The organism is Amycolatopsis sp. SB7-3 (assembly GCF_041021335.1).
Taxonomy (GTDB): domain Bacteria; phylum Actinomycetota; class Actinomycetes; order Mycobacteriales; family Pseudonocardiaceae; genus Amycolatopsis; species Amycolatopsis japonica.
Genome location: NZ_JBFPJQ010000001.1, coordinates 2,367,113 through 2,816,958, shown reverse-complemented (window position 1 = coordinate 2,816,958; position 449,846 = coordinate 2,367,113). Strand labels below are relative to the sequence as shown.

The following is a 449,846-nucleotide window of genomic DNA, read 5'->3' as shown; positions in this document are numbered from 1 at the left end:
TCCCCCTCGATGCGCTTGCTGCCGACATCGACGGCTTCGCGAAGGCTCTTCTCCAGCACCTTCTTCGCCTCCGGCGTGAACGGCCGGTGACCGCGTCCCGAGCGCTGTCCACCGGTCAGCGCTCCCGGGCCGTGGGTCCGCTCGACCCGCTCGACGATGTGCTCGACGTCGATGCCGAACCCGCTCAGCGCTTCGACATCGGCGTCGCTGATCCCGCCCCGGCGGCGCACGCGCCGGAGGTCGTCGGCCAGTTCGTCCGCCGGGCAGCCCAGCGCGGTCAGCACGCCGGTACCCCTGGCCAGCGACGTCAGCAGGTGCAGCGCGTCGACGTTCGCGGACGTCTCGTCCGACGCCACCCGCTGGGCGCCGACGACGACCTCGCGCAGTTCGGGCGTGAAACGTTCGAACATCAGTGCCTCCCGTACTTCTTGTGCACCGCTTGCCTGCTGACCCCCAGCTCGGCCGCGATCTCCTGCCAGGACCAGCCGTGCACCCGCGCGCTGCGGACCTGCACGGCCTCGAGTTGTTCCAACAGCCGGCGCAAGGCGGCGACGGCGCGCAATCCCACCCGGGGATCGCGGTCGCCGGCTCGCGCGGCCAGATCTGTCGCTTCGGTCATGACGTCAACCTACGTTGACATCTCGCAGGTGTCAACCTCAGTTGACAGTTAGGGTCGGGGACATGGCCGAAATCTCAGTGGCGGAAAGGGACGGAGTAGGCGCGGACGGATCGACGCGCCCGACCGAAGACCACGTCGCCGTCCTCGGCAACGCCGTGGTGGTGTTGGACGGAGCGACGGCGCCGAGGCCGGATCTGCCGTCCGGCGGCTGGTACGCGAGCCTGCTCGTGCACAGCCTGTCGCGGGCGCTGACCGCCGAACCCCAGGCCGATCTCGCGGTCCTGCTGGCCGAGTCGATCGCCGACGTCGCCCGCCGCGAGGGCCTCGAACCGGGACGCTCGCCGTCGAGCACGGTCGCGATCGCGCGCTGGACGGACGACACCGTCGACGGGCTGGTGCTCGCCGACAGCCCCATCGTCGCCTTCGGTCCTTCCGGCGCCGACCCGCTCACCGACGACAGGCTCGTCTCGCTGCGGGAAAGCGGCCAGCTCCGCACCGGCGCCGACGTCCGCGCGAAACGCAACGCGCCGGACGGCTTCTGGGTCGCCGAAGCGGAACCCAAGGCCGCCGCCGAGGCCGTCCGCCGCAGTTGGCCGCGTTCGGAGGTCGACGCCCTGCTGCTGGCGACCGACGGCGTCGCGATCGGCGTCGACGAGTACGGCCTGTTCGACTGGCCGGAAGTGCTCACCATCAGCCGGGAGCGTGGCCCCGACGCCGTCCTCGACGCGGTGCGCACGGCGGAGAAACAGGACCCCGACGGCGAGCGCTGGCCCCGCGCGAAAAGGCACGATGACCAGCTACTGGTACTGGTCGACTTCGGGGTAGCCCCAGGGTAAAACCGGGGGCTTCCCGGATCGGAAAGCCGCGTCCGCGCGAGCAGGCTGGACGCATGACGTTCCCTGGGGAGAGATCGCGGACGAGGCCCTGGCTGATCGCGTCGGGCGCGGCCATCGGCTGGGCACTGTTCACCATGGTCGTGCTCCACCTGATCAGTTCACGCGATCCGGTGTTCGACACGCTGTCCAGCTACGCCTACGTCGACCGCGGCACCGGCATGCTCGGCGCCAGCGTGCTCTCCCTGTCGATCGGCTCGCTCACCGCGCTCGGCGCGCTGGCCGCGGCCGGGATCCCGCTCAGCCGCACCACGAAACTGCTGTTCGTACTGTGGTCGCTCGGGCTGGCGGCGGCCGCGATCTTCCCGGCGAGCTACCCCGAATTCCCGGATCCGGTCAGTGGCGAGATCCACCTGTACGCGTGCCTCATCGCGTTCCTCAGCCTGCCCGCCGCCGGCTTCACCTTGCGCGACAACCTGCGCGGCACCCCGGCGGCCAGGCTCATCGGGCGCCTGGCCTGGGGCAGCGCGGCCGGTCTCGTCGTCTTCGGGCTCAGCTTCATCTTCGTGCGCCTGGCCGACATCCCGTTCTTCAAGACGTTGACCGATATCGCGCCGGTCGGGGTCATGCAGCGGGTTTCCTTGGTGGCACACGTGATCCTGATCGCCGGGATGCTGAAGGTCGCGTCAGCGGCGCACCGCGTCGGCGAATTCCGGGGCGTACCCGTAGAGGCCGGGCAGCCCGCCCGTGTGCAGGAAGACAACGTGCTCGTCGGGCGCGAAATGGCCTTCGGCGGCCCAGCGGATCAGCGCGGCGCCCACTTTGCCGGTGTACACGGGATCGAGCGCGATTCCTTCCGTGCGGCCGAAAAGCCGCACCGCGTCCCACGTCTCGCCGGTCGGGATCCCGTAGCCGGGGCCGATCGTGCGGTCGTCGACGCGCAGACCGTCGAGTGACGGCGGCTCGGTGCCGAGCAGCGCAGCGGCGGCGATGGTGAGATCGGCCAGGTTGTCGAGGGCTTCGTCGACCGGATGGCTGACGCAGGCGATGTCCAGCGTCAGCCAGTCGAGGTCCGCGGTCCCGACGACGAGCCCCGCGGAGGTCCCGCCGCTGGCGTGCGGCGCGACCAGCCTCGCCTTGGTGATCCCCAGCTCGGCGAGCTGCCCGGCGATCTCCCGCGCGGCCGCGACGTAACCGAGCGCGCCGACCCCGTCGGAGCCGCCGACCGGGAACGTCGCCACCTGGCGCCCCTCGGCCGCGGCCTCGGTGATCAGCCGGTCGTAGGTCTTTCCGGTCTCCTCGCCGTCGCGGCAGATGTGCACGTTCGCGCCGAAGAGATGGTCGAGGGAGACGTTGCCGGACTTCTCGTACGCGTCACCGTCGCGAGGCACCTTCGCCGTCAGCACGAGCTCGCACCGCAACCCGAGCTTCGCGCAGGCAGCGGCCGTCTGGCGGCCGTGGTTGGTCTGCAGCGCGCCGAAGGTGATCACCGTGTCGGCGCTGTTCTCGATCGCCGCGCCGAGCAGGAACTCGAGTTTGCGCAGCTTGTTGCCGCCGACGCCGAGCGGATGCACGTCATCCCGTTTGAGCAGCAGATTCGGCAGGCCCAGGGCCTCGCCCAGCCGGGGTGCGGGATGCAGCGGCGTCGGATAGCCGCCGAGGTCGACGCGGGGGAAGCGATCGAGGTTCATGAACTTCACGTAACCACACCGAGACTACCCGGTGGTATCGTTCGTTTGAACGAACGAGAACCTGCAGGGGGAACCCATGACCACCTCGAAGGCCGACCTCGCGTTCACCGGCCTCGCCGAACAGGCGTCGATGCTCGCCGGCGGCGCGGTCACTTCCGTCGAACTCACCCGGCAAGCGCTCGAGAAGGCCGAAGCCAGCCAGCCCGTTCTCAACGCCTTCAAATGCCTTCGCGCCGAAGAAGCCCTTCGCGAGGCTGAGGAAGCCGATCGACGGCTCGCTGCCGGTGAATCCGCTCCCCTGCTCGGCGTCCCGACCGCGATCAAGGACGACCTCGACGTCACGGGACTGCCGACGGCGTTCGGTTGCGAGGGCGATTTCTCCGTCGCGACAACGGATTCCCCGCCCGTCGCCGCGCTCCGCGAGGCGGGCGCGGTGCTCATCGGCAAGACCAACACCCCGGAACTCGGCCAATGGCCGTTCACCGAAGGCCCCGCGTTCGGCGCGACCCGCAATCCGTGGGACACCGAGCGCACGCCGGGCGGTTCCTCGGGCGGCGCGGCGGCGGCCATCGCGTCGGGGGTGATCGCCGCCGCGCTGGGTTCCGACGGGGCGGGGTCGATCCGGATCCCGGCCGCATGGACCGATCTGGTCGGCATCAAACCGCAGCGCGGCCGCGTCCCGACCGAACGCGAACTCTTCCACGGCCTGACCGTGGTCGGCCCGCTCGCGCGCACCGTCGCCGACGCGGCCCTCCTGCTGGACGTCGCCGCCGGCACCGGCACCGCGTTCCAGGCGGCCGCCCGCCGCGAACCGGGCCGGATGCGGATCGGGCTGTCCACGCGGATTCCCTTCACCGCGACGAAGACCAAACTCGATCCGCAGGCGCACGCGGCCGTCGTCCGGCTCGCGGAGCGGTTCGCCGAACTCGGCCACGAGATCGTCGAGATCGAACCCGACTACCGGCTGATCGGCCTCACCTTCCTGCCACGTTCGCTCGTCGGCGTGCGTGACTGGTCTCGCCGCGTTCCGGACCAGGCGCGGCTCGATCCGCGCACCCGCGCCAACGCACGGCAGGGTTCCGCGCTGGCCGGTCCGGCGCTGCGGCTCGCCCGCGCCACGGAACCGTTGCTGCAACGGCAGATCGGCTCGGTGTTCGGGAGAGTGGACGTCGTGCTCACGCCCACCACCGCCACCCCGCCCCCGCGGATCGGCAGCTTCGACCGGCTCTCCGGCTGGCAGACCGACCAGGCCATGATCGCCGCGTGCCCCTACGCTTGGCCGTGGAACGTGCTGGGCTGGCCGGGGGTCAACGTCCCCGCCGGGCTGAGCCCGGAAGGCCTGCCGCTCGGCGGTCAGCTGCTCGGCCCCTCGCACGCCGAGGAACGGCTCATCTCGCTGGCCGCGCAACTGGAAGAGGTCGAACGGTGGCAGGACCGCAAACCCGAGACCGCTTGGTGAACACCCGCGAGGCCATCCTCCACGCCGCCCTCAAGGTGGTCGGGGAACAGGGTGTCGGCGGGCTGACCAACCGCCGGATCGCGACCGCGGCCGGTGTCTCGCTCGGCACGCTGACCTACCACTTCCCCAGTCAGACCGCCTTGCTGCGCGAGGCGATGCTGCTGTTCGTCGAAGAAGAGACCACGAAGCTGACCGGGTTCGTCGACACGTACCGCGAGCAGGGGTTGAGTGTCGAGCAGGCCGCGTCGGTGGTCGAGCAGGTCATCGCGCAGCTGCCGTTCGGCACCGACGAACTCGGCGCGCACGAGCTGTACCTGCAGGCCGCCCGCGACCCCGGGCTCCAGGACGCGGCCGCCCGCTGCTTCGCCGCGTACGACGAACTCGCGCTGGTGATCCTGAAAACGCTCGGTGTGCCGTCGCCGGAACGGCTGACCGGTCCGGTCGTCGCGCTGATCGCCGGCCTGCAGCTGCGCAGGCTGGCCACGGGAGACGACGGCGTCGGGGTGGCGCAGTCTCTGATGATGCTCGTCCGCGGCGCGTCATGACCGGTCCGCCGATCGTCAAGGGGACGGCGGCGTGGAAGTACTTCGGCGACTTCCGGGCCGGGCTGCTGGCCGGTCAGGTGCTGGTGTTGCAGGTCGCGCATCCGGTGGTCGCGGCCGGGGTGCGGGATCATTCCGACTACGTCGAGGATCCGTGGACCCGGCTGATGCGCACGGCCGCGTCGCTGTCCATCTACATCTACGGCGGTCCGGAGGGCGCCCGCTACGAGGCGGACCGGCTGCGCGCGCTGCACCGGTCGTTCACCGGCGTCGACGACGGCCGCCGCTACAGCGCGCTGAACCCGCATGCGTACGCCTGGGTGCACGCCACGCTCGTCATGGTTCCCGTTGACACACAAAGGTTCTACGGCACGCCGATGACTCCGTCCGAAGTGGACGAATACTACGCGCAGATGTGCGACGTCGGGCGGCTCCTCGGCCTGCGCGAACAAGACCTGCCGCCGACGTGGCCCGAATTCGAGCGGTATTACGCGGACATGATCGACGGTTTCGGCCCGAACGAAACGATTTCGACATTGTTCGAAACGATCCGGACGGTGAAGAAACCGTGGCGATGGCTGCCCGACAAACGGTGGGTCCGGCTTCAACGGTGGCAGCATCGGGGACAGATGTTCGTCATCCGCGCCACGCTGCCACCCGCACTGCGAGACCGCCTAGGTCTACAGTGGACCGATCGTGACCAGCGCCGATTCGACCGATTCCGTCGCGCGGTGCGGTTCTTCGGCGGCCTGGTGCCGGTGACGTTGCGGTCTTCGCTCGTGCGGCGGATCGGCAGGCTCAACGTCTGGTTCCGGGCGCATCCACGCGCGTATCGTTTCCTCGGGGGCTGACCCCCACCGGAGTAAGGGGCGAAGTCCCCTGTACGGGGGACCCCGATTCACCCGGCGCTGTGACGCTTTCCGGGGCCGTCGTCGTTAACTTCAGCCGGGATGGGGAATTCACCGAGGGGGCGGCGCACGGCGCCGATGGTCATCGCCCGCGTACTCGTGCTCTGCGCGCTGGCGTCCGTTCTGCTGTCCGGCACCGCGCGGGCGGACGGCGTGTCGAGCGGCGCGGACGTCCAGGTCGCGCAGACGCTCGGCACCCGGGATCTCACGGTCATCCTGCGGCGGATGGACATCGCGCCCGGGCCGCTGCACGTCGACGTCGTGACGCACACCGGAAGCACGCCGGGAACGCTGAAACTGCGCGCGTCCACCGCCGGGACCACGTTTTCCGAAACCACGGTGCGGCTGGACGGGAAACCCGGCGCCCATGCGGCACAACTGCGGGTCGATCAGCCGGGTCCGTGGGAGCTCGGCCTGGACGACGGGACGGACACCGCGTCGATCCCGTTCATCGTCCCGGCCAGGGTCATCCCTCCGTGGGAGAAGGCCACCTTCGGTGGCTTCGTCGCCGCAGGTGTGTTCCTGGTGCTCGGTCTCGTCGTCGCGCTGCGCGTCCGGCGGCCGCAACTCGCGCTGATCCCCGCCGGTGGGATGGTCGCCGCGCTCGCGGTCGCGATTACCGGCGCGATGCTGTCGGCGTCCACTCCGCCGCCGCCCGCACCCGGTACGGCCCTGGATCCGACGATCGACAACGTCCAAGACCCGTACACGAACGCTCAGATGTCCACAGTGGACTTCTCGCGGCCGCCGGTGAATCTGGCCGTGCGGTCACCGAACGCGCGAGCCGGCGCGCTCGCCGAGGTGCGCCTCGCCCTCGCCGACGGCTCGACCGGCCGTCCCGTCGACGACCTTCTGGTGCACGACAACGCTTTGATCCATCTCGTCGTCATCTCGCCGACGGGCAGGCTCTGGCATCTGCATCCGGTGCGCGTCGGACCCGGCGACTACCGGATGAAGTTCACCCCGCCCGAGGCCGGGACCTACGCCGTCGCCGCGGAACTCGCCCGGCGAGGCGGCGGCGTGCAACTCCTCCGCACCACACTGGGTGTCGCGACCGGAACGGACTCCCCCGCCGAACCCGTGCCCACCGGAGCCGGAAAACGAGTGGTACAAGGGAATCCGGTCGACGTCGAGATCCGGCCGGGGACGCCGACCACGATCACCGCGCGGTTCGGGAAGGCCGATCTCCAACCCTGGCTGGGCATGCTCGGCCACCTCATCGTCGTCGGCCCGATCACCGGCGACCACCGGGTCGGCGCGGATGCCGCTGCCGCGCCGACCTGGGCCCACGTGCATTCGATGATCCCGCAGTCGCCGGGGATGCCGGGGAAACCCGATGAAACGGTCGCCGCGTACGGCCCCGACGTCCCGTTCACCTACACCTTCGCCGCGCCCGGCAAGTACCGCGTCTGGCTGCAGGCCGAACGCGATTACACGGTGCTGACCGTGCCCGTGGAGATCGACGTCCCGGCGGAAGGGGCACCTCAGTGAGTTCCACAGTGGACAGACGAAAACCGGTGCTGCTGATCTCCGTGGTCGCCGTGCTCGCGGTGGCGATCGTGGCCTGGCTGGTGTGGCCGAGCAGCGGCGGGGCGCAGGTGCAGCGTTCGACGCAGGGCCCGTACACGGTGCAGATGTCGGTCGAAGATCCGCACCAGGGCGGCAATGTCTTCGCGTTGACCGTCTCCGGTGCCACGCCGGACGTCGTCACGCTCGAACCCGTGATGCCCCAGATGGGGCACGCGCTCGCGCCGTCGCCCGCGATCGCGGAAGGGCCGGGCCGGTTCCGCACCGGCGACGTCCTGCTGCCGATGTCGGGGCAATGGGAGATCACCGTTTCACTGCGCGGGCCGTCCGGCGCCACGCAGCACGTTTTTCCTTTGCTGGTCAAGTAAGAGAGGGAGGTCGGGGGTATGGATCTCACCGCGGGAGGGGCGAGGGCCGTCCCGGTGGCGCGCAGTGAACGCACCGGTCTCGTACCGGCGGGCACGGTGCTGGCCGGGTCGGTGATCTCACTGGTCGGGCTGACCTGGGACATCCAGTGGCACGGTGACGTCGGCCCGGACACGTTCTTCACGATGCCGCATCTGTTCCTGTATTCGGGCAGCGCGATCTCCGGGCTCGCGAGCCTCGTGGTCGTGCTGATGACCACGGCCGCGCGCCGGGCGGGACGTCCGGTCGACGCGCGGGTCGGCGGCCGCGCGATCAACGTCTTCGGCAAGATCTTCGCCGCACCGGCCGGCTACCTGGTGACCGGGACGGGCGCGGCGATGTTCCTGTTGTACGGCCTGTGGGACCAGTGGTGGCACGGCCTGTACGGATTCGACGCGGTGATCGACTCACCGCCGCATATCGGGCTGCTGCTGTCGATCACGCTGAGCATCATCGGCACGGTCATGGTGTTCGCGGCCGCGCGGGAACACCGCTGGGGCACCGTCGGTGTGGTCGGCAGCCTCGGCGTGCTGATCGCGTTCAGCACGGTGACCGTGCTGGGGCTGCAGCAGATCGACGTCGACGGGCTCGACGTCGTCTCCGTCGGCATCGCGCTGCTTTCGGTGCTGCTGGTCTCGGCGGGCGCCGGGTTCTGGGGACGGCCGGGCGGCGCGGTCCGGGTCGCCGCGGCGCTGGCGGTCATCCAGGCGATCACCTGGTGGTTCTCGCCGTGGGCCGCCGAGGCGTACGCGAGCGCCGTCGGGTTGCCGATGCGCGACTACATCGACGGCGTTCCCGCGATGCCTTCGATGATGCCGATGGCGCTGCTGCCGATCGCGGCCGTACTCGAAGCGGTGTACCTGCTCTCACGCCGCTGGACGGCGGGCCGGGTTTCGGTGCTGGCAGGCGTGATCGGTGGGCTGCTCGTCGGCGCGAGCATGCCGATCCAGAACGCGATCGTCTACGGCTCCGACCGGATGCCCTGGGCGGTCGTGTTCGCCACCGGCGCCGCCGGCGCGGTGGTCGGGCTGCTCGGCGGCTTCGCCGGGTGGCGGTTCGGCGGGATGCTGAGGCTGCTGGCCCCGGCGAAGGGGGAGAACGCGCATGCGTAAGACATTGCTGGCCTTGGCGGCGGCGATCGGGTTGCTGTTCGCGACCACGCCCGCGGCGAACGCCTACGAACCGGTGAACATCGTCCACACCGAACGGGTCCAGGTCGGACCGTACGGGATGACCGTCGGCTTCAGCACGTGGCCGTTGCGCGCCATGCAATCACTGGACTTCACGTTCATCCCGGACGACGGGATCGCCGGGAAGTCGGGGACGCTCGCGTTCCTCAATCCGGAGACCGGGCGGCTGGGCCGTCCCCAGCCGCTGGCGAAACATCCGCGGAAACTGGAGGTGTGGGGACTGGACATCCGGGCCCTGCAGACACAGGGCTCGTGGACGTTCCGGTTCGAGATCGACGGGCCCGCGGGCAAGGGCGCGGGAGAACTCCGTGATCTGGCGGTGCTCGAACAGCCGGGGCCGCCGATGGCGGTGAGCTGGTCGATCAGCCTGATCCCGCTGATCGTCCTCGCCGTCCTGATCGCCGTCGCCTGGCGGCGCACGAAATCCCGGCTGCGCGGGAACGGGCTTCCCGCGACGGTGTGACTCGAAGTGACGAAGATCGGATGGCTCGCGAGTCCCGGCGGACGCGCGAGCCTTTCGTCATGGGCTCAAATCGAACTGTCCGGCCTTGACCGCCTTGAGAAAGGCGTTCCACTCACCGGAATCGAAGACGAAGACGGGACTATTGGCCAATTTGGTGTCACGGACCCCCACCAGGCCTTCGCGGGCGAGGTTGACCTCGACGCAGTTCCCCCCGTTGGGCTCGCTCGCGAAGGACTTCTCCCACGCGGAGTCGTCGAACAGCGACACGGCCGTGGTCGGATCGTAATCCGCCGCCGATGGATAATCGGCCATTGGTCGTACCTCCGAACGTCGGTCGGGGGTGCGGGTCGCGACCTGCGCGAACCGTCACGGTCCCGGCTTCTCCCTGCCTCAACGGGACTATCCCGCACGGCCAAGTGGGTGATCAACTCCGCCCACCCTCGACATGAAGATTATTCCAGGAGTAGGATTAATCGCAGCGGCCGGGGCTCGGTTGTTGGTGAATCGCTCGCAGTGCGTTTCACCGTTCCGGCAGGCCATCGACGGCAGGTGACCAGCGGGGACACCGGTCCCGCGGCGCATGACCACCCACCGCCGACCTCGTGGGGGAGGATCAGCGTGATCATTCAGGACACCATGCCGGCGACGGTACTCGCCGTCGGCAGGCTCATGGCCGGGACGGCGGGCGAAAGCCGCCGCTCCGCGCATCTTTTCGACTTGCACTCCGGGGGATCGCACCCCGAGTTCCTGCACGCCCGCTGTGGCGCGGCGATGCCTTACGACCACCTGGAATGGGTCCCCGTCGGTTCGGGGATGCCCTGTGAGCGTTGCCTCGGTCTCGCCGGTTCGGCCGACCAGACGCGACTGCCGCGTCCGAGCCGGGGGGTGTGACCGCCATGGCCGTCCGCCTCACCACGCTGCTGTTCCGCCGTGAGGACGAACGCCTGGCCTCGGCGAAGCACCACCACACCATCGGACTGGAACTGCGCCGGCGGTTCGGGTTCAGCCTCATCCAGGCTCCGCTGCGCAAGCAGCCGCCGTGGAATTCCGAAGTCGATTCGCCGGGCGCGCACCGGGACCTGATCAGGACCGGCCGGCCGCTCGAAGGTCAGTTCGAACTGACGCCCCTGATCGGGCATCTGACCGGCCGGGCCTGACGAAAATCAGGGCTTGCGGCCCAAGCCGCCGAGTCCTCCGGTGACCGTCGGGTCGTCCGCGAACCGGTCGCTGGCACGGGAATCCGCCTCGTCGAGATGCCAGGTGGCCATCCAGTCGATACCCGGCTCGACCAGCTCCAGCCCGTCGAAGAACGCGGTGAACTCCGCGCGGGACCGCAGATGGAACGGCGCACTGGTCTTCTTGTACAGCTCCTGGACGTTCTCCCGGTTGTCGCCTTCCTTGCGCGTGACGCCGTCCTCGGTCAGATGCGAGGACAGGAAGTACGACCCCGACGGCAGGAAATCGAGATAGCGCTGGACCATCTCGTGGACGGGCTCCTCCGGGCCGAGGAAGTACAGCAAGCCGACCAGGACCAGCCCGATCGGCTGGCGCGGATCGATCACCCCGGTCTCGAGGGCGCGTTTCCAGATGTCGGCGGGATCCCGGACGTCGCCCTGCAGCACCGCGTGCCTGCCGAGCAGACCCTCACGTTCCAGCAGCAGCTGGGAATGCGCGACGGCGACCGGTTCGATGTCGACGTAGACGACCCGGCTGTCCGGGTTGATCGCGCTCGCGATCTGGTGGACGTTGCCGACGGTGGGCACGCCGGAACCGATGTCGAGGAACTGCGTGATCCCTTGGCGGGCCAGGTATCCCACGCCGCGGCCGAGGAAGTCGCGGCCGACGCGGGCGAACGTCTTGACCTCGGGGAACTGCTTGAGCACCTGCGAGCCGAACTCGCGGTCGACGGCCCAGTTGGCCGAACCGCCGAGGAACCAGTCGTACACCCTGGCCACGTTGGGGCGTTCGAGATCGACCCCCTCGGGAGCCACCGGGTCGATGGGGTCGTGCTGCGTCGTCATTCCGTCACACCTCGTCAGGAACCGGTTTGCGGGCGACCCCGCCGATGGCGCAGTTAAGCGCAGGCGAGCGGGGGTCGTCCAGCCGCCATGCGCCGACCGGGACCAGACCCGGTGCCACGAGGTCGAAATCCCCGAAGAAACCGAGGATCTCTTCCTTGTCGCGGAAGGACGCGGGCGTGCTCGACTGTTCGTACTGCTTCACGACGCGCTGGATCTGGGCCAGCTCGTCACCCTCCACGCCGGACATCGTGACGTGGGAAAGGACGTAGAAGGAACCGGCGGGCAGGAGCCGCCGATAGCGCGCGATGACGTCGCCGAGCGCGGGGCCCGGCACGAAATGCAGGACCGCGACCGTGAGCAGGGCGACCGGTTTCGCCGGATCGAGCACGCCGGTGTCGAAGGCGTGTTCCCAGACTTCGTCCGCCTCGCGCAGATCTCCGCCGATCACCGCGTGCCTGGCGGGGTCGCCGTTCTTCTCCAGCAGGATGCGGGCGTGCGCGACGGCGACCGGCTCGTTGTCGACGTACACGCACCGGCTGTCGCCGTCGGCCTCGCCGGCGATCTCGTGGACGTTGCCGACCGTCGGCACCCCGGAACCGAGATCGAGGAACTGGTTCACGCCGTGCTCGGCGCAATGCCGCACCGCGCGGCCGAGGAAGGCGCGGTTGGCCCTGGCGAGGGCACGGATGAGCGGGAAGGTCTTGACCAGCTGTTCGCCGAATTCCCGGTCCACCGCCCAGTTCGCGGTCCCGCCGAGCGCCCAGTCGTAGATCCGGGCGGCGTTGGGCCGCTCGAGATCGACGCCTTCGGGGAGGAACCGCGGGTCCATCTCAGGCTTGCATCTGTGTTCTGTACAGCTCGGCGAGTTCCTTGAGGAACTGCCGGGTCTCCTGGCGCTCCAGCGCGGCGCCGCGCAATCTGTCCCAAGAGTCCACGAAGATGTTGAAGTCCTTGACGTCGTCGAGGTACAACCCGCCCGCGGAATGTTCGATGTAGACGAAATCCCTGGTGCGGTCCGGGAAACGCATGATGGTGAAGTCGTTGGGCACGGCGGCGAGCCGCGCGCCGAACGGCAGCACGTGCACGTACACGCGCGGATGCTTGTCCAACGCCAACAGATGTTCGACCTGGTCCAGCATCACCGCCGGGGCGGAGCCGCCGGGAGCGCGGCGCAAGGCGCCCTCGCTGATGATGAACCGGTAGTACGGCGGTTGTTGCTGCTCGAAGACGGCCTTGCGGTCCAAGCGGTTGCGGACCAGCGAAGTGACGTCGGTGGCGCCGGCTTCGGTGAACTGCTTGAGCATGTAGTGCTCGGACTGCAGCGGGCCGGGGATGCGCTCGCCATGCCAGGTGAGGATCTCCGCGGCCGCGGGTTCGAGGTCGGTGAAGGTGCGGAACCAGTGCGGCACCACGGATCGGTAGCCGGACCAGTGGCCGCGCTGCCCGGCCGCGGCGCGGGCCAGGTTCATCAACGTGTCGGCCTCGTCGCCGTTGATCCCGAACGCGTTCAGCATCGATCGCACATCCCCGAGCTTGACCCCGACGGCACCGGACTCGATCTTGTTGACCTTGCCCTGGGTGCAGCCGAGCACTTCGGCGACCTGCTGCTGTGTCATCCGCGCGGCGTTGCGGGCATGCCGGAGCTCGTTCCCGAGCTGCTTCCGGCGCGAGGTGACGGTGCTGGCCATCGCCTTGCTCTCCCGGACCACATAGACCAGGACCGCGGCTGCCCGCCGTCCTGCGCGCGAATACTCGAACCCACCCAGGGTACTTCACCTTGCGGGGTTCGATGATGACATTGCGCAGCGTTCCAGGAAACGGCCGAAAACACCAGTCACCTGGTACGTCACCCTGGTGGCGGAGCGATCTCGTCACATTTCGGGCACGGTGGTCGGGCATAGTGACCGAGTGGACCAATCCCCCTTCGCCAGGCAGGTCACCGATGGTGTGTTCGGGTACGTCCAGCCCGACGGCTCGTGGTGGATCAACAACTGCGGCTTCGTCGCCGCGGGCGATCACACGGTGGTGATCGACACCTGTTCGACCGAACGGCGCACCAGGGCGCTGCTGGCGACGGCGGAGTCGACCGCCGGGGCGCCGGTGACCACTGTGGTCAACACGCATCATCACGGCGACCACACGAACGGCAACTACCTGGCGACCGGCGCGACGATCGTCGGGCACCGGAAGACGCGCGAGGTGATGGTCGCGACCGGGATCAACACGTACGAGAACTCGTTCACCGGGAACGACTGGGGTCATCTGGAGCTGCGGCCGCCCGAGGTGCTGTTCGACGACCGGCTGACCGTGCAGGCCGGCGACGTCCGGCTGGAGCTGATCCACCCCGGGCACGCCGCGCACACCACCAACGACGTACTCGTCTGGCTGCCGGAGCGGCGGGTGCTGTTCGCCGGTGACCTGATCTTCAACGGCGGCAGTCCCTTCGCGCTGATGGGCTCACCCGCCGGGTGGCGGAAGGCGCTGGAGCTGGTCCGCTCGCTGGAGCCGGAGACGATCGTGCCGGGCCACGGCCCGGTGTGCGGCCCCGAGGCGATCGACGTCGTCGACGGATACCTGGGTTTCCTGCAGAAACTCGCGTCGTACGGGAAGGCGGCGGGGCTGACGCCCCTGCAGGCCGCTCGCGAAGCGGATCTGGGGCCTTACGAGGCACTGTCCGAACAGGAACGGCTTCCGGCGAACCTGCACCGGGCTTATGCCGAACTGGACGGCTTGGCGTGGGGCGGGGCGATCGATCTGGGGGCGGCGCTGGCGGACATGGTCACCTTCAACGGTGCGCCCATCCGGTGCTTCTCCTGACTAGCCCCAGCTCTCCTGCGGTGGGTGTTGCGAAAGCCACTTTCGCAACCTTCAACGTTGCGAAAGTGGCTTTCGCAACCCGCCCGGCCGCTACCCGCGTCCCCGCACGTCCCGAAGGCCACCTTCGAGACGTCCAACGTCCCAAAGGGCTTTCGCAACCCGCCCGGCCGCTACCCGCGTCCCCGCACGTCCCGAAGGCCACCTTCGAGACGTCCAACGTCCCAAAGGCTCCCTTCAAGACACCCGAAATCCCGCCCAGTGCCCCACAAGCAGCCCCCACCCGTCCCTGGGGGGCGACCCCGATCCCAGCGTACCGCCGCAAGCGCCGCGTCGGACCGCGCGAGCCGAGTTGTCCACAGGTGGGCCCGGTTGTGGACAACTCCCGGTTGATCCCTTCTCGCCCCGGCGCCGTATCCCTCATCGGGGATAGGCTCGGCACGGGAATCGAAGCGGAAGGGTGCGGATGAGCAAGAAGGCGAGCATCGGGGTCACCGGCCTGGCGGTCATGGGCCGCAACCTGGCCAGGAACCTCGCGAGGCACGGGCACACGGTGGCCCTGCACAACCGCTCCGAGCAGCGGACGAAGGAACTGGTCGAACAGTTCGGCGACGAGGGCGACTTCATCCCGGCGTATTCGGCGCAGGACTTCGTCGACGCGCTGGAGCGTCCGCGCCAGGTCGTGATCATGGTCAAGGCCGGCGCGCCGACGGACGCCGTGATCGACGAATTCGTCCCGCTCCTCGAGAAGGGCGATGTGATCGTCGACGCGGGCAACGCGCATTTCGCGGACACCCGGCGCCGCGAGGCCGCGCTGCGCGAGAAGGGCATCCACTTCGTCGGCACCGGTGTGTCCGGCGGCGAGGAGGGCGCGCTGCACGGGCCGAGCATCATGCCGGGCGGGTCCAGGGAGTCGTACGAGTCGCTCGGGCCGCTGTTCGAGGACATCTCGGCGAAGGTCGACGGCGAGCCCTGCTGCACGCACGTGGGCGCGGACGGCGCCGGGCATTTCGTGAAGATGGTGCACAACGGCATCGAGTACGCCGACATGCAGCTGATCGCCGAATCGTTCGACCTCCTGCGCGGCGCGGGCGGCTACTCCCCCGCCGAGATCGCCGAGGTCTTCCGCACCTGGAACTCGGGGCGGCTCGATTCGTACCTGATCGAGATCACCTCGCAGGTGCTGGCCCACACCGACGCCGCGTCCGGCAAGCCGTTCGTCGACATCGTGGCGGACCAGGCCGAGCAGAAGGGCACCGGCCGCTGGACCGTCCAAATCGGACTGGACCTCGGCGTGCCGATCAGCGGCATCGCCGAAGCCGTCTTCGCCCGTTCACTGTCCGGTTCGTCGAACCTGCGTGAGGCCTCGCGCGGTCTCGGCGGTCCCTCGCGCGCCCCGCTGACGGGGTCCGCTTTGGACACTTTCGCGGACGACGTCGAGCAGGCGCTGTACGCGTCGAAGGTGGTGGCGTACGCCCAGGGCTTCAATCAGATCCAGGCGGGTGGCGCCGAATACGGCTGGGACATCGACCTCGGCAAGGTCGCGTCCATCTGGCGCGGCGGCTGCATCATCCGCGCGAAGTTCCTGAACGACATCACGGCCGCGTACGCCGAAGAGCCCGCACTGCCGACGCTGCTGACTTCGGGCGGCTTCCGCAAGGCAGTCGAGGACGCCCAGGACTCCTGGCGTTCGGTGATCTCGACCGCGGTGCGGCTGGGCATCCCGACCCCGGGCTTCTCGACCGCGCTGGCCTACTACGACGGTCTGCGCGCGGAGCGGCTCCCCGCCGCGCTGGTGCAGGGCCAGCGGGACTACTTCGGTGCCCACACGTACCGCCGCGTCGACCGCGAAGGTTCGTTCCACACCGCCTGGGCCGCCGACGGTCGCCCGGAATCCCCCGCCTGACAAACGAAAGCGTCCTTCACCGCGTCTGACACGGTGAAGGACGCTTTCAGCCCTCCCCGCGTGCAGCGACGATCTCCGCCAGCGCCCGCACGATCACCGCTTCGGTGTTCTCCTTCGTGAGGCCGAGCCCCGTCAGCAAATCGTCGCCGAGTTCGAACAGGGCCAGCAGGATGTGCTCGGTGCCGATGTAGTTGTGCCCGAGCCGCAGTGACTCCCGCATGGTCAGCTCCAGCGCTTTCTTGGCCTGCGCGCCGAACGCCATCTTCGCCGCTTCCACCGGTTCGGCGGCGGGTTCCGGCAGCTTCGCCTCCGCGGCCTCGCGGACGGCTTCGAGAGTCACCTTCTGTGCCACGATCGCCCCGGCGGCGAGCGCGGCCGGTTCGGAGAGCAGCCCGAGGACCAGGTGCACGGGCTCGATCTGCGGGCTCTTCGCAGACACCGCGGCGTCCCGCGACGCGACGACGACGTGCCGCGCCCGGTCGGTGTAGCGGCTGAACACCTTCACCAGGTCTTCCAGCGACGAGCCGCTGGACTCGACGAAGCGCTTCTGCGCCGCTTGCTTGGAAACGCCCATGTTCTTGCCGATTTCGGTCCAGGACGCGCCGGAACGCCGCGCCTGGTCGACGAAGTGGCCGATCAGATGGTCGGCCACTTCGCCGAGGTGCTCGCCGAGGAAGACCGCGTCGGACAGCTGGCCGAGCACGTCGCCGTCGGGATGCTGCTGCTTGATGTGGGAGATGAGGTCGTCGAGCCGAACTGGATTCGTCATGCCGTCAACTTTAGGTTGACGCTCGCCAATCGTCAACCACGGGTTGACGCGAAGGTCGCCTTGAGATCGAAGCCGTTGGCCTCCAGCGTCTCGAATCGCGGCGCCGGATCCGCGGCGAACAGGCGGCGCGCGGCGATGTGGTCCGGCGGCCGGTTCACCGACTCGACCCCGGCGAGCACACCGTCACGGAACGACAGCACCGAGAACTTCCCGCCCTCCCGATCCCCGGTCACGACGGTCTTCTCCGCCCCGGTCAAGATCCCGGCGATCTGCAGTTTCGCGCCGAGCTGGTCGGTCCAGAACCACGGCAGGCTGTCGTAGGGCGCGGGTTCGCCGGCGATGACGGCGGCCACCGCCCGCGCCTGGTCGACGGCGTTCTGCACCGACTCCAGCCGCGTCGCCGTACCCGCCTGGACACAGGGGAAATTCGCGCAGTCCCCGACCGCCGAGATCTTCGGGTCGCTCGTGCGCAGGTGCTCGTCGACGACGACACCGTTCGCCACGGCGAGCCCCGCCCCTTCGGCCAGCCGTGTCCGCGGCTCGACCCCGACCCCGACCAGCACCAGATCGGCGGGCAGCAGGCTGCCGTCGCTCAGTTCCACCTCGGCCACCCGGCCCTCGCCACGCAGCGCGGCGACGCCCTTGCCGAGCAGGATCGTGTGGCCGGCCTCTTCGTGCAGAGCGGCGAAGTACGCCGAGACCTCCGGAGTCGCGACGCGGGCCATCAGCCTGTCCTGCGCCTCGACGATCGTCACGGGCCGCCCGGCGTGCGCGGCGAACTCCAGCCCGATGAACCCGCCCCCGACCACGACCACGTTCTCCGCGCTTTCCAGTGCGGCCCGCAGCACATCGGCCTCGTCCTTGGTGCGCAAGGTGAACACACCATCCAAAGTGGACCCGGGAACCGGCAGGACCCGGTTGACCGATCCTGTCGCCAGCACCAGATGGTCGTACTCGTGAGCGCTCCCGTCTTCGAGCACCACCTTCGCCGCGTCACGATCCACCGACGCGACGCGGCCCGGGATCAGCTCGATGTTCTTCTCCGCGAAGAAGTCTTCGGGCCGCAGACGCAGCTGGGCGTCGCCCGCGGTCCCGGCGAGATAGCCCTTCGACAACGGAGGCCGTTGGTACGGCAGCCCGGGTTCGTCACCGATCAGCACCACCCGCCCGCCGAACCCCTTGTCCCGCAGCGAGGTCGCCACCCCGAACCCGCTCTGCCCGGCCCCTACGACGAGGACGGTCTCCATCGGCGCTCCTTCCGTTGTGCCCGACCTCCATTCAACACAGCTCTGACCCTTTCGACACGTGATCCGCCCACGGCGGACGCGCTACGGTCATGCCCATGAGCCGTCCCGAGGTCCACCCGGTGGACGCCCGCCCGCCGCTGCCGAAGCTGACCTTGCTCGGCCTCCAGCACATGACGATCATGTACGCGGGCTCCGTGGCCGTCCCGCTCGTCGTGGGCAGCGCGCTGAAACTGGACGCGGCGACGATCGCGTTGCTGGTCAACGCGGATCTGCTGGTCGCGGGTATCGCGACACTGATTCAGGCGATCGGGATCGGGCGGATCTTCGGCATCCGGCTGCCGGTGGTGGCCGGCGCGACGTTCACCGTGGTCAACCCGATGATCATGATCGCGTCCCAGTACGGCATGCAGGCCGTCTACGGCGCGATGATCGCGTCGGGGGTGTTCGGCCTGCTCATCGCCAAACCCTTCGCGAAGATGATCCGGTTCTTCCCGCCGCTGGTTTCGGGCACGCTGCTCATGGTCATCGGCATCTCGCTCATCGGACCGGGCGTGGGCCTGATCGCCGGCCACGACACCGGATCGCCGGAGTACGCGAAGCCCGCCAACATCGCGCTGGCGTTCGGCGTGATCGCGGTGATCGTCCTGTTCACCCGGGTACTGCGCGGATTCGCGAGCCAGATCGGCCCGCTGCTGGCGCTGTTGATCGGCCTGGTCGCGGCGATCCCGATGGGACTGGTGAGCTTCAAGGGCATCGCCGACGCCGACTGGTTCGGCCTGGCGTCGCCGTTCCATTTCGGCCCGCCGACCTTCCCGATCGCGGCCGTGCTCTCGATGTGCGTCGTGATGCTGGTGACCTACACCGAATCCACCGCGGACCTGGTCGCCGTCGGCGAGATCACCGGCCGGCCGGCGACGGACTCCGACCTCGCGCGCGGTCTCGCCACCGATGGTCTCTCGGCCATCCTCGGCGGCGCGATGAACTCGTTCCCGGACACGGCTTTCGCGCAGAACGTCGGCCTCGTGCAGATGACCGGGGTGCGCAGCCGGTGGGTGGTCGCGATGGCGGGCGGCCTGCTCGTGCTGATGGGCCTGGTGCCGAAGGTCGGCGCCTTCGTCGCCGCCGTGCCGGAGCCGGTGATCGGCGCGGTCGCGGTGGTCATGTTCGCGATGGTCGCCGCGGTCGGCGTGCAGAACCTGAAGAAGGTGGAGTTCTCCGGCAACCACAACACCTTCATCGTCGCGGTGTCGGTCGGGGTGGGCCTGCTGCCCGCGTTCGCCACGAACCAGTTCGGGAATTCGATCTTCTTCCAGCACTTCCCCGCGTGGTTGCAGACCATCTGCGGCAGCCCGATCACGGTCGCCGCGATCGTCGCGTTCACCCTCAACCTGCTGTTCAACCACCTCGGCAAACGCCGGGACCCCGACCTACTGCAGGCGCCTTAACAGAAAAGCCACTTCGGCCACAGATTGCACTCTTCGGTCGGCGTCGTCGAGGGCGGCGGCGGAGTCGGGTTGGGCGGCTGCGGAACGACCGTGGACCCGGTGGTCCGCGGCGGATCCGCGGGCTCGTTCGACGAAGTCGGCGTGGCCGGGTCCGGCGAGTCGGACGTCTGCGCGGCCGAACTCGACGTACGGCGGCTGGACGTCGTCCTGCTGGGCCGCGTCGACGTCCCGCCGTCGCCGGTTTCGACCGTCTCGGTGGACGGAACGGCCGAAGTCGCGTCGGCTCCCCTGTTTTCCGAAGGCCGCTTCGGCATCTCGATGACGCTGATCGGGTTCGGCGCCGCATTCTGTTCCGGATCCGCGTCGAACCCGACGAGAACGGCGGCCGCACCGCAGGCGACGACCACGGCGATCACCACCGCGATAACTCTCCAGCGTGACTTTGCCCGTGACTCCTCGTGGTCGTCCCAGCCCTCACGAATAAGCAGGTCGGCGACCGAAACATCGTCGTCATCCACCAGCTGAAACCTTTCGCACCGGGAACGAGCGAGGAGTAGTTTTACCGCAACTCACCGCCGAATGGGTGAAGTTAACCAAAAATTATTCACCCGATGGAACACGCCAGCGTAGGCCAGTCACACAGCGTGTATTCATCTGCTCCCGCGCATATCGGCGGTGGCCCGCCTTCGGCTCGCGTATACAGCGCCCTCCGCGGGTGGTGTAATCGACGGTGCCAGCACCGGAAGAGGGGGTTCGGACGGATCATGGAGGCTGACGCCCTCGCCGTGCCCGGGGCCGGGAATTCCGGTCGTCCGGCAGGCGCGCCGCTCGGAAACGAGCCGCTCGGCGATCTCGGCCTCGCGGGCGACCACGCCGCCATCTGGTCGTACGACTTCGAGGCCGAGACCCTGTCCTGGCTGCCCGGACTGGAGAACCTCCTGGGCGGAGGCGCGCTCACCGAAGCCGAGATCGAGTCCAGGCTCGCCGATCTGGTGGCCCCGCTGACCGCCGGCACCCGCACCTCCCCGCCTTGGCGCGAGTTCGAACTCGAGCAGTCGTTCCGGAACCCGGCAGGCGAGATCCGCTGGGTCAGGCTGCGCGCCCGCACCATCGGCGACGACAACGGCTCGTCGGGACTGCTCGGCATCGCCACCGACGTGACCGACGTCCGCGAGAACCGGCAGGCCCTCGAAGATCTCACTGACCGTTACCGGCTTTTGGTCGAACTCAGCCCCGACGCGGTCTGTGTCCACGAAGCCGGCGTTGTCACCTACGTCAACCGAGCGGCCCTCACCGCGCTCGGCGCGTCCTCGACCGCCGAGCTGATCGGGCGGCCGATCATGGACTTCGTGGCCGACGAATCGCTTCCGGCCCTCCTGGACCGGATCGCGTCACTGCACCGCCAAGGCGCGTCGACCGTTCCCGCCGACACCGTCATGCTCCGCCTCGACGGCACGAAGTACCTGGTCCAGAGCATTTCCGTGCGCACGACCTGGGAAGGCAGGCCCGCGTTCCAGGTCATCATGCGCGACATCAGCGCGCAGAAGGCCGCCGAAGCGACGCTGCGCTACCAGGCCGCGCTGATCAGCCACGTCAGCGACGCGATCATCGCGACCAACGGCAGCGGCGTGGTGACCAGCTGGAACCCAGCCGCCGAGAACGTCTACGGCTGGACGGCGGGCGAGGCGATCGGCGGCACGGTGAGCGAGCTCGTCGGCGCCGCGCTCGACCCGGAAACGGTGCTGCGCCGGGGCGGCGTCATGCGGACGACCCACCGCCACCGCAACGGCTCGACACTGGCCATCCGCATCTCCGCCGCCGAGATGAACGACGGTTTCGTCCTGGTCTGCGCCGACGAAACGGCCCGCCGACGGGCAGAACAGCACTACAGCACGGTGGTCGCGTCGCTCGACGAAGGCGTGGTCGTGATCGGCCCTGGCGGGCTCATCGAATCGGCCAACCCCGCGGCGTGCCGGATCATCGGCGTCGACCACGACGACCTCATCGGTGTCCCGTGCGTGACGCTGGAGCTGTACGACGAACAGGGCCGCATCCCGCCCGCCCGGATGCCATCGGTGGTGACCCGGCGCACCGGGGCCACGCTGACCGGTCTCGTACTGCGGCTGCGGAGGCCGGCGGGCGACGACGTCTGGATCTCGCTGACCTCGCGGCTGCTGACCCCGGAAGACCCGTCGGTCCAGGCGGTGGTCGCCTCGTTCACCGACATCACCGAACGCCGCGCCATCGGCGAGCGGCTCGCCCACGAGGCGACGCACGACCCGCTCACCGAACTCGCGAACCGCACGCTGGTGCTGGACAGTCTCGCCGAGGCGCTGTCCGGCGCCGGCCGCGCCGAGCTGACCACGCTGCTGTTCATCGACCTCGACAAGTTCAAGGTGATCAACGATTCCCTCGGGCATTCCGTCGGCGACAAGGTGCTCCGTATCGCGGGCGAACGCCTGCGCCGGGGCATCGGCGAGAACGATCTCGTCGGCAGGCTCGGCGGCGACGAATTCGTCGTCGTCACCGCGGAGATCACCGAACCGGACGAGATCAAGGCGCTGGCGGAACATCTGCGTGAGGCACTGACCGAGCCGATCACCGTCAACGGCAGGCAGCTGCACATCGACGCCAGTATCGGCATCGTCACCGCGGCCAACGACGACACCCGGACCGCCGAAGATCTGCTGCGCGACGCGGATGTCGCGATGTACCAAGCGAAAACGCTCGGCCGGGCGCGTTACGAGTTCTTCGACGTCGAGCTGCGCGAGCGGATGCAGCGGCGGCTGCGCATGGAGCAGGACCTGCGCGAGGCCCTGCAGAACGAAGAACTCTGGACGGCGTATCAGCCGGTCGTGGACATCGAATCCGGCGAGATGGTCGCCGTGGAAGCGTTGCTGCGCTGGAAACATCCCGCGCACGGCACGATCTCGCCCGCCGAGTTCATCCCGCTGGCCGAGGAAAGCGACCTCATCAACCTGATCGGCAAGTACGTCCTGCGCACGACCACCCGCGAGATCGCCAGGCGGCGCGAGCAGCTCGGCATCGACCTGAACCTCAAGGTCAACCTGTCGGCCCGGCAGCTGGACGATCCGCATCTGGTGGCCGGGGTCCAGGACGCGCTGAAGACCACCGGCCTGCCGCCGCACGCGCTGACCCTCGAGGTCACCGAGAGCGCGCTGATGCGGGACCAGGCCGCGGCCGCCGAAGTCCTGACGTCGTTGCGCGATCTCGGTGTCTCGCTGGCGATCGACGATTTCGGCACCGGCTACTCGTCGCTCGCCCAGCTGCAACGGCTCCCGTTGGATACGCTCAAGATCGATCGCACCTTCGTCATCGGCATCGCGGAATCGCGGGACGCGGCCGCGATCGTCAAGAGCATCATCGCGATGGCGCACGCCGTCGACCTGATCGTCGTCGCCGAAGGTGTCGAAGACGAAGAGCAGCTCGCGGTCCTGCGTGAGCTGCACTGTGACCAGGCGCAGGGCTTCCATCTCGGTCGCCCCGCGCCGCCGGACGAACTTTTCGGAGCAGCTGGATGAGTGTCGAGATCAAAGCCGGAGAAGACCGCTACGACATCGTCGTGGACGGGAAACCCGCCGGGTTCCTGGAAACCCGCACGCGCACCGACGCGATCCTGTTCCTGCACACCGAAATCTCGGACGACTTCGCGGGCCAGGGCTTGGCGGGCAAGCTCGTGACCGCCGCGCTCGACGACGTCCGGGCGCAGGGCAGGTCCGTCCTGCCCTACTGCCCGTACGTGCGTTCCTTCATCGCGAAACACCGCGAGTACGAGGACCTCGTCCCCGAGGACAAGCGCGCCGAATTCGAGCTCTGACCCCTCAGCCCGAGTAGATCTTCAGCAGTTTCGCGAGCTCGTCCTCGGTGAGGACGACATCCAGTTCGCGCAGTGTCGCGTCGAGCCGCTCCGGCGGGATCTTGGTGGTCTCCTTGGTCCCGTCCGGACGTTCGACGATGAACTCCTCGCCGACCAGTTTGCGGCTGAGCCCTTCCTCCAGCCGCATGACCACCAGCTGGCCGGTGAACGGCGACCGCGGATGTGTCGACGTGTAGTGGTGGTAGACCTCGTAGTCGATCCGGTGCATCGGCGTGAGCGTGAAGGCGTGCAGGTCGGTCCAGTCTTCGCCTTCCTTCTTCTGCAGGCGCCACCAGTCTCCGTCGGCGACGAGCCGGTGCGGCCAGCCGGCCTGATCCACGACCGCGCCGTCGACCAGCGGCATCGGCACCAGCATCCCGGCGCCGAAGCCCACGTCGACCAGGTGCTGCACGCCGTCCGCCTCGACCGCGAGCGTCATATGCGTGTACGGGCCGTTCTTCTGCGGCTGCACGCGCGCGACCAGGCGGCGCACGGAATAGCCGAGTTGCTCGGCGGCCGCGGCGAAAAGGCTTCCGTGCTCGTAGCAATAGCCGCCACGACTACGGCCGACGAGTTTGCCGATCACGTCTTCGAGCGCGATTCCCTTGTGCTGCCCCAAAACGACATCGACGTTCTCGAACGGAACGGCGAGGATGTGCGCCTTCGCCAGTTCACGCAACGCTGCGGCCGAGGGCGTCGCGCGACTCTGACCGATCCGGCCGAGGTACGCGTCGAGGTCGAGGGTGCCGACGGTCCATTCGTCGACCTGCTCAGCTGTGATTGTCATGCCTCGAGATTGACACCTCCACCTAACTCGAAGTCAAGATCGGCCAACTGGTAACTGGCAACGGCCACCGACTTTCGTCACTTCCACGAACGAGTGACGATTGGCCACCCTTCCGGAGTGAACCGGTGAAACACACCGGTGTGGAAGGAGAAAGCAGATGAGGACTCGTTCCCTCGTCGCCGGTCTGCTGACCGGAGCGGCCGCCGTACTCGGGTTGGCGATGCCGGCTTCCGCCGCCGAACCGCCCTCGGGCGTTCAGCCGCTGATCGTGGGTGGTGTGGACGCGACCGAGACCTACACCTTCATGGCGTCCATGCAGACCAAGAGCGGTGACCACAACTGCGGCGCGTCGCTGATCGCGCCGGAGTGGCTGGTGACCGCCGCGCACTGCGTCGAGGGCGAGCAGCCGTCGAACTGGCAGTACCGCATCAACACCACCGACCACACCAAGGGCGGCGAGGTCGCCGAGGTCGACAAGTTCGTGGTCCACGAGAAGTACGACGGCTCCGGCCCGTACGACATCGCCCTGGTGCACCTGACCAAGGCCGCGGAGGCGGCGCCGATCGAGATCGGCCAGTCGCCGCAGGCGGGTACCGACGTGCGCGAGATCGGCTGGGGTCTGACCTGCCCCACGCGCGGTTGTGGTGAGGCACCGGTGGTCCTCCAGCAGCTCGACACCAAGATCGCCGAAGACTCCGGCTGTTCCGGCTCCGGGGCCTACGACGCGGAGAGCGAGCTGTGCATGGACAACCAGGGCGGCAAGGCCAGCGCCTGCTACGGCGACTCGGGCGGCCCCGCCGTCGTGAAGGCCGGCGACAAGTGGACACTGGTCGGCGCGACCAGCCGCGGCCAGACCGCCAGCTGCCCGGAGATGCCGGGCATCTACACCGACGTGACCGCGTTCACCGACTGGATCAAGCAGCAGACCGGCAAGTAGGACACCTAGGACACCGCACCGCGCGGTGGCGCCCGATGCTCCTGCGACATCGGACGCCACCGCGCATTGCCGTGCAATCGGCCCCAGGCATGAAAAAACCGCCTCGATGTGCATCGAGGCGGTTCTGAGAGCGGTGGCCAGGGCCGGGGTCGAACCGGCGACCTTCCGCTTTTCAGGCACAGACGTTTCCGCTGGTCACGGGGGTTGCACCAGTGTCGCGTGCAACCCCCGTGCAACATCACCGGCGAGCGCTGTTCGCGTGCTCCGCCCCCGGTATCACATGCGTGTACGGCTTCAGGGCGGCCAGTTCCTCGGGGCTCATCTGGTTAGCCGTCCGAAGTAGCGCGTTCCATTGCTCCTCGGCCCGCCCGTGCACGAGCTCCAGCAGGTGGTTAGCGAGATCTCCCAACTGGCGTACCCCTCCCTCGTCAGAGGACATGTACTTGACAAGTACATGGCCGACGCCTACGCCTTCTGCCGCCTGCTGCGGGAACAGCAGCACTCGAACCTCTTCGAAGGGGTTGACGCTGTGGGCAATGTGCTTATCTCGCATCTGTTTGAGGAACCGATGCCACTCGACTACCTCTCCTTGCAGCGGAAGCGATTCGACGTCGTTGTCACTAAGGAATGAACGCTTGCCATCAGAGAAACAACGCTTGTAAGCAACCAACGCGGCAGCCCACAATCCACGGATAACGATGCCACTGTCTCCTTGCGGATCGTCGCCCTTGGCCATCTCCTCAAGGATCCGAGCTGCGCATCGAGTCACAAACGCCAAGTCATCACATATGGAAATCAGGCTCGCGAAGTCTCGGGCCTCGGGAGTCCGAAGCTCCCGACCCTGTACAGGGATCCCATTGCCCTCCTCCTGTGCATCATTCACGAGTTACCTCCTGGTCGCGCACATTTCGCGCTGATTAGTGATTGATCGCAACACACTAATCAATGCTTCACGATGATCGTCTTAGGCAGCTTGGCAGCGTTCCCGTGCGCGGCGAGCTTGCTCAACTGGTCGGCTACCTCCCTATCCCGCCCTTCGACCGCGTGGAGATACCGGAGCGACGCAGCCGCCGACGCGTGCCCGAGCCGCTTCTTGAGGTCAGCCAGCGTCGCGCCCGCACTCGCCGCGAGCGTCTGCCCCGTGTGCCGCAGGTCGTGATAGCTCACGTCGACGCCGACCTTCACCCGCGCCCGGACGAACGCCTGATAGACCGCGTTCCCCCGCATCGGCTGCCCGTCCCTGCCGACGAAGAACCGATCCCGCCCCGCCCACTCCTTCATGTGATCCCGCAGGTACGGCATGACGTGCGGAGGGACCGACACCGGCCGACGCCCCGCATCCGTCTTGGGGTCCTTGTCGTACTTCTTCGGACTCTCCAGAAGCTCCACCCGGTTCTTCCGGACCCACACGACGCCGTCCACCAGGTCGACGTCAGCCGTCCGCAGGCCGCAGACCTCACCGCGACGAAGGCCGCACCAGGCCGCCAGCAGCACAGCCGCCCGGTAGCGAGGAGTGATCGCCTCGACAAGGTCGACGATCTGGCCGGGGGTGGCGATGCCCCGTTCCTTCGCCTTGTCCGAGCCCGCGCCGGGAATCTGGCAGGGGTTGATCACGATCGCCCCGTCCCTCTTGGCCGAGTTCATCACGGCACGGAGGAAGCGGTACGACTGCCCGATCGACGTCTTCCCGCCCTTCCCGAGCAGGGCCTTGGCGTACCAGCTCCGCACCACCGGCGGGGTGATCGCGATCAGCGGGAGGTCCAGCAGCTCAGTCATGTGAAGACGCATGTTCCGCCGACACGTCTCCTCCCACCTGTCCCCAATGTTCGGACTGTCGCGCAGGTAAGCACCCGCGTAGTTGCCGAACGTTTCTCGTCCTAGCTTGTCGTCCAGCCAGGCACCCTTGTTGATATCCGCCTCTACGCCGACCAGCCATCGATCAGCGTCGGTCCTGGTCCGGAACGTGTCCGGCGCGTACTGGCGCACTCCGTTCGGACCGAGGAACGACGCCTGAAACCGGCCGGAAGGCAGCTTCCGAACCGACCCGAACCGCCTCCGCTTCTTCGCCATCACGCCACCGCCCGACCAGCGGACCAGCTCACCCGTACCGGCTCGACGCGTCCCGCCATCACGAACGCATCCAGATCAGCGACCGCCAGCCGAACGTGAACGCCGACCTTGTGGAAAGCGATCCGCCGTTCCGCGATCAGCCGCCGCACGAACCGGACACCCGTGTTCAGGTACTCAGCCGCTTCATCGACTGTCAGATAGTTCTTCTCCACGTCTCCCCCTTCCTAGGCCGCTTGCCGAGTTGCCGAAGTTTCCGGACCTTCACCGGGTGGCCCCTGCGCCGCGAGTAGCGCCCGGTCGTACTCGGCCTTCCAGGTGATCCGTTCGGAGATGGCGCGCATTACGAGGTGGTCCCGTGGTGGGCAGTGGGTGTCTCCGGGTTCGACCTTGCGCCAGACGAACCGGTCCGGTTCGGGTTGTTCCTTTGTGATGCCGACAGCGGCCAGCGCGTCCAGGACGAAGCCCTTCCGGTCTGCCTTGTGATCGGCCACGGTCTTGCCCGACCACTTCCGCGACACCAGCACCCGCCGCCCCGGTAGCCCGAGCGTCGTTCGGCGGTGAGCGCGTCCCTTGCAGTGACCGGGGACGGTCTTTCCGTTGGCTCCCTTGGGATTGATGCCGTACAGCAGCCACACCGCGCACCGAGGCGAACACGGAGTCACCGCCAGCTCAGCATGAAGTCGGTCATGGTGATCCCGCTGTGCCGAGGTATCCGCGTCGACCACCTCACCCGTGGATTTCGTCAGGTACTTGGTGAGGTAGCCGATGTGGCGCCCGGATTCCTCGGTACCGCCCAAGATCCCTTTGGAGTGCACCTGACGGCCGAACGTGACGACGTGCGCCGGTTCCTCCACCGCCTCTTTCGCCTCATCGAAACCCGGCAGCGGCTGCCGAGTGTCGGGGTCCACGAACGTCCGGGAGTGCATGTCCCACAACGGTTCCCGGTCCGTGTAAACGATCTCGTCATGGTTGGGCCACCACACCTGGTGATAGGTGGCCTCCGTGACCATCCGGATAACCTCATGGGAGATGGACCCACGGAGGGCGGTGTGCAGGTGCGGAGCCGCCCGCCGTTGGGGTTCCACAGTGGCGAAGTACTGCACATCCCAGCCGACCACGCGCCGCAGGTTCTGCCACCACCTGTCCACCAGCGCCGAGAAGTGCACCGCGTCCCGAGCAGCCCGCCGGTAGTCGTACGTCGACGGGTTCACCGGCGAACCGTCCGACCGCACCGGGCCGTAGGTGTCGCAGGTGAGCGTGACGAACATCGACGGCCGGAACTTCCCCGCGAACTCACGGCCCACCGTGGTCTTGCTGACCTTGCGGCGTGGCAAGTTCGGCGCGTCCTGCCGCCGCTTGGTCGACCGCTTCACCGGACGCTTCTCCGGGACATCGAGGGCAGGCAGGCGACCCGTCATCCCGGACGCCCGCAGCTCCTCGTCCACCGAGGCGACCTCTGCCCGCAGCTCCTCCATTTCGACCTCATCACCGACCGCCAGCGCCTCCCGATAGGCCGCCGCCAGATCAGCCCGGAACGCCACCAGCTCCGTTTGCGTCTTCGACGGCACTTCCCGTTCGATGACGGGTTCCTCGGTCATGTGCCAGCCCTCACGGCACTGCGCCTGACGAAGCGCCTTTGCCTTGCGCGCACAGGGAAGGCACACCGATTCCACCGTCGACCCACAGGGCACCGGGACATAGCGGATCTCGCCGGTTTCGGTGTCTCCGACCTCCATCGTGAACGGCCGGACACACACGCCGTGCTTTTCCGCGGTGGCCTTCACGACCTCCGCTGAGAGCGCCCCGCGGGTTCGTCCATTCGTGGCCGGCGGGGAGGCCGAACCTGTTCCGACCTGCGAATCTGTCGTGGTCATGCCGTCCCCCTCTCGCCGCGCCGGTCTGACAGGTGGATGACCGAGGCACCGCCGTTGGTGACGTAGTGCTCCAGGTGCTTGATGGTCTGGTCCGGAACCCAACCGGCCCGCACGCGCAGCGGTTCGCGGATGCCCTCGCCCCAGACGTAGCCGACACCGGCCGCCGACTCCGGGATCCGGTTCGCCCAAGCCCCACGCTCATAGGCACCGTCCCCGAGGACCATCGGGACCTGACTCTTCGCGGTCACCCGCAGGCAGATACGGCGGGTGAACAGCTCCCGCACCGGAACCGTTTCCTTGGTCGGCTCCTGGACATAGCCCCGGACCGCGAACCCGAGCGCCCGCCCCTGCGTGGTCAGGATCGCGACCCGTTCCACGATCGCGTCACGGGTCTTGCGGTCGGTATAGCGGGTCAGAGCGCCGATCTCGTCGAACTCCAGCAGCTCCACCGGATACTCGGCCGAGACCGGGACCTGACGGGTGTTACCGGCGAAGACGCGCTTCCGGTTCTCCAGCTCCTCGATCAGCGCGTCGAGGACTTCCAAGGCTTCCTTTCCGGACACGCCGTAGCGGGCGAAGATCCCGCGCCCGTAGGCGAGTTCGACCGCCTTTGGGTCGATCCCGGACACGCGAATGAGACCGGCGCGGATCGGTGCCGCAGCCGACACCAGCGGAGCCCACAGGACCGAGCCCTTCCCCGACCCCGACGCACCAGCCACAAGCGTGTGCGCGCCACCACCAACCAGCGGCAGCGTCCACGGCGTGCCGTACTCCGTCGACCCCGCATAGACCGCCCGCAGATCCACCCCCGAGCCGTCCACGGAGACCATCTCCGGGACCGGCAGACACGTCACCGCTGCGTCGAGCAGATCCCGGCGCATGAAGTCGATGGACACCACATCCGGCTCAAGCTCCCGCACCTGGCACCGCGCAACCTTCCGCGCCACCGCCAGCTCTCGCGCGACCTCATCGAAGTCTTCCGGCTTCTGCCCAGGAACCAACCGGACCCGGACCTCATCCCAGGAAGGGCCGGAGCGGACCGACAGCAGTTTCGGCACCGTCACCCCGGACGCCTGACGCGCTTTCGCGACCGCCTCACGCTTGCGCCGACGAGACACCAGGTTCACCGTCACATCAACGGGAATCGCGTCATCCCGGACAGTCAGCCCGCAGGCGTGCAGCCAACCGGCCAGCTTCCGCCCGTAGAGCGCCCAGCGCAGCCACCACGCCCGCAGCCACCGCCCGCACCACTGGTCGTAGCCCACCTCGTCCAGCCGCCACCACACCAGCAGCATCGCCGCCAGCACGCCGACCGTGACGACGAGGGACACCCAGCCCAGCACCGCGCACCAGGCCCATAAACCCAGCAGCGCCAGGCAGGTACGCCAGTGTCCGATGAGTTGCCGAACAATCCAGCCGACCGCCCGCAGCAGACCCCACAGCGCCACACCGAGCACCGCCAACGCGGCCAGCGCCTCGAACACACTCGCCAGCACACGGCCGACCTTGGCCAGCACACACAACACCACCGCCAGGCCGCCACCCACGGCAAGGGTGGTCATGATCTCCTGCGTGTTCATCACCGACCACCCCGCAGACCAGCAGCGGGAACCACGATCGGCAGCGGCAGCATCCCCATGCACGGGGAGCATTTCTCCTCACCCGGCAGCAGCCGAGCGAACCGTTTGCATTCCGTACAGCGCGTTCGGGTGACCCCCGTTGACTCGCACTGTGTGCCGTCATTTATCTTCGTCATTGTTCACTGCTCCAGTGGACAGGCGCAGAACCGGAACAGGTTGGTAGCCAAGGGCCGGTTCTGCGTTTTAAGGGACACTTTTAGCCACGTGAGGACGCGTTTATCCGCCACACGTCCCCACGTGCGAAAATTTCGATATTCAGTTCTTACCTATCTGGTCAGTCCTGCGACCGAGCACGCTCCTTACGTTCGAACTCCCGAAGCGCGACCAACCACACGTGCTCGCGTGCGAGGTCTAGGCCATCCGCCAGGCGGACCGCTGTAGTCACCCTGGTCAACGACCGTTCGCCCCGCTCCAGTTGGCCGAGGTGCCGAGGGCTGATGCCGGATCGCGCGGCCAGTTGAGCTTGGGTCAGTCGCCGAAATCGACGTGCCCGCCGCAGCCATTGCGCCGCCGTCTTGCCGTCCAACATCGAGCCGTCGCCGTTGCCTCCCCATTCCTGCACGCTGCTAGGCATCCGATTTCTCCGCCTGAATCCTCGCGGCCAGTTCTTCCGCCTTGCCGTCCTCGTGCGCGACCCAGTACCGAATCTCGTGGTGATGAAAGCGGTCCACATCGGACACCGCGCGATACATTTTGGCGTTGGCCTGCCGCCATTTCAGCCACGTCGTCAGGCTTGCCCCTGGCAGCGGGCGAGTCGCTGCCGCAACGTCGTGCGCATCCTTGAGTGTTTGCGGCTCATTCCTGCCCGGAGTCGTCATCACAGGCCCCGGTCCGTGCGCGGCTTTCGAGCAGTGCCGCCAGTTCGTCCGCGCAATCGCGGAGTCGGCGAAGGAAGACGGCCCGGCTCAGCCAGTCGCCCCGATGTTCGGGAGGACGGATCGTCAGCGATCCCGCTGTGCCCGACAGCACCAGCGCCGGGGGCGACCCCGGACCCGAACCAGTTTCCTCCACCGTCACCTCGTCCCACGGGCTGATCACCCACGTTGGGCCGAACCCCTCCCGCATACTCGTCACCTCCCGCCTTGCGTTCCCACTGCCGTGCCTGGTCCTCGAAGGCTTGCGCGGCGGACCCCACGGCGGCGACCACCCACCACGGCAGGTCGGGATCACTGCCCAACGCTCGCCATGCCTGAGCGACCAACCGCGACGCCGCCGCCATCTCTCGCGCAACATCCGGATTCGCGCCCCGCGACCGTGCATCCACGTCCGCCGCGTCCCGATAGACGCGATACGCCGACTCCCACGCGGACACCTGCTTTTTCGACGTCACGACACCACTTCCCTCTAGAAGTCAGTGCCGTCACGCGGCCTTGGCCGAGGATTCACCCGCCGTCGACCGGGAAGCCTTCCCGCCCGCGCCACTTCCCGCCGTCTTGAATCCGGTAGCGCGGAACACGTAGGACAGGTACTTGTACTCACCCTGCCCGGCCACCTTCGGCTCAGCGGTCAACCCGTCCAGCTCCACCGGGCGCATACCCGGCATCACCTCACCCGTCGTGGGCACCGGTTGCACGTCGGCCAGCAGCGTGATCTCGAACGAAGCCCGCTTCGCCTTCGTCTCACCGGGGTCGGTCGCCATGAACTTCCACTGCCGCTTCCCGGTCACCTCGTCCACCCGCTGCCTCGTCGGCCGCCCCTGCGCCCTCTCCTCACGCGACTGATATTCGTTGTCCGGCGACACTTCGCCCACCATCACAAGACCCTGCGGAAACGCGTCATCGTGGTCAACGCTGAATCGGATGCCCTTTTCGATCGCCATGTCGTAGTGAACCTTCCCGCTTGTCGGATACGCCTTTACCGGCGTACCTACAACAATCGGCCAAATGAGTGTCCCGTCACGACACCGTCTAGGTCTCGCCTCACAGCGTCTCGCACTCACCTTGTCTCGTCTTGTCTCGTCTCCCGTGCTACGTTGGTCTCATGAGCCCCGACACCACAGCTCAGGAAGCCCGGCCGATCGTCCTCAAAGTCCTGCTCAGAGGACGACACTTGCAGAGCTACCGCGCGTTCTGCCGCGAGTACGACAAGGTGGCCGAAAAGGTCGACAAGAGCCTCAGGGGCAGCTTTCCCAGCAAAGCCCAGTTCTACCGATGGCTGTCCGGCGAACTTGTCGGCCTGCCTTACGCCGACCACTGCCGAATCCTCGAAGCAATGCTTCCCGGATGGCAAGCCGAACAACTCTTCGGGCCACACGAAGGCGGAATCGAGTTTGTACCCGAGCCGCCCCAGACAAGGGCGGAAACTCCTGCTCAAGAATCTCCCCCGCAGAGGATTCACGCAGAGGGAGCCCGAGCCGCCCCAGGAAACCAGGTCGGCGAAGAATTCGCCCTTGCGGTCCCCAGGGCTGAATTCGGCGATTCTACTATCGACGTCTTCTCACTACCGAACCCCCAGCCAGGTCGATTACTCGACTTGAATTGGGAAACATTCGGACTGGGGATCGAGCGACTCGGCAATCAGATCAAGAATCTCGGTAGCCGCCTCGACGTTGATATCTGCTTCGGCATCAACGAAGCAGGTTTGGTCATGGCAACTTTCCTTTCGTCGTCGCGATTTTCGCGATGCCCTATCGGTTACCTGCGATGCAACAAGGTTCGCGGCGGTATCGAGCTTGACGACGCTTCAGTGTTCCCCGAAGCCAAAGATCACCCGACTATCGTTCTGTGCGATTTCGAGGTGAAGCATTCCGACGCTATCGGATACCTTGAAAAGCAGGTTCGCGCTCGCTACCCGACTGCCGACCTGTATTTTGCCGTATTCGGAGCGATGACCAAGGGCGACGATCCCCGCGCCTACAGCTTCGACGACCTTGCAGGCGTGCACAACCTGCGAAAGGCAGACTTCTCCGCTATCTTCATCGCCGCGACCATGAGCCCTCCCGGCATTGAACCTCCGCTGGAACTGCGATAGATCACGAAGGTGGCCCACTCGATGAACCACGACCCCTCAATCCCCGACTTGGCCGCACACATCGCCGATCTGGTCAAGGGAATGATGCTCGAAATCCGGCCTCGTCTGGTGAATGCCGCCATCACTGGCAATCGCAGAGAACACGAGAACGTTCGCCATAGTGACAATTTTCTTTCGGACTTCGACCTGTGGATGCATCGACGCTACAAGGAAGCCATCGCCGAGCACCTGACGTCCTTCGTCTACGCATCAGAGGAAGCCGACCCGGAAGTGATCGGCCCAGACTCCGACCCCGATCTTTGCGTTCTTGTCGACCCCTTGGACACCAGCGAACTCGCGGTGCGTGGCCTTTACGGCTACACGCACATCATGGTCTACTCTCGCGCTCTCGCCAGGCCGATCGTTTCGGTGATCGGAGATATCTTCCACCACATTCAGCTCTACGTCGGCGCGCGAGACGACGAAGGCGTTGACCGGGCGTTCATGGTCACAGCCGACTCCACGAGGTACGTGCTCGACCAGCCCTCGCAAGCCAACCTCGCAGAAGCCCTGGTTACCAACTACTTGATGCGCCCAGATGCGCGGTTCGCTCCCCTTGCACAGCAGGAGGGATTCCTAGCCGCTCTCAGCGCACCGTCCGCCGGGGACAAGAAGAAGGGGCGCATCGGTGTCGACTTCGGTTCAGTGAGCTTGTGCCATGTGGCCGCTGGTCTGACCGACGCCACAGTCGAGTTCGCAAAGGGGTTCGCCATCTGGGACCTTGCGCCAGGCCACTACGTGCTTCATGCCGCAGGCGGAACCGTCGTCGATCTCCAGGGCAGACCGCTCTCCCTTGACTACAGCTTCGATTCGCTCGCTGACATCACCGCGGCGATGAACCCGCGCCAAAAGTTCGTTGCCGCCGGTAACGCCAGCCTTGCCGACGAGATCGTTAAGACGCTGCGCGTGTAGCTCACCCTGACGCCCCCGAGCGGCCGCCGAAGCGCAGACGAGTGAGTCCTGCCGAATTTGGCTCTATGGGATCAAGGCGCCGCCGTTGGCGGCGCGCGGGTCACCACCCGTCCGGCGGGCTACGCCCAGCAGGCGACGCCGGCCTCCCGCTCCGCTCCGGCAGGCGCCGCCGGGCGAGCCCGCCGCAGGGCAGCACCCGCAGCGCGCCGCCAACGACGACGGAGACCCAGGAGCCACACGGCGAGATCACCCGACCCACCCAGCCGACGCGCAGTGGTCACCAGGTGGTCCCTCGCTTCTCAGCGTCTAACACCGGCCCGCCCGCATCAAGGCGGGAAAGCGTGCCTTGACGCGACCGAACCGGCGCTAGAGATGGCAGGGGCGAGGGAAACGGGGCGAACAGGCACGCGAAGCCCTCAGCGAGCGACAGCAGCCCCGAGGCGTGCAACATACGTGCGACAAGCGGCGGCCAAAGCGGGTCAACCACGGTCAACAGTGGACAGAATCAAGATTGACCCCAGCCATGAAAAAACCGCCTTGACCTGGATCAAGGCGGTTCTGAGAGCGGTGGCCAGGGCCGGGGTCGAACCGGCGACCTTCCGCTTTTCAGGCGGACGCTCGTACCAACTGAGCTACCTGGCCGGGAACGCCGGCAAGGAGCCGAACGATCTTGCGACCCTGACGGGACTCGAACCCGCGACCTTCGCCGTGACAGGGCGACGCGCTAACCAACTGCGCCACAGGGCCTTGCATACTGCTTTGTAACTGTACTGCGTACTCCCAACGGGATTCGAACCCGCGTTGCCGCCTTGAAAGGGCGGAGTCCTAGGCCGCTGGACGATGGGAGCCCGGTTCGGTTTCGGCGAACCGACCGACCCGCGCTCTCCGGTGTCCCCGGGAGCGAACATAACTATAGGACACCCCTGTTTCGGCTCCCGCACAGGGGGTCCTCTAGTTGTTCACAGGGCTGGGACCTGCGAGAACGCGGCGAGTTCAGGATATCAGGGCCGAGGCGGCCCGAAGGGCTCCAAGACGGCGCAGAAGCTCCTTCTGCTCGTCGCCCGTCAGAGTGACGGCGAGGAGTTCGGCCACGCGCCGATCGGTCAGGTCCTCCGCCTGCCGCCACCGCTGCCGCAGATCGCCCTTCGCCTCCGCCGCGGCGATCAGCCCGTCGGCGGCCTCCTCGGACCACGCGGTGCGCAGGAGACGGCCACGGCCGCCCTCCGGATCCGCGACGACCGCCTCGGGCACCGTCAGGCCCACCGCGCGAAGGGCCGCGAAGTGGATGCCGCCACGGAACTCGCGGAAGACCATGAGCGCGAACGCCAGCCGCTCGACGTCGTCCGCCGGACGTTCGGCGCGTTGCCAGCCGGCGAACAACGCGAGACCGCTCGCGTCCGCGGCGTCCACGAGACGGAACAGCAGCTCCGCCGAACGGCCAGGGTCGTCGGCACCCGAAAGGTTGACGCGTCCCCAGTTCGCCGATGACCGCGAGTAGGCACGGACCGCGGAGGCCGCGTCGAGCGCCGCCGTCGCGGCCGGAAGAGCGAACTCGAAGAGCCAGGACGGGAAGATGCCGAACAGCTCCGAGACCACCTTCGGCGGCGGGTCGCCCAGCACCGCGGACCGGCCTCGGAGGTACAGCGACCGCGGAGACAGCCCCACCTCCGCCTCGGCCTCGGCGAGCTCCGGCGAGGTCATGAACTTCCCGCCCAGCACCTGCACCGGACCCCGGATCTCCCGCGCCACCACGATCGCCGCTTCGTCGGCCATGTCGCCACACCTTCCCGCCAGTTGTTTGATAACAGTGTTACACAACTGCCGGGAAGTCGTCGAGGACGAACGAAGGCCCGGTCGCGCGGCACACCCCGCGCGACCGGGCCTCGTGAACGAACGAACTCAGCGCTGGACGGGCGCCTGCCCGTCCTCGTCCAGCGTCAACCCCAGCATGTCCAGCAACTGGACACAGTCATCGACGCCCAGCGCCCCGTTGGCCACCGCCAGCCGGGCACGCCGCACCTGGTCGTCGGACACCCGCTGGGCATCCCCCTGACCCGTGCGCTGCGCCGGCAGACCACCGGCCAACGTCGTCGAGCTTCCCCCATCGGCACCTTCGTACCGAAGGAGGAACTGTCGCACTTCCACAGACCCACCCATGGTTCCTCCAGACGGCCAACGAACAGCTTGGCCGCGAGGCTAGCCAGAGCCGGCCGCGACACACAGCCCCCCGGAGAGTGAACCTGTCACCACGCTCCGCACAACGCAGAGCGATCACGCGCATCCCCGCGCCACATGAACCACAGGCGAACCAGAGGTGGCCGCCTGACCGGAATTCTGCCCGCGCCCACTCGCCCTTCTCAGGAAACCGTGCAACAATCGATTTGCTGACACACCCCCGGTCAGCGCCTGTGGAGATCCCCTCCGACCCCCGCGTTCCTCCCCCTGGCGCGGGGGTCGCTCCGTTTTCTGGGGGCCACCCCCAGACCCCAGGTTCCTTGCGGCGGCGGTTGGCAGCCCAGGCCCGGTTCCGTTGGTCTTTCCTCTTCCGGTTGCGGTTTGTGATCACGAGAAAAGGTTTTCCTGTCGGTGCTGGGCCATTCGAGACAAGAAAATGGGTGTGTCGTGGCTCACTGTGGTTGGTTTGCCGAGACCGAACCGTTATCGTGGCCCGGTGCCCCTTCCTTCCCTCAGCCGTCGTAGCGGCAGCCGCACGAACCTGAAGCCGGTCAACCCCGGTCGTCACCGCAACTCCCCCACCAAGGAGGCCGAAGCGGTCGTCGAAGACACGGAGCTCACCAGCTACCTTCGTGCCCTCGCCCCGGAAAACGACCCGGAGAGCACCGGCACCGGCAAGCGTTTCGGCGAAGCGCAGGTCTTCCAGCTGCGGATGAACCTCATAGCCTGCGAACAGCTCAAGGACGCCGCGGCCGAGCGCAACCTGTCGCCGCAGGCGCTGGCGCAGGAGTGGATCCTCGAACGTCTTTCGTGGGAGTCGCAGGCCAACTCGGCCCAGCAGCGCCGCCACGAGGAAGCCCACACCGACGAATTCCGCTTCGACGCCAACGCGTGGGAGCAGCCCGTCTCCCGCTGACCCGTCGCCCCGGAACGGAACAGCACAGCAGAAGACGCTTGAACAGCAAAGGGAAAAGCCCCCGGCGAGATCGCCGGGGGCTTTTCCGATCAGTCTGAGCAACGCCTGAAGGGCGGACTCAGATCGCGCGGACCTTCTGGGCCTGCGGGCCCTTCTGACCCTGACCGACCTCGAACTCCACTCGCTGGTTCTCCTCGAGCGTGCGGAAACCGCGACCCTCGATCTCCGAGTAGTGAACGAAGACGTCGCCCTCGCCGCCATCCTGCGCGATGAAGCCGAAGCCCTTCTCCGCGTTGAACCACTTCACAGTGCCTTGCGCCACCGCTGTACTCCTCGTTGCACATCCGCTTCGAGTGCCTCCGAAGCGACACCCAGACCGTCCCGGGCGGTTCCAACGAGTCGAGCGAAGAGCGCGTCACCGGCTCATGGCTCGCGTCAGAAGTTCCGCGAGTGTGAAGCCACGAACACGCAAAACGACGGCCTGATGGCAGCGTACCGGGATCTGGCCATATTTGAAGCCCGTGATCGGACTCTGGGCACCCCCAAGTACCAAGGTCACCGGAACGTCGTATACCGATCCCGCTTCTGTCGGACCCCCTCGCTAGCCTGTCGCCGCACGCCGACCTCAGGTCATCGCCGGACACGGACCGAAGTCGGCCATGCCCCGATCGTGAACTACGATCCACCCGATTGTGACTCGCATCACTCTCGATGGGATCAACTTACGGGGCTGTCCGGACGTCATGGTCGGTGTACAGGGGAGCAAAGGGGAAGCTTTGAGGTTCACGGAAACCGCGCGCCGCCGGGCGGCGATCGCGGCACTGGGGTTGGTGGCCGTTCTCACGCTGGGGGCGTGCAGCAGCGAGCCGACCGTGTCGGCCAGCGGGCCGGACGGCGGCGGGCCGATCAGCAGCGACACCGGCGGCAAGGCGCCCGCGCCGGCCAAAGTGACGTACGAGCCCGCCGCGGGTGCGCAGGACGTCGCGCCGGGCCAGCCCATCAAGGTCAGCGTCGCCGACGGCACGCTCGACCAGGTCGTGCTGACCAACCCCGACGGCAAGCAGGTCGCGGGGCAGCCGTCCGAGGACAAGAAGAGCTGGACGACCACCGAGCAGCTCGGCTACGGCAAGTCCTACACGTGGTCCGGCAAGGCCACCGGCACCGACGGCAAACCCGTCGAGATCGGCGGGGCCTTCACCACGGTCAAGCCGCGCAAGCAGGTGGGCGCGAACATCAACGTCTTCGACGGGCAGACGTACGGCATCGCCATGCCGATCACGCTGACGTTCCCGACCAAGGTCACCGACAAGGCCTCGGTCGAGAAGGCGCTGTCGGTCGAGACCACGCCGAAGACCGAGGGTTCCTGGGCCTGGGTCCACGACGACACTTCGGTGCACTGGCGGCCGAAGGCCTACTGGCAGCCCGGCACCACGGTGAAGTTCAACGCCAAGATCTACGGCGTCAAAATCGGCGAAGGCGTGTACGGCAAGGAAGACCGCTCGGCGAGCTTCACGATCGGCCGCTCGCAGATCGTCAAGGGCAACACCCAGACCCACCGGCTCCTGGTGATCCGCGACGGGCAGCAGATCGCGGACTACCCGGCCAGCTACGGCCTCGACGCCGACCCGGGCCGTGTCACGCCGAGCGGCACGCACGTGGTGATGTCCAAGCACGACACGTACTCGATGACCAACGAGCGCTACGACTACGAGAACATCGTCGTGCCGTCCGCGGTGCGGTTCTCGACCAACGGCGAGTTCATCCACGGCTATGCGCCTTCGATCTGGGCGCAGGGCAAGAAGAACATCTCGCACGGCTGCGTGAACCTGGCGCCGGCGAACGCCAAGGCGTACATGGACGGCGCCCTGGTCGGGGACCCGGTCGAGATCGAGGGCAGCACCCAGAAGATCAACCGCGCGCGTGACTACAGCGACTGGACCTACTCCTGGGAGGAGTGGTCCAAGCTCTCCGCTCTCGCGAGCTGAAGTACTTCCATGGAACCGGGCGGCCGGAGACCCACGGTGGTCTCCGGCCGTTCGTGCTTGGGCGAGGGACGCGTCTTCCGGGAGCGCGTCAGCGCGACGGGAAGACTTCACCCCGCGCGCCGCTCTTGGCCGGAGGCCACGGAAATGTTTTGCCGGGCGCCAGGGCTCTTACCGCCGCTGACCTGCGGTCGAGCGCCCGGCGAAATATTTCCGTCAGCGCGCGAAAAATCACTGCAACCTTGTTCCGGGCGGGACGCATGTCTAACGACGTAAGGCGCCGCGGCCAATGAGCGGCGCCCGGATCGAGGAGACACTCTTGCGTACTCGTATCGCTCTCACTCTTGGCGCGCTGCTGCTGGCGGGCGGCGCCGCCTTCGCGACCACGTCGCTGGCGTCGGCCGATCAGAGCGCGCCGTCGCCGACGGCCACTCAGGCGCCCCAGCCGCCGGCCAAGGAGCCCACCACCACGCGTCCGGCGGAGCCGCCCCGCGCCACCACCGCCCCGCCGCGGAGCGTCCCGCAGACCCCCGCCGTCGCCGCGCCGGGCGAGCACCGCGTGCCCAAGGCCGTTCCCGCCGGGCCGACCGGGGATCTGCACCTCCCCGCCATCGTCGAAGGAGCCGGTAACTAGGTGACGCCGAGCCGCTCGTCGAAGACCGGGACGGGCTCGCCGTGGGACGGCGAGTTCGCCCGGTACTTCGACGAGCGCGCGCACAGCCTGCGTGCCACCGCGTACCTCCTGTGCGGCGACTGGCATCAGGCCGAGGACATCACCCAGGCCGCGCTGCTGAAGCTGTACCTGGCCTGGCCGAGGCTCTCCCGGCACGACGCGCTCGACGGCTACGCGCGCAAGATCGTGCTGCGGACGTTCCTCTCCGAGCATCGGCGCGTCTGGCGCAAACGGGAGAAGCTCACGGACGCTCTTCCCGACGTCCCGGGCGAAAGCAACGGCACGGAACAGGAGATGCTGGTCAGGCACGCCCTGTCCGGCATCGCCCCGAAGCAGCGGGCCGTCCTTGTCCTGCGCTATTTCGAGGATCTCAGCGTCGAAGAGACGGCCACGGCGCTGGGCTGCAGCACCGGGAACGTGAAGAGCCAGGGCGCGCGGGGGCTGGCGACCCTGCGTAAACGGCTCGGTCCGCATTTCAGTGAACTGGCCTTGAGCGGAGCGCACGACGATGGGAGGTGAGGAGATGGACGAGGACATCAGAGGCGTGCTTTCGCACGGCGCGAGCGGTCCCCCGCTGGGCATCCGGGCGGCGGACATCATCGAGCGGGGTGGCCGGATCCGGCGACGACGCAAGCGGCTGGCCGTGGCGGGCAGTTCGCTGGCGACGATCGCGGTGATCGTGTTCGGCGCGATCGCCGTCGGCGGTCGCGGTGGTGAGGGGCCCGCGCCGGTCCAACCCGCCGGGCCGGGCCTGTCGACGATCGCCCCGGCACCGGTCTCCCCCGCCCCGGCCGAGTCGCCCCCGCGGGCGGAGGTCACTCCCGGAACGCCGGTTCCACCCTCTTCCGCGCCGATGACCGATCAGCCGCGTTCGACGCCGAAATCCCTCCCGCCCGGCCGTACGACGACGACCGGTCCCCATCGCGCGCCCACCCCGACGAAGCAGCCGAGCGAGCCTCCGACGACGGCCACGACCCGCTGATCTCGCGTCCGGAAAGTCCGATTCCCGAGGTGTGACCCAAAATAATCGGAAATTCTCTGACATCGGCTTCACCTGGTGGTTCGTCACCGTATTGGCGGAACGGCGCTCGCTCGACCGCTGCAAAACGCTGAACCCGCACGTTTGAACCCCTACGGTCGAGGGAACAAACCCTCGACGATGGGTAAGTAAACGGGTGGGTCGGGAGGTCAAACCCATGGCCGAAGAGGCGCTGAGCGCGTCACATCAGGAAAAAGGGGAACCGGCGGAAGCCCCACCTGAGCAGATCAGAAAGGCCGTCGCCGGAGCGGCGATGGGTAACTGCATCGAGTGGTACGACTTCGGTGTTTTCGGCTTCATGCCTGCCATCCTGGGACAGGTCTTCTTCAACGCGTCGAGCACTTCCGAAGGCGCGCTGGCCACCTTCGCGGTCTTGGCGATCACGTTCATCGTCCGGCCGTTCGGCAGCTTCGTGTTCGGTCCGCTGGGGGACAAGATCGGGCGCCAGAAGGTTCTCGCGCTGACGATCATCCTGATGTCCGGGTCGACGTTCATCATCGGCCTGTTGCCGTCCTACGCGACGATCGGCCCGGCCGCGGCGGTCCTGCTGATCCTGTTGCGCACCATCCAAGGCTTCTCGGCGGGCGGTGAGTACGGCGGCGCGGCGACGTTCATCGCGGAGTACGCGCCCGCGCGGCGCCGGGGTTTCTGGGGCAGCTGGCTGGAATTCGGCACGCTCGTCGGCTTCGCGATGGGCGCGGGCTTCGTCACGATCTTCACCGTCGTGCTCGGCGACGAGGCCATGCGCGAATGGGGCTGGCGCCTGCCGTTCCTGATCGCGGGTCCGCTCGGCATCGTCGGTCTCTACCTGCGGAACAAGTTGGAGGACACTCCGCTGTTCCAGGAGATCGAGAAGAAGGACCAGGTCGAGAAGTCGCCGCTGAGGGCGCTGCTGAAGAAGCACTGGACGTCGATCCTGCACCTCATCGGCATCGTGGTGATGCTGAACGTCGCCGACTACATCGTGATCACGTACCTGGAGACCTACCTCAAGGACGTGGTCGGCTTCAGCGGGCACGCGCCGTTGCTGATCATCCTGGCGACCATCGCGCTGATGCTGATCCTGATCGTGCCGATCGGCATGCTGTCCGACCGCATCGGGCGAAAACCCATCCTGATCGCGAGTTGTGCGAGCTTCCTGGTGCTCCCGATTCCGGCGTTCTCACTGATGGGCGCGGCCGCGGACGACCAGAACGGCTGGCAGCTCACGCTCGGTGTGCTGATGATCGCGGTGCCGCTGGTGCTGATCCTGGCCGTGCTGGCCGCGACGCTGCCGGCGATGTTCCCGACGCAGGAGCGCTACGGCGGTTTCTCCATCGGGTACAGCGTTTCGACCGCGGCCTTCGGTGGCACGGCGTCGTACATCATCGGCAGCCTGGTGACCTCGACCGGCGACAACCTGTGGCCCGCGTACTACCTGATGGGCGCGGCGGCGATCGCGGCCATCCCGATCCTGCTGCTGCCCGAAACGGCCGGGGTGTCGCTGCGCGGCATCGTGAATTCGCGGATCGCGCGGCGCCGGAAACCGGAAACGGCCACTCCCGGCGGCGCTTCGGAGCTACCGGCGAGTTAACGTCTTTCCATGAGCCGTATCTCGCAGCCGTGGCCGCCGGTCGAAGTCGAACCGGCGACCGTCCACCCGGAAGCCCCCAAGCAGGGCAGCCACCTCGGCATCCACTTCGGTGAGTGTTTCGGGTGCGGCGACGAGATCGAGGCCGGGCTCCACCTGCACTCGACGGTGGGCGAAGGGACGACGGTGTACTCCAAGTTCACCGTCACCTCCGCCCACCAGGGTGCGCCTGGCCTCGCCCATGGCGGCCTGCTGGCTTGCGCCTTCGACGAGGCGCTCGGCGCGACCGTCGGCAACCTGCTGCGCCGCCCCGCCGTCACCGGGAAACTGGAGACGGACTTCCTCCGGCCGGTTCCGGTCGGCTCGACCCTGTACATCGCCACGAAACTGGACGGCATCGCCGGCCGGAAGATCTACGTGAGCGCCGACGGTCGGCTGGACGCCGAAGACGGCCCTGTCGCGGTGCGCGCGCGGGCGTTGTTCGTGCGGGTCGAGTTCGAGCACTTCAGCACCCACGGCGATCCCGAAGCACTGCAGAAGCTCGCAGCCGCGCACGAAAAGGCCCAGCGCGCCCGCGAGTGGGACATCAACCCCTGAGCATTTCGTCCTCTGGATGCGGGGCTAGGTGAGGGTTCGCGGCCGGATCGCGTTCGCCTTGTCGACGAGTTCGACCCGCTTGTCGACCGAGCCGGCCAACCGCGCCAACGTCCGATAGCAGCGCTCGAGCCCGAACCGCAGGTCTCGTTCCTCCAAGGCACAGCCCAGGACCTTCGCTCCCGGCGTCGGCTGGTTCTGCGAATTGAGCCAGCCGTACGCCGCTTCGAGGACCTCCGCCGACAAACGCGTGCGGCGTTCGGCGTCGAGCTGCAGGCGTTCCAAACGCGTCGAGGCGTCGACGAGGTCGCGCTCGGACACCATCACCGGATCCTTGCCGCCGCCGTTGATCCTGGTCTTGATCTTGATCGCGGCCACCTGCGCGGCGACGTGATGCGACGACGACGCGGGGACGGCTTCCAGCACCTCGATCGCGCTGGCCCTGGCGCCTTGCGCGAGGTACACACGAGCGAGCCCGAAGGCGGCGCTGACGTACGAACGGTCCGTTCGCCACACCAACTCGTAGTAGCGCGCGGCGCCGAAGTAGTCCCCGACCCCTTCCGCGCTGACGGCCAAGGCGAGCTTCGGCGCGATCTCGCCCGGCAGGTCGTCGTACACCGCTTCGAACGCGACTTGCGCGACGCGAGACCGCCCGCCCGCGAGCTCGATCAGGCCGCGGTACCAGTCGATCCGCCAGTCGTGCGGGAAACCGGCCTTGATCGCGAGGTACTGCGCGGCCTGCAGCTGTCGCTGCGCCTCGACCAGCTCACCGAGCTCGATCCGGGCGCGGACGATGCGCAGCCGGACCTCGATCGACTCGCGCGGTGCCCCGGCCAGCGACTCGATCGCGCCCGCGGGATCGAGCGCGACCGTCGACGCCAGCACACCGGCCGCCGGGTCGTCCGTGTCGACCTGCGGGATCGGCAGCCCCGCGACCACCTCGCCCGGATCGGGCAGCGGCACGCTCCCGCCGTGTTCCGGAACGACCATGTCGACGCCGAACGTGCGGGTCTCCGGCCCGAAGACGGTCGACGCGCCAGGACGCTGTTTCCCGGTGCCCAGCGCCATGATCTCGCGGAGCACGCCGGTCAGCTGGTCGGCCATCTCCTCGGCCGCGATGAACCGGCGGTCCGGGTCGGTGTGCGTCGCGCGCTTGAGGAAGCGGTAGTACGAACCGAAGAGCGCGAACAGCGGCACGACGTCCGGGCCGGGCAGGGTCGTCTTGTACTTGCTGGTGTAACCGGAGAATTCGAAGCTGAGCACGGCGAGCGTGCGGCCGACCGTGTACAGGTCCGATGCCACCGATGCGCCGTGCGTCGCCAGTTCGGGCGCGCTGTAGCCGGTGGTGAAGAACAGCGGGCTCTCGTAGTCGTCGATGCGGCGGACCGCGCCGAGGTCGATCAGCTTGAGCTGTTCGTGCGTCTGGATGACGTTGTCGGGCTTGAGGTCGCAGTACAGCAGGTTCTGGCTGTGCAGATAGCCCATGGCGGGCAGGATCTCGAGGCCGTAGGCGATCACCTGGCCGATCGGCAGCGGCTCGGGGCGTTTCGTCTCGCGGTGGTGCGCGAGCGCGAGCTGGCGCAGCGACTGGCCGCCGACGTACTCCATGACGATGTAGCCGACCGAGTTGCCGGTGTCGCCGTCCGGGTGCTGCACGAAGTTGTGGATCTTGACGATGTTGGGGTGCTCGACCTCGGCGAGGAACCGCTGCTCGTTGGCGGCGGCGGCCATCGCGGTGGCGTCACCGGTGTCGATCAGGCCCTTGAGGACCACCCAGCGGTCGCTGACGTTGTGGTCCTGTGCGAGGTAGATCCAGCCGAGGCCGCCGTACGCGAGCGCGCCGAGCACCTCGTACTGGCCGCCGACGATCTCGTTCGGCCGCAGCTTCGGGACGAAGGAGAACGGGTTCCCGCACTTCTCGCATTTGCCCTCGGGCGAGCCGGGTTCGCCGTCCTTGCCGCGGCCGACCTTGGCACTGCAGCTGCCGCAGAAGCGTTTCTCCTCGGACACCATCGGGTTCTCGAGGACGGCGGACGCCGGGTCGCGGTACGGCACCTGCGGGACGTCGACGAGCCCGGCGCCGAGACGGCCGCGGCGCGACGTGCGGGACGACGTCCGGCGCGCGGTGCCGGGGAACGAACCCGTTCCGGTCCCGGTTCCGGTGCCGCGACTGCCCGATCCGGTGCCGGTGCCGGTTCCCCGGCTTTCGCTGGAACGTTCGGGGAGGACGCTTTCCGTGCCCGGATCTGGCAACGGTCCTGGTCCGCTGTCGACGCGGGGCGTCGGCGGCATGATGCTCTGCGTCTCCGGTGCCGGCGAGGCGAGCACGCTGGTCGGCTGCGGCGCGTCGGCGGGTGCCTGCCACGCGGGGCGGACGACCTGGGTCTGCGGGCTCACCGGGGCCATGTCGCCCGGCGGACGCGTCGGGTCCTCTGCGCCGGGGATCGGCCGCTGCTGGCCGCGCGGCGGAGTCTGCGGACGCTGGACGGGCGCGTGGTAGATCGTGCGCTCGGCGTCCGTCTCCGGCTGGGGCTCCGGTTTGGGCCGCGACGGCTCGGCGAGATCGAGCCTGCCGGAAATGGACGGTTCGGGCGTTTCCCAGCGGACCGGCGCCGGCGGCGTCCAGGACGCGGACTCCGCCTCACGCTCCGGCGTGGCGTCGTCCGGCGCTGCGTGCCGAGGACGGCGCGGCTCTTCCGACACTGGTACCTCCCGAAATCCCCCGCGACCACGTCGGCCCAAGTCTAGAGGTGAGCGGCCGGGTCGTGCCCGCGCCGGGTCGAACCCGCTACGGTGCGGGAGAGAACCGATTCAGCAGGTGATGAGGGGGAGGGACCGGTGCCTGCGTCATTTTCGATGTCGATGGCCCAGCTCGACGTCGTACTCGAAGAACTCGGGCTCGGCAGATTCGTGCTGCCCTTCGAGATCCCGACCGTCGGAACCACCATCACCGAACGCGAGCGGCACTGCGAAGAGATCTGGGCGGGGCTGGCCGACCGAGGCTTCGCCCGCGGCCGCGAACTCCTGCGCGACTACGAACAGTCCCTCCGCCTCTGGGCCACCGGGGATTTCGTCCTCACGATGGAGGCGCACGAGGTCGAGCAGGACGCCGAATACCTCTATCGGGGTGCGTGGAACAGTCGCCTGGGCATCGTGAGCCAGCAGCGCGGCTTCGACATCCTCTTCGAGCCGGTCTATCCCGAACAGGTCGTCGCGACGCTGCTCGGCTACCTGCCGTCCCTGCCGCCGTTCCCCGGTCGAGTGACGACGTCCAGCACGCTCCCTCCGGCCAAACGACCGGACGACCCGTTCGACGAGGACCCGAACAACCTCCGCCTGGGTGCGGCCGCCCGCTTCTTCGAACACCCGCTCGCGCGGCTGGGCACGATCAGCGTCACCCTGCGCGACGATCGGGGTAAACCGCAGCAGAAGAGCGTCCAGTGGTTCGACAGCCTTCAGGGCCGCTTCATGCTCACCACCGACCGCTTCCCCGACGGCGAAGTCCGCCGCACGTTCACCCCGACGAGTGGCTCTCACCTGGCGCGATGGGTCCACGACCTGGTCGAAGCCGCCCGCGTCGGCAGCGCGTGATCCTCGCCGGAAGGCGGCCTTCGGGGCCGTTTCCGCTGATATCGTGATCTGACGAGCGCTACGAGTAACCGGGACTTGGTACAGGGGAGAGACCATGACGGACGGCACCGGCGGACCGCCGGGCAACTTCTCGGACATCTTGGGTGACTTCTCGGCGCAGGCCGACGCGATGGTGAAGGCCGCGAACGAGGGGCGGTTCGCGGTCAGCCCTGAGATGGGCGAGGCCTACAAGACCGCGCTCAACGACTACCTGGACTCTTGGGGCATCCACAAGGACATGTTCGAGAACCTCGCGCAGTCACCTGAACTGGGTGGCAGTCCGTATGCGGGCGAAGTCGGCAAGCACATGAGCTTGGTCGCCGCCGGTGACGACCAGTCCGCGAAGACGCAACTCGAAACGCTTCAGAACGTAGTGGAACGCGCCCGCGGCGCGATCGACACCGCCATAAGCAAGTACAGGTCGAGCGACCACGCCGCGAGCATCGACCTGTCCAACCTCAACAAGGATTTCGATTAGATGAGCACAGCCGGCCGTCGGGTCAACAAATTCGCCGCCCTTCTCTTCCTGCCCGTCCCTCTGCTGGCTGTTTCCGGATGTACCTCGGAGAAGACCGGGACACCGACGACGACCGCGGCCACCTCCAGCCGACCGGTGACATCAACCCCGGCTGAAGGAATTTTCGGCGATTTGAAGGCATGCGATCTCTTGGAGCCGGTCACCAGCGCGAAGGGGTTCGGCCCGGCAGCCCCGGAGGACTACCAGAGCGACAACGGCTGCCGCGCCAACAAGCCCCGCTATGGCACCGCCACCACATATCTGGTCGAGGATGCCGGAATTTCCGACCTGAAACCGGACGGTGGCCAGGTCACCGAGACGACCGTGGCAGGCAAGAAGGCGGTAGAAGTTTCCGGCGGTGGTGGCAAAGGGAATTGCCTGATCGGAATTTCGGTCACTGAAAAATCCAGGGCCACGGTGAGCGTGACTCTGTCGAGCGGCACGAACGAACAGTCGTGCGCCGACGCCAAGGACATCGCTGAACAGATTGCACCGAAGCTTCCCCAAGGCGGCTGACCAGAACAGGGAGGGGATCATGGCGAACAACGCCGGTCAGGACAAAGTTGATTCGGTGCTGAACCTCGACGGCAAAGCGCAGCGGACGTACGAGGGGAAGCGCTACGCGGAGACCTACGACGAGGTCAACCAGGGTCCAGGCGGCAACGCCTTGACCGCGCGTCTGACAGCGGAGGCGAAGGCCGCCCAGTATTCGGGCGAGCAGGCCGAAACCCTCGCCCAAGGCCAGCAGTTCAGGGCCGGGCTCGGGTCATCGAACCAACGCTACGAGGGCAACTCGCACCGCGACCTGATCGGCATGGTCACCGACAACCTCTCCGCCGAGAAGATCGATCGAAAGGGCGAGATCTGGAACAAGCAGGGTGACGCGCTGAACACCTTCAGCAGCGCACTCAGCGCTGCCGCCAGTAAAGAAGGCGCCCACTGGCAGGGGACGTCCGCGGAGGCCGCGCACGGGTTCTTCAAGAGCTTGAGCAAGTGGGCCGACACCGCCGGCGACGGCGCGTACCTGGCCTCCAACCGCTTCTCCCAGTCCGCCGCCGCGGCCACGTCCGCGAAGAACTCGATGCCCGAAGAGATCCCCTTCGACCGCAACGCCGAGTACAAGAACGCCCTCAACCAGCTCGCGACGGGGAATCTCGCCGGCGCGGTGGACACGGTCGGCAACATCTCGGCCAAGCAGGAGCAGTCGTTCCAGGCGCATCAGCAGGCCGCGCAGGTGATGCACAACTACGACCAGTCGCTCTACGACGTCAATTCCAAGCAGCCCACCTTCGCCCCGCCGCCGGAGATGGGCGAGTCGACGACGGCGTCCGGGTTTTCCGGGGGTACCGAGCCCAGGGGCTTCAGCGGCGGGCCGGGGCCTGGGCCCACCAATGGTCCAGGGCCGGGAGTGCCGGGTGGTCCGAGCGGGCCGGCGCCGGGGCCCGGGATCACCACGGGCGGCGGGCACACCGGCGGGCCGGGGCCGAGTCAGCCGGTCAGCGGGCCGCCGGGGTCGTTCCGGCCGGGGCCGGGGCCAGGGTTGGCGGCGATGAACGGGCCTGGTCCCACCGGGCTCGGGCGGCTGGGCAGCGAGCAGTATCGCGGTAAACCCGGCCGGACGACGAGCGGGCCGGGTGGCAGTGCGGCGAACCGGTTGACCAGTGGCGGCGGGTTCGGGCGCAACGGCGGGTCGGGCAACGTCGCCGAGCGGCTGGCGGGCGGCAAGGTTTCGGCCGGTGAGGCCGAGAAGCTCGCGGGCAAGGGCGGCGGGTCCGGGTCGGGCAAGCTGCCGGAGGAGCGCGTCACCCGGGGTGGCGCGGCCGCGGCGGGCAAGAGCGGCGGGCACGGACCGATGGGGGCCGGCGCGCCCGGTGGCAAGGGGCAGAAGGAAGAGGACAAGGAAAAGAAGGCCCCGAACTACCTGCAGGAGGAGGACGCCGACGTCTTGTTCGGCGGCTACGACGGCGAGATGAAGCCGGTGCCGCCAGTGATCGGCGACAAGACCCCGTAAGACGAAGCGGGCCGTTCGGGAGCGAATCCCGAACGGCCCGTTCTCATTTGTACACCGGCGATGGCGGCGTCCCGCCCTCGAGTTTGTTCCCGATCCATTTCGCGTAGCTCGCCTGCCACGCGCCGCCGCGGACGTTCTCCAGCACGGCGTTCACGTACCGCACCATGTCCTCGTTCTCCTTCGGGATACCGATGCCGTAGTTCTCCTCGGTGAACCGGTCCCCCACGATCTTCAGCGTCGGGTCCTGCGCGAGCATCCCGGCGAGGATGACGTCGTCCGTCGACACCGCCTCGACCTGCTTCTGCTGCAGCATCACCAGGCAGTCCGACCAGTTGTCCACCGACACCGGCACCGGCTTCGACGGATCCGCCGCGATCTTCGTCAGCGAGGTCGACGTCTTGGTCGCGCACACCCGCCGCCCGGCGAGGTCCGAAAGCTGCCCGACCTTCGAGCCGGATTCGACCAGGATCCGTTGTCCCGCTTGGTAATAGGCGGTCGAGAAGTTGACCTTCTGCAGCCGGCTGCAGGTGATGCTGTAGGTCCGCACCACGATGTCGACCTGCTTCTTCTCGAGCACTTCTTCCCGTAGTTTCGACGGGATCGCCCGGAACTGCACACGGCCTTCGGCGTTGCCGAAGATCGCCTTCGCGATCTCGTTGACCATGTCGATGTCGAACCCTTCGAGCTGACCCGACGTCGGATTGCGGAAACCGAACAGGAACGTCGTCTGGTCGACGCCCGCGACGAGTTTGCCCTTTTCCTTGATCTTCGCCATCGTCGAGCCGCTGGTGATCGACGTGCCATTGGTCGGCCGCAGGCTGGCCAAGGGGTTGCAGCTCGTGTCGGTCGTTCCGCCACCGCCGGTGTTGTCGGCCCCGCCGACGTTCGCGGGCTGCGGCGGCGCGACGTCGCCGACGGGTGCCGGGTCGACCGGCGCCCCCGCGCTGCCACAAGCCGTCGCCAGCACCAAAACCGCGCCGAGCACGGCCGTTCGCAGACCGTTCCGCATCACCGGTACTCCCTCAGCCGTTCACGGATTCCCAAGGCCGACCCCGCCGCCGCCAGCACCGCCAGCACCGCGATCCCCGGCGCGAGCAGGGTCAGCGCGCGATCGGCGCCGCGGGTGTCGTCGAGGAATTCCTGCCGTCCCACGTTGATCGCGGCCACCAGGTTCTCGTCGAGCCGCAGGAACGCCCCGGCCGCGCCGCCCTTCTTGTCGTCGCGGGTGGCCGTGGCGACGGCGTCCTGATAGAAGCCGTCGTTGTCCTGCCGCCGCACCTCGCCGTGCGCCTTGAACCATTCCGACGCCGCCTGGATGGCCGCGTCCACCTTCTCCGCGGCCGCGCCGCCCGCCGCGAGTCCGCGGGCCTCGCCCAGCAGACCGCCTTGGCCGTCCGTCCCGCCGAGTTGCGCGGCGAGATCACCGAAGTTCTTTTCGTACGCCGCGCCGTCGCCGCGGGCGACGAGGGTCAGCGTTTCGTCGGCTCGCGCCTGCAGCGCCGCGATCCTGGCCCGGACGAGCACGTCCACCTGGTGCGAGCCGTCCTCCTCACCGCTGCCGACGAGGGTGCTCTGCACGATCAGCGCGACCGCGCCCCACAGCAGGGCGAGGACCACCGAAGCGGTCGCGACGACGAGCCCGACGTTCAGCAACCGGTTGGTCTTCCGCGTCAGGTGCACCTGGGTGACGATCAGCGCGGCGAGCAGGGCGAGCAGTAAAGCCGTTGCCAGCCAAGGGAATCCGGTGGCGTCGTCCTGTTCGGCGGCGAGCCGGTCGGTGTCGGTCCGGTAGAGATCCTGTGCGGCGGGAAGGATTTTCGCCCGCATCAGTTCCGACGCCTCGCGCAGATACGAGGCACCGACGGGATAACCCTGCCGGTTGTAGACACGTGCGGTCTCGATCAGTCCCGTGTAGACGGGGATCTCGCGGCCGAGGATGTTGATCTGCTCGGCCGCTTTGCCCGCGCCGGACGAGTCCGACGCCGCCTTCGCCAGCGCCGCGCCGGCCTCCGCGATGTCGCGGTCGTACCGCTGGCGCATCGGGAGCGGCTCGGTGCCGATGGAGAGGAACGAACTGGCGGCCGTCGCGTCGGCGTCCGAAAGCGCGCGATAGACCTGTTGCGCGGCGGCGGCCAGCGGTTCGCGGTGGTCGATCAGGCCGTTGATCGTGTCCTTCTTGTCCTGCGCCGCCAGCGTGCCGAACAGCCCCGCGACCAGCGACAGCAGGACGAGCCCGATCGCGATCACCGACAGCCTGCCCGGCGTGGTCGCCGCGGAGCGGATGATCGCGCGGATCCCGTTCCCCGGCAGCTCGAGCAGCCCGGCGATCCCGCCGCGGCCTTCCGGCGCGGGGGGTGGCGCGGGGCTCCCCGGCCGGGTCACAGTGCTCGTCATCGCCGATCCTCCCCATTGGCTCTATCCGCAAAGAAGGTATCCGAGTCGGGATCAGCGCAGCCAGTGACACCGGCGTGTGTCATCGGCACGTGATCTCCCGGCCGGTTCAAAGGCCTTTTTCCAGGCCGTACCGCACGGCCTCCGCACGATTGCGCACACCGATCTTGGCGAAGGCGTGGTTGATATGGCTTTTCACGGTCGCCTCGCCGATGAACAGCTCGGCGGCGATTTCCGGATTGGACAGCCCGCGCGCGATGAGGCCGAGCACTTCGGCTTCACGTGTCACGGACGCTAGGCACGCTCAGCGGTGGAGCGGGACCACCGGCGGGTGGAGGCGGGGATGGACCTCAAGCCCGGACGGCGGGCGCGACGGAATGCGGCAGGACGTCGCCGTCGGCAGGCCGCTCGATGACGACCTCGACGTCGTCGTCGAACCGGTACGGCCTGGCCAGCAGGAACCCGCCGAAATGCCGCCTCATCCTGGACATCTCCGCGCGGACGGTGACGGTGCGCCCGGCGTCGCCGAAGAGGTCGAGCGACAGTTCCGAGGCCGACCTCCCCGCACGATGGCGCGCGAGGACGTACAGCATCTCCGCGTGCCGCGGGCTCAGCCGATGCGACCAGTTACCCGCCGCACCCGAGACACGCAACGTGCTTTCCCGCGACGACCTCAGATCGAGCACGACCCGGGTCGGCGACGCGTCCTCCTCCTCGGTGAGCCGGACGAGCCAGCCGCCGGGCAGCGGCTCCAGCAGGCAGTTGCCGTACGTCGGCAGCCAGGTGCGGCCGGGGGTGGCGTCGTTCGGCAGCGCGATGCGGCCGACCGGGACGAGCCCCGCCGAGGCCGCGATCCAGCCGTGCGGGTCGGTGATGACCGCCCGCCCCTTCACCTTCGCGAGCAGGGGCGTGGCCAGCCCGCGCAACCGTTCGAGATCCGAGAGATGCGTGGTGCGCAGATGCGCTTCGGCGAGCTTCGCGACCGCGTCGACCAGGGCGAGGGTGGACGGATGCACGGTGGAGGCCGGGCCCGAGAGGTCGACGGCGCCGAGCAGCCTGCCGTTCCTCGGATCGTGCAGTGGCGCGGCGGCACAGGTCCAGTCGTGCTGGTTGCTGACGTAGTGCTCGGCCGAGTAGACCTGCACCGGATGCCTGGCGACCAGCGCCGTCCCGATGGCGTTGGTGCCCGTGGCGGGTTCGTGCCAGTCCGCCCCTTCGACGAAACCGAGACCGTCGGCGCGACGGCGGACCGCGGTGCTGCCGTCGCGCCAGAGCACCCGGCCGTCGGCGTCGACGACGACCATGATGTGCGCGGCCTGCTCGGCGAGGCCGATCAGACCGCCGCGAAGGGCGGGGAGGACGGTCGCCAGCCCGCTGCCCCGACGCCGGGCTTCCAGCTGTTTCGGGGCGAGCGGAGGGGTCGGCGAGCCGCGGTCCGGGTCCAGGCCCAGCCGCCGCATACGCTGCCAGGACGCGCCGATCACCGCACGTGGCCTGCCCGGGAGCGTGGTCCCGGCGAGCGCGGCCTCGCGCACTTCGGCGAGGGCACGCGCGTGCCGCCGCGGATCCGCACCGACCGGCAGCGCCGCCTCGAGCTGCACCTGGCCTACTCCTTCTGATCTGTTCAGGCCAGTGTGCCCGGGTGTACCGGGGAGCGGAAGGTCTCTGTGACCTGGGCTAGAGGAAGGGTGCGTCCGCCAGGCGGGGCGTGGGAAGGGCCGCCGTCGGTTTGCGGCCGAGCAGCAGACCGGTCCGGGTGGCCTCGGCCATCACGGCGCGGACGTCGACGCACCACGGCCCGTCGGGCTTCAACTCGACGAAAGCGCTCTCTCCAGGCTTGAGCACGAAATGCGGCTGGCCGTCCAGCGCGATGGAGCCGCCGCCCGCGGCGAGATCGACGCGGACCCCGGCTTCCAGCACGCTCCAGCCGCGTACGCCCACCGCCCGCACCTCGCCGGGCGCGATCGGCGCCTGCACGACGTACGGCGTCTCGTCGACCGGTCCGAGCGAGACCGCGACACCGTCCACAGTGGACTTCGGGCTGGGGCACAGCCGTCCGGGGATACTCGACAGCCCGACCCCGTCCGGAACCGCGAACGTGCAGTACAGCTCGGTCAGCGACGCGGGATCCCACCGGCTCTCCGAGCACACGCTGACGTCGATCAGCGCGATCTCGCGCCGGGCCTTCGTGACGACTTCGAGCACGGTGGCGCGGTTCGTGACCAGGTCCGTGTCCACCTGGTGGGTGGCCACCAGCCCCGCGGCGAGCCCGGCGACGGTGGACTCGTCGGCGCCCCCGGCGGGCAGCATCAGCAGCGGGACGTCGCCACAGGCGGCCGCCGCGGCCCGCATCATGGTCTCGTTGCCCAGGCAGATGAGCACGCTCGCACCCGCGTCCACCATCCGGCGGACGGTGCCGATGATCTTGCCCGCGTCGGTCCACACCATCACGCGGCCGACGCCGGCCACCCTCAGTGCCGAACGCAGGCTCTGGATGTCACGCTCCGAAGCAGGGTTCGCCACGATCCCCGCAACCGCTTCGCCCACATGTCCTCCGCTGCCGCGCCAAGTCCCTACAAGGAAACGACGTCCGGGCCACGAAGGGAAGAGTTGCACGAGGTTGCATCACCAGGAAAGGGCACGAGGCTTTCGGTCAACGGGCCGCCCGCCCGTCAGGACACGGACGCCGAGCGGCACCAGCGCCAGGCCGAGGGCCACCGCGGTGACGACGCTCAGGAACTCGCTTTCCTTGAGCACCCCCATCCAGAGGGTGCACGGCCAGAGGAACAGCAGCGCCCGCGCGGTGCCGAAGGTGCCTGCCCGGAACGCCCCGATGGCCAGCAGCAGCCCTCCGGCGTATTGGCCGAACGACGCGGTGACCGGGATCCGCCACAACCCGTAGGACAGGTCGACGTAGTCGTCCATCACGAGCTTCGTCGCCTGGTCCAGACCGAGCTTGTCGACGAGCTCGAAGGCCGTCAGGTCGACGCCCGCGAAGTAGACCCGTGCGACCAGACCGAACGCGAGGAGCAGGAATCCCCAGCCCGCCAACGCCGGCGCCTTCTCCGCGACGATCTTCGCCAGCATCAGGAAGGCCGGCAGCAGGAGGACCGCGCCGAGCAGGAAGACCGAGTACGCGGCCGTCACCAGGCCGGGGTTCGCGGCATACGCGGCCAGCTGACCGGGCGCGGCGAAAGGCTGATCGTCGAACCACGCGACTTGCTCCGGCGTGAAGTCCTTGAGCACCAGATGCCTCAGCAGCAGGCCCGCGAACCAGGCGAGTGGAGCGAGAATCAGGGCCACTCCGCCGATCCATCGGCCGGTTTCACCGTTCATGACGGCATCGTCGCCGGGACGGGCGACACGGGACAGCGCCCGAAAGTCAGGCGGATGCCTCGACTTTCGTCAGGTTCGGTCCCGGAAAAGCAGCAGGGCCGCCTCCCCGAGGGGATGACGGCCCTGCTTGGAAAACCTGGATCAGATCACGGTGACCGAGGTGGCCTGCGGACCCTTCGCGCCCTGCCCGATCTCGAACTCCACGCGGGCGTTCTCCTCGAGGGTACGGAAGCCGTTGCCCTTGATCTCGCTGTAGTGCACGAAGACGTCGCCGCCGCCGTTGTCGGGAGTGATGAAGCCGAACCCCTTCTCGGAGTTGAACCACTTCACAGTGCCCTGAGTCATAAAATCTCCATATGCAACACAAACAAACAGGAAGCCACGTCGGCAGCCCGGGTCATGACCAGACGGTTTGCTTCCCCGGAAACACGAGGAGACACTACGCCCGCTGAGTTCTGCGAGCGTGAACCAACACGAACACAAAAATCGAGACCTGGTGCAGTAAAGCACACCTCACGCAGGCCGACAAGCGCCATCACCCGGGTGTGCGCAGCCGCACTGTACCTCTCCGGCTGGAGGGGTGACCGGCCGGGCTATTCCCCGCTGGCCGCGCGCAGCGGCGCCTCGTTGCCGAACGGCGAGCGGCGCAACGCCTCCCGGTTCGTGGCCACGACGGCGATGTCGTGGGTCTCCGCGTCCGCGCTGAACAGCACCGGCACCACGCCGGAAACGGACTTGTCCTGTGGCTTCGCTTCGTCAGCCATGTTTTCTCCCAGTGTCAACACAACGCTCTAGGTACGTACTGCGTGCCAACAACCCCACCGGCCATTGCCCCGGTCCATATCGGACTCTCGGTGTTGCCGCGATTGTGCCACGGCCGACCGACAAAATCCGGTGTCCGCGACCGAAAGTCGGCCGAGTCGTCATCTCGTTCCCACCCTTTGGGGCAGGTGAAGGCGGCACCACAAGGGTTTCTGTGTATCCCCTGAGAAAAAGTACCGCCCGGTAATCGGCGTGGCGGCCCCTACTGGCCGCCCTGTTGCTGCCTCGACGCGCCCAGCAGGCTCGTCAGCCGGATGTCCGGCGTCACCACGTCCGGATCCGTGCGGATGTCGATCACACAAGGCCGTTGCCGCACCAGCGCGCTCGCGATGATCGGCTCCAGCTCTTCCCGATCGTCCACGGTGTACCCGGCGGCGCCGAGCCCGCGCGCCCACGACGCGAAGTCGGTGACGGGGACGGTGACCCCCGACAGCCGCCCATGTTTGCGCGCCTGGTGCACGGCGAGCGGGCCGTGCAGTCCGTTCTGGAACACCAGGACGGTCACCGGTACCCGGTAGCGGACGGCGGTCTCGATCTCTTGCCCGGTCATCAGCGCACCGCCGTCGCCCGCCATCGCGATCACCGTGCGGCGCGGTTCGGCGAGTTTCGCCGCGACCGCCGCGGGGACCGCGTAACCCATGGCCGCGTTGCTCGGCCCGAGCTGGCTGCGTGGCGCGGTGAAACACCAGTAGCGGTGCATGAACTGGGCGAAGTTGCCCGCGTCGCTGGTCACGATCGCGTCTTCGGGCGCGAGTTTGCGCACCGCGCGGATGACGTCGGCGGGATGGACCCGGGTGGCGCCGCTGGTGTCGGGCGGCGTCATGAAGGTGTGCACCGCGGCGTTCGCGGCCGATGCGCGCCGCTGCCGAGGCGAAGCGACATTGCGCAGTTCACGCAGGAACGGCTCGACCTCCGAGTCGACCCGGAAGGTCAGTCCGCCGCGACGCGCCGGCTCGATCCCCGTGCCGACCAGCACGAGCGTCTGCGACGGCGTCGGGTAGCGGAAGGACTGGGTGGTGACCTCGTCGAGCTGCGTGCCCAGCGCGAGCACGAGGTCCGCGCGCTCCAGCGCGTCGAGCTGCCGCGCGGGGATACCGATGCCGAGATGGCCGGCGTAGCGCGCGTGGTTCTCGGGGAAGGCGTCCTGACGGCGGAACGCGTTGTACACCGGCAGCGCGAGCTCGTCGGCGACGGCGATCAGCTCGTCGCGCGCCGCGCGGGCCCGGCCGCCGACGATCACCACCGGGTAGCGGGCCTCGTCGACCAGCTGCGCGACCGCCTCGGCGGTCCGGCCGAGCGCGCCGGTGGCGGGCGGCCGCACGGAGGCGACCGGTTTCGCCGAATCGAACGGGACACCCCAGAAATCGGCGGGGACGGCGACGACGGTGGGGCCCGGCCGCCCCTCGCGGCAGCGGGTCAGCGCCTCGACCAGCAGGCCGGGGACCTCGTCCGGCGATTCCGCGCGGCCGGTCCACTTCGAGATCGGCTCGAACATCGCGGTCAGGTCCGCGGTGGGCAGCTCGCTCGTCGGGCCGGGATCCTGCGGTGGGTTCTCCAGGAGGACGACCATCGGGCTCTCGTCCTGGTACGCCGTGGAGACGCCGATCGCGAGGTTCGCCGCGTTCGGGCCGCGGCCGGCGAGCAGGACCGCGGGATGCTCGGTGAGCTTGCCTTCGGCCTCCGCCATGAAGGCGGCGCCGGAGTCGTGCCTCGCCGAGACGAAGGTGATCGAGCGCTCGCGTTGCAGCGCGTCGAGCAGATCCAGGAAGGACTCACCCACCACCGCGTACACGCGGTGGATCTGCGCCTCGGTCAGGATCCGCACGGCCGTCTGGGCGACGGACGCTCCCGGTTGGTATCTAATGAGAAGAGCTTAGGCGGGCGGTGATCGGTGCCGTCAAGCGATCTTCCGATTCCGGCAACCCCGGAGCGGCGGAATGTCCGATATTCGGAACGTGTTCGAGCAAGGGAGCACGAAAACGTGACCTCAGCCACCGCCGGACGTGAAACTGTTTTCACTTACGGGGCGCCTGCCTTGAAGTACGGCACCGGGTCGAGCGATGAGATCGGCTACGACCTCACCCAGTACGGCGCCCGCCGGGTGCTCGTCCTGACCGACGCGGGTGTCGCCGCGACGGGCTGGCCACAACGGATCGCCGAAGGTATCGAGACCTATGGCATCGAAGCCGTCGTCTTCGACGGCGTACACGTCGAGCCGACCGACGTCAGCATGCGGAAGGCCGTCGACTTCGCCCGGGGACAGGGCGAGTGGGACGCCTTCGTCGCCGTGGGTGGCGGGTCGGCCATCGACACCGCCAAAGCGGTGAACCTGTTGACCAGCAACGACGGCGACCTGATGGACTACGTCAACGCGCCGGTCGGCGGCGGCCGCGCCCCGAGCGCACCGCTGAAACCGCTGGTCGCGGTGCCGACCACCACCGGAACGGGCTCGGAGAGCACCACGGTGTGCGTGCTGGACGTGTTGTCACTGCGGGTGAAAAGCGGCATCAGCCATCTCCGGATGCGGCCGAGCCTCGCGGTGGTCGACCCGAGGCTGACGGTCTCGCAGCCACCCGAGGTGACCGCCGCGAGCGGGATGGACATCCTTTGCCACGCCGCGGAAAGCTACACGGCCAAGCCGTACACCGAGTTCGACCGGAAGCGGCCGGAGGACCGGGTTCCTTACTGTGGCTCGAATCCGCTGGCCGACATGTTCGCCGAGCAGTCGCTGCGGTTGCTGTCGTGGGCGTTGCCCGCGGCCGTGCGCGACGGCTCCGACATGAAGGCGCGCGAGGCGATGGCGCTCGCGGCGACGTTCGCCGGGCTCGGTTTCGGCAACGCCGGGGTGCACATCCCGCACGCCAACGCGTATCCGATCGCCGGGCAGGTCCGGGACTTCCATCCGTCCGGGTATCCGGGCGACGAAGCGATGGTGCCGCACGGGATGGCCGTCTCGCTGACCGCGCCGGCGGCGTTCCGGTTCACCTTCGACGCCGCGCCCGAACGGCACATCCGGGTGGCGCGGCTGCTCGCGCCGGATTACGAATGGCCGGGCGATCTGCGGGATCACCTGCCCGCGGTGCTCGGGCAGATCATGCGGGAGATCGGGATCCCCAACGGGATCGGCGCCGTCGGCTACACCGAGTCCGATGTGGACTCACTGGTTTCCGGCACGGTGAAACAACAACGGCTGCTGGCGACGGCGCCGCGCGAGGCGTCCGAAGCCGACCTCGCCGTCATCCTGCGGGAATCGGTGACGCTGTGGTGAACGCCGAGTATCCGCACTGGCAGACGGTTCCGTTGCGGTGGAAGGACAACGACGTCTACGGACACGTCAACAACGTCGTCCACTATTCGGTGATGGACACCGTGATCAACACTTGGCTGATCGAACGCGGCGGACTCGACATCGAGACCGGCGCGGTCATCGGGTTGTGCGTGGAATCGCAGTGCAAGTACCACGCTTCGGTGTCGTTCCCGGGAGAACTCGAAGTCGGCCTGCGGGTGGGCCATCTCGGCCGGTCCAGTGTCCGCTACGAGGTCGGGATGTACTCGAAGGAGACGGTGATCGCGGAGGGGCATTTCGTGCACGTCTTCGTCGATCGCGAATCCCGGCGCCCGGTCCCCGTCGAGGGTCTACTCAGGAGCGCGCTGGAAGAACTGCGCACTGGGCTGGGGTAGCCGCGGCGACCACGCGTGCATGAGCTGGGCGTAGCGCGTGGACCGGTCCATGAGTTCGAGATGGGTGCCCAGGGCGGTTTCCTTGCCGTCCATCACCAGGACCCGGTCCGCGCGCAGCGCCGACGTCAGCCGGTGCGCGATCACCACCAGCACCCCGCCCCGTTCGGCGAACGCCCGTTCCGCGCGGGCTTCGGCGGGCGGGTCGAGATGCGACGTCGCCTCGTCGAGGATGACGACGGTCGCTTCGCTCGCGTACACCCGCGCGAGCGCGATCAACTGCGCCTCACCGGCGGACAGCGTGCCGTGCCCGATCTCGCCGTCGAGCCCGCCCAGCCGCGTGACCAGCGGTTCCGCGCCGACGGCTCGCACCGCCGCCAGGAGTTCGCCGTCCATCGCGGTCTGCGCGAACAGGCCGACGTTGTCCCGCACGGTCCCCGCGAAGACGTACGCCTCCTGCGGGATCAGCGCGACCATCCGGTGCCGCAGTGCCGCCGGGACCTCCCGGACCGGAACTCCGCCGAGCAGCACCCGGCCCGCCTGCGGTTCGAGCATGCCGGTCAGGAGCCCGGCCAAGGTCGACTTGCCGATCCCGCTCGGCCCCACCACCGCGAGCCGCTCGCCGGGCCGCAGGTGCAGATCGAGCCCGCGCACCACCGGTTGCGCCGCCGCGCCCCAGCTGAAGGTCAGGTCACGCACGTAGATCGCGGTCCCGTCGGGTTCGGCCGTGCCGTCGGCCTCCGGCTCGGCCTCGGCGGTTTCGGCGAGCCGCCGCAACGCGACGATCAGCCGCAGCACCACGGTGCTCGCGGTCGCGGCCAGCCCGCGCAACGCCGGCTGCATCGTCGTCGCCAGGTAGACCAGCGCGCCGAGCGCGGCACCGGCGGTGAGCACCCCGGCCTGGACCATGCCCGGCGCCACCAGCAATGCCAGGAGCAGCGGCACGAAACCGCCGGTCGCGATCACCACCGTCCGGGCCGCCCCGGACCGCGCCACCCGCACGGCCGCCTTGGCCTGCGTGTCGATGGCGTCGTAGAGCTCCAGCGCGGCCAAGGGTTCCGCGCCGCACGCGACGATGTCGCGCATTCCGGACAACGACGCGCCCGCGACCTCGGCGGTCCGCTCGTCGGCCAGCGCGAGCGCGCGCTGACGCCGCGCCAGCGACGGGAGCAGGCAGGCGAACACGAGGACCGAGACCACCACCGGGATCGCGACGATCAACGCGAGCGAACCGGCGACGGTGAACAACCCGGCCAGCGCCGCCACCGTCGTCACGATCATCCCGCGCGCCTGCACCAGCAGCCCGGCCGTGGCGTCGCGCACCACCTCGACGTGCTGGGTGATCCGGGCGACGCCGCTGGCGTCCGGCTGATTCCGCGGCGGCGCCGGATCGTGCAGGACCCCGCGCACGACGGCAGTCACCAGCGCGTCGCGCAACGGCTCGACGACCTTGCCGAGCTGATGCCACACCAGCCGCGAACCGAACGCGCCGATCACGGCGACCAGCCCGAAGACCGCGAGCCAACGCAGTCCGGTGCCTGGCCGATCCGCGGCAAACCCCTCGTCAACCGCGAGTTCGACCAGGCGACCGGACAAGAACGCGGGCGCGCTCTCCAGTACGGAACAGGCCAGCAGCACCAGCCCGCCGCGCCACTGCCCGGCCAGCGCCGAGCGGTAGAGCCCCCAGACGCTCATTGCGCGCCCTCGGTGAAGACGGCCCGATACGCCGGAGTCCGCCACAGCTCGTCATGCGCGCCGACCGCCCGGACACGGCCGTCCTCCAGCCACACCACCGTGTCCGCCCGCGACGCGGTGGCCGCGCGATGCGTCACCACCACCCTGGTCCGGCCGGGCAGCGTGCGTTCGATCGCCTCCTCGACGGCGGCTTCGGTGACCGTGTCGAGGCTGGCGGTGGCATCGTCGAGGATGAGCACCCGTGGCGCGTGCGCGATCGCGCGCGCCAGCCCGATCCGCTGCGCCTCCCCGCCGGAGAGCGGGGTTTCCCTGAGCGGCGTCCGGTAGCCGCCCGGCAGCCGGACGATCAGGTCGTCGACCTGCGCGGACCGGCAGGCGGCGCGCACGGCGGCCTCACCGGCCCACGAGCCGTAGCCGACGGCGTCGCCGATCGTCGCGCCGAGCAGCGCGGGCCGTTCGAACGCGAATCCGACCACCGCGCGGAGTTCGTACGGCCGCAGCTTCTCCAGCGGACGGCCGTCGAGCGTCGCCGTCCCCTCGTCCGGGGTCAGCAGCCCGCCGAGGACGTTGACCAGCGCGGACTTCCCCGAACCGGACCGCCCGACGACCGCGGTGAACCGGCCGCCCCGGACGAGCAGGTCGACGTCGCGCAACGCGCCTTCGACGGTGACGCCGCGCAGTTCGAGCGTGCCCCGCCCGGGGACGACGCCGAGATCGCCCGGTTCGGGGACCGGCGCCTCCAGCACCTCGGTGATCCGCCGCGCACACGACCGCGCGCGGGAAAGTGTGGTGAGCAAGGGAATCTGCGTGATCAGGCCCATGCCGAGGGCGACGTAGCCGAGCGCCGCGAGGACCTGGCCGACGGTCAGCCTGCCTTCCAACACCCCGAAACCGGCGGCGGCGAGCACCGCGAGCTCGACCGCGGGCAGCAGCAGACCGGAACGCCACACCATCCGGGCCTGCGTCCGCCACATCCCGCGGCCGGCGAGGCTCAGTTTCGGCAGCGGCCGCAGCACACGGTCGGCTTCGCGGTCGGCGGTGCCGGACGCGGCGATCGTGCGGAGCCCGGCGACGGCGTCGACCATCCTCGCCGCGAGCTCGCCGGACACCTCTTGATAGGTGAGGACGTCGTCGGCGGTGTTCTTCAGATGGGTGCGCGCGAGCATCAGGCCGAACGGGATGCTGCCGAGGAAGACGAGCGCGAGCCGCCAGTCCATCAGCGCGAGCAGGACGACGGCTCCGCCGGAGATGAGGGTGGTCGACCCGAGCTGGACGACGACGGAGGCGACCAGTCCCGCGCCGGTGCAGTCACCGGTGAGCCTGCTGATCGCGTCGCCGTCGGCGAAGGTCGATCGGGTGCCGAGCGCGAGGTAGCGGTCGGCGAGTTTCCGGCGCAGCCAGGCCGTGGCGGACGCGGTCATCCGCGCGGTGAGGATGCCGCCGATCAGGCCGACGGCGATCTCGGTGACGCCGAGGACGATCAGCCAGGTGACCTCGGGCAGGCTGGGCCGTCCGGCGACCACGGCGTCGACCGCGGCGGCGAGCGCGCCGGGCAGGAGCAGTCCCGCCGCCGTCCCGGCGAGCGCGCTGAAGATCAGCGCGATCAGGCGGGGGCGATCCAGCGCGGTCACCGTGACCAGCAACCGATCGGCGGAACCCGCCATCCCTCTCCTCACACCGTGATCCCAACGAGATGAACCGGAAGGCAAAATGAAGGCGCGGGAGCGGCGCACTTGGCCTGTGCCGCTCCCGCGCCTTCAGTGCTCAGCCGTGACTCAGTGGCAGGTCAGCAGGCTGACGGTGCTGTTCGCGCAGGAGGCCAGCAGGCTGAGGTTGCTCGCGCCGCCGTGGCTGCCGCCGCCGCCACCTTCGAGAACCTCGGGGGCTTCCAGGGCCTGCAGGTCGAGAACCAGTTCCATGGTGTTCCCTTTCACTAGTTACCTCTTGGTCCGCCGTCCTCATCGGACGGCAGTTCGGGAGGACAGGAAAGGCAGCGCGGCCTTCCCGTCCAGGGTGGCGGCCAAGGCGAGCAGGACGCCCGCGCCGCCGGTGACGACGTCCATCGACAGCCGCAGCAGCTGGTTGCCGGGGAACGCCAGGCCGCCCTTGTACGGCACCGCGTACCAGGCCAGCCGGGAAAGATGCAGGTCGATGGCGTCGCGGACGCGCTGGTCCGGGTCGGCGCCCATGGCCAGCGCGGTCATCAGCCCGCCCCTGCCGAACAGCAGCCCGGGGTGGATGACGAACTCGCCGCGGCACGCTTCACGCAGGCCGGGAAGGCTCTTCAACGCCTTCGCGTCCGGACGGTGCTTCGCCAGCTCCTCGGCGACCATGAGGATCCCGGCGCTGCCGACCCCCACGTAGGGCAACGTCCGGGTCTCGCCGTCGCGGACCTGCAGCGAACCGTCGTCGGACTCGACGCATTCCTCGATGTCCCGCTCCAGCGCCTGGTCGGCGAAGGACAGCCAGCCTTCTTCGCGGGTGCGTTCGAACAGCCGCACGAACAGCAGCGCCGGACCGGACCAGCCGTTGAGCAGCCCGGCGCGGCCGAAGTCGCCGGGCGGGTCGGCGATCTCGAGCGCTTCGGCGAGCCGGACGGCGGTGGCGAGCGCCTGCCTGCCGAACTCGTTGTCCTTGCGGGCCACCGCGAAATGCAGCTGGGTGAGCCCGATCCCGGACAGGCCGCCTTCCAGCCCGTGGTCGGTGGTCTGCTCGACCAGCGTCGACGACGCCGCCAAGAGCTTGGTGGCCTCTTCGCGGTAACCGAGCTCTTCGAGGACGTACGCGATCCCGTACGAGCCGTCGTAGAACCCCGGCCGTCCGGGCGGATCGCGGCGGATCGAGTCCAGCAGCCAGCGTTCGTGCTGGGGATGCCGCTCGCCACCGACCGTCTTCAGTGCGTGGAGGACGCCGGCCGCGCCGTAGCCGAAGCACGCTCCGCCGACGCGGAACTGCTCGATGTCACCGGGGAAGAGCCGGTCGGTGCGCTCGGGGGTCGCGCTGGCGAGGATCGCCTCGGTGATCTGCTTGCGGACCAGCGCCCAGTCCGGTCGTTCCTGGTCCAGCTCGGTGGCGCTCGTGAGCGGTGGCAGGTTCCGGGGGGCGAGCTCCGCGACGATCGAGTCGGCGTAGCCCTCCGGGACGTCGAAACGCTGCTGGACGAAGTCCGCGAGCCCGCGCAGCTTCGCCGGAGCGAGTTCGAGGAGCGTCGTGAGCGGCAGGAAGATCCACAGCTTCAGGACGGCGAGCGCGTACTCGTCGACCTCGAACCCGTTCCGGTCCCTCGGAGCGCGGAAGCCGGGCGCGCCGAGCGCGGGCCTGGTGCCGCTTTCGATGTCCGAGGCCATCTCGAAGTCGATCAGGGAGACCGCGTCGTCGTCCCCGTCCACGAGGATGTTCAGCGAGTGCAGGTCGCCGAAGACGATCCCGCGTTCGTGCACCTCGCCGACCATCGCCTCCACCCGCCGAACCAGCGCCAGCGCGCGTTCGGTGTACGCGGCGATGTCGGCCTCGGTGGTGTCGCGCCGGGTGAGCGGGTAGTTGCGGGCGAGCCAGTTGCCGAGCGAGACGCCGGGCATGTACTCCATCGCCAGGAAGTGGTGCTCCCAGACGGTGAAGCGGTCGTAGGCGGTGGGGATGCCGTCGATGCCCTTCAGCCGCTCCAGCACCTCGTGCTCACGGCGGAGGCGTTCGACGGCGTCGACCTCGTCCCGGTCCAGACCGGCGAACGGCCTGGCCTCCTTGAGGACCACGCGTTCGCCGTCGGTCTTCCGGTCGGCGAGGTACACGCCGCCACCGTTGGAGAAGTGCAGAGAACTTTTCACCTGATAGGGGAACTGATCCGCTCCGCCGCTCTTGCGAGCTGCGAGATGAGGTGCGAGGAACTCGGGAATCGTCACCCAGTCGGGTACGGAGAAGGTCGGTTCGCGCTTGTCCGGGACCAGCGTCCCGTCCGGTTTGCGTATCGCGAGGACCCGCTTGCCGTCGAGTTCGACCCATTGCTCGGCGAATCCGCCGTAGCGGACGTAGAGCGGGCCGGCACCATACCGAAGATCACTGAGAATGTACGCCCCGGGTTCGCCGTCGAGCTTCGCCGACAACGCCGTGAGAACACGCTCCAGCTCGTTGTTGTCAGCCGGATAAAGAGTCAGTAACTTACCGCTTCCGTCACGCGGAGCGTATTTGGAATTCCTGGCCAGCAGGGTCGTCCGCGAACGCAGATGCTTGTAGGACACGGCGTGCTCGACACAATGCTCGTGCACCTTCACGAGCACCCGTTCGGCGTTGTCCAAACCTGCCGAAACGTGGATTTTCCAGCCCTGCAAGGGAAGGTTTCGAGCAACAGGGTGCAGCAACCGCCACACTCCGCGCACCCCGGTGCGCCAGCCGTCTCCGGGAGCGGGCAACAGGGAGGCGAAATCGTCGGCGACGTCCCCGGTTTCCCGCTGCTCATCGAAGAACAGTGGATCGGCGAAGCAATACGCTTCGTACCGGACGTCCATCGAGCGCCCCCTCCTTGGCACCAATCGGATGGGCCATGTGCACCATCGCGATGCAGAATATTCCACCCGCCGGACCCCGAACGGCCAATCCGCCATATCGGGGGTTCGGATGGGCTGTTCAGGGACGTGAATTCGAAAACTACCGAATGGTAGGGGTACCCAGCGTGAGATCAACTCGGATTCCAACCACCCGGTCGGTGTGTAACAGGAACGCGCCGGTGCCGTAATCCCAGGTCGAGGCACCGAAAGCAATAATGCGCGGGGAAATTGACAGTGCGCCAACCGGCCGCGTTTCGTGATCTATTCACCCGAGGTCTGGACCACTGCCCGGCTCGTGGCGCCCGCCACGCGGCCCACCGGTCGCCCGTCGGCGATGATCGGCCCGGAGGTACGTTGTCGCCGGTGGAGCGGGTAAGGAGGCCGACGTGATCACAGGGTTCGCGGTGACCGTCGCGATCTGCGCGACGCTGGTCGCGGTGTGGAGTTTCGTCCAGGCGGCGCGCAAGAAGCTGCCGGACAACGCACTGCTCGCCGGCCTCGCCGTGATCGAAGTACTCCTGGTGGCCCAGCTCGTGATCGGTGTCGTCCTGCTGATCGGCGGCGGCCGCCCCGGCAGCATGGCCACCTATCTCGCCTACCTGATCGGCTGCCTGGTCGTGCTCCCGCTCGGGACGTTCTGGGCACTGGCCGAGCGCACCCGGGCGAGCACCGCGATCCTCGGCATCGCATGCCTCGCCATCCCGGTGATGGTGCTCCGGCTGCACGAGGTGTGGGCGGGCGCCAGTGCCTGAAGAAACCGAGGAGAAGACGGTGGACACCGCGACGGACAAGGCCTCCGGCCCGGGACGGATCCTGGTGGCGGTGTACGCGATCTTCGCGCTGGCGGCGACCTCGCGCGCCGCCGTGCAGATCAGTACCAAGTTCCACGAAGCCCCGCTGGCCTACGCCCTTTCCGCGTTCGCGGCCGTCGTCTACCTGCTGGCCACCGTGGCGCTGGCCCGCCGCGGCGCGGGCTGGTGGCGGATCGCGCTGATCGCCTGCGGCGTCGAACTGCTCGGCGTGCTGACCGTCGGCACGTTCAGCCTCTTCGACCGCGAGGCCTTCCCCCACGCCACCGTCTGGTCGGTGTACGGGCAGGGCTACCTCTTCATCCCGCTGGTGCTGCCGGTGATCGGCTTGTTCTGGTTGCGGCGGACGAAACCCTGACCGAAAGCGGGCCGCTCACTTCTCGAAGCAGCCCTTTTCGTTGAGCGGGCCGAACGTCGGCAGGACCAGCCCGCACAGGTAGCCGTCGATCCAGCGGCCGTTGCCCGCGACGTTGGTGAGCACCCGGATCGCCGGCGCGAACGCGGCGATTCCCTTCGCCAGCGAATCCTGATTGCGCTGGAGCATCGACGTCAGCCGGTCGAGTTGTTCGAGCACCGGCCCCAGTTGCCCGTCGTTGTCGGCGATGATGCCGTCGAGCGCGGTCGCGAGCCGTTTCGAGCCGTCGAGCAGGTCCTTGATCGCCTGCTGCCGGGTGGAGATCGCGCGCAGCAGCGCGTTGCCGTCCTGGATCAGCCGCTGGGCCTCGGTGTCGCGGTCGACGAGGGTCTGCGAGACCTGCCGCGTGTTCGCGACGAGCGCCCGGAGCTGCCGATCCCGGGAAGCGATGGTGCCGGAGAGCTTCGTGATCCCGTCGAGCGCGGAGCGGACGTCGGCGGGCGTATCGGCGAAAGTCGCCGAAATCGCATCGAAGCTTTTCGCCAGTTGGCCGACGTCGATGGCGTCGACGGTTTTCGACAAATCCCGAAACGCTTCAAGGACGTCATACGGCGCGGTGGTCCGCCGCAGCGGGATCGGGTCTCCGGGGTCGAGGACCGTTTCACCGCGCGGGTCGAGCGCCAAGTACTTCTGCCCCAGGACGTTCTTGATCTGGATGGACGCGCTCGTGGCGTCGCCGACCCAGGCGTCCTTCACCCGGAAGGAGACGAGCACGCGATCGCCTTCGAGGTCGATTTCGGAAACCTTGCCGACCTTCACCCCGGCGATCCGGACGTCGTTCTCGGCGCGCAATCCGCCGGCGTCGGAGAATTCGGCGGAATAGGTGGTGCCGCCGCCGATCACCGGCAAGGCGTCGGCGTTCAGGGCCGCCGCCATGCCGAGGGCCATCGTGGTGAGCCCGGCGAGCGCCACCTTGACCGGATCCACCGCGCCGAAGGACCTCATCGTCTCACCTCGCAGGTCACGAGCGGCAAAGCTTAGGGGCCGCCCTTGCCCATCGCCAGGCGAAACGTTGCACCGATCGGGTGGCAACGTATGTCCACTGTGGACCTCAGGGGACGTCGAGCCGGACTTCGTAATGGAGCGTCTTGTACTTCTTCAGCCGGTGGAAGAGCGGGACGAGGAAGCCGTGCAAGAGCCGATGTTTCCTCGCCAGAAGGGTGGCCGCGTGCCGCGCCTCGGCGCCGTCGAGCAGGCGGACCCGCGCGTTCACGGGCTCCCCTGTCGGGACGCCGCGGAACGTCGACGGGGCGATCTCGACCCGAGGATCGTTGCGCATCCGCTTGGCCTTCCACGCCGCGTCATACGTCCGGATGTACGCGTGATCGCCTTCGACGGCGATGTTGATCGGCGTCCCGATGGGTGTCCCGTCCCGTTTGAAGGTCTTCAGCAAGATCGTCTTCTGGGCGGTGAATTCGGTGAGCTGCTTAGTCATGCCACTGGGACGAAGCCGCCGCGCGAAACGTGACAGGCTACCGCCAGAGCTCGTTCGCGGTCCCCCGCGCGACGTGCTCCTCGTAGATCTCGACCTTCCGGCTGATCAGTTCCAGGCAGTCGGCCAGCTCGGCGATCCGGTCGCGGACGGTGTTCTGGTGTTCCCGCAGCAGTTCGAGCCGCTTTTCCTCGTTTCCCGGCCCTTGGCGGACGAGTTCGGCGAATTCGCGGATGACGGCGAGCGGCATTCCCGACGCCCGGAACTTCGTGCAGTTCAGCAGCCAGTCGACGTCGTGTTCGGTGTACACGCGGCGCCCGTTCGCGTCCCGTTTCACCGGTGCCGCGAGCAGCCCTTCCTTCTCGTAGAAGCGAAGCGCGTGGACGCTGAGGCCCGTCCGCGCGGTGACCTGGCCGATCGCGAGTTCCGTCACCGGACCGACGATAGCGTCTTGACCTAGAGAGCCCTCTAGCTCTTAGCGTCCGCCTCATGACCACCGCACAACACAAGATCGGCTCCGGCTTCGGCGCGCGCAGCACGGCCGAAGAAGTACTGAACGGCATCGACCTCTCCGGCAGGCTCGCCCTCGTCACCGGCGGCTACTCGGGACTGGGCCTGGAAACCACGCGGGCACTGGCGAACGCCGGCGCGCACGTGGTCGTCCCCGCGCGCCGTCCGGCCGACGCCGAGGCCGCCCTCGCCGGGATCCCCCGCACCGAGGTCGGCGAGCTCGACCTGGCCGACCTGGCGAGCGTCGAGGCCTTCGCCGACCGATTCCTCGGCTCCGGCCGCCCGATCGACATCCTGATCGCGAGCGCCGGGATCATGGCCGCGCCGGAACGGCGGGTCGGCCCCGGCTGGGAGTCGCATTTCGCGATCTGCCACCTCGGTCACCACGCCCTGGTGAACCGGCTTTGGCCAGCGCTGAAGGCCGGCGGCGGCGCCCGCGTCGTCACGGTGGCTTCCTCCGGCCATCACTCCTCACCGATGCGCTGGGACGACGTCCAGTTCGAGCGCGGCTACGACCGCTGGCTCGCCTACGGCCAGGCCAAGACGGCGAACGTGCTGTTCGCGGTGCACCTGGACAAGCTCGGCGCCGGACACGGGATCCGCGCGTTCAGCCTGCATCCGGGCGCCATCCTCACTCCCCTGCAGCGGCATCTGCGGCCGGAGGAGATGGTCGAGCGCGGCTGGATCGACGAGCACGGGAACCAGGCCGACCCGGACTTCAAATCGCCGGAGCAGGGGGCGGCCACCCAGGTCTGGGCGGCGACGTCGCCGCGGCTCGACGGGATGGGCGGGCTCTACTGCGAGGACTGCGACATCGCCGAGGTCGCCGCCGAAGAGGGCGAGTGGGTCGGCGTGCGTCCGTACGCGATCGACGCCGGTGAGGCCGAGCGGCTGTGGAAGTACTCCGCCGGCCTCACCGGGGTGTCGATCGGCTAAGGCGAACATGTCGGCCGCTGTCTCCGCCGACGAGTGTCCCCAATGCCACATTGGAGACACTGAGCGTCTCCAATGCCACATTGGGCGCACGCTCACCCACTGGCGCGGGGCGAGCCTAAAAGATTCAGGGCCTGGAACGTCCGGGTCCGTGAAGGCCTCCTTGAGGGACTCTGGGTCCCTCAAGGAGGCCTTCACGGACTTGAGAAATACGGCTAGTTCCAGAACTTGATCTCCGGGTTGTCCGCCACCGGCCCATCGAGCAATGGCTGGTGCCCGCCGCGCAGGTTCGCGTCGAAGAACGCCGAGACATACGCCCGGGTCAGCTGCATCCCGCGCTCGCCACCGAGCAGGCCGGGCTTGGTCAGGCCGAGCTGTTCACCGAGGACGCCGACGTCGGTGAAGGACGCGTGCCCGGCCGTCGCGACGCTGATCCAGCGCTTCCAGCCGGTGAGGTTCGGCCAGCTGACCGCCCAGGTCGTGTCCGGGCCGGCCGGGGTGTACTCGCTTTCGCGGCCGAGCAGCAGGAACGGCCGGTCGATACCGGACGCGGGGATCGGCGACCACAGTCTGCCGTCCATATCGGCGCCCGCCCGGATCCGCTGGTCGTCGACCATCGCGGTCGGCGCGCTGTAGCCGCCGATGGAATGGCCCGCCATCCCGATCCTCGTCCGGTCGATCAGCCGGGCCCAGCGCGAGGAAGGCTTGGTCAGGGTGTCGAGGACGAAGGAGACGTCCGCGGAGCGGATCGGCGGGAGCAACGTGGAGTCGGATCCGCAGGCGGCGCATTCGGTGACGTGCCCGTCGGGGAACGCGGTGCCGTGGGACTCGTAGTTGTGGCCGATCAGGGCGACCACGAAACCCCTGCTCGCCAGCTCTTCCGCCAGGCCGGTGAGCGTGGTGCGCGGTTTGCCGAATCCCGGCGACAGGACGACGAGCGCGTGCCTCCCCGGCAGCGGCGGGGCGTCGACCCTGGCGCTGGTCCGGAGCCCGGAGAGCAGCGCGGGGTCGACGTCGGGGACGCCCGATTCGGTCAGGAACGCCTTGGCCTCGGCCGAGGTGAGGTAGGGCCGCTTCGGGCCGAACGGCACCAGCGCGGGGTAGAACATCGACACCATCAGCTCGCGCGGCCCGGTCGGCACCCAGGGGTCCGTGCGCGAAGAGTCGATCAGGTGCAGATCGCTGGAGCCCACGGGATGCGAGCCGGTCGGCGGCGGCAACTTCAGTCGTGGAGCCGCCGCGGCCGGACTCGCCAGGGACACCATGCCGGCGAGGGCGACCAGCGCGACGAGAAGCCTTCTCATGAGGATTCCGTTTCTGTCGGGGATCTTCCTGCGTCCAGCCTGGGACCCGCCGTCGTATTCGCGCGTCTGCCGCAGGTCGTATCCCGATGTCTGCCGCGAGAGGGATCCGCGAGGCCCCGATCCGGGATTACGCTCGGCCGGTGCTCTCCTTCCTCAGGAACCACCCGAAAGCCGTGGACATCGGGCTGACCGTGCTCATCGGACTGTCCACTGTGGTCTCGGCCGACGATCCGGAGGGCTTCGACTGGTGGCTTACCTCCTTGGTGTCCTTGGCTTCCCTGCTCGTCCGGCACCGCAATCCCACGATCACCTTCGCGACCGGCGCGGTCGTCTCACTCCTGCATCTGGCCATGGGCAACGATCTTCGCCCGGTCGATGTCGTGGCGTTGATCGGTCTCTTCTCCGTCGCGGCGTGGGGGTCGCGGCGGCTTTCGTTCGCCCTGCTCGCGGGGAGCCTGCTGGTCACCGGAGCCTGGATGATCCACGCCGCCGACGCGAACACGCGGGAACCGGCTCCGCCACCGCCGCGGATCATCATCATCGATCGGCTGGCACCTCCCGGACCCGAAGACGACCAGGTGCAGGACTGGGGCGGTTTCGCCGGCATCGGGTTGTCGCTCGCCGTGGCGTGGCTCGCCGGGCTGAACACACGGCAGCGCCGGATCCGCCTTTCGGTGCTGGAACAGCGGGCCGCCGACCTCGAACGCGAGCGGGACACCCAGGCCGCGCTGGCCGTGGCCGCCGAACGCGGCCGCATCAGCCGCGAGCTGCACGACGTCGTCGCGCACGCGCTTTCCGTGGTGGTGCTGCAGGCGCAGGGCGCCCAAGCCGAACTGGAGCGACGGCCGGAGCGAACGCGGGAAGCGCTGGACGCCATCGTCGGCACCGGACGGACCGCGCTGGGCGAGATCCGGCGCCTGCTCGGCGCGCTCGGCCAGGACGAGCCGGAGTGGGAACCCCAGCCGGGCGCGGAACGCCTGCCGCGGCTGGTCGCCGACATCCGTTCCGCGGGCACGCCGGTCGAGTTCCTGGTGGAAGGGGAACCCCGTCCGCTTCCGTCCACAGTGGACTTGGCGGCGTACCGGATCGTGCAGGAAGCGCTGACGAACGTCCTGAAACACGCCGGTCCGGCGGCGTCGGTGACTATCGTGATGCGGTATGGGCCCGAGACGCTGGAGATCGAAGTGACCGACGACGGCATCGCGACGGAAGAGCCGTCCGGCTCCGGGCACGGCCTCGAGGGCATGCGGGAACGGGTGAACGTCCTGGGCGGCACCTTCGACGCGGGGCCGCGCCCGGAGCGCGGCTTCGCCGTCCGCGCGACCCTGCCCTCATGACGATCCGGGTGGTCATCGCCGACGACCAGTCGCTCGTGCGCACCGGCCTGCGGATGATCCTGGACAACGCGGACGACATCGACGTCGTCGGCGAGGCGGGCGACGGGGCGGAGGCCGTCGCGCTGGTGGCGGACCTCGATCCGGACGTGGTGCTGATGGACATCCGGATGCCCGAAATGGACGGCGTGGAGGCCACCGCCGCGATCGCCGCCGCCCACCGCGCCCGCGTCCTGGTGCTGACCACGTTCGACCTCGACGAATACGTCTACGCCGCGCTCCGGGCCGGGGCCAGCGGCTTCCTGCTCAAGGACGCGCTGGCGCCGGATCTGCTCGCCGGCGTCCGCGTGGTCGCCTCCGGCGAGGCCACCCTCGCGCCCACCGTCACCCGGCGGCTGCTCGACCGCGTCGTCACCGGCCTGCCCGCGGCGCCGCCGGACGACCGGCTCGCCCTGCTCACCGGACGCGAGAACGAGGTGCTGCGGCAGCTGGCCAGGGGCCTGTCCAACGCCGAGATCGCCGAACTGCTGTTCCTCTCACCGGGCACGGTGAAGACACACGTCGGCCGCATCCTCACGAAGCTCGGCCTCCGCGACCGCGTCCAGGCGGTCGTGTTCGCCTACGAATCCGGGCTGATCAGCCGCTGACCGCGGCGGGCGTACGCCAGTGCTTGCCGCGGCGGGGCCGCCGGTGCTGGCCACGCCTGCCGAGATCGCCGAGAGCGTCCAGAGGCCGTGCGGCGAATTCCTCGGCCGTGATGCCCATCCGCACCAGGTACTTGATCTCGCCGCGCACCACCTCGGTGTCGGCCAGCCTGCCTTCCTCGCGGAAGCCGAGGCAGCCGTGCAGCGAGAGCGACGCGACGTTGCCGCCGTACACGCTGACCTCGCATTTGCGGAAGCCGCGCTGCCCGAACATATGCGCCAGCAGGACGGTGATGGCGTCCGTGGCGTAGCCGCAGCGCTGGTGACGCGGGGCGATCCCGATGCCGTAGCCGAACTTGCCGGTCGCCGGGTCGGCGCCGATGGTGCAGACCGAGCCGACCAGCATCCGGCCGCGCACGGTCTCGATGCCGAAGTGGATGTCGTCGCCGGCGGACCCCGAACGATGCGAAGCCCAGTGCCGGTGCCCGCCGCCGATCAGCGGCGTCGCCTCGCGGGCCATGTCACGGTCGAAGCCCATCAGGACCCGGCGGTCCCGGAGGCCGACCTCGCGCAACCGCACCTTCCGCCCGACCTGCTCGGGCTCCAGGGCGGAGCGGCTCACCGCGTCCGGCCGCACGGGTGCTCACGAACGATCACAAGCATGCATCGACGATATCGGTAGCCGAAACGCCCGAAGGCCCCCACCCGGTACGGATGGAGGCCTTCGGCGTGAAGAAAGTCAGATGGCGACGACGCGCTGGGCCTGCGGGCCCTTCTGACCTTGGCCGATCTCGAACTCGACGCGCTGCCCCTCGTCCAGGGACTTGAAGCCGCTGCCCTGGATCTCCGAGTAGTGCACGAAAACGTCCGGTCCGCCGTCGTCCTGAGCGATGAAGCCGAAGCCCTTTTCGCCGTTGAACCACTTAACGCTGCCCTGAGCCATACTTTTTTACCTGCTCTTCATAGCGAGTCTGAGCCCATTCGATGCCCCGATCTCGCCGTCCATTGTCGCAGGTCTTGCCCGTTCGCACACGCTGCCGTCCCGAACCGGGTCATTTCCCCAGGTCAGCATCGACCTTCTCGTCCGCTTGACCTTGACCCTGCGTCAGGGTCGGAGCCTTGCCCCATGACGAACACACCCCCTGTCGGAGGACTCCAGGAGATAGACGACCACCGCCTTTTCGTGCACCGATCGGGTGAAGGTGGGCCCGCCGTCGTGTTCTTGCCGGGCGCCGGTGCGGTCGGCCTCGACTACTTCGGCGTCCAGCAGGAGGTCGCGCGGTTCACCACCGCCGTGGTGTACGACCGCGGCGGGACGGGCCACAGCGACGCCCTCCCCCTGCCCCGCACCGCCACCGCGGTCGCCTCGGAACTGCGCGAGCTGCTGGTCGCCCTGGAGATCCCCGCCCCGTACGTGCTGGCGGCGCACTCGCTCGGCGGCCTCTACGCGCACCGGTTCGCGCAGCTCTACCCGCGCGACGTGGCCGGGCTGGTCTTCCTGGACGCCCTCCATCCGGACTGGGACGACTTCATGCCGCCCGAGGCGAGCCTGTCCGCGGCCGGGCGGCCGTCACCCGGTCCGGATCGCGCGGCCCTTCGCGCGATGTACGCCGAGCTGCGCGAGGACTATCCGGAAGACGTCCGCGAGGCGCTCGTCGACGCCAAGGTGAGCGACGAGTGGCTGCGCATCGGCGCCGCGGAGCGCACCGGCCTGGTCGCGCTCGCCGGCGAACTGCGAGCCGGGCCGGAGCTGCCCGACGTCCCGGCGATCGCGCTCACCGTCGTCGCGTCTCCACCGCAGGAGGTCGACGAGGCCAAGCTGAAGATGGACGCGGCCCGGGTCGGCGGGTTCTCCCGAGGGGAGCAACGCGTCCTCGACGACACACTGCATCATCGACTCTGCTTCGATCGCCCTGACGCGGTGGTCCAGGCGATCCGCGACGTCGTCGAAGGCCTTTAGGCTCGGGAAGAGGAGGACGGGTGCTCACGATCGGCCAGCTCGCGGCGACCGCGGGCGTGACCGTGCGCACCGTCCGCCACTACCACCACATCGGCCTCCTGCCCGAGCCCGAGCGGGACGCCTCCGGTTACCGCCGCTACAACGCGCAAGCGGCGGTGGACCTCATCCGGATCAGGACCCTCGCCGACGCCGGGGTCCCGCTGGCCCGCGTCGACGCGCTGCTGCACGCGGAACCCGCCGAGTTCGCCGCCGCCGTTTCCGACATCGACGCCGAACTCCGGCGCAAGATCGACCGGCTCGCCGAAAACCGCCTCCGGATCGCCGAACTGACCGGCGGCGAGCGGCTCGTCCTGCCGCCCGACGTGGTCGCCCTCCTGGAGCGGATGCGCGGTCTCGGCGTCAGCGAGCGGCGGGTGCTGCTCGAACGCGACGCGTGGATCCTGATGCGGGCGCTGGATCCCCGCGCCGTACCGGAACGGGTGCGGGAGAAGAACGCCGCCTTCGACGATCCCGAGACGCTCCGCGTGTATCTCGCGTGCGATCAGGCGGTCGGATGGGACCCGCGTGATCCGCGCCTGGACGCGCTCATCGACGACCTGGACGCCTGGGCGGTCGAACACGAACGGCGGGGCGGCCGTCCGGGGTACGGCGAGCTGGTGGTCTCCCGTGTCTCCGAGGCTTCCCCGGCGTGGCAACGCGTTGTCGGCGAGCTCGCCCGGCGCCGCGCCGAGCGCGGATAGTCCGGAGTCCCAGGCCCGGCCTCGGTCACCCGTGTCCGTCGGGCTCCGAGCCGATCCGGTAGGACACCGGCCTGCCTTCCTCGTCGCGCATCTCGACCGGTTTGCCGTCGGCGTCCACGATCTTGCCGTCGACGATCTTGTCGCCGTTTTCGAGCCGGGAGAAGGCTTTCAGGTCCGAGTAGTCGATCACCCTGGTCGCCGTCGCGAACACCGACGGATCGCCGCCCGCCTTGGCGGGCTTGAGGTGGTTGAACAACAGGTTCAGCACGACGGCCGTGAGCGCGGCGGAGCTGATCCCCGAATGGAAGATCGTGCCGACCCACGCCGGGAAGTGGTGGTAGAACTCCGGCGCCGCGATCGGGATCATGCCCATCCCGACCGACGCCGCGACGATCACTAGGTTCATGTTCCCGTTGTAGTCCACTTTGGACAGTGTCTTGATACCGGATGCCGCGACGGTGCCGAACAGCACGAGACCGGCACCACCCAGTACCGGATACGGGATCGCGGCCACCACGCGGCCGAGTACCGGGAGCATGCCGAGGATCAGCAGGATCACGCCGCCGGCGGTGACCACGAACCGGCTCCGGATCCCGGTGATCGCGACGAGGCCGACGTTCTGGGCGAACGCGCTCTGCATGAAACCGTTGAACACCGGCGCGATCGCCGAGGACGCCATGTCGGCGCGCAGTCCGTCGCCGATCCGGCGTTTGCCGACGCGCGTGTCGACGATCTCGCCGACCGCGAGGATGTCGGCCGTGGTCTCCGTGAGAGTCACCAGTACGACGATGAACATCGACACGATCGCGGCGACGTCGAAGGTCGGCATGCCGAAGGCGAACGGCGTCGGTACCGCGAAGATCGGGCCGTCCCAGACCTTGGAGAAATCGGCCTTGCCCAGCACGGCGGCCAGTACGGTGCCCACCACGATCGACAGCAGGATCGAGAGCCGGGAGATCGCCGGGACGGCGACCTTGCTGAGCAGCAGCACGATCGCCAGCGTCATCGCGGCCAGCCCGACGTTGGAGACCGAACCGAATTCCGGCGATTTGGTGTTGTTGCCCATCGCCCATTGGGCCGCGACCGGCATCAGGCTGAGCCCGATCACCGTGATGACCGTCCCGGTGACGACCGGCGGGAAGTACTTCACCAGCCGCGAGAACACCGGCGTGATGAGCAGGCCGAGCGCCGCGGACGCGATCACCGAGCCGAAGACGGCGGGCAGCCCGCCGTCCGCGACGATCGCGGTCATCGTCGCCACGCCCGCGAAGGAAGTGCCCTGCACCAGCGGCAGCCGAGAGCCGAAGAACGGGATGCCGAACGACTGCAGGATCGTCGCCAGCCCGCCGATGAACAGGCACGACGCGACGAGCAGCCCGATCTCCGCCGTCGAAACGCCCGCGGCACCGCCGATGATCAGGGGCGGCGCGATGATCCCGCCGTACATCGTCAGGACGTGCTGGATGCCGTAAGTGAAACTCTTGCCGATCCCGAGCCGTTCGTCCTCGGGCCTGCCGCTCGCGGCCGTTTCGGCCTGCGTCCTCTTCACCATGGATCCGCCTCTCGGTAGAAGCGAGCGATGCCGGGCAATTTCAATCTGCGGAGGTTAACTTCCGCATGGCAGAACTCGCAAGACCCTGCCCGTACGGGTCGTCCTTCCGGCGAGCGGACAAAGATCCTTTCCCGCACAGGAAGCCGGGGCGCGGCGATGGTAGAAACGCCTGGCCCAGTCGGCGAGCTCCCGAAGGCAGGAAGACGGCACACCATGGCGAATCCGCTGGTCGCTGAACGTGAGGACTCCACCAAGGGGCATTCCGGCGTGCCACTGCTGGAATCGGCGAACGACCTCAAAGAAGGCATCGAGAAGGGCGACTGGGCCGCCGTCGCGATGGGTGCCGTCGGGACGGCTCTCGACGCGCTGTCGATGGCCATGGATCCGTTCGGGTCGATCCTTGCCGCGGGCGTCGGCTGGCTGCTCGAACACGTCGGCCCGCTGTCCGACGCGCTCGACGCCCTGACCGGCGACGCCGACCAGATCAAGGCGCAGGCCGAAACCTGGGCCAACATCGCCAAGGAACTCGGCGCCGTCGGCACGGAGTTGACCGACCTGGTCAAGGCCGACCTGCAGACCTGGGCAGGTGACGCGGCGGATCGCTATCGCGAGCGCTCGGCGGACACCGTCAACGTCCTCACGGCCGCGCAGAAGGGCTGCGAAGGAGCCTCCAGCGGGGTCAAGACCGCGGGCGAGGTCGTCGCCGCCGTCCGCACCCTCGTCCGCGACATCATCGCCGAACTCGTCGGCCACCTCATCAGCTGGGCGCTGCAGGTGCTGTTCACCCTCGGCATCGGGCTGACCTGGGTGGTGCCGCAGGTCGTGGCCGCGGTCGCCAAGACCGCCGCGAAGATCGCCGACATCACGACCAAACTCGTCAAGGCACTCAAAGGCCTGATGCCGCTGCTCAAGCGGGCCGACTCGCTCTTCGACGACGCGGCGAAGGCCCTGCGCAAACTGAAGGGCGGGAAGGTCGACGCCCCGCCGCCGCCCAAGACCAAGGGCGGCAACGATCGCGGGCTCGACACCAAGAAGGACAAGGATCCCGACGAGGGCACCACCAGTTCCAGCGCCGACGGCAAACCCGACGGTGGCAACAACAACGGCGGCAACAACAACGGTGGCGGCAGCTCCAACGACAAGGGCACCAGCACCAAGTCCGACAACGACCAGACGAACAGCAGCGGCGCCGGCGGCGGAGGCGACCGGGACCGGGGCGGGAACAACGACACCACCAAGAAGGACGACAACGGGGACCGCTCGACGTCTTCGGATTCCAAGAACTACTGCGGTGACCCCGTCGACGTCGCGACCGGTGAGGTCGTCATGAAGCAGGTCGACGTGACGTTGCCCGGCGACGCGGCGGAGCTGGAGCTCTCGCGCACGCATCTCTCGTCCTACACCGCCGGACGCTGGTTCGGTCCTTCTTGGACGTCCACAATGGACCAACGGCTGGCGTTCACGGGCGACCGGGTCTTGTTCTACGCCGAAGACGGCATGGTGCTCACCTATCCCGTTCCGGCGGCCACGCCCGTGCTGCCGGTGCAGGGCCCGCGGCACCGGCTCCGCCGCGCGGCGGACGGGTACCGGCTGTCGATGGGCGATCGCGAACTGCGTTTCGCCGGTGCGGGCCGGATCCTGCCGCTCGTGGCCATCGAGCAGAACGGCGGGCGCACGGAATTCGCGTACGCGGCCGACGGCTCTCCCATCGGACTCCGCCGCGACGACGGCGTCGAAATCGCGATCGGCACGGCGAACGGGCGCATCGTCGCGCTCGGCGCTCCGGGTCAGCCGCCGCTCGTGCGCTTCGCCTACAACCGGCACGGCCAGCTGAGCACCGTCACGGACTACGCCGGCCGCCCGATGACCCTCGATTACGACTTCGGGCACCGGCTCGTCGGCTGGAAGGACCGCACGGGCACCTGGTACCGCTACGTCTACGACGACGCCGGTCGCTGCGTCCGCGCCGTGGGCGCGAGTGGTTACTACAACGCGACGTTCGCCTACGAGCCCGGCACGACCCGGCACACCGACGCCGTCGGCCACACGTGGACGTACCGCCTCAACGACGCCAAACAGCTGATCGAACGCATCGACCCACTGGGCAATTCCCAGCGCTACAACTGGAACCGGCGCGACGAGCTCCTGTCCACAGTGGACGAACTCGGTCGCGAGACCGGCTACGAATACGACGAACACGGCGAGCTGGTGGCCGTCCACCGTCCCGGCGGGGAAACGGTGTCGCTGGCGCACGCCGAAGGTGAGGTCCGGCTGTCGGCGGGAGACGTCCGGCGGACGGTCCCCGCGTTCGATCCGGCCACCACCCTCACCGGCACCGGGCTGCCGATGGAGATCCCGGACGCGCCCGACCCGCTCACAGACGCCCCCGTGACGGATCGCCCCGGCGACCGCGACCTGTTCGGCCGCCCGCGGCTCGCGTACACGGCGTCCGGTGGCGCGGCGAAGCTCGGCTGGACGGCCGACGGCCGCCGCGCGTGGCGGCTCGGCCCGGACGGTGGCCGCGAGACGTGGGTGCACGACGCGGAAGGCCACGTCGTCGAGCACCGCGACGCGACCGGTGCCGCGCGGCGCCGCAAGTACGGCCCGTTCGGCCTCGTCCTGGAGGAGACCGACGCGGCGGGCGCGCGCACGCTGTTCACCTACGACGGCGAACTGCGGCTCACGTCGGTGACGAATCCGAACGGCCTCACCTGGCGCTACGTCCGCGACGCCGCGGGACGGCTCGTCGAGGAGACCGACTACGACGGCCGCCGGATCGGCTACACCTACGACGCCGCCGGACAGCTGCTTCGCATGACCAGCAGCACGGGCGACGTGACCGAGTACTTCTACGACCTCCAGGGCAACGTCGTGGCGCGGCGCACGCCGGACGACGTCACGCGCTATGAATACGACGCGCTCGGCAGGTTGATCGTCGCCGAGAACATCGAGTCGCGGGTCGAGATGACGCACGACGACGGGGATCAGGTCGTCGTCGACACGATCAACGGGCTCGGGGTGTGCTGGCGCCGCGAGGGCGACGTGCTCCTGCGCCGGACATCGTCCGGTGTGGACAGTGAGTGGCGGTTCACCGAATCGGGACTGCCGCGGTCGCTGAAGATCGCCGGGCACGAGATCGAATTCGGCTACGACGACGCCGAGCGCGAGATCACGCGCAGCATCGACGGGACCGTGGTGCTCCAGCGGCGCTTCGACGCGGAAGACCGGCTCGCCGAAGAGGAGATCGCGGGGGTCGGGAAGCGCGTGTACGGCTACCGCCCGGACGGCAGGCTCGCCGCCGTCGACGACGCGATCCGGCCGTGGCGGCTCGCCTTCGACGCCGCGGGCCGGGTCAGCGAGGCACGCGGACCCGCCGGGGTCGAGCGATTCACCCACGACGCGGCGGGAAACCTCACCCACGACGAGGGCGTCTACGACTCCGACGAGCGGGGCCGCGTCACCGCCGACCGGTCCTGCGCCTACGAGTGGGATCACCTCGACCGGCTGCGTTCGGTGCGCACTCCCGACGGCGCGTTCTGGACGTACCACTACGACCCGCTCGGGCGGCGGTTCGCCAAACGCCGGTGGCTGATCGATCAGGACGGCGAGGCCGAACTCACGCACGACGTCCGCTTCCTGTGGAGCGGGATGAACGTGGTCGAGCGGATGGACTACGACCCCGCCGACGAGTCCTACCGGCTCTTCACCTGGGAACGCTACGACGACGACCGCCCGGTCGCGCAGATCGAGCGCACCGGTGCCGCGGAAGCCGTGACGTTCCGCGCCGTGATCACGTCGCCGGCGGGCACGCCGACCGAGATGCTCGACGAACGCGGCACGCTGGTCTGGCAGGACCGCAGCAGTTTCTGGGGTGTGCCGCTGCCCGGCGCGGACACCGCGTCGATGCCGCTGGCCTTCCCCGGCCAGCACCGCGACGAGGAAACCGGGCTGCACTACAACGTTTTCCGGTACTACGACCCGCGGACCTCGCGCTACCTCAGCCAGGATCCGCTCGGCCTCGCGGCCGCGCCGAACCCCGTCGGCTACGTCGATCAGCCGCTCCTCATCGGCGACCCGCTCGGCCTCGTCCCGCCCTGTGGGCGGAGCGGTCCTGGCAACCAGCCGCGGCCCCAGCCCGTCGGCCCCAGCGGGCAACCCCAGCCGTTGCGGAGGAGCCCGCGGAAACCTCCCGTCAACGTCGACAAGATGTCGAAGGAGGAATTCGAGAAGTTCAAGCCGAAGCTCGACGAGATCCTGAAGGCGGACAAGCACTTCTTCTGGTCCGGCGGTACCAAGAAGCGCAAACGCGGCGAAGAGGACGAGTACCTCGGCTCGATCGAGGAGAAGGCCACCAAGATCGCGAAGCAGAACGGCGGCAACACCCTCGAGGGCACCCTCAAGGACAACAACATCAAGATGCCCGGGTGGATCAACGATCCGAAGGACCCGAGGAGGCCGCTCGTCCAGGAGAAGTGGGACTACGTCTCCGAAACCTTCGCCAAGAACTCCAACAAGGACACACACGTGGTCTTCCCCTACTGGCCGGGCAAGGGGCACGACATCTACCCGCATCGCCGCGAGGACAACGTGTTCGACGTGACCGAGTACCCGCGGCTCGAAAAGATGGGGATCGACGAAATCACCAAGCACAACGCGGAAACCGGGCACACGCGCCCGTACCGGCACACCAAGTGACGTTGCCCCTGGCCGGACGATTTGGTATACCAAAGGGAGTTTGTCGAGAAAGGTGCTCCCTTGTTGATCCGTGACGTCCGCCCCTGGGGTGGACAGCGCAGCGACGTCGAAGTGGCCGATGGCCGGATCACCGCGGTGCGGCCGCACGATCCCGCGGCCGCGACGGCGCCGGACACCGTCGACGGACGCGGGCGGCTGCTGTTCCCCTCGTTCAGCGACGTGCACGTTCACCTGGACTCGACGCGGATCGGCCTGCCGTTCCGGCCGCACACCGGCGCGCCCGGCGTATGGGCGATGATGCTCAACGACCGCGAGAACTGGCGGAACGCCGAGGTCCCGCTGCCCGAACGCGTCGCCGGAACACTGGAGCGGATGATCGCCAACGGCACCACCCGCGTACGCACCTACGCGCAGGTGGACGTCGATTGCCGCCTCGAGAAGCTCGACGCCGTCCTCGCCGCGAAGGAGCGCTTCGCCAAGCACGCCGACGTCGAGATCATGGCGTTCCCGCAGGCCGGGATCCTGCGCGAACCCGGCACCGTGGACGTGCTGGAGGCATCGCTGCGCTCGGGCGCCACGGTCGTCGGCGGGATCGACCCGTGCTCGCTGGACAAGGACCCCAAGGGGCATCTCGACGTCGTGTTCGGGCTCGCCGAGAAGTACGGCGTCGAGGTCGACATCCACCTGCACGAACCCGGCCATCTGGGCGTGTTCTCCACCGATCTGGTGATCGAACGGGTCCGCGCGCTGGACATGCGCGGCAAGGTCACCATGTCGCACGCGTACGAACTGGGCTCGATCTCGGAATCGGTGAGCCGCCGGCTGATCGACACGTTCGCGGAACTGGACATCGCGATGGCGACCGTCGCGCCGTCGACCGACGGCCAGCTCTCGCTCGCGGACCTCACGACCGCGGGCGTGCGCGTCGGCCTCGGCGAAGACGGCCAGCGGGACTACTGGAGCCCGTACGGCAACTGCGACCTGCTCGATCGCACCTGGCAACTCGCCTTCACGAACGGCTTCCGCCGCGACGACCTGATCGAGATGGCGCTGGCCGTCGCCACGATGGGCGGCGCGTCGATCATGAGCCACGACGTCCCGCGGCTGGCGGGTATCGCCGACCGGCCCGGGGTGGGCGTCGGCGACCGCGCCGACCTCGTGCTGGTGGACGGCGAGACCCCGACGAGCGCGGTGATGGACCGGGGGAAGGACCGCACGGTGCTGCACGACGGCGTCGTCGTGGCGGACGGGCTTTCGGTGGTGGGTTAAACCGCTGGCACCTGATCGCGGCCGCTGCTACCTTGCCGGAGGCCGTGCGAGCGAACGAGGAGGTGGTACCCGTGGACATTTCGACATGGGTGCTCCCCTCAGGGGTCACGGTCGGGCGATAGGTCGTCCGGGAGCGCCGTTTCACGAGCACTCCCGAAAGGCACGACCATGCACTTCACTTCCGAAAACCTCCTCGAAGACGGTGTCCTCGAGCGCGGATTCACCCTCGGCGAGATCCCCGGCGTCCTGTGGACCCCGGAGTCGGTGACGCCGGTCCCGCTGATCCTGATGGGCCACCCCGGCGGGCTGGGCAGGATGCACCCGCGGCTCGTGGCCCGGGCCCTCGCTTGCGCGGCGGATGGCTACGCCACGGCCACCATCGAGCTCCCCGGAGCCGGTGACCGGCCGCGTTTCCCCGTCGTCGACGAGGCCCGCGCCGATCTTCAGCGCGCGCTGAAGGCCGGCGAGCCGGTCACCGACGACATCGTCGACCGGCTCGTCCTCCCGCTGGTCGAAACGGCCGTCCCCGAATGGCGAACCACCCTCGACGCGCTCCTCGCACTGCCTGAAATCGGCGGCCCGGTCGGGTTCTCGGGCGGGGTGATCGCCATCGGCACACGACTGGCGTCGGTCGAACCCCGCGTCGAAGCCGCCGTCCTGTTCGCCGGAAGTTATGTGCCGCGCAGCATCCTCGAAGAAGCGCGGCAGGTCACCATCCCGCTGCACGTCCTGCTCCAGTGGGACGACGAAGGGAACGACCGGCAGCAGGCGCTGGATCTGTTCGACGCCTTCGGCTCCAAGGAGAAGACGTTGAACGCCAACATGGGCGGGCACACGGGCGTCCCGTCGTTCGCCGGGGAAGCCGCGGGCCGGTTCCTCGCCCGGCACCTGAAGTGACGTCCGGGGCCGCGGCGGTACCGGCCGCGGCCCCGGCTTCAGGCCGTATCTTGAGCGGAACGCGATGATCCGACCGGAGTGCGGAGTGGACGAACGAACGCGAGAGATCCTGTGCGGTCTAGCGACGAACCCGGCTTTGCCCGGCCCTCTGCGCGCACTCCTGCCCGCCCCACCTGCGGCAACGCCATCGGACACGACCTGGCACGACGTCGATCCGGACGTCGCGCGGGCAGCCGATCCGACCACCCCTTCGGACGAGGTGCTCGCGTTGCTGGACCACGACAGCGCGCTGGTCCGGTGGACACTCGCCGGTCGTCCGGACCTGCCCGGCGAGATCCACGAGCGGCTGGCCGCCGATCCCATCCCGGGTGTCCGCGCGGACCTCGCCGCCAATCCCGCCGTGGTGTCGGAGCCGATCCTGCGCGGACTGGCGAACGACGAGGACGCGGACGTTCGGCGAAGCGTGGCGCACAACCCGTCCGTCCCGCTGGACGTGCTCACCCGCTTGGCCGACTCGATCCGGATCGGGCCGAGCCTGTTGCCTCGTGTCACGGCGGCGACGGACGACGAACTGCGTCTTCTCGCGGCATCACCGTCCGCACGGGTCCGCGTGCTGGTCGCCCAGCGCACCGCACTGCCCGCGGATGTCTTCGAACTGCTCGTGACGGACGACGACAGCCGTGTCGCCAAAGGAATCGCGCCACATCCCGCGCTGTCGGCGGACCGGCTGTGGGCACTCGCCGAGCGACACGGGCCGAGCCTGTTCCGCAGGCTCGCGACGAACCCCCACTGCGACCCGGATCTGTTGCATCACATGGCACGCAACGCCACCGCACGCCGGACTTACCGCGCGGTCGCCGAACACCCGAACACGCGCGGGGAAACCTTGCTGCTCTGCCTCGGGGACGATGTCGCGCGACGGTGGGCCGCGGCACACCCGAACCTGCCTGCCGACGTCCTGATCGAACTCGTGGAAGACCCGAACCTCGCCGGATGCGCGGCCGCCAACCCGTCACTCCCGGTCGAAGTGATGGAACGGCTGATCGCTGCTCACCGCCATGACGGGCTTCTGTGCTCACCCATGCCGGTCGTGGCCGTCGTCTCCTTCGAGCCGAGCGAAAACGATGACGTTGTCGCGATACGAGCGCGCGGCTCGGTCGAAGGAACCACCGCAGGTGATCAGCCGTAGTTCCGGGCCGGCGGTGCGGCCGTAGACCTCCTTGGTGGGAAAGCGATCTTTGGGGGCGTGGATGGTCCGGCGCACCACGAAGGTGACGACGGAACCGTCCGCGCGTTCGACGGTGACGCGGTCTCCCGGCGCGAGTTCGTGCAGCCGGTAGAAGATGCCGGGCTGGGACGCGCCGTCGACGTGACCGACGATCACCGCGGGCCCGGTCTGGCCGGGCGCCGGTCCCGGCTCGTACCAGCCCGCCTGCATCGGCGTGGACACCGGCGGGGTCCGCATACGCCGGTTCGTGTCGAGGCCGAGCTCGATCAGGGACGAGTCGGCGCCGAGTTTGGGGATGTGCACCGCGACCGGGTTCACCCGGACCGCGGGATCGACGACCGTCCTGGCCGGCATCACCGGCGGCGGGGACGGTCGTGGGGCTGCCATGCCAGGCGCGGGCGGAGCCGGCATCGGGGCCGTGGTCAGGCTGATCACCAGCCCCAATGCCGCCGCGGCGGCCAAGGCCGAGGTGATCGCGCCGAATCCGGGACCCGGCCGGTCCTTGCCTCGGCGCAGCTGCCGGCCGGCCTCCTGGAGTGTCTCCCAGCCGACGCCGACGATGATCACGAGCGACGCGCTCACCACCGCGAAGCCGGTGTTGCCCGGCAAGAACGTGACGGCCGCCAGCATCCACGCCAGGCCGACCAGGGCGAGCAGCAGCAACCGGGTCCGGATGGTTTCGACAGCCATGCCTCTCCAGTCGTCGAACCGGGAGGGGTGGTGTGGTGTGGCCGGGGCAAGGCCACACCACACCGTTCCCCCTATCGGAGGTGACGACGGCGCGCGGATACCGCCGTCACCATGAGCAGGGCGATCACCAGGAACGCCAGTCCGCCGCCGACGGGCCACTGATCGTCAGCAGTCCCGCCGCCACCGGCCTCGACGGCACCGGCGGGCACCGGGTATCCGGCGTCGACGTGCTCGCCGGAGGCGCCGTGGACCGACGCTTCCACCGAACCGCTGTGCGCTCCGGCCGCGTGGGAAACGAGACCGCTCCCCACCATGACCACTCCCTGACCGGCACCCGCGGTGCCGTGCCCGGAGCCACCGGTCTGGTGACCGGCCGTGCCGCCGGTGCCGCCGGTGGACGGCGAACCCGGGTGGGTCCCGGGGTCACCGTGCGGGTCGCCGGTGCCCGGTACCGGCATCGGAGCCGGTGCCGGAACGGGCACTGGCGCCGGAACGGGTGCCGGTGCGGGCGCGGCGGGGGCTAGGTAAGCGGTGCCGGTGGCGCCGGCCTGCTCACCGTTCGCCGTGGTGCCGGTGACCGTGACCGGTGCCGCGGTGGTGTCCGCGGTCGGCGTGAACGTTCCCGTGCACACAGTGCTTTCACTGGCGGCCAGAGTGCTGTCATCGCAGGTCAAGGCACCATTGGGAGTGGTGCTCCCGACGTTACTGACCGTGCCGGTGCCGGTGTTCGTCACCGGCACGCTCACCGTCGCCGGCTGCCCGGCGGTGACCGGTACCGCGTTGCCCGGTGATCCGGCGTCCGTGCCGTTGACCGTGGGCGTGCCCACGGTCAGGTCGCACGAACACCCGGTGTCGCCGCCGGTACCCGGTGCGGGTGCCGGGCTGACGGCCGGCGCGAGGTAAGCGGTGCCGGTGGCGCCGGCCTGCTCACCGTTCGCCGTGGTGCCGGTGACCGTGACCGGTGCCGCGGTGGTGTCCGCGGTCGGCGTGAACGGCCCGGTGCACACGGTGCTTTCACTGGCGGTCAGCGTGCTGTCGTAACAGGTCAACGCACCGTCGGCGGTGGTTCCGCTGACGTTGTCGACCGTGCCGGTGCCGGTGTTCGTCACCTGCACGCTCACCGTCGCCGGCTGCCCGGCGGTGACCGGTACCGCGTTGTCCGGCGATCCGGCGTCCGTGCCGTTGACCGTGGGCGTGCCCACGGTCAGGTCGCACGAACACCCGGTGTCCGCCGGAGTCGACGTGGTCGTGGCGGCACTGGCCGTGTCGTCACCCGTGGTGGTGCCGGCGGTTGTCGCCGCCGTCGGTACTGTCCCGGCGACGCTGGTGGCTCCGCTTCCCGCGGGTTCCCCGGTGATCGCCGAGGTTGCCGCGGTCACCGGCCGGGTCGCCGACGCGGTGCCCGGCGACGTAGCCGAGCCGGTGCTGGTTGTCGTCGTTGTGGTGGGTGTCGACGCGGATGCCGGGGTCGTGGTCGTCGCCGCCTGCCGCGGCTGCACGAGTCCCGACACCAGCGACGTCACGGTGTTCAGCGGGCTGGTGCCCGCGGTCGTGTCGGTCGCCTGGTCACTTGTTCGCGAAGGCCCGGTGTCCTCCTCGGCGTGGGCCACACCCACGCCGAGGAGCATCAAGCCACCCGCGAGCAACCCGGCCTGAATGGACCGTTTTACCCAGGTACGCATGAGAAACCTTTCCACGCTCTGCTGAGCTGATCAGTTGTCTCGGCGGTGTCCGGCTGTCGTCAGCCGATGTCTGTCAGTGCGTGCCCGCGCCGGTGATCATGGACAGCGGCGAGGTGACCGCCGACCCGGTCGACGTGGTGTGCCCGGTCGAGCCGGTCGACGAGGCCGGGTCGCAGGTGCACACACCGGTGGTGGTGTAGCTCTGCGAGAAACCGACGGTCGCGGTGTTGCCGGAGGCGTCCTTACCGGTGAAGGACGCCTTCACCGCTTTGGCACCGGGACTCGCGGTGAACGTGATCGTGCACTGGGTGCTGGCACCCGGGGCGAGCGTCGCGTCGTTGCAGGTGACCCGGCCGTTCTGCGAAGTGCCCCGCAGGTTGGCGATCGGCGCGGTGCCGGTGTTGGTCATCTGCACCTTGATGGTGGACGTGCTGCCGGCGGGCACGGTGACGGTCGAGTTCGAGCCGACCACGGCGCCGTTCACCGAAGGCTTGCCGGTGATCGACAGCTTGCCCGCACCCGCTTGCGTACCGGTGTAGAAGATCCGGCAGCTCTTGCTCTGCTGGGTGCCGTTCGGACCCGACACGGTGAAGTTGAACTGCGCGGTGTTCGAGCCCGGCCGCGCGGTCGTGGTCACCGTGCAGCGGGCCGTGCTGCCCGGCGCCAGCTGGGCCGAGCCGCAGTTCAGCTTGCCGAGCGAGGTGGTGCCACCGAGCCCGGACACCGGGACGGTGCCGTTGTTGGTCACCGGGATGGTGATGGTGACCGGGCTACCCGACGGAACGTTCGGACCGGGGGCGCTGCCCGCGGCCTTCCCGTTCACCAGCGGGGTACCGATGGAGATGCTCGCCGACGGCTTCGGCTGCGGCTGCGGAACCGGCTGCGGCTTCGGCTGCGGGACCGGAACCGGCTGCGGCGTCGGCTGCGGTTTCGGGGTCGAGCCCGGAACCACGTTGCCCAGCAGACCGGTCACCGGCGAGAGGATCCCGCCGACACCCGGCAGCCCGGGAAGCGGCGAGCCACCCGGCTGCCCGGCACCGGGGAGACCCGGCAGACCAGGCAGACCCGGAAGGGGCGTGCCGGGCTGGGGCGTTCCAGGAGCAGGCTTGCCCACGTAACGGATCGTCATCTCCGAGCTGACGGTCGAACCGTTCGGCTTGGTGCCGGTGATCGTCAGCTTCGCGCTCTGCGAACCCGACTTCGCCGGGGCCGTGAACGTGTAGGTGACGGTGCCGCCCGGCGCCACCGAGGTCGCGGACGGGGTGACGGTGCCGCCGGGGAACGAACCGCTCAGGTTGGTGAGCGTCTCGGTGCCGGTGTTCGTGAAGGTGACCGAACCCGAGACCGGCGAGCCTGCCGGGATGGTCGGGCCCTCACCCGAGATCGGCGTGCCGCCGATGGCCGGGACACCCGGTCGCAGCGGAGACGAACCCGGGGTGCCCGGTTTGGTGGGCGAACCGCCGAGAACGCCGCCCAAGGCGGGACCGACGAGCGGCAAGCTCCCGGTCGCCGTGTCACCACCCGAGCCGGGCAGGCCCGGCATGCCGAGCGACTCGAACGTCTTGATGTTGTCGGTGACCTTCAGGACGTCCAGGACCGCGGCCGGGTCGCCGCTGCTCACCTTTTCCAACGCGGTCTGCCACAGCAGGCGCATGGCGTCGAAGTTGTTGCCCGCGAAGGACAAGTACTCGTCCGGGGTGAACACGGTGTCCGGGCCGAGCCGGTTCATGATCTCGGCGACCTGGAGGGTGTTGTAGAGGTAGTCCGGTGCCAGGACCCTCGCCGGGTCGGGAATGCTCGGCATCCCCTTCTGGACGAAGTTGACCACCTTCTCCGGCGTCGGCAGCCGGGACATGTCGACGGCCATGGTCTTGGTGTCGATAGGCAGGCCCATGCCGCCGCATCCCGTCGCCATCGTGAGGTAGTCGGTGCCGTGGCCCCGCACATGCGAGGGGTTGAAGATCGGGATCCAGCCCAGCGGCCCGCCGTAGGCGTCGATGACCGGCATCTGCGAGTTGCCGATCGCGCCGCTGGCCATGGACAGGATCAGGTTCTTGTACGCCGGGTCGGTGTGGTAGGTCAGGGCGTGCGAGTTGCTGCCCAGCAGCGGGATCCCGTCCTCGTTCTTCCACATGTGCTGCAGGAAGAAGTCGCACGCGTCGCCGCCGCCCTCATGGGTGGTGTCCCCGGTCGAATGGCCGCCGGACTGGTTCGGGTCGACGGACGTCTGCTTCGTCTCGCCACCGAAAAGGCCGCCGGTGAAGACGCCGCCGCTGAGCACGTCGCCGCTGAGGAACTTGCCGACGGTCGGGATCTGCGCTGTCGGGAGGTCCCCCGTGGGGACCGGGCCGGAGGTGCCGCTCGTTCCGGAAGCACTCACCGACGAGCCGGGCTGAGAGCTCGTGAGCAGTGAGGTGGTGTCCGTTCCGGAAAGGCCGAGGCCATCGAGGCCCGGCAAGGAAGCAGCGGCGGTGTTCGTGACCAGGCCGACGATCGCGAACGTCGCGGTGAGCGATATCGCGGCCCCGCGCAGTACGCGGTTCGATCGGCGGGAGAACGGATTGGCCGGGGAAAGGCCGATGGAGGCCCGTCCGCCGGGGACATCGGCGCGATGGCGCCGAGTCCGACGTGTGATTTTCATTTTCAACGCTCCAGTTCATGAGCGCCTGCCGATAAAGTCGGCATGGCGGTTGACGTGTCTGCTGAGAAAAGGGGTTTGTTCACCGACAGCCCTGGACACCAAACCGTTTGATGGAGGTAGTGGCAGCGGGAGCCACAGACTGGCGATTTCAGCCCATGAGTTCGCGAGCCTGCCGTCGAGTTGCACCTCGGCGGTCCTGCTGTCGCTACCGATCAGGAATTCACTTCGGTGGCCGACACGTCAGTCAGGCGACACTGGAGGTTGCTGCGCGCGCTTGCGCAGCGGAGCGATGTGATCCGGGCCGACACTCCAGCAGGCGATCCGCTGGTCGTGGGCGGACCTGCCAGGCAGCACGATCGCGCCTTGCGCGTGGCCACCGCTCGAGCCCGCCGACGAAGTGCCGGCGCCGGGCCCGACGGCGCCGATGGGCGCCGCCGGGAAACCAAGGGGAAGCCGGTCGACCGGGCGCTGCGAGCCGAGGTCGGCAGGCGCCGCCGTCGCGGTCGGCCACTGGAACGAGGACGGCTCGTGCGGCCCGTTCACGCAGAACGCGCAGTCACCGTCGAGCGGAGCCGCCGGAGCGGAGACCACCGGCAGGTCCACCGCCGTCGAGGACTGCGGAGCCGCCGAGACCGGCTCACGGTGCGTTTCCGGGACGGGCCGCAGGCGGGGCGACTCCGGCTGGGAGCCCTCCGTCGCCGTGATCGTGACGATGCCCGGCACGCTGATCCGGGGCTGCAGGCCGGTGCTGGAAACGACCGGCGCGAGCGCGGACACCGTGCCGGTGAGCTTGGTGGTGATCGGGTTGTCGAGCGTGCGGTTCACCGTGGTGACGGTCTCGCTCACCGCGGTGTCGACGGTCTGGGTGAGCGCGGTCGTCATGGCGGTGACCTGCTCGATCGCCGGAGCCAGCGCCGGCGCGGCCGAGCCGACCAAGGCCGTGGTCCGCCCGGCGGTCGTGTTCACGAGGGAAATCGCCTTCGTCGTGATCGGCGAGGTCTCGATCCGCGCGGCGGGCTCCGTCTCCTGGACATCGACGGTCGCGAGTTCGCAGCCCGGCGGCGCCGTGGCCGGGTCACCTGGATCGCATCCGGTATCCGCGGCGACAGCGGTTTCGAAGGCGTTCATCACGGCGAAGCCGGCGAGGATGAACGCGCCGAGCAGAACCGCGCGGCAGACCACGGCGAAGCATCTCGTCCGCCACGAGGCGGGCTCGCGACGACCGCGTGAAACGGGCGCCGTGCCCATTCCACCGTCGGTCGTTCGCAGCCACACCATCGCACTCCACCATTTCCGGCTTACTCGAAGGTTTGCCCCAACAGCAGACAGTAAGGACCCGTCAGGCAATAGGGAACTGCCACTTACGGGACCCGCGGCTGCCACTCCTTACAGTCTTCACCACCTCGAATGAACCACTCTCCGTCGGAGCGGTAACGCGGAAAATTCGGCCTTATGTCCACGATCGGGTGAATTGAAATGGCGGCGGTCAACTGCTTGTCGAAATACCGGCTCAGGATCGACGGTCACAGTTCGATAACTCGGCATCGGGTGCCGGAAATTTTTGATCATCCCGCGTAAGAGAATGTGCGCACCCGCGTTCCAGGGACATGGAGGCCGTGTTCGATCCCCGAAACGAACGCGATCGCGATCGATCCCCGGAAAGGACGGTCGCGGTGGCGATAGTGGTCTACGCCGACCGGCCGAGTACCCGCCACGGGATCGCACGGTCCCTGCGGGGCGCGCCGGGAATCGGGCGCGTCGAATGCGCCGCGACCGCCGAAGAACTCGTCCGCGGCTACACACGCGCGCCCGCCGACGTGGTGCTCGTCGCGGTCCGGCCGGACGAGCCGACCGGACCCGCCGCCGCGGCGGCGTTGCTGTCGGTGGCGCCCGACGCCGCGGTGATCATGTTCGGATCGTTCGGCACGACCGCCGGGGCGCTGGTGCCCGGCATCGGCGGATTCCTCCGGAAGTACGACGGTCTGGACCCCGAGCCGGCCACCGCACCGCCCGACGCCGAGCTCCTCCGTCTGTCCGAACGCGAACTCCAGATCCTCTGGGGTATGGCGCAAGGGAAACGGAACGTCCAGATCGGCGCCGATCTGGAGCTCTCCGAAGACAGCGTCAAAACCCATTGCAAACGGATCTTCCGCAAGCTGGGCGTCCACGATCGCGCCGAAGCGGTCGCCATCGGCTTTCGCGCCGGCTTCCTTTCCTGACCCGCACGGACCGGGCGGGGCAGCGCCCGGCCCGTGCGTACCGTCAGGCCAGGCGGACCTGGAAGACGGCGACGCGGGCGTCATGCCCGTCCACGCGCATGTCCACCGTCTTGGTGTCGATGAACTGCTCCTGGACGACGCCATTGCCCGCCAGCCAGTTGATGCGGTCGATCCCGGTGCCGAAGCACCGGCGCTCCGCGTCCAGGCCGGTGGCCTTGTAGTAGTTCGGATTGTTGGTGTCCGCGGTCCAGAAGACCAGGCGTCCGACGTTGTGGTGCGCGAGCACGCGACTGGCGTGGATCCGCTTGTGCTCGTTCCACTCGTCGCGCAGGTCGGCGCGCTGGTCACCGTTGTACGCGTTCGCGATGTAGTGCGAGTTGATCAGCGCGAACTGGAGCGTCGGGTGGCTCTGGTGACGCACCACGACCTCGTTGATCCAGCGTGGCGGGGTCACCCCGGTGATACCGCCGTGCACATACGTGGTCTTCGAGCTCGCCACCTCCCACGGCTGCGGGATCGAGATCGGGATCCGGAACGACGTGTTGTGCCGGAGGAACGCGTTGTTGTATAGGGGCCCGAAGTAGTGGTCGATCATCGCGGGCTCACCGGTGTCGCCCTCGTTGATCTCCTGCCAGCCGACCAGGGGCCGCACCAGGGAGTCACAGTTGCGGACGGCGTCGATCGCGGCCTCGCGCGCCCCGAGGTTGTCGCGGCCGATGTTGGCGGTGACGATCGGCAGCCGGATCCATCCCGTCGCGGCGGAAGCCGTACCGGCACCGGCGACCATGGCGCCGAGCGCGGCCCCTCCACCGAGAGCGAGCGCCTTGCGTCTGTTGAGCATTCCGGACACAGCAGATTCCCTTCTCGCACTGACACAACGGGACACAGCCCGTGAAAGTGTCACAGAATGCGGTGCTGTTGTGACCCCTTCTCGCCAAAACTGCCGCTTGCCGGTCAGCGCTCGAGGTGGAGCTTCATCCCGGAGGCTCGCTGCCTCGATCGAACACGAGCAGCACCACACCACTGGCAATAGCCGAAGTCCGTGCAAGCGCTTCAACACGCCGACGACCGCAAGATCCACAGACAAGAACATCCCCGCTGATCAGCGGGGATGTCGAGGTGGTGGGCCGCCTGGGGCTCGAACCCAGAACCTACGGATTAAAAGTCCGCAGCTCTACCAATTGAGCTAACGGCCCGTGCGGCCGAGTCTAGTAGACCGCCGTCGACCACCAGGATGCCGGGGCGGCGGCGGGAGCGCCACGGAATTGTCGGGGGTCTCTGCCATGGTCGTGGGCATGGACACGATCCCCGAGGAGAACTACGCGGCGAGCTGGGAGGGCGACCGCCCGGAGCCTCCGCGGGTGGCGAGTGAGCGCGAGATCCTGACGTCCACGCTCGACTGGCATCGCCGCACCTTCGAGCTGAAGTGTCAGGGGCTGACACCGGAGCAGATGGCCCTGCGGCCGATCGAGCCGTCGGGTTTGTCGCTGCACGGGCTGCTCAGGCACCTCACGGGCGTCGAGCGCTGGTGGTTCCGCGTGCAGTTCGTGGGCGAGGACGTCCCCTTGCTCTATTACTCCGACGAGTGGCCCGAGCAGGACTTCGAGGATCTCGGCGGCGATGTCGAGGAGGCGTGGGCGGCTTGGCGTGCGGAGTGTGCGCGGTCGCGGGAGATCGTGGCGGCCGCGTCGCTCGACGACACTGGCAAGCGCCATCGCGACGGGGAGCCGTTCTCGTTGCGGTGGCTGCTGACCCATCACATCGCCGAGTACGCCCGCCACGACGGCCACGCCGACTTGCTTCGCGAGCGCATCGACGGGAGGACAGGCCATTGAAAGCTTGAAATGCGATGCTGGGCCGATGAACGCCGATCCCGATTCCGGCCTCCTGTCCCCGGTCCGCGCCGGCACGCCCGCCGAGGCGGCGACTGGTGATCTCGCCTGGTTGAGGGCCCTGTTGGACACGGAGGCGGCGCTCGCCAGGGCGCAGGCCCGCACCGGGCTGATCCCGCAGGACGCCGCGGCGGCGATCACCGAGGCGGCCGCGTCCGTCGAGATCGACGTGGTCGCGTTGGCGAGGGCGGCTCGTGAGACGGCGAACCCGGTCGTCGGGCTGATCAAGGAGCTGACCGAGGCCGCCGGGACGGAGTACGTCCATCGCGGCTCCACCAGCCAGGACATCTTCGACACGGCGATGATGCTGGTCGCCGCGCGGACGCGGGCGCTTCTCGTCGCGGACCTCGAGTCGGTGGCGGAGGCCCTGGCGGATCTCGCCCGCGCCCATCGCGACACGACGATGGCCGGGCGCACGCTCACCGCGCACGCGGTGCCGACGACGTTCGGGCTCAAGGCGGCGGGCTGGCGTCAGCTGACGCTCGAAGCGCTCGACAGGCTGAACCGGGTCGTCCTGCCGGTCTCGCTCGGGGGTGCAGCGGGCACGAGGGCCGCGTACGCCGAGTACGCGCGCCTCGCGGACCTGCCCGAGGGCTATCCGCAGCGCCTCCAAACGGCCTTCGCCGAGGAGACCGGGCTCGCCGGGACCACGCTCCCCTGGCACACGCTCCGCACGCCGACGGCCGACCTCGCGGCCGCCCTCTCCTTCACCGCCGCCGCGCTCGGGAAGATCGCGGTCGACGTCCAGTTCCTGACGCGTACCGAGGTCGGGGAGGTCGCCGAGCCGGCGGGCGAGGGCCGTGGCGGGTCTTCGGCGATGCCGCACAAACGCAATCCGGTGCTCGCGACGCTGATCCGGTCGGCCGCGCTCCAGGTGCCGGTGCTGGCCACCGGCGTCACCCAGGCCCTGGTCTCCGAGGACGAACGGTCCGCGGGCGCGTGGCACGCCGAGTGGCAGCTGCTGCGCGAGTGCCTGCGCCTGACCGGCGGCGCCGCGCATACGGCGGCCGAGCTCGCCCGCGGCCTGGCCGTCGACGACGAGCGCATGCGCGAGAACCTCGGCCTCACGCACGGCCAGATCGTCTCCGAGCGGCTTTCGACCGTGCTCGCCCCGCTGCTCGGCAAGGCACGGGCCAAGGAGGTCCTCGGGCAGGCGGCCAAGCTCGCCCTCGAACAGGACAAGGCCCTCGGCGAGGTTCTTTCCGGCCTGCCGGAGATAACCGGAGTGCTTCCCGCCGAATCCCTGGCCGACCTGCTGGATCCCGCGCACTACACCGGCTCGGCCGGGGTGCTCGTCGATGCCGCGCTGGCGGACCGCGAAGAAAAACCGAAAACTCCTTGAACCGGTCTCGAACCGGCTCCGTGTAGGGGGTACAAGCTCACCGCGCCAAGCCGCGGAACCCCTACGAACAAGGAGAAATCCCATGCTTCGCAAGCGTTTCGTCGTCGCAGCGGCGTCCGCGGCCGCGGGTCTGGTGGTGCTGTCGGCCTGCTCCGGCGGCACCGAGGCGGCGGCCCCCGCCGTCGCTCCCGCCGCGGCGGTGGCCGGGGCGGGCGGGAACGCCCCCGCGGCCAAGGGTGAGACCAAGGTGGCCGTGGCCGAAGCCGGGAATCTCGGCCAGGTCCTCGTCGACAAGGACGGCTTCACCTTGTACCGCTTCGACAAGGACAGCGCGAAGCCGCCGAAGTCCAATTGCGACGGTGACTGCGCGAAGGCCTGGCCGCCGGTGCTCGCTGAGGGCGACGTCCAGATCGAAGGCGTGGATCAGGCCCTGGTCGGCCAAGTGACCCGTGCCGACGGGCGCAAGCAGGTCACCGTCGGCGGCTGGGCGCTTTACCGCTACGCCAAGGATGCGAAGGCCGGCGAAACGAAGGGGCAGGGCGTCGGCAGCACTTGGTACGCCGCGAACGCCAAGGGCGGCAAGGCGGGCCAGGCGGCGAAGGAAGCTCCGGCCGAACAGAAGGACGGCGCCACGAAGCTCGTCGCGAGCAACGTCGACGGCATCGGACCGGCCATTGTGGACCAGGACGGCTTCACCCTGTACATGTTCACCAAGGACAAGAAGAACAAGCAGCCGACCTGCAACGGCGACTGCGCAAAGGCCTGGCCGCCGGTGCTCGCCGAGGGCGACGTCCAGCTCGAAGGCATCGACCAGAAGTTGCTCGGCAAGGTGAAGCGCGCGGACGGCACCATGCAGGTCACCGTCGGCGGATGGGCCGTCTACCGCTACGCCAAGGACGCGAACGCCGGCGAGGCCAACGGTCACGGCGTCGGCGGCACCTGGTTCGTCATCGAGCCCGCCGGCTGCAAGAGCACCGCGCCGGTGAAGGACAAGGCCGCCCAAAGCGGGAACGCCGCCCCCAAGAAGGAGGAAGACGCTCCCGCCCAGGACTCCGGCTACTGAGCGCTAGTGGGCCAGGCCCGGCGGTCGCTCTTCCCGAGCGACGGTCGGGCCTTTTCCGTGCTTCGGCCGTCGCGATTCGTCCGGAAGGGGTTCGACGACCGTGGCGCTGTCCGCCCGACGGTCCGCGACCACGGTCTCCTCTTCGTCCTCCGGCAGCAGGACCTTGTGCCGCGCGGGCAGGAACGCGATCACCAGCCCGAGCGCGGCGAGGCCGAGGTGCAGCCAGTTGTCCGGCCCGTTGAGGTTGAACGGGTTGCCTGCCTGTGAGACCGGGTTCGTCGAAACGGTCCCCGTGATCATGAGACCCCAGACGAACAGCGCCCCGAAGGCGACGAACGTCAGGAAACCGAAGACCCTGGACCGCCCCGACCCGAAGGTCAGCAGCAGCCCGATCGCGCCCAGCAGGACGAAACCGAGGTTGTACAGGGGATTCACCGAGAAGCCGAGCACGGTCGCGTCGCTGCGCCCGGCGAAGTCGGCGAATCCCGTCCTGGTGAAGCCCACGATCCCGAACACCAGGAAGGCCAGGCTCGACAGCCCGGCGAGTACCTGAGCGGGCTGGAGCCCCGCCGTCCGGATACGAGCGCGTTGTGCACGTGCCATTGCTCCGCCTCCCAGAGTTGGCGACCTGAATTCACGCTGGGCCCCGAATACCCCGCTGCCCGCCCGCACAAACAGCATCGTCCGAACGGGCTACTCGTGAACACGAACGGGTGACGCGGTCAACAGGTCATGTGGGCAAGGTGAGCGGAGTCTTCCTCCTGGTGGGGCTGTGCCTGGGCGCCATCCTCGCGATGGTCCTGATCCCGACGTCGCGTCCCGGTCCGGTGGCGGCCGCGGAGGCGGTGCCGGGCACCACGGCGCCGTCCGTCGAAGTCGAGGTCGGACCCGAGGATCCGGTCGCGTCCCCGACGCCCTCGCCCTCGGCGGCCCCGGGTCCGCCACCGAAGTCCGTCGACAGCCAAGCCCTCGCGGACCTCGTCCCCGGCGGGCAGGTGAGCGTGGTCGTCTACGACCGCACCGCCAAGAAGAGCACCGTTTCGCTCAGGCCCGAACGGTCCTACACCTCGGCGTCCCTCGTGAAGCTCCTCATCGCACTCGAAGCGCTTCAAGCCGGCACACCGTCGGGCACCGTCCAGCGGATGCTGTCGGTCAGCGACGACGACATCGCCAGCAGACTGTGGACGGCTCTCGGCGGCCCCAAGATCGTGACCCGCTGGGCGGCGAAGATCGGCCTCGGCGGCACTCGTCCACCCGAGGATCCCGGCCGCTGGGGCGACACCCGGATCACCGCCGCGGACGTCGTGAAGATCTACCGCTACCTGATGGACCAGGCGGGCGCCGGGCCGCGCACGACGATCATGCGGGCGTTGAGCGGCGCGACGGAGAACGGCTCCGACGGGATCCGGCAGTACTTCGGCATCCCGGACGCCGTCGGTTCCCTTCCCTGGTCGATCAAACAAGGCTGGGCGTGCTGCCGCGACTCGCGGATCCAGCACAGCTCGGGCGCGGTCGGCGAAGACGACCGCTACATCGTCGTCGTCCTGACCTCGCAACCGTTGTCGACCACCTACACCGGGGCGGGCCGACGGGTGACGGAGGTGGTCAAGGCACTGCTCCCCGCTATTGACGATGTGTAAACAAGGTGGGACAGTGGCGTGACGCCGCTCTCTCGGGAGGTCGTCATGAGCACCGAAGCCCGCCTGCCCACCGTGACCCCGCTCGGCCCGGATTCCGTTGCCTGGCAAGTGGTCGGCGACCGGAGACTGCTGCTCGGCGCGGGGACGGCATTGCTGTTGCAGGTCGCGCATCCGGTGGTCGGCGCCGGTGTCCACGACCATTCGAACTACACCGAAGACCCGTGGGGCCGCCTCGATCGGACCATCGATTCCTTGCTGAGCCAGGTTTTCGGCGGCCGGGAGGCGGTCGCCGAGGCGGAGCGGCTCCGCGAGCTGCACAAGGCGATCAAGGGCGTCGACCACCACGGCGAGCGCTACCACGCGCTGAACCCCGAGGCGTACTGGTGGGTGCACGGCTCGACGTTCTGGACGACCGTCCGCATGCACGAGGTCTTCGTCCATCCGTTGTCCGGCACGGAAAAGCGCCGGTTCTACGCGGAATGGCGACGCGTCGGCCTGCTGCTCGGTCTCCGTGAGCACCACATGCCGGAGGACCTCGAAGGGTTCGAAGCCTACTTCGACGAGGTCGTCGCGAATCGACTCGAAGACAACCACACGGTCCGGGAACTGCTCCGCTCGATCACCATGCGCGACACACCACCGCCCCCGTGGTGGTTCTTGCCGGAAGCCCTGTGGCGCCCCGTGCGGCCGGCGGGCGGGAACGTGCTGACCCTGTGCGCGATCGGCTTGCTGCCACCAACACTTCGCGAGCGCTTGAGTCTCAAGTGGACGGACACCGACGAACGCCGCCTCCGACGTCTCGGAGCGATCACGCGAGCGGCCGGGAAACGGGTTCCCGACCGGATCCGCTTGTACCCCAAGGCTTATCGAGCCAAGTCACTCGACGACGTCCACTAGCGCGCCTTTGGCGCCGGTGTTGGGCAGCGGCCACGGCGTGACCCCGCCGTTGGTGACGATCTTCTTGTCCTGCGGCGCGCACGGCGGCACGGTCCGCGCGCCGATCCACGCCAGCACGTCGGGCACCTGCGCCTTGAAGGTGTTCATGTTGTGCCCGGCGTCCGGGATCCGCCACGACGAGAGCGTCGCGGGCGCGCGGACGGCCGCCTGGATCTGGTCGATCGAGAAACTCTCGAAGCTTTCCTTGTCCCCCGCGATCGCGAGGATGTCGACGGGCGACGGATGCTTCTGCAGGTTCACCGTGACCGTGTTCGCGTCGATGATGTCCTGCCTGCCCTTGAACAGGTTCTCCGTCTCCGCGTCCACCGAAGCCTTGTAGTACCCGCTGACGCTCGCCGCCTGGCCGTACCACTGCGGATGCCGCGTCACCAGGTTCATCGCGCAGTATCCGCCCGACGACCAGCCCGCCATCGTCCACGCCTTCCGCTGCGGGTTGGCGCCGAGTTTCTCGATCGCCCAGTCGCGGATGTCGGCGGTCAGGTAGGTGTCGTTGGCGGTCCCGTTGACCTCGTCGATGCATTCGGTGTCGTGGCCGACCTTCGGTTTCCCGGTCGGGTCCGGGATGATCACCAGGGTCGGCGGGAGCACGTGCTTCGCGATGGCCGCGTCGAGTTTGGCGGGCAGTTCGTAGGGGCCGGTGACGACTTCGGGCCCGGAAGGGTAGTTCGGGATCCATTCGATGACCGGGAATTTGAGCGACCGGAACGCGGGATCGTAGTACTGGGGCGGGAAGTACACCGAGACGTCGCGCGTGAGGCCGGTGCGCTTGCCGGTCACCGTCATGTGCACGATGGAACCCTTGCCTTCCTTGGCCCGCATCGCCCCGGCGTCACGCAGTTTGTCGAGATCCGAACCGTTCTGCCCGGCGACGGCGTCGACGCTCTCCCCGGAGTACACGCCGGTGCCGAACAGGGCGCCGACCGTGGGGAAGAACCCGCCGATCATGTTGCCGCCCATCCCGGTGCTGACCACCACCAGCACGACCGCGACGAGGATCGTGCCGCTGCGGCCGAGCACCTTGCGGCGCCAGCGTTCCCAGAGGAACGGGACGGCGATGATCGCGAGCAGCGTCAGCACCAGGACGATGACGAGGTTCAGTGTCGAATCGAGCCGGATGGCACTCAGTCCCAGTCCCATGGCGATCGTGTCCCTCTCCGGCAGCGGCACGCCCCCGCACCGCACTTCCCACATCTGGATCAAGAGACGTGCGACCACCGGGAAGTGTTGTCCAGGGTGACGCGTGTCACCCTGGACAAACCGGGTTCCGGACTACTCAGCCTGCGAGAGCGGTACGCAGCACGCCGATCGCCTGCTTTATCGCGGCCTCCGCGGCGTGCGTTTCGCGCAACGTGTTGAGCATGACGAAGTCGTGGACGATGCCCTGGTAGCGCACGGCCGTCACCGGTACTCCGGCCTGACGCAGCTTCGCGGCGTACGCCTCGCCTTCGTCACGCAGGACGTCGGCCTCGGCCGTGATCACCAGCGCCGGCGGGAGACCGGCCAGCTCGTCGAGGCTCGCCCGCAGCGGCGACGCGGTGATTTCCGCGCGCTGCGCCGGATCGGTCGTGTACTGGTCCCAGAACCACTTCATACCGTCGAGCGCGAGGAAGTAACCCTCGGCGAACCGCCGGTAGGACTCGGTCTCGAAGCTCGCGTCGGTGACCGGGTAGAAGAGCACCTGCTGACGGAAGGTGACGTCGCCGCGCTGCTTGGCGAGCAAGGTGAGCGCCGCGGTCATGTTCCCGCCGACGGAGTCCCCGGCGATCGCGATCTTCGTGCCGTCGAGCCCGTTTTCGGCGCCGTGCTCGGCGACCCACTTCGCCACGGCGTAGTTCTGCTCGATGGCGACCGGGTAGCGCGCCTCCGGCGAGCGGTCGTATTCGGGGAAGACGACGGCCGCGCCCGCGCCGACGGCGAGCTCGCGGACCAGACGCTCGTGGGTGTGGAAGTTCCCGAACACCCAGCCGGCGCCGTGGATGTAGACGATCACGGGCAGCGGCCCGGTCACGCCCTGCGGCCGCACGATGCGGACCTCGACGCCGTCCACGTGCGTGGTCTCGACGTCCGCGGCGGGCAGTTCGACGTCGCCGCCCTGGACCTCGTCAACGGCCTTGCGTCCTTCCTCCGGCGGCAGCTGGAAGAGGAACGGCGGCGTGGCGGTGGCCTCGACGAAGGCCTGCGCGGCCGGTTCGAGGGCCAGGTTGTGCGGGTTGGCGGTCATTTCTGCCTCCTGGGTTCCGAAGTCGATGCGATAAAGATAGCTCTCAACTCAGTTGTGCACAACTAAAATGCACCCAAGGAGATTTACCCCACTCCCATGGCGAGGTGCGGCATGATCGGCGCACCATGGGGAGAAGGAGGACCGATGCCCACGGACAACACCGGGTCGCTGTGCCTGGACGATCAGCTGTGCTTCGGGCTCTACGCGGCATCGCGGGCCGTCACCGCGCTTTACCGCGTGGTGCTCGACGATCTGGGCCTGACCTACCCCCAGTATCTGGTGATGCTCGCGCTCTGGGAGGAGGACGAGCGGCTGGTCAAGGAGCTCGGCACCGTGCTGAACCTCGACTCCGGCACGCTGTCCCCGCTGCTCAAGCGGCTCGAGAAGTCCGGGCTGGTCCAGCGCGTCCGGCAAGCCGACGACGAGCGGTCCGTGCGCATCAGCCTGACCGGGGACGGCGCCGCGCTCAGGGAACGCGCGAGCGGGATCCCGAAGATCATCGGCGACGCGATGGGGCTCGACGCCGCCGGTCTCGCCCGCACCCGTGCGGAGCTCGATCGCTTGACCGAATCCGTGAACGCCTACCGCGAGGCCTACGTCCCGGCCGGTTAGCATGGGATTTCCGGCGCGGACAAAGGGATGACGATGATCGATCACGACGCGGCGCTCAAGGCCGTCGAGAACAGCTTGGACCGGCCGTCCGCGGCCCGCGTCTACGACTACTTCATCGGCGGCGACACGCACTACGCCATCGACCGCAACTTCGCCGAGAAGGTGCGCGAGCGCCTGCCGCTCATGGGCGACTACTGCAAGACCAGCAGGCAGTTCCTCGGCCGGGCCGTGCGGCACTGCGCGGAACTGGGCATCAATCAGTTCGTCGACATCGGCTCCGGGCTGCCGACCGCGGGCAACGTGCACGAGGTCGCCGACGAGGCGCGGCCGCAGGAGGACACGCACGTCCTCTACATCGACAACGAGCCGATCGCGCTCGCGCATTCGACGCTGCTGCTCGCCGACACCGCCGACCCGGACCGCCACCACGCGATCGCGGCGGATCTGTTCGATCCCGAGGACCTCTGGAACCGGGTGATGGACTCCGGCATCATCGACGTCCGCGAACCGATCGCGCTGGTGGTCAACGCGGTCATGCACTTCATCAAGGACGAGCAGGACCCGGACGGGCTGCTGGACTTCTACCGCGACCGGCTCGCGCCGGGTTCGCTGCTGGTGCTCTCGCAGATGACGAACGAGAACCCGGCCAACGAGGAGGAACGGCAGGCGCTGCTGGACATCCTCGAGTACTACGAGACCACGACGAACCCCGGTTTCCTGCGCACCATGGACGAGTTCCGGCGCTTCTTCGGCGGCTGGCCGCTGCTGGAGCCGGGCCTGGTCTACGCGCCGGCGTGGCACCCGGACGAGAAGACGATCTTCGCCGCTTCGCCGTCGGAGTCGCGCGTCATCGGCGGGATCGCCCGCAAGCCGTAGCTTTTTCCCGTGAAGGCCCCCTTCCCGCGACTCAGCCGAGGGAAGGGGGCCTTCACGCGCTTGTGACGTGCGTCGCCTTGCAGTGCAACTAGGTGCATATGAAACTAGGTGCATGGCACTGGAGCACGCGATCCTGGTCTCCCTGTCCGAGCGGTCCGGCTCGGGCTACGAGCTGACGCGCCGCTTCGAGAAATCCATCGGGCTGTGGTGGAGCGCCACCCACCAGCAGATCTACCGCGTCCTCAAGCGGATGGAGGACGCGGGCTGGATCACCGTCGACCAGGTCGCGCAGTCCGGGAAACCCGACAAGAAGGTGTACACCGTCGGCGACGCGGGGCGGGCCGAACTGGCCCGCTGGCTCGCCGAACCCGATCCGTCGGCCACCGCCAGGGAGCTCGCCGTGAAGATCCGCGGCGCGGCGCTCGGCGATCCGGCCGCCGTCGCCGCCGAGGTCACCCGGCATCGCGACGCGCACGCGGCACAGCTCGACGCGTACCTGCTGATCGAGAAGCGCGACTTCCCCGACCCCAGCGTCCTCAGTGGACAGTCGTTGCACCAGTTCCTCGTGCTGCGCGGAGGAATCAGAACCGAACAGGGCCACGTCGAGTGGCTCGAAGAAGTCCTCCGGGCATTCCACCACGATGCGTAAGGACCAGCGATGAGCCCGTACCCGAACCTGCTGTCCCCTCTCGATCTCGGCTTCACCACCCTGCGCAACAGGGTGATCATGGGTTCGATGCATACCGGCCTCGAAGACAAGGAAGCGCATTTCCCGCAACTGGCCGAGTACTACGCCGAACGCGCCCGAGGCGGCGTCGGGCTGATCGTCACCGGCGGTTTCGCGCCGAACCGGACCGGCTGGCTCCTGCCGCTGGCCTCGAAGCTCTCGACGCGCGCGGAAGCCAAGGCGCACAAGCAACTCACCGATCCGGTGCACGAGGCGGGTGGCAAGATCGCGCTGCAGATCCTGCACGCCGGCCGGTATTCCTACCACCCGCTGAGCGTTTCCGCGTCGGGTATCAAGGCGCCGATCAACCCCTTCAAACCGCGGGCCCTTTCCGGATACGGCGTGCTGCGCCAAATCCGCGCGTTCGCCGATTGTGCCTTCCTGGCCAAGGAAGCGGGCTACGACGGCGTCGAGATCATGGGCTCCGAGGGGTACTTCATCAACCAGTTCCTCGCCGAGCGGACCAACAAACGCACCGACGAATGGGGTGGCAGCGCGGAAAACCGGCGGCGGATCGCCGTCGAGATCGTGCGCCGCACGCGGGAAGCGGTCGGCGAGGACTTCATCATCATCTACCGGCTGTCCATGTTGGACCTCGTCGAGGGCGGGCAAAGCTGGGAAGACGTCGTCGCCTTGGCCAAGGAGGTCGAAGAGGCGGGCGCGACGATCATCAACACCGGCATCGGCTGGCACGAGGCGCGGGTGCCGACGATCGTGACGTCCGTGCCGCGCGCGGCCTTCACCTGGGTGACCGGGAAACTCAAGCCGCACGTCGGGATCCCGGTGGTCACGTCGAACCGGATCAACATGCCCGAGGTCGCCGAGGAGGCGCTGGCCGGCGGCGACGCCGACCTGGTATCGATGGCGCGGCCGTTCCTCGCCGACCCGGAGTGGATTCGCAAGGCCGAGACCGGGCGCGAGGACGAGATCAACACCTGCATCGCCTGCAACCAGGCCTGCCTCGACCACGCCTTCAAACGGAAACTGGTTTCCTGCATGGTGAATCCGCGTGCGGGCCACGAGACGACGCTGACCCTGTCCCCGACGCGGAAGACCAAACGCGTCGCCGTCGTCGGCGCGGGTCCCGCCGGGCTCGCGGCCGCGACCGGCCTCGCCGAACGCGGGCACGCGGTCGAACTCTTCGAAGCCGACGACGAGATCGGCGGCCAGTTCGGGATCGCGCGCAAGATCCCGGGCAAGGAGGAGTTCGCGGAGACCATCCGGTACTACACGCGGCGACTGGAGGTCACCGGTGTCAAGGTGCGCCTCGGCACCCGCGTGGCCGCGGCCGATCTGATCGACGCCGGATTCGACGAGGTCGTCCTGGCCACCGGCGTGACGCCGCGGGTGCCGTCGCTCCCCGGTATCGACCATCCCAAGGTTCTGTCCTATGTGGACGTCGTCCGGCACGGGAAACCGGTGGGCGGCAAGGTCGCCGTGATCGGCGCGGGCGGGATCGGCGTGGACGTCAGCGAGTTCCTGACGCACACCACCTCCCCCGCGCTCGATCTGGACGCGTGGATGGCCGAATGGGGCGTCACCGATCCCGAGCGGGCCGTGGGCGGGCTGACCGAACGGAAGGTCGAGCCGTCACCGCGGCAGGTCTTCCTGCTGCAGCGCAAGAAGTCCGGGATCGGCGCGGGGCTGGGCAAGACCAGCGGCTGGGTGCACCGGGCCGCGCTGAAGGCCAAACGCGTCGAGCAGCTCACCGGGGTCGCCTACGAGCGGATCGACGACGACGGCCTGCACATCACCGTCGGTGGCAAGCCACGCGTGCTCGACGTCGACACCGTGGTCGTCTGCGCGGGACAGGAGCCGGTGCGCGACCTCGTCGACGACCTGCGGGCGGCCGGACTGCCGGTGCACCTGATCGGCGGCGCCGACGTCGCGGCCGAACTGGACGCCAAACGGGCCATCGATCAGGGAACCCGCCTGGCCGCCGTTCTCTGACGAGTGGCGCACTAGATGGCAGGATGAACCCTTGTGCGGGACGTATGCGTGATCGGGCTCGGGTTGATCGGTGGTTCGCTGCTGCGCGCGGCGCATTCGATCGGCCGCACCACGTTCGGGGCGACGACCTCCGAAGCTGACGCGGACGCCGCCAGCAGAGCGGGTTTCGACGTCACCACACAGGTCGAAGCGGCGCTGAGCAAGGCGGCGGAGCGGGACGCGATGATCGTGCTCGCGGTGCCGCTGCCCGCGGTCGAAGAGGTGCTCCGTACCGTTTCGCGGGTCGCCGGGCACTGCGTGCTCACCGACGTGACCAGCGTGAAGGGGCCGGTGCTCGACTCGGTGCGGCGCCGCGCGCCGTACGCGAAGTTCGTCGGCGGGCATCCGATGGCCGGGACGGCGAACTCGGGCTGGAAGGCGAGCAACCCGGCGTTGTTCGGCGGCGCGGCCTGGGTGCTGGGCGTCGAACACGACACCGATCTGACGGCGTGGGCGGAGGTCGCCCAGCTCGTGCTGGACGTCGGCGCGCACGTCGTACCGCTGCCCGCGGATTCGCACGACGAGACGGTCGCGCGGATCTCGCATCTGCCGCATATTTTCGCGGCCATCCTGGCCACTATCGGCGCGCAGGGCGGACCGTTGGCGATGTCGCTGGCCGCCGGGTCCTATACGGACGGCACGCGGGTGGCCGGGTCGAGTCCGGCGCTGGTGCGGGCGATGACCGAGGGCAACCGGGACGCGCTGCTGCCGATCGTCGACGAGGCACTCGGGCGGCTGGGTGCCGCGCGGGGATCGCTGGCGTCGACGGGTGGTCTCGCGGTGACGGTCAACGCGGGTCACGAGGGTGCGCAAGCGTTTGCGGCCAGCAAGGACGCGGAACGCGCTGGGGTGCGGGTCAGCCTGAGCGCCCCGGACGCGCGCGACGGCCTGATCGCGCTCGGCGAGCGCGGCGGCCGGATCACGGCCATCGAGGGCGACATCGCGATCGGCGAGGTCTCCTGACGCGTTTCGTCCTCTGAATGCGGTCCTTGCGTGTGCAAGTACCGCGTTCAGAGGACGAAATGCGGGAGGTGGGGGGGTTACTGGCCCTGCGGCGGGTTCTGGGGCTGGGGGTTGTCGGGGGTGTCGTCGAACTTGTTGATGAACCCCTTCGCCTTCTCGACACCCGAGTCGATCTGGGAGTCGTGACCGGAGAACTTCGACTTGGCGAAGTCGGCCGCCTTGTCCAGGCCGCCCTCGATCTTGTCGTTGTGCTCGCGGAGAGCGTCGGTGGCCTTGTTCTTCAATTCATCGAAGTTGATGCCCATGGCCACATCGTCACACAGGTACGAGTGAACACGCCTCGACGATCACCCGTCATGGGGACGCTCAGAACGGCCGGTCGCCCGCGATGGCGACGCGTTCGGCCACCCGCGCGTACGGGTGGTAGTCGTTGACGGCGTAATGCTGGGTGGCGCGGTTGTCCCAGAAGGCCACCGAACCCGGCCGCCAGGCGAAGCGCACCTGGAACTCCGGGATGTGCGCCCGGCTGAACAGGTACCGCAGGAGCCTGTCGCTCTCGTCGCGATCGATGCCGACGATGTGCGTCGTGAAGGCCTGGTTCACGAAGAGGGTGCGGCGTCCGGTCTCCGGATGCGTGCGGACGACCGGATGCTCGACCGGCGGGAACGCGTCCTGGTGACGCAGCAGGAGTTCCGGGTCGGAGAAGCGGTCGAAGCCGGGGATGAAGTCGTGCACCGCGGTCAACCCGTCGACGCGTTCACGGACGTCTTCGGGCAGGTTGTCGTAGGCGGCGGCCATGTCGGCCCACATCGTGTCGCCGCCCACCGGCGGGACCTCGATCAGCCGCAGGACCGAACCGAGCGCCGGCGCGGGCCGGAACGTGACGTCCACGTGCCAGATGTTCTCGAACGCGGGCATGGTCGCGGACCGGGCGAACCGCGTGGTGTCCTCGGTCTCGCCCGTCGGGATGAACGGGTTCGTCTCCAGTTCGCCCCAGTTGGCGGCGAACGCGCGCTGGTGCGCCGAAGTGATGTCCTGATCGCGGAAGAACAGCACCTTCCACTCCAGCAGCGCGCGGTTCAGCTCGGCGTGGAGCTCGGGTGTCAGCGGACGGGCGAGGTCGACGCCGCCGATCTCGGCACCGATCACCCTTCCCAACGGGCGTAGCGAGAAAAGCTCGTACGGGCGCTCCTCGACGCCTTCCGGCAAGCGCCGCAGCAGGCGCGGGCCTTCGAGGATCCCGCCGTCGGGGACGGTCGCGGGGCGGAGGCGGACACGGTCGGGCAGTTCGATGGACATGGAGGCTCCCTGGATTCACCGTCGGACGACTTGGCGAGATGAGGAGCTACGCGGGCGGAGAGCCCAAACGTCCACGGCGCAGGAAGAGCGCGACGGCACCTTCACCCACCGAACGGATCGGCGAGGACTCCAGGATGGCGGACACGTGGCCATCGTCGGCGCGTTCTGGCATGCGGTCAACATCGTCCACGGGCCGGGACGATCACCGTCTCCGTTCGGACGGGAAGCTGCCCGACCACGTGTTCCGGTGCTCGCGTGGCCGCAGCGCCTCGGCCAGCACCCACTGCGAATGTGTCGTGCCGCCCCGGCCTACCGGGCCGAGCTGGAAGGTGACCCAGCCAACCCAGTGCCCCGTCGTCGTCGCCCGCCACATCCCCAGCAGTCCGGGGACGGTGGCGGTGAGATCCAGGCCGTCGGGCAGGCGGGTCTTCACCGCGCCGACGGGGTACACCAGCGTGAGATCGACCCAAACGGGCTGGTTGGGCCGAACCATGTGCAGGTGACGCGGCCCCGGCGGCAGCGTGTCACCAGTGTCGAGCATGCGTCGATTATGCGTGAAAACTCGAACATTAGTTCGAGATGATGCTCACCCATCCCCCGTCCGGGTGGGGTAGGTCAGGCGCGGCGGTGATACGGCAGGAAGCGCCGGACCAGCCGCAACGGCGCGCGTTCGACGAGGTCCGGACCGCGCACGGCGTCGAAGGCCGCGCCGATCTGGTCGACGACGCCGGACAGTTGCTCGTTGTCGGGCATCGGCATCTCCGCCGGGTCCCGTTCCTCGCGGACGGCGGCCGCGAGTTCGGCGAGGGCCGCCGTCAGGAGCGCGACGTCGGCTTCGTCGGGGGCGGGGGCGCCGCGCCCGAGGGTGACGCCGACCTCGGTGACGGCGTCGGCGACGCGTTCGAGCCCGGCGATCACCGGCCACCAGGCGACGGCCTGCCGTCCGGCGGCGGAGGGTTCGACGACGACCTGCTGGAACGCGGTCCGCAGGTCGGCCAGTGCGCGGTAGGCGCGGCGGCGGGCGCGTGAGCGTTCCAGGCGGGCCTCGCCGGACGGCGCGAGCACGAGTCCTTTGTCGACGTACTTCACCAGGCTGTCGAGGCCGTCGGCGAGCCGTCCGCCGACCTGCGGCCGTCGGCTGCCCGGCCAGAGCAGGTAACCGAAGATCAGCACGATCGCGCAGCCGAGCACGGTGTCGACGAGCCTCGCGAGCACGATGTTCCAGCTTCCGGTGCTGGCGAGGTCCATCTGCAGGATGATCAGCGGCGTCACGAAGGCGCTGAGGATGCCGTAGTTGCGCACCTTGCCGACCGCGACGCCGCCCGCGAAGACGGCGATCAACAGGACCAGCAGCCAGCCTTCGCCGCCCGCGGCGAGCACGGCCGCGCCGATGCCGACGCCGATCACCGTGCCGATGCCGCGCAGCACGGCGCGGCCGAAGACCGAGCCGAAGTCCGGTTTGAGGACGATGCCGACGGTGAGCGTGATCCAGTAGGACCGTTCGAACGGGACGAGCAGCGCGACGACTTCGGCGATCGCGACGCACAGCGTGAGGCGGAGCGCGGCGAACCAGGTGAGCGGGCCGGAAACGAGCGAAGCCGCCCAGCCGCGAAGGCGTTTGTGCCACGGCTGGACCTCGCGTCGTTTCCGGTTGTCGCCCTTGCCTATCCGGGCGAGCCCGGCGTAGAGGGCGGCGAGGACCGGGTCGGCGTCTTCGGGCGCTTCGGGTGGCTCGGGCAGTTCCTGGTTCGCGAGGACGGCGGCCGAGGTCGCGATGAAGTGATCGATCACGTCGTCCGGGGCGTGGCGGCCGGCGTTGACCATCGCGACCGACGCCTCGACGGCGGGGGTGCTGGCCGAGAGCAGGTTGAGCAGCTGGCGGTAGGTGGCGTCGCGGCCGGACAGCCAGGAGCGGGCGGTGAGCAGCCGGTCGTACGCGGTGTTCATCGCGGTGGTGAGCTGGTGCCGCGCGACGCGGGAGGTGGCCTCGTCGGTCGCGGAGAGCATCGCGGCGAGTTCGACGTAGACGTGCGCGACGGCGCCGCGTTCGGGGCTGGTGGCGCGGAAGGTCCAGGTGGCGAGCGCGATCAGCAGGCTCCAGGCGGCGCCGACGCAGAAGTAGCCGAGGAGGACTTCGACGCGCAGGCCGGTGACGTGCTGGCCGGTGCCGAGCACGCAGAAGACGAACATCTGCAGTCCGGCGACCGACGCGTTGCTGCCCGCCGCGCTGATCAGCGCGGACACCGCGGCGACCCCGACGACGACCGGGATGGACGCGGCGGGGATGCCGCCGGTGATCAGTCCGGCGAAGTAGCCGAGACCGGCCGCCGCGGTGGCTCCGCCGAGCCGCCGGGCGCGGTAGCGGTACGGACCGGCGGATTCGGAAAGGACGGTCGGCAGGGCGCCGGTGGAGACGAGCGCGCCGACTCCGATGTCGCCCAAGGCGTAGCCGACGGCGAGTGGGACGGCGAGGGCGAGGACGGCGCGGGCGACCATGTTCCACGGAATGGGAACCGGTGTGCTGCGGAGCAGCTGCACCAGCCAATGTGGTGCGGCGATCTCGCGGCGCGGCGTGCTCACGCCCCTATCTTTACTTATCCGTGGCGTTCGGAGCGGTTATCGTCGCCACATGGGCAAGACGTACTCCTTCGAGGTCAACCGGACGAGCAGCGCCTCGCCCGCTTCGCTGTTCGCGCTGGAGGCCGACGGTTCCCGGTGGTCGGAATGGGCGAAGCCGGTGGTGTTCCACTCGCGCTGGGCGCGGGAACCGGGCGCGGACGGCGTCGGCGCCGTGCGGGCCGTCGGCCTGTGGCCGGTGTATCTCCACGAAGAGACGCTGGAGTACGAACAGGACCGAAAGCACGTCTACGGCTTCGCGGGTCTCGCGCTGCTGAAGGACTATCGCGCCGAAGTCTCGTTCACGCCGAACGCTTCCGGCGGAACGGATCTGCGATGGACCGGCCGGTTCACCGAACCGCTGCCCGGCACCGGCGCCGGCATCCGCACGGCCCTGCGCGCCGTGATCTCGATCCTGGCCACCCGCCTGGTGAAACACGCCGAACGCGCCTGACCCCACCCCCCGCCCTTCCCAAGGGGGGCGACCCCGAGTCCAGTCTACCGGCGGAGGGCGACGGGAACGGGCGATCGGCGGAGTTGTCCACAGACGACGATGGTTGTGGACAACTCCTGTGGGTAGGCGAAGGACGCCATAGCCGCATTGGACGCGGCGAAGGGAGCTTTCGCCGCATGAGACGCGGTGAAGGACGCCTTCGCCCCATAAGAGAGAGAACCTCAGCCCGCGCCCAGGCACAGGAAAGGGCGCCGCAGCGGATCGGCCGCGGTCGCTTCCGCGAGCGCCAGGGCGGGCGCGGTCCCCAGCGCCAGGCGCCGGTGCAGATCGGCCATCGCGGCCGCGGCCGCCTTGTCGCCGACCCGCGCGATCGCGCCGATGACCGTCCGCGAACCGCTGGCGAGCAACGTCCCGGCGAAACCGAGTGCCTCCTCGCCGGGCCGGATATGACTCATCGCGAGTTCGCACGCGGCCAGCACCACCCGCTCCGGCGGCTTCGCGAGCCGGGCGGTTTCGTGCGCGTACAACGGGCCGTCGACCAGTTCCAGCCGCGAGAACAACGCGTTCGCCGGTTCGTGCGCGCCGTGCGCGACCAGGTGCGCCATGCCGGAACCGTCCAAAGCGGACAGGACGGCGTCGCTGGTCGCGTCCTTCCCGTCGACGAGCCGGGCCTGCGGGTACACGGCCCGGAGGTTCCGCACCTCACCGACCGAACCCGGCACCCCCGGCCCGCCGGCGAGCAGCACCGGACCGGAGTTCCGCCGCCCGGACGCGGTCACCCAGGCGGTCGCCGACGGCGCGATCGACACCGGATGTCCGTGCAGTGAAGGCAAAGCGCCCCAAGGCAACGCGTACAGCGAACCGATCGGCACGATGATCAGCTCACGGTTCTCCAGCGTCTTCGCCAGCGACGCGGAGATCAGCCGGTCCAATTTGTCCGCCCGGCGCCGCGCGGAACCGGTGACGACCTCGACCAGCGGCGCGGGCAGGTTGTCCGGCGCCAGCGCGTCGAGGTCCGCGTGCAACTGCCGCGCGGTCTCGACGATCTCCCCGAGCGGCCCCAGCTTCAGGAGCCGGAACCGGCCGCGGTCGACGACCACCGCGTACAAGGTGTCGCGATACCCCATCAGGCTGACCAGCACGCGATCGCCGAGCCGCTCGACCACCTCTTCGGGTGCCGAGACGGGCCTGGGGCGACCCCACTGGCTGGTGTACCACCCGAGCCGCGTCGCCTCCCGCTGCAAACGGTCGTAGCGCTCCTCGAGCTGCCCGACCGGTTCACCGGACAGCCGCCGCGCCTGGATCGTCCCCTGCACGTGCCGCATTTCGTTGATGTGCCGGGCGAGCGCGGGATCCTCGATGACCGGGAGCGGCTCGTAGCGGTACACCTGCGCGCGCGTGCGTTCCAGCCACGCGAACAGGCTCTTCGCGCCGGCGCCGCTGCGCCTCGCCTTCTTGAGCACCAGCGTCAGCGCGAGTTTGCCCAGCTCTTCGCCGTGCGCCGCCGTCCCGCAGACGAGGTCGAGCCCGCCCATGCGGTCGCGGATCTGCCCGAGTTCCGCGAGCCCGGCCCGCGCCTGCGCGAGCGCCGAACGCGGCCGGTGGGACGCCACGGCGAGTTCGGCCCGGCACAACCGCAGCTGCATCCGGTGGTCGATCGGCGTGGTCTGCCGCGGTTTCGGCACCTGCGCCAGCAGCGTCTGGGCGGCGGCCGTCTCCCCGCGACGGATCAGCAGCCGCACCGCGAACATCCGGGCCGCGCCCGCTTCGTCGCGCAGCCCCAGGCCCGCCAACCGGATGGCGAGTTCGGCCAGCCGCTCCGGCAGTTTCGCGGGCGGTTTCTTCTCCCGGTCCGCCAAGACCTTCACCGCGTCCGCGCGGAGCCTGGTCAGTTCGGCGATCTCCGCCCAATGTCCTTTGCCACGCCGCAGGAAGCTCCGCCGCGCGGACGTCGCGAGCTTCTTCGCCAGCGCGTAGTCGTGCTCGAGGATGGCGGCCCCCGCCCTGGCGACCTCCGCCTCCGCCTCGTGCTGGACCGATCCGTTGCGCCGCAACTCCGGCAGGGCCTCATCGAGATGCCGCGCGGCCTCCTCGGCGAGTCCGGCGGTGAGCAGGGCCTTCGCCTGGTCGAGCCGGACGAGCGGCAACGAGCCTGGTCCGTCGGTGACGAAGATCGAGGCGGCCTGCTCGTAGTGCCGGAGCGCCTCGGGGATGTCGCCGAGCAACTGGGCGTGATCACCCAGGTTGTGCCGGATCTTCCCTTCGAGCATCCGGTGGCCGTGCTCGACGGCGAGGTCCAGCGCGTCGATCAAATCCTTGTAGGCGGCGTCCGGGTTGCTCATCTCGAGGTGCAGCCAGGCTCGGTTCACCAGCGATCTGGTCAGCACCAGGCTGTACTTGTCCGCTCTCGCGGCCAGCCCCGGCAATGCCGCGCTGTTGAGGGCGAGCGACTCCTCCAGCCGTCCCGCACGCATCAGCACGACGGCACGCTGCAACACGACCGTGTAGCTCAGCTCCCGGCGGATATCGCCCTGCGGCAACAGAAGCCGGACGCGTTCCGCTTCGTCCAGCCTGGCCAAGCCGTCCTCTTGAGACGTGATCTCCGCTTCCGCGGCGGCGAGGCTGATGAGGATCCGGACCCGGATCTCCAGCCGCTCGGTCCTGTCCGGTTCCACCGGTCCCAGGCGTGACAGACCGCGCTGCAACAACCGGATGGCCGCACCGGGACCGTGATCGGAGGCCGCGGCCCGGGCCCGGCGGTGCAGATCGGCCGCCTCCTCGGCTACGGAATCGACGGCAGGAAGCGACGCGGGCACACGCACTATGGGAGCACACCCACGCCGCATAACGGAACAGCCGTCCGGTCAGAGCACCACTGTCGGGGTCACGACGGTCCGGCGACAGGTCACGTCGCCGAGGTGGACCACGATCTGGGTCGTCCCTTGGGGCACGTTGTCCAGCACGAACCGGCCTCCCTCGTCGGCGGTGGTGGAACTCGTCCCGTGCTCGGCGACGCGAACCTCCACTCCGTACTCGCCGGCGGGCACGAGCCAGCCGTCGATCCGGTGCTTCTTGCCGATCTTGGTGAGGTTGATCATCACGGTCAGATCGCTGACGGTGAAGGTGATCGTGCCGGTGTCGCTGCCGCGAACGCCCGCCGTGGCGTCCATCCGTTCCCAGCGGGCGACCTCGACGTCGAGGTTTTCGAGCGCGAGCGCGAATTGAACCCGCTGCACCAGGTCTCCCGGCGGCGGGTCCAGTTCGTCCATGAAGCGCCCGATATCGGCGAGCAACTCCTCATCGCCCGGGGAGGTCATCTCCCCCGGCGTCCCGAGGTCGTTCATCGGCTTCCCCCTTCGTGGGCCAGCAGGTCGCGCATCGATTCGAGGCAACGGCCCCTGGTCGGGCCGACACTTCCGCGCGGCATCCGGAGTGCTTCGGCGACCAGTTGGTATTCGGCCCGCCCGGCGAGCACGGTCAGCCGAAGGAGCTGCTGACAGCGGTGCGGCAGGCGGAGGAAGGCGCGCCAGACCCGGCGATCCCGGTCGGCGCGGACGGCTTCCTCTTCGGGGGCCGGATGGGTGCTCTCCATGCTTTCGGCCAGCTCGTCGGTCAGCGGGACGGGCTGAGCGCGGCGGCCGAAGGGATGCTGTGCCTCGCGCCTGGTGGTGGTGATCAACCAGGCGGCGAGCGCTTTGGGGTCACGAAGTTTTTCGAGCTGGCTGAAGAGCGCGAGCCACACCGTTTGGACCACGTCCTCGGCGGTCAGGCGGTCGAGCCCGTTCGCGCGCGCGACATGCCACACGAGCGGGGTCAGCTCGTGCACAAGTCTGTCCATCGCCTGGCGGTCACCGGCCCGCGCCGCGCGCATGCAGGCGGCATGCAGGTCGGCACCGGTCAGTCCTTCCCATGGCGGGTCTACCTCGGTCGTTTGCACGTCGGTCACCGTATCTGCCCCACTTCGGACGTGTCTTCGTGTCGGCGCTGGCAGTATCGCGGGCCCTTCGGGGAGAAGGAGCGTGCAAGAGGCTCTGGGATACATCAAGTCACTAACTTTTTTGTCGAGTTTCGGTCGTCCCCCTCGGCGTGGGCGGAGGACAAAGGCACCGGCCGGCGCGAGTAGGTGTGGACTGCGCACCGGCCGGTCCTTTTTCCCTCCCCCGGGCCCGCTCCCCAACGGGCCCGCGTCCGGGCGTCCCCCTCCCCCGAAGGAGCACCCGGAGGCAATGCCCGGAGGCCCCCTCGGCCTCCGGACATCACCTGTCTGTGTTGAGTCAGTTCACCGTCGGATTCGTGCTGTGCGGGTCGTAGTTGCCGTCCGGACTCGTGCCGGGTCGGGGCGGGACCGGCGCCGTGATCGGCTTCGACTTCGGGGTCGTCTCTTCGAGGTCTTCGGTGGCCGTGGCCTCGTCTTCGACGGGCGCGGTGTTGGTCTCGGTCGTCATCGGGTGTCCCTCATTTCCTCGACTGCTCCATAGGACGCAACGAGGCTGCCACCAGATACACGCAGAGCCAGCTTTTTCATGGAAATTTCTTAATCTGTGGCAAGCGAGTGACCTGATCAGCGCTTTTGGCCCGAAAAGGTGTCGCTGAGTAGCCGACGGCTCACGTCCGCGAGTTGCCCGGCCCAGCGCCGATAGCCCTCGGGACCGGGGTGGAAACGGTCCTCGGCGAAGGTCGCGGGGTCCAGCATCGCGGCGGGCATCGGGACGTGGACGACGCCGGGCAGCAAGGCCAGCCGGGCGGCCGCGGCGTCGAGGACGGCCGACCGCGCGCCGAGGACGTCCCGCAGCGGACGCGGCAGCGAGGGGAACCGGCCCATCGGCGGCACACCGGCCAGCACCACCGGGACCCGTCCCACGCGACGTCGCAGTGCGACGATCAGGTCGAGCAGGTCACGCCGGTAGCGCGTGGCCGAATGCAGTTCGATCGTGTCGTTGACGCCGAGCGCGATCACGACGAGGTCGGCGGGTTCGAGCAGCGGCAGCAGGTCCTCGCGCACAACGCGGGCGTTGGCGCCGGTCCGGCCGAGTGCCTGCCAGGCGACCGCGCGGCCGTCCCGCGCGAGTTCCTCCGCGAGCCGCCCAGTCAGCGCCTCGGCGTGTGTCGCCGCGCCGACCCCGTCCACAGTGGACTCGCCGAGCACCGCGAGCCGCACCGGGTCGCCGTCGCCCGCCACCAGGCCGGTGACCGGCCCCGCGGCACCGGGCAGCCTTGGTGTCGTACGGCGCACCCGGACGGCTTGCGCGAGCAGGATCGGGGCGAGCACCACCGCACGGCTGATCACCTCGCGACCTTACTGCCGCGTTTCGTCCTCTGAACGCGATCGTTGCGCACGCAACAACCGCATCGAGAGGACTAAATGCGGGAGGTCAGCCGTGGGCGATCGAGACCGTCTGGCGGACGAGAGAGTCGTCCGCGGCCGCGCGGAGCAGGTAATCGGCGACGTCGGCGCGGTTGATGCTGTAGCTCCCGCGGACGTTGCCGTCGGTGCGGGCGGCGATCTCGCCGGTGTGCGGCCCGTTCAGCAGACGCGGCGGACGCACGATCGTCCAGTCGAGGTCGCTCGCGCGCACGATCCGCTCGGCGGCGATCATGTCCGTGAACGCGTGCCGGAGGATCCTGCCCAGGACCGGCTTGACGACGTTCCTGGTGAAGAAGGTGTCGCCGTCGACGAACGGGCCGCTGGCGCTCACCAGCAGCAGCCGCCGGACACCCGCCGAGCCGAGCGCGGCGACGGCGGCGCGGGCCCCGTCGGTGACGATGGTCGTCGGGTTGCGGTCGCGGGCGCCGAGGGCGGAGATCACCGCGTCGCGCCCGGCCACCGCCTCGGTCAGCGCGCCGTGCTCGGACAACTGCGCGACGACCACTTCCAGCAGGTCGCCCTCGACGTCCAGCCGGGACGGGTCGCGGACGACCGCGGTGACGTGGTGGCCGGCGGCCAGCGCCTGCTTGACGACTTCGGAACCGACCCCGCCCGTGGCACCGAGAACAGTGAGCTTCATGGTCACGCCTTCCTGGGTTAGTGAACACTCACCCACTATGGTGAGTGTTCACTAACCACTTGTCGAGCGAACGCTGAGAAGCCCTCAGGAGCGAACATGGGAAGCCGCGAGGAGATCGTCGCCGCGGCGGCGAAGGTGATGCGCGAGCAGGGCTACGCGCATGCCACGACGAAGGCCATCGCGCAGGCGGCGGGCTACTCCGAGGCGTTGCTGTACAAGCACTTCAAGGACAAGACCGAGATCTTCACGAGTGTGCTCACCGAGCGGCTGCCCGCGCTCGGGTCGACCTTGGACGAGCTGATGGACACCACGGGGACACCGTCGGACACCCCGCTCGCGACGAACCTCGCCCGGCTGGCGCGGATCACGCTGTCGTTCTACCTGGAGAGCTTCCCGATCGCGGTGTCGCTGTTCTCGTCACGGGAGTTGCTCGCGACCCACCGGGAACGGGTCCTGAGCCGGGACCGCGGGCCGGACGTCCCGCTCGTGCGCGTCGCCGAGTACCTGCGGAAAGAGGCCCGGCTCGGCAGGATCCGCGAGGACGCGGATCTGGACGCGGCGGCGTCACTGCTGCTCGGGGCGTGCTTCCAGTACGCGTTCCTGGCGTCCTTCGAGGACCGCGAACCGTCCACGGAGGAGCTGGACGAGTGGGCGGAACGGCTCGCGGCGACGCTCCTGGTCGCGGTGGTCTCGTGAGTGCTCAGGACGGTTCTCTTCGGGAGGGCTTCGTCCCACGGGTCACGCGAGACGCCCGCCGCAGGTACCCGAGACACTCATGGCCCTACTTGCCCTTTTCGGCCCGCATCTCGTGCCACTTCGCGTACATGTCGTTGAGCTCCTTGATCATGAAGCTCAGGAAGTCGCGCATCTCGGCGACCCGCTCACCCGCCGGCGTGTCCGGCCCCAGCGCCGAAACGCCCTCGTCGGCCGCGTCGCGCCACATGGTGATCATGCGGTCGCGTTTCATGAAGGTGGCGTACCAGAGGTCGTCGAAGAGCCGGTAGTGGTCGCGGCGCGAGCCGGGCTCGCGTTCCTTGGCGACCAGCCCGATCTGCTCCAGGTACCGCACGGCCCCCGAGATCGCGGCGGGGCTCACCGACAGCTGGTCGGCCAGCTCGGCCGCGGTGAGACGGCCGGCGTCGGTGGTCATCAACGCGGCGAACACCCTGGCGGGCATCCGCTGCATCCCGATCTGGGAGAGCGTGAGGCCCAGGTGCTCCACGTAACGGCGGACGGCGTCCTCGTCTCTCTGCGTGCTCGAAGCACTCTCAGGCGTCGTCGTCATGGGCACATCCTCTCTCACTTCCCCCAGAGTGATCACACCATCCATACGTTTTCTTAACTTCACAACTTCGTGAAATCACTGTACCTTCAGCTTCATGGAAAACGCCATCTCCATCTCCGGCCTCCACAAATCCTTCGGCCGGACCAAGGCTTTGGACGGCCTCGACCTGCGGGTACCCGTGGGGGAGGTGCACGGCTTCCTCGGCCCGAACGGCGCGGGGAAGTCGACCACCGTCCGGGTCCTGCTCGGTCTGCTCCACGCGGACTCGGGCGACGTCCGCCTGCTCGGCGGCGACCCGTGGAAGGACGCGGCGAGCCTGCACCGGCGCCTCGCCTACGTCCCCGGCGACGTGAACCTCTGGCCCAACCTCTCCGGCGGCGAGGTGATCGATCTGCTGGGGCGGCTGCGGGGCGGGCTCGATCAGCGCCGCCGCAAGGATCTCGTCGAACGTTTCGACCTCGACCCCAAGAAGAAGGGGCGCACCTACTCCAAGGGCAACCGGCAGAAGGTCGCGATCGTGGCCGCGCTGGCCTCGCACGTGGACCTGCTGATCCTCGACGAGCCGACCTCCGGGCTCGACCCGCTGATGGAGGCCACCTTCCAGTACGCGATCCAGGAGGAGCGCGAGCAGGGCCGCACGGTGCTGCTGTCGAGCCACATCCTGGCCGAGGTCGAGGCGCTCTGCGACAAGGTCAGCATCATCCGCAACGGGCGCACCGTCGAGACCGGCACGCTCGCCGAGCTCCGGCACCTCACCAGGACGTCGATCTCGGCCGAACTCGCCGGACCTCCGAACGGGCTCACCGAACTCCAGAACATCCACGACCTCAAGGTCGAGGGCAACCGGGTCCGCTTCGACGTCGAAACCCGTTCCCTCGACGAAGCGCTGCGGCAGCTCACCCAGGTCGGCGTCCGCAGCCTGACCAGCCAGCCGCCGACGCTGGAGGAGCTGTTCCTCCGCCACTACACCACCGAAGCGAGCGCGAAATGACCGCGACGCTGGAGCGCCCGGCCGTCGTTTCCGGGCCGGCGCACGGACTGGTCGGCACCTGGCAGCTGACCAGGCTGGCGCTGCGGCGGGACCGGATCGTCCTGCCGATCTGGATCGTCCTTCTCGGGATCATGCCCTCGACGTCGTCGGGCACGTTCGAAACCCTGTACCCGACGGCCGCCGAACGGGCCGGGCTCACCGCGGGCATGGGCGCGAACCCGTCCCTTTCGCTGATCTACGGCCCGGCCTTCGACCTCTCGACCGCGGGCGGGTTCACCGCGTGGCGGCTCGGCGGTTTCCTCGCCCTGGTCATCGGGCTGATGGCGGTCTTCACCGTCACCCGCCACACCAGGGCCGAGGAGGACTCGGGCCGCGCGGAACTGCTGGCCTCCGCGGTGGTCGGCCGGTACGCCCTGCTGACCGCGGGTGTGCTGGTGTCGGCCGGGGCGAGTGTCCTCATCGGACTCGTCGAGACCGGGCTGATGATCGGCGCGAAGCTGCCCGTCGAAGGCTCGCTCGCGCTCGGCGCCGCCACCGCGGTGACCGGTCTGGTCTTCACGGCGGTCGCCGCGGTCGCCGTCCAGGTGGCCGAGTACTCGCGGACGGCCAACGGGATCGGCGCCACCGCCGTCGGGGTCGCGTTCCTGCTGCGCGCCGTCGGTGACTCGACCTCGGACGCGACCTGGGTCTCCTGGCTTTCGCCGATCGGATGGGCACAGCAGATCCGGGCCTTCGCCGACGAACGCTGGTGGGTGTTCTTGCTGCCCCTGGCCGCGACCGGGGTCGTCGGCGCGATCGGTTACGCGCTCCTTCCGCGCCGCGACGTCGGCACCGGCATCATCCCGCCGCGTCCCGGACCCGCCGAAGCCGCGGCGTCGCTGCGCAGCCCGTTCGCGCTGGCGTGGCGGCTGCACCGGGGTCCGTTGCTCGGCTGGCTGATCGGCACGGCGGTCTGCGCCGCGGTGTTCGGCTCGGTCGCGAGCGGGATCGGCGACGTCGTCGGGGAAAGCCAGCAGGCGAAGGAGATCTTCCAGCGTCTCGGCGGCACGGACGGGCTGGTCGACGCCTTCATGGCGGCGATGACCGGACTGTTCGCCATGGTCATTGCGCTCTACGGGGTGCAGGCCGCATTGCGACTGCGCACCGAGGAGACCGCGGTGCGGGTCGAGCCGCTGCTCGCGACGGGCGTGGGCAGGATGCGGCTGCTGGGGAGCCATCTCGTGTTCGCGTTCGGTGGCACCGCGCTGATGATGGTCGTCAGCGGTGTCCTCTTGGGACTGTCGAACGGGATGCGGTCCGGCGGGGTCGGCGGCGCGGTCGGCGACATGGTGGTCGCGTCGCTGGCGCAGCTTCCGGCGGTGTGGGTGATCACCGGGCTCGCCGTGACCCTCTTCGGCCTGGCGCCGAAGTTCACGACGGCGGCGTGGGCGATCGCCGGGCTGGCGTTGCTGCTCAGCCTGTTCGGCCCGGTGCTGAACCTGCCGCAGGCGATCGTGGACGCCTCACCGTTCTCGCACGTTCCGAAGCTGCCCGCCGCGGAGTTCACCGCGACACCGCTGGTCTGGCTGACCGGGGTCGCCGTGGTCGCGCTCGTGGCCGGGCTCATGGGCTGGCGGCGTCGCGACGTCGGCTAGCCACAGGGGATGACCGTGGAGGCCGTTCATCGGGGGCGGCCTTCACGGTCCTCAGTCGCTTCGGAACCCGGTGGTGGTCGAAGGCGGCAGCGCCGTCGAGGTGGGCGAGGGCGTCACGGTCCTGGTCACCGTGCGCGGCGCCGGCGTGCTGGTCCGCGTGATGACGAGCGGCTCCGGGGCGCTCCCCGGCACGGTCACCGTGACCGGCCCGACCGAACGGGACGTCGAGGTCGGGGACGGGGTCGTGCCGACTTCGTAGACGCGGGGCTGTGGCTCGCGGCTGGCGACCAGGAGCGCGGCGACGAGCAGCCCGGTCGCGAGACCCGCGATGGCCGCGACCGTGACGGAACCCTGACTCGACATCCGGCACCCCCTCGCCATGCGAAGCGCAGGTACGGGGACTACTCGCGTTGATCTTACGTTTTGTTACGTAGCGTGCGCAAACCGTCGACAATGATCCGCACGAGATGCCGCTCTTCGAGTGAGTACCGTTCGGCGGCGAGACACCCGGCGATCAGGGCGCGCAGGTCGTCGCCGTCGATGTCCTCACGCACCGCGCCCGCGGCCTGTGCCCGGGTCAGCAGCGCCTGCGTCGCCGAGCGGAATTCGTCGCCCGCGCTCGCCTTGAAACCCAACCCGGTCGTCTCGGCGAGCGCGTCGCAGAGGGCCCGGTTACGGGACGCCTGCTGGACGACGCGTCTGAAGAAGTCGAAGAACGCTTCGCCGGGGTCTTCAGCGGTCAGCAGCTCGCGGGCTTCCCGCGCGAACTGTTCGAGACGGTCCACGACGACGGCCTGGAAGAGCGCTTCCTTACTGGGGAAATGCCGGTAGACGGTGCCCGCGCCGACACCGGCCATGCGGGCGATCTCGTCGAGGGGGACGGCGAGACCGTCGACGGCGAAGGCCTCTTCGGCGGCCGCGAGCACCTTCGCTCGGTTGCGGCGCGCGTCGGCGCGCAGCACGGGCTTGTCCACTGTTCCCCCTCCTCAACCGGGTCCGGCGTTCCGATTCAACGCCGGCGGCGACGAGGGCATTCCTCACTGGACCGCGGTCTGCGTCCCGTCCGGTGTGAGCAGCCCTTGGACCGTGGTGAAGAGGTACTCCCAGACACCCGGGATCAGCACCACCGCGGCGACCGCGAACACCGGGAAGATCAGCCGGTTCTCCACCTTCTTGCCGGTGCGGAACCGCAGCGGTTTCGGCGGCCGGATCTCGTACCAGGTCTCGCCCGCGATCGGGATCGGGAACAGGAACGGGCAGCCGGATTCGGTCAGCGCGTCGCCGAGGCAGTGTACGAAACACCCGGCCGCGACGGCGATGCCGAGCCAGCCGGAGATCTCCGCGAGCTGCGCCGCCTTGTCCGGCGGGGCGGTCCACACCCACCAGCCGACGGCGGCGCCGCTGACCGGCAGGAGCCAGTCGCCGAGCGCGCCTTCCGCAAGCAGCAGGCCGAGCACGACGACGCCGAACACGGCCCAAGGCCCGCCCTCGGTGGTCCCCCAGGAGGTCAGGAAGCCGAGGCCGACGGCGAACAGGACGGTGTGCGAGAGATGGCGGTGCTTACCGGTGACCTTCTCGTCCCGAGGCCCCTTGGTCAGCGCGTAGAGCCCCGCCGAAACGCGGCGAAGCAGCCATGAGATCGCGCCGGTGAACCAGCCGAGCAGCTTCGACGCGCGAGCACCCGGATGGTCGAGGTCGGGAAGGAGGGCGAAACCCGCCGTGGTCGCGGCGAAGACGACCGCTTGGTGCACCGTGCCCGCTCCGACGGCGGGCGCGAGCGCGAGGCCCGCGCACCACCCCGTCAGGGCATGCGTCCGCCCCATCATCTTGCTGCCCCCAGGTGTCGCGGATCACGAGCCCACGACCGTAGCGGGGGATCAGGCGGGGGGCTCCTCCGACACGCTGAGGTGCTCGGCGACGCCGGTGAGCTCGATCACGCGGCTCACCTGGGGGCTGGGCACCAGTTCGAGCTCGACCGCCTTCTCGGCGGCCTGGCGCTGCGCCTGGAGCACCACGTTCAGCGCCGAGGAGTCGAAGAAGGTCACGCCGGTCAGGTCGGCGACCACCCGGCCGGACGGTTTGTCCGTGATCAGGGCCCCGAGGGTCTCCTGAAGCTGCGGGCTCGTCAGCAGGTCGAGCTCACCGGTCACCACCACACGCGGTTCAGACGCGTCGGCGTCCAGCGTGATGCTGAAACCGGGCGGCGTGGTGTTCTGGTCCGCTGCGGGCATGCACATTCTCCTCATCAGGTGAGAACCGACGCTCAGCGCCGGAACGCGCCTGTGGTCTCAAGCGACGGCCGCGCCCAGTCCGGACACGGACGCACGCTCTTCTTCGGCGGGTAGGCGTGGCTGTCCCCGCAACGACAGTCCCAACCCTAACCCAGTACGGACGGGGCGCCACGATCGCCGTCGTGCGCGTCGCCGACCGGTGCCCGGGGCGCGCTCAATGCGCGGTCAAGGCCTTGCGCCCGGCGCGGCGTTCACGAAGGAACAGCTCGCGACGCTCGATCTCGCCGAGGCCACCCCAGATGCCGTACGGCTCCTGCACCGCGAGCGCGTGCTTGCGGCACTGCGCCAGCACGGGGCAGGTCTGGCAGATCGCCTTGGCGCGCGATTCGCGCCGCTCACGGGCGGAACCGCGTTCGTTGTCCGTGTGGAAGAACAAGCTGCTGTCCGCGCCTCGGCACGACCCACGGAGCTGCCAGTCCCACTCTTCCGCCACCACGTTCGGCAGCCGGCTCACGTCAGCCATGTCGGTCCCCGCCTTCCAAGGAGATCGTTTGTCGCCGGTTACATGCCCGCCCCCTGCACGGCTCAAACGTGGGTTTGGTTTGCTCACACCCAGGGCATCTGACGGAGCGGCAGCGCAGCTCGAGAGAGGAACACACGTGGTGGACAACACCCCGCCCGGCGGGGAGGGCGCTCAACTCATCGAGGTACGCACGGCCGCGGTACCGCACGTGGTACCCACCCTCCGTACGATCGTCGCGGATATCGCGATGCGCCAGGACTTCGATCTGGACGCCGTCGAAGACCTCCGGATGGCGGTGGACGAGGCGTGCTCCATGCTGCTCCCCTCGGCCGCCGACGGCCATCTGACCTGCGTCTTCTCGTGGAAGGACGGGCGGATCGAGGTGACCGTCTCGGTGCTTTCGGACTCCCCGGAACCCGACGACGAGACCGGTCTGTCCTGGCAGCTGCTCACCGCGCTCGCGACGTCCGCGCGGCGGAGTGTCACCCCGGCCGACGGCGGCTACCTGTCCAGGGTGGAACTCGTCCGGGAGAGCGAGGCGGCCCGGCCGTGACCGAACCCGTCGGGCAAGACGGCGCGGATGTCCCGGTCCTGTTCGAGCGCATGTGCGCGCTGCCCCCGGACGCCCCGGAGCGCGAGGCGCTGCGGGACGAGCTGGTGCGCGCGCATCTCGAACTCGCGCGCAATCTGGCGCGCAAGTTCCGCAACCGGGACGAGTCGATGGAGGATCTGGTCCAGATCGCGACGATCGGGCTGATCCACGCCGTCGACCGGTTCGATCCCGGTCAGGGCAGCGACTTCCTGGCCTTCGCGGTCCCCACCATTTCCGGCGAGCTGCGGCATCACTTCCGTGACAACAGCTGGTCGGTCCGGGTGCCGCGGCGGCTCAAGGAGCTGAACGCGAACATCTCGGCCGTGCGCGAGGAGCTCACCGTCCGGCTCTCGCGCGCGCCGAAACCCAGTGAGATCGCCGCGCATCTCGGCGTCCCGATCGACGAGGTCTACGAGGGCCTCCGGGCTGGCCAAGGCCGCTATGGGGCCTCGCTGGACAACCTCCTGGAGAACTCGGCGCACACCCGCTTCGGCGAGGCGGACGCCAATCTGAGCCAGGCGGAGCTGCGGGAAGCGCTGCGGCCGATGCTGGAGCGGCTGCCTGATCGGGAGCGCAAGATCGTCGCGCTGCGGTTCGGGTCCGGGATGAGCCAGTCGGATATCGCGCGCCGGGTCGGCGTTTCCCAGATGCAGGTGTCCAGGCTGCTGGCCGCCACGCTCAAGAAACTGCGTGAAGGATTGACCGAGACGGAACTCACCGACGGAGTCTGATTCGACCTCGGCCCTTGTGGGTATCAGGGAGGCGAACAGCGGATCTGGGAGTCTCTCGTGAGGGGAGGTGCGGAACCATGACGATGTCCAAGACGCGATCGGAGGGCTCGTTGCCGGTGGTCTCCCTGCCCCTGCCGGTCGATGTGACGGCACCCGCCGTCGCGCGACAGGCCGTGCGGACGACTCTCGGGAACCTCGGCCTCGACGGGCCGGAAGTCGACGACGTCCTCTTGGCCACCTCCGAGCTCGTCACGAACGCCTTCGAGCACGGAGAGAAGCCGGACAGGCTCGAAGTCGAATACTCCGACGGAAGGCTCACCCTGCGGGTCTTCGACTCCGGTACGAACCGGCCGAAGCTGAAGGAGCCGTCGCCGATGGCGGCGCGCAGCCGCGGTCTTCAGCTGGTGCACGCCTTGGCCGACGACTGGGGACACGAGCTCTGCTCGGGCGGCAAGTACGTCTGGGCCGTGTTCAGTCTTGCTCGAGCCGACGCTTCAGCTTGAGCGCGGCGTCCGTCTCGGCGATGCGCTCTCGGAGCGATTTCCGCTCCAACGCTTCGACGGCGGCGACAAGCACCTCCCTGAGCGGGTACGGCAGTTCGGCTTCCAGCTGGGCGGCCGCGGCGCTGGTCGCCGCCCATTCCGCTTCGAGCGTCGGCATCAGGCCGAGTGTCTTCTCGGTCAGCGAAACGATCCTTTGCCGGGCGTCCGTCCCTGGCCGGAGCGAGACGAGGTCCTGACGGGCCATCTGCGCGATGGTCTGGCTGGCCGCGGAATGGGTGACGCCGACTTCGGCGGCGAGGTCGCGGATGGGCAGCGGCCCGTGCGCGACGATCGCGCGGACGAACGGCGTGAACCGCGGCCGGTAGTCCCCCAGCCCGATGTCCTCGAAGAACGCGGAGACGTCCGCTTCGGTCACGTCGAGGACGTGCCTGAGCAAAGTGCCCATCCCTCGTTCGCGCGGCGGCCTCCCCACCAGCGGATCATAACGACATACTTCTGAGATGACGCCCGAAGAGCTGCTGACGACCACCCGGACCGTCCGCAAACGACTGGACCTGACCCGGCCGGTGCCTCTCGAACTGGTCAAACACGCCCTGCAGGTCGCGCTGCAGGCGCCGAGCGGGTCGAACACCCAGCGCTGGCACTGGCTGGTGATCACCGATCCCGGGCAGCGGGCCGAGCTCGGGAAGCTCTACCAGCGGGCGTGCCGCGAGTACCTGGATTCCCCTCGGGCGGCGGGAAAGCTGTTCGCGGACGACCCCCAGCGCTCGAAGGTGCAGAAGCGCGTCGGCTCCAGCGTCGAGTACCTGGCCGACAAGATGGGCGAAGTGCCCGTACACGTCATCCCGTGCCTGGAGACCGACAGCGCGGACCTGCCCGCCGGGAACCAGGCCGGGCTGTGGGGGAACCTGCTGCCGGCGGTGTGGAGCTACATGCTCGCGGCGCGCGCGGTCACGCTCGGCACGGCGTGGACCACGCTGCACCTCGCGTACGAGAAGGAGGCCGCGGAGATCCTCGGCCTGCCCGAGAACGTGCACCAGGCCGCACTCATCCCGACGGCGTTCTACACCGGCGACACGTTCAAGCCCGCCGCGCGTCAGCCGCTGGAAGAGGTCATGCGGCTGGATCGCTGGTGAGGTAGGACTCCAAGCGGTCCGCGAGTTCCTTGGGGTGACTCAAGGGCACGGAGTGCGAGCCGTCGATCTCGTCAGGGGCGAAACCGAGCCTGTCCTGGACGACCCGGCGTTGGAACTCGGGCGGGAAGAAGCGGTCTTCACGCGCGATGAGCACCTTCGTCGGGACGTCCGGCCACTTGTCCAGCGGCCACGGCTGTCCCCATTCGGCGCTGACCTGGTTCCGGGCGTGCGAGCCCGCCTCCGCGACGATGTCTGCGGGGACGCCGTTGTAGAACTGCTCTTCTTCGCTGAGGCTTTCGTCGGACTTGAAACCCGTGTTGCCCCACCAGTCCCCCGGTGACTCGCCCGGCTTCGGGACCATCGGCGTCAGCATCACGAGCAGCCGCGGTGAAAGCTTCTCGGCCACCAGCGGCGCGGTGAAGCCCCCATAGGAATGGCCGAGCACGACCAGGTCCCCGCGATCGCCGATGGCGTTCACGACGGCTTCCACGTGTTCCGGGAAGCCCGCCTTTTCGTCGTCGATCGGCAGGTCGACCGCGACGACGTCGTGCCCGCGCCCGGTCAGTTCCGCCTCGAGGAGGTGGAAGTCCCAGGCGCTGCCGCCACCGCCGTGGATCAGTACGAAGGTCGCCATGTCCCCAGCCAACCCGAAACCGGGCTGATCAGCAACGACCGAGCATGTCGCTGAGTGCGCTCTTCTCCGCTGTCGTGATCGTGAGGCCGTAGTAGTGCTTCACGGTGATCCAGTCGGTGGCGTAGGTGCACCAGAACGAGACGAGCGGCGGCTTCCACTGGTCCGGCGCCTTGTCGCTCTTCTCCTGGTTGACGTTGTCGGTGACGGCGAACAGCTGCGGCCGGGTCAGGTCGTTCGCGAACTGGCGCCGCTTCTCGTCGGTCCACGATTTCGCGCCGCTGACCCAGCTTTGCGCGAGCGGCACCATGTGGTCGATGTCGACGTCGGTCGGCTTCGTCCAGGTCTCGCCGTCGTAGATGCTCGTCCAGCTGCCGGAGGTCGGGGCGCAGTCGGAACCGGTCTTGACGTCCTTGCCGTCGCGTTTGAGCACGAACTCGCGGGTGTTGCAGTTGTTCCCCTGGTTGTCCCAGTGCGGGTACTTCTTGCGGTCGTAGCCGTCCATCGAGCCGCGCGGGGCGACGGTGAGCTCGTCCAGTTGCTTGCGCGCGTCGGCCGCGCTCGCCGGGTTCGCGGGCTTCGGCTGCAGCGCGTCGCCCTTGCCGCTCACGAACCAGAACACCGCGAGCACGACGGCGGCGAGGGTGATCAGCAGGAGCAACCGCTGAGCAGTGGTCATCTGGCTGGTACGCGTGGCCACCGCGCGGTTCCTCTCGACGGGGGGATGGGGAGCGCCAAGTATCGCCGCGCGGCGCGGGGAAACCGGGCGCGACACGGCGATGACACCCGGTAGTTGTTGTCACATCGGGGCCTTGAGCAGCGACTACCCCAGGGACGCTGCCGGAAGGAGCGGGCTTGTGGGCGCCGAAAAACGTAAATGGAACACCCGGGTCGACGACTATCTGAACCGGAAGGCCGCGGAACGCGGGCACGTGATCGCCATGGCACGGATGGGATCCACCGCGCTGGAGCGTGGTGATCTCGACGGGGCCGAGACGTGGTTCCGCAAGGCCGCCGAGGGCGGGGACAGGGTCGCGATGGGCAACCTGGCGCATCTCCTGAACGAGCGCGGCGTACCGGAACAGGCCGAACGCTGGTACCGCGAAGCCGCGACCGCCGGTGATTCGCAGGCCATGTCGCATCTGGGAAATCTCTGTGCGCGCCGAGGGGATCGGGAGGCGGCGGAGGACTGGTGGCGCCGGGCCGCCGCCGAAGGCCGCGTCGAGGCGATGGCGGAACTCGCGCGGTCGAGGCACCGCGGTGGCGATCTCGAGGAAGCCGAATACTGGGCGGGCGAGGCCGCCGAGGCGGGCAACGTCGAAGGCATGATCACGCTCGGCGCGGTGCTGTGCGACACCGGCCGGACGTCCGAAGCGGATCCCTGGTGGCGCAAGGCGAGCGAAGAGGCCGACGCGGCATCGCTGATCAAACTCGGCCATCAGGCGCAGCAACGAGGCGACCTCACGCGCGCCGAAAGCTGTTTCCACGCGGCCGCGGCCGCCGGTGCCCCCGACGCCGCCGTCCGCCTCGGGCTGGTGCTGCACCGCCGCGGCGAACTCGACGCCGCCGAACGCTGGTATCTCAAGGCCGCCAAACGAGGCGACGCCGCCGCGATGACGAACCTCGGCGTGCTGGCCAACGACCGGAACGACCCCGGTGAGGCCACCGCCTGGTACCGGAAGGCCGCGGAACTCGGCAGCGTTCCCGCGTACACCAACCTCGGCAGGCTGGCCGCCGACCACGGCAACTTCCAGGAGGCCGAACACTGGTTCCGCGCGGCCGCCGACACCGGCGACCAGGCGGGCCTACGGGATCTGGAGGAGCTGTACCGCAACCGCCAGCGGTATTAGGCCTGCCAGTTCCGCATCGCCGCGAACCCCTCACGCAGCCGCTGGAGCTTGCGGCTGCGATACGGGTCCTCGCCGTCGTCGAGCCGCCACCGCTCCTCGACGCCGGCGCGGAACACCGCGAGCCCCTCGAAACCGAGGCCCGCGGTGAAGTCCGCGATGTTCACGTCGACGCGGCCGGAACCGTCGAGATCCAGCCGTAGCAACCACTCCGCGAGCTCCTTGGGCTCCGGTGGCGTGTCCGCGCAGGCTTCCGCGTACAGCGCGAGCGCGCCCGACACCTCGGAACCGAGCACACCGAAGGAGTCCTCGACGAAGTCCAGCGCCTCCACGACCAGCTCGATGACGCGGCACAGCAGCGGCCCGTCCATGAGTTCCCTGGCGGTGGCGAGCACCTCGCGCACCTTCTCGGTGTACGCGACCGTGCCCTGGAAGCCGACGAAACCGCGCAACCGCAACGTTCCCTCGACGTGCCGGCGCAACGCGTCGAGGTCGCCGCGGCCCGCCTTGAGCGAGAGTTTGCGGAACAGGACCGGATCCTCGTTCGCGTGCCCGACGAGCAGTTCGACCAGCTCCTCGCGGTCGAGCGTCTCGACGTACCCGCGGATGTCGGCCGCGCCGCCGTCCGCCACCCCTTCGAGGACCAGCAGCCCGACGGCCACGCAGTGCTTGCAGAAGAAGCCGTCCGCCGCGTGCGGGCAGGAGCACTCGCCGACCAGCTCGCCGTCGACGTTGCGCAACCGGACCGTGTACCGGTCGGTGCCGCTGACCACGGCCGTCACCCCGCCCGCGACGTCGTCCAGCGTCTCGACCGACTCCAGGTACTTGGCGCCGCGCGCGAACGAGACGTCACCGGCTTGCCTGCGGAGTTCGTCCTCGCTGAACCACGTCACCGGCCTATTCTGCGCCTTGGCCCGGAGGACCGAGGAACAACCCACCGCTCGCGTCGAGGACCTGCCCGGTCACCCACCGGGCGTCGTCGGACACGAGGAACGCGACGACGTCCGCGATGTCCTCCGCGGTGCCGAGCCTTTGCCGCGCGGTGAGCGTCTTTATGGCGGCCTCCAGCTCCGGCGTGAAGATCCGGCCGTTGTCCGCGGTCCTGGTGGCGCCCGGCGCGACGACGTTGACCGTGATCCCGCGTGGCCCGAGCTGGTGGGCGAGGGTGCGGCTCATCGTCTCGAGCGCGCCCTTGGTCATCGCGAAGGACGTCTGCGCGGGGTTGGCCATCCTGGTGGCGACCGACGAGATGTTGACGATGCGGCCGCCGTCGTTCAGCGGCGCTCGCTGGATGAGGAAGTACGGCGCCTTCACGTTCACCGCCATCAGGTGGTCGAAGCCCTCGGGCGTGTCGGTCTCGATCGGCCCTCCCGGTGCGGCCGCCGCGTTGTTGACCAGGATGTCCAGACTGTCGATGCCCTCCAGGGCCTTGTCGACTCCGTCCATGGTCGACAAGTCACCCTTGGTGCTGTCGTGTCTCAGGACTTCGATGCCGTCCTTTTCGAGCCGCCGCGCGATCGCCGCTCCGATCCCCCGCGAGGCCCCCGTCACCAATGCCGTCTTCATTGCGCACCCCAGATGTTAGTGACTAACACTTTGATAGTGTCTACCACGTGAACCTCCGAGACCGCCAGCGCGCCGAAACCCGGCTCGCTGTCCAGACGCACGCCATCCGCCTCTTCACCGACGTCGGCTACGACGCGACCACCGTCGCCGACGTCGCCGCGGCCGCGGGCGTCTCGGCGATGACGGTCTACCGGCACTTCCCGACGAAGGAGGACCTGGTCCTCTACGACGAATACGACCCCGTGACCGCTTCGGCCGTCGCTGCCGCGCCCCCTGGGCCTTTGCCCGCGCGGATCGGACACGCGCTCTCGGAAACGGCCGCTCACGGGTCTTCGTCGGAGAAGGCGTTCCTGCTGGCGCGGCTGCGGCTGATGATCTCGGTGCCGGCGCTGCGGGCGCGGCATCTGGACAGCCAGTACGCGACGGCCGATGCGATCGTGGCCGCGCTCGGTTGTCCGCCCGAGGAAGAGTTTCGGGCGCGGGCTACGGCTATGGCGTGCCTTGGGGCGGCGCATGTCGCGCTGCTGCGGTGGGCGGAGACGAACGGGGAGGCGGATCTGGCGGGGTTGATCCGGGAGACGCTGACCAGCGTCTTTGAGCGCGGGTCTTAAGCGTAGTGCTCTCGGTGGTAATCGAGATGATCCTTATCAATGTGGTGGTCTACATGCTGACGCAACTCGCTCACCACCTCGCCATGCACGACGACTTTCATGTCCTCACTAATCACCATGGCCCCATAATCAAACAGCACGTGGCAATTAGGGCATAGGCAAAGGACATTTGAGTAGACATCCGGGCCATTGTGTGGGCGTCCAAGACCGCGAATATGGGCGCCTTCAGAATAGGCTTTGTCACCAATCTTAAGTCGAACCCCACAGGTCTGACACACGTCGTCATGCACCTGTTTCACGTAGTTGACCACCTGCGTGGACCTAACCAAGCGCTGCACCTTGGCAGACACCCTGGCGGGAGCATCGTTACCTGCAGGAATCGGCAGCAACGCCTGAGTTTGCGGCTCCGCAGCCACCACGGCCCCAATCGCCAGCTTCATCATGCGGAACTGGCAAACCATGAAGCCATCCTTACCGGGCTGACGCCACACCTCGGCAACCCGGTAAAGGCCGTCATAGCGAAGACCCGAATCTGGCGCATAGGAGGATTTCTTGTCGGCGCCACGGATCACCCGAACAGGCTCACCAGTAACACTGCTTGTCACCAAAGCAGCGTTTCCACTGGCTTTAAAGCTTTGATCTTCAATCTGCTTGCCTGACGGACTCCGCCCGCCATGGCCGGTATAGATGATCTCGTCCCCAAAGTCCTTGTCGTCTGAGTACCCACCAGAGACAACGATGGACTTCGCTCCAGTATCGCCTTTCCCGGAAATGCCAGCCTGAAGCTGCTTGTGGACTCCACGATCGAACGCGTCTCGCCGGTTGACGAACGTAGTCCCCTCAGGGATACCAGGGATCTCCCCGAACCCCTCTCCGCCGACGGCCAGCCGGTGAGTCTCGACGTTCCTGAACTCGAACCCGAGGCGCCCCAAGTGGGCAATCAGCTTTTCTTCCCCTGCACCAAAGTCAGCCGCACCGAGCTCCGCGCCGACCGCTGCGCGGTGCGCTGACAGCACGAGCACTTTTGCGTCGTAATCCGATCCCTCGTGCATCACTACGTAGCGAGACGCACGCGTCATACCCTGCAGACGCCTGAAGTTCTCGGCACCAACGTCGTCGTGCTCGGCGATCGCCGCAAGCACCGCTTCTCGAGAGATGTCTTTCAAGCCCACAACAAGACGTTAGGCCAACTTGCGGCAGCGCAACACCCTCAACTGGACGAACATCAACTTCGCCGTCGTCGCATGTGTGCCCCACAGGTCCACACCCCACCCGAAGAACAGGGCTGATAAATAGCATTGCTTTACGTTGACTCATCAGCCATAGTTAGGGCAATCGACCCACCACAGGAGCAGCCATGATGAACATGCACGAGCGAAAGGCGCAGCGTTGGCATTCAGCCGTCGCGCCCACCGCCGTATGTCCGTCGCCCTGTTCCTGGCGAGGCTCACACCGAGCTGACCAGCGAGTTCTGACCGACAAGGGCTCCCCATCATGACGCCATAGCGCGTGTGATGCCAGGGAGCCGCCCATCAGGAAACTGGTGGGCGGCTTCTCTTTTTGCTGCACAAAACAATTCCCTATCGGCGAGCTTGGGAAGCGGAGCGGCCTCCAAAACCGTATCCAGGGGGTTCAACTCCTCCGCCGGTGCTCGACGCTGCCTATTCAGCGCGAACCTTGATAAGAGAAGACTTTTCCCAAAGCTCGTCCCCGTCGCCGAAAGAGGCAGCCAGGACGGGCGCCGGTGGAGGCGTGCACTCGTCTCCACCTCACCCCTGTAGCTCAGGTGGACAGAGCGCCGCACTACGAATGCGGAGGTCCCAGGTTCGAGTCCTGGCAGGGGTACTGGTCGGCGTATCGGAGGGGGATACGCCGGTCGACGGATGCGAGGGGCACTGGCGACCCCACCTGATTTGGGATCAGGAGTCACCGCGTTCGACTCGCGGGCGTCCGACCAAGCAGTACGACAAGGAGGATTGGCCGAGCCAGGTAAGGCAACCGTCCCGAAAACGGTGGTCGGCGTGAGAGCGTCGCGCAGGTTCGAATCCTGCATCCTCCGCAAGCCCTCGTGGTCCAACGGATACGACGCCGGCGTCCGAAGCCGGGAACGCAGGTTCGACTCCTGCCGAGGGCACGATGATCCCAACTCGGCCCACTTCACGACGGTCGTGCGGCGGCCTGCAAAGCCGTTGGACTCCGGGTTCGACTCCCGGGTGGGTCTCCACCGCAGAGTGACCATCTGGCGACACAGTTGCGTAGGTGGCAATAGAGTTCCACTGCCGCAAGCCCCTGCGCTACATTCGGACGTACGTTCGAATGGGGGTATCCAGGTGTCCTTGAAGGAGCTCACGAGTCGAGACGCGGTGCTCACGGCAGTACAACAGTGCGATGTCATCGACCCAGGAGTAACCGGGGCCGGGTTCACTCGCGCCTTCGTCCTCGAACTCGACGGCAAGTACTACCACGCCGAGAAAGTCGCCAGTCTCGCGTACAAGGTTCAGCATCCAGACCGCGACAAACTCCCCGCCTCCGATCTCACCGGAGAAGCCGCAGCACGCCGCCTCAGCCGACTTGGCTTCGCCAGCTCTACAACGGCCCGAGTATGGCCCCCACTGCTGGGGGCGGAGTACCCCAACCGAACCACTATCCGGAACACCTTTGGCGGCAACGGGGTCGCCGGGATAACCACGTTCCTAGGCGACGGTGTCCTCAATATTTTCTCCGACGAAGAGGGGCCGTACGCCGACGAACCACCAGACGCTATAAACCCCTTCGAGTATCGCGGTGAGGGGCGCGAGGGCAACCAAAAGCTCATACGAGGCAACAAGGCACTCGACAGCGCTCGCAGAAATCGCGAGGCCGTGCGGTATTGGTACCGACCGGCAGGTGGCACCTTCAAGTTCACTACGTGGGTAGCAATCCTGAGCCGAGCGCAGGTGTGGTCACCTGACGACAACAAAGAACTCCGTCTCGAGTATGCGTTCCAAGTGATGGCGGTCCCCGGCCCGGAGCTAGCCACTTGGCCGGATCGTGTGCGCAAGCTCATTGACGACGGAGACATCAAGGACACGCCTCCGCCGCAGCCGCCAGCCGAGAACGCCACGAGCAGCCAGCGAAAGAAGACCTACCAGGACTACCTTCGCCTCATCGACAAGTCATCGAAGGCTGGTCGCGGTGGACGCAAGCCGACCAAGGGAACCCGAAATCTCTATCCCCGCAGTCGAGCCGTACGTGATGCAGTGCTCGTCCGCGCGGCCGGCGACTGCGAGAACGACGACTGCACAGGCATGCCCTTCGACACCGCACCTGGTGGTGAGGCGATCCTTGAAGTGGACCACGTCGACGATCTCGCACTTAGCGGGCTTGATCACCCATCCGTCATGATCGCGCTGTGTCCAAACTGCCATGCGGCGAAAACCCGCGGAGCCAACCGCGCCGCCATCAAGCGTCGTTTCCGTGCCAGGGCTGCCGAACTCCACCGCAAGGCCGACCAGTAACGCTCCACAACGGACAGACAAAAAGGCCCTCCCGCGAACGGGAGGGCCTTAGTGCTGTCTCAACCAGACGTGCGCCCGAAGGGATTCGAACCCCTGACCTTCTGATCCGTAGTCAGATGCTCTATCCAGCTGAGCTACGGGCGCTTGTTCAGTTATCAATCTAGCACCTGCCGGAACAGGCACCAGCGGAGGCTCCGGGATTTGAACCCGGGAGGGGGGGTTACCCCCAACCGCATTAGCAGTGCGGCGCCATAGACCAGACTAGGCGAAGCCTCCCAGGCCCAACGACCACTGCTCAAATAGGTTACACACCCCCTGGGCCCCCTCGGAAGGCACCCCCCTTAGACGCGTTGCAGGGCTCTGAGCAGGCCAGATGGGCGCCCGCCGAGTCCTTCGGCTTCGAAGACGGCGACGCCCACGCGCGGGAGGTCTCGGGCCGCGGGGTAGGCGAGGTAGCGCGGGACCCAGCGCGGCTGGAACTTCGCGTTGAAGCGGTAGAGGGTCTCGATCTGGATCCAGCGTGAGAAGAATCGCAGTGTCCGGGCGGACAGGCGCGCGACGGGGCCGGCGCCGATGCGCTGGCCTTGTTCCAGCACCGCGCGGAAGGCGGCGAAGTTCAGGGAGACGTGCTGGGCGGGCGTCGTCAGAAGCAGCTCGGAGATCATCAGTTCGTTGACGCCGTTGTCGGCGGTCCGGTCGCGGCGCATGACGTCCAGCGACAGGCCTTTCTCACCCCAGGGGACGAACTGGAGGACGCCGCGCACCTGACCGTCGTGTTCGGCGGTCACGAGGACCGAGCCCGGGTCGCCCATGCGGCCGAGGGCCATCGAGAAGCCGCGTTCCGTATCCGTGCCGCGCCAGGTGGCGGCGAGGGTGCGGAGTTCGTCGAGTTCAGCGGCCGGTAGGTCTTCGGCCTTTCGGATCCGCGCGGTGTAGCCGGCGCGCTTCGTGCGTGAGACGGCTTGGCGGACTCCGCGCATGACGCGCCCTTCGAGGGTGAAGGTGTCGGTGTCGACGACGGCCTCGTCGCCGATCTCCAGCACTTCGAGCCCGAAGCGGGCCCAGACGGTCGCACCCAGTTCCGAGCAGCCCATCGTCGCCGGGGTCCACGCGTACCGCCGGCAGACGTCCAGGTACTCCTCGATCGCGCCGGGCCACGCTTCCGGGTCACCGAGCGGGTCCGCCGAGCACAGCGCGACCCCGGCGATCACCCGATAGGTCACCGCGGCCTTCCCCGACTTCGAGAAGACCACGAACTTGTCCCGGCGCAGTGCGAAGTACCCCAGCGAGTCCCGCTCCCCCAGCAGCCCCCTGAGCCGCTCGACCTCCTCGTCGGTCAGCTCCGGGGCGGGTTCGGCCGAGCGGAGCAGGAAGTACGCCGCCAGCAGCACCGCGCCGATCCCGAACAGCAGGCCGACCGCCGCCGACAGGTCTTCCAGCCACAGCGCGGGGAACACCACCGGGCCGCTCACGCCGATCAGGGCCAGCGTCGATTGCGCCAGGCGGTCGCCGACACCCGCGTCGACAGGCGCGACCGACAGCAGCGCGAAGTTGATCGCGACGCCGGCGACCGTCAGTTGCAGGAAGACCCGGATCGCGCGCCACCGGCCGGTCACCGGATCGGGGAGCGCGATGAAATGCCGCCGCGTCGCGATCAGGGCGATCAGCAGCGCGAGCGACACGAGTCCCGCGCCGAGGGTGTGCCGGAGCCCGAGGTGCGACACCGTCAGTAGCGCGGCCGCGGCGACCGCCAGTTGCCAGGCCCTGCGCTTCCGTCGTTTGAGACCGGTGGCGAGCAGCATCAGCAGCACGCCGGTCACCAGCGCGACCGTCGCCGCGCCGACCGTGGCCTCGTGCGGCAGTTCCAGCCAGGCGGCGACGTGTCCGCGCAGGGTGCGCCGCCCGGCCGGGACCAGCACCGAGACCAGTGCCAGCAACCCGGCCAGCCGCGTCACCCAGGTGATCACAGCCACCGAGGTGGCGCCCGCCACCCGCCAAGCACCCGCCAAATCCCGCCCCTGTCAGCTCCTTGCCAGCTCTACGAACGGTACAAGGGCGTCGGGGTTCAGCAGCGCATCCCGGCTGACGGCGCGGTCAGGTGAGACCCCCGAAAGGATCTTCTTGACCGGGACCTCGCACTTCTTGCCGTTGAGCGTGCGGGGCACCTCGCTCACCTGGACGAACCGGTCGGGCACGTGCCGCGGCGAGAGGGCTCCGCGCAGTTCCTTGCGCAGCGCGGGTTCGACCTCGTCGAGCGACGCGCCCTCGGTCAGCACGAGGAAGCACAGCAGCTGCCCGTCCTCGTTGCCCGCCGCCGAAGTGTCGATCACGAGCGAGTCCGCGACCTGGTCGAACGATTCGACGACGCGGTAGAACTCGGCCGTGCCCATCCGGACGCCGCCGCGATTGAGCGTCGAATCGCTGCGCCCGTAGATGACGGCGGAGCCGCGGCCGGTGATCCGGATCCAGTCGCCGTGCCGCCAGATCCCTGGGTACATCTCGAAATACGCCTCGCGCAGCCGCGAGCCGTCCGGGTCGTTCCAGAAGAACACCGGCATCGACGGCATCGGCTCGGTGATCACCAGTTCGCCGACCGTCTCCACCACCGGCTTGCCGTCCTCGTCGAAGGCGGCGACGGCGGCACCGAGCGCGCGGACCGAGAGTTCGCCCAGCCAGACCGGGACGTCCGGGGCCGACGCGACGAACGCCGCGCACAGATCCGTACCACCGGACACCGAGCAGATCTGGACGCGTTTGCCCACCTCGTCGACGATCCACCGGAAGCCCTCGACGCTCAGCGGCGCGCCGGTGGATCCCAAGGCGCGCAACGCCGTCAGGTCGAACCGCTCGGCCGGTTTGATCCCGGCCTTCAGGCAGCTCTGGATGTACGGCGCCGACGTGCCGAAGTACGTCACGCGGTGCTGCTCGGCCAGATGCCACAGCACGTTGAGGTCCGGGCTGCCGGGACTGCCGTCGAAGAGCACGATCGTGGTGCCGGTCAGCAGGCCGGAGATGAGGAAGTTCCACATCATCCAGCCGGTGGTGGTGAACCAGAAGAACCGATCGCCCGGGCCGAGATCGCTTTGCAGGGCAAGGGCTTTGAGGTGTTCGAGGGTGATCCCGCCGTGTCCGTGGACGATGCCCTTCGGCAGGCCGGTGGTCCCCGAGGAGTACAGGACCCACAGCGGGTGGGCGAAGTCGACGGGCTCGAAGGCCAGCTCCGCGCCGGCGTTGTCGGCGAGCAGCTCGTCCCAGTCGAGGGTGCCGTCGAGGCGGCCGCCGGCGTAGTCGACGAGCACGGTCGCTTCGAGGGTGGGGATCTCGTCGCGCAACGAGTTCACCGTCGACCGGCTGTCGAACCACCGTCCATTGTAGACATAGCCGTTGACCGCGATGAGCACCTTCGGCTCGATCTGCGCGAAGCGGTCGGTGATCGCGCGGACACCGAAGTCCGGCGAGCACGACGACCAGATGGCGCCGAGGCTCGCGGTGGCGAGGAAGGCGATCAGCGTCTGCGGGCAGTTCGGCGCCAGCGCGACGACCCTGTCCCCTTTGGACACTCCGAGTTCGCGCAGCCCTTGCCGCGCGGCGGCGACGGCGGAGCGCAACGCGCCGTACGTCAGCTGCGACGAGAGGCCGTCTTCGCGGTGGAAGATCACGGCGATCTCGTCGTCGGCCTTCGCGGCGCCCGCGACGCCGGGCATGAGCGAGTGCTCGGCGTAGTTCAGCGTGCCGCCCACGAACCACTGGGCGTTCGGCATCTCACCGGTGAGCACCTCACCGGGCTGCTCGTGCCAGCGCACGCCGAGGAACTCGGCGACGGCGGACCAGAACTCCGGCCCCCGCCGCGTGGAGAACTCCCACAACGCGTTGTAGTCGTCGACCTCCACGCCGCGTTCGGTGCGCAGCCACTGGCGGAACGCGTCGATCTTGGTGTCGGGCAGGCGGCTCGGCTCGGGGCGCCAGAGCACTTCCGGGGCGTCGGCGGTGTGAGTCACCCCGCGATGTTAACCCTCGTTAACCTGCTTGGCGAGCCCCCGTGAACAGCTCGTACGCCATCGACTTCAGCCGTGACGCGTCGAGCGGGGTGACGGTCAGCCACCCTCGGTCGCGCCGGAGCCCGTAGCGGCCGTCGGGGGTGTCGACCCAGGTCAACGTACCCTCTCCGCGCACCCAGCGGCTTTCCCAAGACTTCCTGACCGCGCCGAGCCGTCCGCTGCCGATCCGCTGCGTCGCGATCCGCACCATGACGATGATCTCGGGTTCCCGCAGTCCGGCGTCGCGCAGGACGTCGGAGAACGCCGGCTGCCCGCCACGTTCTCCCGCTTCGCACGCGGCCGTGTAGTCGTCGACGCGCAGGTTGACCGACAGGCCCCGCCCCTGTTCGCACGGCGGCAAGGCCTGCAGCAGCGTCGCGGCGACGAGCGGTTCCCGCAGGGCCGCCAGCTCGACGTCGGTGCCCGAAACGCCGATCGCTACCGCCCCGCGATCCGATACGCAGCCGACCGCCCGGTACGCCGGATCCCCGTCGAGCCGCAGGTCGAGCGTGAGTTCGCTGTTCGCGACGGTGTGCAGCAGCCGGACCAGTTCGGGCGCGGGGGCGTCCACCGTGCCGAGGCCTCGTTCCGACAGCGTCGCGCTCGCCGTGGCCACCAGCTCCGCGCGGAACTCCGGTGTCCGCCCGACGTGCGGCACCTCCAGTACCGCGGGCAGTTCGTCGCGTCCGTGCGCCGACCAGAGCAGGAACAGCTCGCCGACATGCAGCCGGATCCAGTCCATCAGCGACCGCTCCTCGGGTCCTCGCCGATGACCGGCGGGGTGACGTGCCCGCTGAGGCCCCATACGTCGGAGTCCTCGACGAGGTAGTCCGGCGCCTTGTGCGCTTCTTCGCCCTGCCGCCCTTGCGAAGGCGCCATCCCCATCGGCATACCGCCGAAGCCGCCCATGCCCGCGGCCGCGGCGCGGGTCCCGGCCGGCTGGCCGGGCTGCCCCGACGGCCCGAAACCACCGGCACCGGCGCCGGACCGGCCGCCTTGCCCGAGCTGTTCCTGGGTTCCTCCGACGGTGCCGGGCGGCGGTGGCACGTAGGCGCCGCTGCCCGCGCCCGGCGCGCGCGGCGCCTCGACCGGCTCGCGCACCTGGATCGGGGCCACGTCGTCGGCGCCGCTGCTGTGTGTCGAGTCGTCCGGCGGCGGGACCGGCTCCGGCTTCGGTTCTTCGGGTTTCGGCTTCGGTTCTTCGGGCGTCTCAAGGATCTTCGGCTGTTTGCCGTACGACGTGAAGCTCGGAACGTTCTCGTAGACCTCGCCGGAGCTGAATTGCATCCGCTTCATCACGTCGGCGGCCTGGCGGTGCAGATCCTGCGAGCTCTCGTCGGTGGGTTCGGCGACGATCCGCCCGGCTTCGGCGAACGCGGATCCCGACGGTGCCGAGGTCGACATGGCCTGCGTCGAATCGGAGACCGGGATCGGACGCCGCTTCGGCGGCTCCGGCAACTTGGGCCGCGGCGCGTATCCCGGCGGCTCGGGCATCGTGCGGCGCGCGGTTTCGGCGATGTCCGCCTGGCGGCGCACGCAGTTCGCGACGTTTTCCGCCCGCCAGCCCGTCTCGCCCGCCCAGTCGACGAGCTTGACCGCGGCGTCGCGGGCCCTGTCCGCGCCCTCGCCCGTCCAGCCGTCGGCGGTGGCCGCGAGGGCCGCCCGGAGCTCGGAGCCGACCCGGTCGAGGAAGGCGCTGATCTTCGTCCACTGCGCGGCGACGGCTTCCGCGCTCGCGAGGTCCAGCTCGTCGTGGACCATCGCGTAGAGCTCACGATGCGAGTAGCTCATCCAGTCGATGTCGGCGGTGAGGCTTTCGGGGCCCGGCTGCGGTTCGGGCTCCCGGGGCGGCCACGGCATGGGCAGGATGCGCATCAGTGCTCGTCCTTCCGCCCGTGGCCGACGATGTCCTCCATGTCGAACCGGCGGGCGACCCGTTCGAGCTGCTCCTGGCCCTCCTCGTCCGCGGCGACGTACATCTTCCGCGCCGCCATCACGGTGAGCTGGAAGTCCTTGAGCACCTTGGCGAAGTCCTTGAGCACGGGCACGGCCGCCTCGGTCCCCTTGTTCGCGGCGCCCTGGAAACGATCGCTCATGGTGTGCCCGACGACGTTGTCGCCCAGCTTCAGCGGCGCGTTGAACTCCGTCGAGTCCTTGATCAGCGCGTTGAGCTCCTGGCGCGCCTTGAGCAGGGCGTCGACGAGTTTCTTGGCGGCGTCCTCGGAGACCTTGACGGCCCCCTTCTTGGCATCGGTCTTGGAGTCCCGGATCTGACCCGCCACCGGAGCCAGCGCCGGAGCCGAAGCTCCGAACGCGGCTTGTGGCGTCACGGGCACCTTGGGTGACTGTGCCATTCGACCCTCCCCTGTCACATCTTGAGGGGAATGCTAGCGCGAACGAGGTCAGCGCAGGTGGGCGTCGAACCAATTCAACGTGCGCTGCCAGGCCTCCGCGGCGGCGTCCGGGTCGGCGTCGAAGCGATGATTGGCGCCCGGGTAGTGGACGACGTTCGTCGCGACGTTCGCCGTCGCCGCCGCGTCACGCAGCTGCTCGACCTCGGCACCTCCGGCCTCGTCGCCGGCGTCGCCGTACATGCCGAGCCACGGGCTGGTGAGCCGTCCCGCGATTTCGACGAGGACCGGCAGCCCGGTGACCCCCTGCCCGCCGACGCTGACCGCCGCGCCCAGCCTGCGGTTCGACGCCACGACCAGCGCGGCCGTGCCCCCGAGGTCGAAACCGACGACACCGACGAGATCCGCTTGGACACCGCGCTCCGCGAGCCAGGAGAGCGTCGCGTCGGTGGCTTCGAGCAGGTCCTGCTGCGTGAGGTTGTCCCGGTCGAGATGCGGTGTGACGGTGAGCCAGCCTTCGCCGGCGAGACCGGCCAGGAGCAGGCCCAAACCCTCTTCGACCTCTTCGGCCTCCTCATGCAGCACCACGAGTCCGCCGCGGACGACACCATCCGGTTCGGCGAAGGTCAGGCGCAGCGTGTGGCCGTCGGCGTGCTGATGTTCCACGGTGGTCGTCAGGGTCATTCCTCCATCAGACCACTCTTAGGTAAATATTCGGAGCTTGCGCCCGCGCGGGAGGATACGGTGTCGGAGCCGTCCCCCAGACGTAGGAGCGCCGAAGATGTCACCTGTTTCGCCGCGTGCGGATCTCGAATCGTTGCCGAAGTACGTCCCTGGCCGGACAATCCAGGGCGCGATCAAGCTGGCGAGCAACGAGGTCCCCGGTGGACCGCTGCCGAGTGTGGCGCAGGCCATAGCCGAGACGGCGCAGGGCATCAACCGGTACCCGGACATCACGGCTTCCGCGCTCGTCGAGCGGCTGGCCCGCGAGCTGAACGAGTCCGTCGACCGGATCGCCGTCGGCTGCGGTTCGGTTTCCCTTTGCCAGCAGATGATCCAGGCCCTGTGCGGCCCGGGTGACGAGGTCGTCTTCCCGTGGCGCTCGTTCGAGGCGTACCCGATCGTCACGCAGGTGGCGAACGCCGTGAGCGTGAAGGTGCCGCTCACGGCCGGGCATGGGCTGGACCTCGACGCGATGCTGGCCGCGATCACGCCGAAGACGCGGCTGGTCTTCGTGTGCAACCCCAACAACCCGACCGGAACGGTCCTGCGGCGCGCGGAACTCGAGCGCTTCCTCGACGCCGTGCCCTCGGGCGTGCTCGTCGTGCTCGACGAGGCGTACAAGGAGTTCGTGACCGACGCCGAGGTGCCGGACGGCGTCGAACTCGCGCGCGGCAGGGACAACGTCGCGGTGCTTCGGACGTTCTCGAAGGCGTACGGCCTCGCCGGCCTTCGCGTGGGTTACGCGGTGGCCCCGGAAGCGATCACCGTCGCGTTGAAGCAGGTCTACGTCGCGTTCTCGGTGAACATGATCGCCCAGGCGGCGGCCATCGCCTCGCTCGACGCGGCCGACGAACTGCTGGAACGCTGCAAGGAGATCGTCTCGGAACGCACCCGGGTCCGGGATGCGTTGGTGGCCAAGGGTTACGAGGTGCCGGAGACGCAGGCGAACTTCGTCTGGCTGCCGCTGGGCGAGCGGACGACGGAGTTCGCGGAGCACGCCTTGGAGCGGAAGCTGATCGTGCGTCCGTTCGCGGGCGAGGGCGCGCGAGTGACCATCGGGACGCCTGAGGAGAACGACCTCTTCCTCGAAGCGGCCGGGGACTTCCCGCGCTGACAAGGATTCGGGGCGGCCCGCACTTCGTCGACGGAGTGCGGGCCGTTTCCTACTTGAGGAGCAGTTGCACCATCGCGGCGAGGCCGATCACGACGATCACGCCGCGAAGTACCTTCGGCGAAAGCTTGCGGCCGATCTTGGCGCCGATCTGGCCGCCGATCGTCGACCCGACCGCGAGTAGCGCGACCACGGGCCAGCTGACCGGCGCGATGAAGGCGTAGATCGCGCCCGCGACGATGTTCACGACCGCGGACAGGGCGTTCTTGACGCCGTTGAGCCGTTGCAGCGACTCCGACATCAGCATTCCCATCACGGCCATCATCATCACGCCCTGCGCGGCCGTGAAGTATCCGCCGTAGATGCCGATCAGGAAGATCAGGAACAACAGGAGCGGCCCGATCTTGTGGACCTTCCCGTTCTCCTCGCGGCGCTTCGCGACCCAGGCGGCCACGCGCGGCTGGACGATCACGAGCACCACCGCTAGCCCGACCAGCGCGGGTACGACGGTCTCGAAAGCGTCCTTCGGCAACGAGAGCAACAGGATCGTCCCGCAGATCGCGCCGAAGAACGACGCGACGGCGAGTTTGACGACCTGGGGCCAGTAGCCCTTGAGCTCTTCCCGGTAGCCGATCGCCCCGCTCACCGTGCCGGGGGCGAGGCCGATCGCGTTGGAGGTCGTCGCCGTCAGCGGCGAATAGCCGAGCGCGACCAGGACCGGGAAGGTCACGAGCGTGCCCGAACCGACGACCGTGTTGATGGTGCCCGCCCAGAGCCCCGCGACGAAGATCACGACCGCGTGCCACCACGTCATAAAGCACTCACGTCCGCACCCTAAGCACCGTTACCTCCTTTCGCGCTGCGGATGTGTCTAGTCGAACATTCAACGAGCCCGTTATGTCCCCTTCGACGGGGCACCCTTCAGTTCCCCTCCGGCAGATGGGCCGCGGTGATCTCCGTGGCGACCGTCCAGCCGAGTGTCAGGTACAACGCGCGCCCCTCCTCCGTCGCGACCAGGACCGCCCGCTCCGCCCCGGCGGCGACCGCCACCTCGTCGAGCCTGCGCATCACGAACCGGCCCAGCCCTCGCCGCTGGTGCTCGGGCTCCGTCACGACCTGATCGATCACCGCGGTGCCGCCGGCGATCGCGATCCGGCCGGTGGCCGCGCGCGAACCGTCGGGGGCGCGCACGACGACGTCGGTGACGACGCCGTCGCCGACCAGCTCCGCCCGATACGGCTCTGGCGCGGCCATGACGGGACGCAGCGCGATCGGCGCGCTCATCAGGTATTCCGGCGGGCCGACCTGCCACTCCGGCGGCACCGTCTTCGCCACTTCCTCACGGGAACCGCTCACCTTCAACCACGTTCCGGGCTCGGTCAGCGAATGCGCCCGGCTCGCGACCGATCCGGTGCCCGCCAGCACGTACCGCACGCGATGCCCCGGGCGCCCGACGTCGAGCCGGTAACCGTCCGGCTCGGCGACGGGGAGCCCGACGCCGCGGGAGAGCGCCCAGCCGTGCACCCATGCCTTGATCAGCCCTGCCACCCCAGTCATCGGCACAGGATGACATCCCGCACCGACAATTCCGGACGTCCCGCCGGGCCTGCGAGGATGGGGCCGTGGCCGACGACGAGCGCGAACAGGTGTGGAGTGCGACCGTCGATCATCTGCGCACGATGATCGACTCGGGCAGGCTCCCCGCCGGGTCGAGACTGCCCGCCGAACGGGCGCTCTGCGAGCAGCTCGGGATCAGCCGCGGTTCGCTGCGGCAGGCGTTGCGGGTGCTGGATTCCATCGGTTACGTGCAGGTGCGGCCGGGTTCGGGCACCTACGTCCGCGAGAACCTCGGCGAACAGCCGTTGCGCGGCTGGTTCTCCGAACACGAGCAACTGGTCGAGAAACTCTTCGACCTGCGGACCACCGTCGAGCCGACACTGGCCGAGCGGCTCGCGCTCGAGCACACGCCGCGGGTGCTCGCCCGGCTGGAAAGCACCGTCGACGAGATGGACCAGGCCGCCGCCGACGGCGACATGCTGCGCGTGATCGCGGCCGACGCCGAATTCCACCGGGTGATCGCGGGCAACGCCGGCAACGACGACGTCACCGATCTGCTGCGTTCGGTGCTCTCGCTGGTCGGCGAGGAGCGGCGGGCGGCGCTGCGGCTTCCGGGGCAGATCCGCAAGGCCGTCGACGAACATCGCGCGATCCTCGAAGCGATCCGCCGGTCGGACGCGGCGGCCGCGCGGGAGATCACCTTGCGGCATCTGCTCGACGCCAAGACCTACGTCCACGATTACACCTCCGGGGATTAACGCTTCCTTGATGGCGCGACCGCCCTCGCGCGAGTATTGTTTTCAGAAGTTTGTGAAACTTCTGACGGGGGTGTGCGGTGGAGAAGGTCCGGTTCACCGAAGAGAAGGCGACGATGCTCGCCACGTTGTACGGCCGGGCGCTCGACGCCCGCGGCGAGCGGCCGATCCTCGGCGACAAGGCCGCCGACGAGGCCGTCAAGCAGATCGACTACGACTTCGCCTCGCTGGGCGTGAACGCCGACATGGGGCTGACCGTCGCGCTGCGCGCCAAACCGATGGACGACTGGGCCGCGTCGTTCCTCCGGGAGCACCCGGACGCGACCGTCGTCCAGCTCGGCTGCGGGATGGACAGCCGCGTGTACCGCGTCGACCCGCCGCCCACGGTGCGGTGGTTCGACGTCGACTACCCCGAGGTCGTCGACCTGCGCGCCCGGATCTATCCCGAACGGGACGGCTACCGGACCATCGGCTCGTCGGTGACCGACTTCGGCTGGATCGACGAGATCCCGTCGGACAAACCCGGTCTGGTGATCGCGGAGGGGCTGACGATGTACCTGCGGCCGTCCGAAGGCGAGGAATTGCTGCGGCGGCTGATCGCGCATTTCCCGCAGGGCGGCGAAATGGTCTTCGACATCTTCAGCAGGCTGGGAATCAAACTGCAGAAGCTCAATCCCGTTGTCCGCAAAGCCAACGCGACGCTGTACTGGGGCATCGACGAGATTTCCGAATTGGAGCGGCTCGGGCTGACGCTGGTGTCGAAACTCGATTCGACGGATTACGCGACGCCCGAGGTGAAGGACCGGCTTTCCGGGTCGATGCGGGCGCAGCTGTGGTTCGCGGGGCTGTTCCCGGCGTTCAAGAAGATGGGGCGGATCCTGCGGATGCGGTTCTGAGGCGCGGTAGAACGCATTTAGTCCTCTGAATGCGTTCTACCGCGGGGAGGTCAGCGTGACTCGAGTACCCGCTCCACGAACCGGTGCAGCTTGTCCTCCAGCCGGGAGACGCGTTCTTCGAGCGACAGCGTTTCCGCCGGCTGCGGCACGTCCGACTTCAGCTCGCCGCGGATGTACTGGCTGCACGCCAGATTCGCGCACGCGTAGATGCCGAGCGTGTTGCCCTCGCGCCCGAGCTTCCCGGCGCGGCGGCCGGAGAACAGCGCGATGTCGGACAGCGGATGTGTCGTCGTGCACAGGCCGCACATGTTGCTCAGCAGCACACGGCCCTTCGGCCGCGGCGCGGCGCGCAGGGAAAGCCCGACGGTCTCCCCGCGGTACGGCAGCACGAGATACGCCCGAGCGGCGGCCTTCGGATCGCGCCAGCCGAGGAATTCCCTTTTCTCCCAAGGGATCTCTTCGGGCCGGGCGGGCAGCGTGACCCCCTTGGCCTCGCCTCGGGTGCAGTTCACGAAGGACGCTCTGATCTCGTCCTGGCCCAGCGGTTCCATACCCGCACGGTAACCACCGCGCCCGGGAACTGGCGAACCGTTTTCCGCCGGAGGTCATACGATCACCGGGTGCGCGCGAAGACGATGTCGAGCCGGTTCCGGCTGGTGCTCAGGACCAGTCTCGGCTTCGCCGCGCTCGGCGTCGGATCCAGTGTGTGCGGCGCCGGGGTCGTGGCGTTGCTGCTGCTCCTGCAGGGCCTCCCGAGCGAGGTCGGCGATCGCGGCTGGATCCTCGGCGTCACCGCGGCCGGGATCGTGGCGCTGTCGCTGATCGTCGGCACCGTGTGGACGGCGTGGCTGCAGCGGCGCACGGCGGTCTGGTTCGTCTTCGGCCGCCCGCCGACGAAGGCCGAGGCCGAGCGCGCGCTCCGGCTCCCGGTCGACATGGGGATCGTGAGCGGCACGCTCTGGCTGATCGGCACGATCGTGCTCGGTTCACTCGCGCGGGTGCTCGGGTCCTGGATGGACGCGCTCGGCATGGCGCTGGTCATCGGGCTCGGCGGGCTGACCACGGTCGGCCTCACCTATCTCGCCGCGGAATGGGTCGCCCGGCCGGTGATGACGATCGCGCTCAAGGTGACGCCGCCGAAGGGGACGCTCAAGGTCACCGTGCTGACCAGAGTGGTCGTCACCTGGTCGCTGGCGAGCGGGGTCCCGTTCCTCGGCGTGCTGCTGGTGGCCACGCCGCCGGATCTCGGCCAGGGCGACCACGTCGCGAGCCTGATCATGCTTTCGGTGATCGGGCTGGGCGTCGGCGCGATCGGGACGGGCCTGCTCGCGAAGGCCGTCGCGACCCCGCTGCACCGCCTGCGGATAGCGCTCGACGAGATCGCCCGCGGCAACAAGGAGGTCGTGGTCGAGGTCGACGACTCCAGCGAGATCGGCCTGCTGCAGACGTCGGTCAACGACCTGGCCGCCGGGCTGCGTGAGCAGGAACGGATGCGGGACCTCTTCGGCAGGCACGTCGGGGACGAGGTCGCCCGGCACGCGCTCGAGTACGGCGCCTCCCTTTCGGGTGACGTGCGCGAGGTGACGGCGCTGTTCGTCGACGTCGTCGATTCGACGGCCCTGGCGAGCCGCACCCCGCCCGAAGACCTGGTGAAGATGCTCAACCGGTTCTTCACCAGCGTGGTGCACGCGGTCGGGGCGCGGGGCGGGCTGGTCAACAAGTTCCAGGGTGACGCCGCGCTCTGCGTCTTCGGCGCCCCGACCCGGCTCGCGGACGCGCCGACGGCCGCGCTTTCGGCCGCGCGGGCGATCCGGGACGCGGTCCAGGAGACCGGCGAGCTGGACCTCGGCATCGGCGTCGCGAGCGGCCGGGTCTTCGCCGGTCAGCTGGGCACCAGCAGCCGGTTCGAGTACACCGTCATCGGCGACGCGGTGAACGAGGCCGCGCGCCTGACCGAGTACGCGAAAGCCGCCGACGGCCGGATCCTGGCGAGCGAAGCGGTGCTCAAAGCGGCCTTGGAGAGCGAGCGCTCGCATTGGGAGCCGTACGCGGAACTGGAGCTTCGCGGGCGTCAGGAACCGACACACGCCTGGGCGGCGCTCAGCCCGGAATGACGTCCGGCCAGCGCAGCAGCGTCGAACCCCAGGTCAGCCCGGCCCCGAAGGCCCCCATCACGACGCGGTGCCCCGGCTGGAGCGCGCCGTCCTTGGCCGCGTCGGCCAGCGCGATCGGGATGGACGCCGCGCTCGTGTTGCCCACCTTCTCGATGTTCGAGTACATCACGTCCTCCGCGAGCCCGAGCTGCTTCGCGCAGGTCTGCAGGATGCGGATGTTCGCCTGGTGCCCGATGAACCGGTCGATGTCGCCGACCATCCAGCCCGCGGCGCCGACCACCGCGCGCGCCGACTCGGCCATCCGCGCGCAGGCGTGCCGGAAGACGGTCTGGCCCTGCATCACCAGATAGTGGTCACGCGGGTCGTCCGAGCGGCGGTTCTTCGCGCCACCGGCCTCGACCCAGAGCAGTTCGGCGAGTTCGCCTTCGCTGTGCAGGTCGAACGGGCCGAGCGCGCCGAGTTCGTCCGGGTCGCCCGCGCGCAGCAGGACGGCGCCCGCGCCGTCGCCGAAGATCGGCACCGTGCCGCGGTCTTCCGGGTCGACGAGCGAGGTGAAGACGTCGGCGCCGATCACCAGCACCCGCCGCGCGACACCGGCGGCGATCAGCCCGGCGCCGGTGGCGAGCCCGTAGACGAACCCGCTGCACACGGCGTTGACGTCGAAGGCGGCGACACCGTTCAGCCCGAGCTTCGTCGCGACCTGCGGCGCGCTGGCCGGGCACAGCTGGTCGGCGGTCGACGTCGCGAGCACGACCGCGTCCGCCTCGGTCTCCCCCGCCGAGGCCAGCGCCCGTCGTCCCGCCTCGACGGCGAGATCCACAGTGGACGTCCCCGGATCGACGACCCGGCGCTCGGCGATGCCGGTCCGGGAGCGGATCCACTCATCGGAGGTGTCGAGCCGCTGGGCGATCTCCTCGTTGCCCACCACGCGAGGAGGCAGCCAAGAGCCGAGACCGGCGAGAACGGCCGCCTGAGATGAGGGCACCAAGAAATCCTTTCGCGGGGGAAATGAGAGGTCTGCCATTCACTTGTAAGCGCTACCATTCAGTAGACCCGTCAGTTGTGTTCCGGGTCACAATTCAAAGAATTCTCACCTTCACCCCTGGCGTGACCGACGCCGCGCGGGGGCGCGATCAAAGAACAGGCGCCGGGGAGAGCGGTCCGGTTAGCCTGACCTGGTGCACACACCCGACCTCGACCGCCTGGACGTCGCCATCCTCGCCTGCTTGCAGTCCGACGCCCGAACGATCGCCGAGCACATCGGCGCGAAGGTGGGCCTTTCGGCGGCGGCCGTGCAGCGGCGGATCAAGCGGCTGCGCGAGGCCGGGGTGATCGAACGCGAGGTCGCGGTGCTGTCGCCGGCGGCGCTCGGACTGTCGATGACGTTCGTGGTGATGGTCGAGATGGAGCGGGAGAACCTCGCGGTGCTCGACGGGTTCCGCCGCCAGGTGCTCGCGGACGACAACGTCCAGCAGTGCTACTACGTCACCGGCAACGCCGACTTCGTGCTCGTGGTGACCTGCCGGGACATGGCGGATTTCGAGACCTTCACGCGGCGGATGTTTTTCGACAACCCGAACGTGCGGCACTTCACGACGTCGGTGGCGATGGACCGGGTCAAGACCGGACTGTCCCTGCCGCTGGAGCCCTGAGGGTCCAAAAAGGACTCCCTGACCTCGTCACCACGGGTATCGGCCCGAACGCAAGGGGTCTGTGCCCGGCGTTACACCACTATGGACATATGCAGCCGATAGCGTGAACGTCGCGACAGTCGCGTCATCCGGCCCGTGCCCGGCCATCTCCTCCCCGAGACGAAAAGTTCGCGCCGCGCGAACCACGAGAGCACTGAGGAGTGGCCGTGCACACCGACGCAATTCACCAGAGCCAGTTCGTTCTGCTGAACAACAGCAGCACGCCCGTTCTCTCCCGCCTGTCCTTCCACGCCGGCGAACCGTTCGCGGTCACCGTGTCGTTCCGGACCGAGCGTGGCCGGTGGGTCGAGTGGACCTTCGCGCGTGAGCTGCTCGTCACCGGCCTCACCGATCCGGCCGGGCTCGGCGACGTGCGCGTCCGCCCCGACCTCTCCGAGGACGAGGCGATGCTGACGCTCGAAATCGAGTCACCCGACGGTTATGCGTCGTTCGAGCTGGAGCGCGAGGACGTGGAGACGTTCCTCGAGTCCACTTACGACCTGGTCCCGCTCGGGTCCGAGAGCGAGCACTTCGACGTCGAAGCGCTGATCGAGGAGATCAGCAACGTCTGAAAACTTTCCCGCGGCACGAAAACGAAGGGCGGCCCGAGTGCGCTGGAGGCACTCGGTCCGCCCTTCGTCCTGTGTCAGCCCAGTACCAGGGAGGTCCCGGTCGCGGACAACGCCGGCCGGACCGGGAAGAAGTAGGTCACCGAGCTGTTGCCGCCGGACAGCATGCCCTGCGCCTGGTTGCCCGCGATGAACGAGCCGCCGGAGTCGCCGGCCTGCGAGCGGACGTTCGTGGCGGTCATGCCGTACACCGTGCCTTCGGCGTAGCGGACGGTCTGGTTCTTGGCGCCGACGGTGCCGCAGGTCCAGCCGGTGGTCGAGCCCGACTTGCAGACCGAAGCGCCGGTGGCGGCGACGGTCGAGCCGCTCACCCGGGTGCCGTTGTTGATGATGCCGCGCGGCGTCCAGTTGCTGTTGACCCGGACGTGCCCGTAGTCGTTGGTCGGGAAGCTGACGCGGGCGAACGAGCCCATCGCGACGCGGTTCGAGCCGGTCACCGTGCCCGGGCCGCAGTGCCCGGCGGTGAGGAAGCCGCCGTTGACCGAGAAGCCGATCGAGCACCGCGAAGAGCTGTTGATGTAGTAGGCGTCCCCGCCGCGGACGTCGTACTTGAGGGTCGGCACCGAAGTGGTCTCGACCACCGCGACGGCGGCCTTGTCCACCTTGGCCTTCTCCAGATACGAGTCGACGACGCCGCTCTTGCCCGGCAGGACGTTCACCGTCACCCGGTTGGTCTTGGTGTCCACGCCCCAGCCGGTGATCGCGCCGTCCGCCGCGCGCTCACTCGCGTTCAGTTTGTCCACAGTGGAATCGAGCTGGGCGGCCGAGAAACGGACCAGTTCGGCTTCCGCGCCGCTGGCGAGGACCTGGCCGAGTTTCGCCGCGTCCGTCACGCCGACGCGGAGCTTGCCGGTGGCCTCGTTGTAGCTCGCGCCGCCGAAGCTGCCGGCGAGCGTGGAGGCGAGTGCCTGTTCGAGCGTGCCGGCGGCGGTCTCGCTCTGGATCCGGGCGAGCGCCTGGTCGGCGGTCAGGCCGAGGTCCCGTTGCAGGGCGGGAACCATTCCGGCGTTGAGCAGAGTGTCCGAGGTCGCTGCCGCGGGGGTACCCGTGACGAGCGCGCCGGTGGCCAGTGCTGCCGTGGCGGCCACACCGAGGAGCTTCGTGATCGTCATGCTTCTCCCTCGTCATCACGCACGGCTCCGGTTCGCCATGCGATGGCCCTCCCCTGACGGGTGAGGGTTCTGGACTCCGGGGAAGGCCGCAATCCGGGTCGGCGCGGGATAGGTATACCCATTCTTCGGGAACCGAATCGCCTGCTCCACGGGCGGCCACCTAGAGCAGGCACCCGGACGGACACGTCCGTAAGTAGGGTTTCGAGCGAATACCTTGCGTAGTCGTTTCCACCCCCTGAACGTGGGATGAATCGCCGAATCGGGTTGGTGGCCGACGTTTCGGGTGCCCGGTGATTTTCCAACCGATGATCCGTCAGCCAACCGGTGACTCTGCGTCCCCGAACGGCCTCAGGGGGTGCCCGGGGTGTCCGTGTTGGGTGGTTTACGACCCGGTAGGCAGTGCTTAGGCTCCGCAGGACAACGCACAAGATCGTGTCGGGCTCAGCGGGAACTCCCCACCGAGGAGCGCATGATGTGGCTTGCCACCCCTCGCCCGACCTCGGTTTCGGTCCGCGCCGGATCGACGGCATTAGTGGGCCGCGACGTCGAGGTCTCGGCGATCGTGAAGATCCTGCTGCGCCGTCCCGCCGTCGTGCTGATCGAAGGCGAACCCGGGATGGGCCGCAGCAGGCTGCTCGAAGAGCTGGCCGGACGTCGCGAGTTCGCGTCCGCCCGGGTGCTTTCGGGCGCCTGCCAGCCGATGCGCGAACCGTTCCCGTTCGGGCCGGTGCTCGAAGCGCTGCGCTCGGCGGGCGACCGGCCGCTCGGGCCGCTCAGCCCGGTGGCCGGGGTACTGAGACCCTTGCTGCCCGAACTGGCGGAAAGCCTTCCGCCCCAACCGGAACCGCTCGCCGACCCGTGCGCCGAACGCCACCGCCAGTTCCGCGCCGTCCGTGAACTCCTGATCGCCTGCGGGCCCGCGCTCGTCCTGATCGACGACCTCCAGTGGGCCGACGAAGGCACCCGTGACCTCTTGCGTTTCCTCGCGGCCGCGATGCCCGCCGAGCTGGCCGTCGTCGCGGCCTACCGGACCGGTTCCCCCTCCGCACACGGTGCCGGCATCCCGTTCCGCACCCCGCCGAACGTCCAGACCGCCCGCGTGACGCTGGGCCCCCTCGATCTCGACGCCGTCGGGAAGCTCGCGGAGGAACTGCTGGACCTGCCGAGGGTTTCCGCGCCGTTCACCGCGAAGCTCCACGAAAGCACCGCCGGGATCCCGTTCGTGGTCGAGGAGACCCTGCGGGCGCTGCGGGACGCGGCGGGGCGACTGCCGATCGGCGAAGTGCTGGGCGACCGGCTGCTGGAAAGCCTCGAAGTCCCGATCTCCCTGCGCGAGGCCATCACCGAACGGCTCGACGCGTTGCCGGAACCCGCCGTCCGGCTCGCCCGCGCGGCGGCGGTGCTCGCCGTCCCCTCCGAACCGGCCGTCATCGGTGAACTCGCCTGCCTCGACGGCGACGCCCTCCGCACCGCCCTCTTGTCCACTTTGGACGGAGGAGTGCTCGGCGAACTCGGCGGCGACCGCTACGGCTTCCGGCATCCCTTGGCCCGCAAGGCCGTTTACGACACGATCAGCGGCCCGGAACGGACTCTGCTGCATTCGCGCGCCATCAAGGTGCTCGCCGAGCAGCCCGCCCCGCCGCTGACCCTGCTAGCGAACCATTCGCGCGCGGCGGGCCGGACCGGGCAGTGGCGCCACTACGCCGAAGCCGCCGCCGACGAGGCCATCGCCCACGGCGACACCTCACGCGCCATCGACCTGCTCCAGTCCGTGCTGGCCGAGGCGGGACTCGGCGAGGACGACATCGCGCGGCTGGCCACGAAGCTCAGCCAGGTCGCGCTGCGCGGGTTCCGCCCGGACGTCATCGAGACGCTGGAGCGGATCCTCGAAGACCTCACCGACCTGCGCCCGAGCGTGCGCGGGACGATCCGGCTCAGCCTCGGGATGCTGCTGGTCCGCACGATCGGGCGGCTCGCCCGCGGCCGGGTCGAGGTGGAGAAGGCGATCACCGAACTGGTCGACGAGCCGGAGCTGGCCGCGCGCGGGATCAACCTGCTCGCCCAGCCCATCGACGGGCTGACCCCGTTGTCCTGGCACGAGGTCTGGATGGACCGGGCCCGCGAGGTCTTCGACCGGATCGAAGACCCGGAGCTGCGCCTCGCGCTGCTCGGTGACCGGATCTCCACCCAGGCTCATATCGGCGACGGCTCGGCCTGGACCGAGTTCACCGAACTGGCCGATCAAGGCGGTGGAGTGGCCGAACGGGTCCAGCTGGCCAGGATGTGGTGCAACCTCGCCGACGCGCAGTCCTGGGCCGGACATCTGGCGAGGGCGGAAAAGCTGGTCACGGAAGGGATCCGCCGCGCGACCGACGCGGGCGCGCTCTACGCCGCCGGGCTCGCGCAAGGCACCAGGGTCCGGCTCGACTGGGTGCGCGGCGACTGGCCCGGGCTCGCGGAGGCCACCGAACAGCTTCGCGACGGCTATCCCGACCTGGGCCCGATCGTCATGGAATGCTCGCTCGTCCTCGGCGGTCTGGCCGCCGTGCGCGGGGAATTCGCCGCCGCGCAACGACATCTGGCCGCGGCGAGCGTGCACGCGCCGGAACACGGGCCCATCCCGGTCGTCCTCTCGGCGGCGGGCGTCCTGATCCGCGTGCTCCTCGCGACGGACGACGTCGACGGGGCGTGCGCGACGGCCGACAACGCCGTCGCGGCGGCCCGGCGCAAGGGTGTCTGGGTGTGGGCGGCGGCGCTGGTGCCCGCCGCGGCCGAGGCCTACACACGGGCCGGGCGCTGGTCGGAGGCGGACGCCGTGGTCGAGGAATTCGCCCGCGGCGTGGACGGCAAGGATTCGCCGGTCTCCCGGGTCGCGCTGCTCGCCGGCCGGGCGATCCTGCTCGACGCGCGCGGCAAACATCCCGCCGCGGCAACGGTTTTCGACGAGGCCGCGGCCGGTTACGAAGCGCTGCCGATGCCCTATCAGGCGATCGGTGCCCGCGAGCGTGCGGCGCTGTGCCGTCTGACCGCGGGCCGCCTGACCGGGGGCCGTCTCGACGCGGGCGACCGCAAGGCGATCGAGGAGCTCGCGGCGGCCGCGGAGGCCTACGAGCGGCTCGGCGCGACCAGGGACGCCGGCCGCTGCCGCCACCTGCTCCGGGAACACGGCGCGTGGGCGCCTTCGCAGCGCGGGCGGCGCGGTTACGGTCAGGAGCTCTCGCCTCGCGAACTGGAGGTCGCGCGCATGCTTTCCGACGGACGCACGAATCGAGAGATAGCGGACGGATTGTTCCTTTCGCCGCGTACGGTCGAACAGCACGTCGCGAAAGTCCTGCGGAAACTGGGTGCCCGTTCGCGGACCGACGTGGCCCGCCGGATGACGACCTACGCCCCCGCGACGGCCGACCGGTAACGCGCCGGTGAACAGGCCGTTATTCCTTTAGGGGCAAGAAAAGTGCCCGATCGGGCATGGTGATCCATTCCATCGGGTTCAGCGGTGTACGTATGGTTCCGTAGGTTCATGCGCTGTGCTAGTTTGTTTTGGCCATTAACAAAGTCGGGGCCCGACCCCGTGAGGGAGTAGCGCAGAAGCATGGCTGAGCGAGCCGATTTCGCGCTGGGGACGGTCGAGGCGACAGTGGTCGGGCGGGCGCTTGGCGTCGATGCCCGCTTGTTTCCCTTGCGCGTCCAGAACACTTCGATCGACCCGGAGCGGTACGCCGCGATCATCCGGAAGGTCTACACCGATCTCGAACAGCGCCGCCTGTCGATCAACGGCGAGCTGAACAAGGCCGTCCGCACCGCGTTCGAGCTGCTCGGGAACCACCGGATCACCGTTTCGATCAACGGTATCGACGGCATCGGCCAGGACATCGCCGTCCTCGCGCTCACCGACGGCAGGCAGGCGCTCGGCATCACGCAGGCCCACGGCGAAGACCTCCTGCAGTTCGCGCTCTTCGACGACGAGGAGCTGGTCGAGGTCCTCTCCGGGGTGCTGCCGCGGATGCGCCCCGCGTCGACCGGCCGCCGCACGCTCGTGCAGAAGGAGGAGCGCGCCGTCTCCGCGATGGCCGCGCGCCGCCAGGCCGAAGCCGAGTTCGACGAGGAAGAGACCGACGCGTTCGGCAACCTCCAGTTCACCGGCGTCGTCCGTGCCCGGCCGGAGGCCCCGGCGCCGCGCAACGACGAGAGCGACGTCGAGGTCCTGGAGAGGGTGCTGTCCGGGACCCGCCTCGGCGGCGGCTACATCATCGTGAGCGGGATCGGCCGCCGCGGCGAACGGCTCCGGTCGACACCGTTGAGCTGGCTCGACACGGAAGACGGCCGGTACCTGATCCGGACCGAGACCGACGAGACCTCCGGCGCCGTGATCGGCCACTACGACCCGGCCAGTCAATCGGGCGTGGCGAACGCGATCCGGGACGCCATCGCGGACATCTACTGACCTTCCTGAATCCGGCGAGAGGACCCTCCGTTGACCGAGGAAGCACAAGAACTGCAGCCGATGATGGCGGCGCGCAAGGTGGCGTTCGCGGGCGCGCGGCTGAAGGAGATGGCCAAGCAGGGCGGCTTCGCCGTCGACGAGACCACCGGCCAGGAGATGATCCGTTCGCTCCAGGGTGTGATCGACAGCCTCGAAGAGCGCTGGAGCGCGCTGACCAAGCTGCAGAAGTCACCTCCGATGAGCTCCACCGCGACCGCCCGCTGGGTGTCCGAGCACATGCACGGCACCGCGACGGACGCGCAAGGTCTGCTCACCCAGCTCCAGGCCGCTCGCGCCGAGTTCCCGACCTACATCGAGGCGATCGAGCTCGCCCAGCGGAACTACCGGGAACGCGACACGCAGAACCAGCGTGACCTGAAGCGGATCGACACCGAGATCTGAAGGAGAGACCTGTGACCGAATCCGAGGAGAAGACGGCGAAGGTCTCCGACCCGAACTCGCCCGACTACGACAAGCTGGACCCGAACTACGACCCGACGGCCGACTCGTCGTCCGACTACTACGTCGGACCGCTGGCGGACGAGGCCGCCTCCGGCGACGAGATCCGGGCCGGGGCCTCGGCCGGGACGGACCTCCTCTTCAACATCCTCGGCTGGGGTGACAAGGCGCTCGGCGGCATCAAGGACATCTTCACGCAGAAGATGTACGAGGGGCAGCTGGAGAAGGCGCGCGAAGGTCTCGACAAGAACCTGGACATCCGCAAGCCCGGCGAGCCGCCGTCCACGGTCTGGGCGAACGCCACCCACGAGCAGATGCAGACCGCGATCGCGGACAACGCGGATCCGGCAGCGGTGGCCGAGACCTCCGAGGAGTGGATCCGGGCGGGCAACGACCTGGCCTCGCACCAGCGCAACCTGGCGAAGGCGATCAGCGCGAGCACGGCCAACTGGGAGGGCGAGGGCGGCGACGCGGCCCGCGAGCACCTCGCCGGTGTCGGCAAATGGCTCGGCTCGACCGCGAACGGCGCGACGCTGGCCGGGCGGCAGCAGCAGATCCACTCGCAGACGCTCAACGAGACGCAGAAGCAGATGGCGGCGAACCCGCCGGTGGCGTTCAGCGTGCAGGAGGCCAACGCCAACCTGCAGAAGATCACCGACCCGTACGTCTACATGGCGCAGCTCGGTAAGGATCTCAGCACCTTCAAGAAGCAGCAGGACGCGCGGGACCAGGCCGCGAAGGTGATGACCGACTTCGACACCACGGTCGGCTCGGCGATCGCCACCCCGGCGTTCCCCGCCCCGCCGAAGCTGGCGTCGACGACCAGGCAGCTGCAGGGCACTCCCGCCGGCGGTGGCGCGGGTTCGCCCGCAGGCACGCTTCGCGACCGGATGTCGCCCGAAGGCGCCGACGGGCAGCTCAGCCCGTTCAGCGCGACCTCGGACCGGACGCGCCCGGACGGCCTCGTCGCTTCGATGGACGGGACGCCGCAGGGCGGGGCCGGTGGTCCCGGCGGTGTGTCGCCGTTCAACTCCCCGACCGGCGGGCCGGGCGGCGGCCCCGGTGGTGGACCCGGCGGAGGTCCTGGCGGAAGTCCCGGTGGCTTCCCCGGCGGCGGTGGTCCCGGTAGTGGCGGCCCGGGCTCCAGCCCGACCATGCCCAACATCAACATCCCCAATGGACCGACCGGCGGCGAGACCTACAAGCCCGCCGCGTCGTCCGGACCCAGCCTCCCGAACATGCCCAAGATCGACGACACCACGCGCACGACGGGCTACACACCCCCGTCCGTTTCGCCGCCGTCGTTCACCCCGCCGAACATCCCGATCCCGGAGGGCGGCGGACCGCGGCCCGGCGGTGGTCTTCCGTTCACGCCCCCGAACATCCCCCTCCCGAACGGGCCCAACGGGCCCACCAGCGGCGGGCCGAGGCCGGTCATGCCGAACATCCCGCCCATTCCGCGGCCCGGCGGCATCGGCGAACGGCTCACCGGCCCCTCGTTCCCCGACGGCAACTCGTACAAGGGCACGCCGTACAACGCGCCCAAACTCGGCATGCCGAACATCCCCGGCGGTGGCGGCACCGGCGGGACCAGTGGCTTCGGCGGCGGCGGCACCGGTGCGGGTGGCGCGGGCGGCGGCGGTCTCGGTGGCGCCGGACGGGCGTCCGGCTCGCTCGGCATGGGCGGTGCCGTCGGCGCGGGCGCGTTGGACGCCGAAGCGGCCGCGGCCCGTGCGGCGGCCTCCGGCGGCAAGCCCGGTACCCCCGGCGGCATGGGGCCGATGGGCGGGATGGCCCCCGGCGCCGGCAAGGGTCAGGGCCAGGACGACAAGGAGCACAAGGTCGCCGACTACGTCGAATCCGACGACCCGTCCTTCTTCGCGGCCGACGAGGTCGTGGCGCCGCCGGTGATCGGCGACTGGAAGAACAAGGACTGGAAGTGACGGCCTCGTTCGAGGTCGATCCGGACGACCTGACCGCGCACGCGAGCCATCTCGACGGGCTCGTGGACCGGCTGAACACCGCGCACGCCGCGACCGGTTCGGCGATGTCGGCGGACGCGTACGGCCTGCTGTGCGCGTTCCTGCCGCCGATCGTCAACCCGGCGGGCGAACGCGCGGCGGAGACGATCAAGGCGGCCGTGGAAGGGATCCAGGCGACGGCCGACAACGTCCGCACCGCCGCCAAGTCCTATGTAGACGGTGACAAGACCAACGCGGAACCGTTCAAAGCGGACTTCTCCGCCTTGGACATCGGAGGAAAGAAGTGACCGGCGCGAACGAGCTCGGCGAGCTCATGCTGGACCCGGACGAGGCCCAGCGCAAAATGGAGCGATGGGCCGCCGGATTGGAAGAGAAGGCCCAGCGGTACGCGGCCGCCCAAGAGCGGACGGAGCAGCTCCGGCTGACCGCGTCCAGCTCCGACGGCGCCGTGAAGATCACCGTCGGGGCGGACGGCGGCGTGACGGACATCGAGTTCGGCAACAAGGCCAGGACGTACCCGCTGGAGGAACTGTCGCGGGCGATCCTGCAGACCATGCACCAGGCGCAGGCCGGGATCGCGGGCCAGGTCGCCGAGGTCATGCAGGAATCGCTCGGCGACGAGGACCAGGAGACCAGGGCGCTGATGATCGGCACCCTGCGCAGCCGCTTCCCCGAGATCGAAGAGGAAGAGCCGCCGCCTCCGCCGCCGCCCGCACCTCCGGCGTCCTCGGCTGACGCTCCGCCTCCGCCGCAGGCACCTCGGGAACGGCGTCACGAAGCGCCGGACGACGAGGAGAACTCGCCCTGGTAGCCCTTGGCGCGCTCCTCGGATTGTCCAAAAAGGACGCTTTTTCGAGAGGGAGGCGTCTGTTTTGGGCACTTTGCGCGGTATTGCGTGGGGGGTCGTGAGTGGCAATGGTCGTTCTAACCCTCTTTATCACTCACGACCCCGCGCGAAACCGGACTTAACGGCACAAAGCAGGCGTTCACTGTCCGGAAAGTGACCACTGTGGACACCAATGGCCTCAGGGGCACAACGCGGCTCGCCCCTGAAGGTCCGTGAAGGCCTCCTTCCCTACCTTGAGGGTAGGCAAGGAGGCCTTCACGGACCTTTGACCAACGGGCCCTTCCCGTCCTCACCACTCACGAGGCGGTCAGGCGGCCGCGAGTGAGACCACGCGGTTCCGCCCGCTGTTCTTCGCCTGGTAGAGCGCGGAGTCCGCCACGTGCAGCAGCCGCTCCAGCACCGTTCCGCCCGACGGGTAAACCGCCGCGCCGATCGACACCGAAAGCCCTCGCACGACCCGGGGCCCCGAGGCGGTCGCGACCTCGACCTCGATCGCCATCACCGCCCGGCGGACCCGCTCGGCCACGGGCAGCACATCGGTCTCCGTCGCCCCGGGAAGCAGCACGACGAACTCCTCGCCACCGAAGCGGCCGACGGAGTCGTAGTCGCGTACGTGCTCGGAGATCGTCTTCGCGACGACCTTGAGCACGACGTCGCCCGCGAGATGCCCGTAGACGTCGTTGACCTGCTTGAAGTGGTCGAGGTCGAGCATCAGCACGCCGAGTTTGCTCTTCGCCCTCGCCGCCAGCGAAAGCTCCCGTTCGCTCAGCGCGTGCCACGCGTGCGCGTTCAGGACGCCGGTCTTGCCGTCGATGTTCGCCGCGATCTCCAGCTGCCGCACCAGCACGCTGCGGTGCAGCACCAGCACCGGGAGCAGCACGAACGGGACCAGCGCCGGGGCGTGCACGATGCCCAGCGCGGTCGAGGTCCCGAGCACCAGGGTGGTGACCTCCAGCAGGTTGTCGTCGCCGGTGCCGAACAGTGACCGCAGGGAGCGGGCCCCGGTGTGCAGGTACACCGAGAGCGCCACGATGAACGCGTTGACCACGGTGAACACGGTCGCCGCCTCGACGATCTTCAGCGAGCCGGCGAACCCGACGGGCAGTCCGTTCCAGCCGGCGACGATGGCCCCCGCGGCCAGGCAGGAGATCACGATCGCCGCCGCGCAGTACACGACGCGGTAGGCCGGGCGGTGGCTCATCCCCCGCCACACCCGGAACCAAAGATGCAGGTAGATGAGCAAACCGAGGGCGAGCGCGAGCCCGGACGGCAGGACGAGCACCCCCGCGAACGTCCACACCGAAGTCATGTTGATATGCGGCCGGTCGCACAGCGTGCGCCGCAACCGTTCCACCGAACGCGAAAGCTCGGCCTGCAGAACAGCGAGGCCGAGCAGTGATCCAAATCGGACGAATTCCGTAGTGTCGTAGTTCGATCGGAGCAAGGCGATTACGGCGACTGCCGCCGCGAGGCCTTCCACCACAAGAAAAACCGCGGGAACACCGCGTGGTCCGGACCATAATTCCCAGCGTCGGACCCTGGCTCTCAGACGTGTGCCGGCCCCTTCTCCGGCGAGTTCAACTTCCCCCATAATCATCGTCACCGGTCCCCCTTCCGTGCACAATTCAATGTATCCGAGGTAGTACTGAGGGTGGCTCGAGTCATTTCCGGAACACACAGATGGAGCAGTGGGAGGGAGGACCATCATGAACGGTCGCGAGGACTGATCCCACCGATTCAGCCGGTTCGGCTCCCGGCCGGGAGCCAGACATCGGGGCCGGTGGCGATGGCGCGTTTCCACGCCATCGCCATCGGTCCCGCCGAGGCGACGGCCACCGTCGCGGCCACCCCGACGGCCACGAACGGACCGGTCAGCTGGGCGAGACCGCCCGCGAGCATGATCCCGATTCCTTGCACGGTCACCAAACTCGTCGAGGTCAGCCCCATCACCTGCGCCCGGACGCCGTCCGGCACCGCGCGGGCCATCAACGCGACCGCCTGCAGGTGGTACGGCGCCGCGAAGGCCCCGCTGAGCCCGATCAGCGCGAGGCAGACGGGCAAGGACGGGCGAAAGAAGAGAAACACCAAAGGAACGACGGATGCGATGGCGAGAATGCCGACGATTCGCGTTTTCCGTCGCGCCGGAACCCATTTCGTGAAGATCCACGAACCTATTACCGAACCGATCGGATCGGCCGCGAGAATAAGACCGACCGCGAAACTGCCCGCCCCGAGCCCGACGGCGAGCGGCGCCGCGAGCCCTTCCGGCGCGATGGCGAACCCGGCGAGCATCTTCAACCCGAAGAGCACCCGGATTCCCTTGCCCTGCCACAGTTCCTTGGCGCCTTCGCCACTGAAAGCCCGCGCCACACGGCTTTTCACCGAAGATTCCGTGGTGGCGGGCCCCCGGCGGCGCACTCCGGCGGAGACGAGCAGCGCCGAGACCACAAAGGTCACCGCGTCGATCACCAGTCCCCAGTAAGGCGTCACCAGCCCGATGACCAGTCCGCCACCGCCGAATCCGGCCAGCTGTGCCGTTTGGATGGTGATCGTCCGGACCGCGAGCCCGGCGACGTATCGGTCTCCCTCGAGGACGTCCGGGAGCAACGCGAGCTGCGCGGCCCGGAACGGACCGCCCGCCATCGTCAGGATCACCAGCAGTCCGGCCAGGACCGGCAGCGGTATCCCCGGGACGGCCATCAGCGCCGCGACCGCCGCGCGCAGCAGGTCGCAGACGATCATCACCGTCCGTCGCGAATACCGGTCCGCCAATCCGGCGAACAGGGTGCCGCCGATCAGCGTCGGCAGATACGTCAGGCCGTAGGTGAGTCCGGTCAGCCCCGCCGACGCCGTTCTTTCCCAGACCAGCACCGACAACGCGACCCTGGCCAGCTGGTCACCGGCCTGCGAAAGCGCCTCGGCCGCCCACAACGCACGGAACTCGCCGACCGCGAAAGCGGCCCTGAACGCGGTGCCCCGAGCGGAATCCCCCTTTTCCATGAGCCCTCCCCTTGGCTCACGGTAGTCGATCACTTCCGCAGTGTCAGCGGCCATCCGGCCCACGTCGACCGTCAGCGTCCACTGTGGACAGTCAACTTCGCGTGTTCCACGGCGGCCGAAGCGAAGGCGCTGACGACCGGATGCGGCCGGGTTCCGTCGCCGGCGAGTTCCGGTTGGAACAGCGTCGCCAGGAAGAACGGGTGCTCCGGCAGTTCCGCGATCCGCGCGTCGCCATCGGCGTCGAATCCGCTGAAGACCAACCCGTTCGCCGCCAAGGTGTCCAGGTGCCGGGCGTCGAGACCGTACGAACAGTGGTACCGCTCAACGGAACGCTCCGCCCCGAGAACCCGTGCCGCCAGGGTGCCCGGCGTGACGTGGACGGCGCCTTCGTGCCCGACGAGCGAACACGCGAGCGGGACGATCAACCGCTCTTCCGCGTCCGGCGCGTTCTCCGCGTGCCCGATTCCGCCGAGCCCGCAGACGTTCCGCGCGAATTCCAGCAGCGCGTGCTGGAAACCGGCGCAGGTGCCGAGGAACGGGACGCCGTTCTCGCGGGCGGCGCGCACGGTCTCGATCGCACCGGATTCGGACCGGTAAGGACTGCCGGGCACCAGCCAGACGGCGTCGAAACCGGTGAGGTCGCCGACGGCGTCCGTCGGGATCCAGTAGGCGTCGAGTTCGAGGCCGTCGCGTTCGGCGAGCCGTTCGAAGAGCATCGGGATGCGGACGTGGGAGCGGACGCCGTCCGAGCGGTCGCCGACCAGGGCGACCCGGGCTGTCTGTGTCATGCGGCCATCCTGACCCGTGAACCGAGTTCAGCGCCAACGATGATCCTTGCTGTGTCCATAAGCGATACTGATGCTCATGGAGACTCATCTGCTCCGCACCTTCGTGGCGGTGGCCCGCGGCGGCTCGTTCTCGCGGGCGGCCCGCGACCTCGGCTACACGCAATCCGCGATCTCCCAGCACATCGCCGCGCTCGAACAGGACCTCGGCACCGCGCTGCTCACCCGGCGGCCGGTCGCCCCGACACGCGCCGGGGAACGTCTCCTCGAACACGCCGGTCCGCTGCTCACCCGGCTCGACGCCGCCCGCGCGGACCTCGCCCGGCTCACCGCGGCGCCCAGCGGGCGGGTCGTCCTCGGACTGACCCCGCTGTCGCTCACCGCCGAAGTCGCCGCCGCCGCGCGTCGTGGCACCGAACTGCGCGTCCTGGGCCGCGAAGACGTCCTGACGGAGGTCGCGACGGGCTCACTCGACCTCGGCCTCGTCGACGGGATGACCGCGCCGAGCGATCCGCTCCCGCTGCCGGACGTCGGCCCGCTCACCACCACCGTCGTCGGCGAACGCCCGCTCGCGGTCGCGGTACCCGGCGGTCATCCGATGGCGGGGCGGACGGTCCGGCTCGCCGAACTCGCCGACGCGGCGTGGATCGACGCGCCGGATACGGCGATTCCGTTGGAACGCTTGAGGAAGTTCGCCTCGACCGACGGATTCCGCGGTCGGCTGCGCTACACCGGGACCGACGTCCGGGGCCTGCTCGGCCTGGTCGCGGCCGGTCAGGGGCTGGCGCTGCTCCCGGCGGACGTCGTCACCGGCGCGAGCGCGCTTTCCCTGTCCTCACCACGCGTGGTGCATCGCACCGAACTCGTGCACGGGGAGCCCGGCGAGGGCTCGGCACTGGCCGCCACGCTGACGGGTCAGCGGCCGTAGCCGTAACTCACCATTCCCTGCGCCATCTGCATCGCCAGGGAACTCGCCACGACGGGATCCATCATGCTCCGGATGTCCTGCGTGGGCTTGTCGCGCGAGCCGAGGTCGGTGCGCGGCTGCTCCGGCGGCCTGGTCTCGGCGGGCGGGAGGGCGACGACGCGTTCCTTGACTGGCTTCTTCTTCGTCGCGGGCGCTTGCTGTTTCACGGTGACCGGGACGTAGACGGTCACCGGCGCGGCCTGCGGCGCGGGCTGCGCGACCGGCGGCGCCGCCTGCTGGGTCGCGACGGCGGGCAACGGCTGCTCGGGCAAGGCGGTGTCGTCGACGGGCTGGAAGCTGAAGGTGCCGGCGAACCAGCCGATCGCGAGCAGCGCCACCCCCGCTCCGCCGACGAGCCAGGAGCGGGCGCGGCGATGGATGACCACGGCCTTGGGCCGGAGATCCTTGTCCACCACCGGTTCACAGACCGGGGGCCGGACCGGCATCGGCTCGGGCTCGGGTTCGTTCTCCGGGCTGCGCCGCCGTTTCGGCAGACTCGCCGCGATGATCCCGGTCCGGTCCAGCAACTCCGCCGTCTCGACGGAGAGCGCGGCATCGGTCGGCGTACGGCGCTGGGCGGCGCGCGGCATGGGGACCTCCGGAAGGGGAATCACGAACTTGAGCATTGTGGTGCATTTCCGACGCCGCCGTAAGTAACGCACCCCGATCGAGTTATCCCGAGCCGTCCGGACCACGGAGGGTTACTCCGTTCAGTGGCTTCCGCTTTCTCAGAGATTCCGCATTCCCAAGCGTCCCAACAGGGCGAGCGGCCGCTGGTAAAAGGAGCCGAGCACGCGGGGAATCGCGTCGATGGCATACGCGTCCGGACCGATCAGGATCCGCGCCGTCCCCCGTTCGATACCGCGGACGATGGTCTGGGCGGCCTTCTCCGGCGTCGTCCGCGCGATCTTTTCGAATCCCTCGGCGGCTTTGTCGATGTCCCGCTCGGCGCCGCCCCGCGCGTCACGGGCGATATTCGTCTTGATGCCACCGGGATGCACGCAGCTGACCTTGACCGGATGCCGGGCGATCAGCATTTCCTGCCGCAGCGCCTCGGTGAACCCCCGCACCGCGAATTTCGCGGCGTTGTACGCGCTCTGCGTGGGCACGCCGATGAAGCCGAACACACTCGAAAGGTTGACGATGTGCCCGTCACCCGAAGCGATCACCTGCGGCAGAAACGCTTTCGTACCGTTGACCACGCCGCCGAGATTGATCCCCATCAGCCAGTCGTAGTCGTCCCAGGTCATTTCCTCGACCGTGGCACCGAGCGCGACCCCGGCGTTGTTCACCACGACGTTGGCGCCGCCGAAATCGACGGCGACCTCCTCGGCGTGCGCGAGAACGGCGTCACGGTCGGCGACGTCGAGCTCGTACGCCTTCGCGGTGGCGCCCGCCTTCTCACACTCCGCGACGGTGCCGGCCGCGCGGACGGCGTCGACGTCGGAGAGCGCCAGCCTGGCGCCCCGCCCCGCGAGCTCGATCGCGAGCGCCTTGCCGATCCCCGAGCCCGCACCCGTGATCACCACGACCTTGTCCGTGAACGACTTCATACCCGCTCCAACCCGCTCGACTGTTACCGGAGGTAACACATACTACGGCTGTGAGCTTGCTGTGCGTTGATCGATTCGGGCTGTGTTCGCACACCACTTATGGTGATCTGTAACCGGACAGCCGTGGACGAGCGAAAGGAAGGCGATGCGCCGCGCCCTGTTGCTCGTGCTCTGTGTCGTTCTGTCCGGTTGTTCCGCCGCGTCGGATCCCGCCGCGACCGAAGACAGCGCCATCCCCGCGACGGTGGCGGCCACCCCCGCGGCACCGGAGACCAATCCCGCGATCGGCGCGCTTTTCCTGGACGGAACGCATTTCTGCACGGCCAGCGTCGTCCACAGCGCTCCCGGCGACCTCCTGCTCACGGCGGCGCATTGCCTGCACGACGGCGAAGGCGGCGAGTACGCGACGGGGATCTCGTTCGCACCCGGTTACCACGACGGTGTCGCGCCGTACGGCTACTGGGAAGTCTCCGATCCGCAGGTTCCCGACGGCTGGGCCGATTCCTCCGATCCGGACCTCGACGTCGGGTTCGCGACCGCCCGCCAGGCCGGCACCACGAAGACCCTCGAAAGCGTCACGGGCGCCAACACCCTGCTGACCGGCGGCGGGTTCGACCACCCGATCACCCTGACCGGCTATCCCGACGAACGGGAGGCGCCGGTCGTCTGCCACGGCACCAGCGCCCAGGCCGACACCTATCAGATGCGCGTCGCGTGCCCCGGCTTCACGACCGGCACCAGCGGCGGCCCGTGGGTGGTCGACGCCGACCCGAAGACCGGACTCGGCACCGTCGTCGGCGTGATCGGCGGCTACCTGTACGGCGGGGACGATCCGGACACGTCCTACAGCAGCTACTTCGACACCGACGTCGCCACCTTGTACCGGAAGATGGACACACGGGGATGATCTCCCCATGAGCATCCACGACGTCCCGATCACCGGTGAGCCGATCCGCCTCGGCCAGTTCCTCAAACTGGCCAACCTGGCCGAAGACGGATCGCACGCCAAAGACCTCCTCGACGCCGAAGAGGTCACGGTCAACGGCGAGGTGGAGGTCCGGCGCGGCCGTCAGCTGACGAACGGCGACGTCGTGGAGGTCGGCGGCGAAGGCGGCCGCGTCGTCCTGGGCTAACGCCCCTGCAGCGGCGCCAGGCGCAACGCCTTCGCGAGTTCTTCCAGCTCGCGGTGCACCGGCTCGTTCAGCGGGACCCCCAGCGCCTGGCACTGTTCGAGGTACTGCGCCTCGCGCCAGCCCGGATAGCGGACCGGGGTGCCGCCCTCCCAGCCGAGCAGGCTGCCGAACAACGCGCTCGCGGCCTTGTAGAACCCGTCGGCGCTGCGCAGCGTCGTCGGCGCGATCGCCATCACCATCAGTCCGGTGTCGTGGTCGTGGTCGCCGACGCCCGACAGCACCCCGGCGAAGATCTCCACCAGCAGGGCGAATCCGGCGATCGCGGCGCTGCCCGCGCCGTCGACGTCCCCCAGCGTGTCCAGGTCGAGGACGAATTCGGGGTACGCGCCGGCGGGGGCGGCCATGCCGAGCGGGTTCGCGGCCGTCCCGCGCTCCCCGCCCGCCGCCATGACGAGCCCGATCATGGTGTGCGGCAACGCCCTCGCGGCATGGTGCCCGGCACGGCCGAACGGCCCGACGCCGCGCACCGACATCAGCCCGACGCCGTACCGGCCCGCCCTGGACACCGCCCGGTCCATCGCGTCGCCGACGGCCCACAGGCCCGGCGCGCGGCGGTAATCGATCAGGGCGGCGGCACCGCGGTCGGCGATCATCAGCGGTTCGGCCCTCGGCCGCACCATCCCGTTGGCGAGCATCGGCAGATGCAACCGGGTCAGTTCGGCGACGCCGGATTCCGGCGTTCCGGTGAGATCGCCGTGGCACAACGCCTCGGCGGCCATCCTGGCCCGCGACCACGGCAGGTCGTGCGCGGTGAAGATCTCGGTGACCAGGTCGATCAGGGCGTCGATCGGGACGCGCTGCCAGATCTGTTCCGGTATCGGGGAGGGTTCGGCCGGTTCGGGGGTCGGCTCGACGGGCGCACGGCGGAGAGAGCGAGGTCTGAGGGGCACTCCGCCGAGGGTGCCCAAACGCGTTTTTCGGCGTCAACGAACCAGGGCAGCTTCTAACCGACTGTGTGATCGGAGCGCTCGGAAACGTCGGTGGGCGGACGTACGATCGGGGCATGTGCCGCAACATCACCACGCTACGAGGCCTGGAACCGGCGGCGACGCCGGACGAGATCGAGGCCGCCGCCCGCCAGTACGTCCGCAAGGTGTCCGGGGTGCAGAGCCTGTCCGACGCCACCCGTGAGCCGTTCGAGGCCGCCGTCGCCGAGATCACCGAGATCACCCGGCGCGTACTGGCCGAGCTGCCCCCACGCCGTCAGCCGCCGGCGACGGTGCCGCCGCTGCGCCGTCCCGAAGTCCAGGCGCGAATCGCGGCGAAGGCCGCGAAGAGCCAGGCATCCTGAGCTCCGGCGGTTACGGTTAGCGGGTGACATACCCGCAAGACCCCTACGGTCAGCAGCAGCCCTACGGCCAGCAACCTCCGTACGGGCAGCCGTACCAGCAACCGGGTTACGGATACGGCCCGGCGATGCCGCCGCCGCAGGAACAAGGGCTCGCGATCGCGGCACTGGTCGTGTCGATCGCCAGTCTGGTCGCGTGCAGCGGGCTGCCGTCGATCGCCGGCGTCATCATGGGGCATATCGCGCATTCCAAGGCCAAACGCGGGGAAGCGGGCGGCCAGGGGATGGCGCTCGCGGCGATCATCATCGGCTACCTCGGCGTCGCCGTCATCCTGCTGCTCCTGGCGGGTTTCATCTTCGTCGGGATCTTGACCGACTGGGACTTCGACTAGATCCGAAACCTTCCGCCAAAGCCCCGTCGGATAACCTTGACAGCGGTAGCGTGTCCGAGCGGCCGAAGGAACATGTCTTGAAAACATGCGAGGGCTCTGTCCTCCGTGGGTTCGAATCCCACCGCTACCGCCAGTCTTGAAAACGAAAGCGCCCCAGGCCCGTGGACCTGGGGCGCTTCGCGTCACGCGGGTACCAGTGCCCAGACCGTCTCGTCGCTACGGCCGCCCAGGAACGGCCGCTGCTCCAGCAGCGATGCCGTGCCGTTGTTGATCTGCCGCACCGCCAGCTTGCTCGCCCGGTTCACCAGTCCGTAGCGCATGTCGGCGCTCCGCAACAGCTTCCACTGCTGGTTGGTGGCCGAGCCGCAGTGCGTCTGCTCGAACTGCGCGCCCTCCGCGGTGCTGCCGGAGACCGGCCGCAGGCACTGACCGCTCCGCTCGTTGGAGATCTTCCAGTACCCGCCGCCCGCGTCGGTGAGCCGCCACTTCTGGCCGTTGTCGTTCTGCCTGGCCACATGGGTGATCTTCGCGCCCGCCGACGACGAGCCGTCGACGACCGCCGCGCTGTTGCCGTTGGTGGCGACGGTCAGGTAGTACTTCTTGCCCGCCTGCGGGCCGGGATCGGCGACGGGGTTCAGCGTCCACTGCTGGTTGGCCGCCCCGGTGTAGGGCTGCTGGACCAGCGGCGCCGGGTACGCGCCGCCGTCGGTGATCGCGAATCCGGTCAGGTAGTTGAAGATCGCCACCTTGCCGTTGCCGAGCGGCTGGAACGCCCACCGCATACCGTTCTGGCCGTTGCAGTTGTACTGCAGGATCGGCGTTCCCGGCGCCGTCCCGCTCTGGGCGCTGTCGGCGCACAGCTGGCTGTTGGCGTTGACCAGCTGAAGCCCGGTGTTGTAGCCCAGGATCCACTTCTGGCTCATGGCGTCGGTCCGCGGCCGATGGCTGAGGTTCGCGAGGCCGCCGGTCGACGAGCCCACGACGTCGATGGCGTTACCGCTCGCCCCGGTGATGACGTAGGTCTTCCCGCCTCTGGCGTGGCCGTCGTCGTTGTCGGGGGTGTCCTTCTTGATCAGGAAGGCGCTGTTCGCGACGTTCCAATGCGTCGCGAGCCAGCTGCCCGGCGTGGGGCTCGTGCTGAAGTAGTCGTCGTTGCCGCAGTCCAGCAGCCGGTCGAAGTCGCGTTCCGTGCAGTCGAAGGACTGCGTGTCGCCGTAACACATCAGATCCCATTCCTGGGAGCAGTGCCCGCCGCCCTGGTAGTGCGGGGCACCCGGCAGGACCGCGCCGAGCATGTGGCCCAGTTCGTGCGCGGCGGCGTTGACACCCCAGCAGGGGACGGCGATCTCCGTGTAGTGCCTGCCGTTGTTGAAGGCGTTGGCGGGACCGGGCTGGTCGTCGCTGTCGCCCCACGTGCCGGCGCAGGTGTGCGGGTTGTCGGAGAACAGCATGTAGTCACGGTCCGCGTTGAAGAAACCGGCCTCGATGGCGCGGTCGCGGATGGCGCCGGACAGATAAGTGCCGTCGGGCACCACGAGATTCGCGACGGCGACCTGGCAGCCCGCGCCCGCGGTCGTCACGTAGCGGAGATGTCTGCTGCCGCCGGTCGCGGCGGCGCTGTCGTTGAACGAATCGTCGATCCCGGACGCGTACGCGCGCAGGGACGGCACGACGGTCGCGTACCGGTCGGGCTGGCCGGCCTCACGGACGTAGACCAGCTCGACACGTTTGCCGGAAACCCCGTCGCCCTCGCAGACCACCGGGTTCGCGGCGATCAGCGCTTGGGCGACGGCTGGAGCGAGCGGGGGCAGGGCCACCTCGGAGGCGGCCGCCTCTCCGGTGAGCAGGCCACAGCCGAGACCGATGGTCACTAGCAGGCAGGCGGTTCGCCGTTTCGCCTTGGACAAAGGCTCTTCCTTTCGCGATGGAGGAACGCGATAACGACGCTAGAGATCGGATGTATGGCCGCGCCAGGAAGAAGGACCGGCAGTCTGCCGCTACCCTTCGGCCATGCCCAAGTACCTGCTGCTCAAGCACTACCGCGGCGCTCCGGCAGCGGTGAACGACATCCCGATGGAGCAATGGGCGCCGGAGGAGATCACGGCGCATATCGACTACATGAGGGACTTCGCGACCCGGCTCGTGGAGACCGGCGAGTTCGTCGCGGAGCAGGCTCTCGCACCCGAAGGCACCTTCGTCCGCTACGACGGCGAGGGCAAACCTCCGGTCACCGACGGCCCGTTCGCCGAGACCAAAGACCTCATCGCCGGTTTCATGATCATCGACGTCGACAGCTACGAGCGGGCGCTCGAACTCGCGGGTGAACTGTCGGCCGCCCCGGGAGCGGGCGGGAAGCCGATCCACGAATGGCTCGAACTGCGTCCGTTGCAGGGCGAGCCGCTCGTCGTCACGGAGTGACCACCGAACTGGACGAGGCCCTGCTCCGGAGCCTCACGCCGAACGTCCTCGGGATCCTCGTCCGCCGCGGCGCCGACTTCGCGTCGGCCGAGGACGCCGTCCAGGAGGCGCTGATCGAGGCCGTCCGCGTCTGGCCCGGTGACCGGCCGAACGATCCGAAGGGCTGGCTCGTCACCGTCGCCTGGCGCAAGTTCCTCGGTATGGCGCGGTCCGACGCCGCCCGCCGCCGACGCGAAGACCTCGTCGACGACGAGCCCGCCCCGGGGCCCGCTCCCGCGGTGGACGACACGCTGCAGCTCTACTTCCTGTGCGCCCACCCGTCGCTGACGCCGGCTTCGGCGGTCGCGCTCACCCTGCGCGCCGTCGGCGGGCTCACCACCCGCCAGATCGCCCAGGCGTACCTGGTGCCCGAAGCGACCATGGCGCAGCGCATCAGCCGGGCCAAGCGCACCGTCTCGGGAGTGCGTTTCGACCAGGCCGGCGACGTCGCCACCGTGCTGCGCGTGCTGTATCTCGTGTTCAACGAGGGCTACTCGGGCGACGTCGACCTCGCCGCCGAAGCCATCCGGCTCACCCGGCGGCTCTTCGCCTCGATCGACCATCCCGAGGTCGCCGGGCTGCTCGCCCTCATGCTGCTCCACCACGCCCGGCGCGCCGCGCGGACGGCGGCCGACGGCGCGCTCGTGCCGCTCGCCGAACAGGACCGCGGTGCCTGGGACACGCGTCTGATCGCCGAGGGCGTCGAGATCCTGCAAGCCGCGCTGGCCCGGGACAGGCTGGGCGAGTTCCAGGCGCAGGCCGCCATCGCGGCGCTCCACGCCGACGCGCCCACCGCGGCGGAGACCGACTGGGTCCAGATCGTCGAGTGGTACGACGAACTCGCGCGGCTGACCGGCAGCCCGGTCGTCCGGCTCAACCGCGCGGTCGCCGTCGGCGAGGCGGACGGACCGCGCGCGGGGCTGGCCGCGCTCGCGGAACTGGACGATTCGCTGCCGAGGTACGCGGCGGTGGCGGCGTACCTCCACGAGCGCGACGGCGATCCGGAGACCGCGGCGCGGCTGTACAGCGAGGCCGCGGCCAAGGCGGCCGACCTGGCCGAACGCGCCCACCTGACGCGTCAGGCCGAGCGTCTCAAGAAGTGATCGGCGGCAGCCGCGGCAGGCCGTCGATCTCCGACAGGTGCTCCAGCACGCGTCCGAACGCCTGTCCCAGCACCCGCTGCTCCTCGGGGCTCAGCAGATCGATCAGATGCTCGCGGACGCCCTCGACATGCGTCGGCGCCGCGCCTTCCAGCAGTTCCGCGCCGGTCTCGGTCATCTCCGCGACGACGCCGCGTTTGTCCGCCGGGTCCCGGGTGCGGCGGATGAGACCGTCGGCCTCGAGCCGGACCATCTGGTGCGAAAGCCTGCTCTTGGTCGAACCGAGCATGCTCGCCAGCTCCGTCATCCGCATCCGCCGGTCGGGCTGGAGCGAAAGGCAGACCAAGACCTCGTAGTCGGCGAGGGTGACGTCGTGGCGCTCGGAGAGTTCGCGATGGAGACGCTGTCGCAGCCGCATGGTGGCGACGATGTACGAGCGCCAGGCGACCATCTCGGACTCGGAAAGCCAGCGCACTTCCTTCTGCTCCACCGCCATCCACGCAGAGTAGAGCGTTGATCGCACAAGGCGCATACCCACCGGTCACTTTTCGGTCCCTGAAAAATCCGGCGGAACATTCGCCCGAAGGAGGGTTACGAAAAGGTTGAGACTCGGCGAGAAAAGGCGCATTCTGCTTGTCAGCGGATGGTCGGGCAAGTACCGGGCGAACCCGTGGAAGGGTCGCCGGACCTGCTCCCAGCCGGGAAGGGTCAGGTGGTGGTATGGCGGGTGATTCTCGCGGTTGACCGCCTGCTGTGTCCCCGCGACCGGAACGGAAAGGACCGGGTCGGTCGCGACTGTGAACAGCGACGAGCGCGGGCATCTCGGATGCGCTCGACAATTCTGGCGCATTCGGCGTCACTCCGGCCTGTTTCGGGTTAGCGGCCTCTTCGACCGCCTCGGCAGCGCCAGGACGCCGGCCCGGTGATCGCGGCCGACCGGCGATCGGAACAAGACAACCTCGGTAGCCCTGGGTGCGGCCGCTCCACGCGGCCGCACCCAGGCATATCCGGGGTCTTCCGGCTACGCTTCCTCCGTGCGATTCGACGAAGGCGCGGGCCTGGACACCTCCGAGGTCGAGGACCTGCGCGGCGGTGGCGGTGGCGGTATCGGCGGCCGGGTGGCACTCGGCGGCGGCGGGCTCGGCGTGGTCGGCCTCGTCATCTACTTCCTGCTCTCCCAGTTCGGCGGCGTGAGCCTGAACCCGTCGTCCGGCGGGATCGGCAGCCTCGGCGGCGTGGGTTCCGGGCAGCAGATGGACAACACCACGCTGTCCCAGGAGTGCAAGACCGGCGCGGACGCGAACCGGAACCACGACTGCGCGATCGTCGCCATCATCAACTCGATCCAGGACTACTGGGGCCAGGAGTTCCAACGGTCCGGTTCGACCTACCGCAAGGCCGTCACGAACTTCTTCAACGGCGGGGTGAACACCGCCTGCGGTAACGCGACTTCCGACGTCGGGCCGTTCTACTGCCCCGGCGACTCCGAGGTCTACATCGATCTGGGCTTCTTCAACGAACTCCGCACCAGGTTCGGCGCGGAGGGCGGGCCGTTCGCGGAGGCGTACGTGCTGGCCCACGAATACGGCCACCACGTGCAGAACCTCACCGGAGTGTCCAAAAAGGGCACCGGGAGCGGGCCGACGTCGGGTTCGGTGCGGCTCGAACTGCAGGCCGACTGCTACGCCGGTGTCTGGGCGAACCACGCGACGACCACCCCGACCGAGAGCGGGCGGCCGCTGATCAGCGAGATCAGCCAGGAGGACGTCAACTCGGCGCTGGACACCGCTTCGCGGATCGGCGACGACTACATCCAGTCGAAACTCGGCGGGGGCCGGGTCGACGAGTCGAAGTTCAGCCACGGCACCTCGGCGCAGCGGAAGAAGTGGTTCACGACCGGCTTCCAGACCGGCGAGCCGGCGCGGTGTGACACGTTCGCGGCCAAGAGCCTGGGCTGAGCACTCCCCCTGGACGCTAGGAACGGTCCTTTCCTCGCAAAATTTGCGAGGAAAGGACCGTTCCTAGCATTTGAGGAGCTACTACGCGGCGACGTGGTGCTCGTCAGCCTGGACGGAAGCCGTCATGCTCCGCTGCTGAGACCGCTCGGCCGCGCGAAGGGACTTCGCCTTCGCGGCCGAACTGCCCGACACACCGTTGATGTCCGCGGTGCTGGTCGCGTACACGCCCAGCGCCCACGCGACGGCGTCGGAGTTGCGTTCGAGCGCGACGCGATCGATGTTGCCGAGGTTGTCGCACGCCTGGTGGTAGCACTTGTCGTAAGGAACGTTGGCGCTGCCGCCCCACTTGGCCGCCTGCGCCGCGGTCTTCACGCCTTCGGCACCGGTGAACAGGCCGCCGGCCGGGATGCCGACCGCGATGAACTGGCCGTAGTCGGAGCGACCGGTGAAGTCCGTGCCCTCGACCGGGACACCCTTGCCGAGCTGGAGGTAGTCCACGAGGGTCTTCTCGAGCTGCGCGGAACCGTACGGGCCCGCACCCGCGCCGACACCGTCGGAGTTGTCACCGTCGTAGGCGAAGTACGCCGCGTTCGGCGAGCCGATCATGTCGTAGTTGTAGTAGAGCGCGATGTCGAGCTGCTGCTCGAAGCTCAGCGAGTTGACGTAGTAGGTCGAGCCGACGAGGCCGAACTCCTCGGCGCTCCACCAGCCGAAGCGGACGGCGTTGTTGGCCTTGGGCTTGCTGCCCAGCTGCAGCGCGGTCTCCAGCAGCGCCGCGGAACCGGTGCCGTTGTCGTTGATGCCGGGGCCCTCGGTGACGCTGTCGAGGTGGGCGCCGAGCATCACGACGTTGTCCTTGCGCCCGGTCTTGGTCTCGGCGATGACGTTGTAGCTGGTCCGCGCCTCCTGGAAGGCACGCAGGTCGAGGGTGACCGAGGCACCGGCTTTGCCGGCGAGCGCCTGTCCGTCGGCCTGCGTGATGCCACCGGTCGGGATCTTGCCCGCGGCCGGGTCGCCCAGGGTGCCGTTGACCGGGCCCGGGACGTTGTTGTAGACGATCGCGCCGACGGCGCCCGCCGCCGCGGCCGTCGCCTGCTTTTGCGCGAAGGAGCAGCCACCGCGCTGGATCAGCGCGATCTTGCCGGTGACGCCGCCGGCGTAGTCGGTCGCTTCGCAGCCGCTGGTGTCGTCGACCGGGACCACCGCGAGCGGGGCGGTGATTCCCCCGGCGGGCGTCGACGGGCTGTAGGACATGATGATGATCGGGACGTCGGCGCCCGCGACCGTCAGCTTCTCCGCGAGGGTTTCCGCGTAGGTGAAGGGGAACTCCTGCCGCGTCACCGTGAAGCCCGCCTGCTCCAGCTTCGTGGCGACGTACTCGGCGGACTTCTTGTGCCCTTCGGTGCTGGCGGCACGGCGGCCGCCGTTCGCGTCCGAGATCCGCTGCAGCGCGATCAGGTGCCGGTTGACGTTGTTCACGTCGACCTTCTTGACGAGCTGCTTGGCCAGCGCGGGACCGTCGATCCCGGTCGTGGCCGTCGCAGCGGGAGCCATTCCGACCGTGAGTGCGGCGGTGGCCATCACCACGATCGAGGGAACAATGCTTCTTCGCGAATATGACATGAGCGTCACCTTTGTGTGGTTTGTGCCACAGGTCAACCGACGTTCGGCGGACTTTACGACACCGGGATAGGGTCGTTTGTATGTACGCGATCACCATCCGTGAGCCCGGCGATCCCGATGTTCTCGAATGGACCGAGGTCCCTGATCCCGTTGCGGGTGAAGGCGAAGTCGTCATCGAAGTCGCCGCGAGCGCCGTCAACCGTGCTGACCTGCTGCAACGGCAGGGGAACTATCCGCCTCCGCCGGGCGCCAGCGAAATCCTCGGGCTCGAATGTTCGGGCACGATCGCCGAAATCGGTGAAGGCGTCGAAGGGTGGCGAATCGGCGACGAAGTTTGTGCTTTGCTCGCCGGTGGTGGCTACGGGGAAAAGGTCGCCGTCCCGGCCGGACAACTGCTTCCGCTTCCCGCCGAAGTCGAATTGCTCGCGGCCGCCGGACTGCCCGAAGTCGCGTGCACGGTTTGGGCGAATGTGGTGATGCACGCCGGCTTGTCCGAAGGTGACGTCCTGCTCGTCCACGGCGGCGCGGGCGGGATCGGCACGCACGCGATCCAGGTCGCCAAGGCGCTCGGCGCGACGGTCGCGGTGACCGCGGGTTCGGAAGAACGGCTGGAGAGCTGCCGCCAGCTCGGCGCCGACATCGCGATCAACTACAAGGAGCAGGACTTCGTCGAGGTGCTGCGCGCCGAAACCGATGGTGCGAACGTCATCCTCGACAACATGGGCGCCAAGTACCTCGGCCGCAACATCGACGCGCTGGCCATGGACGGCAGGCTGGTGGTCATCGGCATGCAGGGCGGCGTCAAGGGCGAGCTGAACATCGGCAAGCTGATGGGCAAGCGGGCGAGCGTGTTCGGCGCGGGCCTGCGTTCGCGGCCGCTGGCGCAGAAGGCGGCGATCGTGGCCGACGTCCGCGAGCGGCTGTGGCCGTTGGTGGAGCAGGGTTCGGTGAAGCCGATCGTCGGTCAGGTCGTCCCGATGGCCGAAGCCGCGTCCGCGCACCGGGCCCTCGAGGATGGCACGGTTTTCGGCAAGGTTCTCCTCGCCGCGAAGTCCTAGCGGATCTCTTCCAGCACGCGGACGAGCTGATTGACCTCGAAGACGTTCGAGTAATGCGCGAGTCCGATGCGGACGGCGCCGCCGACTTCGGCGGCGCCGAGCGAGCCGAAGACACCGCTCGTGCCGTCGTCGGCGAAGGCGCAGAGCCCTTGGGACGCCAGGTATTCGGCGACCTCGGGTGCCTTCTTGCCCGCGACGGCGAACGCGAGCGCGGGGATCCTGCGCATGGCGTCGCCGATGACCATGACGTGCCGCAGCGAACGCAGCTCCGTGGACAGCTGCGCCAGAAGACCCGCGTGGTACGACTTCGCCGAGCCCAGCGACGTCACCAGCTTCTCGCGCCGGGAGCCCTGCGCGGCGTCGTCCAGACCGGCCAGGTAGTCGATCGACGCGACCAGCCCGGCCAGCAACGGGTACGCGTGCGGCCCCAGCTCCATCCGGGCCGGACCGCGCGCGGCCGGGTCGAGCGAGACCGACGGCAACCGTTCGAGCAGTTCGGGATCGCGGAAGACCAGCGCCCCCACCGACGGCCCGCCCCAGGCCTGCGCCGAAACCACCATCACGTCGGCGCCGAGCGCGTTGAGGTCCAGCGGCACGAACGGCGCCGCGTACGTCGCGTCGACGACGACCAGCGCGCCGACGCGTTTGGCGAACTCGATCACCGTCGGGACGTCGGGCCGGGTGCCGACCGAACCGGACGCCAGCGTGACCGCGACGGCCTTGGTGCGCGCGGAGACGAGGTTCTCGTACTGCCAGGCGGGCAGCTCGCAGGTTTCGATGTCGATCTCGCCCCAGCGCACTACGGCGCCGACACGTTTCGCCGCTCGGCGCCACGGCGCGAGGTTGGCCTCTTCGTCCAGCCGGGAGACGACGACCTCGTCGCCGATCGTCCAGCGATCGGCCATCGCGTCGACGAGACGGCGGATGAGATCGGGCGCGTTGGGGCCGAGCACCACTCCGGCCGGGTCGGCGCCGACCAGATCGGCGACCGCCCGGCGAGCGGCCGTGACAATGCTTTCCGCGCGCTGGGAGGCCGGAAACGCTCCACCCGGCCCGGACACCGGAGCGCGCATGGCCGTGGATACGGCCGAAGCGACCTGTTCAGGTACGAGCATTCCGGCGGCGCCGTCGAAGTGAATCCAGCCGTCACCCAGCGCGGGAAACAACCCACGGATACGAGCGACGTCGAACGCCATGGGGACACCGTACGGACGTGCGGTTTGGCGCTTTACCCGGGGTTGGCTGCCCGATCACGGGGCGCGACGATTCCCGCTACGCTCGGAGACGGCGCTGAAAACCACACTGCGCTTCGTGCCCGACGTAGGCCAGGATGGAGCACATGACCGACCCAGTTTCCCGCGAATCGACCACCCCCGGTGACGGCGGAGGAGACTCCACACACCATGTGGTGGTCGTCGGTCCCGACGGCACTCCGGTCGGCACCGCGCGCGTCGCCTCCCCCGGCGCCGACTCCGGCGAGGAGGCACACGAGGAATCGCTCGGCGACCTCGTCGAAGAGCCAGCCAAGGTGATGCGCATCGGCACGATGATCAAACAGCTGCTGGAGGAGGTCCGCGCCGCGCCGCTGGACGACGCCAGCCGCACCCGCGTGCGCGAGATCCACCAGACCTCGATCCGCGAGCTGGAGCAGGCGCTCGCGCCCGAGCTGCAGGACGAGCTGGAGCGGCTCGTGCGGCCGTTCACCGAGAACTCGACGCCGTCCGATGCCGAGCTGCGGATCGCGCAGGCGCAGCTCGTCGGCTGGCTGGAAGGGCTGTTCAGCGGCATCCAGACCGCGCTGTTCGCGCAGCAGATGGCGGCGCGGGTGCAGCTGGAACAGATGCGGCGGGGGCTGCCGGCGGGTCCGTCCGCGGGCGGCGCCGCTTTGGGTGGGCACGGGGCCGGCGGCGAGTCACACGGGCCCGGCCAGTACCTCTGACACGCGCCCCACTCCAATGTCATGAAAGGGCCGTTCAAGACGTTTTTCGTCCTGAACGGCCCTTTCATGACATCCGCGGCTCAGCGCAGCGGGCGGAAGAACGTCCGCAGGTCGTCGATGAGCAGGTCCGGCACCTCCAGCCCGGGGAAGTGACCCCCTCGGTCCGGAGTGGACCAGTGCACGACGTTGTCGGTGCGCTCGGCGAGGTGCCGGATCGGCAGGCCGGTGTCCTTCGGGAACACGGCAACGCCGGTGGGCACTGTGGACCGCGGCGGTGGCGTACCCCAAGCCTGGCCCAGCGTGGCGTAGATCCGCGATGACGAGTTCGCCGTGCCGGTGAGCCAGTAGAGCATCACGCTGGTGAGCAGATCGTCGCGATCGATCGCGTCCTCCGGGACGTCACGCGAGTCCGAATAGGACTTGAACTTCTCCACCAGCCAGCCGAGCTGCCCGGCGGGCGAGTCGGTGAGCCCGTAGGCAAGCGTTTGCGGCTTGGTCGACTGGATCATCGCGTAGCCCAATTCGCCGCTCTGGAACTCCCGCCCGCGCGCCAGCGCCGCCTCGCCTCGCGCGAGTTCTTCGCCGGTGAGTCCTTCGAGATCGGCCTCGCTTCGGGGCACCGCGTGCGGCAACATCGTCAGATGCGCGCCGATCACCCGTTCCGGGCACCGGACACCCACCGCGCGCGACACGATCGCGCCCCAGTCGCCGCCGTGCAGCCCGAACCGCTCGTACCCGAGGCGCGACAGCAGCTCGGCCCAGGCGTCCGCGGTCCGGTCCGGACCCCAGTCCGCCCCGGTCGTCGGCCCGGAGAAACCGAACCCCGGCAGCGACGGCACGACGACGTGGAACGCGTCCCCCGGGTCGCCGCCATACGCGCGCGGGTCCGAAAGGGGCCCGACGACGTCGAGGAATTCCACAATGGACCCCGGCCAGCCGTGCGTGAGCACCAGCGGGATCGCGTCCGGCTCCGGTGACCGCGCGTGCAGGAAATGGACGTTCGCGCCGTCGATGTTCGTCAGGAATCCGGGGAAACCGTTGAGACGCTCCTCGTGGGCGCGCCAGTCGTAGCGGAGCCGCCAGTATTCGGCGAGCTCCTGGAGGTAGCCGAGCGGCGTCCCGAGGCCCCAGCCGACGCCGTCGATCTCATCCGGCCAGCGGGTGTTCGCCAGGCGGGCGGCGAGATCGTCGAGGTCGCGCTGGGGGACGTCGATCGTGAACGGCGTGATGGTCATGGGGACGACGGTAGGGAGGATCGAGGACAGCCGCGGTCCTCGACCGAAGGGTCAAACCCGGTACTCGGGCCGCGCCCAATTGGTCATCAGCTCCGCGACGTCGGCGACCTCGTCCTCGTCGTCCTCACGGCCCTCCGCGCGGAGGAACAGCATGAGGTCGAGGAGTTCTTGGTACAGCTCATCACGAGGAGTGCCGCGCTCGAGTTCCTCGATGAGCAGCGGCCGGGCCTGGCCATAAAGCTTGTTCGTGACGATGTCGAGCAGTCGTTCGCGGAAATCCGCACTGACCCCCATGCTCTCACCCTCCCGGCAGCTGAGCACGCAGACGATCGAGCCACCGGTCGATCGTGTCCTCGTACCGGCCGGGGTCGTTCCGGCGCTGTGCATCGCCGACGGACTCGTCGAGCGCCGCGCGGATCCGCGCGGCGTGCTCGGGCAGGGCGAAGACCTCTTGGAAGTAGCCCTCGCGCATCTGGACGTCCGCGACCAGCTGGTAGTCGCGCGCCGCGTCGGGGACGACGAGGCCGTACGCCCAGCCGGGGGTGGCCCCGCGGTCGCGGGCGGTGACGACGATGACCGTCGGGCGGGCGGCCTTGACGACGTCCGTCGGCGAGGCGCCGTGCGCGATGGCCTCGTCGTTCAGTCCGATGTAGTCGATCGACTTCCAGCCGCTGTAGTACGGGATCGCCCCCGCGTCGGAGACCGCCAGGCTCCGTGCCGCCTCCGGCACCTGGGCGTTCGCGAGGCCCTTGCCGATGGCGACATGGGCACGCTGCAGGTCGGGGCCGTAGTTGGCGATCACCGGCAGATCCGTCGACTGGGCACCGGTGACCGCGACCCAGCCGACCGCGACCGCGCCGGACACCGCGGCGATCCACCGGCGGCCGAGGTGCGCCATGGCCAGCCCCGCGCCGAGGCACAGCACGGGGAAGGCGTGGAAGGCGAAGCGGTGGATGTAGTCCATGGTCGGTCCGGAAACCGCGTAGGTCATGCCGGTCAGCAAGACGACCGAGGACAGCACCAGGCCCGCTCCCCTGCTCGCCTTGCGGAACAGTAGGAAGGCCGTCAGCGCCAGCAACGGGAGGACGAGCCAGGCGGTGGTCTCCAGCCAGACCGATCCGGCGTCGAGGTTGCCGAACTTGACGTAGAAGGTGTTCGGGAACAGATGCCCGAAGTACGTCCACCGCCAGACGAAGTAGCCGCCGCCGAGGACGAGGACCGCGACCGCCAGCGCCCAGGTGCGCCGCCGTCCGCGCCCGAGCCACAGCCAGATCAGGAACGCCGGGAAGGTCGCGAGGACACCCTCGGGCCGGATCATCCCGGCGAGCAGCAGCAAAAGCGGCGGTTCCCAGTCGCGTACCGCGCGGCCCTGGACGAGGTCCACGCCGACGATGGCGGCGCGCAGCACGACGGCGGCGAACGCGATGGTCTCCAGGCCGGCGGTGACGTGGAAGTAGGTCGGCACGAACAGCAGCAGCGCGCCGCCCGCCACGAGCGCGCCGAGGACACCCGCCGCGCGATGCCCGGCGCGGACCAGCATCACCAGGATCAAGGCGCCGAGTACAACGGACGTCACCTTGGCGACGGTCTCCAACGGCAGGCCCGCGAGGGCGAACGGGACGTGCCAGAGCATCCAGAGGAAGTTCGTGAAGCCCTCGATCGGGTCTTCTCCCACGTTCCACACCGGACCGTGGCCGTTCGCCATGTTCGCCGAGTACCGGAAGGTGATGAAGGCGTCGTCGACGGTGAAGAACCACGCCGCCCAACACCCGGCGAGGAAGAGCGCTCCGAAACCGAGCAAGACGGCGAGAAGCCCTCGACGCGGTTTTGGTTCCTGGACGGCGTCGGCCTCGCTTCGCTCCGCCGTGGTCGTCATTCCGCCATCCTCGTCTTCTCCAGCCGGTCCAGTACGCGGTCGACTCCTCGCCCGTCCACAAGAGCCATCGAAGTCGCGGAAAGACCGTTACGCACGGCCGAGTCCGACAGCAGTCCCCTGAGCGTCTCGATGGCCTGGTCGTCGAGCGCGCCCGCGCTGCCCAGCCCGGCCGCCAGTCCGAGATCGACTGCCGCGCGATACCCCGCGTCCTGGTTCTCCACGAGCCGGACCACCGCGGTGGGGACGCCGAGGCAGCACAGTTCCAGCAGCGTCACCCCCGCCGCGCTGATCGCCACGTCCGTTTCCACCAGCAGGTCGAGCAGGCCAGGCCCCGGCGGCGCGATCCGGAATTCCTGACTGGGCAGCGGTTCGGGCACGGTCGGCTCACCGCGTACGAGCACATCGGCTTCGAAGGGTGCGCGAGTGTCGCGAAGGGCACGTAAGAGCGCGCTGACCGTATCGGCCCATTCCGCGCCGCCTCCCAGCACGACGGTGATCCGCGGCCGTTCCCCAGCCGGTCCCTGGGACCGCTTTTCCCGCGCCCGGACAACGGCTTCCCTCAGCGGCGCGTAACGCGCTCCGCGCAGCAACTCCCCCGAGCCGTCCTCGGGACGTGGCCTCGGCTCGAAGGCGCAATCGACCACGAGATCCGCCGCACGCCTGCCGAAAACGTCGTCCTCGATGGACACCAGCAGCGCGCCCGCGGCGTTGACCTCCGCACGCAGTTCGCCGAGACCGTAGTGATCGACGACCACCGCGTCGAAGCCCTCGAAGGGCGCGGACGGCACCACCGGAACGGACAGCTCGGCGAACCGCGCGGCCAGCCATTCGGCGTTGTCCACCCGGCCCGCGAACACGACCTCCCAGCCGCGCGCGACGGCACGTTCGGCATAGGCGACCATGCGCGAGACGTGGCCCGCGCCGATCGATGGCGAGGCGTCGGCGCGAAGCAGCAGCCGGGTCACCTGGCCACCTTCTTCTGCTCGACGTGCGCGTTGAGCTTCGCCAGTTCGGGCCGGGAGCGCAGCACCGCGACCACCTCGCGCCAGTCGCCGACGCGGTCGCCCAGTTCGGCGACGATGCCGTCGATGACCGACCAGTCCTCGACGGTGTCCAAGGTCACGCGCAGGTCGTCGGCGGGCGGGCTGACGACGATCCCGGCACAGGAGTACCGCTCCGGGTTCGCGTAGACGCCGGAGGTGACGTGCTCGCGGTCGGCGCCCCGGGCCGTCTCGATCTGTTCGGCGAGCACCCCGGTGCGCACGAGCTCGGCGTCGAAACCGCGCGGCAAGGTACGCACCAGCACGGTGCTCAAGTAGTCGAGCGACGGCTGCGCGCGCCACTGCGCCACGAGCTGGCCGATGAGGTGGGGATCCAGCAGCGGGCAGTCCGCGGTGAGCCGTACCACCGCGTCGGCCGGGAACGACTCGATGGCGACCGCGAAACGCCCGAGGACGTCGTCGAGCGGCCCTCTCGCGACCAGGGCACCGTGCCGGGCGGCCTCCTCCGCCACCGCGTCGTCGTCGGCCTCCGTCGAGGTCGCGACCACGACGTTGTCGATCCCCGGCGAAGCGGCGGCGGCACGGATGACCCAGCCGAGGACGCTCCGGCCCGCCAGGGGGCGGAGCACCTTGCCGGGTAGCCGGGTGGACGACGCGCGTGCCTGGATGACGGCGTTGACCACGTGGGCCCCGGGGTCTGGATCCATGGGTGACATGATGTCGTGCGGCAGTAGCACCGAAACGCGGAGGTCGACGATGTCCGAGCTGGATGGCTCCAGCATCCTGCTCACCGGCGGGACCGGTTCGTTCGGCAAGGCGTTCATCACCTACGCCCTCGCCGAGCTGAACCCGCGACGGCTGGTCGTGCTCTCCCGCGACGAGCTCAAGCAGTACGAAGCGCGCCAGCAGTTCGACAACGACCCGCGGCTGCGCTGGTTCATCGGCGACATCCGGGACCGCCGCCGCCTCGAGCGCGCGATGCACGGCGTCGACTACGTGGTGCACGCCGCCGCGCTCAAGCAGGTCGACACGGGTGAGTACAACCCGTTCGAATTCGTGCAGACCAACGTCGTCGGCTCGCAGCACGTCATCGAGGCCGCGATCGACACCGGCGTGAAGAAGGTCGTCGCGCTGTCGACGGACAAGGCGTCCAGCCCGATCAACCTCTACGGCGCCACGAAACTGTGCGCCGACCGGATGTTCATCAGCGCGAACCACTACGCCGCGACGCATCCGACCAGGTTCTCCGTGGTCCGCTACGGCAACGTGATGGGCTCGCGGGGCAGCGTGATCCCGTTCTTCCGCGCGCTCGCGGCCAAGGGTGAGTCACTGCCGATCACGCACAAGGAGATGACCCGGTTCTGGATCACGCTCCCGCAAGCCGTGCAGTTCGTGATCGATTCGTTCGACCAGATGAACGGCGGCGAGCTGTACGTGCCGCGTATCCCGAGCATGCGGCTGGTCGATCTCGCGCAGGCGATCGCACCCGGTTCGCCGATGCACGAGGTCGGCATCCGCCCCGGCGAGAAGCTGCACGAGGAGATGATCGCCCCCGACGACGCCCGTCGCACCGTGCGGCTGAGCGACCGGTACGTCGTCCAGCCGCATATCGCGGGCTGGGGCTACGAACCGCCGACCGGCGGCGAGGCCGTGCCGGAGAATTTCGCCTACCGCTCGGACACCAACGACCTGTGGCTCGACGCGGACGAGCTGCGCGACCTGGTCGAGCAGTATGGGTGACTTCCTTCCCTACGGCCGTCAGTCCGTTTCGGACGAGGACATCGCCGCCGTCACCGAGGTGCTGCGCGGCGACTGGCTGACCACCGGCCCCGCCGTCACGCGTTTCGAAGAGGACCTCGCGGAACACACCGGTGGCACGCCCGCGGTGGCCGTCACGTCGGGCACGGCCGCGTTGCACGTCGCGTACGCGGCGGCCGGGATCGGACCTGACGACGAGGTCGTCACCTCGCCGATGACGTTCGTCGCCACCGCCGCGACGGCCGCGTTGCTCGGCGGCAAGGTCGTGTTCGCCGATGTCGAGGCGGACACGGGCAACCTCGACCCGGCGGCGGCTGCGGCGGCCGTCACCTCGCGCACCAAGGTCGTCGCGGCCGTGGACTACGCCGGTCACCCGGCCGAACTGGACGAGCTCGGCCGGATCGCGCACGACAACGGCGCGCTGCTGCTGGAGGACGCGGCGCATTCCGTCGGCGGCAGCTGGCAGGGCAGGCCGGTCGGCTCGCTCGCCGACCTCACGACGTTCTCCTTCTTCCCCACCAAGAACCTCACCACGGCCGAAGGCGGCGCGGTGGTCGCCGGTTCGGACGAGCTGCTGGCGCGCGCCCGCGGTTTCCGCAACCACGGGCTGGTGCGCGACAAGGCGGCGCAGCGGTATCCGGACGAAGGCGCGTGGCACCAGGAGGTGCACGAGTTCGGCCTGAACTACCGGCTCCCGGATGTGTTGTGCGCCTTGGGAAGCAGCCAGCTGCGGAGGCTCGCGGAGTTCAAGAAGCGGCGTGCCGAGATCCACGCGCGCTACACCGCCGCACTGTCCTCAGTGGACGGAGTGCTGACGCCTGCCGTGCGCGAAGGCGCCGACCCGGTGTGGCACCTGTACCCGCTGCGAGTCCTCGAAGGACGCCGCCGTGCGCTGTTCGATCACTTGCGCGCCAAGGGAATCGGCGTGCAGGTCAACTACATCCCCGCGTACTGGCACCCGGTGTTCGAGGACCTCGGGTACCGGCGCGGGATGTGCCCGAACGCGGAGCTGTACTACAGCCAGGAACTTTCGCTGCCGCTGTTCCCGGCGTTGACCGACGCCGATGTGGACCGCGTCATCGACGAGGTCCACGGCTTCTTCCGCTAGAGCCGACCGTGTCTTAGGTACGTCCCATCGATGCACGGGTGGCGGTTTCGCGTGACTGGACGGACGACACATGTGTTGGGATGAACGACACGCGTGACTGGGCGGACGACACGCGCCATAGCCCCGGCCGCAAGCGTGACGGCCATCCAGTCACGCGTGTCGTCCGTCGGATCACGTGTGTCGTCCACCAGGTCACGCGAGGCTAGATCAGGCCCCAGGTGAGCGCGGTGCCCTTCGGGACATCGGACGAGAAGGTGCGGCCGAGCACGTTCACGATCTCGGCGGGCGCCAGCCCGCCGGCGGGCCGGATCGACCGGACGTTCTCCCGCGTCACGGTGTCCCCGGCACGCACGTCTTCGACGACGTACAGGGAACGCCGCAGCCGCAGGCCTTCCTTCTCGCTCTCGCGCGGCCCGATCACGGCGGCGCCCAGCGCCTCCCACGCACGGTGCGATTCGGTGACCAGCGCGGCCAGTTCGGCGGGCTCCAGGGAGAACTCCGAGTCCACACCGCCGTCGCTCCTGGCCAGCGTCACGTGCTTCTCGATGGCGACGGCGCCGAGCGCGACGGCCGCGAGCGGGGCGCCGATGCCGGGCGTGTGGTCGGACAGGCCGACGAGCGTCCCCGTCACGCCCGCCAAGACAGGCAGGCCACGCAGGTTGCTCTCGCTGGGCGACGCCGGATAGCTCGCGGTGCAGCCGAGCACGATCAGCCGGTCGTTGCCCGCTTCACGTGCGGTCCGGACCGCCGCGTCGATCTCGGCGACGCTGGCCATCCCGGTCGAGATGATCAGCGGTTTGCCGGTCTTCGCGCACAGTTCGATCAGCGGCAGGTCGACGATCTCCGACGAGGCGATCTTGTACGCGGGCGCGTCCAGTGACTCCAGCAGCTCGACGGCGGTGGGGTCGAACGGGCTGGAGAAGATCTCCAGCCCGCGGGCGCGGGCACGTTCGAACAGCGGCTCGTGCCATTCCCACGGCGTGTGGGCGCGCTCGTAGAGCTTGTAGAGATTCTCGCCGCCCCACAGCGAATGCGAGTCGCTCACCCGGAATGCGGGGGCGTCGACGTCGATCGTGATGGTGTCCGGCCGGTAGGTCTGTAGTTTCACCGCCTGCGCGCCGGTTTCGGCGATCGCGTCGACGATCTCCAGCGCCCTGGCGAGCTCGCCGTTGTGGTTACCGGACATTTCGGCGATGACGAACGGCGGATGCCCGGCCCCGATGCGGTGCGCTCCGATCCGGACTTCCTGTGCTGACATGGACGAAACGCCTCCCTGACGACGGTCTGGTCAGGACACAGTCTTACGCAGCTTCCGGAAACCGTCGACGGCAGGCGCGGTCTCGGCGTACCCGGCCCGGTCGAAGAGCGCGGCCGACGCCGCGTTGTCCCGGTGCACGGCCGCGGTCACCACCCGCACGCGATGACCGGCGGTGAAGGCCCGCTCGCCCTCCGCCAGAACCGAAGCCGACAAGCCGCGGCCCCGGCTTTCCGGCGCGAGGGTGATGCTGACCTCCCAGACCCCCTCGTCCTCGCGGTCGAACCGGACGGTGCCGACCGGGACCCCGTCGAGTTCGACGACGTACAGCACCCTGTCCGGCGACGCCAGCACCCCCCGCAGCCACGCGGAATGCTCGTCGAGCGTGATCACCGCGGTCGAACGGGACGCCTGCCGGGTACGAGGGTCGTTCCGCCAGGCGAGCAGCAACCCGGCGTCGGCCTCCGTGGCCTCGCGAGCCAGCACGGATTACTGCGTCTGCTCGATGGTTTCGCGCTGGCGGTCTTCGATCCGGCGCAGCCGGTCCTCGTAGCGGGCGATCCCGGCGAGCCGGACGCGGATCTGGGCGTGCTGGCGCTGGATCTCCTGGATCAGGCTGCGCGCCTCGGCCAGCTCGGGCTTGTCCGCGTGCACCGGCAGCGACAGCGACTCGCGCAGATCCTCCAGCTGGGCCTCCTGGGCCGCGACGCTCGGGATCAGGCGGTCCAGCTCGGCGCGGGTCCAGCGCAAGTCGCCGCGGGCGTGCTCAAGGCCGCTCTCGGCGCCGTCGAGCCGTCGGCGGTGGTCCGCGGTGGCGTGTTCGAGGTCGTTGACGCGCCCGTTGAGGTCGCGAAGCCGCTCGTCGATCCGGAAGTCGATGAGCCGGGCGATCCGGCCGATCACGCCGCTACGGAGTTTCTGCACTGCCATGGGGTGTTCCTTCTCGGGATGGGCTGGCTGGGAGTTCAGCGCAGGAGTTCGGTTTCGCCGGTCTTCGTCCACGAGTCCAGCAGCCTGCCCTCGGCGGCGATGCGGTGCTCGGGTCCGACGATGCAGGAGTCGCCCGCGGCGTGCTCCCAGTGGGTCTGGGCCGGGTCGTCGATGAACGAGAACCCGGACAGGACCAGATTGGCGTGCGGGAACGACGTCCGCGCGATCCACGCGGCGAGGGTCCCGGTGGTCGACCACAGGCCCTCTTCGCGGCTCGGCAGCCCGAGCGCGTCGGACAGCGGCAGGACGACCTCACGGTTCGGCACCGGCACGTAGCCGAGGTCTCCGGGCCACCAGCCCGGGATGTCTTCGGGCTCCCAGTGCATCCGGCCCGGCTCGACCAGCAGGTAGAGCCGTTTGCGGTAGTCACGGAAGACGTGCTTGGTGGCGCGGACGGCGCGGTTGAACACCACGACGTGCACCCGGCTCCCGACCGTTTCGGGGCCGCCCGGCTCGTCCACGACGAAGCCGTTGACGCGGATCACGAGGTCACAAGCGTCGATGGCCTTCGCTCGCCGAGGGTCCGGCGGAAGCGGCTGATTCCCGACCACGGCCACCGAACGGGGCTCCGGCCGGTCGGCGTATGCGGCGAGCAGATTGACCATCAGGCTCGCGTCGCCGAGTGCAGCAGTCATGAGGGCAGAAAGTACCAGCACACGCACCGCGTTCGGGTGCGAATCCGACGGTAGCGTTCCGTGGTCGGGACGGGGCGCCCCAGGCATCATCGGCCCCATCGGTACCCTCGTTCCCGTGCATGCCACCAGCACGGTTCACGCCGCCGACGGTGCTGCGCCGACCTCGGTTCCGCCGATTTCGGACAGCAAGACCTTTTCGCGCGCGTTCGCCGACATCAAGACCGGTTTCGCCGCCAAAGAGCTGTGGGGACACCTCGGCTGGCAGGACATCAAGCAGCGCTATCGCCGCTCGGTGATCGGCCCGTTCTGGATCACCATCAGCCAGGGCGTCATCGCGCTCGGCCTGGGGCTTCTGTACTCACAGTTGTTCAACCTGCCGACGGCGACGTTCCTTCCCTACATCAGCACCGGGTTCATCATCTGGGGCTTCATCAGCGGCTGCCTGTCCGAGGGCATGGAGACCTTCATCTCCAACGAAGGGCTGATCAAACAGCTCCCGGCACCGCTTTCGGTGTACGTGCTGCGGACGGTCTGGCGCCAGACGCTGATGCTGGCGCACAACCTGATCGTCTACGTGATCGTGGTCGCGATCTTCTTCACCAGCCTGGACCAGCCGTACGCGATGAGCGGCGCGTGCGTCGACGGCTCGCTGTGCCACCCGGGGCTCGGCTGGTACTCGCTGAGCGCGATCCCCGGCATCCTCGTGCTCGCGCTGAACGCCGGCTGGGTCACCCTGCTGCTGGGCATCATCTCGACGCGCTACCGCGACATCCCGCAGGTGATCAACTCGCTCATCCAGCTGCTCTTCTACATGACGCCGATCGTCTGGCCGATCGACCAGCTGATGGCGGGTGGCGCCCGTGACGGCGTTTCGTGGGCCCTGCCGTACGTCTACGGCAACCCGCTCTTCCACTTCATCCAGATCGTGCGCGCACCGTTGATCGGCCAGGCCGTCAGCCTCAACAGCTGGTACGTGGTGCTCGGCATCACCGTCGTCGGCTGGGGTCTCGCGCTGGTCGCGATGCGCAATTACCGTTCCCGCGTCTCCTATTGGGTGTGACAGATGGTCAGCATTGATGTGCACAACGCCTACGTCGACTTCCCCATTTTCGACGCGAAGACCCGCTCCATGAAGAAGAAGGTGCTGGGCAAGGTCGGCGGCAAGATCGGCACCGAAAGCAAGGTGCCGATCATCGAAGCCCTGCACGACGTGAGCCTCCAGCTCCGCGAAGGCGACCGTGTCGGCCTCGTCGGCCACAACGGCGCCGGGAAGTCGACGCTGCTGCGGCTGCTGTCCGGGATCTACGAGCCCACCCGTGGTTCGGCGAAGATCTCCGGCAAGATCGCGCCGGTCTTCGACCTCGGCATCGGCATGGACCCGGAGATCTCCGGGATGGAGAACATCATCATCCGCGGCCTGTTCCTCGGGATGACCGCGAAGCAGATGGAAGCCCGCGTCGACGACATCGCGGAGTTCACCGAACTCGGCGACTACCTGCAGATGCCGCTGCGGACCTACTCGACCGGTATGCGGGTGCGCCTGGCGCTGGGCGTGGTCACCTCGATCGACCCGGAGATCCTGATCCTCGACGAGGGCATCGGCGCGGTCGACGCGGCGTTCCTCAACAAGGCGAAGGACCGGCTCAAGGACCTCGTGAAGCGCTCGGGCATCCTGGTGTTCGCCAGCCACTCGGACGAGTTCCTCTTCGAGCTCTGCGACTCCGCGATCTGGATGGACGAGGGGCACGTCAAGCAGCGCGGTTCGCTGCGCGAGGTGCTCACCGGCTACAAGGGGCGCGACCCGTTCGAGAACATGAGCAAGGAGACGCTGGAGCGGTTCGGTATCGAACCCGAGCCGGTGGCGACGACGAACGGTGGCCAAGGATGACCAGCGAGACCCGGCAGTTGCCCGAAGGCGCCGTCGTCGGCGTAGTCGTCACGCGCCATCGACGGGAACTGCTCGCGGACTCGCTCAAGGTGATCGCCGCGCAGACCCGGCCGGTCGACCACCTCGTCGTGGTCGACAACGGGCCGGACAAGTCGGCGCGGGACATCGTCGAGAACTACCCGCTTCCCTTCACGTACCTGCCTTCGCACCGCAACCTCGGCGGTGCGGGCGGGTTCGCGCTCGGCATGTTGCACGCGCTTTCCCTTGGCGCGGACTGGATCTGGCTGGCCGACGACGACGGCCGTCCCGCCGACGAGAACGTCCTCGCGATCCTGCTGGAGGAGGCCGAGAAGCGCGATCTGGCCGAGATCTCCCCGGTGGTGTCCAACATCGACGCGCCGGACAAGCTCGCGTTCCCGTTGCGGCGCGGGCTGACCTGGAAGCGTTCGTCGTCGGAACTGGGCGTCGACTTCCTGCCGGGGATCGCCTCGCTGATGAACGGCGCGTTGTTCCGGGCGTCCACTTTGGACGTCGTCGGCGTGCCTGATCTGCGGCTGTTCTTCCGCGGTGACGAGGTCGAACTGCACCGGCGCCTGGTGCGTTCCGGGCTGCCGTTCGGCACCTCGCTCAAGACCGCGTACCTGCACCCGGACGGTTCGGACGAGTTCAAGCCGATGCTGGGTGGCCGGTTCCACGCGCAGGACCCGGAAAACGAGGTCAAGCGCTACTACACCTACCGCAACCGCGGATACCTGCTGTCCCAGCCGGGGATGCGCAAGATCGGCGCGCTCGAAGTGGTGCGGTTCGGCCTGTACTTCGTCGGGGTGAAGCGGGATCCGAAGGCCTTCCTGCAGTGGCTCAAGCTGGTTCGCCAGGGCCGCAAGGAGAAGTTCTACCGCTACTGAGATCCACGGAAAAAGGGCCCCTCGCTCGCACGAGGGGCCCTTTTCTTGCGTCTATTCGCCGATGACCGGCGGCGCGGTGCGCATGTCGGTCCCGAAGACCTCGTCGGGGTCGCCCTCGACGAGGTACGTCGGACGCTGGTGCTCGGTGTCCTCGTCCCCCTCCGACTGCTGGCCGCGGCCGCCCATGCCGCCGCCCATCCCCGGCCCGCCGCGACCGGCCGCGCCACCGCCGAGACCGCCCATACCGCGGCCGGCGGCCGCTTCGGCGGCACCGATACCGCCCGGACGGGCCGCGCCGGACGCGGAACCCGAACCGGGTGTGGAACCGCCGCCGCCACCGGGGCCGAACCCGCTTCCGCCGCCACCGCGGCCGGTCCGGCTGTTGTAGTCCGAGTCGCCCATGCCGCCGCCCATCATGGGCGGCGCCATCGGCATGGGGCTGATCGGCATCGCGGTGTTGTTGGGGCCGGGCGTGGTGATCGGCGCCGGGTTGTTCTGGAAGCCGGACGGCGTGGTGCCCGACGGAAGACTGCCGGATCCCGTGGTGCTGCCCGGACCGGGCAAGGTGGAGCCGTAGCCACCGCCACCGCCTCCACCACCGCCGCCGTTACCCCCGCCACCGCTGCCGGGCGGGATGTAGGTGTTGCCGGGGTTGTTGGAGCCGGGCGTGTTCGAACCGGGCGGCACCTGGTACGGCTGCGGCTTGCCCGGATCGTCGATACCGCCACCGCCGCCCTCGCCGAACTTCGGCGGCTCGGCGAACACCGGCTGCTTCGACGCGGCCTCGTACAAGGACTTGTCGTAGTTGTTCATGGCGGAGGCCGCCTGGGTGTGGGCCTCCAGGCTGTCCTTCTGTTTCTGGATGGACTTGTCGATGTTCTCGCTCATGTTGAACGGGTTCGACGTCAGCCACCCCCCGATCTCTTCCTTCCAGCTGAAGGGGATCGGTTTGGGCATCGTGTTCTTCACAGTGGAGGCCGCGGTGCCCTGGTCGTAGATCGTCTCGGAGGCGAGCTTGGCGTTCTGGGAGTTCGCCTCGGACCATTTGCTGAGGCTCTTGAAGTAGCCCTGCGCATTGCCCGCCGCGTCACCTTCCCAGGTGCCCTGCGAAGCGGCGACGGCCTCGTCCATCCTCCTCGAGAAGGTGTCGAAGGCCTTGTGGATCTCGTGGTACGCGGTCGAGACCTCGGAGACCTGTTCGACGTTCAGGTTGCTGTTGACGAACTGTTCGAGCCGCTCGTGGTCGTAACCGAGGTAGTCGCCGTTCGGTGGCTCGAGCCCCTCGACGTACTTGACGTCCTTGTTCTTGGTCAGCTCGTCGACGGTCTTGTCGCCGACCTCTTCGGACTGCTGCTGAGCCCTGCCCTGGGCGATCAACCGCTGGAAGATGCCGAACGGCCCGTCGTCGCCTTCGCCGCTGGCCTTGTCCCGGTAGTACTGGTCCCGGGCTTGGGGCGAGAGACCGGCGACGTACTCCTGCTCGGTCATCTGAGCCTTGTTGGTGGTCATCCTGGTCCCCCTAGCCCTTCGGAAGCTTCGGTTCGACGATGTCGGCGATCTTCTCCGCCATCCCGCACGACTTCTCCGGATCCGTGCTGACGACCACGAGGTCGACCCGCGCCGAGGCACTGATTTCGAGTGCCATCAGACAGCTGGCGGGAGGTTTCGGAACGAGCACGGCTTTGCGCCCGTTGACGTTGCCGGTGGTCTTGCCGTTCCCGCCGTCGACGACACCGTCGACACCCTGCTTGTCACGAACCCCGACACTGACGGTGACGCTGTCGGCCGCCGTCTGGGAGTCCTTGGTGAACTCGCAGACGCGGGCACCACCCACGTTCTCGGGAACGGGTGGCTCGAAAGTGCCGAACGACGCCAGATCGGCAGCGCCGACGAGCGAACACGGATCGATCGACGCGGGGTCGGCACCACCGGTGGCCGTCGTCGGGGCGGTGGACTCGCCGCCTTGCGCGGGCGACGACGGCGCCGCGGAGGGGGTGCCCGGTTTTTCGGTGGAACAGGCCGCGAGCACGAACGCGGCCGCGGTCAGCGGTACGAGGAGCAGCTTCTTCATTCCGCCTCAGTTCTTGAGCCGATCGAGCGCCTCGACCGTTTCGTGTTCTTTCTTCTCGTACTGGCCCGACGCGCGCAACAGCGCTTCTTCGGTATCCAGGACCACCTGGCGGAACTGACCGATCACCGCGCTCGCCGAATTGGCCGACTGGGCGGCACCCTTGTGGTCGTGGGCGGCGACGGCCCTGCCGTACGGGTGGTCGCCGAGTTGCGGCGCCTGGGAAAGGTGGACCGTCTTGCTTTCCAGGCTGTTGAGCTCTTTCGTCATGTCGCGCACCACTTTGAGAAGCGGCTCGACGCCTTTGGCGGTGATCTTGAAGCCGCCGCTCTTGGCTGCCGAGACCAGCTTCTGGGTCTCCGCGCTCACCTTGGCGACCGCGGCCGCGTTCAGGCCACCGGCCGCCACGTAACCAGCTGCCGCACCCAAGGCGGAGCCGATCGAAAAGTCCGGTGCCGCCTGTCCGCCGTCCGCTTCGAAAGCCATCGCCCGCCCCACTGCCTCGTCTGCTCGCCTGTGCGTATCGCCCGGCAGTCTACTAGCCGGGCACTCAGCGCGACGGTGATTCACCGATCGCCGAAGATCTCCGTAGCTGTGACGAAACGGGCGTCACCCCGGTTCCCCGTGGCTCAGAACTGCCCTTCGAGCTGGGCATACAGCTGCTGAGCGATCCTCGCGTTGTCGGCGGGAGCGTAGGTCAGCCAGCTTTGCCCGTCGGCCGCCTGACGCGAGGTCATCATGAAGCGGCCCGCTTCGGTGTCGAACCACGCCAGCGGCGGGAACAGCTGGCCGCCGCGGATGAACACGCTGAACTGGCCCACACGCGTCTTCGGCTTCTCGAAGATCCGCTCCACCTGCCGCAGCTGCGGATTCGACCCGTGCGACCGCGGCCCGCTGACGTTGGCGAAGGGGTCGTACGCGTCGTCGTTCCGGGGGCGCTTCGGCGCGCTCGCCGGCTTCGCGATGGTGACCGATTGACCGGGGCCTGCCGGGGTGAGCGGCAGCAGGTCGACGATCGACGCGACGATCGCGGTCGGCCTGGTCTCCTCGAACACGAGCAGGTTCTCGTCCTGGCGTACGACGACCGCGAACTGCCCGTTCGTCGCCGCCCTCGCGAGCAGCTGCTTGTCCTTGTCCAGCTGCGCGACCGCCCAGACGGCGAGCTGCGGATTGGCGAAGGTGGCGATCGCCAGCTCGACGTCCGCGTCGAGCCTGCCGCCGCGCATCAGGCCGCGGCCTTCGAGGTCGCGGAAGACGGCCTCGCGCACCATCGCGCGCTGATCGGTCGTCGTGCCGATGTGCGGGATCTCGAACGGGACGGGAGACGGCCCGAACCGGCCGTGTTCGAGCAGGATGTCCACCGCCGCCAGCGACAACGAAAACGAATGCGGCATCGCCATTTCCCCCCGCGGGTGTCTTGTCCGTCGGGATGAACGTAGTCCACGCGCCCGATACGCCCGCAGCGAACCCGCTTGCCCGGTTGTGATCACGGCTGCTGCCATGGATCCATGGCAGACCAGAAACCCGCGCTCGTCCTCCATCTCGCCACCGGCGGGGAGCCACTGCTCTTCGCGCTCACGACGGAAGAAACCGAACGGCTGACCAAGGATCTCTCGCATTTCGTCCGCACCGGTTCGGTGCAGACGATCCAGACGAGGGACGACTCCGAGGTGGCGATCAACTTCTCCCACGTCGCCGCCGCCTACATCGACGATCTGAACCGCAAGACGAGAGTGTTCGGGCTGCACTAGTTCCGGGGAGCCCCTACTTGAGTCGTCGAGGGCAGCAGGTGACCGGCCTCAGACGTCATGAAAGGGCCGTTCAGGACGAAAAACGTCCTGAACGGCCCTTTCATGACATTCGGTGAAGCGAAGCGCGCTTACAGCTCGTAAAGCCGCTTCCAGTTGTCCCGCGAGGTCAGCTCGGGCATGGCGCGCTTGTACTGCTCCTGCACCGCCGCGCCTTCCTTGCGGAGCCGCTGGATCACCTTCGCGCCCCGGCGCGCCAGGTCGAACATCTTCGCGCGGTCGTACGAGCGGACCCGCACGCCTTCCTGCGAAGCGTCGGTGACGACGGCGGTGTCGAAGGTCGCGACGTGCCACCAGTGGGCCTCGTCGATCGGGATCGCGCCGAGCGAGTGACGGCTGCGGCCGAGCACCCGGTCGAGGATCCGCTTGATCAGCACCAGCCGCTGCATGCTGGGCCGCGGCGCGCTGTTGATGATGCCGATGTCGTTCGACGCGATGCCCGGGACGTCGGTGGCCTTGTGCCGTTTGGTCTCGGGGTACTCGTCGCGGATCCGGCGGATCTCCTTCATCGCGGCGACGCCGCCGTCACGCAGGACCTCGGGCCCCTCGAGGAAGTCCTCGACGGCCTTGATCAGCGTGGCGGACAGGCCGTACTGCATGCCGAGCAGGTACCGGACCAGCTGCGCGATGAGCACGCGCGAGAGCAGGTTCAGGTTGAACGGCGAGTGCAGCGCGGCGGTGATGATCGAGTTCCGCAGGTTGAAGTAGCGGTGCCACTCGTCCCAGTCCTTCCAGTGGAAGTCGGCGTGCCAGACGCCGGCGCCCGGAAGGGTGACCGTGGGGAAGCCGTGCGCGCGGGCGCGGTAGCTGTACTCCGCGTCGTCCCACTGGAAGAAGAACGGCAGCGGGTAGCCCGTGGCCTTGACGACCTCGTACGGGATCAGGCACGACCACCAGCCGTTGTACCCGGCGTCGAGGCGGCGTTCCTGGCGGTTCGGCTTGAGGGTCTCCTCGTCGACGCCGAGCAGGTCGGCGGTCGAGAGCGAGTGCTGCACCGGCTGGCCGGGCTCCAGCGTGTTCAGCCGGGCGTATTCGGCGCCGACGTGCAGCTGGTTCGGATGCAGGAGGTTCAGCATCTGCCCGCCGACGATGACCGGGTTGACCGTGCGGTTGGAGAACGCGGTCATCCGGATCACCAGATCCGGCTCCAGCAGCACGTCGTCGTCCATGAACAGGACGTTCGCGTGCTCGGTCTCGGTGTGGCCGGCGACCTCGTAGAGGCCGCGGGTGAACCCGCCGGCACCGCCGAGGTTCGGCTGCTTGATGTAGTGCAGCTTGTCGCCGAGGTCCTTGGCGACCTGCTCGAAGCCGTCGCGCGACTCGACGAGGTCGGTGCCCTGGTCGGCGACGTAGATCGCGTCGAGCGTCTCCAGCGAGGAGACGTCGGCGGCGAGCGCCTGCAGGTTCGACAGGCAGTCGTCGGCGCGGTTCATCGTGCAGATGGTCACCGCGGTCGGGCGGATCTTCTCCGGCGCTTCGACCGTCCAGCGGACCTTCTCGACACGCAGCGACTGGCCGCCCTCGGTCTCGATGTCGAGCCAGAGCGCGCCGCCGTCGTAGAACTTGTCGAGCTTCGCGGTGAGCGTCACCTTCTGCTGCTTCGCACCCGCGACGACCTCGGCGGCGACGACCCGCGGGTCGCCCTCGATGTCGGAGGCGCCGACGGACAGCTGGCCGTCACCGGTGACGACGGCCTCGACCTGGACCTCGGTCACGTCGGTCCAGCGCTGCCAGTAGCTGGCGGGGAACCGGCCGAAGTACGTGTTGCCGGACACCTTCGACGCGGGCTCGATGGAGATGCCCCCGCGCTCGCGCACGGCGGTACCCCACTCGAGTTCGGCGTAGAGGTCCTTGCTGACGATGGGGGCCGGGCCGGCGTAGAGCCCGCGCTGCGCGGTGAGACGGCCCTGCGGGGTGCGTTCCGCGAAGCGGGTGTCGTCGACAGTGCTCACCATGGCGCTCGGGGCCTCTCCGGTGACGGCGGCTTTACCGGGCATGAATCCTCAGTTCTCCTCTGTGCTGGTGGCGGTGGCGCGGGGCTCACGGAAGACGACCCACTTGAGCATGACGAAGTTGATCACGGTCGCGGTTGCCTGCGAGACGACCCAGCCGAAGGTGGCCTTCCAGGCCGACTCCGGCAGGACGTGCAGCATCGTGCGGTTGACGCCGACGGCCACGAGGAACGTCACGGCGTACAAGAGCACGAAGCTACCGATCTGACGCGCGCCCTCCTGGCGTCCACCGGCGAAGGTGAACTTGCGGTTCAGGAAGAAGGCGGTCGTGGTGCCCACGATGAAGCTGAGCGCGCGGGCGATGTCCACCCACGGCGTCGCGTCCATTCCGAGGGCACGAAGCCCCTGGTAGACGCCGAAATCGACCAGGGCGCAGAAGCCGCCGATGAGGCCGAAGCGGATGAGCTGCCCGAGCAGCCCAGGGGAGGACGGCGCTGCTGCCGTCACGCCGGCTTTCGGGTCGGTCGCCACCACTGCTCTACCTCATAAACTGCTGGGGCTGATGCGCAAAGTGTAGAAGCGAGCACTTCAGGGTCACGTTCCGGGCAGTGTTCGGCGTGGTTACCCTGGTCGGCGTGACCCAAGCACCCGAGACACAGCGGCAGTCGCTCATGGGCTGGGCGAGGACGTCGCCGAGTATCGCGAACGTCCTGAGCACCCCCGACGTGGAAGCCATCGCCCGCGCGGTGACGCGGGCCGGGGAACGCGGGGTCATCGCGCGTGGTCTCGGCCGCTCGTACGGCGACCCGGCGCAGAACGCGGGCGGCCTGGTCGTGGACATGACCGCGCTGGACCGCATCCACTCGATCGACCCGGATTCCGGCATCGTCGATCTCGACGCCGGGGTCAGCCTCGACAAGCTGATGCGCGAGGGCCTCCCCTACGGCCTGTGGGTCCCGGTGCTCCCGGGTACGCGCCAGGTGACCATCGGCGGCGCGATCGCCAACGACATCCACGGCAAGAACCACCACTCGGCGGGCAGCTTCGGCAACCACGTGGTGTCGATGGACCTGGTCACCGCCGACGGGCAGGTGCGCACGATCACGCCGGACGGCCCCGACGCGGAGCTGTTCTGGGCGACCGTGGCGGGCATCGGCCTGACCGGCATCATCGTCCGCGCCAAGATCCGGATGACGAAGACGGAGACGGCCTACTTCAAGGCCGACATCCAGCGCACCGCGAACCTCGACGAGACGCTGGCGCTGGTCACCGACGGTTCCGAGGACAACTACACGTACTCCTCCGGCTGGTTCGACTCGATCTCCAGGGGCGCGAAGCTCGGCCGCGCCGCCTTCCAGCGCGGCTCGCTCGCCAAACTGGACGAACTGCCGCCCAAGCTGCGGGCCGACCCGCTCAAGTTCAACCCGGGCACCCTGGCGACCCTGCCGGACGTGTTCCCGAACGGGCTGGCGAACAAGCTGTCGTTCTCCGCGATCGGCGAGCTGTACTACCGCAAGACCGCGAAGAACGCGCGTGACCAGATCCAGAGCCTGACCGCCTTCTACCACCCGCTCGACCTGTTCGGCGAGTGGAACCGGGCGTACGGCTCCAAGGGTTTCCTGCAGTACCAGTTCAGCACGCCGCTGAACGCGCACGAGCCGCTGCGCCGGATCATCCAGAAGGTCGCCGACTCCGGGCACGTGTCGTTCCTCAACGTGTTCAAGCAGATGGGCGAGGGCAACGCGGCGCCGCTGTCGTTCCCGCACCCCGGCTGGATGGTCTGCCTCGACTTCCCGATCAAGGACGGGCTGAGCCGGTTCTGCCAGGAACTCGACGAGGACGTGCTCGCCCTCGGCGGCCGTCTGTACACGGCGAAGGACTCGCGCACCTCCGCGGAGAACTTCGCGAAGATGTACCCGCGGCTCGAGGAATGGCGCAAGGTCCGCGCTTCCGTAGACCCCGAAGGCGTTTTCGCCTCTGACATGTCCCGAAGGTTGGAACTGTGATCGACGCTGTGGGCAACCCCCAGTCCCTGCTGCTGCTCGGCGGCACCTCCGACATCGCGCTCGCGATCGCGGAGAAGTACCTGTCCGAGAAGCCGCTTCGGGTCGTGCTGGCCGGACGGCAGTCGCCGCGGCTCGACGCGGCCGCTCAGCGCCTGAAGGACAAGGGCGCCGAAGTGTCCACCGTCGACTTCGACGCGAAGGCGCTGGACACCCACCCCGGCGTGCTCGACAAGGCCTTCGAGGGTGGCGACATCGACGTCACCGTCGTCGCGTTCGGCCTGCTCGGCGACCAGGAAGAGCTGTGGCAGGACCACGCGAAGGCCGTCGAGGCGGCGACCGTGAACTACACGGCCGCGGTGTCCGTCGGAGTCGCGCTGTCGAACAAGCTCAAGACGCAGGGACACGGCAAGGTCATCGCGCTGTCCTCGGTCGCCGGTGAGCGGGTCCGCCGGTCGAATTTCGTCTACGGCTCCTCCAAGGCCGGTTTCGACGGCTTCTACCTGGGCCTCGGCGAGGCGCTGGCGGAGTTCGGCGTGCAGATCACCGTCGTCCGGTCCGGCCAGGTCCGGACCAAGATGACCGAAGGCCTCAAGGACGCCCCGCTGACGGTGGACGTCGAGCAGGTCGCCGAGACCGCCGTCGCCGCCTCGCGCGCCGGCAAGGAACTGGTGTGGTCGCCCGCGCCGTTCCGGCTGGTCATGTCGGCGCTGCGGCACATCCCCCGGCCGATCTTCCGGAAGCTGCCGATCTAAGGAATGAACCTCGGCTATCCGCTCGGGGCCGCGTCACAGGCCCTGCCTTCACTGCGCCCGGGCGAACGGCTGCTGTGGGCCGCGTACGGCCGGACGCTGAACTACGACGTGCGCGGCCTCGACCCCTGGGGTGTGCCGAAGAAGAGCGTGCTGAGCAAGCTCGGCTCGGGCGCGGCGAACTTCGCCGGGGACATGGTCGGCGCGGCGCTGGGCGGGGGCGACGACAGCGGCCGGTCGAATCCGCCGTCGCCGCAGGTCATCGTGCTCGGCGAGCAGGGCGGCCTCGCGCACGCGGCGGTGCGGGGGTTGTCCACCAGCGGATCGCTCGCACGGCTGTGGGCGCTCACCAGCGCGCGGCTGCTGGTGCTGGAGAAGGCCGTCACGCCGGAGAAGCCCTCGGAGAAGTCGTTCCTGTCGAAGGCGATCGGCTTCGGCAAGGACATCGCCGCGATCATGACCACGAAGACCTACGGCGAGAACGCGGCGGGCGTCCCGATCGCGCGACACGAGATGGTGCCGTGCGCCGAGATCCCGCGCCAGTCGATCGCCGGGTTCGCCGTCGCCGAGCACGGCAAGAAGCGGCGCCCGTGTCTCCGCGCGTCCTTTGTGGACGGATCGGGGATGGATTTCCTGTTCGACTGCGACGATCCCCGGCAGTTCGCCTGGCTCCACTCGGTGACGGTGAGCTGATGGAGAACACGCTTCCGATGGCGAAGTCCGTCGACGAGATCGTCGAACGGGAACTGCACCGGTTCTGGCTCGCGCCCGGTGAACGCCTGATCATCGGCTGCCCGCCCGCGCACGGCTACGTGGGTCTCGTGCTGGACGGCGAGCTCACGCTGCCCTATTCGGCGTCGCGGGAAACCCCCGCGGTGACCGGGAAGACGCGGTGGCCGCTGCCCGCTTCGGACGTCCTCCAAGGCGACTGGACCGACGACCCGACGATCGCGTACTGGGTCGTCGCGCGGACCGCGGACCAGACCGCCGTGCGGCTCGCGGACCATCTCGCGGGAGGCAAGGGCGAGGCGCGGCTGACGCTTTCGGATCGGCGGCTGGCCGTCGTGTACCCGGCGCGGCTGCTGGAGGGCGAGGATCCCGCGCAGCCGTTCCGGACCTTCGAGGAGATGCCGTCGGGGGTGGTGCGTTCGGTCTCCGCGCTCTACTTGGGACGGAGTTTCCCGCCACGCCCGGTGCTCCAGTTCGTCTTCGCGGACGGGTCCGTGGTCTACCAGCGGGACATGCTGGCCGTCACGAAGGCCGACCGGGCCCGTTCCCGCCGCTGACCCCTCGCATTTCGTCCTCTGAATGCGGTAGTTCGCGATGCCAACTACCGCATTCAGAGGACGAAACGCGGGGGTTAGCGGGCCGGGAGGAGGTACAGGCTTTGCGTGCCCATCCACGGCGAGTGGATGGTCCAGGTCGCCAGGGCGTTCGCGGGCGGGGCCTTGCTGGTGGTGGCCAGCACCAGATCCGGCGTCGCGGGCGGGACGCTGTGGTCGAAGAACCGGAAGTTCGCCGCCAGCAGCGCCTTCCCCAGCTCGCTGCTGCGGTTCTTCGTCTCGATGATCGCCGGGTCGACGGAGCCGCGGTCGGAGAACTGGTCGACGATGTCGCAATCGCAGGAGTACGCGAGCGCGCCGACCTCGCCCGCGCTCTCCACCTTGCGTCCCTTGGTCAGTTCGGCCAGTTGCGAGCCGATCGCGCGGTATTCGTCCGACGCGGCGTGATTGCTGGTGATGGGCGCGAACCGCCGCGGCAGTTCGGGAGCGGCGTAGGCGACGGCGCTCGTCAGCAGGAACGCGCCCGCGAGGATCCCCGCCCCGAGCCGGGCCCGGCCGGGTACCGCGCAGGCCGCGGCGGCGAGGAAGACCGTCGCGCCGATGATGCTGGGCGCGTAGTACCAGTGGTACGGCGGAACGTTCAGCCAGCAATAGGCCAGATAGTGCGCCGCGCCGGCGATGGCGAGGGTCGCGAACGGCAGCAGGCGCTTCGCCCGCTCCGAGCCGCGCCGGAAATGGAACGTCCACAGCAGACCGGCGAGCGCGCCGATCACGAGCGGCAGGAAGGAAAGGGTCGCCGCCACCGGGAAGTTGCGCCAGTACAGCAGCGGGCCGTTGGTGAAGCTGAACGGTCCCCACGAACGCTGCATGATCTTGATGACCAGGGTGTCCGGCACCGCCGAACCCAGCACCAGCCAGCTGAACCCGAACCACGGCAGCATCACCGCGAGCGCGGCGAACGTCATCCGCCAGATGCCCACCCAGAATTCGCGGCGTCCGAGGAACAGCACGAACGCGATCAGCAGCAGATCGATCCGGATCAGCGCGATCAGGCCGATCATCGCGCCCGCGGCGGCGGGCAGCCGTTCGTGCAGGAACACCATCGTCCAGACGACGGCCGCCGCGCCGAGGGCGACTTCGAGGCCGACCGACGACAGCAGCAGCGGGTTCACCAGCAGCAGGCACAGCGCGAGCGGGGCGAACCCACGCGAGAGGCCGGTCGCGGCGCCGATCCGGCGGAGGCCGAGGACGAGCGCCACCTGGCTCGCGACGAAGACGATCCCGGCGGCGAAGACGGCGTCTCGCACGATGAAGGTGACGAGCGCCAGCACGAGGACGTTCAGCGGCGACGTCGCGGTGTTGGCGGTGCCTTCTTCGATCAGGCCCCAGTGGCCGTGGAAGGCGAGGTTCTTCGCGTACGAGAGCGTGATGTACGTGTCGTCGATCAAATGCCCGCTGACCAGCACGAACACCAGGGCCGACGCCACCGCCGCCCCGGCCGGGAGCACCCAGGGTCGGGTAAGGACGGCGGCTCCCGGCAGCGCACCGGAAGCCTGGGGCAGATCAGCGGAGGCGCTTCGCATCACGAACACCGTACACGGTGCCGTGATGATTCCGTTATCTACCCGCCGTGGCGCTGGTCACGCCAGCCGGGGCCGTCACGGAAGTCGCGGTCCATGCCATGACCGCCTGGGCCACGGTGTTCACGGGAGAAACCGGGCCGGTCGCCGTCGCGGGAAGCCAGTCCGACAGCGGTACCGATGATGCCGCCACCGAGGACGAAGCCGAGTACGCCGACCGCGACCAGCTGAGTCGCGCGGTGCCCGGCGAAGCGGCGGAAACCGCCCTTCGCGGGCGGAGCCTGCTGCGCCGGGACCCAGCCCGGCGGCGGGCCCGCGGGGGCGGCGGCCGGGGTCTCGGCGGGTTTCTCGGCGGCGGGCTGCTCGACCGTCTTGTCCTCGTCTTCGGACGGCCGCTGCTGGTCGGTCATCTTTCGCTCCTCAGGCTGATGGGGGCGGGCTGTGTGCCCGCCCCCATCACCGAGGATGCGTGCGCTTCCTATGGATGCGCTGTGTGTGAGCTGTCGAATCAGAGATAGAACGACAGGAACAGCGTGATGACCCAGCTCGCGCCGAGCACCTGGAGCACGCGGTCCTTGAGCGCGATCTCCTCCGGCTCGCCCGCGTTGCCGCCGTCGACGTCGACGGCGTAGCGCAGGACGGCCACCACGAACGGCACCATCGAGACGACCGCCCAGACCGAGTCGTGCTCGACCTGGCGGATCTCGAAGGCCCACAGGCAGTAGGACATGATCAGGATCGCCGCGGACGTCGCCCAGACGAACCGCAGGTAGCTCGCCGAGTACTTCTTGAGCGAAGACCGGATCTTCGCCCCGGTGCGCTCGAAGAGCATGATCTCGGCGTAGCGCTTGCCCGCCACCATGAACAGCGAGCCGAACGCGGTGACCAGCAGGAACCACTGCGAAAGCGCGATACCGGCGGCCACACCACCGGCGATCGACCGCATCAGGAAGCCCGAGCCGACGATGGCCAGATCGACCACCGGCTGGTGCTTGAGCCCGAAGCAGTAGCCGAGCTGGACAGCCTCGTAGACCGCCAGCACGACCGCGAGCTGCCAGCTGGCGAAGAACGAGATGCCGAGGCCGGCGGCGAAGAACACGCCCGCCGCGACGAACGCCACCGGCACCGGCACGATCCCGGCCGCGATCGGCCGGTTCCGCTTGGTCGGGTGCGCCCGGTCGGCCTCGACGTCGATCGCGTCGTTGATGAGATAGACCGAGGAGGCCACCAGCGAGAACGCCGCGAAGGCGATCAGCGCGGCGATCAGCAGGCCGGTCCGGTCCGTCGACTTCGAAAAGGCGAAGAACGGTGCGGCGAACACCAGCACGTTCTTCACCCACTGGCGCGGGCGTGCCGTTTTGATGATGCCGCCGACGAGACCGCCGGCGACCTTCTTTCCTTCGGCGGCCTCGGCCACGGGTTCTACGTCGTCAGGCTTGGAATCGGCCTTCTCGGTCGTTTCACTCATCGTCGCTTCAGCTTCCTACGTATCAAGCCGCCGACTACGCCCCCAAGGGCCGCTCCGGCCAGAACGTCGGTCGGGTAGTGGACGCCGAGCACGAGCCGGGAGGCCAGCATCGGCGGTACCAGGGCCGGGACCAGGTTACGCCCGGTCAATCCGGAGTAGAGCACCGCCGCCGCCGTAGTCGAGGTCGCGTGCGAGGACGGGAAGCTCAGCTTGCTCGGCGTGGAGACCAGGACCTCGACGCTCGGGTGGTCCGGTCGCGGCCGCCTGACCACGCGTTTCACCGCGATGGACGCGGCGTGCGCGCCGACGACGCCCGCCGCCGCGACCAGCCAGTCCTTGCGGCGCTTCTTGTCGACCGCGGCCCCGACGAGCCCCAGCGCGAACCAGCCCGCGCTGTGCTCGCCGAAGTGCGAAAGACCGCGTGCCGCCTTCACCGTGACGTCGCTCTTCAGGACGCCCTGGGCCTTGGCCAGGACGGCTACCTCACCCGTGGGTGCGCCCTTCTCAAGCATCGAGGGACCCGTCCAGAGGCGCGCCATCGGTCAGGTGCGGCGCGATCTTGTTGTCGAACGCGGACAGCGCCGAACCGATGGCCATGTGCATGTCGAGGTACTTGTAGGTACCGAGACGGCCGCCGAACAGCACGTTCTTGTTCTTGGCCTCGGCCTTCGCCAGCTCGCGGTAGGCCTCGAGCTTCTCGCGGTTCTCCGGGGTGTTGATCGGGTAGTACGGCTCGTCGGCCTCGCCGGCGAAGCGGGAGTACTCGCGGAACACGACCGTCTTGTCGTTCGGGTAGTGCTTGCGCTCCGGGTGGAAGTGCCGGAACTCGATGATCCGGGTGTAGGGCACTTCTTCGTCGTTGTAGTTGACGACCGAGGCGCCCTGGAAGTCACCGGTCTCGACGACCTCGGACTCGAAGTCCACCGTGCGCCAGGTGAAGCGGCCCGCGGAGTAGTCGAAGTAGCGGTCCAGCGGCCCGGTGTAGACGGTCGGGGTGCCGGCGGGGATGTGCTCGCGGACGTCGAAGTAGTCGACGTTCAGCCGCACCTCGATGTTCTCGTGCTCCGCCATCTTCTCGAGCCACGCGGTGTAGCCGTCGACCGGCAGACCCTCGTAGGTGTCGTTGAAGTAGCGGTTGTCGAAGGTGTAGCGGACCGGCAGCCGCGTGATGATGTCGGCGCCGAGGTTCTTCGGGTCGTTCTCCCACTGCTTGGCCGTGTAGCCGCGGATGAACGCCTCGTAGAGCGGGCGGCCGATCAGCGAGATGGCCTTTTCCTCGAGGTTCTGCGCGTTCGCGGTCTCGAACTCCGACGCCTGCTTGGCGATCAGCTCGCGGGCCTCGTCCGGCGTGTGCGACTTGCCGAAGAACTGGTTGATCAGCGCCAGGTTCATCGGCAGCGGGTACACCTGACCCTGGTACTTGCCGAACACCCGGTGCTGGTAGTTCGTGAAGTCGGTGAAGCGGTTGACGTACTCCCACACACGCTTGTTGGAGGTGTGGAACAGGTGCGCACCGTAGCGGTGCACCTCGATCCCGGTCTCGGGCTCGGCCTCGGAGTAGGCGTTGCCACCGATGTGGTGACGCCGCTCCAGCACGAGGACCTTCTTGCCGAGCTCGGCCGCGGCCCGTTCGGCGACGGTCAGCCCGAAGAATCCGGACCCGACCACGATGAGGTCGTAGCCGGTGAAATCGGCTTCAGTAATCTTGTCGGGGTTCGTGTGCGCGCTCACGGGCGTCGAGGGTACGCACGTCGACTCCGTGCCCTGCAGCGAGCACCGGTTTTCACCTTCGACAGACACATTTAGGAAGCAGTGCCTACTCCGGACACCTTCTGGTCGTATTTCGGTGCGACCCTCACCTACCTGGCCGTCCTCGCGGTCCCCGGCGGGCTCGTCGGCCGTGCCGCCGGCCTGCGTGGCTGGGCCCTGGCGGGGCTGGCCCCGCTGCTGTCCTACACGGTAACCGGACTGGCCGGTCCGTGGCTGGCACTCGCGGGCGTGTCGTACAACCCCCTGACCGTGGCGGCCGTCACGGCCTTGCTCGCCGGGATCGGCTTCGGCCTCCGCAAGCTGGGACAGAGCCGCGGCTGGATCAAGCCGGGCGCCGAGGAACCGCCGACGAAGTGGCACCCGCGCGCGCACTACGCCGTCGCGGCCTGCGTCGCGCTGGCCGTCGGCATCTCGATCCTCGTGGTGCTCTCGGCCCGCGGCGGCACGACGGCGGTGTTCCAGCGCTGGGACACCGTGTTCCACGCGAACGGCATCCGCTACATCGCCGAGACCGGCGACGGCTCGCTGACCGGGATGGGCACCATCAACTGGTACCCGGACGGCTCGTTCTACCCGAACGCGTATCACCTGGTCGGCTCGCTCGTGTACTCGATCTCGGGCACGACCATCCCGGTCACGCTGAACGCCATCACCATGCCGGTCGCCGGGATCTTCGCGCTGTCGATGGTCGCCCTGATCCGCCAGCTCGGCGGGCGCGCGGTGTTCGCGGGCTGCACGGCGCTGGTGGCCGCCGCGGCCACCACCGGCGCGTACGAGTCGGTGTCCAGCGGGCTGTTGCCGTTCGCGCTGGGGATCGTGCTGACGCCGCTGGCCGTGGTCGCGCTGGCCCGCTTCCTCGCGCGGCCCGGCCTCGACACCGGTTACGTGCTCGCACTGACCGCGGTCGGCCTGCTGGCGGCGCATTCGTCGGCCCTGTTCGGCGCGCTGCTGTTCGCCTTCCCGCTGGTGGTGCAGCGCTGGTACCGCGCGCTGCGGCACAAGCCGCTCGACGGCGTTCCCGAGGGGCGCGGCGGCTGGCGGGTCATCGGCGGCGACGTCGTCAAGATGGTGCCGGTGATGGCGGGCAGCGGGCTGCTCGCGGCACCGCACATCCTCGGCGCCCTGAAATTCACTTCGGGTTCATACCCTTATTACGCGTGGGGCTCGGACCTGCCGGTGCTGAAGTCGCTGGGGCTGCTGGTGACCTTCCGGCAGGTGCTGAGCGCGCCGCAGGTGTGGCTGACGGTGCTGCTGGTGATCGGCGTGCTGAGCCTGTTCCGGCTCGGGCGGATGCGCTGGGTGGGGCTTTCGGCGATCGGCTTCTCGGCGCTGTTCGTATTGGTCGCCTCGTTCGGCGCCGAACCGTGGGTGATCTCGCTGTCGCGGCCGTGGTGGAACGACCGGTACCGGCTGATGGCGCTCGCCGCGATCCCGCTGTGCCTGCTCGCCGGGCACGGGATGGCGGAGCTGCAGCGCTGGTTCGCGAAGTGGGCGAGCGGCCGGTCCTGGGTGAAGAGCCGTCCCGCGCTGCCCGCCAGGCTGGGGCTGGCGACCGCCGTGTTCGTCGTGGCCGCGTCGGCCGTGCTGACCAAGGGTTTCTACACCGAGTCGAACGCGCACGCGGTGTCGTTCCTGTACTACAACGGGCCCGAGGGCGAGGTCACGCCGCCGGTCAGCGCCGACGAACTGGCCGCGATGAACGAGCTGACCAAGATGAACATCGGACCGGACGAGAAGGTGCTCAACGAGCGCTTCGACGGGACTGCGTGGCTGTACGCGATCACCGGGATCCACCCGGTCGCCGGGCACTACGACCCGGGCGTGCCGCCGCCGGACGCGAAGTACCTGGCGCTGCACTTCCGCGACTACGACACCGACCCCGAGGTGCGGGCCGCGGTGCGGCGGCTGAACATCAAGCACGTGCTGATCGGGAGCACCCCGATCAAGATCGGCGAACCGCCGGCGCCGGGGCTGCGGGATCTGGACGGGCTGGGTTTCCTGCGGAAGGACTTCTCCAACGCGGGCGCTTCGATCTACACGCTGACTCGCTGACGGCTGCTTCGCGCGGCCCACGCGTGCTAGGAACGGTCCTTTCCTTGCGAAATTTGCAAGGAAAGGACCGTTCATTGCATCGGGCGATCCACAGATAAAAGGCTCGCGTGGTCGCGGACTGCCCCTGCCGCGACCACGCGAGCCTTTCGTCCCCCATTCACCCCCGGGGTGACCCATGAGGGGCAGCCGTCGTCGGCCACACCCACTCGCTGTACTTGTTCTTCAGACGACTACTGGGCGGAACCGGTTTACCCGGCTCGCCAACGTCACCCGATCGGCCTAAGAGCTTCTTCCCTGGAGTACCGGGAGTACGTCGCTCACGACCTCTTCGAGCGTCGACTCGCGGCCGACGTAGTAATCGCCGGACCTCGGCCAATGCGTGACGATGTCGGTGAACCCGAGCTCACCGGCCCGTCCGGCCGCGTCGGTGAACGCGCCCACGCTCTCGAGGGAGAAGACCGGCGCCGCGTCGAGGCTCAGGAACCGCTGCACGCTCGCCTTGTCCCGGCCCACGGCGTCGAGTCGCTCGTCGAAGGTCTTCACGAGCTCCGCGACCCCCTTCCACCACTCGTCCTGGGTATCCGCCTTGACGCCGGTGGTGGCCCAGCCCGCGCCGAACCGCGCGGCGAGCGTCATCGTGCGGGGGCCGTTCGCGGCCACGAGGAACGGCAGCCGCGGCCGCTGCACGCAGCCCGGCAGGTTCCGCGCGCCCTTGGCCCGGTAGTACTCGCCCTCGAAGTCGAAGCCGTCGGTCATCAAGAGCCCGTCGAGCGCTTCGACGAACTCGGCGAAACGGTCCGTGCGCTGCTTGACCGACAGTTCGGGACCGTCGAGCACGGTGGCGTCGTAGTTGGTGTTCGGGACGCCCGCGCCGACGCCGAGGATGAAGCGGCCGTCGGAGATGTCGTCGAGGGTGGTCAGCTCGCGGGTGAACGGCACGGGATGCCGGGCGACCGGCGAAGCCACGAAGGTGCCCAGTCTGATCCGCGACGTCACCATCGCGGCCGCCGTCAACGTCGGCATCGCACTGAACCACGGGCCGTCGACGAGGGTCCGCCAGCCGAGGTGGTCGTACGTCCAAGCGTGGTCGAAGCCGTACTCCTCGGCGGCCCGCCATTTCGGCTCGGCCGCCCACCAACGATCTTCCGGAAGGATCACGATGCCTACGCGCACACCGGGAAGGTACTGGTCCAGACCGACACTTCGCCCGATGGGCGGATCTTCGGGGACAATGTGCCGGTGGAAAAGCCCCTCTTGATCGCCTCCGACGTCGACGGCACCCTGCTCGCCCCGCTGGAGGTCCTGTCCGAACGCACGATCGACATCGTCCGGCGGGTGACCGAGGACGGAGTCCCCTTCGTGCTGGCCAGCGGCCGTCCGCCGCGCTGGATCGCCCCGATCGCGAACCCGCTGGGCCTCACCGGTTACGCGGTCTGCGCGAACGGTGCGGTGCTCTACGAGATCGGGACGGACCGGATCGTGGCGGTCCACGGCCAGCTCGAACCGGCACTGCTGCACGACACCGTGAGTGCTCTTGATCACGCCCTTCCCGGCTGCCGGTTCGCCGCGGAACGGGTCGGCGAGTCCGCGCAGGACCCGCGCGTACGCAGCTTCGTGATCGAGCCCGACTACCACAATCCGTGGGGCAACCACGAGGGCGCGGAGGCGCCGCGGGCCGAGGTGATCGGGCATCCGGCGATCAAGCTGCTGATCAGCAGACGTGGGATGAGCTCCGACGAGATGGCGCGGGCGGCGCGTGAGGTGCTCGACGGCTCCGTCGACATCACCTACTCGACCGACACCGGGCTGATCGAGGTCGCCGCGCACGGCATCACGAAGGCGACCGGGCTGGCCGAGGTCTGCGAGCGGCTGGACGTGCCCGCCGAGCGCGTGATCGCGTTCGGGGACATGCCCAACGACGTCGAGATGCTCGGCTGGGCCGGTCACGGTGTCGCGATGGCCAACGGGCATCGCTACGTGTTCGACGTCGCCGACGAGGTGACTGGGCCGAACTCCGAGGACGGCGTCGCGCAGGTGCTCGAACGCTGGTTCTGAGACGACCTGGCTAGCGGCCTTCGCGGTCGAGCTTCGCGGCCTCTTCCGGCGTCGGCGCGGTGCCGCCGAGGTGCGCGGGCAGCCACCAGCGCTCGTCGTCGGAAGAGGGCTTCTCCGGATAGTCGGCCTGGACGCGGTCCACGAGCGCCGACATCCGCACGCGAAGGTCCTTCGAAAGGACTTCCGCGTCTTCGTCGGCCTTCGGGTGCATCGGCTCGCCGACGAGGATCGAGATCGGCACGTGGCGTTTGGTGAGGTCCTTCGGGCGCCCCTTGGTCCACAGCCGCTGCGTGCCCCACAGCGCCATCGGCACGACCGGGACACCCGCCTCGGCGGCCATCCGGACGGCACCGGATTTGATGTCCTTCACGGTGAACGACCGGCTGATCGTCGCTTCGGGGAACACGCCGACGACCTCCCCTGCCTTCAGGCGCTCGACGGCTTCCCGGTACGAGGCGAGACCCGCGCCGCGGTCGACGGAGATGTGGTGCATGCCGCGCATGAGCGGTCCGGCGATGCGGTTGCTGAAGATCTCCTTCTTCGCCATGAACCTGACCAGGCGTTTCGCCGGCTGCGCGCCGAGCCCGCAGAAGATGAAGTCGAGATAGCTCACGTGGTTGCAGGCGATGACCGCCCCGCCCTTCGACGGGATGTGCTCGGTCCCCTCCACCCGGATGCGGTTGTCCAGCACCCGGAACATCAACTTCGCCGCCATGATGACGGGCGGGTAAACGAGCTCAGCCATTCGTTCAGGTTACGCTACCGTAGGGTAACCAACCTACGGTCGCGTAGGTCACATCACTCCGAGCGCTCCTGACGCGCGAAGGTCACCACCGCCAGGACGACGCCGAGCAGCGTGCAGTACAGCGCGATCACCTGGTGTTTGACGTTCTCCAGCCCGTCGCCCAGCGCCGCCAGCACGAACTGCCCGGCGGCCACGGCGAGCAGGAAGCCCAGCACGACACCCACCGCGGTGCGCCGGGTCTTCCAGCCACGCCAGGCGATCAGGGCCCATATCGGCAGCAGGGCGAAGAAACCCAGTGGCGCCAGCAGTTTCGTCGCGGTCGAGACGATCGGGACGCGATATTCCTGCGATTCCGGGGCGAAGCCGGCCGACTGGTCGAAGCTGCCGAGGTAGGGCGGCCGCGCGGTGAGCAGATCGCCCGCCGCGCGGTCCAGGATCTCGACGGTGCGGAAGGGATGCGTCGCGAAGTACTCGACGACGTTGCGCCTGCTGATCTGCTCGCGGTACTTCGGGTACTCGGGATCCAGTGTCGCGGGCTTCGGATGCCACCAGCCGTTGCCCGCGTACTGGCCGAACGAGGCGGGCAATCCCAACGCGGCGAGGTCGGCTTCGGTGTCGTGCCGACCGTCCACAATGGTCAAGAAGATCGTGTTGAACATGTTGATCTCGCGCGAATCGTCGCCCGGCCGCGCGGCGAGAGAGCCGTCGGGCAGCTTCGCGGGCTCGACGGTCTGCTGGGCGTAGGCCGTTCCCCCGGCGAGCGCGCCGATGACGAACACGACGGGGAGCCAGCGCTTCAGGCCGCGGACGCCCGCCGGGCGGACGAGCAGCGCGGCGAGCGCGAGCAACGGCAGGATCATCAGCGTCTGGACCTTGGCGTTGACCGCGATCACGCCACCGAAGAGCAGCACGGCCAAGCCCGCGTAGCGCCACCAGTCCGGCCTCGCGGACACCAGGAGACCGCCGACGGCGAGCAGGAGACCGAGGAACGCGGCGCCTTCGCCGAGCACGGACGCGAAGTAGCCGAAGAACGCCGAGTCCGCGACGACGAGCAGCAGCCCGACGGCCGCGAAGCCGCGGACGCGGCGCGAGTACGGCAGCCCGACGACGATGAGCGCGACCGCCGCGGCGGCGAGGACGCTGGTGAGCACGCCGAGCACCACCAGGCTGAGCGTCGATTCGAGGCCGAGCACGCCGCCGATCGACCGCGCGATCCGCGCGAACCAGCTCTGGGTCAGGAGGTAGGTGGCGTCGCATTCGCCTGCCGGGACGGTGTAGGCGAGGTGGACGAAGCCCTCCGGCTTGCCCTTCCACGGGATGCCCGCGCCGCACAGCACGCGGAAACCGTCACCGTTGTCGGCCATCCCGACCGGCCTCGGCACGAGGAAACGAGCCAGCAGCACGGTGAGCGCGGCGGCGAAAACGCCGACGCCGAACAGGCGCGACGATGCTTCGAGCGCTGCCGGTCTGCTGGGGGAAACGACACTCACGCAGGGCACGGTACGTGGCGGAAATCGGGTGAGCGGTCGAGGGCCGCCCTGACCACCCGCTCGACGTCCGCCCGCAGGAACACGGTGATCCACGACGAGCTTCCTTCACGCGCGAAGGTCGCGACGCGGTACCTCGCCGCGTACGCCGGGTCGATCACGCAGGATTGCTTCGCCGAATAGCCGCTGTCGGTGATGACGGCGATCGTCGGATGGCGCCGCGAGACGACGGCCTCGCCCGCTTCCTCCGTCTGGCCGCGGACGCCGACGATCTGCAGTTGCGTCCCGGCGTGATACGACAGCACGCCGGGCGCCGACGTGCTCACGACCGAACCGGGCGGCAGGTAGGCGTCTAGCCAGCGGCCGATCTCCTCCATCTGCGCGCCGTGGTCGTGCCAGGCGCGCACCCGGCCCAGCATCTCCGGACTGAACACCGACACCAGCACCGCGAGCCCGGATAGTGCCACCGCGGCGGCGGGCATCAGCCGTTGAATCGGCGGCCGAGGCCGGGGGCTCGGCTTCGCGGCCACCGTCAGCACGCCGTAGACCGACACCGCCGCCACCGACAGCAGCGGCGGGATCGGCGCCAGCAACCGCCAGGCCGGCGCGGCGTCGCCGCCGAAGAAGACCACGAACCCGGTGAGCGCGACGGCGGTGGCGAGCATCAGCCAGATCAGCGACCGGGCTTCGGCCTCGTGCGGGGTCCGGCCGGTGCGGCGCAGCGACAGCGCCACCACCGAGATCAGGCCGAGCAGCAGGAATCCTTGGTGGACCACGGAGAAACCCGACAGGTACTGCCACCCGCGGTCGATCCGGGACTGGAGGTCGAGGTCGAAGGGGATGACGACCGAGGTCGGCAGGACATGGTCGTAATAGGTCACCCGCCAGGCCGTCCAGGGCGCGGCGAAGACGAGCCCGCCGAGCAGCCAGCCCACCGGCGACCACCAGGTGTACCGGCCGCGCAGCGCGGCGACGACCAGCCAGCAGCCCACCAGCACCGCGAGCAGGATCCCCGCCGGACGCGTCATCATCGCGAAGGCCACGAGCACCCCCGCGACCACCGGCCGCCGGGCCGCGAGCGCGGCGAAGACGCCGAACACGAGCAGCACGAACAAGGGCGTCTCGGTACCGGAGCCGCCGTACGCGGCGAGGCCTCCGGCACCGGCGACGAGCACCGCGGCGGCCACCCCGTAGGCGGGCCGCGGCTCACCCGCGGCCCGCGCGACCACCCGGTTCACCGTCACGTACGCGAGCAGGACGGCGCCGAGCGTGGCGAGAATGCCGAGTACGACGGCGGAGGTCTCGATATCGGCCCCGAAAGCGGCTTTCGGCAACGCGATCACGATCATCCAGAGGAAATTCGTGTACCCCTCGATCCGCTCGCCGGTGTTGAACACCGGCCCATTGCCGTCGGCGATGTTCTGGGCGTATCGGAAGGTGATGTACGCGTCTTCCGCGATGGTCGAAAACACTAGCTGGTGCACCAGCGAAAAGCCGAGGATCAGCATCAGCGCGCCGGCGCGCCGGCCCTTGTCCGCGCCGATCTTGGGCCAGGCCACCAGCACGAAGATCGCGACCGCGGACCAGGCGACGACAAGCGCGACCACCACCTGATCCCACCCTCCCGGGCCGAGCGCTCCGTATGCGAAAAGACTACGGTCAAGTATCGATCACCGCGCCAAGGTGTTTCTTTCGGCGCAGCCAATTGACACGAATGGGCGATCGACGTGTGCGCCGAGTAAACGGAGGCACGCGGTTTTCCCCGTCGGGATGTGCCTCCTTCGGGTATCGGTCCCCGGTGGTTAATCTGGCTTCCCATTCCGTTCCGCACCTCGGGGGTTCTGTGCGGATTCCCCAGCCGAGGTAGCCCGTGCCCACCCACACCTCCCTGTCGGCCGACGTCCTCACGATGGTCGTCGCGCTGCTCGTCATCGGCCTTCCCGGTCTGCTCACCGGTCTCGCCGCCGGTCTGCGCGGCTGGGTGCTCGCGGGGATGACGCCGTTGCTGAGTTACGCCATCGGCGGGCTCGCGGGACCGTGGGCGGCCGCGCTCGGGCTGCCGTTCACTCCCGTGACGTACGCGGTCGCGACGGTGCTGTTCGCCGGGGTCGCGTTCGGCCTGCGGCGGCTCACGCTGCGCCGGTGGCCGCCCGCGCCGGAAGAACCACTGTGGGGACGCTCCGGGCACCTCGCCGTCGGGGCGTGCCTGCTGCTCGCGGCCGCCGTCGGGATGTACGCGGTGATCCGCGGAATGGGCAGGCTGGACGCCATCCCGCAGGGGTTCGACGCGGTGTATCACGCGAACGGCGTCCGGCAGATCGCCGAAACCGGGGACGGCAGCCTGTTCGGCACCGGCGAGGTGAACTGGTACGGCGACGCGGCGCCGGTGTTCTACCCCAACGCGTACCACCTGCTCGCGTCCGTGGTGTACCTGCTGAGCCCGGCGACCATCCCGCTGGCCCTGGACGTGAACACCGCGCTGCTGCCCGCGCTCCTGGCGTTGTCGCTGGTCACGATGGTGCGCGTGTTCCGGGGACGCGCGGTGTTCGCGGGTGCCGTCGCCCTCGTCTCGATCGCGCCGGTGATGGGCCTGTACGAATCGATGAGCAGGGGACCTTTGCTCCCGTTCCTGCTCGGCCTCGCGCTGACGCCGCTGGCCGCCGTCGCGGTGAAGCGGTACCTCGACCGTCCCGCCCCCGACACCGGATTCGTGCTGCTGGTGAGCGCCGTCGGACTGCTGTGCGTGCACTCGTCGGCGTTGTTCGGCGCGATCCTGTTCGCCGGCCCGCTCCTGCTGCAGCGGTGGATCGCGCCCGGGGAACGGTGGCGGCGGATCGGGCGTGACCTGCGCGCGCTGGCGATCGTCGGGGTAGTCGCGATCCTCGTGGCGTGGCTGCAGCTGTTCGGCGCGATCGGGCTCGCGAGCGGCGAAGTGCCCTACCGCAGCTGGCCGGTCGAATGGCGGGCGACGACCGCGCTCGGCGCGCTGCTCGGCTTCCAGCATCACGAGCCGTATCCGCAGATCTGGCTTTCCGTGGCGTTGTTGCTGGGCTTCATCTTCTTCTCGCGCGCGGGCGCGCTGCGCTGGATCGGGGTCACGGCGCTGATCACCGGGCTCGCCTACATCGCGGTGACGTCGTCCGAGCAGCCGCTCGTGCTGGCGCTGTCCCGGCCGTGGTGGAACGACCCGTACCGGTTCATGTCGATGGCGGCGATCCCGCTGTCGATCATCGCGGCGCACGGCCTCGCCGAGACGCAGGCGTGGCTGCGGGACAACATCGCGCACCGCAAGGTGCCCGCGTTCGCCGTCGCGGTGGTGGTATTCGGCGCGTTCGCCTTCCTCAGCAACGGTTTCTACGCGCCGTCCAACGCGGCGAAGGTCGCGCCCGGCTACGCGAACACCCCAGGTATCGACCAGCACAAACTGCCGGTGAGCCCGGACGAGGTCGTCGCGATGGAGAAGCTCGCCGAGTTCGCGAAGCCCGGCGAGCGCGCGCTGAACGACCGCCTGGACGGGACGGTGTGGACCTACGCGCTCTCCGGCGTCCGCACGACTTCCGGGCATTTCGACGAGACGCTGTCGCCGTCGGACGCGCGGCTGCTGGAGTGGCACTTCCGCGAGTACCCGTCGAACGCCCAGGTGCGGGCGGCGGTGGCGCGGCTGAACGTGCGTTGGGTGATCCTCGGGCAGTACGGCTACCCGACCGGTGCCCTGCGCCAGGCGGGCCTGCGCGATCTGGACGGGCTGAACTTCGTGACCGAGGTGTACCGGAACCCCGACGCGGTGATCTACCGGCTGAACCCCTGACGCATTTCGTCCTCTGAATGCGGTAGTCGCGTGGGCAGTCGCCGTGCATGGGCTGAAGGCTCCCTTCACCGCGTCTGATGCGACGAAGGGAGCCTTCAACCCCGGCCGGATAAGGGTCGTGAGTGGAGATTCGGGTTAGTACCGACCCTGTCTCAGTTGCCTCTGCCGCTGCGCGGGTGGCGATCTCGCGTGACTGGATGGCCGACACGCGTGATCAGGCGGACGACTCGGGGCCAGGCCCCGGCGACAGGCGTGTCGTCCATCCAGTCACACGTGTCGTCCACCTGGTCACACGCGCCGTCCCCTAAGACACGCACAACCGCCGAAGCGATGGGCACGTCTCGTGAGTGGCGACCAGCTACACCGACCGCATTCAGAGGACTAAACGCGGGAGGTGACGAGGCGGGCCGAGAGGGCGGCACCGCCGGCGGTGATCAGGTCCGCGACGGTGAACATCACCCGCGAGGCGATGGCGAAGGCCGTCGCCTGGACGACGGTGAGGCCCGACGCGGTCAACACGGCGACCTGCGCGACCTCGCGGACGCCGACCCCGCTGGGCAGGATGAACGCGAAGGTCCCGACGGTCATCGCGACCGCCATCGCGCCGACGCACAGCACGAAACCGCTGAAGCCCGGCGTGCCGACGGAGTTCGCCAGCAGCCACAGGTGGACACCCTGCAGCGCCCACGCGGCCGTCGACGAGCCGAAGACCTTCCCGACGACCGACCAGCTCAGCCGGTGGTCCAGCGGCGGGCGGCGCAGGATCCGCAGCACCAGCGACGTGCCCCAGGTGAGCACGCGCGGGTGCAGCATCGCCAGCCCGACGGGGATGAGCACGAACAGCCACATCGCCCGCGGGCTGTTGCTGAACACCGCGGGGGCCGCGAGCAGCGAGACGACCAGCGCGGACACCACGCCGACGCCGAGCTGGATCAGCGAGCCGGTGAAGATCCGGGCCCTGGCGAGCCCGGCCTTGCGGCCCAGCTCCATCTGCAGCAGATACGCCCACACCGAACCCGGCACGTACTTGCCGAGCGAGCCGACCAGGCAGATCTGCGCGCCGCGGGCGTAGCCGATCGGCTTGCCGAGGTCGTCGACCATGACCTGCCAGCCGTAGGTCGACACCATGATCGCGGCGATGAGCGCGAGCAGGCTCAACGTGGAGGATTCCCACGCGACCTCGGACAAGGTCCGCCAGAATTCACCCCAATTGGTGACAAGTGTCTTCGCCGCGAAACCGACGACCAGCAGGATGGCGACCCAGCGGACGACGTCGAGGATCTTCGCCTTGGTGGATTTCGGTTGCTTTACGGAAACCGAAGTGTCCTCTTCGGGCGTTTCGACCGTCGTCACTGAACCTCCTCTGCTGCTACCTCGTCACCGCAGGTCAGGCCTGTACGGTCACCAAGCGGCTGAACTCGGTCAGCAGATCGTAGCCGTCCCAAATCGCGGAGAACGTCAGGGCCGAGCCGAAGGGAACGACCCGGTCGACGCCACGGCCGGCCAATTCCGTCACGAATTCCGTCAATTCTTCTTTGGTGAAGCCGAATTGACCGACGGTTTGATCTTTGCGGAGCACGATCGGGACGAGGTCGGAAAGCGTGTCGACCCGCGCGTTGGCGAAAGTGCCCGCGCCGAGCCATTCGCGTGGCAGGACGGCGGGGTCGGCCAGCTCCAGGGTCGCGATGCCGTTGCCCTGGAACTCGATGCCGCTGACGAGCCCGTCGACGGCCGCGCCGTACGCCGAAACCCGCTTCTGCACGGCCATGGCGGGCTCGGTGACGTGCTGTTTCGTCGCCAGTACCTCGGCGAGCAGCTTCCGGAACTCCTGCCCTGCTTCGCGGGCGCCGTCTTCTTCGCCGACCCAGAACACCGCGCGCGGTGACGAGCAGGCGGCCTGGTCGAACCAGTACGAGTCGTTGTAGAAACCCTCGGCGGCACCGCGGCGCTCGGCCTCGGAGGCGTTCTGCCAGCCGCGCACCGACGCGACCGCGAACGACGACCGGTCCGGGAAGGTCAGGTCGCGGGCGTGCGGCGCGAGCGGGTACTTGCGCAGCGCGGCGACCGAGGCGTCGCCGCCCCAGATCACCCGCAGATCCGCGGCGACCGACAGCGCGCCGCTGATCGCGTCGCTGCGGTCGTAGGTGACCATGCGCTGCGTCGCGGTGATCGCGGCGGCGGTGTCGGCGTCCACTTCGGACAGTGCGGCGTTCAGTGCTTCCAGCACCGTTTCGGCGGCACCGGCCGAACGCGAGGAGACACGGACGACGTTGTGGTTGCCCGCCAGTGCCGAAAGCGCCCACGAGTACACGAAGATTGTGTCGACGTTGGCGGGCGGCACGTGGAAGACCAGCCCGCGCGGGAAGCGCAGCGCGTCGCCGGAAGTCTCCAAAGTGGACAGTGCCTTGGCGATCTCTCCCTTGCGCAGGAAGAAACCCAGCGAAGCCAGCTCCGGGAAACGACGGGCCGTCGCGGGTGCGAGCAGCTTGCGCGCGAACTTCGTCAGGAACTCGACGACACGCGGGTCGCCGACGCGGAGCCGTCCGCCGACGGGTTCGGCCCGCAGCTCCTCGACCAGCGAGGAGACCTCGATCGCGTCGCCGAGCGGGAAACGCTGGTTGACCGTGCTCATGCCGCCGCTCCCTGGAAGGTGTCCGAGCAACCGCGGGCCTCGGCCTTGGGCAGCCTGCCCATGACCGAGAAGTGCTTGCCCGGCCAGTCGCCGTCGTCGATCCCGTTGTAGACACCGAGGTCTTCGGTGAGCAGGACGTGGCCGGGGTACGAACGCGGCAGCGTGCTGACGACCTCGATCACCCCGGGCTCGCCGACCGGCTGCTCTTCCCAGGTCTCCGGGTTCCGGATCACCACGTCGGCGAAATCGGGGCAGTACAACGAGTTCCCGGACGGTCCTTCGAGGAACACGGTGCCGATCTGCTCGATCATCCCGTAGTAGTTGTGGATTCGGGTGAGCCCGGTGTCCTCTTTGAAGCGGCGGCGGAACTCGGTGTTGTCCACCGCGCGGTCGATCAGCTTCTTCCAGCCGCCGGAGTGGATCAGGATCCCGTTGGAGAGATCCAGCTCGTGCTCGCGGGCGACCTCGTAGAGGTACTGCCACACCATGAAGGTGAAGCCGAAGATCAGGAACGGCTTGTCGCCGTAGGTCGCCAGGAACGTCTTGACCGCCTCGACGTCCGGCTGGTCGTTCTCGTCGAGCACGTAGGTGTGCTTGCGGCCGAAGTTCGCCATGCCCAGCACGCCCGCACCGCGCGCGGAGAACGAGCGGCGGTTCTTGATGATGCCGATCGTGTCGACCATCAGCATCGGCAGGCGCTCGCCGCCGAGGACTTCCTGAAGGGTGGCGCCGAGCTGCTTGGTCTGCGCGCCGGCGGCGTCCTTGTCCAGGTAGATCCGGGAGGCGCCCGCGCCGGTGGTGCCCGAGGAGGTCAGCGTCTTGAAGATCTCGGACTCGGGGATGCTGCGCAGGTCGTGCGTCTTGAACATCCGCACCGGCAGCCACGGCAGATCCGCGATGGAGCTGAACGAAGCGTCCCGCGCGATGCCGAGCGACGACAGGATGCGCTCGTAGCCCTCGGAGTTCTCGCGGTGGTGCGCGGTCAGTTCGGCGAGCTGCGGAAGCAGATGCTTCTCGCGCTCGGCCTGCGAAAGCGTGAACACACTCATACCTGGGCCTCCAGCGACCGGTAGTCGATCTTGCCGCTGGCGAGCAACGGCACGGTGTCGATGGGGCGGACGTCGAACCCGCTGGTGTGCAGGTGCAGCCGCTCGGACAGCGCCTTCGCGGCGTCCTTGCAGATGGCCTTGGCTCCGTCGCCCTCGGGCAACTCGGCGAACAGGACGACCTTGTCCCCGGCCGGGACGGCGGCCACGACGTCGATCCCCACCGAAGCCGAACGCACGGCGTGCTCGAGATCATCCAGGCTGACCCGGTTGCCGAAGACCTTGCCGATCCGCTTGAGGCGTCCGGTGATGTAGAGGAACCCGTCCTCGTCGAGGTACCCGAGGTCGCCGGTGGCCAGCACGCCACCGTATTCGTCACCCGCGGCCAGCCCGGCCTCGTCCTCGGCGTAGCCCATCATCACGTTGGGCCCGCGGTAGACGACCTCGCCGACGATCTTCGGATGCGTGGTCTCGGAACCGTCCTCGCGCCGGATCGCGAACGAGCCGCCGGGCAGCGCGGGCCCGGCCGAACCGAGCTTCTCCGCGAGCCGTTCCGCCGGGACGGTGGTCATCCGCGGGGCGGCCTCGGTCTGCCCGTACATCACGAACATCCGCCCGCCGACCTCGCGGATCTTGTCGTTGAACTGGGCGACGAGATCGTCGCGCAGCTTGCCGCCCGCCTGGGTCAGCGTGCGCAACGTCGGGTACTTCGCCGGGTCGAACTTGAGGCGCCGCAACATCTCGTAGTGGTATGGCACCCCGGCGAGCGAGGTGACCTTGTGTTCGTTGACCGCGTCCCAGAACCCGCGTCCGAGCACGCCGGAGGGCTCGATGACCACGGTCGCGCCGCGGACGAGATGCGAGTTCAGCACGGACAGGCCGTAGCTGTAGTGCAGCGGGAGGCTGGTCGGCGCGATCTCGTGGCGGTCGATACCGAGCACCTCGGCGATCGCGTCGGCGTTGGCGTACACCGCGCCACGGGAGAGCCGGACCAGCTTCGGATTCCCGGTGGAACCGCTGGTCGGCAGCAGGACCGCGAGATGCGGATGCGGCTCGACCCCTTCGGCGGACTCCCGGACCCAGTGGCCGTCGGAGACGCTGTACCCCTCGGGGGCGGGCGCGTCCGGCGCGGACAGCACGGCGGCCGGGCGGAAGCGCTCGATGAGCCCCGCCAGGACGTCGGCGTCCAGCGCCGGGTCGATCAGCGCGATCGCGCGGCCCGCCTCGAACGCGCCGAGGTAGTTCAGGACGCTGGAGAGGTCCACCGACATGCGCGCGAACAGCGCGCCCGGCGGCAGCAGCGACAACGCGGCACCCACGCGGGTGACCTCGGTGTCGAGTTCCTCGCCCTCGAGCGTCCTGCCGCTCGTGACGTCGATCAGTCGCGCACCCACACCCAGAAGGGTCATCAGAGAACTAATCCTCCATCGATGCCCAGCACCTGCCCGGTGATGAACGAAGCGTCATCACTGACGAGAAACCGGATCGCGTTCGCCACGTCTTCGGGCGTCCCGAGGCGCCCGAGCGGGGTCTTGCCGATGTTCTCGGCCTTGGCGTCCTCGGTCAGGCCGGAGGTCAGGTCGGTGTCGATGACGCCGGGCGCCACCGCGTTGACCCGGATCCCGGACCGGCCGAGTTCCTTCGCGGCCGAACGCGCGATGTTCGCCACCGCCGCCTTCGAGGCCGCGTACACCGTCTGACCGGCGCTTCCGTGCTCGCCGACGATCGAAGCGAGCACCACGATGGCGCCGGTCTTCTTGCGCATCATCGCCCTGGCCGCGGCCTGGACGGTGTGCAGTGTGCCGGCGACGTTCGTGCTCAGCGTGGTGTCGACCAGTTCCTCGCGGATCATGCCGAGGAGCGCGTCCTCCATGATCCCGGCGTTGGCGACCACGATGTCGAGCTTGCCGTGTTCCTTGGCCACCCCGCGGACCAGCGTCGACACGGCCTTGGCGTCGGTGACGTCCAGGGCGAGCCCGCTCGCGGCCCCCGCCGCGGCCGCCGCTTCCTTGGCCTTCGCCTCGTCGCGGCCGGTCAGCACGACGGTGGCGCCCGCCTCGGCGAGCGCCCGCGCGGTGGCCAGCCCGATACCCCGGGTACCCCCGGTGACCAGGGCGACCTTGCCGTCCAGCATCACTTGTTCTGGAGGTCGGTCACCATGTCGACGGCAACCTTGAAGCTGGACATGTCGATCACCTGGTCGGTGTCGAATTCCACATCGAACTCGTCCTCGATGGCCGCGACCAGCGCCATGTGACCGACCGAGTCCCAGGCCTCGATGTCGCGGTACTTCAGGTTCTCGACGTCGACCTCGCCGTCGAGGTCCAGCGCCTCGACGAAGACCTCACGCAGCTTGCCGGCGACTTCCGCCATGTCCGTACTCCTAATGCTCGTCGCGTGGACGGGCGTCCCACGCCTTCACCAAGGTAGAGAGGTCGCCGGGCAGCCGGTCGGCCAGCCCGTCCTCAGGGAGACCGGCCTTACCCTTCAGCCACGGTCCCAGCGCCTCGATGGCGGCCTCGTCCAGGCCGCGGCGGGACAGGCCCACCGTGTTGACGCCGGTCACCCGCGCGGGGTTGCCCACGGCGATGGTGAACGCGCCCACCTCCTTGCGGACCGCGGAGCTCATCCCGACCATCGCGCCGGGGCCGATGACGACCCGCTGGTGCAGGATCGCGCCCATGCCCAGGTTCGCCCCGGACCAGATGTGGCAGTGGCCGCCGGTGATGACGTTCGAGGCGACCGTGACGGCGTCCTCGACGAGGCAGTCGTGGGCGATGTGCGAGCCGCGGAGGAAGTAGCCGCCGTCGCCGATGGTGGTGGTGCGCCAGGTGCCCTGGTGGACGCTGACGTACTCGCGGATCCGGTTCCGGCTGCCGATGACGACACCGTGGCCGTCGTGATCGGGATCACCGTTCGGCGCGCTTTCCCAGGCGGCGGGGTGTTCGCGGCCGCGGTCCTCGCCGGGGGTCCCGATGGTCACGTGCGGGCCGATCCAGTTGCCGTCCCCGATCCGGGTGGGGCCCACGATGACCGTGAACGGTCCGATGACGTTGTCGTCGCCGAGCTCGACACCCTCGCCGATGACTGCTGTCGGGTGGATGCGGTTCACCACGTGAAGATCCGTTCGTTGTGGCTGGAGGCAGCCTGGGGTAATGGGCGCTTCGGCGGTCCCGGTAACGTGTGGCCCGCGCCAGAGGGGGCGGCCGGGCGCAGAACCGGCGGCTCACTGTACCGGACGCACCAGAACGCCCAGTCGAGAGAGACTTGCAGATGATCCCCATTACCGTGGTCGACGTCCGTGACGCGGAGGACCTCGTCGTCGAGGTGCTGCGATCCGGCGCCATCGCACAGGGACCGATGGTCAAGCGCTTCGAGGACGCGTTCGCGAGCGTTTCCGGCACGAAGCACGCGATCGCCGTCAACAACGGCACCACCGCGCTGGTCGCCGCCATCCAGGCGCTCGACCTGAAGCCGGGCGACGAGGTCGTCACCTCGCCGTTCACCTTCGTGGCGACGCTGAACGCGATCCTGGAAGCCGGCGCGACCGTCCGCTTCGCCGACATCCGGCGCGACGACTTCGCGATCGACCCGGACGCCGTCGCGGCCGCGATCACCGACCGCACCAAGGTCCTCATGCCCGTGCACCTCTACGGGCAGACGGCCGACATGGGCAAGCTCGCGCCGCTGGCCGCCGAGCACGGTCTCAAGATCATCGAAGACTCCGCGCAGGCCGTCGGCGCGTCGTTCCAGGGCAAGCCGTCGGGTTCCTTCGGGATCGGCTGCTTCTCCTTGTACGCCACCAAGAACGTGACCACCGCCGAGGGCGGCGTGATCACCACGGACGACGACGAGCTGGCCGACAGCCTGCGGGTGCTGCGCAACCAGGGCATGCGCGCCCGGTACCAGTACGAGGTCGCCGGGCACAACTACCGGATGACCGACCTGCACGCCGCCGTCGGCATCCCGCAGCTGGAGAAGCTGGACCAGCTCACCGCCGCCCGCCAGGCCAACGCGAAGCGCCTTTCCGAAGGCCTCGCCGGCACCCCGGGTCTCGACATCCCGCAGGTCCTGCCGGGCCGCGAACACGTGTGGCACCAGTACACCGTGCTGGTCGGCCCGCACGCCTTCCTCTCGCGTGACGAGCTCGCCGCCGCGCTCACCGAGCGGGGCATCGGCAACGGGATCTACTACCCGAAGATCGTCTTCGACTACGACTGCTACCGGAACAACCCGCTGATCCCCGACGCGAAGGTCGAGGACTTCCCGGTGGCCGCTTCCGTCGCCGCGCAGGCGCTTTCCCTGCCGGTGCACCCGCACCTTTCCGAGTCCGACCTGGACACCATCATCGAAACGGTTCGCGAGGTACTCGGCGCATGACCACCCACAAGATCGCCCTCATCGGCACCGGGAACATGGGCTCGCTGCACGCCCGTGTCCTCGCCGCGAACGAGCGCGTGGACCTCGTCCGCGTGATCGACCCGCGCGAAGAGGCGGGCCGCAAGGTCGCCGATCGCTACGAAACCCAGTGGACGCCCGAAATCGGCTCACTGTCCGATGTGGACGCGGTCGTGCTCGCTTCGGCCACCGAGGCGCATTACGAGCTGGCGCAGGAGATCCTGGGCCAGGGCAAGCCGATGCTGGTCGAGAAGCCGGTGTGCAACAGCCTCGAATTCTCCCAGGAGATCGTCGGGCTCTCGGCGAAGAAGGACATCCCGCTGATGTGCGGGCTCCTGGAGCGCTACAACCCGGCCGTGATGACCGCGCGGGCGCTGGTCAACGAGCCGATCCACCTGATGGCCCGCCGCCACGGCCCGTACGCGCCGCGGATCAAGACCGGTGTCGCGTGGGACCTCCTGGTGCACGACGTCGACCTGGCGATCCAGTTCTTCGGCGGCGCGACCCCGCAGCGGGTCGCCTCCGGTGCCGGCTACTTCCACCCGAGCTCCGTCGAAGGCGCCGAGGACACCATCGAGACGGTGCTGTCGTTCGAGTCCGGGCTCGCCACGGTTTCGGCGTCCCGCCTCGGCCAGCGCAAGGTCCGCTCGCTGTGGGTTTCCGAACTGGACCGCATGATCGAGATCGACCTGCTGCGCCGCGACGTCACCATCTACCGGCACGTCTCGCACGACTCGGTCACCGAGGACGGCCTCGGCTACCGGCAGCAGACCGTCATCGAGATCCCGGAACTGGTCACCGCGCGCGAGCCGCTCGCGACGCAGCTGGACCGGTTCGTCGACCTGCTCGAAGGCAAGGTCGACGTGGACGTCGAGCGGGACCTGATCCTGCCGTCGCACGCCGTCGTCGACCAGGTGCTGACGCAGGCCGCGGCCTGACCCTTTCACGCATTCAGTCCTCTGAATGCGGTAGTTGCGTGTGCAAGTACCGCATCCAGAGGACTGATTGCGTTATTTGGTGAGGCGCTGGCCCTTCGCGTCGTACGCGACGAGCGGGGTCAGCACGTACGGCGACTCCACCTGGCCGGGGCTGAACCAGAAGATGACGACCGACGGATCCTCACTCCACGGGATCACCTTGGCCTCGACCGGTTTCCCGCGCACGGTGCTGGTGACCCGCACCGCCGGACCGGAGAAGTAGCCGAACACCGGCACGAACGTGCCCCGGATCACGTCGCCGCCGTCCACGGCGTGGAAGCCGAACGACCGGTCTGAACCCTTGAATTCGTTGGCGGCCAGGAGCGCCTCGTACTCGCCCGCGCCGGTCCGGTACGCGACCTGCAGACCGAACCGGACGTCCGGCATCGACGGCTCGTCGATCTCGGACGCGTAGATCACCAGCTCACGGCCATCTTCGCCCCTGTACCCGAGCGGGATCACGTCCCCGAACGGAGCGTCCGACGGGGCCGCCGTGATCGAAGTGCTCGCCGGTGCCGGTACCGGTACCGGAGCGGGGACGGACGCGACGGGCGCGCTCGCGGCGGGCGGAAGCGGCTGCTGGGCGGGCTCCCTCAGCGCGACCGCGCCGACGATGACCAGCACCGTCACCACGGCGGCGGCGACCCCGCCCGCGCCGGTCGCGAGACGGCGGCGACGGCGGATACGCCTGCCCTTGGTCATGATCGCGCCGAGATCGGGCTCGACGAACCCTTCGGCGGGCGGTTCCCGCAAAGCCGAACGCAGCGTCTCGAGGTCGGTCATCGTCCCAGCCCCCCGATCAGTTCCGTTCCGTCCTCCGCGGTGATCCGCAGCTTGGTCAGGGCGCGGGAATTGGTGCTCTTCACGGTGCCGACCGAGACACCCAATTCGCCCGCCACGTCGGATTCCTTCAAGTCGAAGAAGTGCCTGAGCACCACGACGGCTCTCTCCCGGTCTGTGAGCGTACGCAACGCGTCAAGCAGCCATTTCCGCTGGACGACGGCACCGGCGACGTCCATGCCGCTCGGCTGCTCGGGGATGTCCTCCGTGGCGTTCTCGCGGATCGGGCGCCGCCAGCCGTCGATGACGTGGTTGACGAGCACCTGCCTCGCGTACGCGTAAGCGTCCTTGCGGCGTACCCGCGACCAGGCCGCGTACGTCTTGGCGAGCGCCGTCTGGGTGGCGTCCTCGGCCTGATGACGGTCGCTGGTGAGCAGGAAGGCCGCATGCTGAAGACGCGTCGCCGAGTTCCGCACGAACTCGACGAACTCGTCATCGCCGCGAGCCACCCTGGTCCTCATCTTCGTTCGACGGTTGACCACCTGAAAGGTTGCTTAGTCCTTCCGGCGAGTGAACCGGAGCGCGACGACGATCCCCGCCACGACCACGGCCACCGCGAGGACGATCCACACCCAGGACGGCACGAGGTCTTCTGGAGTGGTCTCGCCGGCCTGCGGTGCCGGGGCCGCGCTACTGGCCGGAGCCGGGCTGCTCGTCGGGGCCTGGCTCGTCGGGCTCGGTGCCGGCGCGCTGAGGTTGAACTTCACGGAGCCGCTCGTGGCGTGCGTGTCCTCGAAGGTGACCTTGTAGCGGAGCGTGTACTCGCCCGCGGGGCCGACGGCCTGGACCGGCGCCGTGACGACCGTTCCGGCGACCTCCGCGCGGCCGACCGTCCACGACGCGTTCTCGGGGCCGGTGATCTGGATCGGGTTCTCGTCGGCGAGGGTGACCGGGCCCGAGAAGGTCAGCTTGATCTGCGTCGGGGGCGTCGCCAGCGAAGCGCCCCTCGCCGGATCACTGCTTTTCAGCTCCGAATGGGCCAGCGCCGGGGACGCGGTGCCCAGCAGGGCCAACCCGGTGACCAGCAACGACGCACCGAACCGCTTGAACCTCATCAGACACCCTTCTCACCGGGGAACTCCCCCGCCGAGCCTAGTAGTCGGGCCGGGAAGGGCGTTGGTTCCGGCTCGGGATCGGCCCTGCGGCTTGGCCGAATGTCATGAACGGCCCTTTCCTGACGTTTTTCGTCAGGAAAGGGCCGTTCATGACATTCAGGGGCGCTGCGCGTGGCGGGTGGTCAGCGCGTCGAGGTCGAGCGTGAGCGGAGTGCCGTCGAAGTCGAGGCTCACCTTGCCGGTGTGCTCGCCGAAGTTCTCGTACTCGCCGTCGATCAGGCGGTACGTGGTCATGCTCGCCGGGTCTTCGAGGTCGACGATCCAGTAGTGCTCGATGCCGACTTCGGCGTATTCGGAGAACTTGGTGACCCGGTCGGTGCGGACGGTTCCCTCGGACAGCACCTCGATGACGAGCCGCACGTCTTGAGCCGCGTACCGTGCCGGGTTTCCTTCCACGAGCTCAGTCGCCGCGACGAGAACGTCCGGGACTCGAATCGTCAACGGGAGTTCCGAGACGATGAACTCGGCTTCCGAAAGAGCCATAAGCGCTTCAGGCAGCTGTTCGTTGAGCAGGTAGCCCAGGCGAGTGACCGCGAGCTGATGGAACGACATCGGCCGAGGGGTCACGACCAGCACTCCTTCGACGACTTCTGCGCGGTGTTCCGGGTCTTCCGGCAACGCGGCCCAGTCGTCGAGCGTCAGGAGGCGGTGAGGCCAGTGCACGACACTCATCGAACTCCTCCTTCGCCGGTGATCACCAGACCATCTTCCCACGGTTTCCCCGAGAACGTAGCACCACGGAAAGTGACACACCATTACGGTGAGGAGTTGCCCGGCAGCAACTCCTGCGCCGGGAAATCCGATCGTGATCCCACCATTTTCGCTGCTCAGCTAGATTTCAAGCATGAGAAGAACCTGGGGGTTCCTGACCGTCGGCCTGCTCTTCCTCGCCACGGCCTGTTCCATCGAGATCGAAATCCCGATCCGCTCGAAAACGACTCCGTCTTCCTCGTTCAAGGCCGCCACACCCACGACATTCAAGGCCGCCACGCCCACGACGCCGATCCCCGTGTCACCCGCCACGGTCACCGACGCTTGCCCGTTCATCGCCGTCGGTGAACTCGCGCAGATCATCGGCACGTCGGCCGAGATCCGAGCGCAGGAACAGCCGGCGGACGTGGAAGGCACCGAGAAGCGGTACAGCTGCCTCTACGAGGACATCCATCAGTCGCCCGACGGCGCGCCGCGGCTGCACATCACCGTGGCGCCGGAGATCGGCGCGGAAAGTGTCACGGCGGTGGACAACACGATGAAGGCGTTCTGCCGCGAGCCGATCACGACCGTCGGCGGTGTGGGGGACAAGACAGCCCATTGCGAGCAGGACAAGGATTTCACGAGGGCGATCGTGGTCGTCGGCAAGCGCAGCAACGGACAGGTCCGGCTCGCCCTCGTCGATCTCCCGAAGAACCGCGCGGACGTTTACGAAGCGATCGCGAAGCTGCTCGCGGAACGGCTCTGAGCCGGAAAACGCGTGGCTGATCGCCCATCGGCTCGGATACGTTCACCGCGTGCACAGATCGAGGGGAATCCTCACCACCACCTGCCTGTTGTTCGCCGTCGCGGCCTGCTCCAGTGGCGCCGCGACCGAGCCGACGCCGACCTCGACGGCACCACCGTCATCCTCGAGCAAACCGGCCGTCAGCACGGCACCCAGCACCACGCCACCACCGGTGCCCCTCGCCAAGATCACCGCGGCCTGCCCCGTGCTGAGCCCGATCGAGTTCCTTCAAGTGATCGGGAAATCAGACGATCTGGTCGCCGACGAAGGCGAAGCCGAACGGGTCGGCGCCGGCAAGGCTTACCGGTGCTCCTTCGACGACCCCAAGGGAAAGTACGCGAGATCGGCCGAACTCTTCGTCGCGGCGATCCCCGGAAATCAGCCGCCTCGCACCACGATCGACAAGCTCGCGAAGGAATGCGAGCAACCGGTCACCCAGCTTCCCGGGATCGGCGAGCAGGCCTTGTGGTGCGGGATCCCCACCGACGGGCCGGACCTCAACATCCTGGTGACCGTGGGAAAGCGTAGCCATGGCGAAACACGGGTCGCGACGCTGTACATGAACGAGACCAGGACCGACGTCTACTCGTCGCTGGCGAAGCTGATGGCCGACCGGCTCTGACTACTCCGTGAAATCGCCCGCCGGGGCACCCCAAGACCCAGGGGTGTCCCCGCGTTCCTCGGCCAGCGCCCGCCGCCGCGCGTTTTCGGCGCGCACACGCTCCACTTCGGACTGGATGTACTCGTCGTCGTACTTCTGGAAGACGCGCGCCGGGTTGCCCGCCACCAGGCTGCGCGGAGGGACGTCCTTGGCGACCACGGAATTCGGCTGCACGGTGGCGAAATCGCCGATCGTGACCCCGGCCATGATCACCACGAGGCCGCCGATGAAGCAGCCTTTGCCGATTTTCACGGGTTTGCGTTCGATGAGGTCGCTGCCGGAGTGGTTCTGCAGCGTCATGTTCGCGAGCCAGCTGGAATGCGTGAAGATCAGCGTGTTGAGGCCGATGCTGGTGTGCTCGCCGATCTCCAGCCCGCCGCTCGCGTCGAGCGCCGCGCCTTCGCCGATCCAGCAGTGTTCGCCGATCTTCAGGTTCTCCGGGCTGATGATCTTCACGCGTTCGCGGACCCGGGTCGACTCCGGCAGCCCGTAGAAACGAGCGCGCTCGGCGTCGTTCATGTACTGCGAAACGAGTTCGGTCAGGATCTGCGGGCGCAGCCGGTTGCTGCGCTCGTCATCGAAGAACATCGGCCTCGGTCACCAGTTTCTCGAAGGTACGCAGGTGTTCTTCGGCGACGACGTCGAGGCCGAAGTTGGCCCGCACCATCGCGCTTTCCCGCTGTGCCACCAAAGCCCGCTTCTCCGGGTCGTCGAGCAGTTCGATGACGGTGTTCGCCACCGCCTCGCTGTCGTCCGGGCGCACCAGCAGGATGTTCTCGCCGTTGCGCAGTTCGATGCCCGGGTAGTTGTCCTCGGTGACCGAAGCGATGGTCGCGGTGCCCGAGAGCATCGCCTCCAGCGACGCGGTGCCGCAGCCCCCGTTGAGGTCGTGCGTGACGATGTCGGCCGCCGCGAAATACGAGGGCACATCGGCCTTCGGCACGGCGCCGGTGACGATGATGGCGTCCGCGACCCCGAGTTCTTCCGCCCGCTTGAGGAAGACGTCGTGGTACACGCGGCCGACGACGACCACCTTCACGCCGGGGTGCTTGTCCAAAATGGACGGAAGCGCCTCGACCAGCGGGAGCCGGTTGCGCAGCGGGATCACGTGTCCGAGCGAGACGATCACCGGACCGTCACCCAGCCCGTGCTCGGCCCGCACATCCTTCGTCAGCGGCTTCTCGAAGTTCCCGGTGTCGACGGCGATCGGGAAGTAGTCCGAGTTCGCGTCGCTCGTGCCGTAGCGCTCGACGCAGTAGTCGACGCCGAGCTTGTCGAGGATGACGTACCGCGGCTTGAGGTAGCGCAGGATCGGGTTCACCAGCACGGTGTCCAGGAACCGGAAGACGCCGCCGTACAGCTTGTTGTCGCTGATCAGCAGCGTGTGGATGGTCAGCAGCATCGGCAGCTTGTGCCGCCGCGCGTACCGCCCGGCCAGCCACGACAGGTCGAAGAACTGCCCGTGCAGGTGGATCGCGTCCGGTTTGAACTCGTCCAGCAGCTTCCGCAGCCGTCGCCAGTTCCCCGGCCGCAGCGAGGCGAAGCTCATGTCGAAGTCGATCGACAGGCCCAGCTGCGGCATCTTCACCGCGGGCAGGCGGACGACACGGTAGCCGTCCTTCGTCTCGTCGGCCGGGGCGTCGGCGTACGCGGCGGTGATCGCGAGCACCTCGTGCCCGCGCGCCGCGTACTGCTCGGCCAGGGAAGCCGCCATGTGCGCGCTTCCGCCCACCCTCGGCGGGAAGAAGTTGTTCACCACGGCGATACGCATGGGGCGGCTCTCCCCTGGCCCGGCGGTCATCCCTCCGAAGCCTTCACCAGTTCGTACATGCCTTCTTCCACCGAGATCTTCGGCTCCCAGCCGAGGATCTCGCGGGCACGGGTGATGTCGGCGGCACGCCGCGAGACCAGCACGTCGCGCTCGTTGAACAGCGGCTCGACGTTCACGCCGACGGCGTCGATGAGGATCTTCGCCAGCGTCGCGATGGAGGTGTCGATACCGGTGCCGATGTTGATCGGCAGGTTGGCCTTCTCCGATTCGAGCGCGGCGACGACGGCACGGGCCAGGTCGGTGACGTGCACGAAGTCCATCGACTGGTCGCCGCGGCCGTCGATGATCGGCGGCTGGCCGGCGCGCAGGCGCTGGATGAAGTGGTTGATCACCGACGTGTAGTAGGCCTCGATCTTCTGGCCGGGGCCGTACACGTTGAAGAACCGCAGCGCGTTCCAGGACAGGCCCTTGGTGCGCTCGTAGAAACCGAGCATGTCCTCGCCCGCGCGCTTCGAGATGCAGTACGGCGTGAGCGGCTTGAGCTCGTCGTCCTCGTGCATCGGCAGCCGCTTCGGGTCGCCGTAGACGGACGCGGTCGAGGCGAACACGACCCGCTCGACACCCTCGTCCGCCGCGGCGGCGAAGACGTTGTGGTTGCCGACCATGTTGATGTCGATGGACTCGTGCGGGTCCGCGACCGACTTGTTGATCGACACGGTGGCGAAGTGGATGACGTGGGTGCAGCCGCGCATGGCCTCACGCACGGCGCCGCCGTAGCGCACGTCCTTCTCGACCAGTTCGACCTTGCCGGTGGCGACGAACTCGTTGATCCGGGCGCGGTCGCCGCGCGTCATGTTGTCGAAGACGCGGACGGTGTAGCCGCCTTCGATCAGCATCGGGATGACGTGCGCGGCGATGAAACCGCCGCCCCCGGTGAAGAGGACCTTTTTGTCGGGCATTTCTCTCCTAGCTCGGCAGTGCGGCGCTGACGGTCCCGATGACCCGGTCGACCTGGGCATCGGTGAGGTTGGCGTGCATCGGGATGGCGAGATGACGGGCGAAGAGGTCCGCCGATACCGGCAAGGTCTGCTTCTTGCCGTAGATGGGCTGGAGGTGCGAGGCGTAGGTGCCGAAGTTGCACTGCACGCCCTGCTCGCGGATCCGCAGCGCGAGCGCGTCGCGGTCGATCTCCGGGGCCACGGTGAGGATGTAGGCCTGCCACGGGTGTTCACGGTCCGGCAGTTCCACCGGGACGTCGAGACCGGGCAGGTTCTCGAAGGCCTCGTGATAGCGCTTGGCCACCGAACGGCGGGCCGAGAGCAGGTCCGGGAGGCGGTCGAGCTGGACGTTCATGATCGCGGCCTGCACGTCCGAGAGCCGGAAGTTGTAACCCAGCTCGTGGAACTCCGGGATCGGCAGCGCGCCGGAACCCTCGCGGGTGATGGCGGGCTCGATGCCGTAGGTGTGCAGCTTGCGCGCGTGCGCGATGAGGTCTTCGCGATCCGAGACGAGCGCGCCGCCTTCGCCCGCGGTGATGCCCTTGCGGCCGTGGAAGGAGAACGCGGCGAGGTCGGCGAGGCTGCCGGCCGGGCGGGTCTTGTACGTCGCGCCCGCAGCGCAGGCGGCGTCCTCGAAGAGCCACAGGCCGTGCTTGTCGGCGATGGCGCGGTACTCGTCGAAGTCACCGGGCTGCCCGGCCACGTCGACGGCGAGGATGCCGACCGTGCGCGGGGTGATCAGCGCTTCGATCGACGCCGGGTCGGCGCTCCACACGTCCGGGCGGATGTCCGCGAACACCGGGGTCGCGCCCGCCTGGAGCACGGCGTGGCCGGTGGCGGGGAACGTGTAGTCGCCGACGATGACCTCGTCGCCCGGCTTCACGCCGAGCACACGCAGCCCGAGGAAGAGTGCCGAGCCACAGTTGCTGGTGGTCAGGGCGTGCGCGGTGCCGACGGTCTTCGCGAAGCGTTCCTCGAAACGGCGGCAGGCGGGACCGGCACCGGCCAGCCAGCCGGACCGGAACACCTCCGCCACCGCGGCGAGCTCTTCGTCGCCGACGGTCGGCTGACCCAGTACGACGGGTTCGTGCTCAGACATTTTCCTCTACCCTCTCCCGCCGCCCTCTCCCATTGCGTGGGGACCCGGCGAAGTGTATAGACGCCATTCGGCCGATCTCGGGCGGGCTGGATCCGCCCAGGTAGACGACGTCCTAGTCTTTAGCTCATGCGATTCGGCGTTCTGGGGGCGACGGAGGTGCGCCGCGAGGACGGCACCACCGTCCCGGTCGGCGGCCCGAGGGTCCGGACGCTGTTCGCGTTGCTCGCGTTGGAGGCGGGCCGCGTCGTCCCCGCGGAACGGCTCATCGACGGCCTCTACGGCGAGCAGCCACCCGATGGAGTGGCGAACGCGCTGCAATCGCAGGTCTCGCGGCTGCGTGGCGCGCTGAAGGAGCTCGCGCCCGTCGAGTTCAGCCCGGCGGGTTACCGCCTCGTCGTCGACCGCGACGACGTCGACGTCCACCGGTTCGAGCGGCTCGCCACCGAAGGACGGCGCGCTCTGGCGGCGGGAGACGCCGCGAAGGCGGCTGAGCTGCTTCGTGACTCTCTCGATCTCTGGCGCGGTCCCGCGTTCGCGGACATCACCGACGCGCCGTTCCGCGATCCGCAGGTCACGAGGCTGAACGAGCTGAAGACGTCGGCGATCGAAGACCGCGTCGAGGCCGAACTCAGGCTCGGGAGACATGAAGACGTCCTCGCCGAGCTTCGCGAAGTCATCGACGAGCAGCCGTTGCGGGAACGGCCACGCGCGCTGCTGATCCGCGCCCTGCACGCCGCGGGCCGTCAGGCCGACGCGCTCACCGCGTTCGAGGACGCCCGCCGGGTCCTGGCCGACGAGCTCGGCGCCGACCCCGGACCCGACCTCGCCGCCGCGCATCTGGCCGTGCTGAGGGGTGAGACGCCACCGGTCAAGACCACGACCGCACCGCTTCCCGCGCAGCTCACCAGCTTCATCGGCCGCGAAGGCGACCTCCGGCACGTGCTCGACCAGCTGGACCGCTCGCGCCTGGTGACGCTGACCGGCCCCGGCGGGACGGGCAAGACCCGGCTGGCCATCGAGACCGCGGCCGCGATGGACCTTCCGGCGGTCTTCGTCGAACTCGCGCCGTACACCGAGGACGCGGACGTCGCCCAGGCCGTGCTGACCGCCCTGGGCCTGCGGACGGTCCCGCTCGGGGCGGTCACCGCGCCGGTGGAGAACGCGCCGGTGGACCGGCTGATCGACGCGCTGGCCGATCGGGCGGTCCTGCTGGTGCTCGACAACTGCGAGCATCTGGTCGAGGCCGCCGCGAAACTGGTCGCCCGGCTGCTCGGCGCCGCCGCGGCCGTGCGGGTACTCGCCACCAGCCGCGAACCGCTGGGCATCACCGGCGAGATCGTCTCCCCCGTGCCGCGGCTCGCCGTACCGCCGCCGGGCACGCCGCCCGCCCGGTCGCTGGAGTTCGCCGCTGTCCGGCTGTTCGCCGACCGCGCGCGGGCGGGTGACCCAGGATTCGCCGTCGACGACACCACCGCGGGCGACGTCCAACGGGTCTGCGCCGCGCTCGACGGGTTGCCGCTGGCCATCGAACTCGCCGCCGCGCGCGTGCGGACGCTGCCGATCGGCGAGATCGCGGCCCGGCTGGACGACCGGTTCGGCTTGCTGTCACGGGGCAGCCGCACCGCCGAGACCAGGCATCGCACCCTGCGCGGTGTCGTCGAGTGGAGCTGGGATCTGCTCGACGAGGACGAGCGTCTGCTGGGCAGACGGCTGACCGTTTTCGCGGGCGGGACGACGCTGGCCGACGCCGAAGCGGTCTGCGGCGTGCCGGACACCGCGGAGCTGCTTCCGTCCCTTGTGGACAGATCACTCGTCGAACGCGGCGGCGACCGGTACCGGATGCTCGAAACGATCCGGGCCTTCTTCGCGGGCAAACTCACCGAAGCGGGCGAAGCCGACCGGATGCGGCGCGCGCACGCCGAGCATTTCCTCGCCCTCGCCGAGGAAGCGGATCCGATGCTGCGCACCGGTGACCAGCTGCGCTGGCTCGACCGCCTCGACGCCGCCTACGACGATCTCCTCGCCGCGTTGCGCTGGGCCGCCGAATCCGACGTACGGATCGCGCTCCGGCTTTCGGCTTCGCTGGTGACGTACTGGTGGATGCGCGGTCGCCGGTTCGAGGGCTCGACGCTCTGCTTGGAAGTGGTCAAACGCCTCGGCGAGCGGGCGCCGGACGGCCTCGAAGAGGAGCACCAGCTCTGCGTGCTCACCGCCGCCGCGGGATTGCGGGGCCATGAGGCGCTCGACCGGCACCTGCCGCTGGTGGAAGGCCTCATGTTGAGCCTCGTCAAGGCACCCCGGAACCCGGCGCTGCTGCTGTTGATGGGTGTCGTGACCGGCCCGCCCGGTGACGACGACGCGCTGCTCGAACGCAGCCGGGTGCTGCTGGCGAACAGCGACGACTGGAGTCTCGCCCTCTCGCCGACCGGCTACGGCCTCCGCGCGCTGATGCAGGGCGATCTCGAAACGGCGGAGGAATTCCTGCGCGAGGGGGCACAGGCGTTCCGCTCGATCGGGGAACGCTGGGGCCTTTCCATGGCCCTCGACCATCTGTCACAGGTCCTGATCTGGACGAACCGGCAGGCCGAAGCCCTCGAAACGATGAACGAGGCCCTGCGGCTGATGCGGGAACTCGGCGCCTCCGACGACAACGCGGACCTGCTGTGCCGTCGCGGCGGCAGCAAACTGCTTCACGGCGACGCGGCGGGCGCGCGGGCGGATTTCGAACTCGCCATCGAGATCGCGCGCCGGGCCGGGATGCCCGAAAGCCGGGCGGCCGGATATGTCGGGCTGTCGTTCCTCGCCCGGCACGAGGGCGATCTGGCGGCGGCCCGCGCGTTGAGCGAACGCGCGCTCGCGGAGTGTTCCGGTGGTTCGTTCGCGGCCGAAGGAGTGCGTGCCGGCGCGAAGATCTCCCTCGGCTGGGTGCTGGCCGCCGAGGGCGACGTCGACGGGGCCGAGGAGCTGCACCGGCTGGCTCTGGTGTCGGCGGACCGCTGGCACGACAGCACCACCATGGCCTGCGCCGTCGAAGGCCTCGCCGGGGTCGCGCTGCTGCGCGGCGACGCGGAGCGGGCGGCGGTCCTGATCGGGGCGGCGGTGACCATCCGGGGCACCTCGTTCGCCGTCGATCTGGACGCCGCCCTGCTCAGGACGACCGTGCGGGAGCGGCTCGGCGACGATTTCGACCGGGCCTACCGCCGGGGACTCGGCGTGCGCGGCGCCGCTCAATTGACCGGGAAACTCTGACCGCCTGCCAGCTGGATCCCCTGCGGCGCGAAGCGGCCGACGGCATCGGCGAGGTGACGCTGGTCGAGTTCGCTGTCCTGGACCGCGACGTACAGCGGTGCCGCGTTGTTCGGGACGGCGCCGAGCCGGGTCATCCCGGGTCCGACCGGGTCGATGGTGAGCCGGGCGACGTCACGCCATGGCACGACGGTCCGCTCGATCCGGACGCCCACCGCGTCCAGTTCGAAGAGCACCCACTGCTGGTCGTGCAGCGACTTCACGTAGGCGATGGTGCCGACGCCGCCGGCGATCAGGACGACGCGCAGCGCACCGGGCGCTTCGATCGAACCGAGCAGGGCGGCGATCCCGAGGAAGGCCACCAGGAGCCCGGTCAGCTTCGCGGCGCCGACCAGGCCCGCGTTCGGCTTGTGCACCCGGAACCGCACGTTGCGCGTCAGGTGTTTGGTGAGCACGCCGCCCCCGACCGCGGCGGCCAGCCCGAGCATCGTCACCACCAGCGAAACCGGCGAGAAGTCCGCGAAGACGTTGTACCCGGCGATCAGTGCGACGAAGCCGCCCACGACGGTCGACATCAGCGCGAGCTTTCCCTTGCGCACGTCCTGTTCGCGGCGTTGGAGCGCGGCTTGGTCGGGTGCGGCGAGGAAGCCGCCGTCGATGTTCCTCATCGGGCGTCACGCTGCGTTTCGGCGGCCGCGCGACGCTCACGCTGACGGCGGTCGAGGACGTACAGCAGGGCTCCGGCACCGGCGCTCAGGACGGCGTAGAGCAGGTCCTGAAGGCCGTCCTCCGGGTAGCCGGTGGAGAACTCGGCCATCGCGAGCGCGACGAAGAGGACGCTGACGACGGCCCCGCCGATGATGTACACCTTGTTGCTGAGCATGGTTTCCCTCGCTTGTCGTTGCCTTGGTGAGATCACTTTCGCGCGGGGCACATGACATTCCGATGACACACTGACAGCGTTCGGTGCGTGGACGGTCAGCGGTCGCGGAGACCCTCCGGACATGACTTACGCAGCTGGATCTCCCGAAGACTTCCTCGCCGTGCGACATCTGACGGTGCGCGGCTCCCAGTCCGAGATCGGCCGGGCGCTCGGCGCCGAGGTGAAGGCGCGCTCGGACTGGTCGCCGTCGGCGATCGACCCGATCACGGCCAGGGCGCGGCGCACCTGGTTCGCGCGGAACTGGCCCGAGTACGCCGGACGCCTTGCCGGGTTCGCCGAGGCCTACGGGCTCCCGGCCGACGCGGCGGTCTCCTTCGACGACGCGAGCGCGTTGCCCGCCGGGTCGGGGTGCTCGGCGCTGTGGACGGGGAGCGCGCTCGGCCGGAACTACGACTTCTTCACCATGAGCTGGACCCAGCTGGGTGCGGTGCTGGCCGGGGAGGAACCCGTGGACGACGGGACCGTGCCGATGGCGTCCCGGCCCTATGTCCTGACGACGATCCCCGACGACGGCATCGCCTCGACCGCGCTCACGATGTCCACAATGGACGGTGCGACCGAAGGGGTCAACGAGGCCGGGCTGGTCGTCGCGCTGCTGATGGCCGACGTCGAGACGGCCACTCCGCTGGAACACGGTCCACAGGCGGGTCTCTCGGTGCTGCAGGTGTGCCGGTACCTCCTGGACACCTGCGAAACCGTCGACGAGGCCAAAGAAGCGCTGATGCTCGCCAAGCAGTACGCGCACGGCGCGCCCTGTCACTACATCGTCGCCGACACATCCGGCCGCGGCTTCGTGTACGAACGCGGAGCGCACGATGTCGAGTACTTCGTCGAGGTGGCCGACGGACCGCTGTGCGTCACGAACCACCTGCTGCACCTGCACCCGGACGTCGACTCGCTGCCGGAGGACACGCCGGAGACCATGCGCACCTACGAGCGGCTGCGCACCGTCACCAAGGAAGCCGGCTCCGGGCCGCGCGCCGCGCTCGACGCGGTGTCGTTCGCGGTCGAGCCCGGCGCGCCGTGGCGGACGTTGTGGCGCAGCGTCCTCGACCCGGCGGCCCGCACCCTCAGCACGCGGTTCTACCTGGGTGACGGCGAGAACGGCACCGCGCGGCACTCGCCGGAACTCACCTTCGGAGTGTCGCGGTGACCATCGGAAAGGGCCGCAAGATCGGCACCGTCGCGGTCTGCGTGCTGGCGCAGCTGCTGATCGCGATCGATCTGACCGTGCTGCATCTGGTGCTGCCGTCGCTTTCGGAGCAGATGCACCCGTCGACGACGGAACTGCTGTGGATCGCCGACGCGTACGGTTTCGCGCTCGCCGGGCTGCTGATCACGATGGGGAACATCGGCGACCGCGTCGGCCGGAAGAAGCTGCTGCTGATCGGGGCGTCGCTGTTCGGGGTCGCTTCGGTGATCACGGCGTACGCGCCGACGGCGGAACTCCTGATCGCCGCCCGCGCGCTGCTCGGGGTCGCCGCCGCGACGCTGATGCCGTCGACCCTGTCGATCGTGCGGAACGTGTTCACCGGCAAGGAACGCGCGGCCGTGATCGGGGTTTCGAGCGGGCTGACGATCCTCGGGTTCGGGATGGGGCCGCTCGTCGGCGGGTTCCTGCTCGACCATTTCTGGTGGGGTTCGGTGTTCCTGGTCAACGTGCCCGTGGTGGTGGTCATGGTGATCGCGGGCGCGCTGATCCTGCCCGAATCGAAGAACCCCGCCCCGGGCCGGATCGACGTCGTCAGCGTGCTGCTGTCGATCGCCGGCATGGTCGGGATCGTCTACACGATCAAGGAAGTCGCGTACAAGGGCTGGGGCCACTGGGACGTCGCGATCGCCGCGGTGCTCGGGCTGGGCTGCCTGCTGGCGTTCGTCCTGCGGCAGCCGCGGCTGGCCGAACCGCTGATGGATCTGAAGTTGTTCGCGCGGCGGGCGTTCTCGGCGACCGTCGGCACCACGATCCTGGCGATGTTCGCGCAGCTCGCGGTCTCGCTGATGTTCGCGCAGTACCTGCAGCTGGTGGCGGGCTGGTCGCCGCTGAAGTCCGGGCTCGCCGGGCTGCCCGGGATGGGCGGCGCGATCGTCGGCGGGGTGCTCGCGCCCTTGGGGATCAAACTCTTCGGTCGGGCGATCACCATCGGGCTGGGCTGCGCGCTGTCGGCGGTCGGGTTCGCGTTGTACTCGGGCATCGGCGTGACGATCGTCTACCCGGATCTGCTGGCGGCGATGATCGTCTTCGGGGTGGGGCTGGCGCTGATCCTCACCGTCGCGACGGACACGGTGCTCGGCGTCGTGCCGAAGGCGAGGGCGGGCGCGGCGTCGGCGATCTCCGAAACGGCGACCGAACTCGGTGGGGCGCTGGGGATCGCCGTACTCGGCAGTGCGCTCGGCGCGCTGTACCGGAGTGAACTCGTGATCCCGCCGGGCGTGCCGCCGGAGGCGATCTCGGACACCCTCGGCGGCGCCGTCCAGTTCGCGGCCCAGCTGCCGCCGGAACAGGGAGCTTTGGTCCTGGCCAACGCGAAACTGGCGTTCGTCGACGGGTTGCAGGTGACGATGCTGTGCTCGGCGGGGTTGATGGCGGTGCTGGCGGTGAGCGTCCTGTTCACGTTGCGCGGGGTGCCGAAGGTCCTCGAAGACCCCGAAGAGGAGTCTGCTCCGGTCGCCGTGGCCGCGTGAAGTGTCATGAACGGCCCTTTCCTGACGTTTTTCGTCAGGAAAGGGCCGTTCATGACATCCGTCAGCGGGGGCCGGCCAGCGGGACGGCGCGCCGGTCACCCGACCGCACCATGGCCAGCAGGGGTTTCGCGGCCACCGCGAGCAGCCGGGCCGCGAAGGTGCGGCCGTTGCGGCGCGCGATGTCCGGGCCGAAGGCGTCCATCAGCGCGACGAGCCCGGGCAGCGGCCGCACGAACAGCGTCACTTCGGTGATCAGCCCGGCTTCGCCGATTTTCAGCACCGCCGCCTCTTCGACCTCCTCGCCGCCGATGCGCGCGGTGTAGACGACGACCCGCGTCTCGCCGTCCCCGGTGTCGGTGTGGAACCGGACGTCGCGCAGATGCGTGTACGCGACTTCCAGCAGCGGCCTGAGTTCCGCGTGCCCGGTGAACCGGACCCGGCTCGTCAGCGGTGAGTGCACCACGACGTCCGGCGCGAAGGCGCTCAGCGCCAGGTCCACGTCCCGGGTCTCGAGGGCGCGGCGGTACCGCTCGGTGGTTTCGATGCTCATCGGTCCTCCTGGATCAGGTTCCCCAGCCCGCGCCACAACAGATCCGTCGTGAGCGCGACGACTTGCTCCCGCGGGATGTCGCGGTTGTCCCACCACCAGGTGGCGATGGCGTTCAGCGCGCTCTTCGCCGCTTCGGCGAGCGCTTCGTTCGCGCGGTCGCGCGGCAGGTCCGCGGTCAGCGCCAGGCCGGGGATCTGGGCGAACACCTCGGTCAGCTGTGCGGTCGACCTGGCCTGGCCGCGCCGGTGCACCTCGGCGACGCTCTCGTCGGACGGCGTCTCGGCGAAGATCATCCGCCAGCCGCGTTCGTTCGTCTCCATCCAGGCGAAGATCGCCGCCACCCTGGCGCGCAGCAGTCCCTCGGCGGTGTCCGACGGCGGCAGCTCCGCCCAGCCGGCCAGCAGACTGTCCACTTCGGACTCCAGCAGACCGGCGTACAGCGCCGCCTTGGACGGGAAATGGTCGTAGAGCACGGGCGTGCTGATCCCCGCGGCCGTCGCGACCTCGCGCATCCCTGCCGCGTCGTACCCGGACGCGGCGAACACCCGCGCCGCCGCGGCCAGGATGCGCTCCCGGCGTTCTTCCCTGCTCAACCGCTTACCTGACATCGGTCAGGTACGCTACCACCTAACCTGACAGCTGTCAGGTAGCGCTCCGGGTAACCTGGTCGATCGTGCGCACAGTCGTAGTCATCGGGGGCGGGATCGTCGGTCTCGCCACAGCCTGGGAACTGACCAAACGGGGTCTGGACGTCACGGTGCTCGAGAAGGAGGAGCACTGGGCGGCCCACCAGACCGGGCACAACTCGAACGTCGTGCACGCGGGGCTCTACTACAAGCCGGGTTCCTTCAAGGCCAGGATGTCCACCGCGGGCAATCGGTCCATTGTGGACTTCGCGCGGCAGTACGGGGTGCCGGTCGAGGTGTGCGGCAAACTCGTCGTCGCCACGTCCGAAGCCGAGCTTCCGGCGCTCAAGGTGCTCGCCGAACGCGCGGAGGCCAACGGGGTCCCGGCCAAGCTGATCACCCCGAGCGAGGCCCGCGAGTACGAGCCCGAGGTCTCGTGCGTCGCCGCGTTGCGCGTGGAGTCCACCGGCATCATCGATTTCCCCGCCGTCTGCGCCGCGCTGGTGCGGCTGCTCGACGAATCCGACGCCGATCTGCGGCTCGGCACGCCCGCGCTGGGGATCCGGCCCGGCCGCACCGGCGGTGTCGAGGTGGCGACCGGCGACGACGTGATCCACGCGGACGCCCTCGTCAACTGCGCGGGCCTGCACGCGGACCGGGTCGCCCGGCTCGCCGGGCTCACCCCGAGCGCGCGGATCGTGCCGTTCCGCGGCGAGTACTACGAACTGAAGCCCGAACGCCGTCACCTGGTGCGGGGCCTGATCTACCCGGTCCCCGACGCGTCGCTGCCGTTCCTCGGCGTGCATCTGACCCGCATGCTCGACGGCAGCGTGCACGCCGGCCCCAACGCCGTGCTCGCGCTGCGGCGCGAGGGCTACACCTGGCGCGACGTCTCGGCGAAGGACCTCGCAGAGGTCGCCCGTTTCCCCGGCGTCTGGCGGCTCGCGCGCAAGTACGCGTACCCGACCGGGCTCGACGAGGTCCGCCGGTCGTTCTCCCGCCGCCGCTTCGCCGAAAGCCTCGCGCGGCTCGTGCCCGCCGTCACCGAGGACGACATCGTGCGGCACGGCTCCGGGGTCCGGGCACAGGCGCTGCGCCCGGACGGCGCCCTCGTCGACGACTTCCTGATCGAGACCGCGCGGAACCAGGTGCACGTCCTCAACGCGCCCTCACCGGCGGCGACCAGCGCGCTGGAGATCGCGAAGCACATCGCCGACGAGGTGACCGGCTAGGCCGTGTCCTAGGACGACGGCGGCAGGTTCGTGTTCAGCAGCGGAACCGCGGCCTTGATCACTTCGCACGCCTTCGCGGGGTCGTCGAGGTTGCCCGCGATGATCGCCACCGTCGACGTCGCGGTGATCGCGATACCCGCCGCGCACAGTTTGCTGCCCGACTCGGTGTAGATCTTCCACTTGCGACCGCCCGACTCGAAGTCCTGCGGTTCGCCCTGCGAGATCAGCGTCGGAGTCTCGTCCATCGCCGTCGCCGGGTAGAACCAGAGGTCGAGCGCCTTTTCGCCCTTTTCGCCGTCGGTATCGGCCCATTCACAGCCGACCTGGTTCGGATCCGAGGTGGACTTCATCGGTTCGCCGGTGGGGGCGAGCCGCAGCTGGGCGGTCTGCTCGGGCTTGAGCATGGCGCACGGGTCGGTGCTCACGAGCGGGCCGCCCGGCTCGGCGGGCTTCTGCCCCGGCGGGGCGGTGATCTGCGGGTTCTGCTCCCCGCCCGGCAGCTTCGACGCCACGGCCGGGGCCGCCGCCTTGGCGAGGTCGCACGCGTTGCCCTCGGTGCGGTCGGGGCTCTCGCTGGAGATCTCCACGAACGAGTCCGGCGTGAGCTCCGTGCTCAGCGAGCAGTAGGTCGGCCCGAGGATGGTGGCGTACCGCGTCCAGGTGAAGCCGCCGATGCCGAACTTCTCGCCGGGCTGGGCGCCGTTCATGTACTCGTTCACGGACAGGTCCTTGCTCAACGCGACCTCGAGGCTCGACGCCTTGCGCACGCCCTCCAGCTCGCGGAACCGGCAGACCGCGGGCACCTTCTGTTCGGGTTTGGCGGGGCGCTCCGCTCCGGGATAGGTGACTCCCAGCGCGTTCGCGTGTTCCTCCGAGAGCAGTTTGCACGGCTCGGCCTTCGTGATCACGGGTCCCTGCCCGGGCACCGGCGAGGCCGTACCGGCGATCGTCGACGTGCAGCCGCCGAGCGTCAGCACCGCCAGCCCGATCGCGAGCGAGTTCCGAAACCGCATGCGTCCCCTCCTCATCGGCTCGCACACTACTTGTGCGCGGCCGCCGTTCACGAACCGGCGGGCAGCGCGGCGCTCACCGTCGGCAGCGCGGCCCGCAGCAGGTCACAGGCTTTCGTCTCGTCGTCCCAGTGGCCGCTGGACACCTTCACGGTGGACGTCGCGGTGATCGGCAGCGCGGCCGTGCAGTACTTCGTGGCGGCGTCGGACCGGACCGTCCACTTGCGACCCGCGAGGTCGGTCTCTTCAGGGGTGCCTTGGAGTCCGGCGACGTCGGCGACGGCCGTCGACGGGAAGAACGTCACGTTCAGCGGACGCTGCCCCTTGTCGCCGTCGGAGTCCTTCCACTCGCAGCCCTTGTCCTCGGGATTCGCCAGATTGGCCGGATCGACCGGGGTGCCCGGGGCGATGGCCAGCTTCGCGGCTTCGTCGGGCTTCAGCAGCGTGCACGGGTCGGCCTGCAGCAACGGGCCGGAAGGCTCGGGTTTCTTCTGTCCCGGCGGCGCGACGATCTTCGGGTCCGGCACGCCACCGGGCAGCCTCGAGGCGATCGCGGGGGCCGCGGCGAGCGCGAGATCGCAGGCCGTCGACTCGGGCGCGCCCGTCTGGGTCTCGCTGCCGAGCTCGACGAACGAGGACGGCCCGAGTTCGGTGCTCAGGGAGCAGGCCGTCGGGCCGAGCGGGGACGCGTACCGCGTCCAGGTGAAGCCGCCGATGCCGTACTTCTCCCCCGGCTGGGCACCGGCGTAGAAGTCGTTCAGCGGGATGTCGACGCTCTGCGTGATCGAAAGGGACACCCCGCGCGGCGAATCGTCGCGTTCGGACAGCAGGCACATCGGCGGGAGCTTCTGTGCCTGGTTGCCCTTCGTTTCGACGCCCGGCAGCTTGAGCGCCAGCGCGTCGGCGTGTTCGGGGGTGAGCAACGAGCACGGCGCCGCCTTGGTGAGCACCGGCCCCTGGCCGGGCACCGGCGACGCCGTACCCGAGATCGTCTCGGAACATCCGCCGAGCAGGAGGACCACCGCGAACAACGCGGTGATCGGCTTGCGACGGCGGTTCATCGGGGGTCCCTCCTCGGTGCGGACCCTACTTCGATGTCGGCGTGAGCACCTCGGTTCCGCCGAGGAAGGGACGAAGCGCCTCCGGCACCCGGACCGAACCGTCTTCGAGCTGGTGGTTCTCCAGGATCGCGACGATCCACCTGGTGGTGGCGAGCGTGCCGTTCAGCGTGGCGACGGTCTGCGGGCGGCCGTCGTCGTCGCGGTAGCGGATGCCGAGGCGGCGGGCCTGGAACGTCGTGCAGTTCGACGTCGAGGTCAGCTCGCGGTAGGTCTCCTGCGACGGCACCCACGCCTCGCAGTCGAACTTCCGGTACGCGGAGGTGCCGAGGTCGCCGGTGGCGGTGTCGATCACCCGGTACGGGACCTCGATCTTGGCGAGCATCTGCTCTTCCCAGTCCAGCAGGCGCGCGTGCTCGGCCTCGGCGTCCTCGGGACGCGTGTAGACGAACATCTCGACCTTGTCGAACTGGTGCACGCGGATGATGCCGCGGGTGTCCTTGCCGTACGAACCGGCCTCGCGGCGGTAGCAGGAAGACCAGCCCGCGTACCGCTTCGCGCCCTTGCCGAGGTCGAGGATCTCGTCGGCGTGGTAGCCGGCGAGCGGGACCTCGGAGGTGCCGACGAGGTACAGGTCGTCGTCGCGCAGCCGGTAGACCTCCGACGAGTGCGCGCCGAGGAACCCGGTGCCCGCCATGATCTCCGGCCGCACGAGGGTCGGCGTGATCATCGGGGTGAAGCCGTTCGCGGTCGCCTGCGCGATCGCCATGTTCAGCAGGCCGAGCTGGAGCTGGGCGCCGACGCCGGTGAGGAAGTAGAACCGCGAGCCCGACACCTTCGCGCCGCGCTCCATGTCGAGCGCGCCGAGGCCCTCGCAGAGTTCGAGGTGGTCCTTCGGCTCGAAGTCGAACTTCTTCGGCTCGCCGACGTGTTTGAGCACGACGTAGTCGTCCTCGCCGCCTTCGGGAGCGTCGGGGTGGACGAGGTTCGGCACCAGGCGGTGCAGCTGCTCGAACTCCTCCGACGCCTCGGTCTGCTCGACCTCGGCCGTCTTGACCTGGGCGGCGAGCTCCTTCGCCTTGGCGAGGAGCTCGGCCCGCTCGTCGCCCTGCGCCTTCGGGATGAGCTTGCCCAGCGACTTCTGCTCGGCGCGCAGCTTGTCGGCGGCGGCGATGGAGGACCGGCGGCGGGAGTCGAGGGAGAGCAGCTTGTCGACCACTCCTTCGTCCTCGCCACGAGCGCGCTGCGAAGCGCGCACGACGTCCGGTTCATCGCGCAGAGTCCTGGGGTCAATCACGAATGCAGAGGGTAGTCCGTGGCGGCCGCACAAAATGTGCGGGTCCGCGCGGATGACCCGACAGTCTGATCGTTGCCGCCCGTTTCGGCCGCTCCCCATACTGGGATCTCCCTGCTGCGGACGGAGAAACCCGATGACCGATGCGGACCTGCTGGCGCGGCACAAGGCGGTGCTGCCGTCGTGGCTGGCGCTCTACTACGACGAGCCGATCGAGATCGTGCACGCGCAGGACCGCCGGGTCATCGACTCGACCGGGCGCACCTACCTGGACTTCTTCGCGGGCATCCTGACGAACTCGATGGGCTACGACGTCTCGGCGATCAGCGACGCCGTGCGCAAGCAGCTCGACACCGGGATCCTGCACACGTCGACGCTGTACCTGATCCGCTCGCAGGTCGAGCTGGCCGAGCGCATCGCGAAGCTCTCCGGCATCCCCGACGCGAAGGTGTTCTTCACCAACTCCGGGACCGAGGCCAACGACACCGCGCTCATGCTCGCCACCCAGTACCGGCGCAGCAACCAGGTGCTGGCGATGCGGAACTCGTACCACGGGCGGTCGTTCGCGACGGTCGGCATCACGGGCAACCGCGGCTGGTCGGCGTCGTCGCTCAGCCCGGTGAAGGTGAGCTACGTGCACGGCGGCTACCGGTACCGCAGCCCGTTCCGCGAGCTTTCGGACACCGAGTACATCGACGCGTGCGTCGCGGACCTCGTGGACGTCCTGGAGACGGGCACTTCGGGCGACGTCGCCTGCATGATCGCCGAGCCGATCCAGGGCGTCGGCGGCTTCAGCTCACCGCCGGACGGCCTGTTCAAGGCGATGAAGGAGGTCCTCGACCAGTACGGGATCCTGTTCATCTCCGACGAGGTCCAGACCGGCTGGGGACGGACCGGGGAACACTACTGGGGGATCCAGGCGCACGACGTCGTCCCGGACGCGATGACCTTCGCGAAGGGGCTCGGCAACGGCCTCGCCATCGGCGGCCTCGTGGCGCGCGGCGACCTCGTCGACTGCCTGACCGCGAACTCGATCTCGACCTTCGGCGGCAACCCGGTCGCGATGGCGGGCGCGGCCGCAGTGCTCGACCACATCGCCGACCACGATCTGCAGGCCAACGCGCTGGCCCGCGGCAACGAACTGCTCGACGGCCTGCGCGCGGTGGGGAACCCGCTGATCGGGGACGTGCGCGGCAAGGGCCTGATGATCGGTGTCGAGCTGGTCGAGCCGGGCGGCATGACGCCGAACCCGGGCGCCGCGGCGCGGATGATGGAGGAGACCAAGGCGCGCGGGCTGCTGATCGGCAAGGGCGGGCTGCACGGCAACGTGCTGCGGATCGCGCCGCCGATGACGCTGACCGCCGAAGAGGCCGCGGAGGGCCTCGGGATCATCGTGGACGCGCTGGCCGCGGTGTCCTGACGAACGCTAGGAAAGGACCGTTCCTTGCAAATTTTGCAAGGAACGGTCCTTTCCTAGCGTTCAGGAGCGGGCGAAACGGGCGATGACCTCGCCCAGCCGCCCGCCGGCGTCCTCCTGCAGGAAGTGACCGGCGCCGGTGATCGTCGGATGCTCCAGTTCGCGGGCGCCGCGCATCGAACCCCGCAGTTCGAGGCCCCACGGCGCGGTGATCGGGTCCCCGTCGGAGAACGAGACCAGGAACGGCTTGTCCAGTTCGGACAGCACCTTCAGCGCGGCCCGGTTGGCGGCCGACGCCGGATCGTCCGGGGTGATCGGCACCAGGGACGGCATCGCGCGCGGCGCGGCTTTGTACATCTCGTTCGGGAAGGGCGCGTCGTAGGCGGCGCGGACCTCGTCGGACAGCTTGGTCTGACAACCCGACTGGACGAATCGCCCGATGTCGATGACCTGGGCGTTCTCCATGGCGTCGCGGAACTTGTGCCAGAGCTCGGGCATGTCGGTGTCGCCGGTGGGGAGGCCGGTGTTGGCCGCGACGACCCTGGCGAACCGGTCGGGGTTTTCGGCGACCAGCCGCAGGCCGATCAGGCCGCCCCAGTCCTGGCCGACCAGGGTGACGTCGGTCAGGTCGAGCACGTCGAAGGCGAACGCGCGCATCCACTCGACGTGCCGCTGGTAGGTGTGGTCGACCATGTCGCCGGGTTTGTCGGAGCGGCCGAAGCCGACCAGGTCGGGCGCGATGGCGCGCAGCCCGGCGTCGGCGAGCACCGGGATGACCTTGCGATAGAGGTAGGACCAGGTCGGCTCGCCGTGAAGCAGGAGAACGGGCGGTCCGTCCTCGGGTCCGGCCTCCACGTATCCCACTCTGATCACGCCGCCGTGAAGGTCGACGAGCTCCGCGTAGCGCGGTTCGAAGTCGAAATCGGGCAGGTCCGAGAACCGGTCGTCCGGTGTCCTTAAAAGGCGCACGACTCCCACGTTAGTGGGAATCGTGCGCCTATGCCGTTTTCAGTACGTCAGGAAATCACGAAATGGCAACGGCCACGATGAGGCCGAGGGCCAGGTGCGCGGAGGCCACCACGACGCTGGCCGGGGCGAACTTCTCGCTTTCGATGGTCGAGCGGATGTCGATCCGGGTCGCCCACTCCAGCAGCCGGACGGCGGCCACCTGCACGATGATCCCGAGCAGGCCGTAGACCAGCGAGGTGATGAGGCCCTCGGTCAGGTCGCTGGCGGAGTTCGCGATCGCCACGACGATGATGAACGCCATCGACAGCAGGCCCGACGCGGTGACGATGACCGCGTTCGGCAGACCGCGGGTGACCAGCTGGGACAGCTTGCCGGGCGTGGTCCAGTCGATCGCCCAGAACCCGGCGAACATCATCAGCAGGCCGACGACGCCGTACAGCAGGATCGCGCCGATCCCTCGCACGAGGTCGGAGCCGAACGTGTCGGACAGCGCAAGGGTGGTGGTCACAGGGGTTCTCCAGAAGTCAGGAAATGTCAGGTTTGTGCGGTTGCTTCTATCACGACTCGACGATGCGGTGCGGGACGAACGCCGCACCGTCGTCCGTGACGAGTCCCGCGGTCTCGCGGATACCGAGACCGGCGGCCTGGTCCCCGACGATCCACGCGCCGAGCGCGGGCCGGTAACCCTGGAACTCCGGGAGCGGGTCGAACGCCTGGTAGACGTACCCTTCCGCGCCGTAGACCCCGTCGGTCTGCGTCTCGTAGCCGGTGGCGACGATCTGCACGTTCGCGCCCTCGCGGCCGAGTTTCGGCTTGCGGACGTACTCGGTCAGCAGACCGGGGTCGTCGGCGAAGGCGGGCAGCAGGTTCGGATGCCCCGGGTAGTTCTCCCACAGGATCGCGAGCAGCGTCTTGTTGGAGAGGATCATCTTCCACAGCGGCTCGACCCACAGCGTGCGCGGCATGGTCTCCACGGCGAAGCGGCCGAACTCCTCGTCGACCACCCATTCCCACGGGTAGAGCTTCACCACGGTCGCCATCTGCGCCTCTTCGAGGTCGACGAACCGCTTGAGCACCGGGTCCCAGCCGATCTCCTCGATCGACAGGCCGACGGTGTCGAGCCCGGCCTCGGCCGCGGTCTCCTGCAGGTACGCCGTCGTGACGTGGTCCTCACCGGACGGGTCGGCCGAAGACCAGGTGAAGTGCAGTTCGTTCGAGGGCAGCTTGTCGGCGAGTTCGCCCCAGCGCTCGACGAGCTTCTCGTGGATGGAGTTCCACTGGTCGTCCTCGGGGAAGACCGCGGTCTTCCAATGCCACTGCAGCACCGCGGCTTCGAGCAGCGAGGTCGGGGTGTCGGCGTTGTACTCGAGCAGCTTCGCCGGGCTCTTGCCGTCGTAGCGCAGGTCGAACCGGCCGTAGACGTGCGGATCCTGCCGCTTCCACGACTCCGCGATATGCGGCCAGACCCACTCCGGGATGCCGAAGCGGTGGTACTGCTCGGTGGTGATCACGTTGTCGACCGCTTCGAGGCACATCGAGTGCAGCAGTTCGACGTCCGCCTCGACCGACAGGATCTCGTCCATGTCGAAGACGTAGTGGACCGACTCGTCCCAGTACGGCCGGGACTTGCCGGAGCCGTCGCGCGCGGGCGTGCCGAAGACCAGCCCCTGCTCTTCGACGATGTTCTGCCAGTCCCGCCGGGGCGGCTTGGAATCCCGGTACACCTACGAGCCCCCGCTCTTGCCGCTGCCGCCGGAGCCGCTCTTGCCGCTGATGCCGAACCCGCCGCGCTGGACGGTCGAGCCCGACTTCGTCCGGACGTTCGCGTTCGACGGTGCGGTGTACGAACCACCCGACACACGCTGGCCGATGGTCCCGGTGCCGCCGTAGTTGTAGCGGTAGCTGTCGTACCGCCCGCCGCCGATCGGGATGAAGAAGAAGCCACCGGAGTGGTAGCCGCCGTGCGACGTCACGTACCGCTCGTCGCAGTTCTGGTCGTCGCTGATGATCTCGGTGTCCTTGGCCGCGCAGACGGCCGTGACCTCCCGCGGCTTCGCGACCGAATAGAACGTCGCGACCAGCCCGACCAGGCCGACGGTCACGCCCGTGCCGATCAGGAGCTTCTTCTTGGTCGAAGACTTCTTCTCGGCGGCGTGAGCGGCCTCCGCCGCGAGCGCCTCCTGGCGCTGCTGTTCCGCCAGCGCCTGCTGGCGTGCCCGCTGCTCGGCCAGCGACGGCTGCCGCGCCTGCGTGCTGCTGTCCTGGAAGCGCATGGTGCCGCGCCTGGGCGGCTGCTGTGCCGATGCGCCCTCGGGGGGAAAGCGTCCCTCGGACGGTGGCACCTGTGGCCCCTGGTTGTCATCCTGCGTCATCGAAGCTCCGTAATCGCCCGCCGGCCCGAACTCGTGTCCAACACTAACCACCCGGTACGCGCACCTTACGTGCGGCGCGGGCATCATGGAGTGGATGTCTCAACAGGCCGAGCGGTTCCGTGATCCGCGAAACGCGCTGAGCACCCTGCGCACCCGGCTCGTCATGGCCGGTGTGTTCGCGGGCGCGATCATCGCGCTTTCGCTGAGTGTGGCGTTTTCGTGGAACGTGGGCCCGGAGGGCGGTGCGGGCGGCGGCGCCCCCAAACTGTCGCCCGCCGCGGCCGAGGCGTTCCAATCTCCCCCTGGCACCTGCCTGACCTGGAACAACCAGGACGCCACCGACGCGCGGCGCGTGCCGTGCGCGGAGTCCCATCTGTTCGAGGTCACCAGCATCGTCGACATCGGCGCGCAGTACCCGCCGGGGGTGCCGAGCCCGAACCTGGAGCAGTGGCAGGAGATCTCCCGCTCGCGTTGCACGATCGACGTCAAGCCGTACCTCGGCCGCAACCTCGATCCCTACGGCAAGCTGAGCATGAACCTGCTCCGGCCGACGCCCGCGCAGTGGGCCGACGGCGACCGGCAGCTGCGGTGCGGTCTGCAATGGGCGGGCCAGGGCGGCAAGCTGCAGCCGACCAAGGGGCCCGCCAAGGAGCAGGACCAGTCGGCGGTGTGGGAGCCGGGCACCTGTCTCGCGCTGCTCAACAACAGCTTCGGCGACCCGATCGACTGCGCGCAGACGCATTCGTACGAGATCATCGCGACGCTCGACCTCAAGACGAAGTTCAAGGACGGCTACCCCTCGCAGGAGCAGCAGAACACCTGGCTCGACACCGAATGCTCGACGGCTTCGCAGGAGTACACCGGCAACGCGGATCTGGCGGCGAAGAAGCTCATCCTCAGCTGGGACGTCCGCGAGCAGGAGAGCTGGGACGCCGGGTCCACGCTGGTGAACTGCAAGGTCGCCGCGGTCCTTCCGGACAACAAGGGGCTGGCGCCGGTCACCGGGAGCGTCAAGGTCGGCAACGGCGAGGCCCCGCCGCCGTCGTCCTCCTCGCCCCCGAAGACCGGAGGGTGATCGCATGCCCGTCGAGATGACCCAACAGCGTTTCGAAGAGCTGGTTTCGGAGGCGCTGGACGAGCTCCCGCCCGAATTCGCGGACGCCATGGACAACGTCGTGGTGCTCGTGGAGGAGTTCAACGAGGAGTCGCCCACGATCCTCGGGCTCTATCACGGGGTCGCGCTGACCGAGCGGACCCACGAGTACGGAGGGGTGCTGCCCGACCGGATCTCGATCTACCGGCGCCCGCTGCTGCAGATGTGCGACACCGAGGAAGACGTCGTCGAGGAGGTGCTGATCACGGTGGTGCACGAGGTCGGGCACCATTTCGGCATCGACGACGAGCGGTTGCACGAACTCGGCTGGGGGTGAACCGCCGCGCGCGTGATAGCAAAGGTCCCTTGCTCTCCTCGCGACGGATTCCGCGCCACCGGTGGCATGGTGGGTGATTTTTGTGCGTGGAGCACCAAGGGTTCTCCGGATTCTTAACTGCGTGTAACAACCCCGCCACTTTGGGCGACAGCCCCGCTAAACTTTTCGACACGTTGTCGCCGGTCTTCGCCGGCGAATGCCTGGGGAGGCGGTGCATGGCCGAGTCGACGGTGCGAAGGAGGAGCGACCGGCGGTTGCGCTGGCTGCTCGCGTCCAGCGCGGCGTCGAACCTCGGCGACGGGATCGGCAAGGTCGCGTTCCCGCTGCTCGCGGTCACCCTGACCCGGGACCCGCTGCTCATCGCCGGCCTTTCGGCGACCCAGTTCCTGCCGTGGCTGCTGTTCGCCCTCCCGGCGGGCGCGCTGCTGGACCGCGTCGACCGGCGGCGGGCGATGATCCTCGCGAACGGCGCCCGCGCGGTGGTCGTCGGCGGGACGGCCGCGCTGGTCGCCGCGGGCGGGGTGACGATCTGGATGGTCTACGCCGCCGCCCTGCTCATCGGCTTCGCGGAGGTCGTCGCCGACAGCGCCGCGAACGTGCTCATCCCGGCGGTCGTCGGCGAGGGTTCGCTCGACGGCGCGAACAGCAAGCTCCAAGCCTGCGAGATCGTCGGCCAGACCTTCCTCGGCGGACCGGTCGGCAGCGCCACCTTCGCGCTCTTCGCGACCTTCCCGTTCTTGCTCAACTCGGTGGGCTTCGCGATCGCGGCGGTCGTTTTGCTCGGCCTCGCCGGGAGCTACCGGCCGCGCTCCGCCGAGCGCGCCACCACCGACCTCCGCACCGAACTGGCGGAGGGTTTCCGCTGGCTGAAGCGGAGCAGGCTGGTGCTGCGCCTGGTCGTCCTCGCCGGGGCGATCAGCCTGGTCAGCGAACTCGCGCAGGCACAGCTGGTGCTGTACGCGATCGAGTACCTGCATCTCAGCGAAGCGGCCTTCGGGCTCTTCGCGTTCGTCGGCGGCATCGGTGGTCTGCTCGGCGCGGCCGTCGCCCCGCGGCTGGTGAAGGTGTCCAGCCGTCGCGCGGTGCTCCTCTGGGGCACGGCCTGCTGCGGCGCGGCGTTCACCGGCATGGGCCTGACGAGTTCGCCGGTGGCCGGGGCGGCGCTGTTCGGCCTGTTCGCGGCGGCCGTCGTCGCGGTGAACATCGTGCTCGGGACGGCACGGCACACCCTCGTCCCCGGCGACCTGCTCGGCCGGGTGCTGGGCGTGTGGCGCACCGTCGTCTGGGGAGCGATCCCGGTCGGCGCCCTGCTCGGCGGCGTCCTCACCCACGCCCTCGGATCCGCAGCCCGGACGTTCCTCACGTCCGGGCTTCTGCTGTTCGGCGTAGCCGGTTTCGCGTTCGTCTCGTTACGGCCCGGAGCCTTCGATGACGAATCGGCCACGGAGGAGCGGGTTCTCCACCAAGACCGGTGAAAACCAAGGTCTTTGGTGCTGAAATAGCCCATCACCGCCACGGGTGACGGGGAGAGGTCCGCGATGCAGCAGACACTGGTGCCGGAGGCCGGCGTGGGGACGACAGAACCTTCCAGACGCCCGCAAGTGCTCACCGCGGTCGCCGGTTTCGTGATCGGTGGCGGCGTGATCGGCATGCTCTGGGCGCTTTCGGGCGTCAACGCGGGGGCACTCGAGGACGCGCAGGCGGCGTGCTCGGCGCTGGCCAGGGTCGGCACGATCCCCGACACCACCGACTCCGCCCCCGGCGACCAGACCGTGGCGGTCCTGGCGCCCGAGGTCCTGCACCGGATGACGGCCGCGCGTGAACTCTCCGCCGCGGCGGCCGCCGCCAACGACACCTACCGGCCGCTGGCCGAGCACATCGACGGCGTCAGCAGGATGGTGTTCAGCCTGCACTTCAACCAGATCTCGGGACAGCGGCACCTCGTGCAGGCCGAACAGCTCTGCACCCAGCTCTAGCCCTTGTGGACGGTCTTCACGGTCAGCTGGTTGCCCGAGATCTTCCCGGTGCAGCCGAGTCCCTGCACCGCCAGGAAGTTCGACGCCGTCTCCTGCGGCAGGTACACCCGCAGGCCCCTGGTCTCGACCGGCTTGCAGACTTCCTCGGGGTAGTTGCGGACGTTCGCGAAACCGACGTCCGCGATCGCGCTCTCGCCGTTGGCCAGCTGCACCGGGTCGCCCTTGGCGCCGTCGCGGTACGCGGCCTCACCGACCTGGTGACCGTCGGCGCCCGTCACGTAGGAGATACCGGGGAAGCCCTGGATCGTGCAGGGGTGCCCGCTCGCGTTGGTGATGACGAGCTTCCGGTACACCGTGCCCGCGGCGGCGTCGCTGTCCTTGATGGACAGTTTGACGTCGCCGGCCTTGCAGAGCCCGTCGTTCTTCGACGCCTGCGCGGGCGGCTGGGCGGGTTGCGGCGTCGGCGTCGAAGCCGAAGAAGTCGCGCTGGGCGCCACCGAGGTGTCCGGCGCCGAACTCGACGGTGACGCGGACGTGTTCTGCGCGACGGGTTCGGTCCCCGAACCGCACGCGCTGGCCAACAGCAGCCCGGCGGTACCCGCGACGAGACCGCCGATGGAGATCAACTTCGAACGAACCATGGTCATTCGCCTCCCTGTATCCAGGTGACCCACCGTCCAGTAGACGTGTCGTCCGCCGACGAGGTTGCGCCCCACCGGTTAATTCCCCACAAGGTGTTAATCGATCTTGTGTGCTGTGTTCCCCGGCGGAGATGGAGGCAAACGCGGTGAAGGACGCCTCCCCACGTGACCGGCGGCCATGAGACCGCACTCACGTGATCGAAGGCGGAACTCGCGTGATCAGCGGCGGAACACCCGATTGCGGCCTCCAGTCTGGTCGGACATAACGACATCAATCGGGCACGCAGTCCGCGCAAGGTGTCCGTTATCGCGTCAGGGTTCGACGGGGGTTTCCGCCCAGGTGAGGCACGTCCAGCCGTCGGCGGTCCCGACGAGCTCGACGACGCCGGTGTTCGGGATGAGGCCCTGGTTGGCGATCTCGGCGGTCACGTTCCCGGCGAGCCATTCGCCGCCGAGCCGGATCGCGCCACCGTGGCTCACCAGCACCACCGTGCCGTCGGGGTCGGCCTGCTCGTGCTTGGCGCGCAGCCGGGCGACCGCGTCGAGCAGCCGGGCGCGGACCTGCGCGCCGGTCTCGCCGCCGGGGATCGGCGGGTCGAGTTCGCCGAGCGTCCACCGGCGCACGACGCTCATGTAGGTGGTGATCGAGTCCTTGTCCGTCTTGCCTTCAAGATCGCCCGCGGCGACCTCGTGCACGCCGTCGAGGACCTGGACGTCGAGGCCGAGCTTGGCGGCCAGCGGCGCGGCGGTCTGCTGGGCGCGGACCGCCTGCGAGGCGTAGACCGCGACGATCGGCTCGCCGTCCAGCCGCGTCGCGAGGTCCCGCGCCTGCTCGCGGCCCAGCTCGGTGAGCGGCGGCCCGGGCAGCGCGGTGTCGAGCGCGCCGCGGACGTTGCCGTCGGTCTGGCCGTGGCGGACGAGGAGAAGTTTCACGCCTGTGCTCCCTTCCGAACCGCGGCGACCCAGTCGATCGCCTCGGTGAAGTCCTCGTTCGCGGCGCCCGGCTCGACCTCGGTCCTGCCGTTGTCCGCGCGCGGGTGGGAGCCGAGGAACCGCACGTTGCGGCACCGGCGGCGCAACGCGGCCAGCGCGTCGCCGATCCGGGGCTCGGACACGTGTCCCTCGAAGTCGATGAAGAAGCGGTACTCGCCGAAGTTGTTCCTGGTCGGCCGGGCGTCCAATTTGGTCAGGTTGATCCCGCGGACCGCCAGTTCGGTGAGCAGTTCCGCCAGGGCACCGGTCCGGTTCGTGGCGGCGGCGACGATCGACGTGCGGTCGGCCCCGGTCGGCTCCGGCAGTTCACCGGGGGCGCGGACCAGCAGGAACCGGGTCTTGGCGTCGCGGACGTCGGCGACCTCGGTGGCCCGCACCTCCAGCGGATAGTGCTCGACCGCGACCGGCGCGGTGACGGCCGCGTCGAACTCGCCCTCGGCCACCGCGACCGCGGCCGCCGCCGTGGAGGACGTCGCGACCGGATGAGCGCCGGGCAGATTCGCCTCGACCCAGTGCCGGACCTGCGCGAGCGCGTGCGGATGGCTCGCCACGGTGCGGATCTCGGTCGTGCCCGGCCTGGTCAGCACGCTGAAGTGGACGGGCAGCAGCACCTCCGCCACCGCGACCAGCGGCTCGGCCTCGCTCAGGCTGTCGAGGGTGGCGGTGACCGCGCCCTCCACCGAGTTCTCGATCGGGACACAGGCCGCGTCGGCCGCGCCCGAGCGCACCGCGGCGAGTGCCGCCGGGATGGTCTCCGCGGGGATCAGCTCCTCACCGGAGGCGAGCCGTCGCGCGGCCTGTTCGGTGAAGGTTCCCTGGGGGCCGAAGTAGGCGATCCGTGACACCCCGCCAGATTACGCACGGCGCGGGTGGCGACTTTCACTCGGACAGCCGGTACGCGCGCCGGTTACGCCAGGTGGCTTTTTTTGCCATGCTTAGGGCGTGACCGCCGAACCGGGCACGCACACCGGCCACGAGGATGTCGGCTCCTCTTTCGCTCCCGTGCCGGACCATCCCACTCCGGAGCTGGTGCTGTGCGCCGTCGATGACCTGCTCGCCCAAGCCTGGACGACCGTCGCGGACACCGTGGACGGCCGGGTCTTCGTGCACCGCGGATCCGTGCTCGACGTCGTCGCGCAGGCCGTCGTCAGCCCCGCGAACTCCTACGGCTGGATGCGGGGCGGCATCGACGCCGTCTACGCCCGCGCGTACCCCGGCGTCGAGCAGAACGTCCGCAGCGCCGTCCTCGCCTACCACGGCGGCGAGCTGCCGATCGGCGAAGCGGTGATCGTGCCGACCGGCGAGGCGGAGCCCGCCTGGCTGATCAGCGCGCCGACCATGCGGGAACCCGGCGAACGCCTCCCGCGCGACACCGTGCACCCGTACCTCGCCGCCCGCGCGGTGTTCCAGCAGTGGCGCGACGCCAGCCTCGACCAGGGCCGCGTCCGTGATCTCGTGCACACGATCGCGATGCCGGGGCTCGGTACCGGCGTCGGCGGGGTCGCCCCCGCGTCCTGCGCCCGGCAGGTCGCCGCGGCCTGGGACGAGGTCTTCACGCCCGGCCGTCCCCGTAACGGACGGTAACGCCCCGAAGCGGGCTACATCACATCGCAGCGCGTTCACGAGCCGTAAGCCCTACCGTTAAAGCGGCTTCATCCGGTTCGAGGCACGTTCACCCGCCGAGAACTCGTCAACACGGTTTTGTACGGCGCCAGCGCAGGCGACGGGCGAGGAGTGTGCGATGCCGCGGGTCCGTGAGCTCAGTCCCTACGTCGAGCTGCACCGTGAGCAGTGGCGAGAGTTGCGCAGGTCGACTCCCCTGCCGCTGACCGCCGCGGAACTGCTGCGGCTGCGCGGTCTCGGTGAACAGGTCGACCTGGCCGAGGTCGCCGAGGTCTACCTCCCGCTCTCCCGGCTGATCAATCTCCAGGTCGCCGCCCGGCAGCGGTTGTACGAAGCCACCACCACGTTCCTCGGTGAAGACAGCCGGGGCACCAAGGTGCCGTACATCATCGGCATCGCCGGAAGCGTCGCCGTCGGCAAGTCGACCACCGCGCGCATCCTGCGCACACTGCTCGCCCGCTGGCCGGATCACCCCAGGGTCGACCTGGTCACCACCGACGGGTTTCTCTACCCGCGTACGGAACTCGTCCGGCGCGGGATCATGCACCGCAAGGGTTTCCCGGAAAGCTACGACCGGCGGGCGCTGCTGCGGTTCGTCACCGAGGTGAAGTCCGGTGCCGAACGGGTCAGCGCGCCGGTGTACTCGCACCTCGCCTACGACATCCTTCCCGACGAGGAACAGGTCGTTCAGCAGCCCGACATCCTGATCCTCGAAGGGCTGAACGTCCTCCAGCCCGGCCCCCGGCTGACCGTGTCCGATCTGTTCGACTTCTCGATCTACGTGGACGCGCCGACGACCGACATCGAACGCTGGTACATCGAGCGCTTCCTCAAGCTGCGGCACACGGCCTTCGCGGATCCCGCGTCGCACTTCCACCACTTCGCCGGCCTCCCGGACGACGAGGCCCGTGCCGAGGCGCGCCACCTGTGGCACACGATCAACGAGCCGAACCTGATGGAGAACATCAAGCCGACCCGGCCCCGGGCGACCCTCGTGCTCCGCAAGGACGCCGACCACACGATCAACCGGGTCCGGCTGCGCAAGCTCTGAGCGAGCACACCGCGTAACCGGACGCTCGCGGGTTTCCGGCTCCCCGCCGTTCCCTCACAAGCAGCAACCTTCGCACCACCTGCGAGGCAACGGTGCGTTCCCGTCGCGCACCGCTGTCGCCGAGCGGCTTTCCTCGGCCGATCGGCCGATCCACGCTCAGTACGTGTAACCGGTTGGCCGATACCGGCTACAGCCCCCCACGGCGACCCTTGTGTCAGGGGAACAAGAGGTCTCGAACAGACCTTGAGCAGGGAGGAGGCTCACGATGTTCTCGATCATCCTGACCTGGGTCGGCTCGATTCTCGGACTCGCACTCCTGGTGGCCATGGCGGCCGGCGCCTTCGTCGTCGACTTCGACGACGCCCGGGGGGACCGCCGCCGGAAGAAGCCCCAAGTCACCGAGACCAAGGGCTCCCCCGCGGCTCCGCTGAGCTGAGCCTCCGGCGCTCAGAGCTCGCCGAGCGCCTTCCGGTAGTCGTCGACGTCGTAGTCCATCTCGTGTTCGCCCGCTTCGGCGAGCTGAGCGGACAGCGCGTCGATGAGGCGATCGAAGATCTCCTCACGCTCCTGCCCGGTCTCGCTCAGCCGCCGCACGGCCTGCCAGACCTCGGCGGGCTCGTCGTCCCAGAGCTGGTCGACGATCGTGGTCTTGAGCGCGAGCCGCATCCTCGGCTCGCCGTCGAAGGTCTCCTCGGCCAGCGCCTCGTGGTACTCGGGGTGCTCGCCGATCACCAGCAGGCGGCGCTGTTCGGGGTCGGCGGGCTCCAGTTCCAGCTCTTCGTCGCCGATCTCCGCGTAGACCGTCGGGACGGCGAACATGCGGCGCGCCAGGGCGTCCGCGAGTTCCGCCGGGTCCTCGATCCCTTCCGAACCGTCGAAGTAGACGTCCAGCGCCGAATCCTCGTCCTGCGCGAACTCCTCCAGGAACTCGGTCGCGCTCTCCAGCAGCGCCACCCGCGCGGCCTCGGGGAGCCCGGCGCGGTCGGCGGCCCAGGTGACCCAGCCGAGCAGGGCGGGCTCCAGCGCGTCTTCGTAGGCCTCGTCGATCTCGAACTCGCCGTCCAGCAGCGACTCGAGGAACCGGGCGAGCTTCTCGGGACCGACCCGCAGCGGGCTGCCCGGCTCGGTCTCGCAGCCGTAGTCGACCAGCAGGCGCGCGTAGAACCGCGTCGCGTCCGTGTCCTCCACGAGCCCGGAGCCGATGAAGTCGGCGACGACCTCTTCGCGGACCTGCTCGGGCCATTCGGAGATCTCGGGCGACGGTTCCGGCGCGGGCATCGCCCGGATCCAGGCCAGCGCGAGCGCGTGGAACCGCGCGTAATCCTCGCTGACGTCGGGTTCTTCGACGACGTCCGTCGCGGCGAGGCCGTCCGCGAGCAGCTGGTGGGCGCGCTCGGGCAGGACCCGCTCCAGCGTCACCAGCTCCGGATCGTCGGCGGCCTGCTGGCGCATCTCGGCCAGCACGTCCTGCGGCTTGTCGACCACGACGACATCGCGGATCCGGCCGCCCTCGGTGAAGTCGACCAGCGCGAGCAGGCCGTGCTCGACACCGCCGCGGGTGAAGACGCAGAGCAGAGAGGACTCGTCACCGAAGACGTCGCCGGTGCGCCAGCAGTCCCCCACGGTCACCGCGGCGAGGTCTCCTACCCACTCCGGCTCCGGGATCCCGCGGCCCAGCACGGTGTTCAGCGCCGCCGCGGCCGCCTCGCGCTCTTCCTCGGTCTCGGCGAAGACCCGCAATCCGGCGAGCAGCGCGGCCGCGGCGGGGGTGATCTTCCGCTCGGCGAACGCGATGAGCTCCAGGCCCAGCGGCGTCTCGTCCTCTTCGACCTCGATCTCCCACCACTGGCCGAGCACCTCGGAGGTCAGCAGCTCGACGTCGAGCACCTCGGGTTCGGCGCCAAGGGTCGAGAAGTCCCGGAGGACGTCCTTGAAGAGGCCCGTCACACTCGGAGTGGAGGGCTGGGCTGCCTTCTTGCGGGCACGGCTGACCGGACTCATGGCGACATGTTTTCACGCGGACCCGATCGGGCTCGTCGCGGTGGTCCCGGGCGCGGAACACGGGTCCCGTCCGCGGGGAGGACGCGGGCGGAAACCGGTTACAGGACCACCGCGACTTCGACCTTCTTCGCCGGGTTTCCTCGGTTCACTCCGAATAACGACCGCCGACGGGCGCGGTTACGGTTTTGGGAATGGCGATTCTCGCCGCTTTGACCTCGGCGATCAGCCGGGTCTTGCGTTTGTGTATTTCCACCAATGTGCCGAGATACGAGCTGAATTCTTCAGCCATACCGGCCTTTTTGTGCACCGTGCGCAGTTTGCGCAGTTGCCGGGCCGCCTCGCGGTAGGAGTTCGGATCTTTCCGCGTGATCAATTCTTCGACATGGTCCCGATACACGGGAATGGTTTCGGCCGGATGGGCGACGGAACGCGCGTCCGCGAGTTCGACGCGCACCGGCAAAGAGGCTTCGAACCGCACTGCCGCCCGCCAGGCCTCGTCGGCGCGATCCTCGCCGAGCAACGCGCGGACGAGTTCGTCGGCGGCCTGGGTGCTTCCGGCGGCGAGTTCGCGCAGACGGGCCAGCGCGGTCTTCCGCTGCGTGACCCAGCGCCCCGCTTCCAGCGACTCCTCGCGGAGGGCGAGGTAGGTGACGGCCGTGGGATTCTCGTCGAATTCCTTGCGTGACAAGGGGACCGGCTCCGCTTCCGGCGGTGGCGGCTCTTCCTTCTTGTCGTGCGTGAGCGCCCGCGCCGCGTGCGCGATGGCCTCGCTGTGCCGCCCCGCCGCGCGCAGGACGCGCACGATCTTGAGGCTGACGTCCACCCGCGGCGGTTTGGCGGCGAGGATCGCGACGAGCGCGTCGACGTCGCCGGACGCCTCCGCCAGTTCCTCGCGCAACCGCTCGGCCGTCTCGCGTTTCGCACCGGACGGCTGCTCCGCCAGCACCTGGTCCACAGTGGACTGGATCCGCGCGATTCCCTTTTCCCCCAAGGCGGAAGCGAAGTCGGCCAGTTCGATGGCGGGCCAGCCGGGCCCGTCGAACTCGACTTCGAGGATCCAGGAGGCCAGACTCTCGGGGTCCGGCGGACGGGCCGCGCAGGCCCGCGCGTACAGCTCGACGGCCCGGTCCAGCCGGTCCGCGACCTCGCCCGAGGTGTCGTCGATCTGCTCCAGCATCTCGCTGATGTCGTCCACGGTCCGGCGGGCGAGCGGTGCGAGATCGGCCCGGCTGCCGGCGTCGAGAAGCCGCTGAAGCGTGTCGAGGACGGAGCCGACCTTCGCGGCGTACTCGACGTTGTTCGCCAGCACGGCGGTGTCGAGAAGACGGTGCGCCTCGGCGACGTCACTCCCCTGGGTGGCGAAACGGTTCTCCAGAGCCCGCCGTAACTCAGGGTCACGCTCGGCCTGGGCGTGCAGCAGGTCCGCCAGCGTTTCCGCGTCCAAAGTACGCAGGTAGGGGCGCAGATCCGTCGGGGAACTCACCCGGACAAGTCTGCCCGACCGCTTCGCCGACTCGTGTGGGCCAACAGCGTGCTCTTTTCGGCGTAATCACTCACCAGGTGTGACCAGGTCAGCGGCGCCGCGTCGAGCCGGGAAGGGCAGCGGATGATCGGGATCGGGAGCCGGTCGGCGAGCCGCATGACGATCGCCATCACCACCACCGCGAGCAGCGAAATCGCCGCGGCGGCGGCGAGGGCGCCGCTCAGCACCCGGCGTCCGCCGTCGATCGCGAGCTGCGCCGAGTACTCGATCTGGCGCGCGGCGAGATCGCCGAGGGTCCGGCCGACGACGCCGGCCGCCGCGCGCCAGGCGTCCTGGCCGACGGGTGGCGGCGTGGCCGCGCTCAACGCGGTTTCGACCGCGCCGAACCGGCTCCAATCCACGCTCGCGACGAGATCGCGGTAGGTCCGGCGGCTACTTTCCGTCAGCTTTCCGGCGACGGCGTCGAGCCTGGACCGGTAGGCGCCCACGGCCGCGGCGTAGTCGCGCCGCCCCTCGTCGTCGATCCCGGCGACCGCGAGGGAATCGCTGCGGTCCATGCCTTCGACGGCGGTGAGCAGCTCGACGGCGATCGTCTGCTGATAGCCGACTTCGGCGTCCGGGGCGGCCCGCGCGATCTCGCGCAACGAGGAAAGCGAAGTGTCGATGCGATCGGCGTACGCGGTGTACGTGGCGGAACGACTGCCCGGCGCCCGCAGCGCGACCGCCCGCTCACGCTGCAACGCCGCGATCCCCCGGCTCGCCTCGGCCATGACGACCGCCCCGCCCTCGGCGTCGTCACGGTCCTGGATGGCCTGCTGGACGAGGAATCCGCCGATGAACAACGCGACGAGGACCAAGGCCGCGCTCGGCACGAACGCGATGGAGAGCATGCGAGCGCGAAGGCTTCGCTGGTACGTCAAGACTTTCCTTCCGGATCGGTTCCCCGACGCCCAGCGACGTTAGGCAAGTTGCAAATTGCACGTCAACGCTCGTCCGCCATACGGCCGTTAGCGCACCGTGACGATCTGGTAGGCACGGCACGTGACTCTCGACGACCTCAACCAGCGCCTCCGCGACTTCGCCGCGGCACGGGCCTGGGAACCGTTCCACACCCCGAAGAACCTGGTCATGGCGCTGTCCGGCGAAGTCGGCGAGCTGACTTCGCTGTTCCAATGGCTCACCCCGGAGGAATCGGCGAAGTGGCGCTCCGACCCCGAGCTGGCGCACAACGTCGTCGACGAGATCGCCGACGTCACGCTGTACCTCCTCCAGCTGGCGAACAGCCTCGGGGTGGACCTGATCGAGGCGGCCAACGCCAAGATCGATCGGAACGAGCACCGGTTCCCGGCGCCCGATTAGCCGCCTTTCGGGTCTTGTGGGCCGTTCGGCCGACCGGAAACACTGTGCCGACGTCCCTGGAGGTGGCCCTTGTCGCGTTCGGCTCGCACCGTGTTCCTGGCCCTGATGCTGTCACTGAGCGCGGTCGCCGCGCCGGCGTACGCGGCACCACCGCCGACGTCGCCGCATCGCGATCCCGGCAACGGACCGGAACGCAACGAGGTCGCCGCGACCGACCAGCCGATGAGCGTCGCGCGGGCCGCGGCGGGCGAGAACGTCGCGGGTGACCATTCGGGGTATCCGCGCAAGACGAAGCTGCGCGTGTATCCGGAGAACACGGCCGACAAGTCGATCAAACTCGGGCTCGCGCCGTATCACGCGATCGCGCCGAAACTGAACGCGTTGCAGGCGCGCAGTGACCGGATCTCGGTCGAGATCGCCGGGCAGTCCGGGCTCGGCCGCGACCTCTACCTGGTGACGCTGACCGCGCCGGAGAGCCGGTCCGAGACGCGACGGCAGGACGCTTGGCGGTCGCTGATCGAGAACGATCCGGCGCGGGCCGCGCGCGACCCGTTCCTGCGCCACGGTTACAAGGCGCCGGTGTGGATCAACAACAACATCCACGGCAACGAATGGGAAGGCACCGACGGCGCGCTCCGCGTCATCGAGAAGCTGGCGACGTCGAACGATCCCAAGACCGTCGAACTGCTGAAGCGGAACCGCTTCTATTTCAACGTCACGGCCAACCCGGACGGCCGCGTCGCCGGCACGCGGCAGACGTCGCAGGGCTTCGACCCCAACCGCGACTTCGTCACCGCGTCGCAGCCCGAAGTGCGGGCCATGCGCGGGATCGCGATCGGCAAGCAGCCGCTGATGATGCTGGACGAACACGGCTACGTCGCGAACACGCTCATCGAGCCGACCACGCCGCCGCACGGCCAGAACTACGACTTCGACCTCTACATCAAGCACGGCTACGCCAACGGGCTCGGCATGGAGCAGGCGGTCAAGGCGCTCGGGCGCCCCGAGACGGCGAAGCCCGAGATCCCGTTCCGCGACTACGACCCCGGCAGCTGGGACGGCTGGGCGCCGATCTACACCGCCCAGTACGCGATGTACCACGGCGCGGTGTCCTTCACGATCGAAATCCCGATGCGGGTGAACAACGCGGACTACGAAAACCAGCCGGTGACGGAGCTCCAGCGGCGCGCGGTGATCAACACCGAGGTCGTCGAGGCCACCATCGGCAGCACGCTGGACTACGTCGACCGCAACCGCGGCGAGCTCATCGCGAACCAGATCGAGATGTTCCGCCGCGGCACGGCCGGTGAAGCGCAGCGCGAGATCCCCGACGGATACGTGCCCGGCTTTGGACCCGAAGACCGCTACCGCACCGAATTCCCGCGCGCGTACGTCATCCCCGCCGGGGACGGCCAGCGTTCGCCCGTCGCCGCTTCCCGGCTGGTCGACCATCTGGTGGCCAACGACGTCCGGGTGCGGCAGGCCGATCGGCCGTTCTCGCTGGCGGGACGCCGCTACCCGGCCGGTTCGTACCTGGTCGACATGCACCAGCCGAAACGCGGGCTGGCGAACGTGATGCTGGAGCAGGGCAGCGACATCTCGGCGAAGGTGCCGGTCATGTACGACATCTCCGGCTGGAGCCATCGCCTGCTCTGGGGCGCGTCGGTCGACATCGTGAAGCAGGGCAAGCTCGACGTCCGTGCGCACGACGTCGTCGCGGCCTCGCCGACCGGGGGCGTCGACGCCGCGCCCGGCCGGGATCTCGCGCTGAAGCTGGTCGACGCCAAGGACGTCAGCGCGGTCAACGACCTGCTGAACCGAGGCCTCGCCCTCGGCCGTACGGACGACGGCACGATCGTCGTCCCCGCGTCGGCCCGCCCGGCCGCCGCGGAAGTGGCGGACCGCTACGGCGTCCGGTTCACCGAGGCACGCGGGACGGCGACCCCGTTGAGCCGCAAGACGATCGCGGCGGCCGTCGGGGCGGACGAGCTGAAAGCACTGCGGGACATGGGCTTCGACGTGCGACCGGTGTCGGCGGCGGTGCTCAACGCGGGCTTCGACTGGTCACGGGTGGACCTGCTGTTCGTCTCCTCCGGGCTTCGCTACACCGACCTCACTCCGGCCGCGAAGGACGGTTTGCGTGCCTTCCTCGCCCGCGGCGGCGTGGTCACCCGCGGTGCCACGGGCGCGCGGTTCAACACGGACGTGGGACTTCTCGAAGCACGTCCGGTGGCGGGTTGGGAGGACGGGAACGGCGTCGTCTCGGTCGTCAACGGGACCGGCCCGGTGGGTGCCGGCGCCCTGCCGGACTCGTTCGTCTACGGGCCGTTCTGGTTCACCGATCTCGGCTCCTCGGTCACCGTCGAGCAGCGCTACGCGAGCGGGAATCCCCTGGTCGCGGGGCATTGGCGGACACGGGACGACGGGACCGGCGGGCCGCTGCAGGCGGCGGGCCAGGCCGCCGTCGTGTCCGGGACCACCGGGCTCGGCGGGCGGGCGGTGCTGTTCGGCACCGAACCGCTGTTCCGTGATCACCCGAAGGGCTTGTACTCGCAGGTGGCCAAGGCGATTTACTGGGCGGCCCCGAAGTAACGTGGGGGTATGCCGATCCAGGTGCTGCTCATCGACGACCACGAGGTGGTGCGGCGCGGTCTGCGTGACCTCCTCACCGACGAGCCCGACATCGAGGTCGTCGCCGAAGCGAGCGGCGTCGACGAGGCCCTCGCCGTGGCGATGCACGTCGAGCCGGACGTCGCCGTGGTCGACGTGCGGCTCGGCGACGGCGACGGCATCGCGCTCTGCCGCGAGCTGCGCTCGAAGCCGAACCCGCCGCAGTGCCTGATGCTGACCGCGTTCGACGACGAGGAGGCCATGGTCGGCGCGATCATGGCGGGCGCGGCCGGGTACCTGCTGAAACAGGTCCGCGGCCAGGACGTCGTCAACGCGGTCCGCGAGGTCGCGGCCGGCCGGTCGCTGCTCGATCCGCTGTCGACGGCGCGGGTGCTCGACAAGCTGCGGCATCCGCCCGAGGACGAACTCGGCTCCCTCACCGAACGCGAGCGCGAGGTGCTGGACCTGATCGGGCAGGGCATGTCCAACCGCGAGATCGCCGAGCGCCTGTTCCTCGCCGAGAAGACGGTGAAGAACTACGTGACGTCCGTCCTCGCGAAGCTGGGCATGCAGCGCCGCACGCAGGCCGCGGCGTGGATCGCGCGCCGGGACAGGTAGTGCGCGAAAAAAGTACCCCCCCCCCGTCGTTTTGGGCGAAGGTCCCGGTCGATCCCGAATTCGACCAGTGGCTCACCGTGCGGTTCTCCCATCGCGTCCTGGTCGTCGTCCGCACCGTCACCACCCTGACCCGGCTGCTCGACGTCGTGTCGCTGCTGAAGGACGATCCGCGGGTCCAGATCGTGTTCACCCACAACGAGCGCGAGCCGGCGATCCTGTCCTCCGGGGTCGGCGAGTTCCTCGCCTCATTGGACGCGAAGGTCATCTCCTGGGAGCAGGCCGTCGAAACCCGGTTCGACCTGGCGATCGCGGCCAGCGAGAACGATGAACTCCACCGGCTGGACGCGCCCGTCCTGCTCGTGCCGCACGGCATCGGACACCAGAAGCACTACCCGCACCAGCCGGTCATTTCCGGGCTGAACCCGGCCCGGTTGGTCCGGGACGGTCACGTCGTCCCCAGCCGGATCGGCCTTTCGCACAGTAACCAGCTGCGGTACATCCGGCGGAATTGTCCCCAGGCCGAACCGCACGCCGTCGTGGTCGGGGACCCCTGTCACGACCGGATGCTCGCCAGTCTCAACCGCGCGGCCCGCTACCGGCGCCTGCTCGACGTCCGTGACCGCAGGCATGTCGTGCTGGCCTCCACCTGGGGGCCCGATTCCCTGCTGGGCACCGATCCGGGCCTGCCGGCACGGCTGCTCACCGAGCTTCCGGTCGACGAGTACAAGTTCAGCCTCATCGCGCATCCGGGCGCTTGGGCCGCGCACAGTCCCTGGCAGATCCGCGCGTGGCTGTCGCGGGCGCTGCGAGCAGGGCTCGCCGTGATCCCGCCCCAACGTGGCTGGCAGGCGACCGTCGTGTCCGCGGATTGCCTGATCTCGGACGGCGGCTCCATCGCGCTGTATGCGGCCGCCGCGAAGATCCCGGTGCTGATCGGCAGCCGGGAACCCGCCACCGTGGTGCCGGACTCCCCGCTCGCGGAGCTGCTGGCCAAAGCCCCGCGGCTCGACCAGGAACGCGATCTGCGCGAACAGGTCGACCAAGCGTGCGCCGCGGGACCGCTCACCGAGGTCGCGGCGCAGGCGGTCGAGTTCTCCGGCAAATGCGCGGAGCTTCTCCGTCCCGTCCTCTACGAACTGATGCGGCTCACGGAGCCGGACACCCGGGCGGTCTTCCTTCCCGTTCCCGATCCGGCACCTGACGTCACGGAGCCCGCGACGTTCTCGGTCGAGGTCCGGCGGCACACGGATCATCTGACGGTCTCCCGGTTTCCCGCCGAACAGGCCGGGCGATCCGGCTCCCTCGATCGCCATGTCGTCGCCCACGAGGAATTGTCCACTTTGGACGAACTCGAAGGTGCCGCCGTGGTCTACTGCGAATTCACCGGCGAAGACGCCGAATTCGACGGCTGGGCAAGGGAAATCACCCGTCGCCGTCCCGATGCCACGCTCGTCGCCGGGATCGGCGTGGACCGGTGCCTGCTGTGGAGCACCGGGGAACCGGTCGTCGAACTCACCACGCGAGGTGAGCCGCTGGCCGCGATTTCCGCCTATTACTGGCGTCGAGAACGAAATCTCCCGGCGACCGGATCGTTCCGCGTGCGCGAGGGCCACCACACCCGGAACGTCGTCGTCTCGCTGCTCACCGATTGAGTGGCGCCTCGGTGTAGATCTTGGCGTGCACCGCGTCGGCGCGCGGATGCTTGACCGCTTGCAATCGCTGCCAGACACCGGACCAGTACTCGCGTGCCGTCTTGAAGTCTCCGCAGGACCAAGCGGCGTCCCCGAGTGCCTCGGCGATCTCCAGTTCGTACTGATCGCTCCCCGTGGGAACCATCATGCGCCACACTTCCGGCACCAGGTCGAGCGCCCGCCGCGCGGCGTCCGCCGTCCCCGATCGGCTCAGTGCCTTCGCCCGCACGAGCCACACCTGGGCGAGGTCACGTTTGTTCTCCGGGTCCGTGTTCGCCTCGGCTTCTTCCACCAGCTGGAACGCTCCGGCGAGATCGCCGAGCAGCACCTGGACGTTGGCGAGCATCCTCGCGTGCAGTCCTTGTCCTCGGAACGGAAGTCCGCCCAAAGTCCGGCTGATCTTCAGCGCCTCGAAGAAGCACGCCGACGCTTCGTTGTACTGGCCTCGTTCTCGGTGGAAGAGCCCGCGGAACTCCCAAAGCGACGCCCGCAGCTGCCGATTCGTTTCGGTCTCGGGTGACTCGAGCCGTCGCAGCAGCTCTCCCAGCTTGCCGAACTCCGCCTCCGCCCGCGGAAACTCCTGGAGCAACGAGTACAGCCGTGCCTGCTGCGCGATGGTCCTCAACTGGAGCGGAACGTCGCCGAGGGCTTCCGCGCTCGCCATCCCCCATTTGTTGATCTCCGCGAGCTCACGCAGGTGTCCCCGGTGCAATCCGACGATTTCCAGGGCGCCGCAGAGCTGCGTCAACTCGCGATGCAGCCCGGCGTCGTGGGCCGGTTTCGCCAGCGCGCGATACGTCGGGATTTCGGCGACCAGCAGGTCGATCGCGTCCTGTCCAGGGGCGAGGTCCAAGGGGCGGGTGTCCTCCGGCAGCGTCTGGTCGTACAGCCTCAGCCGCCGGTCACCCATCTTCCAGTGATCCGCCTGCACCGCCCGGGTGCGGTGGAAGCGCACGAGCCGCGGGAATCCCTCGCCATCCGGCTCGTGACCCGCGCGAGTGAGCGCCTGCCTCGCCTGTTTGGTCAGCCGAAGCCGCTTGCCGGGCTCCTCGGTCACGAAGAAGACGGACTGGAGATGCACCAGCCCGTCGAGGACCTCGAACGGTTCGCAACCGGCGACGGCCGCTGCCGCCTCATAGGTGAAGCTCGGTCCGGGGATCTCGCTCAGTGCCCGGCAAAGATCCTGTTCACGCCGCGGGAGCCCGGCGAGCACCCGGTCGAAGGCGGCACTCACGGGCCCGAGGGCGCGCCCGCCGCGCAGTTCCTCCGCGAGGAGCTTGAGCGGCCGGGCCGCCAGCGCCGCCCGCTGCCTCGCCGCGATCGCGGCGGCGACCACCGTCGCCGGAAAACGGTCACATTCGACGAGGACGTCGAGCGCGCTCTCCGGATCGGCGGCGAGCAGATCGGTCCCCGCGATCGCTTCGAAGAGCATCCGGTCCGCTCCCTCTTCGAGCCTGCTGAGGGGTACGTGCCGGGGATACTGCGTCACGAGCTCGTCGGACGTGCCTTCCGTCAGCGCCAGCACCAGGCTCATCGGCGCCGGAGGCACCAACGCCTGAAGATCGTGGACGCTTTCGACCGAGTCGAAGACCAACAGCAGGCGCAACGGGCCGAGCACATCGTTGTACTGGGTCTTCAGTTCCCCGGCACCCGACGTGATGAGTTTCGGCTCCACTCCCAACGCCTGGAGTACGGCCTCCCGCACCTGGCTGATCCTCAACGGCGCGCCCGGGCCGTCGCGGTGATCTCCGAGGTCGACGAGCAGCGCGCCATCGGGATACGCGCCGCCGGAGCGCATCCCGTAGTGCTCGGCGAGCGTCGTCTTGCCGACTCCGGACGGACCCGAGAGCACCACGACACCTGTGCCACCCAGCTGAGCCTGAGCGCCGACGCGGTCGAACAGGTTCGGCGACCGAGGAACGATGCGCGGCCGGTCGTGACTCATCGCGAGCATGCTTCCGACCAGCTCGCGCAATTCCCCCGCCACGGCGGGATCTTCTGCGGCCAGGCGGCGCACGGCGGCCTCCAGGGCGGCCGGATCGGAACGCAGGCGTTTCTCGTCCCGCCGCCCCGAAAGCTTTTTCCAGAGGTATTCGGCGACCTTGCCCCCACCGGTGAACACCAGCGCGACTGTCTGTTTGACGAGCTCCGCCTGAAACGGATCGGTCACCTGTAAACCCCCTCACAGCTGTATCCGACACGCTAGCAGCGCGGATCATGCACGTCACTCACCGTGAACCCGCTCAGGGATGCACGGTGTCCCGCTGATCCGGGATGACCGTGCCGTCGTCGCGCAGCACCGGACCGTGTGTGCCGTCGGCGTTTTCATACGCCGTCGTCGAGCACGGATAAGTGCGGCTCAGCGCCGGGAAGGGCTCGATGAACATCGGGTTCACCGCCCATTTCCCGTCCGCGTTGTCGTAGGCGCGGCACATCAGCTCGTCCTTGTTGCGGTTGAGCGTGACGCGGACTCCGGTGGCGTCGCGCAGCATCGTGACGTCGGTGGTCGCGTCGCCGCCGGCGAGCACCTGCCGCTTGTCCGCCGGAGCCGGTTCCATCGCCTTCGCGCCGCGGATGCCGAGGATGCGTTCGTTGATGTAGCACCGCTTGCCGTCGATGTAGGTCATGATCTCGTCGGCGCCGTCGGCGTGCCCGCCGCAGCCTTCGAGGTGTCCGTTGATCCGGCCGTTCGTGGTCTGCGAGTAGATCCCGAGCGTGCGGCTCGGCGGGATGCCGACGGCGGAACCCCAGACGTCCGCGAATTCCTTGGGTGAGGCGGAAACGACCCAGGTCGAGAAGCCCGCTTTGTTCAGCGTCGCGATCAGGTCCTTGATCTCCGGGTAGTACCGGATCCACGCGACCTGGGTGCTCGAACCGACCTTCTGGGTCGCCCCGACCGGCGCCAGCAGCGCCGCGGCCCTGGCCTGCCGGGCGATCGCGCGGACCTCGTCCGGACGGTATCCGGCGTTGATCTGCGCGACCCAGGCGTAGGCCGCCTCCATGTACCGCCGGTTGTTGCCCGCGAAGACCTCTTCGCCGGTGGTCGTCTTCGCACTCTTCCGCACTGACAGGAGCTCATCGGCGCAGGCGATGTTCTTGCTGGTGGGAAGCGGTTTCCCGGCCGGGGTGGCGGTACCGCACGCCTTGCTCAGCGCGTTCGCGCCGGCGTCGGTCATGTAGCGGCTGGTCGTGCGCCAGTCCTGGTCACGCGGCTGGAGGACCTTGTCGTGCCGGATCATCCAGAAGACGGTCTGGTCGGAGATGTCGTTCTTGATGACCGTGTTGTCCCAATCGAAGACGGCGACCGGCCGCTCGCCGTGCTTCTTACCGCAGATGACCTGCTGGATCTTCGTGGCGTTGTCGCCGTACCAGTGGTCGGCCAACCGCAGCTGCGGACAAGGTGACGCGGTCGAGGCGGTCGCCGCGCCGGGCACGGCCACCGGTACGACCGCCACGGCGGCGGCAAGGGCCACGGCTCGCAGGAACCTCGGCATGTCATCTCCCCACATGGTCTTCGACTGTCCGGGGAGATCCTGTCATTTCCCGGCGAGGGTGACGACCTGCCGGTTGTGGAAGTAGTCGTCCTCACGCAGCACGGTGACGCTGCCGGGTGAACCGCGGAAGTCGACGTAGCCGGCCGATTCGAGCGGCATCCGGATCCACGCGGCGATCACGAAGGTGAGCGCGCCACCGTGCGTGACGACGATCTGGTGCTCGCAGGCGCTTTCCAGGATCGACTTCATGGCCGCGTAGACCCTCGCCGCCATCGCGCCTTTCGTTTCGGCGCCGGGGATTCCTTCGTCGTGTCCCAGCCGCTCGCCGACGGCGGGCGGCGGGACGAACCGGCTGTCCAGCCACGCCTGCGGTTTGCCGCCGGCTTCCCCGTACGACTTCTCGCGCAGCCGCCGGTCCAGGACCGGGGTCACGCCGAGCCGTTCGCCGATCAGTTCCGCGGTGCGCGCGGTGCGGCGCAGATCCGAGGCGTAGAGCTCCACCTCGTCCGGCACCTTCGCGCGCAGCGACTCGGCGATGGCGACGGCCGCGCGTTCACCCTCGGGCGTGAGTTCGGCGTCGTACCACCCGCCCACCAGGCGATCGACGTGGTGGGTGGCCTCCGGATGCGTGACGACGTGGACGGTGCGCATCCGGAGAATCTAAACGCGCGTCAGTTTCGCGAAGGCGACGACGTTGTCGAGATAGTTGCCGGTCGAGGAGTCGAAATCCCCGCCGCAGGTGATCAGCCGCAGTTCAGGCCCGATGGTGTCGCCGTAGACCTTCTCCGTCGGGAAGGACGCCTTCGGATGCCGCTCGACGGCGTACACGGTGAACACCGCGGTGCTCCCGTCCTCGCGATGCACGAGTGCCTCGTCGCCTGCCTTCAGTTCCTTGAGCCGGACGAAAACGCCGGGGACCTTCTTGTAGTCGACGTGCCCGGCGAGGACGGCGGGCCCGATCTCGCCCGGCGCCGGGCCACCGGTGAACCAGCCGGTGGTGATCGCGTCGTGCGGCACCTGCAGGGTGCCGTCACCGGCCAGGCCGAGGTCGACGATCTCGCCGGTGCGGACGCCGATCGCCGGGATCTCGAGCCTCGCCGGTTTCGCGGGCACCAGCGGAGGCGCCTCCGCGACGGAAGACACCGAGGAAGGCGGCGCCGGCGAGGCGACCTTGCCCGGCGGAGGGACGGCGCACGCGGTCAGCGCGGCCGCGAGCACCACCCCGATGAGCGTGCCGACGACCAGCGGAAACGGCCACCGTCGCCAGGAAGGCCGGATCATCGCTCCGCACGCCGCCGAAGGACGAGGGACGCGCCCGCGACCGACACGGTCAGCAAGGCGGTGCCGGTCAGCGCGACCGCGGCGACCTCCAGGAACCCGCCGTTGCTCTCGACGGCCTCGCCGCCACCGGTCGCCACGCCACCGACGGGTTTGACCTTCACCTGGCCGGATTTCGCGGGTTCGCCGAACCGGGATTCGCAGGCGTACCCGTCGTGATCGGCGTCGAGTTTGTGCGGGTCTCGCGGGTTCTTCTTGAGCTCGGCCTGCGCGTCGGCTTGCGAAGGGAAGTCGGCGCAATCCTTGTCGGTGGATCGCGGCGCCCGCGTTTCCGTGGTGATCGACGGAAGGGCCGGCGTACTCGTCACGGTCGGCGGAGTTCCTCTTTTGGGAAGCTTTTCGCAAGCGATTCCGTCACCGTCTTCGTCCAGGCGATGCGGATCGGAGCGATCTTTGTCGAGCACGGCCTGCGCGTCTTCCTGATACTTGAAGTCACCGCAGTCCAGATCGGCGATCGCGGGCGCCTCTGCCAGCGCGAAAGCGACGGAAGCGGGGCCGAACAAGGAGAATCCGGCAAGGATGGCGGCCGTGCCGAGGGCGCGACGAACCGAGGACATGGGGAGTCCTTTCGCTGGGAATCCGCGCTCGGGGCGCGTTCGATGCACATAGAGTCGCGTTCAGACCCCAGCTGTTACGGATTAATCGGAAACGCGAACCGTTAATTTCACCCGGTTCAGTCGAGCGGAACGTCAAAAGCGACCAAAGTCCCCAGACTCGGGGAGGAATTGATCGAAAAGCGCCCGCCCGACGTCGTCGCGCGTTCGGCGAGATGACGCAGACCGCGTTTGGCGACCCCCTGCGGGACACCGGATCCGTTGTCCCGCACGCGGAGTTTGACGCCTTCCGCGTCGCGGCTGAGCGTCACGCGGGTCTCGCTCGCCCCGGAGTGTCTGACCACATTGGACAGTGCCTCGCGCAGGGCGGCGCGGATGTGGTCCGCCTGTTCGGCGGGGATGTCGGCGAGCTCTCCCGACAGTTCGAGGGTCGGCGGATAGCCGAGCAGCTCGCCCGCGATGCGCACTTCGCCCCGCGCGGACTCGGCGAGGTCGGTCGCGGTGACGGTCTCGTTCGCGGGTTCCGGGCTGCGCAGGGCGCGCACGGTGCCGCGGATCTCTTCGATGGTCTGGTCGAGCTGGTCGATCGCCTCGGACAGCCGCGCGCCGTCGGCCTGCGCGAAGCGTTTCCGCATGTTCTTGCGGACGCGGTCGAGCTGCATCCCGGCGCCGTAGAGGCGCTGCACGATGACGTCGTGCAGTTCGCGCGCGATGCGTTCGCGCTCCTGGTAGAGCGTCACGCGGTGCCGGGCGTTGGCGCCCTCCGCGAGCGCGAGCACCACGCCGGCCTGCGCGGCGAACGCGGTGAGCACCTCGACCGTGCTGGCGGAGAACGGTTCCCCGCCGTGACGGCGGTACACGGTGAGCGCTCCGAGAACACGTCCGCCCGCGCCGAACGCCGAAGCGGCGAACGGCCCGAAGCCCTGCAGCTCCGGCGGCACGAACGGCGCCGTGCGGGGATCGACGGTGAAGTCCTCGCTGACCACCGGCTCCCCACCGCGCGCGACCTGGCCCGCCGCGGAATCGGCGGAAAAGGCCAGCCCTCGCAGGCCTTGGGTGGTGGCCCCGTGCGCGGCCTCGGCGACCACCTGGCCGTCGTCCGCGCGCACCATGACGAGACCGAGGTCGGCCTCGGCCAGTTCGACGGCGCGGGCGACCACGGTCTCCAGCACGTCACCCGGGTCGTCACCGGACAGGGCGGTGCCGGTGATCTCGGTGGCGGCGGACAGTGCGCGCGCGGCAAGCGTGGGATCCATGAGCGCTATCGACATTAGTCGGCCCCGGCCAGTGCGCGCGCTGTGACTCGGCCCTCTCGGACCTCCAGGATCACGTCCGCTTCTTCGGCTTCGGCGGCGTGGTGCGTGACGTGGACGACGGTTTTCCCAGCGAGCGCCTCGCCGAGCCGTTCGCGGACGGTGCGCGCGGTCGGCTCGTCGAGATGGGCGGTGGGCTCGTCGAGCAGGACGAGGTCGGCCTGCTCGGCGCCGAGTACGGCCCGCGCCAGCGCGACCCGCTGTGCCTGCCCGCCCGAAAGGCCGGCGCCGGCGCTGTCCAGCATCGTGGTGAGCTCGACGTCTTCGAGAGCGGCTTCGTACAACGCTTTTCGCAGGTCGGCCTCGGACGCCGTCGGTTTGGCGAGGCGCAGGTTCTCGGCGACCGTGGTCGAGACGAGCATCGGTTCCTGGGGTGCCCAGGCGACGCTCTCGGGAGCGGCGACGTCGCCCTTGCTCGGCTGGAGGAAACCGAGCAGGGCCGCGACGAGCGTCGACTTCCCGGCGCCGCTCGGGCCGACGACGGCGACGTGCGTGCCGGGCGCGATGTCGAGGTCGACGCCGGTGAGGACCGGGTGCTCGGTGCCGGGCCAGCCGAGGTCGGCGTTCCGGATCCGCACCCCGCCGGTGTCAGGAAAGGGGCGTTCCTGACGTTTTTCGTCCTGAACGGCCCTTTCCTGACACTCGGCGAGGCGCAGACGGGCCTGGCGCAGGGTGTCCCAGTGCTGCGCGGCCGGCGGAAGAAGGGAGAGGACCTCCGCCAGCGCGAGCGGCACCAGGGCGACCACGGGCGCGAGCACCGGGTTCAGCGCGCCGGCGGCGACGGCGCTCACGGCGAACCCGGTGCTCACGACGGTGGCGGCCCCTGTCGCCAGGATGATCAGAGCGTCGGCCGCGCCCGCGCCGAAGGCCTGTCGGCGCGCTTCGGCGGTCAGGGCGGCGTCGGTCGTGGCGATCCGTCGACGACGCTCTTTGTCGACTCCGTACGCGATCAGTTCGGCGGCGGCCTCGAACAGGCTCAGCACCTGCGCCGACACCGAACGCCGTCCGGCGGCCAGCGCACTGGTCGCGCGGCGTTCCGCCCGGAGCGCGAGCAGCGGCGCGAACGCGCTCACCAGCACGGCCGCCGCCAGCGCGAGCCCGGCTTCGGGCAGCACAGCGGCTTGGACCGCGACCGCGCCGACGGCCACCAGCGCGACCACGATCAGCGGGGTGATCACGCGCGGGAGCAGGTCACGCACGGTATCGGTGTCGCCGACCAGCCGACGCTGCTCTTCACCCGCCCGAAGCGCCCGAGCCGGTCCGATCCGCACCAGCGACTCCCACAACCGGACGCGCAGGCTTCCGGCGATCCGGAACGCGGCGTCGTGTGTGACCAGCCGTTCGAGGTAACGCAGCCCGGCGCGGCCGAGGCCGAACGTCCGCACGCCGACGATCATCACCGTCAGCGTCAGGATCGGCGGCTGTTGCGACGCCTTGGCGATCAGCCAGCCCGAAAGCGCGGTCAGCGCGACCCCGGCGAGCAGCGCGGCGGCGCCGAGCAACGCGCCACCGAAGAACCTGGGGTGCAGCAGTGCACGCCAAGGCAACGGCCGGACTTGCCGGGTTTCCTCGGTGGTTCCGATTTCGCCGCCCATCGTGGTCGACATGTCGACACCGGAGCCGCGTTCGTGGGCGGCGATGATCGCGGCGGCACCGCCGTCGACGGCCTGGCGAACGGCGGCCATGACACGCGCGGCGTTGACCTCGTCGAGGTGCGCGGTGGGTTCGTCGAGCAGCAGCAGCCATGCGCCCGACCGGATCCGCACCAGGGCCCGCGCCACCGCGACCCGCTGGCGTTGTCCCTGCGACAGCTTCGAAACCGGCCGGTCGGCGAGCCCCGTGAGCCCGAGTTCGCCGAGGATGTCCTCCGCCCCGACCTCGTCGAGAACCGTGCCTCCGCCGAACACCGGCGACTGCGGCACCCAGGCGACGCTTTCACGCCATCTCGTCAGATCGGCGTCGGCGAGGTCGGTGCCACCGACGGTGATCGTTCCGTCGTGTGCCTGCACGAAACCGAGCAGCGTGGCGAGCGTCGTCGACTTGCCTCCGCCACTGGGCGCGCGGAGCCAGGTGATCTCGCCGGGCCGGACGCCGAACGTCTCACCGTCGGGAGCGAATCCGCCGCGCCTGGCGACACGCAGGCCGCCGACGTGGATCTCACCCTTGGCCGGTGTCTCGGAACCGTTGGGCGGCAGGGGTTCCGCGAGGACGTCCGCGACCCGGCGCACGGCCTCGACGCCGTCCTCGCTGGCGTGGAAGGCCGCGCCGACCGCGCGCAGTGGCTGGTAACACTCCGGAACCAGGATCAGCACGCCGAGCCCGATGGCCAGCGACAGTTCGCCGGAGACGAGCCGGACCCCGATGACGACCGCGACCAGCGCGACCGAGAGCGTCGCGATCAGTTCGAGCGCGAACGCCGACGCGAACGCGACCTTCAACGTCTTGAGCGTGGTGCGGCGATGGCGTTCGGAGATCTTCCGGACCGTCTCGGCCTGCGCCCCGGCGCGGCGGAACGCGCTGAGGATCGGCAGGGCGCGGACGAGTTCCAGCAGATGCCCGGACAGCCGTTGTTCGGCGTCGGCGGCTTCGGCGACCCGTTCGGCGGTGTGCTTGCCGATCAGGATGGCGAACAGCGGCACCAGCGGCACGGTGATCACGACGAGCAGGGCCGACGGCCAGTCGGCGAACAGGATCGCGACGCCGGCGGCGAGCGGCACGATCGCGGCGGTCACCAGGGCAGGGAGGTACTGGGTGAAGTAGGCGTCGAGCGCGTCGAGTCCCTTGGTGGTCAACGACGTCAGCTCGCCGTGACCGCGGCGAGCGATCCATTCCGGACCGAGTTTCAAGGCGTGGTCGAGGGCTTTGGCGCGCAACTCCTCCTTCGCGCGGGCGGCCGCGCGAACGGAAACGATCCGCACCGCCCAGCCGGTCAACGCGCGCCCTGCGACGAGCGCGAGCAGCACGGCCAGCTGGACGGTGCGGTCCCCCGGTGTTCCGCGGACGACCGCGGAGAGGACGTCGGCCAGCAGGAACGCCTGTCCCACCAGCAGAAGCGCGTTGACGAAGGAGAGGACTCCACTGAGGATCAACGCCCGGCGCGCCGCACTCGAAAGCGGAGCCAGCGCGCCGAGCGGACCCTTCCCCGGTCGCGCTGGGTCCATTGTGGACTCCGTGGCGGAAAGGGTGTCGCGGCCGGGAAGTTCGGTCATGGTGCGTGCACCGGTGGGATGTGCCGGGTGCCGATGCGCTTGCGGAACACCCAGTACGTCCAGCCCTGGTAGATCAGGACGGCCGGGGCGCCGAACAGGGCGACCCAGGTCATCACGGTCAGGGTGTACGGGCTCGATGCCTCACCCGCGATCGTCAGCGTATTGGCGGCGTCCAAAGTGGACGGCAGGACGTTCGGGTACAGCGCGACGAAGATCGCGACCGCCGAGGCCCCGATGACCCCGCCGAGCGCGGCGAACGCCTGGCCTTCGCGGCCCATGCGGATCTTGAACCACGCGAGCACCGCGGCGACGACCGCGACGCCGATGAGGAACAGCGTCCACAGGTCACCCGAGCGCAGCTGCACGACGATGAGGAACGCGAGCAACGGCAGGAGGGCGACCGGAAGCAGGCGGGTGGCGAGGTTCCGCGCGCGGTGCCGGAGGTCGCCTTCGGTTTTGAGGGCGAGGAACGCGGCGCCGTGGACCAGCGAGAACCCGACGACCGCGATCGCGCCGAGCAGCGTTTCGAGGCTGAGGGCGGCGAACGGGCCGCCGACCCGGTTGCCGTCGGCGTCGAGCGGGAGGCCGAGGACGGTGGTGGCGAGCAGCAGGCCGACGCCGAACGGCGGGACCCACGAGCCGATGCCGATGACGCGGTCCCAATTGCGGCGCCAGCGGTCGGAATCGACCTTGCCGCGGTACTCGAACGCGACGCCGCGGCCGATGAGGGCGAGCAGGACCATCAGGAGCGGGAGGTACGCGGCCGAGAACAGCGACGCGTACCAGCCGGGGAACGCGGCGAACATCGCGCCGCCGGCGACGATCAGCCAGACCTCGTTGCCGTCCCAGACCGGGCCGATCGTGTTGACCATGACGCGGCGCTCGGTGTTGTCCTTCGCGAGGACCGGCATGAGCATGCCGACGCCGAAGTCGAAACCTTCGAGGAAGAGGTAGCCGAGCCAGAACAGGGCGATGACGCAGAACCAGATCGTTTCGAGGGTCATCGGGTGCTCACTTTCCTGGCTTCCGGGGGCTGAAGGACGCTTTGCCCGCCCGGCCCGGTCGCGTGCCTTGTCGACGCCGTGCGGCATGTCGCGAAAGCCACTTTCGGGACGCTGGATGTCGCGAAAGTGGCTTTCACGACGCTCCCCATCCCCCGATCGCCCTGAGTTATCCACAACCGCGCAAGTTGTCCACAGATCGGCTGTGGGTAACCCGCCTGAGCGATACCCCCGATACGCTGGGTGCGGGGCCGTCCCCCGGGAAGGGCGGGGGGCTGGGTACGTGAGGTCAAGAGGCGATCAGTAGGCGAAGGCCAGCGCGTCGTCATCGCCGTCACCGCCTTCCGAGTCGCTGTTCTTGCTGGTCGAGGCCGGTTTCTTGGGTGGCATGACGGCGTCGACGCCGCCGCGGACGTACTTGCGCATCAGGTAGACCTCGACGACGCCGAGCACCGCGTAGACGGTCGTCAGAGCGATCAGCGAAGTCCACACCTCGCCTGTGGACAACTTCGAGACCGCCTGCGCGGTGAACATCCACACCCCGTCGACACCGGTCGGATTCGGCACCACCACGAACGGCTGACGGCCCATCTCGGTGAAGATCCACCCGGCGCTGTTGCCGATGAACGGCGTCGCGATCCCGCCGAGCACGAGCCACGGGAACCAGCGTTGCCCGGGGATCCGGCCACGCCGGGTCAGCCACAGCGCGAGCACCCCGATCCCGGCCGAGATCGCGCCGAAGCCGATCATCGCGCGGAAGCCCCAGTAGGTCACCGGAAGGCTGGGCACGTAGTCGATCGGCTTGCCCGCGAGCGAGCCGAGCTGCGGGTCGTCCGGGTAGTTCGTGCCGTACTTCGCCTGGTACTCGGTGATCAGGTTCTCCACGCCCTTGACCTCGGTCGAGAAGTCGTTGTGCGCCAGGAACGAGAGCAACGCGGGCACGGTGAAGGTCTTGACGTCCTCGCAGTTCGCGTTCCGCACGTCGCCGATCGCGATGATCGAGAAGCTCGCCGGTTTCTCCGTATGGCACAACGCTTCCGCCGAGGCCATCTTCATCGGCTGCTGCTCGAACATCAGCTTGCCCTGCACGTCGCCGGTGATCGCCAGCACCGCGAACGCCACCACACCGGTCCAGCCGCCGAGACGCAACGACGAACGCCACACCGCGCGGTGCTCGTCGTCCTCCGAACGCTTGCGCCACAGCCGCCAGCCGGCCACACCGACCAGGAACGCCGCCGCCACCGAGAACGCGCCCGCGAGCGTGTGCGGGATCGCGGCCAGCGCGGTGTTGTTCGTCAGCACCGCCCAGATCGAGTTCATCGTCGGCTTCCCGTCGACGAACTCGACCCCGACCGGGTGCTGCATCCACGAGTTCGCCGCCAGGATGAAGTACGCGGACGCCACGGTCGCCAGCGAATACGCCCACGCGCACGCCAGGTGGACCTTCTTCGGCAGCTTGTCCCAGCCGAAGATCCACAGCCCCAGGAAGGTCGACTCGACGAAGAACGCGACGAGCCCTTCCATCGCCAGCGGCGCGCCGAACACGTCGCCGACGAACCGCGAGTACGCGCTCCAGTTCATCCCGAACTGGAACTCCTGCACGATGCCGGTGACCACACCCATCGCGAAGTTGACCAGCAGGAGCTTCCCCCAGAACTTGGTCATCTTCAGATAGCGCACGTCACCCGTGCGGACCCACGCCGTCTGCATCCCGGCGACCAGGACCGAAAGCCCGATGGTCAGCGGGACCATCAGGAAGTGATAAACGGTGGTTATGCCGAACTGCCACCGAGCGAGATCGAGAACCTCCACGCCTCAAGCCTGCTCAACGCCCGATGAGCCCGCCAGTTCAAGTGGTCCCGATCTCGCCGGGACGTAGGTCCCGCGCCCTGGTCAGCCGAGGCTCGCGAGCGTGAGACGCGCCTCATCGGCGACCTGCCGCCGCAGGCCCGTGTCCCCCAGCGTCAGCACGTGGGCCAGCGCCAACGCGTACGCCGTGTCGAAAGCGTCCTCGACATCGACGGCGATGTCGGGCTGGACGCCGACGCCTTCCCAGTTGGTTCCCGTGACCGGGTTCACGGCCCGTCCACCCGGGACGGTGACATCCAGATGGGTGTCCACTTTGTACTGCTTCCGCGGATTCGCCCCGCCGCCGGTGACCGCGCCCACCGTCTTCGCCCGCCCCAGTTGCTGCAGCGAGTAGCTCAGATCCTCGGCACCGGAGAACGTCGTCGGCCCGGTGAGCACCCACACCGGCTTGTCCGGGCCGAACTTGCGCCCCGGCACGTACGGCTGCGTCCAGAACTGGTTGGTCACGTCGCCGTCGCGCAGATAGATGCTGTTGAAATGGACGGGCTCGCCGACCAGGTAGCTGATCAGCAGCGCGACCGCGGACGGGTCGCCGCCCCGGTTCTCCCGGACGTCGATGAGCAGCGCGTCGGTGGTGGCGAGCAGCGTCATCGCCGCGGCGAGGGCCTCGCCCGCGATGTCCGGCCCGTAGAACAGCTTGGTCTCCAGGTAGCCGACGTTCCCGGCGAGCCGCCGCACCGACGCGATGCCGTGGCAGTTCAGCTCCGCCTCACGCCGGAATTCCTCGGGATCGTACGACTCACCGTCGACCTCGGGCAGCGGGTCGACGTGGTACCGCAGCCGCAGATGTTTGTCCCCGTTGACCGACTGCAGGTCTCCGGTGACCGCGGCGGCGAACGCCTGATCGTCGAGCCCCGCGTACGCGCCGTCACTCAGCCTCGCCCGTAGCAACACCGTCAGCTTCTCGGCGACATCGGGGAACACGTAGTGGTCCTGCAGGCGCCTGCACACGTCTTCGATCCGCGCTCTCTCGTCCATGCCCGGCGACGCTACCAGCGAAGCCTGAAAAAAGAATTCGGTTTGCCGAAAACTCAATTCCGCCCGGCCGAGGAATACAATTCGCCCGCACATGCCGACCGATTCGGAAAAGCCATCAGCTTGCCTTTTTCTGAATCGCCCCTTTATCGTTGCAGTGAAAGGGGTGAAGAACCATCATGTCTAGCTCGATGCTGGCGCTGATCAGCGCATTCGGCCTGGTACTGGCCGTGGAGCTACCGGACAAGACCCTCGTCGCCACTTTGGTTCTCACCACTCGTTTTCGCGCGTGGCCGGTATTCGTCGGCGTCACCGCCGCATTCGCCGTGCAATCCGCGATCGCGGCCACGTTCGGCAGTGTCCTCACTTTGCTGCCGGAGGCGCTGGTGACCGCGATCGTCGCCGCGATGTTCGGTGTCGGCGCGTACATGCTCCTTCGCGAAGGGTTCAGTCCCGCCAAGGACGGCGGAGAGGACGCCTCGCGTTCCGGTCCCGGCCCCGCGACCTTCCTCCGCTCCGCGCTGACGTCGTTCGGCGTGCTCTTCGCCGCCGAGTGGGGCGACGCGTCCCAGCTCGCGACGGCCAGCCTCACGGCCCGCTTCGGCAACCCGTTCGCGGTCGGCCTCGGCTCCTTCTGCGCGCTGATCGCCGTCGCCGGTCTGGCCGTCTTCATCGGCGCGAAGGTCCGTAGCCGGATCCGCCCCAAGCTCATCCAGCGCGTCGCGGGCTTCGTCTTCGCCGGTTTCTCGCTGTTCGCGCTGGCCCAGCTCGCCTTCTGAGGCGCACGGGGTTTTCACAGGTTCGCCGGGTAACCTTTCGGGAACGAAAAGGTGAACACCCGCCCCGACGTGCCTGGAGAAACCGGTCGTGACCTCGCCGAAGACACTCGCAGTCTCCCCTGTGCACGGCAGGCTCGCGGTCTTCGGCATGGCCGTCGCCGTCGCCATCTCGATCGACCTGCACCTGAGGCTCTCCAGCCAGGTCAGCCCGATCTGGCAGACGCTGTCGGAGTACGTCTACGGCTACCTCTCGCCCGGTTCGACGGCGGCCCCGTTGTTCGGCGCGATGTGCCTGGCGCTGGGGTTCGGTTCGCTCGCGCTGCTCGGCGGCATCGCGAAGGCGCACCGCAAGGGCTACGAGTCCGTTCTGGTCCTGCTCGGTGTCTGGTGCGCCGGGCTGTTCGTCCTCGCCCTCGTGCCCGTCGACCCCGAGGGCCAGGCCCGGTCCCTGGCAGGCCAGATCCACAACTACGCCGCGCTGGCGGCCTTCCTCGCGCTGCCGGCCGCCGCCTGGGTGCTGACCCGCCCGGGCCGAGCGCGCTGCCCGTGGGAGCCGCGCCGCACGACGATCCGGCGGCTTTCGGTGGCCAGCTTCGCCGCGGTGGTGATCGTGCTCGGCGGCTTCGTCTGGACGATGCTCACCGGCCCGTCGCATCAGGAGGTCACGCTCGGCCTGTTCGAGCGGCTGCTGTTCGCGGTCGACCTCACGCTGCTGGCGACGATGGTGCGCCCGCTGCTCAGCCACCGCTGACGCCCTACTCGGGCTGCTTCAGCACCTCGGCGAGCCGGACGGCGGCCGCCACGACCGCGGGCCCCACGACGGAGGCATCGAGCGGCTCGAGGGACACGACGCCGACGCTGGCCTTCAATCCCGGCACTCCGCGTACTGGCGCGGCGACCCCGGAGGCACCCGCCTCCAGCTCACCCGACGAGGTGACCCAGCCTTCGCCGCCGCCAGGACGCAGCGTCATCGCCTTGCCCGCCGCGCCGGCGGACAGCGGATGCCGGGTGCCGACGCGGTAGGCGACGTGGAAGCTCGTCCACGACGGTTCGACGACCGCGACGGCCTGCGCCTGGTCCCCCTGCGCGACCGACAGATGCGCCGTCGCGCCGACCTTCTCCGCCAGCTCGCGCAGCACCGGCCGCGCGGCCTCGCGCAGCTGCGGGAGGACCTGCCCGGCGAGCCGGAGCAGGCCGACACCCAGCCGCACCTTGTTGCCGTCACGCCACACCAGTCCGCGTTCGGACAGCGGGACGAGCAGCCGGTAGACGGCGGCCCGGCTCGCGCCGATGGCGACGGCGAGTTCGGAGATCGTCGCCGCCTCGCCACCGGCGTCCGCGACCGCTTGCAGCAGCGCGAGGCCCCGGTCGAGGGTGAGTGACCCTTCGCGGGTCACAACAACCCGAGTTCCCCGAGATCGGCGACCGGCTCGTCGAACGAGGCCGCCGCGTAGGACGCGAAGAGCCCTCGAACCGCCTTCGCCGCCTCGTCCGACATCCCCTTGGCCTCGGCGGCCAGTGCGGCGCCGTCGGTCGATTCGAGGGCGGCGCGCACGTCGCCGCCGGAGAGGCAGCGCGCGGACGCCACGATCAGGTTCAGGAACCCGTGGTGGGTGAAGCCGCTCGACTCCTCGGTGTGCCGGACGGCGCGGTGCAGGCTGTTCGTCGCCTTGAACGACGCCCCGGTCGAGCCGCTGACCACGGCGAGGAAGTCCGCGACCTCGTCGACGCTGGGGAAGTTCTCGCCCGCCTTGCCGCCGCAGCGGATCTTCGGCCAGCTGCCGTGCTCGATCACCTTCCGCACGCCGTCCAGCCAGCCGACGCCGCGCCGCGGCTCGACCACGCGGATGACGTCCTCGGGCACGAACTCGGAGACGCGCTCCAGCCAGACCTCGTCGACGTCCGACGGCGCCGGCATCTCCACCATGCGCAGGCTGAGGATCTCGCTGCGCGATTCGACGATCGAGATCGCCTTCGGGACCCCGCCGAGGCCGGTGTCGATGATCAGCGACAGCGGCAGCGGTTCCTTGGGTTTGATCTTGATGAGTTCGGTGATGAGCTCGGGCAGCCTCGACGCCTGGCACAGGAACACACCGAGGACGCCGGAGTGCTCACCGGCCCTCGACGCGAAGTGCGCACGCAGCGCTTCGGGCATGGACGCCTCACCGGGCGGGAACAACGCCGAGTCGTCGACGAGCCGCGCGAACAGGGGAGGGATTCCTCGGGGGCCGGGTGGCGTGAGTTCCACAGCGCTTGACACGACTGACACGCTAGTAGCGTACGACATCAGGACAAAATCGTTCGCACAACGGACACGTTCCGGGGAGATTCCGATGCCTTACTACCGGCAGGTAGGCGAGATCCCGCACAAGCGTCACACGGCGTTCCGCAAGCCCGACGGGGGCCTGTACGCCGAGGAACTGATGGGTGTCGAGGGCTTCTCGGCGGACTCGGCGCTGCTCTATCACCGCGGCCTGCCGACGGCGATCGTCGACGCCGTCGCGATCGAGGACGAACGCGGCCCGATCACCCCGAACCATCCGCTCAAGCCCCGCGCCTTCAAAACCCACGACCTCAAGTTCGGCGACGCCGACGCGGTCACCGACCGGCGGCGGCTGTTCGGCAACGCCGACGTCACCATCGGCTTCGTCCACGCGACCAAGCCTTCGCCGTTGTACCGCAACGCGGCGGGCGACGAGCTGTTCTACGTCCAGGGCGGCGGCGCGACCGTCGAGACGATCTACGGCTCGTTGGAGGTCGGCGACGGCGACTACCTCGTCATCCCGACGTCGTGCACCTATCGTGTGCTCCCGCACGGTGACGACGGGGTCAAGCTGCTGACCATCGAGGCGCGCGGCCACATCGGCCCGCCGAAGCGGTACCTGTCGGCGAAGGGCCAGTTCCTGGAGCACTCGCCGTACTGCGAGCGCGACATCCGCGGGCCGTCCGAGCCGCTGGTCGTCGACGGCACCGACGTCGAGGTCCTCGTGCGCCACCGCGCCGGGCTGACGCGCTACACCTACGCGACCCACCCGTTCGACGTCGTCGGCTGGGACGGCTGCCTGTACCCGTGGGTGTTCAACATCGACGACTTCGAGCCCATCACCGGCCGCGTGCACCAGCCGCCGCCCGTGCACCAGACGTTCGAGGGCCCGAACTTCGTGGTCTGCTCGTTCTGCCCGCGCAAGGTCGACTACCACCCCGAGTCGATCCCGGTGCCGTACAACCACGCGAACGTCGACTCGGACGAGCTGATGTTCTACGTCCGTGGGAATTACGAGGCGCGCAAGGGCTCCGGGATCGAGGTCGGCTCGCTTTCGCTGCACCCGTCCGGCTTCACGCACGGGCCGCAGCCCGGTGCGGCCGAGGCGTCGATCGGGGCGCAGTTCTTCGACGAGACCGCGGTCATGGTGGACACCTTCGCGCCGCTGGATCTCGGCGAGGCGGCCGACGCGTCGGAGGATCACGGCTACGCGTGGACCTGGTCCGGCCGCGGCCCCGGCGCTTGACGGCATGCATTTAGTCCTCTAAATGCGTAGATCAACAACAGGCGCGAGTAGGTGCCCACGCATTTAGAGGACTAAATGCCGCGGGGGTGGCGGGATAAGTACCGCCACGGCCGCAACGGTTCGGCAACGCCAAGCCGGACAAGGCGAAACCTCCGGATAATCGGTGTCCCCACCGGCGGAGGTTCTCCATGGTCGTGAATCCTCAGCAGTCCCGCGGCGGCCGCAAGGTCCTGGCGTTCGTGGCCGCGGCGGTGGTCGCCATCGGCCTGATCATCGGCTTGCGCGCGCTCACGAGCGACTCCGGCGAGGAGGCCGTGGCAGCGAAGTGCACGACGGGCGACGCGGTCAAACTGCAGGTGTCGTCTTCGCCGGAAAAGGCGGGCGTGGTCGCCGAGATCGCCCAGGGCTACAGCGGCCGCACGGTGACCGGACGCTGCGTCGACGTGCTCGTGCAGTCGAAGTCGTCCGGCACCGCGATGCAGGCGCTGTCCCGCGGCTGGAATGAGGCGGTGGACGGCCCGCGGCCGGACGTCTGGACGCCCGCCGCGTCCGGCTGGGTGAACCTGTTGCGCCAGAACCTCACCGGTTCCGATCACCCCGCGCTGGTCCCCGAAGGCGACCCGGAATCGGTCGCGAACGCGCCGCTGGTCGTCGCGATGCCGAAGCCGATGGCCGAAGCGCTCGGCTGGCCCGGCAAGGGCATCGGCTGGAAGGATCTCGCCGCGCTCGCCACGGATCCGCAGGGCTGGGCGAAATACGGCCATCCGGAATGGGGGAAGTTCCGGCTGGGCAAGACGAATCCGAACATCTCGACGTCCGGTCTGAACGCCACCATCGGCGCCTATTACGCGGCGACGGGCACGTCTTCGGACCTCACCGCGAACGCGCTCGCGAAACCCGAGGCGCGGACGTTCGTGCAGAACGTCGAGCAGGCCATCGTCCATTACGGTGACAACACGCTGACGTTCCTGACGAACCTGCAGAAGGCCGACGACCGCGGCGCCGCGATGTCGTACATCTCGGCGGTGACGGTCGAGGAGAACTCGCTCGTCGGGTACAACCAGGGCAATCCCACGAACGATCCGGCGAAACGCGGTCAGCACGCGCCGCCGAAGGTGCCCCTGGTCGGGATCTACCCGAGCGACGGCACGCTCAACTCCGACCACCCGTTCACCGTGCTGAACTGGGCCGACGACGTCCACAAGCAGGTCGCGGCGGACTTCCTCGCGCATCTGCGCGGCGCCGAGGCGCAGCGGAAGTTCAGCGACATCGGCTTCCGCACGTTCGACGGCAAACCCGGCTCGCAGACCACGAAGGAGAACGGCGCCGAGCCGGACTCGAAGCTCAACCTGATCCGCCCGCCGAGCCCGCCGGTGCTGACCGAGGTGCTGAAGTCGTGGAAGGACCTGCGGAAGAAGGCGAACGTGCTGCTGGTGGTCGACGTCTCCGGTTCGATGGGCGACGGCGTCAGCGGCACCGGGAAGAACAAGATGGATCTCGCGAAACAGGCCGCCGTGGCGTCGTTGCCGCAGTTCAGTGACGCCGACAAGGTCGGGCTGTGGATGTTCTCGACGAAGCTGGACGGCGACAAGGACTACGCCGAACTCCGGCCGGTGTCGCCGATCGGCGGTGAACCGGGCAGGCAGGAGCTGGCGTCGCGGCTGAACGGGCTGACCCCGCAGAACGGGACGGGGCTCTACGACTCGTCGCTGGCGGCCTACGAGTTCATGAAGCAGCGGCTGGATCCGGACGCGATCAACGCGGTCGTCGTGCTCACCGACGGCCGGAACGAGGATCCGGGCGGGATCGATCTGCCGAACCTGGTCGGGCGGTTGCGGACCGAAGGCGGCGGCGAGGCGGTGCGGTTGTTCACCATCGCCTACGGCTCGGACGCGGATCTGAACGTGCTCAAGGAGATCGCCGAGACCACCCAGGGCGTCGGGTACGACTCGTCCAAACCGGACTCGATCGACCAGGTCTTCACCGCCGTGATCTCGAATTTCTGAGATCCTCGGATATGCGCTTCGTCCGTGAGCTAGCCGAACCGTGGGGACTGCTCCTCGCGGCGACGTCGGCGGGGGCCGCCTGGGCGGTGCAGCTGCCGACGCTCGCCGCGCTCGGCGTCGGCGTGACCGTACTCGCCGCCCGCGCCGGGGTCGCCGCCGCCACGCGCCCGAAACCGTTGCCGGAGCCCGAAGAACGGCCGCTACCCGACGTCGAGCCTGGTTCCCCCGAGGCGGGCTGGGTGCGGCGCGCGGAAGCGGCGGCCGACGGCTTCCGCTCGATCTCCGCTTCGCTCGACACCGGTCCGCTCGCGGATCGGGTGGCCGCCATGGAGCCGGTGGTGCGGGAAACCGTCGACACCCTCCGGCGGCTGGCCGCTCGCACGTCCGCCACCGGGAAGGCGTTGGCACGGGTGGACCTCGGCGCGGTATCGGCCGAGAAAGCCCGGCTGCGCAAGGAATTGAAGACCGCCGACGACGACATCCGCGGTGACCTGACCCAGTCGCTCGAATCGGTGCAGGCACAGGAAGACGTCCACACGCGACTGTCGAGCGCGCAGCGAAAACTGGTGGCACAGCTGCGATCCGGCGCACTCGGCCTCGACGGTCTGGTCGCCAGGGCGGCCGAGCTCTCGGCCGCCACCGGCGATGCGCTGCTCGACACCACGACGATCGGCGAGTTGAGCGAGCAGCTGGAGGGGATCCGGCGGGGTGTCGTGGAGACCGAGGAGGCGACGCGGCGCTCGCTCAGTTGAAGCGGACGCGGCCGGCTTCAAGGTCGAGAGGCCATCACGGGAACTGCCACGTCTTGACTGTCCACAAGGGACACCTTTCGCGATTCAGGTGCCCGATTTGGACACTTTGAGCAGTATTGCCCGGGGGTCGTGAGTGGCGATGATCGTTCTAACGCTCTTCACCACTCACGACCCCCCGCACAAACCGCGTAAAGCGCCCAGATCAGACATCTGCCGTCGCAGGTATCCCTTATGCGCAGGCCGTCCGGCAAACCCGGCCAACCGTTACCGCCCGAATCTGACCGGCCCGAAAACCGCACACCCCGGCACACCGGCCTTCGCCGTCTTCCCCGCCGACGGCACGCCGAGCACCCACAGCCGTCCGGTGGCGGCGATGTTGGCGGCCAGCGACGGATCCGAACCGCCCGCGGTGACGGTGACCTCGCGGCCGTCGGGCAGCACCGTCCGGCCTTTCACCATGACCATGCCGAAGAGGTTGACCGACGCCGGCCCGGACACGACGGCGAGTTCGGTCCACCGCGGCTCGGGTGACGGCCGGGCGACCACGAGGGCCGCGATACCGAGCCCGATCGTCGCGAGGACACAGAGGGCGGCCAGCACCCGCGTGTTCGGCACGAGGAGGCTGTCGCGGTCGGGATAGTCGAAGGCGACCCAGAGCGAGAAGGCGGCCGCCACCAGCGTGATCCCGGCGCCCAGTAGGTAGTACGAACCCAGCAGCCGTCCTTGCAGGGTGACCAGCCGTCCCGGCGTGACCGGCTCGGCCGCCAACGGCACCGAACCCCGCACCGGCGCGTCCCGGAACGCGCCGCGCCGGGGGCCGATGACACCGGGCAGCACGAAGAACGGGCCGAGCACCCACAGCCGCCGTTGCGCCGCCAATTGCGCTCGCAGCGGGGCGGGCAGCCGGAACACGAGCCACCGGCCGTCGAGCGGGACACTCACCCGGGAACCGGCGACGACGACTCCGTCCAGCCCGCTCACCAGGCGGAACGGTTTGCCGGTGAGCTTCCGCATCGGCGACGATCCGACAAGGACGAGGTAGCCGAAGTAGAGCGAAACCGGTGTCATGAAGCAGAGCAGGAAGGCGGGCGCGGCGATTCCGAACCGTCCTGACACCGCCAGGAAGACGCCGAGCACCACGAGCAACCCGGACGCGAAGGACGTCGTTCCGGCGGTCAGGGTGAGACGGTCGAGAAGGGGTGTCAGGACCGGCATGTTCTTCGCCGGAATCCCTTCGGGTGGTTCGAGCACCCGGATTCTGTGGTCTTCCACCAGGTCAACGTATACGTGTGCGGTGAGACGTGATCCAGGCTACTTCCACTCGGCAGCCAGATCAGGTTAGGCTCACCTAACCAGGAGGTGAGCCGTGACCACACCGACGTCCATCCGCCGCCCGCCGGCGCCGAACCCCGCGGAACGCGCGAAGACGATCGCCACCCGCAACGGGCCGGCGACGCTGATGCCGACCGCCGAGCAGCGTGACCTGCCGGGACAGTGCGGCCGGGTAATCCCCGAGCTGCACCACGTGCACACGAGCGGCAGCGTCAGCATCCTGCTGCCGGACGAGCACCACCTGGTGAAACGCGCGCACGAGGCACAGCGCGGCGAGCTCGCGGTGATGGTCGAACTGACCGATCAGGCACCGGTCGACCTGCGCGAACCCGTTCGCGGGCTGCTGTGGATCACGGGCTGGCTCCGGCCGCTTTCCGCGGTGTCGGCGCGGGCCCGCGCGGTCTCCATCGCCGAAACCCGGCCGGACGAGCGGCTGCTGGACGTCGGGCACGGCCTGACCCTGCTGCGGCTGACCCCGGCGTCGCTGGTGCTCGCGGACGCCGAGGGCACGCATTCGCTCCGGCCGCACATGTTCAGCGCCGCGCCGCCGGATCCCTTCCACGACTACGAGGCCGCGTGGCTGCGGCATCTGGAGACCGACCACGCCGACGTCGTCCAGCAGCTCGCCAAGCACGTGCCCGCCGAGCTGCGCGGCGGCTGGATCCGGCCGCTCGGGCTGGACCGCTACGGGCTGCGGCTGCGCGTCGAGGCCGATTCCGGCGACCACGACGTCCGGCTGGCGTTCTCGCGGCCGGTCGAAGGGCCGCAGCAGTTGAGCGGCGAGATCCGCCGACTGGTCGGTTGTCCTTACTTTCCCCAGGGTTAGGCGAGTTCCGCCGGGAAGCCGCCCTTGGCGATCGGGCCCCACGAGTCGATGGTGACGCGGATGATGCTCTTGCCCTGCTTCACCATCGCTTCGCGGTATTCGTCCCAGTCGGGATGCTCACCGGAGATCGCGCGGAAGTAGTCGACCAGCGGCTCGACCGAGTCGGGGAGGTCGAGCACCTCGGCGGTGCCGTTCAGCTGGACCCACTGGTCGTTCCACTCGTCGGAAAGGACACAGGCGGACACCTTCGGCTCGCGACGGATGTTGACGACCTTCGCGCGCTTCGGATACGTCGAGATGACCAAGCGGCCTTCCGCGTCGACTCCGCAGGTCACCGGCGAAAGCTGGGGGCCGCCGTCCGCCTTGGTGGTCATGAGGATGGCGCGGTGACGGGTGGACAGGAAGTCGACGAGCGCGGCCCGGTCGACGGTTTCGTTGGTCGCGATACTCCTTGCCATGACCCGACGGTAACGTGCGGCCGATGAGCTGGCTGCGTCCCGAACGCCCGGCGCTGCCGGAATTCGTGGAAGATCCGGCGCGCCGCCGCGCGATCGTCATCGAACTGGTCGTCGTCTTCGGCATCACCCTCGGCCTGTCCGGGCTCCGCAGCCTGCTGTCCCTTGTGGACTCGCTGCTGCAGCCGGTTCCGCTCGCGCAGCAACAGGCGCAGCTGAACGTCCCCCAGGCGACCCTGAGCCTGGTCGACCTGCTCAAACAGCTCCTGAGCGCCGGCCAGCTGATCGGCTGGGGCGCGCTCGGGCTGTACCTGTTGTGGCGCGGCGGGATGAAGCTGGCGGAGATCGGGCTCGACAGGCGGCGTCCCGGCCGCGACGTCGTCCACGGGCTCCTGCTCGCCGCGGTGATCGGGATTCCGGGACTCGGGCTGTACTTCCTCTCCTACAACCTCGGATTCAGCCTGTCGGTGCAACCGTCCACTTTGGGCGAGACGTGGTGGCGTCCGATCACGCTGACGTTGTCGGCCTTCGGGAACGCGTTCGCCGAAGAGGTGCTCGTCGTCGCGTACCTGCTGACCCGGCTGCGGCAGCTCGGCTGGCGCGAGAACACCTCACTGGTCGCGTCTTCGGTGCTTCGCGGGTCATATCACCTGTATCAGGGTTTCGGCGGTTTCGTCGGCAACGTCGTGATGGGCCTGGTGTTCGGCAGGCTGTGGCAGAAGACGAACCGGCTGTGGCCGCTGATCGCCGCGCACACCGCGCTGGATTTCGTTTCCTTCGTCGGATACGCGCTGCTCAAAGGGCGAGTTTCCTGGCTTCCCTAGCTAGGGTGAAACCGTGATTGACGAGACGACTCCACCCCGAGTTGACAGCGAAGTCGGCCCCCTGCGCGCGGTACTGCTGCACAGGCCCGGCAACGAGCTCAAAAGGCTCACGCCTCGCAACAACGACCAGCTCCTGTTCGATTCCATCCCCTGGGTGGACCGCGCGCAGGAGGAGCACGACGCGTTCGCCGAGGTGCTGCGCGGCCGTGGCGTCGAGGTGCTGCTGCTGGCCGACGCGCTGCGCACGGCGCTCTCGGACACCCGCGCCCACGCGGCGGGCGTGCACGCGGCCGTCGACGAGCGCCGACTCGGGCCCGACCTGGCCGATTCGCTCCGCTCCCACCTTTCGAGCGCGGCACCGGCGACCCTGGCCGAGGTCCTGATGGCCGGGATGACCTTCGAGGAACTGCCCGCCGCCGAGGGCGCCTCCCTGGTCCGGCTGATGAACCACCCGAACGACTTCGCCGTCGATCCGCTGCCGAACCTGCTGTTCACCCGTGACTCGTCGGCGTGGATCGGCGACCGCGTCGCGGTCTCCTCGCTCACCATGCCCGCGCGCGTCCGCGAAACCGCGGTGCTGGACCTCATCTACGCCTACCACCCCTGGTTCCGCCACGCCGCCCGCGCGTACGGCGCGCATTCGGCGCCGATCGAAGGCGGCGACGTCATGCTGCTCTCGCCGGGCGTCCTCGCCATCGGCGTCGGCGAGCGGACGACCGCGGCGGGCGCCGAATCGCTGGCCCGGTCGGTGTTCGCCGACGGGATCGCGCACACCGTGCTCGCCGTCCCGATCCAGCAGACCCGCGCGACCATGCATCTGGACACCGTCTGCACGATGGTCGCGGCCGACGCGGTCGTCATGTATCCGCTTTCCCGTGATTCACTGACCGCATTCACCATGCGGCCGACCGACGACGGTTCGGTGAAGGTGGAAGGCCCCGCCCCATTCCTCACCGCGGCCGCCGAAGCAATGGAAATCGAACGGCTCCGCGTCATCGACACCGGCCTCGATCCGGTCACCGCCGAACGCGAGCAATGGGACGACGGGAACAACACCCTCGCCCTCGCTCCCGGCGTGGTCATCGGATACGAACGTAATGTGGAAACCAACGCGCGCCTGGAGGAAGCCGGGATCGAGGTCCTGGCCATCACCGGGTCCGAGCTGGGCTCCGGCCGCGGCGGCCCGCGCTGCATGTCGTGCCCGATCCGGCGCGAAAGCATCTGAAACAGAAATTAAGTAAGCCTTCCCTAATTGATTTCCATTGATTAGGGAAGGCTTACTTAATTGAGGCGGACCTATTGTCGGTAATGGTAACCTAATAGGGGGGACATCACCAGAGAAAAGTGGAAATCGAATAGGGGCCTGACGTATCGTCGAACACATGGCCCTCATCAAGAAGCAACCGCGCTCGAAGTTCTACGAACTGCTGCAGGCGCAGATCCACAACGAGTTCAACGCCTCCCAGCAGTACATCGCGCTGGCGGTCTGGTTCGACGCCGAGGACCTGCCGCAGCTCGCGAAGCACTTCTACAAGCAGTCCGTCGAGGAGCGGAACCACGCGATGGCGCTGGTCCAGTACATGCTGGACACCGACCACCACGTGGAGATCCCCGGCACCGGCGACGTGCGCAACGACTTCTCCGACGTCCGTGAGCTCATCGAGCTCGCGCTGCAGCAGGAGAAGGACGTCGCGACCGACATCCAGCAGCTGGCCAAGGCCGCGCGCGCCGAAGAGGACTACATCGGCGAGCAGTTCACGCAGTGGTTCCTCAAGGAGCAGGTCGAGGAGATCTCCCAGATGTCCACGCTGCTCAACATCGTCAAACGCGCCGACGGCAACCTGTTCGAGGTGGAGAACCACCTGCACCGCGAGTCCGTCGGTGACGGCGGCGCCGACGCGGGGATGCCCCCGGTCGCCGGCGGCGCGCTCTGACCAACGCTCCCACCACGGAGAAAACCCGGGCTCTCCCCCTTGGAGAAGCCCGGGTTTTCTTCGTGCGTCAGCTGAACTGACAGTCCTGGTTGATGCTGGTCAGCAGAATGCCGACGGCCGATCCGTCGTCGGACACGGAGATCCGGTACGCGCTCACCGCGCTGACCGGCGCGACGTAGGCACTGCCGTCCTTGGTGCTGCCGGGATAGGCGGCGAGGATGTCCGCCTCGCTCGAGCCGACGCCGATCCCCTCCGGGGTGTGCACCGTGCCCGCCGGGTTGATGACGGTGATCCCGTCGCCCTCGGTCAGCGACACCGACGTCGGCGCCGGCACGGCGGCCCCTTCCGCGTAGCCGTACGTGCAGGTGCCCCGGACCTCTTTCGCCCGAAGCGGACCGGCGGTGGCCTCCGCCTCGGACTCGCTCATCCCGAGCCGGAGCTTGCCGAAACCGGCGGAGGTCAGCAGCGCGCCAGTGGTCACCTTGCGCTGTGTGGGCGGCTTGGTGGCGGCGGTGCTCTTCGGCGGTTTGACCGGCCCGTCCGAGGCGGTCGAGTGCGGTGGCACGGTGGTCGGGTTCGGCTGCTCCACCGGCGCGGAGGCCGGCGGCGCCGAGCTTCCGGGCCCCGGCTGCGCCAGGCTCGACGACGCCGCGCCCATGGTGAGCTGGTCGCCGCCGGGGAAGGCCGCGCCGTTGTCCTTGTCGTGGATCGTGAAGACGGTGAGCCCACCGCCCAGCAGGACCACCGCGGCGGCCATCCCGCTCGTCGTCTGCATCAGCTGACGGCGGCGACGGCGACGGCGTGCGCCCGCGACGATCGCCTCGGGATTCAGCGTGGACCCCACGGCCAACCGCTCGTCGGCGAACAGGTCGCGCAACCTCTGCTGCACGTCCTCTTCGGACATGTTCATCCCGCTTCCCTCCCTTCGCCCTTGGGCTCGAACAACGCGAGCTTCGTCCGCAGCGACGCGATCGCCTTGCTCGCCTGGCTTTTAACGGTGCCCTGGCTGACCCCGAGCGAATCCGCGATCTCCGCCTCGGACAGCCCTTCGTAGTAACGCAGGACCATCACCGCGCGTTGCCTCGGCGGCAACGCGCGTAGCGCCTGCCACAGCGGCTCGTGCTCGAACGGATCTGCCGGGCTGTACGGCTCGACGTCCGGGAGGTCGGCGACGAGGCTCTCGCGTTTGGTCCGGCGCCAGCGGCTGATATGCGCGTTGGCCATCGAACGGCGGATGTAGGCCATCGGGTCGCCGGTCTTGTGCTGGACGTACGACCAGCGGGAGCCGATCTTCTCCAGCACGGTCTGGACCAGGTCGGCGGCGTCGTGCGGGTTCCCGGTGAGGGCGTGCCCGTACCTCAGCAGCCCCGGAAGGCTGGCCCGCACGAAGTCGCCGAAGTCGGTGAGCTCACCCGACACGGCGCTGTTCCGGCTCTCGCCGGCCCCCCAGACGTCGGTCCCCGGTATGACCGTCGCGGCAGCGGTCACCGTATCGCCTCCTCCCGGGGTCACCTGGCCAGGTCTGCCCGGCCCACCTCTCCCGAAACGCATGACCGCCCCCACAGGTTGTCTTCAGCCGCGAACCAGTTCGGGAGACGCTCGTCTCGCCGAGGAGTTGCCCGCCTCAACGTTTCGACACGGACTCGGGAATTCTGAACGAACCGTCCCCCTGAACAGGGAATTCGTGAACGGCCACCACGGCGTTACGGGGTATCGGCCCGTACACGTGGGGGAACTGGATACCGGCCGGATGCGGCGGGTCCCCGTCCTCCCAGACGACGGGCGCGCCGACGAGCGCCGGGTCGATCTCCAGCAGCACCAGATCGGTGCGGCCGGGGAACACGGCGTTGGCCGGGATATGCGCCGTCCCCGGGTCTGAGCAGTGGATGAAGCCGTCGGATTCGAGCGACGCGGCGGTGTAGACGCCGCCTTCGAGCACCGAAGCCCACTCGTCCTTGGTGCAGATATGGAGGATCACGCGCCCATCCTCGCGCATTTCGTCCTCTGGATGCGGGGCTCCGCATCCAGAGGACGAAATGCGTGGGAAGGGGATCAGCGGATGGTGAGCTGGCGGCCGATGAGGCCGTCGCGCGAGCGGCGCTCGGCGGCGTTGAGCGGCTCGGTGTCGAGCGACTTCAGGGCCGCCTCGAGCCGGGTGCCGAGTTGGTCCTTCGCGTCGGCCCACTCGCGGGCGTGGGCCTCGGGGTCGAGGTCCCACACCGGGACGAGCAACCCGTGCGCGCGGAACGAACCGGCGTAGCGGGAGCCCTCGCCGAGGCCGAGCTCACCGGCCGCGGACAGCCGCGCAAGCGCTTGCAACAGCAGGTTCTCCGGCTCGGGGCGAACCCAGCGCAGATGCGCCTTCTCCCCGGCGAGCACCCAGTACGCGCCCGCGCCGAGACGTTCGGTCGGCATGATCGCCGCGTTCGCGCGCTCGAGGGACAGCGCGACGTCTCCGCTCGCGTCGGCGTCCTCGGGCAGCCACCAGGCGAAGTCGTTGTAGAGCGTGACGTCGAGTTCGACGTCCGTGTCGAGCAGGTCCTGCAGGCGGGCCTTCTCGTCGGCGGTGGGCGGCGTCGTGGTGTCCGGCACGGACAGCACGTCACCCTCCTTGGCCTCCAGCACCCACTGGAGCGCGCGGCCGAGGTCGCGGCTGATGTCCGAGGACCGGGTCTGCACCTGCATCCCGATGTAGCGCTCGCCGTCGGACCGGACGAACGCGGCCGCCGCCATCGGCAGCACCGTGCCGAGGGTGACCTTCTCGCCGGAGCCCAGCGTGAGCGCCGCCGTCGCCGACGGGACGAACTCGCGCAGCGCGATCAGTTCGGTCTCCGCCGCGAGCCCCTCGAAGGGCTGGCCGACGAAGACGTCGCGCACCTTCGGCTTGCGGTCCGAGGTCGTCTTGGGACCCTTCTTGCGCGAACCCTTGCCCACGTCAGCCTCCTCAAAGCTCGGTTCGGAACGCTATCGCGGGAAGGCGCGCGCCTCGTAAGGCCCCCGGGGTTGGTGACGAAGACGTCGCGGACGACACCCGGCGGGCCACCGGATCGACCTGATCGACGGGTTTCAGCGGCCATCCGGGTACCACGCAAACGTGACTGAAAACGGTTGTCATCATCCGGACGATCTAATCGCGGGTGATCAGCCTGCCGTTTTGCCCGTACCGCACCGAATACTCGATCACGGCGCCATCCGGTGCCGTAGTGCGGAGAAGGGATCACAGATGAGCACCTCGAAGCGCCGGGCCGCGTTGGCCGCGTTTCCCGTGGCACTCGGTCTGATGCTGGCCGGGCCCGCGGTGGGCACGGCTTCGGCCGCGCCGCAGTCCGACAGAGCCGACCAGGCGCGACATTGCCTGCTGCTGTGCGTCGGCCATCACCACGGGCATCACCATCACGGGCTGCACCTGCACCTGGGACTTTGGCTGCATCTGTAGCTCCCTGCCGCGCCGGGGCGGCCACCCCGGCGCGGCGCCCGGCCGGGTTACAGTCGGCGGGTGTTCGACCTCGCCGACCCGGCCTTCCTCGCGAATCCGTACCCGTCCTTCGCCGAGCTCCGCGAGCGCGGCGAAGTCCACCGGCACGACGGTCTCGGCATCGCCGTGGCGGTGTCGCACGCGGCGTCGGCCGCCGTCCTCCGGCATCGCGGGCTCGGCCGGATCTGGCAGGACGCGCTGCCGGTGGAGCGGTTCGCGTCGTTCAACCTCCTGCACCGCAACTCGCTGCTGGAGAACGAGCCGCCCGCCCACACGCGGCTGCGGCGGGTGATCGCGGGCGCGTTCGGGCGCGGGCACGTCCAGCGGCTGCGGCCGATGGTCGCCGAACTCGCGGACGGCATGGTCGACGGCCTCGCCGCCGAGATCGCCGAAACCGGCTCGGCCGATCTGCTGGCGCACCTCGCGCAGCCGCTGCCGGTCGCCGTCATCGCGGAACTGCTCGGCGTCCCGGTCGACAAGGGGCCGAGCATGGTCACCTGGTCGAACCACATCGTGAAGATGTACGAGTACGGGCTCGCCGAGGACAAGCGCGACGCCGCCGAAGCCGCGGCCGCGGAGTTCGTCGACTACCTGCGTGACGTCGCGAAGCAGCGCGCGAACTCCCCTGGCGAAGACATCATCAGCGACCTTCTGCGCAGTGAGCTCACCGAAGACGAACTGGTCGCGACCGCGGTCCTGCTCCTGATGGCCGGGCACGAGGCGACGGTGAACGTCATCGGGAACGGCGTCAACGCGCTGCTGACCCACCGTGACCAGTGGGAGCGACTGCTGGCCTCCCCGGAGCTCCTGGACCCGTGCGTCGAGGAGCTGATCCGCTTCGACGCGCCGCTGCAGCTTTTCGAGCGGACGGCGACCACCGACGTCGAGATCGCCGGATTCCGGATCGCCGAGGGCGAGAAGATCGGCGCGCTCCTCGGCGCCGCCGCGCGGGACCCGAAGGTCTTCGACCGGCCGGACACGCTCGACATCGGCCGCACGCCGAACGCGCACCTCGGCTTCGGCATGGGCATCCACTACTGCGTCGGCGCCCCGCTCGCGCGGGTGGAGATCGCGGCCGCGCTGTCCTCCCTGGCCTCGAAGCTGCCGGGACTGGAGCTCGCGGAAGAGCCGGAACGGCGGCCGGAGTTCGTGATCCGCGGCCTGCGCTCGCTTCGGGTGACCACGGCTTGACGGTCCTGCACCGGAAGTTCGCGTCTGGGGCGGGCCGTGAGGTGAAGGGCGCTTTAGCCGCGTCGCATGCGGTGAAAGCGCCCTTCACCCACACCGAGACCACCAGCGCGGGGATCTCACCCGGCGTCGGCGAGTGGTAGCAAAGGTCCCTTGCTCTCTTTCCCCAGGTCAGGGATAGAGCGTGAAGTGCGAAACATGCACCGGCTTGATGTGCTCGAAGTGCCGGCGATCCACAGTGGCCACCTCGACCGTCTTCAGCCGTTCGGCCGTGGCCACGACGGCCGCGTCCGCCAGGCCGAGCGGCCAATCCGAGTACTGGCGCATCAGGACGGCCATCCGCCGGAAATCGTCGTCCATGGGGTGATAGATCGCGAACTGAGGCGAGCGTATGAGTCCTTCGATGAACGCCGCCTCGGCTTCGCCACCGAGGTACTTTTCGATGTAGTGGCACACCTCGGTCAGTACGAGCGACGGCACCAGCAGATCACGGGTCGCCGCGGTCGCGAGCCACCCCACCACCGCCTGGTGGTGATCGTCTTTCCGGCTGGCCATGGCTATGAGCGGACCAGCGTCCACCACGATCGGACGCGCCATCGATCTTCGCTTGTTCCCGCCGCGAACTCAGGCGACGTCCCGGTCGCGCACCACGGCCTTCACCGTCTCGGACGCGTCGGGGGGAAGATCGAACATGCCCAGGAAGGACGGTAAGGAATACGGCTTCGACGGCTCGTCCGGGGTCGGCTCAGGCCGACGGATCCCATGCCCGGCGAGCCCCGTTTTCACACCTGGTGAAACTCGCCCTGTCACAGGCTGTTTCACCTTCTTTGTCCTGGCGGCGGACGACTTGTACAGATCGCTCGCAGCAGACCGCACCCGGCCGGTCTCCCCGGCAGGCAGGTCGCACTTCTGCTGCTCGCTCATACCGCCATGTTACAGACTGATCCCTCGTCAGCGGAGTGCGTGAATCCGCATTCAACGTTTAGTGAAAAAGTTGCGTCAGCGCACGGAGGAAGCGGGACGTTCGCGCCGCCCCGGGTCCGGAACCCCATCCACCTTCAGCACACGAAGCAGCCGAAGGCGCTTCTCCTCGACAGGAGCGAGCAGCCCGGACATGCGCTTCACGAGCAGCGCGGTCACCACCGCCAGCCCGGCCGCGGTCAGGTCGGTCAGCGCGACCAGCACGACGCCGTCGGCCAGCGCCTGGACGCCGTCACGGAACCGCCAGACGATGACCAGCGCGAGCAGCACCCAGTTGAGTGCCCAGACGCCCCACCAGATCAGCACGAGCCGCGACGGCTTCGGCCGCGTTTCCCGCGTCCGCCGCAGGACGGCGTGTTCGAGTTCGGCGACGACCGGCAGCACCATGATCAGGTTCACCACCGGCACCAGCACGAAGGCCAGCACATGCCGTTGCCGCCTGGGCGGCGCCTCGCCGGAGACGTCCGCGGCCGCGTGCCTGGCGACGAGCAGCCACCACACGGTGAGCCCGGCCGGCAGCAGCGAAAGGATCGTCGTGAGCAGACCGGCCGTGATCACGAAGGTGTCGGAGACCGAGACGACCGACGTCGACAGCGCGGAGTCGCGGCTCTGCACCAGCAGGACGTAGCGCCAGATCTCCGCGGCCGACGCGATGACGGCGAGGGCGGCGAACGTCCACAGCACCGGCAACAGGCTGCGCGTGATCACCCGCAGCCGCTCCCCCGCGGTGACCTCGCCGGACGCCGTCCCGGGGACGGCGGTCGGGCGGCGCCAGGCCAGATTCGGGAAGCCCCACCTCGGTGGGACCGGATACGACGGCGGACCGGAGTAGCGCTCGGCCACGGGCTTGCGACGCTGCGGCAGCGCGCCGGGCGGCGGCGAAGCGACCCAGCGGACGCGATGGCGCACCGGCTGCCGCATCGGCGCGGGGCGCACCGGCGGCATCGGCGACAGGGGCGCCCTCGGTGGGTAGTGGCCTGGCTGCACGGTTACAGCACTTCGGGCTCGACGCCGGGATGGTCGCCGACCATCGGGCGCCCCTCCTGCTTCCAGGAGCCCATCCCGCCGGCGACGTTCACCGCGTCCCAGCCGCTCGCGTTGAGCCACGCGGCGGCGCGCGCGGACCGGCCGCCGCTGCGGCAGATCACGTAGACCGGCTGGTCGTCGGGCAGGTCGTCGAGTTCGCCGACGCGCGCGGGCAGTTCACCCATCGGGATGTGCTTGGCGCCGGGAGCGTGCCCGGCGGCCCACTCGTCGTCCTCGCGGACGTCGAGCAGCGCGACGCCGTCCTTCGGCAGATCACGGACGGCGACGGTCGGGATGTCAGCAGGGCTCACCACCCTGCCATCCTCGCATCCCGTCCCGTTGCGCGCGCGTGAAGAACAACTCAATGCTTGACGGCTTTTTCCGCCCCGGCGCCGGTGAGCGAGCGGACCTCCATCTCGGCGTACTTCTTCTGGTTGTGGTCCTTGGACAGCACGGTGCCGAGCCAGCCGAGGAAGAACGCGACCGGGATCGAGACAATGCCAGGGTTGTCCAGCGGGAACCAGTGGAAGTCGACGCCCTGGATCATCGAGGCGCTCTTCCCGGTCTTCGGATCGACGGGTTTACCCGACACCGCCGGCGAGAACACGATCAGCAGCACACAGACCGCGAGACCACCGTAGATGCTCCACAACGCGCCTTGGGTGTTGAACCGCTTCCAGAACAGCGAGTACAGGATGGTCGGCAGGTTCGCCGACGCCGCCACCGCGAACGCGAGCGCCACGAGGAACGCCACGTTCTGGTTCTTCGCGAGGATCCCGCCGACGATCGCGACCGCCCCGATCACCAGCGCGGTGATCCGCGCGACGCGGACCTCGCTGTCCGGGTCGGTCTTCCCCTTCTTGATCACGTTGGCGTAGACGTCGTGCGCGAACGACGCCGACGCGGTGATCGTCAGCCCCGCGACCACGGCGAGGATCGTCGCGAACGCCACCGCCGCGATGAAGCCGAGCAGGACGGGGCCGCCGAGTTCGAGAGCGAGCAACGGTGCCGCCGAGTTGGTCGTGCCCGGCGCCTTCGCGATCACGTCGGGCCCGACGAGCGCGCCCGCGCCGTAGCCGAGCACCAGCGTGAACAGGTAGAAGATGCCGATCAGCGCGATCGCCCACACCACCGAACGGCGCGCGTCCTTCGCGGTCGGCACCGTGTAGAAGCGCATGAGCACGTGCGGCAGCCCCGCGGTGCCGAGCACCAGCGCGATACCCAAGGACAGGAAGTCGAGTTTCGTCGTGCCGGTCTTGCCGTACTGCTTGCCCGGGCCGAGCAGCGCTTCCCCGGTCCGGCCACCCTTGTCGACGGCGGCCTGGAACAGGCTGGAGAGGTTGAAGCCGTACTTCCCGAGCACCCACAACGTCATCGCGAACGCGCCCGCGATGAGCAGGACGGCCTTGATGATCTGGACCCAGGTGGTGCCCTTCATCCCGCCGATCAGCACGTACAGGATCATGATCACGCCGACGACGGCGATCACCAGGTCCTGGCCGAGGTTCCCCTCGATACCGAGCAGCAGGTTCACCAGACCGCCCGCCCCCGCCATCTGCGCGAGCAGGTAGAAGAACGACACGGCGAGCGTGGAGATCGCGGCCGCCGCGCGGACCGGACGCTGCTTCATCCGGAACGCCAGCACGTCGCCCATGGTGAACTTGCCGGTGTTGCGCAGCAGTTCCGCGACCAGCAGCAACGCCACCAGCCACGCGACGAGGAATCCGATCGAGTAGAGGAAACCGTCGTAACCGTTGATCGCGATCGCACCGGCGATACCCAGGAACGACGCCGCGGAAAGATAGTCGCCCGAGATCGCGATCCCGTTCTGCGGACCGGTGAACGCGCGCCCGGCGGCGTAGTAGTCGGACGCGGTCTTCGTATTCCGGCTCGCCCGGAAAACGATCACCAGTGTGATCGCCACGAAGATCGCGAAAATGGTGATGTTGAGCGCCGGACTGCTGCCCTGTACGCCCGCTGCCAGCGTATTCACCGTTCGGTCCCTTCGATCTCGTGCCGGAGCTTGTCCGCGAGCGGATCGAGCTTGCGGTTCGCGTACCGGACGTAAAGGCCGGTGATCACGAAGGTGGACACGAACTGCAGCAGGCCGAAGACCAGGCCGACGGTGATGTTGCCGAAGAGTTTGGTGCTCATGAACCCGGTCGCGTAGTCGGCGAGGAGCACGTACAGCAGATACCAGAGGAGGAACAGGGCCGACACCGGGAAAACGAATACCCGCAGCCGTCGTCGCAGCTCGGTGAATTCCGGACTCGCCTGGACCTTTTCCCAGTCGGATTCCGGTTGGGAACCCAGGTCTTGATCGGTCTCGCTCATGTCGGACCTCCCACCTGCCGCGACCATTCCATGACTTCGTTGTCACGAAAGATCATGCCCCTCATAGGGCTCCAGAGGATCAATCCATTTGAGTGAACGGTACGACTCTGCGTAGAGGGTCGCGACTCGAAAGAGTGATTTACTTCCGGTGACGGCCTTTTCCGGTGGTCCGGGTCTTCTCTTCGGCCTGCCCGAACCGGGCGACCGCACGATCCCGCATGAAGCCGAGCGGATCGGGTGCGTGCAGCCGCAGCATCACGCCGTGGACGTCGTCCGGCCGCCCGTATCCGGTCGCGCGGCTCACCACGTAGGTGGTCAGGAAGGCGGCCGGGACGGTGATCAGCGCGGGCTGGTTCGAGAACCACGGCGCCCAGCCGCCGGTGTACTTGCTGACGATGTTGACCACCAGCGCGGTCAGCACGAGTCCGCCGCCGACGAGCATCCCGGCCAGCGCGCCGGGCCAGCTGAGCTTGCGCCACCAGACCCCGAGCAGCAGCAGCGGACTGAACGTCGACGCGGCCAGCGCGAACGACATCCCGACCGAAAGGGACAGATCCTCCGACGGCAGCAGCACCGCCAGCCCGAACGGGATCAGCGCCACGATCGCCGTCGCCACCCGGAAATCACGGACGCGGCCGGGCAGGACGTCGGTGGACACGACCCCGGCGACACTCACCAGCAGCCCGGACGAGCTCGACAGGAACGCCGCGAACGCGCCGGCCGCGGTCACCGCGCCCAGGATCTGCCCCCAGAGTCCCGGCAGGACCGCGGACGGCAGCAGCAGGACGGCGGCGTCGGTCTTCCCGGTCACCAGCAGTTCCGGGACGTACATCCGCGACAGCGCGCCCAGCAGCGTCGGGAACAGGTAGAACAGGCCGAGCAGCAGCAGGACGTGCACCGTCGTGCGGCGCGCGGCCTTGCCGTCGGGGTTGGTGTAGAAGCGGACCAGGACATGCGGCAGGCCCATGGTGCCGAGGAACGTCGCGAGGATCAGCGAATAGACCTGCAGCAGATCGGTGAGACTGCCGGAACCGGGCCGCAGCCAGTCGCCGTTGGACGTGGGCGCGTCGCTGACCACCGGCACCGGGGTGCCCGCGGTGAACTTCAGCGTCGTGCCCTTGGCGACCTTGTGCGCGACCTCCGGCGCCCACACCGCGAAACCGTTGGCGCGCGCGCCTTCCACCTGGCCGTAGGCCTCGAGCACGGTCACCGAGGTGACCTTCAGCGTGACGTCGGCCTGCACCGAAACCGTGGTGTTCTCGGGGAAGGTCGGCGGTGCGGGCTGCCCGAGCGGGCGCGCGCTGCCCGGCGGTCCGGCGCCGAGGAACACGATGCACAGGATGAACGTGGGCACCGCGATGGCGAACAATTTCAGCCAGTACTGGAAGGCCTGGACGACGGTGATCGCGCGCATCCCGCCCGCGATCACGTTGAACCCGACCACGAAGGTGACCAGGAGCGCTCCGGCCCACACCGGCACCGGCAAGATCGTCGAGAGTGTCAGGCCGGCGCCCTGCAACTGCGGGACCATGTAAAGGATCCCGATGAACACGACGAAAGCCGTCGAGACGCGGCGCAGCATCGTCGAGCCCAGCCGCATCTCGACGAAGTCCGGCAGCGTGTACGCGCCGGACCGCCGCAGCGGCGCGGCGACGAACAGCATCAGCGCGAGATAGCCGGCGGTGAAACCGATCGGGAACCACAGCGCGTCGGCGCCGTCCTTCAGCACGATGCCGGCGACGCCCATGAACGACGCGGCGGACAGGTACTCACCGGAGATCGCGGCGGCGTTGCGCCGGGAGCGCACGGTGCGGCGGGCGACGAGGAAATCGTGCGTGCTGACGGCCGACCGCGAGGAGCGGTGTCCCAGATAGAAGGTCAGGACCGCCACCAGCACGATGCCGGCCATGGCCCACGGATTCAGCTGCACGGTGTGGATCCTCGCATGTGCAGCTCCGCAATCAGTTCTCGATCATGTCGACGAAGTCGCGTTCATGACGTTCGGCGAGCCGGTTGTACCAGAGGCCGATCCCGAACAGGAACGGGAAAGGGGCCACGCCGAGGATCAACCAGGGCAACGGAATGCCCACGACGACCACTCGTCCGAAGGACGGGATCAGATAGAAGAGCACCGGAAGCGAACACAGCGTGACCATCACCAGCAGCGCCAGCCAGGAGGCCGTCCGCAGCTGGATCTTCACCAGATCCTTGACCAGGAGCTTTCCCCAGCTGGTCTGTTCTTCGAGCTCGACCCTGGCCCGCAGGGTGCTGGTGGCCTGCCGCGGATCGGCGAGGATCACCCGCTGCCGCTTGGGTTTCGCGTGATGTTCGGGTTTGGCCTGTTCGTGCTTCGGACCGGACGGCGCACCCGGCACGGGCTCGACGGCGGCGCCCTCGGGTTGCGCCGGTTTCCTGCGCTTGCCCAGCGTCGGGTCCGGCTCGCGGACGCCGTTGACGCGGCGGTAGTAGTCGTCGGTCACGACGACCGGTTGGCGCCGACCAGCCTGTCCTTGAGGGCGCGCGTGTGGCGGCGGCTCACCGGCAGCACCTTCTCCTCGTTACCGATCACGACCTGGTAGCCACCCTGGCCCATACGCAGTTCGGTGATCAGCGGCAGCGAGACCAGGAACGACCGGTGGATGCGGACGAAACCCGCCTTCTCCCAGCGTTCTTCGAGCTGGGCGAGCGGGATGCGGACCAGGTGGCTGCCGTCGTTGGTGAACAGCCGGGCGTAGTCGCCCTGCGCCTCGACCCAGCGGACCGAAGACCGCGGGATGAGCTTGGTGGTGCCCGCCAGTTCGACGGGGATGACCTCGTCGTCGTTCTTGACCTGCCCGAGACCGCCTTCCGGGCCGAACTTCGGCGCGGCGTTGGCGGCGAGTTTGTCGATCACGCGGGTGATCGCGCGGTCGAGACGATCCTGTTGGTACGGCTTGAGCACGTAGTCGAGCGCGCCGAGGTCGAAGGCGTTGACCGCCTCTTCCGCGTGTCCCGTCACGAAGACCAGCGCGGGCGACGGGCGCAGCGCGGCGAACACCCGCGACATCTCCATCCCGGACAGACCGGGCATGTCGATGTCGGCGAACACCGCGTCCACGATCGGCAGGCCGCGGGCCTTGCGATCGGCCAGTCTCGGATCGTCCGCGGACAGCAGGCGCAGCGCCTCCGAAGCGTCGATCGCCGGGTAGACCAGGGCGACGTGCGGGCTGTTCCGGAGACAGTGGACGAGTTCGTCTAGCCCTTTGGGCTCATCGTCCACCGCCAGGACGATGAGCTTCCGGGTGTCATCGTGAGCACTCACAGTGAGACGCATCCTGCCCATTGCCGGGTTTCTTGTCCAGCCCGCTTCACGAAAGTCGAACGAAAGGACGGCACCGGCACCCCCGCGCCCGGGGTGGCCGGTGCCGTCATCTTTTCCGGTGACACGAACCGCCTCGCCGTGCCACGTCCATCCCTTCACGGAGTGAAGGTGAACCAGTTGACGCTCACGTGCCGCCGCGGGTCAGGACGGTGACGTAGTCGACGAGCATCGGATGTCCCGGCACGATTCCCGGTCCCGGTGTCGTGGTGCCGGAGTTGTTGTTCGGGAACGCACCGCCGATCGCGACGTTCAGCAGCACGAAGTAGCCCGCGTGGTCGGTCATGCTGGCCCAGGTAGTGGCATCGACCTGGTTCTGGCCGACCGAATGGAACTGCTGCCCGTCCACCAGCCAGCGGAACACGTTGGGGCTGACGCTCGTGTCCCATTCGAAGGTGTAGGTGTGGAACGCGCTCTGACAGCTCGCGCCGGGACAGGTACGGCTGCCGACCAGCCCGGTGGTCTCGTTGCAGGGGCCGCCGGGGTTGACGCCGCAGTGCAGCACGCCCCAGACCGTGTTGATCCCGTTGACGTTCTCCATGATGTCGAACTCGCCGACGGCGGGCCAATTCCAGTAGTTGCCGCGATACGGCGAGCCCAGCGCCCAGAACGCGGGCCAGTAGCCGAGTGCCGCGGCGCCGGTGACGTTCGGCATCTGGATGCGGCCTTCGATCCGCAGCGCGCCACCCGCGGGTGGTTTGAAGTTCGTGCGCTGCGTTTCGATCCGCGCCGAGGTCCAGTTGCCCGCACCGTCGCGCAACGGCGTGATCCGCAGGTTCCCGGAACCGTCCTGGGCCAGGTTGGCGGGGTTCGCCGTGTAGTTCTGGATCTCGCCGGTGCCCCAGTTCGCCGGGCCGCCGGGGTACGCGTGGCCGGTGTCGACGATCCAGTTCGCGCTCGACGGGAGCGAACCCGCGGCGCCGGTGAAGTCGTCGGTGAACACGGTGGTCCAGCCGGCCGGGGGCGGCGGGACGGCGGCGGTCGCGGGCAGGGCCAGGGGCACCAAGAGCAACGCGGCGCCTGCCAGCGCGATCTTCCAACGGGAACGATTAACGGACATCGGACCTCCTCGTCAACGCTGTCGAGGTTTGTTGCCGTTCACAACAAAGCGGTATGTCCGATATGAGACCTGGTCTGAACCACTTACGCCTACCACCGTTCGGGTGAATCCCCGCCGCCCCCGGATGCAAGGAAAGGTCCTTTCCTCGCAAATTTCGCAAGGAAAGGACCTTTCATGGCACGCGGGTCAGAGGCCGAAGCGGCTCCAGGCGGCCTTGGACTGGACGGCGTCCAGCAACGCGCTCGCCGCGGCGGGCGCACCGATGCCGAGCCGCGCCAGCAGCGGTTTCTTCGGTTCGGCGACCGAGATCTCGGCGTCCGGGTACCGCTCGGTGATCACCTGGCGGAGACTGCCGACGCCGTCGATCAGGCCGAGTTCGACCGCTCGGGCACCCAGCCAGACGTCGCCGTTGAAGAGGTCGTCGGAGCCGGAAAGCCGGTCGCCCCGGCGCTCGGTGACCCAGTCGACGAACAGTTCGTGGAGCTGGCCGTGCATCTTCTTCAGCCACTCGACGTCTTCGGGCTTCTCCGGGCTGAACGGGTCGAGCCGGGACTTGTTCTCCCCCGCGGTGTGCAGCCGCCGCTCGATGCCGAACCGCTCCAGCAGACCGGTGAACCCGAACCCGCCGCTGATCACGCCGATGGAGCCGACCATCGACGTCCGGTGCGCGTAGATCTCGTCGGCCGCGCAGGCCAGCCAGTAGCCACCGGACGCGGCGACGTCCTCGGCGAAGGCCAGGACGGGCACCTTCTTCTCGTCGGCGAGCTGGCGGATCCGCTCGGCGACCAGACCGGACTGCGTCGGCGCCCCGCCCGGGGAGTTGATCTGCAGCGCGACGGCCTTCAGCCGCTCGTGGGCGAACGCGCGGGTCAGCGCCGATTCGACGGCGGCGAGGTTGATCGAGCCCCTGGCCAGGGGTGACGGGGTCGGTGTGATCACCCCGTGCAGCTTGACCACGGCGACGACGTCCTTGCGCTCACCCCGTTCGCCGATCATCGGGAGACGGGAGGTCAGCTTGTCCGCAACGCTCATACCGCCAGGTTACCGGCGTTCACGACGGCAGCACGCCGCTGCGCGAACCGCTCACCCCGCTGGCCTCGTTCGGGCCGCCCTGCGGCGGGACGGTGGCGCTGTCGGCGGAGAAGTCCGGCAGGTTCGGGCGCACGCCGGGCATGAACTTCGGCACCCGCAAGGTCACCTTCATGCCGGCGCCGGGTGCCGTCTCGACCATGAGCGCGTAGTCGCGGCCGAACACCTGCTGCATCCGCTGGTTGATGTTGCCGAGGCCGACGTGCGCGCCCGTGCGGTGCTGGCTGCGGAGGTCCGCGAGTTTGGCGGGCTCCATGCCGATGCCGTCGTCTTCGACGCTGATCAGCGCTTCGGCGCCGTAGTCCTCGGCGATCACCGTGACGCAGCCGCCGGACGGCTTCGACGCGAGGCCGTGTTTGACGGCGTTCTCCACCAGCGGCTGGATGATCAGGAACGGCACGACCACCGAGAGCACCTCGGGCGCGATCTTCATCCGCACTTCGAGCCGTCCGCCGAACCGGGCGTTCTCGATGGTCAGGTACCGGTCGATATTGCGCAGTTCCTCGGCGAGCGAGGTGAACATTCCCGACGTCCGGAACGAGTAGCGCGTGAAGTCCGCGAAGTCCTGAAGCAGCTCTCGCGCTTCCTCCGGGTCCGTCCGGATCAGCGACGAGATGGTGTTGAGCGCGTTGTAGACGAAATGCGGCGAGATCTGCGCGCGCAACGCCTTGATCTCCGCCTGCTGCAGCTGGTTCTTCGATTCGTCCAGGCGCGCCAGCTCGAACTGGGTGCAGACGAACTGCGCGACCGCGTCGGCCATCTGCACCAGCCGCCCGCGCGTGCGCCCGACGACGATCAGCGCGGCCTCCGTCTCGCCCTCGACGATCAGCGGCACGATCACCGCCGTCCGCATCCGGCAGGTGCCGCGGTGGTTGCACGGCATCTTGTCGTGCGCGACGACCTCGCGGCGGTGTTTGCGGATCGCGTTGCCGATGGCGTCGACGAGGTCGACGTAGTGGTCGTTGGCCTCGCCGTCCCAGGACAGCAGGGTGCCCTCGCTGTCGGTGATGCCGACGGCGACGCAGTCGAGCATCTCCAGCAGCTGGCTGGTGATCTTGTCGGCGACCTGCTCGTCGAGGCCTTCGCGGAGATCCGGTGTCGCCTTCGACATCCGGTGGACGGCCTGCAGCACCGCGTTCTCCACGATGCTCGCGGGACGCCTCAGCTTGATCAGCAGGACGACGACGAGGATGGCGAGCAACAGCGCCACACCCCAAGGGATGATCTGCGCGATTTCGAGCCCGGACACGGCGTCCATGCTCTGCGCTCGACCAACCGGGTGCAAGGCCTGCTCCCCACTTTCCGTTGAGTTGTGACAACTGAGGGTGGGGCCGACCCTACCCAAGACCCGGGCGTTGTCCCCATGGTCACTCCCCGTCGCACGGGAAAGACTGTGCGCAGGCAATCGCTTCCGGGGGAGGAACACAATGCGCGGATCGGGGAAGCTCGCGGCGGGGGTGCTGGTGGGGGTCCTGCTGGGGAGCGGGACGGCGGCCGCGGCGACCGACCCGGTGCGCGCGGCCGTCGGCGATCTGGTCGGCGAAGGGGGATTTCCGGGAGCGGTCGCCCAGGTCCGGAACGGTGAGGCGGTCTCGCGCTTCGGCGCCGGATACGCGAACCAGGCCACGCGGGAAGCCGCGGAGCCGCATCACCGGTTCCGGATCGCCAGCAACACCAAGGCGTTCGTCGCCACCGTGGTCCTGCAACTGGCGGGCGAAGGGAAGCTGTCGCTCGACGATCCGATCGAGCGGCGGCTGCCCGGTATCGTCCGCGGACCGGGCTACGAACCGGAAAAGATCACGCTGCGCATGCTGCTGAACCACACGTCCGGCGTGCACGACCCGCTGGATCCGCACTTCTTCGACCCGTACCTCGTCCAGGGGAACCGGGCGCACGTCATCACGCCGTCGGAGGTCATCCGGCGCTCGCTCGCCGACCGGCCGTCGTTCCCGCCGGGCAGCGGCGTGGGCTACTCGAACACCGGATATCTGTTGCTGGGCAAGGTGATCGAGAAGATCACCCATGACGACGTCCGCGCGGAGATCCAGCGGCGGATCCTCGATCCGCTCGACCTCGGCCGGACGTATTTCCCGCTGTGGTCGCCGTTCCTGCGGGGTCCTCATCTGCACGGGTACGACATGAAGGGGCAGGACATGACCGTGTTCAGCCCGTCGTACGACTGGACCGCGGGCGCGATGGTGTCGACCGTCGACGACCTCGCGAGATTCCATCGCGCGTTGCTGTCGGGGCGGCTTTTGGCGCCCGCGCAACAGACCGAGCTCAAGCGGCTGGTGCCGAACGACCGGGGCGGCGCCTACGGGGCGGGGATCGAGACGCTCGACGTGAAATGTGCCGATGGCATGAAGACGTTCTGGGGCAACACCGGTGCCGGGCCGGGATTCTTCAGCGTCTCGATGAGCAACGCGGACGGCTCGAAACAGCTGGTCCTCGCGCTGAACGTGTACGACCTCGCCGCGGACGTGCACGGCGGGCAGCGAGTGCCGAAGATTCCGGCGCCCGCGGTGAAGGCCGCCCTCTGCTGACCGCGTTTCGTCCTCTGAATGCGGTATTTGCACGCGCAAGTACCGCATTCAGAGGACGAAACGCGAGGGTGGCCGGGTCACTTCAGCAGGCGCGACATCCGCCGGTCCGCGAGGGGTTTCCCGCCGGTCTGGCAGGTCGGGCAGTACTGGAACGACTTGTCCGCGAACGAGATCTCGCGGATCGTGTCGCCGCAGACCGGACACGGCAGCCCGGTGCGCGCGTGCACCCGCAGCCCGGACCGCTTCTCGCCCTTGAGCCGGGCCGCGGACTGGCCGACCGAACGCGTCACGGCACTGGTCAGCACCTCGCGGATCGCCTCCGAAAGCCCGTCGAGCGCCGCCTCGGACAGCTTTCCGGTTGTGGCGTAAGGGGAAAGCTTCGCCATGTGCATGATCTCGTCGGAGTAGGCGTTGCCGATCCCGGCGATCAGCGACTGATCGGTCAGCGCCGTCTTCAGCCGTTCGGTGCGCCCGGTGAACAACTTCTCGAGCTGCGTGCGGTCCAGCGAAAGCGCGTCCGGCCCGAGCCTCGCGATACTCGCGACCTCCTTCTCCGGATCGCGCACGATCCAGACCGCCAGGCCCTTCTTCGTGCCGGCCTCCGTGAGATCGAAGCCCGGTCCGGCGGCCGCGTCGAGATGGACGCGCAGCGAGATCGGCCCCTTGCCGGGTTTGAGCGGCGTCGGCGACAACGCGTCGGACCAGCGCAGCCAGCCCGCCCTCGCCAGGTGGACGACCAGATGGAGATCCCCGGCGACGAGATCCAGATGTTTGCCGAACCGGCCCGCCCCGGTGACCTCACGGCCGTGCAGCTCGGTCCACGGCGGCGTCGCCGTCTTCAGCACGCTGAGGGACGACACGTCGACGCGGAAGACCGTCTTGCCCACCGCGTGTTCACGCAGGTGGTGGGCGAGCGCTTCGACCTCGGGTAACTCGGGCATGGCCCCAGTCTCGCGCGTTCAGGCCGCCGCGACTACTCCACCGGGTGCAACGGGCCGTCGAAATCCGGCAGCGAGTGCTTCTGGATGGTCTTGGTGATCTTCGAGACCTCGCCGCGCACGGTGAACATGCCGCGGATGGTGCCCACCCAGCGCTCCGACGGCCGGTCGCCCGCCAGATCGCCCTCGGTCTCGGCGACCACGGTCCACGGACGGCGCAGAATCCACCGCAGCGGGAAGAACAGCGCGATCAGCAGGAGCGCCAGCGGTACCCACGACGGGATCATGACGTCGGCGGGAGTCCACATGATGAGCACGATCGCGAGCAGCGCCGTCACGGCGATCATCGCGATACCCGGGCCGTAGCTGCCCGCCACATCGTGCTCGAAATCGTCCGCTGTCGCGGGAGCACGCCATTCCATCTGGGCTCGGACCACCCAGTCACGGCCGTCCTCGCCGTGCACCAGCCGGTTCATTCAGTCGCCTCCCGCGCGGCCGCTCGCTCGTCGTGAGCGAGCTCCACCGTACCGTGACGGGAGCCGGATTCGCGAGAGTTCGAGGGCGATATGCCCGCTCGGGCGTTATGGGCACGTCGGGTAGTCGACACCCGGTTCCGGATAGTGGGAAGTCGGCTTGACCGGGCTCGGCTCGTCCTCCGACGTGTCGCCGGACGGGGTCCCGGTCGTGCTTTCGGGGGTCCCGGTCTCCGTCGAAGAGGACCCTTCCGGGTAAGTCGTCGAATCGGGCGTGGTCGACTGCTCGGTCGAGTCCCGCGAAGTCGTCGTAGTCGGGCTCAGCGACTCCTCGGTGGGCCTGAACGATTCCTCCGGCGGGATGTCGTCCCGCTTCGAAGTGGTCTGGTTGGAGCCCGTGCCCGGATCCGGGACCTCGTTGCGCGGTGAGGTCTCCTCCTGCGTCGGATTCTGCTCGTCCGGCGGCTGCACGACGTCGCCGCCGCTCAGCTCCTTCCGCGGCGTGCCCGCACCCGGCAGGCTCGGCATGTCGGACACCCCGAGCTCGGCGCCGGCTCCGGGTCCTCGTCCGGTCACGGCGGGCCGGGCACCCTTGCCCTGCAGCTGGTCCTGCGCGATCCGCTGCGGCGGGATCTCCACCGGCTGGGCGTGGCCGGGTGGCGCGACCTGCGCCGGCAGCAGCGCCAGCTCCGGCAGCCCGCCCCCGGACAGGCCCACGGTGTGGGTGACGTCGGTGCCGAACACGGCCGGACCCGCGACGATCCCGACCGCACCGGCGGCGGCCGTCGACGCCACCGCCAGGCCGACCTTCACCTTCGAGCCGAGCAGAAGTCCCTTGACCGACGCGGCGAGCCCGGACAACGCCCCGCTCGCGTGGGCCCCGGCGGCCGCCGGCACCAGCAGCGCCACCACACCGGCGTGCGCCCGCAGCGACGAACAGACGTCACGCAGCTCGTCGTGGGTGGCCCGGCACGACTGGCAGGCGATCAGGTGGGTCTTGATCCGGCGGGCCTCGGCCCCGGTCACGCTGCCCGCGGTGAACCCGCCTAGCTTCTCCACCACCGCGCGGCACGAATCGGGCCCGCGGTTCACCGACAGATGCGCCTGCAGATACGCCGCTCGCAGCCCCTGCCGCGCCCGGCGGGCCAGCGCCGCCGTCGCGTTCGCGCTCAGCCCGAAATGCGGCGCGACCATCGACGGCTGCTCGCCTTCGACCTCCGTCTGCCACAAGACCGAACGCCAGCGCTCCGGCAAACTCGTGAAAGCGGTCGTGATCAGCGAATGCTCGGCCGTCCGGGCATGCGTGTCCGCCCCCGCCCCGGCCCGGAAGGTCAGCTCGTCGTCGCTCACCGGCACGTCACGACGCGCGCCGTGCCACTCCCACGAGACGCGGCGAGCCACCGTCAGCAGATAGGCCCGGACGTAGTCACGCGGCCCGGCGCCCCGGCGCAACGCCTGAAGCACCCGGAAGAAGGTCTCGGCGGTGATGTCCTCCGCCTCCGACCGATCGGCGGCCAGACTGCGGGCCAGCCGCCGCACGGCGGCGGCGTGAAGTTCGAAAAGCTCCCCGAAGGCAGCGTCCTCCCCATCACGGAGACGCTGGAGCAATGCCTGCTCGTCGGATTCCGAGGCCGCCTGAAGCGGCACCGTGCCCTGCTCGGTCATCCGGCCAGGCACCTCCTCCCCGAAGGACTCACCATTCGGTCGAATGGGGACACCATACGGAGGTATGCAGCCGTCGTCACCCCTTGTACGCCAGGTGTGACGCCGAAGCACCTATAGGGGTGGGTCAAAACCGCTACAGACGGTCGGTGTATGGTTGTTCCACTGCTTCAAACGAGTGCCGGAGCAGAGCAAGACATGCGGATGTAGCGCAGCTGGTAGCGCATCACCTTGCCAAGGTGAGGGTCGCGGGTTCGAATCCCGTCATCCGCTCGCAAGTGGGCGCAGTGTGTCCAGGGAACGCCTGGACCATGGCTTGCTCACCATAATTCCCGGGGGCTCGAGCCCCCGGACCCCCACGTTCCTGGTAGCTCGCGTTGGCGAGTCGGTTCTTGGGCGCGTCGATCTCTTTCTCGCTCTTTCGGTTACTAAGTGCTACAGGTTCAGTGAGCGGAGTCACACGACTGTAGTAATTCGGATTTGTGCATATGTGGGTGCGCCCTTCGTGCCTCAGGAGGGCACGCAAGTGGGCTGCGGGCGCTTCCACAAGGTCACCAGCCGACCGTTCGGTAGGGGCCGTGTCGTGACCGGCGTGAAGCCCGCGGCTTTCGCGGTCGAAACCATGGACGGCGGATCCACCTTCGGTTCGTACTCGTTCACCGTTCCCGTCGCGGTGAACAGCAGACACGTCTTGCTCGCGTCCCCGCCGAGGCTGCCCGCATACGACGTCAGCCAGCGCAGATGGTCCGGCCCGGTGTTCCCGTTCGCGGTGGGGTCGACCTGCGGCAGCGCCACGCCATAGCCGAACTTCCGCAGCATCTCCAGCTGAACGGTGTTGGTGTTGAAGAGCCGGTCACGGAACCCGAACGCGGTCGCCCCGCCCAGCGCGTGCTGCTCCTCCACCTGGCCGACGGCCCATTCCGACGCGGCCCGCCACTCCCGCGCCGTCTCCGCGCTCAACGGCTCGGCGAGCTGACCATCCGGGTCGGCGTAGACCTGAGGAACGCCGCGCCCGTCGGTGATCTTGGACGTGCCCAGCACCGGCAGGTCCACCTCCCACGGCCGAGCGGTCGGCAGGCGCAGATCCACCATCGGCACCAGCGCCAGGAGCCCGGCCACCGCGACCACGACCGGCAAGGCCCGCCGAAGCGAACGGTGTGCCCGGTACAACCCCCAGAGCGCCAGGATCACCATGGACGGGATCAATGGGAGAAAGAAGGAGGTGCCCGTGTTCTTGGACGTCAGCACCGCCAGCCCGCCTTCCGCGACGAGCAGCGCCGACGGAAACAACGCCGATACCACCATCGAGCGGAGGACGTCCTTCGCCGGACCGGACCGGAACTTGACGATCGCCACGACGACCGCGGCGACGAGCCCGGCACACAGCACCAGCGCGTGCGGGAGCCCGTGGTCGGAGATCAACAGCTTCAGCCGCGCGACCCAGGCCGCGGGGTTGAACACTCCCGCTTCCTGGCCGAACTCCACCGACTGCTTCCCGTAGCCGAAGCCGGTCAGGTACGCGAAGACCCGGGCACCGTTGGGCACCAGCCAGATCGCCGCGACGCCGGCGGCCACGAGCGCCGCGAGGGCGAAGTGCTTCAGCCGCTTCCCCCGGTCCCGCGGTACCACCGCCTGGACCAACGCGGCCAGCACCAATGCCGGTACGAACGCGATCGCCATCGTCCTCGACAACGGCATCAGCCCGACGAAAACCCCGAACAGCAGGACGAACCGGAGTTTCGACAGCCCTTCGGAACGGATCAGGCAGTAGATGGCGGCCATGGTCATGACCGCCGCGGGCAGCGCGAAATGGTAGGCGCGGGCCTCGAAGAGCACGCCGGGCGCGGTGGCGATCAGCGCCGTGGCGATCCAGGCGAACGGGCGGCCGGCCACCCTGTTCGCCACGGCGTGCGTGAGCAGGATCAAGGCCGCCCCGGCCACCAGCGGGACGAGGAAGGCGGCCACCGTCCCGGTCCCGGTGGCGAAGAAGTGCAGCGAAGTCAGCGCGGGCAGCAGTGGCGCTTGGATACCCGGGGACTCGACGGCTTCGATCCAGCCGACGGCACCCTCCCGGAGCGCCGCGCCGTGATTGTTCAACGCCATGCCGAAGTAGCCGGCCTCGTCGATGTCGAACACCTGGCCGTCGCGATACAGGACGATCCATCGGAAGTTGACGAGCAACCAGGCGACCGCCACGCCGAGCAGGAGCCATGTGTTCACCTGGACGCGGCGAATCCCCCTGGTCAAGACCATGGTCGAGAATCTAGTCGGGCCTCTGGGCAGGCTAGAGCGCGGGCGTTTTGAAGGGGTCGTGCTCGGACAGGAGCTTGTCGACGCGGGCCTGGTCGACTCTGCTGACGACGGTGTTCTCGTCCTGCCGGTCACGGATGCACTTGGCGAGGGTGAACGCCGAAGTGGTCAGGAAGAGCATGCCGAGGGCGAGAAAGCCGCGGACCCAGCCGTCGACCGGCAGGTACCAGATGCCGATGACGACCGCGAGCAACGCCAAGCCGAACGAGAGGGCGGCCTGGACGAAGAACGCGACGGTGGTGGGCGGCGCTGCGGAGGTTTTCGTCATGCGTACCACGGTCGCGCCGATGGCACTTCGGTGTCTTGAGTACGGCTACTCAAGCAGGGTTGCGATTCGGAAGACGAGGCGGCTGCAAGACCGACCTACGTACCGGCGAGCGGATCCAGGCCGACCAAATCCGGCCGCTTCTCGAGAGAGCCCCAGTCCAGAACCTCACGGAGCTTCCGAGTCAGGTTCTCCTCATCCGCCTGCGCTTCGCTCAGGTTCACTTCGACGGTCGTCGAGATCTCAAGAATCTCCGCATCCTCAGCGGAGAATTCCAGCGTGAGCACCATTTCGGAGAGTCGCACACTGCGCAGGCAGCCGTATATGGTCAAGCCTCGCTCAGTTGAGACGTTGTAGGAATCCATCCCGGACCGGATTTCCTGCTCATCCGGTTCATACGTGGATCGCTGAAACGAGAACGATCTCGGCGTACCGGACTCGTCCACCCCGGCAACGCCCACTTCAAGGGCTTCTTCATCCTCGTAGTCCTCGAAGAACCCGACCTCCGCAGCGGTCAATTTCATTGTCACTGCTTCCGTTTTCCTGCCCTGCTTGGCGAACTGCGTCGGAGCGGGCGGCCCCGAGACACGGGTCAGATCTCGTAGCCGTCCATCACGGTCGGCGCGACCGGGGACAGGTGCTCGTCGCCGCGTTCGGTGACCAGGCCGCGGGCCATCCGGTACACCTTGAATTCGTTGTCGTGCTCGGGATCCTGGTCGTCCCAGACGTGCAGGAGACCGTAGGAGCCGGGCGCGAGGTCGCCGACGCGCGTGAAGAGGTCCACCAGCTCGGGCGCGATCGCCGTGCCGTGTTTGTCCATGCCACCCAGGTGCAGCACCGGCACCCCGGCCGCCCAGCGGAGGTCGAGCAGGTCGCCGTCGTCGAAGTCGCGGACGGCGCGGTGCACCCGCTCGACGATGCGCTCGAGCAGCGCGGCGTCGTCGTCACCGGAAGGGCTCGCTTGGATGGTCACCCACCCGTGGTATTCGAACACCCGCCTGAGTTTAGGCAGGTCCGCCCGCCCGATGGTGGTCAGCCCGCCATCGCGGCCGGTGCCCCGTTGCGCCGCAGCGCGTTCTTGAAAACCTGTTCGCCGTGCTTTTCGAAGGCGGGCACCAGCTTCTCGCCGTAGACGCACAGGGTCCGTTCCCAGGGGTGCCCGAGTGTGCCGAAGCGGAAGTCGTTCGCCAGGAACATGTGATAGTCCGTGCGCGGAAACACCGGGACCGGCCACGGGTCGAGTGCGGCGTGCCGATGCGGGTAGAAGCGGTACGACTGGTGCTGCCAGTGCAGCACCCAGACCCACTCGTCCTCGGCGACGCAGTCCTTCAGCGCCGAGAGGGCGACACGGGCGACATCGTTCTGCTCGACGGCATACGGGCCGACCCGGAATTCGGCCGACGCGCGGTCGAGGCCGCCGGGCGCGAGATCCCACGCGACGGACGGGGCGGGTTCGCGGAAACCCGGCCAGGCGTGCGCGTAGGTGCTCGGCCAGAACGCGAGCTTGTCGTAGACCCAGTACCAGGCGGGCTCATCTGCGACCCTGGAGATGGCTTCCCAAGCGTTGTTCACGAGCGACCCTCGGTGGTTCGGCCGATTAAGACTGGGAAAGCTTCGTGTTCAAGGCTCAAGTTGTCCAGCTCGTGGGCATTCTCCGTGAAACTGTCACCTGATCAGGTGTCTTGCGCCGCCGCCGGAACCGTGAGAATGACGGTGTGTGAACGGCGAGCCCACGGAACGCGGGCTCGCCGTCGATCGATCATGCGGCCGCCTCCCAGAGACTCATGAAGGCCGAGGCCTCACTCCGCACCCACGGCCGCACCTTGTCGCGATCGCGCGGCGACAAGGCGAACTCCTTCGATCGCCGAACGTCGACGACCAGCGGACGCCCGCCCGGCCGCAGCTCGTCCATGGTCTGTTCGAGCAGCCACAGCACCATCTGCGCCGCGTCCCGGCTCAACGGCTCCTCCTTGAAATAGAGCCAGGTCACGTAGACGGGGCCGTCGCCCTTGCGCAGGCCGAGATGCGGATTGATACCCACTTCGAGCGAGCCGAGCCGCCATCGTGACCGGCCGACCTCGGCCAGCCGCAGGTCACGCCGCCCGACGTAGCGCAGCCAGCCGTTGGCGATCTCGGTGTAGTGCGGCCGCGTGCGCTCGTCCGCGTTCTCGACGAGTGCTCGCAGTACCTCGCGATCCCGCCCGGAGATCCGCCCGGCACGGATCGCGTTCGCGGCGCGGAGGTAGAAGTTGAACCCGCCCCGGGCCGGGTCCTCGTACTGACGGCGCCAACGCCGGACGAACGAGGAACGCGAGGGACCCGAGCTCGTGCTGTACCCCACGAACGTGGGCAGGGTGATGTAGGCCATCCGTGTCTGCCTTTCGCCGCTGTTCCTGCTGTACAACGACCATTTTAGAACACATGTACGACAGAAAACGGGGCTTTACGGGTGACGCGGCGAAGGAGGCCAAGGTCCTTCGAGCAGCTCCGCCGATTCCTCGAGGATCGGTACCTCGCAGACGTCCCTCGGGGTGAGGTCGGTCGGGATCCAGTGCTCGAGCATCGCCGACCAGCGCGTGATCCCGCGCAACGCCTGGGGCGACCCGAGCAGCGCGCCGACCTCGCTGACCAGGGCGCCGCCGACCGCGGGCGAGAGACGCCCTTGGACCATCGCGGTGAGCCAGCCGCGGATAAGCAGCCAGCGGGCGGCCGTCGGGTCGGCGGGCAGTTCGAGGCCGAGTTCGTCGACGACCTGGTCGAACGCTTTGTCGACGGCGGCTTCGGCAGTGGATTCGAGCCCGGCGAGCAAGGGGAGGGACGGGGTGTCGAGTCCGGCGACGATCGCGTCCAGACCGGCCTCGACCAGGTGGGAGGTGCGGACGTCACGTCCGGCGAGCCTGCCGATGGCCAGCTCGCGCAACGCGCCACGACACGCGTCGATCTCCGTCACCGGATGCTTCCCACGTCCGCCACGGTACCGCCGGGAGCAGCCAGCGGCAGCTGACCAGCCGAAAGAGGGTCACACCGTGGAGAGCCGGCCGTGTGCCAGATGAAACCGCAACTCCCGCAACTTGCCGTCGAGCTGTCGCGTGTACGGCTCGTCGAGCAACGGGCCCTGCTCCGCGAGCAGATCCACATAGAAGGCCACTGTCGCGAAGTGCGCCGTGGACAAACTCTCCAGCCAGTCACGAACCTCCGGCCGCGAGCGCACTCGGAGATCAGTGCTGGACCAGGTCGTGAGTGGACGCAAGAATGAGGAAAGACCACATCAACCACCCATAAGGGTGCATGCAACACTGGCTGCCCACACCCGGCGGCAGGGGGCTAAATGAGCTGGCAAGACGAGCTTCGACAGCTGGACGTCGAGCTGGCCTCGGGTCGTATCGGGCACGCCGAGCACCGCAGGAAGCGCGACGAGCTCTTGGCGGAGGCCTCCGGCGGGACGATGCCGTCGCCGGTGCCCTCGCCGCTGCGGCGCCCCGGCGGGACGTGGCACAGCACCAATCCCGCAGCGCGTCCGGTCGAGCCGCCCACGGTCACGGTCCAACCCCAGCCGTACCAACAGACCCAGCCGGTCTACACACCGCCGCCGCCCGTCGTGGAACCCGAGAAGAAGTCCGCCATCCCGCGGATCGCGGACCACAAGACCACCGCGCCCTCGCCCGCCGACATCAATCCGACGGTCTACCTGCGCGCCGAGCCGCCGCCGGTCAAGAGCAGGCCGTCGGTTTCCGCGCCGAGCCGGCCGCTTCCGCCTCTGGCACCTGAGCCCGGCCCTAGCCACTACGCGCCCACGGAGGACTACGCGGTCGTCGGGAAACGCAAGCCGACCTGGCTGTTCATCGGCGCCGGAGTGCTGGTCGTGCTGGCGTTGATCATCGGCGGGACGCTGTGGCTGGGTTCGTCACAGCCCTCGAACGTCGCCGAGCAGCCGAGCGTGGCCCAGCCGCCGGGCGACCTCACGCCGTCGGGCCGGCCCGACAGTGCCCAGACGCCGCTGGAAGACCGGCTGCCCGCGCTGCCGGGGACGCCGTCGAAGGACAACTCGACGATGTCGGTCGCGAAGGGCGTCGAGCTCAACTTCTACTCGAAGGCCGCGGGTGATTTCCTCGCGTCGAAGAATGTCGCGTCGGTCACCTACAAGGGTTCGAACGAGGGTACGAACAGCTACCTCGTCCTGGTGATCCCGGCGAACGATGCCAAAGACGCGGCCGCGATCGTGAAGTACTTCCGGGAGAACTCGATCAACGCCGGATTGCGCGAGCAGCGCGTCGGCGATCGGCTCGCCCTCGTCGGCGCGAACAAGAACGGCCAGCTCAGCGGGATCGGTTACGTCTCCGGGACGATGGCCGTCACGACTTGGGTCTCGCAGCCGCTCGGCGGCGACCCCCAGGCGCTCGACGCCCGGCTGGAGCAGACGCTGACCTCGTTGGACACCGTTCTGCCGTCGAGCTGAGAAGCGCAGGTCGCGGGGAGATCACGATTCGACCCGCGAGGGCGCATCGACTCCGGGCAGTGCAGAATGTGCGAGGTCACCGCAGTGGTGGTATCGCGACGGCCGGGAGCAGTCCTCCCGCCGGAAATTCGGATAAGGGGGCCGGTGGTGTCCTGGCAGGAAGAGCTGCGCAATCTGGACGAAGAGCTCGCATCTGGACGGCTCTCCGCGGACGATTACCGGCTCCGCCGTGACCAGGTGCTGTCCTCGGCGGTCGCGTACGGCGACCCCGCGCAGCAGCAGGTCCAGCAGCCCGGACAGCAGCCGCAGCAGCCGTTCCAGCAGCCGCCCGCTCCGCAGCAGCCGCAGGCGCCGCAGCAGCCCGGCCAGCCCAGCGCCGACTCGACGCAGATCATCGCGCCGGTGAACCAGCCGCAGCAGAGCGGCGAGGCCGAGCGCACCCAGGTCGTCCCGAACTGGCAGCAACAGCAGGCCGATCCGAACCGCACCCAGGTCGTGCCGCCGGTGGCGTCGCCGCCGGGTGGTTTCCCGCAGCAGGGCCAGGCGTCCCCGGCCGGTGGCTTCCCCCAGCAGGGCCAGGGCTCGCCCGCGGGCGGGTTCCCACAGCAGCACCAGGGCTATCAGCAGCAACAGCCGCAGCAGCAGGGCTGGACCGACAACGACGCCAGCCCGCCGTGGGGTGGCTCGGACTTCCCGCCGATCTCGCCGGTCGGCAGCACGGAATGGGTCAAGCAGGGCCCCGAACTGTTCGAGGACAAGCCCAAGGGCAAGGGCGGCAAGATCGCGATCATCGCGATCGTCGCCGTCCTGGTCCTCGCCGGTCTGGGGGTCGGCGGGTACTTCGCGTTCAAGGGCGGCGGTGACACCCCGCCGGATCCGACGGCCGCGCCGCAGTCGTCCCAGCCACAGGCTCCCCCGCCGTCGTCGACCAAGCCGAAGACGCCCGAAGAGCTGCTGTTCGAAAAGATCCCGGAGCAGTCCGGTGAAGAGGACTCGAAGAGCGGCGCGATCCCCGCGGCCCAGCTCGCCGAGATCGCCGGGCTGGAGAAGGGCGAGGCGGATCTGGTCATCGCCGCCGGCGTGAAGCAGGTCGCGTACCGCGGCTCGCAGAAGCAGCCGGACGAGACCGGCCCGCAGCCGGCGAAGATCTCGGTCACGGTCATCCCGCTGACCAGCCCCGGTGCCGCCGGTGACCTGGTCAAGCAGCTGCGCCAGTACCAGACGAGCAACGGGTTCGTGCAGATCACCGAGCCGCTGCCGGGTATGCCGCCGAAGCTGAACTTCCAGAAGAAGATCGACGGCGACAAGGGCACCTACCGCGGCACGTGGATCAGCGGCAACAACATCGTCCGCGTCGACATCCTGCAGAACCCGCTCGGCGGGGAAGAGGGCGAGAAGGCGTTGAGCGGCACGTACCAGCGTGCGGTGAAGAAGACGCTGGAAAACTACTCCGTCACCAGCTGAAAGATGACCTCGGAGACGGCACGGCTGCTCACCACCCTGCTCTCCCTGGCCGAGGACACCGGTTCCCTGTCCGACGAGCTGCACTTCGCCGGCTGGGACGCCGCCGAGCGCGTCCCGCTCGACCACGGCGCCGCGAACGTCCTCCGGGCGCTCGTGCTGCCGAAGGCGGCGAAGGTCCTGGAGGTCGGCGCCGGTTTCGGTGGGCTGACCAGGTATCTGGGCGAGGTCTCGGCGACGGTGCACGCCGTCGAGGCCGAACCGGTCCGCGCGGCCGCGGTGCGGTTCCGCACCCGTGACCTCGGCACGGTTTCGGTGCACGACCGGCCGCCTTCCGATGGTTACGACCTCGTCGTCGTCCAGCAGCCGTACGCGACGAGGGGTCTGCTGGAGTCGGTTCGCGAGCGGTTGTCGCCGATGGGCGCCGTCGTGGTGCTGACGTCTTCCCGCGGTGTCGCCGGGACGCTCGCGGCGGCGGGCCTCGAAGTCCAGCGTGAGTTGCTCTGCTCCCCCGGGCACGAGGTCGCCCGCGCGGTCCGGAGCGAGCGGATCGACACCGAACTGCCCCGGCTGTCCGCGGCGATCACCGATGGCCCCGCGAACGGCCTCGCCCTGCTCTGCGGTCCCGGCGCCGCCGCGCTCTGGCCCGCGTTCCGGCTCGCGACCTATTTCAACACCGCCGAGCGCGCCGCGTTCGCGTGTACGCGCGCCGACGTCGTGCGCACCGGGGAGGGCGCCGAAGTCCGCCGCGTGCCGCTGGTGCCGTCGCCACCGGTGGCCGGGATTTCGGTCGGACCGTGCACGGACAAGGTGTACGACGCCCCGACGATGGTCGAAGTCCTGCTCGACGAGCCGGAGCGGGTCGCGGAACTGCTCACCGGCTGGCGGGATCTCGTTTGCGCGGAGGCCGCTCGCGGGGTCGAGGCGCTGTGGGATCTGGTGCCGCACAACGTTCTCGTCGACGGTGCGACGCTGCGCCCGATCGACCTCGAATGGCGGCACGCGGGTGCCGGAGTGTCCGAGGTGATCGAGCGCGGGGTGCTGGTGCTGGCCGACAAGCTGACCGACGCGGGCTGGTCCGCGGCGGCGGCTGACGGCTCGATGCGCGACCTGGCGGGCTGGCTCGGCGTGCTGATCGGCCTTCATCCCTCCTTTGTGGACGGTGCGCTGGAGCGTGAGGTGGCCTTCTCCACGATCGGCTCGTGCGGCACCGCGCACGGCACGGACGAGATACGCGCGGCGATCGCCGGGATTTGGCGAAAGCGCCTGGCGCGAACCGTCCACGAGTACCGTTCACCCAAGGTCGGCGCCGGTGTGGCGGCGAACGAAGACGAGGTAGCGAAGCGATGACGAGCCTGCATACCGCCGGCATTCTGACGCCGGACCGGCCGGTCGGGCACCTGTTCGAACTCCGGGGCTGGACCACCGGGATCAGCCGGATCGGCGAGATGTCCGTGACCATCGCGGACGTCGAGGCGAACCTGTTCCCCGAGCCGTGCCCTGGCGCGCCCGAAGGCACCTTCGGCTGGCGTGCGGTCCCGGCGACCTTCGTGCCCGCGGGCGTCCAGGACGTCGTCGTCACCGGTCCGGACGAGCGCGTGCTGAACCAGGCGACCGTCCACGTGGGAACGCTGCCGGGTGAAGAACCGCTGTGGCTGGGTGAACTCGAAGCGCCGAAGCAGGGCAAGGTCACCGAAGGACACGTCGTCTACGTGACGGGTTGGGCGCTGCTTCAGGGCCGCGCGCCGAGCTTGATCGAGGTCATGGTCGAGGGCGGCGGCACGGTCAGCGCGCGTACCCGGCTGCCGCGCAAGGACGTGCCCAAGGAGTTCCCCGGCTTCGACGACGCCGCTGTGAGTGGCTTCGAGGCCTGGGTCCCTGTCGACCTTCCGTACGGCGAAGAGCGGACGCTGTCGCTTCGCGTCCGGTACCGCACCGAAGGCGTCGGCGAGGTCGTGTCGGCGAAGCGCACCTTCACGCTTCGCAACCCAGTCGCGGACCTGGACGACGCCGAACTCGCCGACGAGCTGGCGGGCGACACCGCGCGCGCGATGGCGCGGGTGAACATCCCGACCGATCCGAAACACGTGCTGGTGTTCACGCACAGCCTCGGCGTCGGCGGCGGGCAGCTGTGGCTGCAGGAACTGCTGAGCCGGATGGTGACCGACCACGGCTGGCAGGTCAGCCTGGTCAGCGAGACCGACGGCCCGCTGCGCGCGGACTGCCACGAACTCGGCATCCCCGTACACGTCACGACGCACTACCGGAACCAGACGGTGCCCGCGTACGAAGGGCATGTCGCCGAGCTGGCGCGCTTCGCGAAGTGCTCCGGAGCGGGCGTCGCGCTCGTCAACACTCTCGGCGGCTTCGTCGGCGCCGACGCTGCGAAGCGCGCCGGGATGCCGACGGCGTGGGTGATCCACGAGAGCTTCTCGCTGCCCGCGTTCGCCTACCAGAACTGGGGCCCGGTGAAACCACCCGCCGCGGTCTGGCAGCGCTGGGAAAGCACCCTCGCCGAGGTCGACAAGCTGCTGTTCGTCGCGGACGCCACGCGCGAGATGTTCCTGCCGTACAGCAAGCCGGAACGCTGCCGGACGGTCCGCTACGGCACGCCGATGCACAAGTTCGGCGGCAGGACGCGGTCGGAGACGCGGCAGCAGGCGCGCAACATGCTCGGCTACTCGCCGGACGACATCGTGCTGGTGAACATCGGCATCGCGGAATCCCGCAAGGGACAGGCGCCGCTGATCTCGGCGATGGAGCGGATCCACAAGATCCACCCCGAGGCGAAGCTGTCCATCGTCGGCCTGCACCCGTCGCCGTACGGGCTGGCGATGGAGGAGTCGGTCAAACGCGCGGGCCTGGAGAAATCCGTCAGCCTGGTGCCGATCCAGCCGGATCCGCTGCGCTGGCTCCAGGCCGCCGACATCTTCGTGAACAGCTCGGACATCGAGTCGCTGCCGCGCTCGATCCTCGAAGCCGTCTGCTGTGGCGTCCCGGTCGCGGCGACCGACGTGTTCGGCGCGCGGGAGATGATCGTCGACGGCGAGACGGGCTGGCTGTTCGAGACCAACGACGTCGACGCGCTGACCGCGGCGTTGCTGCGCGCGCTCGGCACGTCGGCCACGCGCCGCCGCGAGATGGCCAAGGCCGCGCACGAGAAGCTGCTGCCGTGGCTCGACCCGGCGGGCTACGCGCGCGAGTACTCCGAAATCCTGACCGAACTGAGTGGGGGCGTTCATGTCTGACACCGACATTCCCGGCCGTGTCCAGGCCGAGCTGACCCGGCTCCGTGCCGAGCGGCAGGTCTTCACCGCCGAGCAGGACCGGCTGAAGGCGAAGCTGGCCGAAACCGAGCACGAACTGCGCGAGGCCACCGCCTCCGCACCGGACGAAGGCGAGTCCGCCGCCGTGAACCAGAAGCTCGCCTCGCAGCAGGAAGAACTGGACGTCGCCAAGGCGCGTCTTCAGGCACTGGAGGCCGAGGTCCTGCTCGCCCACCAGCAGCGTGACTCGCTGCGCGCGGAGCTGAAGACCTGCCGCGAGGAGCGGGACAAGCTGCGGCTCGCGCTGCTCGACGCCGAACTCGTGGTGTCGGCGGGCGTCGTCGACGCGGACGTCCTGCCCGGTGGCGAACCGTCGGCCGACCGGCAGCGCCTGCTCAACGCCGAGCGGCTCGCCGCCGAGATGGCCAGGGAACTCGACGCCACGCGCCGCACCGTCAGCTGGCGGGTCACCGCTCCGCTGCGCGTCGTGCGGAAGAAGATGGACCGGCCGTGACCGAACTCTGCTTCGTCTCCGCCGAGGGCGGTTCCGCCTTCATGGAGGAGCTCCTGGAGGTGGTCGCCGACGCCGTGCGCACGGCGGGCGGCAAGGCCAGGACCGCGGTCGGCACCTATCCCGAGGCCGACGGCGACACGGTGTACGTCGTGGTCCCCCACGAGTACTTCGTGACCGTCCCGGACGCCGACTTCCCGACCGCCGCGCAGTGCCGTCGCACCATCGGGTTCTGCGTGGAGCACCCCGGCACGGCGACCTTCGAACGCAACGCGGAACTGCTGTCCATCCTGGGCGGCGCCGTCGACATCAACACCGATTCGACCGCCGAACTGCGGCGGCGCGGGATCGCCGTCGAGCATTTCCAGCTCGGCTACAGCCCGCTGTGGGATCTGTGGGGCGGAGACCTCGACAGTCCGCGCGACCTCGACGTCACTTATCTCGGCACGGCCGAACGGCGTCGTTCGGTGCTGCTCGGCTCGTACGCGCGGGACCTCGCCGGTCTGCGGACGCGACTGCTGACCCCGCCGCACGAGCCGATGACCGCCGCCCGCGTCGACTTCCTGCCGGGCAAGGCGAAATTCGAGCACCTCGCGCGGTCGCGGTTCCTGCTGAACCTGCACCGCGAGCGCAAGCAGACGCTGGAGTGGGTGCGCACGCTCGAAGCGATGACCAACGGCTGCGTGGTGGTCAGCGAGACGTCCGTCGACGTCGAACCGCTGGTTCCCGGCGAGCACCTGGTCCTCGCGCGGCCGGAGGCGCTGGGCTCGGTCGTCGCCGCGCTCGCCGACGAGCCGGAACGGGAGCGGCATCTGCGTTCGGCCGCCTACGGCTTCGTGAAGTCGCTGGACATGACGGCGTCCGCGCGGCGGCTGATCGAGCTCGCGTCCTCGCTGGGTTCGGCGCCCGCCGCGGACATCGCCCCGGCGCGGGCGCTGGCGACGAGCCTGCGGAACCCGGAGGACGCGCTGGCGATCGACACCCCGTCGTTCGACGCGCGGTTCGCGGGCGACCGATCCGCCGCCGGCCCGGCCTCGGCACGCGGGACGGCGCTGTCGGCTCGGATCGCGCAGCGCGCGGCGGGGGCCCGGCGGGTCGCGACGCGAACCTGGGAGCCCGCGGCGGCTTCGACGGCGGGCACCGCCGACGTCGACGTGCTGATCGTGCGGCGGACCGGCGAGGTCGACCCCGACGATCTCGCGAACGACCTGCTCACGGGCAGCGTGACCCCGCGCAGGGTGCTGGTCGGCGAGGACGGCGTGCACCCGTGGCCGCGGCCGCGCCCGTACGACGTCCTGCTGCACGACACCCCCCTCGGCCGGGGGCTCACCCGGAACTCGCTGCTGGAGCGTTCGACGGCGTCGTGGCTGCTGGTGCTCGACGGCGGGATGCGGGCTTCGGAGTTCCTGCTGGAGCGGCTGCTGGCCGTTTCCGAAGGCGCCGACGTCGTGCACTGCCCGGTCGCGGATCCGGTGGACGGTCTGGTCGGCGCCCTGCCGCCCGAGGAACGGCGCTTGCGGACGCTGCCGTATCTGGGCAGCGGCTATCTGGTGCGGCGGTCGCTGGTCGACGAGTTCGGCGGGTGGAACACCGAGGTGCTGTTCGAAGGCCTCGAGGATCACCTGTTCTGGCGGCGGGTGGCCGCCTCGGCCCGGCCGACGACGCTGGTGCAGCAGGTCCTGCTGCGGCGGCTGCGCCCGGATCCGGACTCGCGGCCGATGGACCTCGACCCGCATCGGGTGTGGGCGGCCGTGGGAAGCGCTCTGTAGCTGCCCTCGCGTGCAATGAAAGGTCCTTTCCTCGCAAATTTTGCGAGGAAAGGACCTTTCATTGCACGGGAAGTGGGCGTGGCATTGGTCCGAAAGTGTGAGTTGGGCCGTGTCGGTGAACGTCCTCCCCCGGTCATGCGCCTTATGGGCAGAGCATCTGACGAGTTCGGATGCCGGCCGATAAGGAGCAGCCATGGCCTGGGAAATCGCCCTGGTCGCCGCGCTGGCCGTCGTGTTCGTCATACGGCTCGCGCTTCAACTGAGGCGCAGTTGACCCGATCTCGCGCACCCCTCGTTCACCCCATCGCGATCCGCGGTATCCGCAACTGAGGGATCCGCCGCCGCGCGGACGGGACCGGAACGAACGGCGGGCCGTCCTCACGCAGCCGTCTCTTCAGGTGGATCGTCTTGTAGCCGGTGCTCAAATATCCCTCGTTCTTCAGTTTCGCCATTTCGGCGTTGACCGACGCGGGTGAAGCGCCGATCGCCGAGGCGATGTCCGTGTGGTTCAGCCCCACGTCGAGCACGACGCCGTCCTCACCGGGTACGCCGTAGAGCGCCTGCATCCTGGTGAGGAACGCGGTCAGCCTGCTCCGGACCTTGGCCGTCGCGAACCCCAGCGCGACGTTCCGCAGGCGCAGCCGGACGGCCAGATCCGCGGTGATCAGGGCCATCATCCCGGGATCGTCGTCGAGCAGGCCGTGGAACGCGTTCCGTGGGATCTCCAGCACCCGAACCGGTTTCGTGGCGATGTACGAGAGGTGGCTGGGCCTTCCGGCCAGGCAGTCCTCGACGCCGAGCACGTCACCGGCGCCGAGCAGGTCCACGATCATCGGCGGCGAGCCGCCCTGGGCCGCGCGCAGCGCCTTCACGTAGCCGGACCGCGGGATCAGCACCGGGGGCGCCGGGTCGCCCTGGTGGAGCAGCGTGGTGCCCGCCGCGTGATCGACGTGTTTGCCGAGGTCGAGCAGCCGACGGCGCTGCCGTTCGGTGACCGCGGCCAGGAAGTCCCCGCCCATCAGCCGACCACCGCCGCGAACGCGTAGAGGATCGCCGGGAGCCCGGCCACGAGTGCCGCGACCGACCCGATGACCTTCGCCGGCTGGGCGACCTTCTTGGTCAGCAGCGACCTGGTGAGGATCGCGGCGAAAACGATGTAGGCGAGTACGACGACGCCCGCGGTGACCACCAGAAGCGGGTCAGGTGTCTTTGCCGTCAATGGTGACTCCCAGTGAGAGAAAAAGGTGAATCGATTTCTTGCCCGGCCGGGTGAGAATCACGTCGGGTAGGTGAAATCCCCTCTGCCGTTCAGCCGGAGACTAATGCTCAGCGCCATTGCGACAAAGCAACACGGAGCGAGCAGAACCCGTCCAGGGAGCGATTTCGCGACGGAAAGTAACCGTTATCCCGGTGATCTACTGGCGGAAAAATCACGCACCGTACACGCTCACGAGAGCGGAATCTCACGCGATCCCGCTGGATTCGTCAGGAAATCAGCGTTAGCCGTACATCCGTCTGATTTCGAACCGGCGATCGGAATCCAGCCGGACTCCTGGTAAAGACGAAAAAGAGGCACCGGTGACATCTGTGCACGTGCAGATGCACGACCTAAGTCAGGGTGTGCCTCGAGTCGGCCAGGTGGCGAATTAACGGACTGTCGACGTCAGGCCGCGCTTGACGACTCCCCGTCACGGCGGAGGTTTTTCGGCAATCTCAGCATTTTGGGGGAATCTCAACCCCGGCGAGGGCTGACCAGCCCCGATTCGTAGGCGAGCACCACCAGCTGCGCCCGGTCACGGGCCCCGATCTTGGTCATGATGCGGCTGACGTGCGTGCGCGCAGTGGCCGTCGAGATCACCAGGTGCGCCGCGATCTCGTCGTTCGACATGCCACCGGCGACCAGGCCGAGGACCTCGCGTTCGCGGTCGGTGATCTCGCGGACGGCGCTCACGTCGATGCGGCGGTTCTCCGGGCGGTCGACGAACTCCGCGATCAGCCGCCGGGTCACGGTCGGCGCCAGCAGCGCCTCGCCCGCGGCCACCACCTTCAGCGCCCGCAGCAGCTCCACCGGATCGGTGTCCTTCAGCAGGAAGCCGCTCGCACCGGCGCGCAACGCCTCGTAGACGTACTCGTCGACGTCGAAAGTGGTCAGGACCAGGACCTTCACCCCGGTCAGCTCGGGATTCGCGGTGATCCGCCGGGTCGCTTCGAGCCCGTCGACGCCGGGCATGCGGACGTCCATCACGACGATGTCCGGCCGGTGCGCGACGGCGGCCGCGACCGCCTGCTCGCCGTCACCCGCCTCGGCACAGACCTCGAAACCGTCTTCGGTCTCCAGCAGCACCCGGAAACCGGCGCGGACCAGCACCTGGTCGTCGGCGAGAACCACCCGGATCGTCATTCTTCCCCCTCGATGGGCAGGTCCACGCGGACCTGGAAGCCGCCGTTCACCACCGACGTCGTGAGCGCGCCACCCAGCGCGGCCGCCCGTTCGGACATCCCGCGCAGCCCGTGCCCGGGCGCGGGTTCGACGGCGCCACGGCCATCGTCGCGGACGAGCAGCGTCAGCGCACCGGTTTTCCGCTCGAACCTGACGTCGACACCCCGCGCCTGGTTCGCGTGGCGGACCACGTTCGTCAGCGATTCCTGCAGGATCCGGTACGCGGCACCGTCGACCGGGGCGGGCAGCTCCCCCGGCTCGCCGTCGACGCGGACCTCCAGCCCGGCGGCGCGGGCGTGCTCGAACAGCTCCTCGGCCTGGGCGAGGCTCGGCGCAGGCGCCTTGTCCTCCCCGGACCGCAGCACTGCCAACGTCGCGCGAAGGTCCTTCAGCGCTGACGCACTCGCTTCCTTGATGTTCAGCAGCGCCTCTTTCGCCTGCTCAGGACGCCTGTCGGCGACGTGCGCGGCGACTCCGGCCTGGACGTTGATCATCGCGAGGCTGTGCGCGACGACGTCGTGCACCTCGCGGGCGATGGTGAGCCGCTCCTGCTCGGCCATCCGGTGCCGATGCTCGTCGGCCTGCTCGCGGCGGGCCCGCGCGGCGGCCATCCCGTTGCGCACCGCCGTCCCGACCCCGACGACCGCGATCACCCAGACCAGGCCCAGGCCGGTCCGCAGGTCGAAGCCAGCGAACCCGTGCCGGACGAACAGCGCGATGCCCGCCACCGCCAGCAGCGCTCCGCCGGTGGACCCGGCGACGACCGGCCCGCGGATCTTGGTGAGCAGGAAGAGCGCGATGGTCGGCAGCACGATCGCCGGACCGCCCGGGTTGCCGGACGCGTAGTAGCCGAGCGTCAGCGCGGACGTGAGCAGGAAGATCGTCATCGGGAAGCGGTGCACGATCAGCAGCGGCACCGCGATGGCGACCAGCCACAACACCCCGGTCGAGGTCAGCTGTGGTGCGCCCGGCTGCCAGCGCGAGGCGCCGCTCGTGGCGCCGAGGACGAACCCCAGCGGCAGCACCACGCGCAGCACGCGGCCCACCCAGGGACTCCACGGATACCGTTCCTTCAGCAGCACAGGACGAAAGCTACCCGGGGCGGGGGCGTGCCGCGTCCGTTGAAAAGCGGCTTCCCGGCTACGCCGCGTGCGGTAGCCGCCGACCAGGGATGCGTCTTTCGTTTTTTTCGATTACCTTGGTGGTACCCGAGGGAGGCGACATGACATCGACGATCGAACAGCACACCGTTCTCCCGCCATCCGCCACCGAACCGGACGCCCGCCGGGAGCTCCGGCGGCTCGACGAGTTCATGATCGCGGCCTCGCCGGCACATCAGGCGAAATTGGTGGGCCCGGACGGCAGCGAGGTGGCACTTCCCGAGCAGGTCTACGACGTGCTTCGGGACGTCGTGAAGGCGATGTCCCAGGGCTTCGCCATCAACATCGCGCCGTTGAACGCCGTCCTGACCACCCAGCAGGCGGCCGACATGCTCAACGTCTCCCGGCCGACGCTGGTCAAGCTTCTGGAATCCGGTGAGATCCCGTTCGAGAAACCGGGACGTCACCGGCGGGTTCTTCTCAGCGACTTGCTCGACTACCGGGCGCGTTCCCGTGCGGAACGGCAAGGAATACTCGATGAGCTGACAGCTTCGGCGAGCCGGGACGGCAGCGATGACATCGTCGACGGGTTCGTCCAGACTCGCTAGCCGTGCCGTTTCCCGCCTTCCTCGATGCTTGCGTGCTCATTCCGATCCGGTTGACGGATCTGTTGCTGCGGCTGGCGGAGGCCGGTACTTATCGCGCTCTGTGGTCGGGCGAGGTGCTCGACGAGGTCGAGCGGAATCTCGTCGGGCATTTCGGCCTGGAGCCGCAACAAGCGAAGCGACGGTTGACCGGTATGCGCTCGGCCTTCCCGGATTCCGAGGTCACCGGCTACGAGCCGCTGATTCCGACCATGACCAACCATCCGAAGGACAGGCACGTCCTCGCGGCCGCGGTTCGCGCGAACGCCGCCGTGATCGTGACGGCGAATCTCAAGGACTTCCCGGCCTCGGCTCTCGAACCTCACCAGCTCGAGGCCGTGCATCCGGATGACTTCCTGCTCGATCAACTCGATCTGTATCCGGCGGCCACACTTCGCTGCCTGCGCGAACAGGTCAACGCCCTCGAACGGCCGCCGGAGACCTTGAGCGAGTTCCTCGAAAGATTCGAGAGAACGGTGCCCGCCTTCAGCAAGGAATCACGTCGTCTGCTCGACGGCGGGTAGCCGCCGCAGGACCGAGACCATCATCAGCACCCCGCCGGCCACCTGCACGGCCAGCACCGCCGCGTGATCCGCGGATCCCATGGTGAACGCGGCGAACAGGCCCCACGCCCCGGTGCCCGCCATCGCCCCGGCGCCGGTCCACACCAGCACCAGCCGCGGCCAGAACCGCCCTCGCGAAACGTTCGCCAGCGCGAGAACGGCGAGGAGGATGAGCACGGCGATCACGATGTCCTGGCCACGAGCGGCGATGCCGCCGGAGCCGAACGCCCAGATCGTGTGGAAGGCCGCGCAGACGAGTGCGGCGACGATGCCGAGCACGCCCGCCGCGCCGATGGTCCCCGGCTTCACGGTGCCGGTGACGACGAACCACCAGCGATCGCGGGCGTAGAGCACGAACGCGGTCAGCAGCAGGATCCCCTGCCAGGCGAAACCGCCGTAGACGACGGCCCAGACCCAGTTCTCCAGCGGCATTTCGGCCAGTTGAGCGGTCGACAGGTCGGCGACGATCACCGGGATGTCCAGCACGATCGGCGCGAGCAGCCCGGTGCCGATCCAGATCGGGAACAGGACGAGCGGCGCGGGGATCCGCCGTCCCCAGGAGTAGGTGAACGCCAGCGCCAGCACCACCGCGACGACGTCCATCCCGCCGGTCGCCAGATTCGCCAGCAACATCATGTCCGAGTCCACAAAGGACGGATCTCGGAGGCCGAGGCTGCCTCCGGTGACCCAGGACGCCTTCAACGTCAGGTACGGGAGCGTGCCGAGGATCGCCGCGTAACAGACGATCAGGCGAGCGCTGGAGATCTTGGGTGGAGCCATCGCTACGGTCATGCACTCAGCGTCGGCGTTCACATCGCGGAAAGGCTCCCTCGCGAGCCTGGTCCGCCTCCCCCTTCAGAAGGAGCTGGGCAGTTTCGCCGCGGTCTCTTCGTCCGCCGGGGTCAGCGTCGCCAGGGAGATCTCGGAACGCCGCCCGAGGTACAGGTACGAGAACTCGAACCGCAGCAGGCCGACGTCGGGATGCAGGTATCGCTTGAGCACGATCCGTTCGGTGGAGACGTCGTGTTCCTTCCACATCCGCTCGAACAGCTCGGACTCCTGCCGCAGGCGTTTGACCAGGTTCTTCCAGGCCGGTTCGGCGAGGTGCTCGGCCATCGCGGCGCGGAAACCGGCGACCACGCGGGGCAGGTTGAGCTCCCAGTCCGGGAGCCTGCGGCGCCACTCGGGATTGGTCAGGCACTGGATGAGCGTGTTGCGCTCCTCGAACGGGATGTCGTCGAGGCCGCCCATCAGCCAGTCGTAGGCGCTGTTGTAGGCGAGGATGTCGCACCGCGCGTTGCGCACGCAGACCGGGAACGGCTCCAGTTTGTTCATCATCCGGTGGATGTTCTGGCTGAGGAGCTTGCAGTCCTTCTCCAGCGGCGGTTCGGGCGCGCCGGCGAGGGTGAACAGATGCGTGTGCTCGTACGGATCCAGTCGCAGGGTGCGGGAGATCGCGTCCAGCACCTGCTCGGACGCGTTGATGTCGCGGCCCTGTTCGAGCCACGTGTACCAGGTGACCCCGACCCCGGCCAGCTGCGCGACCTCCTCGCGCCGCAGTCCCGGCGTGCGGCGCCTGCCGCTGATCGGCAGGCCGACCTGATCCGGGGTGATGCGCTCGCGGCGGCTGCGCAGGAACGCGGCCAGCTCGTGCCGCCGCACCTCGGCCACTCGCGAATCGACGGTCATGGTCACCTCATCAGGTTCGCAAAGCTCGAAGCCGGTTACCAGGTAGTGGTGGTACCAGGATAAACACACTCCTGGTACCAGGGTCACGATCGGCTGATCGTGGTACTCATGACTTCGACGCAAGTTCCGGCGACGCCCGCGCGCGTCACCGCCGGCCCGGCCCTGACTTCGGCGGGCCTGGTCACCGTGCTGCTGGGGGCGGCACTTCCGCTCATCGACTTCTTCATCGTCAACATCGCCCTGCCCGCGATCGGTTCGGACCTCCGCACGTCTTCGGCCACCTTGGAACTGGTGGTCGCGGCCTACGGGATCGCCTACGCCGTCCTGCTCGTCGTCGGCGGACGGCTCGGCGACGCCTTCGGCCGCCGCAAGCTGTTCCTGATCGGGCTGACCGCGTTCACTTTCACCTCCCTGCTCTGCGGGATCGCGCCGACGGCGTTGACGCTGGTGCTGGCACGGGCCGCGCAGGGGGCGGCCGCCGCGCTGATGCTGCCTCAGGTGCTGTCGATCATCCAGGCGGCGACCACCGGCGAACGCCGCTCCAAGGCCCTCGGTCTCTACGGCGCGACGGCCGGACTTTCGATGGTGCTGGGCCAGTTCCTCGGCGGGGCGCTGGTCGCCGCCGATCTCTGGGGTACCGGCTGGCGGCCGATCTTCCTGGTCAACGTCCCCGTCGGCGTCGTCGGTCTGGTGGTCGCGCGGCGGCTGATCCCGGAGAGCCGTTCGCGGAACCCGATCGGCATCGACCGTCCCGGCACCTTCTTCCTGGCGATCGCGCTGGTGTCGCTGCTGCTCCCGCTGGCGGAAGGACCGGTGCAGGGCTGGCCACTGTGGACGATCGCGTTGCTCGTGGTGTTCCCGTTCGCCGCGGCCGGGTTCGTCCACGTCGAGCGGCGGATGGAACGCCGGGGCGGTGTCCCGCTGCTGCCGCCGTCGGTGATGCGGATGCCGAGTGTGCGCCAAGGTCTGCTGGTCGGGGTGCCGTTCTTCATCGGGTTCAGCGCGTTCATGTTCGTGTTCGCGGTGACGTTGCAGGACGGCCTGCACCTGGGGCCGTTCGGTTCCGGCCTGGTGACGGCACCGCTTTCGCTCGCGTTCTTCGCGATGTGCCTGGTCAGCAGCCGCCTGGTGACGCGGTTCGGGCAGCGGGTCGTGGCCGCCGGTCTCTCGGTGCAGCTGCTCGGGCTGCTGGTGCTGATCGGGACCGTGCTGCTGGAATGGCCGAATCTGGGCGTGCTCGATTTCGCGCCGGGGATGCTGCTGTGCGGCCTCGGCCAGGGACTGGCGATGACGACGGTGTTCCGGATCGTGTTGTCGAAGGTGCCGCCGGAGATCGCCGGGGTCGGCAGCGGGATGCTGACGACGTCGCAGCAGGCCGCGATGGCGCTGGGCGTCGCGACGCTGGGGACGTTGTTCGCGTCCGCCGGTGCCGGGCCGCTCGGGATGAAGGGCGCGTTCGCGCTGGTCATCGGCATCCAGGCACTGCTGACGGTCGGCGTGATCACGGTCGCGCGGCGGCTGCCGGACCCGCGTGCCTGAGAAAGTTCGGTTTCACCCGTCGGAGTTGTGGCTCCCCGAGCGACGATGGGGATGTGACGGAACCACGGGTGCATCGGGACCCGGCCTTCGCGCTGCTTTCGCTGTACGAGACGGCGTTGCCGGAGGTCTACGGGTACCTGCTGTCCCGGTGCGGTGATCGCACCCTCGCCGAGGAGCTGACGTCGGAGACGTTCCTCGGCGCGGTGAGGGCCTGTCGCAAGGAGCTCGCGCCGCCGGTGAGCACCGGGTGGCTGATCGGCGTCGCCCGGCACAAACTCGCCGATCACTGGCGGCGCAAGGAACGCGAGGAACGCGGGCTGCGGCTCGTCCACGAAGAGGAGTACACCGATCCGTGGGACGAACGGCTGGACGCGCTGCTGGCACGCGAGGTGCTCGCGTCGCTCGGGGCGCATCACCAAGCCGCGTTGACGCTTCGCTACGTCGACGGCCTCCCGGTCCCGAAGGTCGCCGAGCATCTCGAGCGCACGGTGCACGCCACGGAGGCGTTGCTCGTGCGGGCCCGTGCCGCGTTCCGGCGGGCTTACCAGGAGAAGGAGGGTCGCGATGTCTGATCCATTCGACGCGCTTCGCGCGCCCTCGCAGCCTGTCGAGCCTGACCCGCTCTTCGCCGCCGAACTGCGTGACAACCTTCGTCGCGCCGTCCTGAACGGAGCCGAGATGACCGAAACACTCACCACCACCGATGCCGAAGTCCGCTCTTTGACGCCGTACCTCGTGGTGACGGACGCCCGCGCCGCGCTCGACTTCTACGTCGAGGTGTTCGGGGCGCGACGGCGGTCCGACCCGATCGTGATGGAGGACGGTCGCGTCGGGCACGCCGAACTGGCGATCGGGGACAGCGTGCTGATGTTCGCGGAGGAGTTTCCCGAACTGGGCATCGTCGTGGCGCCGGCCGGTGGCCCGCTGATCCGGGTCGAGGTCGCGGACGCGCATGCTTCGGCCGCGCGGGCCGTGGAGCTGGGCGGAGAGCTGCGGCGTCCCGTCGCGGACGAGGGCCACGGGCTGAGCGGGGAGATCAAGGACCCGTACGGCCAGCGGTGGCTCGTCGCGCAAGCGGCGCCTCGACCCGCTTCCGGCGCTACGCCGATCCGGCATGGCGAAGCGGGCTACTTCACCTTCCAGGTCCCGGACGACGAACGCGCGAAGGCGTTCTACGGCGCCGTTCTGGGCTGGCAGTTCTCACCCGGACGGGTCGAAGGCGGTTGGAGTGTCGAAGGTTCCGGCCTGCAGGGCGGGCTTTGGGGCGGCCCGGGGCGGCAGGTGGGCTGGAAGGTCATGTACGCCGTCGACGACCTCGCCGCCGCCCTCGACCGCGTCCGGGCCCAGGGCGGCCAGGCGGGCGAAACCGAACAGCAGCCCTACGGCCTGAGCGCCGAGTGCGTGGACAACCAGGGCATCGAATTCTGGCTCTGGGAACAGCCGCGCTCTTAAGTCACCTCCCCACCCCCCACCACTCCCAGGGGGGGCGACCCCGAAGCCAGTCTATCGCCGATGGGGGCCGGGAGGCGGGCGTGAGGCGGGTTGTCCACAGGTGGGAGCCATTGTGGACAACCGCTTGCCGTGAAGGCCTCCTTCCCTACCCTGAAAGTAGGGAAGGAGGCCTTCACGGCAAGAGAGTCAGCGGCCCGCCGCGTAGCCCTGCATACCGCGCGCGTTGGCGGCGGCGCGGAGCACGCCGCCGGACCGGGACACGGCCGAAAGCCGCCCGAGCGCCCAAGGTCCGGCATCGACGACGGCGTGCCCGCGCTCGGCAAGTGCGTCCATTGTGGACTTACCGAGGCGTGACTCGACCACCAGTTCGCGCGGCGTCCACGAACGCGGATAGAACGAACTCGGGAACGCGGTGGTGTGCCACGCCGGCGAGTCGATCGACTCCTGCAGGTTCAGCCCGCCGAGCGTGTGCGCCAGCCAGAAACACAGCTGCCATTGGTCCTGCTGGTCGCCGCCCGGTGTGCCGAACGCGAGCACCGGCTCGCCGTCCCGCAGGCCCATCGACGGCGAAAGCGTGATCCGCGGCCGCTTGCGTGGCGCCAGCGAATTCGGCAAACCCTGTTCCAGCCAGAACATCTGCCCACGCGAGTCGAGACAGAAACCGAGTTCCGGGATCGTCGGGCTCGACTGCAGCCAGCCACCCGACGGCGTCACCGAGATCATGTTCCCGGCCGCGTCGACGACGTCGATGTGCACAGTGTCGCCGCGGGTCTCACCCAGCGGGCCGACCGTCGGCTCCCCCGTCGCACCGGAACCGGATTCCAGTCCGCGCAGCCTTTCGAGGATCGCGGGCAGCCGCGGCGAGGGTCCGCCGGGCCGCAGTTCGGCGGACGCCTCGTCGGTGATCAAGGCCCGGCGGGCGTCCGCGTACTCGCGGGAGATCAGCAGATCGATCGGCACGTCGGGGGAATCTCCGTACCATGCCTCACGGTCCGCGAAAGCCAGCTTCGCCGCCTCGACGGCCAAGTGCACCGTGCGTTCGGTCGGGATTCCGTCCACATAGGACAGCTCATCGCGCAGGCCGTCCAGCAGCCGAGCCTGCTGCAGCAACGCCGGACCTTGCGTCCAGGCGCCCATCTTCACCAGGCCCCAGTCGCCGAAGTCGACCTGCAGCGCGTCCTCGTACGTCGCTTCCCAGCCCGCGATGTCCTCGCCGGTGAGGAGACCGGCGTGATCGCGGCCGGAATCGTCGCGGAAAGCCTTGCGGCTGAATGCCTCGATGGCTTCGGCGACGAAACCCTGCGACCACGCGCGGCGCCCAGCGTCGATCTGCGCCTCGCGGCCGCCGGCCGACTCGGCCTCGGCGAGCAGCCGCTCCCAGGTGTCCGCGAGCGCCGGATTGCGGTGCAGGCCTTCGACCGGCTTGCCATCCCGCATCCAGAGCGCCGCGGACGTCGGCCAATGCTCGGTGAAGAGTTCCTGGACCGCGCGGATCGTGTCGCCGACCCGGCTGACCAGCGGAATCCCGTTGCGTGCATAAGAAATCGCGTAGCCGAGGACGTCGCGCAACGACTTCGTGCCGTGATCCCGCAGGAGCAGCAGCCAGCCGTCCCACGCGCCCGGGACCGTCGCGGGGAGCAAGCCGCTGCCGGGGATCAGATCGAGCCCGAGGTCCGCGAAGTATCCGGGCGTCGCGGCCGCGGGCGAGACGCCCTGACCCGCGAGGACTCTCGGAGTCCGGTCCGTCGCGGTGACGAAGATGCCGGGGACCTGCCCCGCCGGGCCGCACAGATGCGGCTCGGCGATCTGCAGGACGAATCCGGCCGCTACCGCCGCGTCGAAGGCGTTGCCACCGTCTTCCAGCACCGCCATCCCGGTGGCCGAAGCCAGCCAGTGCGTCGATGCCACCATGCCGTGGGTGCCGGCCAGTTCCGGCCTGGTCGTGAACACGACGGTGATACTACGCTTTGCTAACTACTTTTTCAGTCCCAGCAGTTGAAGAGCACCTCGCCGATGAAATCGGGCCGCCAGCACTGGACGTCGTAGTGGTTCTTCCAGCGCGGTTCCGTGATGTCGATCGGCGCTTCGAGCTCGGCCCGGGAGTACAGGCGGTGTTCGGGAAGAAGCTCTCTCAAAACAGCCAGCAGTCCCGGCTCGTCGACAAAGGTGATCGATCCGTAGCCGATGGATGCGTCCGCGATGCCCACGATCTCCCGCCGTCCGCCCTCGTCCCAGTCCTGTGTCCACAACACCGCGACGGTCCGATGGCCATAAGCGATCTCGCCGGTTTCGAAGTTCCGTGCCACCTCGCCCGGCACGAACCGGACAACCTGGCCACGTGTACGCCGGGCGGCCTCGTAACAGACCTTCCGGAACTCCTTCGCCTCCATCACCCGTCGAAACTATCCCCGCGCGGCCACCGGAGCGTCATAGTTTTCCAGCGTCGCCGCGTTCGCCGCCCGCGACGTGATCCACGTGAACACCTTCGTCATCGGCCGCGAACCCAGCACCCGGTACAGGAAGTTCCGGTAGCCGACCATGAACCGCGTCTTCGGCGCGAGGAACGTGCCGATGCCGGCCGCCTGCTTCTGCGAGATCTTCACCGGACCGCGCAATTTCTCTTCGTACCGCGCGAAAGCGACCTCGTGGTCGCCGTGCGCCGCAGCGAGTTCCCCCGCCAGGATGTACGCGCCCATCATCGCCAGCCCGGTGCCCGAACCACCCGGCCCCGCGCACCAGGCCGCGTCGCCGAGCAGCACGACCCGGCCCCGCGACCACTTGTCGAGGTGGATCTGGCTGAGCGAATCGAAGTAGAGCGTGTCCGCGCTCTGGAGGCTCTCCAGCAGCGTCGGGATTTCCCAGCCGAAGTCGGCATAGCGCTCGGCGAGGGCCTTCTTCTGCGCCTCGACGTCGCGTCGATCCACCTCCAGTGACTCCGACGCGAAAACGAAGCTGACATTGAGCGCCGAGCGATCGCGGCCGCTGGCGACCATGACCGTCCGGCCGGGGACGCTGCAGATCTGGCCGAGGTGGTCGAGGTCGAGGTGATTGGGCGCGCTGAAGCCCGCGGTGTGGAAGCCGAGGTCGGTACGGAACAGCTCTTCGTCGCCGAATGTCAGCCGCCGCACGCCCGAGTGCAGCCCGTCCGCGCCGACGACCAGGTCGAATCTGCGTGACTCGCCGTGGGCGAAGCCGACATCGACACCGTCCGAGACCTCGTCGAGCCCGGTGATCCAGTCGCCGAAGATGTACTCGACGTCGTCTTTCGTGTGGTCGTAGAGGATGCGCGTCAGATCTCCGCGCTCGATCTCGACTTCGCCGCTGAAGAAGACCGACGGCATCTGGGCGACCTTCTTGCCCCGCGTGTCGACGATGACCTGCGCGCCCATCGCGGTTTCTTTCGCGCGGATGTCTTCGAGGATCCCCATGCGCTTGAGCAGCGTCATCTGCTCGCCGCGGAAGTCGACCGCGCTGCCGCCTTCACGCAGAGCGGGCGCCCGCTCGACGACGGTCGGCGCGAAACCGCGCTCCCGCAGCCAGAAGGCGAGGGCCGGACCCGCGATGCCGGCGCCGGAGATCAGAACGGTGGTCGTCATGGCTTGCTCCCTGGGTTCGTGGTGATGGGAGTGACCGTACGGCAGATTTGCACGCTTGGTCAAGCCACTTGGTCAAACCAAATGGATAAACCGCGTGGTCTAGGATCGCGGGCATGGGTAATCGCGAGGACCTGATGGCGGGCGCCATCGAGTGTTTGAAGGAAAAGGGCTGGTCACGCACGACGGTGCGGGACATCGCGACGGCGGCGGGAGTCAGCCACGCGGCGATCGGCTACCACTTCGGATCGCGCGAAGCCCTGCTGCTCACGGCGTTCTCTCAGGCGATGGACGACTGGGGCAAGGAGATCCAGGCCGAGATGCGGGGTGCCGTCGACCCCAACGCGTCACCGTCCGAGCAGTACGCGGCTTCGTGGCGCGCGATGATCGACTCGTACGGGCGCAACCGCCAGCTGTGGATCGCCTCGATCGAAGCGTTCGTCCAGTCCGAGCATCACCCTGAGCTGCGGAAACAGCTCGCCGCCGCGCAGCGCGAGGGCCGCCGGGGGATGGCGGCGGGCATCCTCGGGATCGACGAGGACACCCTCACCGAGGCGGACGAACGCCGCATCGGCGCGGTCGCCACGGCCCTGAATTCGGGCGTGATGCTGCAGCACATGCTCGATCCGGAGAACGGCCCGACGGCCGAGGAGGTCGTGGACGGGCTGCTCAAGCTCGTTTCGCTGGTGTCATGAAACGGCGACCTTCCGCCGCAGCGCCGCCCGCGGCCGCCCGACCCCCTGCCACGACAGGCCCGCGTCCAGGATCTGGTGCGGGTCGAGGAGATTGCGCGTGTCGACGACCGAATCGCCGTCCATCTGCTCGGCCATGTAGGTCCAGTCGAGCCGTTTGAACTCGTCCCATTCCGTCAGCACGACGACGGCGTCGGCGGCCTTCGCGACCTGGTACGGGTCGTCGACCACGGTCATGCCGTCGATATGCCCGCCGACGGCGGGGTCGTAGGCGGTCAGTTCCGCGCCGAGCGCGCCCAGCACGGACGCGACCGCGAGGGCGGGCGAGTCGCGCAGGTCGTTCGTCCCGGCTTTGAACGCCAGCCCGAGGACGCCGATCCGCGAACCGGCGAGCGTGCCGCCGACGGCGCCGGCGATCTTCGCGACGATGCGGTCCCGCTGCGCGATGTTCTCCTCGATCGCCGAGGTGAGCAGCGTGAAGTCGTACTGCACCGACTCGGCGACCTTCACCAGCGCACTGGTGTCCTTCGGCAGGCACGAGCCGCCCCAGCCCGGTCCGGGTTTGAGGAACGAGCGGCCGATGCGCCGGTCGTAGCCCATGCCCTCGGTGACCAGGTCGATGTCCGCGCCGAGGCGTTCGCACAGTTCGGCGATCGAGTTCACATAGGACAGTTTCATCGCGAGGAAGCAGTTCGCCGCGTACTTCACCAGTTCCGCGCTGGCCGCGTCGGCGACGACGACCGGGGCGGCGAGGTCGGCGTAGAGATCGCCGACCCAGCGGGCGGCCGCGACGTCGTCCGAGCCGACGACGATCCGGTCGGGGCCGAGGAAATCCTCGACCGCGGTGCCCTCACGCAGGAACTCGGGATTCGACACCACCGGCACGTCCGTGCGGCCGAGCATCGCCTGGATGCGCTTCGACGTCCCCACCGGAACGGTCGATTTGGTGATCAGCGCGCAGCCCGGCGGGATGACGTCGCCGATCTCGGCGGTCACGGCTTCGACCGCCCGCAGGTCCGCCGAGCCACCCGCACCCATCGGCGTTGGCACGCAAAGGAAAACGGCCTCGGCGTCGCGAACGGCGTCGCGTGCGCCGACCACGAACTCGAGTCTCCCGCTGGTCAGCCCCCTCGACACCAGCTCGGACAATCCCGGCTCCAGGATGTCCACCCGTCCGGCGGAAAGCCTTGCGACCTTCGCCTGGTCGACATCGACGCAAGTGACTCGATGCCCCAGGCCGGCCAGGCAGGCCCCCGTGGTCAATCCGACGTAACCGGTCCCCACCACCACGATCCGAGCAGCGCTCATGCTGCTGAAGGTGACAGCCGGAGTTGACCTCCGAGCGAACGGAATGCTTCAGGCCCGAATACTCCTCACGACATGCTTCGCACCGGAGTGAGCCATCCCACCTGGGCCCGATGCGAACGAGCGTTAACCTATGAACGGTTGCCGACGAAAGGGAGAACATGCAGATCACCGATACCGCGGCGCTCGTCACGGGTGGCGCGTCCGGGCTCGGCGGCGCGACCGCGAAGGCGCTCGCCGCGAAGGGCGCGCGGGTCTTCGCGCTGGACCTCGCCGGCGCCATCGCCAACGCCGAGCAGATCGAGGGCATCACCTACGTCGAGGCGGACGTGACCGACCCGGAGCAGGTACGCGCCGCCGTCGCGACCGCGGCCGAGTCCGGGGTGCCGCTGCGAACGGTGGTGAACTGCGCCGGGATCGGGCCGTCCGCGCGGATCCTTTCGAAGAAGGGCCCGCACGACCTCGCCCTGTACGCGAAGGTCGTCCAGATCAACCTGATCGGCTCCTTCAACGTGCTGACGCTGGCCTCCGAGGCCATCGCCAAGACCGAGCCGCTGGCCGACAACGCGCGCGGCGTCATCATCAACACCGCGTCGGTCGCCGCCTTCGACGGCCAGATCGGGCAGGTCGCGTACTCGTCGTCCAAGGGCGGCATCGTCGGGATGACCCTGCCCGCCGCGCGCGACCTCGCGTCGCACGGGATCCGCGTGCTGACCATCGCGCCGGGCATCGTCGACACCCCGATGCTGGCGACGGTGAGCGAGGAGTTCCGCGCTTCGCTGGCCGAGGGCGTGCCGTTCCCGAAGCGGCTCGCGCGGCCGGACGAGTACGCGCAGCTCGCGCTGTCGCTGATCGACCACGACTACCTGAACGGCGAGGTCATCCGGATGGACGGCTCGCTGCGCATGGCTCCTCGCTGACGGATGTCAGGAAAGGGCCGTTCCTGACGGAAAACGTCAGGAACGGCCCTTTCATGACATTTCAGGGGCGGGTGAGGCGGACGTCCAGGCTGATGCCCGACGTAGTGATCTCACCCGTCCGGAACGCGGTTTCGGCGACCAGCCCGCCGAAGTCGACCGGCGTGTACGCCCGCCGCCGCAGCCCGGTGAGCGCCTGCCGCACACCGAGAGCCGCCAGCTTCCCGAGCTTCATGCTCTCCACCTCGCGCACGATGTCGCCATCGGTCGAGTCCCGGTTCATGTCCTGCACCACGGCCGTCCCGCCCGGGCACAGCACGCGGTACATCTCGTCGAGCGCCTTCACCGGCCACACGAAGTTCTTGAACGCCGCCTGGCACACGACGAAGTCGAACGACTCGTCGTCGAACGGCATCGCCGCGACATCGCCCTCGCGAAACGAGACCTCGACTCCTTCAGTTCGCGCGTATTCGCTCGCGATCTCGACGAACGTCGGCGCGACGTCGAGGCCGGTGACGGAGAACCCGAGCCGCGCGAGTTCGACGGCGAAGTAGCCGGGGCCGAAGGCGACCTCGAGGATCTTCGCGCCTTCCGGCAGGTCCGCGGTGAGTTCGCGCGCCTGCTGCCGCCATTGTTCGATCTGCGGTCCGGTGCCGCGCTGCCGGGCGTAGTTCCGCGCCAGCGCGCCGCCCATCTCCGGCAAGATCTTGAACCGTTTCCTGTCCTTGATGTTCGACATGTCTCTCCAGGTTGTTCGCCCGGAGCCCGGTTATCCTCGAAGTGCCGTCTCGTGGCCGGGTTCCGGTTGCGGGATCGTCGCCCCGGCGGGGTGCTGCAACACCTCGCCGGGGCTCTTTCAACTGCGGGTACTCCCCCTTTCCGCCAGCATGGCCCGCCACTGCGCGAGCCCCGGCATCGAGCCGGAAGTCAGTTCCCCGAGGATCGAGCGGACCCATTCGGCCTCGGCGACCCGGATCGCCAGGTGGTACTCGGTTTCGAGCAGCACCAGCCGCGGGATCTCTTCGAGGAGCCGCGCCAGCTCCGCTCGCGTCGAGGCGATGTCCTCCTCCAGCGCCGCCAGCCGGGTGCGGAACAGGGCGACCACCTCGTCCGGCCCGAGCCACCCCATGACCGACAGCCCGGCGACGAACTTCGGCTCCTCCGGTGCGAGCTCGCCCAGGAGCTCACGCAGCCAGTCGAGCATTTCGTCACGGCCGGCGTCGGTGATCCGGTACACCGTGCGCTCGGGTCGTGCGCCGTCGCGACCGCTCTCCGCGGCCTCGATGAGACCGTGTTTCCGCAGGTTGCCGACGACCGTGTAGAAGGAACCCCATTTGATCCCCATGTCGCGGTCCTTGCCGCGGCTCTTCAGGACCGAGGCCATTTCGTACGGATGCATCGGGCGCTCGTTCAGCGTGGACAGGATCGCCAGCGCGAGCAGATTCCCGACCTTGCGCCGCTTCACCGCGCCTCCTCGTGGACGAGTACTCGTCAACGAGTATCCACAGGGCCGCGAGTGATCGCAAGCTCGGCGAGAGCCGGGGTCAGAGGTCGTTCATGTACGGCACGGACGTCTGCGCGTGGTCGGTCATCCAGTTCCGCAGCGCGTGCGTGGCCAGGACGTCGTCCTCGTTGTAGCGCAGCAGGCGCTCCCGCTGGACGTCGTCGGGGACACCGCCGTCCATGCCGACGGCGTCGCGGTACCACCGCATCGACGCCTCGCCGCCCGCTTCCGGATCGCGCCACGCGAACCCGGCGACCGGGGCGATGACCTTGAGCCCTTTGCCGTGCGAACACAGGAACTGGTCGGTGACGCTGCGGAAGAGGTCGATCCACTCCTCGGAGTCCACAAAGGACGCGATCTCGGCCTTCTTGGGGACACCGGGGTAGTCGCCGAACCGGCTCGCGGAGCCGAAGAGCCAGCGGTTCTCGGCGAGCGCGTTGTAGCAGTAGGCGCGGAAGGTCAGGCCCGCGGCGAGCGTGCGCTCGCGGACTTCGGTGAACCAGGCCCAGAACTCCGCGAACGACCGGGCCTCGTCGGCGGTCGGCAGCGGCTCCCAGGTCGCGAACGCCCGATAGCCCTGCTCCATCCCGATGTCGGCGCCGGTCAGCAGCGAACCCCACAGGTACGCGCCGGAATCACCGAAGCTCTCCATGTCGACGTCGACCTCGACGTCGCCGCGCGGGACCTCGACGCGGTCGACCTTGCGCACCATCGTGAGATCGGCGAGCCAGGCGCGCGCCAGGATGATCGAGTCGGCGAAGGTGCCGCCGGTCCAGTTCATCGGCGGGGGCTCGTCGGCCGGATCGAGCGCGGCCAGCTTGTCCACTGTGGACACCCCGGCGCGGCGCAGTTCCATCGCGTCCTCGCCGCGGACGACCAGGCTGACGTCGCGGGTTTCGGTGAGCACGACCTCGCACGTCGGCCACCAGGGGCAGCGCCGGCATTCGAGCACGCGGGAAGGCTCGGCGAGCGGCTCGTCCCCTTCGGCGGCGGCGGTCGCGATGGCGAGCCTGTCGGCGAAGCGGCTCTGGTACTCCGTCAGCGCGCTCCGACCGCCAGGCCAGGTGGCCGCGGACAAGTCGTGCCAGACGACGACGTCCGCGTCGAGCCCGATGACGCCGCCGACGGCGCGGTGTCCTTCGTGCTTTCCGAGCGCTTCGAGCATCCGATAGAGGTGAGCGAGCCGCATCTGGTCGCGCGGCTGCGAGCGGACCTTTCGCGCCGCGTCGGGCAGCCGGTTCGCCGGATCGAGGTCGGTCATCACGGTGGTCGGCGCGCCCGCGCCGCGGTCGGTGATGCGGTGCCGCACGACCAGCACCGGCACGTAGCCGTCGCCGGTGTTGACCAAGAGTTCGGAGCCGCCACGCCGATGACCGGCGCGATCCACCGGGAGCAGCGCGCCCCAGATGTAGCGCGCTTCGGCGGCGAAGGCCTCTTCGGTGAGCTGCACGCGCTCGGCGGCCGGGAGGTCGCGGGGGATCTTGACCCAGGTCGCATCGGGTCCGGTCGCGTCCATGAGCCGCTGCACGATCGCGTCGCGATGCGCTGAGGCGTCGGCGATCCGCTGCTGTGCGGCGGGGTCGGGCGGGGCGAGCGGAACCTCGCGCATCGCCGGATCGTGTTCCAGGTGCACGCGACGCCGGCAGCGGCTCACCGCTCCCGCATCCAGTAGCACCTCGTTACTCACGGACAACACTCTAGAAGGCCACCGGCAAGCCGACATGCCCGCCACATCGGGGACCAGTAAGTTCGTCAGTGACACAGCGTGGGAGGTGCCATGGCGCGCAAGGCCAAAGCCATCGAGGGCGAAGGCAGGTTTACCCCGAAGAAGGCGAAGAACGCCGTCGCGGTGGCCAAAGTGGTCGGACCGGCCGTACTGCCGGTGATCGCGCCGTACGCCGTTCGAGCGGCGGGCGCCGCACGAGAGCTATACGACCGTTATCAAGCGAAGAAGCTCGGCGTCGCCGTCGACCAGCTCGGCGAGTTCAGCGGACGCGGTGCCGCGCTGCACGCGCGGATCGCGGGGCTGACGCAGGGGCTCGCGGAGCTGAAGAGGTCCGCGAAGGCGACAGACGCCGACGCGGCCTTCGCGAAGGACACCCAGGGGACGCTGGAGCAGCTTTCGGCGACCGTTCGCGCTTCGGAGCGGATGCCCGCCGCGCGGCGGAAGGCGGCGCACCGGGCCGTGGCCGGGGAGCTGGACCAGCTGGAGGGGAAGCTGCTGCACCGGCTGGGGATCTGAAGCCGCTCTCGAACGCTATGAACGGGCCGTTCCTTGCAAATTTTGCAAGGAACGGCCCGTTCATAGCGTTCGGCTACTTGATGAACCCCTTCTTCTTCATCCATTCGTAGGCGACCTCGCCCTGGTCACGACCGTCGACGTCGACCTGCTTGCACAGCTCGATCATCTGCTTGTTGTCGAGGGCGGCGGCCACGGTTTCCAGCGGTCCGCGCAGTTCCGGGTGCTGGTTCAGGAATTCCGTCCGCAACGTCGGCACGGCGTTGTACTGCGGGAACGCCTTCTTGTCGTCTTCGAGGACGCGAAGGTTCAGCCCGGCGATCCGGCCGTCGGTCGTGAAGATCTCGCCGATCGGGCAGGTCCCGCTCGCCACGGCCGAGTAGATCGTCCCGATGCCGAAGTTCTTGATCACCGGATTCTGGAACCCGTACGCCCGCACCGCGGCCGGGAAACCGTCCTGGCGGCTGGTGAACTCGGTCTCCAGGCAGAACACGTTCTGGTCCGGTTTCCGCTTCAGGAACTCCGCCAGATCCGACGTCGTCTTCAGGTTGTTCGCCGCGCCGTAGGCCTCGGTGACCGCGAAGGCGTACTGGTCGTTGAGCGGCGAGTAATTCAGCCAGGTGACGCCGAACTTCGCTTCGTCGGCCGCCTTCGTGGCTTCGTACTGGGCCTGTTCCCCGCCGGGGACGGGGAGTTCGTTGCCCTGGTAGTTGATCCAGCCGGTGCCGGTGTACTCCCAGGTGACGTCGGTCTGGCCGGCGAGCAGCGCCTGCCGCGACGAGTTCGAGCCCTTGATGTCGGTCAGGTCGACGACGTCCGCGCCCGCGGCGGAAAGCGCCATCTCGGCCATGTAGCCCAGGATGATGTTCTCGGTGAAATCCTTCGAGCCCACCGTCACCTTGACGCCCTTGAGCGACTCGACGGGCTGGATGGAACCGGGTTCGATCTTGTACGGCAGCGCGGTATTGACCTCGAGCCCGCACGCGGAAAGCGTGCCGCACAACAGGACCGCGCCCAGGATCGCTTTGAGTCGCATTGTCAGCGCAGTCCCTTCGGTCCGAAGAACTGTTCCGCCACCGCGCCGAGCCAGTCCACCAGCAGCGCCAGCGCGACGGCGAGCACCGAGCCGGTGATCAGCACCTTCGTCAGGTTGAGCTTGTAGCCGGTGTCGATCAGCAGGCCGAACCCGCCGGCGTTGACGAACATGCCGAAGGTCGCCGTGCCGACGGCCAGCACCAGCGAGGTCCGCAGACCGGCCAGGATCAGTGGGATCGCCAGCGGGAATTCGACCCGCCACAGCACCCCGGAGGCCGACATGCCGATCCCGCGGCCGGCGTCGATCAGCGACGGATCGACCTGCTGCAGGCCGACCATCGTGTTCCGCAGCACCGGAAGCAGCGAGTAGAACGCCAGCGGCAGCGCGGCGACCCACAGCCCGCCGGTGGCGCCGGTGACGATGAACCACAGCACCAGCACACCCAGCGCGGGCGCGGCCTGGCCGATGTTCGCGACCGCCAGGAAGACCGGCGCCGCCCATTTCGCCCACGGCCGCGTCACGAGCACGCCGAGCGGTACCGCGACGGCGACCACGATCGCGGTGACCACGACGGTCATCGCCAGATGGTCGCGCAACGCGGCGAACAGCCCGGCGGCGTTGAGGGTCTCCTTCTCCGTCGCGGTGAGATCACTGCTGAACACCCAGATCAGCACCCCGGCGACGATCAGCAGCACCGCCGCGGGCTGGGCGAACAGCCGGACCCGCTCGGCGCTTCTCGACGAGGACTCGGTGGAGAACCCGGTATCGACGGCCGTCATGCGGTCACACCTTCCGCCGGGTTGTCGTCGGAGTGCTCCTCGCGCAGCTGCTGGATCGTCGCGATGACGGTGTCGAGCTCGATCGTCCCGGCGTATTCGCCGCGGGCGCCGGTCACCGGTACGCTGCCGCCCTCGGCGAGCATGGCTTCGAGCGCGTCCTGCAGCGTCGACTGGAGGCTGACGTAGTCACGCAGCGGTTTGCCCGCGGTGGACAGCGACGTCGCCTTGGTCAGCTCGCGGACGTGCACCCACCGCATCGGACGACGCCGCTGGTCGAGCACCAGCACGAAATGCTTGCGCTGCTGCGTCAGCTTGTCGCGCACCTCGGACGGCGACTCGCTCACCGTCGCCGTCAACGCGTCCTGCTTCAGCTCGACGTCGCGGACCCGCAGCAGCGTCAGCTGCTTCAGCGAGGCACCGGCGCCGACGAAACCGGCGACCGTGTCGTCGGCCGGGTTCGCGAGGATCGCATCCGGGGTGTCGTACTGCAGGATCCGGGACTGGTTGCCCAGCACCGCGATCTTGTCGCCGAGCTTCACGGCCTCGTCGAAGTCGTGGGTGACGAAGACGATCGTCTTCTTCAGCTCGGTCTGCAGCCGCAGCAGTTCGTCCTGCAGGTTGCCGCGGGTGATCGGGTCGACCGCGCCGAACGGCTCGTCCATCAGCAGCACCGGCGGATCCGCCGCGAGCGCCCGCGCGACGCCGACCCGCTGCTGCTGCCCACCGGACAGCTGACGCGGGAACCGGTCGCGGAAATCGGCCGGGTCCAGCCCGACCAGGTCCATCATCTCCTCGACCCGGTCGTCGACCTTCTTCTTGTCCCAGCCGAGCAGCCCGGGCACCACGGCGATGTTCTGCGCGACGGTGAAATGCGGGAAGAGCCCGGCCTGCTGGATCGCGTAGCCGATGCGGCGGCGCAGGGTGTCGACGTCGAGCTTCAGCGCGTCGTCGCCGCCGATGGTGATCCGGCCCGACGTCGGCTCGATCAGCCGGTTGATCATGCGCATGGTCGTGGTCTTGCCACAGCCGGACGGGCCGACGAAGACCACGATCTTGCCCGCGGGCACCACCATCGAGAAGTCGTCGACCGCGGGCTCACGGGTGCCGGGGTAGCGCTTCGTGACGTTCTCCAGCTCGATCTCGACGCCGGATACGGTTTCGGACTCAGCCACGGACACCCCTAGAGACGGTCAAACGGTTGATCAGGACGTAAACGGCGTCGAGGACCAGTGCGAGGACGACCACGCCGAGCGTCCCGGTCAGTGCCTGGTTGAGGGAGTTCGTGCTCCCCGCGTTGGTGAGGCCGGAGAAGACCTCCGAGCCGAGGCCGGGGCCCTTCGCGTAGGCCGCGATGACCGCGATACCCATGAGCATCTGCGTCGCGACCCGCATCCCGGCGAGGATCGCGGGCCAGGCGAGCCGCAGCTCCACCCTGGTCAGCACGCCGAACCGGCTCATGCCGATACCGCGTGCCGCGTCGCTGACCGCCGGATCGACGCCGCTCAGCCCGACGATCGTGTTCCGCACGATCGGCAGCAGCGCGTAGAGCACGAGCGCGATGACCGTGGTGTTCGCGCCGAGGCCGAACACCGGGATGAGGAGCCCCAGGAGGGCGAAGGAGGGGACGGTGAGGATCGTGCTCGCCAGCGCCGTGGCCACGGCCGAACCGATCGGGCTGCGGTAGACGGCGACGCCGATCACCACGCCGAGGACGGCGGCCAGGATCGTGCACTGCACGACCGCGCTGACATGGAGGAGCCCTTGGAGGGCGAGTCTGTCCCACCGATCCGAGATGTACTCGAAGAGATTCATCGCGTGCTGGTTCTCCCGCCGCCTCGGGTGAGCCTCCTCACCCATTCGGAGTAGCTGTATCGGGAGCCTGACTACCCAAAACCCGCGCGGTCAAACCCCTGTTTACCGCCTTTTATCCCGCCAACCTGCCCGATCCGGCCTGATCGGGCAAACGCAGGCGGTGTCTTTCCCCCTGCTCAACAGCCGGGAGGAGATCGACCACCCGGACGTACGTCGAATACTCTTCACCCGTGAGTAAAGGCGGCCATCACCGAAGCGCGTTACGCGTGGTGCGTGGTGCCTTGCTCGGAGTGAGTTCCGCGGCGCTGGCCGTGACCGCTCACATGATCGGGGACGGCGACCTCCCCGATACGGCGATGACGGTGTTGCTCACCGTGCTGATCGGCTGGAACGCGGCCTTCCTCGCTTCGAAAGCCCGCGGACCGCTGGCCACCATCGTCGATCTCGGCGCCGGTCAGGTCGTGATGCACCTCGTGCTCAGTTCGCTGAGCACGCACGAGGTGGTGCACGACGAACCGGCCCCGGTTTCGGGCGGGCTCGCGATGACCGCCGCGCACGTCGTCGCCACGCTGATCACCGCGGTGCTGCTGGCCAAGGCCGACGGACTGCTGCTCGGCATCCTCTCCTGCCTGCGCGCGCTGGTCCCCTTCATCCTCAACGCGCTCCCGGTCCCCGCCGCGATGGCGTCGCCGGTGCTCGCCCGTCCGGCGGGCCCCGGTCACCTCGTCCGGGTGGACCTCCGCCGCGTCCACGGCAGGCGTGGCCCGCCGCTGTTCTCCTGAACCCACGACATCCCCCGTCAATCCGGCGAGGCCTCCGAGCCCGCCGTCCCAGTCACGTTCAGGAGTTTTCGTGTCCAAGCACGTCTTCAAGCGCGCCGGTTTCCTGGCCGCCACCGTCGGTATCGCCGGCCTGCTGTCCGCCGGGGTCGCCTCGGCCCACGTCACCGCCAACGTCTACGGCCCCCAGCCGTCGAAGGGCGGCTACGGCGCGATCTTCTTCCGCGTTCCCAACGAGGAGAAGGACGCCGGCACGGTCAAGGTCGAGATCACCGTCAAACCCGAGTACGCGCTCAGCTCGGTGCGGGCCAAGCCGGTTCCCGGCTGGAAGGCCGAGGTCGTCAAGTCCAAGCTGCCCGCCCCGGTGACCACCGCGTCCGGCACGCAGATCACCGAAGCCGTCTCCAAGGTCTCCTGGACCGCCGAACCCGGCACCAAGATCGCCGCCGGATCGACCGAGTTCCAGGAGTTCCAGATCAGCGCGGGCCAGTTCCCGACCAACGTCGACGCGATCGAGTTCCCGGCCACCCAGACCTACGAGAACGGCAAGGTCGTCGAGTGGAACCAGCCGACCCCGGCCTCGGGTGAGGAGCCAGAGCACCCCGCGCCGACGGTGAAGCTCGCCGAGAAGACCGCTGACGGACACGGAGGCGGCCACGGCACCGACGCGAAGGCGTCCGAGGAGTCGCACGCGGCTTCTTCGTCGTCCGACAACACCGCCCGCTGGCTCGGCGGCGCCGGCCTGGTCGTCGGCGCGCTCGGCCTCGGCGTCGGCGCCGGTGCCACCCTGCGCGCCCGCCGCGCCACCGCCGTCTCCGGCAAGAGCGACACCGAAGGAAAGTGAATGCGTAAAGCGATCGTCGCGCTGGCGATCACCGGGGTGGCGTGGCTCGCCACCGCCACCCCGGCGCTGGCGCACAACGTCCTGATCTCCTCCGACCCGGCGAAGGGCGCGTCGCTCGCCGCCGGTCCCGCGAAGATCACCCTCACGTTCGACCAGTACGTCCAGAACGCGAACGTCAACCAGATCGCGGTCGTCGGACCGGGCGGCGGCCAGTGGGCCGAAGGCCAGGTCGAGGTCCGCGACAGCGTCGTGACCGTGCCGCTGCGGCCGCTCGGCCCGGCGGGCGAGTACAAGATCGGCTACCGGATCCTGTCCGCGGACGGGCATTCCGTGACCGGTGAGGTGCCGTTCACCCTCACCGCCGCGGGCACCGGGACCCCGGCGAGCGCCGACGCCGCGCGGAGCAACGCGGGCCAGGCCGAGACCGCCCCGGCGACCGGCGGCGAAGGCTCGTCCGGCGTGCCGATCTGGGTGTGGATCGCGGGCGCCGTCGTGCTGCTCGCCGTCGGACTGACCGTCGCACTGCGCACCGGCGCCGGTGACAAGGAGAAGAGCGGCTCATGACCCAGGCCGAGACCACCTCGCGAGCCCGCGTCGCCGTCCTGTTCTGTGTGGTGACGGCGGGGATCGTCGGCGCCCTGATCGGTGTCGCGCTGACGGCGACCGCCCCGGTGCCCGGGGTCGCGCAGGTCAGCGAGGTGGTCTCGGTTTCGATCCCGATCGTGCGGGTTCTGCTGGACATCTCGGCGGTCGCGACGATCGGGCTGGCGCTGCTTTCGGTACTGGTCGGCTACGACCGGCCGAAGCTCTCCGAGCCGATCATGCGGATCGCGCGGCCCGCGAGCGTCGCGGCCGCGCTGGTCTGGGCGACCACCGCGCTCGTCGCGCTGATCCTGCAGACCGCCGAATACCGGCCGGGTTCCAGCACGCTGTCGATGTCGGACGTCGGGAGCTACATCGCCGACGTCGGCGCCGGGAAGGCGCTGCTGATCGTCGCGGTCCTGGCCCTGCTGCACGCGGGACTGGGGATCCTCGCGCTGAAACACGGCGAGAAGGTGCCCGCCGAGGTCCGCGTCGGGCTGGGACTGTTCGCGCTGCTGCCGCTGCCGGTCACCGGGCACGCGTCGAACTGGAACTACCACGACTACACGATGATCTCGATGGAACTGCACGTGATGAGCGCCGTCGCCTGGACCGGCGGGCTCGGCGCGATGGCGGTGCTGCTCGTCGGGAACCGGACGCTGCTGGCGCACGCGCTGCCACGGTTCTCCAAACTGGCCACGCTGTGCCTGATCCTCGGCGCGGCGACCGGGCTGTTCAACGGGCTGATCGAGATCTCGCTCAACCCGTCGCTCGGGTTCTGGGAAGGCGTCTTCACCACGCCGTACGGGCAGCTGGTGCTGTTGAAGCTGTTGTGCACCGGGGCGATCGCGAGCCTCGGCGCGTACACACGCTGGAAGCTGATGCCGCAGATCGTGCGGCACAACCGCACCGCGCTGGCCGCGTGGGCGACGCTGGAACTGACGGTGATGGGGCTCGCGTTCGGCTTCGCCGTCGTCCTCACGCGAGCCCCGGTCGTCCCGACGACCTAGGCCTTCACCGCGTACCGCAGGATCACCACGCCGTTCTCGAACGCAGTGGCCTCGATCGGCTTCAGGTCCCGCCGGTCCTCGAACAGGCGCGTCCCCTTGCCGCGCGACACCGGGCTGACCATCAGCCGGAACTCGTCGACGAGACCGGCGTCCAGCAGCGACCGCATGAGCGTCAGGCTCCCCCACAGCCACAGGTCCTTGCCGCTCTGTGCCTTGAGTTCGCGGACGGTGGCGGCCGCGTCGCGCGTCACGGTCGCGGCGGGAAAGCCTCCCCAAGGGGCGTCCTCCAGTTCGGACGAGGCGACGAACTTGGTGAGACCGTTGACCTTCTCGCCGTATTCACCCTGCTCTTCGGCGTAAGGCCAGTAGTCCTTGGCCATGGCGTAGGTGTTCGCGCCCAGGATCATCGTGTCGACCGCATCGACGAGCCCCATCACGCTCGCCTTGAACGCCGGCTCGGTCTTCTCGGAGAAGGGCTCTCCCGAGACGAAGCTCAGGCCGCCGTCCTCCTCCGCGACGATGCCGTCGACCGTGACCCACTGCTGAACGATGAGCTTGCGCATGACTTGTCCTCCCGGCAGGCGCGGCCACTCCGGCCGCGATCGCCCCGGGGACGCGGCCGCCGGTCTGTTCTCGACATCGTCCGCGCGACTTTTCGGAAGCTGTTACACACCTTGCTCCATCCGGCCGCATTTGGCCGGTTTCGCTGTCCTCCCCGGGGCTCCACCGGAATGCTCTACGCGTTCGCTGGGGTTAACCCGAAGAGGGGATGGTTGATGGGCGGCCCGTTGCCGGGTGAAAGTGAAGTCAGCACGCCACAGGTACCGCGGCAGCGATCGGCGGTCAGGCTCACCCGGCAGGTGAGTTCGGGCCCGCGCCAGCTTCCGCCCGCACCCGCGCATTTCACCAACCGCACCGCCGAACTCGCGTTGCTGGAGAAGCTGCTGGCCCAGCACGACACCGACGGGCCGGCCGTGCAGCTGATCAGCGGCCAGGGCGGGATCGGCAAGACCGCGCTGGCCACCGCGTGGGGCCGACAGCTCGGAGACCGCTTCCCCGACGGGCACCTCTGGGCGGACCTCGGCGGGTTCAGCACCAACGGTCCGCTTTCGGCGAGCGAAGCGCTCGGCCGGTTCCTTCGCGCGCTGGACGTTCCGCCGGAGGGGCTGCCCTCGGACGTCGAAGAGCTCATCGCGCTGTACCGCACGACGACCGCCGAACGACCGTTGCTCGTACTGCTCGACAACGCCGGATCGACCGAACAGGTGCTTCCGCTGCTGCCCGCCGGCGGGGGAAGCCTCGTGATCGTGACTTCGCGACGCCGTCTGGGCAGGCTCCAGACCGAGCATCGCGCGCGGCTGGTCGAGCTGGCGCCGTTCGGTTCCGCGCACAGCGCCGAACTGCTGGGCCGCGCGGTCGGCGCGGAGCGGGTCGGCGCCGAAGCCGCGCGGGCACGGGACATCGCCGAGCTGTGCGGGGGGCTGCCGATCGCCCTCACCACGGTCAGCGCCAAGCTGGCCGGACGGCCGAAGATGTCGCTGGAGAAGATCGCCACCGAACTGGGGAAGGAATATCGTCGACTGGCCACGCTGTCGACGAAAGAGGCGCAATCGGTGGAAGCCAGCTTCAACCTCTCCTACGACGAGCTCCCCTCGGACGCGGCCGCGCTGTACGCGGCGCTCGGGCTCCACCCCGGCCCCGATTTCGGCGTCGGTGTGGCCGCCGCGTCGATCGCCGTCCGCGAGGAGGTCGCCGAAGACCTGCTGGACCAGCTCGTCGACGTCGGACTGCTGATCGACCGCGGCGACGACCGGTACACCTTCCACGATCTCGCGCGCCTGCACGCCAAGGAGAAGACGGCGGGCAACGAGTACGACCGCGACATCGCGGTGCGCCGCATGCTCGAGTGGTACCTCTTCACCGCGTCGAAGACCACCGCCATGACGGTCCCCGACCAGGACCCGATCCCGTATCGCTACGAGTACCGGCCACCGTCGCCGATGTCGTTCGCGTCCTCCGACGAGGAACTCGCCTGGCTCGAACTGGAACGCGAGAACCTCATCGCCGCCGTCAAGACCGCCGAAACCTGGCAGCTGCCCGAACTGGGCTGGCAGCTCGCCGCCGCGATGTGGCCGCTCTTCCTGCTGCGCAAGCACTATCCGGATTTCCTCGAGGTGAGCCAGGCCGGTGTGCGCTGCGCGCGGGCGTGGGGCAACGCGTCGGCGGAGGCGTTGATGCACAACCGCGCGGGCGCCGCCTGCCGCGGCACCGGCCGGTACGACGAAGCCGTCTCGCACTACGAGGCCGGACGCGAAGCGGCGCGGAAGGCCGGCAACGAGGTCGTCGAGATCCGGTCGGTGGAAGGCCTCGGCCTGGTCGCGCTGGCACAGGGCAGGCTCGACGACGCGGTGCGGTGGTTCACCGAAGACCATCGCCTGAGCGAGAGCCAGAACCGCCCGCACGACGTCGGCCTCGCGCTGATCAACCTCGGTTCGACCCAGCTCAAGGCCGGACGGCCGGAACCGGCGATCGAGCACCTCACCCGCGCTCGCGAAGTGCTGGCCGCCGACCCGTACAACGTGGCCCGCGCCCGGACCGATCTCGGCCGCGCACTCACCGCGACCGGGGATCTCCCGGCCGCCCGGACCGAACTCGAAGCGTCGCTGGCCACGATGGAGGCCAGCGGGTCGAGGTTCGAGGTGGCCAGGGCCCTGGCCGCGTTCGGCGAGGTCGCCGAGGCGGAAGGGAACACCGACGAGGCGAGGCGGCACTACGACCGGGCGTTGCCCATCCTGGTCGGCCTCGGCCGCCCGGAGGCTGACGCTCTGCGCACGCGGCTCGAACAGCTGTGACCCCACGGCACCGATCGGTACTCAGCGACCGAGTGAACGCGTCGATGTGAATGACTCAGCGTAGCTGCAACTTGCACATTCGGGGGAGCATTAGGCCGGGAGAAGTGATTAGCCCGGGCGAATTCGTCACCGTTTGATCGACGAATTCGGACAAGCGACGAACGGTCATTCGCCGTCGGCGAATGCACGTGCAGATGCCTTTCCCGGGTGAGTCACCGATAGCGGTTCCAGCGTGCGCCGGTGCGTCCGTTCCGAAGATCGTTCAATCGTTTTCGCAGCTCATCCCGCACGCTGGGATGACTGCGGAGAATGGGGAGAACACTCGTCGTGAGCTTCAGTTCACGGATCGCGCGCAGTACGGAGAAGCCGGACCACGTCGTCACGTCGAATCCGTACCGCTGCGCGAACACGCGATAGCGGGCCGGTGGATCACCGAACCGTTCATGGCCGACGGCGAGCGGCGTCAGATCCCATTCCGGCGGCCCGACACAGGACGAATCGAAATCACACAGCACCGGCCCGTCCGGCCCGGGGATCACGTTCCCGGTGTGCGCGTCCCCGTGGACGAGGCCCCTGGGCAGGGGGAAGTCCAGGTCCGCGAGCGCGGCTTCGACCTCGGCGCAGCGTTCGAGCAGGAACCGCCGGTCGCCCTCGTCCAGCTCCTCCGCGTCCGAAACCCGGGCGCGGACCGCGGCGAACGGCGCCCATTCGGCGAGCCCTTCGGGCGGCGGGAGCGCGTGGACCTGGCGCAGCAGCGCGGCGAGGTCGGCCGACTTCGCCTTCCGGCCGGTCTCGGGCACCTTCCACCAGACCGTCACGAGATGTTCGCCGACCGGCAGCGGCTGGTCGAGCCCGGGAACGAGCCGGATGGCAGGCACCGCGTGCCGTTCGAAATGCCGCGCGACCCGCACGACCGTGCCGACGCGATGCCGCAGCAGGGTGGAGCCGACGATCCTGACGACGAACGGCGCGCTCGCCAGCTCGTAGACGGCGTTGTTGGTGAACCTCAGCAGGCGGGCGCCTTCGGGGTCCACGCCCAGCAGATCGCACGTCCGCCCGAGGGCGTCGCGCAGGATGGCGGGCGTGAACCGGCCGCCCGGACCGGTCGGCTCAGGCGGCGTAGAAGGAGTTGAGGCGGTCGGCGAGGTCACGGGCGTCCGCGTTGTTCCGGCGGCGCTCCGCCTCGACCTGCAGTGGCCGCATCCGGTCCTTCACCCGCTCGGACTTGATGCCCTCGGCACAGTCGACGGCCTTCGAGCCCACCTTGGCGCCATGGTCGAGATCGCCTTCGAGCAGGTGGTTCGTGGCCAGGGCGCTGAGCATGAACGTCTTGCTGCGGGCCATGTCGTCGGTGTAGGACTCGACGGCCTTGGTCAGCGCCGGGATCGCGTACTTGGTGTGCTCGGCGTTCTTCGCCGCGAGCACGGTGTGCACGGTGCCGATCATGGCGTAGACGTCGGTCTCGGTGAAGAATTTGACCCAGGATTCGGCCTCGGCGAGGTTGGCGCGGGCGAACTCGTCCTTGCTCCGGCCGAGCAGCTTCACGGCCTGCTCCTCGTTGCCCATCATCGCGTAGGCCCAGGCCTCGTTGGCGCAGAGCACGGCGACCGCCAGTTCGGAGCCCGATTCCTGGGCGGCGATCTGGCCGAGCTGGAACAGTTTCAGCGCGTCGTTCGGGGCGTCCTGGTGCAGGTAGACGCGGCCCATCCGGTAGAGGACGTTCGCGACCAGCGGGTGGTTGTCGCCCTGTTTGGCCAGGTCCAGCGCGTTCGCGAAATGTCCGCGCGCGGAATCCATGAGGCCGGTGTCGAAGGAGGTCCAGCCCGCCAGGCTGTGCAGGTCGGCGAGGGCAACGTACAGGCGGTTCTTGACCGGCTCGGTGCCGGTGGACTCGAGCATCTGCTGTCCCCAGGACAGCTGGGCGACCACGGCGTCGCGGCAGAAACCGCCGCCGTACTGGTAGTCGAGGGAACGGAGGGCTCTGGTCGCGGCTTCCACCTGGCGGACGTCGGTCATGCCGATCCGTCCGGGAGCGGGCGTCTTCGCCGGTCCCGCCGACCACGTACCCGATTCCGGGCCGAACACCGCCGCACCCATCGTGACCTGGGCGGCGTGTGCGAGGAACCTCCGTCGCTTCACGGACTCGTCCTCCTCCGCCTGCTGGCCGTCGGCAGCGCCGACGACCTTTATCGCTGTCGCCTCGTCATAGGCGAGACCCATGTATCCCCTGGGGACACCAAGGCCGTCAGCGATGCGGGTGAGCACGTCGTACGCCATCACCTGGCGACCTTTGAGGATCTCGGACACCTCGGACTGCGACTGGCCGGTCATCGCGGCGATCTGACGCTGCGAAACACCGTGCTTGCGCAACAGCCGGTACACGGACGAGATCTCCCGTGTGGCCAGTGCGGCTCGCATCTCCGGCTGCTCCCAGGCATCCGGTGGCACGGGGTGACTCTGGCGACCCGAACCGCTTGCAGCGTCCGAGCCGGCGACAGCGCCGCCACCGATACTGGCGTCCATTGCGCCCCCTCACAGTTCCGTTGGGGTCGAGAAACAGCGTAGGCACACCTATTCAACCGTGCGAAACACCGGATCGCCCGTCGTGATCGGCCCGGCAGAAGTCGTTTGACCGCTTACCGTGAAACCTCGTCCGGTCACCGCTATGACGGCGGTTCGACCTTCTATCGCACTCGGTTTCACATCACTGTAGTTGTCAGATCTCCGTGACCGACCGGCCACCGGCCGCGATCACGGAGAGCTACCAAGTCTCCGAACCCCCTACAGGTGCGGACACGCGGATACGAAGACGACGTGGAACGAGAGAGCGGAGAAGAGCCAGTGGAGTTCGTGGACTCGATCGCAACAGGCTCCATCACCGCGGGACGGCCCGGTATGGCCACGCGCCACCTGCGTGCGGCCGGCCCCGCCGGTCAGCAGACGGTCGCCGTCGCCCCCGGCGCCAACCGTCCGGTCTCCCCTTCCGCCCCGGTCGACCCCCGTACCGCGAGTGTGCGCCGTTACGAAGGCGGACAGCTGGTCTGGCGGGTGCAGTGCGGCGATCTCATCAGCCGTGAACGCGCCGTCACCGTGTTCGTCGAAGACAACCAGGTGGTTCTCGTCTCGCCGCCAGGAGAGACCGCGCGCCTGACGTCCGGCCAGCTCGGACAGCTCAGGGCAGCGCTCAACGAAGCCGCCAAAATGGCGGAAAGGTAACGGTGAGTTCTCCGTGGATCAGGTCCTAGGGCAAGTCCTCCGCAACGCGGTTTGGGAACGCCTCGACATGCTCTCCGATCTCGCGAACCGGGCCGACGCGCAGTCGCTCGTCTCGGTCGCCCGCTCGGAGCTCCCCCGGCTCGCCGAAGGCTGGCGCGCGATGCTCCAGGCGCACGAGCCCGACGAGCGCGGGGACTGCCCCACCTGCTCGACCCGCTGGCACAAGTGCAAGGCCCCCTGCTCGGTATGGCAGGTCGCGCACGAGCACCTGGTCGCCGGCGGCCTCGCCCCCCAGCAGATCGCGGCCACCCAGGATCACCGGCGCGAAAGCCGCCGCCGCGTCCCTGGCCAGAGCCGCGGGGTGAGCCCGGCCGAAACCACCGGCAGGCACGCTCTGGTCAACCCGCGTCGTGCCGCCATCGGCGGCGTACACGCCTAGGAAAGCCAGGCGAGTGACCGGCGGTCCGAGCAGCCCCCTCGGCAACCACGCCACGATCTCGCCTTCGCCGGCGGCGGTTCGCGCGTACCCCCGAACGCGACGAACCGCTCTCGGTAATCACTCCGGTCCCCACCGCGATTAATCGAAAATTATCGGCAGAACACCTAGCGAAGGCAGTAATCGGTCGCTAGGTTGATGATCACAAACGCAGCGCGATACCTGCCCCGGAGCGCGCTGCCATCCCCCGAACCCCGCGGGCCGGTGCCGTTGCACTCCCCTCCCCCGACCGGCACCGGTCCGCGGTCTCCAACCTTCAGCTGACGCCCTTCACCCGCGTGACCAGTACCGCGGCGATGACGGTGGACAGCGCCGAAGCCGCGAAAAGGCTCGGATATCCGCCCAGGTAGGCCAAAATCGGCGCGGTCAGCATCGGCGCCACCACCTGCGGCAGCGAGTTCGCGATGTTGATGACGCCGAGATCCTTCGCCCGGTCCTGCGCGGTGGGCAGCACCTGGGTGAGCATCGCCAGCGCGACGGCCATGTACGCGCCGAAACCGACTCCCAGCAACGGTGACGCCGCGAGCGCGGCCGTCCAGTTCTGCCAGACCACCAGCAGCAGGGCGGCGACGGCCATCACCGCCGAAGCGGCGAGGACGTAGGGCTTCCGGCGTCCCGTCTTGTCGGAGAAGTGCCCGGCGATGAGCGCGCCGACGACGAGCGCCGCGCCGTAGAGGCCCATCATGATCAGCAGTCCGGTGTCCGGATCTTCGTAGTGCACCGCGTCCTTGAGGAAGAACAACAGGTACAGCGTCCCGAAGGCGTTGCCGAGGTTGATCATGAAGTGGCAGCCCCACGCCCAGGCGAAGTCCGGATGCCTGCGCGGGGAGATCCACAGATTCGCGAGTACGTCCCGTGTCCTGGCGGACGGCCGGAACGCGACCGGCAGCCGCGCGTCCGGCGTGCGCAGGACGAACGCCGCCGCGCCCGCCAGCACGATGGCCGCGCACACCGCGTAGCCCAGCGGGAGCCCGGCGAGGTCGAGCATCACCACGACCACCACCGCGCCGAGCACGGTCCCGAGCATCTGGGCGATGCCGACGAGGCCGCCGACCTGGGCGCGCTGGGGTACGGGAACGCGATCGGCGATGGCTGACACCAGCATCGCGAGCATCCCGTTCAGTCCCGCCTGGACCAGACACCAGCCGAGCACCATGACCGCGACGTTCGGCGCGAACGCGAGAATGAGCAGTCCGGCGGCGGCGACCGCGGCGCCGGCCGCCGTCCACGGATGACGACGGCCGCGAGCGGAACAGGTCCGGTCGGACAGCAGGCCGACGGCCGGGTTGGCGATCAGCGCGACCACCGCGCCGATGCCGGTGACCAGGCTGAACACGGCCTCCTTGCTGGTGGCGTCCAGCAGTTCGGCCTGTTTGGGCAGGAGAACCTGGATGGGTGCGTAAACCCCCAGCCAGAGCGCGATGTTCGCGAAGAACAGCAGGCTCATCCACCCCGCGCGGACCCTGGCGACCGGCTCGGCGAGCGCCTCGGGCAGCTCCCGGACCTCACTCATGGCGGATCAGTTCCCGGTACCAGCCGAAGGAGTCCTTCGGCGTGCGCTTCTGTGTCTCGTAATCGATGTGCACCAGCCCGAACCGCGGCTGGTAGCCCTTCGACCATTCGAAGTTGTCCATCAGCGACCAGACGAAATACCCGCGGACGTCGACACCGGCGTCCATCGCTTCGCGCACCGCGACCAGGTGACTGTCGAGGAAGTCGATGCGTTCCTGGTCGTGGACGTGGCCGTCTTCGGCGACGACGTCGTCGAAGCTGCAGCCGTTTTCGGTGATGTAGACGGGCGGGAGGTGCTCGCGGTAGCGCTCGTGGAAGCCGACGAGCAGATCGCGCAGCCCGTGCGGGACGATCGGCGAATCGTTGGTGGTCATGGGATATCCCTCGATCGCGCGAAGCTCGAAGGGCAGCGGATTGCCTTCGCCGGGCGCGGCGACGCCCTGCGGCTCGTAGTAATTCACCCCGTAGAAGTCGAGGGGCTGCGCGATGGTCGGCAGATCGTCGGCGAAACCCGCCGGGAGATGCGCGACGACTTGTTCGGGATATCGGCCGAGCAGCACCGGATCCGCGTAAGTGCGATTGATGAGGGCGTCGATCCATTCGCCCGCGGCCTTGTCCTCCGGCGAATCGGTGGCAGGCCAGATCGGCGAATGATTGTTGGCCGTGCCGACGCTCCGGGCACCGGCCGCGCGCAGCGCTTGGACCGCGAGACCGTGCGCGAGATTCTGGTAGTGCGCGGTGGGCAGGGCGTCGAGCAGGAGTGTCTTGCCGGGCGCGTACTCGCCGATCGCGTAGCCGAAGATCGACATGACCATGGGCTCGTTGAGCGGGATCCACATTTTCACCCGATCGGAGAACCGCTCGCCCACGATGGCGGCGTACTCCCCGAATCGTTCGGCGGTGTCGCGAGCGAGCCAGCCGCCCTTGTCTTCCAGGGCCTGCGGGAGGTCCCAATGGAAGAGCGTCCCGGTCGGCGCGATACCGGCGGCGCAGACCTCGTCGAGCAATTTGTCATAGAACGCAAGGCCTTCGGCGTTGGGTTTGCCGTCGCCGTCGGGCTGGATCCGGGGCCAGGCGAAGGACATGCGGTAGGCGCCGACGCCGAGTTCGGCCATCAGCGCGATGTCCTCGGAGTAGCGGTGGAAGTGATCGGCCGCTACCTTGGCGTGCTCAGCCCGCGCGATCTTTCCCTCCGTTTCGGTGAACGTGTCCCAAATGGACTGTCCCCGGCCGCCTTCACCGGTCGCCCCCTCGATCTGGAAGGCGGAGGTCGATACACCCCACAGGAATTCGGACGGGAAGGTCGGATTCTCCACCGGCGGCACACCTTTCCTCTTCAGACTCGGCCGAACATGAAAAGTTCTCAGATACTATGCCTTCACTCGACCGGGGGGAACCCTGTCGGCACGATAAAGTCGCAGATCAGCGAAGGAGGAGCCCGAGTGTCCGACATCCAGGCCGCGAAACCGCAAGCGGAGACGACTCCGCTCCGGCGGCAGCCCGTTCAGCAGCGCAGCGCCAAGCGGGTGGAGCAGATGCTCGACGCCAGCGCCCAGCTGATCGACGAACTCGGCTACGACGCGTTGACGACCACGCTGATCGCGAAGCGCGCCGGGGTGGCCGTCGGTTCGCTGTACCAGTTCTTCCCCGACAAGCGGGCCGTGGTGCAGGCGCTGACGCAACGGAACCTCGAGCGGTTCGTCGCCTCGGTGTCGGAAACGCTGAACGAGCTGGCGCCCGAGCACTGGTGGGACGTCGTGGACTCGATCCTCGACATCTACTTGGCGATGCACCGCGAGGTACCCGGCTTCTCGAAGGTGCACTTCGGTGACGTCGTGGACCGGCAGCTCCTCGACGAGACGCGTGACAACAACGCGGTCATCGTCGACGCGCTCACCGATGTGCTCTCCGCGCGGATCCAGTCGCCGCCGGACGACATCCGATTCGCGCTGACGATCGCGAACGAGACCGCCGACGCGCTGCTGAAGCTGGCTTTCCGCCGGGACCCGCGAGGGGACGAGCGGATCGTGGCGGAGGCGAAGTCGGTGGTGAAGGGCTACTTGGCGAGCAAGTTCGGGGAGGCCTGAGGTTCTCCGCTCGGGGTTCTCGACGCTTCGTCCACGGTGGACTCCCGCAGCTCTGCCCGGACGTCCTGAAGGCCCCCTTTGAGACGTTGAGTGTCTCAAAGGAGGCCCTTGCTCCATTCGTGTCCACCGACGCCCGAACCCGTCGCCCCACCAGTCACACGATTCCCAGCAGTCCCGCCTTCACACTCGCTGACCTGGCGTTACCCTGTTGTCCACATAAGTTGTCCACACCCACCCACAGTTGTGGACAACCTCGCCCCTCACCCCACCGAACCCCGTCCCCCGTCGCCCCCTCCCGATACGCTGGTGCGGGGCGCGCCCCCCAGGGATGGGTGGGGGGTGGGGGTGCGGGATCAGCCGAAGTTTTGGGATTCGCCTCGGTAGGTGGGGACGGTCCGGTCGACGCGGTCGCCGACGACGACGTGGTAGTGCGTGAAGCGTTCGGCGAGTTCTCCGGCCTTCGCGTGGCGCAGCCAGACGCGGTCGCCGAGCCGCAGGTGGCGGGCCGCTTCGCCGGAGACGGGGGTTTGGACTTCGCCGGCGCCTTCGAAGCCGAGCAGCGAGAGACCTTCGGGCAAGTAGGGCTTCGGGAGGCGCGAAGCCTCCGCAGGGCCCGAAGCGATGTAGCCGCCGGAAAAGAGCGTCGCGACCTTCGGGGCGGGGCGCCGGACGACGGGCAGCGCGAACATCGCGGCCGGGCGCGGCGAGAAATGCGCGTAGCCGTCGAAAAGCGTCGGCCCGATCAGGCCGGAGCCCGCCGCGATTTCGGTGACGGCCGCTTCGGCGCCGGTCGATTCAACGCTGCCGCTGCCGCCGCCGTTGACGAACTCCAGATCCGCCAGCGCCCGGACGGCGCGAACCGCGGCCGCACGGCGCTTCGCGATTTCCACAATGGACTTTCGCTGCATCCAGCCGATGACGGAGTTCTTGGCCCCACTGCCCGCCGCGTCGCCGAGCCCGGCGATCTGCCCTTCGTACGCCATCATCCCCACGAGTCGGAAACCCTTGCGGGACAAGATGGTCCGCGCCAGATCCGCGGCCTGCCGCGGGCTGAACACCGGCGAGCGCCGGGTGCCGATGTGCACTCCGGGCAGCGGCCGCCACGAAGCGTCGAGTTCCAGGCAGACCCGGATTTCGGGATGCCCCTGCCCGAGCGCGGCATCGACCAGGTCGAGATGTTCGGGCGAGTCGACCATGATCGAGATCGCCGCCCGCGCCCGGTCGTTCGCCGCCAGCCGCCGCAGCGCGCCGTGGTCGGCGGTCGGGTACGCCACCACGATGTCGTCGGACGTCCCCTGCTCGACATGCCAGACGGCTTCGGCGAGCGAGTAGCACATGAGACCTTCGAAGCCGGGCCGCGCGAGGACCCGTTCGAGCAGATACCGGCAGCGCACGGATTTGCTGACCACGCGGATCGGCTTCCCGGCCGCCCGCCGCAGCAGGTCGGCGCCGTTCGCGTCGAACGCATCCAAGTCGACAATCGCGAACGGAGGATCCAGGTCCTTCGTCGCCAAGTCGTACACCGTCGCACTGGTCACCCGAACTAAGGTACGACAGAAGGGCTTGAAACGCGAATACTATTCACTTACTGTTTCGGCACTCACAGCCTCTCGGAATAGGTGGGCGCATGACACGGTGGAGCAACTGGGCCGGCACCGCGACGGCGTCGCCGCTGCGCGTGCATCGGCCGCGTGACACGGACGCGATCGCCGAAGCGATCGGCCGGTCCGCCGCGGACGGACGACGCCTCCGCCCACTCGGCAGCGGCCACTCGTTCACCGCGATCGCCGCCGCGAATTCGGACGCCATGGACCTGACCGGCTGGACCGGGATCGCCTCCGCCGACGTCGCGAAAGGCCTGGTCACGGTCCGTTCGGGCACCACGCTCAAGCAGCTCAACGCCGAACTCGACGCGCTGGGCCTGGCGATGACCAACCTCGGCGACATCGACGCGCAGACCGTCGCCGGCGCGATTTCCACCGGCACCCACGGCACCGGCGCCAAGCTCGGCGGCATCGCCACCCAGATCGCCGCGCTCGAACTCGTGCTCGCCGACCGCACCGTGGTCACCTGTTCGGCGGACGAACGCCCCGACCTCTTCGCCGCGGCGCGGGTCGGGCTGGGCGCGCTCGGCGTCATCAGCACGGTCACCCTGCAGTGTGAGCCGTCGTTCCTGCTCTCCGCCCAGGAGCGGCCGGAACCGCTCGAACAGGTCCTCGAAGGCTTCGACCAGTTCGCCGACGAGAACGACCACTTCGAGTTCTACTGGTTCCCCTACGGCAAGAACGCCCTGGTCAAGCGCAACAACCGGCTTCCGGCGGGTAGCGAGCACCGGCCGTTGAGCAGGCTGAAGGAGTTCGTCGACTACGAGGTCACCGAGAACGTCGCGTTCGGCGGCCTGTGCCGCCTCGGCCGCGCGGTGCCGAAACTCGTGCAGCCCCTCGGCCGGTTCGCCTCGAACATCCTTTCCGCCCGCGAGTACAGCGACACGTCGCATCGCGTCTTCGTGACCCATCGCGGCGTGCGGTTCGTCGAGTCGGAGTTCGCGATCCCCCGCGACGCGCTGCACGACGTCTTCGCCGAACTCCGCGCGTTCGTCCCGAAGCTGGAGAACCCGGTCGCGTTCCCGGTCGAGGTGCGCGTCGCCGCGGCGGACGACATCTGGCTCTCGACCGCGAACGGCCGCGACTCGGCCTACATCGCGATCCACCAGTTCGTCGGTATGCCCTACCGGGAGTACTTCGCCGGGTTCGCGTCGATCGTCGGCGAGGTCGGCGGGCGCCCGCACTGGGGCAAGATGCACGACCTCGACGCCGCGACACTGCGCTCGCGCTACCCGCGTTTCGACGATTTCCTGCGGGTCCGCAAGGAGGTGGACCCGGCCGGGATCTTCACGAACACGTATCTCGACCGGGTCCTCGGCACTCCCTAAGCGATTCAGGACCTAGGTCGCCGGACGAGAGCTGCCGGTACGGTTCCTGCTCACCGGGCAAGCCGGAAACAATGCGCAGCCGATTCCGTTGCCAGCATCAGCGTTGAGTAGCTTGCTCAGCCGTGGTGCGTCAGGCGGGAACAGCCCCCGGTATCCCGGGGGCCATCCGCGTCCACACTTCAGACCTGCGGGTTGAACGGCTGATTCAGGCCACGGATTCGGTAGTAGCCCGGGTCCTTGTCATCACGCAGTGCCCGGAAGGTGGAGTGCCCGGCTTCCTTCCCAGAGGCGACGCTGAACGAACCGGCCGCACTGAACTTGCCCGCGATGCCATTCCACCGTTCGCTGACCGACCAGTCGGGGATGGCGGCGAGGGCAGATTTTGCGGCGAGCTGGTCGTCCAGGTTGCCGTCATAGAAGGGCCTGCCGAGGGCGCCGAGGGCTGCGATGACCGGCGCTGCGCGAAGCACCTTGCCTTTGTCGGTGAAGTTGTCGACACCGAGGGTGCTAAACACATGAGTGAGCCACGTGGCCGCCGCCTTGTGGAGCTGGTCGAAGTCGACCTTCCTGCCGTCGACCTCCTCGGGGATAGAGCCACCGCCGTAGGTCACCGCGCTGATGCCGCGGGCGACGCCGGCAACCATGCCGCGGGCGGCGACGACGGTCATCACCTTGTTGCTGTTGACCTTGACTTGGCGGGACTCCTCCTCGAGCCTGATTCCGAGGTCAGCGAACACCTTGCGAGTGACCATCATCCACGGATCCGCGTAGTCATGACCGAGCAGTAGGGAGGCATTGATGCCGACGCCGAGGCCGTTGATGTCGCGAAAGTGCTGAGCTGCGACAAGTGGATCGATTCCATCGTAGATGTTGAGGAAGATCGGGATATCCAGGAGCATCTCGCGCCGCTTAGGGTCGTTCTCCTTCTCGATCATCAGCTCGAGAGAGTAGCCACGGGACTCGCCATCAAGGCAGAATCCACGGTTGGTGGGGTCGATACCGAACTCCTGCACGGAGTTCTTCTGGTACTCGCCTTCGCGCTCGAGCTGTTTCGGGAGCCAGATGGTGAAGTTCCAGACCGGACCGGTCCAGGTGCCATCGTCCTCGAGCCGACGTGCGATGTACTCCGGCAGCTTAGTCTTCGCGTTGGTTCCCTTGGCGCCACTCATGTCGCGCTGAACAAGGTCGCGGACCGCGGAGATCTCCTCCACTGCGTGTCGGTAGTACGACGAAGGCTTCTTGGCGATCAGTTCGCCGATCGGGACGGTGAGGGCTTGGAGGCCGCGCACCGTGGCCGTCGTGGTCTTCGGCCCATTCTCACCTGCGGCCATTGCCGCAATTTTAGTGTAGATCACTGACTGTGACCTTTCAGAGGCAGTGTCGACGCGCGTAGCCTGTCGTTGTTAAGGCGATAGGAGCGGCGCCGCCGCTTTCGTGAAGCCCCGCACCGGTCGGCGCGGGGCTTCATTAGTTAATCCCTCGAGCGACGACATGTCAAGCTCAGGGCACCCCCGAGATTCACAGTAGGCACCTCGAGCTAAATTACTATCAGCTTGAGATGGCCAGGTCGTATACTTCGTCAAGTACGGAGGAGGCGGCGATAGTTCGAGGCATGGCCAGCGGATGCTACTGCGAACGGCTCACCCTGGGTTCAACCGCACGCCCCACTCGACGTCACCCATGACGTCGTCTTTGACGACGCTGTGGTCAAAGATCTCGTCCCAGGTGCCGTCCTTGGTCCACAGCCGCAGCCGTTTGATGCGGTTCCCCGATCCGTAGCGTTCAGGCAGGTCACGCCAAGGATCGCCGATCGCATCTTGCAAGAAATCGCGTCGACAACCAGCCGATGCTCACGCCGCCCTCCGCCATAGCGGGAGCAACAGCTTGATCGCCACTCACACGCGATCCTTCAGGCCACCTCGATCAACCACAGCACGCGAAGCCAGCTCAATAACCTACAGAACACGGCCTAAGCGGTTTCGAACAGCGCGCTGACCGATTCCCCGTTGTGGATCCGGCGCATCGCCTCCGCCAGCGCGGGCGCGATCGACAGGACCCGCAGTTTCGGGCTCTGCTCCTCCGGCGGGATGGGCACCGTGTTCGTGCAGACGACCTCCAGCACGTCGGGCTGGCTGCCGATCCGCTCGAGCGCGCCGCTGGAGAAGAGACCGTGCGTGCAGGCGACGCGGATCGAACGCGGCTTCAGTTCCCGGAGCTTGTTGAGCAGTTCGATCACCGTGCTGCCCTTGGCGATCTCGTCGTCGAGGACGATCACGTCGCGGCCGGTGATCTCGCCGATCACCGAGCTGATCTCGACCCTGTCGTCGGCGAAGCGCTGCTTCGCGCCCGCCGCGACCTGGACGCCGAGCAGCCGGGCGAAATGCGCGGCCTCCTTGGCGTTGCCGAGATCCGGCGAGACCACGGTGGTCGCGGACAGGTCGTACTGGCGGAAGTGCTTCGCCAGTTCCTGCAACGCGTGCAGGTGATCGACCGGAACGCTGAAGAATCCGTGCACCTGGGGCGAGTGCAGTGTCATCGCGAGGACGCGATCGGCGCCGGCGGTCGCCATCAGGTCGGCGACGAGACGGCCACCGATCGAGATCCGCGGCGCGTCCTTCTTGTCCGACCGGGCGTACGAATAGTGCGGCATGACGACGGTGATCCGCTTCGCCGAAGCGCCCCGCGCGGCGTCCAGCATCAGCAGCAGTTCGACGAGATGTTCCTGCACCGGCCGCACCAACGGCTGGATCAGGAAGACGTCGCGCTCGCGGCAGTTCGCTTCGAGCTGGACTTCGAGACAGTCGTTGGCGAACCGCTGCACCTTCACCGGATGCAGGGGAACACCGAGATGGGCGCAGATCTCTTCGGCGAGCTCGGGATGGGCGCTGCCACTGAAGACCGCGATGTCCTCGCGCAAGGACCTTCTCCGTTCAGTCAAAAGACGGATTACGTCCACACACTAGAGTTTCACAGTGCGGAAAAGGCCTGAGAGATAGCAGTATCACCCGAGATCGCTTCGAGGACGCGTCCCGCCGTGGACGGGTTGTCGAGCAGCGCGACGAGGATCGCGGCGACGTCCTGCCGGGGAATGGGCCCGCGTCCGGTGGACTCGGCGATCAAGATCTTGCCGGTGCCTTCGTCGTTGGTGAGCTGCCCCGGCCGCAGGATCGTCCAGTCGAGATCGCGGGCGCGCAGATCGTCTTCGGCCGCTTTCTTGGCCTTGAGGTAGATCCGGAAATCGTCCGGGACGTCCGCGGTCTCCCATTTGTCCGCGCCCATGGAGCCGACCTGGACATGCCGCCGGACGCCCGCCCGCTCGGAGGCGGCCGCGAAGAGTTCGGCGGCCGCTCTGTCCACAGTGTCCTTACGGGCGGTCCCGCTGCCCGGCCCCGCGCCCGCCGCGAAGATGGCGGCGTCGGCGCCGTCGAGCACCTTGGCGACGGCGTCCACATCGGACTTTTCCAGATCGAGGACGACCGCTTCGGCACCGGCGGCTTCGAGATCGGCGACGTGATCGGGATTGCGCACGATCCCCACCGCCTGATCACCGCGTGCGGAGAGCAGCTTCTCCAGCTTCAGCGCGATCTGTCCGTGTCCACCCGCAATGACGACTCGCATGGACCCGACGGTAGCGCGTTCAGTCCACTTCGGCAGGAAGCTCGGTTTCGCGGAGCAGCTGCTCGTAGACGATCTCGTTGACCAGGCGCGAGACCGGGTCCTCGTCGAGGATCATGCGCTCGCCGTGACCCTCGAGGTCGAGGTCGGCCACCGCGTTGGGGTCGGCGGTGACGATGCCGAGCCCGTAGGCACGGGCACGCGGCAGGCAGTTGCCGACGTAGTCTTCCGTCAGTACGGCAGGCGATGGGAGAACCATCGCGGCCTCGCCGTAACGTGCGAACGGAACCGCGGAGGCCATCGCGGTGCGCCAGTGCCGGGCGACCGCGAGGACGCCGATGATCTCGGCGGCCGGCGCGGGTGCGGTCGCGGCCAGCTCTGGCCATGTCCAGGTGTCGACGGTGGCGCGATCGACGACGGGACCCATGCCCATCGCGATGCGCTCCGCGTGCACGTCGGTACGGAGCCGGGCGACCACGCAGATCTTGCGGCCGAGCACGGTGGTCTCCGGCAAGACGATGCCGTTCCAACCGAGCAGGGCGGCCGCCTTGCGCGAAAGCTCCCCGACGCTCGCGGGCAGTTCGATCGGCGGCACCACCCGGCTCGGCAGTGACCGGCTGCGCTTCGCGCCACCGGCGACCGTCGAGCTCTCCATGTTCGGTGTAGCCGCCACGTTCCGCCTCCTTCGAACCTGGTTTCCCTAGGGCTCGTCATCCCCGTGCCACCTCGGTGGAAGCGGCACATGACCTGTCTAACAGGGCGGGGAGGCGGCGGCGCCGGACAACGGGAGTGGCTGCGATCGGCGGCACTTTGTCATCGGTGACCGGTCGGTAGGCGGTCATTCGACTTCAGTCCGACCGTGCCGCCAACCGAGTGAGAGGGAGGTAAGTGGTGTTACCCGGTGTCTCCGAACGGTCACGGGGAACGAAACGGGACGTTAGGCCATTCGGCCCAGCGAATACTCATTCCACTTTGGACTTTCGCAGGTCAGGTCAGGAGATCGTCGCGGTACGAAGGAGTTCTTCGATGCCCGGCGTCCGCCACTCGTCCATCACCACGATTTGCCTGTCCGCAAGGAACCAGATCCGCTGCGTCACTTGCGTCTCGCCGCTTCCGCCCGTCTGTCCACGAGGAACACACTGGATCGTCCACTCCTCGTAGGTCGCCGTCGCCCCGCCGACCGGTGCGGTGGCGGAAGTCGTCCGCGCGGCGTCACCCTCTTGGCGGAGGTCCTTCCGCCCGGCGGCGTTGCAGGCCCGTCCGCCCGCGCTGCGCCGGTAGAACTCGCCCGGCAGGTACGGCGGCTGCTCGGCGGAGCGCTGGGTGTTGTCCGTGAGGAGGACGTACTTGCAGTTGAAGTACTTCTTGGGATCCGGACAGCCCGGAGCGACGAGCACCTTCTCCAGCCCCTGCGAGACCACCGACCAGTCCTGCGGCAGGTGCAGGGTGAGCGCGCCGGCCGAGACGTCGGTGACGCCCTGCGCGGGCGGGGCGGACGACGTGCCTTTGACCACCTTTCCGCTGGTCACGCCGTCGACAAGGGCAGGGTTCAGCAAATCGCGCACCTTGTCGTACGGCAGCGTGAGGTCCTTGACGCTGCAGGCGGTGGAGAAGCCGAGATCGGTCAGGTTGACGGTGATCTCGAGGGCCGTCGGCGCGAACGCGAGCCACACCTTCGGGTCTTCGGTGAGGTCCGCCGCCCGGAGCGGCCGGTACGGGAAAACGGTGGTCGGGGCGCCGCATTGCTCCTTGTCGGGCCAGAGGCGTTCGGTCAGTTCCCGGAGGCCGTCGTCGGTGAACTTCCCGGGCGCGAACAGCTCGGCGGGCGTGAGCGCCTTGCCCTCCTTGAGGTCGATCGTCACCGTCGCGCGGCCGTAACCCCAGGTCGGATGCGGTTTGTTCACGAGGTCGTGGGTGTAGCGCACCGAGAGGTACCGCTCGTTCTCCGTGCGGATGTCGGCCTTCGTGGTCAGTGTGTACGGGCCGCGTTCCGGCTCCAGCTTGGCGGCACCGGGGCCGGTTTTGCGGTTCCAGGCGTCGATCGGCGCGGTCAGCGCGTCGTTGACCCGTTTGAGCCAGGCTTGATCGGGCGACCCGGTCACCTCCGGCCGTTCGCCGGTGTAGGCGAGGGTCGTGCCGGGCACTGTCCCGGACTCGGTCTTCATGGCGACCTTGAGTGCGACGGCCTGCTGAGTGGTCGGCGGTGACGGGGGCGGGGTGCTCGCGTCGGAGAAGACGACCACCGAGCCGACCACGGCGGCCGTCGCCGCGATGACGCCGGCGGTGATCTTCAGCCCGACCGCGATCCCGCCGGTCGACGCGGCCGCCGCACCCGTTCCGGCGGCGGCGACGCCGGGCGCGGCCGCCGTACCGGCGCTGAGCAGGACCAACGGCGTCGCGGCGGCGAGCACGCCCGCCGCCTTCGCCAGCCTCGACCAGCCCTTGCGTTCCCATTCGTCGCCGTATCCCGCGCGGGCGACGCGTTCCAGTTCGCTGACGAACACGAGCGCGTCGACCGGCCGTTTCGACGGGTCCTTCGCCATCCCCAGCGCGACGATCTCGTGCACTGGCTGGGGGACTTCGCCGAACGGGATGGGCGCGTGTTCGTGCAGCGTGCGCAGCACTTCGGTCTGCTCGGCCTCGTACGGCCGATGCCCGGCGACGCAGTGGAAGAACACGCAGGTCGCGGCGTAGACGTCGGTCGCGGGAGTGGCCTGCCCGCCGGACCACTGCTCGGGCGCCATGTACGCGGGCGTGCCGACGGACGGGCCGCGTTCACCCGCCAGGACGGCCGTGCCGAAGTCGACCAGTTTGCTCTCGCCGGTGTCGGCGACGAGGACGTTGGCCGGTTTGTAGTCCCGGTGGACGACGTTCGCGGAGTGCGCCGCGGCCAGCCCGAGCAGCGATCCCTTCAGGACCGCGAGGGCGGCTTCGGGTTCGAGAGCGCCTTCGGCCTGCAGGACGGAACGCAGGGAGACGCCGTTGATCGCCTCCATGACGATCGCCGCGCCCTGCGGCGTCTCGAAGAACTCGTACAGCTTCACGACGTGCGGGCTCGTCACCCGGTGCAGCGCCAGGGCTTCCTGGCGGAACGCGTCGAGATAGGCGGGCTCGGCGGCGAAGCGGGAGAAGAGGTACTTGATCGCGACGACGTGGCCCGTGTTGTCCTGGCGCGCGAGCACCACGCGGCCGAAGGTGCCGGTGCCCAGCTGCTCCAGCTCCGTGAAGCCGGGCAGTCTCCACTCGTCGCTCAGTTCCATCGCGCCTCTTCCAGGATCTTGTCGAGGCCTGGAGTGTTCCACTCGTCCACGATCACGAGCTGCGTTTTCGGCAGGAACCAGACCCGCTGAGTGACGCTACCGCCGCCGGAACACGTGAGTCGCCACTCTTCGTAGGCCGCCTTCTTCGTCCCGATCGAACGAAGCTCCTTCGTCTGGAGGACAGGTGACCCCTGCGTCTCCCCTGGTGCCCCGAGCGAGTGACATGGACGCGGGCCGGTGGATCGGTTGTAGGGCTTGCCTGGTTCATACGCCGGCGTGGCCGGATCGACCCGCGAGTTGTCGCTGAAGACCACGCCCGCGCAATGGAACGGCTGGGTGCACTGGTCGGCGGTCACCAGGTAGCGCTCGATGGGTTCGCCGGAGAGCAGTCGCCAGTTTTCCGGCGTGGTGATGGTGAAGGCGCCGACGTTGTCCTCTTTGGTCTTTTCGCCCTGCTTGCCGCCGACCAGGTACGCGACCGCGGGACTCAGCAGGTCACGCAGCCGTTCGTAGGGCACGGTGACGGTCGTCGGATTGCAGACCATCGGGTACCCGAGCGCGAAGGCGGCGACGCGGAACTCCATCCCGTTCGCCGCGGGCGCCGCCTGCACGATCGCCCCGTCCTGGGTGTACCGGTCGGACATCGCGCCCGCGGGAAGGTGCTCAGGCGCCGACGGCGGCGTGGCGAGACACTCGCCCGGTTTGGCCGAGGCGTACATCCGGTCCTCCACCATCCGCATCCGTTCGGCGTTGCCGTCGACGTCGGCGAACAGGTCCGCGGTCGGGATCACGTCGCCGTCGGACAGGTCGATCACGAGGGTCCGGACGGCGTAGGCGCCGTGGTTCCCGAGCTGGACCGTCTCGACCGAGCGTTCGTAGACGACCGAGATCAGCTTGTCGTCCTGGCGCAGGACCTCGGCGGTGGTGGACATATGCGGGATGTCGCCGTCGGGTTCCTTTTCCGGCGGGCTGCCCGGCGGCCAGACGCTCGTGAGCCAGCCGTCGATCGGCGCCATCAGCGCCTTGTTGACCCGTTCCTCGACCGCCTTGTCCTTCAGCCCGCTGATACGGACGTACTTCCCGTTGAAGTCGAAGCCGTCGAGCTTCTCGGTGCGGGTGAGGAGGTCGACCTTCATCGCGGCGACGGTCGTCGTCCGTGGCGGCGCTTCGTCGTCGCTGTTCGTGTTGACCACCACGACCGTCCCGACGGCGACCGCGGTGGCGGCGGCGACCGCGGCGGTGATCTTGAGGCCGAGCGCGATCCCGCCGCCGGCGGTGGCCGCGACCCCGCCACCCGCGAGGACCGGCGCGGCCGCGGTTCCCGCGCCGAGCAGGGCCAACGGGGACAGGGCGACCAGGACACCGGCGCCCTTGGCGAGCCAGTGCCAGCCGTTGCGCTCCCAATCGTCGCCGTACGCCTTCCTGGCGGACGCCTCCAGCTCAGCGACGAATTCGGCCGCGCCCGACGGCCGGTGGGCGACGTCCTTCGCCATGCCGCGCGCGATGAGGTCGCGGACCGGTTCGGGTACTTCGCCGAACGGGATCGGGGCGTATTCGTGCAGCGTGCGCAGCACTTCGGTCTGCTCCGCCTCGTACGGCCGGTGGCCGACGACGCACTGGAAGAACACGCAGGTCGCGGCGTAGACATCGGTCGCCGGGGTGGCGACACCGCCCGCCCACTGCTCGGGCGCCATGTACGCGGGGGTGCCCGCGGCGACCCCGGTCTGCCCGGCGAGCACGGCGATACCGAAGTCGACGAGTTTGCTCTGTCCCTCGCGGGTGACCAGGACGTTGGCCGGTTTGTAGTCGCGGTGGACGGTGCCCGCGGCGTGCGCGCCGGCGAGACCGAGCAGCGAGCCTTTGAGGATGGCCAGCGCGGCTTCGGGTTCGAGCTTCTCCTGGCGGCCGAGGATCTCTTTCAGGGAGATTCCGTGAACGGCTTCCATGATGATCGCGGCCCCTTGCGGGGTCTCCACGAACTGGTGCAGACGGGCGATGTGCGGCCCCGAAACGCGGCTCAGGATCTGCGCCTCATGGCGGAATTCGGCGAGGCGCTGCGGGTCGGCGGCGAACCTCGCATAGAGGTATTTGATGGCCACGACCTGCGCGGATTCGTCGTGGCGGGCCAGCACGACCCGTCCGAATCCACCTTCGCCCAGCGACCCCAGCTCGGTGAAACCCGGCAAGGCCCAGTCGTCCACAGATTCCTCCGCGATTCCCGATCGTGTCCCCTTGGAGGTGAGCTGCGCCGCAGCGGTTCCCCGCCTTCCGGGTTTAGGGTTACCCGTCGGTCACTTGGCCCGTAGCGATGGAGGAACGATGCGTTCGCCGAAGGATTTCTTCGCCCCGCTCGCGGTGGGGGCGCCGGAACCGCTCCGCCAGATCCCCGTGCCTCCTTCGCGGATGATCCATTTCTTCGATCCCAGCAACGAGAAGATGGCCGCCAAGGTCCCGGACATCGCCAAGAAGGTCGACGTCCTGCTCGGCAACCTCGAAGACGCCGTGCGCGCCGACCGCAAGGAGGCCGCGCGGAACGGGCTCGTCTCCATCGCGAAGTCGACCGACTTCGGCAAGACGCAGCTGTGGACGCGCGTCAACAGCCTGGACTCGCCGTGGGTGCTCGACGACCTGATCACCCTGGTCACCGAGATCGGCGACAAACTCGACGTGATCATGGTGCCGAAGGTCGAAGGCGCGCAGGACATCCACTACGTCGACCGGCTGCTGGCGCAGCTCGAAGCGCGGGCCGGGCTGACGAAGCCGCTCCTGGTGCACGCGATCCTGGAGACCGCCAGCGGCGTCGCGAACGTCGAGGAGATCGCCGGCGCGAGCCCCCGGATGCAGGGCATCTCGCTCGGCCCGGCCGACCTCGCCGCGAGCCGCCGGATGAAGACCACCCGGGTGGGTGGCGGGCACCCCGGTTACCTCGTGCGCACGGACCCGACCGGCGAGGACCTGAACGAGGGACGCACGACGTATCAGCAGGATCTGTGGCACTACACCGTCGCGCGGATGGTCGACGCCTGCGCGGCGAACGGGATCCTGCCGTACTACGGGCCGTTCGGCGACATCCGCGACGTCGTGGCCTGTGAGGACCAGTTCCGCAACGCGTTCCTGCTCGGCTGTGTGGGCGCCTGGAGCCTGCACCCGGTGCAGATCGACATCGCCAAGAAGGTGTTCTCGCCTTCGCCCGAGGACGTCGCCTGGGCGCGGCGTGTCATCGCCGAGATGGGTGATGGCACCGGTGCGGTGATGATCGACGGCAAGATGCAGGACGACGCCTCGGTGAAGCAGTGCCGGGTGGTCGCCGAACTCGCGGACGCGCTCGCCGCCGACGATCCTGAACTCGCCGCCGCGTACGACGCGGCCACGAAGGAGGCTTCCGCATGAACCCCCGGCGTTCCGTCCTCTACATGCCCGGCGCGAACGAAAGAGCGCTGGAAAAGGCCAAGACGCTGGACGCGGACGGGCTCATCCTCGATCTCGAAGACGCCGTCGCGCCCGACGCAAAGGAAGCCGCACGTGAACGCGTTTGCGCCGCCGCTTCGTCCAAGGAATACGGCTCGCGCGAGGTGACCATCCGCGTCAACGGACTCGACACCGAATGGCACGACGCCGACCTCCGCGCCGCCGCGCAGGCGGGCCCGGCCGCGGTCGTGGTGCCGAAGGTGAACTCCGCCGCCGAAGTGCACAACATCGAGCGCGCGCTGGAACTCGGCGGCGCGCCGGACCACACGAAGATCTGGGCGATGGTCGAAACGCCGGTCGCGATGCTGCACGCCGAGGAGATCGCCGCCGCGTCCGAGCGGCTGACCGTGCTGGTCATGGGCACGAACGACCTGGCTAAGGAACTGCACGCCGAGTTCGTCCCCGGCCGCGCGCCGCTGCTGGGCGGGCTTTCCCTCGCGCTGCTGGCCGCGCGCGCGACCGGCAAGGCGATCCTCGACGGCGTCTACAACGACGTGAAGGACCTCGAAGGCTTCGAGGCGGAATGCGTGCAGGGACGTCAGTTCGGTTTCGACGGCAAGACGCTGATCCACCCGGCGCAGCTGGAACCGTGCAACCGGATCTTCGCGCCGTCCGAGGAGGAGATCACGCGGTCGCGCAAGATCATCGCGGCGTTCGAGGAGGCGCAGGCGGCCGGGCAGGGCGTCGTGACCGTGGACGGGCGGATGATCGAGAACCTGCACGTGGAGAACGCGCGGCGGATCCTGGCGCTGGCCGAGGCGATCGGCGCTTGACGCATTTAGTCCTCTGAATGCGGTAGTTGGCGAAGCGAACGACCGCATTCAGAGGACTAAATGCATGGGGTGGGGTCAGGGCCAGGGGCGCGGAGTGGGGCGAAGGGTTTCGTAGGCGGCAGCGGCGCGAAGGACGTCGAGGTCGGCGAAGCGGCGCCCGCTGATTTGCAGGCCGATGGGCTGGTCGTCGCTCGTGTAGCCGCAGTTGATCGAGACCGCGGGCTGGCCGGACATGTTGTACGGCACGGTGAACGCGATGTGCTCGAACGGGCGGCGCGGGTCGTTGGTCGGCGAGGGCCAGTCGGCGGGCGGGGCCGAGACCGGGCAGGTCGGGGACAGGACGACGTCGAAACGCTCGGTCGCACGCAGGGTCGCGACGGCGATGGCGTCGATCTGCGCGAAGCCGCGGTAGGCGTCGACACCGCTGACGTCGGCGCCGCCGGCGGCCCAGTCGGCGATGTACGGCAACACCTTCGCGCGGCGGTCTTCGGGCAGGGCCGACATGTCCGACCAGGCACGGACGCGCCAGAAGGTGTCGAGCCCGTCGAGCATTTCCCGGCGCAGGAACGGCGAAACCGGCTCGACGACGGCACCGGCGGCCTCGAAGACACGGGCGGCTTCGGTGACGGCGGCGATCGTCTCGGGCAGAACGGGGAGCCCGACGCCGGGGTCGAGGTGCAGCCCGATCCGCAGGCCCTTGACCTCGCAAGACAGCGCCTCCCAGTCCACAGAGGACGCAGGCAGCGAAAGGTGATCGCGACCGTCCACACCGGACAGAACGCTCATCAGCAGCGCGGTGTCGGCCACGGTCCGCGTCATCGGCCCGGCGACGCGGCCGAGGAACGGCGGATCCACCGGTACGCGGCCGAAGCTCGGCTTCAGCCCGACCAGACCGCACCAGCCGGCGGGCAGCCGGATCGAGCCGCCGATGTCGGTGCCGACGTGCAGTGGGCCGTAGCCCGCGGCGGCCGCCGAACCCGCACCGGCGCTGGAACCGCCGGGCGTGCGCGTGGTGTCCCACGGATTCCGCGACGCGGTGTGGAAACTCGACAGCCCTGACGTCAGCATCCCGTAGTCCGGCATGGTCGTCTTGCCCAGCAGAACCCCACCGGACTCGCGCACGCGAGCGCCCGCCGGGGCGTCTTCGGGCGCGGGCGTCAGCGACGTGGCGGCCGTGCCGAGCGGGACCGGGGTGCCGCGCGTCGCGATGTTCTCCTTGAGCGTCAACGGAACACCGTCGATCGGGCCGAGTGGCTCCCCCGCGTGCCAACGGCTTTCGGACGCCTTCGCGTCTTCGCGTGCTCCGCTCGGGTCGTACGCGTAAAGCGCGTGCAGTTCGGGCTCGCGCGCCTCGACGCGTGCGAGGACCGCTTCGGTGACCTCGACCGGCGACAGCGTCCCAGCGCGGTATTGGGCGACCAGTTCGACGGCGGTCAGATCGGGCAACTCCGGCACGGCAGGGCTCCTTACGTCGCGGGCGGTTCGAAGCGGCCGTCAACCGCGGTCCAGCCGCCGTCCACCGCCAGCACGGAGCCGGTGACGAACGACGACGCGTCCGACGCCAGGTACACGACGGCGCCCGCGAGTTCGTCGGGACGCGCCCATCGGCCGAGCGCGCCCTTGGTCGCGTACGCGTCGTACCAGGCCGGATTCGCCTTGATCTGCGCGGTCAGCGGGGTTTCGACGACACCGGGCGCGATCGCGTTCACCCGCACCCCCGCCGGACCGAACTCCGCCGCGGCCGTGCGGAACAGCTGCACCAGCCCGGCTTTCGTCGCCGCGTACGGGCCTTGGCCGGGCTCGACGGTGGTGCCGCGGATCGACGAGAACCCGATGATGCTCCCCCGCCCGCGCTCGACCATCCCGGCGCCGAACGCGCGGACGACCTCGAAGGTCGCGCCGAGGTTCAGCGCGAGCACCCGGTCGAATTCCTCGCGCGTGTACTCCAGCAGCCGTTTGCGCACGTTGGTCGCGGCGGTCAGCACGACGACGTCGATCTCGCCGAGTTCCTCCGCCGCCCGCGCCGCCGCGCCTTCCGAGAGCAGGTCGATCTCGTACGCCTCGCCCACGCCGGTTTCCTTGGCGGCGGCGACATCGCGATCCGCGACGATCACCTCGGCGCCGTGCGCTGCCAGTGCCTTCGCGGATTCGCGGCCGATCCCGCTGCCACCGCCGAGGACGACGGCCCGCTTCCCGTCGAGCCGGAACAGGTTTTCATACGTCACGGGCGCAGCACCGCCATTCTCGTCACGGTCAGTTCTTCGACCGCGAACCGCGGCCCTTCCCGCCCGATCCCGGAGTCCTTCACACCGCCGTACGGCATGGTGTCGGACCGGAACCCGGGCACCTCGTTGACCACCACGCCGCCGACTTCGAGCTCGTCGAGCGCGCGGAACGCCGTCTTCAACGACGTGCTGAACACCGAGGCGTGCAGCCCGTAGCGCGACGCGTTGACCGCATCGAACGCTTCGTCCACAGAGGACACAGTGCGGACACAGACCACGGGGCCGAAGATCTCCTCGTCCCAGCATTCGACGCCGTCGGGCACGTCGAGCAGCACGGTCGGCCGGATCACCGTGCCGTCGACACCGCCTCCGACCAGCCGCGCACCGGCCGAAGTCGCTTTGTCGACCCACTCCTGTACGCGCCGCGTCGAGCCCGGGTCGATCAGCGCCGAAACCCGCGTCTTCTCGTCGCGGGGGTCACCGGTGACGACCTCGCCGAGCCGCGCCAGCACCCGTTCGGTGAACTCCTCGGCGACAGCGTCGACGACCAGCACCCGCTGCACCGAAATGCAGGCCTGCCCGGACGCGTAGAAACCGCCGCGCAGCACGGCGTCCGCGGCGGCGTCGAGATCCGCGTCCTCCGCGACCACCAGTGCCGCGTTGGAGCCCAGCTCCAGCAACGTCTTCGTGGGTGCGGCGTCGCGAGCGATCCGGTGCCCGACCAGCGCGGATCCGGTGAACGACACCGCGCCGACCCGCCGGTCCGTGACCAGCGCCGAGCCGACGGCCGCGTCGCCGGTGACCAGCTGGACCATCGCGGGCAGGTCGGTCAGCGAGCGCACCAGATGCACGAGCCACAACGTCGCCAGCGGCGTCTGCGGCGCGGGTTTCACCACCACCGGGCAACCGGCCGCGATGGCGGGCGCGATCTTGTGCGACGCCAGGAGCAGCGGATAGTTGAAGCCGGCGATGCCGACCACCACGCCGATCGGCTTGCGTTTCCAGAACCCGACCAGTCCGTCGCCGGACGGCAGCAGGTCGAGCGGGACGGTCTCACCGTGCAGCCGCGAGACCTCCTCGGCGGCGGCCTGCCAGGTGACGATCGTGCGGGCGACCTCGACACGGCAATCGACCAGCGGCTTTCCGGTCTCCAGCACCAGAAGCTGCTCGAAGTCGGAGCGGCGGGCTTCCAAAGCGGCGGCGACGGCGTTTAGCAGCGACCGCCGGGTCCGCGACGGCAGGGCCGCGACCTGCTTGAACACCGCGACCGCCTCGTCGATCGCCCGCGTGGCCAGCTCCGGCGTCCCGACCGGCGCCCGGCCGATCTCGCTCCCGTCGAACGGGAAGTTCACCGGCAATGTGTCCACAGTGGACACCCAGCTGTCACCGATCGGCAAGCCTTCCGGATATTCAGGCATCGTCCCCTCCCCTCAACCGCGCCAGTTCGGCCCGCAGATTCGGCGCGGCCGCCAGCAGTTCCCTGGTGTACTCGTGTTCCGGCGCGTCGTAGACCTGGTCGACGTCGCCGATCTCGACGATCTCCCCGCGCCGCATCACCGCGACCCGGTCACAGACGTGCCGCACCACGCCGAGATCGTGCGAGACGAAGATCAGCGTCAGCGAATACAGCTCGACCAGCGACGCGAGCAGGTCGAGGATCTGCTTCCGCACCGAGACGTCGAGCGCGCTGACCGGTTCGTCCGCGATGAGGACGCTCGGATTCGGCGCGAGCGCCCGCGCGATCGAGATGCGCTGCCGTTGCCCGCCGGAGAACTGGTGCGGATAGCGGCCGGCGGCGTCCTCGGGCAGCCCGACGGCCTTCAGCAGCTCCGAAACCCGCGCGGAATCCCGTCGGCCCAGCGGTTCGGAGATGATGTCGCGCACCCGCATCCGCGGATCGAGCGAACCCATCGGATCCTGGAAGACGATCTGCAGCTCCGACCGCAGGAAACCGAGTTTGCGCTCCGGCAACGTGTCGACGCGTTTGCCCTGGAACGAGACGCTGCCCGCCGTCGGCTTGTCGAGCGCGGCCAGCAATCTGACCAAAGTGGACTTTCCCGAACCGGATTCGCCGACAATCCCAAAGCGTTGACCGGCCTCGACGTCGAACGACACACCGCGCAAGGCGTGGACATCACGCCTGGTGTAGCGGCGTTCCAAATCTCTCACCGAGATCATCATCGGCTCGCCTCCAGATCCGAAGCGGCCAACAGCTTCTTCGTGTACTCATGCTGTGGCGCGGTGAGGACGTCGCGGGTGGTACCGGCTTCGACGATCTCGCCGTCCAGCATCACCAGCACCCGCTCGCACACCGACGCCACGACGGCGAGGTCGTGCGTGATGAACAGCAGCGCGCTCTCCCGCTCCCGCACGCCGTCGAGGATCAGTTCCAGGATCTGCGCCTGCACCGTGACGTCCAGCGCGGTCGTCGGCTCGTCGCAGATCAGCAGCTTCGGGTCGTTGGCCAGCGCGATCGCGAGGACGACACGTTGCCGCTGCCCGCCGGACAGCTGATGCGGATACGCGCGAGCGACCCCGGGCAATCCGACGGACGCCAGCAAGGACTCGGGATCCTTCCCGCTCTTGCGATGGATCCGCATCGGCTCGGCCACCTGCGCACCGACCCGCATCGCCGGGTTCAGCGCGGTCATCGGCTCCTGGAACACCATCGAGAGTTCGTTGCCGCGCAACCGCGACAGCTCCTTCTCCGGCGCGCCGAGCAGCTCGCGGCCGTCGAGTTTCACCGATCCGGAGGCGGCGAGCTCTTCGGGCAGCAGCCCCATGATCGACAACGCCGTCAACGATTTCCCGGAACCGGACTCGCCGATCAACCCGACACGCTCACCGCGCGCGATGCCGAACGAGACGTCGCGGACCAGGCCGCCGATGCCGAGACCGTCTACCCGCAGTGTCATAGCCGCGCCGCCAATCGGGGATCGAGACGATCGCGCAGGCCGTCGCCGAGCAGGTTGAACCCGAGGACGGCGATGGCGATCGCGACACCGGGCACGAGCGCGAGCCGCGGATGCAGGGTCAGGAACACCTGGGATTCCTGCAGCATGCGGCCCCACGACGGGGTCGGCGGCCGCGTGCCGAAGCCGAGGAACGACAACGCCGCTTCCGCGAGCACGGCGATCGCGAACGACACCGACGCCTGCACGATCAGCAGCCCGGAGATGTTCGGCAGCACATGCCGCGCCGCGATGTTCAGCCGCGACCGGCCCGCCGACCGGGCGGCCAGCACGAACTCGCTGCTCATCACCTGCAGCGTCCCCGAACGCGCGATCCGCGCGAACGACGGGATGGTCGCGATACCGATCGCCACCATCGCGGTCAGCGTGTCCGCCCCGAACACCGCGCCGAACATGATCGCCAGCAGCAACGCGGGGAACGCGAGCAAGAGATCGTTGACCCGCATGACGAATTCGCCGAGCCACCGCGACGACATCCCGGCGAGGATCCCGAGCGGCGTCCCGATCACCGCGGCGATCCCGACCGCGACCACGCCGACGTACAACGTCGTCCGCGCGCCGACCATGATCTGGCTGAGCACGTCGCGGCCGAAGCTGTCGGTGCCGAGCGGGTTCGAGCCGCTGAAATCGTGCAGCCGGTTGGCCGCGTCGACCTTCACCGGGTCGAACGGCGTCCACACGAACGAGAGCAGCGCGGCGACGACGATCAACGCGACCAGGACGCCGCCGATGACGAGACTGCGGCTACGCATCAGGAACCCCGCAATCTCGGGTCGAGCACCGTGTACAGGACGTCGACCACGAAGTTCACCAGCAATACGCCGACCACCAGGACCAGCACGATCCCCTGCACGGACAACAGATCCCGCGACGCCACCGAGTCGAGCAGCATGCTGCCCAGGCCCGGCAGGACGAACACGCGCTCGACGACGACGGCGCCGATCAGCAGCGTCGACAGTTGCAGCCCCAGCACCGTCACCACCGGCACGGCGGCGTTGCGCAGACCGTGGCGGAACAAGGCTTGGAACGGTCGCAGCCCCTTGGATCGCGCCGTGCGCAAGTAGTCCTGGCCGAGCGTGTCGAGTACGGCCGACCGGACGTAGCGCGTGAGCACCGCGCCTTGCACCAGCCCCAAGGACAACGCGGGCAGGACGAGACCGCGGAGGAACTCGCCCGGATCCTGCACCGGCGGTGTCCAGCCGCCGGAGGGCAGCCAGCGCAACTGCACCGCGAAGATCTGCACCAGGATGATGCCGGCGAGGAACGCGGGGATCGCGACGCCGATCTGCGACAGCCCGGAAAGCGCGGTGCCGTCGGCCTTCCGGTGCCGCACCGCGGCGAACGTCCCGGCCGGGACGGCGATCAGCAACGCCACCAGCATCCCGGCCCCGACCAGCCACAACGTGACGCCGAGCCGGTCGGTCAGCGCGGGCCCGATTTCCTCGCGCGTGACGTACGAGCGGCCGAAGTCGCCTTGCAGGACACCGCCGATCCAGTCGAAGTACTGCGTCACGAGCGGCCTGTCGATGCCGAATTCGGCGCGCGTTTTCGCGATCAGTTCCGGGGTCGCGTTGACGCCGAGCGCGACCTGCGCCGGATCGCCCGGCAACACGGCCATGAACAGGAACACCACGATGGACGCGACCAGCACACTGGCCACCAGGATCGCCACGCGGCGCACGATCTTGACCGTCATCGCGGCGCCAATCCCGTGAGATCGAAGGACTCGCTGACCTGGTTGCGGACGAACCCGGTCACCTTGTTCTTCGCCACGATCACGTTGGGGAACAGGAAGAGCCAGTCCGCGGCGGCGTCTTCGGACAGCCTCCGCGCGACCTGCCGCATCGCGTCGATCTGCTCCTGGGGCGTTCCGGCGTCGGCCTTCGCCAGGTTCTGCTGGACGGGCTTGCCGTCGTAACCCCAGTAGTACTTGGGCCTGCCGAAGGTGACGATGTCGCGCGCCTCGACGTGCTGGATGATCGACAGGTCGTAGTCGTGGTCGGTGAAGACCTGCTTGAGCCACACCGCCGGGAAGTCCAGCGGCTCGATCGTCACCGTGACCCCAACGTCCGCCAACTGCGAGGACACCACCTGCGCGGCCGATACCGCGTACGGCAGGTTCGGAATCCTCAGCCGCAGTGAGGGATTCGGCTGTCCTGCTTCCGCGAGCAGCGCTTTCGCCTTCGCGGGATCGAACGGATACGCGTTCGAGAGGTCTTCGTACCAGGGGTCCGTCGGCGGGACCATACTGCCGATGAGCGTGCCGCGACCAGCCCACGCCGTGTCCAGTAACGCTTTCCGGTCGATCGCGTACGACAGCGCTTTCCTCACCCGGACGTCGTTCAGCGGCGGGCGCGCGTTGTTGAACGCGAGCGTGACCTCGCTGTTGGTCGTGCCTTCGACGACGGTGAACCGGTCGTCGCTCTGGAACTGCGGGATAGAATCCGGCACGGTGATCGCGGAGATGACGTCGATCCCGTTGCTGAGCAAGGCGTTGTTGAGCGCCGTCGGATCCTTGATGTACTTGAGGACCACCGTGGAGTAGGCCGGTTTCGTGCCCCAGTACGCGGGATTCTGCTTGAGGACGATGGAATCGCCACGACGTCGCGAGGACACCGTGTACGGCCCGGTGCCGACCGGTTTGTTCGCCAGATCCGCGACCCCGGTCGGGCTGAACATCGCGCCGAGGCGGCTGGTGAGGCTGAACAGCCAGCCGTTGCTGGGTTTCGTGAGCACGACCCGCGCGTGGTCCGGCGCCACCACGTCGACCCGATCGACGACGTCCATTGTGGACTTGATCGACACGGTCCAGTCGGTCTTCACGCGCATCAGCGAGAACTTGACGTCCTCGGCGGTGAACGGGGCCCCGTTGCTGAACTTCGCGTTCTTCCGCAGCTTGAAGTCGTAGGTCTTGCGGTCTTCCGAAATCGTCCACGATTCGGCCAGCAGTGGCACGATCTTCGCGTTCGCGTCGAGCTTCACCAGGCCCTCGTAGACGTTGTAGAGCAACGCCTGCGGGATGGCGGCGCCGTCCGTGCGGGTGAAGTCGAAGTTCGCGGGTTCGGCGGTGTAGCCGATGGCGAGGGTGCCAGGGTCCTTGGCCACGGTGGCACTCGAGCCGGCGGAGCAGCCGGACGCCACCAGCAGCAACGCCACCACTGCCGCGTGAATCCGGGCTTTCATCCTGCCCCCTGACCGGTAGACTGGTCTGACCAGTAAACCAGACGAGACGGCAGGGTCAAGATGGAATTCGAGCCGGTCGCCCCTGTCCGCGCGTACCAGCGTGTCGTCGAACAGATCGAGGAAGCCGTGTTCAGCGGCCGGATCAAACCGGGCGACCGGTTGCCGAGCGAACGCGAGCTGATGGTCCAGTTCGACGTCGGCCGCTCGACCGTGCGCGAGGCACTGCGTGTACTGCAAGCAGCGGAAATGATCCGCTCGCGGCCAGGCGATCCGCGCGGTCCCGAGGTTCTGGCCGCCTCCCCCGCCGCGTTGCACCGGTCGATGCACCGGCTCGCGCGGGCCGACCATCTCGGGTTGTCCGAACTCCTGCAGTTCCGCATGGTGCTCGACGGTTCCGCACATCTGCTCGCCGCGCAGCTCAGGACGGAGGACCACCTCGCCGAGCTCGACGCCGCGCTGGAGGCGATGCGCGCGGGTGTCTCGAAGGGATTCGCTGAGTTCTCGCACGCGGACGTCGCGTTCCACGAGGCCATCGCCCGCGCGACGGGGAATCCGCTGCTGGTGATCAGCGGCGAGGTCGTCCGCGGCGTCGTACTGGAACTCATCGAGGACAAACTGGAGCACGCCGACGACCGTTCGGCGTTGATGCGCAACTGGCTGACGCATCACGAAGAGGTGCTCGGCGCGATCCGGGATTCCGACGGCGAGCGCGCTTCGCGACTGGCGAAGCAGGCGCTCTACGACAACTACGCCGAGTACGTCCCCGAAGAGCAACGGCGTCTCTTGCAGCCACTACTCGCCTGACCACCCTTACACTCACTCAGGTGGGGGATACCAACAAAGCTTCGGCCACCCGGCAAGGCGTCGGTCTCGCGCTGTCCGGCGGCGGCTACCGCGCGATGTTGTTCCACACCGGGGCCCTGTGGCGGCTCAACGAACTCGGCTGGCTGTCGAAGATCTCGACGTTCTCCAGCGTTTCGGGCGGCTCGATCGCGGCCGGCGTGCTCGCGCACGCTTGGGCGGAGCTGAAGTTCGAGAACGGTGTCGCGGACAACTTCTCCGACAAGGTCGTGGCGCCGATCCGGAACCTGGCCCGCAAACGGCTCGACATCCCGGTCACCCTGCTCGCCATGGCCGTGCCCTGGCGGAGTGCCGGTGAGGAACTCGCGCGGGTGTACGCGAAACACCTGTTCGGCGACTGCTGCCTGAAGGACATCGACCCGACGGGGCCGCAGTTCGTCTTCACCGCGACGAACCTCCAGGACGGCGCGCTGTGGTGGTTCTTCCGGCAGAACGGCCCGCACGGGAACATCCCGCTCGCGACCGCGGTGGCCGCGTCTTCGGCGTTCCCGCCGATGCTCTCGCCCGTGGTGATCCAGGATCCGCATTCCGCCGAGCGGAAACGCAAGATCGTGCTGAGCGACGCCGGCGTCTACGACAACCTCGGCCTCGACCCGGTGGAAGGGCACGCGACGGTGCTGGTGAGCGACGCGGGCAAGCGGATGAAGGTCACGCGCAACGTCAAACGCGACTGGGGACGGCAACTGCTGCGCGTCCTCGACGTGATCGACAACCAGGTGCGCGAACTGCGGCGCGGCGCGTTGCTGAAGTCCTATGTGGAGAAGGACTTCGCCGGCGCCTACTGGGGGTCTTACGTCGATCTCGCCAACTTCCAGCTCGAAGACTCGCTCGCGGCGCCCGCCGAGCGCACCCACGTGCTGGCGGAAACCCCGACGCGCCTGACGAAACTGCCGGAAGTGCTGCAGGAGCGATTGATCAACTGGGGCTACGCGGCCTGTGACGCGGGGATGCGGAAGTGGGTCGACACCGAGGCGACGGCTCCGGTCGGGTTCCCGTTCCCTGCTGCCGGGGTGGGCTGAGCGCGTCCCCGGATGCAAGGAAAGGTCCTTTCCTCGCAAATTTCGCAAGGAAAGGACCTTTCATGGCGCTCGTCAGGCGACCAGGTTCGCGTACACGATGATGTTGTCCTTGTAGCTGTGCTCTTCCTTGTCGAAGACACCGCCACAGGTGATCAGCCGCAGCTGCGGCTTGTCCGTGTTGCCGTAGACCGCTTCCTCGGGGAACTGGTCCTTGGGCACCTGGTCCTTCTTCTCGACCACGAACTTCAGGTTCTTGCCGTCGCTGCGCTCGACGAGCACCTCGTCGCCCGGGTTGACGTCCTTGAGCTTGTAGAAGATGCCCGGCTGCTTGTTGCCGTCGACGTGGCCGAGCAGGATCGACGGGCCGACGTCACCGGGCACCGGCGAAAGCCGGTACCACGCGGCCTGCATCGGATTCTTCGCCGACGGGACGGACATCTTGCCGTCCTTGCCGACCGCGACGGTGACCAGACTCGATTCCGCGCCGATCTTGGGGATCTTCACGTTCGTCGGACGGGTCCCGTTGTACGGCTTGACCACCGGCGGGGCCGATTCCGACGGCGCCGCCGCGGCGGGCGCGGCGGGTTCGTCGGTGCCGCAGCCCGTCAGCGCGAGGGAAAGCACAAGGGCGGCCGCGACCATGCGGCCGCCCTGCGTCAGGAGCTTCATCGGATCAGGCCGCGGTGGCGCCGAAACCGGTCTCGATGCCACCCTTCGGCTTCAGCTTGACCTGCTTCTTCGGCTGCTCCGGCTTGGTGCCCGGCGCGGTCGAACCGCCGCCGACCGTCTCGATCTCGATGTCACCCTTGCCCGGCTTGCCGTCGCAGGTCCAGGTGAAGGTGCTCGAGGTGCCCTTGAAACCGGGCTTGGCCTCGACGATGTAGATCCACAGGTAGGCGTCGCCGCCGTCCTGGAACGAGTCGACGATGGTGAAGTCCGGCGCGGTGACGTCCGCGGGCTCCGAACCGCACAGGATCGCCAGCGCGCCCTCGTTGCCCTCGACGTAGCCGGCGCCGACGTTCAGCTCGGGCTTCGGCGGGGTGGTGGTGGTCGGCTTCTCCGAGGTGGAGGTCGACGGCTTGCCGGAGGTGGGCGTGCCGCTCGTCGAGGTCGGCGTGCCGGTCTCGGAGGAGGACGGCGGGGCCGTCGTGACCTTGCCGCCCGACCACGAGGGCGGGTTGCTGACCTGGCCGCCGGACCACGAGGGCGAGGGCGCCGTGGTGGGCGTCTCGCTCGTCGGCGCGGGAGGCGTGGTCGTCGTTTCGGTCTGCGCCATCGCGACCGGCGTCACGGCCAGCGAGATGACGGCGCCGGCCAGCACCGCGCCCGCGAGGCGGCCCAACGTCTTCTTCAAAGTGATCTCCCAGTGGAAAAGCATCGCAACGCACGGTGACCCCCACCCTGCGATCACCCGGGGAAGATTCCCACGTTCGGGTGATAGCGCGATCCTGCCCGAAAACCGCGGCCAGACGTAGCGAATAGACGGTGACAAAAGCCACCGTGAAAACGGGTAACGCGGGAGTGGCCTCGGCCGATACAAGGGGCCGTAAAGTCGCTCAACAAAGGGAAAACTCCCGGCGACGTGGGAATGTTAACACCCGGACGGCCCGAATGGTTGCCACTCGGAAGTATTTTTCGCCGATCCTCAGAACACCAGGAACAGCGCCACGGCGAACGACAGCACTCCCAAGAAGCCTCCGACGAACAGCCAGGGCTTCGGCGAAGTCCGCTTCCGGACGGCCCGGCCGCCGCCCACCCCCGCGATCAGGAGGCCGAGGCCGAACCCGATCCCGGGGATGAAGGTGGCGAGGGTCCGGTTCTCCGCGTCGCAGGCCCAAACCCCGTCACTCGGACAGGGCGCCGCCGCGAGTTCGGCCAGCAGGCCCGCCGCGACGATCGCGAGGAAGCCCAGCACCAGGAGCCAGAACAAGCCCCACAGCCATTGCCCGAGCCGCCGAGGCGGTTTCGTCTCGTCCACGTGCCCAAGCTAGCCGAGCGCGGAGGCCAGGTCGGTCCACAAATCTTCCGGATCTTCGAGCCCGACGCTGAACCGGACGAGCCCGGCGGGCACGTGCGCGTCGCCCGCCATCCAGGCCCGCCGCTCGACCAGGCTCTCCACCCCGCCGAGGCTGGTGGCGGCGCGGATCAGCCGCAACGACCCGATGACCTTGTCCGCGGTCTCGGCGTCCGGGAGTTCGAACGCGATCATCGTGCCGGAGCCGGGATAACGCACCCGGGTGATCGCGGGGTGGTCGAGCAGCCGCGCCGCCAGCAGCTTCGCCGTGCGGGTCTGCTCGGCCAGCCGCACCGGCAGGGTGCGCAGCCCGCGCAGGGCCAGCCACGCTTCGAGCGCACCCGGCGTCGCCCCCAGCCTGGTGCGCGCGTCGCGAAGGCCGTTCGCGATGCCTTCGTCGGCCGCGATGGTGAGGCCGAGCAGAAGGTCGCTGTGGCCGCCGATGAGTTTCGTCGCGCTGTGCACGACGATGTCGGCGCCGAGCTCCAGCGGCCGCTGACCGAGCGGGGTGGCGAACGTGTTGTCCACGGCGACCAGGCCGTTCGCGGCGGCGGCGATCGTCTCGATATCGATGACGTCGAGCGTCGGATTGGTCGGCGATTCGAGCCAGAGCAGGTCCGCGTCCGCGGCGGCGACCCAGGCGGCCGTGTCCTCCGGCTCGATCTCGGTCACCACCAGACGGCCGGTGCCGTGCGCGTGCGCGAGCAGCCCGCGCGACCCCGCGTAGGAGAACGTCGGGACACAGACCTTCGCCCCGACCGGCAGGGTGTCGACCACCGCGCTGAGCGTCGCGATCCCCGACGCGAACGCCGTGGCGTGCCCGCCTTCGAGCGCGCCGATCGCGGCTTCGAGGGCCTCCCAGGTCGGGGTGCCGTCCTGGCGCGAATACGCGCGGTCGGCGCCGGCGTCGAAGGTGCTCGCCGCGACGATCGGCACGTTCAGCGGCTCGCCGGGCCCTTCCGGGCGTCCGGCGGCGACGGCGAGGGTGCGGGGTGACCAGTCGTTCGTGTCCACCCCGCCACCGTAAACCGTGCCCTCGTCAGTGGGCGTACACCTCGAACTCGTAGAGGGAGTAGCCGTACTTCGTCCCGCGCTGGACACCGGCCATCCGGACATAGCGCCCGTCCACCGCCTCGAAGGCGATGTTGTCCGTTCCGCCGTTTCCGTCCACTATGGACGCCGCGTCCCGCCAGTTCGTGCCGTCGGACGAGACCTGCACCTTGTATGCCTTCCCGTACGCGGATTCCCACTGCAGGACCACGCGGGACACACTCTGCACCGAACCGAGATCCACGGTGATCGACTGGTTGTCGCTCCAGTCGCTGGCCCAGCGCGTCGACAGGTTGACGTCGATCGCGTTGGACGGCGGCGAGTTGTACCAGCCGGTCTCGTGGCTGCTCGCGCTCACCGACCGGCCGGTGGCGAGGTTGGCGATGTTGTCGCCGCGTTTCGCCGGGAACTCCACGACCTGCTGGAAGGTCGGCCGGTTCTGCGTGCTCATCTTGTCCTGCGTGATACCGCCGAGCGCGCGATGGATGATCGTGTCGGCGCACCACTGGTCGCCCGCCGCGCAGTCGCCGTCACCGGGATAGACGGTGTTCGCGGGTTGCGCGGCCGCCTGCGTCAGCGAGTCGAGCAGCACCTGACGGCACGCGTCGACATCGCCGCCACCGCAGTACTTCACGGCGAGCGGACCGGCCACGTTCTCCCCGAGTACCGAGCGGATGTCCTTGTGCACGTAGCCCCACCAGCCGGACTGGTACGACGAACCGGCGTGCCCCTGGCCGACGTGCTTGCCGGGAACCTCGTTCTGCCAGCCGGAAGGCGATTCGTTGATCTTCAGCACGCCGACCATGGCGCCGTAGGCGGCGTCACCCATACCGGGTTTGAACTGGGCGTTGACCAGCAACGGCCACCAGGCGTCCATGATGCGGATCGCGTCGGCGTTGGCGTAGGCCTTGCTGCCCGGCGAGGTCTCCGAGCGCAGACCGCCCGCGGCGAGCCAGGTCTTGAGTTTCGCCACCGCGTCGGCGGCCGGGCCGGTCACCGGTGCCTTGTCGATCACCTTGAACAGTTCCGGCAGCACCTTCTCCGCGCGGAGATCGGCCAGCGCCGCCTCCTCCATGGCCTGCGTGAGGTTCACCCGCGTCACCTTGGTGCCGCTGGAGACCATCTTCTTGACCCGCGCGTCGATCAGATCGCCGCGGTGCACGGCACTCTTGTCCGCGCCGCTGGCCGCGTAACCGTTGGCCTGCGCGTTGTTCCAGCTGATGTAGTAGTCCTGGTTGATCGACTGCGGATGCTGCGAAGACGGCGTGTAGTTCGCGAGGTTGCCGTCGGGGTTCCAGCCCTGCCAGTCGAATCCGGCGTCCGCCTTCACCGGCATGGCCGGGTCGACGTTCGGATTGCGGACGGGGTTCGAGCCGGAGTTGAAGTACGCGACGTCACGCGAGTCGGCGTAGAACCAGTTGTAGGTCTGGTTGACGTCGGCCGCCGCGGCCTGGAAGTCCTGCGCGGATTTGATCGCGTCCGGGTCGTTGAACTTCTGGAAACCGATGATCGTGTCGATCTCGTGCTGGAACGTCGACCGCAGCGACGCGTACGCCACCGGTTTGCCGCCGACCAGCGCGCGGCTCGTCACCGGCCCGTACTTGGTGCGGAAGCTGCGCAGCGTGTACGAACCTTCGGCCGTCCCGTCGGCGACCGTGGGCTTCCACGCGTTCTTGCGTTCGACGATCTCGAACGGCAGGCACTGGCCGCGGAACCGGTAGAAGTTGGAGTTCTTCGTCGGCGCGGAACCGTTCTGCTCGCACAGTTCGACGGCGTAAGTGTCGGTGATGTCCTGCGACGCCGAGGTCGCGCTCCACGAGTAGTCCTTGCCGCGGCCGAGCAGCACGTACATGCTGATACCCGCGAACGAGGCACCGCGCGCGCTGATGCCAGGACCCTGGAGTTCTTGCAGCATGAGCAATTGCGGGGCGAAGTAACCGGCCTGCGGGCCGAAGACGGCGACCGGGTGACCGCTCGCGGTCTTGGCGCCGGACACCACCAGCGCGTTGGACATGCCGTGCTTTTCCGACAGCAGGTTCCCCGGCAGGACGCCGTCGTCGAAGATGCCGCGGACGGCCTTCTGGTCCTCGGGCGCCGGAACGTCCACCTTGGCGGGCGTCGCCGTCCCGGCGGAACCGGTCGGATCGAAGACCAGCTGCTGCCCGGTGACCGAACCCTTGTCCGGCATCGCCGCGCCCTGCGGGTTCGACGGCGCCTTGCCGTAGTCGAAGGTCTGTCCATTGTGGAGTGTCTTGACGGTCTCGGGATCGTCCTCGGACCGCAGGCTCTTCCAGACCTTGTCGCCTTGTTCGAGGCCGTACTTCTCCTGCATCGCCATCTTCGCGATGGCGTTCTGCACCTCGCCGCCACCGCCGGCACCGAACTGCGCCCCGACGACGGCGGCGAGGACGACGAGGTCGGTGAGCTTGAACGGCTCGATGGTCCCGGCGTTCGTGATCGCGTCGACGTGCCCGGTGAGCACGTACTCGCCGGGGAAGTAGCGGCCGCTGTGCGCGTCGGAGATGTACTTGTTGACACCCTGCACGTACGCCTCGGCGTCGGCCTTGCCCTGCGCGCCACGCGGGCCGCTGGCCGCGGCGTTGTCGATCTGCTTCTGGAGTTCCTGCTCGGTGTACGGCGCCGAGGCGAAGAAGCTCTGCTCGAGTTCGCGGTTGCCCTGCGCGCCACCGGCGTACGAGGTCAGCTGGCCGCGGCCGACGCGGCGCATGATGTCCATCAGCCACAGCCGGTCCTGCGCGGCGGCGTATCCGGCGCCGTACATCGTGCCCGGCCGTGTCGTGCCGACGATCCGGGGCACGCCGATCCCTTTGTCGCGGGTGATCGTCACGTCCGAACGCGGTTTGATCGTGCTCTCGACCTGACCGGACGGAACGCCGAAGGACGCGTCGTTGAAGAACTGGTTGATCTTGTCCGTGGTCAGTGTCTTGTAGCCGTCGGCGAGCGAGGCGTATTTGCCGAGCTGATCGGCCGAATGCGCGGGCCGGGTGCCGAACGCCTTGTGCGCCAGGATCTCGGCGAGCGTGGCGTTCCCCTTGGTGCCGGGCGGGAGGATGTCACCGCACTGGCCGCCGCAGTAGTCGTCGAGCGCGGCCGCCACCACCGAGTTCTGTGGCGCCTCCGCGGCGTTCGCCTGCAGTGCCGGAACGGTGCCCGCCACCAGCGTCAGCCCCGCCAGCGTCGTCAAGACCCGTATGCCTCGTCGCATGAAAGACCTCCGTCGTCGGAGAGTGACGAGGCGCACACTACCCACGGGTATCCAAATTTGTGAAGACTATTCGCGTTCTTGCCACCGTTCGGCGGAATACTCGCCCTGCGGAGCCAGGACCAGCAGAGGTAGCTTGTGGGCATGTCTTTGCAGAAGCCCCAGATCGACCGCCCGGAGGGCCCCGCGCCGTCCGACCTGGAGAAGTCCGACATCACCGTCGGCGATGGCCAGGAGGCGAAGGCCGGCGACACCGTCTCGGTGCACTACGTCGGCGTCTCGCACTCGACCGGCGACCAGTTCGACGCCTCGTGGGACCGCGGCGAACCGCTGCGCTTCGGCCTCGGCGCCGGTCAGGTCATCCCCGGCTGGGACCAGGGCGTGGCCGGGATGAAGGTCGGCGGCCGCCGCAAGCTGGTCATCCCGCCACATCTGGCCTACGGCGAACGTGGCGCCGGCGGCGTCATCAAGCCGAACGAGACCTTGATCTTCGTCGTCGACCTCATCGGCGTGAACTGACCTGCTTCACCCGGCCCGGCGGAGATTCTCCGCCGGGCCTTTTTCCGGTCTACGGTGCTGTGATGAGCGTCGACGTGCGCACCGAGATCGTCATCGACGCGCCTCGTGACGAAGTCGCGGCCTACGCGGCCGATCCGTCGAAGGCGCCGAGCTGGTACGCGAACATCAAGTCGGTGGAGTGGGAAACGCCACCACCGCTCGCCGTGGGCTCGAAGATCGCCTTCGTGGCCGAGTTCCTGGGCCGCCGCCTCGCCTACACCTACGAGGTCACCGACTTCGTGGCCGGCGAACGCCTGACCATGCGCACCGCCCAAGGCCCGTTCCCCATGGAAACCACCTACACGTGGACCACCGAGGGCGCCGGAACCCGCATGACCCTCCGAAACCGAGGCACCCCCACCGGCTTCACAAAACTCGCCGCGCCCCTCCTAACCACCAAAATGCGCCACGCCAACACCACCGACCTACACACCCTAAAAGCCCTGCTAGAGCACCCCTAAACGCCACCACCCCGCCAACCGGCGCCGACCGCACCGTGGGGGGGTCCGGGGGGCTCGGCCCCCCGGGTACTGACGAGCGACGACCACACGAAAAGAGGCCCGGCGCGCTAGCGCCGGGCCTCTGACCACAAGTGGGCGAGGAGGGAGTTGAACCCTCACGTCCTTTCGGACACACGGACCTGAACCGTGCGCGTCTGCCATTCCGCCACTCGCCCGAGTGCTTCGTTCTCTGACAGCTCGCAAAGCGTAGCAGGCGGATTTCACGGGTTTCACCGGGGGCCGTGTCCGACTGGCCGTACCCGGATAGGATCGACGGGGAAGCACACTTGTGAGGAGGGTTGCCCGGTGGGCCGCGTCGAACGCTTTGACAGACGGCTCGAGAACCTCGTGGGCAATACCTTCGCACGCATGTTCGGTGGCAACGTCGTCACGCAGGAAGTGGCGGTGGCGCTCGAGCGCGAGAGCGAGGAGAACGTTCGTGAGCTGGCCGGTGGTCGACAGCTCGCTCCCAATCACTACATCGTGTCGTTGGGGCAGGCTGATCACGAACGTATGGCCGGAGACGAGCGTCGGGTCACCTCGGTGCTGGCGGAGGCGGTCAAGGAACACCTCGCCGAGCACGGATGGGACACCTATGGTGACGTCGTAGTTTCGCTCGAGCGCAACGAGGCGCTGCATACTGGACAGTTCAAGACCCGTTCGTCCGTCGATCCCGACGTCAAGCCCCACGGCGCCGAAGGTTCGTCACGGTCGGCACGACCCAGCAACGCAGGAGACCCAGCAATGAGCCAGCCCCCCGGCTACGGCCAATACGACCAGGGTGACCCGTACGGCCAGCAGGGCCAGTACGGCTACGGACAGCAGGCTGGCCAGCAGCAGCCCGGGTACGACCAGGGTTATGGCGGCCAGCAGCAGGGCGGCTACGACCAGGGTTACGGCGGCGGCGCACAGCAGCCCGGCTACGACCAGTACGGCGGCCAGCAGCAAGGCGGCTACGACCAGGGCTATGGCGGCGGCGCGCAACAGCCCGGCTACGACCAGTACGGCGGCCAGCAGCAAGGCGGCTACGACCAGGGCTATGGCGGCGGCGCACAGCAGCCCGGCTACGACCAGTACGGCGGCCAGCAACAGGGCGGCTACGACCAGGGTTACGGCGGCGGCGCACAGCAGCCGGGGTACGACCAGTACGGCGGCCAGCAGCAGGGTGGCGGCTACGACCAGTACGGCGGTGGCCAGCAGCAGTACGGCCAGCCCGCCGCGGACCCGTACGCGCAGGGTGGCGGCTACGGCGGCCAGCCGGCGGCGGGCCGTCAGCTCACCGCGAGCCTCCAGCTTGACGACGGCTCGAACCGTTCGTACTCGCTCAAGCAGGGCGGGAACGTCGTGGGCCGCGGCCAGGACGCCGACTTCCGGCTCCCGGACACCGGGGTCTCGCGCCGTCATCTGGAGATCACCTGGGACGGCCAGAGCGCGACGCTCGCGGACATCGGTTCGACGAACGGCACCACCGTCAACGGCACCCCGGTGCAGACGTGGCAGCTGGCCGACGGCGACGTGATCCGCGTGGGCCACTCGTCTCTCGTGTTCCGTACGCAGGGCTGACCGGCGGCGTCCGGAGGGGGTATCGCAGAATTGCGGTGCGGGACCTGTGGTGGATCGGCACCGCGGGTCGTACGCGGAGAGCAAGGCCGTTCGGAGCCGACCATCCCGGACGGCACGGGCTCTCCGCGGCGTACAGGAGAAACGGGAGCGGACACAACAAGTGCCAGAGCTGGTCGTTCAACTCACCAGGGTGGGCTTTCTCGTGCTGCTCTGGCTCTTCGTGTTCGCCGCGTTGCGTGTCGTCCGTTCGGATCTGTACGCGGCCTCCGGGCTGCGAGTGGCCGTCCCGACGTTCGGCCGCAAGAAGAAGGAAAACAAGAAGCCGCGCGGCGGGAAGTCTCCGCAGCAGCTGCTCGTGACCCATGGTGCGCTGGCGGGAACCAGGATCGCCTTGGACGGCAGGCCGATCCTGATCGGCCGCGCCGACGACTCGACTCTGGTGCTGGACGACGACTACGCGTCGACCCGGCACGCCCGGATCGCCCTGCGCGGGGAGGATTGGTACGTGGAAGATCTGGGTTCGACGAACGGGACGTACCTCGACCGGGCTAAGGTCACGGCACCCCTCCGGGTCCCGCTCGGAGTCCCCATCCGGATCGGCAAAACGGTGATCGAGCTTCGCCCATGACTCTCGTCCTCCGCTACGCGGCTCGCAGCGACCGGGGCCTGGTGCGTTCCAGCAACCAGGACTCCGTGTACGCAGGTCCCCGCCTGCTCGCCCTCGCCGACGGCATGGGTGGGCACGCAGCGGGTGAGGTGGCCAGCAAGGTCGTCATCGCCTCCCTCGCGCCCCTCGACGACGACGATCCCAGCGACGATCTCCTCGCTCAGCTGAGAGAGGCCGTCCAGAACGGCAACGCCGCCATCGCCGAGCTCGTCCAGCAGGACCCGGACCTCGACGGGATGGGCACGACCCTGACCGCCGTGCTGTTCGCCGGTTCGCGGATGGGTGTCGTGCACGTCGGCGACTCGCGGGCGTATCTGATGCGCGGCGGTCAGTTCTCGCAGATCACGCGGGACGACAGCTTCGTCAACGAACTTCTCGAACAGGGCCGGATCACGCCGGAAGAGGCCGCGGTGCACCCGCAGCGGTCGCTGCTGCTGAAGGCGCTCACCGGCCACGAGGTCGAGCCGAGCCTGACCGTGCGCGAGGCCCGCGCCGGCGACCGGTACCTGATCTGCTCGGACGGTCTGTCCGGCATGGTCAGCGACGAAACGCTGTCCGAGGCGATCCAGATCCCGGATCCGCAGGCCTGTGCGGACCGGATGATCGAGCTGGCGCTCAAGGGCGGCGGCACCGACAACGTCACGGTGATCATCGCCGACGTCGTCGACGTCGACTTCGGTGAGGACGCGCCCATCGTGGGCGGCGCCGCCGGGGACGGCAGCGACGAGTTCCACCAGGGGGACTCCCCCGCCGCCCGCGCCCGTGCGCTGACCCAGCCCGCGCCGCAGCCGCGGCCGGAGGTCCAGCCCCAGCAGGAGGACCCCAAGGTCAAGCGCCGGAGGCGATTTCGCTGGCTGGCGGGAGCGGTGGTCGTCCTGATCGTGCTGGCCGCGGCGGCGATCGCCACGCGGTATTTCGTGCTGAGCCAGTACTACGTCGGCGAGGGTCCCGGCGAGGAGGTCGTGATCTACCGCGGCGTCCCCGGCAGCATCCTCGGCATCGACCTGCACGCCTACGAGCAGGGCTCGTGCCCGCCGGGCGGGCTGTGCACCGACAAGCTGCTGGTGCCCGCGTTGCAGGAGGACGCGCGGATCGCGGTGAAGAACGGCGTCAAGAAGGACAACCTCGACGACGCCCGCAAGTACATCGACGACTTCCTGCGGCCGCACAAGCAGCTGGCCGACTGCAAGCCGAACACCAGCTCGACTTCCACGCCGCCTTCCGCTTCGTCGCCGCCTCCGGTGTCGTCGTCGGCGGCAGCCCCTTCTACCCCCGCCTCGCCGAGTTCGGCGAACCAGCCAGCGGGGAGGGACTGCTCGACGCCGGCCACGGCAGCACCAGGGGGCGGTAACTGATGAGCACGCCGATCGCCGATCCGGCTTCGGCCCAGTTCGCCACGAACCCTCCGCGCGAGCTGCCCAAACGGCGCGGGACCGAACTCGTCCTCCTGGCGTTCGCGACGTTCATCGTCACCGTCGCGCTCGTGCTGGTGGAGGCGAACCAGGAGCAGGAGCTCACCAGCTCGATCATCTGGCTGGGGTTGTCGTACCTCGGGGTGCTGACGGCGGCGCATCTGGCGGTCCGCCGCTGGGCGCCGTACGCGGACCCGGTGATCCTGCCGTGCGTCGCGCTCCTGAACGGGCTCGGCCTGGTGATGATCCACCGGATCGACCTGGCGCTCGCGGAACGCGCGGTGCAGCAGGGCAAGGAGTACACGCCGGACGTCACCAAGCAGGTGCTGTTCACGGCGATCTCGCTGGTGCTGTTCGTGGTGGTGCTGGTCGTGATCAGCGATCACCGCACCCTGACCCGCTACGGCTACACCTGCGGTCTGGTCGGCATCGTGGCGCTCGCGCTGCCCGCGGTGCTGCCGTCGAGCCTTTCCGAGGTCAACGGCGCGAAGGTCTGGATCAAGCTGCCGTTCTTCTCGATCCAGCCCGGCGAGTTCGCGAAGATCCTTCTGATGATCTTCTTCGCTTCGTTCCTGGTGACGAAACGGGACCTGTTCATGGTCGCGGGCAAGAAGATCGTCGGCGTCGAACTGCCGCGCGCCCGTGACCTCGGCCCGATCCTGATCGCGGCGGCCGCCTGCCTCGGCGTGCTGGTGTTCGAGAAGGACCTCGGGACGTCGCTGCTGTTCTTCGGCGTCACGCTGGTGATGCTGTACGTCGCGACCGAACGGGTCATCTGGGTCGTGCTGGGCGTCGGTTTCTTCGCCGCCGGCGCGATCATCGCCTACAACCTGTTCACGCACGTCCAGCAGCGCGTCCGCAACTGGATCGACCCGCTCGCCACCTACGACGACGCGGGCGGCGGCTACCAGGTCGCGCAGGGACTGTTCGGGCTCGGCACCGGCGGGGTCGGCGGCACCGGCCTCGGCGCCGGACGGCCGGACATGGTCCCCGAGGCCAAGACGGACTTCATCACCACCGCGATCGGCGAGGAACTGGGCTTCATCGGCCTCGCCGCGATGCTGATGCTGTACCTGATCCTGGCGATGCGCGGGATGCGCAGCGCCCTCGCGGTCCGCGACACCTTCGGCAAACTCCTCGGCGGCGGCCTGTCGTTCGCCCTGGTCATGCAGATCTTCGTGGTCGTCGGTGGCGTCACGAACCTGATCCCGAACACCGGGATCACCGCCCCGTTCCTCTCCCGCGGTGGTTCTTCACTGCTCGCGAACTACATCCTGGTGGCCCTCCTGCTCCGAATCTCCGACGCCGCCCGCAAACCCGCGGTGCGGCCGAAGCCGCAGCAGCCGCAGGCGCCGCTCGCCGAAGCGCACACGGTGATGGTCCAGCGGCCGCCCGTGAACGGTGAGGGGAGCGCTTCGTGAACACCCCGCTCCGCAAGGTGGGCGTCGCCATGCTCGTCATGGTGGTGCTCCTGCTGGCCAACGCCACCTACATCCAGGTGGTCAAGGCCGACGACTACCGCACGGACTCGCGCAACCTGCGGGTGCTCTACGACGAGTTCTCCCGCCAGCGCGGCCTGATCGTGACGCCGGACGGCACGGCGCTCGCGAAGGTCGAACCCTCGAACGACAAGTACAAGTTCATCCGGTCCTACGCCGACGGCCCGATGTACGCGCCGGTCACCGGCTACTACTCGATCAACTACGGTTCGGGCGGCCTGGAGCGGTCCGAGGACGACGTGCTCAACGGTTCGGACCCGCGGCTGTTCGTGCGGCGTCTGTCGGACATGGTCACCGGCCGCGACCCGCGTGGCGGGAACGTGCGGCTGACGATCAACCCGGCCGTGCAGAAGGCCGCGTACGACCTGATGACGCAGAAGGGTTACACCGGCTCGGTGGTCGCGATCGAGCCGAAGACCGGGCGCATCCTGGCGATGGTCTCGACGCCGTCGTACGACCCGAACAAACTCGCCTCGCATGTCGGCAAGGAGCAGATCGCGGCCTGGGGCCAGTGGCGCGACGACCCGAAGAAGCCGATGCTGAACCGCGCGATCTCGGAGACCTACCCGCCGGGTTCGACGGCCAAGCTGCTGGTGACCGCGGCGGCGCTGGAGAACGGCAAGACGGCGGACATGCCGGTCAACACCGCGCCCAACGTCAAGCTCCCCGGCACGCAGACGACGCTGGAGAACTACGGCGGCGCGGCCTGCAAGGGCAGCACGCTGAAGGAAGCGCTGCGGTATTCCTGCAACGTGCCGTTCGCCGAGCTCGCCGGCGAACTGGGCAAGGACAAGCTGAACGCGACGGCGAAGAACTTCGGTGTCGGCGAGGACCTGGCCGTGCCGATGCGGGTCGCCGCCTCCTCCCTCGGGCCCCTCGAGTCGAAGGCGGCACTGTTCCAGAGCGCCATCGGGCAGCGCGACGTGCGGCTGACCCCGATCCAGGACGCCCTGCTTTCGGCGACCATCGCCAACAACGGGATGGCGATGAAACCGCAGCTGGTGCAGGCGCTGCTGGCACCGAACCTGTCGACCATCGAGGACTACAAGCCGACCGAGCTGACCGGTGACGCCGCGATGTCCAGCGCGAACGCCGCGATCCTGCGCGACATGATGCTGGCGTCGGAGGAGAACACGAAGGGCGCCGGCAAACGAGGCGACATCCAGATCGCCTCCAAGACCGGCACCGCCGAGCACGGCAACGACCCGAAGAACACCCCGCCGCACGCCTGGTACACCGGGTTCGCGCCGGCGATGGACCCGAAGATCGCCGTCTCGGTGATCGTCGAGTCCGGGGGCAACCGCGGGCTCGAAGCGACCGGTGGCACCGTGGCCGCGGAGATCGGCCGCGCCGCCGTCAACGCCATGCTCGGGGGTGGATAGCGGATGCTGTCCTCGGGTCAGCTGCTGGCCGACCGGTACAAGCTGACGAACCGGATCGCCGTCGGCGGGATGGGCGAGGTCTGGCAGGCCAGTGACACGCGGCTGGACCGGACGGTCGCGGTCAAGATCCTCAAGGCGGAGCTGTCCGGCGACGCCGAGTTCCTGCACCGGTTCCGGACCGAGGCGCGGATGACCGCGTCGCTGAACCATCCCGGCATCGCCGCGGTGCACGACTACGGCGAGACGGTCGCGGACGAGCTGTCGATCGCGTATCTGGTGATGGAGCTGGTCGAAGGCGATCCGCTGGCCGCGATCATCACCCGCGAAGGACGGCTGAACGCCGAGCGCACCCTGGACATCCTGGAGCAGGCCGGTAACGCGTTGCAGGCCGCGCACGAAACCGGTCTCGTGCACCGCGACGTCAAACCGGGCAACATCATGGTGACCCCGGCCGGGCAGGTGAAGATCACCGACTTCGGTGTCGCGAAGGCCGCCGACGCCGCCCCGGTGACCAGGTCCGGCATGGTGATGGGCACCGCCCACTACATCGCTCCCGAGCAGGCGCTCGGGCACAACGCCGAACCGGCGAGCGACGTCTACTCGCTGGCCGTGTGCGGCTACGAATGCCTCACCGGGCACCGGCCGTTCCTTTCGGAGAACGCGGTGACGGTCGCGATGATGCACATCCGCGACATCCCGCCACCACTGCCGCCGGACGTGCCGCCGGGCGCCCGCGCGGTGATCGAAGCGACCCTGATCAAGGATCCGAGACAGCGGTACAACAGCGGCGGCGAGTTCGCGGCCGCCGTCGCCGCGGTCCGCGCCGGGCTGCCCCTGCCGACGCCGTCCGGACTGGTGAACGTGGCCTACCCGGCCGGCCAGCCCGTGCTGCCGCAGCAGGTACCGCCCGGCCCGCACTCCCCGCCGAACCCGATGGCGGCGGTGGGACCGGCGTCGCATCCGGCGATGCACCCGGTCACCGGCCCGCCGCCGATGGCGGTCCGCCGTCTGCCCGGCAGACGGCCACAATGGGGCTGGTGGCTGCTGCTCGCGGTGATCCTGATCGCAGTACTGGTGGCAGGAGCCTTCCTCATCGTGAGACTGGTCGGTTCGGGCAACGGACCGCAGTCGGGCGGCGTGGAAACGAGTGAACACGCGCCGGCTCCGGGTAAGAAGTCCGAAGGTCCTCCGCCGACATCCGCGTACCCCGCGGTTCCGACGGAGGGCGGCACCGAGGAGCCGGCCGGACAGGCGAATCCAGGAATGATGAGCAGCAAACCTTGGACGGAATGGAACGGCACGCAGAGATGAGCACACCAAGACTGCTCAGCAACCGCTACGAGCTGGGCGAGACGCTCGGCTACGGAGGCATGTCCGAGGTCCACCACGGCCACGACGTGCGCCTGGGCCGGGAGGTGGCGATCAAGATCCTGCGTGCCGACCTGGCGCGGGATCCCCAGTTCCAAGAACGTTTCCGTCGCGAGGCACAGAACGCGGCGGCACTGAACCACCCGGCGATCGTCGCCGTCTACGACACCGGCGAGACGAACACCGAGTTCGGCCCGCTGCCCTACATCGTGATGGAGTACGTCGAAGGACGGACTCTGCGCGACATCGTGAAGACCGAAGGCCCGATGTCGCAGAAGCGGGCCATGGAGGTCATGGCCGACGTCTGCGCGGCACTGGACTTCTCGCACCGGCACGGCATCGTGCACCGCGACGTCAAACCGGCGAACGTGATGATCACGAAGAACGGCGCCGTCAAGGTGATGGACTTCGGGATCGCGCGCGCCATGCACGACGGGCAGTCCGCGATGACGCAGACCGCCGCGGTGATCGGCACGGCGCAGTACCTCTCGCCGGAGCAGGCGCGCGGTGAGTCCGTCGACGCGCGTTCCGACGTCTACGCCGCCGGATGCGTGCTGTACGAACTCATCACCGGCGAGCCGCCCTTCACCGGCGACTCGCCCGTGGCGGTGGCGTACCAGCACGTCCGGGAAGACCCGAACCCGCCGTCGTCGGTGAACCCGGCCGTGGCGCCCGAGCTCGACGCCGTCGTGCTCAAGGCGCTCGCGAAGGGTCCGGCGAACCGGTACCAGTCGTCCGCGGAGATGCGTTCGGACCTCGTCCGCACGCTGTCCGGTCAGCGACCGGCCGCGCCGATGGTGATGTCGGAGGACGAGCGCACCCAGGTCATGGACTCCGACCGCCGGGTGCCACCGCGCTACGACCAGTACGAGGAAGACGACGAGGACCCGGCCGCGAAGAAGAAGCGCCGGGCCTGGCTCATCGCCGGTCTCGTGGTCTCGCTGGCCGCCATCGTGCTGCTGATCATGTGGCTGATGGGCGCGTTCACCAGCACCGGCGCGGAGAGCAAGGCCATCCCGACGGTCGTGGGCCAGTCCGAGGTTTCGGCGAAGGACACGCTCCGGGGCGCGGGGTTCAACTCGTTCGAGCCGACCAAGAAGGTGCCCTGCACCGGGGAGGCCGTCAACGGGCTGCCCGCCTGCGACGAGAACGACATCGACAAGGTCATCGCGATCAGCCCGAACCAGGGCCAGGTGATACCGACCTCGGACAAGATCACGCTGACCGTCGGCGCGAAGCCGGGCAAGGTCAAGACCCCGGACCTCAAGGGCAAGACCGTCGCCGAAGCCACGGCCGCGCTGACCGAAGCCGGTCTGAAGCTCGGCGCGACCACCGAGGACGAGACCGAGGACACGAACCAGGCCGGCAAGGTCATGTCGCAGAACCCGAGCGCGCAGGCCGAGGTCGATCAGGGTTCGAAGGTCGACATCACGGTCGGCAAGTCCAAGGAACTGAAGACGGTCCCGAACTACAAGGGCAAGACCCAGGCCGAGGCCGAAGCCGGGTTGAAGGCGGCCGGGTTCACCCCGCAGGTCACCAACGTGGACTCCGACCAGCCCAAGGGCACCGTGATCGACCAGACCCCGAACGGCGGCAAGCTGGCCGTCGGCAGTGTGGTCAAGCTGTCGGTGTCGAACGGCAACCAGGAAACCTTCGACATGCCGAACCTGAAGGGCATGACCGAGGAGCAGGCGACGCGGCAGCTGCAGCAGCTGGGCTGGAACGGAACCCTGGACACGCAGGCCGACAAGAACGGTGACCGGGACCAGGCGGGCAAGGTCAGCAAGACCAACCCGCAGGCCGGTGCGAAGGTCGCGAAGAACGCGCCGATCACGCTGTTCATCGTGGAAGGCGACGAGACGTCGACGACGTCGAGTTCGCGGCTCTTCCCTCCGGGCTGACAGAGCTGAAAAGGGCCCCGCACGGTTTCGTGCGGGGCCCTTTTCATGTCAGCTTCTCGAGGTGACCCGGTTTCACCAGGGGTCGTGAGTGAAAAAGAGCGTTAGAACCGCCCTTGCCACTCACGACCTCCTTTGTGGCCCACTGGGGTACAGCCAGCACCTGCCGGCCGCTCGAACCCGCCGAAGGAGCCTGTTAGGCGAGCTTCCTGAAACGGGATAGTGGCGGGCAGGGTTCAGGGCGCCAAGTTTTCGAGCAGTCCTTGGTATGCCTGCTGAATCCGCCCGGCGCTGGTCCGCACCACGACCGCCTTCGGGCGCGTGGCGACGAGCGCCACGAGCCGGTCGTACATCTCCACCAGCCGTTCGGGTCCGCCCAGCATCTCGTGCGCCTCGACGTGTTCGGGCTCCGCCGCCGCGCGCGTGCGCTCGGCGAACCGCCGGAGCACGTTGTCCTTGGTGTCGAGCAGGACGATCTCGTGGAACTCCGCAGCCGTCTCGCCGGCGAGGGTTTCGAGGCGTTCGAGGAGTTCGGCGCGGCCGAGGAACTGCGGGACGATCACGTCGTGGCCCGCGAGCAGATGGGTGCGCGCGGCGCTCACGGCGAGGTCGCGGGCGAGCGTTCCGGCCTTCGCGGCGTTCTCGCGCCAGGCGCCGAGCAGACCGCGGAGCCGGTCGATGTCGAGGTTCAACGTCAGCGGATGGTCGTCGGCGTACAGCCGGGCGAGGGTCGACTTCCCGCAGGCGGGCGGGCCGTTGAGCACGATGAGCCGCGGCATCAGGCGTTGCGCCGGAGCAGATACCCGACGGCCGTCGCGCTCAGCAGCAAGGCGGCGACCGCCGCCACGGCGGCCACGACGAACGGGCCGGTCAGGGGTTGTTGCGAGGTCAAGGCGCGCAGCAGCGGATTGGCCAGCGGCAGCCACTTCACCAGGAGCACCGCCGCGAGGGCGAAGATCGCGGCCAGGACGGACCAGCCGACACGCGGGACCAGCAGCCGTGAACAGGGCAGGCCGATCGCGATCCCGAACAGCGCGCACAACGCGTGCGCCGAGGCGCCCAGCGCGAAGGTGCCGATCGTGAAACCGCCGGTCCGGAGCCCTGACCACAGCACCGTCACGAGGATCAGCACCACCGCGCAGCCGAAGACGGCCAGCGTGGCGCCGCCGAGGACCGATCGCCAGCGTCGTGCGTGGCTGAAGGTCACCAGCCGCTGGACCGGATCTTCGACGTCGAGCATCGCGATGGTCAGCCAGCACGAGACCACGAGGAGCGAACCAGCGCTGATCCCGTACTGCGGCAGCAGCGGCGACTTCGGATCCGTGTAGAGCACGGTGTTGACCGCGATGTAGGCGAGGATCGCGGGCAGATAGCGCTGGGAGTGGCCGAGCAGCGCGAGGTAGTAGCGGGTCATGGCGAGCACGGCGCCACCTCCCGGACCGAAAAGCCGCGGTTGAGCGCGCGCAGCAGGACCGCGTCGGCGTGCCCGGCTTCGACCGTCAGGACGACCTTCCCGTCCTCGGCCACGACGTGACTCACTCCGGGTTCCGAAGACCAGTCAACGCTGGGGCCGTGCAGGACGATCCTTGTCGCGCGCTCGGTTTTCGGCGCCGCTTCGACACGGGTCAGGAGGCCGTCGTCGATCCGGTAGACGTCGTCGGCATGGGCGTGCACGACGGAGGCGCGGTGGTCGGTGAAAACCACGCTCGCACCCCGTTCCTTGGTCTCGGCGACGAGTTCGCCGAGCACGGTGTGGGCTTCGACGTCGAGACCGGACCAGGGCTCGTCGAGGATCAGCAGCTCCGGCTCGGCGAGGACCGCCTGAGCGAGACCGACCTTCTGGGCGTTGCCCTTCGACAGCGTCCGCAAGGGCGCGTCGGGGCCGCCGACCAGCGCCAACCTGTCCAGCAAGGGATCGATCATCGACAAGTCGACATGGCCGTCGATGCGGGCCATATGCCGCAGGTACGCCCGGGCACTCATCCGCTGTCCCGCCGGGAAGCGGTCCGGCAGGTAGCCGACGCGCGGATCGCCCACGACGGTTCCCGACGTCTCCCGGGCAAGGGCCGCGAGAATCCTGAGCAGCGTCGACTTCCCCGAGCCGTTCGAGCCGAGGACACCGAGCACGCGACCCGCCGGAACGTCGAGGTCGACGTCGGCGAGCACGGGTTCACCGCGGCCGTAGCGCTTACCGACTCCCTCGAGCCGGATCAGCGAGGTCACGCAGCAGCGGCCTTCTGCAGCGCGCGAGTCGCCTGTTCGAGTTCGTCGACCGTTGCGTCGGGGACCGGGTGCCCGGCGGAAGCCATCCAGTTCGCCAGCATCCGGTGACCGCCCTGGGTGAGCACGGACTCGGGGTGGAACTGGACGCCTTCGAGCGGCAGCTCGCGGTGCCGCATGCCCATCACGACACCGGACTCGGTGCGGCCTGTGATTTCGAACACGGTCTCGTCGATGGTTTCCGGCAAAACGGTCAGCGAGTGGTACCGCGTGGCGGTGAATTCCGAGGGGAGCCCGGCGAGCACTCCGTCGCCCGAATGGTGGACTTGACTGGTCTTGCCGTGCAGCAGTTCCGGAGCGCGGTCGACGGTGGCGCCGAAGACCACGCCGAGGGCCTGGTGGCCGAGGCAGACGCCGAGCATCGGGATGCGTTCCTCGGCGCATTTGCGGATGACGTCCATGCTCTGACCAGCGCGTTCCGGGGTTCCGGGGCCGGGAGAGACGAGGACCGCGTCGAACTCGCCGAGCTTGTCGAGCTCCACCACGTCGTTCCGCCAGACGGTGCAGTCGGCGCCGAGCTGGGCCAGATACTGGACCAGGTTGTAGACAAAACTGTCGTAGTTGTCGACGACGAGCACGCGCATGAAACCAGCTTAGCGGCTCCCACCAGGTGGACCGTACGCCAGATCACAATGATTGTTAGGGCTGCCTAACTTACCGTGGTAGGAGTGAGCCGTTCTCTTCGTGTAGCCATCGTGGGTGCCGGTCCGGCCGGCATCTACGCCGCCGACATCCTCGACAAGTCCGACGCCGACGTGACGATCGACCTGTTCGAGCGCATGCCGGCGCCGTTCGGGCTGATCCGGTACGGCGTCGCGCCCGACCACCCCCGGATCAAGGGCATCGTCACCGCCCTGCACAAGGTGCTCGACAAGCCGAACATCCGGCTGCTGGGCAACGTCGACTACGGGACCGACCTCAAACTCGACGACCTGCGTCAGTTCTACGACGCGGTGATCTTCTCGACCGGCGCCATGGCCGACCGCGCGCTCGACATCCCCGGGATCGACCTCGACGGCAGCTACGGCGCCGCCGACTTCGTCTCGTGGTACGACGGTCACCCGGACGTGCCGCGCACCTGGCCGCTGAACGCGACCTCGGTCGCGGTCCTCGGCGTCGGCAACGTGGCGCTCGACGTGGCGCGGATCCTCGCGAAGACCGCCGACGAGCTGCTCAGCACCGACATCCCGGACAACGTCTACCAGGGGCTGAAGGCCAGCCCGGTCACCGACGTGCACGTGTTCGGCCGCCGCGGCCCGGCTCAGGCGAAGTTCACGCCGCTGGAGCTGCGCGAGCTGGACCACTCGCCGAACGTCGAGGTCATCGTGTACCCCGAGGACATCGAGTTCGACGAGGGCAGCATCGCCGCGCTGCGGGCGTCGAAGCAGATCGACATGGTCGTGAAGACGCTGCAGGAGTGGGCGATCCGCGACCAGGGCGACCGGCCGAAGCGACTGCACCTGCACTTCCTGCACTCGCCGTGCGAGATCGTCGGCGAAGACGGCAAGGTGACCGGTCTGCGGACCGAGCGCACCGAACTGACCGGTGACGGCAACGTGCGCGGCACCGGCGAGTTCCACGACTGGGACGTCCAGGCCGTCTACCGCGCGGTGGGCTACCTGTCGTCGCATCTGCCGGAGATCCCGTTCGACCACACCACCGGGACCGTGCCGAACCAGGCGGGCCGCGTGCTGGACATCGACGAGGAGCAGGTGCCGGGCGTCTACGTGACCGGCTGGATCAAGCGCGGGCCGGTCGGCCTCATCGGCCACACCAAGGGCGACGCGGCCGAAACCATCGCGAGCCTGCTGGCCGACGCCGACAACCTCACGGCCCCGGCCGTCGAGGACCCCGACGCGATCCTCGGCTTCCTGACCGAACGCGGCGTTCCCTTCACCACCTGGGAAGGCTGGGGCAAGCTCGACGCCCACGAGAAGTCGCTCGGCGCCCCGCACGGCCGGGAGCGCGTCAAGGTCGTGGAGCGCGACGAAATGACCCGCATCTCGCGAGGCTGAACCCTGTCCGTGAAGGCCTCCTTCCCTACGCTCAAGGTAGGGAAGGAGGCCTTCACGGCGTTCCCAGGTAAGCCAGGACCGCCAGGACCCGGCGGTTCGTGTCGTCCGAGGCGACGATGCCGAGTTTCGCGAAGATGTTCGCGGTGTGCTTCCCCACCGCGCCTTCGCTGAAGTGCAGCCGCGAAGCGATGGCGGCGTTGGAACAGCCTTCGGCCATCAAGCCGAGTACCTCGCGTTCGCGCGGGGTCAGCGCCGCGAGGGGGTCGGATGCGTTGCCCGCCACCAGTTTCGCGATCACTTCGGGATCCATCGCGGTGCCGCCGTCCGCCACCCGCCGCACCGCGTCGATGAACTGGTCCGCGTTGAAGACCCTGTCCTTCAACAGATAGCCGATCGCGCCTGCCCCGTCGGCCAGGAGTTCCCGCGCGTAGAGCTGCTCGACATGTTGCGACAGAACGAGAATCGGCAGCCCCGGGATGTCGCGCCGGACGGCCAGCGAAACCTGGAGTCCTTCGTCGGTGAGCGTCGGCGGCATCCGGACGTCGACGACCGAAACGTCGGGCCGGTGCGTGCGCAGCGCCCGCTCCAGTTCCGGACCGGTGCCCACCGCCTCGACGACGTCGAAACCGTGCGCGGTCAGCAAATGCGTCAAGCCGTCTCGGAGGAGGTATTGGTCCTCGGCGACGACGCATCGGGGTCGAGCTGGCACGGGATCTCCATGATCGCCTTCGTCGGCCCGCCGAGCGGGCTGGTCAGAGCAAAAGTACCGTCGAAGGCGCCCAGTCTGCGTTCGATCCCGCGAATCCCGCTTCCCCGGGCCGCGTTCGCGCCGCCCTTACCGTCGTCGGTCACTTCGATCCGCAACAAACCGTCGTCGTAACCCAGTTCGATCGACACTCGCCGCGCCTCACCGTGTTTCGCGGCGTTGCCCAGCAACTCGCTGACCGCGAAGTACGCGCACGCCTCCGCGGGCTGCTCCAACCGGGGCAGGGTGCCGTTCACCGAAGCCCGCAGCGGACTGTCGAGCGCCATCGCGCGTACCGCGTCACCGAGCCCGCGCTCGGACAACACCGGCGGGTGAATCCCGCGCACCAGCAGCCGCAACTCGGTCAGCGTCTCGGACGACGTCTGCCGCAGTTCGGCGGCCAGCCGTTTCGCGGCGGCCGGGTCGCTGTCGATCAGCGCTTCGACCGCGCCCAGCTTCATGCCCATCGCGACCAGCCGCGACTGGACGCCGTCGTGCAGATCCCGCTCGATACGCCGCAGCTCGGCGGCCTGCGCGACCGACGCGTCGGTCCGTGTCTGCTTCAACCGCTCGACACGCTGCCCCAGCCGCGAAGCTTCTGTCGGACCGAGAAGCACCTTCGCGAAGCGCGCTCCCAGACGGGCGAGCCAGGGTGTCAGGACCAGCCCGGCGGCGGAGGCTGCCAGGGCCACCGGCGTCAGCGCGAGCGCTTGCCCGAACGGCCGCCAGATCCACAGCGCCACCACACCCCAGAGACCGCCGAACACCAGCGCCGCCGTCGGCACCACCATCAGCAGCAGGACCACGGAGTTGACCGCCGCGGCCGCCAGGTCACGCCAGGTGGCGCGGTCGGATATCGCCCAGCGCAACCGCGCGAGGCGCGCCGGCCACCACGGCGTGTCGTACAGCTGCCGTCCGTACCGGTACATCCCGTCCGCCCGCGGCACGGGAAACGGCGGCTCCGGCAGATACGGCCGGTCGATCCGCACGCCGGTCCAGTTCTTGGCCTCGCGGCGCAGGGTGTCGGTCACCGAACGACCGGCGACGACCATCGCCGGGAACAGCGGCGCCGGCCAGATCAGGGTGAGCAGCGTCGGGATCGCCATTCCGAGCTGCGCGACGGAAAGCGCGAACAGCCCCAGCTGGAAACCGAGCGCCTTCAGCCTCGTCTTGAGCCAGCCGTCGCCGGTGCGGGCCGGACGAGGCCCGAGCCACCAGCGCGTCCACTTCCCGTACAGGCGAAGCGCGCGCGGCCCGGCCACCAGGACCGCGGGCACGAGTATCAGACCGGCCAGCGGATTCCACAGCTGCCAGCCGAGATCGCGTCCGGTCGCCGGATCGTCGGAGATCCACTCGAACCTTTTGGTCCACTTGATGAACCACGACCGCTTGAACAGGCTGTTCCCGTCGCGGTACCAGCCGTCGCGCTCACGTTCCGGTTCGGGCGGCGCCGGCCGATAGGGCGGCTCGACCTCGACCCCGCACCAGCGTCCGGCCAGACGCCGGGTGAGCGCGGCACGCGGACGCGTCCCTTCGAGCGCGAGCGTGTAGGCGAAGACCAGGCCGACACAGAGCAGGCAGAAACCCACCAGTTCGAGCAGCAGGTCCAGCCAGCTCACCAGCGCCAAGGCCGCGAGCACGAAGCCCCGGCGCACGGAGGTGAGATAGGTGCGGATCATGCGACGAAGTCTTCCCCACCGCCCCGGCCCGGCACAGTGACCGCAGGCCCCCGATCAGGGTGGGTCCAGCCCCACCCCAGCTGTGGGTTCAGCGCCATTCTGGCCAAGTCCGTTGCGCCATAACGTTTTTCGCATGCCAATCATCGAAGTCACCAACCTCCGCAAGACGTACGGGGAGCACGTCGCGGTCGACGACGTTTCGTTCCACGTGGAACAAGGCGAGATCTTCGGGATCCTGGGGACCAACGGCGCCGGCAAGACCACCACGGTCGAATGCCTCCAGGGACTGCGTACGCCGGACTCGGGCTCCATGTCGGTCCTCGGTCTCGACCCGGGCAAGGACCACGCCGCCCTGCGGCAGCGCCTCGGCTCGCAGCTCCAGGAAAGCCGCCTGCCCGACAAGATCAAGGTCCACGAGGCGCTCGACCTCTACGCCTCCTTCTACGCGAACCCCGCCGACACCGGCGACCTGCTCGCGAAGCTCGGTCTCACCGGGCAGCGGGACAAGTACTTCGGCAAGCTTTCCGGCGGCCAGAAGCAGCGCGTCTCGATCGCGCTCGCGCTGGTCGGCCGCCCCGAGGTCGCCGTCCTCGACGAACTGACCACCGGACTGGACCCGCACGCCCGCCGCGACACCTGGAAGCTCGTCGAGGCCGTACGCGACACCGGCGTCACCGTCCTGCTCGTCACGCATTTCATGGACGAGGCCGAACGCCTTTGCGATCGCCTCGCGATCTTCGACGCCGGACGCGTGGTCGCCACCGGCACCCCGGCCGAACTCCGTGACCGCGCCGGTAAATCCACTTTGGACGAAGCCTTCGTGACCCTGACCGGCCGCGACTGAGCAAGGAGACGACCAATGAACACACTCGCCAAGATCACCCTCACCGAAACGAAACTCGCCCTCCGCACGCCTGGTTTCGTCATCGGCGGACTCGTCCTGCCGACGGCCATCACGGCCATCCTCGGTGCCATTCCCGCCATTCGCGCGGACAGCGGAACAGCGACGGGCATGCGCTTCCTCGACGCCTGGGTGCCGTCGATGGTGGTGCTCACCATCGCCATGATGGGCCTGCAAGCGATCCCCGGGATCATCGCGACTTACCGCGAACAGGGCATCCTCCGCCGCTTCGCCACCACGCCGGTGCACCCGGCACAGTTACTGGTGGCGCAGCTGATCATCAACGTCACCGTGACCATCGGCGGGGTCGGCATCCTCCTCCTGACGGCGGGCGTCGTCTTCGACGTCCCCACCCCGCGTCACCCGCTCGGCTTCCTGCTGACGTTCGTCCTCGGCACGACCGCGATCTTCGGGCTCGGCCTGATCGCCGCCTCGGTCGCCAAGACCAGCCGCGCCGCGAGCGGGATCGCGTTGATCGCCTACCTCCCGATCATGTTCCTCGGCGGCGTCTACCTGCCGCGTCCCCTGCTCCCGGAGGCCATCCGCGACATCGGCGCGTACATCCCGCCGGGCGTCAAAGCCCTCGAAGACGCGTGGACCGGCGCCGGCGCGCAACCGCTGCAACTCGCCGTACTGGCGGCTTTCGCGGTGGGCAGTTGTGTCTTGGCGGCGAAGCTCTTTCGCTGGGAGTGACGACGGCTTCCGCCAAAGTGGTGATGATGATCGTTTTCTCTTGTGGCTCGGGCCGCGGGTGGGTAGTCAGGTAGATGGCCCACGTTCACCGTGTCTCTCTCGGAGGTTCGATGTCTCTGGATGTATCGCCCGCGCTGCTGGAGAAGGCCGAGCGCGGGGAGGTCTCCGACGCCGAATTCGTCGCCTGTGTCCGGGAGTCCCTGCCCTACGCCTGGAACGTGATCACCGGTGTCATCGCGGAGGCCGAGGGCGCGGCCGACGGGTTCGCCGACAACGAGACGCCGCCGCCGAGCGAGGCCGAACGCGGTCAGCTGCTGCGGGCGCTGGCCTCGGACGCCATCCGCGGCGGTCTGGAACGACACTTCGGCGTGAAGCTGGCGTTCCAGAACTGCCACCGCGTCGCCGTGTTCAAGAAGTCCCAAGTGGACAGTGACCGCTACCGCGCGTTCGTCTCCGTCCGCGGCCAGCTGCTGAACCAGAGCCCGGAACTGCGCGACTGCTAGCCGCGACGCAGCGCGGGTAGCACTTCTTCCCCGATCCGCGCGATGTTCTCGAGTGTTCCCTCCGGCGTACCGGACGCTTCCACCATCATGATCACGTGGGAGACCCCGGTACGCCGGATGCTCGTCCCCAGCCTGTCGACGCAGTACTCCACGCCGCCGATCGGGTGCATCTCGCACAGCCGGTCGGTATAGGCCACCGGATCCTTGTCCAGGCCCCGTTTGCCGTCGAGGTACACGTGCCCGGCGAAGCCCTCTTTCAGGGAACCCGGCAACGCGGACCGCACGACGTCCAGCGCGTCGTCCCCGACCTGGCACATCACCGTCGACACGTGCTCGGCGGCGGAATCCCCGTACGCGGCAAGGGTTTCGATTTTGCCGTCGTCGTCGGTGTGCAGCCCGAGCAACATCGGCAGCCCACGATCGGCGGCGAGCCGCACCGCCCGCGAGCCGGCGTCCCCGCAGGCCACGACCAACCGTGGGTCGCGTTCCGGCCGCGGCACCATCGGCACCTCGCGGAACTTGAAGTGCTCGCCGTCGGCCGAGACCGTCTTCGACGTCATCGCCGCGAGCATCAGGTCGAGGCTCTCCTCGAATCCCGTTTCGTAGCGCGAAGCACCGGTGCCGAACACCTCGAGGTCCTGCCACGGCCCGCCGCGGCCGACGCCGATCCGCAGCCGTCCGCCGGAAACGGCGTCGAGCAGCGACCACTGTTCGGCGAGCGCCACCGGATGCGCGACGGACAGCACGCTCACCGCGGTGCCGACGGCGATCCGCTCGGTGCGGCCGAGCACGTGCGCGGCGAGGGTGATCGCGGACGGGCAGACGCCGTACGGCATGAAGTGGTGCTCGGCGAACCACACGTCGTCGAATCCGGCCCGCTCCGCGGCGATGGCGGCGTCGACCGACCGGCGCAGCACCTCGGCGTCCTCCTGGCCGGGAAACCGGCCGGAGACGAGAAAGACTCCGAATCGCACGCTTACTGAACCGAAACCTCGTTGAACCACAGGCGCGGTTCCAGCCACGGGAAGACGACGAACATCAGCAGCGCCACGATCCCGAGCGCCAGCACGACCGCCGTCGCCAGTTTCACCGCGAAGGGGCCCGGCAGCCTGCGCCAGATCCAGCCGTACATCAGCGCGCCTCCGAGATCTTGGGCAGGAGTTCGGCGTAGGAGCCGACCTGGTTCTTCGGCACCTGCTGGGCCAGCACCGCGTGGATGATGAGCCGTTCCTTCGCCGAGAACTGCGGGTGACACGTCGTCAGCGTGAGCAGCGAGACCTGATCGGCCTTCGGCAGGATCTCCGGATCCTTGTACGGCACCGGGTTCACCGTGTCGCCCTTGGTCGGGAACACGATACGGCGGCCGTTGGTCTCGCCGTAGGGCCCGCCGTCGGCGGCGTTCGGGTTGCGCAGGGTTCCGACGTTCTTGCACTTCGGCTGCGCGCCCTTGCCCTCCGCCCAGCCTTCGACCTCGTCCTTGTACGGCAGCACCTTGTAGATGTAGAAGTCGGTCTGCGTCTCGATGACGATCTGGTCGCAGGAGCTGAGGTTGTCCAGGTCGTTGAACGGCGCGCCCTTGCCGACGCGGTGCCCGGCGACGGCGAAGTTGCCCGGTTCGCCCGGCAGCGCGGTGCCCTTGTAGTGGCCGGGGCCGACTTCGAGCGCGGCCTCGGTGGTGCCTTCCTGGATGGTGAAGTTGAAGTCGGCGCCGAACACCGGGATGTGGATCCTGGCGAACGCCTTCCCGTCGACCAGTTCCGGATGCAGCTGCCGATCCTTGCCCCACTCGCCGTCCAGCTCGGAACTGGCCTCGGACTGTTTGCCCGCGGAGAACAGGTCGGTCACGTAGACCTCGTAGACCATGAACAGCAGCACCACCAGGCCGGCGGTGATGAGGAGTTCGCCGACGGTCCGGATGGCGACGCCGCCCTTGCCCAGCTCGCGCGGCGGCGGACGTTCCTCGGTCGCGGTGCCCCCGCCGACCGGTTCGAAGATGACGGTCTCCTCGGTCGACCCCGGCGGCGGCATGGGACGACGGCGCGGCGGTGGCGCCTCGCTCCGGCGGCGCGGCGGAGGACCTTCGTATGCCCTGCCGTCCTGAGGCCTCCTTCGAGGCGCCTCTCCGGGCGCACGACGCGGCGGGATTGCGTCCTCCGGCCTACGCTGGGGGGCCGGACGGCCTCCGCCGGGTGGTCGTTCGGAGTACCGCCGACGGTCCCCGCCCGGCTCTTCCCGCTCAGCCACGCAAAGCTCCTCAGTCTCGAACCAAACCGCTGCCGAACCGTCTGTGACACCATTGTCACAGTGCGGGAAATCGACCGGTCCCGGACGGTGCCCAGCGGCGCTCGTTTACGTTAACGTGTGCACGTGGCGCTGGTTGCGCACCCGAAAGCGGGTCATCGCCACCAGGGAAGCCGAACAGTACGCGAGGAACACGATGCCGAAGTCCAAGGTCCGCAAGAAGACGGCGTACACCCCGCCGACCGATCGCCGCACGCCGGTGAAGGTCAAGGCCGCGGGCCCGTCGAACCTGTTCTACAAGATCGTGATGTTCGGCCTCATGCTGGTCGGCCTGTTGTGGCTGGTCGTCAACTACATCGCGGGCGACAAGATCCCCTTCATGGCGGATCTGGGCAACACGAACTTCGCCATCGGTTTCGTGCTGATGATCGCCGGTTTGCTCATGACGATGCGGTGGCGGTGAGCATTACCCCGGATGGCGGCTTGACGCCGAATTACACCGGTGTGACTCATCCCCAGTGTGGATAACCCCTGTGGATAACTACCCCACCTCGTGGGCGCCGCAGCGGAACGTTGTGGTAGTGGCCTGGGTGCTCACCCTGTTGCTGCTGGCAGGCGTGCTGTGGCTGGCCATCGGCGGCGACGTCGGCGGCACCGTCCTGACCGGGGTCGCGATGTTGTCCGTCGGGGCGCTCGCGCTGCACGGCACCCTGCTCCGTCCCCGGCTGGCGGCAGGCCCCGGTGGACTCCTGGCCAGGACCGTGGGCGGTGCGCACCGCTACTCCTGGACCGAAGCCCGGCTCCGGCTTCGCACCACGCGACGGCTCGGCCGGGACAGCCTGACCCTGGAGGTCGAATCCGGCGATCACCTGCTGGTGTTCGGCCGGATCGACCTCGGTGAGGACCCCCGCGACGTGCTGGACGTCCTCACCGCCCTCAAGGGTCAGGCGTTGTCGTAGTAGTGGACGTCGCCGTTCGGGCCGTGTGACCAGCCCGGGACGGCCGGGCCGACCGCGGGCGGCGCGTATTCCCCGAAGATCTCGTACGGCGAGGCCGGCGAGCAGATCGGGTTGATCTTGACGACGCAGTTCCGCAAAGACCCGCTGAACTTCGCTTTGACGTGCCGGGGCCGCTGGTCTTCCACCACCGCCGGACCCGCCGTGATCTCCCAGCCGGTGGCCGCGCCCGGCCCCGTCGTACCGACCGTCTGCGTGGCCGCCGAGGACGTCACGCCGGGATCGCCGAAGCAGATTTTCAACGCCGAATCGACGTAGGCGACACGGAGTGTGATGGTGCTGCCCGAGCCGAGGAAATAGCGTTTGGTGTAGGTCTGGCAGGTCTCGGCGGCTTGCCCGGCCTGTGCGACCGCGGGTGCCGATACCGAAGCCAGCACGGCGACGGCGGCGAGAGCTGCTGCTTTCCGGATCTTCATCTCAACCCCCAAGTTGACGATGCACATGATCAACTCGAAGGTACCCAGCCCGGCTGCTTCTCGATCGGGTTTTCGGATGACCCACTTGGGGGAAGTACGGCTACTCCGGGTAGCAGGCGTAGGAGGGCACACCCCGGCTGGTGGTGAGCTCACACGTCGCCGAAATCGTCTGCGCGTCCTTCCAGACGACGAGCCCGATCATCGCCACCACGACGATCGCGATTCCGCCGAGCTGCCATTTCAGCCGGTTCTTGTCCGGCGCGTACAGCAGCGCGAAGGTGGCCAGGAGGCCCGCGACGAACCCGCCGGCGTGCCCGAGGATCGAAATGCCGGGCACCTGGAAGGTGATGAAGACGTTCAGACCCAGGATCACCAGCAGCCACGTCGGGTTGAGCCGCAGCTTGATGACGATGACCGTGTACGCGCCGATGAGCCCGAAGATGGCGCCGGACGCGCCGACCACGGGGACGGCGTCCAGGTCGCTGAAGACCAGGTTCGCGGCCGAGCCGCCGAGCAGGGAGACGAAGTAGAGCACCGTGAACGGGACGCGGCCGAGCGCGGTCTCCAGCGGGCGCCCCACGAACCACAGAGAGAACGCGTTGCTCGCGATGTGCAGCAGGCCGTACTGGAGGAAGCCCGAAGTGAGGATCCGCCACCATTCGTCGCCTGCCAACGTCGCGGGATTCCACAGCTGGCCGTACTGGAACAGCTCGGAGAAGTTGTTGTTCGCGAGGCTGCCGGACTGGACGACCGTGATGAGGAAGACGATGACGTTCAGCGCCAGGAGGACCGGCGTCACGACAGCCGTCCGGGCGGGCTGGGCGCCCGCGAGGGTGCGCGAGCCGTAGCCGGCGTCGCGGTACTGCTTCTGCTGAGCGCGATCCTGTTGCCGACCGGCCTGGACGCAGTCCGTGCACTGGAAGCCCACGGCGGCTTCGCGCAGGCAATCCGGGCAGGCCGGACGCTCGCAGCGTGCACAGCTCAGCCCGGTCGGCCGGTTCGGGTGCCACCAGCAGCCGGGCATGGCGGCCTGCTGGTACTGGGGATTCGGTGGTTGGCTCACGATGCCACCAACCTACCGAAATCCCCGGTAACCGGCTCTGCGATCAGCGGCTGATGCTGACCTTCTCGATGACGATGTCCTGCAGCGGACGGTCGGCCGGACCGGTCGCCGTGCGGCCGATCGCGTCGACGACGTCGCGGGAAGCCTGGTCCGCGACCTCACCGAAGATGGTGTGCTTGAAGTTCAGGTGCGTCGTCGGCGCGACGGTGATGAAGAACTGCGAGCCGTTGGTGCCGGGTCCGGCGTTGGCCATGGCCAGCAGGTACGGCTTGGAGAACTGGAGCTCCGGGTGGAACTCGTCGCCGAACTTGTAGCCGGGGCCGCCGCGGCCGGTGCCGGTCGGGTCGCCGCCCTGCAGCATGAAGCCGTCGATGACGCGGTGGAAGATCGACCCGTCGTAGAACGGGCCCGAGTTCGTTCCCTGCGCGTTGGGCTGGGTGTACTCCTTGCTGCCCTCGGCGAGCCCGACGAAGTTCGCGACCGTCTTCGGCGCGTGGTCGGGGAACAGGTTCAGGTTGATGTCACCCTGGTTGGTGTGCAGAGTGGCCTTCAGCGCGCCACCAATGAGGGATCCCTTGCTTTCAGTCACGAGCTTCATCGTGCCATCTGCGGCAAGATCTGGGGAAAAGGGGCACGATAGGTTACAAGCAACGAAGCAGAATCAAAACGATTGATGAGGTGAAGGCCATGACCCGGGCCGCAGATTCGGTGAGCGAGTCGGCGAAGGCCGGCGCGCTCGGCCTGCGCAAACGTGCTGTCGAGGCGGGTAAGGAAGCCACCGCCCACGCCGTCGAGGTAGCCGAGCAGAAGCTCTCCGAGAGCGCCGGTGAGATCGCTAAGACCAGCCGTCGCGCGCGCAAGAAGCTCGCGAAGAAGACGGAACTGACCCGCAAGGAGCTCAAGCGGAGCTCGAAGGCGGCTCGTAAAGAGGCGCTGGCCAGGCTTTCCGAGATGCGGAAGCCGGGCCGCAAGGCACGCAAGGCCGCCATCCAGGCCGCGAAGTCCGCCGGTGAGTCCAAGCGCCGGGGCAAGAAGGACTTCAAGGCGGCGAAGAAGGACTTCAAGGCCGCGCTCGTCGAGGCGAAGTCCGCCGCCAAGGGGACGCGCAAGCGTCGTCGCTGGCCGTGGGTGATCGGTATCGCCGTCGTCGGCGCCGGTGCCGCGTACGCCCTGCGTTCCAAGCAGGAGCCGCCGGTCGCGCCCGCGCCGCCGAAGGCTCCGCCCGCTCCTCCCGCCAAGCCCGCCGCTCCGGCCGCGGCCGCTCCGAAACCGGCACAGCCGGCGAAGCCCGCCGCTCCGGCGAAGCCCGCCGCGTCCGGTCCGGCTCCGGCCAAGCCCGCGGCTCCGAAGAACGGGCACCAGGCTTCGAACGCGGGCTCCGCCGACAAGAAGAACTGACGCCTCACCCTTTTCTGCTTGTCGCGAAGGGCCGCCCAGGACCGCTTCTCCGGTCCCGGGCGGCCCTTTCACGTCTTGGTGACGGGGACGGTGCGGGTGAGCGTGTGTCCCCGGCGCATCCGGCCGTCGGGGGTGAACTCGCCGAAGAAGTACACCTCGATCGTGAGGTCCCTCTTGCGGTTCGTCACGTACAAGGTGCTCCGGGCGGCGATCCGGTCCCCGCCCGCCACCGCTTCGTGCACCTCCCATCGCGCGGTGGGCCGGTTCTTGCGGACCGGGCGGGCGTGCGCGATGAGGTTGTCCCGGTCCATCCGGTGGCCGTCGGCGATCTGCACGATGTCCGGCGTGTGATAGCGGTCGACGATCACTCCCGCGTCCTCGTCGCTGTTCACCAGGTCGTCGTGGAAGGACAGGTGGAAATCCGCGATGAACTTCTTCGGGTCCGTGCCGTGGAAAGGCGCCATGGTCGCTCCCAGCCTCGCGAAACATCTCTTACAGGCTGTAAGATATCCACGACCGATCAAATCTGACAAGGTGTAAGAGATGCCTCGACCCTCGGCACGGAACCAGCGCTCCGACGCACAGCGCAGCAGGGCTTCGATCCTGGACGCGGCACTCCGGACCCTCGGCGCCGATCCCGACGCCGGCGTCGAAGCCATCGCCACCACCGCGGGCGTGACCCGTCAGACGGTCTACGCCCATTTCCCTTCACGAGGGGAACTGCTGGCCGCGGTACTCGACCGCATCACCGAGGAGGCCGTCGCCGCGATGGACGCCGCGGACCTCGACGACGGCCCGGCCACCGAGGCGCTGGTGCGGCTGATCGAAGCCGGCCGGCGCACGTCCGGGCGGTACCCGGCCTTGCTCCGGAAGATCACTTCCCTGCCCGCGAGCCCGGACGACGACCAGCGGCGTCACTCACCGGTCGCCGAGCGGCTCGAACGCGTCATCCGGCGGGGCAAGGAGACGGGCGAGTTCGACGATCGGCTGCCGACGGGCTGGCTGGTGGCGGTCACGGTGAAACTCGGCCACGCCTTCGGCGAGGAGGTCGACTCCGGCCGGATGTCCGCCGACGAGGCCGCGGACGCGCTGCACACGAGTCTGCTGCGGGTACTCGGCGCGACACCGTGAACATGACGAAGGGGCGCCCTCCGCTCTCAACGGAAACGTTGAAAGCGAACGACGCCCCTTGGCGCGTTTACGTCAAGCGCGATCAGGCAGACGCAGCGTGCTTGTCGATCAGCTGGCCGAGGCGGGGAAGGGCCTCCTCGACGTTCTTCTTGCCGTTCGGGCGCAGCTTCGAGTACACCTTCTTGATGCTGTCGCGGCTGCTCTTCTCGGCGCGCGCGTCGGTGACCGACAGGAGCGCGTCCGAGGCCTCGTCGCTGCGGCCGACCAGGTAGGCACCGAAGTCGTTGCCGCCCTTGGCCTTGTAGTCACCGTAGAACGGCTCGAGCGCACCGGTGAAGTCGTCGAGCAGGGTGTCGACGGCGGCGGGGATGATGCCCGGCTTGATCTTCTTGACGGCGGCGAAGCCGGTCTTCACGACGGCACCCGAAACGCCGCCCTTGTCCGAGACCTCGGCGTCGACGAGGCCTTCGAAGTCGCTCACGACCGCCGGGCGACGGCTGGAGTCGAGCAAGATTTCCTTGAGGGTGTCAGCCACGAAACCTGTCCTTTTGTCTTATGGGGAGAAATGATCTTTTGTGCCGCCGAGCCACACCGCAAGGCGGCCTCCGCCGGATCTGGCGCCCGCGCTGGTCCCGCGAAACCTCGCGCGTGCGGCACAGGGTAGTACAAGATCAACTTCACTCTGACGTGTGGATACCACTACCTAGAGCTTCAGCTCGCCGATAGCCTCCTTCGCCACCGTACGTGCCTTGATGCTCTGCTTCTGGTTGGTGGTCACGACTACCGCGTTCCCGCCTTTCGCGACGGCGTAAACGGCGCCTTCGCCCGAGGGTTGGTAGCCGCCCTTCCAGCCCGCCGGTTCGTCGGCGGGATTGGAGGTGTCGATGGGCGCCGCCTGATCCACCAGCGCCTTCGCCACGGCGGGTTCCCCGACGTACACGCGCACGGTGAGCTGCAGTTTCCCGCTGAGCGCGTAGAAGAAACACGTCGGGTGCGGCTGGTCGGCCGAGGTCTTGACCTTGGAGACCTTCTGCCCGTTGGCGTCCGAGACGAACTCGTTGTCGAGGTACGGGCACGGGCCCTTGCCGGTGGGTTCCGGGGCGGGCGGGATGCTGGGCGCCGGGGTGTTCGAGGGCGCGGGCGAACTCGCCGCGGGCGGCGGCTGTTCCGTCGGCCCGCAGGCCGCCAGCAGCGGCACGACGAGCGGCAAGATCAGAAGACGTCGCATAGTGGCGTCCAGTGAAGCAGATCGCCGTTCGTGCGACGATGGCCGTGCGCGAGGAGTCTTCGGGAGGCGTCAGTGCTCAGCAAGGAGCAGTACCTGGGTGCGGTGGCAGAGCGCATCCAGCGCAGCGGGGGCAGGCTGAACACGGTCCAGATCGGCCCGAGCGCCGCCGTCGTCGGCCTGTTCACCGAGTCCGTGATGATGTCGACGATGAACTACTGCGTGGTCGCCGCGGCGATCCCGGAGGTGACGGCGCCCGCGTTGTACGACTTCACCGGGCTGGCGACGCAGCACGCGCGCGCGAACGTGATGGGCACGGTCGGCTGGACGGCCGCTTCGGTGGTCATCGCCGGGTTGATCGGCGACCGCGTGTACCCGGACGCCGCGCAGGCCGCGTCGGCGAAATCCGGCAACCAGTTCGGCGGCGAGACGCGCATGGTGGCCGTCGACGTTTCGGCGGCGCAGATGTACGCGTTCGTCGGCGGGAAGCTGTGGGGCGCGGCGGTACAGGGTTCGGTCAACGCGAAGCTGACCTTCTGTTTCCCGCAGCCCGCCGAGGTCTATCAGCAGGTGCAGTGGGCGCAGTCGCAGGGCCAGCAGCCGCCGATGCCGCCAGGACCGCCCATGCCTCCCCCAGGACAGCAGCCGCCGCCCGGCTGGCAGCCGCAGCAGCCGCCACCGCCGCAGTACCCGGTCGGGCCGCCGCCCGCGCAGGGTCCGCCGCCGGGTCAGCATCCGCCGCACTATCCGCCGCCCGCGCCCGGCTACCCGCCGCAGCGCCCGCCGGGGTACTGATGGATCGCACGTTGCGCGGCTGGCCTTCGTTCCCCGAAGAACTCCCGGAGTTCGACACCGAGGCCACCCCCGCGAACCCTCGCGAGCTTTTCCTTGAATGGCTCAACGAGGCGGGGGAACACGTCTTGGCGCCGCACGCCGTCACTCTGTCCACAGTGGACGCCGATGGAGTGCCGGACGCACGCGTCGTGATCCTCAAGGACGTCGACGGCGACACCTGGGCGGTCGCGACGAGCTCCGAAAGCCCGAAAGGTGCTCAGCTGGCGAAGAATCCGTTCGCCGCGCTGACTTTCTTCTGGCCGGGACGAGGCAGGCAGGTCCGCCTGCGCGGCCCGGTCGCCGTCGCCGATCCCGAGGTGTCCGCGGCGGATTTCACCGCCCGGCCGCCGGCGTCCCGGGTGGAGGCGTTCATCGGCAGGCAGTCCCAGGTGCTCGACGATCCGGCCGATCTCGACCGCGCGGCCGCGGAAGCGGAGCGGTGGGTCGAGGAGAATCCCGGCGTGGCACCGGAAACCTGGACCCGCTATCTGGTGACGCCGTCCGAAGTGGAGTTCTGGCAGGCGAGCCACGACCGGCGGCATCGGCGGCTCCGCTACCGGCGTGCGGACGGGACCTGGCACAAAGAACGTCTCTGGCCGTAAACGGTAACTGGGAACGACGATCGTCGGGTTGTCGTGGACGATTCACTTCGGCGACGGTGAACCCCACCTTGTCCCCAGATCGTTCGGAGGCGAAATGTCCACACGCCGTCGCATCGGGGGCGCCTTGGCCGCCACAGGGCTCGCCCTGCTGGCCGTCACGACGCCCGTCGCGAGCGCCCAGACCGGCGACCCGGCGAGAGGGCTGTACTCGGTGGAGGGCGCGTCCACCCCCGACAAACGCACCGAGGTCGCCCGCACCGGCGTCGACGTCGCGGGCTCGCGCGGCGGCGCGCTGACCGTCGTCGCCACGCCGGGACAGGCCGCGGCCCTGCGCGCGAACGGCTTCGGCCTGAAGTCGCTCGGCGACTTCGACAGCATGCTGAAACAACGCAGTGGCCGGGCGGGCACCGCGGCCGTCGCGGGCGACTTCCCGCCGGGCGACGAGGCGTACCACACCTACGCCGAAACGACCGCGGAGCTGCAGAAGGCCGCGAAGGACCACAGCGACATCGCGACGCTGTCGAGTGTCGGCAAGTCCTACGAAGGCCGTGAGCTGAACCTGCTGAAGATCAGCGACAACGCGGGCACGGACGAGAACGAGCCCGAGGTCCTGTTCACCTGCAACCAGCACGCGCGCGAGCACCTCACCACCGAGATGTGCCTGCGGATCGTGCAGCGGTTCACCAGCGGGTACGCGAGCGACCCGGCCATCAAGAAGATGGTCGACGAGCACGAGATCTACGTGATCCCGAACGTCAACCCGGACGGTTCCGAGTACGACATCACCGGCGGCGAGTACCAGGGCTGGCGCAAGACGCGGAAACCCGTGCCGGGCAGCAGCGCGGTCGGCACCGACCCGAACCGCAACTGGGACTACAAGTGGAACTGCTGCGGCGGGTCGAGCAACAGCCCGTCCGCCGAGGACTACCACGGTCCGTCGGCGTTCTCCGAGTCCGAGACCAAGGCGGTCGCGGCGTTCATCGACTCCCGCGTGGTCGGTGGCGCGCAGCAGATCAAGACGCACATCGACTTCCACACCTTCTCGGAACTGGTGCTCTGGCCTTACGGCTACACGAAAGCCGAGACCGACACGGGCATGAACGAGGAGGAAGCGAAGCGCTTCGCCGACGTCGGCAAGCAGATGGCGGGCACCAACGGCTACACGCCCGAGCAGTCCAGCGATCTGTACGTCACCGACGGCGACATCAACGACTGGGCGTGGGGCAAGCACAAGATCCTCAGCTACACCTTCGAGATGTACCCGAAGGACGGCGGGATCGACGGCTTCTACCCGCCCGCTTCGGTGATCCCGGAGCAGACCGCCCGCAACGACAAGGCCGTCGACATCATCGTCAACGAGGCGAAGGCCTGAGATCGGCCACTCGCGACGCCCGGCTCTTCGGCGAATCCAAGCTGAAGCTCCGGGCGTCGCCGAGTCGGTCACGGACGAATTCCTCGGTCCTCGCGATCGTCTCGCGCAACGCGGCGTCCTCCTCGCCGAAGAACTTGTAGACGATCTTCCCGGCTTCGGTGTCGAACTCCCACAAGCCGGCGATGCGGCCCCTGTCGACGATCACGTGACTCGGCGGATCCGCCTGTCCGCCCAGCGTCTCCCCCGGCCGTCCGCCGGGCACCGGGCGTTCGACGTCGGCGTCGGCGAGCAGCCGCGACATCTCGCGGTGCAGAAGGTGGATGCCGTCGATCCCCGCGAGCAACGCGTACGACGGCTCCGCCGGCACGGTGAACGCGGCGAACTCGTCCGCGAGTTCCTTGGGCATCACCAGATCGGTGCCGTCGAGCGGTACGAGTTCCAGCTGTTCCACGATCTTCTTCGCGCTCGACGCGGTGAAACCGGAGAACCAGCGGAAATGCTTGAGCGTCGCCGGGGCCGCCCACGAGAAGTACCGTCGGGCGAGTTCGGTCCGCGCGGTGTCCATATCGGACAGTCCACCACGCGGGGACGGCGTCCACCGGACATAGCCGTAGCGCTGCTGATCCAGCCGGCCGTTGACCGGAACGCGGCGGATTTCGCCGCGCGCCTGGAGCAGGCCGAGCGCGAGCGGCAACGTCGTGGTGGTGCCGCGTTTGCGGCCCGCCTCCCCCAGACCACGCACGGCGGACCCGGCGGCGTCCTTGATCGCGGCCGGGCCGAGCGGTTCGTCCGACGCTTCGAGCAGATCGGCGACGGTGACGCACAGCTGCTCGATCTCGGCCTGAGTGACGCCGAGATATTTCTCCGCGGCCACGAGTTCACCCGCCGGTGCCCCGGCCCCGACGGTCAGGCCGAGTTCGAAATCCGCCGACGGCAGGACGTACGTGCAGCCGCGCGCCGAAGGCAGCTCGTGGATGGCCAGCCGGGCGACGTCCGCGTCCACCGTCTCGCGATCCAGGCGGGCTCTGGCGAACAGCCCGAGATAGGGCGCCGAACCGCCGACCGAGCGCATCCAGCCGGTCCGTTCCAGCACCTCGGCCGCCGATGACCCGAGCAGCGATCCGTCGAGACCCTGCCGATGTGCCCACCACGCGCGCAGCTTGTCGGTCGCCATGAGTCCACGGTATGGGCATCCGGTGACACCCCGCAGCCTGGCACGATGGACGGATGCTGGTCGAGCTGGCAATCGGCGACGCGTACGGGGGCTCCTTCGAGCACGCGTACCCGAGCTTCGTCGCGGAGCACAACAACCTGACCGGTTACGTGCCGCATCACGGGCAGCCCGGCGCCCCGGCCGGTCGCTACACCGACGACACGCAGATGACGATCGCGATCGCCGAGGTGCTCGTCTCGGGGCTGCGATGGACGCCCCTGCTGCTCGCCGAGCAGTTCGTGCGGGCGTATCACCGCGATCCGCACGACGGCTACGCGCCGCGTTTCCATCAGCTGCTCAGCGAGGTCCGCGACGGCGAAGAGCTGCTGCGACGGCTCCGGCCGCAGAGCGACAAGAGCGGTGCCGCCATGCGCGCCGGGCCGATCGGGGTCCTGCCGACCGTCGACGACGTGCTCTATCACGCGAAACTGCAGGCCAGGATCACGCACGACACCCCGGCCGGGATCGCCGCGGCGCAGGCGGCCGCGCTGGCCGTGCACTACTGCCACCATCGGGTGGGGCCGCTTTCCGAAATCGCGAGGTGGATCGAAGGGATCCTCCCCGAGGATGTCGGGCACGGCGGCTGGGCGCGGCCGTGGTCGGGCAAGGTCGGGCCGCAAGGGTGGATGAGCGTGCGCGCGGCGCTGACCGTGTTGACCGGCGGCGGAGGACTCGCCCGGATGCTGCACTCCGCCGTCGCGCTCACCGGCGACGTCGACACCGTCGCGACGATCGCGCTGGCCGCCGCTTCACGCTCGCCCGAGGTGGCACAGGATCTGCCGCCGGTGCTGTGGCGCGATTTGGAGAACGGCGAGTTCGGCCGCGACCAGCTGGCGAAACTCGACGAGCGGCTGCTGCGCCTTTGACGTCGCCGGTGGAGCTCACCACGAAGGCCGGTACCGCAGGCCTTGCTCGTAGTACTGGTCGTCGGATTCCACCGGTTCGGGCTGCTCGTCCTGATCGGGCCCCGCCGGTTCCTCCGACCGGTCCTTGAGCACCACGTTCTCGGTGCTCGCGGGCGGGCGGCGCGAGACCGGGACCGACGGCGCGACGGCTTCCCCCTCCTGTTGGAACGAAGGGGTGAACCCGAGCCGCCAGCGCAGCCTGTCCGTGATGTACCCGGCGTTGCCGATCGGCGCCATCAGTTCCGCGCTGCGTTTCGCGGATCCTTGCTGCGCTTCCTGATAGGTCCGCATGACGGTGTCCGCGATCTCGGCGGGCGACATCCGCGACGCGGCTTCGCCCACTCTGAGCCGCGTCATCACGCCGTCGGTGTTGACCGAAACGGAAACGGCACCGTCCGGTGAGGACGCGTCGACCGAGAGGGCGGCCAACGCCTCGAGCATCGCTTGCCGGTCGGCTGGCGGTTTCTTGGCCGCCGGTTTGTCAGCCACGATCCTCCGTCAGTCGGTCGGCAGCGGGGAAAGTTCCATCGGCGGTTCCTGGAACTTGCCGTCGTTCGAGATGTCGACGTTCTTGTCCCGAACCCGCTTTTCCGTTCCCTTGTCGGTGTTTTCGGTTTCGAAGTTGCCGGGATCGAAGGTCTCGCCAGGGCTGACGTCCGGCGGTTCGGGGATGATCGGCAGGTTGTTGATCTCGACGTTGATCTTCGAGATCAGGGATTCCGACGCGCGGAACATGGCTTCACGGATGTTGACCACACCGTCGTGGAAGCTGTTGTAGATCATTTCGGGGCTGTCCCCGACGATCGCGGCGTTCTCGGAGACCAGGGTCGAGAGCCCGGCACCGGCAGCCGCACCGGCGACCTGCACACCGTTCGCCGTGGTGAAGAACGTCGCCGCGGTGAGTCCCGCCGGTGGCGCGGCCGCCACGAGCAGAGCGGTGACAGCGGCGGCGAAGGTCGCGGCCAACGCCTTCACCAAGGCGGATTCGTTCTGCCGTTCCTTGTCGTCCCGGTACTTTTCCGCGGCGGTCAGGAAGGAGGCGGCGAGCGTGCTCAGGTCGGCCCGTGCGGTCGCGATGGCGTCCCGCGCGGCCACGATGTCGGCTTCCAGCACGGTGAGTTTGGTACCCACGCGGGAATAGGTGTTCACGAGACCCTGGATGTAGCTCTTGGCCGTCTCGGCGCCTTCACCGCGCCACTTGAGAAGCAGGACCAAGGACCGGTCGAGCGGCGCTTTCGTGTCCTGGAAAGCGTTCCAGAGACCTTCGTAGGCCTCGATCATGGGCTGCAGACTGTTCTCGCCGACGAGCTGCGCGTCGGAGAACTCGAGGAAGAAGTCGCGGACCTCTTCCTTCAGACCGCCGCTCAAGTCGACGTCGCTACCCAAGAACGGCGGGTAGAGGAGGTCCAATGCCATGAAGGCTTTTTCGGCACCCGCGGTGAGATCGTCGGAGATTCCCTCGAGGAGTTTGCTGTTGTCACCGAAGCCGGAAGTGGTTTCCGCGTCCAGTGCGTTGAAGTACCCGTCCACGCCGCTTACCCCTGGTTCCCGTACGCCGCGCGGTTCACTCGCTGCTTGTTGTCCTCGTCCACGGCTTCGTAAAGTTCGGCGACCCTCGCCAGCGCCTGTGAGGCGTCCTCCGTGCTGCGGAGCAGCTTCGCGAGCATCTTCTCGACGGCCTGGCGGTGTTCCTCGTACGCCGCCGAAACCCCGCGCATGCCCAGCGTTTTCCCGAACGCGGTGTCCGGCGCGAAAAAGCCGGGGACCAGAGCTCCCGTGACCGGGTCGGGAGCCGGCACGTCCTGGCCCCGCACACCGGTGTGTGCGGCGCTGACGATGTCCGCGGCATTCTGCAGTTCCTTGCTCGACAACCTGAGATCGTCGAGGTCGGTTTCGAAACTGACCATGTTCACCTCGCTGTCCGGATTCCACCCCCATGTAAGCAGCGTTGACTTGGCTGGGCGTGCGACTTTGTCATCCGCGTACGGTGACGAACGTCACCACTCGGACCCGGCGGTAGAGAACACCCATGCGCGCGTTCTGGTGGAAACGAGAAGGCCACCCGGGGTACGGGTGGCCTTCTCGTTTTCAGGTGTGGAGCTGAGGGGAATCGAACCCCTGACCCCTGCCTTGCAAAGGCAGTGCTCTACCAATTGAGCTACAGCCCCGGGTCGCAGGCGATCATGATAACCGCCTGCGCCGAAATCAGTTGTTGCGGGACGCGTCCGCGGCCTTGGCCGGAGCGCTTCCGTTGGTGGAGGCGGATCCCAGCGGACGCTCGGTGGGAGCGGTGGCCTCACGCCAGAGGTCGGCCTCGGCCTTGGCGGCCTTGTTGCGCTTGATCACGAACAGCACGCCGCCCGCGATGACCGCGAGTGCCAACAGCTTCTTCATCAGAAGCCCCCTCTTTCCGCCGAGTTGCTCCGCTTCCCCACCGATGCTACTGCACCACGTTCCACGTGGAACCGTCCCCCACGGCAATGGGCCCGCCAGGGCCCGAGCCGAACCGGGGGGTCCAGGGGGGCGAAGCCCTCCCTGGCGGGGGTCTGGGGGTTCGACCCCCAGAAATGAAAAACACCCGGTCGCGGTTTGTGATTTCCACAAACACGACCGGGCCAACCGGGTGGGCCCACCAGGACTTGAACCTGGGACCTCTTCGTTATCAGCGAAGCGCTCTAACCGCCTGAGCTATGGGCCCGAACGAGGAGAAGATTACAGGACGCCTTTCGGCGCCCTGCAACCGGGTCACTCTCGTTCGGAAAGGGTCACTTCCAGGCCTCCGGCGAGGTCGGCGGAGACGTTGTAGATGAAGGCGCTGACGGTGGCCAGCGCCGAGATCAGCACGATGTTGATGGCGCCGAGGATGGCCGCGATCCCGAAGACGCGACCGGCGCTGATCAACGGGTCGGCCGGCGCGTCGGCCCCTTCTCCGCCGACGAGCGAGGAGTAGGTCCCGTTGAGTTTGTCCCAGACGCCCATGCCGTCGAGGACGGTATAGAGGACGCCGACGGCGACGAGCCATACGAAGAACAGCGCGACGCCGAGGACGAGGGACAGTTTCAGCACCGACCAGGGGTCGAAGCGTTTGATCTGCAGGCTGGCGCGACGCGGTCCGCGGCCGGGGCGGCGGAGCGCGGTGGGGGCGGCACGGGTGCGGGAGGCCGACGGGATGGCGGAGGGGGCGGGCTCGCCCTCTCCGCTGTCGCCGAAGAGCCTCTTCGCGGCTGTGCCGCTTACCCCGTGATAGTCGGTCACGGTTGTCGCGTCCCGCTTCGGGTCCGAGTGGGCCACGTCTTCGGTGGCGACCGAAGACACCGAGACCGTCTGCTCGCTGGAGCCTTCGGGTTCCCCGGCGCCGCTGTCGCGCTGCCAAGGCGGGCTCGACGAACCCGCCTGCGCGCCGCCTGCTTCGGGCTTCTCGGATGGTGTCACGAGGTGTCAGTCCTTACCCAGTACGTGGGGCGTCGTCTATTCCTGCTCCGACGCCGGGGTTTCTTCTCCTTCAGTACTACCTGCAGTGGCGACGTCTGAGGGCTCGTCCGCGTTGCGTGCGACCGCGAGAAGAGTGGTTCCTTCGTCGAGATTCATCAGCCGCACTCCCTTCGTCTGCCTGCCCGCCTTGCGCACCTGTCCGGCCGAAGTCCGGATCACCCCGCCGCTGGAGGTGATCGCGTAGAGCTCGTCTTCGGCGTCGACGATGACCGCGCCCACCAGCCTGCCACGTTTCTGGTCGTACTGAATGGTGAGCACACCCTTGCCGCCGCGGCCTTGGACCGGGTAGTCCTCGGTCGGGGTGCGCTTGGCGTAGCCGCCGCCGGTGGCGACGAGGAGGAACTTGTCGGGCTGGACGACGTTGATGCCGAGCAGTTCGTCGCCGTCGTTGAACCGCATGCCGAGCACACCGGACGTCGCGCGGCCCATCGGGCGCAGGGCTTCGTCGGTGGCGTGGAAGCGGATCGACTGGCCTTCCGCGGACACGAGGAGCAGGTCGTCCTCGGCGGCCGCGAGGACCGCACCGACCAGCTCGTCGCCTTCGCGCAGGTTGACGGCGATGAGGCCGCCGGCGCGGTTGGAGTCGAAGTCGGTGAGCTTGGTCTTCTTCACCAGGCCGCGGCGGGTCGCGAGCACGAGGTACGGGGCGACCTCGTAGTTCGGGATCTCGATGACCTGGGCGATCTGCTCGTCGGGCTGGAACGCGAGCAGGTTCGCGACGTGCTGGCCGCGCGCGTTGCGGTTGGCCTCGGGCAGGTCGTACGCCTTCGCCCGGTACACGCGGCCCTTGTTCGTGAAGAACAGGATCCAGTCGTGCGTCGAGCAGACGAAGAAGTGCTGGACGATGTCGTCCTGTTTGAGGGTCGCGCCCTGGACGCCCTTGCCGCCGCGTTTCTGCGAACGGTACAGATCTGTTTTCGTTCGCTTGGCGTAACCCGTGCGGGTGATCGTGACGACCACGTCCTCGACGGCGATGAGGTCTTCGACCGAAACCTCGCCGTCGAACGGGATGATCTTGGTGCGCCGGTCGTCGCCGTACTTGTCGACGATCTCCTGGAGCTCCTCGGCGATGATCGCGCGCTGCCGCTCGGGCTTCTCGAGGATGTCCTTGAGGTCGGCGATCTCGAGTTCGATCTCGGCCAGGGTGTCGATGATCCGCTGCCGCTCCAGTGCCGCGAGGCGGCGGAGCTGCATGTCGAGGATCGCGGTCGCCTGGATCTCGTCGACGTCGAGCAGGCTCATCAGCGCGGGCCGGGCCTCTTCGGCCGAGGGCGAGCGCCGGATGAGGGCGATGACCTCGTCGAGCATGTCCAGCGCCTTGACCAGACCGCGCAGGATGTGGGCGCGTTCCTCGGCCTTGCGCAACCGGAACCGGGTCCGGCGGACGATGACGTCGATCTGGTGCTTCACGTAGTGCCGGATCATCTGGTCGAGGCGCAGCGTGCGGGGCACGCCGTCGACCAGGGCCAGCATGTTGACACCGAAGTTCTGCTGCAGCTGGGTGTGCTTGTACAGGTTGTTCAGCACGACCTTGGCGACCGCGTCACGTTTGATCGTGACGACGATCCGCATCCCGCTGCGGCTGTTGGACTCGTCGGCGATGTCGGAGATACCGGTGAGCTTGCCGTCGCGGACCAGGTTCGCGATGTTCTCCACCAGGTTGTCCGGGTTGACCTGGTACGGCAGTTCGGACACGACCAGGATCGTGCGGCCCTTGGCGTCTTCCTCGACCTCGACGACCGCGCGCATGCGCACGGAACCGCGGCCGGTGCGGTAGGCGTCCTCGATCCCGGAGTTGCCGAGGATCATCGCCTTGGTCGGGAAGTCCGGTCCCTTGATCCGGACCAGCAGCGCGGCGAGCAGCTCGTCGTCGCTGGCCTCGAAGTTCTCGAGCGCCCATTTGACGCCGTCGGCGACCTCGCGCAGGTTGTGCGGCGGGATGTTCGTCGCCATCCCGACCGCGATCCCGGAACCACCGTTGACCAGCAGGTTCGGGAACCGCGACGGCAGGACGTCGGGTTCCTGGGTGCGGCCGTCGTAGTTGTCGGAGAAGTCGACGGTCTCTTCTTCGATGTCCTGCAGCATGTGCATCGCGAGAGGCGCCAGCCGGGACTCGGTGTACCGCATGGCGGCGGCGGGGTCGTTGCCCGACGAACCGAAGTTGCCCTGGCCGTCGATCAGCGGATACCGCAGCGACCACGGCTGGGCGAGCCGCACCAGCGCGTCGTAGATCGCGGAGTCACCGTGCGGGTGGTAGTTGCCCATCACGTCGCCGACGACGCGGGAGCACTTGTTGTACCCGCGGTCGGGGCGGAAGCCGGAGTCGAACATCGAGTACAGCACGCGGCGGTGCACCGGCTTGAGGCCGTCCCGCACGTCCGGCAGCGCCCGCGACACGATGACGCTCATCGCGTAGTCGATGTAGGAGCGCTGCATCTCCTGCTGGATGTCGACCGGTTCGATCCGGTCGTGGTCCGGAGCGGGCGGCAAGGTTTCCGTCATGAGGTCCTTCTCGTGGGAGCAGTCCTAAGGGGACAAAAGAGCGGGGACGTCTAGACGTCCAGGAAACGCACGTCCTTGGCGTTACGCGTGATGAAGGAACGGCGCGCTTCGACGTCCTCGCCCATCAGGACGGAGAACAGGTCGTCGGCCTGCGCGGCGTCGTCCAGGGTGACCTGGCCGAGCAGCCGGTTCGCCGGGTCCATCGTGGTCTCCCACAGCTCTTCGGCGTTCATCTCGCCGAGACCCTTGTAGCGCTGGATCGCGTCGTCCTTCGGCAGCTTCCGGCCGGCCTCGACACCCGCCTGGATGACGGCGTCGCGTTCCCTGTCGGAGTAGGCGTATTCCGGGTCCTGCCGCGGCCACTTGATCTTGTACAGCGGCGGGCGCGAGAGGAACACGTGCCCGTGCTCGATCAGCGGGGGCATGAACCGGAACAGGAAGGTGAGCAGCAGCGTGGTGATGTGCTGGCCGTCGACGTCGGCGTCGGCCATCAGCACGATCTTGTGATAGCGCAGCTTCTCGATGTCGAACTCTTCGTGGATACCGGTGCCGAGCGCGGTGATCAGCGACTGGACCTCGGTGTTCTTGAGGACGCGGTCGATACGGGCCTTCTCGACGTTGATGATCTTGCCCCGGATCGGCAGGATCGCCTGGTACATCGAGTCGCGGCCTTCCTTGGCCGAACCGCCGGCCGAGTCACCCTCGACGATGTAGAGCTCGCATTCCGACGGGTTGGTCGAGCGGCAGTCCTTGAGCTTGCCGGGCAGCCCGCCGATCTCCAGCGCGCCCTTGCGGCGGACCAGATCCCGCGCCTTGCGGGCGGCCATCCGCGCCTGCGCCGAGGAGATCGACTTGTTGATGATCGTCTTCGCCTCGGTGGGGTTGCGCTCGAACCAGTCGGCCAGCCATTCGTTCGACGTCTGCTGCACGAACGTCTTGGCCTCGCTGTTGCCCAGCTTGGTCTTGGTCTGGCCCTCGAACTGCGGCTCGGAGAGCTTGATCGAGACGATCGCGGCGAGCCCCTCGCGCACGTCGTCACCGGAGAGGTTGGCGTCCTTCTCCTTGAGCAGCTTCTTCTCGCGCGCGTACGCGTTGACGACGCGGGTGAGCGCGGCGCGGAAGCCCTCTTCGTGCGTGCCGCCCTCGTGCGTGTTGATCGTGTTGGCGAAGGTGTACACCGACGGCGTGAAGCCGTTGTTCCACTGCATCGCGACCTCGACCTCGAGGCCGGTTCCCTTGGCCTCGAAGGAGATCACGGAAGCGTGGATCGGGTCCTTGCTGCCGTTGATGTGCTTGACGAAGTCTTCGAGACCGCCCGGGTAGCAGTAGGTCTTCTCCTTGACCCGTGCCGCCTGGCCGGAGGCGTCCGTCTCGGTCTCTTCGTCGGCGACGCGCTCGTCGCGCAGCGAAAGGGTCAGGCCCTTGTTGAGGAAGGCCATCTCCTGGAGACGCCGGGAGATCGTCTCGAAGTTGTACGTCGTGGTCTCGAAGATGTCGCCGTCGGCCCAGAAGGTGATGGTGGTGCCGGTGTCCTCGGCCGGGCCGAGGTCTTCCAGCTCGCCGGGGATCTGGTCGGTGTACACCTGGCGCCAGCTGTGCCCGCCGCGTTTGACCTCCGCGATCAGCTTGGTCGAGAGCGCGTTCACCACGGAGACGCCGACGCCGTGCAGACCACCGGAGACGGCGTAGGAATCGCTGTCGAACTTGCCGCCCGCGTGGAGCACGGTGAGCACGACCTCCAGGGTCGGCTTCTGCTCCTTGGGGTGGATGTCGACCGGGATGCCGCGGCCGTCGTCGACGACGCGCACCCCGCCGTCGGCCAGCAAGGTAACCTCGACCTTGGTCGCGTAGCCGGCCATCGCCTCGTCGACGGAGTTGTCGACCACCTCCTGGACGAGGTGGTGGAGGCCGCGTTCACCGGTGGAACCGATGTACATACCGGGACGCTTGCGGACGGCTTCGAGGCCTTCGAGCACCGTGATCGACGACGCGTTGTACTCGCTCTTGTTCTCGGTCACAGGCGTTGATTCTCCTCGTCTCGCCCGAGCGGACGCTCGCTCATCTCCAGTGTACTTGGCCGCGTCCGCAGACATGCGGCAAGGACACCCCTGATTTGCTCACAGGCGCGCTAATTCGTTCGAAGAAGAGTCTTGACGTTCGCGAAGCACTCTGAAGGCGTTCTCGGCGCTTTAATGGGCACTGTCGCGGCGAAGCGCAACTCGGGTCAGCCGTACGTGTCACGCGGACCACGTCCCGGGACGTGCCGCGGCCCTTTCCGCCAGCTGGGCGCCGTCGGCCCTTGGATCCGCATCTTCTTCACGACGCCGTTCCCGACGCCTTTGGCGATCTTCGCCAGCAGCTGCCCCTGAAGCAGGCGAAGCTGCGTCGCCCACGCTGTCGAACTCGCGCGGACGGTCAGCTCGCCGTCCTTCAAGGCCACAGGCTGAGCGTGTTCGGCGACCTCTTCACCCACCAGGCGGGCCCAGTGGCCGAAGACCTGACCGTTCGCCAGCCGCGTGTTCCAGCCGCGGTCGACGGCGATCCGGGAGGCGAGCCTGCCGAGCGGCTGCGGGTCGCGAGCGTCGGCGCCCGGCCCTGACCAGCGACGACGTCGCGGGTTCTGACCGACCGAAGCGGCTCCCCCACCGGTGATACGGCTGCGGCGCACGCCCGGTTCAACTCCGCGGGCCTTCGCTTTGGCCTTCGCGGCATCCAAAGCCGCCCGAGCGAGATCACGACCAGTAGTCGGTTCTTTGCTTTCAGTATCGGTTGAGCCGTTCGATACCGAGGGGCGATCACTCCGCGTATCGAACAAGGCTCCCTCACTCGGGTTACCACCCGGGTGAGGGGTGTCAAGCCGCTTATCAGGCCCCTTGGTCACGCGGGGCGATAACGCGTTCACGGTGTTATCCACACTGTCCACAGGTTTGTCCCCAGATCGGTGGGCAACTGCTGTGGCGCCGATCACCCGGGGTGTCCACTTCGCGGGATCACCCTCGGTTGATCTCACCATCCGCCACGAAGAAGCGATGTCCGGCCAGTTCGGCGGGCACGTCCTCGTCCACGGCGGCGGTCACCAGCACCTGCTCGGCGCCTGCCGCCACCTCCGCCAGCCGGGCCCGGCGACGCCGGTCCAGCTCGGCGAACACATCATCCAGCAGAAGCACCGGTTCCCCGGCCTCGCCACGCAGGAGCTCGTAGCTTCCCAGACGCAACGCGAGGGCGAACGACCAGGACTCCCCGTGGCTCGCGTAGCCCTTCGCCGGTGCTTCGCCGAGGATGAGATCGAGCTCGTCCCGGTGCGGGCCGACCATGCTCACCCCGCGTTCGAGCTCCAGGTTCCGCGACCGTTTCAGCGCTTCGACCAGCACTTCCTTGAGGACCGCTTGGTCGGCGCGAGGGCCGTCCGGAGTGCCATAGCCCTCTGGCATCGCTTCGCCCAGGCTCGACTTGTACGCGATCTTCGCCGGTCTCGAATCGGGCGCGACCCCCATGTACGCGGAGGCCGCGTACGGCGCGAGGTCGGCGATCAGGTTGAGCCGGGCCGCCAGCAACGCGGCCCCCGCCACCGACAAGTGGTCGTCCCAGACGTCGAGTGTCGACAACGCGTACGGGTCTTCACGCCCCGTACGCCGCTTGCCGGCCGTCTTCAGCAAAGCGTTCCGCTGCTTCAGCACCTTCTCGTAATCGGCGCGGACCCCGGCGTACCGGGGAGCGCGCAGCACGAGGAGCTCGTCCATGAAACGACGGCGCTCCCCGGGATCCCCGCGCACGAGTGCCAGGTCCTCCGGGGAGAACAGCACCGTGCGCAGGATCCCGAGTACGTCACGCGGTTTGCCGACCGCGCCGCGGTTGACCCGCGCGCGGTTCGCCTTGCCGGGCGTGATCTCCAGCTCGACCGTCAGCTCGCGGTCCTCGTTGACCACCGCGACCCTGATCAGCGCGCGTTCGCACCCGTGCCGCACCAACGGCGCGTCGGTCGCGACGCGGTGCGAGCCCAGGGTCGCGATGTAGCCGATCGCCTCGAGGAGGTTCGTCTTGCCGCGGCCGTTCTGTCCGACGAGGACGGTCGGGCCGGGTTCGAGCGCGAGATCGGCTTGTGGCCAGGACCGGAAGTCGGTGACCTGCAGATGTCTTAAGTACAACCCGCTTGCCTAGTCGCCGGCCTTCTTGACCGAGTGCCCGCCGAACTGGTTGCGCAGCGCGGCGACGGCCCGCATCGCGGCGGAGTCCTCCTGGCGCGAGGCGAACCGCGCGAACAGCGCGGCCGAGATGACCGGCGCCGGGACCGCGTTGTTGATCGCCTCTTCCAGCGTCCACCGGCCTTCGCCGGAATCCTCGACGTAGCCCTCGAGGTCGTCCAGCTCCGGGTCCTCGTCGAGCGCGCGGACCAGCAGGTCGAGCAGCCACGAGCGGACGACGGTCCCCCGCTGCCAGCCCTTGATCACCGCGGGCACGTTCTCGACGACCTTCGCGGCTTCGAGCAGCTCGAAGCCTTCGGCGAAGGCCTGCATCATGCCGTACTCGATGCCGTTGTGGATCATCTTCGCGTAGTGACCCGAGCCGACGGCGCCGGCGTGCGAGAAGCCCTCGTCACGCGGGCCCTCGGGACGAAGCGCGTCGAAGATCGGCATGGCCTTCTCGACGTCCGAGGCCGCGCCACCGACCATCAGGCCGTAGCCGTTGTCCTTGCCCCACACGCCACCGGAAACCCCGCAGTCGAGGTAACCGACCTTCTTCGCGGCGAGCAGGTCCGCGTTGATCCGGTCGTCGGTGTACTTCGAGTTGCCGCCGTCGATCACGAGGTCGCCCTCGGACAGCAGGTTGCCGAGCTCCGCGACGGTCTGCCGCGTCGGCTCGCCGGCGGGCACCATGATCCAGACGATCCGGGGACCGTCCAGTTTGGACACCATGTCCTCGAGTGAGGTGGAGTCGGTGACGTCGGGGTTGCGGTCGTAGCCGACCACCTCGTGACCGGCCGCGCGCAGCCGCTCACGCATGTTGAACCCCATTTTGCCGAGGCCGATGAGTCCCAGCTGAGCCATGAAGATCCCCTTTGGTGCGAAACAGGAAGTGGAGGCCGGTCAGCCCGGGAGGCGAACCGGCATCAGGAGGTACAGGTAGCCGGGGACGACGTTGCCCTCCTCGTCGGCGGGCTTGATCAGCGCCGGCCGGTTCGGCGTGGTGAACGTCAGTTCCGCCCGGTTCGCGTTCAGCGCGCCGAGCCCGTCGACGAGGTAACCCGGGTTGAACGCGATGGTCACCGGCTCACCCTCGTAGTCGACCTGAAGCTCTTCTTCGGCCGAACCCTCGTCGTCGCCACCGGCGGAGAGCCGCAGTGAACCGTCGTTGAACTCCAGCCGCACCTGGGTGCCACGCTCGGCGACGAGCGAAACACGCTTGATGGACTCGGCGAGCGCGGAGACCTCGATGACCGCGCGCGACGTGTGCTGCGCGGGCAGCAGCTGCCGGTACGGCGGGAACTCCGCGTCGAGGAGGCGCGTCGTGGTGTAGCGACCGGAACCGGAGAGACCGAGCAGGCCTTCGCCGCTGGCGAGCGCGAGCCGGATCTTGGCACCGCTGGCGCCGAGCGTCTTCGCGGCCTCGGCGAGCGTGCGCGCCGGGACGAGCACGGCGGCGTCGGACAGCCCCTCGGCGGGCTCCCAGGTGAACTCGCGCATCGCGAGCCGGAAGCGGTCGGTGGCGACCAGGGTCAGCGAGGAGCCGGAGATCTCCAGGCGCATACCGGTCAGCATCGGGAGGGTGTCGTCCTTGCCCGCGGCGACGACGACCTGGGTGACGGCCTGGCCGAACGCGTCACCGGTGAGTTCGCCGGCGAAGGCGGGCTGGGACGGGAGCTGCGGGTAGTCCTCGACCGGCATGGTCGGCAGGGAGAAGCGCGCGGAGCCGCAGGTGATGGTCGCGCGGGCGCCGTCGACGGAGATCTCGACCGGCTGCGCGGGCAGCGACTTGGTGATGTCGGCCAGCAGACGGCCGGAGACCAGCAGACGGCCGCCGTCGGCGATGGTGGCCGGGACGCCGACCGTGGCGGAGACCTCGTAGTCGAATCCGGAGACGGTGAGGGCGTCACTCGTCCCGTCGGATCCAGCATCGAGCAGGACACCGCCCAGAACCGGGACCGGAGGCCGCGACGGGAGGCTTCTCGCCACCCACGCGACGGCGTCGGCCAGCCCGTCACGCTCGACGCGGATCTTCATGCGCGCTTCCTTTCGACAGCCGAGCCCCTGACGGCTCGAAAGCTCAACGGGTCACCTCGGCCGGAGAGCGCGATGGCCAGGTGCCTCGCAGGTGTGTTCGGTCCGCGTGAGGACGCGAACGCACGTCGACACGCAGACCAGGTGCAGGGACCCACGTTAGGCCGTCCCCGGGGTCCACGTCACCTCGGCCTCCCCTTGCTTTTGTCGACAAGACGACACGGCTCCCCGGCTGTCCCCAACTTCGTCCTTCGCCTGTTTTTGTTTTGTTCTCTTCTAGAGAAGAAGAAAAGACAGCAGTAGTAATAGGTGTTGTGGATTGTGTGGACAAGGCCCGTTCGCGCAGGTCCGAGCGCCTCCGAGCCTGTGGACTCAGGGTGTGTACGGACGGTGGACAGCTGGGGGCGTCCGTGGATGGATTCGGGCGGCGCTCGATCTGTCCACAGTCATCCACAGTTGTCCCCACGGTTATCCCCAGTTGTGGGGCGGTTTGTACCCAGGGTTGTGGGCGCCGTTCGTGACCGGAATCGCTCGGGAGAGTGATTGATGCAGCCCGCATCACCCTTGTGCACAAGATGTGGGCAACCTGGGGACAGCGTGTGGATCTTGGTGTGGAAATGCTGTGGATTGCCTGTGAGTGCGATGTGGACGGAAATCCCGTCGCCGCTGGTCCGTCGACCGCCGGAGTTGTGCACAAGCTGCCCACAGCATGTGGATTCCTTTGTACACAAGGAAAAACGCGAAGGCGACTCAAGCGCGCTTCGCCTCCTTCGCGCCCTTCGCCGCTTCTCCTCAGGTACCCGTGCTTCGCGGCTCTACACGCGTTTTCGGGCCTATGTGGACACGAAGAAGGGGCTCCCACCTGGACGGTGAGAGCCCCTGAAAGCGTTGTGTACTAAAGGATTACTGCCGGGCGCGCTGCTTGATCCTGGAGGTCAGCTCCTGGACCTGGTCGTAGATGCGCCGTCGTTCGGCCATCTCCTTGCGGATCTTCTTGTCCGCGTGCATGACCGTGGTGTGGTCGCGGCCGCCGAAGGTCTGCCCGATCTTCGGGAGCGACATGTCGGTCAGCTCGCGGCAGAGGTACATCGCGATCTGGCGTGCGGTGGCGAGCGCCTTCGTCTTGCCGGGGCCGCACAGGTCGTCGAGCGTCACGTCGAAGAACTCGGACGTGACACCCATGATGGTCGGCGCGGTGATCTCCGGCGCGTGCGAATCCGGGATGAGGTCCCGGAGCACGATTTCGGCGAGGGCCACGTCGACCGGCTGCTGGTTCAGCGACGCGAAGGCGGTGACGCGGATGAGCGCGCCTTCGAGTTCCCGGATGTTCGCCTCGACGCGCGAAGCGATGAACTCCAGGACCTCGCCGGGAACCGCGAGCCGGTCTTGAGCCGCCTTCTTGCGAAGGATCGCGATACGCGTTTCGAGTTCCGGCGGCTGGATGTCGGTGATGAGACCCCACTCGAACCGCGTGCGCAGCCGGTCTTCCAGCGTTTCGAGGCGCTTCGGCGGGCGGTCGGAGGAGACGACGATCTGCTTGTTCGCGTTGTGGAGGGTGTTGAAGGTGTGGAAGAACTCTTCCTGCGTACCTTCTTTGCCTTCCAGGAACTGGATGTCGTCGACGAGCAGGATGTCGATGTCGCGGTAGCGGCGCTGGAACGCGACCTTGCGGTCGTCTCGCAGCGAGTTGATGAAGTCGTTGGTGAACTCTTCGGTCGACACGTACCGCACGCGCATGCCGGGGAACAGCCGCTGGGCGTAGTGCCCGACGGCGTGCAGCAGGTGGGTCTTCCCGAGTCCGGACTCTCCCCAGATGAACAACGGGTTGTACGCGCGCGCCGGTGCTTCGGCGACGGCGACCGCGGCCGCGTGCGCGAAGCGGTTCGACGCGCCGATGACGAAGGTGTCGAACGTGTACTTCTCGTTGAGCTTCGTCTTCGACGTCTGCGGCTGCGCCGGCGCGGTGTAGGGCTGGCCCGCGATCGGCTGACCGGAGAACGTCGGCCAGATCTCGGTCACGGCGGCGAGGGCCTCGCCCTCTTCGTCGACTTCTTCATCGCTGTCATCGCCATCGTTGAGGCTGTTGTCCACCGGCTGCTGCCTCGGCGGCCTCGGCTTCGGAGGCTCCGGCCGGGGCCTGGTCGGGGACAGCATGCCGTCACCCTCGGGCAGCGGAGGAGGACCCGGCACCGGGCCGGACCCGTTTTCCACCCGGCTGGGTGACGTCGGTTCGTAGCGAGGCCCCGGCGAGGGCGGGGGCATCGAAGTGTGGGGTTCGGTGCTGTCGACCTTCACCGCCAGCGAGACCGCGCGGCCGAGCCGGCGCGAAAGGGCTTCGGTGATCGCTCCGCGCAGGGCGCGTTCGATCGCTTCCTTGGCGAAGTCACTGGGGGCGGCGAGGAGCGCGGTGCCGTCGAGGAGGCCGATCGGCCGGGTCACCCGCATCCAGGCGCGCTGCTGCGGGGAGAGGGTGCCATCCGACAGCTCGCGCACGACCTGTTCCCAGATGACGCCAAGATTGTGCTGGTGATCGGACACCTGCCTGACTCCCCTCCCCTCGTCGGTGCGCTGCGGCGAGATCACTCAGCGGCCCGAACGCCGGGTCGAGCGTCATCATGGCCCGGTCGGCTCGCGCGCACAGCAAATATCCACATAGTTGTCCACAGCTGTGCACTAATGTACGGCGGCCCGCGGTGACGCCACCTGCGGGATCGTCGTATGCCGACGGGATGCCTCCACATCCCCAAGGACACCCGGGCGCCTGCACCGTTCCACCTCGGCGAAAACCCGGGAGGGGCACGCTAACAAGCCCCGCTCGTTGCCACAAGGCGTCCTCGCGCGCAAGCATTTCACGGTGTACGGCGTGTTGCCATTCGATGCCCTCGCGTCGTCGGTGATCACTCTCCACGTACGGTCGCGGTCCGTGGTCGAGGGGGTGCCTGCCGGGCCCGGGCGGTGGGTGCGTACCCTCGTAAGGTCTCCCGTATACAGCGGGGGCGTTTCGCGTGCCCACGTTGTCGTCGCTCGACGTGACGAGGCCACACGTTGGTAGGAGACACCAGAGACTGCCGTGCGTCAGCACGACACGCCAGGAACGGGTCGAACCGTTCCCGGCGGCCGAGAAACAGGAGAAGTTAGTCGTGAGCAAGGGTAAGCGCACCTTCCAGCCGAACAACCGCCGCCGCGCCCGGGTCCACGGATTCCGGCTGCGCATGCGGACCCGCGCCGGCCGGGCCATCCTGGCGGCTCGCCGTCGCAAGGGCCGCGGCGCGCTGTCCGCCTGATCCGGCCGTCGTCGAGGGACGTCGTGCTGCCGGCCGCCGCGAGGTTGCGGCGCAGTGAGGATTTCCGTGCCGTGATGCGGCGTGGGGCCAAGGCAGGCAGGCGCCGCCTCGTCGTCCATGCGTTGACCACGGACCCGCCCGATGCCGCCGAAGCGGCGCGGGCGGGTTTTGTGGTGAGCAAGGCCGTGGGCAATTCGGTGGTCCGCCACCGGGTCACCCGCCGGTTGAGGCATCTCGTTTCCGCCAGGATCGGAACACTGCCGCCGGGCAGCTCGTTGGTGATACGGGCACTACCTCCGGCCGCGGACGCTTCCAGCGCGGAACTCGGCTCGGATCTCGACGCGTCGTTGCGGCGTCTCGGGCTGTCCCGCCAGACGCGTCCACCCGACCACGGATCAGCGGTGTAACGGCATGCGAGCCACCGAGAACGAGACCACCGAAGACGCCCGCCCGGGCCCGGTGGCATGGGTGCTGCTCCTGCCCATCAAGCTGTACCGCAAGGCGATCTCCCCTTTCCTTCCTCCGGCGTGCAGGTTCTACCCGAGCTGTAGCGCGTACGCCGTCGAGGCACTGACCCGGCACGGCGCCGGCCGCGGCACTTATCTCGCGGTCCGGCGGCTGCTGCGCTGTGGCCCGTGGACCATGCCCGGCCGCGATCCGGTACCCGAGACGTTCTCGTGGCGCCACCGCCGACCTGAAACACCGATCGAGGAGTAGCTCAGTGCTCGACTTCATCTACTACCCCGTGTCCTTCATCTTGTGGTGTTGGCACAAGGTCTTCGGGCTCGTGTTCGGTGAGGCGAACGCGGTCTCCTGGATCCTCGCGATCATCTTCTTGACGTTCACGGTCCGCGGCATCATGTTCAAGCCGTTCGTGAACCAGGTCCGGTCGATGAAGAAGATGCAGGACTTCGCGCCGGAAATGAAGAAGATCCAGAAGAAGTACGCGAACGACCGGCAGCGCCAGGCGATGGAGATGCAGAAGCTCCAGAAGGAGCACGGCGTCAACCCGCTGGGCAGCTGCCTGCCGATGCTGCTTCAGATCCCGGTCTTCATCGGTCTGAACCACGTCCTGCGGATGTTCACCATCAACCCGTACGGCGGCCCGAAGACCGAGAACTACTTCTTCGACCAGGCCGGTGTCGAGTCCTACGTTCACGCGAAGCTGTTCGGCGTCAACCTCGGCGACGCGATCTACACCGGTGTCGACATGGTCAGCGGCGGCAACGCTCCGGCGGGCTTCCACTGGTACGTCGCCCCGGTCGCGATCCCGCTGATGATCGTCGCCAGCATCGCCACGCACCTCACCGCGCGTCACTCGGTCCAGCGCCAGAACCCCGAGTCGGCCACCCCGCAGACCGCGATGATGAACAAGCTGACGATGTACATCTTCCCGCTCGGTGTCCTCATCTTCGGTGCGCTGTTCCCGGTCGGCCTCCTCTTCTACTGGCTCGCCAACAACGGCTGGACCCTGATGCAGCAGCGTCTCGTCTACACGCGGATCGACAAGGAAGAAGAGGCCCGCAAGGAAGCCGAGAAGGAGAAGCGCGCGAACCTCGGTCCGAAGCCGGGCCAGAAGCCGACCGCGCCCCGCCCCGGCCAGAAGCCGGTCCAGCAGAAGAAGAACAAGCCGTCCTCCGGTGGTCAGGTCAAGAAGGCGGGCTCGCCGCACGGCTTCGCCCAGACCGGTTCCTCCGCGAAGAAGAAGGACGCCAACGACGCAACAGCCGAGTCGTCGACGAACGGCTCGAAGGAGAACGGTGCGGACGTGCCCGGTCTCATCTCGGACTCGACTAAGAAATCGGACCGGAAGCGTCGCTGACGCCGATCCGGGCCGGAGAGGAGACCAGTAATGGCGGAGACGATCGACACGATCGACGCCGAGGAGAACAGCGCGGCCGAGGTTGAGGGCGCCGCTGAAGAGACCGCTCGCAAGGGAGGTGTCGACGACGACGTCCTCGTGAAGGAGGGCGACATCGCCGGCGACTACCTCGAGCGGCTGCTCGACCTTTTGGACTACGACGGCGACATCGACCTCGATGTCGAAGCGGGCCGCGCGATCGTCAGCATCGACGGCGGCGAGGACCTGGAGAAGCTCGTCGGTCCCCGCGGCACCGTGCTGGAGGCGCTGCAGGAACTGACGCGGCTGGCGGTGCAGCAGGAGACCGGTTCGCGGAGCCGGCTGATGCTGGACATCGCGGGCTGGCGCGCGGACCGTCGCGAGGAGCTCCGCGAGCTCGGTCGCTCGACCGCCGAGACGGTTGTCTCCTCCGGCGAGCGCGTGCGGCTGCAGCCGATGAGCCCGTTCGAGCGGAAGGTCGTGCACGACGCGGTCGCCGCCGTGGACGGCGTCAAGAGCGAGAGTGAAGGAGAGGACCCGAAGCGCCGGGTCGTCATCTTCCCCGCCTGACGGTTACTCGAACGAAGCGGCCCGCCGGTCATCCGGCGGGCCGCTTCTTCGTTTCCGGGGTGAATTACACGCGTGGCGTTTCACGTGAAACGCGCTGAGGCGAGTGGAGTTGTCCACAACTTCGGACTGTCTCCCCGCTTTGCGCTCGGCGTCATGGACAATCAGTGGAGCGCGTTTCACGTGAAACGGCGTCGAGGGTTGAGGAGCGAGAGTGGGCTTGGACGGGGTCGCCGCATCGGTACGGAGTGCGGCGTCGGAAGTATTCGGAGACCGCGTCGAGCAAGCCGCCGGCTACGTCGAACTCCTGGAGCGGCATGGTGTCGAGCGCGGGCTCATCGGGCCTCGTGAGGTCGACCGACTGTGGGAGCGGCACGTCCTCAATTCCGCCGTGATCGGCGAGCGGATTCCCGAAGGCGCCCGCGTGGTCGACGTCGGCTCGGGTGCGGGACTTCCGGGTGTACCGCTCGCGATCAGCCGACCGGACCTCGATATCGTTCTGCTCGAACCGATGGCTCGCCGGGTCGACTGGCTGGCCGAGGTTGCCGAGAAGCTGGAACTCCCCATCACCGTTGTCCGCGGGCGCGCGGAAGAGCGGCAGGTACGTGAGGAGCTCGGTGGCGCGGATGTCGTCACCGCCCGGGCGGTCGCTCCTTTGGCCCGGCTCGCGAACTGGTGCCTCCCGCTCGTGCGTTCCCAAGGTGCTCTGGTCGCCCTCAAAGGAGCGAGCGCCGGAGAGGAAATCGAACGCGATCGCGCCGCCGTTCGGAAGGCCGGCGGCGGCGAACCGGAAGTCTTCGAGTGCGGCACCAAGGTGCTCGAGGTTCCGAGCACGGTCGTCGTGATCCACCGTCTGCCCCCGAAACCGTCTCGACCGCGCGGCAGGCGCAGCTAGACCGGTTCCACGTGAAACAACGCAGAACGACTCTCACGTCCACTACAGAGGAGGCTCGAGACCGGTGACTCCCCCGCCGTCCGACCCTGCGAGCGCCGGCCAGGAACTCGGCTGGACGCCCATCGCCGAAGAAGCCGTCCGCGCCGCCAGCGTGCTGCATCCCAAGGAGGGTGCGCTCCCCCGGCCGAACCGTCGGCGAGTGCTGACGGTCGCCAACCAGAAGGGCGGCGTCGGCAAGACGACGAGCACGGTGAACCTCGCCGCCGCCCTCGCCGTCCACGGGCTCAAGACGCTCGTCATCGACCTGGACCCTCAGGGCAACGCGAGCACCGCGCTCGACATCGACCACCGCTCCGGCACGCCGTCGATCTACGAGGTGCTGATCGGTGAGGTGTCGCTGGCCGAGGCGGCGGCGCAGAGCGAGCAGTCGCCGAACCTCTACTGCGTGCCCGCGACCATCGACCTCGCCGGTGCCGAGATCGAACTCGTCTCCATGGCGTCCCGCGAGATGCGGCTCAAGGAGGCGCTCTCGTCCGAGATCCTCGACGAGATCGGCGTCGACTACGTCTTCATCGACTGCCCGCCATCGCTCGGTCTGCTGACCGTCAACGCGATGGTCGCCGCGCAGGAGGTGCTGATCCCGATCCAGTGCGAGTACTACGCGCTCGAAGGTCTCGGGCAGCTGCTGAGCAACATCGAGCTCGTCCAGGCGCACCTGAACCGCGAACTCAGCGTCTCCACGATCCTGCTCACCATGTACGACGGCCGCACGAAGCTGGCCGATCAGGTGACGAACGAGGTCCGGAACCACTTCGGGGACACTGTTCTCAAGACGGTGATCCCGCGCAGTGTGAAGGTCTCGGAGGCGCCCGGATACGGGCAGACCGTCCTCGCGTACGACCCGGGTTCGCGGGGCGCGATGAGCTACGTCGACGCGGCGAAGGAGATCGCCCAGCGCGGTGTGGAGATGAAGGAAAGGAGCGGTACGGCATGAGCGAGCGCAGA

General features: G+C 68.7%; 450 protein-coding genes, 16 tRNA genes and 2 pseudogenes (2 of these 468 running past the window's edge). 196 read left to right on the top strand and 272 right to left on the bottom strand.

Annotation, left to right across the window (positions count from 1 at the left end):
* Window positions 1–410, bottom strand: partial view of a Clp protease N-terminal domain-containing protein gene (locus AB8M46_RS13880; protein WP_394360438.1) — the 5' portion only. 115 nt of this gene lie to the left of the window's left edge; the window shows 410 of its 525 coding nt (coding positions 1–410); the start codon lies at window positions 408–410; its stop codon lies off the left edge, out of view.
* Window positions 410–619, bottom strand: a complete 210-nt coding sequence (locus tag AB8M46_RS13875) for a sigma factor-like helix-turn-helix DNA-binding protein (RefSeq protein WP_004559389.1) — start codon at window positions 617–619, stop codon at window positions 410–412. The genes AB8M46_RS13880 and AB8M46_RS13875 overlap by 1 nt, the downstream gene beginning before the upstream one ends.
* A gap of 62 nt (window positions 620–681) precedes the next feature.
* Here AB8M46_RS13875 and AB8M46_RS13870 point away from each other — a divergent pair, with 62 nt between their 5' ends.
* Together AB8M46_RS13870 and AB8M46_RS13865 are read left to right on the top strand one after the other, a co-directional pair.
* Window positions 682–1,455, top strand: a complete 774-nt coding sequence (locus AB8M46_RS13870; RefSeq protein ID WP_378422181.1) for a hypothetical protein — start codon at window positions 682–684, stop codon at window positions 1,453–1,455.
* A gap of 53 nt (window positions 1,456–1,508) precedes the next feature.
* Window positions 1,509–2,060, top strand: a pseudogene (locus AB8M46_RS13865) (DUF998 domain-containing protein); the annotation flags it as partial.
* 78 nt (window positions 2,061–2,138) lie between these two features.
* Here the strand turns inward: AB8M46_RS13865 and AB8M46_RS13860 are convergent.
* A complete protein-coding gene (locus AB8M46_RS13860; RefSeq protein ID WP_394360437.1) occupies window positions 2,139–3,143 on the bottom strand; it encodes a D-cysteine desulfhydrase family protein in 1,005 nt (334 codons plus the stop codon).
* A 76-nt stretch (window positions 3,144–3,219) separates the two neighbouring features.
* Between AB8M46_RS13860 and AB8M46_RS13855 the strand changes: the two genes are divergently transcribed.
* From AB8M46_RS13855 to AB8M46_RS13825, 7 genes are all read left to right on the top strand, one after another.
* Entirely contained in the window at window positions 3,220–4,602 is a 1,383-nt protein-coding gene (locus AB8M46_RS13855) for an amidase (protein WP_394360436.1), read from the top strand.
* On the top strand, window positions 4,599–5,147 hold the full coding sequence (locus AB8M46_RS13850) for a TetR/AcrR family transcriptional regulator (protein ID WP_161791086.1): 549 nt from the start codon (window positions 4,599–4,601) through the stop codon (window positions 5,145–5,147). The genes AB8M46_RS13855 and AB8M46_RS13850 overlap by 4 nt, the downstream gene beginning before the upstream one ends.
* Window positions 5,144–5,995 (top strand): oxygenase MpaB family protein, encoded by an 852-nt coding sequence (locus AB8M46_RS13845; RefSeq protein ID WP_037333090.1) that lies wholly within the window; start codon window positions 5,144–5,146, stop codon window positions 5,993–5,995. The genes AB8M46_RS13850 and AB8M46_RS13845 overlap by 4 nt, the downstream gene beginning before the upstream one ends.
* A gap of 99 nt (window positions 5,996–6,094) precedes the next feature.
* A complete protein-coding gene (locus AB8M46_RS13840) occupies window positions 6,095–7,543 on the top strand; it encodes a hypothetical protein (RefSeq protein ID WP_394360435.1) in 1,449 nt (482 codons plus the stop codon).
* On the top strand, window positions 7,540–7,947 hold the full coding sequence (locus tag AB8M46_RS13835) for a FixH family protein (protein ID WP_081975691.1): 408 nt from the start codon (window positions 7,540–7,542) through the stop codon (window positions 7,945–7,947). Before AB8M46_RS13840 ends, AB8M46_RS13835 begins: the two co-directional genes overlap by 4 nt.
* An 18-nt stretch (window positions 7,948–7,965) precedes the next feature.
* Complete coding sequence (locus AB8M46_RS13830; protein WP_394360434.1) at window positions 7,966–9,096, top strand: hypothetical protein; 1,131 nt, start codon at window positions 7,966–7,968, stop codon at window positions 9,094–9,096.
* Window positions 9,089–9,637, top strand: coding sequence for a hypothetical protein (locus tag AB8M46_RS13825; RefSeq protein ID WP_037333098.1), 549 nt, complete (start codon window positions 9,089–9,091; stop codon window positions 9,635–9,637). The genes AB8M46_RS13830 and AB8M46_RS13825 overlap by 8 nt, the downstream gene beginning before the upstream one ends.
* Before the next feature lie 57 nt (window positions 9,638–9,694).
* On the opposite strand, the gene AB8M46_RS13820 is transcribed toward AB8M46_RS13825, so the two are convergent.
* The gene (locus tag AB8M46_RS13820) at window positions 9,695–9,949 is read right to left on the bottom strand and encodes a DUF397 domain-containing protein (RefSeq protein WP_016330866.1); all 255 of its coding nucleotides are present in this window, start codon (window positions 9,947–9,949) and stop codon (window positions 9,695–9,697) included.
* Window positions 9,950–10,255: 306 nt separating this feature from the next.
* On the opposite strand from AB8M46_RS13820, the gene AB8M46_RS13815 reads away from it, so the two are divergent.
* Window positions 10,256–10,528: a hypothetical protein gene (locus AB8M46_RS13815; RefSeq protein ID WP_037333101.1), complete on the top strand. Its 273-nt coding sequence runs from the start codon at window positions 10,256–10,258 to the stop codon at window positions 10,526–10,528.
* 5 nt (window positions 10,529–10,533) lie between these two features.
* Window positions 10,534–10,794, top strand: a complete 261-nt coding sequence (locus tag AB8M46_RS13810) for a hypothetical protein (RefSeq protein WP_037335946.1) — start codon at window positions 10,534–10,536, stop codon at window positions 10,792–10,794.
* Between the two features lie 6 nt (window positions 10,795–10,800).
* Here AB8M46_RS13810 and AB8M46_RS13805 read toward each other — a convergent pair whose 3' ends face one another.
* The 3 genes from AB8M46_RS13805 to AB8M46_RS13795 are packed head-to-tail and all read right to left on the bottom strand — an operon-like array spanning window position 10,801 to window position 13,346.
* On the bottom strand, window positions 10,801–11,658 hold the full coding sequence (locus AB8M46_RS13805; RefSeq protein WP_378422170.1) for an SAM-dependent methyltransferase: 858 nt from the start codon (window positions 11,656–11,658) through the stop codon (window positions 10,801–10,803).
* Between the two features lie 4 nt (window positions 11,659–11,662).
* Window positions 11,663–12,487, bottom strand: a complete 825-nt coding sequence (locus tag AB8M46_RS13800) for an SAM-dependent methyltransferase (protein ID WP_037333105.1) — start codon at window positions 12,485–12,487, stop codon at window positions 11,663–11,665.
* A 1-nt stretch (window position 12,488) separates the two neighbouring features.
* Window positions 12,489–13,346, bottom strand: a complete 858-nt coding sequence (locus AB8M46_RS13795; RefSeq protein ID WP_037335949.1) for a helix-turn-helix transcriptional regulator — start codon at window positions 13,344–13,346, stop codon at window positions 12,489–12,491.
* 220 nt (window positions 13,347–13,566) lie between these two features.
* On the opposite strand from AB8M46_RS13795, the gene AB8M46_RS13790 reads away from it, so the two are divergent.
* Window positions 13,567–14,475 carry an MBL fold metallo-hydrolase gene (locus AB8M46_RS13790; RefSeq protein WP_394360433.1) on the top strand — a complete coding sequence of 303 codons (909 nt, stop codon included), beginning with the start codon at window positions 13,567–13,569 and terminating at the stop codon, window positions 14,473–14,475.
* 463 nt (window positions 14,476–14,938) lie between these two features.
* The gene (gene gndA / locus AB8M46_RS13785) at window positions 14,939–16,378 is read left to right on the top strand and encodes an NADP-dependent phosphogluconate dehydrogenase (RefSeq protein WP_394360432.1); all 1,440 of its coding nucleotides are present in this window, start codon (window positions 14,939–14,941) and stop codon (window positions 16,376–16,378) included.
* A 46-nt stretch (window positions 16,379–16,424) separates the two neighbouring features.
* Here gndA and AB8M46_RS13780 read toward each other — a convergent pair whose 3' ends face one another.
* Window positions 16,425–17,147, bottom strand: coding sequence for a Clp protease N-terminal domain-containing protein (locus tag AB8M46_RS13780; protein WP_037333111.1), 723 nt, complete (start codon window positions 17,145–17,147; stop codon window positions 16,425–16,427).
* Window positions 17,148–17,179: 32 nt separating this feature from the next.
* Window positions 17,180–18,394: an NAD(P)/FAD-dependent oxidoreductase gene (locus AB8M46_RS13775; RefSeq protein ID WP_378422162.1), complete on the bottom strand. Its 1,215-nt coding sequence runs from the start codon at window positions 18,392–18,394 to the stop codon at window positions 17,180–17,182.
* Window positions 18,395–18,489: 95 nt separating this feature from the next.
* Here AB8M46_RS13775 and AB8M46_RS13770 point away from each other — a divergent pair, with 95 nt between their 5' ends.
* Window positions 18,490–19,839, top strand: a complete 1,350-nt coding sequence (locus AB8M46_RS13770) for a nucleobase:cation symporter-2 family protein (RefSeq protein WP_125731911.1) — start codon at window positions 18,490–18,492, stop codon at window positions 19,837–19,839.
* Here the strand turns inward: AB8M46_RS13770 and AB8M46_RS13765 are convergent.
* Complete coding sequence (locus AB8M46_RS13765) at window positions 19,836–20,357, bottom strand: serine/threonine protein kinase (protein ID WP_394360431.1); 522 nt, start codon at window positions 20,355–20,357, stop codon at window positions 19,836–19,838. The two genes, AB8M46_RS13770 and AB8M46_RS13765, sit on opposite strands and share 4 nt — an antisense overlap.
* A 246-nt stretch (window positions 20,358–20,603) precedes the next feature.
* On the opposite strand from AB8M46_RS13765, the gene AB8M46_RS13760 reads away from it, so the two are divergent.
* Window positions 20,604–23,381, top strand: coding sequence for an EAL domain-containing protein (locus AB8M46_RS13760; protein WP_394360430.1), 2,778 nt, complete (start codon window positions 20,604–20,606; stop codon window positions 23,379–23,381).
* Entirely contained in the window at window positions 23,378–23,677 is a 300-nt protein-coding gene (locus AB8M46_RS13755; protein WP_350593400.1) for a GNAT family N-acetyltransferase, read from the top strand. The genes AB8M46_RS13760 and AB8M46_RS13755 overlap by 4 nt, the downstream gene beginning before the upstream one ends.
* A 4-nt stretch (window positions 23,678–23,681) precedes the next feature.
* Here AB8M46_RS13755 and AB8M46_RS13750 read toward each other — a convergent pair whose 3' ends face one another.
* The gene (locus AB8M46_RS13750; protein ID WP_394360429.1) at window positions 23,682–24,503 is read right to left on the bottom strand and encodes an arylamine N-acetyltransferase; all 822 of its coding nucleotides are present in this window, start codon (window positions 24,501–24,503) and stop codon (window positions 23,682–23,684) included.
* Window positions 24,504–24,660: 157 nt separating this feature from the next.
* On the opposite strand from AB8M46_RS13750, the gene AB8M46_RS13745 reads away from it, so the two are divergent.
* A complete protein-coding gene (locus AB8M46_RS13745) occupies window positions 24,661–25,440 on the top strand; it encodes a trypsin-like serine protease (RefSeq protein ID WP_037333125.1) in 780 nt (259 codons plus the stop codon).
* A 238-nt stretch (window positions 25,441–25,678) separates the two neighbouring features.
* Here the strand turns inward: AB8M46_RS13745 and AB8M46_RS13740 are convergent, their stop codons facing one another.
* From AB8M46_RS13740 to AB8M46_RS13705, 8 genes are all read right to left on the bottom strand, one after another.
* Window positions 25,679–26,176 (bottom strand): hypothetical protein, encoded by a 498-nt coding sequence (locus tag AB8M46_RS13740; RefSeq protein ID WP_394360428.1) that lies wholly within the window; start codon window positions 26,174–26,176, stop codon window positions 25,679–25,681.
* Window positions 26,177–26,382: 206 nt separating this feature from the next.
* Complete coding sequence (locus AB8M46_RS13735; protein ID WP_394360427.1) at window positions 26,383–27,216, bottom strand: tyrosine-type recombinase/integrase; 834 nt, start codon at window positions 27,214–27,216, stop codon at window positions 26,383–26,385.
* 293 nt (window positions 27,217–27,509) lie between these two features.
* Window positions 27,510–27,722 (bottom strand): helix-turn-helix domain-containing protein, encoded by a 213-nt coding sequence (locus tag AB8M46_RS13730; RefSeq protein ID WP_037333131.1) that lies wholly within the window; start codon window positions 27,720–27,722, stop codon window positions 27,510–27,512.
* A 12-nt stretch (window positions 27,723–27,734) separates the two neighbouring features.
* Window positions 27,735–29,384: a replication initiator gene (locus tag AB8M46_RS13725; protein ID WP_394360426.1), complete on the bottom strand. Its 1,650-nt coding sequence runs from the start codon at window positions 29,382–29,384 to the stop codon at window positions 27,735–27,737.
* A complete protein-coding gene (locus AB8M46_RS13720; protein ID WP_394360425.1) occupies window positions 29,381–30,964 on the bottom strand; it encodes an FtsK/SpoIIIE domain-containing protein in 1,584 nt (527 codons plus the stop codon). Before AB8M46_RS13720 ends, AB8M46_RS13725 begins: the two co-directional genes overlap by 4 nt.
* 334 nt (window positions 30,965–31,298) lie before the next feature.
* The gene (locus AB8M46_RS13715; RefSeq protein ID WP_394360890.1) at window positions 31,299–31,553 is read right to left on the bottom strand and encodes a helix-turn-helix domain-containing protein; all 255 of its coding nucleotides are present in this window, start codon (window positions 31,551–31,553) and stop codon (window positions 31,299–31,301) included.
* A 37-nt stretch (window positions 31,554–31,590) separates the two neighbouring features.
* Entirely contained in the window at window positions 31,591–31,842 is a 252-nt protein-coding gene (locus AB8M46_RS13710) for an AMED_5909 family protein (protein ID WP_394360424.1), read from the bottom strand.
* A gap of 542 nt (window positions 31,843–32,384) precedes the next feature.
* Window positions 32,385–32,843, bottom strand: coding sequence for a hypothetical protein (locus AB8M46_RS13705; protein WP_394360423.1), 459 nt, complete (start codon window positions 32,841–32,843; stop codon window positions 32,385–32,387).
* Window positions 32,844–33,004: 161 nt separating this feature from the next.
* On the opposite strand from AB8M46_RS13705, the gene AB8M46_RS13700 reads away from it, so the two are divergent.
* Window positions 33,005–33,994: a hypothetical protein gene (locus AB8M46_RS13700; RefSeq protein WP_394360422.1), complete on the top strand. Its 990-nt coding sequence runs from the start codon at window positions 33,005–33,007 to the stop codon at window positions 33,992–33,994.
* 21 nt (window positions 33,995–34,015) lie between these two features.
* Complete coding sequence (locus AB8M46_RS13695) at window positions 34,016–34,945, top strand: inositol monophosphatase family protein (RefSeq protein WP_394360421.1); 930 nt, start codon at window positions 34,016–34,018, stop codon at window positions 34,943–34,945.
* 568 nt (window positions 34,946–35,513) lie between these two features.
* On the opposite strand, the gene AB8M46_RS13690 is transcribed toward AB8M46_RS13695, so the two are convergent.
* The 5 genes from AB8M46_RS13690 to AB8M46_RS13670 all read right to left on the bottom strand — a co-directional run bounded on the left by AB8M46_RS13690 (window position 35,514) and on the right by AB8M46_RS13670 (window position 37,102).
* A tRNA-Phe gene (locus AB8M46_RS13690) sits at window positions 35,514–35,587 on the bottom strand.
* Window positions 35,588–35,618: 31 nt separating this feature from the next.
* A tRNA-Asp gene (locus AB8M46_RS13685) sits at window positions 35,619–35,692 on the bottom strand.
* A gap of 28 nt (window positions 35,693–35,720) precedes the next feature.
* A tRNA-Glu gene (locus AB8M46_RS13680) sits at window positions 35,721–35,793 on the bottom strand.
* Between the two features lie 145 nt (window positions 35,794–35,938).
* On the bottom strand, window positions 35,939–36,718 hold the full coding sequence (locus AB8M46_RS13675; protein WP_394360420.1) for a hypothetical protein: 780 nt from the start codon (window positions 36,716–36,718) through the stop codon (window positions 35,939–35,941).
* A gap of 126 nt (window positions 36,719–36,844) precedes the next feature.
* Complete coding sequence (locus AB8M46_RS13670) at window positions 36,845–37,102, bottom strand: hypothetical protein (protein ID WP_020633070.1); 258 nt, start codon at window positions 37,100–37,102, stop codon at window positions 36,845–36,847.
* Between the two features lie 514 nt (window positions 37,103–37,616).
* Between AB8M46_RS13670 and AB8M46_RS13665 the strand changes: the two genes are divergently transcribed.
* Window positions 37,617–38,036 carry a hypothetical protein gene (locus AB8M46_RS13665; protein WP_378422155.1) on the top strand — a complete coding sequence of 140 codons (420 nt, stop codon included), beginning with the start codon at window positions 37,617–37,619 and terminating at the stop codon, window positions 38,034–38,036.
* 118 nt (window positions 38,037–38,154) lie between these two features.
* On the opposite strand, the gene AB8M46_RS13660 is transcribed toward AB8M46_RS13665, so the two are convergent.
* Window positions 38,155–38,358, bottom strand: coding sequence for a cold-shock protein (locus AB8M46_RS13660; protein ID WP_003097368.1), 204 nt, complete (start codon window positions 38,356–38,358; stop codon window positions 38,155–38,157).
* A gap of 421 nt (window positions 38,359–38,779) precedes the next feature.
* On the opposite strand from AB8M46_RS13660, the gene AB8M46_RS13655 reads away from it, so the two are divergent.
* From AB8M46_RS13655 to AB8M46_RS13630, 6 genes are all read left to right on the top strand, one after another.
* Window positions 38,780–40,021 carry an Ig-like domain-containing protein gene (locus AB8M46_RS13655; RefSeq protein WP_394360419.1) on the top strand — a complete coding sequence of 414 codons (1,242 nt, stop codon included), beginning with the start codon at window positions 38,780–38,782 and terminating at the stop codon, window positions 40,019–40,021.
* A 286-nt stretch (window positions 40,022–40,307) separates the two neighbouring features.
* Window positions 40,308–40,652 (top strand): hypothetical protein, encoded by a 345-nt coding sequence (locus AB8M46_RS13650; RefSeq protein ID WP_037333150.1) that lies wholly within the window; start codon window positions 40,308–40,310, stop codon window positions 40,650–40,652.
* On the top strand, window positions 40,653–41,210 hold the full coding sequence (locus AB8M46_RS13645) for a SigE family RNA polymerase sigma factor (protein WP_037333152.1): 558 nt from the start codon (window positions 40,653–40,655) through the stop codon (window positions 41,208–41,210).
* A gap of 4 nt (window positions 41,211–41,214) precedes the next feature.
* Window positions 41,215–41,673: a hypothetical protein gene (locus AB8M46_RS13640; protein WP_235213187.1), complete on the top strand. Its 459-nt coding sequence runs from the start codon at window positions 41,215–41,217 to the stop codon at window positions 41,671–41,673.
* Between the two features lie 214 nt (window positions 41,674–41,887).
* On the top strand, window positions 41,888–43,303 hold the full coding sequence (locus tag AB8M46_RS13635; RefSeq protein WP_037333156.1) for an MFS transporter: 1,416 nt from the start codon (window positions 41,888–41,890) through the stop codon (window positions 43,301–43,303).
* A 9-nt stretch (window positions 43,304–43,312) separates the two neighbouring features.
* Window positions 43,313–43,897, top strand: coding sequence for a PaaI family thioesterase (locus AB8M46_RS13630; RefSeq protein WP_016330842.1), 585 nt, complete (start codon window positions 43,313–43,315; stop codon window positions 43,895–43,897).
* Between the two features lie 24 nt (window positions 43,898–43,921).
* On the opposite strand, the gene AB8M46_RS13625 is transcribed toward AB8M46_RS13630, so the two are convergent.
* A complete protein-coding gene (locus AB8M46_RS13625) occupies window positions 43,922–46,597 on the bottom strand; it encodes a tetratricopeptide repeat protein (RefSeq protein ID WP_037333158.1) in 2,676 nt (891 codons plus the stop codon).
* Between the two features lie 135 nt (window positions 46,598–46,732).
* Here AB8M46_RS13625 and AB8M46_RS13620 point away from each other — a divergent pair, with 135 nt between their 5' ends.
* The 4 genes from AB8M46_RS13620 (at window position 46,733) to AB8M46_RS13605 (ending at window position 50,052) form a co-directional block, all read left to right on the top strand.
* Window positions 46,733–47,485 carry an ESX secretion-associated protein EspG gene (locus AB8M46_RS13620; protein ID WP_394360418.1) on the top strand — a complete coding sequence of 251 codons (753 nt, stop codon included), beginning with the start codon at window positions 46,733–46,735 and terminating at the stop codon, window positions 47,483–47,485.
* Window positions 47,486–47,579: 94 nt separating this feature from the next.
* Entirely contained in the window at window positions 47,580–48,002 is a 423-nt protein-coding gene (locus AB8M46_RS13615) for a hypothetical protein (RefSeq protein WP_350593410.1), read from the top strand.
* Window positions 48,003–48,557, top strand: a complete 555-nt coding sequence (locus tag AB8M46_RS13610; RefSeq protein WP_394360417.1) for a DUF3558 family protein — start codon at window positions 48,003–48,005, stop codon at window positions 48,555–48,557.
* A gap of 19 nt (window positions 48,558–48,576) precedes the next feature.
* Window positions 48,577–50,052 carry a hypothetical protein gene (locus AB8M46_RS13605; RefSeq protein WP_394360416.1) on the top strand — a complete coding sequence of 492 codons (1,476 nt, stop codon included), beginning with the start codon at window positions 48,577–48,579 and terminating at the stop codon, window positions 50,050–50,052.
* Between the two features lie 43 nt (window positions 50,053–50,095).
* Here AB8M46_RS13605 and AB8M46_RS13600 read toward each other — a convergent pair whose 3' ends face one another.
* From AB8M46_RS13600 to AB8M46_RS13560, 9 genes and pseudogenes are all read right to left on the bottom strand, one after another.
* The gene (locus AB8M46_RS13600) at window positions 50,096–51,061 is read right to left on the bottom strand and encodes a glutamate ABC transporter substrate-binding protein (RefSeq protein ID WP_037333168.1); all 966 of its coding nucleotides are present in this window, start codon (window positions 51,059–51,061) and stop codon (window positions 50,096–50,098) included.
* Window positions 51,061–52,446: a hypothetical protein gene (locus AB8M46_RS13595; protein WP_125731874.1), complete on the bottom strand. Its 1,386-nt coding sequence runs from the start codon at window positions 52,444–52,446 to the stop codon at window positions 51,061–51,063. Before AB8M46_RS13595 ends, AB8M46_RS13600 begins: the two co-directional genes overlap by 1 nt.
* Before the next feature lie 106 nt (window positions 52,447–52,552).
* Window positions 52,553–52,726 (bottom strand): annotated as a pseudogene (locus AB8M46_RS13590) (response regulator transcription factor); the annotation flags it as partial.
* A 67-nt stretch (window positions 52,727–52,793) separates the two neighbouring features.
* Window positions 52,794–54,044 carry a GAF domain-containing protein gene (locus AB8M46_RS13585; protein WP_394360415.1) on the bottom strand — a complete coding sequence of 417 codons (1,251 nt, stop codon included), beginning with the start codon at window positions 54,042–54,044 and terminating at the stop codon, window positions 52,794–52,796.
* A gap of 76 nt (window positions 54,045–54,120) precedes the next feature.
* Window positions 54,121–54,990 carry an ATP-NAD kinase gene (locus AB8M46_RS13580; RefSeq protein WP_052120249.1) on the bottom strand — a complete coding sequence of 290 codons (870 nt, stop codon included), beginning with the start codon at window positions 54,988–54,990 and terminating at the stop codon, window positions 54,121–54,123.
* A 78-nt stretch (window positions 54,991–55,068) separates the two neighbouring features.
* Complete coding sequence (locus AB8M46_RS13575) at window positions 55,069–55,779, bottom strand: hypothetical protein (RefSeq protein ID WP_125731866.1); 711 nt, start codon at window positions 55,777–55,779, stop codon at window positions 55,069–55,071.
* Between the two features lie 141 nt (window positions 55,780–55,920).
* Entirely contained in the window at window positions 55,921–56,124 is a 204-nt protein-coding gene (locus AB8M46_RS13570) for a cold-shock protein (RefSeq protein ID WP_005163378.1), read from the bottom strand.
* A 248-nt stretch (window positions 56,125–56,372) separates the two neighbouring features.
* Window positions 56,373–56,543 carry a hypothetical protein gene (locus AB8M46_RS13565; protein ID WP_162836881.1) on the bottom strand — a complete coding sequence of 57 codons (171 nt, stop codon included), beginning with the start codon at window positions 56,541–56,543 and terminating at the stop codon, window positions 56,373–56,375.
* 260 nt (window positions 56,544–56,803) lie between these two features.
* A complete protein-coding gene (locus tag AB8M46_RS13560; RefSeq protein WP_255355312.1) occupies window positions 56,804–58,465 on the bottom strand; it encodes a thiamine pyrophosphate-binding protein in 1,662 nt (553 codons plus the stop codon).
* Between the two features lie 171 nt (window positions 58,466–58,636).
* Here AB8M46_RS13560 and AB8M46_RS13555 point away from each other — a divergent pair, with 171 nt between their 5' ends.
* Window positions 58,637–59,869, top strand: a complete 1,233-nt coding sequence (locus AB8M46_RS13555) for a hydroxyacid-oxoacid transhydrogenase (RefSeq protein ID WP_038520332.1) — start codon at window positions 58,637–58,639, stop codon at window positions 59,867–59,869.
* A complete protein-coding gene (locus AB8M46_RS13550; protein WP_016330831.1) occupies window positions 59,863–60,282 on the top strand; it encodes a thioesterase family protein in 420 nt (139 codons plus the stop codon). The genes AB8M46_RS13555 and AB8M46_RS13550 overlap by 7 nt, the downstream gene beginning before the upstream one ends.
* On the opposite strand, the gene AB8M46_RS13545 is transcribed toward AB8M46_RS13550, so the two are convergent.
* The 4 genes from AB8M46_RS13545 to lanKC all read right to left on the bottom strand — a co-directional run bounded on the left by AB8M46_RS13545 (window position 60,238) and on the right by lanKC (window position 66,476).
* A complete protein-coding gene (locus AB8M46_RS13545; RefSeq protein ID WP_394360414.1) occupies window positions 60,238–61,974 on the bottom strand; it encodes an ABC transporter ATP-binding protein in 1,737 nt (578 codons plus the stop codon). The genes AB8M46_RS13550 and AB8M46_RS13545 overlap by 45 nt on opposite strands.
* Window positions 61,971–63,638: an ABC transporter ATP-binding protein gene (locus tag AB8M46_RS13540; protein ID WP_394360413.1), complete on the bottom strand. Its 1,668-nt coding sequence runs from the start codon at window positions 63,636–63,638 to the stop codon at window positions 61,971–61,973. Before AB8M46_RS13540 ends, AB8M46_RS13545 begins: the two co-directional genes overlap by 4 nt.
* Window positions 63,639–63,749: 111 nt before the next feature.
* Entirely contained in the window at window positions 63,750–63,893 is a 144-nt protein-coding gene (locus AB8M46_RS13535; protein ID WP_123798255.1) for a SapB/AmfS family lanthipeptide, read from the bottom strand.
* A gap of 39 nt (window positions 63,894–63,932) precedes the next feature.
* On the bottom strand, window positions 63,933–66,476 hold the full coding sequence (lanKC, locus tag AB8M46_RS13530) for a class III lanthionine synthetase LanKC (RefSeq protein ID WP_394360412.1): 2,544 nt from the start codon (window positions 66,474–66,476) through the stop codon (window positions 63,933–63,935).
* A gap of 425 nt (window positions 66,477–66,901) precedes the next feature.
* Between lanKC and AB8M46_RS13525 the strand changes: the two genes are divergently transcribed.
* Together AB8M46_RS13525 and AB8M46_RS13520 are read left to right on the top strand one after the other, a co-directional pair.
* Entirely contained in the window at window positions 66,902–67,267 is a 366-nt protein-coding gene (locus tag AB8M46_RS13525; protein ID WP_037333184.1) for a hypothetical protein, read from the top strand.
* Window positions 67,260–67,682 carry a hypothetical protein gene (locus AB8M46_RS13520; RefSeq protein ID WP_174492075.1) on the top strand — a complete coding sequence of 141 codons (423 nt, stop codon included), beginning with the start codon at window positions 67,260–67,262 and terminating at the stop codon, window positions 67,680–67,682. Before AB8M46_RS13525 ends, AB8M46_RS13520 begins: the two co-directional genes overlap by 8 nt.
* Window positions 67,683–67,697: 15 nt before the next feature.
* On the opposite strand, the gene AB8M46_RS13515 is transcribed toward AB8M46_RS13520, so the two are convergent.
* From AB8M46_RS13515 to AB8M46_RS13505, 3 genes are all read right to left on the bottom strand, one after another.
* Window positions 67,698–68,684, bottom strand: coding sequence for an MCE family protein (locus AB8M46_RS13515; protein ID WP_394360411.1), 987 nt, complete (start codon window positions 68,682–68,684; stop codon window positions 67,698–67,700).
* A 106-nt stretch (window positions 68,685–68,790) separates the two neighbouring features.
* A complete protein-coding gene (locus AB8M46_RS13510) occupies window positions 68,791–69,174 on the bottom strand; it encodes a PPOX class F420-dependent oxidoreductase (protein ID WP_037333189.1) in 384 nt (127 codons plus the stop codon).
* Between the two features lie 37 nt (window positions 69,175–69,211).
* Window positions 69,212–69,604 carry a MerR family transcriptional regulator gene (locus tag AB8M46_RS13505; RefSeq protein WP_037333191.1) on the bottom strand — a complete coding sequence of 131 codons (393 nt, stop codon included), beginning with the start codon at window positions 69,602–69,604 and terminating at the stop codon, window positions 69,212–69,214.
* A gap of 56 nt (window positions 69,605–69,660) precedes the next feature.
* Between AB8M46_RS13505 and AB8M46_RS13500 the strand changes: the two genes are divergently transcribed.
* Window positions 69,661–70,617 (top strand): SDR family NAD(P)-dependent oxidoreductase, encoded by a 957-nt coding sequence (locus AB8M46_RS13500; protein ID WP_394360410.1) that lies wholly within the window; start codon window positions 69,661–69,663, stop codon window positions 70,615–70,617.
* A gap of 212 nt (window positions 70,618–70,829) precedes the next feature.
* Here AB8M46_RS13500 and AB8M46_RS13495 read toward each other — a convergent pair whose 3' ends face one another.
* Window positions 70,830–71,918, bottom strand: coding sequence for an alpha/beta hydrolase family protein (locus AB8M46_RS13495; RefSeq protein ID WP_394360409.1), 1,089 nt, complete (start codon window positions 71,916–71,918; stop codon window positions 70,830–70,832).
* Between the two features lie 140 nt (window positions 71,919–72,058).
* On the opposite strand from AB8M46_RS13495, the gene AB8M46_RS13490 reads away from it, so the two are divergent.
* Both AB8M46_RS13490 and AB8M46_RS13485 read left to right on the top strand, forming a co-directional pair.
* The gene (locus AB8M46_RS13490) at window positions 72,059–73,255 is read left to right on the top strand and encodes a sensor histidine kinase (RefSeq protein ID WP_394360408.1); all 1,197 of its coding nucleotides are present in this window, start codon (window positions 72,059–72,061) and stop codon (window positions 73,253–73,255) included.
* Window positions 73,252–73,899, top strand: coding sequence for a response regulator transcription factor (locus tag AB8M46_RS13485; RefSeq protein ID WP_063277218.1), 648 nt, complete (start codon window positions 73,252–73,254; stop codon window positions 73,897–73,899). The genes AB8M46_RS13490 and AB8M46_RS13485 overlap by 4 nt, the downstream gene beginning before the upstream one ends.
* Here AB8M46_RS13485 and AB8M46_RS13480 read toward each other — a convergent pair.
* Together AB8M46_RS13480 and AB8M46_RS13475 are read right to left on the bottom strand one after the other, a co-directional pair.
* Window positions 73,889–74,533 carry a GNAT family N-acetyltransferase gene (locus tag AB8M46_RS13480; protein WP_037333202.1) on the bottom strand — a complete coding sequence of 215 codons (645 nt, stop codon included), beginning with the start codon at window positions 74,531–74,533 and terminating at the stop codon, window positions 73,889–73,891. The two genes, AB8M46_RS13485 and AB8M46_RS13480, sit on opposite strands and share 11 nt — an antisense overlap.
* 102 nt (window positions 74,534–74,635) lie before the next feature.
* Complete coding sequence (locus tag AB8M46_RS13475) at window positions 74,636–74,839, bottom strand: cold-shock protein (RefSeq protein WP_005149851.1); 204 nt, start codon at window positions 74,837–74,839, stop codon at window positions 74,636–74,638.
* Between the two features lie 273 nt (window positions 74,840–75,112).
* Between AB8M46_RS13475 and AB8M46_RS13470 the strand changes: the two genes are divergently transcribed.
* Together AB8M46_RS13470 and AB8M46_RS13465 are read left to right on the top strand one after the other, a co-directional pair.
* A complete protein-coding gene (locus AB8M46_RS13470) occupies window positions 75,113–75,856 on the top strand; it encodes an alpha/beta fold hydrolase (RefSeq protein ID WP_394360407.1) in 744 nt (247 codons plus the stop codon).
* A 20-nt stretch (window positions 75,857–75,876) separates the two neighbouring features.
* A complete protein-coding gene (locus tag AB8M46_RS13465) occupies window positions 75,877–76,596 on the top strand; it encodes a MerR family transcriptional regulator (RefSeq protein ID WP_394360406.1) in 720 nt (239 codons plus the stop codon).
* A 25-nt stretch (window positions 76,597–76,621) separates the two neighbouring features.
* On the opposite strand, the gene AB8M46_RS13460 is transcribed toward AB8M46_RS13465, so the two are convergent.
* On the bottom strand, window positions 76,622–78,148 hold the full coding sequence (locus AB8M46_RS13460; protein WP_394360405.1) for a nucleobase:cation symporter-2 family protein: 1,527 nt from the start codon (window positions 78,146–78,148) through the stop codon (window positions 76,622–76,624).
* Window positions 78,149–78,361: 213 nt separating this feature from the next.
* Between AB8M46_RS13460 and AB8M46_RS13455 the strand changes: the two genes are divergently transcribed.
* From AB8M46_RS13455 to AB8M46_RS13440, 4 genes are all read left to right on the top strand, one after another.
* The gene (locus AB8M46_RS13455) at window positions 78,362–82,843 is read left to right on the top strand and encodes a DUF6531 domain-containing protein (RefSeq protein ID WP_394360404.1); all 4,482 of its coding nucleotides are present in this window, start codon (window positions 78,362–78,364) and stop codon (window positions 82,841–82,843) included.
* Window positions 82,844–82,903: 60 nt separating this feature from the next.
* Window positions 82,904–84,112 carry an amidohydrolase family protein gene (locus tag AB8M46_RS13450; RefSeq protein WP_378424474.1) on the top strand — a complete coding sequence of 403 codons (1,209 nt, stop codon included), beginning with the start codon at window positions 82,904–82,906 and terminating at the stop codon, window positions 84,110–84,112.
* 168 nt (window positions 84,113–84,280) lie between these two features.
* Window positions 84,281–85,009: a dienelactone hydrolase family protein gene (locus AB8M46_RS13445; RefSeq protein WP_394360403.1), complete on the top strand. Its 729-nt coding sequence runs from the start codon at window positions 84,281–84,283 to the stop codon at window positions 85,007–85,009.
* 85 nt (window positions 85,010–85,094) lie between these two features.
* Window positions 85,095–86,198: a hypothetical protein gene (locus AB8M46_RS13440; RefSeq protein ID WP_394360402.1), complete on the top strand. Its 1,104-nt coding sequence runs from the start codon at window positions 85,095–85,097 to the stop codon at window positions 86,196–86,198.
* Here AB8M46_RS13440 and AB8M46_RS13435 read toward each other — a convergent pair.
* Together AB8M46_RS13435 and AB8M46_RS13430 are read right to left on the bottom strand one after the other, a co-directional pair.
* Window positions 86,085–86,927, bottom strand: coding sequence for a class F sortase (locus AB8M46_RS13435; protein WP_394360401.1), 843 nt, complete (start codon window positions 86,925–86,927; stop codon window positions 86,085–86,087). The genes AB8M46_RS13440 and AB8M46_RS13435 overlap by 114 nt on opposite strands.
* A 71-nt stretch (window positions 86,928–86,998) precedes the next feature.
* The gene (locus tag AB8M46_RS13430; RefSeq protein ID WP_394360400.1) at window positions 86,999–88,036 is read right to left on the bottom strand and encodes a hypothetical protein; all 1,038 of its coding nucleotides are present in this window, start codon (window positions 88,034–88,036) and stop codon (window positions 86,999–87,001) included.
* On the opposite strand from AB8M46_RS13430, the gene AB8M46_RS13425 reads away from it, so the two are divergent.
* Window positions 88,014–88,583 carry a hypothetical protein gene (locus AB8M46_RS13425; protein ID WP_394360399.1) on the top strand — a complete coding sequence of 190 codons (570 nt, stop codon included), beginning with the start codon at window positions 88,014–88,016 and terminating at the stop codon, window positions 88,581–88,583. The genes AB8M46_RS13430 and AB8M46_RS13425 overlap by 23 nt on opposite strands.
* Window positions 88,584–88,682: 99 nt before the next feature.
* On the opposite strand, the gene AB8M46_RS13420 is transcribed toward AB8M46_RS13425, so the two are convergent.
* Both AB8M46_RS13420 and AB8M46_RS13415 read right to left on the bottom strand, forming a co-directional pair.
* The gene (locus AB8M46_RS13420; RefSeq protein WP_394360398.1) at window positions 88,683–91,250 is read right to left on the bottom strand and encodes a hypothetical protein; all 2,568 of its coding nucleotides are present in this window, start codon (window positions 91,248–91,250) and stop codon (window positions 88,683–88,685) included.
* Between the two features lie 240 nt (window positions 91,251–91,490).
* Complete coding sequence (locus AB8M46_RS13415; RefSeq protein WP_394360397.1) at window positions 91,491–92,528, bottom strand: hypothetical protein; 1,038 nt, start codon at window positions 92,526–92,528, stop codon at window positions 91,491–91,493.
* 395 nt (window positions 92,529–92,923) lie between these two features.
* Here AB8M46_RS13415 and AB8M46_RS13410 point away from each other — a divergent pair, with 395 nt between their 5' ends.
* A complete protein-coding gene (locus AB8M46_RS13410) occupies window positions 92,924–93,469 on the top strand; it encodes a response regulator transcription factor (RefSeq protein WP_037335986.1) in 546 nt (181 codons plus the stop codon).
* A gap of 43 nt (window positions 93,470–93,512) precedes the next feature.
* On the opposite strand, the gene AB8M46_RS13405 is transcribed toward AB8M46_RS13410, so the two are convergent.
* Complete coding sequence (locus tag AB8M46_RS13405) at window positions 93,513–94,310, bottom strand: hypothetical protein (protein ID WP_233629539.1); 798 nt, start codon at window positions 94,308–94,310, stop codon at window positions 93,513–93,515.
* Between the two features lie 279 nt (window positions 94,311–94,589).
* A tRNA-Lys gene (locus tag AB8M46_RS13400) sits at window positions 94,590–94,665 on the bottom strand.
* 99 nt (window positions 94,666–94,764) lie between these two features.
* Between AB8M46_RS13400 and AB8M46_RS13395 the strand changes: the two genes are divergently transcribed.
* The 3 genes from AB8M46_RS13395 (at window position 94,765) to AB8M46_RS13385 (ending at window position 97,766) form a co-directional block, all read left to right on the top strand.
* Window positions 94,765–95,304 carry a DinB family protein gene (locus AB8M46_RS13395; RefSeq protein ID WP_394360396.1) on the top strand — a complete coding sequence of 180 codons (540 nt, stop codon included), beginning with the start codon at window positions 94,765–94,767 and terminating at the stop codon, window positions 95,302–95,304.
* Between the two features lie 25 nt (window positions 95,305–95,329).
* Window positions 95,330–96,703: a 3-carboxy-cis,cis-muconate cycloisomerase gene (gene pcaB, locus AB8M46_RS13390; protein WP_394360395.1), complete on the top strand. Its 1,374-nt coding sequence runs from the start codon at window positions 95,330–95,332 to the stop codon at window positions 96,701–96,703.
* Between the two features lie 82 nt (window positions 96,704–96,785).
* Window positions 96,786–97,766 carry a hypothetical protein gene (locus tag AB8M46_RS13385; protein WP_394360394.1) on the top strand — a complete coding sequence of 327 codons (981 nt, stop codon included), beginning with the start codon at window positions 96,786–96,788 and terminating at the stop codon, window positions 97,764–97,766.
* A 3-nt stretch (window positions 97,767–97,769) separates the two neighbouring features.
* Here the strand turns inward: AB8M46_RS13385 and AB8M46_RS13380 are convergent, their stop codons facing one another.
* Window positions 97,770–98,369, bottom strand: coding sequence for a DUF4383 domain-containing protein (locus tag AB8M46_RS13380; protein ID WP_125731790.1), 600 nt, complete (start codon window positions 98,367–98,369; stop codon window positions 97,770–97,772).
* Window positions 98,370–98,500: 131 nt separating this feature from the next.
* On the opposite strand from AB8M46_RS13380, the gene AB8M46_RS13375 reads away from it, so the two are divergent.
* Both AB8M46_RS13375 and AB8M46_RS13370 read left to right on the top strand, forming a co-directional pair.
* Window positions 98,501–99,406, top strand: coding sequence for a serine hydrolase (locus tag AB8M46_RS13375; protein ID WP_394360393.1), 906 nt, complete (start codon window positions 98,501–98,503; stop codon window positions 99,404–99,406).
* 45 nt (window positions 99,407–99,451) lie between these two features.
* Entirely contained in the window at window positions 99,452–100,303 is an 852-nt protein-coding gene (locus AB8M46_RS13370) for an oxygenase MpaB family protein (protein ID WP_394360392.1), read from the top strand.
* Here the strand turns inward: AB8M46_RS13370 and AB8M46_RS13365 are convergent.
* Window positions 100,283–101,500, bottom strand: coding sequence for an alpha/beta hydrolase (locus AB8M46_RS13365; protein ID WP_394360889.1), 1,218 nt, complete (start codon window positions 101,498–101,500; stop codon window positions 100,283–100,285). The genes AB8M46_RS13370 and AB8M46_RS13365 overlap by 21 nt on opposite strands.
* Window positions 101,501–101,636: 136 nt before the next feature.
* A complete protein-coding gene (locus AB8M46_RS13360; RefSeq protein ID WP_350593466.1) occupies window positions 101,637–102,584 on the bottom strand; it encodes an alpha/beta hydrolase in 948 nt (315 codons plus the stop codon).
* A gap of 144 nt (window positions 102,585–102,728) precedes the next feature.
* Here AB8M46_RS13360 and AB8M46_RS13355 point away from each other — a divergent pair, with 144 nt between their 5' ends.
* The 5 genes from AB8M46_RS13355 (at window position 102,729) to AB8M46_RS13335 (ending at window position 107,751) form a co-directional block, all read left to right on the top strand.
* A complete protein-coding gene (locus AB8M46_RS13355; protein WP_037333227.1) occupies window positions 102,729–103,196 on the top strand; it encodes a MarR family winged helix-turn-helix transcriptional regulator in 468 nt (155 codons plus the stop codon).
* 27 nt (window positions 103,197–103,223) lie between these two features.
* Entirely contained in the window at window positions 103,224–104,072 is an 849-nt protein-coding gene (locus tag AB8M46_RS13350) for an SAM-dependent methyltransferase (protein WP_394360391.1), read from the top strand.
* A gap of 112 nt (window positions 104,073–104,184) precedes the next feature.
* Window positions 104,185–104,721: a PadR family transcriptional regulator gene (locus tag AB8M46_RS13345; protein ID WP_037333229.1), complete on the top strand. Its 537-nt coding sequence runs from the start codon at window positions 104,185–104,187 to the stop codon at window positions 104,719–104,721.
* 9 nt (window positions 104,722–104,730) lie between these two features.
* Window positions 104,731–106,749 (top strand): FAD-dependent oxidoreductase, encoded by a 2,019-nt coding sequence (locus AB8M46_RS13340; protein WP_394360390.1) that lies wholly within the window; start codon window positions 104,731–104,733, stop codon window positions 106,747–106,749.
* A gap of 48 nt (window positions 106,750–106,797) precedes the next feature.
* Entirely contained in the window at window positions 106,798–107,751 is a 954-nt protein-coding gene (locus tag AB8M46_RS13335; protein WP_037333234.1) for a prephenate dehydrogenase, read from the top strand.
* 77 nt (window positions 107,752–107,828) lie between these two features.
* Here the strand turns inward: AB8M46_RS13335 and AB8M46_RS13330 are convergent, their stop codons facing one another.
* The 4 genes from AB8M46_RS13330 to AB8M46_RS13315 all read right to left on the bottom strand — a co-directional run bounded on the left by AB8M46_RS13330 (window position 107,829) and on the right by AB8M46_RS13315 (window position 111,630).
* A complete protein-coding gene (locus tag AB8M46_RS13330) occupies window positions 107,829–108,056 on the bottom strand; it encodes an antitoxin (RefSeq protein WP_016330787.1) in 228 nt (75 codons plus the stop codon).
* Window positions 108,057–108,117: 61 nt separating this feature from the next.
* Complete coding sequence (locus AB8M46_RS13325) at window positions 108,118–109,050, bottom strand: TauD/TfdA dioxygenase family protein (RefSeq protein ID WP_394360389.1); 933 nt, start codon at window positions 109,048–109,050, stop codon at window positions 108,118–108,120.
* Between the two features lie 202 nt (window positions 109,051–109,252).
* Window positions 109,253–109,591: a hypothetical protein gene (locus AB8M46_RS13320; RefSeq protein WP_037333240.1), complete on the bottom strand. Its 339-nt coding sequence runs from the start codon at window positions 109,589–109,591 to the stop codon at window positions 109,253–109,255.
* Between the two features lie 74 nt (window positions 109,592–109,665).
* On the bottom strand, window positions 109,666–111,630 hold the full coding sequence (locus tag AB8M46_RS13315; protein ID WP_394360388.1) for an FUSC family protein: 1,965 nt from the start codon (window positions 111,628–111,630) through the stop codon (window positions 109,666–109,668).
* Between the two features lie 49 nt (window positions 111,631–111,679).
* On the opposite strand from AB8M46_RS13315, the gene AB8M46_RS13310 reads away from it, so the two are divergent.
* Window positions 111,680–112,120, top strand: a complete 441-nt coding sequence (locus AB8M46_RS13310; RefSeq protein ID WP_073846095.1) for an SRPBCC family protein — start codon at window positions 111,680–111,682, stop codon at window positions 112,118–112,120.
* Between the two features lie 221 nt (window positions 112,121–112,341).
* Here the strand turns inward: AB8M46_RS13310 and AB8M46_RS13305 are convergent, their stop codons facing one another.
* The 6 genes from AB8M46_RS13305 to AB8M46_RS13280 form a co-directional block, all read right to left on the bottom strand.
* Window positions 112,342–114,942, bottom strand: a complete 2,601-nt coding sequence (locus AB8M46_RS13305) for a CHAT domain-containing protein (protein ID WP_081975696.1) — start codon at window positions 114,940–114,942, stop codon at window positions 112,342–112,344.
* A 42-nt stretch (window positions 114,943–114,984) separates the two neighbouring features.
* Window positions 114,985–115,464: a hypothetical protein gene (locus tag AB8M46_RS13300; protein ID WP_037333250.1), complete on the bottom strand. Its 480-nt coding sequence runs from the start codon at window positions 115,462–115,464 to the stop codon at window positions 114,985–114,987.
* Window positions 115,461–116,066, bottom strand: coding sequence for an RNA polymerase sigma factor (locus tag AB8M46_RS13295; protein ID WP_007030724.1), 606 nt, complete (start codon window positions 116,064–116,066; stop codon window positions 115,461–115,463). The genes AB8M46_RS13300 and AB8M46_RS13295 overlap by 4 nt, the downstream gene beginning before the upstream one ends.
* Window positions 116,067–116,394: 328 nt before the next feature.
* A complete protein-coding gene (locus tag AB8M46_RS13290) occupies window positions 116,395–116,565 on the bottom strand; it encodes a hypothetical protein (protein WP_378424433.1) in 171 nt (56 codons plus the stop codon).
* 116 nt (window positions 116,566–116,681) lie between these two features.
* On the bottom strand, window positions 116,682–117,407 hold the full coding sequence (locus AB8M46_RS13285) for an SGNH/GDSL hydrolase family protein (protein WP_378424431.1): 726 nt from the start codon (window positions 117,405–117,407) through the stop codon (window positions 116,682–116,684).
* An 85-nt stretch (window positions 117,408–117,492) separates the two neighbouring features.
* Entirely contained in the window at window positions 117,493–118,125 is a 633-nt protein-coding gene (locus AB8M46_RS13280; protein WP_394360387.1) for an NAD(P)-dependent oxidoreductase, read from the bottom strand.
* Window positions 118,126–118,221: 96 nt separating this feature from the next.
* Here AB8M46_RS13280 and AB8M46_RS13275 point away from each other — a divergent pair, with 96 nt between their 5' ends.
* The gene (locus tag AB8M46_RS13275) at window positions 118,222–118,821 is read left to right on the top strand and encodes a TetR/AcrR family transcriptional regulator (protein ID WP_394360386.1); all 600 of its coding nucleotides are present in this window, start codon (window positions 118,222–118,224) and stop codon (window positions 118,819–118,821) included.
* 85 nt (window positions 118,822–118,906) lie between these two features.
* Here the strand turns inward: AB8M46_RS13275 and AB8M46_RS13270 are convergent, their stop codons facing one another.
* On the bottom strand, window positions 118,907–119,410 hold the full coding sequence (locus AB8M46_RS13270; RefSeq protein WP_037333262.1) for a GbsR/MarR family transcriptional regulator: 504 nt from the start codon (window positions 119,408–119,410) through the stop codon (window positions 118,907–118,909).
* 94 nt (window positions 119,411–119,504) lie between these two features.
* Between AB8M46_RS13270 and AB8M46_RS13265 the strand changes: the two genes are divergently transcribed.
* Together AB8M46_RS13265 and AB8M46_RS13260 are read left to right on the top strand one after the other, a co-directional pair.
* A complete protein-coding gene (locus tag AB8M46_RS13265) occupies window positions 119,505–120,401 on the top strand; it encodes an ATP-binding cassette domain-containing protein (RefSeq protein ID WP_378423692.1) in 897 nt (298 codons plus the stop codon).
* Window positions 120,398–122,035 (top strand): ABC transporter permease, encoded by a 1,638-nt coding sequence (locus AB8M46_RS13260; RefSeq protein WP_394360385.1) that lies wholly within the window; start codon window positions 120,398–120,400, stop codon window positions 122,033–122,035. The genes AB8M46_RS13265 and AB8M46_RS13260 overlap by 4 nt, the downstream gene beginning before the upstream one ends.
* A gap of 51 nt (window positions 122,036–122,086) precedes the next feature.
* Here AB8M46_RS13260 and AB8M46_RS13255 read toward each other — a convergent pair whose 3' ends face one another.
* The 5 genes from AB8M46_RS13255 to AB8M46_RS13235 form a co-directional block, all read right to left on the bottom strand.
* The gene (locus AB8M46_RS13255; protein ID WP_125731739.1) at window positions 122,087–122,398 is read right to left on the bottom strand and encodes a hypothetical protein; all 312 of its coding nucleotides are present in this window, start codon (window positions 122,396–122,398) and stop codon (window positions 122,087–122,089) included.
* A gap of 53 nt (window positions 122,399–122,451) precedes the next feature.
* Window positions 122,452–123,009 (bottom strand): TetR/AcrR family transcriptional regulator, encoded by a 558-nt coding sequence (locus AB8M46_RS13250; protein WP_125731737.1) that lies wholly within the window; start codon window positions 123,007–123,009, stop codon window positions 122,452–122,454.
* 63 nt (window positions 123,010–123,072) lie between these two features.
* Window positions 123,073–123,858, bottom strand: a complete 786-nt coding sequence (locus AB8M46_RS13245) for a metal-dependent hydrolase (RefSeq protein ID WP_063277261.1) — start codon at window positions 123,856–123,858, stop codon at window positions 123,073–123,075.
* Between the two features lie 54 nt (window positions 123,859–123,912).
* Complete coding sequence (locus AB8M46_RS13240) at window positions 123,913–124,266, bottom strand: STAS domain-containing protein (RefSeq protein WP_016330770.1); 354 nt, start codon at window positions 124,264–124,266, stop codon at window positions 123,913–123,915.
* Between the two features lie 214 nt (window positions 124,267–124,480).
* Window positions 124,481–124,789 (bottom strand): WhiB family transcriptional regulator, encoded by a 309-nt coding sequence (locus AB8M46_RS13235; protein WP_037315146.1) that lies wholly within the window; start codon window positions 124,787–124,789, stop codon window positions 124,481–124,483.
* Window positions 124,790–124,925: 136 nt separating this feature from the next.
* Between AB8M46_RS13235 and AB8M46_RS13230 the strand changes: the two genes are divergently transcribed.
* The 3 genes from AB8M46_RS13230 (at window position 124,926) to AB8M46_RS13220 (ending at window position 126,615) form a co-directional block, all read left to right on the top strand.
* On the top strand, window positions 124,926–125,342 hold the full coding sequence (locus tag AB8M46_RS13230; protein WP_037333273.1) for an anti-sigma factor: 417 nt from the start codon (window positions 124,926–124,928) through the stop codon (window positions 125,340–125,342).
* Window positions 125,339–126,112 carry a SigB/SigF/SigG family RNA polymerase sigma factor gene (locus tag AB8M46_RS13225; protein WP_037333276.1) on the top strand — a complete coding sequence of 258 codons (774 nt, stop codon included), beginning with the start codon at window positions 125,339–125,341 and terminating at the stop codon, window positions 126,110–126,112. Before AB8M46_RS13230 ends, AB8M46_RS13225 begins: the two co-directional genes overlap by 4 nt.
* Before the next feature lie 77 nt (window positions 126,113–126,189).
* Window positions 126,190–126,615, top strand: coding sequence for an ATP-binding protein (locus AB8M46_RS13220; protein WP_037333278.1), 426 nt, complete (start codon window positions 126,190–126,192; stop codon window positions 126,613–126,615).
* Here the strand turns inward: AB8M46_RS13220 and AB8M46_RS13215 are convergent.
* Entirely contained in the window at window positions 126,584–127,060 is a 477-nt protein-coding gene (locus tag AB8M46_RS13215) for a MarR family transcriptional regulator (RefSeq protein WP_052120267.1), read from the bottom strand. The genes AB8M46_RS13220 and AB8M46_RS13215 overlap by 32 nt on opposite strands.
* Before the next feature lie 55 nt (window positions 127,061–127,115).
* On the opposite strand from AB8M46_RS13215, the gene AB8M46_RS13210 reads away from it, so the two are divergent.
* Complete coding sequence (locus tag AB8M46_RS13210) at window positions 127,116–127,751, top strand: nitroreductase family protein (protein WP_037333280.1); 636 nt, start codon at window positions 127,116–127,118, stop codon at window positions 127,749–127,751.
* On the opposite strand, the gene AB8M46_RS13205 is transcribed toward AB8M46_RS13210, so the two are convergent.
* Window positions 127,729–128,385 carry an alpha/beta hydrolase gene (locus AB8M46_RS13205; protein ID WP_037333283.1) on the bottom strand — a complete coding sequence of 219 codons (657 nt, stop codon included), beginning with the start codon at window positions 128,383–128,385 and terminating at the stop codon, window positions 127,729–127,731. The genes AB8M46_RS13210 and AB8M46_RS13205 overlap by 23 nt on opposite strands.
* Window positions 128,386–128,413: 28 nt before the next feature.
* Window positions 128,414–129,061 carry an HNH endonuclease family protein gene (locus AB8M46_RS13200; protein ID WP_369797390.1) on the bottom strand — a complete coding sequence of 216 codons (648 nt, stop codon included), beginning with the start codon at window positions 129,059–129,061 and terminating at the stop codon, window positions 128,414–128,416.
* Window positions 129,062–129,239: 178 nt separating this feature from the next.
* On the opposite strand from AB8M46_RS13200, the gene AB8M46_RS13195 reads away from it, so the two are divergent.
* Window positions 129,240–130,232, top strand: coding sequence for a tetratricopeptide repeat protein (locus AB8M46_RS13195; protein ID WP_037333290.1), 993 nt, complete (start codon window positions 129,240–129,242; stop codon window positions 130,230–130,232).
* Here AB8M46_RS13195 and AB8M46_RS13190 read toward each other — a convergent pair.
* On the bottom strand, window positions 130,229–131,122 hold the full coding sequence (locus AB8M46_RS13190; protein ID WP_037333294.1) for an SWIM zinc finger domain-containing protein: 894 nt from the start codon (window positions 131,120–131,122) through the stop codon (window positions 130,229–130,231). The two genes, AB8M46_RS13195 and AB8M46_RS13190, sit on opposite strands and share 4 nt — an antisense overlap.
* A gap of 4 nt (window positions 131,123–131,126) precedes the next feature.
* A complete protein-coding gene (locus AB8M46_RS13185) occupies window positions 131,127–131,795 on the bottom strand; it encodes an SDR family NAD(P)-dependent oxidoreductase (RefSeq protein WP_394360384.1) in 669 nt (222 codons plus the stop codon).
* A 47-nt stretch (window positions 131,796–131,842) separates the two neighbouring features.
* Here AB8M46_RS13185 and AB8M46_RS13180 point away from each other — a divergent pair, with 47 nt between their 5' ends.
* On the top strand, window positions 131,843–132,406 hold the full coding sequence (locus AB8M46_RS13180) for a TetR family transcriptional regulator (protein ID WP_394360383.1): 564 nt from the start codon (window positions 131,843–131,845) through the stop codon (window positions 132,404–132,406).
* Here AB8M46_RS13180 and AB8M46_RS13175 read toward each other — a convergent pair.
* Window positions 132,403–133,578 carry a YDG/SRA domain-containing protein gene (locus AB8M46_RS13175; RefSeq protein ID WP_394360382.1) on the bottom strand — a complete coding sequence of 392 codons (1,176 nt, stop codon included), beginning with the start codon at window positions 133,576–133,578 and terminating at the stop codon, window positions 132,403–132,405. The two genes, AB8M46_RS13180 and AB8M46_RS13175, sit on opposite strands and share 4 nt — an antisense overlap.
* A gap of 599 nt (window positions 133,579–134,177) precedes the next feature.
* Between AB8M46_RS13175 and AB8M46_RS13170 the strand changes: the two genes are divergently transcribed.
* From AB8M46_RS13170 to AB8M46_RS13145, 6 genes are all read left to right on the top strand, one after another.
* Window positions 134,178–134,251, top strand: a tRNA-Arg gene (locus AB8M46_RS13170).
* A gap of 35 nt (window positions 134,252–134,286) precedes the next feature.
* Window positions 134,287–134,363, top strand: a tRNA-Pro gene (locus AB8M46_RS13165).
* Between the two features lie 13 nt (window positions 134,364–134,376).
* Window positions 134,377–134,465: transfer RNA gene (locus tag AB8M46_RS13160), tRNA-Ser, on the top strand.
* A gap of 3 nt (window positions 134,466–134,468) precedes the next feature.
* Window positions 134,469–134,540: transfer RNA gene (locus AB8M46_RS13155), tRNA-Arg, on the top strand.
* 15 nt (window positions 134,541–134,555) lie between these two features.
* A tRNA-Cys gene (locus AB8M46_RS13150) sits at window positions 134,556–134,630 on the top strand.
* Window positions 134,631–134,742: 112 nt separating this feature from the next.
* Entirely contained in the window at window positions 134,743–135,903 is a 1,161-nt protein-coding gene (locus AB8M46_RS13145; RefSeq protein ID WP_394360381.1) for a hypothetical protein, read from the top strand.
* 70 nt (window positions 135,904–135,973) lie between these two features.
* On the opposite strand, the gene AB8M46_RS13140 is transcribed toward AB8M46_RS13145, so the two are convergent.
* The 8 genes from AB8M46_RS13140 to AB8M46_RS13105 all read right to left on the bottom strand — a co-directional run bounded on the left by AB8M46_RS13140 (window position 135,974) and on the right by AB8M46_RS13105 (window position 142,975).
* Window positions 135,974–136,047 (bottom strand) — tRNA-Arg (locus tag AB8M46_RS13140).
* A gap of 42 nt (window positions 136,048–136,089) precedes the next feature.
* Window positions 136,090–136,179: transfer RNA gene (locus tag AB8M46_RS13135), tRNA-Ser, on the bottom strand.
* A gap of 65 nt (window positions 136,180–136,244) precedes the next feature.
* A complete protein-coding gene (locus tag AB8M46_RS13130; RefSeq protein ID WP_394360380.1) occupies window positions 136,245–137,894 on the bottom strand; it encodes a phosphatidylglycerol lysyltransferase domain-containing protein in 1,650 nt (549 codons plus the stop codon).
* Window positions 137,895–137,924: 30 nt separating this feature from the next.
* Window positions 137,925–139,901, bottom strand: coding sequence for an acetoacetate--CoA ligase (locus AB8M46_RS13125; protein ID WP_378423667.1), 1,977 nt, complete (start codon window positions 139,899–139,901; stop codon window positions 137,925–137,927).
* 19 nt (window positions 139,902–139,920) lie between these two features.
* The gene (locus tag AB8M46_RS13120; protein ID WP_394360379.1) at window positions 139,921–140,682 is read right to left on the bottom strand and encodes an ESX secretion-associated protein EspG; all 762 of its coding nucleotides are present in this window, start codon (window positions 140,680–140,682) and stop codon (window positions 139,921–139,923) included.
* Window positions 140,682–141,701: a PPE domain-containing protein gene (locus AB8M46_RS13115; RefSeq protein ID WP_394360888.1), complete on the bottom strand. Its 1,020-nt coding sequence runs from the start codon at window positions 141,699–141,701 to the stop codon at window positions 140,682–140,684. Before AB8M46_RS13115 ends, AB8M46_RS13120 begins: the two co-directional genes overlap by 1 nt.
* A gap of 113 nt (window positions 141,702–141,814) precedes the next feature.
* Window positions 141,815–142,294, bottom strand: coding sequence for a hypothetical protein (locus tag AB8M46_RS13110; RefSeq protein ID WP_394360378.1), 480 nt, complete (start codon window positions 142,292–142,294; stop codon window positions 141,815–141,817).
* A gap of 48 nt (window positions 142,295–142,342) precedes the next feature.
* A complete protein-coding gene (locus tag AB8M46_RS13105) occupies window positions 142,343–142,975 on the bottom strand; it encodes a dienelactone hydrolase family protein (protein ID WP_037333315.1) in 633 nt (210 codons plus the stop codon).
* A 97-nt stretch (window positions 142,976–143,072) separates the two neighbouring features.
* Between AB8M46_RS13105 and hisC the strand changes: the two genes are divergently transcribed.
* The gene (gene hisC / locus AB8M46_RS13100; RefSeq protein ID WP_037333317.1) at window positions 143,073–144,128 is read left to right on the top strand and encodes a histidinol-phosphate transaminase; all 1,056 of its coding nucleotides are present in this window, start codon (window positions 143,073–143,075) and stop codon (window positions 144,126–144,128) included.
* A 49-nt stretch (window positions 144,129–144,177) separates the two neighbouring features.
* On the opposite strand, the gene AB8M46_RS13095 is transcribed toward hisC, so the two are convergent.
* Window positions 144,178–144,939 (bottom strand): sulfite exporter TauE/SafE family protein, encoded by a 762-nt coding sequence (locus AB8M46_RS13095; RefSeq protein ID WP_016330744.1) that lies wholly within the window; start codon window positions 144,937–144,939, stop codon window positions 144,178–144,180.
* Window positions 144,940–145,046: 107 nt separating this feature from the next.
* Window positions 145,047–145,673 carry a GNAT family N-acetyltransferase gene (locus tag AB8M46_RS13090; RefSeq protein ID WP_394360887.1) on the bottom strand — a complete coding sequence of 209 codons (627 nt, stop codon included), beginning with the start codon at window positions 145,671–145,673 and terminating at the stop codon, window positions 145,047–145,049.
* Between the two features lie 74 nt (window positions 145,674–145,747).
* On the opposite strand from AB8M46_RS13090, the gene AB8M46_RS13085 reads away from it, so the two are divergent.
* Together AB8M46_RS13085 and AB8M46_RS13080 are read left to right on the top strand one after the other, a co-directional pair.
* Entirely contained in the window at window positions 145,748–146,440 is a 693-nt protein-coding gene (locus AB8M46_RS13085; protein ID WP_037333324.1) for a FadR/GntR family transcriptional regulator, read from the top strand.
* A 77-nt stretch (window positions 146,441–146,517) separates the two neighbouring features.
* Window positions 146,518–147,333, top strand: a complete 816-nt coding sequence (locus AB8M46_RS13080; RefSeq protein WP_037333326.1) for a class I SAM-dependent methyltransferase — start codon at window positions 146,518–146,520, stop codon at window positions 147,331–147,333.
* 50 nt (window positions 147,334–147,383) lie between these two features.
* Here AB8M46_RS13080 and AB8M46_RS13075 read toward each other — a convergent pair whose 3' ends face one another.
* On the bottom strand, window positions 147,384–147,884 hold the full coding sequence (locus tag AB8M46_RS13075) for an FBP domain-containing protein (RefSeq protein ID WP_037333327.1): 501 nt from the start codon (window positions 147,882–147,884) through the stop codon (window positions 147,384–147,386).
* An 84-nt stretch (window positions 147,885–147,968) separates the two neighbouring features.
* Between AB8M46_RS13075 and AB8M46_RS13070 the strand changes: the two genes are divergently transcribed.
* Window positions 147,969–149,447, top strand: a complete 1,479-nt coding sequence (locus tag AB8M46_RS13070) for an adenylate/guanylate cyclase domain-containing protein (protein ID WP_037336012.1) — start codon at window positions 147,969–147,971, stop codon at window positions 149,445–149,447.
* Here AB8M46_RS13070 and AB8M46_RS13065 read toward each other — a convergent pair.
* Complete coding sequence (locus AB8M46_RS13065) at window positions 149,434–150,471, bottom strand: beta-ketoacyl-ACP synthase III (RefSeq protein WP_394360377.1); 1,038 nt, start codon at window positions 150,469–150,471, stop codon at window positions 149,434–149,436. The genes AB8M46_RS13070 and AB8M46_RS13065 overlap by 14 nt on opposite strands.
* A 154-nt stretch (window positions 150,472–150,625) precedes the next feature.
* Here AB8M46_RS13065 and AB8M46_RS13060 point away from each other — a divergent pair, with 154 nt between their 5' ends.
* Complete coding sequence (locus AB8M46_RS13060) at window positions 150,626–151,099, top strand: Lrp/AsnC family transcriptional regulator (RefSeq protein ID WP_037333334.1); 474 nt, start codon at window positions 150,626–150,628, stop codon at window positions 151,097–151,099.
* A 206-nt stretch (window positions 151,100–151,305) separates the two neighbouring features.
* Window positions 151,306–151,710: an SsgA family sporulation/cell division regulator gene (locus tag AB8M46_RS13055; protein WP_016330736.1), complete on the top strand. Its 405-nt coding sequence runs from the start codon at window positions 151,306–151,308 to the stop codon at window positions 151,708–151,710.
* Window positions 151,711–151,784: 74 nt separating this feature from the next.
* Here the strand turns inward: AB8M46_RS13055 and AB8M46_RS13050 are convergent, their stop codons facing one another.
* Window positions 151,785–152,879, bottom strand: a complete 1,095-nt coding sequence (locus AB8M46_RS13050; RefSeq protein ID WP_394360376.1) for a S1 family peptidase — start codon at window positions 152,877–152,879, stop codon at window positions 151,785–151,787.
* 472 nt (window positions 152,880–153,351) lie between these two features.
* On the opposite strand from AB8M46_RS13050, the gene AB8M46_RS13045 reads away from it, so the two are divergent.
* The 6 genes from AB8M46_RS13045 (at window position 153,352) to AB8M46_RS13020 (ending at window position 160,614) form a co-directional block, all read left to right on the top strand.
* Window positions 153,352–156,291 (top strand): ATP-binding protein, encoded by a 2,940-nt coding sequence (locus tag AB8M46_RS13045; protein WP_394360375.1) that lies wholly within the window; start codon window positions 153,352–153,354, stop codon window positions 156,289–156,291.
* Window positions 156,292–156,471: 180 nt separating this feature from the next.
* Entirely contained in the window at window positions 156,472–157,323 is an 852-nt protein-coding gene (locus AB8M46_RS13040; RefSeq protein ID WP_037333340.1) for an ESX secretion-associated protein EspG, read from the top strand.
* Window positions 157,324–157,353: 30 nt separating this feature from the next.
* Entirely contained in the window at window positions 157,354–157,764 is a 411-nt protein-coding gene (locus tag AB8M46_RS13035) for a hypothetical protein (protein ID WP_037333344.1), read from the top strand.
* 11 nt (window positions 157,765–157,775) lie between these two features.
* A complete protein-coding gene (locus AB8M46_RS13030; protein ID WP_394360374.1) occupies window positions 157,776–159,764 on the top strand; it encodes a WXG100 family type VII secretion target in 1,989 nt (662 codons plus the stop codon).
* On the top strand, window positions 159,761–160,090 hold the full coding sequence (locus AB8M46_RS13025; RefSeq protein WP_037333351.1) for a type VII secretion target: 330 nt from the start codon (window positions 159,761–159,763) through the stop codon (window positions 160,088–160,090). The genes AB8M46_RS13030 and AB8M46_RS13025 overlap by 4 nt, the downstream gene beginning before the upstream one ends.
* Window positions 160,087–160,614 carry a YbaB/EbfC family nucleoid-associated protein gene (locus AB8M46_RS13020; RefSeq protein WP_394360373.1) on the top strand — a complete coding sequence of 176 codons (528 nt, stop codon included), beginning with the start codon at window positions 160,087–160,089 and terminating at the stop codon, window positions 160,612–160,614. Before AB8M46_RS13025 ends, AB8M46_RS13020 begins: the two co-directional genes overlap by 4 nt.
* Before the next feature lie 343 nt (window positions 160,615–160,957).
* On the opposite strand, the gene AB8M46_RS13015 is transcribed toward AB8M46_RS13020, so the two are convergent.
* The 3 genes from AB8M46_RS13015 to AB8M46_RS13005 form a co-directional block, all read right to left on the bottom strand.
* Window positions 160,958–162,094 (bottom strand): diguanylate cyclase, encoded by a 1,137-nt coding sequence (locus tag AB8M46_RS13015; protein WP_394360372.1) that lies wholly within the window; start codon window positions 162,092–162,094, stop codon window positions 160,958–160,960.
* A 293-nt stretch (window positions 162,095–162,387) separates the two neighbouring features.
* The gene (locus AB8M46_RS13010; RefSeq protein ID WP_394360371.1) at window positions 162,388–163,650 is read right to left on the bottom strand and encodes an MFS transporter; all 1,263 of its coding nucleotides are present in this window, start codon (window positions 163,648–163,650) and stop codon (window positions 162,388–162,390) included.
* A 71-nt stretch (window positions 163,651–163,721) separates the two neighbouring features.
* Entirely contained in the window at window positions 163,722–164,438 is a 717-nt protein-coding gene (locus tag AB8M46_RS13005; RefSeq protein ID WP_394360370.1) for a hypothetical protein, read from the bottom strand.
* Between the two features lie 76 nt (window positions 164,439–164,514).
* On the opposite strand from AB8M46_RS13005, the gene AB8M46_RS13000 reads away from it, so the two are divergent.
* A complete protein-coding gene (locus AB8M46_RS13000; RefSeq protein WP_394360369.1) occupies window positions 164,515–165,363 on the top strand; it encodes a LysR family transcriptional regulator in 849 nt (282 codons plus the stop codon).
* On the opposite strand, the gene AB8M46_RS12995 is transcribed toward AB8M46_RS13000, so the two are convergent.
* The gene (locus tag AB8M46_RS12995) at window positions 165,351–166,028 is read right to left on the bottom strand and encodes a hypothetical protein (protein ID WP_052120275.1); all 678 of its coding nucleotides are present in this window, start codon (window positions 166,026–166,028) and stop codon (window positions 165,351–165,353) included. The two genes, AB8M46_RS13000 and AB8M46_RS12995, sit on opposite strands and share 13 nt — an antisense overlap.
* A gap of 102 nt (window positions 166,029–166,130) precedes the next feature.
* On the bottom strand, window positions 166,131–166,955 hold the full coding sequence (locus AB8M46_RS12990) for an SDR family oxidoreductase (protein ID WP_037333367.1): 825 nt from the start codon (window positions 166,953–166,955) through the stop codon (window positions 166,131–166,133).
* 145 nt (window positions 166,956–167,100) lie between these two features.
* Here AB8M46_RS12990 and AB8M46_RS12985 point away from each other — a divergent pair, with 145 nt between their 5' ends.
* A complete protein-coding gene (locus AB8M46_RS12985; protein WP_394360368.1) occupies window positions 167,101–167,862 on the top strand; it encodes a trypsin-like serine peptidase in 762 nt (253 codons plus the stop codon).
* 7 nt (window positions 167,863–167,869) lie between these two features.
* On the top strand, window positions 167,870–168,088 hold the full coding sequence (locus AB8M46_RS12980; protein ID WP_016330720.1) for an RNA-binding S4 domain-containing protein: 219 nt from the start codon (window positions 167,870–167,872) through the stop codon (window positions 168,086–168,088).
* Here AB8M46_RS12980 and AB8M46_RS12975 read toward each other — a convergent pair.
* Window positions 168,085–169,038: an Ldh family oxidoreductase gene (locus AB8M46_RS12975; protein WP_037333374.1), complete on the bottom strand. Its 954-nt coding sequence runs from the start codon at window positions 169,036–169,038 to the stop codon at window positions 168,085–168,087. The two genes, AB8M46_RS12980 and AB8M46_RS12975, sit on opposite strands and share 4 nt — an antisense overlap.
* A gap of 113 nt (window positions 169,039–169,151) precedes the next feature.
* On the opposite strand from AB8M46_RS12975, the gene AB8M46_RS12970 reads away from it, so the two are divergent.
* The 3 genes from AB8M46_RS12970 to AB8M46_RS12960 all read left to right on the top strand — a co-directional run bounded on the left by AB8M46_RS12970 (window position 169,152) and on the right by AB8M46_RS12960 (window position 169,961).
* Entirely contained in the window at window positions 169,152–169,439 is a 288-nt protein-coding gene (locus tag AB8M46_RS12970; protein WP_037336023.1) for a DUF2277 domain-containing protein, read from the top strand.
* Window positions 169,440–169,462: 23 nt separating this feature from the next.
* Window positions 169,463–169,828, top strand: coding sequence for a DUF4190 domain-containing protein (locus tag AB8M46_RS12965; protein ID WP_125731682.1), 366 nt, complete (start codon window positions 169,463–169,465; stop codon window positions 169,826–169,828).
* Window positions 169,829–169,872: 44 nt separating this feature from the next.
* A tRNA-Ser gene (locus AB8M46_RS12960) sits at window positions 169,873–169,961 on the top strand.
* A gap of 49 nt (window positions 169,962–170,010) precedes the next feature.
* Here AB8M46_RS12960 and AB8M46_RS12955 read toward each other — a convergent pair.
* On the bottom strand, window positions 170,011–171,735 hold the full coding sequence (locus tag AB8M46_RS12955; protein WP_394360367.1) for an RICIN domain-containing protein: 1,725 nt from the start codon (window positions 171,733–171,735) through the stop codon (window positions 170,011–170,013).
* Between the two features lie 103 nt (window positions 171,736–171,838).
* Here AB8M46_RS12955 and AB8M46_RS12950 point away from each other — a divergent pair, with 103 nt between their 5' ends.
* The gene (locus AB8M46_RS12950) at window positions 171,839–172,246 is read left to right on the top strand and encodes a YciI family protein (RefSeq protein ID WP_037333381.1); all 408 of its coding nucleotides are present in this window, start codon (window positions 171,839–171,841) and stop codon (window positions 172,244–172,246) included.
* Window positions 172,247–172,254: 8 nt separating this feature from the next.
* Window positions 172,255–173,388 carry a DUF6596 domain-containing protein gene (locus AB8M46_RS12945; RefSeq protein ID WP_350596110.1) on the top strand — a complete coding sequence of 378 codons (1,134 nt, stop codon included), beginning with the start codon at window positions 172,255–172,257 and terminating at the stop codon, window positions 173,386–173,388.
* On the opposite strand, the gene AB8M46_RS12940 is transcribed toward AB8M46_RS12945, so the two are convergent.
* Window positions 173,378–173,881, bottom strand: coding sequence for a MarR family winged helix-turn-helix transcriptional regulator (locus AB8M46_RS12940; protein ID WP_037333383.1), 504 nt, complete (start codon window positions 173,879–173,881; stop codon window positions 173,378–173,380). The two genes, AB8M46_RS12945 and AB8M46_RS12940, sit on opposite strands and share 11 nt — an antisense overlap.
* Window positions 173,882–174,419: 538 nt before the next feature.
* Between AB8M46_RS12940 and AB8M46_RS12935 the strand changes: the two genes are divergently transcribed.
* Entirely contained in the window at window positions 174,420–175,343 is a 924-nt protein-coding gene (locus AB8M46_RS12935; protein ID WP_037333385.1) for a neutral zinc metallopeptidase, read from the top strand.
* Between the two features lie 81 nt (window positions 175,344–175,424).
* Here the strand turns inward: AB8M46_RS12935 and AB8M46_RS12930 are convergent, their stop codons facing one another.
* Window positions 175,425–176,966 carry a M28 family metallopeptidase gene (locus AB8M46_RS12930; RefSeq protein WP_162836884.1) on the bottom strand — a complete coding sequence of 514 codons (1,542 nt, stop codon included), beginning with the start codon at window positions 176,964–176,966 and terminating at the stop codon, window positions 175,425–175,427.
* 80 nt (window positions 176,967–177,046) lie between these two features.
* Between AB8M46_RS12930 and AB8M46_RS12925 the strand changes: the two genes are divergently transcribed.
* Window positions 177,047–178,024 carry an NAD(P)H-quinone oxidoreductase gene (locus AB8M46_RS12925; RefSeq protein WP_037333390.1) on the top strand — a complete coding sequence of 326 codons (978 nt, stop codon included), beginning with the start codon at window positions 177,047–177,049 and terminating at the stop codon, window positions 178,022–178,024.
* On the opposite strand, the gene AB8M46_RS12920 is transcribed toward AB8M46_RS12925, so the two are convergent.
* Window positions 178,021–179,220 (bottom strand): cysteine desulfurase-like protein, encoded by a 1,200-nt coding sequence (locus tag AB8M46_RS12920; protein WP_037333392.1) that lies wholly within the window; start codon window positions 179,218–179,220, stop codon window positions 178,021–178,023. The genes AB8M46_RS12925 and AB8M46_RS12920 overlap by 4 nt on opposite strands.
* Window positions 179,221–179,354: 134 nt before the next feature.
* Between AB8M46_RS12920 and AB8M46_RS12915 the strand changes: the two genes are divergently transcribed.
* A complete protein-coding gene (locus AB8M46_RS12915; protein ID WP_037333395.1) occupies window positions 179,355–179,963 on the top strand; it encodes a bacterial proteasome activator family protein in 609 nt (202 codons plus the stop codon).
* Window positions 179,964–180,043: 80 nt separating this feature from the next.
* Here the strand turns inward: AB8M46_RS12915 and AB8M46_RS12910 are convergent, their stop codons facing one another.
* The 5 genes from AB8M46_RS12910 to AB8M46_RS12890 are packed head-to-tail and all read right to left on the bottom strand — an operon-like array spanning window position 180,044 to window position 184,782.
* Window positions 180,044–181,198, bottom strand: a complete 1,155-nt coding sequence (locus AB8M46_RS12910; protein WP_394360366.1) for an epoxide hydrolase family protein — start codon at window positions 181,196–181,198, stop codon at window positions 180,044–180,046.
* A gap of 51 nt (window positions 181,199–181,249) precedes the next feature.
* Window positions 181,250–181,492 (bottom strand): hypothetical protein, encoded by a 243-nt coding sequence (locus tag AB8M46_RS12905; protein WP_394360365.1) that lies wholly within the window; start codon window positions 181,490–181,492, stop codon window positions 181,250–181,252.
* Window positions 181,493–181,496: 4 nt separating this feature from the next.
* Window positions 181,497–183,074 carry a hypothetical protein gene (locus tag AB8M46_RS12900; RefSeq protein ID WP_394360364.1) on the bottom strand — a complete coding sequence of 526 codons (1,578 nt, stop codon included), beginning with the start codon at window positions 183,072–183,074 and terminating at the stop codon, window positions 181,497–181,499.
* Window positions 183,071–184,039, bottom strand: a complete 969-nt coding sequence (locus tag AB8M46_RS12895; RefSeq protein ID WP_394360363.1) for a spore coat protein — start codon at window positions 184,037–184,039, stop codon at window positions 183,071–183,073. The genes AB8M46_RS12900 and AB8M46_RS12895 overlap by 4 nt, the downstream gene beginning before the upstream one ends.
* Window positions 184,036–184,782, bottom strand: a complete 747-nt coding sequence (locus AB8M46_RS12890; RefSeq protein WP_394360362.1) for a cytidylyltransferase domain-containing protein — start codon at window positions 184,780–184,782, stop codon at window positions 184,036–184,038. The genes AB8M46_RS12895 and AB8M46_RS12890 overlap by 4 nt, the downstream gene beginning before the upstream one ends.
* 49 nt (window positions 184,783–184,831) lie before the next feature.
* On the opposite strand from AB8M46_RS12890, the gene pseB reads away from it, so the two are divergent.
* Together pseB and AB8M46_RS12880 are read left to right on the top strand one after the other, a co-directional pair.
* On the top strand, window positions 184,832–185,815 hold the full coding sequence (gene pseB / locus AB8M46_RS12885; RefSeq protein WP_038507572.1) for a UDP-N-acetylglucosamine 4,6-dehydratase (inverting): 984 nt from the start codon (window positions 184,832–184,834) through the stop codon (window positions 185,813–185,815).
* Entirely contained in the window at window positions 185,808–186,941 is a 1,134-nt protein-coding gene (locus AB8M46_RS12880; RefSeq protein ID WP_394360361.1) for a DegT/DnrJ/EryC1/StrS family aminotransferase, read from the top strand. Before pseB ends, AB8M46_RS12880 begins: the two co-directional genes overlap by 8 nt.
* A 202-nt stretch (window positions 186,942–187,143) precedes the next feature.
* On the opposite strand, the gene pseI is transcribed toward AB8M46_RS12880, so the two are convergent.
* From pseI to AB8M46_RS12860, 4 genes are read right to left on the bottom strand one after another with little or no spacing between them, the layout of a single operon-like run.
* Window positions 187,144–188,199 carry a pseudaminic acid synthase gene (gene pseI, locus AB8M46_RS12875; protein ID WP_038507566.1) on the bottom strand — a complete coding sequence of 352 codons (1,056 nt, stop codon included), beginning with the start codon at window positions 188,197–188,199 and terminating at the stop codon, window positions 187,144–187,146.
* Between the two features lie 30 nt (window positions 188,200–188,229).
* Window positions 188,230–188,682 (bottom strand): GNAT family N-acetyltransferase, encoded by a 453-nt coding sequence (locus tag AB8M46_RS12870; protein ID WP_394360360.1) that lies wholly within the window; start codon window positions 188,680–188,682, stop codon window positions 188,230–188,232.
* Window positions 188,683–188,685: 3 nt separating this feature from the next.
* Window positions 188,686–189,126, bottom strand: coding sequence for a hypothetical protein (locus AB8M46_RS12865; protein WP_038507561.1), 441 nt, complete (start codon window positions 189,124–189,126; stop codon window positions 188,686–188,688).
* A 35-nt stretch (window positions 189,127–189,161) separates the two neighbouring features.
* The gene (locus AB8M46_RS12860) at window positions 189,162–189,791 is read right to left on the bottom strand and encodes a hypothetical protein (RefSeq protein ID WP_037333414.1); all 630 of its coding nucleotides are present in this window, start codon (window positions 189,789–189,791) and stop codon (window positions 189,162–189,164) included.
* Window positions 189,792–189,936: 145 nt separating this feature from the next.
* Between AB8M46_RS12860 and AB8M46_RS12855 the strand changes: the two genes are divergently transcribed.
* Genes AB8M46_RS12855 through AB8M46_RS12845 form a run of 3 tightly spaced genes read left to right on the top strand, consistent with a single transcriptional unit; the run spans window position 189,937 to window position 192,614 of the window.
* A complete protein-coding gene (locus AB8M46_RS12855; protein WP_394360359.1) occupies window positions 189,937–190,881 on the top strand; it encodes an ABC transporter permease in 945 nt (314 codons plus the stop codon).
* A gap of 3 nt (window positions 190,882–190,884) precedes the next feature.
* A complete protein-coding gene (locus AB8M46_RS12850; protein ID WP_037333420.1) occupies window positions 190,885–191,709 on the top strand; it encodes an ABC transporter ATP-binding protein in 825 nt (274 codons plus the stop codon).
* On the top strand, window positions 191,706–192,614 hold the full coding sequence (locus AB8M46_RS12845; protein ID WP_037333422.1) for a glycosyltransferase: 909 nt from the start codon (window positions 191,706–191,708) through the stop codon (window positions 192,612–192,614). The genes AB8M46_RS12850 and AB8M46_RS12845 overlap by 4 nt, the downstream gene beginning before the upstream one ends.
* Window positions 192,615–192,665: 51 nt before the next feature.
* Here the strand turns inward: AB8M46_RS12845 and AB8M46_RS12840 are convergent, their stop codons facing one another.
* The 4 genes from AB8M46_RS12840 to AB8M46_RS12825 form a co-directional block, all read right to left on the bottom strand.
* Complete coding sequence (locus AB8M46_RS12840; RefSeq protein WP_394360358.1) at window positions 192,666–194,123, bottom strand: hypothetical protein; 1,458 nt, start codon at window positions 194,121–194,123, stop codon at window positions 192,666–192,668.
* 10 nt (window positions 194,124–194,133) lie between these two features.
* Window positions 194,134–194,685 carry a DUF3558 domain-containing protein gene (locus AB8M46_RS12835; RefSeq protein ID WP_037333427.1) on the bottom strand — a complete coding sequence of 184 codons (552 nt, stop codon included), beginning with the start codon at window positions 194,683–194,685 and terminating at the stop codon, window positions 194,134–194,136.
* Between the two features lie 6 nt (window positions 194,686–194,691).
* Entirely contained in the window at window positions 194,692–195,168 is a 477-nt protein-coding gene (locus tag AB8M46_RS12830; protein WP_235213195.1) for a hypothetical protein, read from the bottom strand.
* A gap of 143 nt (window positions 195,169–195,311) precedes the next feature.
* Window positions 195,312–196,076, bottom strand: a complete 765-nt coding sequence (locus AB8M46_RS12825) for an ESX secretion-associated protein EspG (RefSeq protein WP_378428415.1) — start codon at window positions 196,074–196,076, stop codon at window positions 195,312–195,314.
* 114 nt (window positions 196,077–196,190) lie between these two features.
* On the opposite strand from AB8M46_RS12825, the gene AB8M46_RS12820 reads away from it, so the two are divergent.
* Entirely contained in the window at window positions 196,191–196,433 is a 243-nt protein-coding gene (locus AB8M46_RS12820) for a hypothetical protein (RefSeq protein WP_016330689.1), read from the top strand.
* A gap of 128 nt (window positions 196,434–196,561) precedes the next feature.
* Here AB8M46_RS12820 and AB8M46_RS12815 read toward each other — a convergent pair whose 3' ends face one another.
* Both AB8M46_RS12815 and AB8M46_RS12810 read right to left on the bottom strand, forming a co-directional pair.
* Window positions 196,562–198,487: a glycosyltransferase gene (locus tag AB8M46_RS12815; RefSeq protein ID WP_016330687.1), complete on the bottom strand. Its 1,926-nt coding sequence runs from the start codon at window positions 198,485–198,487 to the stop codon at window positions 196,562–196,564.
* A 6-nt stretch (window positions 198,488–198,493) separates the two neighbouring features.
* Window positions 198,494–198,976, bottom strand: a complete 483-nt coding sequence (locus tag AB8M46_RS12810) for a GtrA family protein (protein WP_037333430.1) — start codon at window positions 198,974–198,976, stop codon at window positions 198,494–198,496.
* A 101-nt stretch (window positions 198,977–199,077) separates the two neighbouring features.
* Here AB8M46_RS12810 and AB8M46_RS12805 point away from each other — a divergent pair, with 101 nt between their 5' ends.
* The 4 genes from AB8M46_RS12805 to AB8M46_RS12790 are packed head-to-tail and all read left to right on the top strand — an operon-like array spanning window position 199,078 to window position 202,483.
* On the top strand, window positions 199,078–200,448 hold the full coding sequence (locus tag AB8M46_RS12805) for an FAD-binding oxidoreductase (RefSeq protein ID WP_125731647.1): 1,371 nt from the start codon (window positions 199,078–199,080) through the stop codon (window positions 200,446–200,448).
* Complete coding sequence (locus AB8M46_RS12800) at window positions 200,445–201,200, top strand: decaprenylphospho-beta-D-erythro-pentofuranosid-2-ulose 2-reductase (RefSeq protein WP_125731645.1); 756 nt, start codon at window positions 200,445–200,447, stop codon at window positions 201,198–201,200. The genes AB8M46_RS12805 and AB8M46_RS12800 overlap by 4 nt, the downstream gene beginning before the upstream one ends.
* A gap of 3 nt (window positions 201,201–201,203) precedes the next feature.
* Window positions 201,204–201,890, top strand: a complete 687-nt coding sequence (locus AB8M46_RS12795; protein ID WP_037333435.1) for a hypothetical protein — start codon at window positions 201,204–201,206, stop codon at window positions 201,888–201,890.
* Window positions 201,890–202,483, top strand: coding sequence for a hypothetical protein (locus AB8M46_RS12790; RefSeq protein WP_037333438.1), 594 nt, complete (start codon window positions 201,890–201,892; stop codon window positions 202,481–202,483). Before AB8M46_RS12795 ends, AB8M46_RS12790 begins: the two co-directional genes overlap by 1 nt.
* Window positions 202,484–202,557: 74 nt before the next feature.
* On the opposite strand, the gene AB8M46_RS12785 is transcribed toward AB8M46_RS12790, so the two are convergent.
* The 5 genes from AB8M46_RS12785 to glf form a co-directional block, all read right to left on the bottom strand.
* The gene (locus AB8M46_RS12785) at window positions 202,558–204,063 is read right to left on the bottom strand and encodes a hypothetical protein (protein ID WP_394360357.1); all 1,506 of its coding nucleotides are present in this window, start codon (window positions 204,061–204,063) and stop codon (window positions 202,558–202,560) included.
* Window positions 204,064–204,101: 38 nt separating this feature from the next.
* Window positions 204,102–204,470, bottom strand: a complete 369-nt coding sequence (locus AB8M46_RS12780; RefSeq protein WP_073846051.1) for a hypothetical protein — start codon at window positions 204,468–204,470, stop codon at window positions 204,102–204,104.
* 98 nt (window positions 204,471–204,568) lie between these two features.
* On the bottom strand, window positions 204,569–205,528 hold the full coding sequence (locus tag AB8M46_RS12775) for a decaprenyl-phosphate phosphoribosyltransferase (RefSeq protein ID WP_037333443.1): 960 nt from the start codon (window positions 205,526–205,528) through the stop codon (window positions 204,569–204,571).
* Window positions 205,525–206,040: a phosphatase PAP2 family protein gene (locus AB8M46_RS12770; protein WP_037333445.1), complete on the bottom strand. Its 516-nt coding sequence runs from the start codon at window positions 206,038–206,040 to the stop codon at window positions 205,525–205,527. The genes AB8M46_RS12775 and AB8M46_RS12770 overlap by 4 nt, the downstream gene beginning before the upstream one ends.
* Window positions 206,033–207,259, bottom strand: coding sequence for a UDP-galactopyranose mutase (glf, locus tag AB8M46_RS12765; protein WP_394360356.1), 1,227 nt, complete (start codon window positions 207,257–207,259; stop codon window positions 206,033–206,035). The genes AB8M46_RS12770 and glf overlap by 8 nt, the downstream gene beginning before the upstream one ends.
* A gap of 81 nt (window positions 207,260–207,340) precedes the next feature.
* On the opposite strand from glf, the gene AB8M46_RS12760 reads away from it, so the two are divergent.
* Window positions 207,341–209,350, top strand: coding sequence for a DUF6541 family protein (locus AB8M46_RS12760; protein ID WP_394360355.1), 2,010 nt, complete (start codon window positions 207,341–207,343; stop codon window positions 209,348–209,350).
* 279 nt (window positions 209,351–209,629) lie between these two features.
* Here the strand turns inward: AB8M46_RS12760 and AB8M46_RS12755 are convergent, their stop codons facing one another.
* Window positions 209,630–210,523 (bottom strand): LLM class flavin-dependent oxidoreductase, encoded by an 894-nt coding sequence (locus AB8M46_RS12755; protein ID WP_038507518.1) that lies wholly within the window; start codon window positions 210,521–210,523, stop codon window positions 209,630–209,632.
* Window positions 210,524–210,589: 66 nt separating this feature from the next.
* Between AB8M46_RS12755 and AB8M46_RS12750 the strand changes: the two genes are divergently transcribed.
* The gene (locus tag AB8M46_RS12750) at window positions 210,590–211,405 is read left to right on the top strand and encodes an HAD family hydrolase (protein ID WP_235213196.1); all 816 of its coding nucleotides are present in this window, start codon (window positions 210,590–210,592) and stop codon (window positions 211,403–211,405) included.
* A gap of 10 nt (window positions 211,406–211,415) precedes the next feature.
* On the opposite strand, the gene AB8M46_RS12745 is transcribed toward AB8M46_RS12750, so the two are convergent.
* From AB8M46_RS12745 to AB8M46_RS12735, 3 genes are read right to left on the bottom strand one after another with little or no spacing between them, the layout of a single operon-like run.
* Window positions 211,416–212,150, bottom strand: coding sequence for a lysophospholipid acyltransferase family protein (locus tag AB8M46_RS12745; RefSeq protein ID WP_394360354.1), 735 nt, complete (start codon window positions 212,148–212,150; stop codon window positions 211,416–211,418).
* A 53-nt stretch (window positions 212,151–212,203) separates the two neighbouring features.
* A complete protein-coding gene (locus AB8M46_RS12740; RefSeq protein WP_394360353.1) occupies window positions 212,204–213,640 on the bottom strand; it encodes a hypothetical protein in 1,437 nt (478 codons plus the stop codon).
* Window positions 213,637–215,247, bottom strand: a complete 1,611-nt coding sequence (locus tag AB8M46_RS12735; RefSeq protein ID WP_394360352.1) for a hypothetical protein — start codon at window positions 215,245–215,247, stop codon at window positions 213,637–213,639. Before AB8M46_RS12735 ends, AB8M46_RS12740 begins: the two co-directional genes overlap by 4 nt.
* Before the next feature lie 260 nt (window positions 215,248–215,507).
* Here AB8M46_RS12735 and AB8M46_RS12730 point away from each other — a divergent pair, with 260 nt between their 5' ends.
* Window positions 215,508–217,445: a DUF6541 family protein gene (locus AB8M46_RS12730; protein ID WP_394360351.1), complete on the top strand. Its 1,938-nt coding sequence runs from the start codon at window positions 215,508–215,510 to the stop codon at window positions 217,443–217,445.
* Window positions 217,446–217,826: 381 nt separating this feature from the next.
* Here the strand turns inward: AB8M46_RS12730 and AB8M46_RS12725 are convergent, their stop codons facing one another.
* From AB8M46_RS12725 to AB8M46_RS12695, 7 genes are read right to left on the bottom strand one after another with little or no spacing between them, the layout of a single operon-like run.
* Entirely contained in the window at window positions 217,827–218,798 is a 972-nt protein-coding gene (locus AB8M46_RS12725) for a lysylphosphatidylglycerol synthase transmembrane domain-containing protein (protein WP_350593959.1), read from the bottom strand.
* A 34-nt stretch (window positions 218,799–218,832) separates the two neighbouring features.
* Complete coding sequence (locus AB8M46_RS12720; protein WP_394360350.1) at window positions 218,833–220,077, bottom strand: acyl-CoA reductase; 1,245 nt, start codon at window positions 220,075–220,077, stop codon at window positions 218,833–218,835.
* Complete coding sequence (locus AB8M46_RS12715; protein WP_037333474.1) at window positions 220,074–221,126, bottom strand: acyl-protein synthetase; 1,053 nt, start codon at window positions 221,124–221,126, stop codon at window positions 220,074–220,076. The genes AB8M46_RS12720 and AB8M46_RS12715 overlap by 4 nt, the downstream gene beginning before the upstream one ends.
* Entirely contained in the window at window positions 221,123–222,532 is a 1,410-nt protein-coding gene (locus AB8M46_RS12710; protein ID WP_394360349.1) for an AMP-binding protein, read from the bottom strand. Before AB8M46_RS12710 ends, AB8M46_RS12715 begins: the two co-directional genes overlap by 4 nt.
* Window positions 222,532–223,257: an SDR family NAD(P)-dependent oxidoreductase gene (locus AB8M46_RS12705; protein ID WP_020632875.1), complete on the bottom strand. Its 726-nt coding sequence runs from the start codon at window positions 223,255–223,257 to the stop codon at window positions 222,532–222,534. Before AB8M46_RS12705 ends, AB8M46_RS12710 begins: the two co-directional genes overlap by 1 nt.
* Window positions 223,257–223,496 carry an acyl carrier protein gene (locus AB8M46_RS12700; RefSeq protein WP_037333479.1) on the bottom strand — a complete coding sequence of 80 codons (240 nt, stop codon included), beginning with the start codon at window positions 223,494–223,496 and terminating at the stop codon, window positions 223,257–223,259. Before AB8M46_RS12700 ends, AB8M46_RS12705 begins: the two co-directional genes overlap by 1 nt.
* Before the next feature lie 10 nt (window positions 223,497–223,506).
* Window positions 223,507–224,238 (bottom strand): UDP-N-acetylglucosamine acyltransferase, encoded by a 732-nt coding sequence (locus tag AB8M46_RS12695; RefSeq protein ID WP_378415568.1) that lies wholly within the window; start codon window positions 224,236–224,238, stop codon window positions 223,507–223,509.
* A 158-nt stretch (window positions 224,239–224,396) separates the two neighbouring features.
* Here AB8M46_RS12695 and AB8M46_RS12690 point away from each other — a divergent pair, with 158 nt between their 5' ends.
* Both AB8M46_RS12690 and AB8M46_RS12685 read left to right on the top strand, forming a co-directional pair.
* On the top strand, window positions 224,397–225,503 hold the full coding sequence (locus AB8M46_RS12690; protein WP_037333484.1) for a DegT/DnrJ/EryC1/StrS aminotransferase family protein: 1,107 nt from the start codon (window positions 224,397–224,399) through the stop codon (window positions 225,501–225,503).
* Window positions 225,500–226,459, top strand: a complete 960-nt coding sequence (locus AB8M46_RS12685) for a Gfo/Idh/MocA family protein (RefSeq protein WP_037333486.1) — start codon at window positions 225,500–225,502, stop codon at window positions 226,457–226,459. The genes AB8M46_RS12690 and AB8M46_RS12685 overlap by 4 nt, the downstream gene beginning before the upstream one ends.
* A 72-nt stretch (window positions 226,460–226,531) precedes the next feature.
* Here AB8M46_RS12685 and AB8M46_RS12680 read toward each other — a convergent pair whose 3' ends face one another.
* The 4 genes from AB8M46_RS12680 to AB8M46_RS12665 all read right to left on the bottom strand — a co-directional run bounded on the left by AB8M46_RS12680 (window position 226,532) and on the right by AB8M46_RS12665 (window position 229,125).
* The gene (locus AB8M46_RS12680) at window positions 226,532–227,281 is read right to left on the bottom strand and encodes a hypothetical protein (protein ID WP_394360348.1); all 750 of its coding nucleotides are present in this window, start codon (window positions 227,279–227,281) and stop codon (window positions 226,532–226,534) included.
* Window positions 227,278–227,787 carry a SigE family RNA polymerase sigma factor gene (locus AB8M46_RS12675; RefSeq protein ID WP_037333490.1) on the bottom strand — a complete coding sequence of 170 codons (510 nt, stop codon included), beginning with the start codon at window positions 227,785–227,787 and terminating at the stop codon, window positions 227,278–227,280. The genes AB8M46_RS12680 and AB8M46_RS12675 overlap by 4 nt, the downstream gene beginning before the upstream one ends.
* 45 nt (window positions 227,788–227,832) lie before the next feature.
* The gene (locus tag AB8M46_RS12670) at window positions 227,833–228,393 is read right to left on the bottom strand and encodes a copper resistance protein CopC (protein WP_394360347.1); all 561 of its coding nucleotides are present in this window, start codon (window positions 228,391–228,393) and stop codon (window positions 227,833–227,835) included.
* Window positions 228,394–228,549: 156 nt separating this feature from the next.
* A complete protein-coding gene (locus AB8M46_RS12665; protein ID WP_394360346.1) occupies window positions 228,550–229,125 on the bottom strand; it encodes a Uma2 family endonuclease in 576 nt (191 codons plus the stop codon).
* Window positions 229,126–229,297: 172 nt separating this feature from the next.
* Here AB8M46_RS12665 and AB8M46_RS12660 point away from each other — a divergent pair, with 172 nt between their 5' ends.
* Window positions 229,298–229,912, top strand: a complete 615-nt coding sequence (locus tag AB8M46_RS12660; protein WP_125731611.1) for a hypothetical protein — start codon at window positions 229,298–229,300, stop codon at window positions 229,910–229,912.
* Window positions 229,913–229,954: 42 nt separating this feature from the next.
* Here the strand turns inward: AB8M46_RS12660 and AB8M46_RS12655 are convergent, their stop codons facing one another.
* Complete coding sequence (locus tag AB8M46_RS12655) at window positions 229,955–230,143, bottom strand: hypothetical protein (RefSeq protein WP_378422278.1); 189 nt, start codon at window positions 230,141–230,143, stop codon at window positions 229,955–229,957.
* On the opposite strand from AB8M46_RS12655, the gene AB8M46_RS12650 reads away from it, so the two are divergent.
* Window positions 230,124–230,573 carry a hypothetical protein gene (locus tag AB8M46_RS12650; RefSeq protein ID WP_394360345.1) on the top strand — a complete coding sequence of 150 codons (450 nt, stop codon included), beginning with the start codon at window positions 230,124–230,126 and terminating at the stop codon, window positions 230,571–230,573. The two genes, AB8M46_RS12655 and AB8M46_RS12650, sit on opposite strands and share 20 nt — an antisense overlap.
* Here AB8M46_RS12650 and AB8M46_RS12645 read toward each other — a convergent pair whose 3' ends face one another.
* From AB8M46_RS12645 to AB8M46_RS12630, 4 genes are read right to left on the bottom strand one after another with little or no spacing between them, the layout of a single operon-like run.
* Window positions 230,574–231,200 carry a DapH/DapD/GlmU-related protein gene (locus tag AB8M46_RS12645; RefSeq protein ID WP_037333498.1) on the bottom strand — a complete coding sequence of 209 codons (627 nt, stop codon included), beginning with the start codon at window positions 231,198–231,200 and terminating at the stop codon, window positions 230,574–230,576.
* Complete coding sequence (locus AB8M46_RS12640; RefSeq protein WP_125731606.1) at window positions 231,187–232,383, bottom strand: glycosyltransferase family 4 protein; 1,197 nt, start codon at window positions 232,381–232,383, stop codon at window positions 231,187–231,189. Before AB8M46_RS12640 ends, AB8M46_RS12645 begins: the two co-directional genes overlap by 14 nt.
* Window positions 232,384–232,409: 26 nt before the next feature.
* Window positions 232,410–233,342 (bottom strand): NAD-dependent epimerase/dehydratase family protein, encoded by a 933-nt coding sequence (locus AB8M46_RS12635; RefSeq protein ID WP_125731604.1) that lies wholly within the window; start codon window positions 233,340–233,342, stop codon window positions 232,410–232,412.
* 7 nt (window positions 233,343–233,349) lie between these two features.
* On the bottom strand, window positions 233,350–234,480 hold the full coding sequence (locus AB8M46_RS12630) for a DegT/DnrJ/EryC1/StrS aminotransferase family protein (protein WP_063275930.1): 1,131 nt from the start codon (window positions 234,478–234,480) through the stop codon (window positions 233,350–233,352).
* 126 nt (window positions 234,481–234,606) lie between these two features.
* Here AB8M46_RS12630 and AB8M46_RS12625 point away from each other — a divergent pair, with 126 nt between their 5' ends.
* Window positions 234,607–237,729: a BTAD domain-containing putative transcriptional regulator gene (locus AB8M46_RS12625; protein ID WP_394360344.1), complete on the top strand. Its 3,123-nt coding sequence runs from the start codon at window positions 234,607–234,609 to the stop codon at window positions 237,727–237,729.
* Here AB8M46_RS12625 and AB8M46_RS12620 read toward each other — a convergent pair.
* Window positions 237,708–238,394, bottom strand: coding sequence for a hypothetical protein (locus tag AB8M46_RS12620; RefSeq protein ID WP_378422273.1), 687 nt, complete (start codon window positions 238,392–238,394; stop codon window positions 237,708–237,710). The two genes, AB8M46_RS12625 and AB8M46_RS12620, sit on opposite strands and share 22 nt — an antisense overlap.
* Window positions 238,391–238,609: a hypothetical protein gene (locus AB8M46_RS12615; RefSeq protein ID WP_037333513.1), complete on the bottom strand. Its 219-nt coding sequence runs from the start codon at window positions 238,607–238,609 to the stop codon at window positions 238,391–238,393. Before AB8M46_RS12615 ends, AB8M46_RS12620 begins: the two co-directional genes overlap by 4 nt.
* A 121-nt stretch (window positions 238,610–238,730) precedes the next feature.
* Between AB8M46_RS12615 and AB8M46_RS12610 the strand changes: the two genes are divergently transcribed.
* Entirely contained in the window at window positions 238,731–239,822 is a 1,092-nt protein-coding gene (locus AB8M46_RS12610; RefSeq protein ID WP_394360343.1) for a C45 family autoproteolytic acyltransferase/hydolase, read from the top strand.
* Entirely contained in the window at window positions 239,819–241,351 is a 1,533-nt protein-coding gene (locus tag AB8M46_RS12605) for an MFS transporter (RefSeq protein ID WP_394360342.1), read from the top strand. The genes AB8M46_RS12610 and AB8M46_RS12605 overlap by 4 nt, the downstream gene beginning before the upstream one ends.
* Window positions 241,352–241,412: 61 nt before the next feature.
* Here AB8M46_RS12605 and AB8M46_RS12600 read toward each other — a convergent pair whose 3' ends face one another.
* Both AB8M46_RS12600 and AB8M46_RS12595 read right to left on the bottom strand, forming a co-directional pair.
* A complete protein-coding gene (locus tag AB8M46_RS12600) occupies window positions 241,413–241,901 on the bottom strand; it encodes a nuclear transport factor 2 family protein (protein ID WP_394360341.1) in 489 nt (162 codons plus the stop codon).
* The gene (locus AB8M46_RS12595) at window positions 241,898–242,494 is read right to left on the bottom strand and encodes a TetR/AcrR family transcriptional regulator (protein ID WP_394360340.1); all 597 of its coding nucleotides are present in this window, start codon (window positions 242,492–242,494) and stop codon (window positions 241,898–241,900) included. The genes AB8M46_RS12600 and AB8M46_RS12595 overlap by 4 nt, the downstream gene beginning before the upstream one ends.
* An 80-nt stretch (window positions 242,495–242,574) precedes the next feature.
* On the opposite strand from AB8M46_RS12595, the gene lhgO reads away from it, so the two are divergent.
* Window positions 242,575–243,759 carry an L-2-hydroxyglutarate oxidase gene (gene lhgO, locus AB8M46_RS12590; RefSeq protein ID WP_394360339.1) on the top strand — a complete coding sequence of 395 codons (1,185 nt, stop codon included), beginning with the start codon at window positions 242,575–242,577 and terminating at the stop codon, window positions 243,757–243,759.
* A gap of 8 nt (window positions 243,760–243,767) precedes the next feature.
* Here the strand turns inward: lhgO and AB8M46_RS12585 are convergent, their stop codons facing one another.
* The 3 genes from AB8M46_RS12585 to serS are packed head-to-tail and all read right to left on the bottom strand — an operon-like array spanning window position 243,768 to window position 247,124.
* Complete coding sequence (locus tag AB8M46_RS12585) at window positions 243,768–244,772, bottom strand: DUF3558 family protein (RefSeq protein WP_037333533.1); 1,005 nt, start codon at window positions 244,770–244,772, stop codon at window positions 243,768–243,770.
* A gap of 47 nt (window positions 244,773–244,819) precedes the next feature.
* Window positions 244,820–245,830, bottom strand: coding sequence for a DUF3558 family protein (locus AB8M46_RS12580; RefSeq protein ID WP_394360338.1), 1,011 nt, complete (start codon window positions 245,828–245,830; stop codon window positions 244,820–244,822).
* Between the two features lie 25 nt (window positions 245,831–245,855).
* Window positions 245,856–247,124: a serine--tRNA ligase gene (gene serS / locus AB8M46_RS12575; protein WP_073846028.1), complete on the bottom strand. Its 1,269-nt coding sequence runs from the start codon at window positions 247,122–247,124 to the stop codon at window positions 245,856–245,858.
* 133 nt (window positions 247,125–247,257) lie between these two features.
* Between serS and AB8M46_RS12570 the strand changes: the two genes are divergently transcribed.
* A complete protein-coding gene (locus AB8M46_RS12570; RefSeq protein ID WP_394360337.1) occupies window positions 247,258–248,541 on the top strand; it encodes an aspartate aminotransferase family protein in 1,284 nt (427 codons plus the stop codon).
* Between the two features lie 60 nt (window positions 248,542–248,601).
* Here AB8M46_RS12570 and AB8M46_RS12565 read toward each other — a convergent pair whose 3' ends face one another.
* Genes AB8M46_RS12565 through AB8M46_RS12550 form a run of 4 tightly spaced genes read right to left on the bottom strand, consistent with a single transcriptional unit; the run spans window position 248,602 to window position 251,780 of the window.
* Window positions 248,602–249,507: a haloalkane dehalogenase gene (locus tag AB8M46_RS12565; protein WP_378422257.1), complete on the bottom strand. Its 906-nt coding sequence runs from the start codon at window positions 249,505–249,507 to the stop codon at window positions 248,602–248,604.
* Between the two features lie 55 nt (window positions 249,508–249,562).
* On the bottom strand, window positions 249,563–250,015 hold the full coding sequence (locus AB8M46_RS12560) for a DUF350 domain-containing protein (protein WP_016330638.1): 453 nt from the start codon (window positions 250,013–250,015) through the stop codon (window positions 249,563–249,565).
* Between the two features lie 49 nt (window positions 250,016–250,064).
* Window positions 250,065–251,231, bottom strand: coding sequence for a glutathionylspermidine synthase family protein (locus tag AB8M46_RS12555; protein ID WP_037333548.1), 1,167 nt, complete (start codon window positions 251,229–251,231; stop codon window positions 250,065–250,067).
* Window positions 251,232–251,780, bottom strand: coding sequence for a hypothetical protein (locus AB8M46_RS12550; RefSeq protein ID WP_037333551.1), 549 nt, complete (start codon window positions 251,778–251,780; stop codon window positions 251,232–251,234).
* 193 nt (window positions 251,781–251,973) lie between these two features.
* Between AB8M46_RS12550 and AB8M46_RS12545 the strand changes: the two genes are divergently transcribed.
* The 4 genes from AB8M46_RS12545 (at window position 251,974) to AB8M46_RS12530 (ending at window position 255,285) form a co-directional block, all read left to right on the top strand.
* Window positions 251,974–252,954 (top strand): septum formation family protein, encoded by a 981-nt coding sequence (locus AB8M46_RS12545; protein WP_394360336.1) that lies wholly within the window; start codon window positions 251,974–251,976, stop codon window positions 252,952–252,954.
* Window positions 252,955–252,958: 4 nt separating this feature from the next.
* Window positions 252,959–253,309, top strand: coding sequence for a metallopeptidase family protein (locus AB8M46_RS12540; protein WP_037333558.1), 351 nt, complete (start codon window positions 252,959–252,961; stop codon window positions 253,307–253,309).
* A 215-nt stretch (window positions 253,310–253,524) separates the two neighbouring features.
* Window positions 253,525–254,784, top strand: a complete 1,260-nt coding sequence (locus tag AB8M46_RS12535) for an MFS transporter (RefSeq protein WP_037333561.1) — start codon at window positions 253,525–253,527, stop codon at window positions 254,782–254,784.
* A gap of 63 nt (window positions 254,785–254,847) precedes the next feature.
* Window positions 254,848–255,285 carry a hypothetical protein gene (locus AB8M46_RS12530; RefSeq protein ID WP_037333564.1) on the top strand — a complete coding sequence of 146 codons (438 nt, stop codon included), beginning with the start codon at window positions 254,848–254,850 and terminating at the stop codon, window positions 255,283–255,285.
* Here AB8M46_RS12530 and AB8M46_RS12525 read toward each other — a convergent pair.
* From AB8M46_RS12525 to pheA, 3 genes are all read right to left on the bottom strand, one after another.
* On the bottom strand, window positions 255,282–255,932 hold the full coding sequence (locus tag AB8M46_RS12525) for a DUF4232 domain-containing protein (RefSeq protein ID WP_037333567.1): 651 nt from the start codon (window positions 255,930–255,932) through the stop codon (window positions 255,282–255,284). The two genes, AB8M46_RS12530 and AB8M46_RS12525, sit on opposite strands and share 4 nt — an antisense overlap.
* Before the next feature lie 306 nt (window positions 255,933–256,238).
* A complete protein-coding gene (locus tag AB8M46_RS12520; protein WP_394360335.1) occupies window positions 256,239–256,859 on the bottom strand; it encodes a histidine phosphatase family protein in 621 nt (206 codons plus the stop codon).
* The gene (gene pheA / locus AB8M46_RS12515; protein ID WP_037333574.1) at window positions 256,856–257,764 is read right to left on the bottom strand and encodes a prephenate dehydratase; all 909 of its coding nucleotides are present in this window, start codon (window positions 257,762–257,764) and stop codon (window positions 256,856–256,858) included. Before pheA ends, AB8M46_RS12520 begins: the two co-directional genes overlap by 4 nt.
* Before the next feature lie 97 nt (window positions 257,765–257,861).
* On the opposite strand from pheA, the gene AB8M46_RS12510 reads away from it, so the two are divergent.
* The 3 genes from AB8M46_RS12510 (at window position 257,862) to AB8M46_RS12500 (ending at window position 260,029) form a co-directional block, all read left to right on the top strand.
* Complete coding sequence (locus AB8M46_RS12510) at window positions 257,862–258,503, top strand: macro domain-containing protein (RefSeq protein WP_125731567.1); 642 nt, start codon at window positions 257,862–257,864, stop codon at window positions 258,501–258,503.
* 157 nt (window positions 258,504–258,660) lie between these two features.
* Entirely contained in the window at window positions 258,661–259,593 is a 933-nt protein-coding gene (gene coaA, locus AB8M46_RS12505) for a type I pantothenate kinase (RefSeq protein WP_037333580.1), read from the top strand.
* A 265-nt stretch (window positions 259,594–259,858) separates the two neighbouring features.
* Window positions 259,859–260,029, top strand: a complete 171-nt coding sequence (locus tag AB8M46_RS12500; protein WP_162836885.1) for a hypothetical protein — start codon at window positions 259,859–259,861, stop codon at window positions 260,027–260,029.
* Window positions 260,030–260,040: 11 nt separating this feature from the next.
* Here AB8M46_RS12500 and AB8M46_RS12495 read toward each other — a convergent pair whose 3' ends face one another.
* The 3 genes from AB8M46_RS12495 to AB8M46_RS12485 all read right to left on the bottom strand — a co-directional run bounded on the left by AB8M46_RS12495 (window position 260,041) and on the right by AB8M46_RS12485 (window position 263,997).
* Complete coding sequence (locus AB8M46_RS12495) at window positions 260,041–261,594, bottom strand: DUF1841 family protein (protein WP_037333583.1); 1,554 nt, start codon at window positions 261,592–261,594, stop codon at window positions 260,041–260,043.
* A 145-nt stretch (window positions 261,595–261,739) separates the two neighbouring features.
* A complete protein-coding gene (locus AB8M46_RS12490) occupies window positions 261,740–263,077 on the bottom strand; it encodes a DUF6880 family protein (RefSeq protein WP_394360334.1) in 1,338 nt (445 codons plus the stop codon).
* Window positions 263,074–263,997 (bottom strand): nitrate- and nitrite sensing domain-containing protein, encoded by a 924-nt coding sequence (locus tag AB8M46_RS12485; protein ID WP_394360333.1) that lies wholly within the window; start codon window positions 263,995–263,997, stop codon window positions 263,074–263,076. Before AB8M46_RS12485 ends, AB8M46_RS12490 begins: the two co-directional genes overlap by 4 nt.
* Before the next feature lie 121 nt (window positions 263,998–264,118).
* Here AB8M46_RS12485 and AB8M46_RS12480 point away from each other — a divergent pair, with 121 nt between their 5' ends.
* From AB8M46_RS12480 to AB8M46_RS12465, 4 genes are all read left to right on the top strand, one after another.
* Window positions 264,119–264,436, top strand: a complete 318-nt coding sequence (locus tag AB8M46_RS12480; RefSeq protein WP_007030556.1) for a nucleotide pyrophosphohydrolase — start codon at window positions 264,119–264,121, stop codon at window positions 264,434–264,436.
* A 69-nt stretch (window positions 264,437–264,505) separates the two neighbouring features.
* The gene (locus AB8M46_RS12475) at window positions 264,506–267,028 is read left to right on the top strand and encodes a M14 family zinc carboxypeptidase (RefSeq protein WP_394360332.1); all 2,523 of its coding nucleotides are present in this window, start codon (window positions 264,506–264,508) and stop codon (window positions 267,026–267,028) included.
* Between the two features lie 9 nt (window positions 267,029–267,037).
* Entirely contained in the window at window positions 267,038–267,664 is a 627-nt protein-coding gene (locus AB8M46_RS12470) for a response regulator transcription factor (RefSeq protein WP_016330621.1), read from the top strand.
* A 77-nt stretch (window positions 267,665–267,741) separates the two neighbouring features.
* On the top strand, window positions 267,742–269,316 hold the full coding sequence (locus tag AB8M46_RS12465) for a hypothetical protein (RefSeq protein WP_394360331.1): 1,575 nt from the start codon (window positions 267,742–267,744) through the stop codon (window positions 269,314–269,316).
* Here AB8M46_RS12465 and AB8M46_RS12460 read toward each other — a convergent pair.
* The 10 genes from AB8M46_RS12460 to AB8M46_RS12415 all read right to left on the bottom strand — a co-directional run bounded on the left by AB8M46_RS12460 (window position 269,306) and on the right by AB8M46_RS12415 (window position 283,111).
* Window positions 269,306–271,525: a hypothetical protein gene (locus AB8M46_RS12460; protein ID WP_394360330.1), complete on the bottom strand. Its 2,220-nt coding sequence runs from the start codon at window positions 271,523–271,525 to the stop codon at window positions 269,306–269,308. The two genes, AB8M46_RS12465 and AB8M46_RS12460, sit on opposite strands and share 11 nt — an antisense overlap.
* A 73-nt stretch (window positions 271,526–271,598) precedes the next feature.
* Window positions 271,599–272,849 carry a haloacid dehalogenase-like hydrolase gene (locus AB8M46_RS12455; RefSeq protein ID WP_394360329.1) on the bottom strand — a complete coding sequence of 417 codons (1,251 nt, stop codon included), beginning with the start codon at window positions 272,847–272,849 and terminating at the stop codon, window positions 271,599–271,601.
* A 42-nt stretch (window positions 272,850–272,891) separates the two neighbouring features.
* On the bottom strand, window positions 272,892–273,500 hold the full coding sequence (locus AB8M46_RS12450; RefSeq protein ID WP_394360328.1) for a histidine phosphatase family protein: 609 nt from the start codon (window positions 273,498–273,500) through the stop codon (window positions 272,892–272,894).
* Window positions 273,501–273,509: 9 nt separating this feature from the next.
* On the bottom strand, window positions 273,510–274,130 hold the full coding sequence (locus AB8M46_RS12445) for a class F sortase (protein WP_394360327.1): 621 nt from the start codon (window positions 274,128–274,130) through the stop codon (window positions 273,510–273,512).
* On the bottom strand, window positions 274,127–274,744 hold the full coding sequence (locus AB8M46_RS12440; protein WP_394360326.1) for an excalibur calcium-binding domain-containing protein: 618 nt from the start codon (window positions 274,742–274,744) through the stop codon (window positions 274,127–274,129). The genes AB8M46_RS12445 and AB8M46_RS12440 overlap by 4 nt, the downstream gene beginning before the upstream one ends.
* A gap of 116 nt (window positions 274,745–274,860) precedes the next feature.
* Window positions 274,861–275,997 carry a GAF domain-containing sensor histidine kinase gene (locus tag AB8M46_RS12435; protein ID WP_037336058.1) on the bottom strand — a complete coding sequence of 379 codons (1,137 nt, stop codon included), beginning with the start codon at window positions 275,995–275,997 and terminating at the stop codon, window positions 274,861–274,863.
* Window positions 275,998–276,011: 14 nt separating this feature from the next.
* Window positions 276,012–279,263 (bottom strand): thiol reductant ABC exporter subunit CydC, encoded by a 3,252-nt coding sequence (cydC, locus tag AB8M46_RS12430; RefSeq protein WP_394360325.1) that lies wholly within the window; start codon window positions 279,261–279,263, stop codon window positions 276,012–276,014.
* Complete coding sequence (cydB, locus tag AB8M46_RS12425; protein ID WP_394360324.1) at window positions 279,260–280,267, bottom strand: cytochrome d ubiquinol oxidase subunit II; 1,008 nt, start codon at window positions 280,265–280,267, stop codon at window positions 279,260–279,262. The genes cydC and cydB overlap by 4 nt, the downstream gene beginning before the upstream one ends.
* A gap of 297 nt (window positions 280,268–280,564) precedes the next feature.
* Window positions 280,565–282,076 (bottom strand): cytochrome ubiquinol oxidase subunit I, encoded by a 1,512-nt coding sequence (locus AB8M46_RS12420; RefSeq protein ID WP_394360323.1) that lies wholly within the window; start codon window positions 282,074–282,076, stop codon window positions 280,565–280,567.
* Between the two features lie 81 nt (window positions 282,077–282,157).
* Window positions 282,158–283,111 (bottom strand): S41 family peptidase, encoded by a 954-nt coding sequence (locus AB8M46_RS12415; RefSeq protein ID WP_394360322.1) that lies wholly within the window; start codon window positions 283,109–283,111, stop codon window positions 282,158–282,160.
* Between the two features lie 188 nt (window positions 283,112–283,299).
* On the opposite strand from AB8M46_RS12415, the gene AB8M46_RS12410 reads away from it, so the two are divergent.
* Window positions 283,300–283,887 (top strand): TMEM165/GDT1 family protein, encoded by a 588-nt coding sequence (locus tag AB8M46_RS12410; protein WP_037333627.1) that lies wholly within the window; start codon window positions 283,300–283,302, stop codon window positions 283,885–283,887.
* Window positions 283,888–283,975: 88 nt separating this feature from the next.
* Entirely contained in the window at window positions 283,976–284,638 is a 663-nt protein-coding gene (locus AB8M46_RS12405; RefSeq protein ID WP_016330608.1) for a DUF998 domain-containing protein, read from the top strand.
* A gap of 4 nt (window positions 284,639–284,642) precedes the next feature.
* Here AB8M46_RS12405 and AB8M46_RS12400 read toward each other — a convergent pair whose 3' ends face one another.
* Window positions 284,643–285,284 (bottom strand): IclR family transcriptional regulator, encoded by a 642-nt coding sequence (locus AB8M46_RS12400; RefSeq protein ID WP_016330607.1) that lies wholly within the window; start codon window positions 285,282–285,284, stop codon window positions 284,643–284,645.
* A complete protein-coding gene (locus tag AB8M46_RS12395; RefSeq protein ID WP_016330606.1) occupies window positions 285,281–286,135 on the bottom strand; it encodes a hypothetical protein in 855 nt (284 codons plus the stop codon). The genes AB8M46_RS12400 and AB8M46_RS12395 overlap by 4 nt, the downstream gene beginning before the upstream one ends.
* Window positions 286,136–286,220: 85 nt before the next feature.
* On the opposite strand from AB8M46_RS12395, the gene AB8M46_RS12390 reads away from it, so the two are divergent.
* From AB8M46_RS12390 to AB8M46_RS12380, 3 genes are all read left to right on the top strand, one after another.
* On the top strand, window positions 286,221–287,396 hold the full coding sequence (locus AB8M46_RS12390) for a homogentisate 1,2-dioxygenase (protein ID WP_037333634.1): 1,176 nt from the start codon (window positions 286,221–286,223) through the stop codon (window positions 287,394–287,396).
* 188 nt (window positions 287,397–287,584) lie between these two features.
* A complete protein-coding gene (locus AB8M46_RS12385) occupies window positions 287,585–289,402 on the top strand; it encodes a substrate-binding and VWA domain-containing protein (RefSeq protein WP_394360321.1) in 1,818 nt (605 codons plus the stop codon).
* Window positions 289,403–289,413: 11 nt separating this feature from the next.
* Window positions 289,414–290,154, top strand: coding sequence for a hypothetical protein (locus tag AB8M46_RS12380; protein ID WP_037333639.1), 741 nt, complete (start codon window positions 289,414–289,416; stop codon window positions 290,152–290,154).
* A 264-nt stretch (window positions 290,155–290,418) separates the two neighbouring features.
* Here AB8M46_RS12380 and AB8M46_RS12375 read toward each other — a convergent pair whose 3' ends face one another.
* On the bottom strand, window positions 290,419–291,426 hold the full coding sequence (locus AB8M46_RS12375; protein WP_394360320.1) for a hypothetical protein: 1,008 nt from the start codon (window positions 291,424–291,426) through the stop codon (window positions 290,419–290,421).
* A gap of 94 nt (window positions 291,427–291,520) precedes the next feature.
* On the opposite strand from AB8M46_RS12375, the gene AB8M46_RS12370 reads away from it, so the two are divergent.
* Window positions 291,521–292,312: a DUF2470 domain-containing protein gene (locus AB8M46_RS12370; RefSeq protein WP_394360319.1), complete on the top strand. Its 792-nt coding sequence runs from the start codon at window positions 291,521–291,523 to the stop codon at window positions 292,310–292,312.
* Here AB8M46_RS12370 and AB8M46_RS12365 read toward each other — a convergent pair.
* Window positions 292,309–292,770 (bottom strand): PPOX class F420-dependent oxidoreductase, encoded by a 462-nt coding sequence (locus AB8M46_RS12365; protein WP_037333649.1) that lies wholly within the window; start codon window positions 292,768–292,770, stop codon window positions 292,309–292,311. The genes AB8M46_RS12370 and AB8M46_RS12365 overlap by 4 nt on opposite strands.
* A gap of 23 nt (window positions 292,771–292,793) precedes the next feature.
* Between AB8M46_RS12365 and AB8M46_RS12360 the strand changes: the two genes are divergently transcribed.
* The 3 genes from AB8M46_RS12360 (at window position 292,794) to AB8M46_RS12350 (ending at window position 295,525) form a co-directional block, all read left to right on the top strand.
* The gene (locus AB8M46_RS12360; protein ID WP_394360318.1) at window positions 292,794–293,591 is read left to right on the top strand and encodes a CPBP family intramembrane glutamic endopeptidase; all 798 of its coding nucleotides are present in this window, start codon (window positions 292,794–292,796) and stop codon (window positions 293,589–293,591) included.
* A gap of 13 nt (window positions 293,592–293,604) precedes the next feature.
* A complete protein-coding gene (locus AB8M46_RS12355; protein WP_052120290.1) occupies window positions 293,605–294,816 on the top strand; it encodes an arginine deiminase in 1,212 nt (403 codons plus the stop codon).
* 157 nt (window positions 294,817–294,973) lie between these two features.
* Window positions 294,974–295,525, top strand: a complete 552-nt coding sequence (locus AB8M46_RS12350) for a ferritin (protein ID WP_037333655.1) — start codon at window positions 294,974–294,976, stop codon at window positions 295,523–295,525.
* A 67-nt stretch (window positions 295,526–295,592) separates the two neighbouring features.
* On the opposite strand, the gene AB8M46_RS12345 is transcribed toward AB8M46_RS12350, so the two are convergent.
* From AB8M46_RS12345 to AB8M46_RS12330, 4 genes are all read right to left on the bottom strand, one after another.
* Complete coding sequence (locus tag AB8M46_RS12345; RefSeq protein ID WP_037333658.1) at window positions 295,593–296,435, bottom strand: hypothetical protein; 843 nt, start codon at window positions 296,433–296,435, stop codon at window positions 295,593–295,595.
* The gene (locus AB8M46_RS12340) at window positions 296,432–296,944 is read right to left on the bottom strand and encodes a SigE family RNA polymerase sigma factor (RefSeq protein ID WP_037336067.1); all 513 of its coding nucleotides are present in this window, start codon (window positions 296,942–296,944) and stop codon (window positions 296,432–296,434) included. The genes AB8M46_RS12345 and AB8M46_RS12340 overlap by 4 nt, the downstream gene beginning before the upstream one ends.
* Window positions 296,945–297,149: 205 nt before the next feature.
* On the bottom strand, window positions 297,150–297,503 hold the full coding sequence (locus tag AB8M46_RS12335) for a DUF952 domain-containing protein (protein WP_394360317.1): 354 nt from the start codon (window positions 297,501–297,503) through the stop codon (window positions 297,150–297,152).
* 74 nt (window positions 297,504–297,577) lie between these two features.
* Complete coding sequence (locus tag AB8M46_RS12330) at window positions 297,578–298,459, bottom strand: DUF5926 family protein (RefSeq protein ID WP_038507305.1); 882 nt, start codon at window positions 298,457–298,459, stop codon at window positions 297,578–297,580.
* A gap of 289 nt (window positions 298,460–298,748) precedes the next feature.
* Between AB8M46_RS12330 and AB8M46_RS12325 the strand changes: the two genes are divergently transcribed.
* Together AB8M46_RS12325 and AB8M46_RS12320 are read left to right on the top strand one after the other, a co-directional pair.
* A complete protein-coding gene (locus AB8M46_RS12325) occupies window positions 298,749–298,961 on the top strand; it encodes a hypothetical protein (protein ID WP_037333665.1) in 213 nt (70 codons plus the stop codon).
* A gap of 60 nt (window positions 298,962–299,021) precedes the next feature.
* Window positions 299,022–300,191, top strand: coding sequence for a cytochrome P450 (locus tag AB8M46_RS12320; RefSeq protein WP_394360316.1), 1,170 nt, complete (start codon window positions 299,022–299,024; stop codon window positions 300,189–300,191).
* 168 nt (window positions 300,192–300,359) lie between these two features.
* On the opposite strand, the gene AB8M46_RS12315 is transcribed toward AB8M46_RS12320, so the two are convergent.
* From AB8M46_RS12315 to AB8M46_RS12260, 12 genes are all read right to left on the bottom strand, one after another.
* Window positions 300,360–300,785: a type II toxin-antitoxin system VapC family toxin gene (locus AB8M46_RS12315; RefSeq protein WP_037333674.1), complete on the bottom strand. Its 426-nt coding sequence runs from the start codon at window positions 300,783–300,785 to the stop codon at window positions 300,360–300,362.
* 27 nt (window positions 300,786–300,812) lie between these two features.
* Window positions 300,813–301,112, bottom strand: a complete 300-nt coding sequence (locus AB8M46_RS12310) for a hypothetical protein (RefSeq protein ID WP_394360315.1) — start codon at window positions 301,110–301,112, stop codon at window positions 300,813–300,815.
* A gap of 75 nt (window positions 301,113–301,187) precedes the next feature.
* Window positions 301,188–302,114: a DUF4328 domain-containing protein gene (locus AB8M46_RS12305; RefSeq protein ID WP_394360314.1), complete on the bottom strand. Its 927-nt coding sequence runs from the start codon at window positions 302,112–302,114 to the stop codon at window positions 301,188–301,190.
* Window positions 302,115–302,158: 44 nt separating this feature from the next.
* Entirely contained in the window at window positions 302,159–302,509 is a 351-nt protein-coding gene (locus AB8M46_RS12300) for a rhodanese-like domain-containing protein (protein WP_007030524.1), read from the bottom strand.
* A 47-nt stretch (window positions 302,510–302,556) separates the two neighbouring features.
* Window positions 302,557–304,188 carry a cation acetate symporter gene (locus AB8M46_RS12295; RefSeq protein ID WP_037333680.1) on the bottom strand — a complete coding sequence of 544 codons (1,632 nt, stop codon included), beginning with the start codon at window positions 304,186–304,188 and terminating at the stop codon, window positions 302,557–302,559.
* Window positions 304,185–304,529 (bottom strand): DUF485 domain-containing protein, encoded by a 345-nt coding sequence (locus AB8M46_RS12290; protein ID WP_350592091.1) that lies wholly within the window; start codon window positions 304,527–304,529, stop codon window positions 304,185–304,187. The genes AB8M46_RS12295 and AB8M46_RS12290 overlap by 4 nt, the downstream gene beginning before the upstream one ends.
* Window positions 304,530–304,668: 139 nt before the next feature.
* On the bottom strand, window positions 304,669–306,459 hold the full coding sequence (locus tag AB8M46_RS12285) for a cation acetate symporter (RefSeq protein ID WP_037333687.1): 1,791 nt from the start codon (window positions 306,457–306,459) through the stop codon (window positions 304,669–304,671).
* A 31-nt stretch (window positions 306,460–306,490) separates the two neighbouring features.
* Window positions 306,491–307,009, bottom strand: a complete 519-nt coding sequence (locus tag AB8M46_RS12280; protein WP_037333690.1) for a hypothetical protein — start codon at window positions 307,007–307,009, stop codon at window positions 306,491–306,493.
* Complete coding sequence (locus AB8M46_RS12275; RefSeq protein ID WP_037336073.1) at window positions 307,006–307,842, bottom strand: LytTR family DNA-binding domain-containing protein; 837 nt, start codon at window positions 307,840–307,842, stop codon at window positions 307,006–307,008. Before AB8M46_RS12275 ends, AB8M46_RS12280 begins: the two co-directional genes overlap by 4 nt.
* Window positions 307,843–308,014: 172 nt before the next feature.
* Window positions 308,015–308,947, bottom strand: coding sequence for a glycoside hydrolase family 16 protein (locus tag AB8M46_RS12270; RefSeq protein WP_394360313.1), 933 nt, complete (start codon window positions 308,945–308,947; stop codon window positions 308,015–308,017).
* 186 nt (window positions 308,948–309,133) lie between these two features.
* Window positions 309,134–309,979, bottom strand: coding sequence for a S49 family peptidase (locus AB8M46_RS12265; RefSeq protein WP_037333697.1), 846 nt, complete (start codon window positions 309,977–309,979; stop codon window positions 309,134–309,136).
* Between the two features lie 19 nt (window positions 309,980–309,998).
* The gene (locus AB8M46_RS12260) at window positions 309,999–311,294 is read right to left on the bottom strand and encodes a histidine kinase (protein WP_016330581.1); all 1,296 of its coding nucleotides are present in this window, start codon (window positions 311,292–311,294) and stop codon (window positions 309,999–310,001) included.
* Between the two features lie 169 nt (window positions 311,295–311,463).
* Between AB8M46_RS12260 and AB8M46_RS12255 the strand changes: the two genes are divergently transcribed.
* Window positions 311,464–312,579, top strand: a complete 1,116-nt coding sequence (locus AB8M46_RS12255; protein ID WP_394360312.1) for a serine hydrolase domain-containing protein — start codon at window positions 311,464–311,466, stop codon at window positions 312,577–312,579.
* Window positions 312,580–312,656: 77 nt separating this feature from the next.
* Here the strand turns inward: AB8M46_RS12255 and AB8M46_RS12250 are convergent, their stop codons facing one another.
* The 3 genes from AB8M46_RS12250 to AB8M46_RS12240 all read right to left on the bottom strand — a co-directional run bounded on the left by AB8M46_RS12250 (window position 312,657) and on the right by AB8M46_RS12240 (window position 315,655).
* The gene (locus tag AB8M46_RS12250; RefSeq protein ID WP_016330579.1) at window positions 312,657–313,520 is read right to left on the bottom strand and encodes an Fpg/Nei family DNA glycosylase; all 864 of its coding nucleotides are present in this window, start codon (window positions 313,518–313,520) and stop codon (window positions 312,657–312,659) included.
* A gap of 32 nt (window positions 313,521–313,552) precedes the next feature.
* Window positions 313,553–313,993: a hypothetical protein gene (locus AB8M46_RS12245; protein ID WP_005161585.1), complete on the bottom strand. Its 441-nt coding sequence runs from the start codon at window positions 313,991–313,993 to the stop codon at window positions 313,553–313,555.
* Window positions 313,994–314,098: 105 nt separating this feature from the next.
* Window positions 314,099–315,655 (bottom strand): sigma-70 family RNA polymerase sigma factor, encoded by a 1,557-nt coding sequence (locus tag AB8M46_RS12240; RefSeq protein WP_394360311.1) that lies wholly within the window; start codon window positions 315,653–315,655, stop codon window positions 314,099–314,101.
* Between the two features lie 197 nt (window positions 315,656–315,852).
* Between AB8M46_RS12240 and AB8M46_RS12235 the strand changes: the two genes are divergently transcribed.
* Window positions 315,853–315,925: transfer RNA gene (locus AB8M46_RS12235), tRNA-Gly, on the top strand.
* Window positions 315,926–316,162: 237 nt separating this feature from the next.
* On the opposite strand, the gene AB8M46_RS12230 is transcribed toward AB8M46_RS12235, so the two are convergent.
* The 8 genes from AB8M46_RS12230 to AB8M46_RS12195 form a co-directional block, all read right to left on the bottom strand.
* Window positions 316,163–317,905 carry an ArnT family glycosyltransferase gene (locus AB8M46_RS12230; protein WP_394360310.1) on the bottom strand — a complete coding sequence of 581 codons (1,743 nt, stop codon included), beginning with the start codon at window positions 317,903–317,905 and terminating at the stop codon, window positions 316,163–316,165.
* A gap of 31 nt (window positions 317,906–317,936) precedes the next feature.
* The gene (locus AB8M46_RS12225) at window positions 317,937–318,230 is read right to left on the bottom strand and encodes a YiaA/YiaB family inner membrane protein (RefSeq protein WP_037333714.1); all 294 of its coding nucleotides are present in this window, start codon (window positions 318,228–318,230) and stop codon (window positions 317,937–317,939) included.
* Between the two features lie 95 nt (window positions 318,231–318,325).
* On the bottom strand, window positions 318,326–318,751 hold the full coding sequence (locus AB8M46_RS12220; RefSeq protein WP_394360309.1) for an Imm10 family immunity protein: 426 nt from the start codon (window positions 318,749–318,751) through the stop codon (window positions 318,326–318,328).
* Between the two features lie 68 nt (window positions 318,752–318,819).
* Window positions 318,820–319,221 (bottom strand): immunity 7 family protein, encoded by a 402-nt coding sequence (locus AB8M46_RS12215; RefSeq protein ID WP_038507266.1) that lies wholly within the window; start codon window positions 319,219–319,221, stop codon window positions 318,820–318,822.
* A 38-nt stretch (window positions 319,222–319,259) separates the two neighbouring features.
* Window positions 319,260–319,799, bottom strand: a complete 540-nt coding sequence (locus tag AB8M46_RS12210; protein WP_037333725.1) for a DUF2716 domain-containing protein — start codon at window positions 319,797–319,799, stop codon at window positions 319,260–319,262.
* 187 nt (window positions 319,800–319,986) lie between these two features.
* Window positions 319,987–320,595, bottom strand: a complete 609-nt coding sequence (locus tag AB8M46_RS12205) for a hypothetical protein (protein ID WP_007030508.1) — start codon at window positions 320,593–320,595, stop codon at window positions 319,987–319,989.
* Between the two features lie 75 nt (window positions 320,596–320,670).
* Complete coding sequence (locus tag AB8M46_RS12200; protein ID WP_394360308.1) at window positions 320,671–321,177, bottom strand: hypothetical protein; 507 nt, start codon at window positions 321,175–321,177, stop codon at window positions 320,671–320,673.
* 69 nt (window positions 321,178–321,246) lie between these two features.
* Window positions 321,247–321,438 carry a type II toxin-antitoxin system RelE/ParE family toxin gene (locus tag AB8M46_RS12195; RefSeq protein ID WP_394360307.1) on the bottom strand — a complete coding sequence of 64 codons (192 nt, stop codon included), beginning with the start codon at window positions 321,436–321,438 and terminating at the stop codon, window positions 321,247–321,249.
* Between the two features lie 117 nt (window positions 321,439–321,555).
* Here AB8M46_RS12195 and AB8M46_RS12190 point away from each other — a divergent pair, with 117 nt between their 5' ends.
* The 6 genes from AB8M46_RS12190 (at window position 321,556) to AB8M46_RS12165 (ending at window position 329,690) form a co-directional block, all read left to right on the top strand.
* Window positions 321,556–322,683 carry a hypothetical protein gene (locus tag AB8M46_RS12190; protein ID WP_394360306.1) on the top strand — a complete coding sequence of 376 codons (1,128 nt, stop codon included), beginning with the start codon at window positions 321,556–321,558 and terminating at the stop codon, window positions 322,681–322,683.
* A gap of 144 nt (window positions 322,684–322,827) precedes the next feature.
* The gene (fliL, locus tag AB8M46_RS12185) at window positions 322,828–324,147 is read left to right on the top strand and encodes a flagellar basal body-associated protein FliL (RefSeq protein ID WP_052120294.1); all 1,320 of its coding nucleotides are present in this window, start codon (window positions 322,828–322,830) and stop codon (window positions 324,145–324,147) included.
* A gap of 3 nt (window positions 324,148–324,150) precedes the next feature.
* Window positions 324,151–325,494 (top strand): methyltransferase, encoded by a 1,344-nt coding sequence (locus tag AB8M46_RS12180; protein ID WP_394360305.1) that lies wholly within the window; start codon window positions 324,151–324,153, stop codon window positions 325,492–325,494.
* On the top strand, window positions 325,491–327,392 hold the full coding sequence (locus AB8M46_RS12175; RefSeq protein ID WP_037333739.1) for a glycosyltransferase family 4 protein: 1,902 nt from the start codon (window positions 325,491–325,493) through the stop codon (window positions 327,390–327,392). Before AB8M46_RS12180 ends, AB8M46_RS12175 begins: the two co-directional genes overlap by 4 nt.
* The gene (locus AB8M46_RS12170) at window positions 327,385–327,924 is read left to right on the top strand and encodes a hypothetical protein (RefSeq protein ID WP_233629528.1); all 540 of its coding nucleotides are present in this window, start codon (window positions 327,385–327,387) and stop codon (window positions 327,922–327,924) included. The genes AB8M46_RS12175 and AB8M46_RS12170 overlap by 8 nt, the downstream gene beginning before the upstream one ends.
* Window positions 327,921–329,690 carry a glycosyltransferase gene (locus tag AB8M46_RS12165; RefSeq protein ID WP_394360304.1) on the top strand — a complete coding sequence of 590 codons (1,770 nt, stop codon included), beginning with the start codon at window positions 327,921–327,923 and terminating at the stop codon, window positions 329,688–329,690. The genes AB8M46_RS12170 and AB8M46_RS12165 overlap by 4 nt, the downstream gene beginning before the upstream one ends.
* 296 nt (window positions 329,691–329,986) lie before the next feature.
* Here AB8M46_RS12165 and AB8M46_RS12160 read toward each other — a convergent pair whose 3' ends face one another.
* The 4 genes from AB8M46_RS12160 to AB8M46_RS12145 form a co-directional block, all read right to left on the bottom strand.
* Complete coding sequence (locus AB8M46_RS12160; protein WP_394360303.1) at window positions 329,987–330,709, bottom strand: Crp/Fnr family transcriptional regulator; 723 nt, start codon at window positions 330,707–330,709, stop codon at window positions 329,987–329,989.
* Window positions 330,709–330,909 (bottom strand): hypothetical protein, encoded by a 201-nt coding sequence (locus tag AB8M46_RS12155; RefSeq protein WP_125731490.1) that lies wholly within the window; start codon window positions 330,907–330,909, stop codon window positions 330,709–330,711. Before AB8M46_RS12155 ends, AB8M46_RS12160 begins: the two co-directional genes overlap by 1 nt.
* A gap of 513 nt (window positions 330,910–331,422) precedes the next feature.
* Window positions 331,423–332,091: a response regulator transcription factor gene (locus tag AB8M46_RS12150; protein WP_350592107.1), complete on the bottom strand. Its 669-nt coding sequence runs from the start codon at window positions 332,089–332,091 to the stop codon at window positions 331,423–331,425.
* A complete protein-coding gene (locus AB8M46_RS12145; RefSeq protein WP_394360302.1) occupies window positions 332,088–333,212 on the bottom strand; it encodes a sensor histidine kinase in 1,125 nt (374 codons plus the stop codon). Before AB8M46_RS12145 ends, AB8M46_RS12150 begins: the two co-directional genes overlap by 4 nt.
* Window positions 333,213–333,352: 140 nt before the next feature.
* On the opposite strand from AB8M46_RS12145, the gene AB8M46_RS12140 reads away from it, so the two are divergent.
* Both AB8M46_RS12140 and AB8M46_RS12135 read left to right on the top strand, forming a co-directional pair.
* Window positions 333,353–333,838, top strand: coding sequence for a helix-turn-helix domain-containing protein (locus AB8M46_RS12140; RefSeq protein WP_394360301.1), 486 nt, complete (start codon window positions 333,353–333,355; stop codon window positions 333,836–333,838).
* Window positions 333,839–333,840: 2 nt separating this feature from the next.
* The gene (locus AB8M46_RS12135) at window positions 333,841–334,398 is read left to right on the top strand and encodes a PIN domain-containing protein (protein ID WP_360121096.1); all 558 of its coding nucleotides are present in this window, start codon (window positions 333,841–333,843) and stop codon (window positions 334,396–334,398) included.
* Here AB8M46_RS12135 and AB8M46_RS12130 read toward each other — a convergent pair.
* Together AB8M46_RS12130 and AB8M46_RS12125 are read right to left on the bottom strand one after the other, a co-directional pair.
* Complete coding sequence (locus AB8M46_RS12130; RefSeq protein ID WP_394360300.1) at window positions 334,372–335,229, bottom strand: hypothetical protein; 858 nt, start codon at window positions 335,227–335,229, stop codon at window positions 334,372–334,374. The genes AB8M46_RS12135 and AB8M46_RS12130 overlap by 27 nt on opposite strands.
* Window positions 335,230–335,292: 63 nt before the next feature.
* Window positions 335,293–336,126 carry a helix-turn-helix transcriptional regulator gene (locus tag AB8M46_RS12125; RefSeq protein ID WP_394360299.1) on the bottom strand — a complete coding sequence of 278 codons (834 nt, stop codon included), beginning with the start codon at window positions 336,124–336,126 and terminating at the stop codon, window positions 335,293–335,295.
* Window positions 336,127–336,234: 108 nt separating this feature from the next.
* Here AB8M46_RS12125 and AB8M46_RS12120 point away from each other — a divergent pair, with 108 nt between their 5' ends.
* Genes AB8M46_RS12120 through AB8M46_RS12110 form a run of 3 tightly spaced genes read left to right on the top strand, consistent with a single transcriptional unit; the run spans window position 336,235 to window position 339,117 of the window.
* A complete protein-coding gene (locus AB8M46_RS12120) occupies window positions 336,235–337,665 on the top strand; it encodes an MFS transporter (RefSeq protein WP_394360298.1) in 1,431 nt (476 codons plus the stop codon).
* Window positions 337,666–337,718: 53 nt separating this feature from the next.
* Window positions 337,719–338,237, top strand: coding sequence for an RNA polymerase sigma factor (locus tag AB8M46_RS12115; RefSeq protein WP_394360297.1), 519 nt, complete (start codon window positions 337,719–337,721; stop codon window positions 338,235–338,237).
* Window positions 338,230–339,117: a VOC family protein gene (locus AB8M46_RS12110; protein WP_037333767.1), complete on the top strand. Its 888-nt coding sequence runs from the start codon at window positions 338,230–338,232 to the stop codon at window positions 339,115–339,117. Before AB8M46_RS12115 ends, AB8M46_RS12110 begins: the two co-directional genes overlap by 8 nt.
* Before the next feature lie 186 nt (window positions 339,118–339,303).
* Here the strand turns inward: AB8M46_RS12110 and AB8M46_RS12105 are convergent, their stop codons facing one another.
* Genes AB8M46_RS12105 through AB8M46_RS12095 form a run of 3 tightly spaced genes read right to left on the bottom strand, consistent with a single transcriptional unit; the run spans window position 339,304 to window position 342,713 of the window.
* Window positions 339,304–341,067, bottom strand: coding sequence for a gamma-glutamyltransferase family protein (locus AB8M46_RS12105; protein ID WP_394360296.1), 1,764 nt, complete (start codon window positions 341,065–341,067; stop codon window positions 339,304–339,306).
* 32 nt (window positions 341,068–341,099) lie between these two features.
* Window positions 341,100–341,507 carry a hypothetical protein gene (locus tag AB8M46_RS12100; protein ID WP_394360886.1) on the bottom strand — a complete coding sequence of 136 codons (408 nt, stop codon included), beginning with the start codon at window positions 341,505–341,507 and terminating at the stop codon, window positions 341,100–341,102.
* A gap of 12 nt (window positions 341,508–341,519) precedes the next feature.
* Entirely contained in the window at window positions 341,520–342,713 is a 1,194-nt protein-coding gene (locus AB8M46_RS12095) for an FAD-dependent monooxygenase (protein ID WP_394360295.1), read from the bottom strand.
* Window positions 342,714–342,826: 113 nt separating this feature from the next.
* On the opposite strand from AB8M46_RS12095, the gene AB8M46_RS12090 reads away from it, so the two are divergent.
* Window positions 342,827–343,405 (top strand): TetR/AcrR family transcriptional regulator, encoded by a 579-nt coding sequence (locus tag AB8M46_RS12090; RefSeq protein ID WP_125731468.1) that lies wholly within the window; start codon window positions 342,827–342,829, stop codon window positions 343,403–343,405.
* On the opposite strand, the gene AB8M46_RS12085 is transcribed toward AB8M46_RS12090, so the two are convergent.
* Window positions 343,400–344,710: a UDP-glucose/GDP-mannose dehydrogenase family protein gene (locus AB8M46_RS12085; protein ID WP_125731466.1), complete on the bottom strand. Its 1,311-nt coding sequence runs from the start codon at window positions 344,708–344,710 to the stop codon at window positions 343,400–343,402. The genes AB8M46_RS12090 and AB8M46_RS12085 overlap by 6 nt on opposite strands.
* 158 nt (window positions 344,711–344,868) lie before the next feature.
* Here AB8M46_RS12085 and AB8M46_RS12080 point away from each other — a divergent pair, with 158 nt between their 5' ends.
* Window positions 344,869–345,627 (top strand): SDR family NAD(P)-dependent oxidoreductase, encoded by a 759-nt coding sequence (locus AB8M46_RS12080; protein ID WP_037333780.1) that lies wholly within the window; start codon window positions 344,869–344,871, stop codon window positions 345,625–345,627.
* A gap of 61 nt (window positions 345,628–345,688) precedes the next feature.
* Here AB8M46_RS12080 and AB8M46_RS12075 read toward each other — a convergent pair whose 3' ends face one another.
* From AB8M46_RS12075 to AB8M46_RS12065, 3 genes are all read right to left on the bottom strand, one after another.
* A complete protein-coding gene (locus tag AB8M46_RS12075; protein WP_394360294.1) occupies window positions 345,689–346,363 on the bottom strand; it encodes a class I SAM-dependent methyltransferase in 675 nt (224 codons plus the stop codon).
* A 117-nt stretch (window positions 346,364–346,480) separates the two neighbouring features.
* Window positions 346,481–347,089, bottom strand: coding sequence for a PadR family transcriptional regulator (locus AB8M46_RS12070; protein ID WP_073845984.1), 609 nt, complete (start codon window positions 347,087–347,089; stop codon window positions 346,481–346,483).
* 79 nt (window positions 347,090–347,168) lie between these two features.
* Window positions 347,169–348,815: a TM0106 family RecB-like putative nuclease gene (locus AB8M46_RS12065; protein WP_200882671.1), complete on the bottom strand. Its 1,647-nt coding sequence runs from the start codon at window positions 348,813–348,815 to the stop codon at window positions 347,169–347,171.
* Between the two features lie 90 nt (window positions 348,816–348,905).
* Between AB8M46_RS12065 and AB8M46_RS12060 the strand changes: the two genes are divergently transcribed.
* Complete coding sequence (locus tag AB8M46_RS12060) at window positions 348,906–349,370, top strand: DUF6474 family protein (RefSeq protein ID WP_038507189.1); 465 nt, start codon at window positions 348,906–348,908, stop codon at window positions 349,368–349,370.
* Between the two features lie 73 nt (window positions 349,371–349,443).
* Here the strand turns inward: AB8M46_RS12060 and AB8M46_RS12055 are convergent, their stop codons facing one another.
* Genes AB8M46_RS12055 through AB8M46_RS12040 form a run of 4 tightly spaced genes read right to left on the bottom strand, consistent with a single transcriptional unit; the run spans window position 349,444 to window position 352,994 of the window.
* A complete protein-coding gene (locus tag AB8M46_RS12055) occupies window positions 349,444–350,403 on the bottom strand; it encodes a glycine betaine ABC transporter substrate-binding protein (protein ID WP_394360293.1) in 960 nt (319 codons plus the stop codon).
* A gap of 2 nt (window positions 350,404–350,405) precedes the next feature.
* On the bottom strand, window positions 350,406–351,182 hold the full coding sequence (locus tag AB8M46_RS12050) for an ABC transporter permease (RefSeq protein ID WP_037333798.1): 777 nt from the start codon (window positions 351,180–351,182) through the stop codon (window positions 350,406–350,408).
* A complete protein-coding gene (locus AB8M46_RS12045) occupies window positions 351,179–352,360 on the bottom strand; it encodes an ABC transporter ATP-binding protein (RefSeq protein WP_369797374.1) in 1,182 nt (393 codons plus the stop codon). The genes AB8M46_RS12050 and AB8M46_RS12045 overlap by 4 nt, the downstream gene beginning before the upstream one ends.
* On the bottom strand, window positions 352,347–352,994 hold the full coding sequence (locus tag AB8M46_RS12040; protein ID WP_007030477.1) for an ABC transporter permease: 648 nt from the start codon (window positions 352,992–352,994) through the stop codon (window positions 352,347–352,349). The genes AB8M46_RS12045 and AB8M46_RS12040 overlap by 14 nt, the downstream gene beginning before the upstream one ends.
* A 290-nt stretch (window positions 352,995–353,284) precedes the next feature.
* Here AB8M46_RS12040 and AB8M46_RS12035 point away from each other — a divergent pair, with 290 nt between their 5' ends.
* From AB8M46_RS12035 to AB8M46_RS12020, 4 genes are all read left to right on the top strand, one after another.
* The gene (locus AB8M46_RS12035) at window positions 353,285–353,776 is read left to right on the top strand and encodes a hypothetical protein (RefSeq protein ID WP_394360885.1); all 492 of its coding nucleotides are present in this window, start codon (window positions 353,285–353,287) and stop codon (window positions 353,774–353,776) included.
* Between the two features lie 70 nt (window positions 353,777–353,846).
* Window positions 353,847–354,617: a YcnI family protein gene (locus AB8M46_RS12030; protein WP_038507180.1), complete on the top strand. Its 771-nt coding sequence runs from the start codon at window positions 353,847–353,849 to the stop codon at window positions 354,615–354,617.
* Window positions 354,618–355,181 carry a copper resistance CopC family protein gene (locus tag AB8M46_RS12025; protein ID WP_037333809.1) on the top strand — a complete coding sequence of 188 codons (564 nt, stop codon included), beginning with the start codon at window positions 354,618–354,620 and terminating at the stop codon, window positions 355,179–355,181.
* Window positions 355,178–356,209, top strand: coding sequence for a copper resistance D family protein (locus AB8M46_RS12020; RefSeq protein WP_037333812.1), 1,032 nt, complete (start codon window positions 355,178–355,180; stop codon window positions 356,207–356,209). The genes AB8M46_RS12025 and AB8M46_RS12020 overlap by 4 nt, the downstream gene beginning before the upstream one ends.
* On the opposite strand, the gene AB8M46_RS12015 is transcribed toward AB8M46_RS12020, so the two are convergent.
* A complete protein-coding gene (locus tag AB8M46_RS12015; RefSeq protein WP_125731455.1) occupies window positions 356,206–356,772 on the bottom strand; it encodes a dihydrofolate reductase family protein in 567 nt (188 codons plus the stop codon). The two genes, AB8M46_RS12020 and AB8M46_RS12015, sit on opposite strands and share 4 nt — an antisense overlap.
* Window positions 356,773–357,069: 297 nt before the next feature.
* On the opposite strand from AB8M46_RS12015, the gene AB8M46_RS12010 reads away from it, so the two are divergent.
* The gene (locus AB8M46_RS12010; RefSeq protein WP_394360292.1) at window positions 357,070–359,061 is read left to right on the top strand and encodes a tetratricopeptide repeat protein; all 1,992 of its coding nucleotides are present in this window, start codon (window positions 357,070–357,072) and stop codon (window positions 359,059–359,061) included.
* Window positions 359,062–359,273: 212 nt separating this feature from the next.
* On the opposite strand, the gene AB8M46_RS12005 is transcribed toward AB8M46_RS12010, so the two are convergent.
* Both AB8M46_RS12005 and AB8M46_RS12000 read right to left on the bottom strand, forming a co-directional pair.
* A complete protein-coding gene (locus tag AB8M46_RS12005; RefSeq protein ID WP_369797375.1) occupies window positions 359,274–360,212 on the bottom strand; it encodes a phosphotransferase family protein in 939 nt (312 codons plus the stop codon).
* The gene (locus tag AB8M46_RS12000; RefSeq protein ID WP_161791087.1) at window positions 360,172–361,479 is read right to left on the bottom strand and encodes a helix-turn-helix transcriptional regulator; all 1,308 of its coding nucleotides are present in this window, start codon (window positions 361,477–361,479) and stop codon (window positions 360,172–360,174) included. The genes AB8M46_RS12005 and AB8M46_RS12000 overlap by 41 nt, the downstream gene beginning before the upstream one ends.
* Window positions 361,480–361,902: 423 nt before the next feature.
* Between AB8M46_RS12000 and AB8M46_RS11995 the strand changes: the two genes are divergently transcribed.
* Together AB8M46_RS11995 and AB8M46_RS11990 are read left to right on the top strand one after the other, a co-directional pair.
* A complete protein-coding gene (locus AB8M46_RS11995; protein ID WP_016330535.1) occupies window positions 361,903–362,277 on the top strand; it encodes a hypothetical protein in 375 nt (124 codons plus the stop codon).
* A gap of 13 nt (window positions 362,278–362,290) precedes the next feature.
* Complete coding sequence (locus tag AB8M46_RS11990; protein WP_037333828.1) at window positions 362,291–362,716, top strand: hypothetical protein; 426 nt, start codon at window positions 362,291–362,293, stop codon at window positions 362,714–362,716.
* A 313-nt stretch (window positions 362,717–363,029) separates the two neighbouring features.
* On the opposite strand, the gene AB8M46_RS11985 is transcribed toward AB8M46_RS11990, so the two are convergent.
* Both AB8M46_RS11985 and AB8M46_RS11980 read right to left on the bottom strand, forming a co-directional pair.
* Window positions 363,030–364,286, bottom strand: a complete 1,257-nt coding sequence (locus tag AB8M46_RS11985) for an MFS transporter (RefSeq protein ID WP_394360291.1) — start codon at window positions 364,284–364,286, stop codon at window positions 363,030–363,032.
* Window positions 364,279–365,601, bottom strand: a complete 1,323-nt coding sequence (locus AB8M46_RS11980) for a GH1 family beta-glucosidase (RefSeq protein ID WP_125731446.1) — start codon at window positions 365,599–365,601, stop codon at window positions 364,279–364,281. Before AB8M46_RS11980 ends, AB8M46_RS11985 begins: the two co-directional genes overlap by 8 nt.
* 126 nt (window positions 365,602–365,727) lie before the next feature.
* Between AB8M46_RS11980 and AB8M46_RS11975 the strand changes: the two genes are divergently transcribed.
* Complete coding sequence (locus AB8M46_RS11975; protein ID WP_016330531.1) at window positions 365,728–366,372, top strand: TetR/AcrR family transcriptional regulator; 645 nt, start codon at window positions 365,728–365,730, stop codon at window positions 366,370–366,372.
* A gap of 353 nt (window positions 366,373–366,725) precedes the next feature.
* On the opposite strand, the gene AB8M46_RS11970 is transcribed toward AB8M46_RS11975, so the two are convergent.
* Window positions 366,726–367,910 carry an amino acid deaminase/aldolase gene (locus AB8M46_RS11970; protein WP_350592124.1) on the bottom strand — a complete coding sequence of 395 codons (1,185 nt, stop codon included), beginning with the start codon at window positions 367,908–367,910 and terminating at the stop codon, window positions 366,726–366,728.
* Window positions 367,911–367,999: 89 nt separating this feature from the next.
* Between AB8M46_RS11970 and AB8M46_RS11965 the strand changes: the two genes are divergently transcribed.
* Entirely contained in the window at window positions 368,000–369,304 is a 1,305-nt protein-coding gene (locus tag AB8M46_RS11965) for a D-arabinono-1,4-lactone oxidase (RefSeq protein WP_394360290.1), read from the top strand.
* A 179-nt stretch (window positions 369,305–369,483) separates the two neighbouring features.
* Here AB8M46_RS11965 and AB8M46_RS11960 read toward each other — a convergent pair whose 3' ends face one another.
* The 7 genes from AB8M46_RS11960 to AB8M46_RS11930 all read right to left on the bottom strand — a co-directional run bounded on the left by AB8M46_RS11960 (window position 369,484) and on the right by AB8M46_RS11930 (window position 378,380).
* The gene (locus tag AB8M46_RS11960) at window positions 369,484–370,635 is read right to left on the bottom strand and encodes a hypothetical protein (protein ID WP_394360289.1); all 1,152 of its coding nucleotides are present in this window, start codon (window positions 370,633–370,635) and stop codon (window positions 369,484–369,486) included.
* A 309-nt stretch (window positions 370,636–370,944) separates the two neighbouring features.
* Window positions 370,945–371,127: a transposase gene (locus tag AB8M46_RS11955; protein ID WP_394360288.1), complete on the bottom strand. Its 183-nt coding sequence runs from the start codon at window positions 371,125–371,127 to the stop codon at window positions 370,945–370,947.
* A gap of 146 nt (window positions 371,128–371,273) precedes the next feature.
* The gene (locus tag AB8M46_RS11950) at window positions 371,274–372,221 is read right to left on the bottom strand and encodes a ribose-phosphate pyrophosphokinase (RefSeq protein WP_037333840.1); all 948 of its coding nucleotides are present in this window, start codon (window positions 372,219–372,221) and stop codon (window positions 371,274–371,276) included.
* Between the two features lie 50 nt (window positions 372,222–372,271).
* Entirely contained in the window at window positions 372,272–372,922 is a 651-nt protein-coding gene (locus tag AB8M46_RS11945; protein WP_378424629.1) for an NAD(P)H-binding protein, read from the bottom strand.
* A gap of 19 nt (window positions 372,923–372,941) precedes the next feature.
* Entirely contained in the window at window positions 372,942–373,592 is a 651-nt protein-coding gene (locus AB8M46_RS11940; RefSeq protein ID WP_037333848.1) for a hypothetical protein, read from the bottom strand.
* Between the two features lie 319 nt (window positions 373,593–373,911).
* Window positions 373,912–376,179 (bottom strand): serine/threonine-protein kinase, encoded by a 2,268-nt coding sequence (locus tag AB8M46_RS11935; RefSeq protein WP_394360287.1) that lies wholly within the window; start codon window positions 376,177–376,179, stop codon window positions 373,912–373,914.
* A complete protein-coding gene (locus AB8M46_RS11930; RefSeq protein WP_394360286.1) occupies window positions 376,170–378,380 on the bottom strand; it encodes a serine/threonine-protein kinase in 2,211 nt (736 codons plus the stop codon). The genes AB8M46_RS11935 and AB8M46_RS11930 overlap by 10 nt, the downstream gene beginning before the upstream one ends.
* A 118-nt stretch (window positions 378,381–378,498) precedes the next feature.
* Between AB8M46_RS11930 and AB8M46_RS11925 the strand changes: the two genes are divergently transcribed.
* Window positions 378,499–379,569, top strand: coding sequence for a CoA ester lyase (locus tag AB8M46_RS11925; protein ID WP_037333861.1), 1,071 nt, complete (start codon window positions 378,499–378,501; stop codon window positions 379,567–379,569).
* Entirely contained in the window at window positions 379,566–380,420 is an 855-nt protein-coding gene (locus tag AB8M46_RS11920) for a CoA ester lyase (RefSeq protein ID WP_037333864.1), read from the top strand. The genes AB8M46_RS11925 and AB8M46_RS11920 overlap by 4 nt, the downstream gene beginning before the upstream one ends.
* A gap of 75 nt (window positions 380,421–380,495) precedes the next feature.
* Here the strand turns inward: AB8M46_RS11920 and AB8M46_RS11915 are convergent, their stop codons facing one another.
* The 8 genes from AB8M46_RS11915 to AB8M46_RS11880 are packed head-to-tail and all read right to left on the bottom strand — an operon-like array spanning window position 380,496 to window position 388,800.
* Entirely contained in the window at window positions 380,496–381,875 is a 1,380-nt protein-coding gene (locus AB8M46_RS11915; protein WP_394360285.1) for an amidase, read from the bottom strand.
* Between the two features lie 11 nt (window positions 381,876–381,886).
* The gene (locus tag AB8M46_RS11910) at window positions 381,887–382,645 is read right to left on the bottom strand and encodes an SDR family NAD(P)-dependent oxidoreductase (protein WP_394360284.1); all 759 of its coding nucleotides are present in this window, start codon (window positions 382,643–382,645) and stop codon (window positions 381,887–381,889) included.
* Window positions 382,642–384,063 carry an aldehyde dehydrogenase family protein gene (locus AB8M46_RS11905; RefSeq protein ID WP_394360283.1) on the bottom strand — a complete coding sequence of 474 codons (1,422 nt, stop codon included), beginning with the start codon at window positions 384,061–384,063 and terminating at the stop codon, window positions 382,642–382,644. The genes AB8M46_RS11910 and AB8M46_RS11905 overlap by 4 nt, the downstream gene beginning before the upstream one ends.
* Entirely contained in the window at window positions 384,056–384,826 is a 771-nt protein-coding gene (locus AB8M46_RS11900; RefSeq protein ID WP_394360282.1) for an ABC transporter ATP-binding protein, read from the bottom strand. The genes AB8M46_RS11905 and AB8M46_RS11900 overlap by 8 nt, the downstream gene beginning before the upstream one ends.
* On the bottom strand, window positions 384,823–385,560 hold the full coding sequence (locus AB8M46_RS11895; RefSeq protein WP_394360281.1) for an ATP-binding cassette domain-containing protein: 738 nt from the start codon (window positions 385,558–385,560) through the stop codon (window positions 384,823–384,825). Before AB8M46_RS11895 ends, AB8M46_RS11900 begins: the two co-directional genes overlap by 4 nt.
* Complete coding sequence (locus AB8M46_RS11890; protein ID WP_394360280.1) at window positions 385,557–386,369, bottom strand: ABC transporter permease; 813 nt, start codon at window positions 386,367–386,369, stop codon at window positions 385,557–385,559. Before AB8M46_RS11890 ends, AB8M46_RS11895 begins: the two co-directional genes overlap by 4 nt.
* The gene (locus AB8M46_RS11885; RefSeq protein ID WP_125686421.1) at window positions 386,369–387,313 is read right to left on the bottom strand and encodes an ABC transporter permease; all 945 of its coding nucleotides are present in this window, start codon (window positions 387,311–387,313) and stop codon (window positions 386,369–386,371) included. Before AB8M46_RS11885 ends, AB8M46_RS11890 begins: the two co-directional genes overlap by 1 nt.
* Window positions 387,310–388,800: an ABC transporter substrate-binding protein gene (locus AB8M46_RS11880; RefSeq protein ID WP_394360279.1), complete on the bottom strand. Its 1,491-nt coding sequence runs from the start codon at window positions 388,798–388,800 to the stop codon at window positions 387,310–387,312. Before AB8M46_RS11880 ends, AB8M46_RS11885 begins: the two co-directional genes overlap by 4 nt.
* 60 nt (window positions 388,801–388,860) lie before the next feature.
* Between AB8M46_RS11880 and AB8M46_RS11875 the strand changes: the two genes are divergently transcribed.
* Complete coding sequence (locus AB8M46_RS11875; protein WP_394360278.1) at window positions 388,861–389,604, top strand: FadR/GntR family transcriptional regulator; 744 nt, start codon at window positions 388,861–388,863, stop codon at window positions 389,602–389,604.
* A gap of 20 nt (window positions 389,605–389,624) precedes the next feature.
* Complete coding sequence (locus AB8M46_RS11870; RefSeq protein ID WP_394360277.1) at window positions 389,625–390,680, top strand: patatin-like phospholipase family protein; 1,056 nt, start codon at window positions 389,625–389,627, stop codon at window positions 390,678–390,680.
* Window positions 390,681–390,752: 72 nt separating this feature from the next.
* Here AB8M46_RS11870 and AB8M46_RS11865 read toward each other — a convergent pair whose 3' ends face one another.
* The 5 genes from AB8M46_RS11865 to AB8M46_RS11845 all read right to left on the bottom strand — a co-directional run bounded on the left by AB8M46_RS11865 (window position 390,753) and on the right by AB8M46_RS11845 (window position 396,970).
* A complete protein-coding gene (locus AB8M46_RS11865) occupies window positions 390,753–391,349 on the bottom strand; it encodes a class F sortase (protein ID WP_394360276.1) in 597 nt (198 codons plus the stop codon).
* Between the two features lie 4 nt (window positions 391,350–391,353).
* Entirely contained in the window at window positions 391,354–392,058 is a 705-nt protein-coding gene (locus tag AB8M46_RS11860) for a hypothetical protein (RefSeq protein ID WP_228694826.1), read from the bottom strand.
* Between the two features lie 267 nt (window positions 392,059–392,325).
* Window positions 392,326–392,658, bottom strand: coding sequence for a hypothetical protein (locus AB8M46_RS11855; protein ID WP_394360275.1), 333 nt, complete (start codon window positions 392,656–392,658; stop codon window positions 392,326–392,328).
* Window positions 392,659–392,667: 9 nt separating this feature from the next.
* Window positions 392,668–393,708 carry a trans-sulfuration enzyme family protein gene (locus AB8M46_RS11850; protein WP_394360274.1) on the bottom strand — a complete coding sequence of 347 codons (1,041 nt, stop codon included), beginning with the start codon at window positions 393,706–393,708 and terminating at the stop codon, window positions 392,668–392,670.
* Window positions 393,709–393,733: 25 nt separating this feature from the next.
* Complete coding sequence (locus AB8M46_RS11845; RefSeq protein WP_394360273.1) at window positions 393,734–396,970, bottom strand: penicillin acylase family protein; 3,237 nt, start codon at window positions 396,968–396,970, stop codon at window positions 393,734–393,736.
* A gap of 141 nt (window positions 396,971–397,111) precedes the next feature.
* Here AB8M46_RS11845 and AB8M46_RS11840 point away from each other — a divergent pair, with 141 nt between their 5' ends.
* Complete coding sequence (locus AB8M46_RS11840) at window positions 397,112–397,486, top strand: FKBP-type peptidyl-prolyl cis-trans isomerase (protein ID WP_037333902.1); 375 nt, start codon at window positions 397,112–397,114, stop codon at window positions 397,484–397,486.
* A 62-nt stretch (window positions 397,487–397,548) separates the two neighbouring features.
* The gene (locus tag AB8M46_RS11835; RefSeq protein WP_394360272.1) at window positions 397,549–397,986 is read left to right on the top strand and encodes an SRPBCC family protein; all 438 of its coding nucleotides are present in this window, start codon (window positions 397,549–397,551) and stop codon (window positions 397,984–397,986) included.
* Window positions 397,987–398,118: 132 nt separating this feature from the next.
* Here AB8M46_RS11835 and AB8M46_RS11830 read toward each other — a convergent pair.
* A tRNA-Leu gene (locus tag AB8M46_RS11830) sits at window positions 398,119–398,201 on the bottom strand.
* A gap of 130 nt (window positions 398,202–398,331) precedes the next feature.
* Between AB8M46_RS11830 and AB8M46_RS11825 the strand changes: the two genes are divergently transcribed.
* From AB8M46_RS11825 to pknB, 7 genes are all read left to right on the top strand, one after another.
* Window positions 398,332–399,588, top strand: coding sequence for a DUF3662 and FHA domain-containing protein (locus AB8M46_RS11825; RefSeq protein WP_037333909.1), 1,257 nt, complete (start codon window positions 398,332–398,334; stop codon window positions 399,586–399,588).
* Between the two features lie 160 nt (window positions 399,589–399,748).
* Entirely contained in the window at window positions 399,749–400,216 is a 468-nt protein-coding gene (locus tag AB8M46_RS11820) for an FHA domain-containing protein (RefSeq protein ID WP_007030429.1), read from the top strand.
* A complete protein-coding gene (locus AB8M46_RS11815) occupies window positions 400,213–401,610 on the top strand; it encodes a PP2C family serine/threonine-protein phosphatase (protein WP_016330504.1) in 1,398 nt (465 codons plus the stop codon). Before AB8M46_RS11820 ends, AB8M46_RS11815 begins: the two co-directional genes overlap by 4 nt.
* Complete coding sequence (locus tag AB8M46_RS11810) at window positions 401,610–403,088, top strand: FtsW/RodA/SpoVE family cell cycle protein (protein ID WP_037333912.1); 1,479 nt, start codon at window positions 401,610–401,612, stop codon at window positions 403,086–403,088. Before AB8M46_RS11815 ends, AB8M46_RS11810 begins: the two co-directional genes overlap by 1 nt.
* Window positions 403,085–404,548, top strand: coding sequence for a penicillin-binding protein 2 (locus AB8M46_RS11805; RefSeq protein WP_037333914.1), 1,464 nt, complete (start codon window positions 403,085–403,087; stop codon window positions 404,546–404,548). Before AB8M46_RS11810 ends, AB8M46_RS11805 begins: the two co-directional genes overlap by 4 nt.
* Window positions 404,549–404,551: 3 nt before the next feature.
* Entirely contained in the window at window positions 404,552–405,859 is a 1,308-nt protein-coding gene (locus tag AB8M46_RS11800; protein WP_037333915.1) for a protein kinase, read from the top strand.
* Window positions 405,856–407,817, top strand: a complete 1,962-nt coding sequence (pknB, locus tag AB8M46_RS11795) for a Stk1 family PASTA domain-containing Ser/Thr kinase (RefSeq protein WP_394360271.1) — start codon at window positions 405,856–405,858, stop codon at window positions 407,815–407,817. Before AB8M46_RS11800 ends, pknB begins: the two co-directional genes overlap by 4 nt.
* A gap of 233 nt (window positions 407,818–408,050) precedes the next feature.
* Here the strand turns inward: pknB and AB8M46_RS11790 are convergent, their stop codons facing one another.
* Genes AB8M46_RS11790 through AB8M46_RS11775 form a run of 4 tightly spaced genes read right to left on the bottom strand, consistent with a single transcriptional unit; the run spans window position 408,051 to window position 410,678 of the window.
* Complete coding sequence (locus tag AB8M46_RS11790) at window positions 408,051–408,593, bottom strand: AAA family ATPase (RefSeq protein ID WP_394360270.1); 543 nt, start codon at window positions 408,591–408,593, stop codon at window positions 408,051–408,053.
* Window positions 408,593–409,237 (bottom strand): hypothetical protein, encoded by a 645-nt coding sequence (locus AB8M46_RS11785; RefSeq protein ID WP_394360269.1) that lies wholly within the window; start codon window positions 409,235–409,237, stop codon window positions 408,593–408,595. The genes AB8M46_RS11790 and AB8M46_RS11785 overlap by 1 nt, the downstream gene beginning before the upstream one ends.
* The gene (locus AB8M46_RS11780) at window positions 409,225–410,037 is read right to left on the bottom strand and encodes an ATP-binding cassette domain-containing protein (protein ID WP_394360268.1); all 813 of its coding nucleotides are present in this window, start codon (window positions 410,035–410,037) and stop codon (window positions 409,225–409,227) included. The genes AB8M46_RS11785 and AB8M46_RS11780 overlap by 13 nt, the downstream gene beginning before the upstream one ends.
* The gene (locus tag AB8M46_RS11775) at window positions 410,034–410,678 is read right to left on the bottom strand and encodes an aminodeoxychorismate/anthranilate synthase component II (protein ID WP_394360267.1); all 645 of its coding nucleotides are present in this window, start codon (window positions 410,676–410,678) and stop codon (window positions 410,034–410,036) included. Before AB8M46_RS11775 ends, AB8M46_RS11780 begins: the two co-directional genes overlap by 4 nt.
* A gap of 111 nt (window positions 410,679–410,789) precedes the next feature.
* On the opposite strand from AB8M46_RS11775, the gene AB8M46_RS11770 reads away from it, so the two are divergent.
* Window positions 410,790–412,109 carry an FAD-dependent oxidoreductase gene (locus tag AB8M46_RS11770; RefSeq protein WP_378424814.1) on the top strand — a complete coding sequence of 440 codons (1,320 nt, stop codon included), beginning with the start codon at window positions 410,790–410,792 and terminating at the stop codon, window positions 412,107–412,109.
* A gap of 52 nt (window positions 412,110–412,161) precedes the next feature.
* Here AB8M46_RS11770 and AB8M46_RS11765 read toward each other — a convergent pair whose 3' ends face one another.
* Both AB8M46_RS11765 and AB8M46_RS11760 read right to left on the bottom strand, forming a co-directional pair.
* A complete protein-coding gene (locus AB8M46_RS11765) occupies window positions 412,162–412,818 on the bottom strand; it encodes a response regulator transcription factor (RefSeq protein WP_037333928.1) in 657 nt (218 codons plus the stop codon).
* Window positions 412,758–414,533 carry a sensor histidine kinase gene (locus tag AB8M46_RS11760; RefSeq protein WP_394360266.1) on the bottom strand — a complete coding sequence of 592 codons (1,776 nt, stop codon included), beginning with the start codon at window positions 414,531–414,533 and terminating at the stop codon, window positions 412,758–412,760. Before AB8M46_RS11760 ends, AB8M46_RS11765 begins: the two co-directional genes overlap by 61 nt.
* Window positions 414,534–414,666: 133 nt before the next feature.
* On the opposite strand from AB8M46_RS11760, the gene AB8M46_RS11755 reads away from it, so the two are divergent.
* The 3 genes from AB8M46_RS11755 to AB8M46_RS11745 all read left to right on the top strand — a co-directional run bounded on the left by AB8M46_RS11755 (window position 414,667) and on the right by AB8M46_RS11745 (window position 416,630).
* Entirely contained in the window at window positions 414,667–415,377 is a 711-nt protein-coding gene (locus tag AB8M46_RS11755; RefSeq protein WP_125731402.1) for an ABC transporter ATP-binding protein, read from the top strand.
* 15 nt (window positions 415,378–415,392) lie between these two features.
* Window positions 415,393–416,127, top strand: coding sequence for an ABC transporter permease (locus AB8M46_RS11750; RefSeq protein ID WP_394360265.1), 735 nt, complete (start codon window positions 415,393–415,395; stop codon window positions 416,125–416,127).
* A 110-nt stretch (window positions 416,128–416,237) separates the two neighbouring features.
* Window positions 416,238–416,630 (top strand): SCO5389 family protein, encoded by a 393-nt coding sequence (locus AB8M46_RS11745; protein ID WP_394360264.1) that lies wholly within the window; start codon window positions 416,238–416,240, stop codon window positions 416,628–416,630.
* Here the strand turns inward: AB8M46_RS11745 and AB8M46_RS11740 are convergent.
* From AB8M46_RS11740 to AB8M46_RS11730, 3 genes are read right to left on the bottom strand one after another with little or no spacing between them, the layout of a single operon-like run.
* Complete coding sequence (locus AB8M46_RS11740) at window positions 416,627–417,604, bottom strand: LLM class flavin-dependent oxidoreductase (protein ID WP_037333938.1); 978 nt, start codon at window positions 417,602–417,604, stop codon at window positions 416,627–416,629. The genes AB8M46_RS11745 and AB8M46_RS11740 overlap by 4 nt on opposite strands.
* Before the next feature lie 2 nt (window positions 417,605–417,606).
* On the bottom strand, window positions 417,607–417,762 hold the full coding sequence (locus AB8M46_RS11735) for a hypothetical protein (protein WP_125731397.1): 156 nt from the start codon (window positions 417,760–417,762) through the stop codon (window positions 417,607–417,609).
* Complete coding sequence (locus tag AB8M46_RS11730; RefSeq protein ID WP_378424792.1) at window positions 417,762–418,658, bottom strand: class E sortase; 897 nt, start codon at window positions 418,656–418,658, stop codon at window positions 417,762–417,764. Before AB8M46_RS11730 ends, AB8M46_RS11735 begins: the two co-directional genes overlap by 1 nt.
* A 409-nt stretch (window positions 418,659–419,067) precedes the next feature.
* Between AB8M46_RS11730 and crgA the strand changes: the two genes are divergently transcribed.
* The gene (gene crgA / locus AB8M46_RS11725; RefSeq protein ID WP_037308756.1) at window positions 419,068–419,334 is read left to right on the top strand and encodes a cell division protein CrgA; all 267 of its coding nucleotides are present in this window, start codon (window positions 419,068–419,070) and stop codon (window positions 419,332–419,334) included.
* A 118-nt stretch (window positions 419,335–419,452) separates the two neighbouring features.
* Complete coding sequence (locus AB8M46_RS11720) at window positions 419,453–419,830, top strand: PH domain-containing protein (protein WP_051972290.1); 378 nt, start codon at window positions 419,453–419,455, stop codon at window positions 419,828–419,830.
* On the opposite strand, the gene AB8M46_RS11715 is transcribed toward AB8M46_RS11720, so the two are convergent.
* The 3 genes from AB8M46_RS11715 to AB8M46_RS11705 all read right to left on the bottom strand — a co-directional run bounded on the left by AB8M46_RS11715 (window position 419,815) and on the right by AB8M46_RS11705 (window position 421,964).
* A complete protein-coding gene (locus tag AB8M46_RS11715) occupies window positions 419,815–420,303 on the bottom strand; it encodes a hypothetical protein (protein WP_016330486.1) in 489 nt (162 codons plus the stop codon). The genes AB8M46_RS11720 and AB8M46_RS11715 overlap by 16 nt on opposite strands.
* A gap of 100 nt (window positions 420,304–420,403) precedes the next feature.
* Window positions 420,404–421,366, bottom strand: a complete 963-nt coding sequence (locus AB8M46_RS11710) for a rhomboid family intramembrane serine protease (RefSeq protein WP_394360263.1) — start codon at window positions 421,364–421,366, stop codon at window positions 420,404–420,406.
* A gap of 43 nt (window positions 421,367–421,409) precedes the next feature.
* Window positions 421,410–421,964: a peptidylprolyl isomerase gene (locus AB8M46_RS11705; RefSeq protein ID WP_037333946.1), complete on the bottom strand. Its 555-nt coding sequence runs from the start codon at window positions 421,962–421,964 to the stop codon at window positions 421,410–421,412.
* A gap of 89 nt (window positions 421,965–422,053) precedes the next feature.
* On the opposite strand from AB8M46_RS11705, the gene AB8M46_RS11700 reads away from it, so the two are divergent.
* Window positions 422,054–422,764 (top strand): hypothetical protein, encoded by a 711-nt coding sequence (locus tag AB8M46_RS11700; protein ID WP_199754840.1) that lies wholly within the window; start codon window positions 422,054–422,056, stop codon window positions 422,762–422,764.
* A gap of 68 nt (window positions 422,765–422,832) precedes the next feature.
* On the opposite strand, the gene AB8M46_RS11695 is transcribed toward AB8M46_RS11700, so the two are convergent.
* Window positions 422,833–423,228, bottom strand: coding sequence for a nuclear transport factor 2 family protein (locus AB8M46_RS11695; protein WP_350574188.1), 396 nt, complete (start codon window positions 423,226–423,228; stop codon window positions 422,833–422,835).
* Window positions 423,229–423,307: 79 nt separating this feature from the next.
* Here AB8M46_RS11695 and AB8M46_RS11690 point away from each other — a divergent pair, with 79 nt between their 5' ends.
* The gene (locus tag AB8M46_RS11690) at window positions 423,308–423,895 is read left to right on the top strand and encodes a TetR/AcrR family transcriptional regulator (protein WP_394360262.1); all 588 of its coding nucleotides are present in this window, start codon (window positions 423,308–423,310) and stop codon (window positions 423,893–423,895) included.
* An 82-nt stretch (window positions 423,896–423,977) separates the two neighbouring features.
* Here AB8M46_RS11690 and AB8M46_RS11685 read toward each other — a convergent pair whose 3' ends face one another.
* The gene (locus AB8M46_RS11685; protein ID WP_037333954.1) at window positions 423,978–424,430 is read right to left on the bottom strand and encodes a DUF6918 family protein; all 453 of its coding nucleotides are present in this window, start codon (window positions 424,428–424,430) and stop codon (window positions 423,978–423,980) included.
* A 168-nt stretch (window positions 424,431–424,598) separates the two neighbouring features.
* The gene (locus AB8M46_RS11680; RefSeq protein WP_394360261.1) at window positions 424,599–425,123 is read right to left on the bottom strand and encodes a DUF2020 domain-containing protein; all 525 of its coding nucleotides are present in this window, start codon (window positions 425,121–425,123) and stop codon (window positions 424,599–424,601) included.
* A gap of 72 nt (window positions 425,124–425,195) precedes the next feature.
* Between AB8M46_RS11680 and AB8M46_RS11675 the strand changes: the two genes are divergently transcribed.
* From AB8M46_RS11675 to AB8M46_RS11665, 3 genes are all read left to right on the top strand, one after another.
* The gene (locus AB8M46_RS11675) at window positions 425,196–425,915 is read left to right on the top strand and encodes a hypothetical protein (RefSeq protein ID WP_034321947.1); all 720 of its coding nucleotides are present in this window, start codon (window positions 425,196–425,198) and stop codon (window positions 425,913–425,915) included.
* Window positions 425,915–426,556, top strand: coding sequence for a pyridoxal 5'-phosphate synthase (locus AB8M46_RS11670; protein WP_394360260.1), 642 nt, complete (start codon window positions 425,915–425,917; stop codon window positions 426,554–426,556). The genes AB8M46_RS11675 and AB8M46_RS11670 overlap by 1 nt, the downstream gene beginning before the upstream one ends.
* A gap of 94 nt (window positions 426,557–426,650) precedes the next feature.
* Window positions 426,651–427,928, top strand: coding sequence for a M14 family metallopeptidase (locus AB8M46_RS11665; protein WP_350592155.1), 1,278 nt, complete (start codon window positions 426,651–426,653; stop codon window positions 427,926–427,928).
* On the opposite strand, the gene AB8M46_RS11660 is transcribed toward AB8M46_RS11665, so the two are convergent.
* Complete coding sequence (locus AB8M46_RS11660; protein ID WP_394360259.1) at window positions 427,909–429,102, bottom strand: DNA glycosylase AlkZ-like family protein; 1,194 nt, start codon at window positions 429,100–429,102, stop codon at window positions 427,909–427,911. The genes AB8M46_RS11665 and AB8M46_RS11660 overlap by 20 nt on opposite strands.
* 53 nt (window positions 429,103–429,155) lie before the next feature.
* Between AB8M46_RS11660 and AB8M46_RS11655 the strand changes: the two genes are divergently transcribed.
* On the top strand, window positions 429,156–430,007 hold the full coding sequence (locus AB8M46_RS11655; protein WP_037333964.1) for an ADP-ribosylglycohydrolase family protein: 852 nt from the start codon (window positions 429,156–429,158) through the stop codon (window positions 430,005–430,007).
* Between the two features lie 15 nt (window positions 430,008–430,022).
* Here the strand turns inward: AB8M46_RS11655 and AB8M46_RS11650 are convergent, their stop codons facing one another.
* From AB8M46_RS11650 to dnaA, 14 genes are all read right to left on the bottom strand, one after another.
* Window positions 430,023–430,535, bottom strand: a complete 513-nt coding sequence (locus tag AB8M46_RS11650) for a YbaB/EbfC family nucleoid-associated protein (RefSeq protein WP_378424772.1) — start codon at window positions 430,533–430,535, stop codon at window positions 430,023–430,025.
* Window positions 430,536–430,544: 9 nt separating this feature from the next.
* Complete coding sequence (locus tag AB8M46_RS11645; protein WP_394360258.1) at window positions 430,545–431,576, bottom strand: hypothetical protein; 1,032 nt, start codon at window positions 431,574–431,576, stop codon at window positions 430,545–430,547.
* A gap of 5 nt (window positions 431,577–431,581) precedes the next feature.
* Complete coding sequence (locus tag AB8M46_RS11640; RefSeq protein ID WP_037333970.1) at window positions 431,582–431,953, bottom strand: hypothetical protein; 372 nt, start codon at window positions 431,951–431,953, stop codon at window positions 431,582–431,584.
* A 188-nt stretch (window positions 431,954–432,141) separates the two neighbouring features.
* Window positions 432,142–432,214 (bottom strand) — tRNA-Ala (locus tag AB8M46_RS11635).
* Between the two features lie 37 nt (window positions 432,215–432,251).
* Window positions 432,252–432,440 carry a DLW-39 family protein gene (locus AB8M46_RS11630; RefSeq protein ID WP_034321928.1) on the bottom strand — a complete coding sequence of 63 codons (189 nt, stop codon included), beginning with the start codon at window positions 432,438–432,440 and terminating at the stop codon, window positions 432,252–432,254.
* 230 nt (window positions 432,441–432,670) lie between these two features.
* Window positions 432,671–432,744: transfer RNA gene (locus AB8M46_RS11625), tRNA-Ile, on the bottom strand.
* 47 nt (window positions 432,745–432,791) lie between these two features.
* Complete coding sequence (locus tag AB8M46_RS11620) at window positions 432,792–433,478, bottom strand: DUF3566 domain-containing protein (RefSeq protein ID WP_037333971.1); 687 nt, start codon at window positions 433,476–433,478, stop codon at window positions 432,792–432,794.
* A gap of 36 nt (window positions 433,479–433,514) precedes the next feature.
* Window positions 433,515–436,040 carry a DNA gyrase subunit A gene (gyrA, locus tag AB8M46_RS11615; RefSeq protein ID WP_037333972.1) on the bottom strand — a complete coding sequence of 842 codons (2,526 nt, stop codon included), beginning with the start codon at window positions 436,038–436,040 and terminating at the stop codon, window positions 433,515–433,517.
* Between the two features lie 50 nt (window positions 436,041–436,090).
* Window positions 436,091–438,058 carry a DNA topoisomerase (ATP-hydrolyzing) subunit B gene (gene gyrB / locus AB8M46_RS11610; RefSeq protein WP_037333973.1) on the bottom strand — a complete coding sequence of 656 codons (1,968 nt, stop codon included), beginning with the start codon at window positions 438,056–438,058 and terminating at the stop codon, window positions 436,091–436,093.
* 206 nt (window positions 438,059–438,264) lie between these two features.
* Window positions 438,265–438,756, bottom strand: coding sequence for a DciA family protein (locus AB8M46_RS11605; protein WP_394360257.1), 492 nt, complete (start codon window positions 438,754–438,756; stop codon window positions 438,265–438,267).
* Between the two features lie 274 nt (window positions 438,757–439,030).
* Window positions 439,031–440,185, bottom strand: a complete 1,155-nt coding sequence (gene recF / locus AB8M46_RS11600; protein ID WP_394360256.1) for a DNA replication/repair protein RecF — start codon at window positions 440,183–440,185, stop codon at window positions 439,031–439,033.
* Window positions 440,186–440,194: 9 nt separating this feature from the next.
* The gene (gene gnd, locus AB8M46_RS11595; protein ID WP_037333975.1) at window positions 440,195–441,085 is read right to left on the bottom strand and encodes a phosphogluconate dehydrogenase (NAD(+)-dependent, decarboxylating); all 891 of its coding nucleotides are present in this window, start codon (window positions 441,083–441,085) and stop codon (window positions 440,195–440,197) included.
* Between the two features lie 39 nt (window positions 441,086–441,124).
* Window positions 441,125–442,258: a DNA polymerase III subunit beta gene (gene dnaN, locus AB8M46_RS11590; protein WP_020632653.1), complete on the bottom strand. Its 1,134-nt coding sequence runs from the start codon at window positions 442,256–442,258 to the stop codon at window positions 441,125–441,127.
* Window positions 442,259–443,158: 900 nt separating this feature from the next.
* Window positions 443,159–444,793, bottom strand: coding sequence for a chromosomal replication initiator protein DnaA (dnaA, locus tag AB8M46_RS11585; RefSeq protein WP_037333976.1), 1,635 nt, complete (start codon window positions 444,791–444,793; stop codon window positions 443,159–443,161).
* A 602-nt stretch (window positions 444,794–445,395) separates the two neighbouring features.
* Here dnaA and rpmH point away from each other — a divergent pair.
* From rpmH to AB8M46_RS11545, 8 genes are all read left to right on the top strand, one after another.
* Window positions 445,396–445,539: a 50S ribosomal protein L34 gene (gene rpmH / locus AB8M46_RS11580; protein WP_005154511.1), complete on the top strand. Its 144-nt coding sequence runs from the start codon at window positions 445,396–445,398 to the stop codon at window positions 445,537–445,539.
* Between the two features lie 23 nt (window positions 445,540–445,562).
* Window positions 445,563–445,946 (top strand): ribonuclease P protein component, encoded by a 384-nt coding sequence (gene rnpA / locus AB8M46_RS11575; RefSeq protein WP_037333978.1) that lies wholly within the window; start codon window positions 445,563–445,565, stop codon window positions 445,944–445,946.
* 4 nt (window positions 445,947–445,950) lie between these two features.
* On the top strand, window positions 445,951–446,256 hold the full coding sequence (gene yidD, locus AB8M46_RS11570; protein WP_016338357.1) for a membrane protein insertion efficiency factor YidD: 306 nt from the start codon (window positions 445,951–445,953) through the stop codon (window positions 446,254–446,256).
* Between the two features lie 4 nt (window positions 446,257–446,260).
* Window positions 446,261–447,361, top strand: coding sequence for a membrane protein insertase YidC (yidC, locus tag AB8M46_RS11565; protein ID WP_125731375.1), 1,101 nt, complete (start codon window positions 446,261–446,263; stop codon window positions 447,359–447,361).
* A 30-nt stretch (window positions 447,362–447,391) separates the two neighbouring features.
* On the top strand, window positions 447,392–447,949 hold the full coding sequence (locus AB8M46_RS11560) for a R3H domain-containing nucleic acid-binding protein (protein ID WP_007032243.1): 558 nt from the start codon (window positions 447,392–447,394) through the stop codon (window positions 447,947–447,949).
* A gap of 211 nt (window positions 447,950–448,160) precedes the next feature.
* Window positions 448,161–448,841 (top strand): 16S rRNA (guanine(527)-N(7))-methyltransferase RsmG, encoded by a 681-nt coding sequence (gene rsmG, locus AB8M46_RS11555; protein WP_037333981.1) that lies wholly within the window; start codon window positions 448,161–448,163, stop codon window positions 448,839–448,841.
* A gap of 64 nt (window positions 448,842–448,905) precedes the next feature.
* On the top strand, window positions 448,906–449,835 hold the full coding sequence (locus tag AB8M46_RS11550) for a ParA family protein (protein WP_016338354.1): 930 nt from the start codon (window positions 448,906–448,908) through the stop codon (window positions 449,833–449,835).
* Window positions 449,832–449,846, top strand: the start of a protein-coding gene (locus AB8M46_RS11545; protein ID WP_037333982.1) for a ParB/RepB/Spo0J family partition protein. The gene runs 1,002 nt beyond the window's last position; the window shows 15 of its 1,017 coding nt (coding positions 1–15); the start codon lies at window positions 449,832–449,834; the stop codon falls past the right edge of the window. The genes AB8M46_RS11550 and AB8M46_RS11545 overlap by 4 nt, the downstream gene beginning before the upstream one ends.

Coding starts and splice junctions, on each gene's coding strand:
- AB8M46_RS13875 (WP_004559389.1), bottom strand. CDS start 619: ATGACCGAAGCGACAGATCTGGCCGCGCGAGCCGGCGACCGCGATCCC.
- AB8M46_RS13870 (WP_378422181.1), top strand. CDS start 682: ATGGCCGAAATCTCAGTGGCGGAAAGGGACGGAGTAGGCGCGGACGGA.
- AB8M46_RS13860 (WP_394360437.1), bottom strand. CDS start 3,143: ATGAACCTCGATCGCTTCCCCCGCGTCGACCTCGGCGGCTATCCGACG.
- AB8M46_RS13855 (WP_394360436.1), top strand. CDS start 3,220: ATGACCACCTCGAAGGCCGACCTCGCGTTCACCGGCCTCGCCGAACAG.
- AB8M46_RS13845 (WP_037333090.1), top strand. CDS start 5,144: ATGACCGGTCCGCCGATCGTCAAGGGGACGGCGGCGTGGAAGTACTTC.
- AB8M46_RS13840 (WP_394360435.1), top strand. CDS start 6,095: ATGGGGAATTCACCGAGGGGGCGGCGCACGGCGCCGATGGTCATCGCC.
- AB8M46_RS13830 (WP_394360434.1), top strand. CDS start 7,966: ATGGATCTCACCGCGGGAGGGGCGAGGGCCGTCCCGGTGGCGCGCAGT.
- AB8M46_RS13825 (WP_037333098.1), top strand. CDS start 9,089: ATGCGTAAGACATTGCTGGCCTTGGCGGCGGCGATCGGGTTGCTGTTC.
- AB8M46_RS13820 (WP_016330866.1), bottom strand. CDS start 9,949: ATGGCCGATTATCCATCGGCGGCGGATTACGATCCGACCACGGCCGTG.
- AB8M46_RS13810 (WP_037335946.1), top strand. CDS start 10,534: ATGGCCGTCCGCCTCACCACGCTGCTGTTCCGCCGTGAGGACGAACGC.
- AB8M46_RS13805 (WP_378422170.1), bottom strand. CDS start 11,658: ATGACGACGCAGCACGACCCCATCGACCCGGTGGCTCCCGAGGGGGTC.
- AB8M46_RS13800 (WP_037333105.1), bottom strand. CDS start 12,487: ATGGACCCGCGGTTCCTCCCCGAAGGCGTCGATCTCGAGCGGCCCAAC.
- AB8M46_RS13795 (WP_037335949.1), bottom strand. CDS start 13,346: ATGGCCAGCACCGTCACCTCGCGCCGGAAGCAGCTCGGGAACGAGCTC.
- gndA (WP_394360432.1), top strand. CDS start 14,939: ATGAGCAAGAAGGCGAGCATCGGGGTCACCGGCCTGGCGGTCATGGGC.
- AB8M46_RS13780 (WP_037333111.1), bottom strand. CDS start 17,147: ATGACGAATCCAGTTCGGCTCGACGACCTCATCTCCCACATCAAGCAG.
- AB8M46_RS13775 (WP_378422162.1), bottom strand. CDS start 18,394: ATGGAGACCGTCCTCGTCGTAGGGGCCGGGCAGAGCGGGTTCGGGGTG.
- AB8M46_RS13770 (WP_125731911.1), top strand. CDS start 18,490: ATGAGCCGTCCCGAGGTCCACCCGGTGGACGCCCGCCCGCCGCTGCCG.
- AB8M46_RS13760 (WP_394360430.1), top strand. CDS start 20,604: ATGGAGGCTGACGCCCTCGCCGTGCCCGGGGCCGGGAATTCCGGTCGT.
- AB8M46_RS13755 (WP_350593400.1), top strand. CDS start 23,378: ATGAGTGTCGAGATCAAAGCCGGAGAAGACCGCTACGACATCGTCGTG.
- AB8M46_RS13750 (WP_394360429.1), bottom strand. CDS start 24,503: ATGACAATCACAGCTGAGCAGGTCGACGAATGGACCGTCGGCACCCTC.
- AB8M46_RS13745 (WP_037333125.1), top strand. CDS start 24,661: ATGAGGACTCGTTCCCTCGTCGCCGGTCTGCTGACCGGAGCGGCCGCC.
- AB8M46_RS13740 (WP_394360428.1), bottom strand. CDS start 26,176: ATGGCCAAGGGCGACGATCCGCAAGGAGACAGTGGCATCGTTATCCGT.
- AB8M46_RS13735 (WP_394360427.1), bottom strand. CDS start 27,216: ATGACTGAGCTGCTGGACCTCCCGCTGATCGCGATCACCCCGCCGGTG.
- AB8M46_RS13725 (WP_394360426.1), bottom strand. CDS start 29,384: ATGACCACGACAGATTCGCAGGTCGGAACAGGTTCGGCCTCCCCGCCG.
- AB8M46_RS13720 (WP_394360425.1), bottom strand. CDS start 30,964: ATGAACACGCAGGAGATCATGACCACCCTTGCCGTGGGTGGCGGCCTG.
- AB8M46_RS13715 (WP_394360890.1), bottom strand. CDS start 31,553: ATGTTGGACGGCAAGACGGCGGCGCAATGGCTGCGGCGGGCACGTCGA.
- AB8M46_RS13710 (WP_394360424.1), bottom strand. CDS start 31,842: ATGACGACTCCGGGCAGGAATGAGCCGCAAACACTCAAGGATGCGCAC.
- AB8M46_RS13705 (WP_394360423.1), bottom strand. CDS start 32,843: ATGGCGATCGAAAAGGGCATCCGATTCAGCGTTGACCACGATGACGCG.
- AB8M46_RS13700 (WP_394360422.1), top strand. CDS start 33,005: ATGAGCCCCGACACCACAGCTCAGGAAGCCCGGCCGATCGTCCTCAAA.
- AB8M46_RS13695 (WP_394360421.1), top strand. CDS start 34,016: ATGAACCACGACCCCTCAATCCCCGACTTGGCCGCACACATCGCCGAT.
- AB8M46_RS13675 (WP_394360420.1), bottom strand. CDS start 36,718: ATGGCCGACGAAGCGGCGATCGTGGTGGCGCGGGAGATCCGGGGTCCG.
- AB8M46_RS13670 (WP_020633070.1), bottom strand. CDS start 37,102: ATGGGTGGGTCTGTGGAAGTGCGACAGTTCCTCCTTCGGTACGAAGGT.
- AB8M46_RS13655 (WP_394360419.1), top strand. CDS start 38,780: ATGGTCGGTGTACAGGGGAGCAAAGGGGAAGCTTTGAGGTTCACGGAA.
- AB8M46_RS13650 (WP_037333150.1), top strand. CDS start 40,308: ATGAGCGGCGCCCGGATCGAGGAGACACTCTTGCGTACTCGTATCGCT.
- AB8M46_RS13640 (WP_235213187.1), top strand. CDS start 41,215: ATGGACGAGGACATCAGAGGCGTGCTTTCGCACGGCGCGAGCGGTCCC.
- AB8M46_RS13635 (WP_037333156.1), top strand. CDS start 41,888: ATGGCCGAAGAGGCGCTGAGCGCGTCACATCAGGAAAAAGGGGAACCG.
- AB8M46_RS13630 (WP_016330842.1), top strand. CDS start 43,313: ATGAGCCGTATCTCGCAGCCGTGGCCGCCGGTCGAAGTCGAACCGGCG.
- AB8M46_RS13615 (WP_350593410.1), top strand. CDS start 47,580: ATGACGGACGGCACCGGCGGACCGCCGGGCAACTTCTCGGACATCTTG.
- AB8M46_RS13610 (WP_394360417.1), top strand. CDS start 48,003: ATGAGCACAGCCGGCCGTCGGGTCAACAAATTCGCCGCCCTTCTCTTC.
- AB8M46_RS13605 (WP_394360416.1), top strand. CDS start 48,577: ATGGCGAACAACGCCGGTCAGGACAAAGTTGATTCGGTGCTGAACCTC.
- AB8M46_RS13600 (WP_037333168.1), bottom strand. CDS start 51,061: ATGCGGAACGGTCTGCGAACGGCCGTGCTCGGCGCGGTTTTGGTGCTG.
- AB8M46_RS13595 (WP_125731874.1), bottom strand. CDS start 52,446: ATGACGAGCACTGTGACCCGGCCGGGGAGCCCCGCGCCACCCCCCGCG.
- AB8M46_RS13575 (WP_125731866.1), bottom strand. CDS start 55,779: ATGAACGGTGAAACCGGCCGATGGATCGGCGGAGTGGCCCTGATTCTC.
- AB8M46_RS13570 (WP_005163378.1), bottom strand. CDS start 56,124: ATGACTCAGGGCACTGTGAAGTGGTTCAACTCCGAGAAGGGGTTCGGC.
- AB8M46_RS13565 (WP_162836881.1), bottom strand. CDS start 56,543: ATGGCTGACGAAGCGAAGCCACAGGACAAGTCCGTTTCCGGCGTGGTG.
- AB8M46_RS13545 (WP_394360414.1), bottom strand. CDS start 61,974: ATGAGCGTCTGGGGGCTCTACCGCTCGGCGCTGGCCGGGCAGTGGCGC.
- AB8M46_RS13540 (WP_394360413.1), bottom strand. CDS start 63,638: ATGGCGGGTTCCGCCGATCGGTTGCTGGTCACGGTGACCGCGCTGGAT.
- AB8M46_RS13535 (WP_123798255.1), bottom strand. CDS start 63,893: ATGGAACTGGTTCTCGACCTGCAGGCCCTGGAAGCCCCCGAGGTTCTC.
- lanKC (WP_394360412.1), bottom strand. CDS start 66,476: ATGGACGTCCGGTACGAAGCGTATTGCTTCGCCGATCCACTGTTCTTC.
- AB8M46_RS13515 (WP_394360411.1), bottom strand. CDS start 68,684: ATGAGGTCCTTCGGCGCGGTGGATCCGGTCAAGGTGGCGCTCGCCGGG.
- AB8M46_RS13510 (WP_037333189.1), bottom strand. CDS start 69,174: ATGACTAAGCAGCTCACCGAATTCACCGCCCAGAAGACGATCTTGCTG.
- AB8M46_RS13500 (WP_394360410.1), top strand. CDS start 69,661: ATGACCACCGCACAACACAAGATCGGCTCCGGCTTCGGCGCGCGCAGC.
- AB8M46_RS13495 (WP_394360409.1), bottom strand. CDS start 71,918: ATGAGAAGGCTTCTCGTCGCGCTGGTCGCCCTCGCCGGCATGGTGTCC.
- AB8M46_RS13485 (WP_063277218.1), top strand. CDS start 73,252: ATGACGATCCGGGTGGTCATCGCCGACGACCAGTCGCTCGTGCGCACC.
- AB8M46_RS13475 (WP_005149851.1), bottom strand. CDS start 74,839: ATGGCTCAGGGCAGCGTTAAGTGGTTCAACGGCGAAAAGGGCTTCGGC.
- AB8M46_RS13460 (WP_394360405.1), bottom strand. CDS start 78,148: ATGGTGAAGAGGACGCAGGCCGAAACGGCCGCGAGCGGCAGGCCCGAG.
- AB8M46_RS13455 (WP_394360404.1), top strand. CDS start 78,362: ATGGCGAATCCGCTGGTCGCTGAACGTGAGGACTCCACCAAGGGGCAT.
- AB8M46_RS13445 (WP_394360403.1), top strand. CDS start 84,281: ATGCACTTCACTTCCGAAAACCTCCTCGAAGACGGTGTCCTCGAGCGC.
- AB8M46_RS13435 (WP_394360401.1), bottom strand. CDS start 86,927: ATGGCTGTCGAAACCATCCGGACCCGGTTGCTGCTGCTCGCCCTGGTC.
- AB8M46_RS13420 (WP_394360398.1), bottom strand. CDS start 91,250: ATGAAAATCACACGTCGGACTCGGCGCCATCGCGCCGATGTCCCCGGC.
- AB8M46_RS13415 (WP_394360397.1), bottom strand. CDS start 92,528: ATGGTGTGGCTGCGAACGACCGACGGTGGAATGGGCACGGCGCCCGTT.
- AB8M46_RS13405 (WP_233629539.1), bottom strand. CDS start 94,310: ATGCTCAACAGACGCAAGGCGCTCGCTCTCGGTGGAGGGGCCGCGCTC.
- AB8M46_RS13395 (WP_394360396.1), top strand. CDS start 94,765: ATGGACACGATCCCCGAGGAGAACTACGCGGCGAGCTGGGAGGGCGAC.
- pcaB (WP_394360395.1), top strand. CDS start 95,330: ATGAACGCCGATCCCGATTCCGGCCTCCTGTCCCCGGTCCGCGCCGGC.
- AB8M46_RS13385 (WP_394360394.1), top strand. CDS start 96,786: ATGCTTCGCAAGCGTTTCGTCGTCGCAGCGGCGTCCGCGGCCGCGGGT.
- AB8M46_RS13380 (WP_125731790.1), bottom strand. CDS start 98,369: ATGGCACGTGCACAACGCGCTCGTATCCGGACGGCGGGGCTCCAGCCC.
- AB8M46_RS13370 (WP_394360392.1), top strand. CDS start 99,452: ATGAGCACCGAAGCCCGCCTGCCCACCGTGACCCCGCTCGGCCCGGAT.
- AB8M46_RS13365 (WP_394360889.1), bottom strand. CDS start 101,500: ATGGGACTGGGACTGAGTGCCATCCGGCTCGATTCGACACTGAACCTC.
- AB8M46_RS13360 (WP_350593466.1), bottom strand. CDS start 102,584: ATGACCGCCAACCCGCACAACCTGGCCCTCGAACCGGCCGCGCAGGCC.
- AB8M46_RS13355 (WP_037333227.1), top strand. CDS start 102,729: ATGCCCACGGACAACACCGGGTCGCTGTGCCTGGACGATCAGCTGTGC.
- AB8M46_RS13350 (WP_394360391.1), top strand. CDS start 103,224: ATGACGATGATCGATCACGACGCGGCGCTCAAGGCCGTCGAGAACAGC.
- AB8M46_RS13345 (WP_037333229.1), top strand. CDS start 104,185: ATGGCACTGGAGCACGCGATCCTGGTCTCCCTGTCCGAGCGGTCCGGC.
- AB8M46_RS13340 (WP_394360390.1), top strand. CDS start 104,731: ATGAGCCCGTACCCGAACCTGCTGTCCCCTCTCGATCTCGGCTTCACC.
- AB8M46_RS13330 (WP_016330787.1), bottom strand. CDS start 108,056: ATGGGCATCAACTTCGATGAATTGAAGAACAAGGCCACCGACGCTCTC.
- AB8M46_RS13325 (WP_394360389.1), bottom strand. CDS start 109,050: ATGTCCATCGAACTGCCCGACCGTGTCCGCCTCCGCCCCGCGACCGTC.
- AB8M46_RS13320 (WP_037333240.1), bottom strand. CDS start 109,591: ATGCTCGACACTGGTGACACGCTGCCGCCGGGGCCGCGTCACCTGCAC.
- AB8M46_RS13310 (WP_073846095.1), top strand. CDS start 111,680: ATGGGCAAGACGTACTCCTTCGAGGTCAACCGGACGAGCAGCGCCTCG.
- AB8M46_RS13300 (WP_037333250.1), bottom strand. CDS start 115,464: ATGAACGACCTCGGGACGCCGGGGGAGATGACCTCCCCGGGCGATGAG.
- AB8M46_RS13290 (WP_378424433.1), bottom strand. CDS start 116,565: ATGACGACCGAGACCAACACCGCGCCCGTCGAAGACGAGGCCACGGCC.
- AB8M46_RS13280 (WP_394360387.1), bottom strand. CDS start 118,125: ATGAAGCTCACTGTTCTCGGTGCCACGGGCGGGGTCGGTTCCGAAGTC.
- AB8M46_RS13275 (WP_394360386.1), top strand. CDS start 118,222: ATGGGAAGCCGCGAGGAGATCGTCGCCGCGGCGGCGAAGGTGATGCGC.
- AB8M46_RS13270 (WP_037333262.1), bottom strand. CDS start 119,410: ATGACGACGACGCCTGAGAGTGCTTCGAGCACGCAGAGAGACGAGGAC.
- AB8M46_RS13265 (WP_378423692.1), top strand. CDS start 119,505: ATGGAAAACGCCATCTCCATCTCCGGCCTCCACAAATCCTTCGGCCGG.
- AB8M46_RS13260 (WP_394360385.1), top strand. CDS start 120,398: ATGACCGCGACGCTGGAGCGCCCGGCCGTCGTTTCCGGGCCGGCGCAC.
- AB8M46_RS13255 (WP_125731739.1), bottom strand. CDS start 122,398: ATGTCGAGTCAGGGTTCCGTCACGGTCGCGGCCATCGCGGGTCTCGCG.
- AB8M46_RS13245 (WP_063277261.1), bottom strand. CDS start 123,858: ATGGGGCGGACGCATGCCCTGACGGGGTGGTGCGCGGGCCTCGCGCTC.
- AB8M46_RS13240 (WP_016330770.1), bottom strand. CDS start 124,266: ATGCCCGCAGCGGACCAGAACACCACGCCGCCCGGTTTCAGCATCACG.
- AB8M46_RS13235 (WP_037315146.1), bottom strand. CDS start 124,789: ATGGCTGACGTGAGCCGGCTGCCGAACGTGGTGGCGGAAGAGTGGGAC.
- AB8M46_RS13220 (WP_037333278.1), top strand. CDS start 126,190: ATGACGATGTCCAAGACGCGATCGGAGGGCTCGTTGCCGGTGGTCTCC.
- AB8M46_RS13215 (WP_052120267.1), bottom strand. CDS start 127,060: ATGGGCACTTTGCTCAGGCACGTCCTCGACGTGACCGAAGCGGACGTC.
- AB8M46_RS13210 (WP_037333280.1), top strand. CDS start 127,116: ATGACGCCCGAAGAGCTGCTGACGACCACCCGGACCGTCCGCAAACGA.
- AB8M46_RS13205 (WP_037333283.1), bottom strand. CDS start 128,385: ATGGCGACCTTCGTACTGATCCACGGCGGTGGCGGCAGCGCCTGGGAC.
- AB8M46_RS13200 (WP_369797390.1), bottom strand. CDS start 129,061: ATGACCACTGCTCAGCGGTTGCTCCTGCTGATCACCCTCGCCGCCGTC.
- AB8M46_RS13185 (WP_394360384.1), bottom strand. CDS start 131,795: ATGAAGACGGCATTGGTGACGGGGGCCTCGCGGGGGATCGGAGCGGCG.
- AB8M46_RS13120 (WP_394360379.1), bottom strand. CDS start 140,682: ATGGACTGGATCCGGCTGCATGTCGGCGAGCTGTTCCTGCTCTGGTCG.
- AB8M46_RS13115 (WP_394360888.1), bottom strand. CDS start 141,701: ATGGTCCACGACGAGCTGGACCTCGCGAGCGCGGAAGCCGTCGCCGCG.
- AB8M46_RS13110 (WP_394360378.1), bottom strand. CDS start 142,294: ATGGCACAGTCACCCAAGGTGCCCGTGACGCCACAAGCCGCGTTCGGA.
- AB8M46_RS13105 (WP_037333315.1), bottom strand. CDS start 142,975: ATGACCCTGACGACCACCGTGGAACATCAGCACGCCGACGGCCACACG.
- hisC (WP_037333317.1), top strand. CDS start 143,073: ATGTCACCTGTTTCGCCGCGTGCGGATCTCGAATCGTTGCCGAAGTAC.
- AB8M46_RS13095 (WP_016330744.1), bottom strand. CDS start 144,939: ATGACGTGGTGGCACGCGGTCGTGATCTTCGTCGCGGGGCTCTGGGCG.
- AB8M46_RS13075 (WP_037333327.1), bottom strand. CDS start 147,884: ATGGAACCGCTGGGCCAGGACGAGATCAGAGCGTCCTTCGTGAACTGC.
- AB8M46_RS13070 (WP_037336012.1), top strand. CDS start 147,969: ATGTCGAGCCGGTTCCGGCTGGTGCTCAGGACCAGTCTCGGCTTCGCC.
- AB8M46_RS13065 (WP_394360377.1), bottom strand. CDS start 150,471: ATGGCAGACCTCTCATTTCCCCCGCGAAAGGATTTCTTGGTGCCCTCA.
- AB8M46_RS13050 (WP_394360376.1), bottom strand. CDS start 152,879: ATGACGATCACGAAGCTCCTCGGTGTGGCCGCCACGGCAGCACTGGCC.
- AB8M46_RS13045 (WP_394360375.1), top strand. CDS start 153,352: ATGTGGCTTGCCACCCCTCGCCCGACCTCGGTTTCGGTCCGCGCCGGA.
- AB8M46_RS13040 (WP_037333340.1), top strand. CDS start 156,472: ATGGCTGAGCGAGCCGATTTCGCGCTGGGGACGGTCGAGGCGACAGTG.
- AB8M46_RS13010 (WP_394360371.1), bottom strand. CDS start 163,650: ATGGAAAAGGGGGATTCCGCTCGGGGCACCGCGTTCAGGGCCGCTTTC.
- AB8M46_RS13005 (WP_394360370.1), bottom strand. CDS start 164,438: ATGACACAGACAGCCCGGGTCGCCCTGGTCGGCGACCGCTCGGACGGC.
- AB8M46_RS13000 (WP_394360369.1), top strand. CDS start 164,515: ATGGAGACTCATCTGCTCCGCACCTTCGTGGCGGTGGCCCGCGGCGGC.
- AB8M46_RS12995 (WP_052120275.1), bottom strand. CDS start 166,028: ATGCTCAAGTTCGTGATTCCCCTTCCGGAGGTCCCCATGCCGCGCGCC.
- AB8M46_RS12990 (WP_037333367.1), bottom strand. CDS start 166,955: ATGAAGTCGTTCACGGACAAGGTCGTGGTGATCACGGGTGCGGGCTCG.
- AB8M46_RS12985 (WP_394360368.1), top strand. CDS start 167,101: ATGCGCCGCGCCCTGTTGCTCGTGCTCTGTGTCGTTCTGTCCGGTTGT.
- AB8M46_RS12980 (WP_016330720.1), top strand. CDS start 167,870: ATGAGCATCCACGACGTCCCGATCACCGGTGAGCCGATCCGCCTCGGC.
- AB8M46_RS12970 (WP_037336023.1), top strand. CDS start 169,152: ATGTGCCGCAACATCACCACGCTACGAGGCCTGGAACCGGCGGCGACG.
- AB8M46_RS12950 (WP_037333381.1), top strand. CDS start 171,839: ATGCCCAAGTACCTGCTGCTCAAGCACTACCGCGGCGCTCCGGCAGCG.
- AB8M46_RS12940 (WP_037333383.1), bottom strand. CDS start 173,881: ATGGCGGTGGAGCAGAAGGAAGTGCGCTGGCTTTCCGAGTCCGAGATG.
- AB8M46_RS12930 (WP_162836884.1), bottom strand. CDS start 176,966: ATGTCATATTCGCGAAGAAGCATTGTTCCCTCGATCGTGGTGATGGCC.
- AB8M46_RS12925 (WP_037333390.1), top strand. CDS start 177,047: ATGTACGCGATCACCATCCGTGAGCCCGGCGATCCCGATGTTCTCGAA.
- AB8M46_RS12920 (WP_037333392.1), bottom strand. CDS start 179,220: ATGGCGTTCGACGTCGCTCGTATCCGTGGGTTGTTTCCCGCGCTGGGT.
- AB8M46_RS12915 (WP_037333395.1), top strand. CDS start 179,355: ATGGAGCACATGACCGACCCAGTTTCCCGCGAATCGACCACCCCCGGT.
- AB8M46_RS12910 (WP_394360366.1), bottom strand. CDS start 181,198: ATGACCATCACGCCGTTCACGATCGACGTCCCCCAGCGCGACCTCGAC.
- AB8M46_RS12905 (WP_394360365.1), bottom strand. CDS start 181,492: ATGGGGGTCAGTGCGGATTTCCGCGAACGACTGCTCGACATCGTCACG.
- AB8M46_RS12900 (WP_394360364.1), bottom strand. CDS start 183,074: ATGACGACCACGGCGGAGCGAAGCGAGGCCGACGCCGTCCAGGAACCA.
- AB8M46_RS12890 (WP_394360362.1), bottom strand. CDS start 184,782: ATGGATCCAGACCCCGGGGCCCACGTGGTCAACGCCGTCATCCAGGCA.
- pseB (WP_038507572.1), top strand. CDS start 184,832: ATGTCCGAGCTGGATGGCTCCAGCATCCTGCTCACCGGCGGGACCGGT.
- AB8M46_RS12880 (WP_394360361.1), top strand. CDS start 185,808: ATGGGTGACTTCCTTCCCTACGGCCGTCAGTCCGTTTCGGACGAGGAC.
- pseI (WP_038507566.1), bottom strand. CDS start 188,199: ATGTCAGCACAGGAAGTCCGGATCGGAGCGCACCGCATCGGGGCCGGG.
- AB8M46_RS12865 (WP_038507561.1), bottom strand. CDS start 189,126: ATGGCAGTGCAGAAACTCCGTAGCGGCGTGATCGGCCGGATCGCCCGG.
- AB8M46_RS12860 (WP_037333414.1), bottom strand. CDS start 189,791: ATGGTCAATCTGCTCGCCGCATACGCCGACCGGCCGGAGCCCCGTTCG.
- AB8M46_RS12850 (WP_037333420.1), top strand. CDS start 190,885: ATGGTCAGCATTGATGTGCACAACGCCTACGTCGACTTCCCCATTTTC.
- AB8M46_RS12845 (WP_037333422.1), top strand. CDS start 191,706: ATGACCAGCGAGACCCGGCAGTTGCCCGAAGGCGCCGTCGTCGGCGTA.
- AB8M46_RS12840 (WP_394360358.1), bottom strand. CDS start 194,123: ATGACCACCAACAAGGCTCAGATGACCGAGCAGGAGTACGTCGCCGGT.
- AB8M46_RS12835 (WP_037333427.1), bottom strand. CDS start 194,685: ATGAAGAAGCTGCTCCTCGTACCGCTGACCGCGGCCGCGTTCGTGCTC.
- AB8M46_RS12830 (WP_235213195.1), bottom strand. CDS start 195,168: ATGGCTTTCGAAGCGGACGGCGGACAGGCGGCACCGGACTTTTCGATC.
- AB8M46_RS12825 (WP_378428415.1), bottom strand. CDS start 196,076: ATGCCGCATTCGTTTTCGTTGTCGCTGGCGGCGGTGGACATCCTGCTC.
- AB8M46_RS12820 (WP_016330689.1), top strand. CDS start 196,191: ATGGCAGACCAGAAACCCGCGCTCGTCCTCCATCTCGCCACCGGCGGG.
- AB8M46_RS12815 (WP_016330687.1), bottom strand. CDS start 198,487: ATGCCCGGTAAAGCCGCCGTCACCGGAGAGGCCCCGAGCGCCATGGTG.
- AB8M46_RS12795 (WP_037333435.1), top strand. CDS start 201,204: ATGAACCTCGGCTATCCGCTCGGGGCCGCGTCACAGGCCCTGCCTTCA.
- AB8M46_RS12790 (WP_037333438.1), top strand. CDS start 201,890: ATGGAGAACACGCTTCCGATGGCGAAGTCCGTCGACGAGATCGTCGAA.
- AB8M46_RS12785 (WP_394360357.1), bottom strand. CDS start 204,063: ATGCGAAGCGCCTCCGCTGATCTGCCCCAGGCTTCCGGTGCGCTGCCG.
- AB8M46_RS12780 (WP_073846051.1), bottom strand. CDS start 204,470: ATGACCGACCAGCAGCGGCCGTCCGAAGACGAGGACAAGACGGTCGAG.
- AB8M46_RS12775 (WP_037333443.1), bottom strand. CDS start 205,528: ATGAGTGAAACGACCGAGAAGGCCGATTCCAAGCCTGACGACGTAGAA.
- AB8M46_RS12770 (WP_037333445.1), bottom strand. CDS start 206,040: ATGCTTGAGAAGGGCGCACCCACGGGTGAGGTAGCCGTCCTGGCCAAG.
- AB8M46_RS12745 (WP_394360354.1), bottom strand. CDS start 212,150: ATGGCTGAGCTCGTTTACCCGCCCGTCATCATGGCGGCGAAGTTGATG.
- AB8M46_RS12720 (WP_394360350.1), bottom strand. CDS start 220,077: ATGAGCACGGTCAACCAGCGTTTCCCGCTCGGCGACGCGATCGAGGTC.
- AB8M46_RS12715 (WP_037333474.1), bottom strand. CDS start 221,126: ATGAGTGTGTTCACGCTTTCGCAGGCCGAGCGCGAGAAGCATCTGCTT.
- AB8M46_RS12710 (WP_394360349.1), bottom strand. CDS start 222,532: ATGACCCTTCTGGGTGTGGGTGCGCGACTGATCGACGTCACGAGCGGC.
- AB8M46_RS12705 (WP_020632875.1), bottom strand. CDS start 223,257: ATGCTGGACGGCAAGGTCGCCCTGGTCACCGGGGGTACCCGGGGTATC.
- AB8M46_RS12700 (WP_037333479.1), bottom strand. CDS start 223,496: ATGGCGGAAGTCGCCGGCAAGCTGCGTGAGGTCTTCGTCGAGGCGCTG.
- AB8M46_RS12690 (WP_037333484.1), top strand. CDS start 224,397: ATGATCCCCATTACCGTGGTCGACGTCCGTGACGCGGAGGACCTCGTC.
- AB8M46_RS12685 (WP_037333486.1), top strand. CDS start 225,500: ATGACCACCCACAAGATCGCCCTCATCGGCACCGGGAACATGGGCTCG.
- AB8M46_RS12680 (WP_394360348.1), bottom strand. CDS start 227,281: ATGACCGACCTCGAGACGCTGCGTTCGGCTTTGCGGGAACCGCCCGCC.
- AB8M46_RS12670 (WP_394360347.1), bottom strand. CDS start 228,393: ATGAGGTTCAAGCGGTTCGGTGCGTCGTTGCTGGTCACCGGGTTGGCC.
- AB8M46_RS12665 (WP_394360346.1), bottom strand. CDS start 229,125: ATGAGTGTCGTGCACTGGCCTCACCGCCTCCTGACGCTCGACGACTGG.
- AB8M46_RS12660 (WP_125731611.1), top strand. CDS start 229,298: ATGAGAAGAACCTGGGGGTTCCTGACCGTCGGCCTGCTCTTCCTCGCC.
- AB8M46_RS12645 (WP_037333498.1), bottom strand. CDS start 231,200: ATGTTCTTCGATGACGAGCGCAGCAACCGGCTGCGCCCGCAGATCCTG.
- AB8M46_RS12640 (WP_125731606.1), bottom strand. CDS start 232,383: ATGCGTATCGCCGTGGTGAACAACTTCTTCCCGCCGAGGGTGGGCGGA.
- AB8M46_RS12635 (WP_125731604.1), bottom strand. CDS start 233,342: ATGCCCGACAAAAAGGTCCTCTTCACCGGGGGCGGCGGTTTCATCGCC.
- AB8M46_RS12630 (WP_063275930.1), bottom strand. CDS start 234,480: ATGTCTGAGCACGAACCCGTCGTACTGGGTCAGCCGACCGTCGGCGAC.
- AB8M46_RS12625 (WP_394360344.1), top strand. CDS start 234,607: ATGCGATTCGGCGTTCTGGGGGCGACGGAGGTGCGCCGCGAGGACGGC.
- AB8M46_RS12620 (WP_378422273.1), bottom strand. CDS start 238,394: ATGAGGAACATCGACGGCGGCTTCCTCGCCGCACCCGACCAAGCCGCG.
- AB8M46_RS12615 (WP_037333513.1), bottom strand. CDS start 238,609: ATGCTCAGCAACAAGGTGTACATCATCGGCGGGGCCGTCGTCAGCGTC.
- AB8M46_RS12610 (WP_394360343.1), top strand. CDS start 238,731: ATGACTTACGCAGCTGGATCTCCCGAAGACTTCCTCGCCGTGCGACAT.
- AB8M46_RS12600 (WP_394360341.1), bottom strand. CDS start 241,901: ATGAGCATCGAAACCACCGAGCGGTACCGCCGCGCCCTCGAGACCCGG.
- AB8M46_RS12585 (WP_037333533.1), bottom strand. CDS start 244,772: ATGCGGTTTCGGAACTCGCTCGCGATCGGGCTGGCGGTGCTGACGCTC.
- AB8M46_RS12580 (WP_394360338.1), bottom strand. CDS start 245,830: ATGAACCGCCGTCGCAAGCCGATCACCGCGTTGTTCGCGGTGGTCCTC.
- AB8M46_RS12570 (WP_394360337.1), top strand. CDS start 247,258: ATGACCGATGCGGACCTGCTGGCGCGGCACAAGGCGGTGCTGCCGTCG.
- AB8M46_RS12550 (WP_037333551.1), bottom strand. CDS start 251,780: ATGCGCTTCCAGGACAGCAGCACGCAGGCGCGGCAGCCGTCGCTGGCC.
- AB8M46_RS12545 (WP_394360336.1), top strand. CDS start 251,974: ATGTCTCAACAGGCCGAGCGGTTCCGTGATCCGCGAAACGCGCTGAGC.
- AB8M46_RS12540 (WP_037333558.1), top strand. CDS start 252,959: ATGCCCGTCGAGATGACCCAACAGCGTTTCGAAGAGCTGGTTTCGGAG.
- AB8M46_RS12535 (WP_037333561.1), top strand. CDS start 253,525: ATGGCCGAGTCGACGGTGCGAAGGAGGAGCGACCGGCGGTTGCGCTGG.
- AB8M46_RS12530 (WP_037333564.1), top strand. CDS start 254,848: ATGCAGCAGACACTGGTGCCGGAGGCCGGCGTGGGGACGACAGAACCT.
- AB8M46_RS12525 (WP_037333567.1), bottom strand. CDS start 255,932: ATGACCATGGTTCGTTCGAAGTTGATCTCCATCGGCGGTCTCGTCGCG.
- coaA (WP_037333580.1), top strand. CDS start 258,661: ATGCCGCGGGTCCGTGAGCTCAGTCCCTACGTCGAGCTGCACCGTGAG.
- AB8M46_RS12500 (WP_162836885.1), top strand. CDS start 259,859: ATGTTCTCGATCATCCTGACCTGGGTCGGCTCGATTCTCGGACTCGCA.
- AB8M46_RS12495 (WP_037333583.1), bottom strand. CDS start 261,594: ATGAGTCCGGTCAGCCGTGCCCGCAAGAAGGCAGCCCAGCCCTCCACT.
- AB8M46_RS12470 (WP_016330621.1), top strand. CDS start 267,038: ATGCCGATCCAGGTGCTGCTCATCGACGACCACGAGGTGGTGCGGCGC.
- AB8M46_RS12455 (WP_394360329.1), bottom strand. CDS start 272,849: ATGCCGAGGTTCCTGCGAGCCGTGGCCCTTGCCGCCGCCGTGGCGGTC.
- AB8M46_RS12450 (WP_394360328.1), bottom strand. CDS start 273,500: ATGCGCACCGTCCACGTCGTCACGCATCCGGAGGCCACCCACCACGTC.
- AB8M46_RS12445 (WP_394360327.1), bottom strand. CDS start 274,130: ATGATCCGGCCTTCCTGGCGACGGTGGCCGTTTCCGCTGGTCGTCGGC.
- AB8M46_RS12440 (WP_394360326.1), bottom strand. CDS start 274,744: ATGTCCTCGGTTCGTCGCGCCCTCGGCACGGCCGCCATCCTTGCCGGA.
- AB8M46_RS12435 (WP_037336058.1), bottom strand. CDS start 275,997: ATGGATCCCACGCTTGCCGCGCGCGCACTGTCCGCCGCCACCGAGATC.
- cydC (WP_394360325.1), bottom strand. CDS start 279,263: ATGACCGAACTTCCCGGCCGCGACACCCTTTCCGCCACGGAGTCCACA.
- cydB (WP_394360324.1), bottom strand. CDS start 280,267: ATGACCCTCGAAACGATCTGGTTCTGCGTCATCGCCCTGTTCTGGCTC.
- AB8M46_RS12415 (WP_394360322.1), bottom strand. CDS start 283,111: ATGGACGAGAGAGCGCGGATCGAAGACGTGTGCAGGCGCCTGCAGGAC.
- AB8M46_RS12410 (WP_037333627.1), top strand. CDS start 283,300: ATGCTGGCGCTGATCAGCGCATTCGGCCTGGTACTGGCCGTGGAGCTA.
- AB8M46_RS12390 (WP_037333634.1), top strand. CDS start 286,221: ATGCCTTACTACCGGCAGGTAGGCGAGATCCCGCACAAGCGTCACACG.
- AB8M46_RS12385 (WP_394360321.1), top strand. CDS start 287,585: ATGGTCGTGAATCCTCAGCAGTCCCGCGGCGGCCGCAAGGTCCTGGCG.
- AB8M46_RS12380 (WP_037333639.1), top strand. CDS start 289,414: ATGCGCTTCGTCCGTGAGCTAGCCGAACCGTGGGGACTGCTCCTCGCG.
- AB8M46_RS12365 (WP_037333649.1), bottom strand. CDS start 292,770: ATGGCAAGGAGTATCGCGACCAACGAAACCGTCGACCGGGCCGCGCTC.
- AB8M46_RS12360 (WP_394360318.1), top strand. CDS start 292,794: ATGAGCTGGCTGCGTCCCGAACGCCCGGCGCTGCCGGAATTCGTGGAA.
- AB8M46_RS12350 (WP_037333655.1), top strand. CDS start 294,974: ATGGCCCTCATCAAGAAGCAACCGCGCTCGAAGTTCTACGAACTGCTG.
- AB8M46_RS12345 (WP_037333658.1), bottom strand. CDS start 296,435: ATGAACATGTCCGAAGAGGACGTGCAGCAGAGGTTGCGCGACCTGTTC.
- AB8M46_RS12325 (WP_037333665.1), top strand. CDS start 298,749: ATGAGCACCTCGAAGCGCCGGGCCGCGTTGGCCGCGTTTCCCGTGGCA.
- AB8M46_RS12315 (WP_037333674.1), bottom strand. CDS start 300,785: ATGGCGCGTCCGATCGTGGTGGACGCTGGTCCGCTCATAGCCATGGCC.
- AB8M46_RS12310 (WP_394360315.1), bottom strand. CDS start 301,112: ATGAGCGAGCAGCAGAAGTGCGACCTGCCTGCCGGGGAGACCGGCCGG.
- AB8M46_RS12305 (WP_394360314.1), bottom strand. CDS start 302,114: ATGCCGCCGGTGCGCCCCGCGCCGATGCGGCAGCCGGTGCGCCATCGC.
- AB8M46_RS12290 (WP_350592091.1), bottom strand. CDS start 304,529: ATGAGCGAGACCGATCAAGACCTGGGTTCCCAACCGGAATCCGACTGG.
- AB8M46_RS12275 (WP_037336073.1), bottom strand. CDS start 307,842: ATGCGTCTCACTGTGAGTGCTCACGATGACACCCGGAAGCTCATCGTC.
- AB8M46_RS12270 (WP_394360313.1), bottom strand. CDS start 308,947: ATGTCCGTTAATCGTTCCCGTTGGAAGATCGCGCTGGCAGGCGCCGCG.
- AB8M46_RS12265 (WP_037333697.1), bottom strand. CDS start 309,979: ATGAGCGTTGCGGACAAGCTGACCTCCCGTCTCCCGATGATCGGCGAA.
- AB8M46_RS12260 (WP_016330581.1), bottom strand. CDS start 311,294: ATGGACGCCGTGTCCGGGCTCGAAATCGCGCAGATCATCCCTTGGGGT.
- AB8M46_RS12255 (WP_394360312.1), top strand. CDS start 311,464: ATGCGCGGATCGGGGAAGCTCGCGGCGGGGGTGCTGGTGGGGGTCCTG.
- AB8M46_RS12250 (WP_016330579.1), bottom strand. CDS start 313,520: ATGCCCGAGTTACCCGAGGTCGAAGCGCTCGCCCACCACCTGCGTGAA.
- AB8M46_RS12245 (WP_005161585.1), bottom strand. CDS start 313,993: ATGAACCGGCTGGTGCACGGCGAGGACGGCCGTGACTGGGTGGTCCGA.
- AB8M46_RS12240 (WP_394360311.1), bottom strand. CDS start 315,655: ATGACCGAGCAGGGCACGGTGCCGCTTCAGGCGGCCTCGGAATCCGAC.
- AB8M46_RS12230 (WP_394360310.1), bottom strand. CDS start 317,905: ATGGTCTTGACCAGGGGGATTCGCCGCGTCCAGGTGAACACATGGCTC.
- AB8M46_RS12225 (WP_037333714.1), bottom strand. CDS start 318,230: ATGACGAAAACCTCCGCAGCGCCGCCCACCACCGTCGCGTTCTTCGTC.
- AB8M46_RS12220 (WP_394360309.1), bottom strand. CDS start 318,751: ATGAAATTGACCGCTGCGGAGGTCGGGTTCTTCGAGGACTACGAGGAT.
- AB8M46_RS12205 (WP_007030508.1), bottom strand. CDS start 320,595: ATGGCCTACATCACCCTGCCCACGTTCGTGGGGTACAGCACGAGCTCG.
- AB8M46_RS12190 (WP_394360306.1), top strand. CDS start 321,556: ATGAGCTGGCAAGACGAGCTTCGACAGCTGGACGTCGAGCTGGCCTCG.
- AB8M46_RS12180 (WP_394360305.1), top strand. CDS start 324,151: ATGACCTCGGAGACGGCACGGCTGCTCACCACCCTGCTCTCCCTGGCC.
- AB8M46_RS12175 (WP_037333739.1), top strand. CDS start 325,491: ATGACGAGCCTGCATACCGCCGGCATTCTGACGCCGGACCGGCCGGTC.
- AB8M46_RS12170 (WP_233629528.1), top strand. CDS start 327,385: ATGTCTGACACCGACATTCCCGGCCGTGTCCAGGCCGAGCTGACCCGG.
- AB8M46_RS12160 (WP_394360303.1), bottom strand. CDS start 330,709: ATGGGCGGGGACTTCCTGGCCGCGGTCACCGAACGGCAGCGCCGTCGG.
- AB8M46_RS12150 (WP_350592107.1), bottom strand. CDS start 332,091: ATGACGATCCGGGTGGTTCTCGCCGACGACCAGGTGCTGGTCCGCGCC.
- AB8M46_RS12140 (WP_394360301.1), top strand. CDS start 333,353: ATGACATCGACGATCGAACAGCACACCGTTCTCCCGCCATCCGCCACC.
- AB8M46_RS12130 (WP_394360300.1), bottom strand. CDS start 335,229: ATGACCGTAGCGATGGCTCCACCCAAGATCTCCAGCGCTCGCCTGATC.
- AB8M46_RS12125 (WP_394360299.1), bottom strand. CDS start 336,126: ATGACCGTCGATTCGCGAGTGGCCGAGGTGCGGCGGCACGAGCTGGCC.
- AB8M46_RS12120 (WP_394360298.1), top strand. CDS start 336,235: ATGACTTCGACGCAAGTTCCGGCGACGCCCGCGCGCGTCACCGCCGGC.
- AB8M46_RS12110 (WP_037333767.1), top strand. CDS start 338,230: ATGTCTGATCCATTCGACGCGCTTCGCGCGCCCTCGCAGCCTGTCGAG.
- AB8M46_RS12100 (WP_394360886.1), bottom strand. CDS start 341,507: ATGGAGGCGAAGGAGTTCCGGAAGGTCTGTTACGAGGCCGCCCGGCGT.
- AB8M46_RS12095 (WP_394360295.1), bottom strand. CDS start 342,713: ATGACGACCACCGTTCTGATCTCCGGCGCCGGCATCGCGGGTCCGGCC.
- AB8M46_RS12090 (WP_125731468.1), top strand. CDS start 342,827: ATGGGTAATCGCGAGGACCTGATGGCGGGCGCCATCGAGTGTTTGAAG.
- AB8M46_RS12085 (WP_125731466.1), bottom strand. CDS start 344,710: ATGAGCGCTGCTCGGATCGTGGTGGTGGGGACCGGTTACGTCGGATTG.
- AB8M46_RS12080 (WP_037333780.1), top strand. CDS start 344,869: ATGCAGATCACCGATACCGCGGCGCTCGTCACGGGTGGCGCGTCCGGG.
- AB8M46_RS12075 (WP_394360294.1), bottom strand. CDS start 346,363: ATGTCGAACATCAAGGACAGGAAACGGTTCAAGATCTTGCCGGAGATG.
- AB8M46_RS12060 (WP_038507189.1), top strand. CDS start 348,906: ATGGCGCGCAAGGCCAAAGCCATCGAGGGCGAAGGCAGGTTTACCCCG.
- AB8M46_RS12055 (WP_394360293.1), bottom strand. CDS start 350,403: ATGCGACTCAAAGCGATCCTGGGCGCGGTCCTGTTGTGCGGCACGCTT.
- AB8M46_RS12050 (WP_037333798.1), bottom strand. CDS start 351,182: ATGACGGCCGTCGATACCGGGTTCTCCACCGAGTCCTCGTCGAGAAGC.
- AB8M46_RS12040 (WP_007030477.1), bottom strand. CDS start 352,994: ATGAATCTCTTCGAGTACATCTCGGATCGGTGGGACAGACTCGCCCTC.
- AB8M46_RS12025 (WP_037333809.1), top strand. CDS start 354,618: ATGCGTAAAGCGATCGTCGCGCTGGCGATCACCGGGGTGGCGTGGCTC.
- AB8M46_RS12020 (WP_037333812.1), top strand. CDS start 355,178: ATGACCCAGGCCGAGACCACCTCGCGAGCCCGCGTCGCCGTCCTGTTC.
- AB8M46_RS12015 (WP_125731455.1), bottom strand. CDS start 356,772: ATGCGCAAGCTCATCGTTCAGCAGTGGGTCACGGTCGACGGCATCGTC.
- AB8M46_RS12000 (WP_161791087.1), bottom strand. CDS start 361,479: ATGCGAGCCGCACTGGCCACACGGGAGATCTCGTCCGTGTACCGGCTG.
- AB8M46_RS11985 (WP_394360291.1), bottom strand. CDS start 364,286: ATGAGTGAGGTCCGGGAGCTGCCCGAGGCGCTCGCCGAGCCGGTCGCC.
- AB8M46_RS11965 (WP_394360290.1), top strand. CDS start 368,000: ATGACACGGTGGAGCAACTGGGCCGGCACCGCGACGGCGTCGCCGCTG.
- AB8M46_RS11960 (WP_394360289.1), bottom strand. CDS start 370,635: ATGGCCGCAGGTGAGAATGGGCCGAAGACCACGACGGCCACGGTGCGC.
- AB8M46_RS11945 (WP_378424629.1), bottom strand. CDS start 372,922: ATGCGAGTCGTCATTGCGGGTGGACACGGACAGATCGCGCTGAAGCTG.
- AB8M46_RS11935 (WP_394360287.1), bottom strand. CDS start 376,179: ATGGAACTGAGCGACGAGTGGAGACTGCCCGGCTTCACGGAGCTGGAG.
- AB8M46_RS11925 (WP_037333861.1), top strand. CDS start 378,499: ATGCGTTCGCCGAAGGATTTCTTCGCCCCGCTCGCGGTGGGGGCGCCG.
- AB8M46_RS11920 (WP_037333864.1), top strand. CDS start 379,566: ATGAACCCCCGGCGTTCCGTCCTCTACATGCCCGGCGCGAACGAAAGA.
- AB8M46_RS11905 (WP_394360283.1), bottom strand. CDS start 384,063: ATGCCTGAATATCCGGAAGGCTTGCCGATCGGTGACAGCTGGGTGTCC.
- AB8M46_RS11900 (WP_394360282.1), bottom strand. CDS start 384,826: ATGATGATCTCGGTGAGAGATTTGGAACGCCGCTACACCAGGCGTGAT.
- AB8M46_RS11895 (WP_394360281.1), bottom strand. CDS start 385,560: ATGACACTGCGGGTAGACGGTCTCGGCATCGGCGGCCTGGTCCGCGAC.
- AB8M46_RS11890 (WP_394360280.1), bottom strand. CDS start 386,369: ATGCGTAGCCGCAGTCTCGTCATCGGCGGCGTCCTGGTCGCGTTGATC.
- AB8M46_RS11885 (WP_125686421.1), bottom strand. CDS start 387,313: ATGACGGTCAAGATCGTGCGCCGCGTGGCGATCCTGGTGGCCAGTGTG.
- AB8M46_RS11880 (WP_394360279.1), bottom strand. CDS start 388,800: ATGAAAGCCCGGATTCACGCGGCAGTGGTGGCGTTGCTGCTGGTGGCG.
- AB8M46_RS11875 (WP_394360278.1), top strand. CDS start 388,861: ATGGAATTCGAGCCGGTCGCCCCTGTCCGCGCGTACCAGCGTGTCGTC.
- AB8M46_RS11865 (WP_394360276.1), bottom strand. CDS start 391,349: ATGAAGCTCCTGACGCAGGGCGGCCGCATGGTCGCGGCCGCCCTTGTG.
- AB8M46_RS11860 (WP_228694826.1), bottom strand. CDS start 392,058: ATGCTTTTCCACTGGGAGATCACTTTGAAGAAGACGTTGGGCCGCCTC.
- AB8M46_RS11845 (WP_394360273.1), bottom strand. CDS start 396,970: ATGCGACGAGGCATACGGGTCTTGACGACGCTGGCGGGGCTGACGCTG.
- AB8M46_RS11840 (WP_037333902.1), top strand. CDS start 397,112: ATGTCTTTGCAGAAGCCCCAGATCGACCGCCCGGAGGGCCCCGCGCCG.
- AB8M46_RS11835 (WP_394360272.1), top strand. CDS start 397,549: ATGAGCGTCGACGTGCGCACCGAGATCGTCATCGACGCGCCTCGTGAC.
- AB8M46_RS11815 (WP_016330504.1), top strand. CDS start 400,213: ATGACTCTCGTCCTCCGCTACGCGGCTCGCAGCGACCGGGGCCTGGTG.
- AB8M46_RS11810 (WP_037333912.1), top strand. CDS start 401,610: ATGAGCACGCCGATCGCCGATCCGGCTTCGGCCCAGTTCGCCACGAAC.
- AB8M46_RS11800 (WP_037333915.1), top strand. CDS start 404,552: ATGCTGTCCTCGGGTCAGCTGCTGGCCGACCGGTACAAGCTGACGAAC.
- pknB (WP_394360271.1), top strand. CDS start 405,856: ATGAGCACACCAAGACTGCTCAGCAACCGCTACGAGCTGGGCGAGACG.
- AB8M46_RS11790 (WP_394360270.1), bottom strand. CDS start 408,593: ATGCCGCGGCTCATCGTGCTCAACGGCCCGCCCGCCTGCGGGAAGTCG.
- AB8M46_RS11775 (WP_394360267.1), bottom strand. CDS start 410,678: ATGCGCGTGCTCGTCGTCGACAACTACGACAGTTTTGTCTACAACCTG.
- AB8M46_RS11760 (WP_394360266.1), bottom strand. CDS start 414,533: ATGATCCGCACCTATCTCACCTCCGTGCGCCGGGGCTTCGTGCTCGCG.
- AB8M46_RS11755 (WP_125731402.1), top strand. CDS start 414,667: ATGCCAATCATCGAAGTCACCAACCTCCGCAAGACGTACGGGGAGCAC.
- AB8M46_RS11750 (WP_394360265.1), top strand. CDS start 415,393: ATGAACACACTCGCCAAGATCACCCTCACCGAAACGAAACTCGCCCTC.
- AB8M46_RS11745 (WP_394360264.1), top strand. CDS start 416,238: ATGTCTCTGGATGTATCGCCCGCGCTGCTGGAGAAGGCCGAGCGCGGG.
- AB8M46_RS11735 (WP_125731397.1), bottom strand. CDS start 417,762: ATGTACGGCTGGATCTGGCGCAGGCTGCCGGGCCCCTTCGCGGTGAAA.
- AB8M46_RS11730 (WP_378424792.1), bottom strand. CDS start 418,658: ATGCCGCCGCCGGGGTCGACCGAGGAGACCGTCATCTTCGAACCGGTC.
- crgA (WP_037308756.1), top strand. CDS start 419,068: ATGCCGAAGTCCAAGGTCCGCAAGAAGACGGCGTACACCCCGCCGACC.
- AB8M46_RS11715 (WP_016330486.1), bottom strand. CDS start 420,303: ATGAAGATCCGGAAAGCAGCAGCTCTCGCCGCCGTCGCCGTGCTGGCT.
- AB8M46_RS11705 (WP_037333946.1), bottom strand. CDS start 421,964: ATGAAGCTCGTGACTGAAAGCAAGGGATCCCTCATTGGTGGCGCGCTG.
- AB8M46_RS11700 (WP_199754840.1), top strand. CDS start 422,054: ATGACCCGGGCCGCAGATTCGGTGAGCGAGTCGGCGAAGGCCGGCGCG.
- AB8M46_RS11695 (WP_350574188.1), bottom strand. CDS start 423,228: ATGGCGCCTTTCCACGGCACGGACCCGAAGAAGTTCATCGCGGATTTC.
- AB8M46_RS11690 (WP_394360262.1), top strand. CDS start 423,308: ATGCCTCGACCCTCGGCACGGAACCAGCGCTCCGACGCACAGCGCAGC.
- AB8M46_RS11680 (WP_394360261.1), bottom strand. CDS start 425,123: ATGCGACGTCTTCTGATCTTGCCGCTCGTCGTGCCGCTGCTGGCGGCC.
- AB8M46_RS11670 (WP_394360260.1), top strand. CDS start 425,915: ATGGATCGCACGTTGCGCGGCTGGCCTTCGTTCCCCGAAGAACTCCCG.
- AB8M46_RS11665 (WP_350592155.1), top strand. CDS start 426,651: ATGTCCACACGCCGTCGCATCGGGGGCGCCTTGGCCGCCACAGGGCTC.
- AB8M46_RS11660 (WP_394360259.1), bottom strand. CDS start 429,102: ATGGCGACCGACAAGCTGCGCGCGTGGTGGGCACATCGGCAGGGTCTC.
- AB8M46_RS11655 (WP_037333964.1), top strand. CDS start 429,156: ATGCTGGTCGAGCTGGCAATCGGCGACGCGTACGGGGGCTCCTTCGAG.
- AB8M46_RS11640 (WP_037333970.1), bottom strand. CDS start 431,953: ATGGTCAGTTTCGAAACCGACCTCGACGATCTCAGGTTGTCGAGCAAG.
- AB8M46_RS11630 (WP_034321928.1), bottom strand. CDS start 432,440: ATGAAGAAGCTGTTGGCACTCGCGGTCATCGCGGGCGGCGTGCTGTTC.
- gyrA (WP_037333972.1), bottom strand. CDS start 436,040: ATGACGGAAACCTTGCCGCCCGCTCCGGACCACGACCGGATCGAACCG.
- gnd (WP_037333975.1), bottom strand. CDS start 441,085: ATGGCTCAGCTGGGACTCATCGGCCTCGGCAAAATGGGGTTCAACATG.
- dnaN (WP_020632653.1), bottom strand. CDS start 442,258: ATGAAGATCCGCGTCGAGCGTGACGGGCTGGCCGACGCCGTCGCGTGG.
- yidD (WP_016338357.1), top strand. CDS start 445,951: ATGCGAGCCACCGAGAACGAGACCACCGAAGACGCCCGCCCGGGCCCG.
- AB8M46_RS11560 (WP_007032243.1), top strand. CDS start 447,392: ATGGCGGAGACGATCGACACGATCGACGCCGAGGAGAACAGCGCGGCC.